We start from the raw sequence: 452,276 nt of genomic DNA on the forward strand, positions 1-452,276 counted from the left end.
GTTGCTGCCGAACTTCTTGATGTCGGCGTCCAGGCTGGTGACGAACTCGTTGACCTTGGTCTGGAGGGTCTCCTGGGCCTCCTTGGCCTTGGCGCTCGCCTCCTTGGCACGGCTGGTGGCCTTCTCCTGGACGGCCTTCGGGTCGGTGCTGCGTACGGCCTCGAACCGGGCCGGGGCCTCGGCGCGCAGCTGCTCCACCAGGGCGGGCACCTTCCTGGCCTGCTGGAGGGCCAGGTCGGCGGTGCCGGCGGCGAAGTAGAGCGGGGTCGGGTCGCTGAGGGTCTTACGCAGGTCGTCGGTGATGGCCATGGTGAGGGTCCTCCCGGGTTGCTTCGAGGTGAGGGTTTTGGTCCCCGCGGTCGGCCGGACGGCTGACGGCTGATGTGTGCTCGCCGATGCGCGTCGCGCGTACGGCGGCTCTTGGTCAGCCGGCCGACTGCTGCGGGTCGGTCGGGTTCTCCGGGTCGGCGTCGCTGCCGTCGGACGTACGGGTCGTGCGGGTGTTGCGGGTCGTGCGGGTCGTCCGGCTACGGCGCGCGGCGGGCTCTCGGTCGCCGTCGGCCGTGCTGTTCTTGCGGGTCTTACGGCTTCGGCGTACGTCGGCGTCGTCGGACTCGCCGTCGCTCTGCGGGGCGTCCGGATCCGAGCCGGCGGACCGGACGGCCTCCACCACGGCTTCGGCCTCGGCTTCGGCGTCGGCCTCCTCGGGGGATATCCCGAACCCGTTCTCCTTGCGGAAGGATTCGTAGATCTGGAGCAGCACCTGCTTCTGCCGCTCGTTGAGCGTGGGATCGGCGAGGATGACGGCGCGCGTCTCCACCTCGTCCCGGTCCCGCTCGGCGTCGAGGATGCCGGCCCGGACGTACAGCGTCTCGGCGGAGATCCGCAGTGCCTTGGCGACCTGCTGCAACACCTCCGCGCTCGGCTTGCGCAGCCCGCGCTCGATCTGGCTCAGATACGGATTGGACACCCCGGCGGCGTCGGCGAGCTGCCGCAACGACAGCTGCGCTGTGCGCCGCTGTTCGCGCAGATACTCACCGAGATTGCCGACGTTGAGCGATGCCATGCCTCCACCTTGCCGCACCCCCGCTAACTATTGCAAGCACCCGCTTGCAAAAGTGCGCCACGCCACGTCAATGTCGGAGGGGCTTGCGATGGTCGTGGTGCATCTCGCTGAAGGTGCACCGGTCTCGGTCTATCTGAACCATCTGATCGCGCGCCTCAGTCAACCTTGGCCATCTGCTGATCTGCCTCGCTCTTTCTGATCCACCGCTGAGTCCGGCTGCCTACGGCCGTCCCACCTGGTCAGCGCCGAGTGGAGGTGCCTGGTGGAGGCGGGGACTTCTGGCTGGAGCACATCGACGCCCAGGGCGAGTCGCACGGTGGGCCGCTCGAGGTGATGTGGCGGGCCCGGTTCGAGACGGCCGGGCAGGTACGTGCGTTTCCGTCCTGGCGGGGCAGCGCAACTTGGCGGGCTGGTACTGGGCCGCGACCTGCGCTGACCTCGTGGGTTACGAGTCCTCGGGGGTGTCGCCGGTTCACCTCGCCTGCGGCGCACCTCCGTGGTGCGATGGAACGGGGGTAGGAAGGGGAGAGTGATGGTCCCACCAGCAGCGGAGCGCAAGAGTGGCGCGGTCCCGGTATCAGTCCGCCCGTTGGGTGAGACGGACCTGGATCGGGCCGATGAGATCTGCAGGGCCGCCTTCGGGACCTTCCTGGGGGCACCTGATCCGTTCGGGACCGTCGACTACGTCCGCACCCGCTGGGCGGCCGATCCACCGGCGGCGTTCGCAGCGACGGTCGAGGGCGAAGTGGTTGGATCGAACTTCGCCACCAACTGGGGCAGCGTCGGGTTCTTCGGACCGCTGACCGTACGTCCGGATCTGTGGGACCAGGGCATCGGCAGGCGTCTGATGGAGCCGGTCATCGACTGCTTCGACGCCTGGGGGAATCGCCACCTCGGCCTGTTCACCTTCGCGCACAGTCCCAAGCATCTTGAGCTCTACCGCCGGTACGGCTTCTGGCCCCGATTCCTCACATCCATCATGAAGAAGCAGGTCACAGACGGTGCCGCAGTCCCCGGCCGGGTGCTCTACGGCGAACTGCCCGCCGCCGAGCGGCCCGACGCGCTGAGCCTCTGTCGCGCACTGACCGAAGCCGTGTACGAGGGCCTGAGCCTGGAACGCGAGATCGTGGCCGCGCACGCCCAGGGACTCGGTGACACCATCCTGCTCCATGGCGCCGGCTCCGAGCTCGACGGCCTGGCCGTCTGCCACTGCGGAGCCGGGTCGGAGGCCGGCGTGGACGTGTGCTTCGTCAAATTCGGCGCCGTACGTCCTGGTCCGGAGGCCGCCGACCGGTTCGAGCGACTGCTCGACGCGTGCGAGCGGCTGGCCGCCGAGCGCGGGCTGGGGCAACTGGACGCCGGCATGAACCTGGGTCGCCCGGATGCCTACCGGCGCATGATCGACCGCGGTTTCCGCACCTGGTTGCAGGGCGTGACCATGCACAGGCCCAACGAACCCGGGTACAGCCACCCGGACGCGTATGTGATCGACGACTGGCGTTGACCAACCACCGCGCTCGGCCCGCCAGGAAGGCTCGGTGCTGTCAGAACCCGTGAATATTCCGAGCGAGTGCCGACGGCAAGACACCTCCTGGGCCACTGTCGAAGTGCTGTCCGTCCGTTCCTGCGGATAAAGCCAATCCCGTAAGCCTCCATGGCGACATAGTCGAGCCACTCCCACCCGGGCCAGTCGCCGTTCCATACCTCCCGCGGACGGCCCAGCAGGCCCTGGACCTCCGGGGTGGCGGCCAGGGCATCGGGTTCAGCTGTCCGTTGCCAATGAATCCGGCCCGTTGCAGGCAGCGGGGCTCAACAGTTGCTCACCCTGCGCTCGGCTACATCTTCAAACAGGGCGCTGTTTCAAGACCCTGTGATTCGGCTGCGCGGGAAGCGGTGCCGCCGGTAGTAGGAGACGGTGACGGCGGCGAGTAGGGGGCCCCACAGGACGAGCGGTTGATAGAGGATGCCGACCACGAGGTCGCCGGTCTCCGTCATGTCATCGTGCGGGTACGTCCACCACCAGGGAACATTGGCCCACATCACGGTCAGTGCCACCGCGCCGAGGGCGGCTGGGACGACGGCGGCCACCGGGCGCACGGTTCGCCCTCCGATCAGCGGTATCCAGCGCGGCACGACCTCGCCCCAGGGCCGCACCAGACCGATCGTCAGGAAGGCGAGAAGCTCACTGACCACGCTCAGTGTCAGCATCCAGACCTTCGCGCCGAGCGTTTCGAAGTCCGCGAAGCTCTCGTCCAGGTAGCCGGCCGGATAGCCGAGCACCAGGGCGATCCGCCACAGCCCGCTCGGCAGTACAACCAGCGCGGTCAGATGCGCGGCCCAGATCGCCCAACGGGGCGGCGGTGCAACGGAGTCTGCGGCCGTGGCGGCGTCCAGAGTGCTCATGCGGCTCATCCTGCTGCCCCACCCGTCGCGTTCCATCAGCCTCTGCGCCTGCTCCAAGCGGTCCGCCGGGCTGACGCCTGGCCTGCGTGATCGGCCGCGAGGCGGACTGACCGTCAGACTTCGAAGCGATGTGCGCAGCAACGCTGCTCGGCATGCTGGCCGACCCTGCTTGGCGAGCACGACGAGCCCCACGCCGATGGGTGAACCTCGGCCAGCACCGACGCCCGATCCACGCCGCCTGCACAGAGCCCGAACGTCGGCTCGACGTCCCCACCCTCCGAGAGAAGAACCGCTGGGCCGCCCGTCATCCGAGCCGCTCCAGCAGAACTGACAAAGCGCAGCTCGGAGGCGCTTCATCAATTCAGATCTCCTGGGAACGGACAACGATAGGTGTCGTACTGCGCGACAACTGTTGTCATCGGCGCCCGACCTCCTGGTGCAGGCACTCTTGGGCCGGCCTCCGCGAGTCGCCGGGAAGCAGCGTTGTCGGTGGGCTCTGCCATGGTGTGCGTCGTGGATGAGCTGGTGGAGCGTGTCGACGGTCAAGATCGTGTGCTGGGGGTGGTCAGCCGTCGGCAGGCCATCCGGGAGGGGTGGCTGCACCGGGTCGCCTCGACGGTGTGTCGTGATGAGCGTGGCCGGATCCTCGTCCACCGGCGGTCGGAGCGGGTGTCGCGCTTCCCCGGGCTCTATGAGGTCGTGGTCGGTGGCGCCGTGGATGTCGGCGAGTCCTATGAACAGGCCGCCGCGCGGGAGCTGGCCGAAGAGCTGGGCATTCGTGTGCTGCCGCGCTTGCTGTTCACGTTCATCAATCGCAGCGGATTGAGCCCTCACTGGCTCGGCGTGCACGAAGCCGTCGTGCCGGACACCGTGGCCGCCGATCCTGATGAGGTCGCCTGGCATGGCCGGCTGGCCGAGCCGGAGCTGCGGTCGGCCCTGCTGGAATGGCGCTTCACCCCCGACAGCCATGAAGCCTTCAGCCGGTATCTCGCGTTCCGGACCGCGCGGTCCTGACCTTGCTCGCTTCTCGGGCGGGGCGTCTGCTTGCGGCCAACGCGCCTGGTGAGAGCGGCTGTTCGTGATAGGGAGTACGGATGTTTGGTCGACTCCCGCTCGGTGAGCAGCTCGATGGCTTGCAGTCCGTGCTCTCCCAGAACGAGGTCCTGACCGACGTGATGACCAGGGCAGCGACGTTGGAGCTGCCCGGCTGGTATGTGACGGCGGGCTGCCTGTTCCAGACGGTGTGGAACGTGGTCACCGACAGGCCCCCGACCAGCGGCATCAAGGACTACGACATCTTCTACTTCGACGGCACCGACCTCTCCTGGGAGGCTGAGGATGCCGTGATCAGGGCAGGGCAGGAGGTGTTCGCTGGGCTGCCGGCCGAGGTGGAGATCCGCAACGAGGCCCGCGTGCATCTCTGGTACGAGCAGAAATTCGGCGTGTCCTGCCCGCCTCACGAGTCCACCGAGGCAGCGATCGACTCGTTCGCTGCGACGACGTGCTGTCTGGGGGTGCGGCTGGAGTCCGGCGGAGGGTGGCGCGTCTATGCGCCCCACGGGCTCTCCGACGTGTTCAACCTTGTGGTCCGGCCCAACCCGGTGCTTGCCCCGCGGGAGGTCTATGAGGCCAAGGCGGCGCGCTGGAGGGACGAGTGGCCGGAGCTCACGGTCCTGCCGTGGCCGAGCTGACGCTCGGATGAGAGTGGCCAATAGGCAAGTTCCTCTCCGGCGGGCCAGTTGTCCTTGACGGCGGCGCCCAGCCGCGCTCCGTTTGGCCGGCGACAGGCAGGGCGGTGTCAGTGGTCGCCCCTACGCTTTCTCCCATCGCCGACGATCAAGGGGAGGTTCGTGTGGGCGCCGAGGGCGGCACGATGGAGCGCATCGAGGAAGCCATGGGGCTCCAGCAGGCGGGCGATGTCGAGGGGGCCCGGCACTTGTTCGCCGAGGTCTGGAGCGACATCACGCCGGACGGTGATCCTTTTCATCGCTGCGTCCTCGCTCACTACATGGCCGACCTCCAGGAGGACCCGCAGGACGAGCTCGCCTGGGACCTGCGGGCTTGGGAGGCGGCCGGGGCCGTGACCGACCAGCGGGTCAAGGCGCACGACGCGTCGCTGGCGATACGGGGGTTCTACCCGTCCCTGCACCTCAACCTCGCCGCGGACTACCGCAAACTGGGGGACGGTCACCGCGCCCGCACCCACCTGGCCAAGGCACAGCATCACCTCGACGCGCTGAACGACGACGGCTATGGGCAAGGCATCCGAGCGGCGGTGGAGCGGCTGGCTTGCGAGATCGGTGCCTCGTGATCCGACCCGGCGGGCGGTCTGCGCGGCTCGGGGCGGAGTCCGTCGTGGTGGAGTCGGCGCGACCGAGCGGCTGAACCCGTCGGCCGAGCGGCGTGTCCGGGCGGGTGGGGCCGTCGGCTCGACGCAGGGTGGTCGGGATCGCCGTCGTCGAGGAGGCATCGTGATGCGTCGTGTCGTCGCTGCCCTGGCCACTGTCGTCGCCGGGCTGATGCTGGTCGCGGTACCGGCCGCGGCCGCGGATTGGGACGGGCAGGGAAACATCGAGCGGAACGAGTGGAACATCCCGCTCACCAACCTCCGCGTGCTGTAGCCGGCTATGTGCGGCTGCCGTCGAGGAACTCGCCCACCATCGGCAGCAGCAGCGACGTCCGTCGCATCAGGGTCATGTGCGTCGTCGCGGGCAGGACCGCCAGCCGGGACCGGGGGATCAGGCGCTGCATCTCCGCCGCGTGCTCCACGCGTACGAAGTCGGAGTCGCCGATGACCAGCAGCGTGGGTGCCTGCACCGTGCGCAGGTCGTCGGCGGTCCAGGGCAGCGGGGCGTTCGCCGCGACCGAGATCTTGCCGAGGAAGTCCTGGAAGTGCTCGGGATGCGGCGCGCACGCCGCGTACGCCTCGGCCATCTCCTGGAAGTCGGCCTGGTCGGGCAGCCGTGGCGAGGCGAAGTCGCCGGCGTGGACCTCGTCGTGGATGCCGTCCTGGTGGTACTGGGTCGCGGCGAGCACCAGCCGTCCCACGCGGCCGGGGTGCCTGATGCCGATCTCCAGCGCGGTCAGCCCGCCGAGGCTGTACCCGAGGAAGTCGGCCCGCTGGATGCCGAGCTCGTCGAGCAGTGCCACCACGTCGGAGGCCAGGTTCGGCACGGTCAGGTCGCGGTCGGTGTCGGCGGTGTGCCCGTGCCCCTGGAGTTCGGGCGCCACGATGTGCCGGTCGGCCGCCAAGGCGGGCAGCACGGCGGCGAAGGACAGATCGACGGTGGTGACGCCCCCGTGCAGCAGCACCAGCGGAAGCCGGGCGTCGGTACCGGTATCTCGGGCACCGGCGTCCCGGGCGGCGCCGTGCACCTCGTAGTACATCTCCACGCCGTTGACCTTGGCGTACGCGGAGCTGGTGGGCATGGCCATCACAACCTTCCGGTTCTCGCAGGAGCCTCATGCGGGAGACCCGCTCCGCACGCGGGACTCATCGCCATGTCACAAAACGGGCGGGCCCGCTCGTCCAAGTTTTCGTAGTCGTATTCCCCGATCGGGACGGTGAGTGTCATGCGGGTGTTCGTCGCAGGTGGGACCGGCGTCATCGGGCGGCGGCTGGTGCCGCGGCTCGTGGAGCGGGGGCATCAGGTGACGGCCACGACGACCAGCGCGGCCAAGCTCGACCTGGTGAAGGGGATGGGCGCGCAGGGCGTGGTGATGGACGGGCTCGACGCGACGTCGGTCGGCGAGGCGGTGGCCGCGGCGCGGCCGGACGTGATCGTGCACCAGATGACGGCGATCTCAGCACCGCACTCCGGCAAGCCCGACATCAGGCACTTCGACCGGTGGTTCGCCAGCACCAACCGGCTGCGCACCGAGGGGACCGACCATCTGCTGGCCGCCGCGGAGGCGACCGGCGTCCCGCATGTCGTCGTACAGAGCGCCGCCATCTGGAACGGCGTCCGCGAGGGCGGCTGGGTGAAGACCGAGGAGGACCCGCTGCCCGTGGAGACCGGGAAGCTGCGCGCGCTCGGCGAAGCGATCCGGCACATCCAGGACTCCGTCCTCAAGGCCGACGGTACGGTCCTTCGCTACGGCGGTTTCTACGGCCCCGGCGCCACCGACGACCAGGTCGAACTCGTACGCAAACGGCAGTTCCCGCTGGTCGGGGGCGGTACCGGCTACTGCTCCTGGGTGCATCTGGACGACGCGGCGAGCGCCACCGTGCTGGCCGTGGAGCAGCGGGCGCGGGGCGTGTTCAACATCGTCGACGACGAGCCGGCGCCGGCCAGTGAGTGGCTGCCGTATCTGGCCGACTGCGCGGGAGCGAAGCCTCCGCTGCGTGTGCCCAAGTGGCTGGCCCGGCTGCTCGCCGGGGACGTGGTGGTGACGATGATGACCGAGGGGCGTGGGTTCTCCAACGCCAAGGCCAGGCGTGAGCTCGGCTGGGAGCCGCGCTATCCGTCCTGGCGCCAGGGGTTCCGGGAGGAATTGGCGCGGTCGTAGCCCTGTCGTGTGGAAGGGGGGCGGGGGCGACCGCCGCCGTCGTACCCACTTATTTGTGCGTACTTGGCAGCGCTCCCCCGCCGTCCGACCCTTGATGTGGGTGATCCACGAGGCGGCGGACGGAGGTGGCGTGCAGGTCAGGAGGTCGGCTGGGCCTCGGTCAGTCGCTCCAGGCGGCGGTGGCCCCAGTCGGCGAGCGGGCCGAGCGCCTCGGCCAGGTCACGGCCGAAGTCGGTCAGGGAGTAGACGGTCTTCAGCGGCAGCACGTCGTACACCTCACGGTGCACCAGACCGTCCGTCTCCATCTCACGCAGCACCTGCGTCAGCACCTTCTCGCTGAGGCCCGGCAGCCGGCGGCGCAGTTCCGCCGGACGGTGCGGGCCGGACTCCAGCAGCCACAGCAGCACTGTCTTCCACTTGCCGTCGATCACCGCGATCGCGGCGGTCACCCCGCAGACGTTCGGGTCAAGGCGCCGACGCGTCATGGCTACACCCCTTTTGTCCTCAATTATCTTCACCCTACAGGGAGTTCAGTCATGCCCACCCACGACCACGATTCCGCAGCCCTCACCCCCGCCCCCGGCTCCGTCACCGTCCTCGGCCTCGGGCCGATGGGCCGGGCGCTGGCCGGTGCGTTCCTGGCCGCGGGGCTGCGGGTCACCGTCTGGAACCGCACGCCGGGGCGGGACCGGGAGCTCCGCGACCGTGGAGCGACGGCCGCGGCGTCCCCTGCGGAGGCGGTCGCCGCCAGCCCCCTGACCGTCGTGTGCGTGGTGAACTACGACGCCTCCGACGCCGTCCTGCGCCAGGACGCCGTCACCGCCGCGCTCAAGGGCCGCACGGTCGTCAATCTGACCGCCGACACCCCGGCCCGGGCCCGCGACACGGCCGAGTGGGCCGCCGGGCACGGCATCCGCTACCTGGACGGCGCGATCATGACACCGGCCACGACCATCGGCACTCCGGACGCGGTGTTCCTGCTCAGCGGCCCCGAGGAGCTGTACCGCGAGCACCGCCCCGTCCTGGACACGCTCGGCGGCGCGCACACCCACCTCGGTGCGGACGTCAGCCGGGCGGCGGCGTACGACATCGCGCTGCTCGACATCTTCTGGACGGCGATGGCGGGCTACGCGCACGCCCTGGCCGTGGCCCGGGCCGAGGGGATCACCGCGCGGGAGCTGGCCCCCTTCGCGCAGGGCATCGGCGCGATCCTGCCGCCGCTCTTCGAGGAGCTCGCGACGGACGTCGACGACGGCACGTACTCCGGCGAGCTCAACCCGATCACCTCCGCCGCCTCCTCCATGGCCCACATCGTCCAGGCCTCCGAATCCCACGGCATCGAGGCGGCCGTGATCCGCGCCGCCGAGGGCCAGGCCCGCCGGGTCATCGGGCTCGGTCACGGGACGGACGGCTTCATGCGGGTCACGGAGCTGCTGGGCCGTTCCCGGCGCTGAACCACCCGGCGGTGATCCACTCCTCCAGCGCCGCGAAGTCGTGGTCGGTGAGTCCGCAGCGGTGGTCGACCCGGTGGAGCAGGGCGGGCGAGGGGTGGTGGGCGGCCACATAGGCCCGGTCGACGTCGGTGATCTCGTCGTCGACCCACACGAAGGGGCTGCCCGCCGCCCAGGCCACCAGCGGCCGGGTCTTCCAGTGCGGGGCGCGGGGCCCGAGCCAGGGTTCCGCGTCCTCGTCCGGCCAGTCCACCAGCCTCAGCGGGGGCAGGCCGAGCCAGGGCGCGAGGGCGGCGTTCGCGTCGTCGAGCCAGGTCGTGGCCCACACGAGCTCGCAGCCGAGCCGGGCGAGCCGCTCCAGGCGGGTGCCGAGTGCGGGGTCGACCCGGGTGAGCAGGGGGTGGGCGGGCGGACCGGGCAAGGTGCGGGGCGGCTCGTACAGCGGGTACGGCCGCTGCGACCCGAAGGGGATGAGCGTTCCGTCGACGTCGAGGAAGAGGAGCATGGCAAAAACAGGATCACCCCTGGCGGGGGAACTGCGCTACTGTCGCCGGTATGACTGCCGGGTCGGCCTTGTGCCGTGAGCGAGTTGGGTGTTGCCCGGCCTCTGATTGAGGTCGTGGCCGCGGACCAGGAGTCCGCCTCTTTTTCTCTTCGCCTTCCCTCCGTACGGAAACCAGTGACCGTGCGGAACCACCGAAGAGAAAGAGACAGAGAAACCTGAGCATGCCCATCGACTTCAATCAGCCAGTCATCGAGGAGTTCCGCGCCAACAAGGGCCGCGTCGGCGGCTACTTCGAAGGCGCCCGACTCCTTCTGCTGACCACCACCGGCGCCCGCACCGGCCGCCCCCACACCACCCCCCTCGGCTATCTCCCCGACGGCGGCGACCGCGTCCTGGTCATCGCCTCGGCCGCGGGCGCGCCCCGGCACCCGGCGTGGTTCCACAACCTCCTCGCGCATCCGCAGGTCACCGTGGAGAGCGGTGCGTTCACCTACGAGGCCCGGGCGGTCGTCCTCGAAGGCGAGGAGCGGGACCGGGCCTTCGCGCGGGCCATGGAGGCGGAACCGGGCTGGGCGGAGTACCAGGCGAAGACGACACGGGTGCTCCCGGTGATCGCCCTGCACGAGATCGTCCCGGACGGTCCCCCGAACATCAACGCGTCCTCCATGGGCGAGGCCATCAAGGTCGTCCATGACGCCTTCCGTCGCGAACTCGCCCTGATCCGCGCCGAGATGAACGACGCGGGCGGCAAGGCCGGCACAGGAGGCTCCGCCCTCGGCGCCCAGCTCCGCGTCAACTGCCTCACCTTCTGCGCCGGCCTCCACAACCACCACACCGGCGAGGACCTCGCCATGTTCCCGTTCCTGGCCGAACGCCACCCCGAGCTCGCGCCCGCGCTGGCCCGGCTGCGGGACGAGCACGAACGGATCGCCGAGCTGGTCGAGGACCTGCGCCGGGTCGTGGGCGACGAGAACGCCGATCCGGACACGGCCCGCCGGGAGGTGGAACGCCTCACGGAGGAGCTGGAGGCGCATCTGACGTACGAGGAGGAGCAGTTGATACCGCTCCTCGACGCGATGTGACCGGGCCCGACGCCCCATAACCCCCTGTCCCGACCCCATGGGAGGCCGTCGCCCCGCCGCCTCAGAACGGCAACGGCCTCCCATGCACCACCTCCAACCCCGCCACCGCCCGCGTCACGACCACGTACAGCCGGTGCAGCCCCCGCCGCTCCGCCTCCACGATCGCCGCCGGCTCCACGGCGACGACATGGTCGTACTCCAGCCCCTTCACCACGCTCGCCGGCACGACGTCCACCCGCGCCCCCATCTCGTCCGCACCCCCCGTCTCGATCCCGGCGGCCCCCAGCGCCTCCCGCACCCGGGCCACGTCCGCGTCGGCCGCGACGACACCCACGGACCCCTCCCGGCCCAGCGCGTCCCGTACGGCGCCGACGACCGCGCCCGGCAGATCGCCGTCGGCCTCCCGGAACCGCAGCTCACCGTCCCCGCGCAGCGAACGGGCCGCCGGCACCTCCACGTCCACCCGCTCCAACAGCCGGTTGGCCAGCTCCAGCACCACCCCCGGCACCCGGAACCCGATGGTGAGCGGCACGACCACCGCGTCCGGCTTGCCCAGATGTCCCAGCACCGTCCGCCACGACCGCGCGGCCCACGGTGTCGTCCCCTGCGCCAGATCCCCCAGCACGGTCACCGAACCGAAGGCGGCCCTGCGTGCGATGGCCCGGCACTCCATGGGCGACAGATCCTGCGCCTCGTCGACGACGACATGGCCGTATCCCTTCGGATGCTCGATGAGCCCGGCCATCTCGTCGAGGAGCACGAGGTCGGCGGCGGACCAGCGGGCCGACTTCCAGGACCGCGGCGGCTTGTCCCACAGCAGCGCCCGCTGTTCACCGCCGTCGAGCAGCCCGTCCGCGGCTGCCTCCAACACCCCCTGTTCCATGAACAGCCCGGCCACGACCTCCTCGGGCCGGACCCGCGGCCATACGGCGTCGACGTACGCCCCGACCGCCCGCGCCCGCGAGATCTTCTGCATCCACGCGGCACCCGGCGGCCCGCTGCGCCGCTCGGCCTGCTCCTGGATGAGCCGCACGACCCGTGTCCGCACCCGCTCCCGCCCCACGGCGTACGGCGGCTCCTCCGCGTGCACCCCGGCCACGATCCGCCGCAGCTCGCCCTCCGACACCCGCCACCGGTACGAGCCGTCGGGAACGGCGAGCGGGCCGACGCCTTCACCCCCGCGCACCCGCGCGTACAGGGCCCGCCGCAGGACCTGCGCCATCCGCGCGTCGTGCTTCAAGACGGCCGCGCCTTCGCCGTCGACCCCTCTGACCGGCTGCCGCCCGATCTCGTCGCGCAGCGTGGACTGGCGGACCCCGGTCTCGCCGAGCGCGGGCAGCACCTCGGAGATGTACGACAGGAAGGTCGGGTTGGGTCCGAGGATCAGCAGTCCGCCGCGCCGGATGCGCTGCGGGTGGGTGTAGAGCAGATACGCGGCGCGGTGCAGGCCGACGGCGGTCTTGCCGGTGCCCGGGGCGCCCTGCACACACACGGAGAGGGCGAGGTCGCCCCGCACGAGATCGTCCTGCTCGGGCTGGATGGTGGCGGCGATGTCGCGCATGGGGCCGACCCGGGGGCGCTCGATCTCGCGGGCGACGATCTCGCTCGCCCGGGACTCTCCCCGGTCGAGGTGCTCGTCCTCCAGGCCGGTCAGGTCACCGGACGCCCCTCGGCTGCCCGGCGCCCAGCCGAACCGCCGCCGTACGGCCACGCCCTGCGGGTCGCGGGCGGAGGCCTGGTAGAAGGCGCGGGAGACGGGGGCGCGCCAGTCGACGACGAGCGGCGGCTCGGCGGGGTGCTCGCTGATCCGCAGCCGCCCGATGTGCAGCGCCTGATGCTCCCCGCCGCTGAAGTCGAGCCGCCCGAAGAACAACGGGCCTTCGGGCAGCTCGTGCAGCGCCTTGGCCTTGCTGCGCAGCTGGTAGCCGAGGACCTCGGCGTCGGCGCCGGACGCGGAGGCGTTCTCACCGATGACGACCTGTTCGTCGGCGCCGTCGACCATGCCGGCGAGGGCGGTGCGACAGCGGTCGTGGTGGACGCGCTCGCGGATGAGGGTGTGCCGCAGGGCAGGGTCGGTTGTCGTCATTCCAGGAAGCGTACCCAATAACGTAACCGAGTTAAATTTTTTACTCGGCCTCACGTCCGGGCGCCCGGCCCACCGAGGACGGCAACCCCGCCTCCAGCAGCCCGAACGCCCGCTCCGCCGCCGCCACGGCGTCGCGCTTGACCTCGGCCACCGGCTCGCCCGCCGAGATCCGCCGCCAGTTCTCCTGCGCGAGGATCCGCTGCACGGCGACGATCTGCCCGGCCGCCAGCCGTGCGTCGAGCCCTGCGCCGAGCGCCTCGGCGAGGGCGGCCTCCGAGCGCTCCAGGTAGGCGTACATGCGGGCGACGAGGGCCGGGGTTCCGTACACCAGCGTGTGGAAGGCGAGCACCGCGGGATGATCATTGAGCCCGGTGATGGGATCACACCGCTCGATCCCGTCGAGGAAGTGCCGCCGCAGCGCCTCGACGGGCGAGGGCCCCTCCCGCACGATCCGCGCGGCCTCGTCCTCGTGATCGGCGATCCGGTACAGGACGAGGTCCTCCTTCGCCGGGAAGTACCGGAACAACGTCGGCTTGGAGATCTCGGCGGCGGCGGCCACCTCGGCCACGGAGACGGCGTCGAAGCCCTTCTCGACGAAGAGGCGGATGGCGGTCTCGGACACGGTCTCGTACATCCGCTGCTTCTTCCGCTCCCGCAGCCCCATCGCGCCCGCGCCCGCCCCGCCCGCCTCGCTCCTGCCGGTCTCGCTCATGGCGGTGAGCCTACGCGCGGCCCACCCCGCGCCCGGCGGCTAGGGCCTGTCCGGCGGATCATGCCGGCGTCGCGGGGCATGGCACGCCCTCCCCCAGAGGGGGGACCCCCAGCCGCGTTGTCGTCACTCGCCGACTCCCCCACTCTCGGCTCCGCTCGAGCGGGGGACCCCCATCGCGTCGACGCCCTCCTCCGCCTTGCAGCTGCACGCGCCATGCCCCGCTCACCTGCGCTGATGAGATGCCGTTCCTTGCAGCCGACCTGATCCGCCGGACAGGCCCTAGTGCGGCAGGGCGCGCAGGAGGTAGGGGTTGTCGCGACGGGGTTCGAGGTTCAGCTCGGCCAGGGCCGCCTGGAGCGTCCAGGCGTACGACTCCACGGCCGTCCGGACCCGGGGGACGTCCAGGTGTCTGCCCGAGACCAGGTGGCCGAGGTCCTCGTAGGCGGCGCGGACGATCTCCACGCGCTCGTACTTGCTCCAGTCGGACAGCCAGCCGCGGGTGTAGTGGCGCGGCAGACTGCGCTCCCAGTGGCGCTTCATGAAGTGCTTGCGGCGGTCGTCGGTGCGCGCCAGGCAGGTGTGCCGCACCAGGTCGTAGAGAGGGTCACCGACCCGGGACCGGTCCCAGCCGATGAGGGCGATGTTGAACCGGTCGTCCAGCGTGCGCACCAGGTTCCACGGGTGCAGGTCGCCGTGCATCAGGGCCGGCGTGCGCGACTCGACCGTGTACCGCGACAGGATGGCGTACAGCTGCCGATGACCGGGCAGGCCTATGCCCTCGGCGAGGGCGCGCACGTCGTCCGGCAGATAGCGGACCGTGTCGACGAGTTCGTCCGTCAACTGCCGGTAGAAGTCGTCGCGGGGCGCCCTCGGACGCAGCGCCAGGTAGTCCACCCTGGTCAGGGCGCACAGCTGGTCGACCACGCTCTCCGCCTCGTGCGGCCGCAGGCCGTCCACCGGGTGCTCGGGGGCCGATCCGTCGCTCGGGCCCAGATAGGTCTGGACGGCGAACGCGCCGGGTCGCCGGCCGCCCTCGCCCGACGCCAGCACACGCGGCGCCGACACCGGCACGTCCTCCTCCTCCAGGGCCCGCAGAACCGTGGACTCGTCGAGCCTCCTCGAATCGTTTTCGCGCTCCGCTCCGGTCCTGCGGCGCCGTACGACGACCGGGACGTCCGCCCCGGCGACCCGTGCCACGACCACCGCGTTGACGTGGGCCGTGCCCCGCAGCAGCCGGCTCTCGGGGGCCCGGCACTCGTCGGCCAGCGCGTCCTTCACGCACGGGTCGCGGAACTCGGGGCGGCTCGGATGCGCGCGGTCCGGGGTCCACTGCACGGGCACCCGGCGGACACTGTCGATCGGCGCGCCGTGGATGAACTCCGTCCACCGCTTCAGCAGCCACCAGATCTCGGGCAGGGGCGGGACGGGGTCGATGTCGAGCAGTTCCGCGGCGGCCGTCAGCGCGTTGTGGACCCGGACCGTGGCCGCCCTCAGCCGCTGCTCGTCCGGGGGACGTCGTTCCAGTGCGTCCAGGGTCCGCATCACGTCCGGGAAGACGGACAGCGCCCGCTCGAAGGCGATGTAGTGCCTGAGGTCGTCGTCCAGACCGTTCGCGGCCTCGGGGCTGTGCCGCTGGACCTCCTTGGTCCAGGCGTTGACCGCCGCGTCCCGCTGGGCCGGGGTGTGGCCGGTGCGCACGAGGTGGACGGCGAGGTCATGCAGCGGGTCACCGAACGAGGCGAGCTCCCAGTCCACGAAGACCAGGGGCGGGTCGCCGTCGCGGGTCACGATGACGTTGTCCCGGTGCAGGTCGCCATGGAGAAGGCTGAAGGGCCGCCTGGTCATCTTCGGTACCCGGCCGGCCAGTCGCATCAGGGCGCCGGGCCGCACCCCGAGCCGCTCGAATATGCGGTGGAAGCGTGGCCAGTTGGGCTCCCTGACGTCCCGCTCCGTCCGTTCCACGACCGTGCGCAGGAACTCCTGGCTCTCGGGCGGCCTCGGCCACCCGGGCGGGAGCGGCGGGACCGCGTCGCGGTCGACCCCGGTCAGCCGCGCGAGCCCCTCCGCCATCGCCTCGATCAGCGAGCGGTCGACCTTCGCGATGTCACGGCAGGTCTTGGACAGCGGGACGCCCTGGACGTACGAGTGGATGGCCGAGCTCATCCAGTCGTGCGCCAGGCACACCGGGGCGTGGTCGACCGTGTCGCTGATGGCGTCGAGGACGCGGGCCTCGTTCGCCCAGGTCTTGAACACGACACGCAGGGTGTCGGGGCGGGGTATCCGCACCAGCACGGGCGTGTTCACCGGTTGCCACAGCACCGACGCCATCTGCGGGGTCAGCGGCACGCGGTAGTTGATGTGGTGATGCCCTTGGAGCGACTGTCCGTGTTCCTCGGCGAACCGGACGAACTCCGCGTACACGGTGGGCTGAGGTGCGAGTCGTGCGTTCAAATGGCGTTCCTGTGCTGCGCGTTCCTGAGGGAGGGAGAACAGGTAGTTCGAGACTGTAGAGCACGTGGGAGCACCTCGCGGGCCAAAGTCTCCCTGTCGACCTCATGAGGTGCGCGAGCCGCGCAGCCGGTGCCAGTCGAGCAGTGAGGTGGCCACGGTACGCAGGCTCGGCACGTCGTCGAGCCCCAGCGGTACGGCCGCCCGGGCCAGCACCCGCTGCACCCTTGTGGCCTCGGCCGGCCATCGCCGCCAGCTGAACGCCCCGCCGTTGTCCAGGATCTGGGTGGCCCGGATGACGTCGGTGAACACGCTCTGGGCCCGCTTGAAGTCCAGCAGTCTCGGCAGGTCGTCGCGCCAGCCCTCGGTGCTGCCGGGTCTGATGTCGTCGGCCACCGCGCACCACCACTCGATCAAACGGTTCTCCTGCTCGGCCGGATAGCGCATGAGATACAGGTGCGTGGCCAGGTCGTAGAGCGGGTCACCGAGCATGGCCAGCTCCCAGTCGATGGTCCACAGCCGGGCCGTCCGGTCGAGGACGAAGTTCTCGCGATGCAGGTCGGCGTGCAGGAGGCAGAAGGGTCGTTCCGCCAGCCCCGGGACCACAACGTTTTTGCGCAGCACGCGGAAGGAGTCCTCGTCCACGCCCAGCGCGCCGAACAGCCCCTCGAAGGAGGGGAGGTTGTCCTGGTAGACGCGTTCCTCGGCGAACCGGACGAGCCCCTCCAGGAACCCCTCGCAGTCCCCGTCCTCGGCGCGGTCCTCGATCAGACAGCGCCGTTCGGCCTTCAGGGACCCCGGGGAGACATGGATCAACTGCCGGAACAGGCCGAGGATCTGGTCGAGCACCTGCTCGGGGACCATCCGTCCGGCGGCGTATCGCGAGCCCAGCGTGCGGCCCTCGATGAACCGCTGCAACCGGATCTCGCCCACCTCGATGAGCTCCGGGATCCCGCTGATCCGGCCCTGGAGCGCCTCCAGCAGCTGCTCCTCCGAGACGAAGCAGCGCCGGTCGAACCAGAGCAGCTCGCCACGCGGTGAACGGCACTTGGCCCGGACAGGTTCCGAGTCCTCGTCGTCCTCGTCCTCGCCCGCGGGGTCGGGCAGGGGAATCACATACGTCTCGTGGTGATAGCCCTCGAGCGGCCCTTCGACCGCGCTCGCGTCACCGCCGCTCATCTGGACGGCTCGTTCCCGTGTCGGGGACACCCGTTCGGCTGACATCGCCCGCTCTCTCGACCGGTCCCCGCGCAAGTGGCGGGGAAGTGGTGCACTGCATCCCCCTGTGAGTGCGCATCGTGCCAGAAGTGATTCGTCCGTTCGCGCCGAACCCGTGAGTCGGGTGAGCCTCGCGTTGACCCGTACGGGCGCTGCCGGAACCGACACCAAAGATCAGGCGCCCGGCGCCGATCCGGACCGCCGCACACTGTGCCGGTGACGACGACATGCACCCCGTACGACGGCCACGGTGACCTGGACAAGCTGCGCGACGTCCTCGACCGGGCCGACGCCGTACTGCTCGACTTCGACGGCCCCGTGTGCGACCTGTTCGGCGGTGCCTGCACCGCGTACATCGCCGACGAGGTCAAGGAGCGGGCCCGGCTGGAGTGGGGGCGGCTCGACCGTCGGGTGGAGGACTGCGCCGACTCCCACGGCGTGCTGCGCCAGCTGGCCGACATGGCCGTACGGCGCACGGGCGGCCACCGCGGGACGCGGCTGGACTGGGCTGACGGCATCGTCACCCGGCACGAGTACACGGCGGTGCGCCGGGCGGCCCTCACCCCCGGCGCGCGGGAGCTGGTGGGCGCGCTGGCGCTGCTCGGCAAGGCCCTGCTGATCGTGAGCAACAACTCGGCCGAGCCGGTGCGCGAGTACCTCGAACGGCAAGGCCTCCTGGAGCACTTCACGGCCGTACTGGGCCGCGATCCCCAGGACCCGCATCTGATGAAGCCGCACCCCGACGTGATCACCCGCGCGCTGGCCGAGCTCGGCGGCCCGTCCCCGTCCCGGACCCTGCTGATCGGCGACCAGCTCACCGACCTCGCGGCCGCCCGGGCCGCGAAGGTGCCGTTCCTCGGCTTCACGCGGGACGCGGGGACGGCGGCGCGGATGCGAGGTGAGGGCGCGCAGGACGTGGTCGGCTCGTTCGAGCCGGTCATGCACGCGCTGTCGGCACCCCTGACGTACTGACCCGCGCGCCGCTCACTCGGTCGCCAGGTACTCCCACACGGAGTCGAACCACGTCTGCCGCTCACTGACGAAGACCGAGCCGGGCGAGTCCGGGTCGTCGTCCGCCACGTAGTGCTCCAGGACGGCACCGAGCCCGATGACGTCGATGGCGGGCACCGTCCCCTCGTCCAGCACGATGGGCCGTTCGACCACCTTGTACATGCCGTGCAGGGCTTCGGTGCCGTCGAAGAGGTAGAGCTTGAACGCCGGGGTGATCGGCGCCCACCGGACCGCGACGTCGACGTCCGCCACGAACCTCTCGGCCTTCAGCTCCTCCAGGGCGAGCCGCAGCGACTGGGTGTTGCGTCGGGTTATCCCCCGCACCCGCTCCAGCGGCCGGGGGTCGTCCGGGTCGGCGATGGCGCGTGGAAAGGGCAGCTCCATGTCCTCCGAGGGCAGCAGCATGCGCAGGGCGATGCGCTGCGGGGCCACCGCCCCGGAGCGGATCCGCTCGGCCTGGATCCAGATGTGCGCGGCCAGGGACTCGGAGGTGAAGGTGAAGACGTCCAGGACGACTTCGGACCGCTCGAACGCCCTGTCCAGATGCGGGCCGAGCGTCATACGGCCGGGACCGGCCACGTGGACGGCGGGCTTGCGGCGCTCCCGGGTCGCCGGCGATCCGGTCACCCGGGATCCGCTGCCCTGCCGGGACTCGACGAGCCCCCGCTCGGAGAGCTCCTTCAGCACCCGCTGGACGGTGTCCCGGGAGACCGCGAGGTCCTGGGCCAGTTCGCGCTGCGGGGGCAGCAGGGATCCCAGGGGGTAGGTCCCGTCGGACATACGGAGGACGAGTGCCTCCAGCACCCGCTCGAACTCCTTGCCGCCACCCTCGGCGGCGCGCTGTCCACCCACATGCCGACCGTACCGCTTCTCACCCACCTGCACACAAATTTCAGTCAACCAGTCAGTCCAACTGCCGGTCCAGTTAAGGGATCTCGCCGCCAGGGAAAACCAATCTCAGGCCAACCAGCCCAATTTGCAGGACAGTTGGGCGACTCACATGGATTCGAAGGGTGCGGGTGGGGGACATGGTGCTGTTTCAGGCGCTGTGCGCATTAGCGGAGTTGACCCTGGGCCTGATGGCGCAGGCGAGGTTGGGGGTGATTGGACTGCTTGTCCTGTCGGCCGTCATCGTCGGCGTCCGGGCCCGGCACAGCCGGCTCGCGGTGGGGGCGGTGGTGGTGTTCGTCTTCCTGATGAGTCAGGCCTGAGCGCGCACGAGCGCCAGAACCGACCTCAGCGACTCGACGACACACGTGGCCCCCGCCTCCCGCAGCAGCTTCTCCTTGCGGGCGTTACGCGCGTAGCCCAGGAAGGGGACGCCGGCGCTGTTGGCGGCGGCGAGGTCCGAGGGGGTGTCGCCGATCATCAGGGCCGACGAGGGCGCCGCGCCGATGGCGCTCAGGCCCCGGTTGAGGCAGTGCGGGTCCGGCTTCAGCTGGTGGAGGTTCTGGGTGCGCCCGTAGATGTGGGGGCTGAAGCAGGACAGCAGCCCACGGCTGTTCAGGTAGGCGCGGACCACTCGGGGGGAGTTGTTGGTGGCTATGGCCAATCGGGATCCGACCGCCGTCCAGGTGCGTATCAGGGGGTCGGCGTACGCGGTGGGCATCGCGGAGGAGGTCGCCCGCAGCTCCTCCTGGGTGAGACGTTCCTCCAGTTCCGCGACCAGGTCGCTGCCGGGATGCCGGCGGTCGACGGCGCGCAGGACGACGTGCGGGTCCAGCGACTGCCGCTCGTCTTCCGTCAGCAGCCCGTGCAGCCCCCGCCCCTCCAGCCAGTCCACCAGGTCGATCGCCACCCGCTCGGCCTTGTGCCCGGCGAACAGCCGGCAGATCGGTCCGTCGAAGTCCCAGAGCACGATGCGGGTGCGCGCGATCAGTTCCCGGAGCTGTTCCGTGTCTTTCTCGGTCTCTGCGGTCACGGGTTCAGTCTGCGTCGTATCTGAAGTCACTAGGAGAGTGTCAGGTCCGTGGTGATGGTTTCCCAGAGGGCGTCGAACCACTTCTGGGATTCCTCCACGAACGCGGCGTCGCGCTGTCCGGCCTGTCGCACGAAGGAGAAGAGCAGGGACTTGGAGCCCAGGGCGTCGTACATGTCCAGGGTCTGGCTCTCGTACTCCTCCTGCCGTTCGGTCAGGACGTAGTAGCCGATCAGCGCTTCGTCGCTGTTGAGCAGATAGAGCTTCACCGGCGGGGTGAACGGCAGCGCGCGGAAGGTGACATGGACGTCGATGCCGAGGGTGGACCGGATGGCGAGCAGGTTGTGCCGCAGCACCTGCGCCTGGGCGTTGCGCATCGCCAGCCACCGGTCGTGGACCGGGTCGCCCTCCCCCCGGTTCTCCACCAGCACCGGGAAGGCGAGGTTGATGTCCCGCGACGGCAGCAGGATGCGGACGTCGATCGACTCGGGGTGGGTCGAGCCCTCGTGGATGAGGCGCAGTGGTTCACCGAGGGCCAGCATCAGGGTCTCGGAGGTGTGGCAGACGACGTCCACGCGGACGTGCGGTGCGGCGAAGGCCTCCGTCAGCCGGGGCGCCAGGCTGACCATCGTCGGCTGGGGGGCGCCCCGCGTGGGGGTCGGCAGCGCGATGCGCGGCGGGCTGCCCTTGCTGACGTTGGTGAGGAGGCCGTCCTCCTGGAGCGCGCGCAGGGCCTGGCGTACGGTGCCTCGCTCCACGCCGAACTCCTCGGCCAGCTCGGCCTGCGTGGGCAGGCGGTCGCCCGCCTTGAGGTCTCCGACGCGGATCCGCTCCCGCAGGACGTCGGCGATCTCCTGGGGCGAGAGTCTCCTGCTGCCGTTCACTGCCACGTTCTCCTGGGTCACGACCAAAACGCTACAACTCGCACCCATCTAGTGGGAGTTGTTTGTAACTTGTTTCAAAGTAGGGGCCAAGTGGGGACAACTTAGTCAGAGTTGGCAAGCAGTTGGTTGAGTTGGCGGAAGTAATCCTTCCATCCCCAGGAGCCCGAAGGGGGAAACACCGATGCCCGTTCTCGCACTCCTCTCCGCCGTCTTCGTCGTAGGCGTCGAGCAGACCCTCCAGTGGAAGTACGGTGCCACCGGAATTATCGGCCTGCTGCTGCTCACCATAGGCATCAAGGCCAAGAGCCCGGCCGTCAGTTCCATCGGGGCCGTCGTCCTTGCGGTCCTGGTCTCGGGACCCGCTCTATGAGTGAAGGCGAACATCCAGGTCACACGGTGTGGGGGACGATCAGCTCGTGAGCACCAGCTCCGAACTGATCGTCTCCCACAGCGCGTTGAACCACACGTGCGACTGCTCCACGAACGTCATGTCCCGCAGCCCGGCCCCCAGCTCGAAGGCGAACAGCGTCGACTGGATGCCCGGGGCGTCGTACATCTGAAGATGCTGGTGCCCGATCTCCACGTCGCGCCGGCTCAGCGTGTAGTAGGCGAAGAGCGCCTCCGTGCCGTTGAGCAGGTACAGCTTCACCGGCGGGGTGAACGGCAGCGCCCGGAAGGTGACCTGCACATCGATGCCGTGCGTGGAGCGCAGCGCCAGCAGGTTGTGCCGGAGCACCTGGCCCTGGGCGTTGCGCTGGGCGAGCCAGCGGCGGCGCAGCTGTACGTCCACGTCGTCGGCGGAGTCCTCCACCGAGGTCGGAAAGGCGAGCGGGATGTCCCGGCTCGGCAGCAGGACACGGACGTCGACCTTGGCCGGTTTCAGCTGTCCGGCGTGGATCTGGCGCAGTGGTTCGCCCATGGCGAGCGTGAGGGAGACCGCGGTGAGGCACAGGGCGTCGATCTCCACGTGCGGGGCGGCGAAGGCGGAGGCGATGCGCGGGGCGAGAGCCACCATGGTGGACGTAGGCGGGGCTCCGGGGCCGGTCAGCGCCTTGGCGAGGTCGGGCGCGACGGTGGCCGGGGCACCTTTGGACACGTTCGTGAGCAGGTGCTCCGACTGCAGGATGCGCAGCGCCTGCCGTACGGCTCCGCGCTCGACGCCGAACTCGTCGGCCAGCTTGGCCTGGGTGGGCATGCGCTGACCGGGCCGCAACTCGCCCGAGGTGATCCGGGCGCGCAGCTCGTCGGCCACCTGCCGATGTGACTTCTGTGGCCGCTGTGACCTCTTCCGCCCATTGACGGAGGCGTGTTTCGGCTCCACGACCAAACACTACAACTTCCCGCCATCTTTAGGCAGTTCCAGGGAAGGTGGTTATGAGTCGCTTCCAAGCGGTGATAAGTACAGTGAAGTTGGTCGCCAACTTGGGCAACATGGTCAAACTTCAAGTGTGTTGGCCACAAGCATCGGTTCTGTCGACCACCGTCCCCGAAGGGAGACCTGCATGCCGCTCGTCTACCTCGCCGTCGCCGCGCTCGTCATTGGCTTCGAGCAACTCATCCAGTGGAAGTACGGGCCGATGGGCATCATCGCCTTTCTCGCCCTGACCATCGGTATCAAGGCCAAGAACACCATGATCGGCGGCATCGGCGCGGTGATCCTCGTCATGCTGCTCGCCCACTAGGTCCTTCTCACGAAGGCCCGGGGACCAGGTTCGGCTGGCCGGGCTCCCTTCCGGAGGGGAGCCGGGAGCCCGGTCAGTCAGCACAGCCACAACTTCACATCGACAACTGAACACCGAAACGCACAGCCACAACTGAACAGCTCGCTACGGATGAGCAGACCTGCCGTCCGACAGAGAGGAGCCTCAGAAGATGTCCGGGCACCAAGGTCGCCTGGACGTACGCAGCAGGGCGTCGGCCACCAGGGCGGCGCCCGCTCGTTCTTCCCGCACCCGCCCCAGCGCGGCCAGCCGCACGGCCGACTCGTCGCCCAGCCACAGGGTGGCCAGATCGGCGACGTCGAGGGTGAGTTCCGCGGCGGCCGTCGTCGGCGTGCAGGACGCCCCGTCCGCCGACGTCTCCAGCCGGTAGCGCCCGCCGGTCAGCCCGGATGCGTCCACGACCTCGATCACCAACGTGCCCCGCCCGTCGTACGTACGCGCCTCCATGGCCCGTACGACATCCAGGATCCGCACCCACAGCCAGTCCACCAGGGTCGTGACCCTGGCCGCCCGCGGGTCGGGGAGGTAGAAGGGCAGCAGGTCGTCGGGAGCCCGCCAGCCGCTCTTGACCGTCGTGATCCAGTCGATCGAGCAGAGGTAGTGCCACAGGTTGCGCTCGGCTTCCGGCGTCGACCCGATCAGCCAGGTCACGGACGCCGTGTTGAGCGGCTGCTTGCCGTCGCCCCAGTGGTCGTCCGCCGTGTACTTCACCAGCCCCTCGACCTCGCCGCCCGCCGAGCGGTACACGGCGAAGAACGCCTCCGTCCACGGGGCCCGGTCCAGGCGCACCGCCCCGGTGCTGACCTGCCACCACCGCTCGCCCCGGTCGACGGCACCCGGCTGGGCCCGCCGCACCCGCTCGAACAGCTCCGGGCCGATCTTGCGTACGTCCGCCGGGTCCACGATGTCGACACGGCCGCCGTCCTCGGGGCCGGCCCATCTCGGGTCGAGGCCGGTGCGGGGGACGTCGATGGTCCACTGGGTGGTCCAGGTCGCGGGGCCGAAGCCGTAGCGGCCGTAGATCGGGTACTCGGCGGAGATCAGGGTGGCCACGACGTCCCCGCGGTCCTTCGCGGCCGCCAGGTCGTGGGCCATCATCCGGCTGAGCAGGCCGCGGCGGCGGTGGGTGGGGCTGACGGTGACGTTCGAGATGGCGTCGGCGGGGACGATGGCGCCGCCGACCGCGGTGATCTCCTGCGCGAAGGAACGGAACGTGGCGACACAGCGGCCGGCGTCGAAGGCACCGAGGGTGCGGTCCGGGACGAGGTAGGACGCCCGGTCCGCGATCTCCGTCTCGGCGACCTCGGGGCCGCGCAGAAAGCCGGTGTTCAGGGCCCGGATCCAGTCGGGGATGTCGGACTCGGTGATCGAGCGGACGTCGATGTCGGGGTGCGGACGGCTCATGGGGCCACGGTAGGCGGGCGGGCGCGGGGTGTCGCCGAATTTTCCCCGCCCCCGCCGCCCGTCACTCCCGACGAACTTTCCACAGCCTGTGGATGACTCCCCGCTCTCCCGCCCGGCTATGTCAGCAGGTCGTCCACCTGCGCCTCGCCGTCCCGGTAGCGCCGGGTGATCTCCGCGCCGCAGTCGTCCGCCGTCCGCTGCAGGCGCTGGCGGCGGCCCGACACCTGCTGCTCGTAGCGCACGAGCCGTCCCATCGCGGTGTTCAGCTCGTCGTCCGTGCGGGCCTGGAGGTCCGACAGCTCCACCTCCGCCAGCATCTCGGCCGCCAGCAGCCGGTACTCCTCGCTCTGCGGGGTACCCAGCGTCACATGGCGGGCCGAGGAGCGCTGGCGGGCCGGGGCGTCGGTGAGGATCTCCGGGAGACGGTCCACGACGGACGCCGCGCCCGCCGGGGAGCGCCGCGCCAACTCCGCCCGCAGAATGTCGATCCGGCCCTGCAGCAGTCTCCTCACATAACTCAGGTCCGCCTCGTCCCGCTGGGCGTCCCGCCGCAGGGTGCGCAGTTCGGGCAGACTGAGCGGGGTCAGGTCCTGCCCGGGCCGTTCCACGGGGAGCCGCGTGTGCGGGCCGGGGCCCGGATCGTCGGCCGTGCGCTGTGTGGGCGGCCGCAGGCCGTCCAGTTGGGCGGCGTGGGTCAACACGACAGCCCCTGGAGGCTGCTCGGTACTCGGTGTGCTCATGTGCCTCTACCGTCCCCTCGACCGGCGTGTGAGGAGCATCGTGCCATCCCAAGTGGCCACTATGTGACCGAGTGCCCATGAACAGCCCCAGATGGGGGGTTAGGGATCAAAAAAGAAGCCCCTTATGAGGCACCGTCGTGCAGACGGCATGATGGCGCCATGCGAGCTGTGGTGCAGAGGGTGGACGGCGCGAGCGTCGTCGTGGACGGGGAGACGGTCGGGGAGATCGACGGCGAGGGGCTGTGCGTCCTCGTCGGGGTCACCCACGAGGACACCAAGGAGAAGGCGGCCGGACTCGCCCGCAAGCTCTGGTCGATCCGCATGCTGGACGACGAGAAGTCGTGCAGCGACATCGACGCCCCGCTCCTCGTCATCAGCCAGTTCACCCTGTACGGCGACGCGCGCAAGGGCCGCCGGCCCACCTGGAACGCCGCCGCCCCGGGCGATGTCGCCGAGCCGCTCGTCGACGAGGTCGTGGCCCAACTGCGCGCCCTGGGCGCCACGGTGGCGACGGGCCGGTTCGGCGCCAAGATGCGGGTGTCCCTGACGAACGACGGCCCGTTCACCGTGCTCCTGGAGCTCTAGGCGGCCCTGGATCTCCAGGCGGCCCTGGCGCTCTAGGGACTGACGACGACCTCCTGCGCCGCCGCCGTCTCCCCCGCCACCAGCCGCGCGTCCAGCGGCACGTTCCGCTTGACCAGCGCGAGCGCGACCGGACCCAGCTCGTGGTGGCGTACGGACGTCGTGATGAAACCGATCTTGCGGCCGTCGGGGTCCTCGTCGGCCAGCCGGATCTCCGTACCGGGAGTCGGCAGATGGACCTCGCTGCCGTCCAGGTGCAGGAAGACCAGGCGGCGCGGGGGCTTGCCGAGGTTCTGGACGCGGGCGACCGTCTCCTGGCCGCGGTAGCAGCCCTTCTGCAAGTGCACCGCCGTATCGATCCAGCCCAGCTCGTGCGGGATGGTGCGGTGGTCGGTCTCGAAGCCGAGGCGCGGGCGGTGGTGCTCGACGCGCAGTGCCTCGTACGCCAGGATCCCGGCCGGCGGGCCGGCCTTCTCCGCGTAGGCCTCCAGGTCCGCGCGCGGGAGGAACAGGTCACGGCCGTACGCCGTCTCGCGTACGACGATGCCCTCGGGCACCTCGGCGATGGACCCGGCGGGCAGGTGCACGACCGCGAAGTCGGCCGTCCGGTCGGCGACTTCGGCCCGGTAGAAGAACTTCATCGACTCCAGGTACGCGATCAGCGCTTCCTGGGTGCCGGGCTCGACATGGATCCAGACCGTCGTGCCGTCGTCGACCAGATACAGCGCGTGCTCGATGTGACCGTGCGCGGAAAGGATCAGCGCTTCGGCGGCCTCGCCCGTGGGCAGCTCGCTGACATGCTGCGTGAGCAGCAGATGCAGCCAGCTCAGCCGGTCGTCGCCGGAGACGGCGATGACTCCGCGGTGGGACAGGTCGACGAATCCGGTGCCGTCGGCGAGGGCGCGCTGCTCGCGGAACAGATCGCCGTAGTGGGCGGCGACACCTTCGTCCACGCCCTCGGCGGGCACGGCGCCGGGCAGGGTCAGCAGGGGGCTCTTCATGGGGCCAAGCCTACGACGTGGTAATTGAACCCTTCAGGGAACAGTCCCTGCAACGCCCGAAGATCGCGAAGTGCTTCATGTCGGTGTCGAAGCCGAACTGCTCGCGCAGCTTGTCCGTGAAGTCCGCGGCCACCGCCACATCCGCCTCGATGACGTTGTCGCAGTCCCGGCACACCAGGTGCAGATGGTGGTGGCGGTCGGCGAGGTGGTAGGTGGGAGCGCCGTGGCCGAGGTGGGCGTGGCTGACCAGGCCCAGCTCCTCCAGCAGCTCCAGCGTGCGGTAGACGGTGGAAATGTTGACCCCCGACGCCGTCTTCCTCACCTCGCTGAGGATGTCGTCGGGGGTCGCGTGCTCAAGGGTGTCCACGGCTTCGAGCACGAGTTGCCGCTGCGGCGTCAGCCGGTAGCCGCGCTGCCTGAGGTCGCTCTTCCAGTCGGTGCTCACCACACCGACGAGTCTAGAGCTACTTGAAGAAGGCGATGCCGTCGTCCGGCATGTCGTCGGGGAGGGCCTTGGCCCAGCGCTCCACGTCATCCGGGGTGACGACCTTCTTCAGGTGGGCCGACATGTAGGGGCGCAGCTCGACCTCGGGGGTCTGCTTCTCGCCGACCCACATCAGGTCGCTCTTGACGTAGCCGTACAGCCGCTTGCCGCCGGTGTAGGGGCCGGAGGCGGCCGTGCGGGCCACCGCGTCGGTGACCAGGTCGATCTGGGGCTTCTTCGCGGCCATCTCGCCGTACCAGATCTCGACGACGCCGTCGTCGCGGACCATCGTCACCTCGACCTTGCGGTCGGCGTCGATGCGCCAGAAGCCGTGCTCGGACTCCAGGGGACGGACCTTGTTCCCGTCGTTGTCCAGGACCCAGGTGTGGGACTGGTACTCCAGGAAGTCGCGGCCGTCGTGGGCGAAGGTGACCTCCTGCCCGAAGTTGCACTTCTCGGAACCGGGGAAGTCGTGCACGCCCGCGCCGGCCCAGTTGCCGAGCAGGAAGGCGAGCGGGACGAGGTCCTTGTGGAGGTCGGACGGAATCTCGATCATGAGCGGCGTTTCCTAGACGTGGGTCAGCGCTGGCCCTGGTACAGCTTCTTCACGGCCAGTCCGGTGAAGGCGAGGACGCCGACGCAGACCAGGGCCAGCAGGGCTTCGAAGAAGATCTCCACGGGGTGCTCCTCGATTGAGCGGAGGTTGTGCTGTACGTAAAGGGCCGGGCCCCAGCTTACGCGGCCGGGGTCCGGCCCTCCTTGCGAGGTACGCCCTCGCGGGGTCAGTCCAGCAGCTGGCTCTGGAGCACCACCGTCTGCTGGAACGGTACGGCCGCCGCACCGCCCTTGCGGGACTGCACCACCAGGCCCACGACGTCGCCCGACACCAGGTAGGCCTGCCGGACCTGCTCGGCGCCGTAGGGCTTGGCCTCGGTGTAGGAGTAGTGCCGCACGTTCACGACCAGCGCCTCGCTCGGGAACTCCTCGTCCGTGTGCACCTCGGCGGCGCCGCGCAAGGCGTGATTGGGCGAGTCGTAGCTGGTCAGGTGGTCCTGCTGGAGCACGTCGGCGACCTGGCCCGAGTCGAATTGGAGCAGGTAGATCCGGGTGTGGGTGCCGTCCTGGGTGGTCCAGCCGCGAGCGGCGACGTGCCGCAGGCCGTGGTCCTTGAGCACCTGGCCGAGGTCGTCCCGGTCCTCCTTCGACGCGTACGCCGACAGGAAGTCCTTCGTCGCCGGCCAGCCGTTCCGTCCGGCGAGCGCCTTGTCGGCCTTGGCCCCCTCGGGCGCCGGCAGCAGCAGCGCGCGCAGGTCGGCGTAGTGCGCGGAGGCCGCGTTGGCCTCGGCGAACGGGGCGGGGCTGCCGGAGGGCAGCGGCGGCTTGGTGATCTCCGGGTACGTCCAGCGGCCGTCCGTCTCGGTCGCCAGACCGGGTACGTCGGTGCGCTCCATCCGCGTGATGCCGTACGCCGTGGAGGCGCCGACCGCGGCGAGGACGACGACGGCCGCGGTCCAGCGCAGGACGGCCCGCAGGACGCGGCGGTCCTTCTTCACCGGCGGTACGGCGGGCGGCGCCTCGGGCATCGGCGGTACGTCCGCCGGGGGCACCGTCGCGATGGGCTGCTGCTCGGTCATACGGCCTTCCCCGGGTCGTCGATGCGGTCGAGCTGCGCGGTGACGAACATCCCGATGCTGTTCAGGTCGACCGGCCGGACGCCGGATGCCGTCACGCTGATCAGCACGTCTCCCGAGTACGCCGTGCAGTACACCCGGTCGAGCTTCTCGCCGGCGCTCTTGGGCGTCAGGAAGCACTGGCCGTTCTTGTGGCCCCGCAGCTTCGGGCCCTTGCGGAAGATGCCCAGGTCGGACAGGAACTCGTTCTGGGACGTCGCGACGTTCCGCGCGGCGTCACGGCTCTTCAGCCGGGCCAGGGTGACGCTCACGTCGAAGGCCGTCTTGTGGTAGATCGCGTAGCTGTCCGCGTTGTAGTAGCTGCGCATCACCATGCCCTTGATGGGCTGCTTGTCGAGCTCCTTCTGCAGCTGCCGGCGGTCGGTGCGGGGCAGGTCCTTGAGGGACTCCTCGCGCAGCGCGGTGGCCTGACGGCCGCTGAGCTCGGCGTCGGATCCGAACTCCCCGAGGTCGGGACCCCGGGTATAGCCCTTCTCGTCGTACGGCAGCAGCAGCCCGCGCAGCCCGGAGGCCGCCTGGCCGGTCCTGCCGTCCGCCTTGCCGTCGGCCGCGGCCGGCTTGGGGAACTTCCAGCTGGGCAGGCCCGGGTCCCGGTCGGCGTCCTGGACGGTCACCACGGTGTACCCGGCCCCGGCGACGACGGCACCGAGCAGCAGCACGATCCCGGCGACGGCGGCGATACGCCCGGGCCGTGGACGCCTGCGCGCGGGGCTCGGGGGGCTCGGGGGGCTCTGCACGATCTCGGGTGTCTCAGGTATCTCGGGCGTCTCGTTCACAGCCGTCCCACCTGCCGCTCGGCGAGATCCATGATCTTCTCCCTGGAGACCGGCTTGGTGTCGTAGACCCAGATGTCCATCGCGATGTCACCGCGCCAGGCGTGCGCCTCGGCCCCGTACAACGGGACGTAGCCGGCCTCCTGCTGGAGGCCGTCATGCACGTACGCCATGCCGTCGCCCGTGCCGGGGATGGCCCAGCTGCGGGTGCGGGACTCCTCCTCGGCCCAGTAGTGCCCGTCGTCGGCGTGCCCGGCGGCGGCCAGGGCCTGCTGCTGGCGGAATTGCACCAGACGGATCTCGACGGTGTACGTGCTGCCCACCCGCCAGCTGGTGACGGCGGCGCGGCGGAACTCGTCGCTGATGAGGCTGCCGAAGACCTCGTCCGGCTCCTCGTAGGTCTCCGCGAACTCGCCGAGGTCCATCCAGCCGTCCGTGCCGACCTCGACCTCGGAGTCGCGCGCGCCCTTGGGCCGCTGGAGCAGCAGCTTGCGCAGGTCGCCGTCGGTCCTCAGCCGGCGGTCCTCGGCGGCCGACAGCGGCTCGGCCTCACCCTTGGCCTGCTTGACCACGGGCTGGGACAGGGGCGGCAGCTTCGTGGGCTCGCGGTCGGCCTGCACGAGGTAACCGGCACAGGTCCCGCCGACGAGCCCGAGCACGGCGGCTCCGGCGACGAGCAGCGCCGTACGCCCGCGTCGGCGGGGCCGGGGAGCGACGGGCACGACCGGCGCGTCGGCCGCCACTCCCACCTGTCCTACTTCTTCGGGTACATCCAAGACGTTCCCCCACAGAACGTGAAGCGCGCACTCCGTATGCGCTGCGCACAGGAGACCCACCGGTAACGTCCGAGGTTGTAAGGGGCTTGATTACGATTCGGCCATGGCGAAGAAGCTGGTGATCAAGGTGACGGCGGGGGCGGACGCCCCCGAACGGTGCTCACAGGCGTTCACGGTCGCGGCGGTGGCCGTCGCGAGCGGTGTCGACGTGTCCCTGTGGCTGACGGGCGAGTCCGCGTGGTTCGCCCTCCCGGGCCGGGCGGCCGAGTTCGAACTCCCGCACGCGGCCCCGCTCCCCGACCTGATCGACTCCGTCCTCGCGGCCGGCCGCCTCACCCTGTGCACCCAGTGCGCGGCCCGCCGGGACATCACGGAGAAGGACGTCATCGAGGGCGTACGCATCGCGGGTGCGCAGGTCTTCGTGCAGGAGGCGATGGCGGACGGGACGCAGGCGCTCGTCTACTGAGACGACTTCCCCGGGACGACTTCTACGGGTGCGGGCGCTTCTTGCCGTCCAGCTCGTCCCACCACTCGTCGGACTTCGGGTCGCCGGAGGGGTCGTCCCACCAGCGGTCCTCCGGCCCCCGCCGGTTGGCGACCATCGCGGCGAGCGGCGGGATGACCATGGCGACCACGCACATGGCGACGGCCGCCGGAATCGACCAGAGGCGCACGACGCCCCAGGCCAGGACGAAGAGCGTGATGCACGTCCCCATCATGGCGAAGTAGAGGTGACGTCGCCGTGCGTACATACGTCCAGGGTAGGTCCGGCTGCCGCCCGCGCATGCCGAAGGGCCGCACCCCAGGCGTCCAACCCGCGGGATGCGGCCCTTCAGGAACCGAGTCGCGTCAGACCGCGATCGCGACCTCCGCGAGGCCACCGTGCTGCGCGACGACCGTACGGTCGGCGGTGCCGCCGGGGACCAGGGCGCGGACGGTCCAGGTGCCCTCAGCCGCGTAGAAACGGAACTGGCCCGTGGCGGAGGTGGGGACCTCCGCGGTGAACTCGCCGGTCGAGTCCAGCAGACGGACGTAGCCCGTCACCGGCTCGCCGTCGCGGGTCACCTGACCCTGGATGGTGGTCTCACCGGGCTTGATCGTCGAGGCGTCGGGGCCGCCGGCCTTCGCTCCACACATGTCTTTCTCCAGATTGGGGTCTGACCGGAAGGAAGGCCGGTCGGGTTTGCTTGCTGGGTCGGTTACTTGTTGGCGCCGAGCTCGATCGGAACGCCGACGAGGGAGCCGTACTCGGTCCAGGAGCCGTCGTAGTTCTTGACGTTCTCCACGCCGAGCAGCTCGTGCAGCACGAACCAGGTCAGCGCGGAGCGCTCACCGATGCGGCAGTAGGCGATGGTGTCCTTCGCCAGGTCCACCTGCTCGTCGGCGTAGAGCTCCTTGAGCTCGTCGTCCGACTTGAAGGTGCCGTCGTCGTTGGCGTTCTTGGACCACGGGATGTTGCGGGCGGACGGGACGTGGCCCGGACGCTGCGACTGCTCCTGCGGCAGGTGGGCCGGCGCGAGCAGCTTGCCGCTGAACTCGTCGGGCGAACGGACGTCGACCAGGTTCTGCGAACCGATGGCCGCCACCACGTCGTCACGGAAGGCACGGATGGCGGTGTTCTGCGGCTTGGCCTTGTAGACGGTCTCGGCGCGCTCCGGGACCTCCTCGACCAGCTCGCGGGCGTCCAGCTCCCACTTCTTGCGGCCGCCGTCGAGGAGCTTGACGTTGTCGTGGCCGTAGAGCTTGAAGTACCAGTAGGCGTAGGACGCGAACCAGTTGTTGTTGCCGCCGTAGAGGATCACCAGCGTGTCGTTGGCGATGCCCTTCGCCGACAGGAGCTTCTCGAAGCCCTCCTGGTCGATGAAGTCGCGGCGGACCGGGTCCTGCAGGTCCTTGGTCCAGTCGATGCGGATCGCGTTCTTGATGTGGTTCTTCTCGTAGGCGGACGTGTCTTCGTCCACCTCCACGATCGCGATACCGGGGTTATCCAGGTTTTCCTGGACCCAGTCGGCGTCGACGAGGACGTCGCTGCGGCTCATGCTCTTCTCTCCTCCGGGGCAGTTGCGGCGGGGCGTGCGAGTGCGAGAGGGGTGCGCGCGCTCGTGCCGAGTCGGCGCACCTGTGCCCTGGTCGGGGCAGGGGGAAACGCGGAAGTCGGAGCTTCCGCTCAGAAGGGGCGACAGAGCATGGCGGCAACGCGGCAGAGGTCTACTGCCCGCCGCTTCGTGAGATCCGCCTGTCGCTTCATGCCGTCGATCGTAGGGACGGACATACGGGCCTGTCACCGGCGTGTCGCATTCTGAGACGCGATCGTCCGGAATGTGGGATGGAGAGGCCGTGAGGACTGCCTCCGCACGGCTTCCGGTCGCCTGCGTCACGCGTCACATCTACGGTACGGACGACACCGTCTCGCTAATTGGACGCGGCGCGCCCGCCGCTCGCCGTACTACCCGGCGAGGCGCACGTTCGAACCCTGCACCGTGATCTCGACACCGCTCTGCGCCGCCTGGACCTTGTCGAGCCGGATGCCGCCGGGCAGGCCGTCGATCTTCTGCTCGAAGTCGGTGATGGCGCGGGCGCGGCTCTCGGCGATGTCGGCGCCGCCGAAGCTGGGCAGGGTGTCGGCCTTCACCCGGACGGTGTCGCCCTGGGCGGTGACCGAGCTGAGGACGTAGACCGGGTTGGGCAGCTTGGTGCCGAGGACGGTGGCCTCGACGGCGACCTTGATCTTGCCGTTGCCGCCGTCGGAGAGGCCGACCACGCTGGCGGTGACGCCCGGGGCGACCTGGGTGGGCTCGGACTTGGCCGTCTTCAGCAGTTCGGCGTAGGTGATGGACGCGGTGCCGGTGGCGGTGGCCGCGGTGGCGGAGCTGTAGTCGCCGGAGAACTCGACGCCCTTCATGATCGCCGTGAGGTCGTCGATCCGGATCGTCTTGCCTTCGGCGCCGGCGGTGGCCTCGTAGTCCTCGATGCCGACCTCGACGTCGTCCAGCGAGCCGCTCGCGACCTGGGTGAGGAACGGGAACCCCTTGATGGACACGTCCGGGGCGGCGTCGAGGTTCTCGCTGGCCTGGAGCTTCCCGGCGGCCTCGTCCTCGGCGAACCCGACGGCGAGCCGGTCGGCCAGCACGAACAGGCCGCCCAGGATCACGACGACTATCAGCAGTATCCGCAGGGCGCGCATGTTGTGGTGTTCCCCCACCTGAGCGGTCATGGACGACCGGGTGGCCGTCCAGCGCGAGGGTAACCCTGGGCCGGGGGTCGACCGGGGAATTGTCGATCACCTGTGACAGGTAAGGGTCCCGCTCGACGCCGGTCGGAGCCGTGCCGCCCGTCCGGGGCCTCAGGCCAACGCCCGCCCCAGCACATAGACCACAGGCGCCGCGGCGGCGAGCGGCAGCGCGACGCCCGCCGTGAAGTGAACGAACCGCGACGGATAGTCGTAGCCGGCCACCCGATGCCCGATCAGCGCGCACACCGCCGCACCACCACCCAGCAGGGCCCCACCGGACCCCACCCCGGTGATCGCACCGACCAGGGCCCCGGAACCGAGCCCCGCGAGCAACGCCACGACCACGGAAGCCGCCGCGGGCAACGGCAGCGCACGGACCACGACCGCAACCCCGACCGCCACCGCCCCCACGGTCACCGCATCCGCCTCCGCGGCGAGATACCCCGACGCGACGATCGCCAGCGCCGCCGAGGCCACCGTCGCCATCAGGCCGTACATCCGCTCGTCCGGATCGGCGTGCGAACGCAGCTGAAGAACCAGCGTCAGCAGCACCCACACACCCAGCGTGCCGAGAATCGCGGCCGGCGCACGGTCGGCGACGAGCAACGCCACGTCCGCCGTCAGCGCCCCCGCGAAGGCGAGCGCGATGCCCTGCCGGGCGGGCCACATGCCGTTCAGCCGGAACCAGCCCGCGGCCGTCACCGCCTGAAGGGCGACGAGCGGTACGAGCAGTGCGTACGACCCGACCGCCGCCGCCAGCGAGAGCAGCAGCCCCAGCAGCGCCGTGAGCGCGGCCGGCTGCATCCCCGGCTCGATGATCGGGGAACGTCCCTCCAGCCGGGCCCGCTGGGCGTCGGTGACACGGGAGTTCCCGGCGACGGTGGCGGGGCCGTAGCCCGGCCCGTCATCCTGCTCGGCGTCGGTGTCAACCTGGGCCTGGGCCTGCGGTGCCTGCGGCTGGACGTGCGCGTGCCCCTGCGGCACCCCGTCCCAGCCCCCCGCCTGATAGCCGGAGCCATGCGTGCCCCGGTACTCGCCGCCCTGGTACTCCGAGGCGCCCTGGTAGCCGACGTACGGCCCCGCCGCCCCGTCCTGCGGCGGCAGATAGGCAGCGTCCTGCGCCGGGGCCGACTGAGGCGGCGTCACCGGCTGCTGCACCTGGGTCTCCCAGGTCTGCCCCTGCCACTGCTGGGTGTACTGCTGGGCGGCGTGCGGATCGTCGTACGCCTGCTGCTGAGCGGGCCACCCCTGCGGCGTCTGCCGCTGGTACGGGTCGTAGCCCTCGTGCCCCTGCTGGGCGCCCTGGCCCTGATAAGGGGCCCCGCCCTCATACGGCTGGTTGGTCATCTCACCCTCCTGCGAACGGCGGGAGCACCTCGACCGTGCCGCCGTCGGCCAGCCGTACCGTCTCATGTCCGCGGGTGCCCGCGGGGTCACCGTCGACGAGGAACGAGCATCGCTGCAGTACGCGCGTCAGTTCCCCGGGGTGTCGCGCACGCACCGCGTCCAGCGCGTCGGCGAGCGTGGCCGCGTCGTACGGCTCCTCGGCGACCCCGGCTGCGGCCTTCGCGGCGGCCCAGTAGCGCACCGTGACCTTTGCCATCTGGTTCCTCAATCGATCGACGTGATCACCGCCGGGAAGCAAGAGGAAGCAAGGGGCGGTGAGCATCGACCAGGCTAGCCCGCCCGCGCGGCGGCCCAGTGACCGATCCGGGCCAGCAGTTCCTCGGCGGCCGCGTGCTCGGCGTGCCCCATTCCGGGCTCCAGCCAGAGTTCGCCGTGGTCACCGGCCGCCTGGGCCAGCATGCGGGGGTGGTCGAGGGGGAAGTAGCCGTCCAGATCGCCGTGCACGATCAGCAACGGGGTCGGTGCGATGTGCGCGACCGCCTCGACCGGGGACATCGGCACCGGGTCCCAGCCCTCGTGATGGATCCGGGTACGGAACCCGTAGCGGCTGACCAGACGCCCCTCGGGCCGGGTCACCATCCAGTGCAGCCGGCGCATCCGGGGCGTGCCCCGGTAGTACCAGCGGGCCGGGGCGCTCACCGACACCACCGCGTCCGTGCCCGCTCCGGTGCGCCCGGACGGCCCGACCTCCGCGCCCCCCACGCCCGTCTCGCCGTACAGCGCCGCGTGCCGCAGCACCACCGAGCCGCCCATGGAGAAGCCGATGGTCGCCACGCGTGTGTGCCCGAGTTCGCGGGCCCAGCGCACCGCGGCGGCCAGGTCGAGCACCTCGCGGTCCCCGACCGTCGAGCGCCCGCCGGACGCCCCGTGGCCGCGGAAGGAGAAGGTGACGACGGCGGCGTGCCGGGTGAGCGCCTCCACCACCCGTCGCACATGCGGCCGGTCCACGTCGCCCGTGAAGCCGTGGGCGACGACGAACGCCAGGTCACCGGCAGATGGACGTGAGGCGTCGTATACGACCGCACCCGGGTCGTATACGGAATCGATCGTCACACCGTCGTCCGTGTGGAGAAACGTCCGCAATGGTGTCAGTCTGGTCGTCTCAGAGTTCGGACGAATCGTCGATCGTGCCACATGATCTGCCGTGCCAGCGCCCATGTCGGCTATTCTGCTGGACAGAGGACTCGGGCAGCGTAGCCCCCGGGTCCTTTTGTGCTTTCGGAAGCGTTGTATACGAAGCGGGAAACTCCAGGTGACCGCGGATGTACGGGGCCCCGGGATCGCAGAGCAGGTGACGTACCGCACACGTCCTCGCAGGGACCGAGGAGGAACCAGACGTATGAGTTCACTGCTGCTCCTGACCAATGCCCTCCAGCCGTCGACGGAGGTGCTCCCGGCTCTCGGCCTGCTGCTCCACAATGTGCGCGTGGCTCCGGCTGAGGGGCCGGCCCTCGTCGACACCCCGGGCGCCGATGTCATCCTCATCGACGGCCGGCGCGACCTGCCCCAGGTGCGCAGCCTGTGCCAGCTGCTGCGCTCCACAGGTCCGGGCTGTCCGCTCATCCTCGTCGTGACGGAGGGCGGCCTCGCCGCCGTCACCGCCGACTGGGGCATCGACGACGTCCTGCTGGACACCGCGGGTCCGGCCGAGGTGGAGGCGCGACTGCGTCTCGCCATGGGCCGCCAGCAGATCGTCAACGACGACTCCCCCATGGAGATCCGCAACGGCGACCTGTCGGTCGACGAGGCGACCTACTCCGCCAAGCTCAAGGGGCGCGTCCTCGACCTCACCTTCAAGGAGTTCGAGCTCATCAAATACCTCGCCCAGCACCCGGGCCGCGTCTTCACACGCGCCCAGCTGCTCCAGGAGGTATGGGGCTACGACTACTTCGGCGGCACCCGGACGGTCGACGTCCACGTACGACGACTGCGCGCGAAGCTCGGCCCCGAGCACGAGTCGCTGATCGGGACCGTCCGGAACGTCGGTTATCGATTCGTTACGCCGGAGAAGGGCGACCGCTCCGGCGACGAGGCCAAGGCCAAGGCCGGGCAGGCAAAGGCGGAGGATGCGGACGAGATGACCGCACTGGACGGCGTCGAGGTCCGGGCCGAGGCGTAGAAAGACCTGACGGACGCTCGGGCAGGGCGTCACCGGCGTCGCTTTCGCACAGGAGAGTGACGGTCGGGCGGCAAGGGAGCTCCTTCACGCCCTGCCCAGAGCGGGTCCATCCGCGTAGACTCCGCGCGTGGCCAAGGTGACTCGGGATGACGTGGCGCGGCTGGCAGGGACGTCCACTGCCGTCGTCAGTTATGTCATCAACAACGGACCCCGGCCGGTCGCCCCGGCCACGCGCGAGCGTGTCCTCGCCGCGATCAAGGAACTGGGGTACCGGCCCGACCGGGTCGCCCAGGCCATGGCCTCGCGGCGCACGGACCTCATAGGCCTGATCGTCCCGGACGCGCGCCAGCCCTTCTTCGGGGAGATGGCGCACGCGGTCGAGTGGGCCGCCGCCGAGCGCGGAAAGATGGTTCTCGTCGGCAACTCCGACTACGTCGGCGAGCGCGAGGTCCACTATCTGCGGGCGTTCCTCGGAATGCGGGTCTCGGGGCTCATCCTCGTCTCCCACGCGCTGAACGACCTGGCCGCCGCGGAGATCGAGGCGTGGGACGCCCGGGTCGTCCTCCTGCACGAGCGGCCGGAGGCCATTGACGACGTCGCCGTCGTCACCGACGACCTCGGCGGCGCCCAGCTCGCCGTACGCCATCTGCTGGAGCACGGCTACGAGTACGTCGCCTGTATGGGCGGCACCGCGGAGACCCCCGCGGTCGGCGACCCGGTCTCCGACCACGTCGAGGGCTGGCGGCGCGCGATGGCGGAGGCGCGGCTCCCCACGGAGGGCCGCCTCTTCGAGGCGCCGTACAACCGCTACGACGCGTATCGCATAGCGCTCGACATCCTGGCCGGGCCGCGGCGGCCGCCCGCGATCTTCTGCTCCACCGACGACCAGGCACTCGGTGTGCTGCGGGCGGCCCGGGAGCTGCGGATCGATGTGCCGGGGGAGCTGGCTGTCGCCGGGTTCGACGACATCAAGGAGGCGGCGCTGGCGGATCCGCCGCTGACGACGGTCGCGTCGGACCGGTCCGCCATGGCACGGGCTGCCGTGGATCTGGTCCTCGATGACGGGCTGCGGGTCGCGGGGTCGCGGCGGGAGCGGCTGAAGGTGTTTCCGTCGCGGCTTGTCGCCCGACGGTCGTGCGGTTGCGCGTAGCTCCGCTGGTAGGGCCGTCATTCGTCGCACGGTCGTCTGTGGCTTGTCGCGCAGTTCCCCGCGCCCCTGGAGGGGCGCTTCCATGAGGCTTCTCTGAGAGAGCTCCGACAGTCGCCAGAAGGGTCCTTACATCGGGCATACGGCCTTCTGCCGGGCTTCTCAGCCGGCGCTCAGGAAGCTCTCATGGTCGGGCGACAAGCTCGTTTCCATGACCGAGAGCTTCCGCCGTAGCGGCGAGTACGAGAACCCGTACCAGCAGCAGGCCTCCTCCCCCGTGAACCCGGAGTGGCCGCCCCCGCCGCCGCACGAGCCGTCGGCGCCCACCGCTCTCCTCTCCGAGCCCGTCGGCCGGCCGCGCAGGGCCAAGCGCAACCGTGGCCCCGTCGCGCTGCTCGCCACCGTGGCGATCGTCGCCGCCGCGATCGGTGGCGGCACGGCCTACGGCATCCAGGAGCTGACCGGCAACGACACCGTCGCCTCCTCCAGCTCCACCAGCACCAACGTCGTGCCCTCCAGCCAGAAGGGCACCGTCTCCGGGGTCGCCAAGGCGGTCAGCCCGAGCATCGTCGAGATCAGCGCCCAGTCCAACGCCGGTTCCTCCACCGGCTCCGGCGTGATCATCACCGGTGACGGCGAGATCATCACCAACAACCACGTCGTCTCCGGCGCCTCGTCGGTCAAGGTGACGACCAGCGACGGCAAGGAGTACACCGCCGACGTCGTCGGCACGGACAGCAGCAAGGACCTGGCGCTGATCAAGCTCCAGAACGCCTCCGGACTGACGGTGGCCACCCTCGGCAACTCCGACGGGGTCCAGGTCGGCGACCAGGTCGTGGCGATCGGCTCCCCCGAGGGCCTGACCGGCACGGTCACCAGCGGCATCGTGTCCGCGCTCAACCGTGACGTGACCGTCTCGACGGACGAGGGTCAGGGGCAGCAGCAACAGCAGCAGGGCGGCGGCGGATGGCCGTTCGAGTTCGGCGGCCAGGAGTTCAACGGCGACACCGGCTCGTCCACGACGACGTACAAGGCGCTCCAGACCGACGCGTCCCTGAACCCCGGCAACTCCGGCGGCGCGCTGATCGACATGAACGGCAACATCATCGGCATCAACTCGGCGATGTACTCGGCCGCCGGCTCGGGTTCCTCCGACGCGGGCAGCGTGGGCCTCGGCTTCGCCATCCCGATCAACACCGTCAAGGCCGACCTGGCGAAGCTGCGGTCGGGTTCGCAGAACTGAGCCGACGCCACGCGAAGGAGCACGTCATGATCACGCAGGTCGAGCACACCGCGACCGGCGCCGGTGCCGGCGCCGCCGACATCGCCCTGGCCCTGGAGGTCGCCGGCGCCCTGCACGCCCCGACGGCTCCGGCCCGGGCGCCGGAGCTGGTGACCGCCCGCCCGCGCGCGGGTCGCCGCAGCGCCGCGGCCCGGGGCCGTCGCCGTACCGTACGAGGCTGAGAACGTACGAGGCCGAGAACGTGCGAGGCTGAGAACGTTCCAGCCCGCTCAACCCGTCCCCCGACCAGCCCTCCCCTCCCACCGCACCCGAGGATCCCGAGCCCATGAGCCCCGCCGATGGCGACCGCGACCCCCAGCGCATCCTGATCGTCGACGACGAGCCTGCGGTGCGTGAAGCACTCCAGCGCAGCCTCGCCTTCGAGGGGTACGACACCGAGGTCGCGGTCGACGGCGCGGACGCCCTGGAGAAGGCGACCGCCTACCGGCCCGACCTCGTGGTCCTCGACATCCAGATGCCCCGCATGGACGGCCTGACCGCCGCCCGCCGCATCCGCGGCGCCGGTGACACGACGCCGATCCTGATGCTGACGGCTCGCGACACGGTCGGCGACCGCGTCACCGGGCTGGACGCCGGGGCCGACGACTACCTGGTGAAACCCTTCGAGCTGGACGAGCTCTTCGCCCGGGTCCGTGCCCTCCTGCGGCGCAGCTCCTACGCGGCGGCGGCCGGTGCGGGCCCGGCCGACGAGGACGAGGCGCTGACCTTCGCCGACCTGCGCATGGACCTCGCGACGCGGGAGGTCACGCGGGGTGGGCGGCCGGTGGAGCTGACCCGTACGGAGTTCACGCTGCTGGAGATGTTCATGGCGCATCCGCGCCAGGTGCTGACGCGTGAGCAGATCCTGAAGGCGGTGTGGGGCTTCGACTTCGAGCCGTCGTCGAACTCCCTCGACGTGTACGTCATGTATCTGCGCCGCAAGACCGAGGCGGGTGGTGAGCCGCGGCTCGTGCACACGGTTCGGGGCGTGGGGTATGTGCTGCGACAGGGCGGGGCGGAGTGACCAGGGTTCTACGCCGCTTCCGCTCGCTGCCGATTCGCTCGCGGCTGGCGTTGCTGGTGGCGGCGGCGGTGGCGTTCGCGGTGGCGGCGGTTTCGGTTACTTGTTGGTTCATTGTGCAGGGGAAGCTGTACGAGCAGCTCAACGGCGACCTGAAGGAAATGGCGCGAAACCCCGGCACAGTCGGCTCCCTCCTGCGGAGCTGTACACAGGACCCCCAGGAGAACACCCAGGTGTTCCCGGGCCGGAACGACTACGTCCAGGCGATCAAGGAGGAGGGCGACCCCTGCGCCGACCAGAACTCGCCGGGCACGATCGAGGTCACCGGCTCTGACCAGGACGTGATCAAGGCTGCGAACGGCAGCGAGGTCTACTTCCGCAACGGCACCGACAACGACGGCAACGGCGTACGCGTACTGACCCGGTACCTGGGCGTGGACCAGAACGACGGGAAGGGGGTGGCCCTCCAGCTCGCGGTCCCCCTCAAGGGCACCGAGTCCACCCTCAACGACCTCTCCCTCATCCTCCTCCTCGTCTCCGGCGTTGGAGTGCTCGGCGCAGGCGCCGCCGGCCTAGCCGTGGCCCGCGCCGGCCTGCGCCCCGTCGACAAGCTCACCGAGGCCGTGGAACACGTGGCCCGCACCGAGGACCTGAACGTCCGTATCCCCGTGGAGGACGACTCCGAGGACGAGGTGGCCCGGCTCTCCCGGTCCTTCAACTCCATGACCTCGTCGTTGGCCAGCTCCCGCGAGCTACAGCAGCAGCTCATCGCGGACGCGGGCCACGAACTCCGTACGCCCCTCACCTCCCTGCGCACGAACATCGAACTGCTCACCCGCAGCGAGGAGACGGGCCGCCCGATCCCGGAGGCGGACCGAAAGGCTCTCCTCGCCTCGGTGAAGGCGCAGATGACGGAACTGGCTTCGCTGATCGGCGACTTGCAGGAGCTGTCCCGCTCGGAGGGCCAGCGCGGCGAACGCGTCCAGGTGATCTCCCTGGAGGACACGGTCGAGTCGGCCCTGCGCCGGGCACGGCTCCGCGGCCCGGAACTGACGATCACCGCCGACCTTCAGCCCTGGTACGTCCGCGCCGAACCGGCGGCGCTGGAGCGCGCGGTGGTCAACATCCTCGACAACGCGGTGAAGTTCAGCCCCGAGGCAGGCACGGTCGAGGTCGCCCTGCACGACGGCGTCCTCACCGTCCGCGACCACGGCCCCGGCATCCCTGCCGACGAACTCCCCCACGTCTTCGACCGCTTCTGGCGTTCGCCGAGTGCGCGGGCGCTGCCGGGCTCGGGGCTGGGTCTGTCGATCGTGGCGCGGACGGTCGAGCAGGGTGGCGGCCAGGTGACGCTGGCCCGCGCGGAGGGCGGGGGGACCGTGGTGACGGTGCGGTTGCCGGGGGCGCCTACTCCGCCGCCGGAGGCGGTGTAGGGCGTTCAGTCGCACGCGGAGGTCAGTAGAAGCCGAGCATGCCCGGGGAGTCGATGTCGACGGTGAGGACGCCGGACGGATAGTCGTCCCCCTGGCCCGTCAGAATGAGCGACATGCCGCCGGTCTCCACGTGCGGCATCGCGACGTAGAGGGCATGGCAGGTGTCAGGGCCGCCCCAGCCGTCTCTGAACATCCCGCCGACCGTTGCCGCAGCCGTCTGGTTGAGCGGGTCGACCATGACGCCCGGGAGCGCGAGAACATCGCCGGCGGCGCCCTTCTCCGTCGACTCGGCAGACATCAGGCACAGCGCCGGGATGTGCAGCCAGTCGCCCGGCGTCCGGGCCATGTTGTTCGCAAGGTGATGCAGAGCGCGGTGCCCCCGCGTGAGCGCGACCACTGCGCTGGTGTCGAGAACGATCATGCCGCCATGCCTCGCTGGGCACGCATCTTCTCGGCGGCCATCGCGTAGATGTTGGCGAGCACGTCCGGCCCCTGGTCGAACTCCTCGTCGGTCAGCGTGCACCCCATCCGTTCACGAAGCACCTTGCGGGTTGCGGCGACACGCTCTGCGATCTGCTCGGCGGTGAGTTGCTGAGCTGCCAGCTCTTCGACGAGCTGTCCCAGAGTCATCCCGCGCTCCTTGGCGACCTGCGCGAGATGGTCGCGGGCCTGCCGGGACACCTGAATGGTCGTGTTCTCCGCCATGACTCCACCATAGGCGCGCCATAACCCTTCGGGTCCCGTTTCCCGCCCGGTTCACCCGATGGCGTTCACACCCGCCTCGCCCTTGACGTCCTCCACGAACGCCGACCAGGACGACGCAGCGAAGATCAGCGGGCGGGCCGTCGGGGTCTTGCTGTCGCGGACGGGGACTATGCCGGGGTGGCCGTCGGCGACCTCGACGCAGTCGTTGGCTCCCCCCTCGCTGTAGCTCGACTTGCGCCACACGGCAGTGCTGAGATCGGGGGTCACGCGGGCCCCTTCACGCCATGCACGAACGCGGACCAGGACGACGCCCCAACGACCAAGACGTCGCCTTCCGGGATCTTGCTGTCCCGGACGGGGACTATGCCGGGGTGGCCCTCGGCGACCTCGACGCAGTTGTTGTCTCCCCCGTCGCTGTAGCTCGACTTGCGCCAAACAGCGGTGCTGAGGTTGGGGGTGCGCTTCATGATCTGTGCTCCTCCAGTACGTCCCGGATGAACGCGAGCGAGTCCGACGGTGACAGCGCCAAGTCTCGGAGCCGATCGTAGGACAGTCGGTGCCGCAGGACCCCGTCCGGTTCCTCGATCAACTGGCCCCAGTCGTTGCCTTCCTTGTAGGCAACGGCGCTCCCATCGCCCTGCCAGAGCAGGGTCAGCGACCCATTCATATGGTGGTGCGCGCCCGCCGAGAACGGGAGTACTTGCAAGGCCACGTTGGGCCACATCGCAGCGGCTTCAAGATGTACCAGCTGGTCGGGCCATGTCTTGCCACGGGCCGCGGGGCGCCGAAACGCGAACTCGTCCATGATGATGCGGACTTCGGGCTCAGGCTTCTGCCGTAGGAGGTACTGCCGCCCGAGCCGTGCCGCCACTTGCTCCTCGACGGCCTCGTCGCCGTCGGCTGTTGTCTGAGCCCCAGACAACACCCCCCGCGCGAAGTCCTCACTCTGGAGAAGCCCGGGAATCCCCAGCGTGAACTTCCACATGATCCGGGCGGTCGCCTCCAGCTCCATGAACCTCTTGTACTGGTCCTTGAAAGCGTCCAACCGCGCTGCGTTCCAGTGCCGAACCAGCAGGTCACCGGACCCGTAATACCCGTCCAGGTCCTCCATCACCGTCACCTTGGACAGCCGGTCCCCGGACTCCAGTCGACTCAGATAGCTCTTGTCGTAGCCAGTGTCATCGGCCAGCTGGCCCAGCGTCTTCCCCGCCTTCTCCCGAAGGAACTTCAGCGTCCGCCCCAGTACAGCCCGCCCCGACTCCCGCTCCCCGTCAACGACTTCGCCCACATCACTCCTCCCCGTTGCCTGGCGCGCCAGACAACACCGGACCCCTTCCGCAGCGTACGCCGCACCTGTGACGATCGAGACACGAACGGTAATCACCGCTCGTCAGACCCCTGCCATGCCAAAACCCCCGCGGCCGATGCTGCTCGGCCCGGGGGCGTGGCCGACGCGAAACCAGGAAGGCGCCGACATGCGCGAACGTACCGCCCGACTCATCGAATCGCTACTGCTTGCACTCGTACGGGCGTTACTCCCAACCCAGGGACGACACCGAGCAGCCCCGCCCCAACCCCCGCCCACCCAGCGGCCGTTGGCCGCACCTCCCCGCCACCTCGCCCGCGTATGCCCCTGCGAGCGCGAACGGATCCTGCAACGCCGCCGCACCCACTGGCTCGCCGCCTACGGCATCGACGCCCGCCCGCGCCGTATCCACGGAGAAGAGGTCTCCGCATGAGCGTCACCGAAGAGCCGCCAGCACCGGACACCTGCGAACTCCGCCTCCTGCCCTGGACTGCCCCCAACGGCAAACCCTGCTACCTCAGCACCGACAGCGACCACAGCAGGCTCTCCCTGCTCGCCGACGACATCGAGGCGGCCCAACTGGACTCGGGTGAACAGGTACTCGTCGGAGCCAGAGCCGTCCTCGCCGACACCAAGGCAGGCGAACGCGCCGTGCGCTTCGCGCTCACCCGCGCCGCGGAGTCTCTGGAGGACGTACTCCGAATCGCGGTCAGCCGCGGCGCACGCATCTCCGGGAGCCAGACGTAGGCGCTCTGGTCGGCCGTTCGACCGAGGCGCATGGGGGGGCCAACTTCGGCGACCAGTTGGCGCAGTTGCTTACCTAAAGCGGCCGGGAAGGTGATCCACTTCCCGGTCGATCCCTCATACGCTTGAGGCGAGGGGGAGCCATGTTAAAAAATTTCGCGTTCGAAGATCGCCCTGTGGATCGCCCTGGGCATCGTGTTCACGGCAAGTGCCGTCTCGCTGCTTGTCGTGGCGGCGTTGTCGGGGTCGAGTGGGACTCCCAACGCCGGTGGGTCGTCGACCAGTTGGTACACCCCCGAGCCGGCGGAACCGCCGACTTACGGAGAGCCGTCCGATCCAGGTCAGGGGGCGAGCGACGGAGCGACGGCGGCGCCCACCGAAGAGCCGACCGTGGATCCGAGCGAGCCGGTCCACGCGACCGTGGGGCCATCCGCGCTCCCGACCCCGGTCCCCGTGATGACCCAGACCATCGTCGCCGTGAACCCGGGCGGTGGCGACGGCCCCGGCTCACTGATCGCGGCCTTCGGCTCCCTGCTGAGCGGTGCCGCAGCGGTCGGCACCCTGCTCCACGCCGTCCACCTGAGCCGCCAGAACCGCAGCGCCACGGCGACGGATGACGACCCGACTCCGGCGCCGACCCCATGAGCACCTGACGGCACGGCGGCACGATCGGGACGATCCGCCTGCCCGGCGCGGCCGCGCCACCGCCGGAAACGCCCTGACAGGACGGCTGGGAGCCAGTCGGGGAGGCCTGCGTAGAGACCTGCTTTCAGCCAAGCCCCGCCGCCCCCAAGTTGCTAAACCTTCAACTAACCCTGTTATCTTCCGATCACTTCTGATGCGGCTGGGTCCCCTGTGACGCCTTCGTGCTCACTGCTGCCGGCATCGCCCCCACTTCACGATCAGAAGAGCAGGAGCATGCCCATGAGCCTCGCGCTCAAGTCCGCCCTGAAGAAGGGCGTCCTGACCGCCGCCTCCGCCACTCTCGCCCTCACCGCCCTCATCACCGGCGCCGGCACCGCCCAGGCCGGACCGGCCGGCACCCAGAACATCCGCGGCGTCGACCCGGGCGACACCGACCGCATGCTCGACCGGCTCTGCAGCCAGGAGACCAGCCTGACCGGGGTCTACGGCGCCCTCAACATCGACACCGGCGAGTTCAAGACCCGCGACGAGTACCTGGACGACGTCCTCCCTCTCTGGGAGCCCATCGGCCCGTGGGAGACCTTCCGCGGCTGGTGCGGCTATGCGCATGCCTCCACCTGGTCCATCAAGGGCGAGCCCGTCCGCACCTCCGAGTGGACCGGCAACCACGGCACGACCGAGGACAAAGTGACCTTCGTCAGCGGCTACAGCACCAAGACGTCCGTCAAGAAGAGCGTCGGCGCCAACATCAGTCTCTCCCTCGCCAAGAGCATCTTCTCGGGCACGGCGGGCGGCAGCTTCAGCTACGAGTGGGGCTGGGAAAAGACCTCGTCCTTCGAGCGCCGCAGCGAGAAGTCCATCCCGCCGTGCACCCAGGTCGCGACGACCTGGACGCCGTACCAGCGCGTGGTTCGCGTCAACCCGGTCTTCTACGTCGAGGACTACGAGTGGAACAAGACCGGCGAGGACCGCGTCACCGCGCACACCTGGCGCGGCCGGGACGCGAGCTGGAAGACGATCTATTCGCACGGCTACTACATCGACGGCGTCTCCGACAAGCTCCTCCCCAACGGCCAGCCCGACGGCCGTGAGGACAAGTGGCAGGAGAACCTCGACCCCAAGTCCTGCGCCAAGTAGAGCGGTTCAGGGCGGCAACCTTTCCGTGCGGGGCGGCGACCGGTCGTCGGACCATCCCCCGCACGGAACGGATCGCCTTATGAGTGAGCAGCACGGCAAGGCCCGGCACCGCAGAAGCCGCAAAGCCCTGGCGGTCGGGGTCCCCCTCGCCCTGACCGCCGCCGGCACCCTCGCCTACGGCACCGACCTCGGTCTCCTCGGCTCCGGCGCCCAGCAGCGCGCGTCCGCCGCGACCGCCGCCGTCCCCGGCTGGGCCACCGCCACCGCCGACGGCTTCCGTCAACTCCCTGGGGCAGAACGGCACTTACGGCGGCCGGGACGGGCAGATCGTCACCGTCAGGACGCAGGCCGACCTGGAGAAGTACGCGACGGCCGCCGAGCCGTACGTCATCGTCGTCGCGGCCACCATCAACATGAACCCGGTCGGGAAAGAGATCAAGGTTCGGTCCGACAAGACCATCGTCGGGTCCGGGACCTCCGGGCACATCGTCGGCGGCGGCTTCTTCCTCGGCTCCGGTGTGCACAACGTGATCATCCGGAACCTGACGATCCGGGACGCGTACCAGGGTGTCTGGAACGACAAGGAGCACGACTTCGACGCGATCCAGATGGACGGCGCCCATCACGTGTGGATCGACCACAACGATCTGCGGCACATGGCCGACGGGCTCATCGATGTCCGCAAGGACAGCACGAACGTGACCGTCTCCTGGAACAAGCTGAGCAACGACAACAAGGCCTTCGGGATCGGGTGGACGGACAACGTCGTCACCGACATCACGATCCACCACAACTGGATCCGCGAGACCGAGCAGCGCAACCCCTCCACCGACAACGCCGCCCACGCGCACCTCTACAACAACTTCCTGGAGGACGTCGCCGGCACCGACATCAAGTCGTCGTACGGCAACTACTCGCGCGGGAGGACGGCGATGGTCCTGGAGAACTCCTACTTCCAGGGCGTCAACAACCCCGTCATCAAGGACAGCACCGCGAGCATCGTCCAGAAGGGCAACACGTTCGTCGGCACCAGCGGGCGCAACGAGAGCGGGGGGACGGCCTTCGACCCGAAGTCGTACTACGGCTACACGCTGGACAAGACCGCGGATGTGCCGGCGCTGCTCAAGTCGGGCGTGGGCCCCCACAGTTCGATCGGTACGACGGCTGCGACGGCTGCTACGAAGGCGGCGGCCACCACACTCACCGTCGCCAAGGACGGCAGCGGGCAGTACAGGACTGTGCAGGCCGCCGTGGACGCCGTACCCGCGAACAACGCCTCCCGTGTCGTGATCGCCGTGAAGCCGGGCACGTACCGCGAGGTCGTCAAGGTCCCGGCCGACAAGCCGCACGTCACCATCCAGGGCACGGGTGGCAGCCGCAAGGACACCGTCATCGTCCACGGCAACGCGGCGGGCATGCAGAAGCCGGACGGCTCGGGCACGTACGGCACCCCCGGCAGCGCCACGCTCTCCGTCCAGTCGGACGACTCCCAGGTCCGCAACCTGACCGTCACCAACGACTTCGACGAGGCCGCGAACCAGTCCCTCTCCGGCCATCAGGCGGTCGCGCTGCTCACCACCGCCGACAAGGTCGTCCTCGACTCGCTGATCGTCAACGGCGACCAGGACACCCTGGAGCTGGAGACCGCCGCCAAGGACAAGCTCGGCCGTGTCTACATCGCCAACTCCTACATCACCGGCAACGTCGACTTCATCTTCGGCCGGGCCTCCGCCGTCATCGACCGCTCGGTCATCACCCTGAAGAAGCGCTGGAACGGCACCTCGGCGGGATACGTCACCGCTCCGAGCACTCCGGGGGACCGCAAGGGCCTGCTCATCACCCGCTCGACGGTGAACGGCGACGTCTCCGCCGGCAGCTTCTTCCTCGGCCGTAACTGGCACCCGGGCGGCGACACCACCGTCGACCCGCAGACCACGGTCCGCGAGACCAGCCTCAGCGCGGCCGTCAAGTCCACGCCCTGGTCCGACATGGGCGGCTTCTCCTGGAAGGACGACCGGTTCGCCGAGTACAGGAACTCCGGCCCGGGCGCGGGCAGCGCGAGCAGCGACCGCCCGCAGCTGACCGATGCTCAGGCCGCCGGCCAGGAGGCCGCGGACTGGCTGGGCGGCTGGGCGCCGTCGGCTTCCTGACGTCCGCTCAGGGCTTCTCCAGAGCCTCACGGACGGCCGTCAGGATCGCTTCAGGAGTGGCACCCAGGGCGAGGGCCGCGGAAGCGAAGTCCCGTGTCAGGGACGTGAGTTGAGCCGGGTCCACCCGCTTCGGACCGGACGGGAGCGCCGCGACCCGGGTGCCCGCGCCGCGCCGGGTGCGGATCAGCTCGGCGGCTTCCAGCTCCCGGTAGGCGCGGGCCACGGTGCCCGGTGAAAGACCGAGGTCGGCGGCGAGCTGGCGCACCGTCGGCAGTCGTTCGCCCTCCGCCAGCTGTCCGGTGACGATCAGAGCGGCGGCCTGGGCACGGATCTGTTCGTACGGCGGCACCGGGCTGGTGGTGTCGACGCGGAGGGTCGGACCGGTCACCGTCGGACCGTCTGGGGTGCCACCACCGTGAGCAAGGACCAGGCCAGGGTGGTCAGGGTGAGCAGTCCCAGCGGAACGAGCGGCACCAGGGCGGCGGTGCCGAGCGTGCCGTCGCAGGTGGCGCTCGTCAGTGCGCCGCCGACCATCACGACCGTGCCGATCAGCTGGGTCGAGACCAACAGCCCCCAGGCCGCGGTGATCACCGCCGAGCGGTCCCGCCGCTGCTGTTCCTCGCCGGGGCGGTGCGCGATACGGCGCAGGGCCCAGGTGCACGCGGCGGTTCCGACGGCGAGGGAGGCGAGGATCGGGACCGCGTAGAAGATGCCCGGCCAGGGGCCGTGGCTCTCGGTCACACCGCCGCAGGTGACGGTGAAGGCCCGTCCCGCCCGGCCCAGATCGTCGGGGGAGGCCATCGGGATCGTGACCGCGAGGAGGAGGACGAGGGCTGCGGCCTCAAGGAGCAGGAGAGAGGCCATGCGGCGTGGCACCTGGTCGCGCACCCGGCGCGGGGTGAGACCCGCGGTGCGGACCGCTTCCCGAGGGCGGGGGGTGAGGGCGTCGCCGAGCATTGCCCCGCCGACGGCACACAGGCCGAAGGCCGTGAGGGCGTAAAGGATCCCCGCACCGAGATCGCCGGCGTCCATGGTGGCCAGTTGCTGAGCGGCCACGGCGCCTGCGGCCAGGCCCGCCCAACGGGCACAGCGGTCCGCACGGGAGCGGAGCCGGGATGCGGGCGGGACGGTGTCGAGCATGCGGGGACCCCCATGGTTTGTATCAAGCGGTGAGTACAAGATCCCGTGATCGGGAACTTGTGTCAAATGCTCGATACAAGTCAGGGGAGGGGGAGGCTTCGCGGGCCGGGTCAGGAAGGTCAAGGCGGGCGCGGGAGAACACCAAGAGCGGACCAAAGGTCGATCATGGCTTCCCCGCGCCCGGCCATGATTCAGTAACGCGAACGCTTGTCCGGTCATTCGAGCGTACGTTCCTGGCCGTGAACGCTGATAGATCCGTCGGCGCCCAGCCGACCGCATCCGCCCGCACGCGGTTCGCCCCTGCCTCCCCCGCCCGCCGCGCACTCCTGCGGGCAGGGCTCACCGGAGCCGCGGCACTGGGGGCCACCGCCGCCCTCGGCACGGCTCCCGCCTCCGCCACCCCCACCTCCCGCCGCCGGCCCGGCACCCCCGAAGAAGCTCTGCGTGAGCTGGCCGCGGGCAACCGGCGCTGGCGCACCTTCCGCCAGCAGCACCCGAACGAATCGCCCGCCGTCCGCCAGAGCCTGACGTCCGGTCAGCACCCGTTCGCCCTCGTCCTCGGCTGCATCGACTCGCGGGTCCCGCCGGAGCTGGTCTTCGACCAGGGCCTGGGTGACCTGATGACCGTGCGCTCCGCCGGCGAGGTCCTGGACGAGGCCGTACTCGGCAGCGTGGCCTACGGGGTGCTCGAACTGGACATCCCGCTGGTGCTGGTGCTCGGACACCAGTCGTGCGGCGCGGTGAAGGCCGCCGTCGCGGCGGACGAGTCCGGCGAGCAACTGCCGGCGCACATCCAGTACATAGCCGACCGCATAGCCCCGAACATAGACCGCACCAAGGAGGGGGACGCCCGCGTCGACTCGACCATCGACGCCAACGTACGGGCCGTCCGCGCCGCCCTCGCCGCCGAGCCCGACCTCGCCGCGAAGGTGTCCTCCGGCGAACTGGCCATAGTCGGCGCCCGCTACGAACTGACCACCCAGCACGTCCACCCGATCACCTGACGACCGAGGGCGCCCTGAGGCCCGGGTGTACTCGGCGTACTCGGCGTCAGCCAAAGCCGAGCACGCCGGGTCGCCGGGTCGGGCCACTATCATCATGGCCACATCAGGCTGACCGACGGGGGACGCGGTGGAGATCAGACTCGCGGACGCGCTCAGGGCACTGCGGAACGAACTGTCCCAAGCCGCCCTGGAGGCCGACGGCCAGCCGGTCCGCCTCCACGTCGAGACGGTCAACCTGGATCTCCAGGTCTCGGTCACCGACAGCCTGGAAGCGGGCGGCGGAGTGAAGTTCTGGGTGCTGTCGGCCGACGCGAAGGCCGCCGGCAGCACGGCCGTCACGCACACCGTCTCCCTCCAGCTGAAGGCCGAGACAGCCGACGGAGGCCGGCTCCTCACGGGCTCCGACCCGGCCGACCGGCTGCACCTGACGGACGAGTGACCGGCCGATCATGGTGAACCCTCCCGACCGCACGCTGGACCCTCTCGACCGCGTCGTACAGATCGTCGGCCGCGGCCCGGACGACCGGCCGTTCTTCGTCGCCTCCGGCCTGCTCCTGGTGGGCGACCTGGCCATCACGGCCGCCCACGCGGTACAGGACGCGACCTGGCGCTACGAGTTACGTCCCGTCAGCCCCGTACACCACGGACGGCCCGCCGCTCCCCTGCCGGTGCGCCGCGTCGTACCGCACGCCGGACGCGATCTCGCGCTCCTCGTCCTGGACACCGAGCGCGGCACGCTGCCACCGCTCCGCTTCGCGGAACTGCCGTACGAGATGGGCCAGATCGCGGTGCACGCGGTCGGCTTCCCCCAGTTCACCGTGGAGGACTCGCGGCCCCGGAGCCATCAGATCGACGCCACCGTCCAGCTCGGCTCGGACCGCACCAGGCATCAGTTCCAGCTCGCCCAGCACACCAGCGACCCACCGGCCGGCTCCCCCGGCACCTCGCCCTGGGCGGGCTTCTCCGGAGCGGGCATCCTCACCAAGCGCGAGGGCCTGCTGGCCGGCATCGCCACCAGTCACCGGCCGGCCGGCGGTCGGCGCAGCACCACCGGCACGGACCTGTCCGCTCTGACCGACCCGGCGTTCCTCGCGCTGCTCGCCGAGCACGGCGTGGAACCGGCGCCCATCCCCGTGCGCCCGCCCACCGTCCGGGCGCCCGGATCCGCGCACTGGCTGCCGGACGACGTCCGGGCGGTGCTGTCCCGGCAGCGCAATGCGGCCGACGAACTCCCGCACCGCTTCCGGCAGGACCGCCGCCCGCGCCGGCTCACCGCGGTGTACGTCCGCCAGCTCCTCAGCCGGCAGCAGGAGGAGAGGGCCGCCGGTGAGCCGACGGACGCTGTCGGGGCGGACGCCCGGCAGGTCAGCGGACTCGCGCCGCCGCACGGCATGGAGGGCGCGTCCGGGCCGCCCTCTCCCGTCGGAGCACGCCGGCCCGCTCCGACACTGGGCTCCGGCCCGGCGAAGCACGCCGCCGCCGTCGGGCCGCCCCGCCGCTTGGAGCAGGTGCTCGCCCACGACGGGAGCGGGCGGGAGAACGGGACCGGACACACGCTCGTCGAGGCGGGACCGGGTGCCGGCAAGTCCACGCTGCTGCACAGCTGCGCCCTCGACTTCGGGGACGCGGCGCTCGCCTCCGCCACCGGACACGGCCGGCTCGTCCCGCTGTGGGTGACCGCGACGCAGCTCATCGGCCCCGGGTACTCCCTGGAGAGCGCCGTCGCCGCGGCGACCGGCCTCGACACCGGGAACGGCACCCTGCCCCGCCTCCCGCACGACGCCCGCTGGCTGGTGCTGGTCGACGCGCTCGACGAGGTGCACCACGACCGCCGCAGCCGTCTCCTCCACCTCCTCGCCGACCAGGCCGCCGGCGAACAGCCGGATGGCCTGCGCATGCTGGTCACCACCCGCCACGACCCCGAGGGCAGGGAGGAGCTGTCGCGGGCGGGCTTCCAGCCCTACGTCCTCGACCCGTTCGACCGGCAGCGACTGGAGGAGTTCGCCCACGCCTGGTTCAGGGACGCGCGCAGGGACTCAGAAGGGCCCGGCCCCGCTGAGGAGTTCCTCCGCCAGATCGACGACATCGGCATCGGCGACCTGCTCCGCAACCCCCTGCTGGCCACCGTCACCGCCGTGGTCTTCGAGAACGCCGCCGACCGCCCCCTGCCGGACAACCGCTGGGCGCTGTACGAGGAGTACCGGGCGCACCTGCGCGCCACCAAGCGCGAGCAGGCCGGGGAGCTGTGGCACGACCTCGCCGAGCGCGCCTCGGGAACGCGGCACGGACCGCACGCGGTCACCCAACTGCGCGAGCGCATCGAGGAGTTGCTGGGGCATCTCGCGTACGCCCAGATCGCCGACGGCGCACGGGATCTGCCGCAGGTCGCCCGGTGCTGGTGGGAGGAGACCGCCACCGACGCCGACGGCCGGCTCTTCGGCGCGGTGCCCCCGGTGGACGGCTGGCCCGACGCGATCACCGACGCGCTGCTGGGCACGGGCCTGCTCGTGCGCCGAGGGCGCGACCTGGAGTTCCTGCACACGACGTTCACCGAGCACCTGGCCGCACAGCGGCTGGCGGACCGCCTGCCGGACGCCTTCGACCCGGGTGCGCACGAGTGGCGTACGACGATCGTGGCCGCGTCCGGCCGTGGCGCCCACCCCCTGGCGGAGCTCCACCGCACCGCCCTCGTGCACTACGGCCACCGTCACCGCGGCGGCGGACAGGCGCTGCTCGAATGGCTCCAACAGGGCCCGGACGACGACCAGTTGCTGGCCGGCGAGCTGCTCGCTGAGGGCTGTCCCTCGCAGGACGTCCACTACCAGCGGTTCCTCGCGACCATGGAGATCCCGCGCGGCGTCGACACGGAGGCAACGGCCTGGGATCTGCTGGGCCTCATGCGCAACGCCGGGGTGACGGCGTACCTCCGGGACAGCGCCCAGGGCACGGGGCCGCGGAAGGTGTGGGCCGCGATGGCGCTGATGACCCACGACGCCGCCAGTGCCGCCCTGGCTCTGCGGCGGATGGCGACCGACCCGGCGGTGAATCCGGAGCTGTTGGCCGACGCGGCGAAGTACCTGGTCGAGTACCACCCGGAACACACGGCGGATGCGGCGGCAGCCCTGCACGGGGTGCTGGGGCACCCCCGCGCAGGCGCCTGGGACCGGACCGACGCCGCTGCCTTCTTGGCCACCCTGGGGGACGAGCACGTCGCCCAGGCCGCCGAAGCGCTGATCGCTCTCGTCGACGGTGCCGGATCCGGGGATTCCGCTGTCGGGCGGGCGATCGAGCAGCTCGCGGGACTCGGCGGAGAGTACGAGCGGGAGTCGGCACGCCGGATGGTGCGGCTCGCCGCGGCTCCCACGACCTCCCCATTCCAGCGCATGGAATGGGTGCGCAGGCTGTGCGAACTGGGCGAGGCCCACGCACCGGCGGCAGCCCAGGTGATCCAGGCGATCCTCGACGACCCGCAGAGCGACTGGCACGATCGCGTGGCCTGCGCCGACCTGCTGACCGGACTCGGCTGGGGGTACGTCGAGCAGGCGGGCTCCGCCTGGCGCACGCTCGGCGACGACCCCGATGCGCCGGCCGGCCAGAAGGTGGCAGCACTGGAGAAGGGTCTGCGTCGCCTCCGCGAGCTGTCCGACGCGGCTGCGGCGCGCCGGGTACCGGAACTCGCGGGTGTGCCTCTGGGAGACGCCAGGAGGCCGGCCGAACAGGCCGAACAGGGTGAACCATCCATCGAGATGGTGGACCAGGCCATGGGCACGCTGCTCGCCGAATCCCGGGGCGTCATCGCGCAGCAGGCCGCGGCAGCCCGGTTGCGCGAGTGGGGTGAACCGCAGCTGGGCGCCGCCGAACGATCGCTGCGGGAACTGGTCGCGGCGCCCGGCACTTCGACGGCACACCGCCTCACCGCCACGTGTGGTCTGCTCCTCCTCGACCGCCTCCGTCCTCCGACGGACACCTCGCTCTTCGGGACGCTGCTCACCGACCCGTCCGTCCACGCAGGCCTGCGTGAGCAGGCGGTAGAGGCGCTGCGAGCCGCCGGCGAGGGGTACCTCGACCAGTTCGTGGGCGACCTGGCCCGCGTCCTGTGCGACCGCGGTGGCAGCGCGGCGGATCGCCACGCCGCCGCGGACTCTCTGGCGCACTTCGGCTCGGCGCACCTCGCGAAGGCCGCGTCCGTGCTGTCCGCCGACATGACCCGGCCGGACGCCTCCGCGCGGACCCGGCGCGACGCGGCGCGCGGTCTGCTGCTGCTCGGCGGACCGCATGTGCCCGTGGACACCGACGTGCTGCGGGCGGTCGTCGCCGACCGGGGCACGAGCCCCGGTGAACGGTTGCGGGCCGTCGACATCCTGGTCGGCCTCGACCGCGACTACGCCGAGGAGGCCGCGCGCGTGCTGCACGCCGTGGCCACCCAGCGGCGGGTCGAGGACGACGACTTCGAGCGCGCCGTCGAGCTGCTGCTCCGGCTCGGCGAGCGCCACCGGCCACAGGCGGTGCGCACACTGTGCACCGCCCTGCGCCGTTGGCACCACGGACACCTCGCGGCGGAGATCATGGCCGACCTCGGCGAGCCGTGCACCGGCCTCGCGGCGAAGGCGATCCGCGGGGCGGCCGGCCGCCGGGGGGTCTCCTCGGGCGACCGCCAGGAGATGGCCGAGGCACTCGTCGAGTTCGGCGAGAAGTACAAGCCGGACGCCGCCCGGATCCTGCACGGCATCATCCGCCGGCCACGGGCCGAGTACTTCGAACGTGCGATGGCGGCGAAGGAGCTGGCGGAGCTCGGTGAGCCGTACGTGGACATGGCGGCGAAGGCCCTCGCCCGGGCCCCGCTCGGTCTGCTGGACCGCGCGGACAACCGGCAGGAGCTGGCCGAGTTCCTCATCTCCCTCGGCCGGGCCCACTGGCCCGAGGCGGCAAAGGTGCTCCTCGGCATCATCGACGAACGCACTGCCGACTCCAACGACCTGGACAGGGCGGTGACGACCCTGAGCCACCTCGGAGAGGAGTTCAGGGAACCGACCCTGCGCGCTCTGCGCAGGGCAGCGAGCGGCCGCAGGTCGCCCGTTCCCTTCGCCTACGACCGCGACGACGCGGCCGAGGCACTGGCGGCGCTGGAGAGTCGGGCTCCCGGGGATCCCGGGAGCCCGGGAACCGGCCTCAGCGGCCCACCGCCAGCCCAGCCCCCTCCAGCCGCACCCTGATCCCGTCCTTCTCCACCCGCACGTCCCGCAGCCGCACCTGCCCGCTCGGCGGTTCCGGAAGCCGGAAGCCCAGGGACAGCTGGTCGGTGAGGACGGGGCGGGTGAGGCGGGGCAGGGCGTCCAGGAGGGCGGGGTCGAAGCCGAGGAGAGCCAGGAGCTTCGGGTGCTCCAGGGCCAGGTCGATCAGGTTCAGGCGCATGGCCTGGCGCAGGAAGCGCGGGGTGCCGATCAGGTCGGTGAGCTTGGACTCGTTGCGCAGGGCCTCTTGGACCAGGGAGTCGGGCACGCCGAGGCGCCGTACCACCGACGGGATGGACAGCAGCGCCTTCGCCTTGCGGGTCTCGTGGGCGAGACGCGCCACCGACGTGCGGCTCAGGTGCAGGCCCTGCGCGGTGCGGGCGCCGGGGCGGTACGTGGCCAGGTCGCCGATGTCCAGGCGCATTCCGCCGATGTGCGTCGCGATGCCGCGCTCGCCGTTGCGCACGATCCGGGCCTCGGCCCGCAGCCGTAGGTCATGCCCGGCCACCGGCAGGGTGCCGCGCGCCCGGACCCGGTCGTGGCCCTCACCGGTGAACGTCACCTGGGACGCGCCGAGTTCGCGGTTCAGGTCGGCGAAGGAGAGCAGGACGTCGCCCTCCAGATGGGGGACGTCGGCGCCGCGCACCGAGGCCGGGCCGTCGGTGTCCAGTCGTACGTCTGTCGCCGTCGCCGTCACCTGGGCCAGCGAGACCCGGTCGGCGGCCACGTCGGGGACGGTCACCTTGACCGAGTCCAGCCGTTCGTCGGCGAGTTGGGTGAGGAAGGGGAAGCCGTCGATCTCGACCTCGGGGGCCGCCGCCAGATGCAGGCGGTCCTTGAGGGTGTCCGCGGCTCTGCGTTCGGCGTAGAGCAGTGCCCAGCGGTCGGCCAGGGTGAGGAAGGCGGCAAGAACAAGGATGCCGACCACGGCCTTCGCCCCGAACGACAGGGCCGCGAGGCGTCCGCGAGGCTTGCGCCGGCTGCCGCGGCGGTGGTTGGGCGGGGTCCAGGGATCGTCGTCCTCGTCGTCGCCCTTGCTCAGCAGCTCGTCTACGAGGTCGTCCTCACCATTGTATTCAGTTTGTTCACCTATAAACCATTCCTGGTGGGGATGCGTCTCTATGAGGTGGGGGGTACGCATCGAGCCATCCGAACATGCGTACCTCCCCCACCCGCAACCCGTTCCCGGGGTATGCGATCTAGCTCACGATCGTGATCCGGTCGGCCTTCGGCGGCGTAATCGGGTTCGTCGCCGAGGAGTTGGCCGTCAGGAACTTCTCCAGCACCGTCAGATCGTCCGTGCCGACCAGGTCGTTGGTGCCCTGACCCAGCGTCGGGAAGCCGTCGCCGCCGCCCGCGAGGAAGTTGTTCATCGCGACGCGGTAGGTGGCCGTGGGGTTGATCGCCGCGCCGTTCAGCTTGATCGAGTCCGTCACCACACGGTCGGCGCCCGACTTGGTCAGGTCCAGCGTGTAGGTCAGACCGGACGAGATCTGGAGGATCTTCGGGGAGGCCGCGTTCGTGCCGCTGACCTGCTCCTTGAGCACCTGGACCAGCTGCGCGCCGGTGAGGTCCTGGAGGTTGACCGTGTTGGAGAACGGCTGCACCGTGAAGCCCTCGGCGTAGGTCACCACGCCGTCGCCCTCGGCGCCCTTGGCCGCGAAGGTCAGCGGCGCCCGGATGCCGCCGGGGTTCATCAGCGCCAGGTCCGCCTCCGGGTCCAGCTCCTTGCCGTACGCCAGCTGCGCGTCCGCGATCAGGTCGCCGAGCGGGGACTCGGTGCCGGAGCTCGGGATGTCGGCGGAGATGTGGCCGATCGCACGGTTGCCGATGGGCGCCGCGAGGGTGTTCCACTGCGAGATCAGCGAGGTCATGTCGGGCGCCTTGGCGACGTCCCGGGTGACCACGTGGTTCGCGGACTTCACGGCCGTACGCGCGATGTCGCCGGTGAAGCGGTCGTACGTCAGCGTGGTGTCGGTGTAGAGCCGGCCGAAGGACGCCGCCGAGGTGACCATGCGGGGCTTGCCCGACGGGTCGGGGATCGTGCAGACGTAGGCCGCGTGCGTGTGGCCCGTCACCAGCGCGTCCACGGACGGCGTGATGTTCTTGGCGATGTCGGCGATCGGACCGGAGATGCCGTCGCCCGCGCCCGGTGAGTCGCAGTTGTAGTTGTACGCGCCCGAGGCCGGGAGGCCGCCCTCGTGGATGAGCGCGACGATCGACTTCACGCCCTGGCGCTGGAGCACCTTGGCGTACTTGTTGATCGTCTCGACCTCGTCCTTGAACTTCAGGCCCTTGACGCCCTCGGCGGAGACGACGCCCGGGGTGTCCTCCAGGGTCACGCCGATGAAGCCGACCTTGACGTCCCGCTTCTTCCACACCCAGTAGGGCTTGAGGATCGGCTTGCCGGTCTTCTCGTCGAGGACGTTCGCGGCGAGGTAGGGGAAGTCGGCGCCCTCGAACTCCTTGTCCGTGTAGCAGCCGGCCGTCGGGTGGCAGCCGCCGTTCTGCAGGCGGGCCAGTTCCTTCGGGCCCTCGTCGAACTCGTGGTTGCCGACCGAGGTGACGTCCAGGTCGAGCTTGTTCAGCGCGTCGATGGTGGGCTCGTCGTGGAAGAGGCCCGAGATCAGCGGCGAGGCGCCGACCATGTCGCCGCCGGCCGCGGTGATGGAGTACTTGTTGCCCTCGCGGGCCTGGCGCAGGTGCGTGGCGAGGTACTCCACGCCGCCCGCGTCGATGGTCTTGGTCGTGCCGTCCGCCTGCAGCTCGGTGACCCGGCCGGAGGAGCCCGCCGGCGGCTCCAGGTTGCCGTGCAGGTCGTTGAAGGACAGCAGCTGGACGTCCTGGTAGCGGCTGAAGTGGTCCCCGCCGCCGTGCTTCTGCGAGCTCTCCCCCGCCGACGCCGTCGCGGGAAGCGCGGCGGCGAGCGCGCCGGCCGTGGCGAGTGCGGCCGCGGTCGCGACGAACGCGTACGTACGGCGTCTGCGGTGCTGGTGGGATGTGGCTGACATCCGCCCCCCTGTGGGTCGTAGGTGACATGGCCCCGTCGGGCGGCAGCCTAGAGTCAACGCGCGTAGCACGACAGGGGGTTCCGGGTTACACCTTGATTGCTTCTGTGCCGGGACTTTGCCCGGACCGCGCCTTACCCTCGTACGCATGACCAGCGACGACACCGCACACCCCCTCCCCATCCGCGCCATCGAGACCTACTCCGCGCTCTCCCCCGAGCAGACCGAGGCCGTACTGGAGCTGCTGGCGGAGGCCGCCCGGAACGACGGGCAGCAGGCGGTGTCCGAGCAGGGGCGGCTCCAGCTGCGCGGAGGGGAGCGCGAAGGCGTCTCGCATCTGCTGCTGACCGTCGGCGAGGAACTCGTCGGCTACGCCCAGCTGGAGGACACCGACCCGGTCGAGGCCCCGGCCGCCGAGCTGGTCGTCCACCCCTCGCACCGCGGTCACGGGCACGGCCGCGCGCTGGGCTCGGCCCTGCTCGGCGCGTCCGGCAAGCGGCTGCGGGTGTGGGCCCACGGCGGCCACTCCGCGGCCCGCCATCTCTCCCAGGTCCTGGGCCTGACCCTGTTCCGCGAACTGCGCCAGATGCGCCGCCCGCTCGCGGACCTGAACCTGCCCGACCCGGTGCTCCCCGAGGGCGTCACGGTCCGCACCTTCGTGCCCGGCCAGGACGACGCGGCCTGGCTCGCCGTGAACGCCGCCGCCTTCGCCCACCACCCCGAGCAGGGCTCCCTCGCCCAGCGCGACCTCGACGACCGCAAGGCCGAGGCGTGGTTCGTCCCGGCGGGGTTCTTCCTGGCGGAGCGGGCCGGTGAACTCATCGGCTTCCACTGGACGAAGGTCCACGCGGAGGAGGGGCTCGGCGAGGTGTACGTCCTCGGCGTACGCCCGGGCGCCCAGGGCGGCGGCCTGGGCAAGGCCCTGACGACGATCGGCCTGCGGCACCTGGCGGCCCAGGGTCTGCCCACGGCGATGCTCTATGTCGACGCGGACAACAAGGCGGCGGTGTCGGTGTACGAGCGGCTCGGATTCACGACGTACGAGACGGACCTCATGTACCGGACCGAGACCTGACAGCCGGGATCCGACACAACCTGACTTCTGACGCATAAGGGGCGGCGACCTTGACGCCGCCCCTTTTTTTGGACCACCCTTTCACTACTCAATTAGTGAAAGGGTGGTGGAACGGATGGTCGAGTACCGCATCGACCGGCGCTCCGGCGTCGCCACCTACGTGCAGATCGTCCAGCAGACCAAACAGGCCCTGAGACTGGGCCTGTTGGAGCCGGGCGACAAGCTGCCCACGGCCCGTGAGGTCGTCGAGGCGACCGCCATCAACCCCAACACCGTGCTCAAGGCCTACCGCGAACTGGAACGCGAAGGCCTGGTCGAGGCACGGCGGGGACTCGGCACGTTCGTGCGACGCGGACTGAACACCGCGCCGGCGGACTCGCCGCTGCGCGCCGAACTGGACGCCTGGGCAGCACGGGCCCGCGAGGCCGGGCTGGACCGCGACGACGTGGACGCGCTCTTCACTTCCGTACTGGACACGCACTTCAAGGGGGACGAGTCATGACCGAGACCGCCATCGAGGCGGCCGCGCTGAGCAAGGGGTTCGGCCGGCGCCGCAAGCAGGCGCTGGACGACTGCTCCTTCCGGCTCCCGGCGGGCAGCATCTGCGCGGTCGTCGGGCCGAACGGCGCGGGCAAGTCGACCCTGCTCTCGCTCGCCGCCGGGCTGCTGCGCCCCACCGACGGCACGCTCACCGTCTTCGGTCAGGCCCCGGCGGCCGTCCGTGAGCGGGTCGCCTACCTCGCCCAGGACAAGCCCCTGCACCCCCAGCTCACCGTCGCCGACACCCTGCGCTTCGGCCGCGAGCTGAACCCCCGCCGCTGGGACGACCGGGTCGCGCAGCGGATCGTCGCCGAGGGCGACCTCGAACCGGACGCCAAGATCCGCACGCTCTCCGGCGGCCAGCGCACCCGCGTCGCGCTCGCCCTCGCCCTCGGCAAGCGCCCCGAACTGCTGCTCCTGGACGAGGCGATGGCCGACCTCGACCCGCTCGCCCGGCATCAGCTGATGGCGGCGCTGATGGCGGACGCCGCCGAGCACGGCACCACGGTTGTCATGTCCTCGCATGTCGTGGCCGAGCTCGACGGCGCCTGCGACCACCTCCTGCTGCTCGGCGCCGGCCGCGTCCGCCTCGCGGGCCCGCTGGACGACCTGCTCGCCGCGCACCGACTCATCACCGGCCGCGCCGACGCCTCCCTGGACGCGCACACCGTGATCGAGTCCCGCACCACCGGTCGCCAACTCACCGCACTGATACGGCCCGAAGGCTCCCTCGGCGACGGCTGGCAGACCACCGCCCCGACCCTGGAGGAGCTGGTCCTGGCGCACCTGCGCGCCCCGCAGGCCCCGGCTCTCCACCTCGACGACGCGCGGGAGGCCGCCGTATGACCGCCGTGACCATCGACAAGCCCGCCGCCTCCGTCACCTCCTCCCGGGGGCCGCGCGGACTGCTCTGGGCCATGCTGCGGGTGCACCGCTCGGCGCTGTGGTTCTGGGTGATGCTGGTGGTCGTCGGAGCGGGCACCCTGCTGTGGGCGTACGGTCCGGGCGCGGACGCCGCCTGGGCCGAGTTCCGCAGGATGGGGTGCGACTCGGGGCAGCCGGGCCTGGGCTGCGACTCCACGGGCGACGCCTACGCCCGGTACGACACCGCCGTCAGCGTCGGCGCCGGAATCCTCGGCCTCGTCCCCTACCTCGCCGCCGCCTGGGCCGGCGGGGCGCTCATCGGACGTGAACTGGAAAGCGGTACCGCCCAGTTGGCGTGGACCCAGTCCGTCTCCCCGGCCCGCTGGCTGGCCGCCAAGCTCGCCGTCCCGGCCGCCCTGCTGGTCTCCGGCACGCTCCTGCTCACGCTGCTGCACCGCATGGTGTGGTCGGCGGACGGCTCGCTGCGCACGGCGCTGAACTCTCGGGACTGGTACGAGAGCACCACCTTCGCCGCCAACGGCACCCTCGCCTCCGCCTACGCCCTGCTCGGCCTGGCCGTCGGCGTCCTCGCGGGCCTGCTCCACCGCCGCTCCCTGCCCGCGCTCGGCACGGCGGTCGTCGCCCTGGCGCTCCTGTCGTCCGCGCTCGGCAGCCTGCGCCCGCACCTGTGGCCCGTCGCGACGATGACGAACAAGGACGAGTACCCCGAGTACATCGGCATGGTCCTCGGCGAGGGCGCGCTCACCTCCACCGGCGCCCGCGTCCCGGACCCCATCTGCGTCGACGACGCCAAGTGCCTGGCCGCCCACGACATCGTCGGCTTCTACCGCGACTACCACCCGTCCTCCCACTTCTGGCCCCTGCAGCTGATGGAGACGGGCGTCATCCTCGCCGTCGCCGCCCTGGCGGCCCTGATCGCCTTCCGGGTGCTGAAGCGGCGTACCGGAGCCGCCGTATGACCGCCGCGCTCACCGCCACGACCGCCCCGGCCGACCGCACCCCGCGCGGGCCGCGGGGCCTGGTCTGGACCGTCCTGCGGGTGCACCGCACCGCCCTGATCTTCTGGGGGCTGGCCCTGGCCGCCGCCACCGTCCTGCTGATCTGGCTGCACGCCATCGGCGACGAGGCCCGCAAGGGCAACGTCCCGTGCAGCACACCGGCCCACGACGGCTTCCCCGGCTGCGCGTCCCTGGAGTCGGTCACCGTGGACGACGTCTACGCCGGCTGGATCGAGCTGGCCACCAGTGCCCTGACCTACGCGATCCTCCCCGTGGCCGCCTGGGCAGGCGCCGCGCTCATCGGACGCGAGCTGGAGAACGGCACCGCGTGGCTCGCCTGGACCCAGTCGGTCACCCCGGCCCGCTGGCTGGCCGCCAAGCTCGCCGTCCCGGCCGTCCTGCTCGCCACCGGCACCGGCACGATCGTGCTGCTGAACAACTGGGCGCGCGGGGACAGCACCCCAGACCTGGTCGGGGACTGGTACTACACGGACGTCTTCGTCGGGACGGGCCCGGCGGCCGTCGCCTACGTCCTGGCCGGCCTCGCCCTCGGCGCGCTCGCCGGGCTGGTGTGGCGGCGCGCCCTGCCCGCCGCCGCGATGGGTTTCGCGGCCTCGCTCGTCACTTGCGTCGTGATGGAACGCCTCCGCGAGGACCTGTGGCCCAAGGTCACCCGCACCGCGACCGGTGACCTCGAAGTGCCCCGCTCGACCTTCGTGGCGGACTGGGACACCAAGGTCACGGACGGCGTCCGGCACATCACGGCGACGTACCACCCCGAGTCCCACTTCTGGCCGATCCAGTACGTCGAGACCGGCATCCTCCTCGCCGTGGCCGCCGCCGCGACCCTCGCCGCCTTCCGGCTGCTGCACCGCCGGCTGCCGTAGATCGCGCCGCACGCCCCTTCACGGGGGGAGGGGCGTGCGGTCTGGACATACGTGCGACCACGTAGACGTCCGCGAGCCGCCCCCCGCTATCCCACACGCCATGTCTCCGTAACCATTGGTTCAGACGGACTTGCGAGGCTCGGCCAATGACCGCCGCCGTGCCAGAGCCTTCGGTTCCCGCGCAGGGGAGCGCGAGGAACGGGGACGCACGACGCCTCCCCGCGACACTCCCGCCCGCGCGTTCCGACGCGCCCATAAGCGTCGACACGCGGAACAATGGGCATATGAGCCAGTCCTCGAACGCCCATGCCCAGGTCCAGCACCCGCAGCCCTCCGTCGGCTCCATCGCGGCACATCGCCCGCACACGGTCACCTCGGCGGTCGTCTCCGACCTGGAGCCGGACATCGACGCCGACCTCGACGCGTACGAGGTCACCGAGGTCGAAGGTGTCCAGCTGCCCCAGGGCCGGTTCCTGGACCGGGAGCGCAGCTGGCTCGCGTTCAACGAACGCGTCCTCGAACTCGCCGAGGACCCGAACACCCCGCTGCTGGAGCGCGCCAACTTCCTGGCGATCTTCGCCAGCAACCTCGACGAGTTCTTCATGGTCCGCGTGGCCGGACTGAAGCGCCGTATCGCGACCGGTGTCGCCACCCGGTCCGCGTCCGGCCTGCAGCCCCGCGAGGTCCTGGAGATGATCTGGGCCCGCTCCCGCGAGCTGATGGCGCGGCACGCCGCCTGCTACCACGAGGACGTCGCCCCCGCACTCGCGGAGGAGAGCATCCACCTGGTCCGCTGGAAGGAGCTGACCGAGAAGGAGCAGGCCCGCCTCTTCACGCTCTTCCGGCACCAGATCTTCCCGGTCCTGACCCCGCTGGCGGTCGACCCCGCGCACCCGTTCCCGTACATCTCCGGCCTGTCCCTGAACCTGGCCGTACGGGTCCGCAACCCCGTCACCGGCACGCCGCACTTCGCCCGCGTGAAGGTGCCGCCGCTGCTCTCCCGCTTCCTGGAGGCCTCCCCCGGCCGGTTCGTCCCGCTGGAGGACGTCATCGGCGCCCACCTGGAGGAGCTGTTCCCGGGCATGGAGGTGATGGAGCACCACGCCTTCCGGGTCACCCGCAACGAGGACCTGGAGGTCGAGGAGGACGACGCCGAGAACCTCCTGCAGGCCCTGGAGAAGGAGCTCATGCGGCGCCGCTTCGGCCCGCCGGTGCGCCTGGAGGTCGAGGAGAACATCAACCAGGAGGTCCTGGACCTGCTGGTGCGCGAGCTGAAGATCAGCGAGGCCGAGGTCTACCCGCTGACCGGCCCCCTGGACCTCACCGGCCTCTTCCGCATCGCCTCCATCGACCGGCCCGAGCTGAAGTACCCGAAGTTCATCGCGGGCACCCATCGCGATCTCGCCGAGGTCGAGTCGGCGTCCGCGCCGGACATCTTCGCCGCGCTGCGCAACCGGGACGTGCTGCTGCACCACCCGTACGACTCCTTCTCCACCTCCGTGCAGGCGTTCCTGGAGCAGGCGGCCGACGACCCGGACGTCCTCGCGATCAAGCAGACCCTGTACCGGACCTCCGGCGACTCCCCGATCGTCAACGCGCTCATCGACGCCGCCGAGGCCGGCAAGCAGGTCCTCGTGCTGGTCGAGATCAAGGCCCGCTTCGACGAGCACGCCAACATCAAGTGGGCGCGCAAGCTGGAGGAGGCCGGCTGCCATGTGGTGTACGGCCTCGTCGGCCTGAAGACGCACTGCAAGCTGTCGCTCGTGGTCCGCCAGGAGGGCGAGACGCTGCGGCGCTACGGCCACGTCGGCACGGGCAACTACCACCCGAAGACGGCCCGGCTGTACGAGGACCTGGGCCTGCTGACGGCCGACCCGCAGGTCGGCGCGGACCTGTCCGACCTGTTCAACCGGCTGTCCGGCTACTCGCGCCGGGAGACCTACCGGCGCCTCCTGGTCGCCCCCAAGTCCCTGCGCGACGGTCTGGTCTCGCGGATCAACAAGGAGGTCCAGCACCACCGTGCCGGGCGTCCCGCCTACATCCGCATCAAGGTCAACTCCATCGTCGACGAGGCGATCATCGACGCCTGCTACGGCGCGTCCCAGGCGGGCGTGCCGGTCGACATCTGGGTCCGCGGCATCTGCGCGATCCGCCCGGGCGTGACCGGACTGTCGGAGAACATCCGCGTCCGCTCGATCCTCGGCCGCTTCCTCGAACACTCCCGGGTCTTCGGCTTCGGCAACGGCGGCGAACCCGAGGTGTGGATCGGCAGCGCCGACATGATGCACCGCAACCTCGACCGCCGTATCGAGGCCCTGGTCAGGGTCACCGACCCGGCCCACCGCGCCGCGCTGAACCGGCTCCTGGAGACCGGTATGTCCGACACGACCGCGTCCTGGCACCTGGGCCCGGACGGCGAGTGGACCCGGCACGCGACGGACGCGGAAGGCCAGCCCCTGCGCAACGTCCAGGAGATGCTCATAGACGCCCGGAGGCGCCGGCGTGGCACAGCAACACCTTGATCCGACGGACCCCACGGCCCGGGCGGTGTCCGGGGACGCCCTCGCGTGCTACCTGCGCGCCCAGGCCACGGAGTTCCTCCGAGCCCTGCGTCTGCACCGGGAGACCGGCGGCGACGCGGGTGGCCCGGCGCGAGCCAAGGCGCGCGTCGGGGACAACGGCTCGCAGGAGGCCGTCGACGCGGCACGGGCCCTGCGCCGCTCGGCCCGCCGTATCAGCGCCAGCCTGCACACGTTCCGGCCGCTGCTGGACGCCGACTGGTCGGAGGCCATCCGCCCCGAACTGGCCTGGCTCTCCGGCACGCTCGCGATGGAACACGCCTACGCGGCCCGGCTGGAGCGCCTGCTGCTGGCGCTGCACCGGCTGTCGGGGGCGGCCGTACTGCCCGCGCAGGCGGGCGTGATCGGCATGCCCGGCGAGGCGGAAGGGACCGCGGGCGGCCGCGGCGCCCCGCAGAAGGCGGCAGCCGGCGACACCGGTCCCCCGCCCCACCCGGCGGCGGCCCCGGAGCGCGGCAACCTCACGGTGGGCGCGGCCAAAGCGGGCGCCCTGCTGGAGCGCCAGCTGACCCTGGCCCGGACCCGCGCGCACTCCAGCGCCCTCCAGGCCCTCGGCAGCAGCCGCTTCCACGCGGTCGCCGACAGCATCGCCGTACTGGCCAGCGAGGTCCCCCTCACCCCGGCCGCGCCGACCGCCGACCTGCGCCCCCTCGCGGCCGCGGCCGAGGAGCGGCTCACCGACGCGGTGGCGGCGCTGCCCCTGGTGACCGCCGGCCACCCCTATAACGCGGAGGCCCTGATCCACGGCCTCTCCCCGGACCCCGCCCCGCATCCGCAGGACGCGCCCTGGCACCAGGTCCGCCTGCTGCTGCGCCTGCACCGCTATGCCCGCGAGGTCCTCCACGGCGACTCCGCGCAGGTGGACGTACGGCTGCTGGCGGCCGGCCAGGCCCTCAACCGGCACCGCGACGCCTCCGAGGCGGCGGCCGCGGCGGCCCAGGCGGCGCGCACCCCGCGCATCGCCCCGGCGACGGCGTACGCCCTCGGCGTCCTGCACGCCGACCAGCGGCACGAGGTGGAGGCGGCGCGGTTCGCGTTCCAGCAGTCCTGGCAGATGCAGACGGTCGGCACGCCTTGGCGACCCTGAGGCACGCCCTGGGAACCCCTGAGACCACAGGTCATCCCGAAGGAGGCAAACCCCCGGTGACTCCCGCGAACGACCTGATTGTCCGTGCGGCCGGCTGCGTCCTGTGGCGCCGTTCGCCGGTAGACGGTGAGCTGGAGATATGTCTGGTCCACCGACCGAAGTACGACGACTGGTCGCACCCGAAGGGCAAGTTGAAGCGCGGCGAGGACCCCCTCGCGGGCGCTCTGCGCGAGGTGGCGGAGGAGACGGGACACTCCGCCGAGCCCGGCGCCCAGCTGCCGACGATGCGCTATCTCGCCAACGGCAGACCCAAGCAGGTCCGCTACTGGGCGGCCGAGGCGGGCCCCGGGGCCTTCGCCCCCAACGCGGAGGTGGACCGCCTCCTGTGGCTCTCCCCGACGGCCGCCCGGGTGCGTCTGACCCAACCGAGGGACCGCTCCCTCGTGGACTCCCTGTTGCAGTCGCTGCGGCTGGCATAGTCCGAATCAACCCCGACAAAGCCTCGGAATACACCCGTGTCCTCAACGTAAGCGTTCCGTTACCTCACCCAGCCGTACCTAGGGGTTCACCCCCCGTTCATTTACGCCCTTCGGCGCCTTCACCTGATCTGCCTAATTTCGGCCGTGCAAGATGACGGACCGCGCCCCGGGTGACGCGTCCGCATCACCCGTTCTTCGCACGCCGCCGGATTTTCAGGACGGCGGCTCCTGGAAGGAAATCCCTCAAGTGAAGCTTCAGCGCAAGAACCGGCGCGTCCTCGCTCTCGGCGCTCTCGCCGTCTCCGGCGCCCTGGCCCTCACGGCGTGCGGCTCGGACGACACTGGCAACGCGAGCGGCGGGGACTCCACCTCGTCCGCCGCCGCCGGCTCCATCAAGTGCGACGACGCCAAGGGCCAGCTGCTGGCCGACGGCTCGTCCGCGCAGAAGAACGCCATCGACGCCTGGGTCAAGCAGTTCTCGGCCGCCTGCCAGGGCGTCCAGATCAACTACAAGGGCGGCGGCTCCGGCGCCGGTGTCACCGCGTTCAACCAGGGCACCGTCGCCTTCGCCGGCTCGGACTCCGCGCTGAAGCCGGAGGAGGTCGCCGAGTCCAAGAAGACCGCGTGCACCGACGGCGGCCAGGGCATCGACCTCCCGATGGTCGGCGGCGCCATCGCCCTCGCCTACAACGTCGACGGTGTCGACAACCTCGTTCTCGACGCGCCGACGATCGCCAAGATCTTCAAGGGCGACATCAAGACCTGGGACGACGCCGCGATCAAGGCGCTGAACCCCGACGCGAAGCTGCCCAGCACCAAGATCCAGGCGTTCCACCGCTCGGACGAGTCCGGCACCACGGACAACTTCACCAAGTACCTGACGGCCGCCACCCCGGACAACTGGAAGTTCGAGGGCGGCAAGGCGTGGACCGCTCCGGGCGGCCAGGCCGCGTCGGGCTCCTCCGGTGTCGCCCAGGCGGTCAAGCAGACCCCCGGCGCCATCAGCTACATGGAGGAGTCGTACGCCAAGGACCTGACGTCCGTCGCCATCGACACGGGCGCCGCCGAGCCGGTCAAGCCCTCCTCCGAGACCGCCACCGCCGCCATCGCGGACGCCAAGGTCGTCGGCACCGGCCAGGACCTCGCGCTCGAGATCAACTACACGACCAAGGCCGACGGCGCCTACCCGATCACCCTGGTCACGTACGAGATCGTCTGCAACAAGGGCAACAAGCCCGAGACGCTGCCGACCGTCAAGGCGTTCCTGACCTACATCGCCAGCGAGGACGGGCAGGGCGTTCTCGCCGAGAACTCCTACGCCCCGATCCCCGCCGACATCATCTCCAAGGTCCGCACCACGGTCGCGGGCCTGAGCTGATCTGAGCGTGCGGCCCGGTCCCACTGAGGACCGGGCCGCACCGTCCGGTGCACCGCCGCCATGGATCCGTACGTCGAGTACAGGTCCGCAGACCGGAGAACCCGATGGACATAACCACCCAAGACACACCTCCCCCCGCGCCTCAGCCGTCTGATGGCGCGCACAAGCGTGCCGTCCGCGGCGCAACCCGCCCCGGAGACCGGATCTTCCTCGGTCTCGCCCGAGGGTCGGGCATTTTCCTGCTGGTCGTCATGGCCGCGATCGCGGCCTTCCTCACCTGGCGTGCCGTCATCGCCATCAGCGAGGACGAAGGCAACTTCCTCACGACCTTCGAGTGGAACACCGGCACGAAGCCGCCGGTCTTCGGCATCGCGGTCCTGGCCTACGGCACGGTCATCTCCTCGATCATCGCCATGGCCATCGCCGTCCCGATCGGCGTCGCGATCGCGCTCTTCATCACCCACTACGCCCCCCGCAGGCTGGGCGGCCCGATCGCGTACGTGATCGACCTGCTCGCCGCCGTACCGTCCATCGTGTACGGCCTCTGGGGCGCCCTGATCCTCGTACCGCAGATGGACGGCCTGTTCGGCTGGCTGAACGACTACTTCAGCTGGACCGGCATCTTCTCCTGGGACGACGGCCCCGCGCGCACGATGCTCACCGTCGGCATCCTGCTCGCGATCATGATCCTGCCGATCATCACGAACGTGAGCCGTGAGGTCTTCAACCAGGTTCCGCAGATGCACGAAGAGGCGGCCCTGGCCCTCGGCGCCACGCGCTGGGAAGTCATCCGCATGTCCGTGCTGCCCTTCGGCCGCTCCGGCGTCATCTCCGCCTCGATGCTCGGCCTCGGGCGCGCGCTCGGCGAGACGATGGCCGTCGCCACCGTGCTCTCCCCGGACTTCCTGATCCACGCCAGCCTGCTCAACCCGGGCGGCGGCACCTTCGCCCAGAACATCGCCGCCAAGTTCCCCGAGGCGGACGAGTTCGGCCGTGACGCGCTGATCGCCTCCGGTCTGGTCCTGTTCGTCATCACCTTGTTGGTCAACGGCGCGGCCCGCATGATCATCGCCCGCCGCAAGGAGTACTCGGGGGCCAACGCATGAGCCACACCGTCACCGCCAAGCGCCCCAACTCCCTCAAGGGCGGCCAGCTGCCGAAGTGGGCCCCGTGGGGGATCGCCGCGGGTTCACTCGCGGTCTCCATCGGCCTCGGCCTGGCCTTCGGGCTCGACAGCAAGGTCCAGTGGGGCCTGATCGCCGCGATCCTCTACGTGCTCGGTACGTACGTCATCTCGACGGTCGTCGAGAACCGCCGCCAGGCCAAGGACCGCATCGCGACCTCGCTGGTCTGGGTCGCCTTCCTGCTCGCCGTGGTGCCGCTCGCGTCGCTGATCTGGGCGACCGTCGTGCGCGGCGTCAAGGTCCTCGACGCGTACTTCCTGACCCACTCGATGGGCGTCGTCGGCAACTCCGAGCCGGGCGGCGGCGTCTACGCCGCCATCATCGGCACCCTGGAGCAGGTCGGCATCGCCACCCTGATCGCCGCACCGATCGGTGTGCTCACCGCGATCTACCTGGTGGAGTACGGACGCGGCGCCCTCGCCCGAGCCGTCACCTTCTTCGTCGACGTGATGACCGGTATCCCGTCGATCGTCGCCGGTCTGTTCATCCTGAGCATCCTGCTCGCCTTCAGCCTGGACTTCTCCGGCTTCGCCGGCGCTCTCGCGCTGACGATCCTGATGCTGCCGATCGTGGTCCGCTCCACCGAGGAGATGCTCAAGCTCGTCCCGAACGAGCTGCGTGAGGCATCCTTGGCCCTCGGCGTGCCGAAGTGGCGCACGATCCTGAAGGTGGTCCTGCCGACCGCGATCGGCGGTATCACCACCGGCATCATGCTGGCAGTGGCCCGTATCGCCGGCGAGACCGCGCCCGTGCTGCTGGTGGTGTTCGGCAACCCGTTCATCAACAACAACCCCTTCGAGGGTGCGCAGGCGTCGCTGCCGCTGTACATCTATCAGCAGTACTCGCTGAGCGCCGGATCGGACGCGGGCATCGACCGCGCCTGGGCCGCAGCCCTCACCCTGATCATCTTCGTGATGATCCTGAACCTGGCGGCCCGGGCTCTCGCCCGCTGGAAGGCCCCCAAGACCGGTCGCTGACGCGGCCAAAGAGTTGAACAGTCAGCGACTCGGATTCGAAAGAAGCAGTGATCTAAATGGCCAAGCGCATTGATGTCAGCGGCCTCAACGCCTACTACAGTTCCTTCCTTGCCGTCGAGGACATCTCGATGACCGTCGAGCCCCGCTCCGTGACGGCCTTCATCGGCCCGTCCGGCTGCGGCAAGTCCACCTTCCTGCGCACGCTCAACCGCATGCACGAGGTCACGCCGGGCGGCCGCGTCGAGGGCAAGGTCCTCCTCGACGACGAGAACCTGTACGGCGCCGGCATCGACCCGGTCGCCGTGCGGCGTGAGGTCGGCATGGTGTTCCAGCGCCCGAACCCGTTCCCCACCATGTCGGTCTACGACAACGTCGCGGCCGGTCTGAAGCTGATCGGCACCAAGAAGAAGTCGCAGCTGGACGACATCGTGGAGAAGTCCCTCAAGGGTGCCAACCTCTGGAACGAGGTGAAGGACCGCCTGAACAAGCCCGGTTCCGGCCTCTCCGGCGGTCAGCAGCAGCGCCTCTGCATCGCCCGCGCGATCGCGGTCGAGCCGAAGGTCCTGCTCATGGACGAGCCCTGCTCGGCCCTGGACCCGATCTCCACCCTCGCCATCGAGGACCTGATCGGTGAGCTGAAGGAGCGCTTCACGATCGTCATCGTGACGCACAACATGCAGCAGGCGGCGCGTGTCTCGGACCGCACGGCCTTCTTCAACCTCGCCGCCGTCGGCCAGCCCGGCAAGCTGATCGAGATCGACGACACGGAGCGCATCTTCTCCAACCCGTCGGTCCAGGCCACGGAGGACTACATCTCCGGCCGCTTCGGCTAAGCCGTAACCGGACCCCTCGCGGTGCTGCATGGCGGTGCCACCGCGAGGCAGTTAAAGGGCCCGCCCCCCGGCTCCCGGGGGGCGGGCCCGCTGCTGTTCCGGGCGGTCTCACCCCCGCAGGTGGCCTTGCGCGTCCGTCCTCGCCAGGCTGCGCGCCCGTCTCGCCGGTCCCCGCCAGCCGCAGGTGCAGTGGGCCGAACAGAAGGGCCCCTTCTCCACCATCGACGTGCGGTGCTCGGAGAGGTTGCCCTGTTTCATGGGAGAGGTCGGTCCATCCTGCTGCGCCACGGTCACAACGTTACCCAAAGCAAGTAGGCGCAACGCCTCCCGCGTGCGTGACGGGGGCACCTACCGGTCGTTAACCGGAACGACGGGGGGCCCGTGACGGACGTACCGGCTGGGGGTAGGCAGGCGATGACGGAGCGGCAGCAGCACAGAGGGCGCGGGGCGGGCGTTGCGGCTGGGGTCTTGTGTGTCTGCCTGGCCGGCAGCGGATGCGCGCAGACCGGGGCCGCCAGCGAGGACGCACACGGCGAGAGCGCGGTCGAGGTCGTACGCCGCGCCGCCGACGCGCTGGTCGGCACCCGGAGTTCCAAGACCCGTACGTCCATGGAGATGGCCACCGGCGGCACCCGCGTCACCATCCGCGGCGAGGGCGTGTACGACTTCCGCAGGCAGGTGGGACGGCTGAAGGTCCTGCTGCCCCAGGATCCCGCGGGCGCGACCGCACACCGGCCGATCACGGAGCTGCTCGCTCCCGGAGCGCTGTTCATGAAGAACCGCGGCGCCGGAGTGCCCGCCGACAAATGGGTGCGCGTGGAGACCCGGTCCCTGTCCGACGGGAACCTCGTCACCGGCGGGGCCACCGATCCGTTCGTCGCCGCCGAGGTGCTGCGCGGGACGCGCAAGGCGACGTACGTGGGCGAAGAGGAGGTCGCCGGCACGCCGGTGCGGCACTACCGGGGCACCGCTGACCTGCGAGTTGCCGCGCAGAAGGCCTCCGACGGCAGCGCCCAGGCCCTGGCCGCGGCGGCGAAAGGGTTCGCCACGGATCAGGTGCCGTTCGACGTCTTCCTCGACGACGACGGCCGGATCCGCAAGGTCAGGCACCGCTTCAGCTTCGTCAACGGACAGCAGCAGGACGCCGTCGCCGTCGCCTCGACCACCTTGCTGTACGACTTCGGCGCACCCGCCGACGTACGGTTGCCGGACGCCGACGACATCTACGCCGGCAAGATCGCCGAGTAGTGAAGGCCGGTACGTGCGCGCGTGACGGGCGTCAAGAACTAGCCCGTCCGTGCCATGCGCGGTGCGTAGGCCGCTCCCTACTCTAGGAAGTCGGTAACGGCAGAGAAGAGGTGATGCACGTGGCTCCGGTCGGCGGTACGGCAGTTCAGGACAACGTGGCCCTCGCCGAGATCGAGCTGTGCGGAGAACTGATCATCGCTGCCTCGGCCGCCCGGGAGGACCGGCTCAGCCTGGAGGACATCGACGAGGTGCTGCGCGTCGCCGAGGAACGGGACGCGGCGGCCGGTGCGTGAGGCGAACCTCACGTCCTCAGGAGCCGGCCGATCGCCTTCGTCGCCTCTTCGACCTTCGCGTCGATCTCCGTACCGCCCTTGAGGGCCGCGTCGGCGACGCAGTGGCGAAGGTGTTCCTCCAGCAGCTGGAGGGCGAAGGACTGCAGGGCCTTGGTCGAGGCGGAGACCTGCGTGAGTATGTCGATGCAGTAGACGTCCTCGTCGACCATGCGCTGCAGGCCCCGGATCTGGCCCTCGATGCGGCGCAGTCGTTTGAGGTGCTCGTCCTTCTGCTTGTGGTAGCCGTGGATGCCCCGGTCGTGGTCCGTCACGACCTCCGCGGCGGCCGGTTCCAGCTTCTGGTCAGCGGCGGAGGTCGCACCAGCGCCGGCATCGGTGGTCGTCATCGCGTCCTCCAGACGTAGACCGCTTCGTATACCCCTACTGGGTATATCGTACCGAACTTTGCTGGGTATAGGCCCTGTGGCCGACGCCGCGGCCGGCCGAACACGCTGGACTGGACCACTGGGCAGCCCCCGTGCCGACCGCTGTGACTGATGGGCGACACTGGAGGACGGCCCATTAGCCGTGGCCGGATGATGCACTTAGCATCAGCCTGACCGAAACCGATGCTTCTTGAGGACCCCACGTGCGATTTCGTCTGACCCCCCGGGAGACGAGCTTCTATGACATGTTTGCCGCATCCGCGGACAACATCGTCACGGGCTCGAAACTCCTGATGGAACTGCTCGGGGCGGACTCCGCCGGCCGGGCCGAGATCGCAGAGCGTATGAGGGCCGCGGAACACGCAGGTGACGACGCCACACACGCGATCTTCCACCAGTTGAACTCCTCGTTCATCACGCCGTTCGACCGCGAGGACATCTACAAACTCGCGTCATGCCTCGACGACATCATGGACTTCATGGAGGAAGCCGTCGACCTGGTCGTCCTCTACAACGTCGAGGAACTTCCCAAGGGCGTCGAGCAGCAGATCGAGGTGCTGGCGCGCGCGGCCGACCTGACGGCCGAGGCGATGCCGAACCTGCGTACGATGGACAACCTGACCGAGTACTGGATCGAGGTCAACCGCCTCGAGAACCAGGCCGACCAGATACATCGCAAGCTTCTCGCCCACCTCTTCAACGGCAAGTACGACGCGATAGAGGTCCTCAAGCTCAAGCAGATCGTGGACGTGCTGGAGGAAGCGGCGGACGCCTTCGAGCACGTGGCGAACACGGTGGAGACCATCGCCGTCAAGGAGTCCTGAGACCCTCCCATGGACACCTTCGCTCTGGTCGTGACCATCGCGGTCGCGCTCTTCTTCACGTACACCAACGGCTTCCACGACTCGGCGAACGCGATCGCGACGTCCGTGTCGACGCGGGCACTGACACCGCGGGCCGCGCTGCTGATGGCCGCGGTGATGAATCTCGGCGGCGCCTTCCTGGGGTCCGGCGTCGCCAAAACGGTCAGTGAGGGCCTGATTCAGACGCCGGAGGGCTCGAAGGGGATGGGCATCCTCTTCGCGGCGCTGGTGGGCGCGATCACCTGGAACCTGATCACCTGGTACTACGGCCTACCGTCCTCGTCCTCCCACGCCTTGTTCGGCGGCATGGTGGGAGCGGCGCTGGCCGGCGGCACGACCGTGTACTGGAGCGGCGTACTGGAGAAGGTCGTCATCCCGATGTTCGTGTCACCGATCGTGGGCCTGTGCGTGGGCTACCTGGTGATGACGGCGATCATGTGGATGTTCCGCCGGTCGAACCCGCACAAGGCCAAGCGCGGCTTCCGCATAGCGCAGACGGTCTCGGCGGCCGGCATGGCTCTCGGCCACGGCCTCCAGGACGCGCAGAAGACCATGGGCATCGTGGTGATGGCCCTGGTCATCGCCGACGTCGAGGACTACGGCGATCCGATCCCGATCTGGGTCAAGATCGTCTGCGCGGTCATGCTCTCCCTCGGCACGTACGCCGGCGGCTGGCGGATCATGCGCACACTGGGCCGCAAGATCATCGAACTGGACCCCCCGCAGGGCTTCGCCGCCGAAACAACCGGCGCGTCGATCATGTTCACCACGGCGTTCCTCTTCAAGGCCCCCATCTCCACGACCCACGTCATCACCTCGGCCATCATGGGCGTCGGCGCAACGAAGCGAGTGAACGCCGTGCGCTGGGGCGTGGCCAAGAACATCGTCCTCGGCTGGTTCATCACGATGCCGGCGGCGGCGTTGGTGGCAGCGGCGGCGTATGGGGTCGTCAATCTGGCGTTCCTGTAGCGAGGGCACCACGTCGCGCACAACGGCGACCGGCATGTCCTGACCCGGCCTACGACGAACTGGCCAGGCGCGCCTGGCGCCCTAGTTCAGCCATCCAGCGTTCGGGAACATGACCGCACCGTCCCCAGCGCCCACCCACCGGCAGAGGCTTGACCTGTCAGCGCGGGTCGGGCCGTCCCCAACCCCCACCCACCCGGCAGGGGCGTTACCACCCAACGCCGACCCGCACCCCTCAGCCCATCCGGCGTTCGAGGACAGGCCCCGCCATCCCCAACCCCCACCCACCCGACAGGGGCATCACCACCCAACGCCGACCCGCACCCCTCAGCCCATCCGGCGTTCGAGGACAGGCCCCGCCATCCCCAACCCCCACCCACCCGACAGGGGCATCACCACCCAACGCCGACCCGCACCCCTCAGCCCATCCGGCGTTCGAGGACAGGCCCCGCCATCCCCAACCCCCACCCACCCGACAGGGGCATCACCACCCAACGCCGACCCGCACCCCTCAGCCCATCCGGCGTTCGAGGACAGGCCCCGCCATCCCCAACCCCCACCCACCCGACAGGGGCATCACCACCCAACGCCGACCCGCACCCCTCAGCCCATCCGGCGTTCGAGGACAGGCCCCGCCATCCCCAACCCCCACCCACCCGACAGGGGCATCACCACCCAACGCCGACCCGCACCCCTCAGCCCATCCGGCGTTCGAGGACAGGTCTCGCCATCCCCAACCCCCACCCACCCGGCAGGGGCGTCACCACCCAACGCCGGCCGGCACCATTTCAGCCCGTCCGGCGTTTGAGGACGAGGCCCGTTCAGGGCCGTTGGGGGTCCAGGGGGCGGAGCCCCCTGGTGGGGGCGAAGGGGCGGAGCCCCTGGGGATGGGACGGGTAGGGGCGGCGGGGGCGAGGAAACCGAGGCCCGGCCAAACCACCACCGCGCCCGATGGAACCCCACCCCCCACCACCTCGTCTCGTTCCACGAACCCCCAGGAGGCGACATGGAACGGCGTTCCTTCATCGGCGGCACCGCAGCAGCCCTCACCGCCCTGACGGCAACCGCCTGCAACAGCAGCGAAGCCACGGGCAGCGACAAGGCTGCAGGCGAGGGCGCGGGCGCAAACGCGGACACCAGCACAGCCACCCGCACCCAAACCACCGCCACCGGCACCGCCACCGCCACCGGCAACTCCCCCGCCGCCCCCGCCAACTGGACCGCCCTCGCCCGAGACCTCGACGGCCGCCTCATCCGCCCGGGCGACGCCGACTGGAAGTCGGCCCACCAGCTCTACAACACCCGCTTCGACACCCTGAAGCCCGCCGCCGTCGCCTACGTCGCCCACCCCGACGACATCCGCACCACCCTCGCCTACGCCCGCGCCCACCACCTCAAGGTCGCGATACGCAACGGCGGCCACTCCTACGGAGGCTGGTCCTCCGGCAACAACCGCCTGATCATCGACGTCTCCAAGCTCAACCGCATCCGAGCCACCGGCAACTCCGCAGTCGTAGGCGCCGGTTCCAAGCTCATAGACGTCTACCGGGCCCTGGCCGCAAAGGGCACCACCATCCCCGCCGGCTCCTGCCCCACCGTCGGCGTCTCCGGCCTCACCCTCGGCGGCGGCCAGGGCGTAACCTCCCGCGCATACGGCCTGACCTGCGACAGCCTGACCCAGGCCACGATCGTCACCGCCGACGGCAAGCAGCTCGTCGCCAACGCCACCACGAACAAGGACCTGTTCTGGGCCCTGCGCGGCGCCGGCAACGGCAACTTCGGCGTCGTCACGGAACTGCACTTCAAGACCCACCCCGCCCCCCAGGGCGTCACGGCGTACATGACCTGGCCCTGGTCGAAGGCGGCCGCGCTGATCAAGTCGTTCCAGGAGTGGGGCCCGAGCCAGCCCGACGAGATCTGGTCGTCCCTGCACCTGGCCTGCCGCGCGGGCGGCGCCCCCACCATCTCCGTCGCCGCGTTCTCCCTGGGCACCTACCGCGAACTCCAGAACGCGGTGGACAGCCTGGCCGACCGCCCCGGCGGCCCGGGCCCCGCGAGCAGCGTCTCCCTCAAGCGCCACTCGTACGAGGAGGCGATGGAGATCTACGCCGGCTGCTCGTCCTTCGGCACCGACGCGCAGTGCCACCTCCCCGGCTCGACCCCCGGCCGCTCCCCGCAGGGCGCCCTGGGCCGCGAGACATACACGGCGAAGTCGGACTTCTTCGACCGTTCGATCTCGGCGGCGGGCATCCAGACGCTGCTCAAGCAGATGCAGTCGGTCCGCGGCGGCGCCGGCAGCATTGCCCTCACGGCCCTCGGCGGAGCCGTCAACCGCGTCTCCCCCACGGCGACGGCCTTCGTGCACCGCCGCTCCCGCATGCTGGCCCAGTACATAGCCTCGTGGGGCGCCGGCGCATCGGGCTCAACGGCCCAGGCGTGGCTGACGTCGGCGCACAACGCGATGCGCCCCCACGCCTCGGGCGCCGCGTACCAGAACTACCCCGACCCGGCGCTGCGCGACTGGCGCAAGGCGTACTACGGGGACGCGGCGAGCCGTCTGACGAGGCTGAAGAAGCAGTACGACCCGGAGGGCTTCTTCACGTACCCGCAGGCGCTGTGACTCGGTGAACGCCGGTGGCCCCTAGGGCCTGATCCGCCGGACAGGCCCTAGGCCGCCAGATCCCGCTCCTCGGCGCCCGCGCTCTCCTTCCGAGCCCCCGGAATCAGCGCTTCCTGCTCGTCCTCCCGGGACCGCCCCCGGGACTTGATCAGCCACCCGCCCCGCGGCGACCGCTCGACGGCGGACATGAGCGGCGTCAGCAGGGCCATGGCCGGCGGCGACAGCAGCAGCGCGACGGCCGTGCCGAGGGCGAACCCGCCGATGACGTCGGTCGGGTAGTGCACGCCCATGTAGACCCGGCAGAACCCTTCGAGCAGCGCCAGCCCGATGCCGAGGAGCCCGAACTTCCGGTTCGCGACGAACAGCCCGACGCCCAGGGCCATGGCGATCGTCGCGTGATCACTCACGAAGGAGTAGTCCGTCTTGCCGGTCACCAGGACGTCGAGCCCTTGGTGATCGTTGAAGGGCCGGGGCCGCTCGACGAACCCCCGTATCGGCACGTTCACGAGCACGGCGATCGCGGCGGCCAGCGGCGCCCACACGAGCGCGGCCACCGACGAGGCGGCATCGTCGTCGCCGCGCCGCCGCACGGACCACCAGCACCACACCACGAGCAGGATCAGAGCGAGCAGCAGCCCGTACTCACCGACGTACCCCATGACCCGGTCGAACCACCGCGGCGCGTCCTTGGCCAGGCCATTGATGTCGAAGAGCAGATCGACGTCGGGGTTCGACCCGGATTCTGCGAGTCCAGCCATGATGCCCCGGCCCCTTCATCGTCTGTTGGCGCATCTTGCGTACGCCGCTCCGCCCACCACCCCCGTGGTTGTAGATCCGGCTACGAACCAGGAACGCACGGCCCCTGTTGATACGTTCCACACTCCACTGAATGATCACTCAGACGTTACCGAAGAGAGACCCATCGCCGCAGCTCAGGGGGTGGGTTCACGCTGCGTCTACACCGTCGTGGGCAGCGCTTTCGCGCCATCCTCGGTCACCCGGGTGGCACCGAAGTAGTCCGGGGTGTCGATCGGGTCGAACCGGATCACAGCACCCGTTCTCGGCGCGTCGATCATGTACCCGCCGCCCACATAAATCCCGACATGCCGGATGGCCCGGGAGTTGCCGAGGTCGTCGGAGAAGAACACCAGATCCCCGGGCAGCAGCTCGTCCCTGTCCGGATGGGGCCCCGCGTTCCACTGGTCGTTGGCGACGCGCGGCAGCGTGATCCCGACCGTGTCGTACGCGGCCTGCGTCAGCCCCGAGCAGTCGAACCGACCGCCGTCCGCGGCCGAGCCCTCGCCGCCCCACAGATAAGGCGTGCCCAGCTTCTTCTGCGCGTAGTAGATGGCGCCGGCGGCCTGCTTGCTGGGATCCACCCGGCTAACCGGCGCGGCGAAGCTCTCCTCCAGCGTCGTAATGATCTTCACGTAGTTCTGGGTCTCCTTGTACGGCGGCACGCCCCCGTACTTGATGACCGCGTACGCCCCGGCGTTGTAGGACGCGAGCATGTTCTTCGTCGCGTCGCCGGGTACGTCCTTCACATACGAGGCGAGCTTGCAGTCGTACGACGCGGCCGACGGAATCGCGTCCTTCGGGTCCCATACGTCACGGTCACCGTCACCGTCCCCGTCGATCCCGTGCGTGGCCCACGTCCCCGGGATGAACTGCGCGATGCCCTGCGCGGCCGCCGGGCTCTTGGCCTTCGGGTTGAAGCCGCTCTCCTGGTAGAGCTGGGCGGCGAGCAGCGCGGGGTTGATGGCGGGGCACAGGTTGCCCCACTTCTGCACGATGTCCCGGTAGGCGGCCGGCACGGCCCCCTTGGCCAGCGCTTTCGACGCTCCGCCGACCCCGCCGGCGAGGTTCCCGGCGACGATGTAGACCCCGACGACGAGCAGCATCACGAAGCTGAGCCCCACCGCGACAGCGGCACCCGCCACGATCCATGCCTTACGCACCGTCAACCGCCCCTCGCCCACCGGGAGTCCGCCCGCGCCAGTCTAGGAGCTTCCCACATGGGACTCGTCGCAACCGGCACTCTCGCCGTACAGGGCCTTCGCCTCGGCCCCGAACACCACGCTGTACGACACATTGGCCGAGTGCCCGCCGTTGTCGTGCCCGCCGAGCACCCCCACGACCTGCCCGTCCCCGTCCACCCACGGACTCCCGCTCGACCCGCCGCCGAAGCCGGGGCAGGCGACGCGTTGTTGCGTACGGTGGTGAAGGCGGGGCTTGTCGGCGCAACTGATCGGCGTCTCGCGGGAGTTGAGGTAGGCCGTCATGGTCACGGCGGTCGCCCCGGGGGCTGTACCCGCGGCGAACCGATTCCCGCCGACGGCGTCCTCGACCCCCTTCCCGCCCCGGCGCTCGACCACCGCGAACGCCACGTCACTGTCCTCGTCCCGCTCTTTGACCCACCCGTCCGACAGGAACCACTTCTCGACCGTCCACACCCCGTACGGCGCCACGCCGTCCCGGTACCCGGGCGCGAACACGAGCTGCTCGCGCTTTCCGTCCAGGCAGTGGGCGGCCGTGACGATGAGGTCGTGCCGGGGGCTGTGCACGACGGACGCGGTGCAGACGTGGCCACCGCGCAGATGGTCGCGCCGGCCGGCCAGGAACAGGGCACCGACCCGCGCGCTCTGCGCCGTCGCCGCGGCGGTGTCGGTCACGCCGAGGGGTCCCGTACCGGCGCCGGCCGCGGCGGAGGCCGACGGGACGGCGAGCAGGGCGGCGACGGCGTACAGGGGCAGGCGCGAGGTGTGGGTGTGTTGTGTCCGGGGCATCGGGGGTCACTGTGACGGACGAAGGTGAGAGAAGCGTCAGACGCCGGCCGGCCACCCCTCTCCCGGGCCTCGCCACCGGGGCATTACCTCTCGGGTCATCGCCTCCGTCCGGCCTCTCCTGCCACGATCGTCGGCAGAGGGATCGAGCCCTACCGACAGGGCGAGCCCTACCGACAGGGGAGGACACCATGCCCGCCTACGTCATCGCCCACCTCCGGGACGCCGCCCCGCACCCGGAGATCGCCGAGTACATCGAGCGCATCCCCGCCACCTTCGAGCCGTACGGCGGGCGCTTCCTGGTGCACGCCACGCCGCACGAGACGAAGGAGGGCAGCTGGCCCGGGCACGTCGTGATGATCGGCTTCCCCGACATCGCGCAGGCGCGCTCCTGGTGGGACTCACCCGCGTACCAGGAGATCGCGCCCCTGCGCTCCCGGCACATCGAGGGCGACATCATCCTGGTCGAGGGCGTCCCCGACGGATACGACCCGACCACCACGGCGAAGAGCCTGCGCGAGGCGTTGCCCGCCGACTAGGCGCGAGCACCTCACGCTCAAGGGGTCAGTTCCGTCTGGCCGGACAGGGGGGAGACGGGGTCCTGCCGGATGTACCACTCGGTGCCGAGGATCCCTTCCCGCACAGCCTGTGGGAAACCGGCGAGCAGTCCCGGTACGGCCCCCCGCTCCACCTCGGTGCGATGGGCCAGTACGGCGGCCCACTTCCGCTCCAGCCACGGGCTCACATCGACGATGGCGGTGACCCGCTCGTCCGGGACCGTGTTCATGCCCTTGCCCGCGCGGGCCAGTTCGCCCAGCGCGTCCAGGGCCGAGTGCGGGTGCGTGGCCAGGTAGAGGGCGCTCGGCTGCCAGGGGGCGCCGGCGTCCGGGTAGAGCCGTTCGAGCCCGGCCGCCTGGACTGCGAGCGTGGTCAGGCGGTGGGTGTGCACATGGTCGGGGTGACCGGTCAGGCCGCCGTAGGCGTCGTGGGTGATGACGATCCGCGGGCGGAACCGGCGTATATGGGCGACCAGCCGGCCGATCGCCTCGTCCAGTGGAGCGGCGCACAGCCGAGGGCTGCCGGGGGCGGAGTGCGGGACCCGGTCGTCGGCATAGCCGAGCATCCGCGGTTCGCCGGCGCCCAGGATCCGCAGCGCCTCGGCGAGTTCGGCGCCGCGCCGAGTGTCCGGGGTCCAGGTCGCCGTCACGACCGCGGTGCGCGCGCCGGCGGCCGCGTGCCGGGCGAGGACGCCGCCCGAGAACAGCGCCTCGTCGTCCGGGTGCGCGAACACCCCGAGCAGGCTGGGCACCGACATCGACATCGACATCGAGCGATCACCTCCGCGGTACTGGCTACCCCTGAGTACGAGAACTCAGGCACCAGGTCGTCCGACCCGGCAGACTGTGCGACGACCGGCCAACTGGCCGATGAGCAGGCCGACTTCAGGGGGAACGATCGTGAGACGAACCAGCCGCGCTCTGGCCGTGACGGCACTCGTGACCGGTGCGCTGACCGGCGTGGCGGCGGGTCCCGCCGCCGCGTCGACCGATGTCCTGCTGCCGCATCCCGGCCCGGACGGCCTGGTGTGGGTGGAGGAGCGCACGGGGGACGGCGGTGTGGCGTCCGGCGGGGCGTGGGAGGGGCTGCCGACCGTGCTGACGGTGGCGTGCGAGGGGGGCGGCGACGTGCGGGTGACGATGTCGCAGGAGACGGAGGTCGCCGCGTTCTCCGTCAACTGCCCGGCCGGGGAGGCCGGCGTGGGCTCGGTGACGATGGACGCCGGCGTGGTCCGCCCCGGCTCCTTCGTGATCGGCGTCGACGCGTCGTCGGACGACATCCGCTGGGCCCTGACGGTCACTCAGCCGGAGTCGTAACCAGGAGGCGTAACCCGGAGAGGTGAGGGGGCGGCAACAGGGCGCGTCAGCGCTGCGCCGCCACCCGCTCACCGGCCACCAACGGCTTGCTCACTCCCGTCAGTTCCTCCGAGACCGTCCACAACCGCCGCGCCACGTCCGGGTCACTGGCAGCCGCGCTCCGCCCGACCAGCGTCGGCCCGCCCCGCATCTCGCCGCGCCCGTCGGGCCCGACATAGCTCGCGCCGGGAAGGTCCTGCGTGGCGGCGTACAGCGTCGGCAGCGCGCCCGCCTTGTCGTCCTGGGCGAAGAACCGGTTGCCGATCTTCATGAACCCACGCATCACCGGATTCCCCGCGTGGCTCTGGAGGTTGGTGGCCGCATAGCCCGGGTGGGCCGCCAGGGCGCGCACCGGGGAACCGGCCTGCGCGAGCCGCCGCTGGAGCTCCAGCGTGAACAGCAGATTCGCCAGCTTCGACTGGGCGTACGCACGGTTCGGGTTGTAGCCGGACGTGAAGTCCAGGTCCTCGAAGCGGATCCGCGCGTCGAACAGACGGTGCGCGCCGGACGCCAACGTCACCACCCGGTCCGTGACGTACGGCAGCAGCAGGTTCGTCAGCGCGAAGTGACCGAGGTGGTTCGTGCCGAACTGCATCTCGAAGCCGTCCGCCGTCCGCTGCTCCGGCAGCATCATCACGCCCGCGTTGTTGATCAGCAGATCCACGGGCCGCCCCTGCCAGGCGTCCGCGAACTCCCGCACGGACGACAGATCCGCCAGGTCCAGGCGCCGCACCTCGGTGCTGCCGGTCACCGTCGCCGCCGCCGCGCGGCCCCGCTCGAGGTCCCGTACGGCGAGGACGACGTGCGCTCCCGCGCGGGCCAGCGCCGCGGCGGCGGTGAGTCCGATGCCGCTGTTGGCCCCGGTGACGACGGCCGTACGCCCGCTCAGATCGGGGATCCGGCTCGCATCCCATGCCTTGCTCGTGGTCTTGCTCGTGCTCGTGCTCTTCGTGTTATCAGCCATGCAAACGAATGTAGGCGTCGCCAACAATGCTGTCAATGACAACAATGGTGACGACGCCAACAATGATGGCGCCGACTACATGGAGCTACGATGGTCCGCATGCCCGGCATGCCTGAGAGTCGCCCCTACCACCACGGAGACCTGCGCGCCGCCCTTCTCGCGACAGCGGAACGCACCCTGCGCGAGAAGGGCGTCGCCTCCCTCTCCCTGCGAGAACTGGCCCGCGAGGTCGGCGTCAGCCACGCCGCCCCGGGCCGGCACTTCAAGGACAAGCAGGCCCTGCTCAACGCCCTGGCCGTGGCCGGGTTCGAGCGGCTCAGCCGGGCCCTGGACGCTGCCGACGACCCGGCACTCCCACTGGAACCCCGGCTCACCGCACTCGCCCGCGTCTACCTCGGCTTCGCCATCGACAACGCCGAGCTCCTGGAGCTCATGTACGCCCGCAAGCACGACCCGGACGCCTCGGAGCAGATGGTCACCGCCGTCGAGCGGACGGTCGGCAGCCTCGAAGGGATCCTCGCGGACGCCCAGAAGCGCGGCGAGATCATCGAGGGCGACCCCGAGCAGCTCAACCTCGTCACGGGCGCCGCCCTGCAAGGCATGGCCGGCTTCATCAGCAGCGGCATGCTGACCTCCGAAGCGGCCCTGGCCGGCGTCGACAGCCTGGTCCACCACCTGCTGCACGGCCTGAAGCCCCGCTGACGGTCACTGTCGACCCCGTCGGCGGCAACGCCATCAGGGGCGCGGGGAACTGCGCGACCAGCCACAACGGACCGGCAGCAGCCCGACGACCAGCACCCCCTACGGCACTGACGCTCACACCCCGAACGCACCCCGCAACGCGCTCACCGCCTGCCCGATGGCGCCCTCCGCGGCCCGCGTCTCCCGCAATGCGTTCAGCATCACGAAGTCGTGGATGATGCCCTGATACCGCACCGCGGTCACCGGCACCCCGGCCTCCCGCAGCTTGTTCGCATACGCCTCCCCTTCGTCCCGCAGCACATCGGCCTCGGCGGTGATGACGAGCGCCGCCGGAAGCCCCGTCAGCTGCTCCGCCGTAGCGCGCAGCGGACTCGCGGTGATCTGCGCCCGCTCCGCCTCGTCGGTCGCGTACTGGTCCCAGAACCACGTCATGGCGTCCCGCCGCAGGAAGTACCCCTCGGCGAACTGCCGGTATGAGCCGGTGTCGAACGAGGCGTCGGTCACCGGGTAGAAGAGCACCTGCTGCACCAGCGGCACATCGCCGCGCTCCTTGGCCATCAGCGTCAGCGCGGCCGCCATGTTCCCGCCCACCGAGTCACCGGCCACGGCGATGCGCCCGGCGTCCAGGTCGTTGTCCGCACCCTCACGGACGACCCACTGGGCGACGGCGTAGTTCTGCTCGATCGCGACCGGGTAGCGGGCCTCGGGCGAGAGGTCGTACTCGGGGAAGACGACCGCGGCGCCGGTGCCGACGGCGAGCTCCCGCACGAGCCGGTCGTGGGTGTGGGCGTTGCCGAACACCCAGCCCGCGCCGTGGATGTAGATGATCACGGGGAGCGTCCCGGTGACCCCGGCCGGCCGGACGACCCGGACCTTGACCGCACCGGTCGGCCCACCGGGCACGCTGACCCACTCCTCGTCGACGTCCGGCTTGGCGATCTCCCCGGACTGCACCTCGTCGACGACCTTGCGCCCCTCGGCCGGCCCCAGATCGAACAGGTACGGCGGGTTGGCGGTGGCCTCGGCGAAGGCCTGGGCGGCGGGCTCCAGGACGGGGCGGGCGGGGGTGGTGGTGTCGGTCATGGCGATCTCCTCGGATCGGGTGCCGCGGCAGCCTGCCCGGCCGGATCGACCGGGTGCGGCGGCACGCCATGAAAGTAGCGCACTATTAAGTCGTGCACAACTCATTAGCGCACGATGATGTATCTCCCGATAGAATCGAGGGGACCCGAAGCGCCACCGGCAGGAGCCTCCATGTCCACAGCCACCGACCCACCCCCGCAGGACCCCGGCTCCCTCCTCCTGGACGACCAGCTCTGCTTCGCGCTCTACGCCGCCTCGCGCGCCGTGACCGCGCGCTACCGCCCCCTGCTCGACGAACTGGGCCTGACCTACCCGCAGTACCTGGTCATGCTCGTCCTCTGGGAGCGGGACTCGATCTCCGTACGCGACCTGGGCGCGGCCCTCCAACTGGAGTCCAGCACCCTCTCCCCGCTGCTCAAGCGCCTCGAAGCAGGCGGTCTGCTGCGCCGCGAGCGCCGCCGGGACGACGAGCGCTCGGTCGCGATCCGCCTCACCGAGACCGGCGCCGAGCTCCGCGACCGCGCGACCACGGTCCCGCTCGCCATCGGCGACGCGATGGGCCTGACCCCGCAGCAGGACGCCCTGGCCAAGCAACTCCTGCGCCTGATCACGACGAACGTCACCGAGCGCTGACCCTCGGGCCGCGCTCCCCCTCCACGCTCCGTCACCAGTACTGCACGCAACGGGCCACGGCGTCCGCCGCCGTCATCGCGACGACGTCGGGCCTTGGCCAGGCTGGAACGGCATCCCGCCCGTCCCAGGAACCCGCCCCTGCCCAGCCGGCCTGTTGACCGGTGCTCCGGCTCTGTTGTCGAACACCGGAGGAGTCAGGCCGGTCTGCGGAGGCGCTCCGCCATTCACCGGCTCCGGGCCGGGCAGGCCGCCTGTCGCAACCGTCGGAGACGGCGGGCTCTCAGGCAGCGTCGTCAGCGATCTTATGGATCTCCCTGACCGCCGCGGTCAACCGGTCCGCGGCGGCCAGCACCATCCCGGCGTTTGCCTGGTCCAGCCATGCCAGCGTCTGCTCGTGGCTCATGTCCTCGAAGGACGTACCACCACAAGGCCCCTTGGCCGGCATCAGATCGATCCTCCCGCGTCGCCGCCCACGTTCTCGTAGCCCTTGCGCGAGGCCAGCACGGCTGCGCCCATGCCCTCCATTGGGTCCGACAGCAGCTTCGCCAGCGTCTCAAGATCGCTGATCGCCGGCTCGTACGCGGTGAACACACCGGCCGTATCCGACCATCAGGTCGCGGATCAGCTTGTCGACGCACGTCCGGAGCTTCGTGAACGGCGCGAACTCGGTGGCCCTGTCGGCCTGCGCGCCGACAGCGTCCAGCGCCGAATCGAACAGGCCGGGTGCCCACGCCGCCCCGACACGGACCCGCCGTCGCGCAGCAACACAACGCCCTCCCCGTACAGCCAGAACAGCCGAACATTCGAAGCCGCGCCAAAAACTCCAACTACCGGCAGTGCCAGTCCGCAGTTTCCCGGATCAAAATCGGGCCATCCTGGTTCCAATTGGCCCGCGCCCAGGAGGGCGGCGGCTCGCTGAGCATGGGTCCACCCAACACCGAAGCGTGATCAGGCGCATTGCGTAGACGTCCCGGGCCATATTGGCTCAGCCATGATCATCCGGCCAGGGCTGCCGCATGGGCGAGCTCGAACGCGGGCTCGACTCCGAGCTCCTTCCGCAGACGGCGCCTGAATTCCTGGTACAACTCGGTGGACTTTCCCGGGGCTCCCAGCTTCATGTGGCCGCGTATGAGAAGGAGGTGGCTGGGCTCGTCCAGCGGTTCCCACGTGACCAGGAGTTCCGCGATCTCGACAGCCTCCCGCAGTCGCTCGCCGGACAGCAGAATCTCACTCGCTTCGCGCAGGGCATAAAACCTCCGCTGATCCCACGTCCTTTGGTGTTCCTCAACCCACGGCGAATGCACGTCGACTAATAAAGGGAACTGCAGCAGCTCGAGATCGGTCGCGAGGGATGGAGTGCGCGGCCAGTCCGGGTGGGTGAGAGCGTCATGTGCCAACTGCCAGTCACTGGTGAGCACATCCGAGAGGCGTACGGTCTCGCCCTCCGCGATCACCAGCTCCCGGGGTGCTGCCTGGTTCACCCGCCACAGCAGTCGGCTCAGCCTGCGCCGCCCGAGGCGCTCCGCCTTGTCAGGCCACAGGGACCTGATGATCGCGGGGCGCCGAGCGGTCCGCCCTTCGCGCAGTTCGAGGTAGGCCAGGAGCTCCGCAGTCTGCGGCGGCAGGCGGTAGGACTCGTCATCAGCGAGGTGAACGCCGTCATGGCCCAGCAACCGGAGTTGAACGGAACCAGGATCTCTCGTGGCACCGGTCATCGATCTCGACATAAGTCCCCCTGTCTCCATTTGTCTGGAACGACGGATCAGCCGCTCGCTCTCCGGGAGAGACCTGCCCGTCGGATGCGACGAAGTGGTCAACAAACGCGCATCACATGCCTTAGCAATAACAAGAGCTGATCACGAACATCAAGGTCTATCCACTCGGCACGACGAGTTCAGGCAAGCCGCGAAAAGCGATTCAACGAGTGTGGTGAACGGACACCATCCAGCCAGCTGACCAGCAGAGAGGGTGGATTGGAGACGCTTCGGAGACACCTGAGGGGCATGATCCCCACATGCCTGAGACAACCAGGAGTCGCGACGAAGCGATCGCGAAGAGAGGGCCTCGTGAATCTGTGCTGGCCGCCGACCAACCGGTGTCGGCGGCTTGGCAGTTGAATCACGGAGGATTCCTTGAACAAGAACCGCATCATCGCGAGCACGGTGCTCGTCGGCGCGCTCATAGGCGTTGGCGCCCCGGCCGCCTCCGCGATGCCTCAGGCTCGCCCCGCCGGCGTCGCCCAGGTCCAGACGGTGGGCACTCACCGTGCGGTCTCCTCGGCCGCCGAGGTGAAGCTGACGTCGTCGGCTTCGACCGCCGGCGCGACGGGTACTGCTTCGACCGAGGCCGGAGCCGACCGGGCCGGGGAGAGGGGCCGGTGGACCTGGATCATCAACAAGCTCAAGGATCTCGGCTCCGGCGCCTGGAAGAAGCTCAAGGACGCGGCCAGGGCGGGCTACGACGCGTTCAAGAGGGCTTACGAGCGCTACGTGCCGTGGCTCGTCCGCAAGACGATCGAGCTTGGTGCCACGGTCTACGAGGTCTACTCGGCCGTGCGGGACTTCATCGGTCTCTGAGGTCCGGGCCGTCTGCCCGGGGCGCCACAGACCGGCTCGGGCAGTGGCGAAGCGGTGTGCGGGCCTCGGAACCTTTTCGTTCCGAGGCCCGCACACCGCGCCCCCCTCTCCTCTCGCCTCCCGCCGCATTTCACTTCGACGACTCAAGGAAGACATGAGTAAAGGAAGGCCCTCCGTGACGCCGAACGAGGCTCCGGCCTCAGTGAGTGGCGATGCCTGGCCGGTGATTCCGCTCGGCGTGGCCGCCCTGCTGCTGCGCACTCTGGGCGACCACACCTGGGCGTACGTCGTGGGCGCGGTGATCGGCGGCATAGGCCTGCTGGCGGCGCTGATCGGTCTGGTCGAGTGCGTGCGCGCGGTGCGACGCGGTCTCGCCCTCGGCAAGGCCGCCTGGGTGATCGTTCTGCTGCTGATCGCCGGATTCGCCGTGGTTCACCAGCTCGTCACGGCCTGATGAGGCGGGGTGTCAACGATGTCTACGATCGAGATCGCTGATCTGACCAAGGCGTACGGGAAGAAGCGCGTGGTCGACGGCCTGTCGTTCACCGTGCGCCCGGGATCCGTCACCGGATTTCTGGGACCGAACGGTGCCGGCAAGAGCACAACACTGCGCATGACGCTCGGCCTGACCAGACCGGACAGCGGTACGGCTCGTATCCAGGGGCGCAGTTATCACGAGCACGCCGAGCCGTTGCGCGTCGTGGGCGCGTTGCTGGACGCCCGATGGGCGCACCCCAAGCGCAGTGCACGGGCTCACCTGACGTGGCTCGCCCACAGCAACCGAATTCCCGTCGGCCGTGTGGACGAGGTTCTGTCCCGGGTCGGGCTCACTGAGGTGGCGGACCAGCGGGTCGGAGGCTTCTCTCTCGGCATGGCCCAACGTCTTGGACTGGCCGGCGCGTTGCTGGGGGACCCCGGAATCCTGATTCTGGACGAGCCCGCGAACGGCCTTGACCCTGAGGGCATCGCATGGATGCGCGGGCTTCTCAGACAGCTGGCGGCCGAAGGACGCAGCGTCCTCGTATCCAGCCACCTGCTCGCAGAGATGGCACAGCTGGCCGACGAGGTGGTGGTGATCGGCCGCGGGCAACTCATCAAGCAGTGCTCCATCGCGGAACTCACCTCGGTCGGCGCCGCCACGCAGGGGGAAGTGGTCGTACGCGGTCCGGAGCCCGGTCGACTGCGCGAACTGCTCACGCAGGCGGGCGCCACCGTGGACGCCGGCGGGCCGGGAACGGATCCGTCCGCCCCACCCCTGCTGGTCAGTGGTCTGAGCTGCGAGGACATCGGCAGAGCCGTGGCCGGGGCCGGCCTCGTGCTGTACGAACTGACTCCGCGCCGCGGCACCGTCGAGGATGCCTACCTCCAGCTCACGGGCACCTCGGTGGAGTACCGGGGCTCGGTGCGACCGGCGGAAGAGAGGGCCGTATGACCAGCACCGCCGTGCTGAAAGCCGAGGCTTACAAGCTTCGCTCGCTCACCTCCACACCATGGCTTCTCGGCATCACCACAGTCGTGTCGCTCGTCCTCAGTGGCCTCGCTGTGCGTTCCCCCATGGAAGGTGAGGAGCCCGGCATATCCGAAGTGATGGTCGGTCCCGCCTTCGCGCAGTTCCTGGTCATGGTGTTCGCGGCCCGCAGCGCGACGATGGAGTTCCGTACGGGCACGATCTGGCAGTCCCGTCTTGCCGTGCCGTCCTGGCCACGGCTGTTGCTGGGCAAGGCCGGGGTGATCGCGACGCTCGCGGCGCTGATGGGAATCCTGATGGGGGCGGGGGGAGTCGCCGTCGCGGCCGTCGCGGCGCCCGACGCCGATGTCGTGCCCTCCAGCGGGCTCGAATGGCGTCAACTCCTCGCCCTTCCTGTCTCACTCGCCATCGTGGCCGTGCTGAGCCTTGCCATCGGTCTCCTCCTGAAGAGCGGTGGCGCGACCATCACCGTCGTACTGGTCTGGGCTCTGGTCGTCGAACCGGCTCTGTCGGCCACGGGTGACTGGCTGGCGGGGATCGATATCGGCCCGTGGCTGCCGTTCCTGGCGCTGAGCGACTTTCAGGGCCAGTCCGGCGGCGTCTCCTTCCCCGGCGGGCCCTACCTGGCCTGTGTCTATGCGGCATCCCTCACGGCAGCGCTCCTGGCGGCTGCCATCAAGGTGCAGGACCGTCGGGAGCCGTGACATCTCGACCCGGAACTCCTGAACTCCGGGAGGGAGCCGATACTCCCGCCAGCGAGAGGCTTGCCCTTCCCGGTGCGGAGATGAGGCGCTGACTGGTCATCGGCAGCCGGCGGCTCCGCAATTCCCCCGTGCGCGCGGAGCCGCCCTTCTCCGCGCCCCGCCCCGCCCTGTCGGGCAGGGCGGGGCGCTTCGCCTGGCCCCGGCGAGATCGCGGCCGCGAGGAGGGACTGACGAGGTCCAGCGAGGAGATCGAGCGGATGAATGACGGGCTCGTAGCTGACCTGCCGTAGTCCGGCGGAGATACTCCGGTGGCCGGCGTCCCGGCGTGTGTCAACCGCGGGGTTCTGCAGAGCCGTCGGGACTATGAACGGCCTGACCGGGCGGAGCACCTCGAAGGTCCTGGGCGCCTTCACCGGCCTTACCCCTCCCGTCATCAGTCCCGCCCTGACGGGCCGTGAGGCCCAAGCACGGGCGTATGAGGCACGAACGGGGCCGCGACACCCAGCCACTGCCCGCTCGCCCGGGCAGCGGCGGCGGGGGCCGCTGCGCCATCAATTCCCGTCTGCCACCCCATCGTCGGCCGTGGCGTCCACCATCATCATCCCGACGACTTCCTCAAGCGCCGCATGCAATGGCGATACGAGGGCGGCGAGTTCACCTTCCGACGCCTCCCCCGCCTCCAGCACGGCCCCGACGACCGCCACCAGGACAGCCGCGGTCTCCAGGGCCTGCGCGTCGGCCAGCCCTTCAAGAAGACTGCCGGGCCGCGCGACGACGAACGCCTCCTTGCCGGTGGCCGGATCGACGCCGATGCTGCGGGGACGCCACGTGCCGCTCATACGGCGGCCTCCCACGGGAAGTAGTCCCGCCCCTGAGCGGCGAGGGCCTCCACCCGACGCCGCTGACGCCGAAGGCGCCGCCGCTCAAGATCGTCCCGCTCGCGTTCCCATACGACGACGTCCGACCGGACCAGCGGCTGACCATCGGCGGCGATGACGCCCGCCGGGCGCGACCGGGGCCGAAGCGCGAGGGTGGGACTGCAGGCGGGGCGGGGCGGCCAGGGAGTGCTGGGCGGTGCCGAGTCGGCGCGGTGCACTCCGCGGGCAGGCAGGAAGAGGCTCAGAATGGCGGCCAGTAGGCTGCGCATAGGTCGACTCCTATTTAGTCGGCTCAGCCCCGGCACGGAAGCTCTCACCCTTCCCGCCGGGGCGTCTTGTTTTCTCCAGACCTTATCCGAGAGACGGTAGTGATAGGTAGTGGTTGGTAGTAGTGATAGGTAATGCGCAGTGGAGAGTGGCGCCCTACGGTCAAAACGTGGACAAGATCAGCCCCGACTCGCCGCAGTATGTATATGAACAACTGGCCGCGATCATCGAGCGGAAGATCCGTTCCGGCGAGTATCCGCCCGGCACCCGACTGCCGGGAGAACTGACCATGACCCATGACTACGGGGTTGGCCCGGGCACCGTCCGCCGCGCGCTGAACATCCTGCGGGACAAGGGGCTGGTGGTGACCGTGCGTGCCCGTGGATCGTTCGTGGTGGACCCGCTGCCGCCCGCCTCCGATGAAGCGTCGACTTCATGAATCCTGACTCTGAGATCGACCACGGCGCACCGCTGACGCCATACCGGCAACTCGCCGAGATTCTGCGTGCGCAGATTCAGCGCGGCGACTGGCAGCCGGGTCGGATGCTGCCGAGCGAAGCCCAGCTCGTGCAGCGGTACGGGATCGCACGGACAACCGTGCGGCGGGGGCTTGGCCTGCTGGCCGACGATGGCTGGGTGTACGCCGTTCCCCAGCGGGGGTGGTTTGTCTCCGACCCCCTGCCGCCCGCCGACGAGGCCGAGTCGACTCCTTGAACCCTGGTGCCGACCTCATGGACCTTGATCGCACGCGCCCGCTCTGGCGGCAGATCGCAGCGGAGATCATCCAGCGCATCGAGGACGGCACGTATCCGCCGGGAGGCCGCGTGCCGTCCACCCTGGAGATCGCCCAGGAGTTCGGCGTGGTGAACGCGACGGCGGCTAAGGCCATGCGACATGTACGGGAACAGGGCTGGACCCGGGGCGAGGTCGGACTGGGAACCTTCGTAGCCGACCCCCTGCCGACCTTCCCCGAAACCCCCGACTAGCCGAACCCACGGCCCCTCAGCCAACCGGCGTGCCATCGCACACTGGGCCCCCGTTGCAGCGTCAGCGATTACCAGTGACGGCTGGCTGGTCAGGGCTATGAGACGTTGAGCGGCAGTTCTCGGTGGAAGACGGCCATGGGCCGGCCGGGGCCGTTGTAGTCGTCGACGGTCTTCGTGTCGAAGCCGAGGCTGCGATGGAAGGCGATCGAGCCGGTGTTCTCGATTGACGTGATCGCCTTCAACCGCCGTGCACCGTGACGTTCCGCTGCTTCAGCGAACGCCGTATACAGACGACGCCCGAGGCCGGTGCCACGGGCGTCGTCCCGCGTGGCGATCAGATGCACGTACCCGGTGCCGTCCGGGGTGACGAACCCGAAGATGTACCCACGGATTCCGTCCTCGGCCCGGGCAACCAAGCAGGTGGAACCGAACTCCTGCACCAGTGCCAGAAGGTGCAGCGACCGAAGGTCACGTTCGCCCCAGTAACGGGGGTGATCAGTCAGGACCTGGTGGAAGTCGGTCACCCCGGCCGGTGCGATGTGTATCCCCATGGTGACGATCATGGCAGGCGCCTCGGCCGGCGGTGAATCACCGAACTTCGACCCCTCCCACCTGCTTCACCACGTCGTCCACCAGAGCCTCGTCGCAGAGGGCCACCGACCAGTTGGAGCCGGCAACCAGGCCCTTGGGAGTCTGTCCACCGGTGATCTTCGACCAGAGCCCCTCATCGCGCGACCGCGCATCGTCGTAGATCGCGAGGTCGGCGCAGTGGTCCTGGTGCTGCTGTCCTCCCCTGCCCGTGGTGCAGTTCAGAAACTGCCAGCTCAGTGCCGGGTCGTTGTCGTCATCGTCCCGGTCCGTACATCCCACGGCCGCGTCCACCTTGTCGGCCAAGGCGTCGAGGTTCTTGTAGCTGGGATTGTCCGGGATCTCGGGGAGCTGATCCTCGTAGGGAGGCCGGTCGGGAGCGCCGGTCTCGCCGAGCGGCTTGAGGACGACGGCGTGCAGAGCCTCGGCCACGCGGGCGGCGAAGTCGGGGTCCATGACGCGGATGTACCAGTTACCGGCGGCTACCAGGGTGTGCTGGTAGGGCGGGTTGCGGCGCGAGGACATGGCGGTGCCCAGATGACTGGGGGTGTCCAGATGGAGTTCGAGCTCGACCGACTTCCCGGCCCCGAACTGGGCACCGCATCTGGTGGCGTCGCCGCTGGGCGACCTGCCGAGGACGGGGCAGGGGATCTTTGCCCGGTCCAGCGCCGATGCCAGGTCGTCCGTCGTCTTGAAGTCGGGGCCCTTCGGGACATTGCCCGGGATCGGCTTGTATGGCGCTCCGCCTGTCCGCTCGTCCGTGCATCCGGCCAGGACGACAGCGCAAAGACACGCCAGGGCGACAGCTCGCATTCTGCGCTTCAACGTACTAGTCCTTGGACGGAGTCGGCGGCGGGTTGGGGCTCGGTGACGGCGTGCCGGGTTCCGGTCGGCCCGTACCCGTGCCGCCGCCCATGCCGGCCGTGTCGTAGATCGGGTCAAGGCTCACGTTGTGCCCCGCAGGGGTCTGGCTCTCGATCTGATCGATGGCCTGGGTTCGTTCCCTGTCGCTCAGCGCGTCCCACGCCAGCGTGTCGTCGATGTGCGGTTGGAGACGATCCCAGTTCTCGCCCCGGGTCTTGATGTCGCCGCCACGGTGCGCCGAGTCGTCCCCGTAGGTCTCGTTCTTCTCCCGTACGTCCCGCGTATCGGCCGCGTACAGCGTGAACAGCTGCTTGTCCGTACCGGCTCCGTACTCGTCCTTGTCGCGGAGATCCTTGAGGTGGTAGGCGCTCAACCGGATGGCTTCGTTCGGATTCTGCTCGATGTACTTGGTGAGCTGGCGGTCACTCAAGTCCGATACCCGTCCACCATCCGCTGTCCTGAACGCATCTCCGTTGTTGTCGAGCGTCCGTCGTATCGTCTCCAGCTTCATATGCGTGATCCCCAGCGACTTGTCCGGCTTCAGCGTCTCCCGGAGCGTCCAGTCGAAGAATCCCCCGAACCACGGCAAGGGCCCCTCCAGATCCCGGTCGTGGTTCTGCCACCACTGCTGTTCCTGCCACAGGATGGCGAGCAGCAGCTTCTTGCTCATGCCCGTCTCCGCCGCCGCCCGGTTCACCGCATCGATCTGAGCCGGCGAGACATTGATGCGGTGCACCCCGTCGAGGTATTGCAGGCGTAGCGCGATGGCCAGCGGGCTGTTCTCGTCGAGAGCCTGCGAGACCAGCTTGGGGTCCTCGACGTCGGTCAGGGCTCGAATGGTGCGCAGTTCCGTCGCGGTCTCGTTGTCTGCCTCTTCGGCTTTGCGCAGGGCGTCGCCGACCAGGTCCGCCGCGTGCTGGAGTGAGCCGCCCTCGCTCTCGTCACGGCCTGCCTTCCATGTGGCCCGGCCGCTCGGGTCGATATGGATGCCGTACCGGTCGGCGTAGTCGAGCGCACTCTCGAGGTCCCGCTTGGCACCCTCGATCATTTCAGCGAGGGTGTCGTACGTCCGCATCAGGCCCTTGAGTGCCTCCGCAGCCGCCTCGAAGTCCTCGGCGTGCTTGACGAAACGTCTGCGCGCGGCTTCGCCGCTGTCGCTGACCCAGCACTTCTGCAGTGTCGAGGCGACCTCGTCACGTGCGTATGAGGCCATGTCCTGGCACTCCTTCGACGACCGGAGCGCGTCGTCGGCAGCGTCCCGCCACTGCTGGGGGCGGGCAGCCTTGAGCTCCTCGACCGTGATGGCCATCAGGCGCCGCCCTCCATCCGGTTGGCGGCCCTGCGCATCTCGTCGGCGATGGAGTGGTCCGTGCTGATCTCGCGGTCCATGGCCTTGTTCAGTCCCTCGGCCGCGTCCTCGACGAGATCTCCGAGCTCCCGCAGGCGCATCTGCCACGCGCGTACACAGTCGTCGCTGGCCGGTCCCGACTCCCACCCGCTGTACGCCTTGCCGGCGGCGGCCGCGTCGGTCAGCTCCCGTTTGGCGCGGCCCGAGCTGTTGGCCTTGCGTATGTCCTCGGACTTGCGCCGGATCGGGCCGTCCTCGAGAAGCACTTCGTCCCCCGTTGCTCTGGAATGCGAATCGACGCGAATGGATGTTGCATGTACTGATCACGGGCAGTCTACGAACGCCCCTCCACTCGGGGCAGTTCGCCGGGAGGACGACTCAAAGGTCCCTGGAAGCCCAGGGATGAACGCGCGAAAGGTACGGCCCCTTTGGAGGGCGGAGGAATGCCCCCGCCGCCCGGCAACGGTCTCCCGAGGCACCCCGGCGGACCGGCCGGCTTCACCTGACCGCCCGTCACCAGACCTGAACCGCAACGGGCCGCGGCACCCAGCTACGGCCCGTTGGCGTGTCGGCGATAGCCTTCACCCGGAGAACAACGGCACGAACCATCACCCGGCCGGCCGTCAGAAACGGCACCCGGCGTGAAGAGGGCCAACGACGCAACCACACGACAGGTTCCGCTCAGGCCTCGTTGCCCGGCGTGACCTGCCGTGATACACAGAGTGACCATACGAGCTATTCGTACGAATCCCGCCCATCAATGACGCCAAGTCGACATACGACGGCGCCATTGTCGGCGAGAATGATGCCTGACCTCTGCGCACCGCAGAGGATTGCGGAACTACCCAACAGGGGCGGTGACTTACATGCTCTTTGCGGCCGATAAGGGCGACATCAACACCATCATCGGCGGGATCGCTCCGGACTGGGGCCCCTTCGGCAGCCTGGGCAACGAGGCCAAGGTGATGATCGAGGTGGTGATGGCGGTGGCCATCCTGCTCTGCCTCGGTATCGCCATCTGGGGGGCGGCCAAACAGCGCATCGGCGCCACGGCGTTGCGCGACACCTTCAGCGCCGAGCAGGGCAAGGGTCTGATCATCGCCGGTCTGACGGGTGTCTTCATCATCGGCTCGCTGGGCACGCTGTTCACCATCGTGTACGGCATGGCCGTATAGGCCCCCCGGCAACCCGGATCCCCCGGATCCCCCCGATCTCCCCGATCCCCTCCGTCCGCTCCGGGCACGCCCGGTCCCCCTAGTCCCCCACCCACCTGTCGTGCCCACCGGCTGAGGTTGCGTTTCCCTGATGTCGAGTCACCACACCGCGCCCACGCGGGAACCAGCACGGCTACCGTCGTACTCCAACGTGTATCTGTCCGACGTCGAGGGGGCGTACGCGGCATGAGTCTCGGAGACGAGCGGGAGACCTCCGGCGGCTACGGAGGCACCGGTCAGACCCGTACGCGGCTGCCGGAGAGCAGCGGTGACGTGTACGGGGGTGCGCGGCGGGGCGGCCGTTCGTCGTCCCGGAGCCTGGTCACGGTGGTCGGCGTGGTGGTCCTCCTCATCGCCGCGATCGCCTTCGCGAACCGTGGAGAAGACGACTCCGCTTCCCCGAACGGGGACGAAAACCAGCCGAAATCCTCAACGACGGCGGCCACGGGGACACGACCGGTGGACGGGAAGGCCGCGGGGATCCCCGGGGGGTTCAGGCGAGATGAGCAGGGGGCGCAGAGCGCGGCGGCCAACTACTCGGTGGCGCTGGGGTCGGCGGACATGTTCAACACGGACAGACGGCACGAGATCGTCAACACTGTCTACGCCCCCGATGTAGCCGCCAAGCGGCAGGCGGACCTGGACAGCGCGTACGCCAGCGAGAAGTTCCTGACGAACATCGGCCTCGGCACTGACGGTGCCGCGCCGACGGGCCAGACGTTCATCTCCCGAGTCATCCCGGTGGGCACCAAGACCACGTCGTTCGGCACCGGTGCCGCCACCGTGGAGGTCTGGTACACGTCGCTCTTCGGTCTGTCCGGCGAAGGCTCGACCAACCCGGTGGCCGAGAGCTGGTACACCACGACCTACGAGCTGAAGTGGGTCGGCAACGACTGGAAGGTCACCGACTTCCAGCAGAAGGACGGACCCGTGCCGGTCGGGCGGGACCAGCAAGCCTCCACCGCTGACGACATGACGAAGGCCGTCGAGGAGTTCGGAGGGTTCACGTATGCGCGCTAACCGCCGCTTCCTCAAGCTCACCGCGGCCCTCGCCGCCGTACAGGCCACGACCGTACTGCTGGCCACCCGTGCCGTGGCAGCACCCACCCCGTCCCCCACCCCCTCGACGAGCAACGACCCCTGCGACCTGATCCGCGGCCCCGCCAAGGACTACTGCGAAAAAGACAACGGCGGCTCAGGCGGACGCTCAAGCGTCACCGACCCCACCTCCACCCTCGACCCCCTCTCCTCCCTCGCCAAGGGCTGCGCCGACGCCGCCTCCTGGACCGTCAAGCAGCTCAGCAAGGCCGTGCAGGAGACCGCGAACGTCGACTTCACGAACGCCAAGTTCCTCCAGCAGTACGCGGTCGTCTTCGCGGCGTCCACGATCCTCACGCTCCTCCTCTGGCTGCTGGCCGTGGCCAAGCGAGCCGTGAGGGGCGTCCCCCTCACCACCGCCATCAGCGAAGCGATCGGCTTCCTCTGGCTCACCGTCCTCGCGTCCGCGTTCACGCCCCTGATCCTCTACACGGTCGTATCGGCGACCGACGGCGTCACTGACGTCATCGCGAAGACGACCGGCAACCAGACGAACACCTTCTTCGGCACCTTCGCCGCCGCCCTGGAAAAGGGCGAGGACATCGGCGGCGGCCCGATCATGCTGATCGTCGTCTCCCTGGTGAGCATCCTCGCCGCCGGCATCCTCTGGCTGGAGCTCGTCATCCGCGCCGCCCTGCTCTACGTCGGCGCCCTGCTCGGCACCGTCGTCTACGCCGGCCTGGTCGACAAGAACCTCTGGGGCCACGTCCGCCGCTGGGCCGGCATCATGATCGCCGTCATCCTGGTGAAGCCGGTCATCGTGATAGTGCTCGGCCTGGCCGGCGCGCTGTCCGCCGACGACGGCCCGGACGCCTTCTCCGCCGTGGTCTCGGGCCTCGCCATCATCCTGCTCGCCATCTTCGCGAGCGCGATGATCTACCGCTTCGTCCCGGGCTTCGGCGACGAGATCGCAGGCTCCCGCAACAACCGCATCATGCGCGGCGCCGAGGGCAAGGCCGCCGCCGTGATCAGCTCCCCGGCGACCCTCGTCGCCCAGGGCATCAAGACGCACAGCTCCCGCGCGGACAACAACGGCGGTTCGGGCCAGTCCGGCGCCCGCCCCTCGAACCCCGCCGCCGGCGGCGTCGCCGCGCACAGCTCGCGCTCCTCGAACGGAGGCGGCGGATCTGTCCCCTCCGCCGCACCCGCACCCCGTTCGAGCAGCCCCGTGAACACCCCGCACGCAGGCAACACCCGCAACAGCAATCGTTCAGGAGGTGACGGGCGTTGACGACGCAGTCCCACGTGTCCCATCCGGTCACGCCCCGCCGTACATATCTGATCGGCCGCGCCCGGCCGAACGCCATCGTCGGACGCAACCGCGAGACCGGCGAGATCGCGCTGATCATCGCGGGCGCGTTCCTCGGCATGATGTGCGGACTCCTCGTCCCCGTCCTGTCCCTGCGCATCGCGGCGCTGACCGGCTTCCCGATGCTCGCGCTGGCCGCGGTCTACGTGCCGTACAAGCACCGGACCTTCTACAAGTGGTTCGAGATCAACCGCAGCTACAAGCGCAGCCTGCGCCAGGGCACGGCCTACCGCTCCGGTGTCGTCGAGGCCGGCACCCGCATCGACGGGCGTGAGGTCGAGATCGGTCCGCCGCCGGGCATCGGCCGCATCACGTGGCTCGCCGCCCCGTTCGGGCCCGACGAGATCGCCGTACTGCTGCACGCCGACCGCCGGACGGTCACCGCCGCCATCGAGATCGAGGGCCCGGGCGTCGGCCTGCGCGACTCCGAGGACCAGGAGGCCCTCGTCGACCGCTTCGGCACCCTGCTGAAGCACGTCGCCAACGGGGACGGCTTCGTCACCCGCCTCCAGATGCTCGCCCGCACCCTCCCGGCCGACCCGGACGCCCACGCCAAGGACGTCGCCGTACGCGGCGACGACCGGACCCCGGCCTGGCTGCAGCAGTCGTACGACCAACTCCAGTCCATGGTGTCGACGAGCAGCGAGCAGCACCGCGCCTACCTCGTCGCCTGCATGCACTTCACCCGTGAACTGGCCGCCGAGGCCATGGCGATGGCCCGCGCGGCCCGCCCGCACGGCGGCGGCAAGGTCGACCGGGACTCCGGACTCGCGGTCGTCATGGCCCGCGAGCTGACCGACATCTGCTCGCGCCTGCAGGAGGCGGACATCCGCGTACGGCAGCCGCTCGGCCAGGGCCGGCTCGCCTCCCTCATCCACTCCATGTACGACCCGGACCACCCGATCGACCACATCCAGGCGATGACGAAACGTAATGCCTGGCCGGCCGAGCTGGACGCGATGGAGCCGACGTTCCTGCAGGCGAAGACGCGGGAGTCCTCCACCCGCGCCCCCTGGTGCCACGCCACGGCCTGGGTGAAGGAGTGGCCGATGACCCCGGTCGGCGTCAACTTCCTGGCGCCCCTGCTCGTCCACACCCCGGACGTCATCCGCACGGTCGCCGTCACGATGGACCTCGAACCCACCGAGGTCGCCATCGAGCGCATGCTGACCGAGAAGACCAACGACGAGGCCGAAGCCAGCCGCGCCGCCAAGATGAACCGCACCGTCGACCCCCGTGACGTCGCCGCCCACACCCGCCTCGACCAGCGCGGCGAGGACCTCGCGAGCGGCGCCGCCGGCGTCAACCTCGTCGGCTACATCACCGTCTCCTCCCGCTCCCCCGAGTCCCTGGCGCGCGACAAGCGGACCATCCGGGCGTCGGCCGGAAAGTCGTATCTGAAGCTGGAGTGGTGCGATCGCGAGCACCACCGGGCATTCGTCAACACGCTCCCCTTCGCCACCGGCATTCGGAGGTAGGACCTATGCGGGACCCGCTGTCCGTCCTCACCGACGCCTTCACGTCCTTCCTCTTCGGGAAGGTCGAGACGACCCGGCTTCCGGTGCGCACGTCCACGGGCCAGGCCCAGGCGGTCTACCTCCCCACCGCCGCCCCCGGGCTCGGCGACTCGGGCGTGATCATCGGCCGCGAGGTGTACTCCGGGAAGGGCTACATCTACGACCCCTTCCAGCTCTACGGCCAGCAGCTCCCCGCCCCGCACTGGCTGGTCCTCGGCGAGTCCGGCAACGGCAAGTCGGCCCTGGAGAAGACGTACGTCCTGCGCCAGCTGCGCTTCCGCGACCGCCAGGTCGTCGTCCTGGACGCCCAGGGCGAGGACGGCGTCGGCGAATGGAACCTCATCGCGCAGGAGCTGGGGATAACCCCCATCCGTCTGGACCCGATGGCGGCCCTGGACATGGGCATCCGCCTCAACCCCCTCGACCCGGCGATCACGACGACGGGCCAGCTGGCCCTGCTGCGCACGATCATCGAGGTCGCGATGGGCCACGGCCTCGACGAGCGCTCCGGCTTCGCGCTGAAGGTCGCGCACGCCTACGTCAACGAGACCATCGTCGAGCGCCAGCCCGTCCTCACCGACATCGTCGAGCAGCTACGGCACCCCGAGCCGGAGTCGGCGGAGGCGATGAACGTCGCCATAGACGACGTACGGGCGTGGGGCCTGGACGTGGCGCTGGTCCTGGACCGTCTGGTCGACGGTGACCTCAGGGGCATGTTCGACGGCCCCACGACGGTCGGCATCGACCTGGACGCGCCCCTCATTGTGTTCGATTTGTCCCACATCGACCGCAACTCCATCGCCATGCCGATCCTGATGGCGATCGTCGGCGTATGGCTGGAACACACCTGGATCCGCCCCGACCGGAAGAAGCGCATCTTCCTGGTCGAGGAGGCCTGGCACATCATCAACAGCCCGTTCGTGGCCCAGCTGTTCCAGCGGCTGCTGAAGTTCGGCCGCCGGCTCGGCCTGTCCTTCGTGGCGGTCGTCCACCACCTGTCGGACGTCGTCGACGGCGCGGCGGCGAAGGAAGCGGCCGCGATCCTGAAGATGGCGTCGACCAGGACGATCTACGCGCAGAAGGCCGACGAGGCGAGGTCGACGGGCCTGGTGCTGGGCCTCCCGCGCTGGGCGGTGGAGATCATCCCCAGCCTCACCCCCGGCATCGCGGTGTGGGACGTCAACGGCAACGTCCAGGTCGTCAAACACCTGGTCACCGAGACGGAACGCCCCCTCGTCTTCACCGACCGCGCGATGACCGAGTCGTCCGCCGACCGCGACCTGGCCGACGACGCGCTGCGCGCCGCCGAGCTGGAGGCCGAGGAGCGGGCGGCGGCGTTCGTGGAGCAGCACCTGGGCGACTCCGAATCGACGGTGGCGTAGGGGTAGGGGGCAGCGTGAGACCGGACGACCACCGCAACGGCCGGAACCACGGGGACAGCCAAGGAGGCATCCCCGACGGCCTGTTGCTCGGCCTGCTCGCCTTCCTCCTCGGCATGACCCTGCTGGTCTGGACGGCGACGGGACTGGCCGCGCTGTTCTCCCACGGCACCTGGCCGTCCGGAGTCACCTTCACGCGCACACCGCTCGCGATGCGCTCCCTGATCGCCGAGCCCCACGACATCCCGGGCGCCTGGCCGGACACACCAGCCGGCCAACTGTCCGGCTACGGCCTGTTCTGGGGCCTGTTCATCGGCCAGTTGATGGTCCTCGTCGTGCTGACGGTGTTCGTCCTGGGGACGGTGGCCCGGTGGCGGGCGGTCAGGGCGGGGCGGCGAGTGGGGAAGGCAGGGGCTCCGGAAGAACCGTGTCTCGCCGACCCCGGGCCGCCGCCCGCGCCGGTGCAGCACGAGGTGCCGGCACCGCGGAGGGAGGCGGAGCTCACGGGAGCCCGGGACGGTCTGAGCCGGCCGCTGGAGGTAGGTCCTGACGCCGGGTCACCGACGACGGTCGCGGAGGGAACGGAACGCATCGAGGCAACGGCGCCCGCGGCGCCGCCGGTGGCCCACACCCCGCCGCCCGTCACCGCACGGCCCGGCGGGCGGGAGAAGATCCTCGTAGCCCCGAAAGAGACCCGCCAGACCACCGCGACCCAGGCGGTCCACGACGCGGAGGGCCCCGCCCTCGTCGTCACCTCGAACCCTGCCCTCTGGCAGGACACGAAGGACGCCCGCGGCAAACTCGGCCCGGTCCTCCTCTACGACCCCACCCACCTGTGCGACACCCCGGCCCGCCTCCACTGGACCCCCACCACGGGCTGCGAGGACAAGCAGACAGCGGTCTCGCGAGCGACCGCGCTCCTGGCGCCGGTCCGCCCCACCTCCCGGCTCGACCAAGCGGTGAGCGACACGGCCGAAACGCTCCTGCGCAGCTACCTCCACGCCGCCGCCATCGACGGCCGCACCATCCGCCACGTCCACCGCTGGTCCCAGGGCACCCAGATCCAGGACGCGGTACGCATCCTCCGCACGAACCCCAAGGCGGCACCGGGCTCGGCCGGCGAACTCGAAGCGGCCCTCACGGCCCACCCGGAACGCCGCGACATGGCCCAGGAGTTGACCACGAGGGCACTCGCCGCGCTGTCCATGGTCAACATCCGGGAGTCCTGCACTCCCAACCGAACGGATGCCCTCACCTTGGATTCCTTCATCGATGAAGGGGGCACGCTTTATGTGGTGGGTGAATCCATCGAGGACCCCCGAGCCAACCCGGGCGCCATGCCACTGTTGACGGCCCTCGCCGCAAGCGTGGTCGAGCGCGGCCGGCGCATGGCCGAACGGTCATCCTCCGGTCGCCTCGACCCACCACTGACGCTCGTCCTGGACGACGTCGCCGCCGTGGCTCCGCTTCCCCAACTGCCGGAGCTGCTGGCAACCGGAGCGGACCGGGGCATGCCGACCCTGGCCCTGCTCCGGTCCCGCGAACAGGCCCGCTCCCGCTGGCCGCACGACGAACTCCCGGTGTAGGCGAAGTCCTGGTGTAGGCGAACTTCCGCTGGAGGCTAGCCGAGCACCGCCCCGGCCGCTACGGCTGCTACGGCCGCTCGATGACGAACTCCAACTCGGCGTCCTCCGCCCCCTCACCCAGCGGCACGATCACCCCACTCGGCTCGAACCCCACCTTCCGGTAGAACCGCTGCGCCCGCCCGTTCTCCTCGTGCACGATGAGCCGCACCCGCTCCGCGCCCCGCGACCACGCCCACTCCAGGCCGGCGTCGAACAGCACGTCGGTCAGCCCGCTCCCCCGCTCCTCGGGCCGTACGAACACGCCGACGAGATGCCCCTGCTTGCGCTCCACGGCGAAGCCGGCCCAGTCGGTCGTGCCCGGTTCCTCGACCAGCACGGTCAACGTCCCGACCCAGGCTCCGTCCGGCCCTTCGGCGATGATCTGCTGCACCCCGTCGGCCCCCTCACAGGCCTGGGCCGCCCGCTCCTGCCAGAAGGAGTCGGGCCGGGCCGCGGCCTGGTCGTAGGTCTCCAGGAACGCGAGCGGCGCGATGGGATCCTGCAGCGCGGCGAGCCGCAACTCCTTTGCGGCGGGCCACTCGTCGGCCCGTATGGAACGGATGACGTAGGCCCCGGGGTTCATGGTGCTCATGGTCGCCACCGTAGTACCCGGGTACGACATCGCTCACCCGGATTCCTGCCCAGGGTCCTGTGCCGGCCACCACCGCACCCCGCACGATGGACCACGTGACGCAAGAGCGAGCGACGACGGAACCTCTCACCCAGCACGTCCAGCGCATCAGCGGACGCGTGCGCGCCTTCGACCGACGCCACCCGCTCGCCTGGGACCTGCACCTCACCGGCTTCTGGGTGCTGGCCGCCCTGATCGACTACTCCGGCGGCGGCTGGCTCAACGTGGCCCGCGACCGCGACAACCCCGGCTGGCTGGTCCTCAGCCTGAGCCTCGGCCTGTCCGTCCCGCTCCTCCTGCGACGCACCCACCCCCGCGCCGTCCTCCTGGCCATAGCCCCGTTCGCCCTGGTCAACGCCTGGACCGGCACCGCCCTCCAAGCGGTATTGCTCCAACTGCTCGTCGTCTTCCACATCGCCCTGCGCCGCCCTCCCCTCAACCTCTGGTGGGCGACGGCCCTGATCACCGCACCCGTGGCCGTGATGGCGGCCCGTCACCCACAGGGGACCCCGGACAAGGACATCGTCCCGGTCCTGATGTCCATCGCCGTCGCGGTCGCCGTCGGCATCACGGTCCGCACCCGCCGCGACCACACCGAGGCCCTGGAGGACCGCGCCCGCCGTCTGGAGATCGAACGCGACCAGCAGGCCCAGCTCGCCGCCGCGGCCGAACGAGCCCGCATCGCCCGCGAGATGCACGACATCATCGGCCACAACCTCTCCGTCATCACCGGCCTGGCCGACGGCGGTCAGTACGCGGCCGCCAAGTCCCCGGAACGCGCCACCCAGGCCCTGCACGCCATCGCCACCACCAGCCGCCAGGCCATGGCCGAACTACGCCGCCTCCTCGACGTCCTACGCGACGAGGAACACCCCCGAGGACCTCACCCGGAACTCACCCCGCAACCCACCCTCACCGACCTCACCCAGCTCATCGAGGGCGTACGCGCCGCAGGCCTCCCCCTCCACACCACGACCCACGGCACCCCCGACCTCCCCCCGGGCCGCCAACTCACCGTCTACCGCGTCATCCAGGAAGCCCTCACCAACACCCTGAAACACGCGGGCCCCGGCACAACGGCGCACATAGAGCTCTCATACGAGGAGAAGGGCGCCGTCACCGCGACCGTGACCGACACCGGCAACGGCGGCCCCTCCAGGCCCACGGGCGGCCGCGGCCTGCCAGGAATGCGCGAGCGAACAGCCCTGTACGGCGGCACACTTGAGGCCGGCCCACGCCCGCACCCCGAACAGGGCTGGCGCGTCCACCTGCACCTCCCGGAGGAAACCCCGCAGTGACCACCGTCCTCATAGCCGACGACCAGCCCCTCCAGCGCTTCGGCTTCCGGATGCTGCTGGAAAGCCAGGACGACATGACAGTGCTGGGCGAAGCCGCCAACGGCAGCGAGGCGATCCGCATGACCGCGGAGCTGCATCCCGACGTGATCCTGATGGACGTCCGCATGCCCGGCCTGGACGGCATCGAGGCCACCCGCCGCATCACCGCCTCCGGCGACCGCACCCGGGTCCTGATCCTCACCACTTTCGACCTCGACGAGTACGCCTACGCCGGCCTCCGCGCAGGCGCCTCCGGCTTCCTCGTCAAGGACGCCCAGCCGGAGGAACTCCTCTCCGGCATCCGCGCAGTCGCCACCGGCGACGCGGTGGTCGCCCCGAGCCTGACCCGCCGCCTCCTCGACGCGTACGCCCACCACCTCCCGCCGCAAAGCCACGCCGAAGGCCAAGAGACATCGGCTCTGGACCACCCCCGCCTGTCTCCCCTCACCGACCGCGAACGCGAGATCCTCACGGTGGTCGGCAAGGGCTGGACGAACACGGAAATAGCCACCCGCCTCCACCTGGCCGAGTCGACGGTGAAGACCCACGTGGGCCGCATCCTCGCGAAGACGGGCTCCAGGGATCGAATTCAGGCGGTGATTCTGGCGTACGACACCGGACTGGTTGAGCCGTCCTGAGCCAGAAATGCAGAAAGGCCCACGCCATATGGCGTGGGCCTTTCTCAAAATTTGTTCGGCGGCGTCCTACTCTCCCACAGGGTCCCCCCTGCAGTACCATCGGCGCTGTAAGGCTTAGCTTCCGGGTTCGGAATGTAACCGGGCGTTTCCCTCACGCTATAACCACCGAAACACTATGAAACTGTCGAACTATGCCGCACCGTACGTGGCCATACGGGGCCGTTCGTGGTTTCAGAACCAACACAGTGGACGCGAGCCTCTATGGACAAGCCCTCGGCCTATTAGTACCGGTCACCTCCACACGTTACCGTGCTTCCAGATCCGGCCTATCAACCCAGTCGTCTACTGGGAGCCTTACCCCATCTAGTGGGTGGGAATACTCATCTCGAAGCAGGCTTCCCGCTTAGATGCTTTCAGCGGTTATCCCTCCCGAACGTAGCCAACCAGCCATGCCCTTGGCAGAACAACTGGCACACCAGAGGTTCGTCCGTCCCGGTCCTCTCGTACTAGGGACAGCCCTTCTCAATATTCCTGCGCGCGCAGCGGATAGGGACCGAACTGTCTCACGACGTTCTAAACCCAGCTCGCGTACCGCTTTAATGGGCGAACAGCCCAACCCTTGGGACCGACTCCAGCCCCAGGATGCGACGAGCCGACATCGAGGTGCCAAACCATCCCGTCGATATGGACTCTTGGGGAAGATCAGCCTGTTATCCCCGGGGTACCTTTTATCCGTTGAGCGACGGCGCTTCCACAAGCCACCGCCGGATCACTAGTCCCGACTTTCGTCCCTGCTCGACCCGTCGGTCTCACAGTCAAGCTCCCTTGTGCACTTACACTCAACACCTGATTGCCAACCAGGCTGAGGGAACCTTTGGGCGCCTCCGTTACTCTTTAGGAGGCAACCGCCCCAGTTAAACTACCCATCAGACACTGTCCCTGATCCGGATCACGGACCCAGGTTAGACATCCAGCACGACCAGACTGGTATTTCAACGACGACTCCCCCTGAACTGGCGTCCAGAGTTCACAGTCTCCCAGCTATCCTACACAAGCCGAACCGAACACCAATATCAAACTGTAGTAAAGGTCCCGGGGTCTTTCCGTCCTGCTGCGCGAAACGAGCATCTTTACTCGTAGTGCAATTTCACCGGGCCTATGGTTGAGACAGTCGAGAAGTCGTTACGCCATTCGTGCAGGTCGGAACTTACCCGACAAGGAATTTCGCTACCTTAGGATGGTTATAGTTACCACCGCCGTTTACTGGCGCTTAAGTTCTCAGCTTCGCCATGACGAATCATGACTAACCGGTCCCCTTAACGTTCCAGCACCGGGCAGGCGTCAGTCCGTATACATCGCCTTACGGCTTCGCACGGACCTGTGTTTTTAGTAAACAGTCGCTTCTCGCTGGTCTCTGCGGCCACCCCCAGCTCACCGAGTAAATCGGATCACCGGACATGGCCCCCCTTCTCCCGAAGTTACGGGGGCATTTTGCCGAGTTCCTTAACCATAGTTCACCCGAACGCCTCGGTATTCTCTACCTGACCACCTGAGTCGGTTTAGGGTACGGGCCGCCATGAAACTCGCTAGAGGCTTTTCTCGACAGCATAGGATCATCCACTTCACCACAATCGGCTCGGCATCAGGTCTCAGCCTCATGTGCGACGGATTTACCTATCGCACGGCCTACACCCTTACCCCGGGACAACCACCGCCCGGGCTGGACTACCTTCCTGCGTCACCCCATCACTCACCTACTACAGGTCTGGTCCGTCGGCTCCACCACTCCCCTTTGCCCGAAGGCTCCAGGGCGGCTTCACGGACTTAGCATCGCCTGGTTCAATGTTTGACGCTTCACAGCGGGTACCGGAATATCAACCGGTTATCCATCGACTACGCCTGTCGGCCTCGCCTTAGGTCCCGACTTACCCTGGGCAGATCAGCTTGACCCAGGAACCCTTAGTCAATCGGCGCACACGTTTCTCACGTGTGTATCGCTACTCATGCCTGCATTCTCACTCGTGAACCGTCCACAACTCGCTTCCGCGGCTGCTTCACCCGGCACACGACGCTCCCCTACCCATCACAGCGGGCGTTGGCCCTCATGCTGCAATGACACGACTTCGGCGGTACGCTTGAGCCCCGCTACATTGTCGGCGCGGAATCACTAGACCAGTGAGCTATTACGCACTCTTTCAAGGGTGGCTGCTTCTAAGCCAACCTCCTGGTTGTCTGTGCGACTCCACATCCTTTCCCACTTAGCGTACGCTTAGGGGCCTTAGTCGATGCTCTGGGCTGTTTCCCTCTCGACCATGGAGCTTATCCCCCACAGTCTCACTGCCGCGCTCTCACTTACCGGCATTCGGAGTTTGGCTAAGGTCAGTAACCCGGTAGGGCCCATCGCCTATCCAGTGCTCTACCTCCGGCAAGAAACACACGACGCTGCACCTAAATGCATTTCGGGGAGAACCAGCTATCACGGAGTTTGATTGGCCTTTCACCCCTAACCACAGGTCATCCCCCAGGTTTTCAACCCTGGTGGGTTCGGTCCTCCACGAAGTCTTACCTCCGCTTCAACCTGCCCATGGCTAGATCACTCCGCTTCGGGTCTTGAGCGCGCTACTATGTCGCCCTATTCGGACTCGCTTTCGCTACGGCTTCCCCACACGGGTTAACCTCGCAACACACCGCAAACTCGCAGGCTCATTCTTCAAAAGGCACGCAGTCACGAGATACGTGCAAGCACGTATCCGACGCTCCCACGGCTTGTAGGCACACGGTTTCAGGTACTATTTCACTCCGCTCCCGCGGTACTTTTCACCATTCCCTCACGGTACTATCCGCTATCGGTCACCAGGGAATATTTAGGCTTAGCGGGTGGTCCCGCCAGATTCACACGGGATTTCTCGGGCCCCGTGCTACTTGGGTGTCTCTCAAACGAGCCGCTGATGTTTCGACTACGGGGGTCTTACCCTCTACGCCGGACCTTTCGCATGTCCTTCGCCTACATCAACGGTTTCTGACTCGTCTCACAGCCGGCAGACTGTGAAAGAGAGATCCCACAACCCCGCACACGCAACCCCTGCCGGGTCTCACACGTATACGGTTTGGCCTCATCCAGTTTCGCTCGCCACTACTCCCGGAATCACGGTTGTTTTCTCTTCCTGCGGGTACTGAGATGTTTCACTTCCCCGCGTTCCCTCCACTTGCCCTATGTGTTCAGGCAAGGGTGACAGCCCATGACGACTGCCGGGTTTCCCCATTCGGACACCCCCGGATCAAAGCCTGGTTGACGACTCCCCGGGGCCTATCGTGGCCTCCCACGTCCTTCATCGGTTCCTGGTGCCAAGGCATCCACCGTGCGCCCTTAAAAACTTGGCCACAGATGCTCGCGTCCACTGTGCAGTTCTCAAACAACGACCAGTACACCGTCACACACCACTTTCGTGGTGCTACACCGGCGCCGGCAACTGAAGGCAGCCATAACGGCCGTGCCCTCAGACACCCAACAACGTGCCCGGCACACCCGCCTCTTCTTCATCCATTCCACGCCGAAGCAGTACTAGGAAGAGAAGACGATCAAGTGTGCCGAATAATCAACGTTCCACCCATGAGCAACCACCGTCGAACGTTTGCCGACGTAGTGGCCTCTGACCTCGTCCCGAAGGACTCGGTAAGAAGTGCTCCTTAGAAAGGAGGTGATCCAGCCGCACCTTCCGGTACGGCTACCTTGTTACGACTTCGTCCCAATCGCCAGTCCCACCTTCGACAGCTCCCTCCCACAAGGGGTTGGGCCACCGGCTTCGGGTGTTACCGACTTTCGTGACGTGACGGGCGGTGTGTACAAGGCCCGGGAACGTATTCACCGCAGCAATGCTGATCTGCGATTACTAGCAACTCCGACTTCATGGGGTCGAGTTGCAGACCCCAATCCGAACTGAGACCGGCTTTTTGAGATTCGCTCCACCTCACGGTATCGCAGCTCATTGTACCGGCCATTGTAGCACGTGTGCAGCCCAAGACATAAGGGGCATGATGACTTGACGTCGTCCCCACCTTCCTCCGAGTTGACCCCGGCGGTCTCCTGTGAGTCCCCATCACCCCGAAGGGCATGCTGGCAACACAGAACAAGGGTTGCGCTCGTTGCGGGACTTAACCCAACATCTCACGACACGAGCTGACGACAGCCATGCACCACCTGTACACCGACCACAAGGGGGGCACTATCTCTAATGCTTTCCGGTGTATGTCAAGCCTTGGTAAGGTTCTTCGCGTTGCGTCGAATTAAGCCACATGCTCCGCTGCTTGTGCGGGCCCCCGTCAATTCCTTTGAGTTTTAGCCTTGCGGCCGTACTCCCCAGGCGGGGAACTTAATGCGTTAGCTGCGGCACCGACGACGTGGAATGTCGCCAACACCTAGTTCCCACCGTTTACGGCGTGGACTACCAGGGTATCTAATCCTGTTCGCTCCCCACGCTTTCGCTCCTCAGCGTCAGTAATGGCCCAGAGATCCGCCTTCGCCACCGGTGTTCCTCCTGATATCTGCGCATTTCACCGCTACACCAGGAATTCCGATCTCCCCTACCACACTCTAGCTAGCCCGTATCGAATGCAGACCCGGGGTTAAGCCCCGGGCTTTCACACCCGACGTGACAAGCCGCCTACGAGCTCTTTACGCCCAATAATTCCGGACAACGCTTGCGCCCTACGTATTACCGCGGCTGCTGGCACGTAGTTAGCCGGCGCTTCTTCTGCAGGTACCGTCACTTTCGCTTCTTCCCTGCTGAAAGAGGTTTACAACCCGAAGGCCGTCATCCCTCACGCGGCGTCGCTGCATCAGGCTTTCGCCCATTGTGCAATATTCCCCACTGCTGCCTCCCGTAGGAGTCTGGGCCGTGTCTCAGTCCCAGTGTGGCCGGTCGCCCTCTCAGGCCGGCTACCCGTCGTCGCCTTGGTGAGCCATTACCTCACCAACAAGCTGATAGGCCGCGGGCTCATCCTTCACCGCCGGAGCTTTTAACCTCCACCCAGGAGAGTGGAAGTGTTATCCGGTATTAGACCCCGTTTCCAGGGCTTGTCCCAGAGTGAAGGGCAGATTGCCCACGTGTTACTCACCCGTTCGCCACTAATCCCCACCGAAGTGGTTCATCGTTCGACTTGCATGTGTTAAGCACGCCGCCAGCGTTCGTCCTGAGCCAGGATCAAACTCTCCGTGAATGTTTACCCGTAATCGGGTGCACACATCACGAGAGCGGAACAGTCAGGCGGAATAGGCCCGACCGTTCACAGCGTCCTCGCTGTGTTTATTTCAAAGGAACCTCGTCCCAACCGGAAGACCGGCCGGAGACGGGGTATCAACATATCTGGCGTTGATTTTTGGCACGCTGTTGAGTTCTCAAGGAACGGACGCTTCCTTTGTACTCACCCTCTCGGGCTTTCCTCCGGGCGCTTCCCTTCGGTCTTGCGTTTCCGACTCTATCAGACCGTTTCCCGATCCGATTTCCTCGGTGCTTTCCAGGTTCCCGCTTTCGCGTTTCCCTTTCCGGCGGTTCCGACTCTATCAGATCCTTTCGGGCCTGACTCCCAGTCAGCGGGGTTTGTCTTCCCGGCCGTTGGGCCGTTCCGACGTCTCAAACCTTAGCGGACTCTCTCGGTGATTCCCAATCGGGCTACCGAGTCCCAATTCGAATTGAATTCGGGCATGCCAAAATCGACCCGGTTGGGAGATCGTGCTGGTGGTTTGATTGCCGCTCTCGCGGCGGGAGGTGCTGTCGCAGAACCGTTACGGCTCAGCGGCAACCCGGAGAACTTTACGGATCGGGCAAGGGGCTGTCAAGCATCCCCTGTCAAGATCTTTTCCCGAGGTGGCGCACCCCGCGTCAGTCCAGGTCGCTGAGGCGTCCGCCGGCATCCGGCTGGGCGTGCTCCACCCTACGGAGCAGGCGGGTCAGGGCGTCACCGAGGGCGGTGCGCTCGTCCGGCGAGAGGTCCTGGAGGAGCTCCTCCTCGAAGACCGACGCCAAGCGCATCGCCTCCAGCCACTTCTCGCGCCCCTCCGCGGTCAGCTCCACGATGACGCGGACGCGGTTGGACTCGTCGCGCTCCCGGGTGACCAGGCCCTCGGCGAGCATGCGGTCGATCCGGTGGGTCATCGCGGCCGGGGTGAGGCCGAGGCGCTTGGCGAGGTCGCTCGGGCCCATGCGGTACGGGGCGCCGGAGAGGACGAGTGCCTTGAGGACCTCCCACTCGGCGTTGCTGATGCCGAGGGCGGAGGTCTGGCGGCCGTAGGCGACGTTCATACGGCGGTTCAGACGGGACAGCGCCGAGACGATCTGCTCGACCTGGGGGTCGAGGTCCTGGAACTCGCGCTGGTAGGCGGCGATCTGTTCTTCGAGTGTCGGTTCGCCGATGTCGGGGGTGTCGCCCATGGGCCGAGTATGGCACGGGCCCGCTTGGCGTTGAAGTCCTTCGACGTGTACTGTTTAGCTTCGAACTTTAGCTTTGAAGTCTTCAGACCTACATCGAGAGAGGTGAACGTGACCAGGGCGATGGGCGCAGCGATGCGCCGGATCCACGTGGGCAACGCACTCAGCGCGTTCGGGCTCGGCTTCACCGTCCCCTACCTGTACGTCTATGTGGCGCAGGTGCGGGGGCTGGGTGCCATGACGGCGGGGCTGGTCCTCGCCGTCTTCGCCGTGGCCGCACTGGTCGTGCTGCCGTTCGCCGGGCGGGCGATCGTCCGGCGTGGCCCGCTGCCGGTGCTGCTCGCCGCCCTGGTCACCGCCGCGCTCGGAGCGCTGAGCCTGGGACTCGCGGGCACCGCCACGGCCGTACTGCTGTCGGCGGCGGCGCTCGGGGCGGGGCAGGCCGTGATGCAGCCAGCGCTCGCGACGATGATCGTGGACTGCTCCACGGCCGAGACCCGGTCGCGGGCGTTCGCGATGCAGTTCTTCCTTCAGAACCTGGGGCTGGGCGTCGGCGGGCTCATCGGTGGTCACCTCGTCGACACGACGAGCGTCTCGTCCTTCACTCTGCTGTTCGCGATCGAGGCGGCGATGTTCCTGCTGCTCGTCGTGGTGATGGCGACCGTACGGACGCCGCACGCGCCGCGGGTCGACGGGGCGCCGACGGGTTCGTCGGCGAAGGGCAGCTGGAAGCAGATGCTCCAGAACCGGGCGATGGTGCAGCTGTGCGTGCTGGGCTTCGTGCTGTTCTTCGCCTGCTACGGGCAGTTCGAGTCGGGGCTGAGTGCGTACGGGGTCGAGGCGGCCGGGGTTTCCACGTCGGGGCTGGGGACCGCGTTGGCGGCCAACACCGCGATGATCGTCGTGGCGCAGTTCGCCGTGCTGAAGTTCGTCGAGCGGCGCAGGCGGTCGCGGGTGATCGCGGCCGTGGGACTGATCTGGGCCGTGGCCTGGGTCGCGGCGGGGTATGCCGGGCTCGGGAACGGGAGCCAGGAGATGGCCACGGCGGCCTTCATCTCCACGTACGCGCTGTTCGGGCTGGGTGAGGCGATGTTGTCGCCGACGGTCGCTCCGCTGGTCGCGGATCTGGCGCCGAGTGGGATGGCCGGGCAGTACAACTCCGCGTTCGCCCTCGTGAAGCAGTTGGCGCTGGCGGTGGGGCCGGCTGTGGGCGGGCCCATGGGGGCGGCGCTGCACGGGCCGTATGTGGTGACATTCCTGCTGTTCTCGCTGGGGATCACCTATCTCGCGCTGCGGATGGGGCGTCAGCTCAGTGCGGTGCAGGATCAGCCGTGGCTGGGCAAGAGCCGGGTTGTGGCGCAGGGGGCGGGTTCGCCGGTGGGGCAGTCGCAGGCTCACGCCTGAGTTTTGTCGCCCCCAGCCCCCCGCTTCGGCCCTGAAGGGGCCTCGTCCTCAAACTCCCCCAAGCTCTTCGAGCAGGGGGGACCCCCAGACGGGCTGAGACTTAGCGGCTCGCCCCCTTCGGCAATACGAACTCGCACCACACCGCCTTCCCGCCCCCCGGCGTGCGTCTGGAGCCCCAGGCCGAGGCGATGGTGGCGACGATGGCGATGCCTCGGCCCGATTCGTCGGCCGGTTCGGCTCGGCGGCGGCGGGGGAGGTGGTCGTCGCCGTCGGTGACCTCGATGATCAGGCGGCGGTCGGTGCGGCGCAGGCGTAGGCGCATGGGTGGGGTGCCGTGCTGGAGCGAGTTGGCGACCAGTTCGCTGGTCGCGAGGACGCCCAGGTCGTGCAGCTCGGTCGGGAAGCGCCAGCTCGTCAGGACGCCTGAGGCGAAGGCACGCGCGCGTGGGGCGGCCTCCACGCCGCCGAGAAGTTCGAGGGCGGCGTTGCGGAAGAGGTCCCCGTCGGGGCCGGTGCGGGCCGGGTGCTGGAGGACGAGGACGGCGACGTCGTCGTCGTGGTCGGCGGTGACGCCCGCCGAGCGGACCAGGCGGTCGCAGACGACCTGGGGGGTGCCGGTCGCGCCGGCGAGGGCGCGTTCCAGGGACGCGATGCCCTCGTCCAGGTCCTCGTCCCGGCGTTCCACCAGGCCGTCCGTGTAGAGGACGGCTGTGGAGCCGGGGGTCAGGGCGATCGAGCCGGACGCGTGCATCCAGCCGCCCGTGCCGAGGGGCGGGCCGGTGGGTTCGTCGGCGCGCTGGACCTCGCCGTGCTCGTCGCGGACCAGGATCGGGAGGTGGCCCGCGGAGGCGTACACCAGGCGGCCCTCGTTCGGGTCGTGGATGGCGTAGACGCAGGTCGCGATCTGGTTGGCGTCGATTTCCGTGGCCAGGCCGTCCAGGAGCTGGAGCACCTCGTGCGGGGGGAGGTCCAGGCGGGCGTAGGCCCGCACCGCCGTGCGGAGCTGGCCCATGACCGCGGCCGCTCGTACCCCTCTGCCCATGACGTCGCCGATCACCAGCGCGGTGCGGCCGCCGCCCAGGGTGATCACGTCGTACCAGTCGCCGCCGACCGCTGCCTCGGTGCCGCCGGGGTGGTACGTGGCGGCGATGCGCAGGTCGTCCGGTTCTTCGAGCTCCTGGGGCAGGAGGGAGCGCTGGAGGGTGACGGCCGTTTCACGCTGGCGGCGTTCGCTGGCGCGCAGGCGCTCGGCGGCTTCCGCGTGGTCGGTGACGTCGGTGGCGAATACGAGGACACCGCTGCCGCCGCCGTCCCCCTCCGCCACCGGGGTGCAGGTGAAGGTGTAGGAGCGGCCGTCGGGGGCCTTGCGGGACTTGAGGGTGCGGGGCTTGCCGCTGCGCAGGACCTGGTCCAGGAGGGGGAGCAGGCCCAGTTCGGCCAGCTCGGGGAGGGCCTCGCGGGCGGGTTCGCCCGGGGGGCGTTCGCCGAAGGCCGTCGCGTAGGCGCCGTTGACGTAGGCGACGCGGTGGTCGGTGCCGTGGACCAGGGCGACCAGCGCCGGGACACGGTCGAGGACCTCACGGACCGGCAGCTCGTCCACTCCCGGGATCGGCTCGGCCTCGTCGGTGAGTTGTTCGACGCGGGCCGCGGGGACGGCGCTCGGGCTCTCTCCCCGGCGGTCCGGGGTGGCCGCCGCCGCGGTTTCGGTCCGCGCTGCGGCGCGGCGCTGCGTTCCGGGGAGCCGGGCGCTCCAGCGCGTGAAGTTCACGAATCCTTGCCTCGTGTCGTCGTCTTCGGCCAGCTCCGGACCCGGCCGGGGGTCTGAGGGGCGGCGGCACCCCGGGGTTGCAGCACTGTGGGCAGAGCCTCGCGGTCGGGATCGGTTCGGGATCAGTCTGGCAGTGCGGCCGACCTGGCCGACACCCGTCAGACGCCTGCCCTGTCGGTGGAGTTCCTGGGTCCGGTCAGGACGACCCCTTCGTGTCGTCTCCCGGGTTGAGGTGATGCTTTCCACCGGCCGCGAGTTCGAACTCCGCTCGGGGATGTTCGAGTGAACCGAGGGAGACGATCTCCCTCTTGAACAGGCCCGACAGTGTCCATTCGGCCAGGACGCGGGCCTTGCGGTTGAAGGTCGGCACCCTGCTCAGGTGGTAGATGCGGTGCATGAACCAGGCAGGGTAGCCCTTCAGCCTGCGCCCGTAGACCTGTGCGACGCCTTTGTGGAAGCCGAGGGAGGCGACGGAGCCCGCGTACTTGTGTGCGTACGTCTCCAGGGGTTCGCCGCGCAGGGTGTGGACGATGTTGTCGCCGAGGACCTTCGCCTGGCGCACGGCGTGCTGGGCGTTGGGCGCGCAGTCCGTGCCGGGTTCGCCCGCGGTGACGTCGGGGACGGCGGCGGCGTCTCCCGCGGACCACGCGTGCGTGGCGCCGTCGATCGTCAGCTCGGGGGTGCATTTCAGCCTGCCGCGCTCATTGAGGGGCAGGTCGGTCGCGGCGAGCACCGGGTGCGGTTTGACGCCGGCGGTCCAGACGACCGTACGGGTCGGGAAGCGGGCGCCGTCGCTGAGGACGGCGACGCGGTCGGCGCAGGACTCCAGGCGGGTGTGCAGGCGTACGTCGATGTTGCGGCGGCGCAGTTCGGTGACGGTGTAGCGGCCCATGTCCTCGCCGACCTCGGGCAGGATGCGGTCGGAGGCCTCGACCAGGATCCACTTCATGTCCTCGGGCCGGACGTTGTGGTAGTAGCGCGCGGCATAGCGGGCCATGTCCTCCAGCTCGCCGAGCGCCTCGACACCGGCGTAGCCGCCGCCGACGAAGACGAAGGTGAGGGCCGCGTCGCGGATCGCGGGGTCGCGGGTGGAGGAGGCGATGTCCATCTGCTCGATGACGTGGTTGCGCAGGCCGATGGCCTCTTCGACGGTCTTGAAGCCGATGGCGTGCTCGGCGAGGCCGGGAATGGGCAGGGTGCGCGCGATGGAGCCGGGGGCGAGGACGAGTTCGTCGTACGACAGCTGTTCGGTGCCCGTGCCCTCCTCCTCCGATGCGAGGGTGGTGAGGGTGGCGGTGCGCTTCGCGTGGTCGATCGCGGTGGCCTCGCCGATGATGATCCGGCACCCGGGCAGGACGCGGCGCAGCGGAACGACCACATGGCGGGGAGAGATCGAGCCGGCGGCCGCTTCGGGGAGGAATGGCTGATACGTCATGTACGGGTCGGGTGAGACGACGGTGATCTCGGCTTCCCCCCGCCCCAGTTCCGGTTTCAGCCTCCGCTGGAGTCGCAGGGCCGTGTACATCCCGACGTAGCCACCGCCGACAACGAGAATGCGCGCACGTTCCTTCACCATCCCATGACGCACCCGACGCTTGCGTTTGTCCACAGGCTCGACAATTTGTGTGACCGGCGGCCGACGTCCCCGCGATTTGGCCGAATTGCCGGAGTGTGCGGAAACTTCGCAGGTCAGTGGGTGTGCGCCGGGGGATCGTAGGTGGCGCAATCGGGACGTAAACGACCCGTACTCCGATCGAGGGGCGCTCCGTGCGGAACCTGCCCCTTCTGAATTGACCCTCGCTCAACTATGTTCGTGTGTCGACGGGGTGTAGGGGGATGCGCTCTTCGGGTCCGCGAGACGCAAGAAACGGTCTCGGGGTCCGGCGCTTGTTCCGCGACGCTCCGGCTTAGCAGTGACGGGGAGAGTCTCCGGGGGGAGACGTCATTACCGGGGGATCGCTTATGCATGTTCAGGATTCTCGATGGTCCACCGCGTCCGCCATCGCACCGGGCGGCGGGATGGTGGGCGGCACGATGAGCGCGGCTGCGGGAAACGGACGCGGTGACGCGTCGCGTACACCGCCGCTGCGCGTGGACGCACAGCGCAATCTGGAGCACGTGCTGCGTGCGGCACGCGAGGTCTTCGGCGAGCTGGGATACGGCGCGCCGATGGAGGACGTGGCGCGGCGCGCGCGGGTCGGCGTCGGGACGGTGTACCGGCGCTTCCCGAGCAAGGACGTCCTGGTGCGTCGGATAGCCGAGGAGGAGACGTCCCGGCTGACCGACCAGGCACGTGCCGCGCTCGGCCAGGAGGACGAGCCGTGGTCGGCGCTGTCGCGCTTCCTGCGCACGTCGGTGGCCTCGGGCGCGGGCCGGCTGCTCCCGCCGCAGGTGCTGCGGGTCGGGGTCGCCGAGGACGGCGCCGGGCCCGACGAGGCGCGGGTGCCGCAGCAGCGGATCCAGCCGGGCACCGGTGAGCTGCGGTTGGTGCCCGAACAGCCGCCGGCGGCGGCCGACCCGGTGGACGACGCGGGCGCGGCGGCGCTGCTCGACGTGGTGGGCCAGCTCGTGGAGCGGGCGCGCGCGGCGGGTGCGCTGCGGACCGACGTCTCGGTGTCGGACGTCCTGCTGGTGATCGCGACGGCGGCGCCCTCGCTGCCGGACCCGGCGCAGCAGGCGGCGGCTTCGGCGCGGTTGCTGGACATCCTGCTGGAGGGGTTGCGGTCGCGGCCTCAGGCGTGAGCCCGGCCGATGCGACGACCGTGACGTCAACGGGGTGCCGGATGGGCAACGGGTGACCGGGAGGCGGGGTGGTGCGCCGCCTCGCCTCGCACACCCTCGCGGAACATGCCGGGCATTTCGGGTGCCGACCTCAACTCCCGCCCGGCGACGGCTGCTTGAGTCTTCCTCGCAGAGGCGAGGGCTAGTACTGGGTTGCGGGAAGTCTCCTCGGACGGGTGGATGTCCGCACGGGTGGGTCCTGACCAAAAGCCAATGTGGCACCCTGACCCGGTGTCCGGGACTGGTGCAGCTGGCGGCGGGGGCTTTCCGCGATGAGCGTTGACGGGTGGGACGAGTCACGCGGTGACGGGGAGTCGGCGACTCCCCAGGTGCCGAGCCAGGGCGGACGCGCGGACCTGCCGCCGGGCGGCTCCCCGACGGAGCACCGACCACGAGGCCGTGCGCAGCGCGGCGCCGACGGCGGCGTCCCGGCCCAGCGCGACCGGCGCGAGGACAGCGCGCTGCCACCGCCGCTGGAGCTGCCGCCGTCGGACACCGACCTGATCAGCCGGATGCGCGCCGGCGACGACAGCGCCTACGAGGAGCTGTACCGGCGCCACTCCGCAGCCGTGCGCCGGTACGCGCGCACCTGCTGCCGCGACGCCCACACCGCGGACGACCTCACGGCCGAGGTCTTCGCCCGCATGCTCCAGGCCGTACGCGGCGGTTCCGGGCCGGAGCACGCCGTACGCGCCTATCTGCTCACCTCGATCCGGCGGGCCGCAGCGGACTGGACCAAGTCGGCGCGGCGCGAGCAACTGGTCGACGACTTCGCGGTGTTCGCCGCGCAGTCCTCGCGGGTGGCCGAGGTGTCCGACGACGACACGTTGGATCTCGGCGCGGACGTACGCGCGATGCACGAGGCCGAGCAGTCCATGGCCATGCAGGCCTTCCGGTCGCTGCCCGAGCGCTGGCAGGCCGTGCTGTGGCACACCGAGGTCGAGGACGAGTCGCCCAGCGAGGTCGCCACGCTCTTCGGGCTCGACGCCAACGGCACGCGCGTGCTCGCCAGCCGCGCCCGCGAGGGGCTCAAGCAGGCCTACCTCCAGGCCCATGTCAGCGCCAGCCTCGCCGGCGACGAGGAGTGCTCCCGCTACGCCGACCGGCTCGGCGCCTACGCCCGCGGCAGCCTGCGCACCCGCGCCGAACGGGGTCTGCGCAAGCACCTGGAGGAGTGCGGCAAGTGCCGGCTGGCCGCCGGCCAGATCAAGGAAGTCGCGAGCGGTATCCCCGCCGTCGTGCCGCTGGCGGTCATCGGCTGGTTCGGCGCCGCCGGGTACGCCAAGGCGGCCGGGCTCATCGCCGGCGGCGCCGGGGCGGGCGCGGCCGGTGCCGCGGGGGCGGCCGCGGCGGCGAGCGGCGGTTCTTCGAGCGGTGCCGGTGGTGCGGGTGGGGCCGGTGCCGCGGGCGGAAGTTCGTCCGGCGGGGCCGGCGCCGGGAGCGGTGCGGCGGCCTCCGAGGGAGTGGGCGCGCCGTTGAAGGCCGGTATCGCCGCCGGTGTGGTCGCCGTGGGCGTCGCGGCGGCGATCGTGCTCGCGCTGGCCGGCAACGACAATCCGGCCAAGCCCGCGGACGCCAAGCAGCCTCCCGTCCCCTCCCCCATCGTCGAGGAGACGCCGACCCCCGAGCCGCCGGAGCCGTCGCAGCCGTCGAAGAAGGCGCCCGCTCCACAGCCGCCGGCGATCGTCCCGGCCGCGGAGCCCGAGCCGACCCCGACACCGACCCCCTCGCCCACCCCGCCGCGCACGCCCAGTCCGACGCCCACGCCTTCACCGACGCCGACCCCCACCCCGACACCTACGCCCACCCCCTCACCGACCCCGCCGCCACCGCCCGCCCCGGCCGACTACCAGTGGAGCGAGCTGTCGTACGACCTCACCGGCGACGGCACCGAGCCCGAGATGCGGCTGGGTGAGAGCAGCTGGGTGTGGCAGCGCTACGGCGTGCCGATCGGGGGCGAGCGTTACGTGCACGGTGTCACCGTGCACGGCCGGTCCTCCGTCACCATCGACCTCAACCGGGAGTGCTCCGCCTACGAGGCGCTGGTCGGCGTCGACGACTCGACTCTGGGGCTCGGCAGGTTCACCTTCTCGGTCTACGCCGACGGCGTCCGGCTGTGGCGGTCGGCGGTCGTCAAGGGCGGGGACGCGGCCGTGCCGGTCCATGTGAACCTCAGCGGGCGCAAGACCGTCCGGCTGGTGGTCGAGCCGCGCGGCACGCTCGACAACCTGATGCTGGCGGACTGGGCCGAGTCGAAGTTCCGCTGCCGGTAGGGCCGTTCGGCCGGCTTCGCGCTTACGGCGTCCGCTCGGCTGCCGAGTGCGGGAGGCCGCGCACGGCCTCGGCGAGGTCGTGCAGGACGTCGTCGTGAGTGAGGGCGGCGCCCCGGGTGTACTCGGCCGTGAACCGCGCGGCGCCCAGGGCGATACGGGCGTCGGCCTCGGTCCGCTCGGCGTGGGCGCGCTCCGGCAGACGGCGCGGATGGCCTCGACGCCAGTACTCCGCGGCGGCAAGCAGCCGGACCGCGCGCGCGGGGTCGCCGAGCCGGGACAGCAGATCCGCCGCCGCGTCCGCGAGGGTCGTCGTGATGACGTCGGCAGTCCGATTCTCCACTGCCATGCGCAGGGCGTCGGTCAGGAGGGGGAGTCCTCGCTCCGGGCCCGACTCGGCCGTCACGATCAGGGCCTCGACGGTGTTCAGCATCACGATGAACTGCGGCGGCGGAGTGGCGCGCTCGGTCTCCACGCGGGCCGCTTCACACAGCTCACGCGCGCGTGCGGTCTCCTTGTCGTCCAGTGCCAGCTGGGCCCGCATCAGCAGGACGAACGCCCGCGAGTCCGCCACGCCGTACCGGTCGGCGGCGGCGCCCGCCTCGTCCAGCGCGGCGAGGGCGCCTTCACGATCGCCCGAGCGGTAGGCGATCTCGGCGAGGCGGGCGATGAGGAAGGGCGTCTCGGTGTACGCGCCCACCTCGTGGGCGAGGTCCAGCGCCTCCTCGTACTCCCCCTTGGCCTCCTCGAAACGACCGCGCGACATGGCCGTCTCACCGGCCGCGCTGCTCACCTGTGCCCGCATCCAGCGGTCGCCTGCCCGGCGGCTGAGGATCCGCAGCTCGGCGAGGTCGTCGTCGACGCTCGCCAGGGTGCCCGGTGAGTCGACGATCATGTGGGTGCGGAACATCAGGATGCAGCCGATCTCCCAGTCGCCCCCGTGCGCGCGGCAGTTGGCCAGCGCGGCGTCCATGACCGGCCCTGTGTTGGCCGAGTCGTGCAGGACGAAGTGCGTCAACGGCCAGACCAGTCCCGGGAGGCGGGCCGCTTCGGGACCGCCACGCGCGAAGTGGGCCCGCACCCGATCGACGTACCGCCTCAGCCGCTCGTCCCGCCAGTGCTCCACCGTCTCGAACTCGATGGAGAGGAACAGGTGCAGCAGGCGCAGGTTCATCCGGGCCGCGTGCCGTGGGTGGTGCGCCTGTCCGTCCGGGGCGGCGAGGAAGGCGTCCACCGGGTCGGGGGTGGGAGGGGTGGCGGGGGGTGCGGGCGTTGCGGGGGGTGCGGCGGTTGCGGGGGATGCGGGGGCCGCGCGTGGGTCCAGGGGGGTGGCACGGGTGTCCAGCGCTGTGCACAGGTGCAGGATTCGGTCGGTCCACGCCGCGCCTTCGACGCGGTAGTTGCGCAGCCACCAGAACCAGCACATGGCCAGGGCGATGGCCGTGGCTTCCGCCTCGTCGCCCGCCGACAGGGCCCGGTCGAGGGCTGCGCGGATGTTGTCCAGCTCGGTCTCCAGGCGGGAGACCCAGGGGAGTTGACCGGCGGACCGCAGCAGCGGGTCGGCCTCCTCCACGAGTGCGCGCACCCACGCGCGGTGCCGGTGCTCGGCCGCGAGCCGTAGCTCGGGGACCTCGGCGGCGCGCTCCACCGCGTATTCGTGGATGGTCTCCAGCATGCGGTACCGCATGCCGTCGGAGCCGTCCCGCTCGCACGGGGTGGCCACGATCAGGGACTTGTCGACGAGGGCGCCGACGACGTCCGCGACCGGGCCGGTGCACACGGCCTCCGCCGCCGTGAGGTCCCAGCCGCCCGCGAAGACGGACATCTCGCGCAGCGCCGTCCGCTCGCGCTCGTCCAGCAGGTCCCAGGACCAGTCGACGACCGCGCGCAGGGTCTGCTGGCGGGGCAGAACCGTACGGCTCCCGGAGGTGAGGAGGCGGAAGCGGTCGTCGAGGCGGTCGGCGATCTGCCGTGGGGTGAGCAGCCGTAGCCGGGCCGCCGCCAGCTCGATGGCGAGCGGCAGTCCGTCGAGGCGGCGGCAGATCTCCGCGACGGCCTCCTCGTCCTGGCCAGGGAGTACGACGCCCAGGTCACCGCCGTCGGCCTGTGGATGGCGGTCGCGGCCGTTGCGCAGTGCGGTGGCGGCGTCGGGGCGGACCGCTGCCGCGCGCTCCGCGAAGAGGCGGTGCGCCTGGTCGGGGAGCAGGGGCTCGACCGGGCGTACCAACTCTCCGGGGACGCTCAGGGGTTCACGGCTGGTGGCGAGGATCGTGAGCCCTGGGCAGCGGGTGAGGAGGGTCTCGGCGAGGGTGGCGGCCGCGCCGATGACATGTTCGCAGTTGTCAAGGATCAGGAGTTGGCTGCGCGGAGCGCAGTACTCGATCAGCAGGGCGAGCGGGTCGTCCTGCGGGGCCGCCAGCTCGTTGGTCATGAGCACGGTCTCGCGCAGACCGAGCGCGTTGACCACCGCGCCAGGCACCGCCTCCGGCCGGTCGAGCGGGGCGAGCTCGACGAGCCATGCCTGTGGGAGGCCGGCGGCGGCTTCCTCGGCGAGACGGGTCTTTCCAGAGCCGCCCGGTCCGGTGAGCGTGACCAGTCGGGCCCTGTGCAATTCGGAACGGATGGCGTCGAGTTCGAGTTCCCGGCCCACGAAAGAGGTAAGGCGCGGACGGAGGTTGCCGGTGCGGTCGGGGTGGGGTGAGGGGGCGGTTCTGGCGGGGGGCTCGGGCAGCTTGTCGGTCGTATTGGGGGGTGGTCCGCCTGGTGTCTGGGGCGGTGCCGGTGCCGGTGTCAGTAGTTCGGCGTGCAGGGCGCGTAGTTGTGGGCCGGGGTCGGTGCCGAGGCCTTCGGACAGGGCGCGGCGGGCTGTTTCGTATGCGGCCAGGGCGTCGGCGGGGCGGGTCGTGTCGCGCAGGGCGCGGATGAGGAGGGCGTGGAGTGGTTCGTCGTACGGGTGGGTCGACGTCAGTTCGCGGAGTTCGGGTACGGCCTTGTGGGCGTTGCCCAGTTGCAGGTCCGCCTCGATGCGGGCTCGGGTCGCCTCCAGGCGCAGGGCGTCCGGGCGGGTGGCGGCTGTGGTGCGGTCGGGGAGGTCGGCGAGGGCTGGGCCGTGCCACAGGGCCAGGGCGGTGGTGAGGGTGCGGGTGGCGGTGGACGGGTCGCCCTGGTCCAGGGCTGCGGTGCCCTCGTGGACCAGGCGTTCGAAGACGAAGAGGTCTACGTCGTCCGGGGTTGCGGTGAGGCGGTAGCCGCCGGGGGCGGAGGTGATTGTGTCCTTGCCGAGGGTGCGGCGTAGGCGGGCGATGAGGGCCTGGAGGGCGGCGGGGGCGTCCTGGGGTGGGGCGGTCGGCCAGACCTGGTCGATCAGGGTGTCGGGGGTGGTGATGTGGCCGGGGCGTAGGGCCAGGGCCGTGAGTAGGGCGCGGAGGCGGGGGCCGCCGATGGGTACGGCGGTGCCGTGGTCGTCCTCTGCCTCGGTTATGCCCAGGATTCTGTACCGCACTGGGTCATTGTCGCGGGGGTGGGTGGTGGGGGCAGGGTTTTGTTGGCGTCGGGGGGGTGGGGGGCGGGGGTGCGGTAGCCCTTAGGGTGCGGGCCGGGAGTTTTTCGCCCCCGCCGCCCCTACCCGTCCCATCCCCAGGGGCTCCGCCCCTTCGACCCCACCAAGGGGCTCCGCCCCCTGGACCCCCAACGGCCCTGAACGGGCCTCGTCCTCAAACTCCCCCAAGCTCTTCGAGCAGGGGGGACCCCCAGACAGGCTGAAAGATGCGGGCCGGCGTTGAGTGGTGAAGCCCCTGCCGGGTGGGTGGGGGTTGGGGATGGCAAAGTCCTGCCCTCCAACGCGGGACGGGCCGAGACGTGCCGGCCGGCGCTGAGAGGTGAAGCCCCTGCGGGGGTGGGTTGGGGGGATGGCGAGACCTGTCCTCCAACGCCGGACAGGGTGAGACGTGCCGGCCCGCGCTTGGACGTGGAGCCCCCGCGTCAGCGTCTCCCCGCCCCCAACGCCCCCCTCTGCGGTGTGATCCCCGCCGGTACCGCTCGTTGGCGGGCGGGGGTTCCTGTCCAGCAGGTGCCTCGGCGGGCCAGTAGGCGGTGTAGCCAGAGTTCCAGGGAGACCAGGTCTGCGAGGCCGTCGAGGGGGAGGGGCTCGCCCTCGGCCGCTGCGCGGAGGGCCTTGCGGACGACTCGGGCCTCCACCAGGCCCGCCTGGGCGAGGAGGGGGGTGCCGAAGAGGGCCATCAGGGAGTCGCTGGCCACCCTCAGGCCCGTGCGGGCCGCCACCGCCGCCGACGCGTGGGAGGGGGCGCCCCAGCCGGGCGGGAGGTCGGCCACGCCGGCGCCCTCCAGGACCGTACGGAGGATCGCGGCGCGGGCGCCGGGCTGGACGCGCAGGGCCTCGGGGAGGGCTCGGCAGGCGCGGACGACCTGGTTGTCGAGGAAGGGGGTGTGCAGGCGTTGGGAGCGGATCTCGACTGCCTGCTCCAGGATGCGGATGTCGGCTGCGTGGCGGGCCAGTGCCGCACGCGCGCGGTAGTCGCCGGGGCGTTGGCCGGGGCCCACTCCGTTGCGGGTCGTCGCCGTCTGGAGGCGAACCGATACTTCAGCCAGGGCCTCGCCGGTCAGCCAGCGGGCCGCCGGGCCCGGTCTGGCCCAGGTGAGGGCGGCGAGGGACGCCCCTACGGCACCTCCGGGTTCGTCGAAGCGGCGGTCCATCAGTCGGGCGGCCAGGGTCTCGAGGCCCGTTCGGTACGGGGTGCGGGACAGTTTGCGGGCCGCGCCGTACACGCGCGCGGGGACCAGCACCGAGCCGTCCGCCTTCGCCAGGGCCGCGACCGGGCGGACCAGGTGGCGGCGTTTGCGGTCCATCAGGAGGTCCGCGAGGCGCGCCGGGTGCGCGTCCAGGACCTGGCGGGCGCCGTAGCCGGTGAAGTGGTCCGCGCTGCCGGATGCGAGGCGGGCGCGGTGCCTCGCCGCCGTCACCAGGCTCGGACCGGGCTCGTCGGTCAGCGGGCCGTCCAGGTCGGCGTACGGCAGTGTCTCCTCGCCGCCGGTCACCACCACGTGGTGCAGGCGCGGGTTGGCCGCCAGGGCGCCGGCCCGCTCCAGCTCGGCCTCGCGGCCGGCGACGGCGAGGTCGTTGAAGGTGACCGCCAGGAGGCGCTCGCCCGCGCCCGTGCCGTGGCCCAGCACCGTGCCCGGCATGCCCGGGAGGCCGGCGGCGAGGAGCGCCAGGGTGCCCGATGCGGGGCCTCCGGACAGGTCCGCGCCGATGCCCGGGACCGGCATCCCGCGCGCGGCCCGCCGCTCGGCCGGGCCCATCCCGGGCACCGGACCGGGGTCGATGTCGGGGACGTGGCGGGGCGCGGACAGACGCGCGCGTACCGCCTCCACCAGGGCGTCGCGTACGGCGTCCACCGCGCTGTCCGGGTCGGCCGACGGCGCCGCCACCGCGAGCGAGGCGACCGGTTCGTACCCGGCGATCTCGCGTGCTCCGGCGCGCAGGATCAGCGCATGCCCCGGCGGGATGCGGCGTACGCCGTCGTACGGGGTGGAGTCGTGCAGGGCCGCCGGTACGTCGGGGGCGGCGAGCAGGGCGGCCAGGTGCCCGAAGTCGAGGTTGGCCTCGATGAGGTCGGCGAGGGGAAGCGCGGCGGTCGCGTACGCCGTACCGCCCGCCCAGGGGGTGTAGAACACCGGCCGTGCGCCCGCCAGATCGCCGCAGACCATGAGCCTGCGGCCGACCTGGACGACGGCCGTGTAGCTGCCGGACCAGGCCGTCAGATGCCGAAGTGCCCCTCCGCGCGCGGCGAACAGGCCGAGGCGCAGCTGTTCGTCGCTCGCCCCGCAGGTGCCCAGTACCGCGATCCGGTTCTGCGCGTCGGCCTTCACCACGCGCACCTCGTCGGGGCGCCAGTCGCCGACCGCCCACAGCGGATCGGGGTCGCCCCACAGGAGTTGGGACCCCACCGGATGCACGGTCTCGCCGTCGCTTCCGGCGGCGCCCGCGGAGCCCGTTCCGGCGGCCACCGCGGTGGTGCTGCTCCATCCCACCAACCACCGCATGGACGCCTCCACAGGCTGTGGACAACCAGTGCACCGTATGAACCGGTTCACCATGCTGCCATGAAGGAAGCGTGCCGGAGGGGCGGCGGAGCCTCTGGGCTCGGGCAATCACGCCCACGCGGGCACCCGCGTGGCGGACGGCACCCGTCCTGAACGCCCGGACGGGGCAAGGCGATCCACGCGAGCCTGACCATGAGATCCACCTGCGCGGAACGAACGGATCGAGCTGTATCCGCGGCGCGAATGCGCCCCCGATACACTCCCCAAGAACTCCCTTCGCGCCCTCAACTGCCATGGTGGGAAGGGCAATCCACCGCGAAGGGTGGGGTCGATTTTCGGCCAAATCAGCGTCGCAGGGACAGGCTCACGCACACTCCGTGCAAGCCCTCCGCACTACTCGCCGTGCTCGCCGCGCGCGCAGTCCGGGGAACGGAGTGCGCCCCCCGGACCGTTCCGCCGCCCGCGGGGATGTAGGCGGCGGAATCCCCCAGCCCGCTGGATCCAGTACAGCGGGCCGACCCACGCAGAAGCCATGGAACCGCTCCCCCGGTGGCTGGAGAAGAGCGCACGGACGGGCGCACAGCCACACACTGGGAGCACGTCACAACTGTGCGTAGGGGGTGCGCACTTGAGTACGGACCACAATCCCGCCATCCGGAAGAATGCCCCTTAACGCTTGGGATGCGGCGAACTACGCTGGGTTTACGAATGCCGCATGGTTATGCCAGCGCGGCAGCCGTCTGTGTCGAGGGGTGGCGCATGTCCAGGGAGCAACGCGGGCCGAACGAAAAACTCGGCGCCGTTCTCGCCCTCGCGGGAATCAGCAACGCAGGACTCGCTCGACGCGTCAACGACCTTGGCGCTCAGCGGGGCCTGACTCTTCGCTACGACAAGACCTCGGTGGCGCGCTGGGTGTCGAAGGGCATGGTGCCGCAGGGCGCCGCCCCGCACCTCATCGCCGCCGCGATCGGCCAGAAGCTCGGCCGCCCTGTGCCGCTCCACGAGATCGGCCTGGCGGACGCGGACCCCGCACCCGAAGTGGGCCTCGCCTTCCCCCGGGACGTCGGACAGGCGGTGAAGTCGGCGACGGAGCTCTACCGTCTCGACCTCGCCGGCCGCCGTGCCGGTTCCGGCGGCATCTGGCAGTCGCTGGCCGGATCATTCGCGGTCAGCGCATACGCAACGCCCGCCTCACGGTGGCTGATAACCCCGGCCGACAGTTCGGTCGCGCGCGAGGTGAGCCCGTCCGAGAGCTCCGGCGCACCGCTCAAAGTCGGCCACAGCGATGTGCAGAAGCTGCGTGAGGCCGCCGAGGACGCCAGGCGCTGGGACTCCAAGTACGGAGGCGGCGACTGGCGTTCGTCCATGGTGCCCGAGTGCTTGCGAGTGGAGGCGGCACCGCTGCTGCTCGGCTCCTACTCCGACGAGGTGGGCAGAGCCCTGTTCGGGGCGAGTGCCGAACTCACCCGCCTCGCCGGGTGGATGGCCTTCGACACCGGGCAGCAGGAGGCCGCGCAGCGGTACTACATCCAGGCGCTGCGGCTCGCCCGCGCGGCGGCCGACGTACCCCTGGGCGGGTACGTCCTGGCGTCCATGTCGCTGCAGGCGACCTACCGGGGCTTCGGCGACGAGGGCGTCGACCTCGCCCAGGCCGCGCTGGAGCGCAACCGTGGTCTCGCCACGGCCCGCACCATGAGCTTCTTCCGGCTCGTCGAGGCACGCGCACACGCGCGCGCGAATGACGCGCAGGCCGCCGGTGCGGCCCTGAAGGCGTCGGAGGGCTGGCTGGAGCGGTCCCGGGAGGGCGACAACGACCCGTCCTGGCTCGGCTTCTACTCCTACGACCGCTTCGCAGCGGACGCCGCCGAGTGCTACCGGGACCTGAAGGCACCGCGCCAGGTACGGCGGTTCACCGAGCAGGCGCTGTCGAAGCCGACGGAGGAGTTCGTGCGCTCGCACGGGCTGCGGCTCGTCGTCTCGGCGGTCGCCGAGCTGGAGTCGGGCAACCTCGACGCGGCGTGCGAGCAGGGCGTGCGGGCGGTGGAGGTCGCGGGGCGGATATCGTCGGCGCGCACCACGGAGTACGTGAAGGACCTGCTGCACCGCCTTGAGCCCTACGGCGACGAACCGCAGGTCGTCGAATTGCGGGAGCGAGCCAGGCCGCTGCTCATGGCGCCGGCCTGAGCGTGCCCGCACGCGCGCGTGGAGTGCGCGGCGGCTCGGCAGACCCGAGCCGCCGTCGCCTCCGTCCTGCCCGGACCCGGCGGTCACGACGCGTCCGTGCGCCCGAAGCACCGCTCCAGCTCGTCGAGGTCGCGGCGCGACGCAAGCGCCCCGCCACGGGTTGCCGGCGTAGGTGTACGGCTGCTCGGCCGTGACGCCCTTCGTGCTGCCGGGCAAGCCCACCAGCGCCGCCGGCGGGATGATCTGCCGCATCGTCCGAGCGGCGCGTGAACCTGCCGTGGCTGAATCACGGCAGGTGCGTGGCCGGATGTCCCGCGCTTGCCAATGGTTCTCCCTCGAAATCACCTCGCCGCGGACGCAGGAATCCGGCGAGGTGAGCGGAGCGCGGGGTTCCCTGGGTTTGACCGCGGTGTCAGTGGCGCAGTGCATTATCGAAACCGGGAGGTGGGGCAGGTGCGGGCGATCGGTTACGACTGTGACGTGCTCGTGGTCGGCGGTGGAATCGTCGGGCTGGCCACGGCGTACGCGATCACGCGTGCCGCGCCGGGCACCCGGGTGACCGTGCTGGAGAAGGAGCAGGGACCCGCCCGGCATCAGACGGGGCGCAACAGCGGGGTCATCCACAGCGGGATCTACTACCGGCCGGGGTCCCTCAAGGCGCAGTACGCGGTGAGCGGCGCCGCCGAGATGGTCAAGTTCTGCGCGGAGTACGGCATCGCGCACGCGGTCACCGGCAAGCTGATCGTCGCGACCGAGCGGGAGGAACTGCCGCGGCTGCACGCCCTGGTCCAGCGCGGCCGGGAGAACGGCATTCCGGTGCGGGAGCTGCGTGCCGGGCAGATCGCGGAGTACGAGCCGCAGGTGCAGGGCCTCGCCGCGATACACGTCGGGACGACGGGCGTCTGTGACTTCGTCGGGGTCGCCCGGCAGCTGGCCGAGGGATCGGGGGCGGAGATCCGGTACGGGGCGCGGGTCGAGCGCGTCGACCGGCGGGCGGACCTCGGGGTCGCCGTGCGGACGGAGGGCGGGGACATCGTGCGCGGGCGGGTCCTGGTGAACTGCGCCGGGCTGTACTGCGACGAGGTGGCCCGGATGACGGGGGACGAGCCGGAGGTGCGGATCGTGCCGTTCCGGGGGGAGTACTACTCCCTGGCGCGGCCCGAGCTGGTGCGGGGGCTGGTGTATCCGGTGCCGGATCCGGCGTTTCCGTTCCTCGGGGTGCATCTCACGCGCGGGATCGACGGGGGCGTGCACATCGGGCCGAACGCTGTGCCGGCGCTGGCCCGGGAAGGGTACGGGTGGGGTGTCGTGCGGCCGCGGGAGGTCGGGGCGACGGTGGCGTGGCCCGGGGTGTGGCGGATGGCTCGGCGGCACTGGCGGTACGGCGTGGGGGAGCTGCGGCGGTCGGTGTCCAAGGGGGCGTTCACCGTGGCGGTGCGGAGGCTGTTGCCGGCCGTGACTGCCGATGACCTGGTGCCTGCGGCTGCGGGGGTGCGGGCGCAGGCGGTGTTGCGGGACGGGGGGCTGGTGGATGACTTTCTGATCCGGGAGGGGGCTCGGGCCGTGCATGTGCTGAATGCGCCGAGTCCTGCGGCGACGGCTTCGTTGCCGATCGGGCGGGAGGTCGCGCGGAGGGCGTTGGCGGTGTTGGAGGGGAGCTGACGGGCCTCGTCCTCATAGGCCGGACGGGCCTGGTCCTCAAAGGCCTGACGGGCCTCGCCCTCAAAGGCCGGAAAAGGCCGGACGACGCTGACAGGTGCGCACCGGCACCCCGAAGTCCCGCCCCCCGTAAAATCGACCCCACTGTGTCTGATTTCCTCAACGCCCCCGAAGCCCCCCAGCCCGGCAGCCTCCGTCAGTCCGAGGCGTCGGGCGAGCATGATCATCACCTTCCCGGTGTGTCCGTTCGGCATACCCGAGCCAAGGGTGAGCCACGGTTTCCGGACGGGCCCAAGGCCGATCCGGCCGGGTCGCACTTCGAGCGGCGGATCCGGAGTTTTCAGCCGCGGCGCAGCAGGGTGACCGCGGGGCAGGCGGACGCGTTGCAGCGGCTGTGGCCCAAGTGGGGGCTGGACATCGACGGGCAGAGTGTCGTCGACCTGGGCGAGCTGTTCGGGAACGGCAATCCGGTCGTGCTGGAGATCGGCTTCGGCATGGGCGAGGCCACGGCGCAGATGGCCGCCGGCGACCCCGGCACCAACATCCTCGCCGTCGACGTCCACACCCCGGGGCAGGGGAATCTGCTCAACCTCGCCGACCACCACGGCCTGGACAACGTCCGCGTGGGCAACGGCGACGCCATCATCCTGCTGCGCGAGATGCTCACCCCCGACTCCCTCGACGGGCTGCGCGTCTACTTCCCGGACCCCTGGCCCAAGAAGCGGCACCACAAGCGGCGGCTCATCCAGCCCGAGTTCCTCGGCCTCGCCGCGACCCGGCTGAAGCCCGGCGCCCTGGTGCACTGCGCCACCGACTGGGAGCCGTACGCCGAACAGATGCTCGAAGTGCTGACCGCGCATCCCGACTTCGAGAACACCTGCTCCGACGGCGATTTCGCGCCCCGTCCCGAGTTCCGGCCGCTGACCCGTTTCGAGGGCCAGGGACTGGACAAGGGTCATGTGGTGAACGACCTGCTCTTCCGCCGCGTACAGCGGTAGGAGCAGCGGGAAGAACAGCACCGACGACACCATCGACAGCAGCACCGACAGCCACCTCCACCGGCGCCCGAGCCCTCTCGCGCTGCTGCGGGCGGCGCCCCTGCCTCGTTAGGGTCAATGCCGTGGCCACCTGTCCCCCGTACCCGACGCACCCCACCGGTCCCACCGGCGGCGCACTGCGGCACGCGCACTGGTGGCAGAGGCGATGGGTGCGTTACAGCGCGCTCAGCACCCTCCTCGCGCTGTCCGGGCTGGTCATCCTCGCCCTGGTGCGCGAGCAGACCGGCACCGAGGGGTTCCTGGTCGGGCTCGGGCTCGCCGTCCTGCCCGTGCCGCTGCTGGTCGCCGCCTTCCGCTGGCTGGACCGCGTCGAGCCGGGCCCCTGGCGCAATCTGCTGTTCTCCTTCGCCTGGGGCGCCTGCGCGGCGGCGCTCATAGCGATCGTCGCCAACAGCTTCGCGACCCGGTGGATAGCGACGGCCACCGCCGATCCGTCGCACGCGGACACCCTCGGCGCGACCGTCATAGCGCCCATCGTGGAGGAGCTGGCCAAGGCCGCGGCCATACTGCTCGTCTTTCTCTTCCGGCGACGGGACTTCACCGGGATCGTCGACGGCGTGGTGATAGCCGGGGTCACCGCCACCGGTTTCGCCTTCACCGAGAACATCCTTTACCTCGGTACCGCCTTCGGTACCGACCAGCTCACCGGCGACCGCGGCATCGCCTCCGTCACGGCGGCGACCTTCTTCGTCCGCGTGATCATGTCGCCCTTCGCGCACCCGCTCTTCACCGTCCTGACCGGCATCGGCTTCGGCATCGCCGCGCTGTCGGGCGAGCGCCAGCACGTGCGCCGCGTCCTGCTCCCGTTCCTCGGGCTCTTGCTCGCCATGGGCATGCACGCGATGTGGAACGGCTCCTCGACCTTCGGCGAGTACGGCTTCTTCGCCGTGTACGCGGCCTTCATGGTGCCCGCGTTCGGCCTGCTGACCTGGCTGGTGATCTGGACCCGGCAGCGCGAGCTGCGGACGGTGCGCGAGGAGCTGCCCGCCTACGTCGTCGCCGGGTGGCTGTCGCCGAGCGAGCCGTTCGTGCTGGGCTCGATGCGGGACCGGCGGGTGGCCCGGCAGTACGCGCGACACCGGGGCGGGCGGCCGGCGGCGCGGGCGGTGGCGCAGTACGAGGCCTACGCCACGTCGCTGGCGTTCCTACGGCACCGGGGGCGCCGCGGACGGGCCGGCGCGGACTTCGTCGTACGGGAACAGGAGTTGCTGCACGAGCTGTGGCACCGCCGGGAGTTCGCCCGCCCGGCCCTGGAACACGCGGCCGCCGCACAGGCCGGGCCGCGGCACGAGCACGGGTACGGCCATGGCTACGGCCACCCGGCGCCGCTCCCGATGCCGGTCCACTGGCAGTCGTACGGCCAGGTCAACGCGCCCTCGTACGGGCCCGCGTACGGACAGACGGCGCCGTACCCCGCGTACAACCCGTATCGGACCTGACCGGGCCGGGGCGCGCGAAGGGCGTCCCCGGGAAGAGCGATCGAGCCACACACCGAACCGGCGGCCCTGGCGTCGGGGGGTCGTCGCCAGGACCGCCGGGGATCAGAAGTGGATACCCGTCGAGGGGTGCCTCAGGGGGTGAGCCCCTTGCCCTGGAGCCACGCCATCGGGTCGATGCCGTTCGTGCTGCCACCGGGGTGCACCTCGAGGTGCAGGTGGGCGCCGGTCACGTTGCCCGTCGCGCCCACGCGGCCGATCACGTCGCCCGTGTTGACCTTCTGGCCCACGCTGACGCTGATCGAGGACTGGTGCGCGAACCAGAGCTCGGTGCCGTCATCGAGGGTGATCTCCGTCTTGTAGCCGTACGAGCCGTCCCAGCCGGCGAAGGTGACCGTGCCGGAGTGGATCGCCTTGATCAGCGTCCCGGTGGGGGCGGCGAAGTCGAGGCCCGTGTGGTACCCGGAGGACCAGTAGGCGCCGGCCTGACCGAACGTCGAGGTGATCGTGTACGAGGAGGTCGGCAGCGTGTACTGCTTGGCCAGCTCGGCGAGGCGCTCGGCCTCGGCCTTCTTGCGGGCCTCCTCCTCGGCGGCTGCCTTCGCGGCGGCGGCCTTGGCCTCGGCCTCCTTCTCCGCCTTGGCGGCCGCTGCGGTGGCCTCCTTCTCGGCGGCGGCGACGGCGGCCGCGGCGGCCTTGCTGTCGATCTGGTCCTGCTGGAGCTCGGCCTGCGCGATGATCCGGCTGCGCAGCGCCTCACCGGCGTCGGAGGTGCCCTGCGGGGTCTCCTCGACGGTCTCGCCCATGGTGCTGAGCGCGGTGGCCGTGTCCTCGGCGGGCTCGTCGGAGGAGTCGTCGGAGATCAGGGGCAGGTCGGGCATGGTGATGGCGACCGGCGGCTTGCCGCTGTTCGCGCTGGCCATGCCGCCCGCGCCGACGGCGGCTATGACGCCTACGCCGAGAACGGTGGAGCTGCGGGCGAGTCCCCCGCCACGCTGCTTGGAGACGCGGTGCCTGCCACGGACGGGACGAAGGGACTCCGAGGTCGGGTTCCACTCCTCGTACGGGCCCTCGTCGGTGCGGTAGCTGTCGTAGCCGAAGGTGTCGGTGTTGCGCTGACTCGGCACGAACGGGGCTTGCGGGGCAGGCCGGTTGGACGCCACGTGGGCGTACTCCTTTCCTTCCTTCTCGCCTACCGGGTTAGCTGACGGGTTCGGAGCAGGAAGGTCTCCTACGCGCGTATACCAACCGTGCTTCCACGGTGGAATCCGTGCGATTCACCCCAAGGTGGTGGTTCCCCGGTTCCCTTGCGGGATTCGGCGCGTGCGCACGGAGCCGACTCTTGTGACGGCTGGGACGACCGCGCTGCGTTATCGAACGTTAATAGACGCGGGGTGCGGATTCCAAGCTGTTCCTCTTGATCATTAACGATTTTCGCCTGGACTTACGGGTCATGACCGGCCCAAAACGGGCGAGTTGGCCAAGGTTCAGCAGCCACATAGGTATTGACGGTGTGTCAGTTGTTATGCGGAGGGCGGTCACTCGATCACCCCGGGTGATGACGATCAAGGTCGCCGTACGGCCATGAGGGCCATGTCGTCCGCCATTCCTCCTCCGGAGTGCCGGCGGACCTCCACCGAAAGCACACCGAGCAGCTCGCCCGGGTCGCGCAGCGCGTTGGCGCGCCCCGCGAGGCCCGTCTCGGGCTCGTAGAACCGCCCGCCGCCGTCCCGCGCCTCGGAGAGCCCGTCGGTGTACAGCAGCAGCGTGGCCCCGCGTGGGAAGCCTGCCTCGTCGGCCCGGTCGGGCCAGGTGCCGAGCTCGTCCATGCCGAGCGGCAGGGCGGGCTCGGTGGCGGGCAGCGGGCGTACGGTGCCGTCGGCGTACAGCAGCAGGGGCGTCGGATGCCCGCGGTTGACGAGGCGGACGATCCCGCCGCCGTGGGGCAGCTCGGCGAGCACGACGGTGGTGAAGCCCTCGCGGGACTCGTCCCCGTCCCGCCGGGTGCGCTCGCGCGCGAGCGCCCGCTCCAGTCGCTGGGCGACCGCCTCCAGCGTGGCCTCCTGCTCCGCGGCCTCCCGGAAGGCCCCGATCACGACGGCGACCGCCCCGACCGCTCCCATGCCCTTGCCGCGCACGTCCCCCACGACCAGCCGGACGCCGTGCGGGCTGTCCTGCACCGCGTACAGGTCCCCGCCGATGGAGGCGCCCTCCTGGGCCGCCTCGTAACGCGCGGCGATCCGGAACCCGCCGATCCGCTCGGCGGGTTCGGGCAGCACGGCGCGCTGGGCGGCCTCGGCGATCTCGCGGACGGACGCGAGGCGCTCGTCGCTGCGGCGCACGAGGAGGTTGATGAGGACGGCGAGCACGGAGACGACCACGACGGTGACCACCTCGGTGATCACCTCCGCGCGCGAGAGGCCGCCACCCAGGCCGCGCATCACGAGCAGTACGGCGACGGCCACGGCGCCCGTGATCACCGTGCCGCGCTGCGAGTAAAGAGGGGCGGCGACCAGGGGCGCGGCGGTGAAGAAGGGGGCGCCGGTGACGTCCGTGGGCGTGGCGTGGTCGTACACCGCTCCGGCCGCGATCAGCAGGGCGGGGAGCAGCCGGACGAACCGGCGTGCGTAGGAGATCCGCCGTTGCTCCACCTGACCAGGGTTGCCGAAGCGGGGGCGGGGAGCGAGCGCTGGGAGCCGACCGGGAAAACACTCAGGGCCGGAACTGATGAGTTCCGGCCCTGAGTCTTCAGTAGCGGGGACAGGATTTGAACCTGCGACCTCTGGGTTATGAGCCCAGCGAGCTACCGAGCTGCTCCACCCCGCGTCGTTGACTCAATAGTACGCCATCCGCGAGGCCCGAAGCACACACGTTTCCAGGGAACCGCCCTGAACAGGACTTTTCGGGCGCTCGTGCGACCCAGGTCACGTCCAGGCACCCGGGCGGCACCTAGGCGCCTCAGGGCAGCAGGTGTGCATTGGGCGCCTTGGCCCGCTCCTCGTACTCCGGCAGGACCAGGACATCCACGCCCTGCGCCGCGAGCATCCCGCTCCCGTCGGCCCCCGCCACGAAGGTGTCCGGCTCGCGCCAGGCCGTCACCACCCGGCGGACCCCCGCCGCAAGGATCAGCCGCGCGCAGGGCAGGGGCCGGGACGAGCGGTGCGTGCACGGCTCCAGGCTGCTGTACACCGTCGCGGACGCGAGCCGCGGATCCCCGGTCGCGATCTTCGCCAGTGCCGCCTCCTCGGCGTGCACCACGAGGTCGCCGCCCTCCCGGGAGTGCCCGCGCGCCAGCTCGGTCCCGTCGGCCGCCACGACCACCGCGCCGACGCTGAAGGCCGTCTCCGACGGCGGGCACTGCGCGGCCAGCTCGCACGCCAGCGCCATCCAGTGCCGGTCCGCGGCAGCGGGGAGGGTGCCGGTGCCGGGCGCCGTCGGCGCGTAGCGCATCAGCACGACGTCCTCGATACGGCGCGACTCCAGCAGGCGCAGCCGCCCGCCCTGGTAGCCGCCCGGCCCGAACAGCCGCGGCGCCTCGGGGTCGCCCACGAACAGCGGCGCCAGCACCAGCTGCAACTCGTCCGCGAGCCCCTGCCGCATCAGCTGCGTGTGGATCGTGCCGCCGCCCTCGACCATCAGCCGCTCCACGCCGCGCGCCTCGCGCAGGTGCGCCAGCAGGCCCCGCCAGTCCAGCTCCGGGCCCAGCGCGACGATGTCCGCCGCGACCGGCGCCCGGCGCAGGCGCTCCGCGCCCTTCTCCGTCGTGTAGACGATCTTCTCGCCGCCGGTGTGCCAGAAGTTCGCCGCGGGGTCCAGCTCGCCGGACGCGCTGACCGTGACCTTCAGCGGATACTCCGGCCTGCCCGCATCCACCCGCGCGGCCCGCCGATCGGCCGAGTTCACCAGCAGCCGCGGATTGTCCGCCCGGATCGTGCCGGCGCCGATCAGGATCGCGTCCACGGACGCACGGACCTCGTCGACCCGGTCGAAGTCGGCCGGGCTGGACAGGAGCAGGCGCTCGGGGGTGGTGTCGTCGAGGTAGCCGTCCAGGGAGACGGCGGCGGACAGCAGGACGTAGGGGTACGACGGCATCGGCGCGCTCTCCGGCTCGGCAGACTCGGTCTTGGTTCAAGTTTGAAACAAACCTACACTGGTCGTATGACGACTCGCTGGCTCACCCCCGAGGAGCAGCGCGCCTGGCGCGCGTACATCGGCGCCGTCCACCTCATGGAGGACGCCATGGACCGGCAGCTCCAGCAGGAGACCGGCATGCCGCACATGTACTACTCCATCCTCTCCACCCTGTCCGAGTCCCCGGAACGCCGGCTTCGGATGACCGATCTCGCGGAACGGCTGAAGATCACCCGCAGCCGGCTGACGTACGCCGTGACGCGGCTGGAGAAGGACGGCCTGGTCCTGCGCGAGAACTGCGACTGGGACAAGCGGGGCAGCATCGCGGCGCTGACCGACGAGGGCATGACGGTCCTGGAGGGCGCGGCGCCGGGCCATGTCGAGACCGTGCGGTCGATGCTCTTCGACCGGCTGAGCCCGGAGCAGGTCGGGCAGCTGGAGGAGATCTTCACCCAGGTCAGCGAGGGCTTCCAGGGCGACAGGGCGCATGCCACCGCGGAGGACGTGCCCTGGCGGCGGCGCTCCGGCAAGCCCTGTTCATGACCTGGACCACAATTTCTGTTGATTCAAATTTAAAGCATGGGGTAGGGTCCTGAACCGAGGACCTGCTTCAAATCTGAAGCAGACACCCACGTACGGAACCCGGAGAACCCGCATGCCCGACTTCACCGCCGCCGCCACCCAGCGCGCCCGCGTCCGGGTCCCGCTGCGCTTCCAGGACGGATACGCCGTCGACGCCGAACTGGTCACCTTCCACGGCCTGGCCGACGGCCTGGAACACGTGGCCGTCGTCCTCGGCGACCCGGCCCCCGGCACCACCCCGCTGGTCCGTCTGCACTCCGAGTGCCTGACCGGCGACGTCTTCGGCTCGGCCCGCTGCGACTGCGGCCCGCAGCTGCGCGAGGCCGTCGAGCGCATCGCCGAGCGCGGCGGCGTGCTGCTGTACCTGCGCCAGGAGGGCCGCGGCATCGGGCTCTACAACAAGCTCGACGCGTACGCCCTCCAGGACGAGGGCCTCGACACCTACGCCGCGAACGCCGCCCTGGGCCTGCCGGAGGACGCCCGCGACTACACGGCGGCCGCCCAGATGCTCACCGCCCTCGGCATCGGCGAGCTGGACCTGCTCTCCAACAACCCCGACAAGGCCGACCAGCTGCGCGCCCTCGGCATCGAGGTCCAGGGCCGCGTCCCCACCGGCGTCTTCGCCACCCCGGACAACGTCCGCTACCTGCGCGCGAAGGTCCTCCAGACCCAGCACACCCTGCCGCTGGCGGACCTGGCGGGGCTGACCGCGGGCTGAGCGACGGCAACGACAAGGGGCGGGCGCCCGGCATCGGACGCCCGCCCCTCAGTCATCGGTACGACGGCTACGGCGTGACCTTCTCGATCGTCACCCCGCCCACACCCGCGGTCGTCCCGCGCGTGTTCACCAGCCGCACCTCACCGAAGAGCTGCCGGCCCTCGGGCACGGCCCGTGCGACGGTGACGTCGGCCGCCACCTTCGCCGAGTCGCCCGTCGCGAGCTTCACCGGCGTCGACTCGTCGACCTTGACCGAACCGAGCGCGGAGGAGAAGTACGCGTCCCGGTAGTCGTACGCGGTCGAGCCGGACGGCACCTCGAAGCCGGCCACCTCGACGGTGTACTTGCCGGCGGCCGGGTCGGCGATGGAGACGGACTCGTCGGCGTCACCGTCCGCGGACTGGCCGACCAGCTTGCCCTGGGCGTCGTACACCGACAGGTCGAGGTCGGCGCCCAGGTCCGAGACGTTGCCGATGGCGACGTCCAGCGAGGTGGTGCCCTCGGGCACCTCGATGGTGCTGGTGTGCGTCTCGCCGCCGGCGATGGTCGGCCGCGCGGTCTTCGACGAGCCGAGCGCGCCGCCCTTGAGGCTGCCCTCGACGGACTCCAGCTTGTTGGTCACCGTCCAGGACGCGGCGACCGGCGAGCCGACCTTGGCCTCCGGCACCTTCACGGCCTCCGGGTCGAAGGACGCGCCGTACACCGTGGCGTTCAGCTTGAACGGGTTGTCCAGCAGCGGCGACGTACGGCGCGAGTCGACCTCGATCTCCCAGACGCCGGGCTGCGGGTCGGCGTAGGCGGCGATGTCCGTCGTGTCCGGGTCGTCGTCGGCGGCCGTGACGCCGTACGGGCTGATGGCGCTGAACTTCGTCAGGCTGCCCTCCTTCAGCCCGCCGAGCGTGACCTGGAGCGACTTCGTGCCCTCGGGGACGGTGACGAAGTACGACCTGACGTTGTTGCGCTGCACCGAACCCGAGGCGGTGAAGGTGTGCTTGGCCGGGGTGGAGACCACGACGGTGGTGAGGATCTGCTTGTCGACGCCGACCGTCCTCGGGTCGTCGGCCTCAAGGATGGCGCTCTTGATGCCCGCGTTCTTCGGCGCGGCCTGCACCTTGACGGTGACCGCCTTGTTCAGCGGCAGGTCGACGACCCTCGGGCCGACGATCGAGAAGGTGCGGGCCTTGTTGTTCGCCAGCCGCAGGGTGTGCGGGAGCGAGCCGGCGGGGCCGGACGTACGGGTGATGGTGACGTCGTACGTCTTCTTCTGGCCGGCCTTCAGGCCGCCCTCGCGGTCGTACAGGCCCGTGCCGAAGCCCGGCGTCTTCAGCGCCTGGTCGAGCGCGGTGTCGACCGGGGCCTTGACGGCGTAGTCGTGGGCGGTGGCGCCCGCCTTGACGGCCTTCCAGGCGTCGAGGACGTCGATGCGGCCGGCGCCCTCCTCGTAGGCCTGAAGTCCCTCGATGTGGTGGGCGGTCGAGGTGAGGGCGGTGCGCAGCTTCTCGGGCGTCAGGTCGATGCCCTTTGCCTTGGCGGCGCTCAGCAGCAGCGCGGACGCGCCCGCGGCCTGCGGGGACGCCATCGACGTGCCGTTGTACATGGCGTAGCCGGCCGGCAGCTTCCAGCCCGCCTCGGCGATGGGCGCGCCGGGCATCCAGGCCGGGATGGTGCTGACCGCGGAGCCGGGGGCGACCACGGTCGGGGTGAAGCCGCCGTCCTCACGCGGGCCGCGCGAGGAGAAGTTGAACAGCTGGTACTTGTTCGCCACGCCGGAGCCGTAGTTGGCGGCGAAGGTCTCCTTCGAGACGCCCGCGCCGACCGAGATGACCTTGTCGGCGAGGCCGGGGTCGCCGATGGTGTTGGCGCCGGGGCCGGAGTTGCCGCCGGAGAGCACGAGCTGGACGCCGTAGGTGTCGATGAGCCGTGTGTACAGCTCGGCGCGGGCGTTGTTGCCGTCGTTCAGCGGGGGCAGGCCGCCGATGGACATGTTGATGACGTCGACGCCACGGTTGACGACGAGGTCGATCATGCCCTCGGTGAGCGCGACGTTGGAGCAGCCGGGGCCGAAGATGCAGGCCCGCGAGGAGACGATCTTCGCGCCGGGGGCCTGCCCGTTCATCCTGCCGCCGAGCAGGCCGTTGGCGGCGGTGATGCCGGCCACGTGGCTGCCGTGCGCGCCGGCGGTGAGGCCGATGTTGACGAAGTCGGCCTTCTTGCCGGCCCAGTCCCCGCCCAGCGGGTCCATCGGGACGTCCTTGCGGACCTCCACGACGAAGTCCTGGGTCTCCGGGATGTCCGTGGCCGGGTCGTCGGTGCCGAAGTGGCCGACCTGGTGGCCGTCCTTGTACGGCTTCATCGGGGTGTCGTCGGTGAAGTCGCCGTTGTCGTTCACGTCGACGGTGACCTTGCCGGCCCCGGCGTCGTACAGGACGCCCCAGTCGTCGGTGGTGTCGCCGTCGCGGTTGACGTCACCGTCGGCGTCGCCGTCCGTGACCTTGCCCTGCGCGGTGACGGCCTCCCGGAAGGTGCTGATCAGGTACGCCCCCTCGGGCGCCTTCCAGCTCTTGTCGCCGTAGGTGAAGGCGGGCCCGGAGACGGAGGAGGTCATCGCCCGCCAGGTGCCGTCACCGTCGACGATCGGGTCGGTGGCGGTCACCCAGTCGACGATCTTGCGCTCACCGGTGGTGGTCTTCTGGAGCGCGGGGCTCGCGAGGTCGACGCCGGTGTCGAGGACGCCGATGGTCACGCCCCGGCCGTCCGCCTTCGGGTTCTTCTTCACGAAGTCGACGGCGCCCGTCTCGAAGGACGGGTTGTACGGGTTCTTCGCGGGGGTGTTCTTGTCCGGGCCCGGGTAAGTGGCAGCGGAGGCGGTCGACTTGCCGCCGCTGCCGAGGCTCGGCTCCTCAAGGGGTATCTCCTCGCGCAGGTCGATGGCCTGCACGGAGGAGAGCCGCGCGGCGGCGGTGATGGCCGAGTCCGCCTTGCCGGTCGGCACGGTGGCCCGTACGTAGCCGAGCTTGTCGTACGTACGGCCAACCGAGCCGCCCTTGACCGCGTCCAGCTCCTGGGCGACCTTCTCGGTCTGGCCCGGGGCCGTGACGATCATCATCGTGACGTTCTTGGCGCGCTGCGCCTTGGCCTCGGCGAGGAGGTCGGCGTCGTCCGAACCGAGCTTGTCGTGGGCGGACTTGACGCCGGGGTCGGCCGCGGTGGGGCTGTCTGCGGCGAGGGCGACGGGTATGGGGCCGGCCGCGCAGAGCGCGGCGACGATGCCTGCGGCCACGGCGATACGGGCGACGCGTCTCGCGCTCGATATCGGGGCCAGGTGGGGGGTGGGGGGCATGGCGATCCCTGGTTCTGAAGGAACGTAGGCGACGGCGGCCGGATCGAGCACCTTCGACCGCCGAGGTCCGGAATGTGATCCCGGATGATCGCCCAGCTTCCCTCAAGGGACCGATTTCTGTGGATAGTTCGCGGAGGGGAGATCGCGGGCTGGCGGGAATTCGCCATGCGCCAGGGGGGACTTATCGGGTCGTCCGTGACATTCCTGTGAGTCCGCAGGGTGACGCCGGTGGGGTCACACGGTGGCGGTCGGCTTGACGGCCCGGACGATGGCGGAGTGCATGCCGTCGGCCACGGCATGGGTGGGCGTGACCTCGACGTCGACGAACCCCGCGGCCTCCAGCCCCTCCCGGTACTCGGCGAAGGACAGCGCGCCCGCGATGCAGCCGACGTAGTCACCGCGTTCGGCGCGCTGGGCGGGGGTGAGCGTGTCGTCGGCGACGACGTCGGAGACGCCGATCCGGCCGCCGGGCCTGAGCACCCGGAACGTCTCGGCGAAGACGGCCGGCTTGTCTACGGAGAGATTGATGACGCAGTTCGAGATCACGACGTCGATCGTGTTCGCGGGCAGCGGGACGGCCTCGATGGCGCCCTTGAGGAACTCGACGTTCTCCACTCCGGCCTTCTCGGCGTTGGCGACGGCCAGGGCGAGCATCTCCTCGGTCATGTCCAGCCCATACGCCTTGCCGCCGGGGCCGACCCGGCGGGCGGAGAGCAGGACGTCGATGCCGCCGCCGGAGCCGAGGTCGAGGACGCGCTCGCCCGCACGCAGTTCGGCGACGGCGGTGGGGTTGCCGCAGCCGAGGGAGGCGGCGAGGGCTTCGGCGGGCAGGGCGGCCCGGTCGCCGGCGGGGTAGAGGGTGGAGCCGAAGTTGTCGTCGACCTCTACGGGCTCGGGGCCACAGCAGGCGGTGCCGGAGCCGCAGCAGGCGCTGGCGCCCTCGGTGACTTGCAGGGCTGCGGCGGCGTAGCGCAGGCGGACGGATTCGCGCAGGTCGGTGGACTGGTCACTCATGACTCTTCTCCCGATCAAGCTTTACTGACGTCGCTGTATTGACGTTCTTTGATGCAACCTTGCGTCTTGTATCGAAGGATGTCAACATAGAAGCATGTCGAAACAAGAGCTGGTGGTGCTCGACCGGGACGCCTCCGCCGCCTGCTGCACGGGACTGGCCGGCGCACCCCTGGAGTCGGACCGCGCCACCGAGCTGGCGAAGCAGTTCAAGGCACTGGGCGACCCGGTGCGGCTCCGCCTGCTGTCGATGATCGCCTCGGCCTCACAGGACGGCGGCGAGGTCTGCGTGTGCGAGCTGACCCCGGCGTTCGAGCTGTCCCAGCCGACGATCTCCCACCATCTGAAGCTGCTGAGGCAGGCGGGCCTGATCGACTGCGAGCGCCGAGGGACGTGGGTCTACTACTGGGTGCTGCCCGACGCCCTCGACGGGCTCGCACTGTTCCTGAGAACACCGCAGGCCGCCGGAGCGCCCGCGTGAGCGCGCCACTGGCCCGGCGGGCGGCGGCCGAGGCCGTCGGTTCGGCAGCCCTGGTCGCGGTGGTCGTCGGCTCCGGCATCCAGGCCACCGAGCTGTCCCGGGACGTCGGCGTGCAACTGCTGGCCAACTCGCTGGCGACCGTCTTCGGCCTGGGCGTACTCATCGCACTGCTGGGCCCGGTCTCGGGCGCCCATTTCAATCCGGTCGTCACGCTCGCCGTCTGGTTCACCGGCCGCCGGGGCGGGGAGGGACTGACGGGACGGGACGTGGCCGCGTACGTTCCGGCCCAGGTCGTGGGGGCAGTCGGGGGCGCGGTGCTGGCCGACGCCATGTTCGCGAGGCCGCTGGTCGAGTGGTCCACGCACGACCGCTCGGCCGGTCATCTGTGGCTGGGCGAGGTCGTCGCCACCGGCGGCCTGGTGCTGCTGGTCCTCGGCCTGTCCCGGATCGGCCGCGATCGGCTCGCCCCCGTCGCGGTGGCGTCGTACATCGGCGCGGCGTACTGGTTCACGTCATCGACGTCCTTCGCGAACCCGGCGGTGACGGTCGGCCGCGCTTTCACCGACACCTTCGCCGGAATCACACCCGCGTCGGTCGCGGGCTTCGTGGCGGCGCAGTTGGTGGGCGGCGTGCTCGGACTGACGCTGGTGGCGGGGGTGTTCGGGCGGCGGGGGACGACACCCGTGCCGGCGACGGCCGGCGACCGCCAGGAGGGGACGGACCTCACCATGCCTTCCCTCCCCTGACCGGGCCGCCACGACCACCGCCACCGCCACCGGACACCCGAAAGAGAGTCGCCGCCATGAGCAACACCCCCGCCGAACGCCCCTCCGTCCTCTTCGTCTGCGTCCACAACGCCGGCCGCTCTCAGATGGCCGCCGCCTTCCTCACGCACCTCGCCGGTGACGCGGTCGAGGTCCGGTCGGCCGGTTCCGCGCCCGCCGACACGGTGAACCCCGCTGTCGTGGAGGCGATGCGGGAAGCCGGCATCGACATCTCCGCCGAAACCCCGAAGATCCTGACCACCGAGGCCGTCCGGGCCTCCGACGTCGTGATCACCATGGGCTGCGGCGACACCTGCCCCGTCTTCCCCGGCAAGACCTACCTGGACTGGACGCTGGACGACCCGGCGGGCCAGGGCGTCGACGCCGTACGGCCGATCCGCGACGAGATCTCGCGCCGGGTCCGAGGCCTGCTGGCCGACCTGGGCGTGACGGGCTGACGGGCTGACGCAGGGCGGCCACTCAGCCCAACTGCACCCGGTCGATCAACCCCGCCTCGGTGAAGGCGGCCACCAACTCCTCCCGCCCCTCGGTGAAGTGGGCCCAGCTGTCGAAGTGGACGGGGACGATCCGCCGCGCCCCGAGGATCTGGGCGGCTTCCACGGCCCCTGCGCTGTCGAGGGTGAGCAACTGCCCCTCGAACGGGCCGGGGCGGGCGGCCCCGGCGAACAGCACGGCGAGGTCCACCGGCCCGAACCGCTCGGCGACCTCCTTGACGGGCCCGAGCTGGGCGTTGTCCCCGCTGACGTAGACGGTGGGCAGCCCGTCCCCGGTCAGCACGAACCCGACGACCTGACCGATGACCGGTTCGAGCTCCTCGCGCTCGCCCGGGCCATGCAGCGCGGGCACCCCGGTCACGGTGATCACGCCCCCGCCCGGCCGCTCCACCTCCACGGACTCCCAGTCCGCCAGCCCCCGGGCGGCACCGCCCAGCCGCCCCGCCCCGCTCGGCGTGGTCAGGGTGAGCGGCACATCGGCGAGCAGCGCGCGTCCGGAGACGTCGAGGTTGTCGGGGTGCTCGTCGTGCGAGAGCAGCACCACGTCGATCCGCCCGAGTTCGGCGGGCGAGGCGGAGGCGGCGGCGGTCTTGGTCAGCGCCCGACCGCCGCCCAGGGGGTAGTCGCCGGGGCTGTCGAAGGTGGGGTCGGTGAGGAGTCGCAGACCGCCGTACTCGATGAGGGCGGTGGGACCACCGAAGACACGGACGGGGACGGGGGCGGGGACCTGCTCACTGGTGGTGCGGGTGGTGACCATCGTCAGACCTCACGGTTGAAGAAACATCTATCCGTGAGACGCACGTTAGCCGCACCTCACGGACAGAAGCAAGAAATACCGTGAGAAGACGAAGCGAAGCCGCCCCCGAGGGGGCCCTCTCCGCGTGGAGGGCGTGAAGCCGTGAGGATTCTGCGGCACTTACGCCATTCCGCTTGTGCGCACCATTGGCCCGTTGGTAGCCAGATCACATGACGGGGGACGAATCCACAGTCTTCGGCGCGCCTCGACGACGTCAGCACAGGCCTCTGGGCTGGGCCATGCGTCTGGTCGGCAGCTTTCTGACGCTCTTCGGCGCTCTGTTCTTCATCGCGGGCTTCAGCCGCATGCGGACGATCTTCTCGCCACTGGGCACCACCGACCCGCTGTGGTACCGCGTGTTGACCGTGGGAGCGATCGCCGCGGCCGGCGCCGTGTCGCTGCTCGGTGGCCGCCGGCTCAGACGGCGCGGGCGCCGCCACAGTGTTCCGGTGCTGCGGACGATGGCCGACGCGAAGCGTGCTCCCTACGTGTTGTATCTACGGCCCTTCACGTCGGACGCGACGGGGGCGACCATGCCGCACGCCTTCAGCCGGTTCCAACGCGTGGGAGGTTCACTCGTCGACGCCAGTACGCGCACCGTCGAGGAGCGCATCTCCCGTGCCTTCGGCACGCTGGCGCGGGTCATCGCGGTGGGTCAACCGGACGAAACACTCCCCTTGCTGGGAGCCGCGCGGCTGTATCTGCCGTTGAACGACTGGCAGCCGTCGGTGGCCTCACTCATCGATGACGCTCGTCTGGTGCTCCTCGCCTCAGGTACCTCGGAAGGAACGCTGTGGGAGCTGAGGAGGTGCTTACAGCGCCGTGCGCCGCAGACGTTGCTCATCTCGATCTATACCGATGAGAGTGAGTACGACGCGTTCCGGGAGAAGGCAGAAGCGATCTTCCGGGAAGAGGCGGAAGCCCTACGACGCGGGAGCGGCGCCGACTGGCATCCGCCACGGCTGCCCGCCTATCCACCGGTCAGCAACCCACACGGCGTCAAATGGCTTCCGGTGCCTCGTGGCTACATCCGCTTCGACGCGGACTGGACCCCTCATTTGATCAGGCTCGACCCGACCTCCGTCCGAGGGTGGACGGAGGAGGGCCGCAACCGCAGGATGAACCGCGAGCAGTTGGTGCCGTTCATGGAGAGCGTGATCCGTGAGCTGTTCGATGCGGAGGACGCGGCGGATCAGGCTGACGCGGGCCGCTGCATGACGGTCGCCGAGCTGGAGTCGGCGCTGCGCGCGGTGCGGTCCGACGGGGCGACGGACGAGACGCCGCTCAGTGTCCTGATGTCGGGAACGGGGCGGTTCCTCGGCATTGGCGGGGAGGCGGACGAGGCGGCGGGAGGCGGAGACATGCCTGGCGGTCCGGACCTGCCGCCCAGCGCTGATGGGGCCGCGCCCACGACGCGACCGATCGCGCAAGCAGGAGGGCGGCCGCCCTTCACCATCGATCTGCCGTTGCTGTACGCGGAGGAGATCCTGCGGGAGAGGAGAGCCGCGGGCGCTACGGACGTGGATACGCTCCAAGTGGAGTTCAGCCCCCGAGGACGACTGCGCGGGGTGGGTCACCACTCGGGCGGGCAGGCAGCGGGGGAACCCTCCGTCCTGGCCGATGAGAGCGGTACGGGGCATTGACCACCGCCCGAGCGGTGCTGGGTCCGCGCCCGATGCCGACGACGGTGATCAGCCGCAGTGCCAACCGGTCCGCCGCTCGTGTTCGCCGAGCGAGGTAAGGGCCGCTTTCATGCCGGGCAGCAGGGCGACGAACAGGTTCCGTCGCGGATCACCGCGGGTGCTCATGACAGGGGTGAGCGTGGGAGTCCAGTCCGCGTCGAAGTGAATGACGCCCCGCACCGGTTCCCAGTCGCTGCGATCCAACCACGGTGGGCAGGGCGGCAGCCTGGATCCCGGCAGGCGCGGCGAGGGATACGCCCCGGGCGTCGTCGTCCTGTTCAGGTGCGGTGTCGCATCGATCTCCGTACGGATGCGCTCGTAGTCGCCCTTGTCCATGGAGGGCAGAAAGAGGACGAGCCGCTGTGGAGGCAACAACCTCAACGCCTCGGCCAGCTCCCACATCGTTCCCTCGCTCGTCCCCAGAGTGAGGACGGTCAGCCGGGATCGGCGCATGAGTTGGTGTACCGGCTCCTGCCATGCCTCTTTCGGCGTCCTGGGCAGATACATGCGCACCGCTCCCACATGCGGCAGCCTCTCGCCCGGCGCTCCGACGGCGATCAACGGCCCGACCGGCCGCAGGACATCGGCGATCTGTTCCTCGGCCGAGCGTCCGGACAGGACGAATGACGGTCCGCCCATGGCGCCCGGCAGCGGGATGTCGTGGATGGCGGTACGACGCCGGTCGTCGTCGAAGGGCCGTAGGTACAGGGTGTAGGAGCCTGCACCGAGGATCCGGGGGGAGGGAATGATCCGGGCCCGGTGCCTACGCGCCACGAGAAACGTCTTCCTGCCCTGGGTGAAGAGGGCACCGCCCCCGATCATCAGCGTGAACGCGATGTAGATGACCCACCAGGGCTGTTCGACGGAGTCCATCATGACGGACATCGCGCCGAGCGTCAGGGGCACGCCGGCAAGGCAGCACAGCCAGGCCGCCGGCCACAGCAGAGCCCCCACCCAGGTCTTCTCACTGACAGGCAGGGAAGGAAAGTCACGCGCCCGCCGGGTTCGGGCCAGGACCAGGACCTTGTGGCCGTAGCCCGTGACGAAGAGCCCCGTCACTCCCAGGAGGAACCCGTTCGACACCAGCCATTCGGGATAGGAGTCCTGGTCCGACAAGACCACCGTCGGGACGCATGTTCCCGCCAGGCCGACGAGGAGCAGCAGATACCCCAGGGCTCGCAAACCTGCCTGGCGCGGTACGGCAAGCTGTCGTTCGCCCGGAGCGCCGGGCGTGACGGACAGCGCTTCGCCGGCCTCCTCCCGCGCTGTCTCGGAGGGCGGCGTGGTGAGGGGGTACCGGAAGTCCCACCACCCGAACCAGCTGAGCCGCGCGCCCTGCTGAGGAAGCCAGAACACCACCGCCAGAAGCAACGTGGCGACCGGTAACGCGTGCGTCCACCATCTTTCCCACCACTGCGGGAACTCCTTGCTCGCGCCCCACGGGATGGCTACGAAAGCCACGGCCAGCAGGACCGGGAAGGCCGTCTGGAACAACAGTCCCGCGAGCTGCAGCCGCAGCCGACGTCCAGTGAGGCCGACGAGCGCCAGCATGGCAACGCTCCAGATCAGCACGAAGCGCAGTGCCGAGGTCGGCGTTACGTCAAGGGCCAGGCTGGTGTTCATGGGTGACGCGTGTCCCAACCTTGTCGCTCGGCGGACGGACTGTCTCCGGATACGCCAGTGGACCACAAGTCCCTTCTGCAAACGCCCAGTTACTCGGAAGAGGTGGGGGGCATGCTTGGGGCATGAGCGACACCGGGGACGCGTTGTGGAACGAAGCCGTCGATCCCTCCGACTACGCGGAATCGAATGACCGCTACTGGCAGGTATTGCTCGAGCAGTACAAGCTCTGTGTGGAGATGGCCGACAGGGTCAGCGCCCGACGCAGTCTGACCAACACGTTCTTCCTGTCGCTCAACAGCGCGGTGGTGGCAGTGGTGGCCGCGGTTTCCGGGAGGACGTTGGCCGACATGTCGGTGCTGCTGCTCCTGGCCGGGCTGGTGATCCTGATCGCCCAGTGCGTCGCATGGTTCGTCATCGTGCGCTCGTACCGGCAGCTCAACACCGCCAAGTGGGCGGTGATCGGGGCCTTCGAGGAGCGGTTACCCGCGTTCGCCTACTCCCGAGCGGAGTGGGGGGCACTCGGTGAGGGCCGCGACTGGCGCAAATACCTGCCCCTGACCCATGTCGAGCAATGGGTCCCCGTCATCTTCTCCGTCTCCTACGTCATGGGCTTCTGCGCGCTGGCCACTCCCTGACATGCCTACCGTGAGCCACGCGATGGCCCACGGTAGGATCCGCCGATCGTTGGCGGACGGACAAGGGAGGGCGAGGACCATGACGACGATCGCGGTGACCGGGCACATGGACCTGACCGAGGACAGCGTCCCTCTGGTCCGCGCCGCCCTGGACGTCCTGATCAGGCGATACGCCGATGACGGCGACCTCATCGGTGTCTCCTGCATCGCCAAGGGTGCCGATTCCCTGTTCGCCGAAGCCGTCCTCGCGGCCCGGGGACGTCTGACCGTGGTCATCCCCTCCAAGGACTACCGGCGAACAGAGGTCAGCTCCGACCAGGCCCCGCTCTTCGACCGTCTGCTCGATGCCGCCGAGGAGGTGCTCGTCCTCCCCCATGAGACAGCCGACCGGCAGGCGTACGAGGCCGCCAACGCCGTACTCATCGAGCGCGCCGACCGACTCGTCGCCGTATGGGACGGCGAACCGCCCAGCGCGGCGGGCGCAGGCACTGCCGACACGGTCCGCGAAGCACGAGCGGCGGGTGTCCCCGTGGACGTGGTGTGGCCCGACGGAGCCGCCCGCGCCGGGTGACGAAAGGGCCGTCCTGTTACTACAGCGGCCCAAGGATCTCCTCGGACTCGATGAGCCCCTGCTCGCTGGGAGCCTCACCGTCACCGAAGACGCGGGCGGCCTGCCGGGCCCGGAATTCGAGATGGGCCTCGGCCGGCCTGGCGTAGCCGTAGCGGGTTCGGGCTTCCGCGGGGGTCAGTACCTCCTCGTTGCGGGGAGGAATGCCGAGCTTCACCGGTGCGATCACTGCGACCGTGGAGGGAGACAGCCTTGCTATCAGGTGCAGTTCGACCCTGGGGTTGAGGTGGGCGAGCGCGAACGCCGCCTTCATGACGGGCACGATGAGCATGTCGAGGAGGCGTGACTGCCGGATCCCGGCCATCTCGCGCATCCAGCGCGGCATGGTGGCGATCGTGGCGATCCGCTGAGCCCTCGCGACAGCCAGGGTCGCCGGCTTCGCCCAGCGCGGCGTCGGCGGAAGGACGAGCTCGCTCCTGAGCAGGTGGTTCATGGCCTGGCGGGCGATCGGGCTGGCGGACAGCTGCGGGCGCATCCGCTCGAAGTACGCACGGACGCCGGCACGGTCACGGGGGATGTCGTCGGGGGAACACGTCTGCAGCTCCGCGGCGACCGCGCATGCCTCCCAGTACTCCTTCTCCTCCTGCGCGGTGAGCTTGCCGGGCCCGTACTTCTCGTAGGCGTAGAGGATCGAGTGCCAGCCGGTGAGCTGGATCCACAGCTGCGAGGCGGGGTCGTTGGCGTCGTAGGCCCCACCGCCGTACGGCAGCTTCCCGATCGCCTTGGAATGCACCTTGACCAGAATGTCCGCGGCCTTGCACACCTCCCGCGAACCGGCGAAGGCCACCATGGCGAAGTAGCGCAGGGTCCGGTCGTAGCGAGTGCGGGAGCGCTGGTAGATGCCCTGGGTCGCGTGCACGGCGGCCACCAGCGGCGGGTCGAGTTCCTCCACCACCACGGCCCGCTGGAAGCCGACCGTCGGCGCCGTCGGATAGCTCCAGACCTTCCACACCACCGAGCCGGGGCCGAAGAAGCCGTAGTCCTCGTGCGGTTCGACCTCGCCACGCTTCAGCTTGACCATGGAGCCGCTCCTCGTGCGTCCGCGGCGTACGCCGCCGCCCTCGATTACGACACTGCTGTCTTAATTTAAGACACGCGTGTCGTAAACTGCCAAGGTGTCAGCGCCCACATCCTCGGAATCCGCGGAAGACAGGCCACGCAAGCGGCGCCGCTACGCCCCGCGCGTCCCGATCGAGCAACGCCGCGAGCAACTCCTCGACGCCGCCCTCACCGTGATCGTGACCGACGGCTACGACCGCGTCTCCATCGACGCCATCGCCAAGCGGGCCGATGTCGCCCGCTCGGTGGTCTACGGCGCCTTCGAGAATCTCGACGCCTTGTTGACCGCACTGCTCGACCGGGAAGAGACACGCGCCTTCGAACGGCTGCTGGAAACGATCCCCAGCGCTCAGGCCCTGCGCGACCCCACCGCGTTCGCCTCCGAAACAGTGCGCCGGATGTCCGTGATGCTCCACGAGGACCCGGACACGTGGCGACTGATCCTGCTGCCCCCGGGCAACATGCCCACAGCCGTCCGCGACCGTATCGAGGCGGACAGAGAACGATTCCGCCTCCGGGTCGAGCAATGGATCTCCCTGGCCCTGACCGCCCGGCGCGCCCCGAATCCCGACCCGCAACTCGACCCGCAACTCGACCCGCAAGTCATCGCCCACGCACTCGTCGCCTGCGCCGAACACTTCGGCCGCCTCGCCCTCACCCATCCCGGCAAGATCGACCCGACCCGCCTGATCGGCCAGGTCCAGCTGATCCTCGGCGCCATCTGGCCACCGACGCGATGACGGCAGGTCAGCCGAACGCCGGTCGGTGAACTCCCGCGGCGGGACGACCTGGTTCAACTGGACCCCGTACGAAGACCACGGCCCGGGCGCCGAGTTGCTCGCTCTGCCCGCGGGCGGGCGCGTCCTGCATCTGGGCTGCGGCAAGGGCGGCAACGCGGCACACCTGGCCTCACTCGGCATGCAGGCCGTCGGCGTGGACGTATCCCAGGTGCAGCTGCAGGCGGCGGCCGGCTGGTGTTCTGGCTGCCGAATCGTCCGCCGCAGCCGGAGCCGATCCGCAGCCCACGACCACATGCGCTCACGCATCGCTCGCGCACAGGCCCGAAAACGAGTCAGCGCCCGAGCCAGCCGAAGCCGACCCGGACGCTGCGCAGCAGGTCAGAGGGGGTACCCCCGTCACCCGCGCCGTAGGCCCTGTGGGACTCGAACCCACAACCAATGGATTAAAAGTCCACTGCTCTGCCAATTGAGCTAAGGGCCCAGGCGATGTTGCCACCCCGAGCATAGCCGGACGCGGCCGCGCTTCCGATCGGGTATCGGGGTCACGGCCGCGTCGGCGGGGGGTGCAGGGCATCGGAATGAGCCCTACCGCACCGAAGTGCTACGGATCCACCGGTTCGGGCGCCCCCGCTCGACCCGCCTCACGGGCGATGGTCCGCTCGTGCTCGGGGTTGAGGAACCAGTGCCGGGCCGAGGCCAGCCACCAGGTGGCGGCGAAGCCGAGGACGACCAGGACGGCGACCGGGGCGTAGTTGAAGGTCTCCCAGGTCACCGGCGAGACCTGCGGCAGCATGAACAGGACCGTGATCACACAGACCCAGCCCACCGCCACCACCCCCACGGCTCCCGACCAGCGGCCCAGATGCCACGGCCCCCGCTCGAACGCGTCCCCCTTGCGCAGCCGCAGCAGCGTCGGGATGACGTACGCGATGTACAGACCGATGACCGCGATCGAGGTCACCGCCGCGTACGCCGTGACGTTGATCAGATACGGCAGGCCGAGGACGAGCGCGCCGCCCGCCGCCAGCCACACCGCCGCGACCGGCGTCCTCGTGCGCGGGCTCACCGTGTGCCAGACGTGGGAGAAGGGAAGCGCCCCGTCCCTCGAGAAGGCGTAGATCATGCGGCTGTTGGCCGTCACGGACGCCATCCCGCAGAACAGCTGCGCTCCGATGACGACGAGGAGGAGCAGCTTGCCCGCCGTCGCCCCCAGCGCGTCGAGCAGGATCTGGGCCGGCGGCGCGCCCGTCGGGGACGTGAGGGCACCCTCGTACGACTGGATCGCGAAGGTGAAGCCCAGCAGCAGCACGAAACCCGCTATCCACGACGTCCAGATCGACTGCACGATCCCCTTCGGGCCGGCCGTCGACGCGTCGTGCGTCTCCTCCGTCATGTGCGCCGAGGCGTCGTACCCGGTGAAGGTGTACTGCGCCATCAGCAGACCCACCAGGACGACGTACACCCCGCTGCCCCAGCCGGTGTTGTTCACGAACTCGCCGAACACGAAGGACGCCGACTGGTGCTCGTCCGGCACGAAGGTCAGCGCGCCGACGATCACCGCGACACCCACCACGTGCCACCACACGCTGATGCTGTTGAGGAGTGCCACGATCCGCACCCCGAAGGTGTTCAGCAGGCCGTGGAGCACCAGGATGCCCGCGAACAGCATGATCGTGCGGCCCGGCGTCACCTCGAAGCCGAACTGCAGGTTCAGATACGCGCCCAGGAAGGACGCGGCCCCGAAGTCGATGCCCGCCGTCACCGCCACCTGGCCCAGCACGTTGAACCAGCCCGTGAACCACGCCCAGGCGGCGGCCGTACGCGGCGGCGCCAGCCGGTGCGCCCAGAAGTACAGCCCGGCGGAGGTCGGGTACGCCGAGCAGATCTCGGCCATCGACAGCCCCACGAACAGGGTCATCAGGCCTACGGCCACCCAGCCCCAGGTGATCACCGCCGGGCCGCCCGTGTTCATCCCGAACAGGTAGAGCGTCAGGCAGCCCGACAGGACCGAGATGATCGTGAAGGAGACCGCGTAGTTGGAGAACGCCGACATACGGCGGGCGAGAACCTGCGTGTAGCCGAGCTGGGCCAGCCGCTCTTCGTCCGAGAGCTTTCCGTCCGAGAGTTTTCCGTCCGACCGCCCACTCACTATGGCGTCATCTGTCATGTACCCAGCGATTCCCTCGCCGGGGACATGACACACGTCACAACTTGGCTAGAAAGAGCCCACAGCCGGCCCTAGAAGAGGCCCTTGTAGCCCTGCCAGCCGCTCGCGATCTTCATGCGGGGCCCGAACGTCCCGTTCCCGTTCCCCGGGTTGCGGTAGAGGTCGCCCGCGCTGTCCTGCACGACCAGGTCGTTCTTCCCGTCCCCGGTGATGTCGCCGACGCCGACCACGGCGTTGTATGACGCCCCCACTGGGAGACGATCTTCACCCGGGCCTTCAGCTTGCCGTTGAAAAGTCAGCGGATGCTAACAACCGCCGCACAGGTAGCGACAGCCGAAGAGGGAGCGGTTGCCCCTCTGCCGTCCCACGACGCACGAAGGGCCCGTACGACCGGAGTCGTACGGGCCCTTCAGCAATCAACAGGCGTCAGCCGCTACGGCCGTCTCAGCCGTTGCGCTTCCAACGCGGCTTGTCCTCGCGGCGGCCGAAGGACGAGCCGCCGGTGCCACGGTGGTCGTCACGACGGGCGTGGGGACGCTCGTGGCCGCCGGCGCGGAAGCCGGGACGGTCGTCGCGGCGGTCGCGGTTGAAGGGACGGTCGCTGCCACGGTGACCGCCACGCTCGTCACGCCGCTCGAAGGAACGCCCGGCGGCCGGCCGCTCGTCGCGACGGAAGCCGCCACGGTCGTTGTCGCGACGCTCGAAGGAACGCCCACCACGGTCACCACGGTCGTCCCGACGGAACCCACCACGGTCACCGTCGAAGGAACGACCACCACGGTCACCCCGGTCATCGCGACGGAAGCCACCACGGTCGTTGTCGCGACGCTCGAAGGAACGCCCACCACGGTCACCACGGTCGTCCCGACGGAACCCACCACGGTCACCGTCGAAGGAACGACCACCACGGTCACCCCGGTCGTCCCGGCGGAAGCCGCCACGGTCGCCGTCACGGTCCCGACGCTCGAAGCCACGGTCACGGTCGCGGTCGCGGTTGAACCCGCCCCGGTCGTTGTCCCGGCGCTCGAAGGAACGCCCGCCACGGTCACGGTCGTAGGAACGGTCGCGGTCGCGGTTGAAGCCACCGCGCTCACGGTCGCCCCGCTCGACGTCCTGCGCCGCCGGCTGCTCGGGCACGGACGCCTCGACGCTCTCGACGGCCTCGGCCGCCGCCTGCGCCTCGGCCACCGCGGCCTCCGGGTCCTCGCCCCGCTCACGCGCCGCACGGGCGACGAGCCGGTCGGACTCCTCACGCAGCTCGGCGGCACGCCGCTGCGCCCGCTCCAGCTGCTTGGTGAGCTGAGCAACCTCGCGCTCGGCCTGCTGCGCGGCGTTGCCCGCGGACTCCGCCTGCACCTCGGTCATCGAACGGGCGCCGGTGATCTCGGCGACCTCCGGGTCGAAGGCGGCACCGCCCTGGATGATGTGCCGCCCGGCGTCGACGCCCGCGTCCTCCATCAGCCGGAAGATCTGGCGGCGCTGGTGCGGCAGGGAGAGGGAGACGACCGTGCCGGTACGGCCGGCACGCGCCGTACGGCCCGCCCGGTGCAGGTAGTCCTTGTGGTCACCGGCCGGGTCGACGTTCAGGACGAGGTCGATGCCGTCGACGTGGATGCCGCGCGCGGCGACATCGGTCGCGACGAGGACGTTGACGTAGCCGTCCTTGAAGTCGGCCAGCGTCCGGGTGCGCGCACCCTGCGTCATACCGCCGTGCAGCGCGTCGGCCTTGGCACCGGCGTCGCGCAGCTGCTCGGCGACGCGGTCGGCGCCCAGCTGGGTGCGCACGAAGATGATGGTGCGGCCCTTGCGGGAGGCGATCGCGGCGGTGACCGGCGCCTTGTCCTTGGGCTTCACGATCAGGATGTGGTGCGACATGGTCGTCACGGCGCCCTGCGCGGCGTCGACCTCGTGCAGGACCGGGTCCGTGAGGTACCGGTCGACGAGGGTCTTGATCTCGTTCTCCATGGTCGCGGAGAACAGCATCCGCTGACCGCCCGCCGGAACCTGGTCGAGCAGCTCGGTGACCTCGGGCAGGAAGCCCAGGTCGGACATCTGGTCGGCCTCGTCGAGCACGGCGACCTGGACGTGCTCCAGGGAGCAGGCGCCGCGGTTGATGATGTCGCGCAGTCGGCCCGGGGTGGCGACCAGCACGTCGACGCCCCGCTCCAGGGCGTAGATCTGGTTGCCCATGGACGTACCGCCGCACACGACCTTCATCTTCAGGCCGAGCTGGTCGCCGTAGGGCTGGAGCGCGTCCGCGACCTGCATCGCGAGCTCACGGGTCGGGGTGAGGATGACGGCGCGCGGCTTGTGCTTCTCGGTACGGCCGCCGGACAGACGCGCCAGCGTCGGCAGACCGAACGACAGCGTCTTGCCGGAGCCGGTGCGGCCGCGGCCGAGGATGTCCTTGCCGGCCAGGGCGTCCGGGATGGTCGCGGCCTGGATCGGGAAGGGGGTGGTCACGCCGTTCTGCGCGAGCTTGCGCACGACGCCCTCGGGGAGGCCGAGGTCCGAGAAGGTGATCTCGGGGGTCTCTTCGACGGAGTCGTTCTCGCCGTTCTCGGGCACGACAACGGGATCAGTACTGGAAATGGACATGCGTAAGCGAAACCTTCCGGAGTCTCGTCGGCACGCGCCCGTCAACTCCGTGATTTCGCAATACGACCGCCTCAATGCGGTCAGCCACGGCAAGGGAGAGTACGCGCCACACGGCGCGCTCTGCAGTGGCGCCGGGCAAATGGGATCAAACGATCTACCACCATACGCACCCCCAGCCCCCCAAGGCAAACCGACCGAAGCCGGTGTAGGCAACGTCACTCACCACCACGTCGCCCGGCCCCCGAACGTCACGCCGGCGCCCCCGCGGCCGGCGCCGGCTCCCGCTGCCCCAGCTGCGGCCCCGTCTCCTCGTGCGCCGACGACGAGGGCTCGGCCTCCGTGGGCGTCGGCGTGACGGTGGTCGGCACCTCGGTGGGCGTCGGCTCCGGTTCCACCGTCCGGGTCGGCGTCGGTTCGGCCGTACGGGTGGGACCGGGCTTCTCGCTCTGCCCCGGCTTGTCCGGCCCGCCGCCCCCCGCCGGGGCGGACGCGCTCACCTCCGCCGGCGGCGAGGCGGAGGGAGAGGCCGACGCCACGGCCCCCTTCTCACCCTTGCCCTTGCCCTTGTCCTTCGCCTTCCCCCGCTTGCCGTCGTCCGCGTGCGCCCCGTACCCGGACCCACCGCCCGACACGGCCGACCCGCCGTCCGGGGCCTCACCACCGCGCTGCCCCGCGGAGGGCGACGGCTTCGCGCTCCCGCCTCCACCGTCGTCGCCCACACTCATACAGCCGGCTGCGGCGGCGACGGCCACCACCGTGGCGGCCAGACGGACAGGTACGTACAAGGGGCGCACGGGGGCCACCTCCAGTGGCGGGCGAAGAAGTCAACCTGCCCAACTCCCGCCGCCCACAAGAGGACACGCGTCCCGCGGCACCACCCGGCCACCCGTCCGATACGGCCCTCGCTCAGCCGTAGCCGAGTGCGTGCAGCCGCTCGTCGTCGATCCCGAAGTGATGCGCGATCTCATGCACCACGGTCACCTCGGTCTCCGCGACGACCTCCTCCCGTGTCTCGCACATCCGCAGGGTCGGCCCCCGGTAGATCGTGATCCGATCGGGCAGCACTCCGGCGTACCACTCCCCACGATCGGTGAGCGGCGTCCCCTCGTACAGACCGAGCAGCTCGGGATCCTCCGCGGGCGGTTCGTCCTCGACGAACACCGCGACGTTGTCCATCAGCCGCGTCAGCTCCGGCGGAATCCGGTCCAGCGCCTCGGCGACCAGTTCCTCGAACTCCTCGCGCGTCATCTCCAGCACATGCCCATTGTCGGGTACGACACGGTCGGGAAGGAGCCGCCAACGGCCCCGCATATCCGACCCCGCACTTGGGCATACGGGACCAATGGCCCGCGTCCCCGCCGCAGTCATGAAGGTCCTCGCCCACCTCCCCCGGGCACCGCGCGCCCTCGCCCGCCGCTACTCCACGCGCCGCCCGCTGCCCAGCCTGGAGCTCGTCACCCAGCCCCACCCCTGGACGCGCGCCCTCGGCCTGGTCACCGTCGTCCTGCTGGGCGCCTGGCTGGGCCTGCTGATCGTCGGCAATGTGCGCGTGCCGGTCGGCCCGATGAACACGACGATGACCCTGCGCCCGTCCATCACCGGCGGCACGAAGATCAACGTCTCCCCGCTCGGCGCCCTCCAGCTGGACAGCCACATCGCGCCCGTCCGCCTGGACGTCAACGTCGACCAGCTCGACCCTGAACGCGCCCAGGCCCTGGTCGACCACCCCGAGCGCCTCTCCGGCCTCCAGGACGAGGTCGCCCAGGACGTCGCCCACGGCACCCGCGACCTCGCCGTACGCAGCTGCGTGGCCGTCGTCACCGGCGCCGCGGCCCTCGGCCTCGCGGTCTACCGCCGCCCCTGCCGCGCCCTGGCCGCCGGCGGCATGGCCCTGACCCTCCTGGCCGCGTCGGGCGGCACGGCCTACGCGACGTGGAACCCCGAGTCGGTCCTGGAACCGAAGTTCTCGGGCCTGCTCTCCTCCGCCCCGTCCCTGGTCGGCAACGCGCGCAGCATCGTCACCGAATTCGACGTCTACCAAAAGGAGTTGGCCCGCCTGGTCACCAACGTGACCAAGCTCTACGACGCCACCTCCACGCTCCCCGCCTACACGCCGGACCCGAGCACCGTCCGCGTCCTGCACGTCTCCGACATCCACCTCAACCCGGCGAGCTGGAAGATCATCGCCTCGCTGGTCAGCCAGTACAAGGTCAACGTGATCGTCGACTCCGGCGACACCATGGACCACGGCACCGCCGCCGAGAACGGCTTCCTCGACCCCATCGAGGACCTCGGCGCCCCCTACGTCTGGGTCCGCGGCAACCACGACTCCGGCCTGACCCAGCGCTACCTGGAAGGCCTCAAGAACGTCCACGTCCTGGACGACGGCAAGGCGCAGACCATCGCGGGCCTGCGCTTCGCCGGCATCGGCGACCCCCAGTTCACCCCCGACCGCTCCCAGGTCCCCGGCGGCGACGCGGCCAACGAACTCGCGGGCGCCCGCCTGGCCACGTCCCTGCGCGACCAGGCGGCCGCCGGCACCCCCGTCGACGTGGCCGTCGCCCACGAGCCGGTCGCGGCGCGCCAGACCGACGGCGAGGTCCCGCTGGCCCTGGCCGGGCACCTCCACCACCAGGAGATGGAGGTCATGCAGTACGGCACCCGGCTGCGCCTGGAGGGCTCCACCGGCGGCAGCGGCCTGCGCGCGATCGAGGGCAAGCACCCCGACCCCATCCAGACGTCGGTCCTCTACTTCGACCGCGAGACCCGCCGCCTGCAGGCCTGGGACGAGATCGAACTCGGCGGCCTCGGCCTGACCACGGCGGAGGTGAGGCGCCACCTGGTCGAGGAGAACCAGCCGGGCGCCACCGACTCCCCGACTCCCACGCCCAGCCCGTCCCCGTAAACCGTTTTGGCGATACCTCCCGCCATCCCATATGCTTCTCACGTCCCCGACGCGCTGAGAAGCGCCCAGGCGGGCCGATAGCCCTCATCGTCTAGCGGCCTAGGACGCCGCCCTTTCAAGGCGGTAGCACGGGTTCGAATCCCGTTGGGGGCACGCAGTACGGTGTGCGACACTGTCGTACGCAACGCAAGGTCCTGTGGAGCAGTTTGGAGTGCTCGCCACCCTGTCAAGGTGGAGGCCGCGGGTTCAAATCCCGTCAGGACCGCTGAGGCTTGTCATAGGCCTCGCGGCTGGGTAGCTCAGTTGGTACGAGCGATCGCCTGAAAAGCGATAGGTCGCCGGTTCGACCCCGGCCCCAGCCACCACCACCCCGACCAGGGGTTGAGCCCCTCTCCACCATTACTGGAGAGGGGCTCTTTCGTGCGACGGCTCAGGACTTCTTCGCGACGGTCCGCTTCGCGGCGCTCCGCCTCGTGGCAGTCCGCTTGGTGGCAGTCCGCTTCGTGGTCGGTGCAGCGGGTGCGGTCGACCACTTGAACTCGATCTCCAGCTCGATCTCCCCGTCACCGACCTCAAGCTCTATCTCGCCACGAAGGTCGGCCGGGATCCGCAGGCTCAGCTTCCAGGGCTCGAGTTCCAGCTCGGCGTCCTCACCCTGCCTCAACGCGGCCGCGAGCGCCGCGAGCTGATCAGCCGCCTCAAGGCGGGACAGTGAGCGCTTCTGCTCGATCTTGAGGTCCTTCATGGCGTCTCCGATCCAGCGCACAAAACAGCCGATAACGCCATTCTGGGGCGACGCGCCCAGTTGGACATCTTCGTGGTGAAGCGCAGTGAGAGGTGTGGGCGGCACGGATGGCCGCCCAAAAGCATTCGCCCCTTGTTTCCCCGGGATGAGATCCTGGATCCCGTATGTCTACGCACCCCGCCCCCGCCCTCGGCGCCCTCGCCCCCCGCCTGACCGAGCTGTCGCTGCGCGATGCGCACCGGCTCGGGCGGCGGCTCGAAGGTGCGCGCAAGATCCGTAAGCCGGAGGCGCGGGACGCCGTGCTCGCCGAGATCGAGGCGGAGATCGCCAAGGGCGAGGAGCGGATGGTCACCCGGCGCACCCGGGTGCCGGCCGTCGCGTATCCCGAGCAGCTGCCGGTCAGCCAGAAGAAGGACGAGATCGCGGCCGCCATCCGCGATCACCAGGTCGTGATCGTCGCCGGTGAGACCGGTTCCGGAAAGACGACGCAGATCCCCAAGATCTGCCTGGAGCTCGGACGCGGCGTGCGCGGCATGATCGGGCACACCCAGCCCCGCCGTATCGCGGCCCGTACGGTCGCCGAGCGGGTGGCGGAGGAGCTGGACACCCCGCTGGGTGAGTCCGTGGGCTGGAAGGTCCGCTTCACCGACCAGGTGAATCCCGACGGCACCTTCATCAAGCTGATGACGGACGGCATCCTGCTCGCCGAGATCCAGACCGACCGCGAGCTGCGCGCCTACGACACGATCATCATCGACGAGGCCCACGAGCGGTCCCTCAACATCGACTTCCTGCTCGGGTATCTCGCGCAGCTGCTGCCGAAGCGGCCCGACCTGAAGGTCATCATCACCTCGGCGACCATCGACCCCGAGCGCTTCTCCCGGCACTTCGGCGACGCCCCGATCGTCGAGGTCAGTGGGCGGACGTATCCGGTGGAGGTGCGCTACCGCCCGCTGCTCGAAGAGGACTCCGAGGACACCGACCGCGATCAGATCACCGCCATCACGGATGCGGTGGAGGAGCTGATGGGTGAGGGGAAGGGCGACATCCTCGTCTTCCTCTCCGGTGAGCGGGAGATCCGGGACACGGCGGACGCGCTCACCAAGAAGCAGTACCGCTTCACCGAGGTCCTGCCCCTCTACGCCCGCCTCTCGCACGCCGAGCAGCACCGCGTCTTCCAGCAGCACACCGGTCGCAGGATCGTTCTGGCGACCAACGTCGCCGAGACGTCGCTGACCGTCCCGGGCATCAAGTACGTCATCGACCCCGGATTCGCCCGGATCAGCCGGTACAGCCATCGCACGAAGGTGCAGCGGCTCCCCATCGAGGCGATCTCCCAGGCCAGCGCCAACCAGCGCAAGGGCCGCTGCGGACGTACCAGCGACGGCATCTGCCTCCGGCTGTACGCCGAGGACGACTTCCTGGCCCGCCCGGAGTTCACGGACGCGGAGATCCTCCGGACGAACCTCGCCTCCGTCATCCTCCAGATGACCGCGGCCGGGCTCGGGGACATCGAGAAGTTCCCGTTCATCGACCCGCCGGACCACCGCAACATCCGCGACGGCGTCCAGCTCCTGCAGGAGCTCGGCGCGATCGACCCGGCCGAGAAGGACGTACGCAAGCGGCTCACGGACACCGGCCGCAAGCTCGCCCAGCTGCCCGTCGACCCGCGCCTGGCCCGCATGGTCCTGGAGGCCGACAAGAACGGCTGCGTCCGTGAGGTCATGGTCATAGCGGCGGCGCTGTCCATCCAGGACCCGCGCGAGCGGCCGGCCGACAAGCAGGCCCAGGCCGACCAGCAGCACGCCCGCTTCAAGGACGAGACCAGCGACTTCCTCGCCTTCCTCAACCTGTGGCGCTACGTCCGCGAGGAGCAGCGCGAGCGGGGCTCGTCGTCGTTCCGCCGGATGTGCAAGCAGGAGTACCTGAACTTCCTGCGCATTCGCGAATGGCAGGACATCTACACGCAGTTGCGCACGGTCGCCAAGCAGATGGGCATCCACCTCAACGAGGACGACGCCCCCGCCGACCGGGTGCACGTCTCCCTCCTCGCCGGTCTGCTCTCCCACATCGGGATGAAGGACGTGAAGGAGTCCAAGGACTCCGGCCCGGGCGCGCGCAAGGACGGCGGGCGTGGCGAGTACGTCGGTGCCCGCAACGCGAAGTTCGCGATCTTCCCGGGCTCGGCCCTGTTCAAGAAGCCCCCGCGCTTCGTGATGTCGGCCGAACTCGTCGAGACCTCCCGCCTCTGGGCCCGCGTCAACGCGAAGATCGAGCCCGAGTGGGTCGAGCCGCTCGCCGAGCACCTCCTCAAGCGCACGTACTCCGAGCCGCACTGGGAGAAGGACCAGGCAGCGGTGATGGCGTACGAGAAGGTCACGCTGTACGGCATCCCGATCGTCGCCCAGCGCAAGGTCAACTACGGCCGTGTCGACGCCGAGGTCAGCCGCGAGCTGTTCATCCGCAACGCCCTCGTGGAGGGCGACTGGCGCACCCACCACAAGTTCTTCGCCGACAACCGCAAACTCCTCAGCGAGGTCGAGGAGTTGGAGCACCGGGCGCGGCGCCGGGACATCGTCGTGGACGACGACACGCTGTTCGACTTCTACGACCGGCGCGTGCCCGACCATGTCGTCTCCGGCGCCCACTTCGACTCGTGGTGGAAGCACAAGCGGCACGAGGAGCCGGAGTTCCTGGACTTCGAGCGCGAGATGCTCATCCGGGAGTCGGCGGAGGCGGTCACCAAGGCCGACTATCCCGACTCGTGGCGCCAGGGGCAGCTGAAGTTCCGGGTGACCTATCAGTTCGAGCCGGGCGCGGACGCGGACGGTGTGACGGTCCATGTCCCGCTCCAGGTGCTCAACCAGGTCACGGACGAGGGCTTCGACTGGCAGATCCCGGGCCTCAGGGAGGAGCTGGTGACGGAGCTGATCCGTTCCCTCCCGAAGCCGATCCGCCGCAACTACGTGCCGGCGCCGAACTTCGCCAGGCGGTTCCTGGACGGCGCGGTCCCCTTGCAGGAACCGCTGACGATGACCATGGCCCGCGAGCTGAAGCGCATGGTGGGCGTGCCCTTCGAGGCGGACGACTTCGACTGGGCGAAGGTCCCGGAGCATCTGCGCATCACCTTCCGCATCGTCGACGAGCGGCGCCGCAAGCTGGCCGAGGACAAGGACCTGGAGGCCCTGAAGCTCCAGCTGAAGCCGAAGGCGCGCAAGGCCCTCTCCCAGGCAGCGGCGGCCACCGCCTCCCGTGAGGGCGGCGAGTCGCTGGAGCGGGGGGGCCTGACCGACTGGACCATCGGCACCCTCACTCGCGTCTTCGAGACCCGCCGCGCCGGCCAGCCGGTCAAGGCGTACCCGGCGCTGGTGGACGACGGCGACACAGTGTCGGTCCGCCTCTTCGACACGGAGGCGGAGCAGCAGCAGGCGATGTGGAAGGGCACCCGCCGGCTGATCGTGCGCAACATCCCGGTCAACCCGGCGAAGTTCGCGTCCGAGAAGCTGACGAACGCCCAGAAGCTGGCGCTGTCCGCCAACCCCCACGGCTCGATCCAGGCCCTCTTCGACGACTGCGCGATGGCGGCGGCGGACAAGCTGATCGGGGACTTCGGCGGGCCCGCGTGGGACGAGGAGTCGTACCGGAAGCTGTACGACAAGGTGCGCGCCGAGATCGTCGACACGACGGTCCGTGCGGTGGGCCAGGTGCAGCAGGTCCTCGCCGCCTGGCAGGCCGCCGAGCGCCGCCTGAAGGCCACACGCAGCCCGGCGCTGCTGGCGAACCTCGCGGACGTGCGGGCGCAGCTGGACGGCCTTGTGAAGCCCGGTTTCGTGACGGCGGCGGGCCTGCGCCGGCTGCCCGATCTGATGCGCTATCTGATCGCGGTGGACCGCCGGCTCCAGCAGATGCCGACGAACGTCCAGCGGGACACGACGCGCATGGAGAAGGTCCACGAGATGCGGGACGAGTACGCCTGGCTGCTGGAGCAGATGCCGCAGGGGCGTCCGGTCCCGCAGCCGGTCCTGGACGTGCGCTGGATGCTGGAGGAGCTCCGCGTGAGCTATTTCGCCCACGCGCTCGGCACGGCGTACCCCGTCTCCGACAAGCGGATCGTGAAGGCGATCGACGCGCTCGCGCCGTAACGGTCCGTTCACTCTGGGTGAGTTCGACCAGGGGGCTCGCGCTCCTGTACAGTCTCTTCTCGCAGCGCAACGCACGAATGGCGCAGCGAAACTCCCCCAGCGCCTTAAGGGCCTGGGCGGGGCCCCCAGGTCCTGTGGAGCAGTTTGGAGTGCTCGCCACCCTGTCAAGGTGGAGGCCGCGGGTTCAAATCCCGTCAGGACCGCAGTGAGTGAAGGGCCCGCATCCGATGAGGATGCGGGCCCTTTCTCGTGCTCCCAGCCGGGCTCTGCGCCGCCGGGCGCCAGCCCTGCCGCCTTGACGGAGTCACATTCGCTCGGTACCCAGAAATCAGGGCCCTTCCCGTGCGGCCCCCTGGAGGTGGCGTATGGCGGCATCGGCTAGGCACGAAACGCGGGCGCTGCTCCGCGCGCACCTGTCGGCCGCCTCCTCCTATCGGCATCGCACCCGCCACTGCCCGATATGCCTGCGCCTGCTGCGCCTGGCGATGGACTCCGGCACGCGTGCCTACCAGCCGGTGGTTCTGGAGGAGGTCGCGCAGGACGAGGCCCCGTCCTCGGCGTGACCGCCACCCCGCCAACTACCGCCCGATCATGGGCCACTGGAGGGCAGGACTCCCTTTAGCGCACATGGGCCGGGAGCAACAAGCACCGGTGCGTGTGACGGGTGTCACCGCATAAGTTTCCTGGGGAGTAGGTCTTACACCTCTCCTACAACTGGTCAATTTAATATGTGCAATTGCACCAGCATCGGGGCAGGTTCCGGGACTCATCCGACACCCACCCACCCCGTTCCCGGCGCGCACACAGCTCACACCCGGCGACCACTCAGAGTGAGTCCACAGGAGATCCGACAGCCCTCCCCAGACTCCGACAAGCCCGCTCACAGACCCCCGGCCGGCGCACACTCCGCACACAAAAAAGATCGCGCTGGACCCGGCGGAGTCCAGCGCGATCTACGACGCACCCTTGCTGCGTGCCTGAAGTGCTCTGTCGGCTTGGGCGTGAGCTCTGTTGGGGCAGAACCCGCGTCGCTTGTAGCTAAGGTTCGGGCGCCACGGCAAGTTGGGGGAACAGCCGTTTTGCCCGGTTATGGAGTTGTTCAGGCTTCGCTGCGCTGCTGCGGGATGCCCGCGAGCAGAGCGCGGACTTCAGCCTCGCGGTAACGGCGGTGACCGCCGAGCGTGCGGATGGAAGTAAGCTTCCCGGCCTTCGCCCACCGCGTGACCGTCTTGGGGTCGACGCGGAACATGGTGGCGACCTCAGCCGGGGTCAGCAGCGGCTCGGCATCAGGGGTGCGAGCGGTCATGAGCGGCCTCCTCGGGAGAACCGAACCTTCTCGGTTCTTTCCTCTAAATTCTGCACCTTGACCCGCGTTGCCCGAAATGGCGGACGCGAGTCGAGTCGGTTATAGGACGAACGGCTTGTCCTCGGCACTACAACTACACCATCTGTCCAGCCGCGTCGGCCAAACCGATGGAATTGCCCCTCCAGGTGTTCATCAGCGACGGAAGCCGATGGACCATGCCATAGCGGACAGTCACGCCGCTGTGACGATCAGTCACAGTGGCGCGCAGGAGTCTCAAGACCCCCCAAATAGTGCAATGTCGAGATGGAGTCCTCCCCGGACTCCTTGTCCTATTTTGGCACGAGGGGGGGTTCGAGGCGCAAGAGCCGCGTACGTGCATTCCGTCACGCTTGCGGGTGTTGACACATCCTTGATGCATACGCCCGGATCGGGACCTACGTCCCTTGTTGACGAGACATCAAGGACCTCAGAACGAGCACGAAACCCCAAAACGGGCGTCCCGTCAAACGCCAGTTCGTTACGTCACACAGGGCGTCAGATCACTCCGACCGGAGTGCTCCAGGTCACTTTGCGCGGGGGTTCAGTTGGCCGAGCGCCGGTCCCGCACCGACCGCCACCGCTCCACGAGCCGGGCGTAGGCCTCCCCGGCCCCCGCCCCGTCGCCCTGCCGCAGCGCCTCGATGCCGTCGGCCACGTCGGCCGCCGAGTGGTCGTCCTCCAGCTCGCCGGCCGGGAGGGTGTGCACCAGACCGCCGTAGTCCAACTCGACCAGCGAGCGCGGATGGAACTCCTCCAGCCAGCGCCCGACGTCCACCAGGCCGTCGATGAGCGGCCCTTCGTCGATGGTGTCCTTCAGCGTCCTCAGGGCCCGCGCCACCCGCCGCCGCGCCTGCACCATCGGTGTGCGGTAGCGCAGCATCGGGGGAACCTCGCCCGAGCCCTTGTCGAACCGCCGCTCCTCGTCCGACACCAGCACGAACCAGTGCAGCGGCACCTGCCAGGTCGAGGTGCGGATCCACGGCCGGGCGTCCGGATTGCGGGCCAGCCAGCGCTCGTAGTCCTGGGCCGCCTGGCGCCGTACGAACTCGGGCAGCACCGCCTCCAGGACCGGCCCCGGCAGTTCGGCGGCCAGCTCCCCGAGCGCCTGCCAGCCGCGCAGCCGGGTGCGCCACGGGCACACGCACAGCACCCCGTCGATCTCCAGCACGAAGGCGTCGCCGCTCTCGTGCACCGGCACCGGGACGGGCGGGGTCGGCAGCAAGTCCGCCAGGGAACGGCGCAGTTCGTCCTGGTACGAGGGGCGGTCCGGGCGGCGGGAGTAACGGGACCAGTGGCCGCGCTCCGGCTCCGGGAAGGCCGCCAGCGGTTCATAGACCCGCAAATACGTCGCGTACGGGACGATCACCGAGGACACCTTGGGCACGCCTGCTCCCTCCCCCGCCGTCTGCCAGGGAAACCTGCGAAACCCGCTTACAAACGTGCGGGAAAACTATGCAAATCGTCGCACGGCCGTACTCCGCGAGTAGGTGATCCTGAGCACTGCGGGTTGGACGGGCGCTCGCGGGTCTAATCTCATGCTCAACAGCCCCCGCCACCTGTACGGGAGCTCGCTCCAACCGCCGCCAGTACTCAGGAGTCACCACAGTGACCGACGTAACACACGGCGTCCTGCACACCCTGTTCCAGTCGGACCAGGGCGGTCATGAGCAAGTCGTGCTCTGCCAGGACCGCGCCAGCGGCCTCAAGGCCGTCATCGCCATCCACTCCACCGCCCTGGGCCCTGCCCTCGGCGGTACGCGCTTCTACCCGTACGCGACCGAGGAAGAGGCCGTCGCCGACGCGCTGAACCTCGCGCGCGGCATGTCGTACAAGAACGCCATGGCCGGGCTCGACCACGGCGGCGGCAAGGCCGTGATCATCGGCGACCCCGAGCGGATCAAGTCCGAGGAGCTGCTGCTGGCCTACGGCCGGTTCGTGGCCTCGCTGGGCGGCCGCTACGTCACCGCGTGCGACGTCGGTACGTACGTCGCCGACATGGACGTCGTGGCCCGCGAGTGCCGCTGGACGACCGGACGCTCCCCCGAGAACGGCGGCGCCGGTGACTCCTCGGTCCTGACCGCCTTCGGCGTCTACCAGGGCATGCGCGCCTCCGCCCAGCACCTGTGGGGCGACCCCTCGCTGCGCGCCAAGCGGATCGGCATCGCCGGCGTCGGCAAGGTCGGCCACCACCTCGTGGAGCACCTGATCGCCGAGGGCGCCGAGGTCTTCGTCACCGACGTGCGCGAGGAGGCGGTGCGCCGGATCACCGAACGGCACCGGAACGCCCTGGCCGTCAAGGACACCGACGAGCTGATCCGGGTCGACGGGCTCGACATCTACGCCCCCTGCGCACTCGGCGGGGCGCTGAACGACGACACCGTGCCGGTGCTGACCGCCAAGGTGGTGTGCGGCGCGGCCAACAACCAGCTCGCCCACCCGGGCGTGGAGAAGGACATCGCCGATCGCGGGATCCTCTACGCGCCCGACTACGTGGTGAACGCCGGCGGTGTCATCCAGGTGGCCGACGAACTGCACGGCTTCGACTTCGACCGCTGCAAGGCGACGGCCGCGAAGATCTACGACACCACGCTGGCCATATTCGCACGTGCGAAGGCAGATGGAATTCCGCCGGCCGCCGCCGCCGACCGGATCGCCGAGCAGCGGATGCACGAGGCCGCGGAGGCGCGCAGGACGCGCTGACGGGCTTTGACCGGTACCCGTCGGCGAACACTTAGAGAGAACTCTCACGTCCGTCGGCGGGTCGGTCGCCAAGAAGTGGTTAAAATCAGGGTTGACCAGCGGGGACAGGGCGCCCCGAGGGTTCCGGCCCGAGGCACGTGCTGCGGGCGACGTACCGTATGGGCGCGGGCTCAGGTACCGTGGAAGTCCTACGGACCGGTCTCTCCGAGGAGAGCCCGTTCCAGATCATGAACGCGTGTCAAGACTCTGGGGCCGTCGAGCCCCGTCACCGAGGGGGTCGAGCCATGGGGCGCGGCCGGGCCAAGGCCAAGCAGACGAAGGTCGCCCGCCAGCTGAAGTACAACAGCGGCGGGACTGACCTGTCGCGTCTGGCCAACGAGCTGGGCGCTTCGACTTCGAACCAGCCGCCGAACGGCGAGCCGTTCGAGGACGACGACGAAGAAGAAGACGACCCGTACGCCCAGTACGCGGATCTGTACAACGACGACGATGAGGACGAAGAGGACGACGAGTCCGGTCCCACGTCGCAACAACGCCGCGGCGCTTGACTATCCAGCAGTGCCTGACCCGGTCCTGAGCGGTCTACCGCCGGACCGGGTTTTGCACTGCCTTTCGCGGTCTCAACCCGCGGCGCGCTCAGTTTGAGTACGTGCCGACCAGGGCGGCGCCAGTGGTGTGCTCGCCCCTGTCCGTGATCTCGCCTGCGATCCAGGCGTCCACGCCACGGTCGGCCAGCGTCGCCAGGGCCACGTCCGCGGACTCCTCCGGGACGATCGCCATCATGCCGACGCCCATGTTCAGCGTCTTCTCCAGCTCCAGGCGCTCGACCGAGCCGGTCCTGCCGACGAGGTCGAAGACCGGGGCCGGGGTCCAGGTGGAGCGGTCGACGATCGCGTGCAGGTCGTCGGGGATCACGCGGGCCAGGTTGGCCGCGAGGCCGCCGCCGGTGATGTGGCTGAAGGCGTGCACATCGGTGGTGCGGGTGAGGGCCAGGCAGTCCAGCGAGTAGATCTTCGTGGGCTCCAGCAGCTCCTCGCCGAGGGTGCGGCCGAACTCCTCGATCCGCGCGTCCAGCGCGAGACCGGCCTGGTTCAGCAGGACGTGCCGGACCAGCGAGTACCCGTTCGAGTGAAGCCCGGACGCCGCCATGGCGATCACCGCGTCACCCGTACGGATGCGATCGGGGCCGAGCAGTCGGTCGGCCTCCACGACGCCCGTACCGGCGCCGGCGACATCGAAGTCGTCCTCGCCGAGCAGACCCGGGTGCTCGGCCGTCTCGCCGCCGACCAGGGCGCAGCCGGCGAGCACACAGCCCTCGGCGATGCCCTTGACGATGGCGGCGACGCGCTCGGGGTGGACCTTCCCGACGCAGATGTAGTCGGTCATGAACAGCGGCTCGGCGCCGCACACCACGATGTCGTCCATGACCATCGCGACCAGGTCGTGGCCGATGGTGTCGTAGACGCCCATCTGGCGTGCGATGTCGACCTTGGTGCCGACACCGTCGGTGGCGGAGGCCAGCAGCGGGCGCTCGTAGCGCTTGAGGGCGGAGGCGTCGAAGAGGCCGGCGAAACCGCCGAGGCCGCCGAGGACCTCGGGGCGCTGGGTCTTCTTCACCCACTCCTTCATGAGCTCCACGGCGCGGTCGCCCGCTTCGATGTCGACGCCGGCAGCCGCGTAGGAAGCACCGGAAACGTTGGTCTCAGACATTGCCTGGGATCTTTCGGGTTGGTGATACGAGGCTTACGGGCGACGGATCGCGTCGGCCGCGGCCGTGGCTGCGGGACCCGCGGCCAGCTCGGTCTCCAGGAGCTGCTTGCCGAGCAGCTCGGGGTCCGGGAGCTCCATCGGGTACTCGCCGTCGAAGCAGGCGCGGCACAGGTTCGGCTTGGCGATGGTGGTCGCCTCGATCATGCCGTCGATGGAGATGTACGACAGGGAGTCGGCGCCGAGCGAGGTGCCGATCTCGTCGATGGTCATGCCGTTGGCGATGAGCTCGGCGCGCGTGGCGAAGTCGATGCCGAAGAAGCAGGGCCACTTCACGGGCGGCGAGGAGATCCGGATGTGGACCTCGGCCGCGCCGGCCTCGCGGAGCATGCGGACCAGGGCGCGCTGGGTGTTGCCGCGCACGATCGAGTCGTCGACGACGACCAGGCGCTTGCCCTTGATGACTTCCTTCAGCGGGTTCAGCTTCAGCCGGATGCCGAGCTGGCGGATCGTCTGCGAGGGCTGGATGAAGGTCCGGCCGACGTAGGCGTTCTTCACCAGACCCGCACCGAACGGGATGCCGCTGGCCTCCGCGTAGCCGATGGCGGCCGGGGTGCCGGATTCCGGGGTCGCTATGACCAGGTCGGCCTCGACCGGGGCTTCCTTCGCGAGCTTGCGGCCCATCTCCACGCGGGAGAGATAGACGTTCCGGCCGGCGATGTCGGTGTCCGGGCGGGCCAGGTACACGTACTCGAAGACGCAGCCCTTGGGCTTCGCTTCCGCGAATCGGGAGGTGCGCAGGCCGTTCTCGTCGATGGCGATGAACTCGCCCGGCTCGACCTCACGGACGTAGCTGGCGCCGCAGATGTCGAGGGCGGCGGACTCGGAGGCGACGACCCAGCCGCGCTCCAGGCGGCCGAGGACCAGCGGGCGGATGCCCTGCGGGTCGCGGGCGGCGTAGAGGGTGTTCTCGTCCATGAAGACGAGCGAGAAAGCGCCCTTGACCTGCGGGAGGATCGTGTGGGCGGCCTCCTCGATGGTCAGCGGCTTGCCGTCCTCGTCGACCTGGGCCGCGAGCAGCGCGGTGAGCAGGTCGGTGTCGTTGGTTGCCGCGACGCGCGGGGTGCGGCCGTTCTCCTGCTTGGGCAGGTCGGCGACCATCTCGGCGAGCTGGGCGGTGTTGACCAGGTTGCCGTTGTGCCCGAGCGCGATGGATCCGTGCGCGGTGGCGCGGAACGTCGGCTGCGCGTTCTCCCACACGGAGGCGCCGGTGGTCGAGTAGCGGGCGTGGCCCACTGCGATGTGACCCTGGAGCGATCCGAGCGAGGTCTCGTCGAAGACCTGGGAGACGAGGCCCATGTCCTTGAAGACGAGGATCTGGGAGCCGTTGCTGACCGCGATTCCCGCGGATTCCTGGCCCCGATGCTGGAGGGCGTAGAGCCCGAAGTACGTGAGCTTTGCGACCTCTTCGCCCGGAGCCCAGACACCGAAGACGCCACAAGCGTCCTGGGGGCCTTTCTCGCCGGGGAGCAGATCGTGATTGAGTCGACCGTCACCACGTGGCACGGCACCGAGTGTAGGCGAGATCGACCACTGGTCCGAATTGGGGATACGCGCCTGTAAACGATCACTCTGCGGCGGCTGCGTTCACCTGCTCGCCGTTTTCGCTGGTCAGAGTGAGGTTGCGGTGATCGATGCCGTACTTCACCGTGCCGTCGAAGAGGCCGAGGAGGGTCTTCTCCGTCTTCATGAGTGAGGTGTCGCACATCATTCGCGTGGTGGACGCGGTGCCAAGGGTGATGCTGCCGTCGCGGATCGTTGCCGTGGCCTTCACCTTGTTGCAGCCGAGGCTTCCGCTGACCTCTCCGGTCTTCTCGTCGAAGGTGAGGTGGGCCTTGCCGTCGGCGTCGGGGCTGGTGACGGTCCACTTCGTGCCCTTGAGCGGGGCGGCTTCCTGCTTGCTAAGGGCGACCCGGTCGCCGTTCGCCGTGGTGAGGATCAGCTTGTCGCCGTCGACCTCGGTGGTGAGGTCGCCGTCGGCGAGGGTGCGGGCGAGGGTCTGCTCGAAGTCCGCCGGGACGCCCTCGCAGGCCATCTCGGTCGACTGCATCCCGTCGAAGGTGACGTGGCTGTCGGCGAAGGCGGCGTCGGCGCCGAAGTGGTTGCAGCCGAGGTTGCCCTTGACCTTGCCGCCGTCGGCGATGCGCAGGTAGGCGCTGGTCGGGGCGGCGCTCTTCTTCCCGTCGACGGTGACGTCGTCGACGGCCCAGTGGACGCCGGTGACGGAGGCCGCCGCCCCGGCACCGACCGTGTCACTGCCCGCGTCCTGGCTGCCGCAGGCGACGGCGAGCGGGAGAAGGGTCAGCGCGGCGAGTGCGGTCAGTCGCTTGGTGTCCATGCCGAGTGTGTCCATGCCGGTGGGACGGGAGGGACGCGGGACCGGTTCCGCTCGATTCCGGTTCTCGGCCACGGTCCACGGTCGTCGCGTGTCACCCCATGAGCGGCAGCAGCCCGCCCAGGTCCGCCCGCTCCCCGCTCGCGCTCACCTTGGCCTCCGCGAGGGCGTCCGCCCAGGCCAGCCGCCCGGTCGCGAGCCGGATCCAGGTCAGCGGGTCGGTCTCGACGACGTTGGGAGGGGTGCCCCGGGTGTGCCTCGGCCCCTCGACGCACTGCACGACGGCGTACGGCGGGATCCGCACCTCGGTCGAACCGCCGGGCGCCTTCGCGGCCAGCGCGTCGGCGAGGAGCCGGGTGCAGGCGGCGAGGGCCTGGCGGTCGTAGGGGATGTCGAGGGCGGGGACCGCGTCGTTGAGGTCGTCGGTGTGGACGACGAGTTCGACGGTGCGGGTGACCAGGTAGTCGGCGAGGGTCATGGCGCCGGTCCGCGCGGCGAGGAGGCGGTCGCCGGGTGCGTCCGCCAGGTTCCGCGCGAGGCGCTCCTCGGTGCCGGCGTACAGGGCGTCGAGGTCGGGGTTGGCCGCGGCGAGGTCCCGGGTGCGGCCCGCGATGTCGCCGGCGCGGGCGGCGGTGGCGAAGGGCCACTGAAGGAGCGTGAGTTCCGCCTTCGCCGGCGCGTCGCGGTCGAGGTTGCGGCCGACGGTCGCCACGGCCATGGTCACGTGCGCGGCCAGGTCCCGCACGGTCCAGCCCTCCAGGCGGGTGGGAAGGGCGAGCTGCTCGTCGGTGAGGGTGCCCACGGCCTGCCGCACATGCCCGAACTGGGCGAGCACCGCGGTGCGGATTCTGGCGGGATCGTAGGTGCGGGCGCGCTTCTTGGCCGGGGGCATGAACGGCAGCCTATGCGGGCTGGGATGCGGTCGTCGGCGACTCGAAGACCTCCTGGTTGCGGGGCACCCCGATGCCCCGCCAGGTGAAGGGGATGCCGCGGGCGGTGTCCGGGTCGGGGCCGTCCATCAGCTGGAAGTGCACATGCGGCTCCGACGAGTTGCCGGAGTTGCCGCATCGGGCGAGTACCTGGCCGGCGTGCACCCGGTCGCCCTCGGTGACGGTGAGCGAGCCCCGGTGGAGGTGGGCGTAGAGGGCGTGGGTGCCGTCGCCGAGGTCGAGGACCACGTGGTTGCCGACGATGCGCCGGACGCCGCCCATCTCGCGCACCGACCCCTCGAAGAGCATCAGATACAGCAGCCCGGGCAGCGAGGTACGGCTCAGATGGTCGCGCTGCCGGTCGTCGGCCCGTACGACCGTGCCGTCGGCCACCGCGAGCAGCGGGGCGCCGAAGGCCGGGAAGTCGGCGTTCCTGCGGGCGAGCGGCCACAGCGCCCGGAACCCGGGGCGGGCGCCCGGCTCGGGCTCGGCGACGATGTCGATGGCGTAGGTCTGGCCGTAGGCGTGCGTGCCGTGGCTCGGGGTGCGGTCGGCCGGGCTGTTGAGCGCCGACCAGCGGCCGGTGACGGGCGGGGCGACCTCGAACGGCTCGCGGTCCTTCGGCCGGCCGTCGGGTGTGCGGCCCGACCGGTTGACGACGGCGACCAGGGTGTACGCCAGGACCAGCGGCAGGAAGTTCCACCAGCGCGGATACCCGAGGTCGAGCCAGACGTCGGCGATGACCATGGCGAAGAAGGCCATCAGTAGGAGCCGGAAGGCGATCATGGTGAGCTTGCGTGCGGACACTGTTCCCCCCTGTTTCGATGAATTACGGCCGGGCCGCCGCCAGCGCCACCAGCAGCGGGACGACCCGCCCCGGCGGCACCTCGTAGCGGCCTCGGCCGGTGGTGTGCAGCCACCCCACGGCGGTGAGTTGGCGCAGGTGGTGGTAGATCTGGCCGGTCGTGCCGATCTCCTCCAGCTCGGCGAGTTCGGCCGCGGTGCGCCGGCCGCCGATGACCTCGCGCAGCAGCCGCAGCCGGACCGGGTGCCCGAGCGCCGCGAACGACTCGGCGTGCTCGGTCCAGTCCCCGTCCAGCAGGCCCTCGGTCAGCGCGCCGTGCTGCCACTCGTACTGCTCCCCGGTCGGCAGCCGTACGGCCCCGGTGAACAGGACGCCTCCGTCGGCCGCCCCCAGCTCGGTGAGCTGGTCCTTGAACCCCTGCAGGGCCCAGAAGTCGCCCTCGCCGAGGCGGGGGGCGGTGTGCTGCGCGCTCTCCAGCGCGGCCAGCCGTCGCTCCAGGTCGGCGACGCGTTGTTCGAGGTCCACACCTCGATATTACGGAACTACGTAATTACGTGCAACCGACAGGGGCGCAGACGCCAAAGCCCCCGCCCGGCGGACCGGGCGGGGGCTTGAGGGTCGTACGAGTCGTACCGCCGGCTACGCCAGCAGTGCCGGAATCGTCGCCTCGTGGATCTCGCGCAGCTCCTCCAGGGAGAGCGCGAACTCGCCCTGAAGCTCGACGGAGTCACCGTCGACGACACCGATGCGGGTGACGGGCAGCCCCCGCGCCCCGCACATGTCGTTGAAGCGGAGCTCCTCGGAACGCGGCACGGCGACGACCGCGCGGCCCGCCGACTCGGAGAAGAGGAAGGTGAACGCGTCCAGCCCGTCGGGTACGACGAGTCGCGCGCCCTTCTCACCCAGCAGCGCCGACTCGACAACCGCCTGGATCAGACCGCCGTCGGACAGGTCGTGCGCGGAGTCGATCATGCCGTCGCGGGAGGCGGAGATCAGGATCTCGGCGAGCAGGCGCTCACGCTCCAGGTCCACCTTCGGGGGAAGGCCGCCGAGGTGGTCGTGCACCACCTGGGACCAGGCCGAGCCGCTGAACTCCTCACGCGTGTCACCGAGGAGGTAGAGCAGCTGGCCCTCCTCCTGGAAGGCGACCGGCGTGCGGCGGGCCACGTCGTCGATGACGCCGAGGACCGCGACCACCGGGGTCGGGTGGATGGCCACCTCGCCCGTCTGGTTGTAGAGGGAGACATTGCCTCCGGTCACCGGCGTGCCCAACTGCAGGCAGGCGTCGGCGAGTCCACGCACCGCCTCCGCGAACTGCCACATGACGGCCGGGTCCTCGGGCGAGCCGAAGTTCAGGCAGTCGGAGACGGCGAGCGGCTTGGCACCCGTCGTCGCCACATTGCGGTAGGCCTCGGCGAGGGCCAACTGGGCGCCCGTGTACGGGTCCAGCTTGGCGTACCGGCCGTTGCCGTCCGTCGCGATGGCGACGCCGAGGCCGGTCTCCTCGTCGATGCGGATCATGCCGGAGTCCTCGGGCTGGGCGAGGACGGTGTTGCCCTGCACGAAGTGGTCGTACTGCGAGGTGATCCACTTCTTGCTCGCCTGGTTCGGGGAGCCGACCAGCTTCTGGACCTGGTCCTTCAGCTCGGCCGAAGTCGTGGGCCGGGGCAGCTTGTTCGCGTCGTCGGCCTGGAGCTCGTCCTGCCAGGAGGGGCGGGCGTACGGGCGCTCGTAGACCGGGCCCTCGTGCGCCACGGTCCGCGGGTCGACGTCGACGATCTTGCCGCCGTGCCAGTAGATCTCCAGGCAGTCGCCGTCGGTCACCTCACCGATGACGGTGGCGATGACGTCCCACTTCTCGCAGATCTCCAGGAACCGGTCGACCTTGGCCGGCTCGACGACCGCGCACATGCGTTCCTGCGACTCGCTCATGAGGATTTCCTCGGGCGAGAGCGTGGAGTCGCGCAGCGGTACGTCGTCGAGTACGACGGTCATGCCGCCGGAGCCGTTCGAGGCGAGCTCGGACGTGGCGCAGGACAGACCGGCCGCGCCCAGGTCCTGGATGCCGACGACGAGCTTCTCCCGGAAGGCCTCCAGGGTGCACTCGATGAGGAGCTTCTCCTGGAAGGGGTCGCCGACCTGGACCGCCGGGCGCTTCGACGGCTTGGCGTCGTCGAAGGTCTCGGAGGCGAGGATCGAGGCGCCGCCGATGCCGTCGCCGCCGGTCCGGGCCCCGTACAGGATGACCTTGTTGCCCGCGCCGGACGCCTTCGCCAGGTGGATGTCCTCGTGCCGCATGACGCCGATGGCACCGGCGTTCACCAGCGGGTTGCCCTGGTAGCAGGAGTCGAAGACGACCTCGCCGCCGATGTTCGGCAGGCCGAGGCAGTTGCCGTACCCGCCGATGCCGGCGACGACGCCGGGGAGGACGCGCTTGGTGTCCGGGTGGTCCGCGGCACCGAAACGCAGCGGGTCGACGACCGCGACGGGCCGCGCACCCATGGCGATGATGTCGCGGACGATGCCGCCGACACCGGTCGCGGCACCCTGATAGGGCTCCACGTACGACGGGTGGTTGTGCGACTCGACCTTGAAGGTCACGGCGTAGCCCTGGCCGACGTCCACGACACCGGCGTTCTCGCCGATGCCCACGAGCAGCGCATCGGACTGGGGGGCCTTCTCGCCGAACTGGCGCAGGTGCACCTTCGACGACTTGTACGAGCAGTGCTCGGACCACATCACGGAGTACATGGCGAGCTCGGCGCCGGTGGGCCGGCGGCCGAGGATCTCCACGACCTTCTCGTACTCGTCCTTCTTCAGACCGAGTTCGGCCCAGGGCAGCTCGACGTCGGGGGTCGCGGCCGCGTGCTCGACCGTGTCCAGAGGCGTCCGGCTCATGCGTTGACCAGCTTCTTGAGGATCGAGGTGAAGAAGGGGAGACCGTCGGTGCGGCCGGTGCCGATGAGCGGCTCGACGGCGTGCTCCGGGTGCGGCATCAGGCCCACGACGTTCCCGGCCTCGTTGGTGATGCCGGCGATGTCGTTGAGCGAGCCGTTCGGGTTGAAGTCGAGGTAGCGGAAGGCGACGCGGCCCTCGGCCTCCAGCTTGTCCAGCGTGTACTGGTCGGCGACGTAGCGGCCGTCCATGTTCTTGAGCGGGATGTGGATCTCCTGCCCGCTCTCGTAGTCGCTGGTCCAGGCGGTCTGCGCGTTCTCCACCCGCAGCTTCTGGTCGCGGCAGATGAAGTGCAGGTGGTCGTTGCCGAGCATCCCGCCGGGCAGCAGGTGCGCCTCGGTGAGGACCTGGAAGCCATTGCAGATACCGAGGACCGGAAGGCCGGCCTTCGCCTGCTCGATGACCGTCTCCATCACCGGCGAGAAGCGGGAGATGGCGCCGGCCCGCAGATAGTCGCCGTAGGAGAAACCGCCGGGCAGCACCACGGCATCGACCTGCTTGAGGTCCTTGTCCTTGTGCCAGAGGGCGACCGGTTCGGCACCCGCGAGGCGGATCGCACGCTGGGTGTCCCTGTCGTCGAGACTCCCCGGGAAAGTGACGACGCCAATACGAGCGGTCACTTCGCGGCCTCCGCGACTTCCTCCACCTTGACGGTGAAGTCCTCGATCACGGTGTTGGCGAGGAAGGATTCCGCAAGATCGTGGATGCGGGCGAGCGCGGCCTCGTCGACCGGCCCGTCAACTTCCAGTTCGAAACGCTTTCCCTGACGTACGTCGGAGATACCTTCGAATCCCAGCCGCGGCAGTGCGCGCTGCACCGCCTGGCCCTGGGGGTCGAGGATCTCCGGCTTGAGCATGACGTCGACTACGACGCGTGCCACTGGCACTCCCGGTGTGTGGTGCTGAGCAGGTTCCTTCAGACTACCCGTACAAAATTTCTACGCGGGTAGAGTTGTAGGAAGCTACGTGACAGCCATCACGATGAGGTACTGGAGGGGTGCGTTCACGAAAAGTTACGGGAAAGATCCCCGATCAGTCGCAGATAGGTATTGCGCTCGGACACGCGGACAGATTTAGTCGGGCTTCACATTGCATTGCCGGGCACTGTACAAATGAATTGGTAAATAGCCGAGACTCGGCACGTCATCCCAGCTGAGGTGTATGACATGCCGGACGAAGGGACCGATATTCGTGGCGCAGAAGGTCGTGGTCACTCTCTTTGACGACATCGACGGCTCGGAAGCGGCGGAAACGATCGCCTTCGGACTCGACGGCAAGTCGTACGAGATCGACCTGAATGAAGCCAATGCCAAGAAACTGCGTAAGGCGCTCGCGCCCTACGTGGACGCCGGCCGCAAGCGGTCGAAGTCAGGCAAGGCGTACAAGCAGACCGAGGTCGCCCCGGACCCGGCGGCCGTCCGGGCCTGGGCCCAGGCCAACAAGATGGAGGTGCCGGCCCGCGGCCGCATCCCCAAGAAGGTCTACGAGGCGTTCGCCTCGGCGCAATGAGCTGCCCCGCGGGGAGCACGTCCTCAGGGTCCGTCAGCGGGCCTTGAGGACCGCGGACTTGGGCCGGTGCGACAACCGACTTGCGCTACCCCCCTGCTGATCAGCTAATGTCTGGAGCACGCCGCCGGGCGGGGCAGAAAAGCCCAGCTCGCCGAGCATGCGGGTGTAGTTCAGTAGCAGAACATCCCCCTTCCAGGGGGAAGGCGCAGTGTGCAATTCCTGTCACCCGCTCTGCACCGCCGGTCCGACCACAGATGTGGATCAGGTAGGCTGGTGCTCGCACCGATCGGTGAGAGCCGGTCGGGGGCAATGCGGACGTAGCTCAGTTGGTAGAGCGCAACCTTGCCAAGGTTGAGGTCGCGAGTTCGAGCCTCGTCGTCCGCTCTTGATAGAGACCCCGGTCCATTGGACCGGGGTCTTTCTCGTGCCATCTTGCGCCATGCCTGTCCGCCTGACATTTGTCATGCCGAGTGATGACATCGCGCACTGCTCCCGGGCTCCGGCCGCGGGGACGCTGAGTGCATGAACTTCAACGAACACGAACACGTGATTGAGGTCACTGACCTGCGGCGTGTGTACGGGGGCGGGTTCGAGGCGGTGCGTGGCGTCACCTTCTCCGTGGACCGCGGCGAGGTCTTCGCGCTGCTCGGCACCAACGGCGCGGGCAAGACGTCGACCGTCGAACTGCTGGAGGGGCTCGCCGAGCCCGCCGGGGGACGGGTACGGGTGCTCGGGCACGATCCCCACGCCGAGCGGGGCGTCGTACGGCCGCGGACCGGGGTCATGCTGCAGGAGGGCGGCTTCCCGTCCGAGCTGACCGTCGGCGAGACCGCCCGGATGTGGGCGGGGTGCGTGAGCGGGGCGCGGCCCGAGGGCGAGGTGCTGGACCGGGTCGGTCTGCGCGGGAAGACCGGCGTACGGGTGAAGCAGCTGTCCGGGGGTGAGCGGCGGCGGCTGGACCTGGCGCTCGCGCTGCTCGGGGACCCCGAGGTGCTGTTCCTGGACGAGCCGACGACCGGGCTCGACGCCGAAGGGCGCCGGGACACCTGGGAGTTGGTGCGGGAGCTGCGTGACGCCGGTACGACCGTGCTGCTGACCACGCACTACCTGGAGGAGGCCGAGGGTCTCGCCGACCGGCTCGCCATCCTGCACGAGGGGCGGATCGCGGCCGCCGGGACGCCGGCCGAGGTGACCGCGGCCCAGCCGTCGCGGATCGTCTTCGAGCTGCCCGAGGGCTACTTCCTGGGGGACCTGCCGCCGCTCGGTGAGCTGGGCGTGAGTGGGCACGAGGTCGACGGGCGGGTCGTACGGCTGCGCACCCATCAGCTCCAGCGGGCGGCGACCCGGCTGCTGGTGTGGGCCGAGGGGGCCGGGGTCGAGCTGCGGCGGCTGGACGTGCGGGCGGCCTCGCTGGAGGAGGCGTTCCTGGGGATCGCGCGGGAGGCGGCCGACGCCGCCGAGAAGAAGGAGTACGCGGCATGAGCACGGCCATGACCACCCCGGTGGGACGCATGACGGCGCTGGCCCGCGCGGAGGTGACGCTGCTTGGGCGCAGCAGGGGCACGCTGTTCGCGGCGCTGTTCGTGCCGCTGCTGCTGCCCTTCAGCGTGCGGCAGGCGGCGAAGGGGATGGACCTGGCGGAGGCCGGCCTGTCCCTCGGCACTGTCGTCCTGCCCGCCTCGATCGGCTTCTCACTGCTCTACGCGGTGTACGCGACGCTCGTCTCCGTCTACACCGCCCGGCGCGAGGAACTCGTCCTCAAACGGCTGCGCACGGGCGAGCTGAAGGACGCGGAGATCCTGGCCGGGGCGGCGCTGCCGGCCGTGACCACGGGGATCGCACAGAGCCTGGTGCTGGCGGTCGGCTGCGCCGTCCTGCTCGACGTGGGCGCGCCGAGCGCTCCCCATCTCGCCGTGCTGGGCCTGCTGTTGGGCCTCGTCCTGTGCGCGTCGCTGGGGGCCGTGACCGCGTCGTTCACCCGCAGCGTCGAGAGTGCGCAGGTCACGACACTGCCCGTGGTGTTCCTCTCCATGATCTTCTCCGGGATGTTCATCCCCCTGGAGATGCTGCCGGACCGGGTGGCGTCGGTGTGCGAGCTCCTGCCGCTGACCCCGGTGATCACCCTGCTGCGGGGTGGCTGGACCGGCGACCTGTCGGCGTCCGGGGCGCTGGGCGCCGTACTCGTCGCGCTGGTCTGGACGGTCCTGGGCGTGTTTGCTGTACGGCGGTGGTTCCGCTGGGAACCTCGGCGTTGATCTAGGGGGAGAGCGGCGGATGCGCGGGCCGGGAACGTGGTGGCGGGGGAAAAGCACCCCGGCGAAGGTGGAGACGTACACGAGGTTGTCGTTCCACTTCTTCGCGCTGGTGGAGGTCCTGACGATCGCACTGCCGGTCACCGGCGAGGCGGGGCCCGAGCTGGGCACCTGGCTGATGCTCGCGGTGTGCGCGCACGCGGTGGTCTGCGCCCTGATCGTGTCGCGGGCGGTGGACTGGGTGTGCGGTCGGCGTGAGCAGCCCGTACGACTGCTGGTGACGCTGGGCGCCCTCACCGCGGCGGTCGCCGCCACGGCTCTCGCCGTTGTCCAGTACGGGCCGAAGGGCGATGGCGTCGACACCGCGGCGGGCACCGTCTTCAGCGTCGTCATGTTCTTCGGGGTGGGCATCATGGCGCTGGGGGTGCACGGCCGCAGGCGCCTGTGCGCCGTCGTCGCGGGCTTCGCGGCGGGTGCGGGGCTCTTCGTGCTCCTGATCAGCGGGTCCGCTCTCGCCGCGCTGGTCATCGCCCTGATCTCGCTGCTCGGCAGCGGGTCCTTCGCCTTCGTCGCCGTCTTCTCCGTCTGGCTCCTCAAGGCCGTCTACGAACTCGACGAGGCCCGCGAGACCCGCGCCCGGCTCGCGGTCGCCGAGGAGCGGCTGCGGTTCGGGCGGGATCTGCATGACGTGATGGGGCGCAACCTCGCGGTCATCGCCCTGAAGAGCGAGCTCGCCGTGCAGTTGGCGCGGCGCGGGCGGCCCGAGGCCGTGGAGCAGATGATCGAGGTGCAGCGGATCGCGCAGGAGTCTCAGCGCGAGGTGCGGGACGTCGTACGGGGGTACCGGGAGGCCGACCTCGGGGTCGAACTCGCCGGCGCACAGGGTGTGTTGACGGCGGCGGGGATCGCGTGCGAGGTCACCGGGGAGGCGGCCGGACTGCCCGTCGAGGTGCAGTCGGCGCTGGCCTGGGTGGTGCGCGAGGCGACCACGAATGTGCTGCGGCACGGGAACGCCGAGCGGTGTGCGGTGGGGGTGCGGGTGAGCGAGGGACGTGTGGTGCTGACGGTGGAGAACGACGGGGCTGCCGGAGCCTCCGACGGGGGTGGAGGCTCCGGCCTCACCGGGCTGAGCGAGCGGCTGGCCGCGGTGGACGGCACCTTGGAGGCCGGTCGTGTGGACGAGGGGGTGTTCCGGCTGGTGGCGGAGGTGCCGTTGACGGGGGCGGGTGTGCGGGAGGTCACCGTATGAGCGGGTCGGTGCGGCTGCTGCTGGCCGACGACGAGCACCTGATCCGGGGGGCGCTGGCCACGCTGCTCTCCCTGGAGGACGACCTCGTGATCGTCGCCGAGGCGGCCAGCGGGCCCGAGGCGCTGGCGATGGCCCGCGCGCACGAGCCGGACGTGGCCGTCCTCGATCTTCAGATGCCGGGGGCCGACGGTGTGAGGGTCGCCACATCCCTGCGCGCCGAACTTCCCGGCTGCCAGGTGCTGATCGTGACCAGTCACGGGCGGCCCGGGCATCTGAAGCGGGCCCTTGCGGCGGGTGTGCGCGGGTTCGTCCCGAAGACCGTCAGCGCGCAGCGGCTCGCGGAGATCATCCGCACCGTGCACGCCGGTAACCGTTACGTCGACCCGGAGTTGGCCGCCGACGCCATCGCCGCCGGGGACTCGCCGCTGACCGCGCGGGAGGCGGAGGTGCTGGAACTCGCCGCCGACGGGGCGCCCGTCGCGGAGATCGCGGAGCGGGCCGCGCTGTCCCAGGGGACCGTGCGGAACTATCTGTCGTCCGCGGTGTCGAAGCTCGGCGCGGAGAACCGTCACGCGGCGGTGCGTCTCGCGCGGGAGAGAGGTTGGGTATAGTGGGTGTCGCGCCACGGCGCATGCGAACGTAGCTCAGTTGGTAGAGCGCAACCTTGCCAAGGTTGAGGTCGCGAGTTCGAACCTCGTCGTTCGCTCCAGTTCAAAGGCCCCGGTCATCGACCGGGGCCTTTGTCATGGGGTCAGCTCCAGCTCGTGCCCGTCAGGCGCTCGTACGCCTCGACATACTTCGCACGGGTCGCGTCCACGACCTCCTGCGGCAGCGGCGGCGGGGGCTGCTCGCTCTTGCGGTCCCAGCCGGAGGCCGGCGAGGTCAGCCAGTCACGGACGAACTGCTTGTCGTACGACGGCTGCGCGCGCCCCGGCTCCCACTGGTCGGCCGGCCAGAAGCGGGAGGAGTCCGGCGTGAGCACCTCGTCGGCGAGGACCAGCGTCTCCCCCTCGAAGCCGAACTCGAACTTGGTGTCGGCGAGGATGATGCCGCGCTCGCGGGCGATGTCCCGGCCCCGGGAGTAGACCGCGAGGGTCGCCTGACGCAGCCGGGCCGCGGTGTCGGCGCCGACCTGGCGGGCGACCTCCTCGTAGGAGACGTTCTCGTCGTGCTCGCCGACCGCGGCCTTGGTGGCCGGGGTGAAGATCGGGGCGGGCAGCTCGCTGCCGTCGACCAGGCCCTCGGGGAGGGCGAGGCCGCAGACGGTGCGCGAGGCGTTGTACTCGACGAGGCCCGAGCCGGTGAGGTAGCCGCGGGCCACGGCCTCCACCGGGACCATCTGCAGCGACTTGCACACCAGGGTGCGGCCCGCCCAGTCGGCGGGAGCGCCGGCCGGTACGTCGGTGCTGATGACGTGGTTGGGGACCAGGTCCGCGAGCTGGTCGAACCACCACAGCGAAAGCTGGGTGAGGACGCGGCCCTTGTCGGGGATCTCGGTCGGCAGCACCCAGTCATAGGCGGACATGCGGTCACTGGCGACCATCACGAGGTCGCCGGCCTCGTTCTGGTACAGGTCCCGCACCTTGCCGGTGTGCAGGTGCACCAGGCCCGGAACCTCGATCGGCTCGGGCTTTTCTACGAATCCGGACACGGTTCCTCCCCGTGGTTCTGTCCAACGGGTCGATTGTCCCGTACGGGGCTCTGACCTTGGACTGGGGGTGTGCTGGGTGAGCTCTGGGGTGTGCTGGGTGAGCTCTGGGGTGTGCTGGGTGAGCTCTGGGGTGTGCTGGGTGAGCGACTGGGGTGTGCTGGGTGGGCTCAGTCACGCTTGCAGATGCGGTCCAGGAGGTTCGCCGTGGCGCGCTGGACTCGGGCGTCGACATGGCCCGGGCGGTCCAGCGCCGGGGACCAGGCGAAGGTGCCGGACGCGAAGACCAGGGCGCCGGAGGGGGCGCGATACAGGGACGTCTCCTGGTGGCGTACGGCGCCTTCGCGGTCCGCGTAAGGGGAGTGCGCGAGCAGGATGCGCTCCTCGTGCTCGGGCAGCGGGGCGCGCGGGAAGTAGCGGTCGGCCTCGCCCGCGACCAGGCCCTCGATCCCGTCGCCCTCGTGGGCGCCGGTCGCCTCCCAGAGCCAGTGGTCGGCGTTGCGGACGATCAGGGGGTGTGGCTCGGGGACCTGGCCCGCGTACTGGATGCCGATCACCTCCTGCTCGGGGCGGTCGATCTCGCGCCACAGCACCGGGCGGCCGGGGCCCTTGCGCTTGCGGCAGGTGAGCAGGCGGTCCGGGACGCCGGACGGGGAGGAGGCCAACTCGACCTGCCAGTACATGGAGTTGGCGGAGAGGAAGACGAGGGACGTGCCGTTCTCGCGGGCGAGCTCCACCGTGCGGCGCATGTTCGACGACCAGTACTCGTCGTGGCCGGGGAAGACGAGGCCGCGGTAGCGGGTGGGGTCGACGTGGCCCGCGTGCAGGTCGCGGGCGTCGGCGTAGGCGATGTCGTAGCCGTAGCGCTCGGCCCAGCGGATGAAGTCGTAGGCGTGGCCCACGTGCAGGGGCAGGCCCGCGCCCGCGTACGGGCGGTCGAAGGACACGGTCGTGGCGGCGTCGGCCTCGCCGAGCAGCCGGCCGTCCTCGTCCCAGGCGTGGTAGAGGCTCGCGCCGGTGTGGCCGTCCTCGGGGTAGAGGTTGTAGGCCTGCCAGGTGACGTCGGGGAGGAGTAAGAGCAGGTCCGCGGGGTGGTTGTCGCGGACGGTGAAGGGGATGTGGGAGCGGTAGCCGTCGACGGTGGTCAGGACGGCGACATACGCGCCGATGCTCCAGTACGAGGGGATCTGCAGACGCCAGGAGAGCCACCAGTGGTGGCAGGAGACCGTGCGGTCGGCGGTGAGCGGCGCGGGCTGGACGATGCCGGAGAGGCGGGGGCTGGTGGTGATCTTGGCCGCGCCGTCGCCGCCGTAGTGGCCGATGCGGTAGATGTCGATGGCGAACTCCTGGGGCGGGTCGACCGTGATGTGGAAGTCGACCGCCTCGCCGGGGGCGACCGCGCCGGTGGAGATGAAGCCCTTGATCTGACGGCGGACGTCGTCCGCGGAGCGCGGTCCGGCGCTTCGGGGCGCGGGGACCCTGGGGGTGTCCGACGTCGGGGGGTGGGCCTGGCCGTCGACGTACCAGGGGACGACCTGGCCGGTGTCGTCGAAGTACGTGACGTTTCCGCGCAGCCAGGGGACCGGGCCCTGGCCGAAGGGGTCCGTCACGGCGTGCGCGAGTGCTCCCGACTCCCAGCGGCGGATCTGCTCCGACCCCATGGCCCTACCCCTCCCTCGTTCCCCCGTGGTGGTGCATCGAGCGTTGTGTGATGTGTGATGTGTGTTGTGTGGTGCGCGGGTGCCGTGTGTGGTGCGGTGTGTGGCGCCTGGCGTCTGGTGTGGTGCACGGTTCGCCGCGCGGCCTGGGCTTTTGTGTGGCTGTCGTATGGCGTAAGCCCTTGCCATATGCGCTATCGGTCCCAGCACATCACATTGCGCACGCATCCTGTCACTATTCGTTGCGAATTGGCCGAAAGTGGAACCAGGGGCTCCGACCGCATACGTCGGGCACGGCCGTCTGGCCTGGACGTGTACGACCGTCTGGCCTGGACGTGTACGGCCGTCGGGCCGGGGCGGGCGTGGTCCTCAGACGAGGCGCACCGGCTTCTCGGGACGTATCCCCGACTCCACCAGCCAGGCGCGCAGGGGCGCCGGGTCGCCGTCCTCGATGAGGCTGAGGACGTGGGGGGTCAGGTCGCCTGCCCGTACGCCGTCGATGAGAAGCGTGGGGCCGTCGAGCCAGTCCAGGCCGGGGGCGGCGCCCGCGGTGTCCATCGCGGCGCAGCAGACCATCGCCTTCACATGGTCGGTGAGCAACTCGCGTGAGGTGCGCGGCGGTTGGAGCGGGAAGAGCGGCAGCGCGCCTATGTCCAGGAGGGTGGCGCCGGGGGCGGGGGACGCTGCCTGCTCCGCGGGGGCCGCGGCCTCTTCGCGGGCCATCTCGGCGGTCAGGCCGGCGGCGAGCGCGGAGCTTCGCTCGGTCTCCTGGTCGTCGCCGGGGTGGTCCTCGGCCATGGCCGCGTAAGGGGCTTTGGGAGCCCTGGGGGGCTTGGGGGGCTTGAGGTCCTCGGCGGGCTCGGGGAGCTGTGGTGAGTGCTGGGCGTCGGCGGCGGGGCCGGTAACCGCTTGCCCGTCGGCGGGCCCGGTGGCCGGGTCGTCCGGTGGGGTCGACAGGTGGTCCAGGACGCGGGCCAGGGTCGGGCCGCCGGACTCCGGGGTGGCGTCTCCGGTGGTGCGGCGCACTCCCAGGGCGTCGAGCACGCGGTGGAGACGGGCCGCGTCGGCACGCCATTTACGGTCGACGACCTCCTCCGGGTACGCCTGCCAGTCCACCGGGGACCAGTCGGGGCCGGGCTCGGCCGGGCCGCCGTGGAAGAGGCGGGCGGCGAGCAGCGAGGTGGCCTCGTCGACCACGCCGGGCTCTTCGAGCAGGTCACAGGCGGGGCGCTCGCCCAGTCGGGAGGCGAAGCCCTCGGCCAGACGGTCCCGGCGGGACAGCTCGGTGAGCGCGGCGACCACGCCGGCGTCCAGCTGGGAGGGCCAGCGGCCCATCCGCCAGGCGGGCAGCGCGACGCGTGTGAGCAGGCGGTCCCAGCCGGCGTACGCCAGCCCGACCTGTTCCTGGGCGACGATCCGCAGTCCGTAATCCACAGCCTGTGCACGCTCGGCGGCCGCGGCGGCCACGCCCCGCTCCATCTCGGCGGCGTGCTCGCGGCAACTGCGCAACAGCAGCCGCGCTACCGCGCCGATCCCCGCGCACACCGCCCGCGATCCCGGGCAGCGGCCGCGCGTCGAGGCGACGGCCACGGCGGCGTCCAGGCCCCGGACGAAGCGCCGGGCCTGGGCTATGTCCGGGTGCGCGGAGGGTCCCGTACCGGCGACGACCGGGGCGAGGACCGCGCGCAGCTCGCCGACGCGCATCCACCACAGGAACGGGGAGCCGATGACGAGGACCGGGGCGGCGGGCGTACGGCGGTGGGCGCCGCGCGAGCTTCCGCCGCGCAGGCCGTTGAGCCCTTCCTCGTCGCGGTCCTCGGCCGGGGGCGGGCCGTGCGCCCGATGGGTGCGGTCCTCCAGCCAGCTGTCGCAGTCCGGGGTGAGCGCTATCGCGGACGGCGCGGGGACGTCGAGGCGGTCGGCGAGGTCGCGCACCAGCCGGTACAGGTCCGGGGCCTGTTCCTCGGCGACCTGGACCGTAGGGCTGACGGCGGGGCGGGCGCGGGCGACGACCAGGGCGATGAGGCCGGCGGCGAGCAGGACGAGGCCGGCGACGGGGGTCAACACCCAGCGGGCGGCATCCCAACCCTGGCCGACGAAATGGCCGGTGGAGGCGCCGGCGAGCAGCACCACGGCGACCGCCGCGGGCAACAGGGCGACGGCCAGCGCGCGGCTGCGGATGCGCAGCACCGCGAGGGCCCGGGCACGCGCGGCCTGCGCACCCACCTCGACACCCATACCGGTCACGGCCGGACCTCACCCCCTCCGCGCTGCCCTGGCTGTCCGTACTGTCCTGGCTTTGCTCACTCCCCCACTGTGGCACCCACCACTGACATCGCAATGCCGGTGGGCCAAGTGCCGGAACGCTTGCGCCGCACCCTAGTTGGGGTGTCAGCCCACGTCAGCCGGATGGGGCATCGGTCACTCGATGGAATGGCTTTGGGGAAAGGTGGATGACGGAAAGCGACGATCAGGCCCCTGATCCTGACCAAAGTCCAGTCGCCGATCCGGGAACTGACCGGGGGTCGACCCATAGGCTCCGGCAAGAGTCAGGCCCTGAAAGTCAGGCCCCGAATCCTGAGACGGAATCGGGGCCTGTCCGGTTTATCGAGAGTGGGGGTTTCTGGGAGCGCCCGGGGCTTTGGAGGGGGCGTGAGGGGCGCTCGGGTGTGGGTGGGGCGGGTGGTGGGTGTCGGCCGTGGGGCGGGGCGGTGGAGCGGGGCGGGGCGGTGGGGCGGGGCGGTGGTTACGCGTCCGCCGCCTTCGCCGCGATGTCCGTGCGGTGCTGGGAGCCGTCGAGCCCGATGCGGGCCACCGCCCGGTAGGCGCGGTCGCGGGCCTTGGTGAGGTCCTTGCCCGTCGCCGTCACCGACAGGACGCGGCCGCCCGCACTGACGATCGCGTCGCCGTCGCGCTTGGTGCCGGCGTGCAGGACGTAGGCGTGCGGGGCGTCCTCGGCGTTCACCTCGTCGAGGCCCGTGATCGGGTCGCCGGTGCGCGGGGTGCCGGGGTAGTTGTGCGAGGCGACGACCACGGTGACCGCGGCGTCCTCGCTCCAGCGCAGGGGCTCCAGGTCGGCGAGGTCGCCCTTGGCGGCGGCCAGCAGGACACCGACCAGCGGGGTCTTCAGGCGGGCCAGGACGACCTGCGTCTCGGGGTCGCCGAAGCGGGCGTTGAACTCGATGACCCGTACGCCCCGCGAGGTGATCGCGAGACCGGCGTAGAGCAGGCCGGAGAACGGGGTGCCGCGGCGGCGCATCTCGTCGACGGTCGGCTGCAGCACCGACTCCATGACCTCCCCGACGAGCTTCGGGTCGGCCCACGGGAGCGGGGAGTACGCGCCCATGCCGCCGGTGTTCGGGCCCTCGTCACCGTCGAGCGCCCGCTTGAAGTCCTGGGCGGGCTGGAGCGGGAGCACCGTCTCGCCGTCGGTGATGGCGAAGAGGGAGACCTCGGGGCCGTCGAGGTACTCCTCGATGACGACGCGCTCGCAGGAGTTGGCGTGCGTCCTGGCCGCGTCGAGGTCGGCGGTCACGACGACGCCCTTGCCCGCGGCGAGGCCGTCGTCCTTGACCACGTACGGGGCCCCGAAGGCGTCGAGGGCCTCCTCGACCTCGTCGGGCGTCGTGCAGACGTAGGAGCGGGCCGTCGGGACGCCGGCTCTTGCCATCACGTCCTTCGCGAACGCCTTGGAGCCCTCGATCTGCGCGGCCTCCCCGGAGGGGCCGAAGACCGGGATGCCCGCCTCGCGCACGGCGTCGGCGACCCCGGCGACGAGGGGTGCCTCCGGGCCTACGACCACGAGGTCGGCGCCGAGCTGTTCGGCCAGCGCGGTTACGGCCGCGCCGTCCAGGGCGTCGACCTGGTGCAGCTCGGCGACCTCGGCGATGCCTGCGTTGCCGGGGGCGCAGTGCAGCGCGGTGACGTCGGGGTCGAGGGACAGGGAGCGGCACAGGGCGTGTTCGCGGGCGCCGGTACCGATGACGAGGACCTTCACGGGGGTCAGCCTAACGGGGTTGTTGTGCGGGCATCTGAAGGGGCCGCTCTGGGCGGCCTGGATGTTCCTCCAAAGCGCGGGCGGCGTGGGCGGGGTGGTCGTGGCCGTCGTCGTGGCCGTCGCCCTGGGGGCTGCCGACCGGCGTCGAGAGAGGGGATTGCCGGGACCGGCGTCGCCCGCTACTCGTTCGTGAACTCCTCCACCACCGTCGCCCCGAGCTCCCGCACGATCAGCTCGCGGCCCGACAGCGCCGACTCGTTGAGGTCCGGGTCGTCGTCCTCGGGGATGTCGTCCTCTGGGGCGACCGGGGGCGGCGGCTCCGGGGCGGAGGTGGACGTGCGCGGCTGGGGAGCCGGGGTGGAGGCTGAGGGTGTCGTCGGGGGTGCCGGGGGCGGGGTGGGTGCGTTCGGCGTCGGCTGGGGAGCGGGCGGGCGCTGGGCGGGCGTACCGCCACCGCCGTAGCCACTGTTGCCGCCACCGCCTCCGACCGCGCTTCCGCCTCCGCCGAAGCCGGAGCCGCCGGTCGGCGGGGGAGCCGAGCCGCCGCCCGACGGGTCGACGATCGCCTCGATCTTCCACTGGACGCTGAACTGCTCCGCCAGCGCCTGCCGCAGCACGTCCTCGCTGCCGCTGCTCACGAAGTTGTCGCGCGCTCCGGCGTTGACGAAGCCGAGTTGGAGGGTGGTGCCGTCGAAGCCGGCCACCTGGGCGTTCTGGCTGAGCAGGATCCAGGTGAAGCGGCGGCGGTTCTTGACCGCCTCCAGGATGTTCGGCCAGAGCATGCGGGGGTCCAGGCCGCCGCTCGGGGGGGCGTAGGCGGGTGCCGCGCCCGTGGTGGGGGCCGGGGCCGGTGCGGGCGCCGTCGGCTGTGGGGTGGGCGCGGGGGTGGCGCTGGGCCCGGCCGGGGGTTGGGCGCCGCCGCCCGCCGGGGCTGCCGTGGGCCAGCCGCCGGGGCGTCGGCCGCCGCCTGCGGGGGTGGCCGTGGGCCAGGCGCCGGCGGCGGGTGCCTGAGGGCTCGGGGCGGGCGTGGGGGTGGGGGTGGGTGGCGTCTGGGGTGGCTGCTGCCGGCCGCCGTGCGGTGCCTCGCTCGGGGTCGAGGGCGCGGTCGGGGCCTGCTCCGTGGGGGCATCCTGCTGTGCGGCCGGAGGCGCGCCCGACGCCCGTACGGCCGCCCGGGCCGCGGCGGGACCGCCACCGGGTGAGACCGGCGGAGCCTGCGGGGCGGGCGCGGTGGCCGCTCCCCCATGCGCGTCGGGACCCGGCACGTACCCCATCGCGGGCGTCCCACCGCCCCCGGAGAAGTTGACGCCCCGCTCCAGTCGATCGAGCCGGGCCATGACCGAGCGGGTGTCCCCGTAAGCGGCCGGCAGGAGCACGCGCGCGCAGATCAGCTCCAGCTGGAGACGGGGCGAGGTCGCGCCCCGCATCTCGGTCAGCCCCTCGTTGACCAGGTCGGCGGCGCGGCTGAGCTCGGCGGCGCCGAAGGTGCCGGCCTGGGCCTGCATGCGCTCCAGGACGTCGGCGGGGGCGTCGAAGAGCCCCTTCTCGGTGGCGTCCGGCACGGCGGCCAGGATCACCAGGTCGCGCAGCCGCTCCAGCAGGTCGGCGACGAAGCGCCGAGGGTCGTTGCCGCCCTCGATGATCCGGTCCACGACCTCGAAGGCCGCGGCCCCGTCACCGGTCGCGAAGGCCTCCACGACGGAGTCGAGGAGTGAGCTGTCGGTGTAGCCGAGGAGAGAGGTGGCCATGGCATACGTCACACCGTCCTCCCTCGCTCCGGCGAGGAGCTGGTCCATGACGGACATGGAGTCACGCACGGAGCCCGCGCCCGCGCGCACGACGAGCGGGAGCACGCCTTCCTCGACTGCCATGTTCTCGCGGCCGCACACCTCGCCGAGGTAGTCCCGCAGGGTGCCCGGCGGGACGAGCCGGAAGGGGTAGTGATGGGTCCGCGACCGGATGGTCCCGATGACCTTCTCGGGCTCGGTGGTGGCGAAGATGAACTTGAGATGCTCCGGCGGCTCCTCGACGACCTTCAGCAGCGCGTTGAAGCCGGCCGACGTGACCATGTGGGCCTCGTCGATGATGTAGATCTTGTAGCGGCTGCTCGCGGGCCCGAAGAAGGCCTTCTCGCGCAGCTCACGGGCGTCGTCCACACCACCGTGCGACGCGGCGTCGATCTCGATGACGTCGATGGACCCCGGACCGTTCCGAGCGAGGTCCTGGCAGGACTGGCACTCCCCGCACGGGGTCGGCGTGGGACCTTGCTCACAGTTCAGACAGCGCGCCAGGATCCGCGCGCTGGTCGTCTTGCCGCATCCGCGCGGGCCGCTGAACAGGTACGCGTGATTGACCCGGTTGTTCCGCAGCGCCTGCTGCAACGGGTCGGTGACATGCTCCTGCCCGATGACCTCGGCGAACGACTCCGGGCGATAGCGGCGGTACAGCGCGAGAGACGACACGCCTACGAGGTTATAGGCGCCCACTGACAACGCGGACCGCCCGGATGCGGGGGCTCGTCTTCCGTTCCCCCGCGCATCGGCGGGATCCGTCCCGGGGCGGCGAGCACGCGCACCGGAGACTCCGGGTACGACAAGACCCCCCACGCACCCGCCAGAGCCAACCTACCCTTGCTGCCTTCCGGCCCTGGGGGAGTTCAGTCAGATAGCGCCGCGTGAGGGGCTGAGCCCCAGCCTACCTGATCGCGGAGCGGCCGAACGAGTTCGCTAGCACCCTCCAACGTCTTGTATTGTTTGCCGCGGAGGATTCGCCTAGTGGCCTAGGGCGCACGCTTGGAAAGCGTGTTGGGGGCAACCCCTCACGAGTTCGAATCTCGTATCCTCCGCCAGTGCCTCACCGGGCACGATGTCGAAGGGCCCCACCGCTTGCGGTGGGGCCCTTCGGCGTTCTCCTTGTCAGCCGGCAGCCTGCCCGTCCGCTGCCGCCGTGACGGGTTCTTCCGGTGCCGACGGCAGGCCACGTAGTCGGCTCACCGGCGACAGGACAAGCGCGATCAGCACGGCGGCGGAGCCGATCGCCGCCACGGTCAATGCCCCCCGGGCGCCGATCCGGCCGGACAGCAGGCCCGCGAACAGGCCGCCGAGTGCGCCGCCCCCGAACAGCAGGGTGCGGAAGACCGCCGTCATCCGGCCCATCATCGACTGCGGGGTACTGGCCTGGCGCAGGCTGACGATGATGACGCCGGCGACGCCGAGTCCGAGGTAGGTGGTGAAGAAGGAGAGGATGAACATCCCCACCATCACCGGCCGAGGGCCGGTGGCCAGGACGATCAGCGTCGGGCCGATGAGGAGGGTCGCCTGGGCGACGAGGTAGACGAGGCCGAGCCGGAAGCGCCGGATGACCTTGCGGGAGATCGCCGCGCCGATCAGACCGCCCACGGAGGCGACGGCGAAGATGCCGCCGAGGGTCGTCGAGTCCAGGTGCAGGTCGCGTGTTCCGTACAGCAGGAACATCGTCCATACGGTGATCATGGAGAAGTTGCAGCAGAACCCGATCAGGGCCAGCGACCGCAGGACCGGGTTCTTCAGCACCCATCGCAAGCCGTCCCGCAGTTCGGTCGGCAGGTGCCGGCGTGCGGCCGGCGGCTCGGGACGGGGCTCGGGCGTGCGGATGAGCAGCAGCGAGATCAGGGACACCAGATAGGAGAAGGCGTCGACGATCAGTGCCACGGGCGCCGTGAGGGCACCGACCAGGACACCCGCGAGTCCTGGCCCTGCCACATCGGCCGCCGATGAGCTCATCCCCATCTTGGCGCCGGCCTCTACATAGTGCTTGGGGTCGCGCACGAGAGTGGGTACGTACGACATCCAGCTCACGTCGAACAGCACCGATGCGACGCCGACGGCGCAGGCGATCACCAGCAGCGAGCCCATGCTGAGCGCATCCGTCCAGTACAGGACGGGGACGAGGGCCAGCAGGATCATCCGGACGAGGTTGGCGCCGAGCATGATCCGCCGCCGTCGGGCCCTGTCCACCCACACCCCGAAGACCAGGGCGAGCCCGAGGTACGGGACGAGCTGCAGGAACCGCAGGACACCGACCTGCTCGTCAGTGGCGTTGAAGGCGATGATGGCGGTCAGCGGCAGGGCGAGGTTCGTGACCTGGGTGCCGAGGAGCGAGAGGGTCTCGCCGAGCCAGAACTTGAGGAAGTCGCCGTTGCGCCAGAGGCTCTCCATGGACGGCTCCTCGGTGCGTGTCTGCGTGGCGGTCATCGCCGTCCCTGGCCGGCGAGGTCCGCAACCGCGTCCGCGACGTGGTCCACCTCCTCCTCGGTGTTGTAGTAGTGCGGCGACAGGCGCAGGCACCAGTCGACGTCCTTGTCCCCGAAGTCGAACTGTGCGAACTCGCGGAAGCTGAGCGCCGAGTTGATGCCGCGGGCGTCCATGGCCGCCTTGAACGGCTGCGGCTGCCAGCCCGCTACGCCGAACGTGACGAGCGCGGCGAGACGCGGGCCTCGGTCGAGCACCCGAACCCCCGGGACCGGTGCGAGCCGGTCGCGCAGCCGGGCCGCGAGCGCCGGGGTGCGCTGCTCGATGGCCTCGATACCGACCTTGCGGGCATAGCGCGTCGCGGCGGCGCTGCCGAGCACCGTGGCGTACGGGAACTCCCACTCCTCGAACCGGGCCGCCGTCCCTACGGGCTCGTAGTCGCCCGGCTCGGTCCAGCGGGCGCCGTGCATGTCGATGAACAGCGGTTCGTAGCCCGCGCGCAGGACGCGATCGGATACGTACAGGAATCCGGAGCCGCGCGGGCCGCGGAGGAACTTGCGGCAGGTGGCGGTGAGGAGGTCGCAGCCTATCTCCTCCACGTCGATGACGAACTGGCCCACCGACTGGCAGGCGTCGACCAGGTAGAGCAGGTCCAGCTCCCGGCAGTGACGGCCGATTTCGGCGACGGGCGAGACGAGGCCCGAGTTGGTGGGGACATGGGTGGCGGACACCAGGCGGGGGCGGTGGGTCCGCATCAGCGCGGCCATCGCCTCCACATCGACCCCGCCCTGCGGGGTGTTGGGCGCGTGGACGATGCGTACGCCGAAACGCTTGCGCAGGGAGAGGAAGGCGATCTGGTTGGAGACGAAGTCGTCGCGGGTGGTGAGGATCACGTCGTCGGCCTCGAACGGGATCGAGGACAGGGCGTTGGCGTAGGCGTGGGTGGCGCTGCCCGCGAAAGCGATGTTGTCGGGTGTCGTGTTGATGAGGGCGGCGATCTCCGTGTAGAACTCGCGGACTTCGGCGGCCCGGGCGGCCGACGCCTCGTAACCGCCCATCCGGGCTTCGAGGTTCAGATGGCCGACCATCGCGTCCGTCACGGGCGCCGCCAGCAGTCCGCAGCCCGCGTTGTTGAAGTGGATGACCTGGCGGCACCCCGGGGTGTCGGCCCGCAGGGCGGCGATGTCCAGCTGAAGTGCTGCCTGACCTGCCCCGGAAGCGCTACTGTTGTCTCTCATGAACGACGGTAGCACTTCTGGGGAGTTGGCCGACAGTCTCCGTGCGCTGGTCTCCCGACTTTCGCCCGGCGACCGGCTGCCGAGCAGCCGGGAGCTGATCAAGGAGTACCGGGTCGGCCCGGCGACCGTGGCGCGGGCCATCGCCGCGCTGGCCGCCGAGGGCGCGGTGGTGACCCGTCCGGGCAGTGGGACGTTCGCGGCGCAGCCGGGCCGGCTCCGCGACGCGGTCGGCGGCGGCGACGGCGATACCGACTGGCAGACCGTCGCCCTCACCGATCGCGCCGTCGACACCCACCTGATCGCCGACCCCCTCGGCCCGCCACCGGCCGGGACGATCACGATGGACGGCGGCTACGTGCACCGCTCGCTCCAGCCCACCCGGGCCCTGAGCGCGGCGCTCGCGCGGGCGGCACGCCGTCCGGACGCCTGGGACCGCGCCCCGGCCGGCGGCCTGATGGCGCTGCGCACCGTGTTCGCCCGGATCGTCGGCGGCAGCGTGACGCCGGAGGACGTACTGGTCACCGCCGGCGGGCAGAGCGCCCTGTCGATCGCGTTCCGGGCCATCGCCGGGCCCGGCAGCCCGGTCCTGGTCGAGTCCCCCACCTATCCCCGGGCCCTGGCCGCCGCCCGCGCCGCGGGGCTGCGGCCCGTACCTGTACCGCTCGACGCCGACGGCCTGCGGCCCGACATGCTTGCCGACGCGTTCGCGATGACCGGCGCGCGGCTGCTGTACTGCCAGCCGACCTTCCAGAACCCGACCGGCACCGTGCTGGCGCCCGAACGGCGCAGTCAGATCCTCGATGTGGCGCGCGCCTCGGGCGCGTTCGTGCTCGAGGATGACTTCGCGCGGCACCTGGGACACGGCGGCGCCGTGCCGCGGCCACTGGTCGCCGACGACCGCGACGGCATGGTCGTCCACGTCACCTCACTCACCAAGCCCGCCGCCCCGAGCCTGCGGATCGGGGTGCTGGTGGCCCGCGGACCGGTCATGGAGCGCATGCGGGCGGTGCGCCTGGTCGACGACTTCTTCGTCACGCTCCCGCTCCAGGAGGCCGCGCTGGAAGTGCTCAGCTCCCCGTCCTGGGACCGGCACGTCCGCTCTCTCGGTACTGCGCTGCGGGAGCGGTGCGCCGTGCTGGCCGCCGCGGTCACGCGGGAGATCCCGGGTGCGACCCTGGCCGGGCTGCCTACGGGCGGACTTCACCTGTGGGTTCGCCTGCCGCCGGGCGTGGACGACACCGTCCTCACCGGCGCCGCCCGGCAACGCGGCGTTGCCGTGAGCGCCGGCAGTCGCTACTTCGCCACCGAGCAGCCGGCGGCTCACCTGCGCATCGGGTTCGCCGCGACCGCCGATCACGCCGAGCTGACCGAGGGTGCACGTCGGCTGGGAGCCGCGCTCACCGACCTTGGCCCAAGGGACGGGTGAGGCGCCAAACGGTAAGTCGCCCGCGGCGCAGCCGATGCGCAGGGGCTGGACTCCTGTGGTTGCAGTTCTGGTTGCATTCACCGGCGTACAGCACGGTTCACAAGCCCCACCCTCACCAGCTGCACCGCAGGTTAGAGGGTCCCCGCACGCCCCCGCACCCCCAGACGAAGGCTTGGAAAGCGTGTTGGGGCCAACCCCTCACGAGTTCGAATCTCGCATCCTCCGCCAGCTCAGAGGGCCGGATCGCGAAAGCGGTCCGGCCCTTTGGCGTTCGTCCGTCTCAGTTTCCGAATGAGCCCGCAGTTCAGTTCAAGTGATGGGTGTCGTTGAGGGTCTGCACCGTGGCGGTGCCGTCCTCGTCGTAGGTCACCGTCGACAGGGAGGCTGCTGCGGCTTCCATGCGGAACAGGCTGTGTGGTGGGGCCTGGAGGGCGAGGCGGATCAGGGTTCTGAGTGGGACGACGTGGGAGACGATCACAACCGTGGCGCCCGCGTACTGGGCCAGGAGGCCGTCTCGTACGGCGGCGACCCGGCGGGTTACCTGGTGCATGGTCTCTTCTGCGCCCGAGGGGGCACTCTCGGGCGAGGCGAACCATGCGCTCAGGTCGTCCGGGTAGCGTTCGCGGACTTCGCTGAAGGTCAGGCCCTCCCAGGCGCCGAAGTCCGCTTCCCGCAGGTCCCGGTCGACCTGGAGGTTCAGGCCGAGGCGCTCGGCCACGGGGCGGGCCGTCTCCTGGCAGCGCCTCATCGGTGACGTGACGACCGCCTCGATGCCGCCACGGTGGGCGAGGGCGTCCGCTGCCGCCCGGGCCTGGCGGCGTCCGACCGGTGAGAGTCCCGGGTTGGAACCTCCGCTGCCGGAGATCCGCCGCTCCGGGGTGAGCAGGGTCTCGCCGTGCCGCAGCAGTACGAGCGTCGTCACGTCGCTCACTTCGAGGTCGTCGCGAAGTGGTCCCGTACCGCGTCGGTCTGCTTCTCCATGATGCCGATGATGCCCTCGACCACGCTCAGGTCGGCGTCCTCGGCGATCTCCAGGGTGCGCGACCAGTCGAAGAAGCTGCGGGCCGGGTCGTTGGTGATGGGGAAGACCCGGATGGTGGCCTCGTAGTTCTTGACCCCGCTGGTGGGGGCGACGGCCCGGTAGGACTGGGTCTTGTTGATCTCGTCGCGGGCTGCGATCTCCTGCTGGACGACCTTGCCGCTGAGCGTGAGCTTGAAGTCGTAGCGGGCCGGGACCGTCTCGACCGAGCCGCCCTCCACCCAGCTGACGTCCCGGTGGACGTCCAGGTCACCGGGGGACACCATCTCCAGGATCTGCATGGCGTCACGGATGGTCGCCCACACGGTGTCCGGGTCGGCGTCGAGAACGGTCGAGTGGTACATGGTGTGCTTGCGCTGGATCTGGATCGGCACAGGGTTCTCCTTGCTTGAGGATCAGCTCTTGGCGATGAGGTGGTTGCCGAGGATCAGATAGTCGATCTCGGTGCCCAGGAAGCAGTTCAGGGCGTCGGTCGGCGTGCAGACGATGGGTTCGCCGGCGACGTTGAACGAGGTGTTGATCAGGCACGGGGTGTCGGTGAGTTCGATGAACTTCCGCAGCAGCGCCGTAAGCCGTGGGGTTCCCTCGTCCGTCAGGGTCTGGATACGGGAGGTGCCGTCCACGTGTACGGCGCCGGGGATGCGGTCCTTGTACTCGTCGCGGACGGGGAAGACGAACGTCATGTAGGGCGAGCTGGTCTTGCGGCCCATCTCGAAGATCTTCGGTGCCTGCTCCTCCAGAACGAGGGGAGCGAACGGGCGGAAGGGTTCGCGGTGCTTGACCCGGGTGTTGATGATGTCCTTGATGTCGCTGAAGCCGGGGTTGGCGAGGATGCTGCGATGCCCCAGCGCGCGTGGCCCGTGCTCCATGCGGCCTTCGAACCAGCCGATGACGACCTTCTTCGTCAGCAGCTTCGCCACATGCTCGATCACCTCGTCATCGTCCAGGCGTGAGACGACGACGCGGCCGGTGAAGTCCTTGAGGGCCTTCGCGATCGCGGCCTCGTCGTAGGCCGGGCCCAGATAGGGGGTGACCGGTGCGGAGGCGGCGGCGCGGATGTCCGCGGGTGCGGTGCCGGGGTCGTTGAGCCAGGCGTGGGCTGCTGCTCCGATGGTGATGCCGGTGTCGGAGGCGCCGAAGCTGACCTGCATGTCCTCGAAGCGGGAGCCCTCGAACATCGGGGTGTTGTTCAGGCAGTTCAGGGCGACGCCGCCTTCGAACAGCAGCCGGTCGAGATCCGTTCTCCCCGCCAGGTGGCGGACCTGGTGGGCGGTGGCGACGTTCAGCATCTGCTGCGCGGCGGCGGCGACGCGGGCCTTGTATTCGAGGGTGTCCTCGAAGGGGCCGAAGTACTCCTCGAACAGGGCGTCGTGACTGTGCAGGTTGTCGGTCTGGAGGGGCTTGGTAAAGGTGTAGCGGCCGTCGTCGTGCAGCGTCAGGAGCTTGTCGATGAACGGGTTCGGCGTCGGCGGGGTGGTGTATCCGGCCAGGCCCATCACCTTGTACTCGTCGTTGTTGGGGACGAAGCCGAGGAAGCGGGTGATGACGGAGAACAGGGTGCCGATGGAGTACTGGGCGCCGGTGACGGTGTCGTCGAAGACGGTGACCCGGCCGTCGCGGATCTCGCCCGTCAGAGTCGAGAAGCGTTCGGCGCGGCCGTCACTGACCAGGAAGGCCGCGTCCTCCATGCCTGCGAGGTAGTAGCCGGTCGTGGCGTGGGCCAGGTGGTGCGGAACGAAGCGGACCTTGGCCGGGTCCGGGCGGTGTCCGGTGCGGGCTTCGAAGTCCGCGAGGATCGCTTCGTGGCTGACGACCTGGTCGAACAGGTCGGCCATGTCGCCCATGAGGCGGGTCTTCGCGGCCGGCGGCATCGGCGAGGCGCGGATGCCGTCCAGAATCTCGTGCAGAACTTGGGTGGACCAGTTCCAGGGGAAGGCGAACAGGTCGACGTCATCGAAGGTGATGCCGGCTTCCCCGAGGCACCAGTCGATCGCGTTCGTGGGGAAGTCGGTGGTCTTCTTCTCCCGGTTGAGGCGTTCTTCCTCCACCGCGGCGACCAGGCGGCCGTCGATCAGGAGTGCGGCGGCGGCGTCGTGGCCCAAGAGGTAGTGCTTGTTGATGCCGGTCGCACCGAGGCGTTCGGAGAAGAACTCCGACACCCGGCTGAAGCCATTACATCCGAGAACAATCACGGCATTCTTTCCTGGTGTAGGGCCTGGTGTAGGGCCTGGTACGGAGCTACTTGACGATCAGCAGGTCGCGCAGCTTCTCCCCGGCCGCGGGTGCCTGGCACAGGCCCGCGCCCGTGAATCCGGCCGCGTACAGGAAGCGGCGGGTGGGGTGTTCGCCGATCAAGGCGGTGTTGTCGGGGCCGGCGTCGAAGTCGCCGCTCCACGCGCGATGCAGGCCGATGCCGTCCAAGGCGGGGAACAGGGTGCCCAGATGGCCGGCGATGCGGCCGAGCCAGGCCTCGCGTGTCTCCCCGTCCTTGGTGGCGCCCATGGCGAGGAGGATGCGGTCCTTCCACGAGCGGATCCGCAGGCCGGATGCCGCATGCATCGTCATGGGCAACTCGGGATGAGGCGAAGGCGGGACGTCGGTGAGCAGCATCTCCATCGCGCGCGGCGCCAGCGGCAGTTCGACCGACGCCATGGCCGCCACCTCGCCGGACCAGGGCCCGGCCGTGCACACGATGCTGTCCGCCTTGATGCTGCCCTGCGGGGTGTGGACGGTGTTGTCGTCGTCGATGCGTGTGACGGGTGTGTGGGTGAACAGGCGGGCGCCGTGATTGCGGGCGGCGGCGGCGTAGCCGCGGACGATGTCGAGGCCGTCCACGTGGTACGCCTCGGGAGACCAGGCGGCGGCCAGGACGGCACGCTCGCTGATCAGTGGGTTGAGTCCGGCCGCTTCGCGGGCACTGATCAGGTCGACCTGGACGCCGGCGGCCTGCTGAGCCTGATGGTCGGCCTCGAAATCGGCGATCTGCTGTTCGTCGGTGAACAGCACCATGAACCCGAGACGCTTCAGACCGAGGGGGGCCCGGGTGTGGCGGGCGAATTCGTGATAGGCGTTCAGGCTGCGCACGGCCGTCTGCCCCGTGCCCGGGTTGCCGGGGAAGTACGTGCGGACCATGCCCGCCGTGTGCGCGGACGCCCCGCCGCCGAGGCCTCCGCGTTCCAGCAGCACGGTGTTCACGCCGGCTTCGGCGAGGTGGTAGGCGGCGGAGGTTCCGATCACTCCCCCGCCGATGACGACGGCGTCAGCGCGGGCGGGCAGGGCGCTCAAGGTCGCTCCGGGCATGGCTACGCGGCTTCCTGGGCGCCCTGCTGGCGCAGGTGGTCTCCGGTCTCCCACGGGTACAGCTGGAGGTTCCAGCCGCCGAGGCAGTTGATGTAGAGGGCCATCTGGCTGGTGACGGCGTAGAAGTCGGCACGGTCGAGGCGGTCGAGGACGTCGAGGAACCGCTGGGTGAACGCCCAGAGCTTCTCCAGACCGCAGTAGCCCAGGAACTCGGCGGGGACTGCGACCAGGAGGCGCGTCATGTGGACGAGAGAGGCCATGGGCAGGTCCTGGACCGCGGCGCGGACAAGTCCGCCGTAGGCGGCGTAACCCAGCGGCCGGGTCTCGCCGTTGACGAACAGCAGGGTCGGAAGGACCGTGCCGAAATTGCCTGCCTGGGAGGGGATGATGCCCTGGTGGAGGTCGTCCAGCTCGGCCGGGGGCGCGAGCCAGATCTTCTCGGTCTCGGCGTAGATGTCGGCGATCAGGTGACTGGCGGCCGTGTTGGTGGCGTCCAGCATCGGGATGCGGTGACCGCCCTGCTCGCCCGCGCGGCGGACCTCGGCCAGGATCTGCTTCTTCGTGGAGTAGACGGCGTCCCAGATCGCGGCCCCGGCCTCCAGCAGGGCGGGCATGTCCGCCTCACGGATCTGGCCGACGGGGGTGGCGGGCATCGGCTCGGTCAGGGTGCCGTACTTGATGCCCAGGTGCTGCAGGCCCGAGCAGAACACGGTCCCGTTGGGGGCCTCGCGCCGGTCGGGGATACGGGTGGTGTGGGGGGTGTGCAGCAGAGTGGGTATCGGCGCTACGTGGTAGAGGTGCTCTCCCGCGATGAGCGCGTGTCCCTGGAGGCTCTGGTAGGGCAAGGACTCCCACAGGGCGTCGGCGAGGGCCGGGTTGCGGTCGTCAAGGTCGGCGGTGACCGTGATGCCGAGGTCGGGCCAGGAGATTTCGATCTGACGGCCAGGCAGCTTCTCAGACAAGGCTTTTCCAGTTCGTCGCTTCGGCTTGTCCAAGGAGTTCATCGCCAACAGCCTTGTTCCAGCCAGGCGTTGAAGACATGAAACCTTGATCGACCTGAGATCCTCACTTCGTGCGTTTCTACGAAACCGCAGTTCAGGTGGGGTTGGTGCCCGGTGACTGGACGCGCCGGCCGGTGAATTTCGTCAACGGTGCCGGACAAGGGCAGAAAGCCAACGAGGCCCCCAGGCTGCCGTATTGAGACGTCAGACATCAGACATCTCGATCAGCAGCCCAGGGGCCTCGTTGGCGACCCGTGGTGAACCGGGTTTTCAGTAGTCGATGCGGTCGGACTTGGCCAGCCACGCGTCGAACGGCGCCGTGCGGTTCGGCATGTCCACCTGCTCGATCGCCAGCGGCCACAGCTCCGCGGGCTTCTTTTCGAAAAGGCCGTAGAACTTGCGGTCGTCGAAACCGGCCACCGCGGCGTCATCTCGATCGGCGGCGAAGATGATCCGGTCGACTCGCGCCCACAGCGCGGAGGAAAGACACATCGGACACGGCTCACACGAGGTGACCAGGACGCAGCCCTCGAGTGAGAAGGTGCCCAGCTTCTCGCAGGCGGCACGGATCGCGGTCACCTCACCGTGCGCCGTCGGGTCCAGGTTCGAGGTGACCTTGTTGTTCCCGATCGCGACAATCTCGCCATTCTTGACGATCAGTGCGCCGAACGGACCGCCGCCGTTCCTCACGCTGTCGGTGGCAAGGCCGATGGCCTCGTCCATCCAGACGCGCTCGATCTCCTGGATGCTCGATTCTTGGGTGTGCGCGGTCACGGTCACTCCTTTTTGGCAGACGGTGGGGACATCAGCGCGTCTGTACGCCGACAATGTGCTCCGGTGAGACCGAGGGTGGGTCGGAAACGGTGTGCGGGCTGTTCATACGGAACAGCGCAATTACATCCGTCGGGCCCGTCCAGAGGTCAGTCACCGAAACCATGAAGGAGTTGGCCGGCCGACCGGCCCTGCTTGTAGATTCGCATGAACTGCTCCATCCGGTCGGCCATCCGGTCGGCCATCCGGTCGGCCATCCAGTCGGCCTTCCAGTCGGCCTTCCGGTCGGAGGGGTCAGTTCTCCTCGTTCTCGAAGGTGCGCAGCAAATCGGCGGCGACGCTCACGGCAATCGTCGCGGGTTCCTTGCCGGTGATGTCGGCCAGCCCGATCGGGGTCTTGATCCGGTCAATGGTGGCGTCGTCGTGACCGCCCTCGGTGGACAGCCGCTTACGGAACCGCACCCATTTGGCCGCCGAGCCGATCAGCCCGATGGAACCGAGATGGGGCGTGCGCAGGGCGGCGTCGCACAGGGCGGCGTCCTCCGCGTGGTCATGGGTCATGATCAGGACGTGGGTGCCGCGGGGCAGGTCCTGGAGGACCTCCTCGGGCAGCAGCGGCGTGTGATGCGTGTGCACCTGCGCCGCCGAGTCGGCCAGGACCTCGAGCCGCTCCTTGGTCAGCATGTCGGCGCGGCTGTCGATCAGATGCAGGTCGAGGTCCTGACGGGCCAGGATGCGCGCCAGTTCCAGGCCGACGTGCCCGACGCCGAAGACCGCCACCGCCCGTACCACCGGCAGCGGTTCGAGCAGCACCGCGACCGTGCCGCCGCAGCACTGCACGCCGTGCTGGTTGGTCACCTTGTCGTTCAGGGCGAAGTCCATCAGTTCCGGCTCCGCCTTGCCGGCGGCCATCATCTCCCGGGCCCGGTCGATGGAGACGGCCTCGACATTGCCGCCACCGATCGAGCCCCATGTCTCGCTCTGCCCCACGACGAGCTTCGCGCCGGCGTCGCGCGGGGCATGACCGCGCACGGTCGCGACGGTCACGAGGACGCCGGGCTCCCGACGTGCCCGCAACCGTGCGACCGCTGCGATCCATGTCATGTCAGGCACCGCTCAGCGCTTCTGCGCCGGCAGGGACCTTGCCGTTGACGGCGTGGCCGTTCGCGGCAGACCCGCCACGGGCATGACCGTTCGGGGAGACCTCGGCCTCGTCGGCCTGACGAGCCGCCTCGATCGCCCAGAACACGGCTTCCGGCGTCGCGGGCGAGGCCAGATCGACGCTGACCCCGCTCGGCCCGAACTCGGCGGCGGCCTGCCGCAGCGCCTCACGCACCGAGAACGCCAGCATCAGCGGAGGCTCACCCACCGCCTTGGAGCCGTAGACCGCCCCTTCCTCGGTGGCGTTCTCCATGAGCGTGACGTTGAACTCCTCGGGCATCTCCGAGAAGCTCGGCAGCTTGTAGGTGCTCGCCGCCTGGGTGAGGAGCCGGCCGCGGTTCGGGCCGTCACCGGTGTCCCAGCGCAGATCCTCCAGCGTCAGCCAGCCCGCGCCCTGCACGAAGCCGCCCTCGACCTGACCGATGTCGATCATCGGGGAGAGGCTTTCGCCGACGTCGTGCACGATGTCCACCCGCCGGATGCGGTACGCACCGGTGAAGCCGTCGACCTCCACCTCGGTCGCGGCGGCGCCGTAGGCGAAGTACTTGAACGGCGTGCCGCGGAACGACTTCACGTCCCAGTGCAACCCCTCGGTCCGGTAGTACCCGGCCGCCGACAGCTGCACCCGCTGGAAGTACGCGGTGTGCACCAGGTCGTCCCAGGCCAGCTCCTTGTCGCTGCCCAGGGCGCGCGCGACGCCCTCGACGATGCGTACGTCCGAGGCGTTGGAACCCAGCTGGGAGCCGGCCACCTGCAGCAGTCGCTCGCGCAGCTGCTCGCAGGCGTTCTTGATGGCCCCACCGTTGAGGTCCGCGCCCGAACTGGCCGCGGTCGCCGAGGTGTTGGGCACCTTGTCGGTACGCGTCGGGGCGAGGCGCACCTTGTGCAGCGGGATGCCCAGGGTGGTCGCGGCCACCTGCATCATCTTGGTGTGCAGGCCCTGGCCCATCTCGGTGCCGCCGTGGTTGATCAGGACGGAGCCGTCTTTGTAGATCAGCACCAGCGCGCCGCCCTGGTTGAAGGCGGTGAGGTTGAACGAGATGCCGAACTTGATGCCCGTGATCGCGACGGCCCGCTTGGTGTGCGGGTGCGCGGCATTGAAGGCGGCGATCTCCCGCTTGCGGTCGGCGATGGCGCCGTTCTCCTGGACCTGCCGCCAGACGGCGGAGATCCGGTCGGCCTGGGTGACGGGCTGTCCGTACGGCGTCGTCTGGCCCTGGCCCGGCTGGTAGAAGTTGCGCTCGCGCAGCTCCATGGGGTCGAGGCCGAGCTGCGGAGCGACGCGGCCCAGGATGTCCTCGATCACCAGCATGCCCTGGGGTCCGCCGAAGCCGCGGAAGGCGGTGTTGGAGACGGTGTTGGTCTTGACGATGCGACCGGCGACCCGCGCGTTGGGGATCCAGTACGTGTTGTCGATGTGGCACAGCGCCCGGGCGAGGACCGGCTCGGACAGGTCCAGGCTCCAGCCGCCGTCCGCGGTCAGCGTGGCGTCGAGGGCCTGGATACGGCCGTCGGCGTCGAAGCCGATCTTCCACGAGGCGTGGAACCCGTGGCGCTTGCCGGACATCGTCAGGTCCTGCGTCCGGTTGAGCCGGAACCGGACCGGGCGGCCGGTCAGCTTGGCGCCGAGCGCGGCGACGGCCGCGAACCCGTGCGGCTGCATCTCCTTGCCGCCGAAGCCGCCGCCCATCCGCAGGCACTGCACCGTGATCTCGTGGCTGGGCACGCCCAGCACGTGCGAGACGATCTCCTGCGTCTCGGAGGGGTGCTGGGTGCTGCTCTGGATGAACACCTGCTCGTTCTCGTCGACCAGGGCCAGCGCCGCGTGCGTCTCCAGGTAGAAGTGCTCCTGACCTGCGAACTCGAACTCGCCGGAGAACACGTGCGCGGATTCGGCGAAGCCGGCGTCGAGGTCGCCGTGCACCATCAGCGGCCGGGCGCCGTGATAGCTGCCCGCGTCCATGGCCTCCCGCACCGTGACCAGGGAGGGCAGTTCCTCGAGGTCCACCTCGACGGCCGCCGCACCGATCCGGGCCGCCTCCAGGGTCTCGCCGAGCACCCAGGCCACCGCGTGGCCGTGGAACATGACCTCGTCGGGGAAGAGCGGCTCGTCGTGCTTCATGCCGGCGTCGTTGACGCCGGGCACGTCGGCCCCGGTCAGCACGCGGACCACGCCGGGCACGGCGAGCGCGGGCTCGGTGCGCAGCGCGGTGATCCTGCCACGGGCCTTCATGACCTGGACCGGGTACGCGTGCAGCACGTCCTTGGTGCGCTGGACCAGGTCGTCGGTGTAGAGCGCGGTGCCGGTGACGTGCTGGTAGGCACTCTCATGCGGCATCGAGACGCCGACTACGGGCTTTTCGGGACGCTCGGACAAATGGCTCATGACGACACCGCCTCAGGGGTCTGTGCGTGCAGCTTCAGCAAGCTCTGGCCGAGCATCGCGGAACGGTAGAGGGAGCTGGCGCGGTGATCACTCATCGGCGTGCCCTCACCCCGCAGCACCCGGGCCGCGGCCTCGACGGTCTCCGTGGACCAGGGCCTGCCCTCCAGGGCCGCCTCGGTGGCGAGCGCGCGGATCGGGGTGGCGGCCACGCCGCCCAGGCCGATCCGGGCCTTGCGGACGATCCCGTCCTGGATGTCGAGCGCGAAACCGACGGCCACGCTGGAGATGTCGTCGAAGCGCCGCTTCGCGATCTTGTGGAAGGCCGTGACCGGCGACAGCGGCGTCGGGATGCGCACCGCGCGGATCAGCTCGCCGGGGCGGCGCACGCTCTGCCGGTAGCCGGTGAAGTAGTCCGCCAGCGGGACCACACGCTCACCGTCGACGCCGGCGAGCACCAGCGAGGCCTCGAGGGCGAGGAGCACCGGCGGGCTGTCGCCGATCGGCGAGCCGGTACCCAGGTTGCCGCCGAGGGTCGCACCGTTGCGGATGAGCCGGGAGGCGAACTGCGGGAACAGCTCCGCGAGAAGCGGGACTTCGCCGTCGAGGCGGCGCTCGATCTCGGTGAGCGTCAGCGCCGCCCCGAGCTCGATGTGGTCGGACTCGACGCGCAGCTCGCGCAGTTCGGCCAGTCGGTCGATGGCGACGACGCAATCCGCCCTGCGGGAACGGATGTTGACCTCGACGCCGTAGTCGGTCGAACCGGCGACGACCACCGCGTCGGGCCGCTCGCTCAGCAGCTGCAGCGTTTCGGCCAGGGTGTTCTTCCGCAGGAAAGTGCTGTCGTCCTGGCTGTACTCGGTGGCGACCGGCGCGGGCGGGTCCTGCTCGCGGCGCTGCGCGAGGGGGTCCTCGTCGGTGGGCTCACCGACGGCGAACGCGGCGTCGCGAATCGGGCGGTAGCCGGTGCAGCGGCACAGGTTTCCGCTCAGCGCGTGCAGGTCGAAGCCGTTCGGGCCGTGCTCCGCGTCGTGGCCTTCGGCCGCGTCCGCGCCGTCCGCCGAATCCCCGTGCGCGCAGCGGTCGGGGCGGTAGTACTCGGAGGCCATGCTGCAGATGAATCCCGGAGTGCAGTAGCCGCACTGGGAGCCGCCGCGGGACGCCATCTCCGACTGCACCGGGTGCAGGGTCGCCGGCGTGCCGGGCTCACCGGGGGTGGCGAGGCCTTCGGAGGTGATGATCTCCTGACCGTCGAGCGCCGCCGCCGGGACCAGGCAGGCGTTGACCGCCACCCAGTCGGTGGGCTTGTTCACCCCGGGACGGGCCACCAGGACCGAACAGGCGCCGCACTCACCCTCGGCGCAGCCCTCCTTGGTACCGGTGAGGCCACGCTCGCGCAGAAAATCCAGCGCTGTGGTGTGGGGCGCAGCCGGTGAGATCGGTGTTTCTTTCCCGTTGACCGTGATCCGCGCCTCTGTCATGACAGGCCTTCGTTTCCGTGCGTGATCGGTCGCTTCATCATGTTCGCCAATTTCAGGCAGCTTTCTGTGTTCAGGCGCGCCACATGAGAGGAGCGGGCGCAAAACGGCACGCAACGGCGACGTGCCGCAAAGGTGGTGACGGGAAACCCGGAATGTGCCACGACGGGCACATCAGAACGGCGTGATCAGCAGCCGTGCGCGATCCGACCCGGAACCCAGACCGTGCGCTGGGCGAGGCGACCAAGATCAGAGCTGGTGTTCATCCGCTGGTCGCCTCCTTTCGGGAGTCATGGGTCGACGTTTACCGCAAATTAGTGGCCGACGCCATCGAGGTCAAGGGGTTGACCTCCGCGCAACTGCTCAGCGCCCGGCACAGAGCGTGAGCAGAGGTTTCGAAGCAGCAGGTCAGGAGAGCGGCCGGCCCTGCCGCTCTCCTGAAGTGGGTCTTGCCGTTCGCTAGGCGGTGCCCAGGGCATCGCGCAGGAGCGCGACAGCCTGGTCCACGGCTGCTCGGGTGGCCCTGGTCTGACTGACGGAGTTGAGCATCATGAAGTCGTGCACCGCACCGTCGTAGCGCACCGTGGTGACCGGGACGCCCGCTGCGCGCAGCTTGGCGGCGTAGGCCTCGCCCTCGTCGCGCAGTACGTCGGCCTCGTCCACGATCAGCAGGGCGGGCGGCAGGCCGTCGAGCTGCTCGGTGGTGGCGCGGTTGGGGGAGGCGGTGATCTGCGCGCGCTGCGCCGGGTCGGTGGTGTAGGAGTCCCAGAACCACTCCATGGCCTTGCGGCTGAGGTAGTAGCCGGTGTCGAACTCCTCGTAGGACTTGGTGTCCATGGCCGCGTCGGTGACCGGGTAGTACATCGACTGCTGCACGAACGTGATGTCGCCGCGTTCCTTGGCCATCAGGGCGAGCGCGGCCGTCATGTTCCCGCCGACCGAGTCGCCGGCCACGGCCATGCGCCCGGCGTCCAGGCCCTTGGACGCCCCCTCGCGCTTGATCCACTGTGCGGTGGCGTAGCCCTGCTCGATGGCCACGGGGTAGTGGGCCTCCGGTGAGGCCGTGTACTCCACGAAGACCACCGCGGTGCGGGCACCGACCGCCAACTCCCGGACCAGGCGGTCATGGGTGGCGGCGTTGCCCAGGACCCAGCCGCCGCCGTGCATGTACAGCACGACGGGCAGTGGTCCGGTGGCGCCCTGCGGTTTGACGATGCGCACCCGTACGTCGCCCACGGGGGCCTTCACGGTGATCCACTCCTCGTCGACCGACAGCTTGTCGACCGGCGCGGCCTGCAGGTCGTCGAGGACCTTGCGTGCTTCGACCGGCTTCAGCTCGTACAGGAACGGATGGTGCGAGGTCGCGTCGGCCAACTCCTGCGCCGGGCGCTCCAGAACGATCGGGTCAGGTTGAGCAGTCATGGCAATGCTCCTGGCAGTGCGGAGAAGCCCAAAGTAAAGAGCGGTGGGCGCATGGTGACTGCCCTGGGGCGTCGACGCCGCCGCGGACCCGAGCTCTGGGCAGAGCCCCGGCCAAGCCCTCAAATGGGGCAATACGCCCATCCTAGACGCGCGCCGTACAACCCTCGACTTCGGACGTCGGCCGCCCGACACCCCCTCGCTACGATCCCTGCCCATGGACACCAGGGGCGGGGAATTCTCACAGCAGGACACGGACTTCGGCACAGCCGTGGAGTTCGTCTACCGGGTGACGGCCGCGGACTTCGAAGAGGCGCTTCGGGCGCGGGCGCGTCGGTCGGCGGCGGGGCGGCTCCAGGCGCTCACGGCACCGGTCGTGGGGGCGGTCTCCGTGAGTGTCTTCTCGGTCCTTCGGGATGCCTCACTGCTCGTGTGGGGCATCTCGCTGGTGCTCACCGTGCCCCTCATGTTCTGGGCCACCGGGCGAGGGCTGCGCACCATGGCACGCCGGCTGTTCAGCATCATGGACTCGTACGGGCAGTGCCGCACGGTGGCCGACGAACGCGGTGCGGTGAGCACCGGCGAGCACGCGTCCTTCAGCATGGACTGGACGGTGTTCCCGGAGTATCTGGAGACGCCCGGACTCTTCGTGCTCCTCGGCGGTGACCGCGCCACCGGAATCGCGGTACTGCCCAAGCGGGGTGCTCAGGGACCTGCGGACGTCGACCGGCTCCGGGTGATCCTGGACCGGAACCTGAAGCGGCTCTAGATCGGATCGAGCCCGAGGAACATCCCGTCATGGCGAGGGCCGCATCCGGCTGGATGCGGCCCTCGTGCGCGGAGTCGGTGGGGTGCGGGTGGTGCGCAATCACACCAGTTCGGGTTGTGGTTCCGGGTGGCGGGCGGCGGGTGTGGTCTTCGGTTCCCAGAGGTTGGTCGTGCGGATGTAGGCGACGATCACCGAGACCATCGCCAGGATGACGAGCGGGCCGGACAGCCACGGGTACTCGGCCATCTGCATCGGGAGATAGCGGTACGACGTCAGCAGCGCGGCGAAGACCGTCGCGCCGTAGGCGACCAGTTGGATGCCCGCGCGGTCCAGGCCGCGTTGCTGTGCACGCAGAGCGGTCTCGATCGTGAGGGTGAAGACCACGCCGGCGACGAGGTCGACGCCGTAGTGGTAGCCGAAGCCCAGCGTCGCGCCGAGGGTGGCGATCAGCCAGAACGTGCCCGCGAAGCGCAGGACCCTCGGGCCCTTGCGGGAGTGGATGAAGATCGCCGTCGCCCAGGCCGTGTGCAGGCTGGGCATGCAATTGCGGGGCGTGATCTCGTCGAACGGCATCGAGTGCGGGGCAATCAGCGGCGGTGCCGTCTCCGGCCACAGGTTGGCGGCCGCCCAGGAGCCGCCGTCGGCGCCGTAGGCGAAGATCGGTCCGACGACCGGGAAGATCATGTAGATCGCCGGGCCGAGGAGGCCGATCACCAGGAAGGTGCGCACCAGATGGTGGCCCGGGAAGCGGCGGTCGGCGGCCACGTTGCGCAGCTGGTACAAGGCTACGGCGACCGCGGCGACGGCGAGTTGGACGTAGACCCAGTCCAGGACGTGGGGGCCGACCGGGCCGGTGGCTCTGACGATTCTGCCGACCAGCCAGGACGGGTTGCCGAGTGCGTGATCGGCGGTCGCCACGTACTGGTCGAGCACGGTGGGGCGGGTCTTCGACGTGATGAGCAGCCAGGCGTCGCCGGTCTTGCGGCCGGCCACCAGCAGCAGGGAGAGGCCGACGCCCTTCAGCAGCAAGGTGCGTTCGGGGCCGGTTCGGCGGGTGACGGCGAGGACGGCGCAGCCCAGGACCACCAGCAGCGCGCCGTTTCCGAAGGGATGGCCCTCGGTCACCTTGACGCCGGCCGCCCAGCGCACCAGGACTATGACGATGTCGATGCCTATGGCGGTGCCGGCTGCGATGAGGCGTTGCCGCCAGGTGAGGACCACCATCATCAAACCCATGCCCGCATAGAGCAGAAAGCCTGATTTAGGCGGGAATATCACCTCTCTTGCCTGAGTGGTGATCGGCCCCGGTACGCCGTAGCGCCGCGCGGCTATCTCCAGCGCGATGAGGAATCCGAGACCCACCACACCCGCCGTGAGCCACAGCACCACCCGTGGCGTGAGCCACGTGCTGAACGCAGGTCTGCGTCTTATTCGCGAGAACACCCGCGACGCTATAGATATCAATTGTTTTGGCCGATTTGTCAGATAGATGAGGATATTGATTCGCCAATAGGTTCGATCATGCTATCTGAGTGTCATAAGCGAGTTCTGCCGGTTACGGGAAAGGAAATTCCCTCAGCGTCGCTTGAACTCCACCGGCCCCGCGTTCATCTCGATGGTGCCGTCCGGGTGGAGGACCGGGCGGCGTTCGGTCATGCGGGCGCTGTAGGACTCGATGTGGTGGATCGCCGCGCCGTCGGGGGCGGTGAAGTCGACGAGGGCGATGGCCACCCAGTACCGCGTCTTGGTGTTCTCGAAGAGGGGGACCGTCACCGTCGAGCCGCGGTCGTCGGTGACCACCACCTTCGCGCCGAAGCTGCGGAAGGAGCCGAAGCCGTTGCTGACCGCGGAGTACGCGCAGAGCAGGACGTAGCCCTGCTGGTCGGGGCGGACGATGCGGAGCGTCTCGCGGCCGGGGACCCGGGCGTCGCCGTCGAGGCGGATGAAGGGGCGGTTCTTCCGGGAGCCGAGGCGCTTGTAGTACACGACGTCGGCGTCCTTGCCCTTCTTCGCCGTGCCGGTGTCGGGCGCGGGCGCCGAGCCCTTCTTCCGGGTGCGGAGGGTGCCGGGTGCCTGCTCGCCGCGTACCGCCTTCGAGGCCGGCACGAACAGGGCGTAGAGGTCGAGGTCGGCGCCCCGCTTGCGCCGCTGCTCGCTGCCGCCGTCCCACTCCAGGGTCGCCGTCACCACCAGCTCGCGGTCCGCCTTGTCCAGGCTCATCGAGACCTGGCTGCCCTTGTCGAGACTGATCGTGCCGAGCGGGGGCTTGCGCAGGCTCATCGGGGCCGGGGGAGCGACCGGTTGCGCCTCCTCGGGCTGCTCGGACTGCTCGGGTTCCTCGACGGCCTCCTCCGGCTCCGCCACGTCTATGCCGAAGTCCGTCGCCAGACCGGCCAGGCCGTTCGCGTATCCCTGGCCGATCGCGCGCAGCTTCCAGCCCTCGCCCCTGCGGTAGAGCTCCGTCAGCAGGACGGCGCGTTCGCCGTCGGTGAGGGCCGGCGGGCGGAAGTGGACCGGGTCGGCGCCCTGTTGGGAGGCGCGGACCGTGACGTCCTTGACCTCGTGGAAGGTGCGGCTCGCGTCGTCGGGATCGCAGGAGCCGACCAGGACGACCCGGTCCACGTCCGCCGGAAGCTCGGCCGGGTTCATCTCGACGCGCTCCGGGCCCTCGGCGTCGGCGGCGACGTGCCGTACCGCGCCGGACTCGGCGGACGGCTGGTTGTAGAAGACCAGGTCGTCGTCGGACCTGACCTTGCCGTCCGCCGCCACGAGCAGGGCGCTGAGGTCGACCGTGCCGCCCACGGTGTGCAGTTCGACGACGAGGGGCCCGGAGCCCACCGCGATGTTCCCGCCCTTGGTCAGCTCCGGCATGCCGCCCACCCCTTTTGAATCCCCCGACGCTTTCCCGTCACCCTGTCACATCGGTGGGCGGGCTCAGCGCGGCTCTCGCACCACCGCCGTCTCCCCCGCCGCGACGCTGACCGACCCCGGCACCGGCTTGCCCGACAGCAGTTCCGTGGCGTCCGGGGCGACGGCGACATGGGCCGCCCGGTCGGTGTGGTTGATCAGGAACAGGTAGTCGGCATCCGGCCCGCGCCGCAGCACCGCCTCGACGCCCTGCGGAGTACCGCGCACCGGCTCCACCCCCGCCTCCCTGCGGATACGGTCCAGCAGCCCCGCCAGGGTCTCCGGGTCGGGCAGCGTGGCCAGGTACCAACTCACCCCGGCACCGAGGCTGTTACGCGTCACCGCCGGTCCGCCCGCCAGAGGGCCGGACGTATACGACTCGACCGGCTCGGCGCCGGACAGCCGCACCCGCTCCGACCACAGCATCCCCGTGCCGCCGCCGCTCAGCCCGACCGACTCACCCTCCAGCAGCGGGAACAGCTCGTCCGTCCGCACGCCGAGCGCCTCCCGGAACGCGCCCGGGTAACCGCCCAGCCGGACATGGCAGTTCTCGTCGACCGCACCGCTGTGGAAGCCGACGGCCAGCGTGCCGCCGTCCGACGCGAAGGCCGTCAGGTTCCTCGCGCCCTCGTCGTCCACCAGGTACAGCGAGGGGGCCAGCACCACCCGGTAGGCCGACAGGTCCGCGTCCGGGCGTACGAAGTCCACCGCCACGCCCGACCGCCACAGCGGCTCGTACCAGGCGCGGACCAGGTCCAGGAAGCGCAGTTCGGCGCTCGGCTGGGAGGGGAGTTCCAGCGCCCAGCGGGCGTTCCAGTCCCAGACGATCGCCACCTCGGCCGTGCCGACGCTGCCGCGCACCTCCGCCAGCGCCCGCAGATCCGCGCCGAGCCGGACCACGTCACGCCAGATCTGGCTGTCCGTGCCGGCGTGCGGCAGCATCGCGGAGTGCCACTGCTCGGCGCCCGCCTTGGCCGCGCGCCACTGGAAGTAGGCGATGCCGTCGGCGCCCCGGGCCACGTGGGCGAGGGCATTGCGCCGCAGCTCGCCCGGCCCCTTCGCCCGGTTCACCGGCTGCCAGTTCACCGCGCCCGTCGAGTGCTCCATCAGCAGCCACGGGCCGCCCGCGAGGGAGCGGACCAGGTCGCCGCTGAGCGCGATGTCGATCTCGGACTCGGGGTCGGTGGACCGGAGGTAGTGGTCGTTGGAGACGACGTCCAGCTTCGGGGCCCAGCGCCAGTAGTCGAGGGCGTCGAAGTTGTACATCACCATGAAGTTGGTGGTGGCGGGGATCTCCGGGGCCGCCTCCAGCAGCACCGCGCGCTCCGCCTCGTACAGCGACAGCAGTTCGTCGCTGCAGAAGCGGCGCCAGTCCAGCTGGTGGGTGGGGTTCGGGACGGCGCCGGTGGGGCGGGGCGGCAGGATCTCGTCCCAGTCGTAGTACCACTGGCTCCAGAAGCGGGTGCCCCAGGCGTCGTTCAGGGCGGTCAGGTCGTCCGCGTACCGCGCTCGCAGCCAGCGCCGGAACGCCGCCGCGCTCTCGTCGCAGTAGCACTCGGCGTTGTGACAGCCGTACTCGTTGTGGACGTGCCACATCGCCAGCGCCGGATGCTGCGCGTACCGCCCGGCCAGCGCCCGCGCCATCCGCAGCGCGGCCTCCCGGTAGGCGGGGCTCGAAGGGCAGAACGTCTGGCGGCTGCCGTACGACAGTCCGCGGCCGTCCTTGTCGACGGGCAGCGCCTCGGGGTGGGCGCGGAAGAACCACGCCGGGGGCGCCGCCGTCGGGGTCGCGAGGTCGGCCGCGATGCCGTGGGCGTGCAGCAGGTCGAGGACGCGGTCGAGGAGGGTGAAGTCGTACTCGCCCTCCTTCGGCTCCAGCAGCGCCCAGGAGAAGATGCCGACGCTGACCATGGTGACCCCGGCCTCGCGCATCAGGCGCATGTCCTCGGCCCAGACCTCCTCGGGCCACTGCTCGGGGTTGTAGTCGCCGCCGTAGGCGATGCCGGGGACGGACAGTTCGCGCTTCATCGGGCGCCCCCCGACAGCAGCCGGCGCGTAGTCGCCACGCCCCACTCGTCCAGCGACAGCAGACGGTCGCTGGAGGCCATGAGGCCGCCGGTCGCCTCGACGTGCGCGGCCCACCGCTCCCGCGTCTCCACGGCCGGGCGGGCCATCAGGCAGTCGGGGTCGTTGATCCAGAGGCGGCCGTGCTGCCACTGGCGGCCGACGCCGGTGAACTCGGCCGGGTCCTGGCCGGGCTGGCTGTAGTCGTCGGCCTCGGGGCGGCGGTGCGGGGCCGTGTCGGGGCTGACCCGCATCGCGTCGAACAGGCCGATGGAGGCCAGCAGGGGTGCCCCGCAGCCCAGCAGGTAGGCGTCCTCGCCGATCGCCTCGCGGATGAGCCGGATGCCGTCGCGGTACGCCGTCAGCGCGTCCACATCCGCGTCGTGCCGTACGCCGTCCAGGGCGCCCGCGTAGAGGAAGTCGACCTTGAAGTAGTCGTAGCCCTCGGCGCGCAGGGTCCGGAAGACGTCCGTCAGGTACGCCGCCGCCTCGGGGTGGGTGGTGTCCAGGACGCGCAGGTCGTGGCCCCAGTTGCGGCCGGCGTGCGCGAAGTCGCCGTCGGCGGTACGGACCAGCCACTCGGGGTGCTCGGCGGCCAGGTCGCTCGCCGGGTCGACGAGGAAGGGCGCCGTCCAAATGCCGGCGCGGCGGCCCCTCGCCCTGATCGCGTCGGCGATGCCCGCGCGGGAGCGGAAGCGGCCGGAGAGGGTGAGCCAGTCGCCGAGGGCCCGCTGGTAGCCGTCGTCGATCTGGACGACGTCGATGGGCAGGTCGAGGGTGTCCATCGCACGGAGGTTCTCGTGGATGTCGTCCTCGGTGACGGCGGTGAAGTACTCGTACCAGGAGCACCAGACGGTGGGGGCCGGGCGGGGGGCCGAGAGCTGGAGGCTGTCGGCCCACTCGCCCAGCACCGACTGGATGTCGGTCCCCGTCCATTCCTTCACCGGGCCGTCGGCGGCGACCTCCGCGACGGCGCCGTCCGTCACGACCAGCCGGATCGACGGCACCTCACGCGTCGGGGCGACCGCCGCCCACAGGCGGACCGGTGAGCCGTCACCGGCGTCGAGCGCCAGCAGGCCCTCGCCCTGGAAGGTGGCGTCGGGCACGGCGGCACCCGGGCGGTAACAGACCGTCGCCCAGTTGTCGTTGGTCGGACGGTAGGGGCTGTCGCCGAGGGCATAGGCACCGCTCGGGCTCCAGGACTGCCAGCCCTCCTCGTGGACAAGGGCGGTGCGCAGGTCCACGGGCACGGTGGCGACGGGGGTGAATGGGTGGTGCACGGGCGTCTCTCTCAAGAAAGGGGCGGTCAGCCCTTGTTGGCGCCCAGCGTCAGGCCACTGACGAACTGGCGCTGGAGCACGAAGTACACGATCAGCGTGGGGATCGCGGTGAGCAGGGCACCGGCCGCGACCAGGTTGGGGTCGGTGAAGTACGCGCCGGAGAGGTTGTTCAGCGCCGAGGTGATCGGCATGTTCTCGCCGGTCGAGATCAGGACGAGGGCCCAGAAGAAGTCGTTGTAGATCCAGATGGACAGCAGCGTCGCCAGGGCCGCCATCGCCGGGCGGCACAGCGGCAGCACGATCTGCCAGTACTGCCGCCACACCGAGGCGCCGTCCACCAGCGCGGCCTCGGTCAGCTCGTGCGGCAGCGTGCGCATGTAGTTGCTGAGCACGAAGGCGCAGAAGCCCGACTGGAAGGCGACATGAATCAACACCAGGCCGAGCGCCGAGTCGTAGAGCTTGCCGGACATCGTGATGCCGGGCAGGTCGATCAGCAGGTACAGCCGGTACAGCGGGGTGATGATGACCTGCTGCGGGAGCAGGTTGCCCGCCGTGAAGACCAGCAGCAGCGCCAGGTTGATGCGGAAGTCGAAACGACTCACGTAGAACGCGACCATCGAGGACAGGAACAGCGTCACCAGCACCGCCGGGACGGCGATGATCATCGTGTTGACGAAGTAGTAACTCATGTCCGACTGCGTGAACGCGTTCGTGAAGTTGTCGAAGTTCAGCGTGTCCGGCCAGGACACGTATCCCTTCTCGCTCGTCTCCGAGTACGGCCGCAGCGCCGCGTAGATCGCCCAGAGCAGCGGCGCGAGCCAGGCCAGCGCCGCGCCGGCGAGGAAGACGTGCAGCAGGATCCGGGCGGGGCGGATCGGCGTACGGGTCTTGGTCATCGCGGTGATGCTCATGCGCGCCGCTCCTTGCGGAAGGTGGCCACCAGGTAGGGAATGATCACGACGAGGGAGATCAGCAGCAGGACGACCGCGATCGCGGAGCCGTAACCGATGCGGCTGGACTCGCCGATGATGTTGTTGGTGACCAGGATCGAGAGCAGCTCGGTGCCCTCGGCGCCCTTGTTGAAGACGAAGACCAGGTCGAAGGCGCGCAGGGCCTCGATGATGGTCACGACCAGGACGACGGTGTTGGTGGGCCGCAGCGTCGGGAAGATGACGTTCTTGAACGTCTGCCACTCGCCTGCCCCATCGAGCGCGGAGGCCTCCCGCAGCGAGGGGTCGACGCCCTTCAGGCCGGCCAGGTACAGGATCATCATGTAGCCGGTGTGGCGCCAGGACGCGGCGACGAGGATCGCCCACAGGTTGAGGTCCGGGTCCCCGATCCAGTCGATGTATTTACCCGGCTCGTTGGCGCCGATGACGCTGTTGATCAGACCGGTGTCGGGGTTGTAGATCAGCTGCCAGACGAACCCGATGACGGCCATCGACATGACGACCGGCAGGAAGAACGCGGTCTGGTACACCCGGCTGAACCGGATCCGCTTGTCCAGCTGCACGGCCAGGAACAGGCCGAGCGGGGTCGGGATCACGATCAGGACGACGAACCAGATGACGTTGTGCTGGACGGCCGGCCAGAACTGCGGGTTGTTGGAGAACAGTTCCTTGAAGTTCTCCAGGCCGACCCACTTGATCGAGTCGAAGCCGATGCCGTCCCAGGTGGTGAAGGCCAGCGCCACGGAGGCGAGGGCCGTCACCCACACGAGGGCGATGTGCAGGATGGTCGGCAGACCCGCCATCAGACCGAGGGTGATCCGGTCGCGGCGGGTCAGCAGGCGGCGGTGTCCCTGGGACACCTTCTTCGCGGGGGCAGCGCCCGGAGGCGGCACGGCGGCCGCCTCCGGGATCTCCTTGGTGGTTTCTGTTGTCATGTCGATCAGCCGGACGCGAAGATCGTCTTCTTCTGGCGCTCGATCGAGGACAGCAGACTGTCGACGCCCTTCGGGTCACGGACGAACTTCTGCAGCGCGGGCTGCATCACCGTGGAGGTGAAGTCCGGGCGGGAGTCGCGGTCCATGAACTGGGTCAGGGACTTGGCGCCGGCGATCATGTCGTACGCCTTCTTCTGCAGGGCGGTGTACGAGGAGGTGTCGGCCTTGGTGGAGGCGTGGACCGAGCTCGGGTCGGACTTGAGATAGACGGTCTCGGCCTCCGGAGTGCCCAGGAACTCAAGCAGCTTGACGGCCTCGGCCTTGTTCTTCGGGCTCTTGCTCATCATGAAGCCGTCGGTAGGCGCCTCGACGGTGTCCTGGCCGTACGTCGGGTCGATCTCCGGGAAGGCGAAGAAGTCGAGGTCGTCCAGGGCGGCCTTGTCGGTGAACTGCTGGGCCACGAAGGTGCCGAGCAGATACATGCCGGCCTTCTTCGAGGCGAGCGTCTGGGCCGCGTCCTGCCAGGTGCGGCCGACCGCGCCCTCCTGGTGGTAGGGGAGGATCTCGGTCCACAGGTCGAAGACCTTGCGCACCTTGGCGTCGGTCCAGGAGGCCTTGCCGCCCATCAGGTCGACGTGGAAGTCGTAGCCGTTCTGGCGGAAGTTGATCTGGTCGAAGGTGCCGAGCGCGGGCCAGGCGTCCTTGTCGCCGAAGGCGATCGGGACCAGCTTGTCCTTCTGCATCTGCTTGCACAGCGCGACGAAGTCGTCCCAGGTGGTGGGGACTTCGTAGCCGTTCTCCTTGAAGACGCTCTTCCGGTAGAAGATCGCCCACGGGTACGTGTACAGCGGCACGAAGTAGTACTTGCCGTCCTCGCCCTTGCTGAGCTTGTGCATCGCCTCGGGGAAGTTGTCCCCGATGGTCTTCCACACGTCGTCGATCGGCGTCGCGAGCCCCTTGGCCGCGAAGAACTGCATCCGGTAGCCGGCGAACCAGGTGAACACGTCGTCCGGCGTGCCCTGGAGGTAGGAGTTGATCTGCTCCTGGAAGGTGTTGGAGTCCTTGGTGTTCACGTCGACCGTGATGCCGGACTTCTTCTTGTAGGCCGCGTAGATGTCGGCGAACGCCTTCTTCGGCACCGCGTCGGACGCCTTGGAGCCGAGCGTGACGGTCTTCGGGTCACTGGCCGTGCCGCTGCCGCCGCAGGCGCTGAGCAGGGGGATGCCCGCGCCGAGTACGGCGGCGCCGCCTATGCCGCGCAGCAGGGTGCGGCGGTTCGGCGAGGGCAGTGAGAGACCGGAGGGGGAGAAGTGCTGCATCTACGGCTCCTGATGGCAGGGTTCGATCATGAGGGTGGACGCGTTGAAGTCCGTCGTAATCGATCAGAAATCAACTTGACCGAACACGGTGGCGCAATAACAGCCGTATGTCTGGTCATGCGTCAAGAGATGACGATCGTCGTTTCGGAAACGTGACTGATATCTCGAACCGAGCGCGCAGCGTCTCGGTGATCGAATCCGGGAACGTTCACGGCGCTGCCAGGGCCGGAGACGGAACGGGACTGCCGACTGGTCGGTCGCCTGGTCCGCTATCGGACGAGCACGGTCCTGGTCTCGCTCACCTGGTCGACGTCCGACGTCCGGACGGTCACCTTCATCTCCCACTTCCCGGCGATGGGCAGGTTGAGGAAGCTGTTGCCCCAGTAACCGCCCTTGTCGGCGAGTTCGGCGTCGATGGGGCCGATGTCCTTGGCCGGAAGCGTGAAGGAGACGCGCAGCTCGGGGACGACGGAGACGCCGCCGTCGGGCCCGAAGACGAGGGCCTCGATCGAGTTGTCGCCGACCCGGCCCGGGTCGAGCGTGACCTGCACCTTGCCGTGGCCGCCGGGGGTGCCGACGTCGAAGGGGACGTTGGTGACGGAGGCGCCGACGACCGCGGGCGTACCGGCCGCCGCCTCGGCCTCCGCCCGGCCGGGCAGGGTGCTGCTGAGCAACGTGGTGACCGCGAGGACCACCGCACCGACGGCGACTTCGGCGAGGACGGAGCGGCGCAGGGCGCGGCGGTGCGGATCCGTGGGCGGCGGTACGTCGGCCTGCGGCGGCTCGGGCAGCGGCGGGCCGCCGACGGGCTCGGGCAAGGGCGGGCCGCCGGCCGGCTCGGGCACCTTCTCCCGTACGACCGTCTCCGCGGCCGCGTCGACCGTGGCCAGCCGTGCCGTCCAGCGGCGGGAGGCGGCCGCCGCGCCGAGGAGCAGCACCACGGCGACCAGCTTCAGGGTCAGGAGCCTGCCGTACGTCGTGCCGGTGAGGGCGTCCCAGGAGCCGAGGCCGCGCCAGGACTGGTAGACGCCGGTGACGACGAGGACCGTCACGGATGCGAACGCGAGGCGCGAGAAGCGGGTGACGGCCGCGGGGGTGAGGTGGGCTCGGTACAGGGTGAGGAGCAGGGCCGCGAGGCCGCCCAGCCAGACCGCGGTGGCGAGCAGATGCAGCGCCGAGGAGGTCATCGCCACCGGGACCTGGATGCCCGCGGAGGCGTGCTCGCCGGCGGCCCAGGTCATGGCGAGTCCTACGGCGAGGGCGGCGCCGGTCCAGCCGTAGGGCTTACCGCGCCGGGACAGCCGTACGAGATAGAGGGCGGCCACCAGCAGCAGGGCCAGCCGGGCCAGCAGGACCTCACCAGGGCGGCTGGTCAGGGTGCGGGTGAGGGAGTCGACGCTCAGGGAGCCCAGGGGGCCCTCGCCGGTCTCGTACGGGGCACGCAGCACCAGCAGGGCGACGGTGGCGGCCAGGAGGGTCCACCAGCCGGCCCTGAGCAGCCTGTGCAGGACGGGGGCGTCCGGTGGGCGGCAGACCGCCATGAACGTCGCCGTGCCGATGAGCAGGGCGACGGCGAGGTACGCGAGGTAGCGGGCGATGTTGTAGAGGCTCTTGGTCGCCGGGTCCTCGGTGGGGCCGGTGTCGATACTGGCCGTGGTGAGGGACTGTTTGCCGACGGAGAAGGTGAACGCGCCGGAGACCGGGTGGCTGTCGGCCGACACCACCCGCCAGGCGACGGTGTACGTCCCCTGGGCCAGCTTCGCGGGCAAGGTGACCCGGGCGGTGTCGGCGCCGTCCGAGGCGTGCTCCGGCTCGCCGGTGCGCAGGCGGCGGCCGTCGGGGTCCAGGACGCGGAAGGAGTCGTCCAGCAGTCCGACGGACTCCGTGAAGGTCAGGGTGATGTCACGGGGGGCCGACTTGAGGACGGTTCCGTCCTCGGGGTCGGTGGCGCGGAGGGCGGCGTGCGCGGATGCCGGTCCCGTACCGCCGAGGAGGAACAGGACCAGCAGGGTGCCCAGCAGCACCAACCGTTGAAGTCGCCGTCGCTCGGTAAATCGGCGGCGCGGTCGTCGTCGGTCATCGCACCCCACGTGGGTCACATCTCCGTCGTTGGACTTGAGGCCTCGGGGGTAGGTACGGACGCGAAGCCCTTCGGGCTCAGCGCGTGTCCTGTCTCAATGAAGTCGGGGGCCTGGCAACGGCTGGGCGGCGTCAGTCGTTGAACGCCGCAGCCACGGTATCTCCGAGCTGGTTCAGGACATCCCGTGAGAGCTGCACCGACCCTGTGAACGAGAAAAAGGCGTGGATGGCGCCCATCACCGGGAGGTGTTTGACCGGCACGCCGGCGTTGGCGAGCCTTTGCGCGTACCGATCACCCTGGTCTCGCAGCGGATCGTGTTCGGCGGTGACGATGACGGCGGGAGGCAGACCGGCCAGGTCGTCGGCGCGCGCCGGCGAGACGCGCGGGTCACCGCCTTCGTCGGGCGTGGTGAGGTAAAGGCCCCAGAACCATTCGAGCCAGGAGCGGGTCAGCAGCGGTCCGGCCATGTTCTCGTACATCGAGGGGCTGTCGTCGAACCGGTCGACCGCCGGATACGCCAGGACCTGCAGGGCGATCCGCGGTCCCCCACGTAGCCGGGCTTCCCGCACGAGGGCGGCGGCGAGGTTGCCGCCGGCGCTCTCGCCGAACACCGCGATGTTCTGCCCGTCGCCGCCGAAGCTGTCGGCGTTGGCCGCGACCCAGGTGAGGGCGGCGCAGGCGTCTTCTATCGCCGCCGGGAAGCGGTGCTCCGGGGCAAGCCGGTAGTCGACGGAGACCACGATCGTGCCGGAGCGGTTGGCCATGATGCGGGCGATGTGGTCCTGGCTGTCCAGGTCCCCGAGGACCCACCCGCCGCCGTGGAAGAAGACCGTCACGGGCAACCGCCCGGAGCGCGACACCCCGGCAGGGGTGTAGACGCGGACAGGGACCTCGACGCCTTCGGCGGCGGCCACGGTGTCGTGAACGCTGCTGACCGGCTCGGGGTCACCCGCGAGGGTGGCGAGGCTGCTCGCGAGGGCGCGGTTCTCCCTGACCGTCCGGCTCTCCGGTGCGGGGCCGCCGCCTTCGGCCAACTGCTTGAGCAGGGCGTCGATCTGGGGGTCAAGGGACATGGTGGTCGCCGTCCTGAAGGCTGCCGGAACACGGCAGATTGGAATCACTGCTCCAATTCCTATGCCCTCCAGAGTTGGAATGACAATTCCAACTCTTGGTACGGTGGACGCATGAACTCGCCCGTGGACGTCGAAGAGCCGGAGCGGCGCCGACTCACCAAGCCCGGCCGAAAGACCCGTGACCGCATCATCGAGGCCGCCGCTGAGCTGATGTTCCACCACGGCGTCGGGGGCACGAGCATCCCGGACATCCAGGCAGCCGCCGGAGTCAGCGCCTCGCAGATCTACCACTACTTCGGCGACAAGCGGGGCCTGGTCCTGGCCGTGGTCGACTTCCAGACCGACACCAAGCTCGACCAGCAGCGCCCCCTGCTGGACAACCTGGACAGCATCGACGCGCTGCGGACCTGGTGCGACAAGGCGGCTGACCGGCAGGACGCCATGGGGTGCGTGGGCGGCTGCGAGATCGGCTCGCTCGCCAGCGAACTCGCCGAGACCGACCCCTCGGCCCGCACCGGCCTCTCCGCCTCCTTCGACCGGTGGGAACTCCCCATCAGGTCGGGGCTCGTCCGCATGCAGACCCGCGGCGAGCTGAGCGAGCGCGCCGATGTCGCCGCACTGGCCACCGCCCTGCTGGCCGCCATCCAGGGCGGCATGCTGCTGTCGCAGGTCCGCCGGTCGAGCACCGCGTACCGGCATGCCGTGTCGACGGTGATCGACCACATCGAGAGCTACGTCGTTCCGTAACCGCTCAGTCCGACCGCCGAGGGTTGTCCAACTCGCCGACGGCCTCGGCAATGGCGACCTTGCCCGACAGCTCCCAGCCCACGTAAGCCAGGCGCTCCTCCTGGCCGGGATGGATCGACAGGCGGCGGTGGCGGTCGTCCATCCGCAGATGCACCGTTCCGTCTGCGCCGCGCTCACCGATCTGCAGGCCGAACACCTCGGGGCCGAAAGGGTGGCCACGGGTCGCCGTCCGGCGCTGAATCGCCGGCCCTGGCGGCGCTGTCGTATCCGTTGTGGATGTGGGCCCGCGGGGGCGGTGCACTGTGTGCGGATCAGCGGGCGATCGAGATCGCGAAGGGCGCGAATCCGCTGGAGCGGATGACGTGCGGTACGAAGAGGATCGCGGCCTCCGTGGCGCGGGCGGTCTGGATCCCGCCGAGATCAGTGATCCACTCCTTGCGCCAGCCGAGGTCGATGAGCAGTTCACGGACGGTCTGCTTGGCCTGCGGGTCCTCGCCGGAGAGGAAGACGTCGGGCGCCTGGGTGAGCGTGGCCGGCGCGGTCATCACCGGGAAGAGCATGGTGTTGAGTGTCTTGACGACGCGCGTTTCGGGGAGCGCTTCCTGGAGTTGCTCGGCGAGGCTCGAGCCGGGGTAGATCAGGTCGGCGGGCAGCCCGTCCGGTCCGTCGACGGTGGCGTTGGCGACGTCGACGAGGATCTTGTCGCGCAGTTCCTCGCGCAGGGCGACGAGCAGGTCCAGCGAGCCGGCGCCCGGGGTGGCGTTGATGACGATCCGGGCTGTCCGGGCAGCGTCGGCGGCGGCGCCCGGCGCGCGGTCCGCCACGGTCACCTCATGCCCTGCCCGGATGAGGGCTGTGGCCAGGTTGCCGCCGACGCGGCCGTTTCCGAGAACTGCGATCGTGGTCATGATGATCTGGTCCTTTCCGTGGGTGCAGGTTGTGGTGCGCGGTCAGCGTGAGAGCGTGGCGACGGCCTCGGCGTGGATGCCGGGCGCCGCGGCCAGGAAGCTCTCGCTCTGCGGGGTCCAGGGGCGGCCCTCGGCGTCGGAGATCTGTCCGCCGGCCTCGGTGACGAGCAGCGCCCCGGGCAGCAGGTCCGCGCGGGCGCCGGCGAACTGCCAGAAGGCGTCGATCCGGCCGGCGGCCACGTTCGTCAGGTGCAGGGTCGCGGGCACGGAGGTGCGGACGACGAGCGCGTCGAAGAGCATCGCGCTGATCGAGGAGCCGACGCGCCGCACGACCTTCTCGTCCTCGTCCGGCCGGGCCTGACTGGTGGCCACGATGCCCAGGCCGAGGTCCTCGGTCCGGGAGACGCGCAGCGGCCGGCCGTCGAGGTGGGCGCCCGCACCGGCGAGCGCGGTGTAGGTCTCGCCGGTCAACGGCAAGTGGACCACGGTGAGCACCGGCTGGTTCTCACGCACGAGAGTGGCGGTCACCGCCCAATCCGGCAGCGCGTGCAGGTGGTTGACGTTGCCTTCGGCCGGATCCACGACCCACCACTCGCCGGCCGGCAGCGCCCCGCCGTCCAGCTCGTCCTCCACCCAGCCCGCGTCCGGGCGCAGACGCGTGAGGCGGGGGCGCAGGATGTCGAGGGCCGTGTCGTCGTTGGCGGCGAGCGCGCGCATCAGCTCTTCGCGGGTCTGGTAGCGGACCACCTCGCCGAAGCGCTCGCGCAGCGCCGAACCGGCCGCGCGTACGGCGATCGCGGTCTGGTCGAGCAGGTCGGCGTCGGAGGCGGCGACATCAGTGGTCTGAAGCGTTTCGGACATGGCGGTACTCCCGTATGAGGAAGGGGTGTTGAGACCGTTCGGGTCGAGCTGTGCGTTCCGTCTTGCGCTCTGCTCTCGAAGGTATAGAGCCCCTTCATTAACTTCAAATGCATGTCAAGCACGGCTAGGATTACTCACATGCAATTGGATTTGAACCTGCTCACCGCGCTCGACGCGCTGCTGGAGGAGGGGAGTGTGGCCGGGGCTGCCGCGCGCCTGCACGTCACCGCCCCCGCGATGAGCCGGAGTCTGGGCCGAATCCGGCGCACGACCGGGGATCAGATCCTGGTGCGCACCGGCCGCACGATGACCCCGACGCCGTATGCGATCGCCGTCCGGGAACAGGTGCACGAGCTGCTGCACCAGGTCCAGGGGGTGCTGGCGCCGAGCCGTGAACTCGATCTGGCGACGTTGGAGCGCACTTTCACACTCCGCTGGCACGATTCCCTGGTCGCCTTGAGCGGCCCCGCACTGCTCGCGGCCGTGCGCGGACAGGCGCCGGGCGTGCGATTGCGCTTCGTCGCGGAATCGAGCATCGACACCCCCGAGTTGCGGCGCGGCGAGGTCGACCTGGAGGCGAACGCCAACCGCCCGAGCGCACCGGACATCCGTGCCGAGAGCGTGGGCGAGACTCGCCTCGTCATCGTTGTGAGGCAGGGGCACCCTCTCACCCGCGTCAAGACCGTCACCGCAGAGCGGTACGCCGCCGCTGAGCACGTCACCGTGTCGCGACGTGGAAACCTCAGCAATGCCCTCGACGACGCCCTCGCGCGGCTCGGCCTCACCCGCCGCGTGGTGGCGACCGCGCCCACGGAAGCGGCCGCGCTGGAGTTCGCGCGCGGCTCCGATCTCCTGATCAGCGTCCCCGAAGCCACCACGCGGTCCGCGGTCGCCGACCTCGGCCTGGTCGTGCTCCCCCTCCCGCTCGAACTGCCGTCGGCACCGATATACCTGTCGTGGCATCAGCGCTACGACACCGACCACGCCCACGCCTGGCTGCGCGGGCTGGCGCGAACCGCGCTCGCCGTGCGCGGAGCGTCGTAGTCGGCGCCGTCCGGCCGCTTCACCCCTACGTCCACACGACCACCACGGCGATCTGCTTGAACGTCAGCAGCGGCTTGTCCGTGGGCTTCGACGGCAGTGATGACGGGTGTCCACCGGGAGATGTCCTGGAAGGTCAGGTCCGTGTCGGGGGCGGCCGGCCTAGGGGTGGCGGGCGATCCAGGTGGTGCGTGTCGTGCGGACGCTCAGGTCACCGCGGCGCGCGATGCCGAGCGGGTGGGTCTCGTCCAAGAGGGCGTCGAGGGCGGCCAGGTCATCCGCTTCCAGCGCGTCGTCGGCGTGGGAGCGCAGCTTGGTGAGACAGACCTGCGCGTAGCGGCCCAACGCCGGACCGGCCTGGAAGGCGGTGAGGCGGATCTCGAAGGGGCGGCGCGCGTCCACGGTGAAGCCGGCGTCCATGAGCGTCCGGTCCCATTCGTGCGGCGGCTCGGTGTTCGTCACGGCGTGCAGCCGTGCCTCCAGCCCAGGGCGGCCGACGCCGGCGTCCTCGGGCAGGAAGCGCGGGAAGAAGTCCATCTCGCTGACCGCGAGCAGACCGCCCGGCCGCAGCTGCCCGTACGCCTGAGCCAGCGTCCGGGCCGGATCGCTCAGGTGGTGCAGGAAGGCAGCGGCCCACATCAGGTCGTACGGCTCCCCTGTGCCGGACAGGGGCCATGGCTCGTCCAGGTTCGCCTCCAGCGTGCGGATACGTCCTGCGACGCCGTGCGCGGCTGCCTGCTTCCGCAGCCGGTGCAGCATCTGGGGCGAGATGTCCGCCGCCGTCACCGACGCGGCGGGGAACCGGTCGGCGAGCGCGAGACTGCCGGTGCCGGGACCACTGCCCACGTCCATGATCCGCGCCGGGACGGAGTCGGCGAGATGCGCGATCCAGTCGGTCAGTTCCGTGAGGTACGGCTTGAGGACCTCGGCGTCCAGCTCCAGCAGCTCCGCCATCGCTACGTCGAAACCGCTCGCACGCTCGTGCCCGATATGACCGTGAGTGGTGTGGTGGGTACTCATACGCCGACGTTACGACGATCGTTGCCAGCAGGTCATACACTCTTGCCGGTGAAGCAAGAATCGACTCTCGACGCCATCGTCAGGATGCGGATCCGGTCCCTGCGCAAAGCACGCGGCTGGTCACTGGACAACCTCGCCGAACGCGCCGGCATCAGCCCGTCCCAGCTCAGCCGGATCGAGACCGGGCACCGCCGCATCAGCCTTGACCAGCTCACCGCCATCGCGAGCGCCCTGGGCAAGTCCCTCGACCAGCTCGTCGAATCCCCCGACGACTCCGATGTCGTCATCCGTCCCGACCGCGACGAGGACCGGGGCCTGACCACCTGGCTCCTCAGTGGCGACAACGGCCCCCAGGGCCTGACCGTCGCCAAGATGCGCATCACCGACCCGGCGGGCGCCGTCGCGCCGGACGACCTCGGAGTCCACCCGGGCCGGGACTGGTTCACCGTGCTGTCCGGCACGGTCGTCCTCTACCTCGGCGAACGCGTCCTTCGCGTCGAGGCCGGACAGGCCGCCTCCTTCTCCACCATGACCCCCCACGCCCTGCGCGCCGACCGCGGGCCCGCCGAGGTCCTGTGCATCCTCGACCACAACGGCGAACGCAACCACCTCCACGCGAGCCCGTGACCATCGCGATCGCCAACGCCCGGGACGCCACGGTTCTCATAGATGACCAGATGCGAGAGTTCTGCGAACCCCCTCCGGGCGATCACGTTTCCGCAGCTAGCCGCTCGCAGAACCCCTGTCAGAACCAAGGTGTTCTGCGAAGCACTTCTGAGGGACTGCCGCCATGAATTCGACGCCTGATCAAGCTGCGAACGCGGTGGAACGCCACGACTGCCCCAAGTGCGAAGCCCCCGCCGGGAGTCCGTGTCGCACCCGCTCGCGCTGAGCCGGCGAGTGCCGCTTCGGGTCGAACTCCGGCCGGGGAACGGCCCCGTCGGGAGCGTCAGAAGGCAGGCCATGCAGAACTTCCAAGATGTGCCCCTCCTACCAACGGGCCTGCTCAGCCGCCGACTCAGAGAACTCCGAGATCCGCGCCGTCGGCGGAACCCGCCGCCCCAACCCGCTCACCGAGCACCTCCACCAGCCATGCGCACGACCGTGCGCTGCCCCAGCAACTCGACCGACAGATCGACGGCGGCCAGCTCCTGAAGCCAGAGCAGATGGAACAGGGCGGGCAGCATCGCGAGCCGATCCCCGGCCGCATCAGCCCCGGCCGGCAGTGGACCCGGCGCTGCAAAGATCTCCCTCAGCCGGTCCGCAGCCGTGCCGTGCCGTGCCGTGCCGTGCCGTGCCGGCAACGCGGATGTCTGTAGCGCGACAGCGACCGGACATTCCCAAGTAGGCCAGGGCGCGGCCGGTGCCGCAGCCGATCTCCAGCACGCTGCGGGGAGCGCCGAGCAGTTCGGGGCCAGGGCCGTGTCCGGCGTACTGCGTCCAGCCACGCCTATCTATGGGCCGGCGCCAAAGAGCGCTTCGACAACGAGGCCCTACGACGACCTCCGCATCCGGAGCCCCCGCCCCCGCCCGCCCCCAACGACCCCGCAGGAGAACGCCTACTCCAGCGCTACCGGGGAGGTGGCAGCAGAGTTCCCGGCATCCGATCTGCCGCCGCTGGAGACGGCGTACTGGCTCGTCAAGCCGAGCTCGCTCGTTCGCGGCACATGGGACCACGCGAAGGAAGGCGCGGCCTGGCTCGGGGAACGGCTTGCCGAGCACGCGCATCGATTCGCGTACGAGCACGACCGTGACACCAGCCGCCTGCGCCGACTGGCCGATTCCGCCGCCGAACGACTCGCCACGGGAGCCGACGTGTCGTACGGCTTCTATCTCGAACGCCCCGCATATCTGTCGCTGGTCATGGTGACGTGCTCCCCGAACCGCTCGATGCCCGACCAGTCCTGTCCCCTCCAGTAATCGGGCGCCGATCACCACCCCGCCCGCGCAGACACCCCGCCATCCACCACCAGATCGTGCCCCGTCACCCACGACGCGAGCCCCGACGCCAGGAACACGCACGCGTCCCCCACGTCCTCCGCGCGCCCCAGCCTCCCCGCCGGCACCGCCCGCTCCCACCTCCGCACCCCCTCCGGCCACGCCTCCTCCAGGCCCTCCCGGTGGATCAGACCGGGCGAGACGGAGTTGACGCGGATGCCGAAGGGGCCGTACTCCAACGCCGCCGAGCGGGCGTGCATCCGGACCGCCGCCTTAGCCGCCGCGTAGTGCGCGTGCTCCGGCGCCGGCCGGCTCGCCTCGATCGACGCGATGTGGGTCACCGAACCGCCCCCACCCTGACCCCGCATGACCTCCGCCGCCGCCTGCGTACACGCGAACACGCTCGTCAGGTTGGCGTCCACGACCGCCCGCCACTCCGCCGCCGACATCCCGGCCAGCTCCCGCGTCGGCTGCACCCCCGCGTTGTTGACCAGCGCCGTCAACCGCCCGCCACCCCACTCGGCGGCCTCGCCGACCACCCGTCGGCACGCGTCCTCGTCCGTCAGGTCGGCCCGCAGGACGACGGCCCGGCCGCCCGACTCCCGGATCCGGGACGCCACTTCACCCGCCGCCTCCACCGCCGTACGGCAATGCAGCGCGACCGCCGCCCCCTCCTCGGCGAACCTCGTCGCGATCCCGCGTCCGATGCCGCCGCCCGCGCCCGTGACAAGGGCGACCTGTCCTTCGAGGAGTCCGCTGAGTCCGCTCATGGGCGGCACAGTGCCGCGATCCGCGCCGCCTCGGTGGGATAGCTCGCCGACAGGTGCGCCAAGTCGCCGTGCTCATAGCTCTCGTAGGTGAAACCGGGCGCCATCGTGCAGCCGAAGAAGGCCCAGGAACCGCCCGCCGCCACAACCGCGCCCATCCAGGTCCCGGCCGGGACGGTGAACTGGATGTGCTGGCCGCGCCGTATGTCGGGGCCGAGCACGACGGTGCGGGACGTGCCGTCGGGAGCGAGGAGCAGCATCTCCAGGGGATCGCCCAGGTAGAAGTGCCAGACCTCGTCGGACGGCAGGCGGTGCAGGGCCGAGTAGTCGTCCGCGGTGAGCAGGACGACTATCGCGGTGCCCTGCGGCCGCCCGTCGGACCGCTCGGGCCCCGCCCAGGTCTGCCGGAACAGCCCGCCCTCCAGCGGGATCGGTTCCAGGGAGTAGTGCGCGACGAGCTCTTCCGGAGTCACGCCCGGAAGGCTACCCCCGGCTCAGGAAGGCGAGTTGGGCCTTCTTCTCCGGGATGTACACGTCCGGCAGGTCCACCTCCGGCAGCACGACCACGGGCCCGGCCGTGAATCCCTGCCTGAGGAAGCGGGCGACGGCCTTCTCGTTCCGTACGTCCGGGTCGACGACCACCCGCCGGCGGTCCAGGGTGCCGAAGACGTACGTCGCTACGACCGTCAGCAGCGCCGAGGTCCAGCCGGGCCGCGCGCCCTCGGCGCCGGCGGGGGCGAGCAGCAGGTGGACGCCGATGTCGCCGGGGAGGACGTCGTAGACCTCGCCGACGCGGTCCGCCTCCGGCTCGTAGGTCTGGAGGACGGCGACCGGGTCGGCGTCCCGTTCGACCAGGAAGGCGTGGTGAGTGTCGAGGCCGGCCATGTGGGCGTAGATCTCGGACACCTGGTCCCTGGTCAGGCCGTTCATGCCCCAGAAGGAGGCCCGTTCCTGGCTGACCCAGCCGTGGACGACCCCGGCGTCGGCCTCCGGGTCAAGGGGGCGGATGCGGACGGTGCCAATCCCATCGACATCTTGCTCGTGGACCGTTGCGGACAGCTCAGGCATCGGATGCGGATTCCCTCTCGAACTTGGTGAAATCGGTGACGACCGGGACCAGGTCTCCCCCCAGCCACAGGGGGAGTTGGTCGCGGTGGTGGGGTGAACCGGGGATGCCGGAGGCCCCCCGCGGGACCACCCAGCGGCTGGCCTCGCGGTCCGCCAGGTCCCAGATGTAGCGGGCGGCGGGGCCGCGCGCGCTCAGGTCGGTGAGGCCGGGGACGGATGACGTGCAGAGCACGCAGTCGTGGTCGCCGGAGAGGCCGGGTTCGGCGTACGACGAGTCGGGGAGGGCACGCCAGGGGGCGAGGCGGTGGGTGTCGCCCCAGCTGCCGGACGGCGGCTCCGCGGCCACCTCCTCGACCGCCGACCGCACCGCCTCCGCGCGGTCGATGCCGTACAACTCCTCGGCACGCAGGAGGTGTTCGAGGGCGAAGCCGACGCGCGGGAGCAGGGCCAGCCAGGGGAGGAGGACCTCGGGGTAGGCGGGCGGGGCGGTCAGCGCGGCGAAGGCCGGGTGCGCGGCGAGTCGGCGTACGACGGCACTGCGCACCGCCGCGTACACCGCCGCGGCCTCGCTGTCCGCGTCCATGTGGCGGTCCCAGGCAAGGAGCGCCTGCCGGATGCGGGCGGCCTCGGGAGTGAGTACGTCGAGGGTGCTCAGCAGCTCCAACAGAGGTTCCGCAGAGGCCAGTTGGGTGTCCATGTGGATCGCCGGCATGTCGGCGGCCGACCAGCGGGCCTTCTCGCCCAGCAGGGCCGTGATGCGGTCGGCGCGGTGCGGCGGGGCGAACTCGATGCCGAGCGGGGCGGCGACGCCGCGCTGGTTGGCCATGGCGGCGACGCCGTCGGTGAGCCCGCCGCGCGGCGTCTCGTGCCAGCCGTTCCAGTCGTGGCCGGGTTCCCAGGCGGGCACCAGCCGGATGCCGTTGGCCTCGGACCGCACCGGCACCTTCCCGGCCACGCGGTGCAGCAGACCGCCCTCGGTGTCGGCGGCCTGGACGACATTGACGGGCTCGGCCCACAGGTCCACGGCACGGTCGACGTCCGCGACGTGGCGGGCGCGCAGAAGGGGGAGGAGGGCGCTGAAGCCGAGGTCGGACGTGACACGGGGTGGGTAGCGGAGGGCTACGGCGAGGGGCGGGGCGGGGTCGCCCAGCGAGTCGGGGAAACCTTCCTGCAAGCCATCGGCCAACCCCTCGGAGCCCCCGGACAGCCCCTCGGACCCGTCAGGCAACCCCTCCGGCCCCCCGATCACCACCGGCCCCCGCGCCGTCTCGATCAGCTCGACCTCGACCGGCTCCTCCCCCGCGACCTCCACGAGCTCCGTGTGCCGGGCGGCCCGTCGCCACACCCCGTCCGGGTCCAGCGCCTCCACGCCCGCCCCGGTGCGCCGCAACCGCTCCCGGTACAGGTCCTGGTAGTCGGCCATGGCGTTGGTGATGGCCCAGGCGACCGTGCCGGTGTGGCCGAAGTGGGCGATGCCGGGGACGCCGGGGACGGCGAGGCCGATGACGTCGAACTCGGGGCAGGAGAGGTGGATCTGCTGGTAGACGCCGGGCTCTTCGATGAAGCGGTGCGGGTCCCCGGCGATGATCGCCTGCCCCGTGACGGTCCGCTCGCCGCTCACCAGCCAGCCGTTGCTGCCGGAGGTGCCCGGCCCGTCGGCGGCGAACAGCCCGACCGCGTCGGCCCCGAGATGCCGTACGACCTGCTCGCGCCAGAGCTTGGCCGGGAAGCCCGCGAACAGGATGTGGATGCCGAGCCAGACGCCGAGCGGGGTCCAGGGCTCCCAGCGGCCGGGGGCGAGCCCGGTCCGCGCGAACTCCGGCGTACGGCGGGCGCCTTCGTCCAGCCCCTCGTTGACCCCGTCGACGTACGCCCGCACCCACTCAGCCGTCTCCGGGTCCCGTCTCTCCAACTCGGCGAAGCAGCGTCTCGCCGTGTCGTCGAGGCGGGTCCGTCTGACGAACCGGTCCCAGGGCAGGGACTCGGCACCGAGGAAGGACGCGGAGGTGCCCTGCGACCGGTGTCGTTCGACCTCCAGTTGCCAGGCCCGGTCGAGGGCGGTGACACGGCCCTGTGCGCGGGCGAGTTCTCTCACCCCGTCCGCGCGGAGATGCGGTATGCCCCAGGCATCGCGGAAGATCTCGCCGGTCACCTGTGCCCCTCCTTTGCTTTAGGTTAGGCTTCCCTAAGTTATTCGTGCGGGAATGGTACTTGAAGGGTGAAGAGCTCATGGGGCAGGGGCACGGCTGGGAGGGAACGGTCCTGAAGCTGCTGCGCGCGAAGGACTTCGCGTTCACGGTGACGGGGGCCGAGGATGTCACCGAGCAGTACCGCCGCGTCCATCTCACGGACGGCGGGATGCTGGCGGCGACCGGCGTCCACCCCACCATGTGGGTCCGGCTGTGGTTCGACAACGGGGGCAAGCCCCACCAGCGCGCCTACACCCTGGTCGACCCGGACCCGGCGGCCGGCACCTTCAGCCTGGAGTTCGCGCTGCACGAGGGCTGCGCCAGCGACTGGGCACGCTCGGCGAAGCCCGGCGACACCATCGAGGCGACCGTCCACGGCACGGGGTTCACCGACCCCGACCCGGCCCCCTCGCACGTCTTCGCCATCGCCGACACCGCCTCCCTGCCCGCCCTCAACTCCCTCCTCGACACCCTGGACTCGGCCCCGGCGACGGTGTGGTTCGAGGGGGAGCGCGACGGCCTGCCCTTCCGCACGGCCGAGTCCCGCCACGACGTGCGGACGCTGCCGAGGCAGGACGCCGGGGCCCACCTGGTCGCCCAGGTGAAGGAGACCCTGCCCGACCTGCTCAAGGGCGCCCCGGACCCGTACGTCTGGATCGCCTGCGACACGGCGACGACCCGCACCCTCACCGCGTACGTCCGCAAGGAGCTGGGACTGCCGAAGCAACGGGTGAACGCGCTCGGGTACTGGCGCCCCTGACCGGGCAGGGGTGCGAACCCCTTGCGCGCCCCTGCCCCCGCCCCTGCCCCCCGCGCGCGTCCGTGCGGCGCGCGCGGCATCATCGGGGTCATGGACGTCACCCTGCATCTCGCCCAGGACCCCGAGGCCGACGAACTCCTCGGCCGCAGCCCGCTCGCCGCGCTCGTCGGCATGCTGCTGGACCAGCAGGTTCCGATGGAGTGGGCGTTCAAGGGGCCCCGTACGATCGCGGACCGGCTCGGCGCGGACGACCTGGACGCGCACGACATCGCCGCCCAGGACCCGGACGCGTTCGTGGCCCTGCTGTCCGAGAAGCCGGCCGTGCACCGCTATCCGGGCTCCATGGCCAAGCGGATCCAGCAGCTGTGCCAGTACCTCGTCGAGCGCTACGACGGTGACGCCGAGCTCGTCTGGAAGGGCGTCGAGGACGGGCGCGAGCTGCTGCGCCGCCTGGAGGACCTGCCCGGGTTCGGCAAGCAGAAGGCGCAGATCTTCCTGGCGCTGCTGGGCAAGCAGCTGGGTGTGCACCCCGAGGGCTGGCAGGAGGCCGCGGGCGCGTACGGCGAGTCGGAGTCCTTCCGGTCCGTCGCCGACATCACCGGCCCCGAGTCGCTGACCAAGGTGCGCGCGCACAAGCAGGAGATGAAGGCGGCGGCCAAGGCGGCGAAGGCGCGCAAGTAGCGCCGCCGGCGTCAGCCGAGTGGCCCGCCCCGAATGGCGGGCCGGGCGGCCTCGTTCCCAGCATGGAGCATGACCGAGGCACCGAGCGGCTCCCCCTATGGCCGGGACTACGACGACCGCCGGATCCACTCCGGCCACGCAGGGCCGGTGACGTCCCATGAGCCCGAGCCGCCCTTCGAGGGCCCCCTGCACGCTCTGTCCCGCGCCGCCTGGCAGGTCGTCCTCGTCACCGGCGTCGCCTCCCTGGTGCTGGGCGTCGTCGTCCTGGTCTGGCCGGACGCCTCGCTCCGGGTCGCCGGCGTCCTCTTCGGCCTCTACCTCCTGACCAGCGGCATCTTCCAGCTGGTCGCCGCCTTCGGCACCCACCGGACGACCTCACTGCGGGTGCTGGCCTTCATCAGCGGCGCCCTGTCGATCCTGCTCGGCCTGATCTGCTTCCGCGGCGCCATGCAGTCGATCCTGCTGCTCGCCCTGTGGATCGGCATCGGCTGGCTCATCCGCGGCGTCACCCAGACCCTGGCCGCCGCCTCCGACCAGTCCGTGCCGGCCCGCGGCTGGCAGGTCCTGCTCGGGGTCGTCACCTTCCTCGCCGGGATCGTGCTGATCGTCTCCCCGGTCGAGTCGATCACCGTGCTGATGGTGCTCGGCGGGTGCTGGCTGGTGGCGGTCGGCCTCGTCGAGATCGTCACCGCGCTGCGGCTGCGGGGGACGGCCCGTCAGGTTCCGCGCGAACTGTGACACGCACAGTGATACCCACCCCTGCCCGCTACGCCGTGCGGGCGGTTCTGCCCCCGGACGGGATGAACGCCGTACGGCATCCGGGGAGATGACCTTCCGTGAGTACCGCGAGTACCGCACGATGCCGCTCGCGCAGCCGCGCCGGGCTGCGGGTCCTCGTACTGCTGCTCGCCCTGCTCGTGCCCGGCGCACACGCCCAGGCCCACACCCTGCCCACGGTGGCCGGGGCCGCCGCCGAGGTCGCCGAGCACGACATCCTCGACACGGCCCTGCGGCCACCGGCCCGCGCCGACCGGCGCCATGCCGTACGGACGCGTCCGGCCCCGCCGCTCCAGCAGGCGCCCGGCGCCGCACCGGGCCCCCGGCCCACCGCGCCGACCGGACCCCCGTACGTCCCGCACATCCTGCGCACCGTGGTCCTGCGTTGCTGACAGACCCCGCGACGAGGTCAGTCAGGACGACACAAGGAGCACAGTCATGCCCACCGATCCGTACGCGGTCCTGCGCGCCCTGCTGCGCGCCGAGGCCGTACGCAACGCGCCGAAACCGCAGGCGAAGAAGAACGAGCCGCAGCATCCCCCGAAGGTCCGGGAGCGCGGCTGACGCGGCCGCGGCGGAGGCGGGCTTCTCCGGGTCACCGCCTCCGCCGCGCCGTACCGAAGACCGACCGGGTGATCTCCCGCCCGATCTGCGTCCCGATCGACCGAGCCAGGGACTTGAACATGCCGCTCCCGACGACCTGCTCGACGACGGAGGGCTGCTCCTGGTGCCGGGCCCTGCTCTCCCCGGCCCCGGCCCCGGCCGCCTCGCGGATCTCGTCCGGGCCTTTCCCTCCGCGCACCTCGTCCGGACCTTTCCCTCCGCGCACCTCGTCCGGGCCCTTCCCTCCGCGCGACGCCTGGAGCTTCTCGTACGCCGACTCCCTGTCCACAGCCTGTGCATATCGCCCGTACAGCGCGGACTCCGTCACCGCCCGCTCCAGCGCGCCCGCCTCGATCGGACCCATCAGCGACTGCGGGGCCCGCAGCCGGGTCGCGGCGACCGGCGTCGGGGCGCCCTTCTCGCTCAGGACGGTCACCACGGCCTCGCCGGTGCCGAGGCCGGTGAGGAGTTCCTCCAGGTCGTACGCCGAATTGGGGAACGTCTTCACCGTGGCCCTGAGCGCCTTCTGATCGTCGGGGGTGAAGGCGCGCAGCGCGTGCTGGACGCGGTTGCCGAGCTGGCCGAGCACCTCGGCGGGCACGTCCTTCGGCGTCTGCGTCACGAAGAAGACGCCGACCCCTTTCGAGCGAATCAGCCGCACGGTCTGCGTGATCGCGTCCAGGAACGCCTCGGAGGCGTCGTCGAACAGCAGATGCGCCTCGTCGAAGAAGAACACGAGCTTCGGCCGGTCCGCGTCCCCGACCTCGGGCAGATCGTGGAAGAGGTCGGCGAGCAGCCACATCAGGAACGTCGAGAACAGCTGCGGCCGGTCCTGTACGGCGGACAGTTCGAGGACCGAGACCACGCCCCGCCCGTCCGGCGCCGTCCGCAGGAACTCACCCGTGTCGAACTCCGGCTCCCCGAAGAAGTCCGCCATGCCCTGCGCCTCGAAAGCGGTGAGGGAGCGCAGGATCACCCCGGCCGTGGCGGTCGAGAGCCCGCCGATGTTCTTCAGCTCGCCCTTGCCCTCCTCCGAGGTCAGGAAGGCGACGACGGCCCTGAGGTCCTTGAGGTCGACCAGCTCCAGGCCCTTGGTGTCGGCGTAGTGGAAGATCAGGCCGAGGGACTGCTCCTGGGTCCGGTTGAGCCGGAGGACCTTGGACAGCAGCACCGGGCCGAAGCTGGTGATCGTGGCGCGCACGGGGATGCCGCGGCCGATGCCGCCCAGCGCGTGGAACTCGGCGGGGAAGCCGGTCGCCGTCCACTGCTGGTGCACCTCGGCGGAGCGGGAGCGGACCTTGTCGTTCGGCCGGCCCGGCGCCGCGACCCCGGCGAGGTCGCCCTTCACGTCCGCCAGGAACACCGGCACGCCCTGCGCCGACAGCTGCTCGGCGATCAGCTGGAGCGTCTTGGTCTTGCCGGTGCCGGTGGCGCCCGCGACCAGACCGTGCCGGTTGAGCATGGGCAACGGCACGCGGATCTGCGCGTCCGGCAGGCACCGGCCGTCCCAGAGCAGGGCGCCGAGGTCCAGGGCGGGCCCGGTGAAGGCGTAGCCGGCGGCGATCTCCAGGGCCTCCCGCGGGAGGGCCGGGGCACCGCCCGGCGCCTCGGGAGCGGCGGCCCGGGGCGCGGCCGTGGCCCCGGCCTTGGGCGTGCTCCTGCGATCGCTCATGTCAGCCCTCCGCACGCTCGTGCTCCGACGGGTCCGATCCACCGCCCGCCGACAACCGGACGGGCCTCCTCCCCCGATCCGGTCCGATGTTCGACCCGGCGTTCGACCCGACCTCGGCCGCCACCTCGGCCGCCACCTCGGCTTCCGTACGGGGCCATTCCGGCTTCCGATCCGGCCGTCATTCCCTCGGCGTTTGCCTGTTCATACCGGTTTGACCCATCTTTTCCAGCGTCGCACTCCGCCGCCATGGCTGCGCCCGGAACGTCTTGACCGGTAGGCTTTCCGTGTGATCTTCAAGCGCATCGGAAACGGCCGGCCGTACCCCGACCACGGCCGGGAAAGCACCCGGCAGTGGGCGGACGTCGCGCCGCGCCCGGTCCGCCTCGATCAGCTCGTGACGACCAAGGGCCAGCTCGATCTGGAAACCCTGCTCGCCGAGGACTCGACGTTCTACGGCGACCTCTTCGCGCACGTCGTGAAGTGGCAGGGCGACCTGTATCTGGAGGACGGCCTGCACCGCGCGGTGCGCGCGGCGCTCCAGCAGCGCCAGGTGCTGCACGCGAGAGTCCTGGAACTGGACTGAAGTCCGGGCTGACCCCCCGGCCGACTCCAGACTGACCCCCGGCACACTCCGGACCGCACCCGGGCTGACACGCCCGGGCGTCACCCTTGCCCATTTCGGGTTGGTCCGAACGGCGGCATGGATTGATCATCTAGTAGGCATTGCCGCCCGGGCGCACTACGCTGCGCCCATGAGCATGCTGACTCCCTCCGGCATGGGCGGCCAGTACCGCATCCGGGGGGACAAGTACCCACGGATGCGGCCTCGTCGGCGGCGCGGCAGACTCGTCGTTCTCGCCGTCGCCTCGGTAGCCGCGCTCGGCATGGTCGGCTGGGGAACGCTCCAGCTCATCGACGTCTTCACGGGCGGCGGCGGAGAGGCCTCGGCGGCCGGCCCGAAGTCCGACTGCGGGACCCGGGCGACCCCGTCGCCCTCCGCGACCGCGCCGCTGCCCAAGCCGGGCGGCATCACCGTCAACGTGCTCAACGCCACCACCCGCAGCGGGCTCGCCAAGCAGACCGCGGACGAGCTGAAGAAGCGCGGCTTCAAGATCGGCGACGTGGGCAACGCGCCCAAGACCTACGACAAGAAGGTCAAGGGCACCGGGATACTGCTCGGCCCCGCCGCGTCCCTGAACACCTCGCTGCCGGTCCTGGCCACCCAGCTCACGACGGCTGAGAGCCGCACCGACACCCGCAAGGGCGCGACGGTGGACCTGATCATCGGCGACCGCTTCAAGCAGCTCACGAAGAAGCCGGACGCCGACAAGGCCTTGACCGCACTGGTCCAGCCGAAGCCGACGACCAGCGCTTCCAAGAAGAGCTGCTGAAGCCCCCTCAGGGGCGCGGGGAACCGCGCGACCAGCCACAACGGACCAGCAGACGCCGTACGACCGCGCCCCCACGGCGAAGAGGCGAACCGTCGCCTACTCAGCCGCGCCGTACAGACGATCGCCCGCGTCGCCGAGCCCCGGCACGATGTACCCGTGCTCATTGAGGTGGTCGTCGACCGCGGCCGTCACCACCGTCACCGGCGTCCCCGCCAGCTCCCGCTCCATGAGCTCCACGCCCTCGGGCGCGGCGAGAAGCACGACGGCGGTCACGTCGTCGGCCCCCCGCTTGATGAGCTCCTGGATCGCCGCGACCAGCGTGCCGCCGGTGGCCAGCATGGGGTCCAGGACGTACACCTGCCGCCCGGAGAGGTCCTCCGGCATGCGCGTGGCGTACGTGGAGGCCTGGAGGGTCTCCTCGTCGCGCACCATGCCCATGAAGCCCACCTCGGCGGTCGGCAGCAGCCGGACCATGCCGTCCAGCATGCCGAGCCCGGCGCGCAGGATCGGCACCACCAGCGGGCGCGGGTAGGAGAGCTTGACACCGGTGGTGGCGGTGACCGGGGTCGTGATGTCGACCGCTTCGGTCCGCACGTCCCGCGTGGCCTCGTAGGCGAGCAGGGTGACCAGTTCGTCGGCGAGCCGACGGAAGGTCGGGGAGTCGGTGCGCTGGTCGCGCAGCGTGGTGAGCTTGTGGGCGACCAGCGGGTGGTCGACGACGTGGAGACGCATGTCCACAACATTAGCCGGGCCGGGTATGCCCGGCGTCCCCACGCGCGGCAAGCGCCGCGCCGTCACATCACCCGTGCGCTGGCATCAAACCGCCCATCGGAGGGAAAGTGGGAGGGACGTAGCGGGGGTGGTGAGCAGATGCCTGATCCTGAGTCCCCGGAGCGTCCCACGCAGGACACGCCGGAGGAGAGCGTCGCCGCGCGCCGGCGGCGCCGGGCCCAGTTCCTGCGGGAGCTCGCCGAGGCCCGCGAACTGCGGGACCGCGTCCAGCCGCGGCGCGCCAAGGCGGCGCGACTGCGACACGCGATGCGTATGCGAACGTTCCGCTGGTAGGGCGAGCTTGGGGGAAGATCGGTTGCCCCCGGGGCGTTGAGCGAAGGGCGTGCGTGGACACCTGCAAAAGCCGCGTACGATCCCGACGTGGCGGCAACGAGTGCGCTGGTGAGTCCTTTACGGGCGTGCTCGCGGAACCCCTCGGGCCAACGCGATCAAAACTGCCGGACACAGGGAGCCGAAGACGTCCCCTGAACGCCTCGTTTCTGCCACGATTCCGAGTGGGTGGGCTCGGAGCACAGCTCTCCCCGCCCCCAACCTCCGCCGGGGGGACCCCCAACCGGCACGCCTATGACCAGTGGGAGAGTCACGGTGTACTTCGCCGCACTGCTCGCGCGCACCGAAGACGGGTGGGAAGCGAGCGACACAGAGCTCGACGATGTGGAGACCCTGTCGGATCTGGCCGAACTGGCCCGTGAAGCCTCGCCGGAGGACGACACGGTGCTGGTGCTCATCGAGCAGGAGGACGCCTGGTTCGGTGTCGTCCGGATCGACGGCGAGGACGACCCTCGTATCTACGTCTCGGACGCCGCCGCCGCTGCCCGCAGCAGTTACGGCGAGATCCTGCTCACCGACGAACTGCTCGGAAGGGAGCCCGACGACGACGCCGACCTGGACTCCCTGGACCTCGACGGCACCGAGGAGCCGGACGGCGACTCGGATGACGACGACGAGGACGGCGGCGGCGCCGAGGCGGTCCCGCACAGCCCCGTCGGCGACAGCGAGATCCTCGACGACCTCGGCGTCGGCGAGAAGGAGCTGAAGTCCCTGGACGCCGAGGACGCGCTCAGCGCGATCGCCGAGGCGCTGGGCGCTTCGGAGGTCCTGGAGACCGTCCGCTGACCTCGTCCGACCAGGGGGCGGCGCCCGAGGTGCCCTCGGGACCCGACCCCGTACGCGACCGCTGGCGAGCCGCGATGCGGCTCGCCTTGGACGAGGCCGAACTGGCCGTCCGGGGCGGGGACGTCCCCGTCGGCGCGGTCGTGCTGTCCGCGGACGGTACGACCGTGCTGGGCGCCGGCCACAACGAGCGCGAGGCGACCGGCGACCCGACCGCGCACGCCGAGTTGCTGGCGATCCGCCGGGCCGCGGCCGAGGTCGGACAGTGGCGGCTGTCCGGGTGCACTCTCGTCGTCACGCTGGAGCCCTGCACGATGTGCGCGGGCGCGCTCGTGCAGTCGCGGGTGGACCGGGTCGTCTACGGCGCCCGGGACGAGAAGGCGGGCGCGGCCGGCTCCCTCTGGGACGTCGTACGCGACCGCAGGCTCAACCACCGGCCCGAGGTGATCGAGGGCGTCCTGGCCGACGAGTGCGCCCGGCTCCTGACGGACTTCTTCCGGTCCCGGTGAGGCCGGTACGGGAGCTGAGCATCGCGAATACCGATTTCAGAGCACGGCCCGGCTTGCTGTAATGTCTCCCTCGGTAGCGTGTCCGAGCGGCCGAAGGAGCTCGCCTCGAAAGCGAGTGTGGCGCAAGTCACCGAGGGTTCAAATCCCTCCGCTACCGCTGATGAGGGGCCCCGTCCTAGGACGGGGCCCCTCGTGCTGTTGATCTCTTGTCGGGCGCGAAGGTTACACTCACCGCCGGTAACACGGGCCCCTTTCGGCTCTTTCGGCTCATTCGGCACGGCAGACATGGCAGTCACAGCACAGCAGCCACAGGGGAGGCCGCGATGGCGGTGAATTCCAAGAAGATCGCCATCTATGTGCTCGCGGTCTTCGTGCTCTACGTGATCATCACGGACCCGGCCAAGGCGGCGGACTACGTCCAGGTAGGGTTCGAGGGCATTTCGGACGCCGCCAAGGCCATCGGCGACTTCATGACGTGGATCGCCAACGGCGGCGACAGCTAGGGAGTACTCATGATCCGCCACCTGGTCCTCTTCAAGCTCAACGAGGGCGTCGAGCGTGACGACCCGCGTGTCGTGGAGGGTGAGAAGGCCTTCCGCTCGCTGGAGGGCAGCATCCCCGAGATCCGGCACTGGGAGCTCGGCTGGAACTTCAGCGACCGCCCCATCGCCTACGACTTCGCGATCAACTCCGCCTTCGAGGACACGACCGCCCTGCGCACCTACGCGGAGCACCCCGAGCACCAGGCGGGCGTCGCTCTGTGGCGGGAGTTCGCCACCTGGGTGATCGCCGACTACGAATTCTGAGCCCCGCCGCTCCCCGAGCAACCCGAAGCCCTCCGCCGGAACAGCGGGGGGCTTTCGCGTGTCTTACGCACCCTTCCATCCCCAACACGGGATTATGCGGTACTTGAACACAATGAACTGTCTTGTGATGCTATGACCGCTTTTGACGGATGAGTTGATGGATCACGAGGTGGAGTTGACCGTGCCGGCCAGTACTGCGCCTCAAGCCCCGACCCAGGAGGACACTCCCGCGTCCCCGCCGCCCCGCAGCCGCGGCGCCGACACCCGGGCACTCACCCAGGTCCTCTTCGGCGAGCTCAAGGAGCTGACGCCGGGCACGCCGGAGCACAACCGCGTGCGCGGGGCGCTCATCGAGGCGAACCTCCCGCTCGTGCGCTACGCGGCCGCCCGTTTCCGCTCCCGCAACGAGCCGATGGAGGACGTGATCCAGGTCGGCACCATCGGCCTCATCAACGCCATCGACCGCTTCGACCCGGACCGGGGCGTGCAGTTCCCGACGTTCGCGATGCCGACGGTGGTCGGCGAGATCAAGCGGTACTTCCGCGACAACGTCCGCACGGTGCACGTGCCGCGCCGGCTGCACGAGCTGTGGGTCCAGGTCAACAGCGCGACCGAGGACCTCACCACCTCCTTCGGGCGCACCCCCACGACCGCCGAGATCGCCGAGCGGCTGCGCATCACCGAGGACGAGGTGCTGTCCTGCATCGAGGCCGGGCGGTCGTACCACGCCACCTCGCTGGAGGCCGCCCAGGAGGGCGACGGGCTGCCCGGACTCCTTGACCGGCTCGGCTACGAGGACCCGGCCCTGGACGGCGTGGAGCACCGGGATCTCGTCCGGCATCTCCTGGTGCAACTTCCCGAACGCGAGCAGAGAATCCTTCTTCTGCGGTACTACAGCAACCTCACCCAGTCGCAAATCAGTGCGGAACTCGGGGTCTCCCAGATGCACGTTTCGAGGCTACTCGCGCGTAGCTTCCAACGACTGCGTTCGGCAAACCGGATCGACGCGTAACCGGATACAGGAGCGAGCGGTCACCGTCGCGAGCGAATCGCTCACCAGGGCGGATCCAGACGGTTCTGGCCCGAAATACCGTCAGACCCCCTTTATCCAGGGCGGATTCAAGTCTTACGTGTCGACATGTCACTACAGCGTGTTGCCGACATGTGACATTCTTCGGGAAGCGCGTTTGCCGTGGCTTCGGCTCCGGTATTCAGGTGAAGGCTGGCGTTCCTCGATCGGAGCGTTCGCCACGACCGTCCCGCGACCCAAAGGGGGTGGCATGTCCGCAGACCAGGGCAGCTCGAAGGTGCTCACGCTCACGAAGAGCGAGTCCGCGCCCGACGCCGCGCTCGACGTTACGGCCCTCGAGGCCGTTCCGGCACCGGCACTTCCGGCTTCGGAGACCATCGACACCCGCACCCTGTCCCGCTCCCTGTTCCTGCGGCTCGCCGCACTGGACGAGAACAGCCCCGAGCGGGCTTACGTCCGGGACACGCTGATCGAGCTCAACCTCCCGCTCGTGCGCTACGCGGCGGCCCGCTTCCGCTCGCGCAACGAGCCGATGGAGGACATCGTCCAGGTCGGCACCATCGGCCTGATCAAGGCGATCGACCGCTTCGACTGCGAACGGGGAGTCGAGTTCCCGACGTTCGCGATGCCGACGGTGGTCGGCGAGATCAAGCGGTTCTTCCGCGACACGTCCTGGTCGGTGCGCGTCCCGCGCCGCCTCCAGGAGCTGCGCCTGGCCCTCACCAAGGCCAGCGACGAGCTCGCGCAGAAGCTGGACCGCTCTCCGACGGTCACCGAACTGGCCAACGTGCTGGGCGTGTCCGAGGAGGACGTCGTCGACGGCCTCGCGGTCGGCAACGCCTACACGGCCTCCTCGCTGGACTCCCCGGCCCCGGAGGACGACGGCGGCGAGGGCTCCCTGGCGGACCGGCTCGGCTACGAGGACACCGCGCTGGAGGGCGTCGAGTACCGCGAGTCCCTCAAGCCGCTGCTGGCCAAACTGCCGCCCCGCGAGCGGCGCATCATCATGCTGCGCTTCTTCGCCAACATGACCCAGTCGCAGATCGGCGAGGAGGTCGGCATCTCCCAGATGCACGTGTCCCGGCTGCTCACCCGGACCCTGGCGCAGCTGCGCGAGGGACTCATCTCCGACTGACCCCTTCATATTTGACGGAGCGTCAGCCACCATGGCCCGATGCTTCGCCGGATCTGGACGACCTCGACACATGGCCGTCGGTGCGCCCTGGTGGGCGCGTCGGCGGCCGTCGTCTGCCTGGGCGGGACGCTGGCCGCGTGCGGGGGAGGCGGGGGCGGTGACGGGTACGTCGCCACGGGAGCGGCCGGCGGTCCGCCCCGCGTCTCCGGTACGGCTGTCGCGCCGACGGGCGAGGTGACGCTGGTGCCGCTCGACGGACCGGAGAGCGGTGAGGGCAGCGGTAGCGGTGCGGTCAACTCCCGCGCGCGGGACGGAAGTCAGAAACCGTCCGCCGGCCCGGCAGAAACCGAACACCCCGCCCGACAGCCGAGCGACGCGGCCCCCGAACCCGCGGCCACACCGGCCGACTCCACCACCCCGACCAGCAGTTCAGCCGCCCCCTCGTCGACCCCGGCGCCCGCGACGACACCCTCGCCCGCGAAACTCGGCGTGGGCGACCCCGTACGGGAGCCCACGGACAAGCGCTGGTGCGAGAAGGTGACGCTCGACCTCCGCAACTCGGGCGGTACGGCCGTGCGTTCGGGCACCGTGACCTTCGGCACCCACATCATCGGCGCGCTCGGCATCGACTGGGCGACGATCGAGTCGTCGGAGGAACTCCCGGCGCCGATCGGGGCCGGGGTACGCAAGGAGAAGACCTGGACGGTGTGCGTCGACGCCTGGCGCGTGCCGCTCGGCATGCACATCGAGACGCGGGACGTCTCCGTCCGGTGGAAGTGAACCCGGCAGCGACTACTTGAGCGCCAGCCAGGCCACCGCCGCGACGATCGCCACGGCGACGATCACGCCGACGATGAGGCCGATGCGGGGGCCGGAGGAGGCCTGCTGCTGCCGACCGCCCTGCGGGCCCTCGTCGACGAACGCGCGGAACATCTGGGTGCTGCCTGCGGGGTCGTGGTTGCCCTGGGGGCCCTGGGTGTTAGCCATGGCCTGGACCCTAGCGAATCCGCCCGTTCGGCCCAAGTGGGGGCCCGACCCCTGCACAGGGGGGCACAGAACCCGCCCCACCTGCACATTTACGGTCGCAATACTTGCCTTTGCCAAGTTTTTATCCCGCCGGGACCTCGTTTATTTGCCTGTAGCAACCAAGTTCGTTCTATGGTTGCCCTAAGCAACAAATGACGGAGGTGTGATGGCCGAGCAGGCGCAGTACGAGGAGCTGATCCGTCAGTTCAGCGCCTTCGGCGCCGTGAAGAAGGAGATGGCGCGGATCCTGCCGTCCGACTGCCCCTCCGGCTCCGCCGCCGTACTGACGTTGCTGAGCCGCCACGGGGACATGCGCATCAGCAAGCTCGCCGAGCTGCTGGCCGTGGACATGTCGGTCACCAGCCGCCATGTCGCCCACGTCGCCGAGCGCGGCTGGATCGAGCGCTCCCCCGACCCGGCGGACAAACGCAGCCGCATCCTGCGCCTCACCCCGGCGGGCGAGGACCGCGTCCGGGAGATGTCCCGGCGCACCACACAGCTGCTCGCCGAGCGGCTGAGCGACTGGACCGACGAGGACGTCGCCCAGCTCACCCGGCTGATGACCCGGCTGCGGGCGAGCTTCGACGACTGCCGGTCCGCGCACCGAGCGCCGCCGCCCGACCAACCCGAACACTCCACCCGTACACCCGCGATCACCCAGTAGGAAAAGGAACCCCATGGCAACGACCACACCAGCCGGTGTGCGGGCGCACGCCAAGCATTCATCGGGCGCTTCCGGCGCCCCGATGTCGCATCGGCAGATCATGGAAGCGCTGACCGGGCTGCTGCTCGGCATGTTCGTCGCGATCCTGTCGTCGACGATCGTCTCCAACGCGCTGCCGGACATCATCAAGGACCTGGGCGGCGGCCAGAGCGCCTACACCTGGGTGGTCACCGCCTCCCTGCTGGCGATGACCGCGTCCACACCCCTGTGGGGCAAGCTGGCGGACCTCTTCTCCAAGAAGCTCCTCATACAGCTGTCCCTGGTGATCTTCGTGGCCGGCTCCGCGCTGGCCGGTCTGTCGCAGAACGCCGGGATGCTCATCGCGTTCCGCGCGGTGCAGGGCGTCGGCATGGGCGGTCTGTCCGCGCTGGCCCAGATCATCCTCGCGGCGATGATCTCCCCGCGTGAGCGCGGCCGCTACAACGGCTACCTCGGCGCCACCTTCGCGACCGCGATGGTCGGCGGCCCGCTGATCGGCGGCGTCATCACCGACACCGACTGGCTCGGCTGGCGCTGGTGCTTCTACGTCGGCGTGCCCTTCGCCGTGATCGCCCTGATCGTGCTCCAGCGCACCCTGCACCTGCCGGTCGTCAAGCGGAAGGTCAAGGTCGACTGGGCGGGCGCCCTCTTCATCACCGCCGCGGTCTGCCTGCTGCTGGTCTGGGTGACTTTCGCCGGTGACAAGTACGACTGGCTGTCCTGGCAGACCGGCGCGATGACCGGTGGCGCGCTCGCGCTGCTGCTGATCTTCATCTTCGTCGAGTCCAGGGCGAGCGAGCCGATCATGCCGCTGCGCCTGTTCCGCAACCGCACCATCACGCTCGCCTCGCTGGCGTCCCTCTTCGTCGGCATCGCGATGTTCGCGGGCACGATCTTCTTCAGCCAGTACTTCCAGCTGGCCCGGGGCGAGTCGCCGACCATGTCCGGCGTCCTGACCATCCCGATGATCGTCGGCCTGTTCGTCTCGTCGACCGTCTCCGGCCAGGTCATCACCCGCACCGGCCGCTGGAAGGCATGGCTGCTCGCGGGCGGTGTGCTGGTGACGGCGGGCCTCGGGCTGCTGGGCACGATCCGCTACGACACCGAGTACTGGCACGTCGCGATCTTCATGGCCCTGCTGGGTCTCGGCGTCGGCATGATGATGCAGAACCTGGTCCTCGCCACCCAGAACCAGGTCGCCCCGAGCGACCTGGGCGTCGCGAGCTCGGTCGTGAACTTCTTCCGCTCCCTCGGCGGCGCCATGGGCGTCTCGGCCCTGGGCGCGGTCCTCAGCCACCGCATCACCCACTACGCCGAGGAGGGCCTCACCAAGCTCGGCGTGCAGGGCAGCTCGGGCCACGGCGAGATCCCCGACCTCGACGCGCTCCCGGCACCCGTCCGCACGGTCATCGAGAGCGCGTACGGCCACGGCGTCGCGGACGTCTTCCTGTACGCCGCGCCGATCGCCTTCCTCGCCCTCCTGTTCGCCCTGTTCATCAAGGAGGTCCCGTTGAAGACGAAGGGCGCGCTGGCGCAGGCCGCGGAGGCGGAGGCGGAGGTGCCGGAGGGCGCGGAGGCTTTCGAGGCAGCCACGCCGCACGAGCGGACCCCGAGCTGGGCCGTTGCCGCTTCCGAGACCGAGGCCGCTCCCGAGGGCACCCAGCAGCTCGCGGCCGTGGCCACGGTGGCCCGCGCCGAGGAGAGCGGCGGTGCGTCGTCCGGCGGTGTCCCCGTCCGCGGTTTCGTCCGGGGCGCCGAGAGCGCGCCGGTGCCGCAGGCCGCGGTGACGCTGATCTCGCTGGCCGGCCGTCAGCTGGGCCGCTCGGTCGCGCAGGCCGACGGTTCCTACGGGGTGGACGCGCCGGGCGCCGGGTCGTACGTCCTGATCGCCTCCGCCGACGGCTTCCAGCCGCAGGCCTCCACGATCGTCGTGAACGGCGACGAGGCGGTGGCCTACGACATCCTGCTCAGCGGCACCAGCGGCCTGAGCGGTGTCGTGCGGACGGCACAGAGCGCACTGCCGGTGAAGGACGCGATGGTCATCGTGACCGATGTGCGCGGCGACCTGCTGGCCACCGCCGCCACCGGTGAGCAGGGCGAGTTCAGCTTCGCCGAGCTGGTGCCGGGCGCCGTGACCGTCGCGGTGAACGCCGCCGGATACCGGCCGCGCGCCCTGCCCGTCGAGATCGGCGGCACCGGGGTCACCCGGGTCGAGGTCGACCTGGAGGCCGGCGCCCAGATCCAGGGCGTCGTCCGGGCGCCGCACGGTCCGCTGGCCGACGCCCGCGTGACCCTGGTCGACGCGGCAGGCAACGTCGTCGGCACGTCGACGACCGGTCCGGACGGGGCGTACGCCTTCACCGACCTGGACGGCGGCGAGTACACGGTCATCGCGACGGGCTACCCGCCGGTCGCCACCGCGCTGACGGTGACCGGCCGCGGCGCCGACGACCACGACATCGAACTCGCCCACCCCGGCGAGTAGTCGGACCCCGGCCCGTGGCGGGCGGCGCGCTCTGAGCGGAGGTGCGCCGCCGCCACGGGCCGGTTTCTTTTGGGACTTTTCTGAGGAGTACGTGAGATGGGACTGACCGCGAGGATCCGTACCCGGGACGGTTGGGCCGTGTCGCACGCGGTCGTCACGGTGACGGACATGACCGGAACGCAGGTGCTGCGGGTGGAGGCGGACGCGGAGGGGGCCGTACGGGACGCGAATCCGCTGCCTCCCGGGGCGTACACCGTCATCGTCACCGCCGTCGGCTACGCCCCCGCCGCCGCGAGCGCGATCGTCACCGCGAGCGGCCGTGCCGAGGTGGGCACGGTGACGCTGGCCCGGCAGGGCGGCACGGAGCTGCCGCCGCCGGGACCGTGGACCGTCGACCCGGCGCACTCCAGCGTGGCCGCCGTCGCCCAGCACCTGGGCATCTCCAGCGTGCACGGCCGGTTCACGCAGTTCTCGGGCTCGATCGAGATCGCGCCGGACGAGGTGACCAAGTCACGGGTCGAGGCGGTGATCCGGGCCGACTCGATCGACACGGGGAACGGCATGCGGGACGGGCACCTGAGGTCGGCGGACTTCCTGGATGTGGAGAAGTACCCCGAGATCACCTATCGCTCGACGGGTCTTACGGCCGCCGCGGGCACCGACCGCTGGACCGTGCACGGCGAGCTGACCATGCACGGTGTCGTACGGCCGGCGGACCTCGACCTCGCCTACCTCGGCACGGGCGCCGACCCGTGGGGCGGGACGCGGGCCGCGTTCCGTGCGACGACGGAACTGCGGCGCGAGGACTTCGCCATGTCGTACAACCAGGTCGTTCAAGCAGGGATCGCGGCTATCGGCACGACACTGAAGGTGGAGCTGGATATCCAGACGGTGCAGGGGGAGTCGCTGCCGCAAGGGTAGGCACGCCAGGGTCAGGCTGAGAGGGCCGGTCGGCCCCTAGGCTGACCCCATGGCACCGAACATCGCGACCAACACGCGCGTCTCGCTCGAAGAGTTGCTCGACTTCGTACGGCCCCGTCATCGCGCGATCCTGCTGACCCGGCGGGCGGACGGGAGTCCGCAGGCCTCGCCGTTGACCTGCGGGGTCGATGATTCGGGGCGGATCGTGATGTCGACGTATCCCGAGCGGGCCAAGACGCGGAACGCGAAGCGGGACGAGCGGGTGAGCGTCCTCGTCCTCAGCGACGACTGGAACGGGCCCTGGGTGCAGATCGACGGTTCCGCCGAGGTCGTCGACTCGCCGGAGTCCGTCGAGCCGCTCGTCGAGTACTACCGGAACATCGCCGGGGAGCATCCGGACTGGGACGAGTACCGGGCGGCGATGGTGAAGCAGGGGAAGTCGATCATTCGGGTGACGCCGGAGGGGTGGGGGCCGGTGGCCACGGGTGGGTTCCCCGCGCGGCTCGTGGAGGGTGGCGCCTAGCCCCTAGGGGGCGCTACGCGCCACCATCGCCTCGATGCCCGCCACCAGCAGGTCCAGGGCGAACTCGAAGTCCCGCTCCCACATCTCCTCCACGGTGTCGCCGCCCCGGGCCTCCATCAGCTCCGCCGACTCCTGGACGATGTCGGCGGCCTCCGGGGACTGGGTCACCGTGCTCATGGCGTGGTGGAAGTAGTCGTCCGGGGTCATGCCGAACGCCGCGCTGCGGGCGATGAAATGGCCCTCGATCGTGCCGAAGCCGTACACGAACTGGAAGACGGCGGAGATGGCCGCCACCAGGCCGTGCGCCGGCAGGCCGGTCTTGCGGATGATCCGCTGGACGAGGCGGGAGAAGGCCAGGCTGTTCGGGCCGATGTTGACGTACGTGCCGATCAGCGGCGACAGCCAGGGGTGGCGGACCAGCAGGCCGCGGTACTCGCGGGCCAGCGTGCGCAGTTGGTCGCGCCAGTCCTCGTCGGTGTCCGGGTCGGGCAGGGTCAGTTCACCGAAGGCGGCGTCGAGGGCGAGTTCGAGGAGGTCGTCCTTGGTGTCGACGTACCAGTAGACGGACATCGCGGTCACGTTCAACTCGCCCGCCAGCCGCCGCATGGAGAACTTGGCCAGCCCGTCCGCGTCCAGCAGCCGTATGGTCACCTCGGTGATCCGGTCCCGGTCGAGGCCGGAGGGCTGACTGCCGCCCCCACGTCCACCTCGACGCTCCTTGCCCTCCAGCCAGACACTGGTTCGCGCGGACTCCCGGCCTGCCCTAGCCATGGCGCACCTTCCTAGACATTCGAATCGCCGGTCGCGGGGAGCGCCCCACAGGGGCGCGGGGAACTGCGCGACCAGCCACAACGGCCCCGCTGCCGCCCGACAACCGTATGTCCCGAGCTCTCAGGCGGTATCTGCCCTTTCAGCCCGCCGCAGCAACGCGCCCGCGACCAATCCTCCCAACAGCACAGCCAACGCCCCGACCAGCAAACTGCTCTCCAGCCCGGAGGAGAACGCGTCCGTGATCTCCGCCTTCTCCTCATCCGACCCCGCAGCCGCCAACGCCCCCGGCAGGGACGTCGCCGCGACCGGAATCAACGCCGCGAACCGCGAGTTGAGCAACGCCCCCAGCACGGCGACCCCCAACCCGGTGCCGAACTCCGCCACGGTCCCGTTGATCCCCCCGCCGACGCCCGCCTTCTCCGGCGGAATCGCACTCATGATCGCGTGGGACATCGCCGGACTGGCGACCGCGGCACCGGCCCCGATGAGCACCAGCCCCAGCAGCGTCCCGGCGTAACCGCCGGAGGCCATCGTGGCGATGGACGCCAGCCCCGCCGCCATCACCGCCATGCCGAGCCCGATGGCGAGCGGGGTCCCGAGGCGGGCCGCCCACTTCGCCGCCACGCCCGTGAAGTTCAGCGCCACGATCATCAGGGCGAGCGGGGCCGTCCGCAGCCCGGCCTCCAGGGGCTCGTAGCCGAGCACGAACTGCATGTGCTGGGTGAGCAGGAAGAGCGAGCCGCCCATGCCGAAGGTGATGAGGACACCGCCCGAGACCGCGCCGGTGAACTGACGGTTCCGGAAGAAGTGCATGTCGATCATGGGGTACGGGATCCGGCTCTCCCAGTACGCGAAGGCGGCCAGCACGACGATCGCCACGGCCGCCGTCACCAGGACCCGGCCCGACGTCCAACCGTGCTCGGGCCCGGAGATGATCGCGTACACCAGCGAGGCCATGCCGATCGTGGAGAGCACGGCGCCCAGCAGGTCGGGGCGGTCGCCCTGAGGGTTCTTCGACTCGGGGACGAGCACCACGACGGCCACCAGGGCGAGCACCGCGACCGGAATGTTGATCAGGAAGATCGCGCCCCACCAGAAGTGGTCCAGCATGAAGCCGCCGAGCAGCGGTCCGGCCGCGAAGCCCAGCGAGTTCACCGCGGCCCAGATGCCGATCGCCTTCGGCTGCTCCTCCGGGGTGAAGATCTGGATCGCCACGGCCAGGACGGTGGTCATCAGCAGCGCGCCGCCGACGCCCATCCCGGCCCGCGCCGCGATCAACTGGCCCGTGGAATCGGCGAGCCCGGCCACGAGCGAACCCGCGCCGAACAGCGCCAGGCCCACGGCCAGCAACTTCTTGCGGCCGTAACGGTCGGCCGCGCTGCCCGCCGTGAGCAGCAGACCCGACTGCACGAGCGAGTAGGCGTTGATCATCCACTGGATGTCGGAGGTGGCCGCGCCCAGTTCGCGGGTGAGTGAGGGGATGGCCACGTTCAGGACGGTGTTGTCGAGCACCACGGTGAGCACCGCGAGGCAGAGGACACCGAGGATCAGCCAGCGCTGCGGGTGGCCGCCCGGTGCCGCGGGCTCTGGCTGGACCGGTGGCTGGGCAGGGGCCTGCTCCTGGGGGGACGTCGTCATGCTGTACACCGTAGAACAGTTCCCATACAGCGTACAACGCGAATTTCCGCCGCCCCGGACAGCACGAAGGGCGTACGGCCGAAGCCGTACGCCCTTCCTCTTCCCGGACCGTGAGCTGCTGGTCAGCTGCAGGTCAGCTGCTGGTCAGCTGCTGGTCTGCAGCGTCAGGTCGTAGAACGTCGCCGAACCGACCGTCACCTGCTTGAAGTTGGCCTCGACCCACTCGCTGATCTGCGAGGACGTGCCGCTGCTGCTGCCGCCCATGCCGCCGCCGCTGCCACTGGAGATGAAGTAGTGGATCTTTCCGTCCGCCATGTACTCCTTGAACTCGGCCAGCGTCGGGGACGGGTCGGTGCCGTTGAAGCCGCCGATCGCCATCACCGGGTCGCCGGTGGAGAGCTGGTAGCTCGCGGCGTTCTGGGCACCGATGGCCGCGGCGGCCCAGGTGTAGTCGCTCGCGTTCTTCTCCAGCAGTTCCTTGGCCTCGTCGCTGACGCTGGCGCCGTTGAGCAGACCGCCCGCGCCGCCACCGCCGCCCATGCGACCGCCTTCACCCATCTGACCGCCGCCCTGCTGGTTCTGGCCCTGGCCCTGGCCCTGGTTGTTGCCGTTGCCGTTCTGCTGGCCCTGCTGACCCGGCATGCCGCCACCGGGGAAGCCGTTGCCGTTCTGCTGGTTCTGGCCGCCCTGCTGGCCCTGACCCTGCTGGTTCTGGCCGGGCATGCCGCCACCGCCGGGGCCGCCGCCCATGCCTCCGCCGCCTCCGCCGGGGCCGCCACGGCCGCCCGCGACCGCGGGACCCGCGGTGACGATCGAGCCGGAGTGGCCCTCGTTCACCGTGGTGAGGGTGTACGCGGCCGGACCGGCCAGCGCCGCGACGAGGCCCAACCCGACGACGCCCATGGTCAGTTGACGTCCTAGCTTGGACGCGAAGATCAGGCCCAGTGCCGCGGCCAGACCGCCGGCCAGCACGACCCACTTCAGCCAGGGCAGGTAGTCGGAGGAGCGGTTGAGCAGTACGTAGCCCCAGGCCGCGGTGGCCGTCATCGCGCCTGCCAGCGTCAGCGACGCCCACGCCTTGTCGCGCTTCTCCCACAGCAGCGCCGCGCCCATGCCGATCAGCGGGGCGATGTAGGGGGCGAGGGCGACCGTGTAGTACTCGTGGAAGATGCCCTGCATGTAGCTGAAGACCAGCATGGTCGTGACCAGCGCGCCGCCCCAGACGAGGAACGAGCCGCGCGTCACCGACGTACGACGCGCCTTGCGGGTGGCCACCAGGCCCGCGACCAGCAGGATCAGCGCGGCCGGGATCAGCCAGGAGATCTGGCCGCCGATGCTGGAGCTGAACAGGCGGTCCCAGCCGGTCTCACCCCAGTTGCCACCGCCGTTGCCGCCACCACCGCCGCCGCCGACGCTGCCGGTCTCGTCGCCGTTGAGCCGGCCGAGGCCGTTGTAGCCGAAGGTCAGTTCAAGGAAGGAGTTGTTCTGCGAGCCGCCGATGTAGGGGCGGGAGGAGGCGGGCCACAGTTCGACGATCGCGACCCACCAGCCGCCGGAGACGACGATCGCGACCAGGCCGGCGGCGAGCGAGCCGATCCGCTTCTTCACCGACACCGGCGCGCAGACCGCGTACACGAGCGCGAGCGGCGGAAGGATCAGGAACGCCTGGAGGGTCTTGGCGAGGAACGCGAAACCGATGGCGACACCGGCCCACACCAGCCACTTGGTACGGCCGTCCTCCATGGCCCGGATGACGAAGTAGCAGGCCACGGCCATCAGCAGGGCCAGCATCGCGTCCGGGTTGTTGAACCGGAACATCAGCGCCGCGACGGGGGTGAGCGCCAGCACCGCGCCCGAGATCAGGCCGGCCGCGGGGCTGAACCGGCGGCGTACGGCGGCATAGACCACGGCGACCGTGCCGACCCCCATGAGGACCTCGGGGAGCAGGATCGCCCACGAGCTGAGGCCGAAGAGGCGGACGGACAGGGCCATCGGCCACAGGGACGCCGGGGGCTTGTCGACGGTGATGGCGTTGGCCGCGTCCAGCGAGCCGAAGAAGAAGGCCTTCCAGGACTCGCTGCCGGCCTGCACGGCCGCCGAGTAGAAGGAGTTGGCGTAGCCGGAGGCGCTGAGGTTGTAGAGGTAGAGGAGGAAGGTGGCGAGGAGGAGGCCGAGGAAGGCCGGGCGCGCCCAGCGCGGGTCCTCGGGGCGGCCGCGCCACAGCCGCCGCAGGAAGGGCTGCTTGGGTTCGCCGGCGTCGGGGGCCGGGGCGGCGGGCGGGGGTGTCGGGGGAGGGCCCCAGGTGGCGGGGCTCGTGCCTCTGCCGTGGCTCTCGTAGGTCTCGTGGCCGGTCTGCCGGTCGTAGTGGACGGTCATCGGGAGTCCCTCGAGTCGGTGTCGTGCGGGCGCACCGGCTGCAACTGCATGGTGGCGTCCCGCCAGCTGCCGTCCGCGGCTTCACCGGCGCGGAACTGGGTGGTGTCGTAGGGGTGATGGGGCGCGTCCCCGGTCACCGGGCGCTGCGGGAGCGGGCCGTAGTGACCGGGCTGGGCCATGGAGTAGGTCGGGGACGACGGATTGGCGACCGGCAGGTGCGAGGCGACCACGGTCGCATCGGCGTCACGCCGGTCCGGGAACACCCACGCCCTAAAGAGCAGGAAGCGCAGCACGGTCGCCGCGAGGTTGGCGGCGATGAGGACCGCCAGCTCGGTGGAGTGCGCGGGGTTGCTGCTCGCCGCGTTCAGGGCGGCGAGCGAACCGCTGGTCAGGGCGAGGCCGATGCCGAAGACGACCAGGCCCTGCGCCTGGTGCCGTACGGCGCCGCCGCGGCCGCGCACTCCGAAGGTGAGGCGCCGGTTGGCCGCCGTGTTGGCGATCGCGGAGACCAGCAGGGCGAGCGCGTTGGCGATCTGCGAGCCGGTGAAGACCCGGAAGCCGCTGTACAGGAGCAGATAGAACAGGGTGGACAGGGCGCCGACGACACAGAATCCGACGAGCTGGCGGGCCAGCCCCTTGGGTACGTCCTTGATCTCGCGGTCGCGCGGGTCGTCGCCGAAGGGGCGGGCGATCCGGTCCAGCGGCAGCGAACCGGAGGCCAGGGCCTTGCCAACCCGCCACACGCCCTTGAGGTCGTCGGTCGCCGTCTTCACGATGTGGACCGTGGAGTTGGGGTCGTCGACCCAGTCGACCGGCACTTCGTGGATCCGCAGGCCCGCCCGCTCGGCGAGCACCAGCATCTCGGTGTCGAAGAACCAGCCGGTGTCCTCGATCAGCGGCAACAGCACCTGGGCGACATCGCGGCGTATCGCCTTGAAGCCGCACTGGGCGTCGGAGAAGCGGGCCTGGAGCGAGCCGCGCAGGATGAGGTTGTACGAGCGGCTGATGAACTCCCGCTTGGCACCGCGCACCACGCGCGAGCTGCGGCTGAGCCGGGAGCCGATCGCCAGGTCCGAGTGACCGGAGATCAGGGGTGCCACCAGCGGCAGCAGGGCGTTGAGGTCGGTGGACAGGTCCACGTCCATGTAGGCGAGGATCGGGGCGTCCGAGGCGGACCAGACGGTCCGCAGCGCCCGGCCGCGGCCCTTCTGCTCCAGCCGGAACGCCCTGACCTCCGGGAGCTCCGCCTCCAGCCGCCGCGACACCTGGGGGGTGGTGTCCGTCGACGCGTTGTCCGCGATCGTGATGCGGAACGCGTACGGGAAGGTGCGCTTGAGGTGATCATGCAGTCTCAGCACACACGGCTGGAGGTCCTTCTCCTCGTTGTAGACGGGGATCACTACGTCCAGGACAGGCGTACCGGCGTCTCCGGCCGGGAGGTGCTCCCGCGCCGGCAGGGTGCCGGGAGAAGAGTCGGTTCGCATGACACCGACTTTTGTCAGGCGCCCTGTTCCACCCATGTGGTGACGCTGTGCTGTGCCTGTGAGTGCTGTTGCCAGCTCATTTCGGGGCTCGGCGGAGTCGCCAGCGCGGGCAGATGCACCGTGAAAACGGTCCGCCCGGGCACGCTGTCGACGGTCACGGCACCGCCGTGCGCGGTGGCCACGGCCTGCACGATCGCGAGGCCCAGGCCGGTCGAGCCGGTGGCGCGGGAGCGCGCGGAGTCGCCGCGCGCGAACCGTTCGAAGACGTGCGGGAGCAGATCCGGCGGGATTCCCTGCCCGTTGTCCTCGACGTCCACGCACAGCCACGGGCCCCGCCTTTGAACACGGGCAGTGACCGTCGTACCGGGTGGGGTGTGGTTGCGGGCGTTGCCGAGGAGATTGACGAGCACCTGTTGCAGACGTGCCGCGTCCGCCGAGACGAGCGCGGGCTCGTCGGGCAGGTCGAGGCGCCAGTTGTGGTCCATGCCGGCGGCTCGGGCGTCGCTGATGGTGTCCACGACGAGAGGGATCAGGTCGGTCTGCTCGAACTGGAGAGGCCGTCCGGCGTCGAGACGCGCGAGCAGGAGAAGATCCTCGACGAGCAGGGTCATCCGCCCGGCCTCGGACTCGATACGGCCGAGGGCGTGCTTGGTGTCCGGGCCGACGTCTTCCCTCCCGCGTCTGGTCAGCTCGGCGTACCCGCGGATGGAGGCGAGGGGCGTCCTCAGCTCATGACTGGCGTCGGCCACGAACTGCCGTACCCGCATCTCGCTCTGCTGGCGGGAGTGGAGGGCGCCGTGGACATGGTTCAGCATGCGGTTGAGCGCCGCGCCGACCTGGCCGACCTCGGTGTGCGGGTCGGTCTCGGACTCGGGGACGCGTTCGCTGAGGTTGACCTCGCCGGTGTGGAGGGGGAGTTCGGAGACACGGGTCGCCGTGGCGGCGACGCGGCGGAGGGGGCGGGTGGCTACGCCGACGATCACCGTGCCCGCGATACCGGCCGCGACCAGGGCGGCTGCGGTGACGCTGGCTTCGATGAGCATGAGGGTGTTGAGGGTGCTACTGACGTCCTTGGTGGGGATGGCGACGTAGTAGCTGTGGGTGCCGTCATGGCTGGTCCCGTACTGGACGCGGTATTCGCCGAGGCTGCCCAGGTCGACGGTGTGCTGGTTGCCATCCTGGGCGACCTTGTTGAGCGCCGCTTCCTGGGCTTCGGTGAGGTTGTTGGCCACCATTCCGAAGTAGTCGGCGCTGGTGCTGTCGTCGGACTTCTGGCCGACCTTGGCCTCAGTGATGACGCCGTTCTGGACCAGGGCGATGACCGTGTCGGACGCCCCCGGGCCGCCTGCGCGCTTGGTGAACTCGACCAGGTCGAAGGGCTGGGCGGCCTGATCGGGCTCGCCTTTCTTGTCGGGGTCGGCGCTGGGAGGCTTACCGGCGGCCCGATCAGCGACCTCGCTGAGCTGGGTGCCCAGCTGTTCGTACAGATGAGACCGCAGCGCCAGCGTCGTCACCGTACCGATCACCGCACACACCACAGCGATCAGCACCACCGACGCGACGACGAGTCGCGTCCGCAGGGTCCGCGGCTGACCCTCCCCCACTCTCGACTTCGCTCGAGCGGGGGGACCCCCACGTCTCTTCTGCGCACGCGGCCGCCGTCGCCCGCTCATGACGCCGCGGGCTTGATCAGGTAACCGGCTCCCCGCCGGGTGTGGATCATCGGCTCGCGACCGGCGTCGATCTTCCGGCGCAGGTAGGAGATGTACAGCTCGACGACATTGGCCTGCCCGCCGAAGTCGTACGACCACACGCGGTCGAGTATCTGGGCCTTGCTGAGCACGCGCCGGGGGTTGCGCATGAGGAAGCGCAGCAGCTCGAACTCGGTGGCGGTGAGGTGGATGTTGTCCCCGGCCCGCGACACCTCATGGCTGTCCTCATCAAGCGTGAGGTCGCCGACAACCAGCACGGAGTCGGACCGCCGGTCGGCCGCACCGGACCGTCGGATGAGCCCGCGCAGCCGCGCCACGACCTCCTCCAGGCTGAACGGTTTGGTGACGTAGTCGTCACCACCAGCGGTGAGCCCGGCGATACGGTCCTCGACGGCGTCCTTGGCCGTCAGGAACAGCACCGGAACGTCCGGCAGCTCACGCCGCAGCCGCCCGAGGACGGTCAGCCCGTCCATGTCCGGCAGCATCATGTCCAGGACGACGGCGTCGGGCCGGAATTCCCGCGCGGTCTGGACGGCACCCGTGCCGTCACCCGCGCTGCGGATCTGCCAGCCCTCATAGCGAAGGGCCATCGACAGAAGTTCGGTGATCGACAGCTCGTCGTCCACCACAAGCACTCGGACGGGGCTCCCGTCCGGCCTCAGCAGTTCGGTGCGCCCCTGGGGCGAGGTCGTGGTCATAGCGGACACCTTGTCGGGGTCCGCTTAGAACACGCTTTCCGCAACCTGTGATTTTCCTAAGAAACGCACAGGAGGCTCTCAGGGAGTACCTGGGTTCTCCTCGGCGCCGAAGTGCGGCGGCAACCCACTCAGAACAATCAGAACAAGCCGTCCTGCACACTCGCCTCCCTGAACTCCCGTACAGGAACCGTCAGTTCATCTCCCCCGCCCACAGGAACCAGCTCCCACCCCGTCATCAACCGGCTGTCCAGCACGACCACCCTGCCGCCGACCGTCTCGACATGCAGATCCGGCCCGGCAGCCGCCACCAACCGCCCGCTCACCGCCCCGCCCGCGGCCAGCTCGGTCACGTCACCCACAGCGGCCGGGAGATCCGCCAGCCCGAACACCCGGGCGTGATCGACCGGTTGGCACGGCTCGCGGGTGAGGGACTCCGGCCAGCCGGAAAGCGCCACCGCCCGGGCATGCAGGTCCTCGACCTCCACCGCCCGCTCCGTCGCCGACGTCGGCAGCGCGGACCGTACCGCCCGCTTGGCGGCGTACGGAATCCGGTCCGGCACCCCCAGGGCCGCCCGCAGCAGCTCCTCCGTGCGCCGGGCCGCCATCAGTGGGCCCGCGCCCAGCCAGCTGAAGCAGACCGCGCCCTGCTCCAGCAGCCGGGTCGGGCCGCGCTCAAGGGCGGTGATGCCGACCTTGGTCATCCCGGGGCCGAACCAGGCCAGATATACGTGGTACGGCCGAGGGTCGTCCGCGATCGTGTCGGCGGCCACCGAGTGCGCCCGGTCCAGCCGCGCGCACTCCTCGCACCGCGCCCCCGTGCTCCGCCCCGGCACGACCGCCCGGACCGCACACGCATGCCCCCGCGCTCCCACGCATGTCCGCACGCCCCCTTCCGCGACCCCGAAGGCCACCCGTTTCCCCCAGGTCAGCGCCGAGCGCCGACCGCCGTCCCACGCCAGCTCAGGGCCGTCCGCCGACCAGCGCAGCCCCTTGCATCTCCATGCCTGTGCCATCGCTCTTCGAGACTAGGGGCTGCCACTGACAACGCCCCTTCAGCGACCGGCCTCAGCAGCCACGGGCTCGGGCCGCCCGGCCACGGCGTCCACCTCGGACGCCACCGCCGACGTGCGCCGGCCACGCCCCGCCAGCCGGCACCCCCAGCAGTCCGCATGCCCGTCCCGCGCCGTCAGGTCCCGCGCCCCCATCCGCCACTGCGCGCGAGGCCGCACGCCCGGCGGCTTGCCCCAGCCGGTCAGATGCAGCGCCCAGGTGACCAGGACACTCGCCGCCAGAATCCCGGACCCGCCCACGATCAGCGCGGCCGAAACCACGCATATCCCCGCACCCAGCACGCCGGCACCGACGGTCGCGATCCCCGTTCCGGTCCACCCCGCGACCGTGTGCCCCTCGTCATACTGGCTCACGTGCCCACCTCCTCAGAATCACTCACTCCGTAAGAAGTTTAGGCACTAAATCTCTCACAAACTAAGGTAATCAGGAAGATGCAAGCCAAGCCGCGCCCCTCCGCCTCTCCGGCCCAGGCCCTGTCGGCGATGGACCACCTCATCGCGACCTCGATGATCGGACAGCAGGAGATCGCCGCGCAGGCCGGTCTGAACGTCACGGACCTGACCTGCTTCGGCTACGTCCTGGAGGCCGGCGAGAACCTGCTCACGGCCGGCGACCTGGCGGCGCGGGCGAACGTCACCACGGGCGCGGTGACCGGCATCCTCAACCGCCTGGAACGCGCGGGCTTCGTCACCCGTCGCCCCGACCCGACGGACCGCCGCCGTGTGCGGGTGGCCGCGCGCCCGGACGCGGAGGCCCGTATCCGTGAGATCTACGAGCCCTACTACGCCCGTCTGATGGACCTCTTCGCCGACTACTCCCCGGAGGAGATCGCCGTCCTGACCGACTGGTTCACCCGCGCGACCTCGCTGGCGGCGGGCTACCTGGAGGAGCACTGCCGCACCGACTGACGCCCCGGGCACAGGCCCTCAACGGCCGCGGCCGCCTTCCCGCCCGTCGTACGCCACCCGCGCCCGCTCCACCTCGCCCAGATGGACGGACCACTCCGACAGCGCGGCGAACAACGGTGCCAGGCTGCGCCCCAGTTCGCTGATCTCGTACTCGACCCGCGGCGGGACCTCCGCGTGATACGTGCGCACGACCAGCCCGTCGCGCTCCAGTTGCCGCAGTCGCTGCGTCAGCACCTTCGGCGTGATGGTGCCGATACGGCGCTCCAGTTCGACGAAGCGCTGACGGCCGTACTCGTGGAGCGTCCACAGGATCGGGGTGGTCCAGCGGCTGAAGACGATGTCGACGACGGGGGCGATCGGGCAGGCGTTCTCCGGATCGACGCCGCGCTGAGTCCAGCTGCCTGTGGTCTCGGTCACAACTGCCCCTGTCTGCCAATACTTTCCTCTAGGTACCTACTACCCCCACAACAGTAGCGTCGCCGTACGAGATCCGAACTCGGAAACGGAGACCGATGATGATCATGGTGACCGGAGCAACCGGCAATGTGGGAAGGCCACTTGTGCGGGCCCTCGTCGAGGCGGGGGAGCAGGTGACGGCGGTCTCCCGCCGTATCTCCGCGCACGACATACCGGCGGGGACCACCCGCCACCACCAGGCCGACCTGACCGAACCCGCCCGCCTGGAGCCCGCGCTCGACGGAGCCAAGGCGTTGTTCCTGCTGACGTCCGGCGACTTCATGGGCGCCGGCGGCGACCTCGGCGCCGTCCTGGACGTCGTACGGGGATCCGGCGTCCGGCGCGTGGTCCTGCTGTCCTCCCAGGGCGTCGGCACGGGCGACCACCCCTCGCTCCTGGAGGACGCCGTCAAGACATCGGGCCTGGAGTGGACGATGCTGCGGCCGGGTGGCTTCCACTCCAACGCCCTCCAGTGGGCCGACCTGGTCCGCGCACGCCGGGAGGTCGCCGCCCCCTTCGGCGACACGGCCCTGCCCACCGTCGACCCGGCCGACATCGCGCAGGTCGCGGCGGCCGCCCTGCGCGAACCGGGGCACGCCGGCGGGGTGTACGAGCTGACCGGCCCCGCGCCCGTCACGCCCCGGCAGCAGACCGCCGCGATCGCGGCCGCCCTGGGGGAGGCGGTGCGGTTCGTCGAACTGACCCGCGCACAGGCCCGCGAGCACATGCCGCGCGCCATGCCCGAGCCCGTCGTCGAGAGCACGCTCGACATGCTGGGGGCTCCGCCGGAGGCGCTGCGGCGGGTGAGCCCGGACGTGGAGCGCGTCCTCGGGCGGCCGGCCCGCCCGTTCGCGGACTGGGCGGGACGCAATGCCGGTGCCTTCAAGTAGACGGCGGTCAAGTAGACGGCGGTCAAGTAGGCGGCGGCGCCGGTCGATTGGGGGCGCTGGATCCTGAGCCTGCCGCGCGGGCCCGGCGGACATCCACCCCCTCGTGGTGGAGCCTGCCCTACCTCCGGTCCGGGAGGTCACTCCATCGTGCCGGCGCGTGAACGGCGGCATCGTTGGCCCCGGTTGATCCCGCCTGAAGCCTCGTCGAAACCGGCGAAGCCCACGTTGAAACCGGCTGAAGCCCGCCTGAGGCCCCGCTGAAGCCGTGCCGGGATGAGCTGTGGCCCGTCAAGGACCCGCCCGCCCGGAAGGAAGCCGCCATGGAGTCGCAGTGCCCGTCGAGGCCGAACCCGACGCCGTCGAGCCCGTCGCGGCCGGGTCCCCTCTCCTCGTTCGCCCGGTTCGTGGTGTGCGGCGGCGGTGTCGGGCTGCTCTCCGGCGCGGCCGTACCGATGCTGGCCGGGGCGATGCCCTGGGCCGTCGCGAACGCCCTGGTCACCATCGCCGGCACGCTCCTGTGCACCGAGTTGCACGCCCTGTTCACCTTCGGCACCGGACGGCGCCCCGGCTGGCGGCGGCATGCGCAGTCGTCGGGGTCGGCCGTCGCCGCCTATCTGGCCACGACCGCCGCGATGCTCGTCCTGCACGCCGTGCAGCCGGCGCCCGGCATGGTCTGGGAGCAGACCGTCTACCTCACCGCCTCCGGGCTGGCCGGCATCGCCCGGTTCCTGGTCCTGCGGGTGTTCGTGTTCGCCGAGCGGACGGAACGCACGGGTCCCGTCCGTCGTAGGGCCGCGGCCCCACCGGTGGACGGACTGCTCCCCGTCACCCGACACGGTGAACGGGCTCTGTCCGCCACCCTCAACTCACCCTGTGTTCCCGCCTGTTGACTCTCCATCAACAGCCTCTGCGGCGGCCGTGAGGATCTTGCGAAGCGTGGGTTTGCCTGGGGTCGGAACGGTAAAATCCGCGACATGAACGCTCGGCTGGCACTGCTCAGCACGGTGGCCCCCGGTGTCGCGGAAAGCGAGGTCTTCCGGCTGGCCCTGCAGCACGCGGTGGGCGAGCTGGGCGCGCTGGGCGGCATGATCCATCTGCGGGGCCCGATGTCCGCGCTGCGCCTGGTGTCGACGGCCGGGCTCCCGCCCGACCTCACCCGTTCCTGGGAGATCATCGACCAGGAGGGCCCGCCGGCCCCGGCCCGCGCACTGCGCGAGGGCAACGGCGTCTGGGTCCCGCTGAGTCCGGCCGGCGCAGCCGACTCCCCGGACGCCGCCTGGCCCGGCACCGGCCTCGCCGCACTGCCGCTGTACAGCGGCAACCGTGGCACCGGCGCCCTCAGCGTCCTGATGGACGACCGGGGCGAACCGGACCATGAGCACTGGGAGTTCCTGCGGGCCGTCGTCGCCTGGACCGAGGACCGTATGGGCCAGGCACCGCCGCCGACCGGCCCGGCACGGCCCGCGCAGCCCGAGCAGAGCGGCGAGCGTCTGCGCCAGGCCCTGAAGGAGGTCAGCGTCGGCTCCTGGGACTGGAACATCCGCACGGGCGACCTGATCTGGGACGTGGCCGCCCTGGAGCTGTACGGCACCCGGCCGCAGGAGTACACCGGCAAGGTCGAGGACTGGATGCGCTGCGTCCACCCCGACGACCTGCCGCCGACGCTGGCCGCGGCGGACCGGGCGATCCGCGACGGCGGCGTCTTCGAGGCCGAGTACCGGGTGCGCAAGCTGGACGGCACCTGGGGCTGGACCCAGGCCCGCGCCAGGGCGACGTACGACGACCAGGGCGAGCCCCAGCGGATGATAGGCGTGGGCTGGGACAGCAACGAGCCCCGTTCCGCACGTGACGCGCTCAGCCGCGCCCTGCACCACATGAGCGACGGCTTCCTCGCGATGGACGACGACTGGCGGATCACCTTCGCCAACCTGGAGGCCGAACGCACCCTGGGCTTCTCCGAGGAGGAGCTGTTCGGCTGTCTGCTGTGGGACCTGCCCGCTGCCGAGCAGGTGCCCGGCCTGGAGATCCGCTGCCGGCAGGCCGCCGCCGCGGAGAAGTCGGTGAGCTTCGACGTACGGCTGCCCAACGGGCGCCTGTGCCATCTGCGGCTGGTGCCGGGCCCCGACGGCCGCACGATCTACTTCACCGACGTCACCGAGAGGCGACGCCTTGAGGAGGAGCGCCGGTCCGCCGACCGGGCGGCCGCCGAACGGGCGGCCCGGATAGGGGAACTGACCGCGGCGCTCGCCAAGGCGACGACCTCGGCCGACGTGGTGGACGCGGTCGGGCGCGGGGTGCTGCCGCCGTTCGATGCCGCCGGTCTCGTCGTACAGACCGTGGAGGACGACCGGCTGCACACCGTCGGCTCCATCGGCTACCCGGACGACGTCCTCGCCGTGCTCGACGGCCGCGAGCGCACCCAGCCCAGCCCGCTGTGGGACGCGATCCTGGCCGGCACGCCCCTGTTCCTGTCCACCCCGCGCGAGTTCGCCGCCCACTACCCCGAGCTGGCCGACCTGCCCGCCCGCGCCGGCAAACAGTCCTGGGCCCTGCTCCCGCTGACGGCCTCCGACCACACCTTCGGCATCTGCGCGATCACCTTCGACCACCCGCGCCTGCTCACCGACGAGGAGCGCACCCTGCTGACCGCGACCAGCGCCCTGGTCGCCCAAGCCCTGGAGCGGGCCCGCCTCTTCGACGCCGAGCACACCCGCTCCCGCGAGCTCCAGCGCAGCCTGCTCCCCCGCGACCTGCCCGCCGTCCCCGCCTGCACGGCCGCCGCCCGCTATCTGCCGGCCGGCCGGGGCATGGACGTGGGCGGCGACTGGTACGACATCATCCCGCTGTCCGGCGGCCAGGTGGCCCTGGTCGTGGGCGACGTCATGGGCCACGGTCTGCCCGAGGCGGTGACGATGGGTCGCCTGCGCACGGCCGTCCACACCCTGGCCGACCTCGAACTGCCGCCCGACGAGATCATGAGCCACCTCAACGACATCGTCGGCGCCATGGGCGAGGAGTCGTACGTGACGTGTCTGTACGCGCTCTACGACTCCACGACCCGCGTCTGCTCCATAGCGCGAGCGGGTCACCCCCCGCCGGCCCTCCTCCACCCCGACGGCACGGTCGTCTTCCCGCCCCTGGCGGCCGACCCGCCCCTGGGCGCGGCCGAGCCCCCCTTCGAGACGACGGAGGTCGAGGTCCCCGAGGGCAGCGTGCTGGCGCTCTACACCGACGGCCTCGTGGAGTCGTCGAAGCGCGAGATGGACGACGGCATGGCGGCGCTCGCCGAGGTGCTGCGCACCGCCCACGCGGACGGCACGGCGACGGACCTCGAGCAGCTGTGCGAGCGGGTCACCTCGGCCCTGCTCCCGGCCGGCCACCAGGCGCCCGACGACGCGGCCTTCCTGCTGGCCCGCCTGCACGCGCTGCCCGACTCCCGCATGGCCTCCTGGCCGCTGCCGAAGGACCCGAGGGCGGCGGGCCAGGCCCGCGCCCTGATCCGCAAGCAGCTGGCGGCCTGGGACCTGGAGCCCCTCACCCCGACCACCGAGCTGCTGGCCAGCGAACTCGTCGGCAACGTCATCCGCCACGCCAAGGGCCCACTGCGCCTACGGCTCCTGCACGACGCCGCCCTGATCTGCGAGGTCTTCGACGGCAGCCTGACGATGCCGCGGATACGCCGGGCGACGGACACGGACGAGGGGGGCCGGGGGCTCCAGCTGATCACCGCGCTGTCGCAGCGCTGGGGGACCCGGTACACGCCGACGGGCAAGTGCATCTGGACGGAACAGCCCCTCCAGACGGCACCGGATCCGGTACGGGACGCCCCGCAGGACCCGGTGCCGGACCCGCTGGAGCGCATGTTCCTGGACCTGCCGGGGCTGGGGGAGGACTTCGACGGGGACCTGGACGCGTTGGCGTTCGGCGACCAGGACTGAATCGGGCGGTACACGAGAAGACCCTCCCGTCACGGGGGTACCGTGAAAGCGCCACATATGCGACGTATCGGCGCTATCGCCGCGTATGTGCGACGCATCGCCGCGTATGGCGCTCCGCGAGACCCGGGGTGTGATGCCATGGCCCGCCGCCGCACCGATTCGGCCGGTGCCACCAGAGAGCTGCTCCAGGAGCTCGGGGATCTCACCGGCCGGATACTGGACCAGATCAAGCTCCACCAGGCCCGCGTCGAGCTCGCCGCCGCGCTGCAGCGGCAGGTCCTGTGCGCCGAGCTGCCCGACGTGCCGGGCCTGCGGGCGGCGGGACGGTACACCCCCGCGCGGCTCGGTCTGGACATCGGCGGCGACTGGTACGACGGCTTCCACATGCCGGACGGCTCGGTGGGTTTCGCGATCGGGGACGTCCAGGGCCACGACGTCGAGGCCGCGGCGCACATGGGGCAGGTGCGCACCTGCCTGCGCGCCGTCGCCACCTTCACCACCGAACCCGCTCAGGTGCTGCGGCGCACCAACGACCTGCTCGTCGCGATGGCCTCCGAGCTCTTCGTGACCTGCACGTTCCTGCGTTTCGACCCGGTCACCAGGGAGCTGTCCGACGCCCGCGCCGGGCACGTCCCGGCCGTCTGGGCCACGACCGACGGCCGCTGCGAGATCGTCCTGAACGAGGGCGGCCTGCCGCTGGGCATCCACGCCGGCGAGCACTACCCGTCGTCCCGCCGGCGACTGTCCGGCACGGGCGCGTTCGTACTGCTCACCGACGGCGTGGTGGAGGGCCCCGGCTATCCGATCGACGACGGCCTGAAGCGGGTGGCCGACCTGGTCGGCGACGGCTGCGGCACCGACCCCGACGAACTGGCCGCCCAGGTGATCAAGGTCGCGGACCTCACGGGCCACAGCGACGACGCCGCGGTCCTCGTCCTGCGGTACGGCGACATCGGCGACATCAGCGACATCGACGAAGGGTGAGCGGGATGTACGGCCTGGTCGCCCCCGAGGCGTCACGCGGAACGCAGAGCCAAGGGCTGCGGCTGCGCGACTACGCCACCCACGCCCTGCGCCTTGTCGTCGTCGCGGCCGCCTACTACGGCAGCGCCAAACTGGGTCTGGAGCAGCAGCTGGTACGAGGCCAGGTCACGCCCTTCTGGCCGCCCACCGGCATCGCCCTGGTCGCCCTGCTGCTCTGGGGCCTGCGCATGTGGCCGGGAATCGCACTCGGGGCGTTCCTGGTGAACGCGCCGCTCGGACCGTCGATCCTGCCCGTGCTCGCCATCGTCGCCGGCAACACGATCGCCCCGGTCTGCGCCTGCCTCCTGCTCCGGCGAGTGCGCTTCCGCCTCACTCTGGACCGGCTCCAGGACGCCCTGGCCCTGGTCTTCCTCGGCGCCCTGGGCGGGATGGTGATCAGCGCGACGATCGGCACGGGGGTCCTCGTGGCCTCCGAGGCGCTGGCGGCCGACGACTTCTGGCCGACCTGGTCGGTGTGGTGGACGGGCGACGCGATGGGCATCCTCGTCATCGCCCCCCTCCTCCTGGCCGCGCGCACCGTACGCCGACCGCACGGCGTCCCCCTCCTGCGCTGGGTCGAGGCGGCGGCCCTGCTGGCCGGCACGACCGTGGCCTCCATCGTGGCCACCCGCAGCCCGCTCAACCTGCTCTTCCTCGTCGTCCCCTTCCTGATCTGGGCGGCCTTCCGCTTCCAACTCCCCGGCGCCGCGCCCTGCGCACTGATCACCTCGGTCGTCGCGATCTCCGCCGGCGCGGCGGGCGCGGGCCCGTTCTCCGGCCAGGACCTGCTCGCCAAGATGGTCATCCTCCAGGCCTTCAACGGCACCGTGGCCCTGACGTCCCTCCTGCTGTCCGCCACCATCGCCGAACGCAACCAAACGGTCCGAGCCCTGAATGAAGCCTGCGAACGCCTCACGGAGGCCCTGTCCCAACTGGCCCCCGACCACCACGCGGCCCTGCGTATGGAGGACCACGAGCACCGGAAGTAGAGCAGCCTTTGCCCGTCGGTGTCGGTCAGTAGCCGATGGTGAAGCGGCGTTGGACGAAGCGCGGCAGTTCGGCCTCGTCGACAAGGGCGACGGCGGAGTCCTCCATGGAGATACGGCTGCGCCCTTCCGCGTCGAGTACCGGCTGGTCGCCACCGATCCGGAACCGACCCGTACGTTCGCCGGGTGCGATGTCCTCCGCAGGGCTGAAGTAGGTCCACAGCCGGTTGGAGGTGCGCAGGACGTTCAAGGCGTCGCGGTGGCCGCGCACCGCGGCGGCGTACTCCCTCGGCAGGCCGATCGTGTCGAGAGTTTCATGCAGGAGTTCGTCGGAGTCGGCCCGTACGACTCCGGGCTCGGTCTCCAGGCTGCCGGCACCGCCGATGACGATGAGCCGGGTCCGTGGGTGGCTTTCCAGCGCCTTGAGGAGTGCTCGCGCGGCGGTGGCGTACACCGTGGGATCGGCGATCGAGCGGGCCACGGTGTCGGCGATGTCCTTGGCAGCGTTTCCGGGCTGGAATCCGCTGATCAGTACGTCGAGGCCGGGTATGACGGCGGCGACGGCGTCGGAGTCCAGGACGTCGACGCTCTTCCAGACGACGTTCTTGCGGTCCTCGTCGATCCGCGTGGCGTCACGGCTGAACGCCGTGACGTGATGTCCCCGGTCGAGGGCTTCGGTGACGACGCGACTGCCGATGCCGCCTGTGGCCCCGATGACTCCGATGTGCATGGCTCTCCCTGGGTGGTTGCTAGTACCGCCGACTACCTTCACGACGTGTCGAAACTATACGGCGTGAAGTACTAATACGGCACGCAGTATTGTGACGCTGTAGAGTCGGTGGTCATGGAAAGCGTGGGAAACACCAAGGGGCGCCGCGAGCGACTGAGGGCCGAGACGACCGCAGAGATCAAGAAGGTCGCGCTGGAGTTGATGGCCTCGGGGGGACCGGACGCGATCACGCTGCGGGCCATCGCGCGCGGCATGGGCATGACGGCCAACGCCATCTACGGCTACTTCGCCACCCGCGACGACCTGGTCACCACGCTGATCAACAACGTCTACACCTCGCTGGCCGACACCGTGGACGCCGCCTGGGACGCCGCCCCCGCTCTGGATCCGGCCGCCCGGATCCAGGCATGGGCCCGCGCCTTCAGGAACTGGGCGCTGACCAACCCCGAGGGCTTCCGCCTCATCTACGGCGACCCCGTCCCCGGCTACCGGCCGCCCGAGGGCGGCGCCGCTCCGGAAGCCGCCCGCCGCGTCTGCACCGGCATCACCGCACTCGCCGCCACGGCCTGGCCGCACGCCGAACTCCGTTACTCGGAAAGCGACTTCGAGTGGTCCGACTTCGACCGCGGCCTGCTGGACAAGGTCCGCCCGGCCTTCCCCGACCTGCCCCCGGCCGCCGTGGCCCTCGCCCTGCGTATCTGGAGCCACCTGCACGGCCTGGTGTCACTGGAGATCTACGGCCACCTGCAGACCCAGGCCCTCAGCCCGGAAAAGCTCTTCCGCGAAGAGCTGGCCCAGCTCATCCGATCCTTGGACATCCCACGGCAGAGCTGACTGCCACCGGGGGAACCTGGTCGCCGCAAGCCACCTGGACCGCTACGCGCCGGGAGCCCGGTACTGGACTTGCCCGGCTTTGCGCAGGGCATCCATGGTTTCGTCGACGGTCAGGAGAACGGTCGTCTCGAACGAGCTGAGCGCGCCGCCTCCGCTGATCGCCAGGGCGACCGCGGCCATGGAGACGTTGTCGGGGGCCTCCCACAGGTTGTAGCCGTCGCGGGTGCCGAACGCGTACCAGAAGCCGTGGAGCTTGCCGCCGACGGACTCGATGTACGACTGAGCGGCCTTTGCGCGGTCCTCGGGCCGGCCGATGAGCCTCGCCCAGGTCTCCGGCGTGTAGCTGAACCTCGATAGATAGAGGGGCATCATGTCTCCCTTTCGTCCCATCAAGGGATGCCACCGCTGGGTGAGGTAGGCCCCCGAGACCGCCCGCGTATCCCCCGAACGGCCGGGATGGCGCCCGCGTGACCACTACCGCTGAGCGACCCAGCAAGCCCCGGAACAACGGCATCGAAGCCCTCAGCGTGGGAAGCTGCGGTCATTGGCGGCCGATTTGGCCGCAGGGCGGAAACCCATCCGGCATGATCTCCACCTCGGCCGACCTGGACCGCTTCATCACCACCCTGTTCCAGGGCCGCCTGCTGCCCGCTGCGCAGCTGGACGAGATGTTCTCCCTGCCAAAGGACAACGAGGGCAAGCTTGTTCCGTTCATCGGCACCAGTTGCAATAGGGTGGCCTGCTTCGAAGCCGGCCTGATGTCCACCCCGCTGCCCAACGGGGGTGTGCTCTGGGGCAAAACCGGCCACGCCTTCGGCTACGCCAGCGGTATGTTCGCGACCCGCGACCTGTCCTTGCGCGGCGTCTACTCGGTCTCCCACCTGAGCCTCGACTTCGGGGCTCCGACCCCACTGGCCAACCGCCTGCTGATGGCGGTCGTAGCACCCGCCGCCGGGCAGCGTTGATCCAGGCGCATCCGGTCTCTGAGACGTTTCGGGGGGAAGGCAATGAGATCGGCGGAGCGATTTTGGGCTGCCTGACGCGGAGCCGACCGCCCCAGCCACGAATGCCTCTTCTCTGTGCATCAGGAGGCTGATTGCCGCGCGCAGGGAGCGGAGCAGGTCTGGTGATCTCGCCTGACCGACGAGAAGCTCAGCTGTCGTGCCTCGGACCCTTGTTGAGACCTGAGCAGGCTCACCTGCGTCCACTTCACTGCCGTGCTATCCCCAAACGCAAGAGGCCCCGGATTTCTCCGGGGCCTCTCACCTGTGTGCACTCGGCAGGATTCGAACCTGCAACCTTCTGATCCGTAGTCAGATGCTCTATCCGTTAAGCTACGAGTGCTTGTTCTGTTTTCCCGCCGCTCCCGGCCCTGCTGGCCCGCTCGCGGCGACAGGAAGAACATTACATGACTGCCGCCGCCATGTGAAATCCATTAGGTCTACCCCTTGTGACCTGCGAAAACACCCTCTGAGGCGCTCGGTGGCCAGGCGGTGGACCGGCCGTCCGGTCGGCATGAACAGCGAAGCCCCGGTCCAGGGACCGGGGCTTCGTGATCTAGCGCGGAGGCGGAGGGATTTGAACCCTCGATGGGCTTTAAGGCCCAAACCGCATTAGCAGTGTGTTGCCCCCCGTCCGGCGAGGACGGGGGGCAACCCCGCAAGACTCGATCACGCAGCTCAGCGGCAGTCTGGCACCCAACCCCATCGGATCCCGTCCGGACCCTTCCCTGCCTCTTGGTGCCATCGGCGTGCCATCAGGTGGTGCCGGCCGCGTCGCCTTCCGAGTCCCCCGCCAGCACGATGCGGCGGACCTGCTGGCGGGTGTACCCCGTCGCCTCGCAGATGTCCTTCTGCGGCACGTCGTCCGCGTCGGCCTGCCGGATCGCTACCGCGAGCTCCTGCCGCAGGATCTCGGTCCGCTGCTCGGCTTCCCTGAACCGCTGGGCCATCTGCGCCAGTGATCGCTTATCCATGGCACACAGTGTTCCATCCGTCGTCATGGAACCTGATGTTACGCAGATTGGCTTTATTGTCCAGCGTCAGAGCGCTTGACGATGGAACACCATGTTCCCTACAGTGGAGGTGTCGGCAGGGAAACCAGCCGACAACGCAAGCGGCCCCCGCCGGTGCTACCAACACCGAACGAGGGCCTGACGGATCACCTGCTAGAGACAGGAGAGCCGCTGTGGCTCATCGTCCCATCCGCCGCGAGCACCGCACCACGCGCCGTGCCCTTCGCGCTCAACTCCGCCGCCGTGCCGCCGGGACGCGTCTCGCGTCCTCGTGCCGCCGCCGGCCTCGCTCCATCACCACCGTGGCCCTCGCCGCCGGTGTCGAGAAGGACACCGCCGCGGGCATCGCCTCCGGCCTCCGCTCGGTCGCCAAGCGCATCGGCCTGGCCCCGGCGCAGACGGCCCGCACCCGCCGCACCGTGAACGGCGGCCGCGCCCGTAAGACCCGCTCGGTCTTCCGGTACACGCTCGCCCAGGTCCGGCAGCTGCTCGCCGCCTACAAGCCCCGCAAGGCCGCGTTCGTCGACGCCGCCGCCCGTATCGCCGCCTTCGCCACCGCTGCCTGATCGGAGTGCACGCCATGACCGAGACCATCCACACCGCACCCGCCGCTCAGGCGCCGGCCGAGGAGCCGCGCACCATCACCTACCCGATCAGGACGGGCGGCTCGCTCACCGTCACTTGCCCCACGTGGTGCACGACGGACCACTCCGACGATGTCGCCTGCGGTATCCACCCCGGCGACCTGCAGCACCAGGGCGACGACATTCACCTCGACTTCAACGCGGACGGCGTCGAGACGACCATCCTGCTGGCGCGCCTCGGGCAGTACCCGTTCTCCGGCGACCCTGACGAGGCCGCTCCCTACGTCGAGCTCACGCCGGAGGGCAGCACCGCCGCGAGCGTGTACTGCCACAACCGGCTCGAGCTGGACGACGAGATCCGGAAGGTGCGCGCCCACCTGCGTGCACTGCTCGAGCTGGGTGACCAACTCGCCGAGGCGCAGGCCGAGAACTTCACCCGCCACACCAAGGACGCCGCGAGGGCGTGGATGTCGCTTGGGCGTACCGACGTGCAGTCTCTGCCGATCGCCTACCTGCTGAAGGTGTTCGGCGTGACCGTCGTCGAGACCGAGGACACCGGCCGCAAGGCAGTCGTGGCCCTGTACGGCGAGCCCGGACAGATGGAGCTGCGGGTCATGCCGGACCTGCCGCAGCACCTGCGTGAGGACCAGACCCGCGCGCAGCTGCTCGACTGGTACGAGGCCCAGCGCGCTGGCGGTAGCCGTGACTGAGGCTGAAGCGCTGGCCCTGGTTCGGCGCCTCCTCTCGGAGGCGCTGGGCCAGTCGGACCAGCCCACCACCTACGTCCGTGACCTGGCCGCCCGAAACGGAGCCCTCAAGGCGTCCATCCGTGCCGCCCTGATCGTCATCGACGCGGCGGGGGTGGAGCGGTGAGCGAGATGCCTCCGGCCTTCGGGCCGACCGAGATTCTCGGCGACGAGGGCGAGACACCGTTCGCGGTCGTGCGCGTGGCGCTCGCCCTGCCCCGGGAACAGCTGCGGGCCGCCCTCGCTTTCGGCCACGCGGAGATGGCCGGCGAACCGCCGCTCAGCGAGATGAGCGTCGCCGACATCCGCCGCGAGGTCGAGGGCTACCTCGGCGCCAACGCCGTTGTGGAGGCGTACCGGGAGACCGTGGCGGTCACCGCTCGCCTGGCCGCCCCGGAGCACCGGCAGCTGCGCGACGACCTCGACGCCGCCCTCGACCGCGCCTACCGTCCCGCAGCCGACCGGCCGTTGGACGTACAGGAGCCGCGCTACGGGGACGGCACGGTGACGCTGCAGACCCTCGACCACGGCGACGTCACCGTTCCCGAACCCGACTGGTGCGCCGGACACGACGGCGAGCAGGTCGGCACGATGGCGGAGATCTCCCACGACGGACCGCACATGACGGCGACCGTCGACTCGGAGGATCTCGGCGCGGTGCCACTTATGCGGGCCAACCTGACGCACGCCCCCTACCTCGAACTCCGCCCGGAGCCGCACCCGGTCGCCTACGTCGAGGGTCTCGAGGCCGCGTCGTTCGACGCCGACGGGCTGCGCGCCCTGGTCGCCGAGGGCCGCGCCTATCTCGACCGTCTCGAGGCCATGGCCGCCGAGCTCGACGAGCTGGCCGAGGAGGGCTCGCCGTGAAGAAGAAGTGGCCCATCCCTCGGCCGACGGAGAACGCCGCGCTACGCGCCATCGACCGCGCGGCGCGGCCCGCCCGCCGGCCTCAAGTCCCGCGTGTTCCCGCCCTGATGGCTGCTCTGGTCGACGCCGTCGCCCAGCAGGACCGAGAGGGCATCTGCCTCAGCTCGCACCGCGTGGTGCGGGCCGCCACCCCGGAGGTCGGCGGATGAACCTGAAGAAGCACCGCGAAAATCGGGCGGCGCGCCGCCTGCACCAGCAGGGCATGAGTGCCGCCGGCCACATCGTCAGCCGCCACGCCCTGCTCGACAAAGCGACGAACAGCACCCCGGCCGAGGTCGTCGCCCTGCTGTTCGGCTGGACCGGCGACCGCATCACCGAGGACGACGCGCACGACTACCTCAACGCCGTCCTCGCCGACCGCGGGTATCCGCTGCTCGCCGCCAGCACCGAGGCAGGTGGAGGCCAGTGAGCACCCGTCGCCTCACCAAGGGGCAGCGCTGGGTCCTCGGCGCGGCCGCCGTCATCATGGTCGCCGTCGGCGTGGCCGGCGCAGTCGGCACGTTCTCCAACACGCTGGCCGAGTTCGGCCGCAAGGCCACCGCCGTCGGCGTCGTCGCCGCTGGTGAAGGCCTCACGCTCGTACTTGCGGTCACCATGCTGGGGCTGACCCTGCTCGGCCAGTCCGCGCCGTTGTGGGTGCGTGTCGGTCTGTGGCTCGCCCCTCTCGCGGCGTGCGGGATGGGCCTGTCCCTGGCGAGCACCGTCACCGAGGCCGTGGTGTACGCGACCACGCCGCTCGGTATGAGCGGGGCTGCCGAGGGCCTCGGCCTCATCGCCCGCCGTGTCGTCATCTACACCACGGGCGTGGACGCCGAGGCGCAACGCCGCACCGCGGATGCCGTGCAGCAGCTGGCGTACCACCAGGCCGCCGCCGAGCGGCACCCCGACGAGGACACCCGCGGCTCCTCACTGCGGAAGTCGTGGGCGCTCGCGAAGAAGGTGGGCGTCGGCGACCAGGTCCTCGGCGCCGGCCTCGTCGAGGTGCAGCGGGTGCGGCTCCGCGAGGGAGCTGATACGGCCCTCGCCGGCATGTACGGCGGCACAGCCGCGACCCCCGTTGCTCAGCGAGCAACGCAGCCCCGCCCGGCCACCGCCACGGAGGTGTTGCGGGCCCGCTTCGCCGACATGGACCCCGCCGACGCCATCCGGCTCGCACACGATGCGCGACCTGATGCGCCCCCGGCCGAACTCGCCCATCTCCTCGGCACCTACGGCGTGCCCGTGGACGCCGTAGCGGTCGCCCTGGTCCTCGGCCAGCGCCCCCCGGAGTACGAGGTGCATCGACCTGATGCGGCTGATGCGCCACAGGTCACAGCGTTGGAGCCGCTCGACCTGCAGGGCGCGATCGAGGAGGCCGCATCAGCCCTCGGTGTGGACGCGTCGGCGCGGGACATCGTCGAGCGGCTGCGCTCTCAGCGGCGCCTCGTCGTCACCGAGCCCTACGTCCGCACCGCCCTTTCGAGGGCCGCGAAGAAGGCGGAGCCGGAGCCCCCGGCCACGCCGATGGAAGGCGGATACGCGTGATGCGCTACCTCATCCTCGGCGCGCTGCTCGGTCTCCTGCTCGTCTTCCCCCAGCTGCTCGCCCTCGTCGTCGCGGTCGTCGCCGGCCTGCTCGCCAAGCCCGTCGTCGTCGCGTTCGGCCTCGGCATCGCCGCCCGCCCGTTCCTGCGCCGGCCGAGGGGGTGGGCGCGGTGAGCGACGCCCTCGACAAGGCCGAGGCCGCCGTCGCCGACGCCTCCCGCAACACCGACGTCGTCGCGGTCGCCATGGCCGCCCTGGAGGTCGCCAAGCTGGCCGCCGAAGCCAGCGCCAAGCAGCAGCCGCACACCTGCGGACACGACCACAAGCAGCCCGAGTTCAACGCCCGCAAGTGGTGGACCATCGGCGGCCTCGTCATCGCCGGCGGCGCCATCGCCAGCGTCCTCGCCGTCGCGTTCGCCCTCGCGGCCGTGGCCGTCGCCATCGCCGCCACCTGCGCCACCTGCTGCCTGCTCGTCCTGCGCTCGATGTGGCGCGACTTCCAGAAGGGCCGCTGACCTGCCCTTCCGTCCTCCGCGGCCTGCCCGTGGGGGTGCGGTGGGGCCGGACAGCCCGGCCCACCAACCCGAGGAGAACACCCATGTTCTGGTCCAAGGGCACCGACGAGCCTGGCTATCAGGAGTCGTTCGACGCTGTGGGGGACGCCTACCGCGACTACGGGCAGGCCTGCCGCACCTACGGCGACCACTCCCCGCAGGCCGAGCAGTCTCGCGAGGTCGCCGACCAGATGGGCGACGAGCACCGCAAGAACTACCCGGCCAACTAGGAGACCTGACCGCATGACTGACGGCCCGTACTTCAGCGACTTCACGCCTGCTGAGAAGCGGCGTATCGCCGCCCTGACCGCCCGCATGGCCCTGCCCCGAGCCAACCTCACCAGGCTGCGGAGCCAGGTCGAGCGCATCGAGCAGGACGCGCTCCGCCGCAAGAGCAAGTAGATCCGCCCCGGGGACGGCGTCCAACCGCCAAGCTGCCGCCGTCCCCGGGCTCCCTCATTCCGTCACGAAATACGTCACGAAACAGGAGCTCCAAGCATGACGGATACCGTCCCCGAGCGGGTCAACGGGCACGCGGCGCCCGAGGTGCAGCTGCTCAAGCTCGCGCCCGAACAACCCGCCGATCAGGGTGAACACGGTTCGGAACGCCCCCGCCGCCGAGTCCGTATCGACTCGCTGCGACGGGTGTTCGTCGACACCCGCCAAAGCCCCACCTACCGCTTCACCGTCCGCCACGGCGCCTACGTATGGGGCGGAACCCGGATCCTCACCCGTCGTACCTGGGAGGCCCGCACCACCGCCCTGCACGCCCGCATGATGCGAATCGCCGAGGCATCCGGCAACGAAGAGATGGTGACCAAGTGGGAGCAGCGGGCCTACGCCTACCGGTTCGCCCGGCACAAGCGGCGCATGGACCTCCTACAGATGGCCATCAACGCCCCCAGGGCCATCGCCTCCGCAGCTGTCGGCTTCGGCGGACTGCTCCTGATGCTCGGCATCATGCTGGCCGTCTACAACCACGACGTCCGCGACGTCCTCGCCCCCACGCACGCCGTGATCGAGTTCGTCGGCTGGGTCGCGTTCATCGCCGGGATCGTCTGGGAGCCCTTCCTGTACTCGATGCCGCTCCTGGTACTGGCCGGCGTCTGGACGGTCGGACGCAACGCCAGGTCGGCGCCCACGTGGGCGCTGCCCGTCGAGGGCGACGAGCGGGACGTTGTGCCTGATGAGAACGCCATCATGAGGGCACTGGGCAAGCTCGGCATCGCCCCGCTGAACGCGGCCCTCAAGGAAGGCTGGAAGCCCCGCTGGGTGCAGCCGTCCACCCGTTCCGGGAACGGGTGGCACGCGCAGCTGCAGCTCCCGGAGGGCGTGCCCGTCGAGATGATCGCCGACAAGAAGCAGATCCTCGCGCACAACCTGATGCGCAAGCCGATCGAGGTATGGCCGACCGAGCCGCGCGACCAGGCCGGCGTGCTGGACCTGTGGGTCGCCGACCCCGGCGTCCTCACCAAGCCGGTACCGCCCTGGCCGCTCCTGACAGAGGGCACCACCGACTACTTCCGAGGCGTCCCCGCCGCACTCAACGCCCGCAGCGAGCAGGTCATCGGCCGACTCATGGCCGCGAACTACCTGATCGCCGGAATCATGGGCTCTGGTAAATCGTCGCTGGTCATCGCCCTGCTCCTCGGCGCGATGCTCGACCCGCTGGTCGAGATCGACGTGCACGTCCTCGCGTACAACAGCGACTACGACCCGATGCGGCCCCGCCTGCGAAGCCTGGTCAAGGGCGACGACGACGGGCATGTCGTTGCGGCCATGGACACGCTGCGATCCCTGGCCAGTGAGGTGTCCCGTCGCGGGCAGGAACTGGAACGCCTCGGCACGGACACCAAAGTCACCCGCGAGATGGCGGAACGCGACCCGTCCATGCGGCCCCGGATCGTCGTGTTCGACGAGGTCCACGAGCTGTTCACCCACAAGGAGCACGGCAAGGAAGCCAAGGAACTAGCGCTGAAGGTCACCAAGAAGGCCAGGAAGACGGCCATCACGCTGCTGTGGATCACCCCGGATGCAGATGCGGCGAGCCTGCCGCGCGGGATCTCCAAGACCGTCTCCCACCGGGTCGCGTTCGCCATCAACGACCACCAGGGCAACGACGCGATCCTCGGCACCGGCATGCACAAGAACGGCTACTCGGCGACGACGCTGGTAGCGGGCGAGGACGTAGGCACCGCGATGGCGGCCGGCTTCGGCAAGACCCCGGGTCTGATCCGGTCCTACTTCGTGCGCAAGGAAGCAGGCGTTGACGAGGTCACGCCCGTAGTCGAGCGGGCCGTTGCAATGCGGGACGGCGTCGCACCCGCGCCTGCCGCGCCGGCGTTCGCCCCAGTCGACCACCTCGCCGACATCGCGGCCGTCCTCGGGCACGAGCCGAAGATGCTCACGCAGGACGTCCTGCGAGGCCTTGCCGACAACAACCCGACCGAGTACGGCAGCTGGTCGTTCCGGGACTTGAAGCGCGTCCTCGACGACGCTGGCCACGGCGAGTACAAGACCGGCGGGAAGATGCACGTCAGTCTCGACCGGATTCTCGACGCCATCGCGGCCCGCGACGACGACCTCGACGACGAGGGAGGCACCGAAGACTGAGGGAGTTCTCCCCACTCGCCTCCCCACCCTGCCTCCCTGTACATGACCTGCGGAAATGGCCAGTCAGGGAGGCAAGGGAGGCAGCCCGGGAGAGACGCCGAGACCCTCGAAAACGGGGTGTTGAGCTCCCCTCCGCTGCCTCCCTCCCTGCCTTCTGAGAGGACATCTGTGACCGCCATCTTTGACTCGCCGGCGGAGACGCTCGGCGAGCACATTGACCGCCTCGCCGGTATCGAGGGCGAGGCTGACACCGTGCAGGCGTGGCAGCCCATGCTGATACCGGGCCTGCTGCAGTCCTACGCCTACGCCTGTGCCGCGATCCATGCGACCACTCCGGCCCTGCCGCTCGAGGTCGTCTCCGAGCGGGCCGAGGCGCGCCGTCATCGCATCGACCGACTCGGCCAGCCCGGCGCTCGCAGTGTGGCCGTCGTCGTCGACGAGAGCGCCCTGTACCGGCCTGTGGGCGGCTACGCGGCACTCGTCGACCAGCTCGAGCATCTGCTCGCCGTCGAGGCGCTGCAGCCGTCCCTGAGCGTGCGCGTGCTGCCGCAGGGCATCGAAGCTCATCCAGGGCTTGCTGGGCCGTTCACGGTGTACCGGGCGGCCGGGCAACGGGCGGTGTTCGTCGAGTCGTTGACGTTTTCCGAGATCACCACCCGCCCCGACGATGTCGCCGCCTACGCTTCCACGTGGGAGCGGCTCTGTGGCCTCGCGCTTTCGCCGCGGGAGTCGGTGGAGCTCATCGACGGAACGAGGGAGACCCTGTGCCGCAGGCTGAAGACGGCCCGCTGATCTGGAAGACGTCGACGTACACCGACAGCGGCAGCTGCGTGGAGTGGGCACGGCCCACCTCGGGCGGCGCCCTGGTGCGTGACACCAAATGCCGGGAGCGGGCCCGGGTGCCGATCGGGCCCGCTGCTTGGCAGGACTTCGTCGACTGGGCACGCGCCCGGTAGGCGCCCTGACCCCTGAGCACTGAAAGGCCTCTTCCACGGTTCTTGTGACCGTGGGAGGGGCCTTCTTCATGTCCGGGCGGCGCCAAGAGGTGTGCCAAGTGCGTGCCATCTGCGCAAGAATCCGCAGGTCAGGGCGCACAAACCGCACACCGTATGCGGTTGGGGGTACGCAGGATTGCGCGCACACCACCGAATCGCCCCCGCCGGACGCAATCTCCAGCAATCCCCCAGCGGACCGGACGGCACCGCAGCATGCTGAAGGTCCAACCTGCACAGATGGAGGGCGACATGACGCTCAGGTTCATCGGCACCACATCGGAGCACGGCAACTGCCCCACGCTGTACGAGGTCGAGGAGACCGGCGACATCGTCGTCCAGGGCGACCAGCTCACCGACCCCGAGCACCTCGCTCAGCTGCGCGACGTCGGCGAGCATGAGACGTTCGTCGTCATCCCCCGCGAGCTGCTCACCCGCTTCGCCCCCAAGGAGTAACCGTGCCGCTGATCCCCTTCGAGGAGATCACCCACCTGTTCACGGAGTTCGAGCACACCGCGTTCCGGCTGGAGACACGCCGCGGGTACGCCTCCGACCGGCAGGGTGCCCGGTTCCAGGCGTTCACGCGCGGCGTTCTCCCGGAGCCGGAGCCGGACCATCCGTGGAACGTCAACGTGCGTGCGAAGGCCGGGCGGGGCGCGCGGTTCTCCCGCGTGCGCATCGTCGACGAGCCGCCCACGGACGGGCAGCGGTTCCTCATGGCGACCGCGGCCGGGAACGTGGCCGCGGGTGAGGACATCCGTGTCCTGCCGCGCTCCGAGGCTGTACGGCTGGACCTGCCGGACTACGACCTGTGGCTGTTCGACTCGCACACCATGGTCCGCATGCACATCGACGACACCGACACCACCACCGGTGTCGAGCTGGTCGACGACCCCGCCGAGGTCCTCGCGGCTTGTCGGGCACGGGACGCTGCTTGGCGCGTCGCTGTCCCTACTGCTGAGGTGTGGGCGCAGGTACGTTCGTCCGTGTGAGCACGGACTTTCAGAGCGCCAGGGTCGCCCTCGGCGCGCGGCTCCGAGAGCTGCGCGCCGAGGCCGGCCTCAACGGCAAGGACATGGCCGAGCGCCTCGGCTGGCAGCGCTCGAAGGTCTCCCGGCTGGAGACCGGCAAGCAGACCGCCACTGCCGCCGACCTCGACGCATGGGCGCAGGCCCTCGACGCCCCGGCCGAGGCCGCCGACCTCCAGAGCCGGTTGCGCGGGATGGAATCCCAGCAGCGCTCTTGGCGCAGACAGTTGACGAAGGGGCACCGCGCCGTACAGGACCGGTACGTCGTCGAGTACCGGCAGACCGCCACCGTCCGCGGCTACGAGGCCACCGTCATCCCCGGGCTGTTCCAGACCCCCGAGTACGCCCGCCATCTGCTGATCCACAATGCCGAGCTCATGCAGTCCCCTCGCGATACAGAGGCGGCCGTGAACGCCCGCATGCAGCGCCAGGAAGTGCTGTACCAGCCGAGCAAGACCTTCAACGTCCTCATCTGGGAGGGCGCGCTGCACGCCCTCGTATGCCCGGCGGAGGCGATGGCGGGGCAACTGGACAGACTGGTCGGCCTGATCGGCATGAGTTCCGTCTCGCTCGGCATCGTCCCCTTCGGCGTCCAACTGACGCTCACCCCCAAACACGGGTTCTGGATCTTCGACGAAGAACGCGTGATCGTGGAGACCATCAACACCGAGTTCACGCTCGAATCCGGCGAGGACGTCGCCCTGTACGGGCGCGTGTGGGATCGCCTCGACGAGAGCGCCGTTCGCGGACCTCAGGCACACCGGCTCATCGCCCGTGCACGGGCCGCCCTGGACCTCTCGTAGGCAACCTTCCGCAACTCCTACAGAGAGTTCGCAATCGCGCGCAATCAGCGCGCGCGCAATCAGCGCAGCTTCCTACGGTCCTGGCCATGGCCACCAAGCACGCTCTGCCTTCCCGGCAGAAGGGTCAGGACTGGCTCTTGTCCTGCACCAGCGAACCCACCGAGGTGCACCGCCTGTGGAGCGCCGAGGAACTCGCGCCGTTCCGATCCGGCGCCCACTGGCGGGTAGCTGAGGCGCCCCTGCTGCCGTCGGTGCACGCGATGAAGCGGATCGGATCCCAGCGTCTCGGGCCGGTCCTCGCCGACGTGGAAGCCGATCGGGCGTGGTGGTTGCTGCCACCGACCCTCGGCGACGAACTGGACGACGTTCGGCAGCTGACTGTCCGCCGGCCTGGCTGGGTCCTGCGATGCCCGCCGGTTCTGTACTACGTGGGCGGCCGCGGGTGGCTGGAACGGCCCGACGGCTCCGGCCACCTCACCAATCCTGTGCTGCTCGGCGCCGCGTTCGGCCCGGGCGGGCGACTCTCGGAGGCTGCCGGATGATGAACACCGCCCAGGAACCGCCGATCACCTTGGGGCTTCCCCTCGACTGGCCTGATCCGCCGGCCGACTGCGAGGTGTGCGACGCGCTCGCCCGGCAACGCGACCATGCCGCGAAGGACGGGGACCACTCGCGCGTGACGGACTACAACGTCGAGATCCGCAACCACCACGCACCCGCCCGCTCCGAGGCAACGCCGTGACCGAGCTGCGCGTGTGCCGCCTATGCGACAGCCCCATAGTGGACCCCGACGACGCGGTAGCCGTCGCCCACGAGTTGGGCATGTCCGGCCCCGGCTGGACGGTGTGGGCGCACCGTGAACACGCCGCCCTCGTCGAGCCGAACGCGGACGCGATCCGGATCCTGGCCCGCGTCCTGATCGCACGCGCCCTTTCGGGCCACTGACCGGCCCCGCTCGTCCGTTACCCCCGTGGCGGATGGGCGGGGCCTCCGCACGGGGCGGGTTCTAGTCCATGGCGGACAAGCGGATCAGATCCGGGAACTCGCGCTTCATCAGCTCGAACACCTCGACCGCGAACCCTCGCGTCACCTGCTGGTCGGCCCACTGGTGACCCGCGTCGCAACGCATGAACGCAGGCGTCTCGCTGGTGTCCTCAACGTCGACCGTGACGACCAGCGCGTCATCCTGGGCGCACTCCGGGCAGGCGACGACACCCGCGGCCATGTCCAACCGCGGAAGAATCATCCGAGCGACGACGGTCATCAGTCCGCTCCCAGCTGCGGGGGCCAGCCCGGCACCGGCACCTGGTCACTCACGAAGTTCAGCAGCCGCCATCCCGGGCCCTCATCGTGCTGCATCAGCAGCGGCACCGACATGTACCGCTCGCCGGGCTGGATCACTCCACTGTCGGGGACCGGGAGCAGCCGAACGAGCATCACGCCGGGGGCAATGAAGTCCGGGTTCACCTTCGTGCCCCACGTCTCCCGGTCCACGGGCAGCGTGGCGCCCTGCTCGATCTGCGTGCGGGCGAACGGCTCCCACAGCGGGTGCTCGACTTCGTCATCCGCGAACGCCTCAGCCAGTTCATCCAGGTCGTACCCCTCAGCCCGCGCGTCGTCTAGGTGCGGCATCAGCCACGCCTGCACCCAACACCGGCGCAGCGTCGGGTGCGTAGCCAGCCAGGCCGCCCGCATGTCGTAGTCCACCCAGTACGCGCCAACGAACGCCCACGCAGCCTTCGCCAAGGGCGCCTGCGCCGCGTACACCGCGATGTCTTCTGACTCAGGATCCATCTGCCGATTCTCCGCGATCAGGTGCGGCCTCGGTCGAAGTTCCGCAGCTCTTCCTTCATCGCAGCCACCAGCTGGCGGGCCGCCCGCTTCTGTTCCGCCGGGCTGGAGAAGTCGAAGGTGCCGCTCACGGTGATGTTCTCGATCGTCACGCCGCCCGCCCCGGCAGTCGTGGCCTGGGTGACCAACTGCTCGAACAGGGCCGTCTGCCGCGGGTCCAGAACGCGTTCCGGCTTACGGGTCTGCTTCACCACCAGTGACGCGCCATCGGCGAGCAGCCCGCCGGAGTCGAACTTGGCGGCCGGCGCGAAGCCCCACCGGGACGTGAACAGGCTGTCCTTGTAGGAGCGGGCGCCCTTGCCGATGACCACACCGTCGCCGCCGCGGCTCTCGACATTCACCCCGGCCAGCGTGCCCGCCGTGTGCCCCACACCGGCATTCGTGATGCCGATCATGTAAGGCGAGTTCAGGTTCCGCACCCAACCGGGCGGGCCGCTGGAGCCGCTGAACGAGCCGGTCGCCCACCGGCGGTGCGGACGTTCCCCACGGATTACGGACTCGATGCCTGAAACCAGACCTGAGCAGTCCCAGGAAGGGTTATTGTTTCCGCCCCATTGATACGGTTTGCCATTTTGCGTCCTGGCCCACGACAGGGCCCGCTGCACCGAGGGCCCGCCCGCAGCCTTCTTGTCCTCCTTGCCGAACCAGCCCAACATCCCGTCAAGAGCCCGGTTCGACAGGCCCCGCATCAGGCTGCCGACGCCGCCGCCGGGGATCTGGTTGATGAGCGGCCTCACCATCGAGTTGATGGCCTTCTGTGCGGCGGCCTTGAGCCCGCCGACGACGATGTTCTTCGCCCAGGAGGCAACGGAACCGATCGCGCTGCTGATGGACCCGACGATGCCGCCCTCAGCGAAGTGCTGGGTGCCGGCCTGCTGGCGTTCCTTCTCCTGCCGCCTGGTGGGGTTGCCGCCAGTCCGGGTGGGCTTGTCCCGGCCGAGCATGGCGTCGATGCCGCGGTGGCCGCCGAGCTGGGCAACCTGCTGGTTGGACAGGATGCGTTCGCCGGGGGTGAGCATGGCGGGCACGGTGTCCGAGTTCCCTTGGCCGGGGACGACGCCGCCCTTGTTGAAGCCCAGCGAGATCGCGGGGAGAGTGAGCTTGCTGCTGATCTTCCCGGCGATCGTGTTCCACATGCTGCGGATGCCGCCGTACACGTTCTTGATGACCCACTTGACCGGTGCACCGATTGTCGACTTGATGCCGTTCCAGATCGAGCCGAGCCCGTTCTTGAGGTTGGTGAAGGCGCTCCTCATGCCTGAACTGAACTCGCTGATCTTCGTGCGGATCGTCGAGAAGATGCCCGTCACCTTGTCGCGGGCGCCGTTCCACAGGCCCGACCAGGCGTTGCTCACCGCGCTCCGCAGGCCGGACACGCTGTCGCGGACCCACTTCCACGCCCCGGACACCGACCCCTTCAGCCCGCTCCAGAACGAATCCCACCGTGCGCGGACGCTCCCCCACAGACCCTTCCACAGGTCGACGACCCAGTTCTTCAGCTGGGTGAACAGCTCCTTCGTCCGCGTCCACAGCTTGGAGAACCAGCCAATGATCGCCTTCACCATGTCGGGGACAATGCTGTTCCCGACGATGAGGTTGTAGGCCTCCTGGAACGGCTTGATCAGGTACTTCTTGACCCACTCCACCGTCGCCGAGAACGCCGACTTCACCGACTCCCACACACCGGTGACGATGTCCCGGAACGTCTCGCTCTCGTGCCAGGCATAGGCGAACGCCGCACCCACGCCGATGACCGCGAGGGCGATCAACGTGAACGGCGACGCGGCCGTCACCGCAGCCAAGATCGCCTGGGCCGCCGCAACCGCCAGCGTGCCGATCGCCCACAGCTTCATGCCTGCCGCGATCCCGAGGACGGCGGCGGCAAGCGAGCCGAAGATCACGTGGTGGTCTGCGACGAACTGGAAGAACGCAGTCAGCGGACCCTTGGCCGCATCCGCGATGGTCTTCACCAGATCCGCGAACGGCGCGAGCATCGGCACCAGCCCCGCAAGAGCCGCCCCCACGACGGTGGTCACCAGGGACGCGATCGAGTTGAACGCGGCGAAGATCCGGGTGAGCCCGTCCTGCATCTCCGGCAGCCCCGTCACCCGGCGCAGTTCCTTGAAGGCGTTGCCCAGCGTAGTCAGCGCATCCCCGCCGCCAGCCGCGGCCGCACCGAAGATGTTCCTCAATGACCCGAACACGTCAGCGAGGAGGCGACCGAACCGCTTCGCCACGTCGATGCCGTGATCGATGGCGTCCTGGAGCCGGCCAGACTCGAACGCGGCCGACAACTTCTTCGAGATCTCGGTGGACTCCCCGGCCATCGCCGTAGTGATCCGCTTGAACGCGGGCGACGCCGCGACCGACAACTGCACGAACGCCTGCGCGAACTGGCCCGGGATCTTCTTCAGCGGGCCGAAGCCCTCGTTCAGGCCCTGGAACATGCGGGTCAGCACGCCCTGGTCGGCGAGCCGGGTGAAGGTGCCCATCAAGTCGCGGGCCACCGCGTTGAGGCCGTCCGCGGCCCCGCCCAGCCCCACCCGCAGCGCAGGCAGGGACGCAGTCGCCATCGTGGTGAACGAACCCCCCAGACCCTTGAACAGGCGATCCTGGACGTCGAGACGCAGCTCCGAGAACGCGGGGCCCATGCTGCGCACCGCGGTGACGAACTCCCGGGCGTTCGGCGACAGCTTCGCCATGGCCTCGGCGAACTTGTCGGTCTGCGTCACACCCTGGGACTGCGCGGCGTTGACGGCCCGCTGCGCATCCGCCAACGCCTCCTGCGCGCTGCGGACCTGCCGCGCCGCCGCGACCTGAGCATCAGCCACACCCTGCTGCGCCTCCGCGAGCCGCAGTTGCGCGTCGCGGACCGAGTCGGCGCCGTCCTTCGCTGTCTGCGCGGCCTCAGCCTGCGCGTCCCCCACATCGCGCGCCCGGTCGCCGACAGTGCGCTGCGCGTCGGCCACCTTCTCCTGCGCGTTACGGACCGTCTCCGAGCCCTCGACCCCGTCCGCGTTCGCCTCGGCAGTCTTCTCCCGCAGCCGTTCCGTCTCCGTCTGCTGTTCCTTCAGCCGCTGGACCGCCCTGTCGTAGCCGAGCTGCGCCTCGTCGATCTCTTCCTGAGTTGCGGCAGCACCCTTAGCGCGGACGGCGGCGAGTTCCTTCTCCGCGTCCTGGAGGTCGAGAACAGCCTGACGCTGGTCCAACTCGGCGCTTACGAGCCGGTTGTTGAGGTCTTCCAGCTGATCCGCGGCCTCCTCACGCGCCTCGGTCAAATCCTCCTGCGCCTCCTTCGCGTCCCTCACCGCATCGGTCAGGCTGCGCTCGGCGTCGGCGACCCGGCGCAGCGCGGCCTGCCTGTCAGCTGCCGCCTGCACCTCGGCATCGCGAACATCCTCGGCGGCGTCCCTCACCCGGGCCTGCGCGTCTTCGATCGCCCGCGCCGCGTCCTGCTGGGCCTCCTTCAGCGAGCGGGACGCACGGGCCACGTTGATCTGCGCTTCTGCCACCGCCCGGGCGGCGGCTGCCGCTGAGGCGCCGCTCTGCCCGCTCTTGTCGCCGGCGGCCTTGAATGCGGCGCCCACTCCTCTGAGGCCGACCGCGAGGGTCGCGACGGCGGTGACCAGGCCGCCGAGCGCCGGCACCGCGAGGGCGGCAGCCGGCCCGATCTGAACGAGAGAGGCACCGAGGGAGGCGACCGCGGGCAGTGCCGTCAACGCAGCGGCGGCCAGGGCAGCGAGGCGCGACGACAGCATGCCGGCGGATCCGGCCGCACCTCCGAGGCCGGACAGGATCCCGAGGGCGGCGCCGTCGACGTCGACACGGACGTTGACCGTGCGGCTACGGGTCAGCAGCGCCAGATCGTCCGCCGCGGAACGGGTGTCCGCGTCCGCGGTGATGCGGGCGGTGCGAGGCCGAGTGAGCAGCGCCAGGTCATCGGCGGCCACCCGCGTCTCAGCGTCCGCGAGGATCCGCACGGTGCGGTCGCGGGTGAGGGTGGCGAGCTGGGACTCGGCGAGCCGCCGCGCCGCCTCCTCCAACTCGGGCACAAGATTGACGGTCAGGTCACGGAAGCGGGCGCTGGACAGGGCAGACCGGTCGAGGACCGCCTTGACCTTCAGGTTGCGGTCGCGTGTGAAGCGGTCGAGCTCGGTACGGGCCTCGCGGTCGTCGAGCTTGACGCCGACGCTGACCTGATTCCGCCTGGACCGCAGCCGGTCCATGGTCCGGTTGTAGCCAGACTCGTCGGCCGTGACCTCGACATATCCCTCCGCAATGCGGAATGCGCCGGCCATCAGGCGGCCTGCAGATCGTCGGCGAGGAACCGGTCCAGCGGCAGACCGACTGCGTCGGCCATGGCGTCAGCCACGGGGATCGGGGGCACTGCTGTGCCGCGCTCATATCCCCACACGGACCAGGTGGAGCGCCCGATGCGGGCGGCGATGTCCTCGACGGAGAGGCCGGCGAGGCGCCGCTGATCGCGGAAGCGGGGGCCGTTGAAGGTACGGGGCACGGGGGCTCCCAGGGCGAGGCGTCGGCGGATACGGACGCGTCCCGCGGGCTCGAGGTGGGCCCGCTCGTCTCGCTCGGCGTTCGCATCACGCGATGGCCTCGCAGCCCCCATCCGGCTGCTCGTTCGCCACGCCTTACAGCTGCTGCCTCATGTCCCGTGGGCTGTCCCGCCCGGCGTCCATCCCGGCCGCTGGAACCCTGGCCTTGCGACTGCACTCGATTCGTCCAACTGGAACGATACTCCAGTGAGCCTATGAATCGTAGGCCCCATGGATCTCATCCCTTTGATTCGAAGGTTGATGTTCGGAGGCTGCGCCTGCTGGACAGCACCGTGGCCGGAGCGCCGCCGCTTCCCCGCCGTGCCATACGCGTGCCATCCGCCCGACAAAGCCGCAGGTCACAGGTAGCCAACCGCATCCCCTATGCGGTTAGGGGGTGAAGTCTCCACAGTGTGGAGACCGTTCGCACAGCTGCGCCCGGCCACCGTGCGGTGCGGCCGGGCAAAATCAGCAGGCAGTGAATATCAGGCCGCGTCCGGCCCGTCACCACCCCGAGCACGAATGCCGTACCACTCGAACGTCTGCATGCCCTTCGGCTTCGCCGAGACCCGAGACGCCGTCAACCGCTCGGCGATCAGAGCAGCCGCCGGCGTCACATCCTCAACCACCTCATCCGGCTCCGGCCGGCCCAACGCCCGGGCAGCGTGCCGTTCCGCCGGCGTCGGCCGCCTGGTCCTCGTCTTCCGCTCCACGGTTCTCCCTAGGCCAGTTCGGGCACGGACGGCAGGTTGGCGATGGTCTCGGAGATCAGCCGCAGCTGCATGACCGCAGGCGAGTGGCTCCGCACGTCCAACGGGAAGCCCACACCGACCGGGTTGGCGTACTGCTGGCCGTGATCGGCCATCAACTGCAGCGCGGCCTGGGCCTCCCCGAGCGCACGGGCAAGCTTCGCCGCCCCGTAGGCGTACTGCTCCCGGTGCGTCTCACGGTCCGCCCGGCTGGTCGACGCCGCCCGGTCGTACACGTCGTCTACAGCGGCACGAAGGGCGTCAGACGCCTCCCGCTTCGCCGGCTGCGTCTTGGCCTTCTCGCCCGCGGTGAGCGCCTCCTGTACGGCGTGCAGGGCTTCCTGCGTCTTCGCCGGGACGCGGGACCGGTCGAGCGGCAGACGGAAGTCGTGCACGCGGTCCCCCGCCACGCTCGCACTGAACGGCGTGCCGTTGAAGTCGATGGTCATGATTCCTCCTGGTGGTTGATGACTGCCGGCTCCGCTCGGAGCGCGGCCTCGAGCTGGTCGTTGCGGGCCTTCACGGCGGTGAGGAGCTCGTCGGCCTCCTGCTTGTTGCGGGCCAGCTCCTCGGGCGGCACCTGCTCGTGGCGGTCGGTGCGCCACCGGTCCCGCGGGTGCGGCGCGACCTCGAGCCCGAGGCTCCGGCGTGCGTCGGCGAACAGGTCGAGCAGCTCGTCGGCCGGGTCCTCCTGATAGTCGAGCGGCCAGTTGGCGCCCATACGGCAGCGCAACCCGTGGAAGCGGCACACCGGGCCGTCCGTCTTCTGCTCGCCGAGGGCCTTCGCCAGGCGGTCGAGGCGGGCACGGATGTCGCGGGAGCTCACGCTGACCTCCGTGCATCGCCGAGGGCCGCCTCGAGCTGGGCGAGCCGGTCCTCGAGCTCAAGCTGCTCGGAGATCGCAGGCAGCGTGTTCACGAGGATGGAGGCGGCCCGGATCCGGTTCGCCGGGTTCTCGTCCTGCAGCGCCGCGTGCAGGGTCGTGATGGCGTCCCGGGCGGCGCCGGCGAGGGCGGCCCGCGCTTCGGCGAGCAGCTCCCGCCGGGCCGTCAGCACGTCCTGTTCGAAGTCGGGGTCTTCGCGCCACCTTCGGATGGTTCGCCCCGATACGCCCAGCGTCTCGCCGGTCTTGTCGGTCGACGCGCCGCGGGCGAGCAGGATGATCGCCTGGCTCTTCGCGTCCAGGTCAGAAACGGTCATGGGCGGCCACTCCTTACATAGCGCCGCTGGCGGCGAAGGTCGTGTTGTCGAGGGTGGGAGCCAGCTCCCGTCCCTTCTCGGCGAGGCGCCGAAGCTTCCGTGCGTGCCGTTTGGCGAGGCCGGCAGCACGCCGGCGGGCGAGCTCTTGGCGCTCCTGGCGCTTGCGCTCGGCCTCGGCGCGCACCCGGGCGATGCGCTGCTGTATCTCGTTCTCGATGTGCGAGGTCACGGTGCGGACTCCGATGTATCCGCTTGCTCTTCCGAGTTGGGGGCGATGACCTCGAGTGCTACACGCGCCGTAGCGCGGGCCGCGATGTTCATGTCGTTGCGAAACTCTGATTCGGAGTAGGGGGTTCCCATGTAGATGAAGACGGGCTCAACGGATGTCGTCGGCTTGCCGGTCGACTCGTCTGGCTGTCCGATAACGACGGCCCAGGCGACGATCGGGCAGGTCTCGACGTCTTCGTCGTCACGGAGCCAGTCGATGGCGACCGTCCAGCCTGGAAGGGCGGCGGTGAGTGCGGCAACGCTGCCGGGGGCGAGGTCCATGCGGTTCTCCTTCGTGGTGTGATGAGCGGGGCCGGCCCCGGTATGAGCGGGGCCGGCTGCTATCGCTTGAGGACGTTGACCTTCTCGCCGCCGATGAGCGGAGCGCCTTCGGGGCCCTTGACGTGCGGGGCGATCCAGACAGGACGGTGGACCTGACGCTTTGGGTGCCATTGCTGTCGCCAGTGCCCGCGGACGATCCACTGGTGGTGGTACTCGCGGTCTCCGCTTCCGGAACTGCCGCCGCCTTGCGGGCGCCGGAGCCCGATGAGCCGGACAGGGGCCGGTTCGTGACCCGAACGAGCAAGCCGCTTGCGGGTAGCCCTGTCCGGCGGGATGTCTGCCTGACGCGCCAGCGGCTGCTGCATCAGAAGCCACATGGCGCGGATCGTTCGGACGAACTCCTCGTCGCCCTCGTCGGCGCCCTCGAGAGGGTCGTGGCCGAATCGAACGATGGCCTCGGACAGCATGGGCGATAGGCGCCCTGTGCTGCGCCGATGCCTGTTGATCTGCTCAGGGGTGGCCTTCCCCAGGGTGGCCATGCTTGCGAGCATCTGTTCCGTCTCGCAGTAGAAGTTGAGGCGGACTCCTACGCCGGTCGGCCACCACTCGACCGCCGCCACGGAGTTCAGGGATCCAGGCGGGGCGTGGTTTCCTGGCGCCAGATACGCGAAGCCGAATTCGGAGGGGACGTCCTCGGGCTGGAGCGTGAAGGGCGGCAGCGTTTTGGCGGCGGCCTTGGCGAGCTCGTACATCTCTTCCGTGACGTAGAAGAGATCGCCGAGGAGGAGCGCCCCTACTTCCATCCGCTGTAGTTCGTCGGTCGTCGTTGACGGTGCTCCTCTGCGAGCGAGGGCGGCCCTGCGGTCCTCATAGAAGAAGGTCCAGTCAGGTTGAGCGAGGGCGGTCGCGAGTTCGGCCCGCAGTTCGGGTAGATCAACTGCCCGCACTTGCATGTCCCCTCCTGGGTGGTTCTAGGTGGTCTGTGCTGTGACGGTACGGCCGTGCTGGTTCGCCCGTCCGGGGGATGGATCAGGCGGTGATGCCGGCTTTGGCGAGGAACTCGGCGCGCTCGTCGGGGTCCTGGAGTTTGCGGGCGTCGGCCACCCACAGCTCATGCATGCGGGCAGCGGCGCCCTGGTGCTCGGCGCACATGGTGATCCGGTAGGTGCTGCTCTCGGTGGGCCGTTGTTGGTCGAGGGTGTTGCGGACGGCGATGACGCCGGGCTTGCCGCAGCTGTCGTGCGCGTGGCTGCACGTGCCGGTGTCGACGGGGATGGTCTGCACGATGTACTTGGTGTCGCGGTCGTCGCCCAGGGCGATGACGGTGGGCTCGGTCATGGCGTTCTCCTTCGTGCGGGGTTAGGCGATGTTCAGGGCGTTGAAGCGGCGGGCCAGCTCGCAGGGGTTCACGACCATCGCAACCGCCATTCGCTTGAGAGCGGCTCGGTAGCAGCGCCTGCAGGGGCGCCGGGGGTCCCCGGTTCGGCGATGCGTGCAGTGCTCATGCAGGGAGTGGTGCAGCTGGTCGATGCTCTGCCGGGCACTGTCGATCTCGGCCTGGTCTGGCGTTGAGACTGCGAGTCCCAGTCGGACCGCCAACGCCTGCCCGCCGGGGCTGAGAGGCGCCTTCAGCTTCATTGACTGGGGGCAGGAATCGCGGAGTTCACTGAGCAGTCGAGAGGCAATCCCGTGACCTCGGTAGGCGGGGGCAACGTAGATCAGCTCGACGGCACGGCGTTTGTTGTCGACGGAGCAGAAGCCGGCGGGCGTGCCGTCGACGTGGATGAGCATGGTCCGAAGCCAGTTGGCGAGCGGTATCCCCGGTGGGAAGTAGCCGAGGCGGTCGAAGTCCTCGAGCAGGTAGTCGCGGAACAAGCAGGTGAGGGCGCTGACATGCCCGTCGGAATGTGGGTCAAGAGCAACGGCCGTGACCTCGACGGGTGCCGGCGCGGGGCGGGTTGTCATGAGGCCCGCCTCTCCTGGCCGTCCGGCGTCCCAGAAATCCCGTAATCTCCGCCAGCGTTCGGCAGGTGAGACACCGGCTGGTTATTGGGATTTGTGGGACGGGATCCGTCCGAGTGCTCCTGTGGCTGCGGAGGATTGGCCACCCATGGGTGGACCTCGAAGCGGGGGGAGGGCTTACGGCCGCGCTTTCCCTGGGTGTCCGGGGGTGGCAGTAGGGCAATCCATCCGGTCTTCTCCAGCTCGGCGAGGACGTCGTTCATGACCTCCATGTCCTCGGCCCACTCGCGACCCTTGAGCGCTTGCCACGCCTCGCGGGCAGAGAAGTCCACCCCGGGGGCCGTGCGACTGCGAAGCCACTCAATGACGTCACGGAGCGGCTTGAGCGCGCCCTCCCGGTTCTTGCCCATGAGGTCGAACACGGCGCGGGCGTGGGCAATGAAGTAGGGGCACATGGCGATTGCGGCCCTGATCCGGTCGAGGCTGACCTCGGTGGCGAAAGGGTTCTCGTAGAGGGTGATGCAGGCCGCAATGCGGATGAGCTGACCCCGGAGCTTGCCTGCCCAGTCGGCGATGTCGTGCAGGTCTCCGCCAGGCTTCCGTCGTTGCCCGAACCGGTCGTAGAAGGCGCCGAACTCTATACGGGCTTCGCTTGTCAGGTTCATTACCACTACGTCGGAGGTGTCCCACACCTTCTCGACGAGGTCCCGGATGCGCTGCTCGTAGTCCTCCACTACCTCTTCGGGCACCTCGGGGGTGTCGAAAGTGTCGTAGTCGGTGGGCGCAGGCTTGGCGTACAGGAAGCGGCCGAGGAATCCGGACTGCCGGAACTCAGGGTTCTTCTTCTCGAGACCGGCGACCATGCCGGGCTGCACGATCATTCCCAGGGCCAGGAAGGTGCTGGCCATCCTGCGGTCCTGTCGGCCTACGCGCTCGATGCTGTACGGGCCACCGGTGTAACCCTCGAGGAGCAGGTCGGTGTTCGCCTTGCCGTTATTCCCGTAGAGCCCGGCGGCGATCTTGAAGAGTCCGCCTTCGGACGCGAGGGACCCGAGGCGCCCTTTCTGTTCGGCCATGCGCAGGGCCAGGGCCTCGAGCGTGATGTCGCGGACCAGGATGACCGGGAGCGACGGGGTGTCTCCCAGTTCGAGCAGCTTGAGGCGCGCCTCCTCTGCATCCGCTTTGGCGTTGTCTCGAGCATCCTTGTCGCCGCTGCTGCCAGCCGTCTTCTCGGCCTTGTCCATGGCAGCGGTCGTGATGCGGATCTCCTGCGCACTCTCCTCCACGGAGGGACGGGCCGCCTCGATCAGCTCCGTCTCAATGGCCCGCAACGGATCGGCTGCCGCATTGAGCGCCGGCGTCTTCTTCTCGGAACTGTCGGCCAGGCACGTCAGGTAGAGGGCGGTCGACTCAATCCAGTTGTGCTTGACCTTGACCTTCCGGCGCCCGCCGGTCGTAGTCGAGATGGTTGCCAGGCAAGCGAAGGCAACCATGTCATTGGGGACTTGCAGGGCCTCGGCCGTGGTGCGCACAAACTGGGAGAGGGGGCCGAGCGAGTCGATGGGAAATGGCGGCAGCGTGCGGGTATCGAGGGGGACAGGGTCATCCCATCCGGAGCCCCGGTTCTGCGTCCCAGAAGTCCCGGAATCGCGCTGCGGTCCCGAACTCTGGGCGGGTCCCTCGTTTTTGGGATTTGCGGGACGCGGATCCAGGGGTACGAGGTCGTCGTACCCGAGGCCCGCCGCCAGGTGGTCAGAGATGTCCTTACCCTTGGCGGGCTCAAGGGTGCGCACCGGGATTCCCGCTCGCTCGAGAGAAGCGGCGATCGCGGCTGCGTGCTTGCGGCCGGGCTCGTCGCGGTCGGCGATGACGACCACTTCCGCGGCGCCGCGGAGGCTGCTCGTGTAATCCTCGCGCCACCCTCCGCCGACACCGGAAAGGTTGCACGTCGCGGTAGCTCCAGTGGCGTTGTGCAGGTTGTCGGCATCCTTCTCGCCCTCGACGACGAACACCGTGCCGCCGGCCTGGACCTCAGCCAAGACTTCAGGGAGCCGGTACAGGACGCGGCGAATACCCTTCGAGCCCTTTGAACCGTCCGCCCCGTACTGGGCGAACGACTTCGTCTTGCCGTCGAAGCCTGGCTCGAAGCGCTTGACCTTCATGAGGACCGCGCCGCCTTCGTCGCAATACGCGTACTCAGCTACGACCTGCGATCGTTCCCGCTTCTCGAGTGGCTCGTCGAAGAGGTCTTGCAGGGCCAGTCCCAGGGCTGCAAGGACTTCGTCGACAGTGCATCCGGCGTGGCACTTCAGGATTACGCCGTTGCCGTCTCTGCGGGTGTTGATGGACAGCGACGGCGCACGGTCTTCATGCGACGGGCATTGCCAGGACGGGCCGCGGCCTTTGCAGCCGTGGCCGTCGAGTGCCTCCTCGACACGCTGACGAGCGCTCACTCTGTGGTCTCCGTGCTGTTCAGGGCGGCGATGACGCCGTCGGCGATGAAGTGGATGTCTCGGATCCAGCGGCGGGCGACGAGGCGCACGGCCCGCGGGGTGGGCTGTTCGGCGAGGTGGCAGCGGATGCTGTCCTTGACGAGCTCGTGGCGGGCGCGTTCGCGCATCCACTGCTCGCTCAGCTGCTCGCGTGTCCGCCCGCTGTGCATGGAGTCCGGCATGTCTGGCCGTTCGCCCGGTAGCCGCATCGCGGGGCGGACTACACTCGTAGTGGATGTGGAGGGCGCCGTCGCGGGCGTCGGGTGGGGGTCCGGGATGAGCTCCGGGCCCTTTTCCTTTGTCGCCATGTGGTGGTCCGTTCGCGGGGCGAGGGCCGATGCGGGTTCCTCGGTAGAGCGGCCTCGCGAGTGGATGTGGAATGGTGGCCGCGCCCGGCGTGGGCGCGACCGGGTGCTCAGGTTTCGCTCTTGCTCATGGCGAGCCGGTGGCGGAGCAGGTCAAGTTCGTCGAGGACGTTGGCGAGGGCGGAGGCGCAGACCCCGTTCACCTCGGTGTTCTCGCCGATGGGCCGGACCGCGCTGAGGGCGTCGTGCAGCACGTGTTCGTCGTCGCCTTCGAGGTACGTCTTCACCTCGGCCGCCGCGTCGTTGAGCTTGGCGGCGCGCTCCTCGTCGTGCAGGCGGACGATGTACGCGACGAACAGCCCGTCGAGGGCCTGCGCCTGCTGTACGGGGGTGAGTTGCCGCCACGCCTCGTGGCCGATCAGCGTGACGTCGACGCCGCCGGGGTGCTCGCGATGCAGCTTGGCCCGGGCTTCCTGGATGGCGCCGTAGAAGGCGCTGCTGTCGTCGATGCTGGAGGCGATCTCGTCGAAGGCTTCGCGGTCTGTCATGATGCTGGGAGTCCTATCTGTCGTTGAAGCCCTGGGTCGCTGCCGAGCGAAGATGCCCGGGGCTTCGGCGTGTGCGGGTTGGATCAGGCCCCTGTCGGCCGGCGTTGGCGCGCCGTCCTGATGGGGGCCGCTTCTATGCGCCTCGAAGCTGGTGTACGACCCCTGAAGCGGCCGGGGTGCAACCGCATTGAGACTGCGATTGATGCGCTGTGAACTGCGGCGACTCGTCGTGTTGGCACTGCGATGGCACTGCCGGGGAGGCCCCGGCGGAGCCGAACAGGTACGTGACGATGTCGTGCGTCGGGATCTTGATGCGGCGGCCGAGACGGAGAACCCGGGTCATCGACCACTCTTCGCGCCGGATCGCGTCGTAGATCGTGTCCTTGTCCACGCCGAGGATCGAGGCGAGCACTGGCACCTCAGTCGTCGGCCCCTGCGCCTCGACGGCTTCACGCGTCCAGGCGCTCACGACGCCGACACCTCGCCGTCAGAGATTCGCAGGTAGGCGAGGACTTCATCGCGGTCGTACCGCACGAGACGAGGACCGACTCGGCGCGGCTGGGGGCCGATACCGGCGCGCCCCCAGCGCTTGATGGTGTCGGGGTGGACGCGGGCGAGAGCGGCGTACTCGCGCCGAGTTATGCCCGCGTCGCGTTCGCTGAGATGCCGAACAACGGCGGATTCGTTTTCCACAAGCACAAGGGTGCATACGGGGGTAGCAGGTGTCAACTGACCCAGGTATTGTCATCTGAGCAAACGGGCACAAGGATGAAGGTGGAGGCACGTGGAGGCGGAAGAGTGGAAAGCCAGGCTCGTCAAAGGTGTCGCCCAGCAGGTACGCCGCTACCGCCTCGAGCGCGGCATGAGCGTTCAAGGGCTGGCTGACATCTGCACCGAGCAGTACGGCTTGCCCATCAAACGGTCCGTCCTCGCCAACTTCGAAGGCGGCCGGCGGCCGGCGCTCAGCGTCGTCGAGCTGATCGTCATCGCCCGCATTCTCCGCGTGCCGCCGGCCCAGCTCCTGTTCCCTGTGGGCCTCGAGGAACTGACCGAGGTTTTGCCCGGGAAAGCGGCCGACCCGTGGGCGGCGCTCAAGTGGTTCACCGGCGAGGAAGACCGTCTGCCGTTGGACAAGGAGGCCGATCGGCAGGACGCCGAGCCTGTGCAGTTGTTCCGCCGGCACGACCAGCTGACGGCTGATTGGCGGGCGAACAACCTGAACCTTCAGAACCTCATGCGCAGCGCGGCAGGCGGAGCCGAGCCGCACCTTGCGCAGTTCGCCGGCGAGTCCTTGAAGCGCATCGCGGACACGCTTCGCGAGGTCCGCCAGGAGATGCGCAGCAAGGGACTCACGCCTCCCCCCATCGAACCGTCCCTGGCGTACATCGACACGCCGGGGCTCGACATCAAGTACGTAGGACTGTCCGAGGAGAGTGATGAATGAAGCCGTACAAGGCCTGCTCGTGCCGGGATCCGGAGACGAAACGGCTACTGGGGAAGAAGTGCTCTGACCTGCCGAAGAAGGGTCACGGCGGCTGGTACGCCCGGTATGAAGCGCCTCCGTCCGCCGAGGGGAAGCGCCGACAGCCGCGCATCGGGCCGTACACCACGGAGACGGAGTGCAAGAAGGAGCTGGCGAGGGTGCTCGGCACCGCCGCCAACCCGAAGGCGCACGACGAGCGGAAGACGACGCTCGGCGAGTACCTCGAGCGCCGCTACGCCTGGCGCGTGTCGGAGGCCGAGACCGGCGAGGGCCTGAAGAAGTCCACGCTCGACGCGGAGCGTGAGGCGATCGACCTGTACGGCAAGCCAGGGCTCGGGCACATAAAGGTCGTCGACCTCACCGACGAGCACTTCCGCGAGCTGTACGCGGCCATGCGGAAGCTCAACCGGCCCGAGGAGAAGGACGACCGGTCGGAGATCCTGCGCCGTCTGAAGGAAGCCCGAGCCACCCGCCACGGCCGACGGGTGCATACCCGGCCGATCGGCGAGTCCCGTATCCGCCGCGTTCACGCGGTCCTGCACGGCGCGTTGACGGACGCGGTGAAGCTGTCGAAGATCCGGCCGGACAACCCGACTGACGGGGTGTGGCGGTCCAAGGGTGGCAAGCGGAAGCAGGGCCGGGCAAAGCCGTTGCTGTGGACGGACGAGCGTGTCGCGGCGTGGGAGAAGTCGGGCAACATCCCGGCGAAGGTGATGGTCTGGACGTCCTTGCAGACGGGCAGTTTCCTCGACTTCGCCGAGGCTTCCGAGGAGCGCATGTATCCGGCGTTCCATCTGGACGCCTACTACGGGCCGCGGCGCGGCGAGCTGGTCGGCGTGGACGAGAAGGACCTCAGCCTCGAGCGCAGACGGCTGCACGTCCTTCAGTCGCAGTCGGACGACGAGCTCGACGACACGAAGACTGAGGCCGGCTACCGGCAGATCCCTCTCGACGACGAGACCGTGCGTGTCCTGCGGGCCTGGCACAAGCGCAAGCTCGAGGAGCGTCTGCAGTGGGGCGAGCTGTACCGGGACGAGGGCCGGGTGTTCTGCTACGAGGACGGCCAGGCGCTCAAGGCGGAGTACCTGTCGAGCCGCTTCCGGATCCTCATCGAACGGCACGCCAACATCCGCGCGAAGGGCAAGGAGGGTTGGCCAGTCGAGCGGATCGCCCGGAAGTTCCGGACGTCCGAGGCGGCCGTCGAGGTGGCGCTGCGGATGTCGCTGCCCCCGATCCGCTTCCATGATCTGCGTCACGGCGCGGCGACGATGCTGATCGCGGCCGGCGTCGACGACAAGTTCGTGTCGGAGGTGCTCGGCCACGCGTCGGTGTCGTTCACGAAGGACGTCTATGCCGTAGTCGCGGAGGAGCTGGCCGAGGACGCGACGCGCAAGATTGCCGCGTTCATCCCGCGCCAGAATCGCCTCAAGGCCGTTGGTGCCATCAACGTGCCATCTGGGGGCTGAAAGTGCCTCTGAACGCGACTCAGGGAGCCCAGCCGTTTCGGGCCGAACTCCCTGGTCAGGTGGCGGAGGCGGAGGGATTTGAACCCTCGATGGGATTGAAGTCCCAAACCGCATTAGCAGTGCGGCGCCATAGACCGGACTAGGCGACGCCTCCCGCACAGCCGCCCGCGCGAGCGCGAGTGGTGCGTGCAGATGATGACACAGTCGAGCGTGGTGTCACCAATCGACTCCCACGGTACTAGGCGGAGAGGTCGCAGGGCAAAGCCCTTCCCGCTGTGCGCAACGTCCTGCGTTGTACGGCGTTAGTCAGGTCATGTTGCAGGTCAACCGTTCCGCCCGGGCCGGACGCCTTCGCCGGGCGCTCCTCACCGCCACCGGCACCCTCGCCGCCGTCGGCCTCACCTCTGTCGTGCCCGCCACCGCCTCCCCCCACCCCCAGACCGCGCCCGCCCCCGCCGTCCCGTCCCTCCAGGGCCAGGACCGCTCCGGCGACCGCCTCACCGTCACCGTCCGCCAAGCCGGCGGCGACGCCGACGGGACCTATGAGCTGACCTGCCATCCGGCCGGCGGCAACCACCCCCACGCCGCCGACGCCTGTGCCGTACTCGACCGCGGTGCCCGGTGGGGCAAGGACACCTTCGCCCCGGTGGCGGAGGGCACCCTCTGCACCATGCAGTACGGCGGGTCGGCCACCGCGCATGTCACCGGGACCTGGGCCGGGCGCCCCGTCGACGCCCGCTACGACCGCGGTGACGGGTGCGAGATCGCCCGTTGGGACCGGCTCGTGCCGCTCCTTCCCGACCTGCGGGCCGAAGGACAGCGGGCGTAAAGCAGTCCGTATATGCGCCTGGGCTGATGTGCGGTCCGCCGTCGGCACCTCCCGTCGCCCGTCGCACAGGCTTTCCATACCGGACGCACCAGATCCGCAAAAGTCCCGCGAAGGTCTCGCGAAGTCGGCATGGACATCGGGCGGACACGGGAAGGACGCCGGCACAGGCGGTCATACGTTCTGGGTCACTTCGTCGTGCGACCTCCCTCTCATCCGGCGTCGCGAGCGCAACCCCAACCCTTAGACTCCCTCGCGTGACACGCTGCGGGCCGGTTGGCAAGATGGCCCGAGCGGTCCGGAAGGTGCGGTAACAGGGAGGAAGCGTCTCGTGAGCAGCAGGCCATCCCGAGGCGCTGCTCGCCTCGCAGCCATACTCGACGCGCTGCCCGACGCGTTGGTGCTGGTCAACGCCAATGGGACCGTCGTCAACGCCAACACCATCGCCCTGGAGGCCTTCGAGGCGCCGGGGACCGCTCTGGTGGGGCGCGGGCTGCTCGATCTGCTGCCCCAGTTCGACTCCAAGCTGATCCCGGGGTCCATGCGGCGGCCCGATCACATGGACCCGCAGGGCCGGACCAAGCCGACCCGGATGATGGCCCGGCGCACCGACGGCAGCGAGTTCCCGGTCGAGGTCACGTCCGCGAATCTGGAGAACGGCCAGCAGGCCTACGACGGGTACGGCTACGGCAGTGACGAGCTGCTCATGCTCGTCGTACGTGATCTGACCGGCACCGTCGACACCGAGGCCGAGCTGGCGCGTTCGCAGCGGCAGACCGAGATGATCCTGCGGGCCGCGTCGGAAGGTGTCGTCGGCACCGACACCGACGGGCGGATCGTCCTCGTCAACCCGGCCGCCGCCCAGATACTGGGTTACCGGGCCAGCGACCTCGGTGGACGCGAGCTGCACACGCTCGTCCTGCACTCCCGTGCCGACGGGTCGCCCTTCCCGTACGAGGAGTCCGCGCTCGCCGACACCCTGCGCTCGGGGCGCAAGCACCGGGTGCGTGGGCAGGTGCTGTGGTCCAAGGGCGGGGACGAGGTGTCCGTCGACTTGACGACCGCGCCCGTGCGCGACGGCGACCAGCTCGTCGGCGCCGTGATGACCTTCACCGACCGCCGGGCCTACGACTCCCTCGCCGACGAGAAGACGGCAGATGAGAAGCGGCACGCCGAGGAGCTGGAGCGGCTCGCCGAGGAACACGCCTCCGAGCTGACCGCCCTGCGGCAGAAGCACGTCACCGAGGTCGAGGAGCTCCAGGAGCAGCACGACGAGGAACTCGGCGCGGGCGAGGAGCGCTACGCCGCGCTCGGCGAGCGCGAGAAGGACCGGTACGAGGCGCTGTCCGGGCGGCACGATCAGCTGCTGACGCTGCTCGCGGGTTCGCTGCGCGGTCCGCTGGACGAGCTGCGCCGTGAGCTGGCCGCGCTCGCCGCCGATGACGCGGGGCAGTTGTGGCCCGAGGCCAACCAGGTCCTGCACCACCTGTCCGCCGGTTACTCGCGGATCACGACGCTGATCGACAACGTCCTCGGCTACCAGCAGCTGGACTCCGGCAGCGAACAGGTCTCCCGTACGAAGGTGATGCTCGACGCCGTCGTCGCCGCGGGTGTCGACGGGGCCGTCGAACTCATCGGCCCCGGGCGGGTGCAGTTCGCCGTGCACGCGCCGCCCATCGAGGCCGAGGTCGACCCGCAGCGCCTCGCCACCGCGCTCGCGCATCTCGTCGCGGATGTCGCCGGGGTCGACGCGACCGGCAACTCGCCGGTGTCGGCGGGCGGTTACATGGACAACACCGTCGTCGTGGCGGCGGCGCAGCGCGGTGAGGTCGTACGGATCGAGGTGCGCGGGCCGTATCCCGGGGGAGACCCGGTGCACGAGCCGATCGTGCGCGGGATCGTGCGGGCTCACGGCGGGGTGCTGCAGACGCACGAGGTGCCCGGGATGAGCGGCAGTGCGTTCGTCCTCGAAGTGCCCATCGGAGGTGGGGCGGGGGCGGTATCCGCCGTCCCCGTCGATGCCGCCGCCGGCTCGGCCGAGGCCGGTGACGGGACGAACGGGACTAACGGGGCCAATGGGACCGCGGGAGCCGGGCAGGGTGGCGGTGGCGGGCGGCGGCGGGCCCGACGCTCCTCCGTCGACGCGTTCCTGGAGAGCGACACGCCCGATGCCGAGGCCGAGGGCGGTTCCACCGATGCCGAGGACGCCGCGCCCACCGGCCGACGGCGCAGGCGCGCGGCGGCCGCGCAGGAGCTCCCCTCGGGCACGGGCGACGCCGGCTCCGACGTCTCCGGCGGTACCGGACGGCGTCGCGGACGGCCCGCCGAGGACGGCGGCGACGATGTCTCCGAGGGCGCCGTCGTCACGGCCGCCGAGCATGCGGCGGGAACCGCCGCCATCGGGAACGGCCTGGGCGGGACCGTCCCGCCGCAGGGCGTGCCCGCCCCCGGCGGACGACGCGCCCGGCGGGACGGAGGCGAGCAGCACGCGCTGCCGCCCGCCCTGCCCGCCCCGGCCCGCGACTCCGCCGGCGACTCCGCTGCGGCGGCTTCCGGGTCCGATACGGCCTCCTCGGGCGATGGCTCCCAGCCGGGCGGGCGGCGTCGGCGCGCCCTGGCCGCGGCTGCCGAGCGGGCCGGCGCGCGGGCCCAGGCGCAGGAGGCAGGGCCTCGTACGGTGTTCGCGCTGCCGCCGGCCGAGGCGGACCGGGCTCCCGCGGTGGCGGCGAACAAGCCGGGCGGGGCCGAGCCGGCTTCGGTGCCTGCTCCGGGTTCGGCTGCCGCCGCACCGGCCGCTGCCGCGATGGCGCCGGCTTCGCCCGTGGCTCCGGTTCCGGTTCCGGGAGGCGTACGCGGCGACGAGGGTCGGCACGATGCCGTCCCGCATGATCAGGCCGAGGACCACACCCCGCCGCAGCCGCACCCCACCAGCGCGCCGACCGGACGGCGCCGACGGGCCGTGACCCCGCCGGGGGAAGCGGTCGGGGCGGCTGCGCAGGAGGTCCCGGCGCAGGGTGCGGCCGCACAGGGCGTTCCGGGGCAGGTGACGGGGCAGGTGACTCCGGTGCAGCAGGCGCAGGCCCAGCCGGTGCCCGGTCGGCCCCTCCCTGTCGAGGCGACCCCCGGTCAGGGCGTCCCCGTGCAGGGCACCCCGGCGCAAGGCGTCCCGGCCCCGCAGCCGTGGCCCGCTGCCGACGACACCCCGGGCGCAGGGACGGCCGGACCGTCGAACGGCGGCGCCGCCACCCCCGTACCGCCGAATCCGAACGCCCCCCAGCCGGCGCAGCCCGCACCGTCGGGTCGGCCGCGGCCGGGCCAGGGCACTCCGGCTCCGGGTACTGCGCTGCCTCCCGAAGCCGTGGCGAGCGGGGCCGGGCAGCAGCGGGCGGCGCAGCCGCTTCCTGCCGAAGCCGCCGCTCCCGCCGGCCCGGGTGCTCCCGTGGATCCGAACTCGACGCAGGGTCGCGCGATCAGTGTGCGGACGCTGGGGCAGGGCGTGCCCTTCACCCGGCAGGCCGCCCAGGTGCAGCAGCCCGCGCCGCCGTCGGCCACGCCTCCGCCACATCAGACCAACGGTGGACGGCGCCGCAAGCTCGGCACGCCGCCCGACCCGGCCGCACGGGCCGGTGCCTCGGTGGAGCAGGCGGCGCGGCCGCACCCGTCGGCCGAGCAGCCGGTGGCCTCTCCCTCTCAGGGACAGCCGTCGCAGGCCGGACAGTCGCGGCTCGCGCCTGCTGTCGAGGCGGCCGGACGGTCGTACGCCATAGGCGCCCCGGACGAGAACGCCGCCGAGGGGCCCGAACCGCTGGACGGGCCGGGCGGTGCCATCGAGGTCGCCGACACTCCGCGTCCGCAGCCGATGGACGACGAGCTGCCCCCGGAGCCGCTCGACAACCCGCGGCGGCTGCTGGTGTGGCCGGCGCCCGATGTGACGACCCAGCAGGCGCTGAGCGACCGCGGCTACCGGCCGGTGATCGTGCACTCGCGCGAGGAGGTCGACGCGCAGATCGCGGCGTTCCCCGCCGCGCTGTTCGTCGACCCGCTGACCGGGCCGATCACGCGGACCGCGCTGCAGTCGCTGCGGCAGGCCGCCGTCGCGGCCGAGGTGCCGGTGATGGTGACCGCGGGCCTTGGACAGGCCTCGCGCGAGGCCGCGTACGGCGCCGATCCCGCCGTACTGCTGAAGGCGCTGGCCCCTCGGGACAGCGAGCAGCATCCGCCGCGCGTGCTGCTGATCGAGGAGCACGCGGAGATCGCGCTGGCGCTGACCGCGACGCTGGAGCGGCGTGGGATGCAGGTGGCGCGGGCCGCGAGTGACGGCGACGCGGTGATGCTGGCGGGTGACTTCCGGCCGAACCTGGTCGTGATGGACCTGATGCAGGTGCACCGGCGCCGGGCCGGGATCGTGGACTGGCTGCGCGCGAACGGCCAGCTCAACCGCACCCCGCTCGTCGTCTACACGGCCGCCGTCGACCAGGCCGACCTGCCGCGGCTGGCCTCCGGCGAGACGGTGCTGTTCCTTGCGGAGCGCTCGACGAGCGGCGAGGTGCAGCACCGGATCGTGGACCTGCTGTCGCGGATCGGGACCAACTGAACAATTCACCAATTGGCCGACTGGCCGACGGTCCGGCAGTGCACGTGAAGCAGCCCGGCGCCCCTTTTCAGGGACGCCGGGCTGTTTCGATGTGCGGCTAGGGTCGGGGCCGCGTCAGAGCTGGGTGACGTCCAGGCCGCCCTCGGCGTACTGCCTGCGCAGCACCTTCTTGTCGAACTTGCCGACGCTCGTCTTCGGCACCGCCGCGATGACCGTCCACCGCTCCGGCAGCTGCCACTTGGCGATCTTGCCCTCCTCGGCGAGGAAGCTCCGCAGGGCCTCGAAGTCGGTGCTGGCGCCCTCCTTGAGGACGACCGTGGCCAGCGGGCGCTCGCCCCACTTGTCGTCGGGGACGGCGACCACGGCGGCCTCGGCGACGTCCGGGTGGGACATCAGGGCGTTCTCCAGGTCGACCGAGGAGATCCACTCGCCGCCGGACTTGATGACGTCCTTGGCGCGGTCGGTGAGGGTGAGGAAGCCGTCGGTGGAGATGGTGCCGACGTCGCCGGTCTTCAGCCAGCCGTCCTCGCTGAACTTGTCGGCGGGGCGCAGGGGTTCGCTGTCGGGGCCGTTGTAGTAGGCGCCGGCGATCCAGGGGCCGCGCACCTCCAGCTCGCCCGCCGACTCGCCGTCCCACGGGATGCGCTCGCCGCCGGGGCCGGTGAGCCGGGCCTCGACGCTCGCCGGGAAGCGGCCCTGGGTGAGCCGGTACGCGAACTCCTCCTGGGTGCCGACCGCGTGGGCCGGCGGGCGGGCCACCGTGCCGAGCGGGGAGGTCTCCGTCATGCCCCAGGCGTGGCAGACCCGCATGCCCAGCTTGTCGAACGCCGCCATGAGCGAGGGCGGACAGGCCGAGCCGCCGATGGTGACCTGGCCGAGGGTGGAGACGTCCCGGGGCTTCGCGGTGAGCTCGGCGAGCAGGCCCTGCCAGATGGTGGGTACGGCGGCCGCGTGCGTCGGCTTCTCGCGCTCGATCATCTCGGCGAGGGGGGCCGGCTGGAGGAAGCGATCCGGCATCAGCATGTTGACGCCGGTCATGAAGGTGGCGTGCGGCAGGCCCCAGGCGTTGACGTGGAACTGGGGGACCACGACGAGCGAGGTGTCCTGGTCGGTCAGACCCATCGACTGGGTCATGTTGACCTGCATCGAGTGCAGGTAGATCGAACGGTGGGAGTAGACCACACCCTTCGGGTCGCCCGTGGTGCCGGAGGTGTAGCACATGGCGGCGGCCTGCCGCTCGTCCAGCTCCGGCCAGTCGTACGTGGTCGGCTTGCCGGCGAGCAGGTCCTCGTACTCGTGCACCTGAACCGCGGCGTCGGCGAGCGCGGAACGGTCACCCGGCCCCGACACGACCACGTGCTTCACGGTCTTGAGGTGCGGGAGCAGCGGGGCGAGCAGAGGGAGGAGCGAACCGTTGGCGATCACGACGCGGTCGGCGGCGTGGTTGACGATCCAGGCCAGCTGCTCGGCGGGGAGGCGGAGGTTCAGCGTGTGCAGGATCGCGCCCATGGAGGGGATCGCGAAGTACGCCTCGACGTGCTCGGCGTTGTTCCACATCAGGGTCGCGACCCGTTCGTCGCCGGTCACGCCCAGGTCCTCACGCAGGGCATGCGCCAGCTGGCCCGCGCGCGCCCCGACCTCGGCGAAGGAACGGCGGTGCGGCTCGGCCTCGCCGGTCCAGCTGGTGACCTGCGATGTGCCGTGGATCGTCGACCCGTGGGTCAGGATCCTTGAGATCAGCAGCGGTACGTCCTGCATGGTGCTCAGCACGGCGTCCTCCCGGGGGCGACATTGCCTACGCGGTAGTAAGGGTTGCGGAGATTCTGCGCGCATACCGAGCGGTATGTCACTAGGGTCGGCCGATCGATCATGTCACGTTGCGTTCACAGAGCTCTGCCGCTAAGGGTTGGGGCCGGGACCCCTCGCCACCGGCGAGCACCGCCCCCTACCGAACCAGCCCCAGCTCCGGGTCCTCGCGCAGCTTGCCGAGCGCTCTCGACACCGCCGACTTCACCGTGCCCACGGAGACCTGGAGCACCTCGGCCGTCTGGACCTCGCTGAGGTCCTCGTAGTACCGCAGGACGACCATCGCCCGCTGCCGCGCCGGCAGCCGCATGATCGCGCGCCACATCGCGTCGTGCAGTGCCTGCTGCTCCGCGGGGTCGTCGTCGTGACCCGGCAGGGGCTCCGGCTCGGGCAGCTCGTCGCAGGCGAACTCGTCGACCTTGCGCTTGCGCCACTGCGACGTGCGCGTGTTGAGCAGCGCCCTGCGCACATAGCCGTCGAGCGCGCGATGGTCCTCGATGCGCTCCCAGGCGACGTAGGTCTTGGTCAGCGCGGTCTGCAGCAGGTCCTCCGCGTCGCTCGGGTTCGCGGTGAGCGAGCGGGCGGTACGCAGCAGCACCGGCTGGCGGGCTCGTACGTACGACGTGAAGGAGGGATACGTCGCGCTCGGACGGGACCGCGTCGCGGCGTCGGAAGCGCTGGTGCAGACGGGTGTGGTCATGGCTCCACGCTATGAGCGAGCCCTGCTTCAGCGGATCGGCCGCAGGTGCCGAAGCAACGTCCGCCTCAGGTTGTAGGGGTGGGGCTGACTCCACCTCCTGAAGGTGGACGAGGGATGGACCCGTACTGCGGGATTACCCCTGGGGGTCACCCGTCGGCAGTCAGGACCAGTCCCGATGTCGGCACCCCTGTCCCGGCCGTCACCAGCACCCGCCGCGCCCCTGCTATCTGGTTCACGGACGTCCCGCGCACCTGCCTCACTCCCTCCGCTATTCCGTTCATCCCGTGCAGATACGCCTCCCCGAGCTGCCCCCCGTGTGTGTTGAGCGGCAGCCGCTCCTCGGCCACGAATCCCGAGGCCTCCCCCTTCCCGCAGAACCCGAACTCCTCCAGCTGCATCAGCACGAACGGAGTGAAGTGGTCGTAGAGGATGCCCACGTCGATCTCTCCCGGCCCCAGCCCCGCCGTCCGCCACAGCTGGCGCGCCACCACGGCCATCTCCGGCAGACCGGCGAGGTCGTCCCGGTAGAAGCTCGTCATCTGCTCCTGCCCTCGGCCGGCGCCCTGGGCCGCCGCCGCTATGACGGCCGACGGGTGCGGCAGGTCGCGGGCCCGCTCGACGGACGTGACGACTATCGCCTGACCGCCGTCCGTCTCCTGACAGCAGTCCAGCAGCCGCAGCGGCTCGACGATCCAGCGCGAGGCCGCATGGTCGGCGAGGGTGATGGGTCTGCCGTGGAAGTACGCGGCCGGGTTGGTCGCCGCGTACTTGCGGTCCACCACCGCCACATGCCCGAACGCCTCCGGCGTCAGCCCATAGGTGTGCAGATAGCGCTGCGCCGCCATCGCCACCCAGGAGGCCGGGGTGAGCAGCCCGAAAGGCAGGGACCAGCCGAGCGCGGCACCCTCCGCCGAGGGCTCCCGGTGCTGCACGCCCGAGCCGAATCTCCGGCCCGACCGCTCGTTGAACGCCCGGTAGCAGACCACCACCTCCGCGACCCCCGTGGCCACCGCGAGCGCCGCCTGCTGGACGGTCGCGCAGGCCGCGCCGCCGCCGTAGTGGACGCGGGAGAAGAAGGACAGCTCCCCCATCCCGCACGCCTGCGCCACGGTGATCTCCGGGCTGGTGTCCATCGTGAACGTCACCATCCCGTCCACGTCTCCCGGCGTCAGCCCCGCGTCGTCCAGCGCTGCCCGCACCGCCTCCACGGCCAGCCGGAGCTCGCTGCGCCCGGAGTCCTTGGAGAACTCGGTGGCCCCGATACCGACGATCGCCGCCCGACCGCCCAGGGCGTCCCGCTCGCGCACGCTCATGCCGGGCCCTCCGAGGACACGTTGCCCGCAGCGCCCGCCGGGACGCCGGCCGCCGCTCCCGGGACGGTGACCGTCACCGTGCCGGTCACGTGCTTGCCGATGCCGTTGGCTCCGACCACCCGTACCGTCGCCGTGTCGCCGTCGACCTCCTCGACCCGGCCCGTCAACACCATCGTGTCTCCTGGGTAGTTGGGCGCCCCGAGTCGTATGGCCACCTTGCGCAGCACGGTCGTCGGTCCGAAGTGGTCGGTGATGTAGCGGCCGACCAGGCCGTTCGTGGTCAGGATGTTCATGAAGATGTCCGGAGAGCCCTTCTGGTGGGCCAGCTCCGCGTCGTGGTGCACGTCCTGGTAGTCGCGTGAGGCGATGGCCCCGGCGACGATCAGGGTGCGGGTGATCGGGATCTCCAGCGGCGGCAGTGCATCACCGGCCCTGATCCGGATCGCCGTCGACTGCTCGCCCTTCATGCGACCGCCCCCTCGTCGTCCCGTGCGCGCCAGACCGGCAGCACCAACTCCTCGTCGTACTCCTGGAATTCGAGCCGCACCGGCAACCCGATCCGCACCTTGTCGTACGGCACGCCCAGCACGTTGCCGATCATTCGCACGCCCTCGGACAGCTCGATCAGGCCGACCGCGTAGGGAGGGTCGAAGGCCGGGAACGGTGGGTGGTGCATCACGACGTACGAATAGACCGTGCCCTCGCCGCTCGCCTCGACCGTGTCCCAGTCCGGGTCCCCGCAGGCGCTGCAGCCGGGCAGCCAGGGGTGGCGCAGGGTGCCGCAGCCGGTGCAGCGCTGGAGGAGCAGGCTGCGCTGCTGGACGCCGGCCCAGAAGCCGGCGTTGTCGCGGTTGACGACGGGGCGGGGGCGCGCGGGGCTCTGTCGCCGCTCCTGCTGTGCGGGCTTCTGCTCTGCGGGCTTCTGCTGTGCAGGCTTCTGCTGACGGTCCGGCTGCTGCCCTGTCTGCTGACCTGCCCGGCGTACGGGCGCGTACTTGAGGATGCGGAAGCGGTGGGTGCCCGCGAGGTCGGGGCCGGCGTGGATGTCCATGCGGGTCGTGACGAAGTAACCGGTGCCGAGCTTTGTCGTCTTCCTCTCCGACACCGACTCGATGACCGAGTCGAAGGTGATCTCGTCGCCGGGGCGCAGCGGCCGTAGATACTCCTGCTCGCATTCCGTGGCGACCACCGAGGTGTAGCCCGCCTCGTCGAGCAGGCCGAGCAGTTCGTCGTAAGCGTGCGCGCGTCCCTGCTGGCCGGAGAGGCCGCCCATGGTCCACGCCTGGAGCATGGTGGGCGGCGCGATGGCGTCCGGGCCCGCATACGCCGGGTTGGTGTCGCCCATCGCCTCGCACCAGTGCCTGATCATGGGCGCGTTCACGGGGTCCCTGCCCGCACGCGCCACCGCGGCGTTCCGGCCCTCGTAGGCCTTCAGCTGTGTGTCGAACTCGCCGTCCGCCGCCACCTCGTGGCTCACCCCCGGCCCGTAACCCACCGTCGCCCCCTCGTCCTCATCGCCCCACGGCGCATCGCACTGACACTTCTGGTACACCGCGACCGCCGATCCGGTTCCCACGAGTTCGGGAACTCGAGCCCTCGCCGTCCATCGCGAGGCCCCACCAAGATTTCTGACTGTCCGTCAGATGCAATGCACTGTCAAGGCCGACGAGGAGCCCCTCCACAGTGACGGCCGCGGACACGCGCGCCATGACACGCAAAAACGCCTGCGCGGCGGTACCGAAGTACCGCCGCGCAGACGCGTTACACCCCACAGCACACCCACAGTTCCGAGAGGGCCGGCGCCTGAGCACCGGGGCGCCGGCCCCCTCAGCTCACCACCAGAGCGGGGTGAAGTTGACCGACGTGTTGTCGTTGCCCTGGTTGACGGACGTGAAGGCGGAGCCGTTGACCTGGGCGGTGTTGCTCTGATTCGAGGCGCCGGCGCCGGTGGCCTGCTGCTGGGTGGTGGACGAGGTGCCGTAGTTGTCGCCGCCGACCCCGCTGCCGATGAGGCCCTGAGCGGCTTCCGTGACAGCCGCGCTGGATCCGTTGTCCGCGATGGCGCCGTTGTCCGCCGTCGCCACGCCGGAGAAGAGGGCGACAGCGAGCGGAAGGGCGGAGACGGCTGCGATGACGCGGGCAGTACGGATGCTTGCCATGTGTTCCTCCAGAACAGGTGCGTCCAGGCTCCCCGCCGGACGCATAGGTGGTGCATGAAGTACGGCTTGTTCCAGGGCAGTTGGCCGTCCGCCCCGGAGTCGTAGTCGTTCACGACGTCGCGAGATCAGAGTTGCCCACCGAATCCCCGGCGAACCACCCCGGAAGCCTCGATTCGCCCTCAAGCGTGATGACAAGTCGATAAACCCCTTTCGCCACTTCCAACTCCCATGACAGGGCAGTACGGACAGGTCATCCCCAAGCGGCACAAGGGGGGAAAGGTTCCGGCATGCTTCCGGCCCGCCGCCGCCCATCGGCGAGTCCTCGGCGGGTCGCCGCCAATCCCTCTTTCTTTTTTCGAACACTCGTACGAACATAGAAGCATGGCCACCACCGACCGGCAGGCCACGACGCTGGCCCTCGCACACGCCCTGTCAGCCGCCGAACGCGGGCTGGCCGTCATCCCCCTGTCCCGGACGAAACTCCCGGCCCTGCGCTCACCACACCGCGACGACCCCGACGCCGCGCCCTGCCACGGCGAGTGCGGCCGCTTCGGGCACGGGGTCTACGACGCCTCCACCGACCCCGTCCGCATCCGCGAGCTCTTCGCGGCCGCCCCCTGGGCTACCGGCTACGGCATCGCCTGCGGCCTGCCCCCGCACCATCTGATCGGCATCGACCTCGACACCAAATCCGGTACGGACTCCTCCGCCGCCCTGCGCGAACTGGCGCTGCGCCACCTGTTCACGATCCCGCCCACGGTGGTCGTCCTGACCCCGAGCGGCGGCCGCCACCTCTGGCTGACCGGGCCGCCCGAGGTCGTCGTCCCCAACTCCGCGGGCCGTCTCGCACCCGGCATCGACATCCGGGGCGCCGGCGGCTACCTCGTCGGCCCCGGCTCCCGCACCGACCACGGCGTCTACGGCACGGCTCCCGGCACCGCCCACATCGCCCCCGCGCCCTGCCCGCGCGCCCTTCTGCGCCTACTGCTCCCCCCACCTCGCACGCACCACCCGGCGCCCCCGTCGACCGGCGGCCACGGCCAGGGCCTCGTCCAGTTCGTGCTCGCCGCCCACGAGGGCCAGCGCAACACCCGCCTGTTCTGGGCGGCCTGCCGCGCCTACGAGGACGGCATCGGCCCCGCCCTCGTCGACCCGCTGGTCGAGGCGGCCCTCAACACCGGCCTGACCGAACGGGAGGCCCGCGCGACGATCGCGTCGGCCGCGCGGATGACGGGGCATCGGCCCTGACGGACACGTGCGCCCAGCCGTGACGGACGCATACGCACGCCGCACCGTCACGGCGGTACACACGAACACCTCACCGTCACGGACGTACACACGAACACCCCCACCTGACGGACGCAGCCGAACGCCCCACCCTGACCGGCACCAACGCACGACCGCCCTGCTGGACACACACGCAACGCCCGCCCTGTCGGACTCACACGCAACGCCCCGCCCTGACTCCGTCGGGCGCCTGACCGGCCCTGAAATTCACGGGAGCTCGATGCACCACCGCCCTAGAGTGCCGACCATGTCGCTGGCGCGGGTCGTCCTCACGTCCGGCCGCTCGCTCGACCTCTCCGAGCTGCGGCTCTCCTCGACGTACGGCGGCGTGCTGGAGGGCTACCCGTGCAGGCCGCTCAACGAGATGAAGATCAAGAGCCTCGTCATCGCCGCGGAAAGCGCCCACCCCGCCACGCCGGTACACCTCGTGCCGCCGCCGCGCGAGTATCCCGACCAGTACGCCGGCGCGTTCGGCCCGGTCGAGGTGCTGCCGCCGGTGGCCTGCGTGGGCGCCTTCCACTCCACGGCGCTCGACCGCGACCACGACCCGGTCCTGCACCGCTCCGCCCTCACGATCATCTGGTTCCAGCCCACCACGCAGGTGCCCTCCGGCTTCGACGCCGAGGACGCGCTGCGGGAGGTCGACTGGGAGGGGTTGGCTCGGGACTACGAGCTCTGACGGCAGGGCAACCGGCTTGCCCCGCAGGGGAGTCCGGAAGCCAAGGTCGGCCTATGAGCGATTCCCGACGGGACCTGCTGCGCGGGCAGTTCGATCTGACCTGGGCGCTGTTCGAATACCACCTCGACCGGCTTCGGCCCCCACGACTTCCTGGGGGAGCCGGGGCCGCACGGCTGGACGGTACGCCGGGCCGCCTCTCCGCCGGCTGCGATCCCGTACGACCTGCGGCACGCCTATGTGTCCTTCTGGCTCCGCTCCGGAGCTGTTGCAGCCAGGTCCCCACCGGTCTGCGTCCGGCGGGGGCCCGGACATGCGCGTGGTTTCAGCAGCTCATGGCCCACTGGTGGGAGTCGCCGTTGTCGTTGGCCGCGCCGTCGTAATTGACTTCCTGGCCAGGGGTGAGGCAGATCGTCATGTGGCCGCCTTGGTGGGCTCGGGAGTAGACCTTGACGTGGTCCTTGATGCCCGGGCCTGAGATGCCGTGGTTGGCCCAGGAAGAGTCCTCGTCGGCGATCCAGCTCTCCCACCAGCCGTCGTCCCCTGACCAATTGGCGCGCTGGCCCTTGTAATCGGAGTGCTCCCAGGCACAGAACTCGCCGGAGGGGCAATCGGCCGCACTGACCGGGCTGGTTCCGGCGAGGCCGGCTGTGAGGAGGAACGCTGCGGCAGCGGCGGTGAGCAGCCTTTTCATCATGAAGGGTCGTGACCTTTCTGGTGGGGGGTGGGGCGGGCCGCCAGCACGTCGGCCGCCCGGTGTACTGCGCGGTCGCGCAGCCGGTCGTAGGTGGCGATCTCCTTGCGGTGCGCGCGACGCACCTCGGTGAGCCGGTCGGGCTCCAGCGCGGCCCGCAGCTCCTCCAGGCCGCTGGCTCGTACGCAGCGGGTGTCCTTGTCAGGGCAGGCGGCCCGGCGGGCGAGTGCCGCCCGATACCTGGGGTCTTCGCCGAGTCGAGCCTGGGCCTCGGGGCGCAGATTGTTGACGATGACCTCGGCGCGGAACCAGCTGGCCTGGTCGCCGTAAAGGTAGCGCAGCGCTTGGGCCAGGCAACCGTCCGTGTGCATGCGGACGGTGTAACCGGTGGAGAGGGTGACCGACAGCTGAGCCGGGCCAGTGCCGAACAGCGCCTTCTCATCTGACATCGGGGCGCTGGCGCTGCGGGTCCTCATACACCGGTCCACCAGCACCTGCTGGGCGGCCTTGATCAATTCACTGCGACCCCGCTCCGAGGCGGGCAGCACCGGCTGTGACTGCGCTGCGCAGCATCCGGCGAGCATCATCGCCAGCAGGGCACCCGCCAATGTCCGGCCCGTCGCTCGACCCCGGACAGTACTGATCGTCACACCAGTTCAAACGATCATTCACGGCTGACGGCACGGGGCAACAATGTCGAGGACATTGGCGGAGGCCCATGAGCAGGCTGTTCTTCGACGGCTCGGCCACTGTGTGGTCGGGGGGGCACCAGGGTCCTGTCCACGATGGGCGTCTTCCACGCCCAGGCAGCCCCCAAGAGCCGTAGATCCTGGCCACAGGTTGGCCGTACGGGCTGGTCAGACCCGGGATGTGGGTGAGTCAGGTGAGACAGGGTGAACGCCGAAGGGGTGCCCCTCCGCTGGGGGCACCCCTTCTGACCTGCAAGAATTCTTACCTGCGCGGTGGGTGTGGGATTTGAACCCACGGTGACATCGCTGCCACGACGGTTTTCAAGACCGTTCCCTTAGGCCGCTCGGGCAACCCACCTCGCCCCGGCCCACCAGGGGCGGAGCGGGTACAGCGTACCGGCCTCGCTCGGTGTGCGGGGTGTGTGGTCCGTATGGGTCCGATGGCCGGGTCGGGGCGGGTCCCGGTGTCAGGGCTTGTCGCCGCTGAGGCGGACGCCGTTCGTGGCGGTCTCGAACACCGGCCGGTACTCGTGCCACTGTGCGTCCGGCGCGGACAGGTAGATCACGTACTGGGTGCCTTCGTCACTCGCGAAGGCCAGTTCCGCCGCCCGGTACTTGCGAGCCGTGCCGTCGAAGGTGAACTCCCAGTACCCGGCGGGCCGTCCGCGGAAGGTCGTCGACGCCATCCTGACCCGTTCGTAGCCGGGGTTGTCGCGTCGAGTCTGGTCCTCTTCCGTCTCACGCCAGTGCTGGACGGGATCGGTGCCCGCGAACTCGACGACGTTGACCCGCAGGCCCACCAGGCCGGTCGGGTCTATGTAGACGAGCTCACCGCCGGGCAGCGTCTTGGGGACCCAGCCGTCCCGTACGGGCACGGAGAGGCCGCTGCCCGCGTCCTTGAGGTGATATCCGGTGGGGACCGGCGGCGGCGTAGCCGTGGCACCCGAACTCGGTGCGCCCGCCGAGGAAGTGGGCGTATCGGGCCCGGATGCATGGGCGGACGGCTTGTCCGTACCGTCCTTGAGCCACCACACCGTTCCGCCCGCCGTAGCGGCGACGAGAGTCACGGCCAGGGCCGACCACAGCACCGTACGGCGGCGGTTGGCGCCCTGTGCCCGCCCTGTTCGGCCGGATCGTGCGGGGCTGTCGGTGCGTTCGGGACGTGTGGGACGTGTGGGCTCGCCTCGGGTCGTCGGCTCTACCCGAGTGGTGCGTGTCTCGGTCAGGTCCGCCAGGCGGCGTTCGACCTCGTGCACGTCCATGCGTTGAGCGGGATCCTTGGCGAGCAGCCCTTCGATCACCGGGGTCAGCTCACCGGCGCCGCGCGGGGGGTCGTAGGGGTCGGCGGCGATGGCGTACGCGGTCTCGATCGCGGTGGCGCGGCGGAAGGGATCCCGTCCCTCGACCGCCTGGTACAGCGTCGCCCCGAGGGCCCACAGGTCACTGGCGGGGCCCGTCTCGGGGTGCGCGCCCTTGAGGCGTTCGGGCGCCAGGTAGCGGATGGAGCCGATCAGTTCGCCCGGCTTGGTCAGCGAGGACGTCCCCGACTCCATGGCGATCCCGAAGTCGGTGAGGACGATCCGCCCGCCGTCGCCGAGGAGGACGTTCGCGGGTTTGACGTCCCGGTGCAGGACCCCGGCGTCATGGGCGGCGCGCAGTGCGGACGCCATGGCGCGGCCGATCCGGGCGGCTTCGGCGGGCGGCAGTGCACCCCGTTGCTTCAGGACGTCGCTGAGAGTGAGCGAGGGTATGTACTCCATGACGATGCACGGGAGGCCCTCGTCGTCGAGCACGTCGTGCACCACGATCACGTTGGGGTGGGCGATCCGGGCCGCGCTGCGGGCCTCGCGGCGGGTGCGCTCGTGGAGGGTCTGGACCTCGTCGTCCTGGAGGTGCGGCGGAAAGTGCAGCTTCTTCAGGGCGACATGACGGCCGAGCAGCCTGTCCTCGGCCCGCCACACGGTGCCCATGCCGCCGCTGCCCACCCGCTCCACCAGCAGGTACCGGTCGGCAACGAGCCGCCCAAGATCGGACACCGCGAGTCCGCCCCCTTCGCTGTCTCCCATTCGCGCGCTGCTTCCCATTCGCGAACAGTCCAGGTCGAGAACGCACGATAGTCCATAAGAGTGCATGGACACGGTCAAGGGTCGACATGACGGCAGCGGAACGACACGCGCGCGGGCCCCGGCCAGCGCCGATGGCAACCGCCGATGTCAGCGGTACGCGCGCGTGGGGCGGCTCTCGTCGAAAGCCGGCCCACGCGCGCGTGGCCGTCGCGTCAGCTGTCGCCGGTGCGGGCGCCCAGGGTGAGGTCGACGGTGCGGGTCTGGCCGCCGCGCTCGTAGGTGATCGTGACCTTGTCGCCGGGCTGGTGGGTCCAGATCTCGCCGATCAGGGTCGGACCGGAGTCGATCACCGTGTCGTCGAGCTTGGTGATGACGTCGCCCGGCTTGAGGCCAGCCTTGGCCGCGGGGCCGCCCGACTCGACCGCGTCCGAACCGCTCGCGCCCTGCTCGGTGATCTTGGCGCCGTCGCCGGTGTCCTCCAGGGAGACGGAGGCGCCGATCTTGGCGTAGACCGGCTTGCCGCTCTTGATCAGCTGCTGGGCGACGTACTTGGCCTGGTTGATCGGGATGGCGAAGCCGAGGCCGATCGAGCCGGACTGGCTGGTGCCGCCCATGCCGTTGGCGGCGGACTGGATCGCGGAGTTAATGCCGATGACATTGCCCTGCGCGTCCAGCAGCGGGCCGCCGGAGTTGCCGGGGTTGATCGAGGCGTCCGTCTGGAGGGCGCTCATGTAGGAGGCGTTGCTGCCGGTGCCGTCGCTGGAGGCCACGGGGCGGTTCTTGGCGCTGATGATGCCCGTGGTGACCGTGTTGGACAGGCCGAAGGGGGCGCCGATCGCGATCGTCGAGTCGCCGACGGCCACCTTGTCGGAGTCGCCCAGCGTGAGCGGCTTGAGGTCGGACGGGGCGTTCTTGAGCTTGATGACCGCCACGTCGTAGCCCTGCGCGTTGCCGACGACCTCGGCGTCGTACTTCTTGCCGCTCGGGAACGTCGCCGTGAGCTTGCCGCCGTCGACCGCGTCGGCCACCACGTGGTTGTTGGTGACGATGTGGCCCTCGGTGTCGAAGACGAAACCGGTGCCGGTGCCGCCCTCGCCGCTGCTGCTCTCCGCCTGGATCGTGACGGTGCTCGGCAGCGCGGTGCCGGCCACGCCCGCGACGGTGCCCGGGTCGCGCTTGACCGAGCCGCCGCTGTCGGGGGCCGAGACGGTCGTCGAGGAGGTCGTGTCGTCGTTCTTGGCCAGGGTGTAGCCGAGGCCGCCGCCCAGACCGCCCGCGACCAGCGCGGCGATGAGGACCGCGGCGAGCAGACCGCCGCGCCCACGGCCCGACTTCGGCGCCGGCGGCTGCTGGTAGGCGGCACCCCAGCCGGAGCCAGCACCGAAACCGCCATCACCGGCAGCGGCACCGGCGTCACCTGCCGCGGCACCACTGTCCGCGTACGGCGGTGTGGCGGGCGGCGGCGGGGGCGGCCAGGAGGCGTCGGGGGCCGAGCCCTGGGAGGCGGGCGGCTGCGATCCCTCTGCAGGCGGCTGCACGCCGTTCGAGCTCGCCGGGGCGGTGTCCGGTACCGGCGGGAGCTCAGTGGTGGGCGCGGCGTCGGCCTGCGGAGCCGGGCGCTCCTGGGATGCCGGAGCAGCAGGAGCATCCGCCGGCACGGGGGGTGCGGACGGGGCCGGGGGGACCGCGGCGCCCTCGTTCTCGGTGCTCACAGCTTCTCTCCTATAGATCCACGGCTGGTGTTGTCGGTCGCACTCGGTCACGCCCGTTCACGTACGTTCATGGCCGGTGCGCTTCAGCTGTGCATGTCTTTTGTATGTCGTCAGCTTTTCCCACGGGCCGTCAGAGCACCATAAGCGGTTGCTGTGGGTCCACGGCCTTTCCTTATATAGGTCATGAGCGACTAAACGGGCACAATCCCAGCGCTCTCACCACCGCTCCGGTCGCACGCGTACCCCGGTGCGGTGGCACCATGACGCGGTGACCCACGCACGGCAGCACCAGATCCAAGTCGTCGCCCACCGCGGAGCCTCCGAAGACGCTCCCGAGCACACCCTGGCCGCGTACAAGAAGGCGATCGAGGACGGTGCGGACGCCCTCGAGTGCGACGTACGCCTCACCGCGGACGGCCACCTCGTCTGTGTTCACGACCGCCGCGTCAACCGTACGTCCAACGGCCGTGGCGCGGTCTCGGCCCTGGAACTCGCCGAGCTGGCCGCGCTGGACTTCGGCTCCCGCAAGAACCGTGACTCGTGGAAGAACCGGGCCGAGGAGCCCGACTGGGAGTTCCGGCCCGAGGACCCCGAGGACACCTCCGTACTGACCTTGGAGCGGCTGCTGGAGCTCGTCGCGGACGCGGGGCGGCGCGTGGAGCTGGCCATCGAGACCAAGCATCCGACCCGGTGGGCGGGGCAGGTCGAGGAGCGGCTGCTACTCCTGCTGAAGCGGTTCGGGCTCGATACGCCCGCCTCGGCGGCCGAGTCCCCGGTGCGTGTCATGAGCTTCTCGGCGCGCTCGCTGCATCGCGTGCGTGCCGCGTCCCCGACGCTGCCGACGGTCTCTCTCATGCAGTTCGTGTCACCGAGGCTGCGCGACGGGCGGCTACCGGCGGGCGTCCACATCGCGGGTCCCTCCATCCGCATCGTGCGCAGCCACCCGGCCTATGTGGAGCGCCTGAAGCGGGCCGGCCACCAGGTGCACGTATGGACCGTGAACGAACCCGAGGACGTCGACCTCTGTGTCGAACTGGGCGTCGACGCCATCATCACCAACCGCCCGCGCGCGGTGCTGCACCAGCTCGGCCGCTGACGGCCGCTGACACACCGCACAGGGAAACCCCCCTAGTCCCCCTTGAATCCCTCGAATCCCTTGAATCCCTGCGCAACCTCTTGACCCCGCCACCCCTCCAGCCTCATCCTCCACTCTCGGCCACACCGAAGAATTCCAGCCATCTCGATTACAGGGAGTGCTCCGGCGCGTTCGGTCCGTATTCGATCGTTACGAATGCGTCTCCGGACATTGATTGGCCGGTTTCCGGTACAGGCCAATGGGGCATCCACTCCGTGGCGTGGGGCAAAGGAGGTCTCGGGGGTGGCGTTGGTGGTGGCACAGGAGGTGCCCACGTCGTCGAGCATGGCCGTACCCCATGGTCCGGCGGGCGTGGGGAAAGCGAGACACCGTATGCGCTCGCAGCTGCGCACGGGTGGCGTGGCGGAATCGGTCATCGACGATGCCGTATTGATTCTTTCCGAACTCTTGAGCAACGCGTGCAAACACGGCCGACCGCTGGGTGACGCGCTCTCCGGGGACGGCGACGTCCGGGCCGCATGGCGCGTGGACGCGGGCGGCAGGCTCACGGTGGAGGTCACGGACGGCGGCGGGCCCACCCGCCCGGCTCCGGCCACGCCCTCGGTCACCGCACACGGCGGCCGCGGGCTGAACATCATCACTGCTCTCGCCGACGACTGGGGCGTACGGGACGACGCCCGGGGCGAGGTCACGGTCTGGGTCGTGGTCCACGACGACGTGCACGATCCCGACGTCGGGCACCGCCGGAACGACTTCGCTACGCGCGTCACGGCACCGTCGGTGGGCGCCATGGCCCGTCTCGACTTCGCGGACGCCTTCGACGACCGGGACTGAGACGGACTGCCGCCCAGGCACCGGTTTCGGCACAAGCCCTGCTCGTGCCCCGAACCGGCTCTTCTCCCGGCACGACCCGGTCGGTTGTCCACAGCCTCCCGTCGGCCTCGGCGTGAACGGCTAGGCTCGCGCCCGTACCAGACGAGCCGTAACCGGGAGACACCCAGATGGCCAAGAAGCGCCCCCAGACCAAGGCCAAGCGCCCGCAGCTCAGCGACACAGAGATCCCGGTGGTCGGCGCGCGCGAACCCTGCCCCTGCGGCAGCGGCCGGCGCTACAAGGCCTGTCACGGCCGGGCCGCCTCGCACGCGGTGACCGAGCTGGTGCAGCGCCCCTTCGAGGGCCTGCCCGGCGAGTGCGACTGGGTGGCCCTGCGTGAGCTGGTGCCGGCCGCCACCGTCGAACTGCCCCTGAAGGGCGGCCTCCCGGAGGGCGTCCCGTCGGTCACGCTGGCCACGGTGCTGCCGATGGCCTGGCCGGCCCTGCGCCGCGACGACGGCTCGGTGCTGCTCGGCCTGCAGAACGACACGGCGTCGGGCGACATCAGCCGCGACCTCGCCGACACCCTCCAGCAGGCCCTCACCGCCCAGCCGGGCACCCCGGTCCAGGGCCGCCGCGCTCCCGCCGACGGTCCGCGGCTGCAGGATCTGCTCGACCCCGAAGGCGCGTTCGAGCCAGTTGTGCACCCGGGCTTCGAGTTCTGGGTCCCGGACGCGGAGAACGCCACTCCGGAAGTGGCCGCCTCCCTGGAGCGGGCCAACGCCGCGGCCATCCCGACCGTGAAGCTGACCGGCGTGGACTCCGCCTACTGGTGCGAGACGCCGGACAAGAACCACCTGCGCTGGGTCATGCCGCACGAGGAGGAGCAGCTTCTGGACGCCTTGGCGCGGCTGCACGCGGCGGGCAGGTCGAACCTCGGCGAGGGCACCCGCCTCGTGGGCTCCTTCCGTGCCCACGGCCTGACCGTGCCGGTCTGGGACCTGCCGAGCGGCGTCGGCGCCGAGGACGTGGAGAAGCCGGCGGCCGAGTTCGCCGAGCGCCTCACCGCGGCCCTGGCCACGGACGCTCCGCTCACGCCGGACGAGCGTCGCGCGCGTGGCGGCCTGACCAACCGGCAGGTCACGCTCAGCTAACGCGCGCGGCGAAGATCGGGTTCGGCTGAACGGCCGTTCAGCCGAACAGGCCCGCCCGGGAGAGGTGAATCCGATCACAACTCCCATGCGGAGCAAGGGAATCCGTGACTTGAAAGCCCGGATCGAATTTGCGAACCGCCGATCTCTTGTTACCGTTCTTTTAGCCCGGTTGCTGGTGCATCCCCCGTCGCCAGCAACCGGGTCTTTCCATGTGCACTGTTCTTTACGGAATGACGTCGAACGTCAACCGCCCGTGTGCGCCCCGGATTTGTCCGGCGCGGAGTTGCTCGCGGAACGCAGTAGCAGTGCCCCGCCACCGGCCCGCTCCGCGAACTCCGTGACGGCCGTGTAGGCGTCCAGTCCCGCACGCGTGCGCTCCCGAGGCGTCTCGCACGTCCCCGGCTCGTCGTCGGCGCCCACCTCGCAGCGCATCTGCACCGTGCGCCCATCGGGCCCCATGAGGCTCAGTACGGAGTTCAGCGCACCGCCTGTCGCATTGCGGAAGTACGTGCGCGCCCAGGTGTCGTCGCCCTGCGTGAGGACACAGGTCTGCGCCTCGACGCCCTCCGGCGAGGTGAGTTCGGGCCCGCAGCGCACGGCGGTGGACAGGCCCAAGTCGAGCAGGACCGGGGAGTCGGTGGGCGTCGCCGTGGGCGCCTTGGCGTCGCCGTGCGGGGACGGACGTACGGCACCGCCCTTCGGGGCGGGCGGGGAGGACCGTACGGCGTCGCGGGCGGGGGCCGCGCCCACCGCGGCCCGGCCCGCCTCGACGACCTGGCCGGCGGCGGCCCAGGCGAGCGGCAACGCGACGGCGGCCGCCGCGACGGACGCGAGGGCGATCAGACGGACTCTTCGCTGGTTCGGCCCGCGGCGATGCGACAACGGTGCCCTTTTTCCCCTGGAATGACGCGGCATATCCGGAAGATATCGACCACGCGTGCGTGCACCGTTCCGCGCGCGCCGGACAGCCCTACAACTCGGGCGCGCTCACACCCGTACGAGTGAGGGCCTCAACCACCGCGTCGACGACGGCCTCCACATCGGGCACCCACGGGGAGGCCGAGCCGGGCAGCGGGGCGCGCTGCCAGCTGATCGGACCCTGACCGGTCTCGGAGGGGGGCAGGGCGATGTAGCCGCCCTCGCCGTGGAAGCGGAGGGAGCCGGGGACGAAGTCCTGGGCGTACAGCAGTTCGCCCAACTGTTCCATCGAGTAGGGCTTCACGAGGATCGCCCAGCGGGCGGGCGAAGCGACGACCGGGCCGAGGCGCATGCCTCTGCGGTCGAGTGCGGCCAGGGCGTGCGCGGCCGGCAGGGCGGGCAGGCTTACCGCGCAGGGGGCCTTGCCGCCGGTGGCAAGGATGATCGGCGCCGCGGGCCGGTTGGTCCACCACCAGCGCAGCATGCGCGCGTCGGTGGTGGCGGCGAGGAGTCCGGGGTCGAAGGGGTGGGCACCGGGAACCGTGCAGTCCGGGTCGGGGCAGCCGCAGCGGGAGTGCCCCTGCGGGTGCGTCGTCACGCCCGGGAGTACCGGCCACTGCCATTCCGTCGCGAAGGTCAGGGCCGCGCTGATCAGCTCAGGCCTCTCGTCACCGCGCAGGAGCCTGCGTCGCCTTCCGAGGATCTCGCGCATGAGCGCTCGTTCCTTTCCGTTGCACCGCTGGCAACACCGTGGTCCACATCACACCATGTGTCGATCACTTCACTGTGCGTACCTGTTGGCGCATCACACCCCTGCCGCGAGCAAGGGGAACCCCTATGGGCCGAGCGTTGGCTGCTTCCGCGGCAGCCTCGTCCATACTGCGTCTAGCAAAAGCATGGGCGTGGCGTGGGGTGGCGAAGTCTGGCGTTTTACCGTCGCGCGTATTTCTCTTCGCCTCCGCCACGGGAGGATGGGGCACGATCGTCGGTGGCTAAGACGCCCGGGTCCGTCACCAGGTTCCGGGCGGTTGTGAACCACCCCTGGCCTTCACCGAGTACGTACCCATCACGACCGCTGTGACGCTCCGTGGAACGAAACCAGTCGACCGCAATACCCCGTTCCCTGAGGCAGTTTTAAGCCAACTTTGCCTTAATGCAAGAGGTCCACGAGGAGTGCTCCGGTTACCCACGGACACCAGGAATCCCAGCAGGACAATGCTGGACATCCCCTTACGAGTGCGTGTACATGTGGAGACACTGCTAGCGGCGCAGAATGACATGGGGGTTTGCGATGCTTTTGAGCAATACGCACCGGTCGGAAAGCCGGACGCCATGAACGCCCCTCACCCTCCGAAAGTGGCCGGAATCGACTCGACGGTTCCGTCGCCCGCACACACTGTCACGCCCGCGCCCGCGGCCTCGGGCACCTCGTCCGTCGCCCCGCCGACCCCACCCGGCGCACTGCTGCAGGACCGGCTCGCGGGCTGGGTCTCGGACCTCACGACGCTCCACGAACTCACCGAATGCCTGGCCCGTACGGCCTCGCTCGCCGAAGCCCTCGAGGAACTCCTGCGCGCCGGATCGGCCCTCGTCGGCGCCCGGCGCGGTCTGGTCGTACTGGAGCCGGCGGACGGGCTCGGCCCCGACACGACCATCGGGCTCGGCCTCGCGCGGGCCGACCTCGGGCACATCGAGACGGTGCCGCGCAGCGCGATGTCGTACGGCAGGATCCTCGACGGGCTGCCCGGCGGTGACGGCGAGATCGCCCAGCCCGACCTGCTCTCCGAGGACGGACTCGATCCCCGCCACCGTGAGGTGGCCGCCCGCCTCGGCTACGCCGCCAGCTACGCCCTGCCGCTGTCCACCGAGGCCGCCGGGCGTCTCGGCGCCGCCGTCTGGCTGTACGACGAGCCCGCCGAACCCGCCGAGCGCCAGCGCCACCTCATCGGCCTGTACACCCGCTACGCCACCGAGCATCTGGCCCGCCTCCTCGAAGTCGAGCGCACGCGCGCGTGCATGCGGACGATGTCCGACGAACTGCTGCCCTCCCGCCTGCCGCGCATGGCCGGCGTCCAGCTCGCCGTCCGGCACCGCACCGGCCCGCGCGGGGGCGGCGACTGGTACGACGCGCTGCCGCTGCCGGACGCCGCGCTCGGCCTCGCGGTCGGCTCGGTGACCGGGTCCGGGCCGAGCGCGGTCGCCGCGATGGGCCGGCTCAGGGCCAGCCTGCGGGCGTACGCCGTGATGGAGGGCGAGGACCCGGTCGCGGTCCTGTCCGACCTGGAGCTGCTGCTCCGGCTCACCGAGCCGGCCCGCTCCGCCACCGCCCTGTTCGCCTACTGCGAGCCCGCCCTGCGCAAGATCACGCTCGCCGGCGCCGGGCACTCCCCGCCGCTGCTGATCGGCGACCGGCGCACGGAGTTCGTGGAGACGTCCGTCTCCGCCCCGCTGGGCATGCTGGCCTGCTGGGAGGCGCCGAGCGTGGAGGTCACGGCGGAAGCCGGAGAGACGGTTCTGCTGTACACCGACGGGCTGCTGCACCGCACCGGCGACGCCACCGACCGCGCCTTCGCCCGGCTGCACGCGGCGGCGGCCGGGGTGCCGAGGGCGATCCGGCACGATCCGGACGCCGTCGTCGACCATGTGCTGCGGACCGTTCTGCCGGACGGGGCGGACCTGGCGGACAGCGACGAGGACGTCGTCCTGCTGGCCGCTCGCTTCGAGTAGCGGCCCGTGGCCCTTCGGTCACTCACCCATAACAGGCACGTGGCCTGCGTCATAGCACCGGCGGGCATCCTGCCCATCGGCCCCGGGTTCTGTCCTGTACGACCGTACGATGGACGGGGTCCAGCGCCGTATCGAGGAGGATGACCGCCGTGGCAGAAGAGCTCTCGGAGACCCCGGAGACTGCCGAGGAAGAGCCGATCAAGCAGCGTAAGAACGGCCTGTACCCGGGCGTGTCCGACGAGCTCGCCGAGAACATGCAGTCCGGCTGGGCCGACACGGAACTGCGCGACCTGGCGCCGATCGCCCAGGCCGCCGAGACCGCCGCGCGACGCGCCGCGCTGTCGGCGCGGTTCCCGGGCGAGCGGCTCGTGATCCCCGCGGGCAACCTGAAGACGCGCTCGAACGACACCGAGTACGCCTTCCGGGCGTCGGTCGAGTACGCGTACCTCACGGGCAACCAGACCGAGGACGGTGTGCTCGTCATGGAGCCCGCCGCCGACGGTCACAAGGCGACGATCTATCTGCTGCCGCGCTCCGACCGCGAGAACGGCGAGTTCTGGCTGTCCGGCCAGGGCGAGCTGTGGGTCGGCCGCCGGCACTCGCTGACCGAGGCGGGCAAGCTGTACGGCATCCCGGCCTCCGACGTGCGCGAGCTCGCCGACAAGCTGCGCGAGGCCACCGGCCCGGTCCGGGTCGTCCGTGGCTTCGACGCCGGCATCGAGGCCGCGCTGACCGACAAGGTCACCGCCGAGCGGGACGAGGAGCTGCGGGTCTTCCTGTCCGAGGCGCGGCTGGTCAAGGACGAGTTCGAGATCGGCGAGCTGCAGAAGGCCGTCGACTCGACGGTGCGCGGCTTCGAGGACGTCGTGAAGGTCCTCGACAAGGCCGAGGCGACCTCCGAGCGCTACATCGAGGGCACGTTCTTCCTCCGCGCGCGGGTCGAGGGCAACGACGTCGGCTACGGCTCCATCTGCGCGGCCGGACCGCACGCCTGCACGCTGCACTGGGTGCGCAACGACGGGCCGGTGCGCTCGGGTGACCTGCTGCTGCTCGACGCGGGCGTCGAGACGCACACGTACTACACCGCCGACGTCACGCGCACGCTGCCGATCAACGGCCGCTACAGCGAGATCCAGAAGAAGATCTACGACGCCGTGTACGAGGCCCAGGAGGCCGGTATCGCCGCCGTGCAGCCGGGTGCGAAGTACCGGGACTTCCATGACGCCTCGCAGCGGGTGCTGACCGAGAAGCTCGTGGAGTGGGGCCTCGTCGAGGGGCCGGTGGAGCGGGTGCTGGAGCTCGGGCTGCAGCGTCGGTGGACCCTGCACGGGACCGGGCACATGCTCGGTATGGACGTGCACGACTGCGCTGCCGCGCGCGTGGAGTCGTACGTCGACGGCACGCTGGAGGCCGGCATGGTGCTGACCGTCGAGCCGGGGCTGTACTTCCAGGCCGACGACCTGACCGTGCCGGCCGAGTACCGGGGGATCGGGGTGCGGATCGAGGACGACATCCTGGTGACGACCGACGGCAACCGGAACCTCAGCGCCGGGCTGCCCCGGCGGTCGGACGAGGTCGAGAGCTGGATGGCCTCGCTGAAGGGCTGACGTTGTGATGGCGGCCGGGTGCCAAGGGAGTGCCCGGCCGTCGTCGCGGTCTGCGGGTTGTGGGGGCTGGTCGTGCCCACGCGGCGGAGCCGCATATCGATAGTGGCCTCCTTCTTGGTCAGGCGCGGCTTCGTGCCGTTCGTGCTGGCCGCGTGCGCGTACGCCGCTGCGCAGTCGTCGACGGCGTATCTGCAGGTCTTCGCGCTGGACGCGGTGAGCTTCCTGGTGTGCGCGCTGCTGCTGCTCCGGCTGCCCGGAGTGCCACCTTCGCCGGGTCGGCGGCGTGCCGGGCTCGGCGTGCTGCGGGACCGCCCGTACGCGGTGATCGTGCTGCTCAACACCGTGCTGCTGCTCCGGTTGCCGCTGCTCAGCCTCGTGCTGCCGCTGTGGATCACCCGAAGGACCGAGGCGCCGACCTGGCTGGTCTCCGCGTTGTTCGTGCTCAACACCGGCGCGGTGATGGTGTTCCAGGTGCGGGCCGCTCGCGGTGTCACGGGACTCGGCACCGCCACGCGAGCGGTGCGGCATGCGGGTTGGGTGATGCTGGCCGCCTGCGTGGTGTTCGCGCTGTCGGCGGGAGCCTCCCTGTGGGTGGCCGTCGGCTTTCTGGTGCTCGGTGCAGTTCTTCAAGTGGTCGCCGAGATGGGGCAGTCGGCGGGTTCCTGGCAGCTGTCCTTCGACCTCGCCCCGGAGGGCCGGGTCGGGGAGTACCAGGGGCTGTTCGGGACCGGCGTCACCGTCGCCCGCACCCTCGGCCCGCTCCTGCTGACGGCCCTGCTGGTGGAGTGGGGGACGCCTGGCTGGCTGCTGCTGGGCGGGGCGATGCCGGCCGCGTCGTACGCGATGGGACCGGCGGCGCGGTGGGCCGCCGGTCGCCGGGCGCGGGAGACGGTCAGGCAGCCCGCGCTCGTGCCGTGACCGGCAATGCGTCCAGGAACAGCGCCCCCGCGAGCAGGCCCGCGCTCCCCCGCGGGCTCCACGCGCGCGTGTGCAGGTCGGCGTCGAGGGCGGCGAGGGCCTGCGCGCCCGCGTCGGTGGCCGCGCCGCCCGCCTCCAGGACGCCGCGGGCGCCCGCCTGGACGTGCCGTAGGCCGAGGGGGCCCGCGGTGTAGAGGAGTTCGGTGTCCTGGAGCGTGGACATCACCGTGAGCAGGGCGTCCAGGCGGGCCTGTTCCTCGGTGGCGCCGGCCGCACGGGCCCTGGTGAGCGCGTCCAACGCCCGCCGTACGTGCGGGAATCCGGCCCGTGCCTCACCGCGCGCCCCGGCGGCGCCGTACTTCGCGGACACCGAGGAGCCCCGGGAGGGCCTGCGCGGGGCACGCTTGTCGGTGTGCGCGGCGATGCGCTTGGCGGTCGCGGCGACGTCCCGCGCGCCGGCCCGGGGGTCCAGCGCGGCCGCGGCGACCAGCAGGCCGAGCGCCCACAGGGCGCCCCGGTGACCGCCGCCCGCGAGGTGCACCGAGTGCTCGGTGCACCTGCCGATCGCGCCGAGTTCGGTGCGCAGCGTCGGGGTCGGCTCGCCCGTGCGCCGGGCCGCCGCGGCCATCGCGGCGAGGCCGGGGGCGAGCGCCTTCGCCGACCAGCGCAGCATGCGGTGGTCCCGGCGGGTGACGCCGGCGTCGAGGTCGCGCGGGTCGGGCAGGCCCGGCTTGGGAGCCAGGGCCAGCTGCCCGGTCAGCGCGATCACGGCGGCCTGCGCCAGCGCCTCGTCCTGGCGGCTGCTCATGGCCGTACCCCCTAGGAGGAGGACGACGAGGCCGACGGGGCGTCGCTGGGCGGGGTGCCCGTCGGGGCGTCGCTCGGAGGCGTGCCGCCACCGCCGCCGCTGCCCGCGCCGGTGTTCTCGGCGTCGGGGTCGATCCCGACGGTGAGGAAGCCCTTGTAGCCCTTGGAGGGGTCCTTCTTGTGCACGGCCTTCAGGGTCAGCAGGCCGCTGGAGGCGCCGCCGCCGTCGTAGACCATGTCGTTGTCGAGGGTGGTGTAGCTGCCGGAGTGCTTCGAGTAGGGCTCCAACGTGAAGATCTCCTCGGCGATCCCGTCGTCGAAGAACAGCTGGCCGGTGTAGTTGACCTTGCCGCCCTCGTAGGTGCCGTCCTCCTTCTGGCCGCCGGTGTGCACCTTGAGGTGGATGTGGCAGGTGCGCGGGGTGTACCAACCGGGGAAGATCGTCTCGAACTTGACGACCCCGTTGGCGTTCGCGACCTGGTAACCGCGCAGATAGGTCTTGTCGTTCGCGGTCGAACCGTCCTCGCTCTCGGCCGGCGCGGAGCCGCCGGGGTTGGCCGTGGTGTAGCCCGAGTAGTAGCCCCAGGCGTCGCAGTGCCAGATCTCGACGGCGGCGCCCTTGACCGGGGTGCAGCCGTCGGTGGCGTCCACGACCGTGAGGCGCAGCGTCAGCGGGACGCCGCTCTTGCCCTCGGTGATGTCCTTTCGCACCAGGGCACCGTCGAGGTAGTACGGGCCTTCGGTGACGCTCGACATCAGCGTCATGCAGCCGGAGCTCTCCGAGGCGCTCGCGGAGGCCGTGGCGGCGTCGGTCGCCGTGGCTGCGGTGTCCGCGAAGGCGGCCTGGTAACCCGCGACGGCGAGCCCGCCGGCCGCCACGGTGCCCCCGGTCACCGCGAGGGCGCGGCGCCGGGTGATCGACTTGTCCTTGTGGTTTCCCGTCATGGCCAGGAAATTAGGGACGCCACCCATCAGGGGGTTGGGGTCGCGCTGTCCGTCGGCTGTGAATGCCGGGAAGCCGAAGCGGGCTGCTCTCACCGCCGGGCGGGGCTTCCGGTCGGCGCTAGACCGCCATCAGCGGGGCGTCCTTGCGCCACTTGAGGATCTTGTCGAAGCTCACCACGGCCCCGCCCCGGCCCGGCTTGTTGCCGATCTGGACGTGGTCGGCGAGCTCGCTGATGAGACACAGGCCCCTGCCGTCCTCGGCGTCGAAGGACGCCAGGCGCGGGGCGCGCTGGGGTGCCGTGAAGCCGGGACCGGAGTCGGCGACCTCGATGTGGCACTTCTCGCCGTCCAGATAGGCCGTGACGCGGTACGCCTGCGGGGAGCCGTCGGGGGTGAGGCCACCGCCGTGCTCGACGGCGTTGGCGCAGGCCTCGCTGAGGGCGACGGAGAGGTCGTACGAGACGTCCGGGTCGACGCCCGCCGTCTCCATGGTGCCGAGCAGCAGGCGCCGGGCGAGGGGAACGCTCGCGGCTTCACGGCGCAGATGGAGTGACCACCAGATGCTCATGCTCCAGCCTCCTGGCCGCGGCTCGACATACCGTTACGTATTGCCGCGAGTGCCCGGCTGTAAGCACATCCTTGACGTGACGCCGCCCATATGGTCGATGCGCCCACGCCGGAATCGGTGTATGTGGGGGCGGGCCACACCAGAATGCGATCTTCCGGCTGTACGGGCCCTATACCCCGTACGTCTCGTACGACCCGTACACCCCCCAACCGCTCGTATGTCATCTTGCGGACCTGCCGTATGGCGGCCATAAGGCCAGTGCGATGATGAGCCCGCCATGTCTGCCCCCCACCCGCGCACATCGCGCGCCGGAAGCGATCTCCGGATACTGCGGGCCGCGGTGTTCGCCGCGGTCTGCGTCGCGCTGGCCGGGGTCGGGCATGTGCTGGGTTCCTGCGCCAAGATTCCGCTGTGGGCGCTGGGTGCGGGGTTCCTGGGGGTCCTGCTCGTCACCGTGCCGTTCGCGGGGCGCGAGCGCTCGCTGCCCGGGATCGCGGCGCTGCTCGCGGTCGGACAGACCGTCCTGCACTCGCTGTTCGGGCTGGGACAGCACATGACGGCGACCGCCGGTTCGTCGGCCTCGACCTCGGCGCCCCTTTCCGACGCCGCGCTCGTCGAACGGGCCGCACGGCTCGTGTGCGGGACCGCGGCGGCGGCCATCAGCCCCGTCCAGGCCCAGCGGATACTCACGGACGCGCGGATCGGCCCGGCCGCGGGCGCCCACGCCTCGCACCCTTCCGCGGACGGCATGTCCGCCGCCACCGACTCCTCCGCCGCCCTGTTGCCGTCCCTGCCCATGGTGTTGGCCCACATGCTCGCGGCGCTCGTCGCGGGGTGGCTGCTGCGGCGCGGGGACCTGGCCCTGCTGCGGATCGTCGAGATGTCCACGCTGTCGGCGCACTCGGTCGCCGAGGGAGCTTTCGTACGCTCCCTGCGCGGGGCGCTCGCGCTGGTGCGCGCCCTGCGTGCCGGACTGCCCGGGGCGCCCGAGACCGGCCCGCGCTTCCTGCGCACCGAGTCACTCGCGCGCCGCGCGCCGCGCACCGTGGCCCTCCAGCACACGGTGATCAGACGCGGCCCGCCGGCCGACGTGCTCGTCCTCGCCGCCTGACACGACGCGACCGTCACTCCACTTGCGTGGGAGGAGGGGCCGCTGTTGTGCGGCACGCGTGCGTGCGCGAGTTCTTCCGATCCAGGCACATCCCGCTCCGCCTGATCGGGCACCACTGCGCACACGTACCCCTCTTCACCACCGGAATCCGAATCTCACTCACAGTGGAGTGCTCCGCATGAAGGCCTCTCGTTTCGCCGCCGCAGGTGTCCTCGCCGGCTCGGCCGTGCTCGCCCTGTCCGTCCCCGCCTTCGCCCACGTCAGCGTGCAGCCGGAGGGCACCGCCGCCAAGGGCGGTTACGCGGTCGTCGACTTCAAGGTGCCCAACGAGCGCGACGACGCCTCGACCACCAAGCTCGAGGTCAGCTTCCCGACCGACCACCCGCTGGCCTCCGTGATGCCCGAGGCCGTTCCCGGCTGGAAGGCCGAGGTCACCAAGTCCACGCTGGACAAGCCGCTGGAAATGCACGGCAAGAAGATCACCGAGGCCGTCACCAAGGTCACTTGGACCGCCGAGGGCAAGGGCATCCAGCCCGGCTTCTTCCAGAAGTTCCCCCTCTCCGTCGGCACCCTCCCCGAGGACACCGACGAACTCGTCTTCAAGGCGATCCAGACGTACTCCAACAAGGAGGTCGTGCGCTGGATCGAGGTCCCGCAGGAGGGGCAGGACGAGCCCGAGAACCCGGCGCCGGTGCTCGCACTGTCCGCCGCCGAGGAGGGCCACCACGGCTCCTCTTCCTCCGACAAGACCTCCGACTCCGACGAGAGCGAGGCCGCCGCCGCGAAGACCGACGCCGCGGAGCCCGCCGACAGCAGCGACACCACCGCCCGCGTCCTGGGCATCGTCGGCATCGTCGTCGGCGCGCTGGGTGTGGCGTACGGCGTGCTCGCCGGCCGTCGGCGCACGGACGCCTGACAGCCCCTTCGGTTCCCGGCGCGCGCCGGGGCACGCACCCGGTGCGCGCCGGAGACCCCCCATCCATGGGCCGACTTGAACAATCAGGACATTTTCTATGCGTAAGAAGACTTGGCATGCGTAAGAAGACCTTCGCCGCGGCCGCCCTGCTCGCCGCCGCGACCCTGACCCTGACCGCCTGCGGCAACGGCGACGACAGCGCCTCACCCGTCACCGTGGTCTCCGAGGAACCCGGCGCGGACAAGGCCGCCATCGTCCTCGACAAGCCGTTCGACAAGCCGGACCTGGTCCTCACCGACACGAACGGCAAGAAGTACGACCTCCGCAAGGAGACCGCGGGCAAGCCGACCCTGGTCTACTTCGGCTACACCAACTGCCCCGACGTCTGCCCCCTGACGATGAACAACATCGCCGTCGCGAAGAAGCAGCTGCCCAAGGCGGAGCAGGACGAGCTGCGCGTCGTGTTCGTCACCACCGACCCGCAGCGCGACACCGCGGCCGCGCTCGGCAAGTGGCTCAAGGGCATCGACTCGCAGGTCGTCGGCCTGACCGGCAGCTTCGACACCATCCAGGCCGGCGCCCGCACCCTCGGCATCACCATCGAGCCGCCGCACAAGGACAAGAACGGCAAGACGGTCTCCACCCACGGCACTCAGGTCGTCGCGTTCTCGCCGAAGACCGACGGCGGGTACGTCCTCTACACCGAGGAAGCCAGTGTCGACGACTACACCAAGGACCTCCCCAAGCTGATCAAGGGGGAGAAGCCGTGAGGCGTGTCGTGGCGCCCGTCGCGGTACTGACCGGGGCCCTGGTCCTCGCGGGCTGCGGCTCCGAGGACGGCCAGGACTCCAAGGCCGAGGTGTCGGTCACCGGCGCCTACATGCCGCAGCCCGTGTCCGACTCCATGGCGGCCGGCTATCTGACGGTCACCAACAAGGGCGGCACGAAGGACGAGTTGACGTCCGTGACCAGCGACGTCGGCGAGGTGACCGCCCACGAGACCGTCGACTCGTCGATGCAGGAAGCCAAGGACGTCCCCGTCCCCGCGCATGGTCAACTCGTGTTCAAAAGCGGCGGCAACCATCTGATGTTCGAGAAGCTGAAGCGAAAGCCGATGCAGGGCGAGACGGTGACCGTGAAGCTCCACTTCACCGAGTCCGGCACCGTCACGGTCCAGATGCCGGTGAAGTCGGCGACGTACAACCCGAAGACCGGACACTGAGGGAGAGATCGCCTTGACCCAGACCATCGCGCCCCGCGTCCGGACCCTGGTGCTGCTGCTCCTGGCCGCCACCGGCCTGCTCTTCGCCGGCGCCGGGCCGGTCTCCGCGCACGCCGCGCTGACCGGCAGCGACCCCCAGCAGGGAGCGGTGGTCGCCAAGGCCCCGACGCAGGTCTCGCTGACCTTCTCCGAGAAGGTCGCCCTGTCCGACGACTCCCTGCGCGTGCTCGACCCCAAGGGCAAGCGCGTCGACCAGGGCGACCCGGCCGGCACCGGCGGCACGACGTACGCCGTGAAACTCCACGGCGGCCTGCCCGACGGGACGTACACCGTCACCTACCAGGTGGTGTCCGAGGACAGCCATCCCGTCGCCGGCGCCTACACCTTCTCCATCGGCGCGCCCTCCCAGACGACCGTCTCGGTCTCCGACCAGGAGGCGGGGGGAGGTGTCGTCGGCTGGCTCTACGGCTTCGGGCGGTACGTGTCGTACGCCGGCTTCATCGTCATGGTCGGCGGCGCCGCCTTCGTGCTCGCGTGCTGGCAGCGCGGGGCGGGGGTGCGGGCGCTGCAGCGGCTCACCGTCTCCGGCTGGCTGGCGCTGACCGCCGCCACGCTCGGCCTGCTGCTCGTACGCGGCTCGTACACCAGTACCGGCAAGGTCGGTGACATCTTCGACCTGGACCTGCTCGGGCAGGTGCTCCAGACCAAGACCGGTGCGGCGCTGGTGTCCCGGCTGCTGCTGCTCGCCGCGGCGGCGCTGTTCATCGCGGTGCTGTTCGGGGCGTACGACAAGCGCGACGACGAGGAGAAGCGGGACCTGACCTTCGGGCTCGCCATCGGCGGACTCGTGGTGGCGGCGGGGCTCGCGGCGAGCTGGGCGATGTCCGAGCACGCCTCGACCGGGCTCCAGGCCGGGGTCGCGATGCCGGTCGACGTCGTCCATCTGCTGGCCGTCGCGGGCTGGCTCGGCGGGCTGGCGGCACTGCTCGTCGCCCTCTACCGTGCGCCCGCGGACACCCCGGTCGATGGGTCCGCCGTACGACGGTTCTCGCGCCTCGCCTTCGGCAGTGTGCTCGCGCTGGTCGCGACCGGGATCTACCAGTCGTGGCGGCAGCTCGGCTCGTGGTCGGCGTTCACCGACACGCGATACGGGCAGCTGCTGCTGGTCAAGATCGGGCTCGTGGTGCTGCTGGTGGGGATCGCGTGGATCTCACGGCGGTGGACGGGGCGACTGGCCGAGGCCGTCGTGGTGAAGCCTCGGGAGTCCTCGGACGCGGTCACGGACGGGGATGAGGGCGAGAGCGAGAACGCGAGCGGCGAGGGCGTGAGCGCGGGTGCCGACACCGGCACCGGCGAGAAGGAGCCCGCCGCCGCGCGGGCCGGCGCCTCCGGTTCCGCTTCCGCGGAGAAGGGCGCCGCGGCTTCCGGCAAGAAGGGCGAGAAGGGCGCCACCGTCGCCGTGTCCGACAAGGCGGGCGGCGACTCCGAGCGTGCCACCCAGCTCGCCCGGCAGCAGGCCGCGATCGACACGGCACGGCAGAAGCAACGACGCGACGCCGACCCGAACCGGTTCGGACTGCGCCGCTCGGTGCTCGCCGAGGCGGGTGTCGCCGTCGTCCTGCTCGCCGTCACCACGATGCTGACGTCGACCGAGCCGGGGCGTACGGAGGAGCAGGCCAGGGCCGCCGCCTCGTCCTCGGCGGCGGACGCGTCGGCGGCCGGGGCGCTGACCCTGGACATGTCCTTCGACACCGGCGGCGAGGACGGCAAGGGCGTCGTACGGGTCGATCTCGATCCCGCGCGCGTGGGCGGCAACGAGATGCATGTGTACGTGCAGCGTCCCAACGGCCGCGCCTTCGACATCCCCGAGGTGAAGGTCGCCTTCACCCTGGAGTCCCAGGACATCGGGCCGCTGCCCGTCGTCCCCGACCACATCACCACCGGACACTGGTCGGCGGGCGGGGTGCAGCTCCCCATGGCCGGCGAATGGAAGATCGCCGTGACCGTGCGGACCTCCGACATCGACCAGGCCACCGTCTCCAAGAACGCGCAGATCGGCTGAACCTCACCATGGCTGACCAGTCCATTCCGGAGGCCCGTACTCCTCGGACGCCCAAGACGACGGTCAAGGGCGAGACCGCACTCAAGGGCGGTGGCTCCGAGAACGCCGCCCGCGCGGACGGCCTTTCGCGGCGACGGCTCCTCGGGACCGCCGGTGCCACCGGGCTGGTGCTCGGAGCGGCCGGCGGGGCCGTGGGGTACGCCGCCCGGCCGGCCGAGGCGACGCCGCTCGCCTCGCTGGGGGCCGATCAGGTGATGTTTCACGGGAAACATCAGCCCGGCATCCTCCAGGGGCTCCAGGCGCGCGGTCACCTCGTCGCCTTCGACCTGGCGGCGGGCGCGGGCCGCAAGGAGGCGGCGGCGTTGCTGCGCCGCTGGTCGGAGACGGCACGGCGGCTGATGGCGGGCGAGGCTGCCCAGCAGGACGACACGGATGTCGCCCGGGACGCCGGGCCCTCGTCGCTGACGATCACCTTCGGCTTCGGGTACGGCTTCTTCGCGCGGACGGGCCTGGAGAAGCAGCGCCCCGTCTCCCTGGACCCGCTGCCCGACTTCTCCTCCGACCAGCTCGACAAGGCGCGCAGCAACGGCGATCTGTGGGTGCAGATCGGCGCCGATGACGCCCTTGTCGCCTTCCACGCCCTGCGCGCGATCCAGAAGGACGCGGGGCAGGCCGCCAAGGTGCGCTGGCAGATGAACGGCTTCAACCGCTCGCCAGGCGCCACCGCGCATCCGATGACGGCCCGCAACCTGATGGGCCAGATGGACGGCACGCGCAATCCGAAGCCGACGGAGACCGACTTCGACCAGCGCATCTTCGTGCCCGAGTCCGGCTCGAAGGACGCGACCTCAAAGGACGCGACCTCGAAGGACCCGGCCTGGATGGCGAACGGCTCCTACGCCGTCGTACGCCGTATCCGCATGCTCCTCGACGACTGGGAGCAGCTCTCGGTCACGGCGCAGGAGGACGTCATCGGGCGCCGCAAGTCCGACGGGGCGCCGCTGTCCGGGGGCACCGAGACGACCGAGATGGACCTGGAGAAGACGGACAAGGCGGGGAATCTCGTCGTTCCGATCAACGCCCATGCCCGCATCACACGGCCCGACCAGAACGGCGGGGCGGCCATGCTGCGGCGCCCCTTCTCGTACCACGACGGCATCGACACGGACGGCGTGCCCGACGCGGGCCTGCTCTTCGTCTGCTGGCAGGCCGACCCACTGCGCGGCTTCGTCACCGTCCAGCGCAAGCTCGACCGGGGCGACGCCCTGTCGAAGTACATCCGCCACGAGGCGAGCGGCCTGTTCGCCGTGCCGGGCGGGGCGGCGGAGGGGGAGTACGTGGGGCAGCGGTTGCTGGAGGGATGACACGGCCAGGAGGCGTGCGCCGGGTTTCGCAAGGCCCATTAGGGTGAGGTCATGCCAGCTAGCTATGCCTATCTCGGCCCCGAGGGCACCTTCACCGAGGCCGCCCTGCGCAGACTTCCCGAGGCCGCGACCCGGGAGCTGATTCCCTATGTGTCCGTCCAGTCCGCGCTGGACGCGGTGCGCGTCGGCGAGGCCGAGGCGGCGTTCGTGCCGATCGAGAACTCCGTCGAGGGCGGTATCACGACCACGCTCGACGAGCTGGTCGCGGGCGCGCCGCTCATGATCTACCGCGAGGTGCTGCTGTCGATCACCTTCGCGCTGCTGGTCAGGCCGGGCACGGAGCTGTCGGACATCAAGACGGTCTCCGCCCACCCGGCCGCCCAGCCCCAGGTGCGCAACTGGCTCAGGAACAACCTCCCCGACGCCCAGTGGGAGTCGGCCGCGTCGAACGCGGACGCCGCCCGTCTGGTCCAGGAGGGCCAGTACGACGCGGCTTTCGCCGGTGAGTTCGCCGCCGCGCTGTACGGCCTGGAGGCCCTGGAGACCGGGATCCACGACGCGGAGAACGCCCAGACCCGGTTCGTGCTGGTGGGCCGGCCCGCACGGCCCGCCGCACCGTCCGGCGCGGACAAGACGTCCGTCGTGCTGTGGCAGCGCGACGACCACCCCGGTGGTCTGCGCGACCTGCTGGGCGAGTTCGCCACCCGTGGCATCAACCTGATGCTGCTCCAGTCCCGGCCGACCGGTGCGGGCATCGGCAACTACTGCTTCTGCATCGACGCCGAGGGCCACATCTCCGACCGCCGGGTGGCCGAGGCGCTGATGGGGCTCAAGCGGATCTGCCTGGAGGTGCGCTTCCTGGGCTCGTATCCGCGTGCCGACATGAAGCCGGCAGATGTGGATCCGCCGCGTCTGGGGACGTCGGACGAGGCGTTCGTGTCGGCGGCGGACTGGGTGGCTCGATGCCAGGACGGGCGGTTCTGAAGACCGACCCGGGCGCCTGTCCTACCAGCCGATCGTCGTTATCCACAGGAGTTATCCACAGGCACTCATCTCGACCTGGGGACAAGTCGACAGGGGAAGGTGAGTCTGTCGACAAATCGCTCCCCAGGCCGTCTCCGCGTCCACCGGCGCGCAAGTCACCCTTCGTCCACTCTTTTCCTTTGGGCAATCCTTTGGGGCGACCGTTTTCCACTCGAAAGTGCGGGTGGAACTGGTTTGTCCTGGGAATCCTCGACTTGATCGCCATGTTTCGGAGTGATCAATTCCGGCGTCCACAACCCATCCACACACCCTGTGGATAACTCTTCGGAGGCTGGGGATCCCTGTGGACAACCGAGACCCAAGTCCCGTTCTCCACAAGGGATTCCAGTCAACCGGACGCCTCGCGCCTGACCCGTCCCAGGGAGTGAGACGCTTTTCATTGACACGTCTCGCAATTCCCCCATAACGGAACGTAAGCCGCAGTTCGGAATAGCGAGTCGTGGGCTGTCACCCCTCCCCGGTAGCCTTGAGCGCGTGATTGACCTTCGCCTGCTTCGTGAGGACCCCGACCGAGTGCGCGCCTCGCAGCGCGCCCGTGGAGAGGACGTCGCGCTCGTCGACGCCCTCCTGTCTGCCGACGAGCGGCGCAGGTCGTCCGGCGTCCGCTTCGACGAGCTGCGTTCCGAGCAGAAGAGCCTCGGCAAGCTCATCCCCAAGGCCTCCGGCGACGAGAAGGCCGAGCTGCTGAAGAAGGCGAGCCAGCTGGCCGCCGACGTCAAGGCGGCCGACGCCGAGCAGAACGAGGCGGACGAGGAGACCAAGCGCCTCGCGCTCCAGCTCGGCAACCTCGTGCACCCCGACGTCCCGGTCGGCGGCGAGGAGGACTTCGTCGTCCTGGAGACGCACGGCACCATCCGCGACTTCGGCGCCGAGGGCTTCGAGCCCAAGGACCACCTGGAGCTCGGCGAGGCGCTGGGCGCCATCGACGTCGAGCGCGGCGCCAAGGTCTCCGGCTCCCGCTTCTACTACCTCACCGGCGTCGGCGCCCTGCTGGAGCTGGCCCTGGTCAACGCGGCGATCGCCCAGGCCACCGAGGCCGGCTTCATCCCGATGCTCACCCCCGCGCTGGTCCGCCCGCGCGCCATGGAGGGCACCGGCTTCCTCGGCCAGGCCGCAGAGAACGTGTATCACCTGGAGAAGGACGACTACTACCTGGTCGGCACCTCCGAGGTCCCGCTCGCTGCGTACCACATGGACGAGATCCTCGACGCGGAGAAGCTGCCGCTTCGCTACGCGGGCTTCTCGCCGTGCTTCCGCCGCGAGGCCGGCACGTACGGCAAGGACACGCGCGGCATCTTCCGCGTGCACCAGTTCGACAAGGTCGAGATGTTCTCGTACGTCGCCCCCGAGGACGCGGAGAACGAGCACAAGCGGCTCCTGGACTGGGAGAAGCAGTGGCTGACCGGCCTGGAGCTGCCGTTCCAGGTCATCGACGTGGCCTCGGGCGACCTGGGCTCGTCGGCGTCCCGCAAGTACGACTGCGAGGCGTGGATCCCGACCCAGGGCAAGTACCGCGAGCTGACCTCGGCCTCCAACTGCGACGGCTTCCAGGCACGCCGGCTGTCCGTCCGCATGCGCGACGGCAAGAAGGTGCAGCCGCTGGCCACGCTCAACGGCACGCTGTGCGCCGTACCACGCACCATCGTGGCGATCCTGGAGAACCACCAGCAGGCCGACGGCTCCGTCCGGGTCCCCGAGGTGCTGCGCCCGTATCTGGGCGGTCGTGAGGTTCTGGAGCCGGTGGCCAAGTGAGCGCGTCGGCTCCCGCCGGGGATTCCGGGGACGCGTCTGGAGGCTTCCCGTCGAGTTCGGGAGGCTTCCCCTACCGACTGATCGCGACCGACCTCGACGGAACGCTCCTGCGCTCCGACGAGTCGATCTCCCGGCGCACCCGTGACGCCCTCGCCGCGGCCACCGAGGCGGGCGCCGCGCACATCGTCGTCACCGGCCGCGCGGTCCCTTGGACCCGGCACATCCTCGACGACCTCGGCTACCAGGGGCTCGCCGTGTGCGGCCAGGGCGCGCAGGTCTACGACGCCGGCGAGCACCGCCTGCTGACGTCGGTGACCCTGGACCGCCAGCTGGCGGGCGTGGCGCTGGCCAAGATCGAGGCGGAGGTCGGCCCGCTGTTCCTCGCGGCGAGCCGGGACGGACTGGACGGCGAGGTCCTGGTGGGCCCCGGCTACGCGGTCACCGGGACGCTCCCGTCGACCCCGTTCACGGACGCGTCGGATCTGTGGACCGCCCCGCTGAACAAGATCTACATACAGCATCCGGACCTGACGGACGACGAGCTGGCGCAGGCCGCACGCCGGGCCGCGGGCGGCTTCGTCACGGTGGCGATGGCGGGCGAGGGCATCGTGGAGCTCCTCCCCCTCGGCCTGTCCAAGGCGACCGGCCTGTCCCTGGCGGCCCGCCGCCTCGGCCTCAAGGCGGCGGACACGATCGCCTTCGGCGACATGCCCAACGACATCCCGATGTTCGCCTGGGCCGCGAGGAGCGTGGCCATGGCCAACGCCCACGAGGAGCTCAAGTCGGTGGCGGACGAGGTGACGGCCTCCAACGAGGAGGACGGGATCGCGGTGGTGCTGGAGCGATTGCTGGGCGCCCAGCCACTGGACGGCTGACGGCAACCGCGCCCTGGCCGCGCGGCAACCATTCCGTGGACGAGAGCCGCGGGCGGGCGTGGGTGGGCGCGGGCGGCAGCCCGCAAGTGCCGGGCTGCGCGGCCGATCTCTCAGCGGCAGCGCCGGGTCACTCCTCAGCGGGCCCCAGCCCTGACAAACAACGGCCCAGCCTCAGTGGCAACGCATTGCGGAGGATGCACGAATCGAACGTGCGCGGGCTTTTCAGGCCCGACCACGGTTTAGCAAACCGGTGCCTTACCACTCGGCCAATCCTCCGGGTGGGCGGCCCACGCGAGAGCGACATCGCGTGCTCGAAGCGGCCGCCCCGGGCAGCTCCCCGTGCGGTACGGACTCAACGGAGGGGTAGCGAATACTCCGAAGTCCGCCGCAGGCTGCCCTGACGGGAGCGGGACGTACTGCCGTGCATGGACATCGTCCGGCTCCTCTCCCAGAACGTGGCGCCGGACTCACCGTCCGGCGATGTGGACATAACCACTGTGCCTGTACGGCGAGTTGGGCGCCACCGATTAAAGGGCCCTGGGAGAAGCCCCGGGCGACCCTCCGGAGCGGCGCCGTACGCCCCTTACTTGCGGCGCCACTTGCGCCGGCGCCCCTTGCTGAAGAACCACCCGGCGGGCGGTTCGTCGGAGCGCCACGGCTGCGGCTCGGGCTCCTCCCGGCGCCAGCGCGCGGCCAGCATCCGGGCCCGGGCGGACGGCTCCGAGGTATCGGCAGCACGTATGAAGTCGTCGTCCAGGACCAGGTCGTCCCAGGAGTCGTCCCCGGACTGTTCGCGATCCTCGTGCTGTGACTTGCCGCCTGCCATCCCCGTCCTCCAGTTCGTGCAGTGCACCCCGGTTTGCCCAGTGTGACCGGACGGGGGTGAGGTCCCCGTCAAGAGCGGGCCCGCTGAGGGGCCCGCTTCTTTACTCCCCGCCTGCGGGCTGCTGCCCGCTCACTCCTCGCCGGCGAGCGTCAGCGACCGCAGCTTCTGTCCCGCGTACCAGGTCGCGAGCACGGTGACCACGGCCAGCAACACCGTGGCCGTCGTCAGGCCGACGTCCGATGTGACCATGTCCCCGCCGGCGACCTTCTGCGCCACCGCCAGCGACCACTGCTGGACGCTCAGCGTGCGCGCACCCGCGACCAGGGAGCCGAACAGGGCCTCCCAGACGAGCGCGTAGACGAGTCCGAAGACCACCGCGTGCCGGGACACGGTGCCGAGCAGCAGGAAGATCGCCGCGTACGCGATGGAGGCGACCAGCGCGGCGACCGTGTAGGCGACGGCGATCTGCTGGCCGTTGCCGTTGAGGATGAACCCGGCGATGAAGGTGGGCAGCGCCGAGAACACCATCGTCACGGCGATCGCCACGATCAGCTTGGTGAAGATGATCGTCGGCCGCTTCACCGGCTTGGACAGCAGATAGACCACGGAGCCGTCGTCGATCTCCGGCCCGATCGCGCCGGTGCCGGCGATGACGCCGATGATCGGCACCATGGTGGCCAGCGCCAGCCCGCCGAGCAGGTCGGACGCGGTCTGGTCGTCGGCTCCGGCGAGCGCGCGCACCACCACGGAGATCGCGATGAGCAGCAGGGGCAGGGCCCCCAGGATGAGGGCCCGGCGGCGGCCGAGCAGGGCCCGGTAGGTGAGCCGGGCGACTGTGGGGTCGTACATCTTTTCGGCCTCCTACGCCGCGACGAGATACGAGAAGACGGACTCGAGGGACTCGTCGGACGGCGAGACCGTGAGCAGGCGGATGCCGTGTTCGCGCGCCACCTTCGGCAGCAGCGTGGTGAAGCGGCCGAAGTCGACGGCCTGGATGTGCAGCGCGCCCTCGGTCAGGTCGACCTCGATGCCGGACGTCGACGGGTCGGCGATCAGCGCGGCCGCGAGGGTGCGGTCGTCGCTGGAACGCACCAGGTAGCGGTGCGGCCGGTCGGTCATCAGGCGGCGGATCTTGCGGAAGTCACCGCTGGCCGCGTGCCGTCCGGCGACCACCACCTCGATGTGCCAGGCGAGCTGCTCGACCTCTTCGAGGATGTGGGAGGAGAACAGCACGGTGCGGCCCTCGTCGCCCATCTTCCGCAGCAGGTCCATGAGCTGCATGCGCTGACGCGGGTCCATGCCGTTGAACGGCTCGTCGAGCAGCAGCAACGAGGGGTTGTGCACCAGGGCGCTCGCCATCTTCACGCGCTGGCGCATGCCCTTGGAGTACGTGGAGATCTTCCGGTCCTGGGCGTACTCCATCTCGACCGTGGCCAGGGCCTTCTGGGCGGCCTTGGCGCCCAGTCCGTGCAACTCGGCGTTGGCGACGACGAATTCACGGCCGGTGAGGAAGTCGTACATCGCCTCGCGCTCGGGGACGATGCCGATGTGCTTGTAGATGGCCTCGTTGCGCCACACCTGCTGGCCGTCGAGGGTGACGGTGCCGGTGGAGGGGGCCAGGAAGCCGCCCATCATGTTGATGAGGGTGGACTTTCCGGCGCCGTTGGGGCCGAGGAGGCCGGTGACGCCGGGGCCGACCGTCATGGTGATGTCGTTGACGGCGACCACGTTGCCGAACCAGCGGGAGACGTGGTCGATCTGGAGCGTGGTCACAGTCCCACCTTCTTGTAGCGGCGCATCAGGAGGCCGTAGCTGGCGGCGATCAGGCCCAGGCTGACGAGGACGTAGACGACGCCTTGACCGTTGCTCGGGCCCACCCCGCCGGGGAAGGCGGAGGTCGCGCCGAGGAAGGCGGACTGCACACCGTCGATGAGCGTGACCGGCGAGAAGAGGCCGATCCAGGCGATGGCGTCGGCGCTGCCCCCGCCGTTGATGGACTGCGCGTCGGCGATGGCCTGGAGCGTGGAGACGGCGCCGTAGGAGATGGTCATCACGGCGATCACGGCGGCGATGCCGAAGCCCCGGCGCGGCGTGACGGACGCGATGACCAGGCCGATGCCGGCGAACAGCAGCGAGAGCAGTGCGACGGACACGAGTCCCTGCGCGAATCCCTTGGTCTGGTCGGCGAAGTCGAGCTTGGCCAGCAGCGCGCCGACGTAGAGCACGATCAGCGGGGCCCCGGTGAGGATGAACAGCGCGGAGGCCAGCGCCGCGAACTTCGCCCGGACGTAGTCGGCGGTCTCGATCGGCCGCGAGAAGTACAGCGGCACGGTCTTGAAGCGCAGGTCGCGGGAGACGGACTGGGGTGCCTGCGAGGCGACGTACAGGCTGATCACGGCCTGCATGATGATCGCGTAGCGCGTGTAGTCGACGGGCAGGTCCTTGGCCTTCGTGGCGACCGCGACGGCGACCATGATGGCCGCAGGCACGCACATCACCACGAACAGCAGCATCGGCAGCACCTTGGACTTCACCGAGCGGCCGAGGCCGTAGGAGCCGCGCAGGGACTGCGAGTAGAGCGAGCGGGTCGCGTAGGAGCGGCCGAGGCGCGGGCCGTCGTAATTGCGGTAGCCGATGTTGTGGATCCGGGTCTGGTCACCCGACTGTGTTGCTACGGGCTGCTCAACCGCCATGACCGACCGCCTCCTTCCGCTGTGCGTCGGCGCTCTGGTCGCCGCCCTGCTCGCTGTCCGTGAAGACCTCCGAGATGTGGTGCCGGCGCTGTTCCATGCGCACCAGGCCCAGTCCGAGGTCGGCGACCACGTCGCGCACCACGTCGTAGGTCTCCTCGCCCTGCGCGGTGAGCAGCAGGATGTGGCCGGCGCCGGGGAGGCCGCCGCTGCCGTCGATGACGTCCACCCCGCGCGCGTGGAGCGCGTCGCGCACCGCGCGGGTGCCGTCCGGGTGGTCGTCGGTGTCGGTGACCTCGATGGCGAGGGTCGTCGTGGTCTGGGTGAAGTCGGTGGTGGAGCTGGAGCGCAGGAGCTTGCCGCCGTCGATGACGACTACGTGGTCGCAGGTGCGCTCCAGCTCGCCCAGCAGGTGCGAGGTGACCAGGACCGAGATGCCGAAGTCGGTGTGGATGCGGCGGATGAGGCCGAGCATCTCGTCGCGGCCCACCGGGTCGAGGCCGTTCGTCGGCTCGTCCAGGAAGACCAGCTGCGGGTCGTGCACCAGGGCCTGCGCCAGCTTCACGCGCTGCTTCATGCCGGTCGAGTAGCCGCCGATGGGGCGATAGCGCTCCTCGTACAGGCCGACATGGCGCAGCGTGTCCGCGGTGCGCTCGCGCGCGGCGGTGGGCGGCAGGCCGGACATCCGGGCCATGTGCACGACGAACTCGGTGGCCGAGACGTCGGGCGGCAGACAGTCGTGCTCCGGCATGTACCCGACCCGCTCGCGGATGGCGGCGCCCTTGGTGGCGACGTCGAGTCCGAGCACTTCGGCACGGCCCTCGGTGGCGGGGGACAGACCCAGCAGAATCTTGATCATGGTGGACTTGCCGGCTCCATTGGCTCCGACGAGTCCGGTCACCCCGGGCCCGATGTCCATGGTCAGCCGGTCAAGCGCGGTCACCCTCGGGAACCGCTTGCTCAGGCTTTCGGTCGCGATCACAGTCACACCACGAAGGTAGTGACGCGGGCCACGCCGGGCGTCACCCCGCAGAGCTGTCTTGAAGTCAACCTCCAGGACTACGGGGCCCTAGGGGTCACCCTGAGGTCGAACAACGACGCCCTGGTTTTCCACATCATGGGGGTTTTCCACAGCCCTCGACAGCCCTATTGACGCAGCCTCTAACAACTGTCACATTCGCCAGTGTCAAGTTACGGGCACGTACCGCAGTCGGTGTGGACACAGTGGGGCGGTGGCATGACTACGGCGGCGACAGGCGAACTCCGTGCGGATTCGGCGGAATTGCGAGGGTTCAGACGGGTCCAGCAGCTGGCGTACGAGTGCGCGGAGGCCGTCGCGGCGCAGCTGGAGCCCGGTATCACCGAGCGCGAGGCGGCGCGCATGCAGCGCGAGTGGCTGCGTGAGCGCGGTGTCCGTGACTGGTTCCATCTGCCCTTCGCCTGGTTCGGGGACCGCACGGCGTTCGTGAACTTCCGGATCCCCCTGCAGTTCTTCCCCACCAACCGCCGCCTGGAGCCCGGGATGCCGTTCATCCTGGACATGGCTCCGGTGTACGAGGGCTACACGGCCGACATCGGCTACTCGGGCTCGCTCGGCATCAACCCGGTCCAGGACAAGCTGATGGCCGACCTGGAGGCGCACCGGGAGCTGATCCTGCGCGAGGTGCGCGAGCGGCGGCCGCTGCGGGAGATCTACGAGGACGTGGACCGCCTCATGGTCCGCCAGGGCTACGCGAACCGGCACCGCGCCTATCCCTTCGGCGTGATCGCGCACAAGGTCGACCGGGTCGAGGAGCGCCGCTGGTCAGCGCATGTGTTCGGGTTCGGCACCCAGTCCCTGAAGGGGCTTGCGAGCGACGCGCTGCACGGCCACCGCGATGGCTGGTCCCCGCTGTGGTCGCCGTACCGCTTCTCCGACCACCCGCCGCAGCCGGGCCTGTGGGCGGTCGAACCGCACCTCGGTTTCCGGGGCACCGGCGCGAAGTTCGAGGAGATCCTGGTCGTCACCGACTCCGCGGACCCCGAGCAGAGCGCCTTCTGGCTGGACGACGATCTGCCGCATGTGCGGCGCTGGGCGGAGGAGAAGTGACGGTGCCGTTGACTCTTCAGGGCGCGCGCGAGCGCCTCGTACGGACCGGCGGGGTCGAGCTGTGCGTCGCCGAGCTGGGCGACCCCGGGCAGCCGACGGTGATCCTGGTGCACGGCTATCCGGACAGCAAGGAGGTGTGGTCCGAGGTCGCCCCGCGCCTCGCCGACCGCTTCCATGTCGTGCTCTACGACGTCCGCGGCCATGGCCGGTCCACGCCGCCCCAGCCGCTGCGGGGCGGGTTCACGCTGGAGAAGCTGACGGACGACTTCCTGGCCGTCGCGGACGCGGTCAGCCCGGACCGGCCCGTGCATCTGGTGGGGCACGACTGGGGCTCGGTGCAGGCCTGGGAGTTCACCACGGTCCAGCGCACCGAGGGCCGGATCGCGTCCTTCACCTCGATGTCCGGGCCGTCCCTCGACCACTTCGGCCACTGGATCAACCAGCGCCTGAAGCGCCCCACTCCGCGCCGGGTCGGCCAGCTCCTCGGCCAGGGCGCCAAGTCCTGGTACGTGTACGCGCTGCACACGCCCGTGCTGCCCGAGCTGGCCTGGCGAGGCCCCCTCGGCAAGCGCTGGCCGCGCATCCTGGAGCGCGTCGAGCAGGTCCCCGGCGGCGACTACCCGACCTCGTCCCTGCCGACGGACGCGGCGCGCGGGGCGTGGCTGTACCGCGACAACGTACGGGCCAGGCTGACCCGGCCGCGCGCCGACGCGTACGCACACGCGCCCGTGCAGCTCATCACGCCCCTGGGGGACGCCTTCCTCTCGGAGCGGCTCTACGACGGACTGGAGCAGTGGGTTCCGCAGCTGACCCGGCGCACACTCCCGGCGAAGCACTGGATTCCGCGCACCCGGCCCGACCAGCTGGTGGCCTGGATCACGGAATTCGTGACGTCCGTGGAGGGCGGGCGCCCGGAAGGAGTGACGGCGACCGGGAAGTACGCCGACCGCTTCGGCGGGCAGCTCGTCCTGGTCACGGGCGCGGGCAGCGGCATCGGGCGGGCTACGGCGTATGCGTTCGCCGAGGCCGGCGCGCGCGTGGTCGCCGTCGACCGGGACGCGGAGTCCGCGGCCCGCACCGCCGAGATGTCCCGGCTGATCGGCGCGCCCGAGGCCTGGGCGGAGACGGTCGACGTCTCGGACGAGCAGGCCATGGAGAAGCTCGCCGCGAAGGTCGCGGCCGAGTACGGCGTGGTGGACGTGCTGGTGAACAACGCCGGTATCGGTCTGTCGGGCTCCTTCTTCGACACCACCCCCGAGGACTGGAAGAAGGTCCTCGACGTCAATCTGTGGGGCGTCATCCACGGCTGCCGGCTCTTCGGCAAGCAGATGGCCGAGCGCGGCCAGGGCGGCCACATCGTCAACACCGCGTCGGCGGCGGCGTACCAGCCGTCCAAGGCGCTGCCCGCCTACAGCACCTCCAAGGCGGCCGTCCTGATGCTGAGCGAGTGCCTGCGCGCGGAGCTGGCGGGGCAGGGCATCGGCGTCACGGCGATCTGCCCGGGCCTCGTCAACACCAACATCACCTCGACCGCGCACTTCGCCGGCGTCGACGCCGAGGAGGAGAAGCGGCGCCAGAAGAAGTCCGCACGGCTGTACGGGCTGCGGAACTATCCGCCGGAGAAGGTCGCCGACGCGATCCTGCGGGCGGTGGTGCGGGGGGAGGCCGTCGTGCCGGTGACGCCGGAGGCGCGTGGGGCGTATCTGATGTCGAGGTTCACGCCGAGGGCGCTGCGCAGGGTTGCGCGGATGGAGCCGCCTCTGTGAGAGGGGCTTCCGGAGCGGTGGTCGGCGGCGGCGGTAGTCGCACAGCCACCGCCGTGGGTGGTTGGGAACGGTACGACAGCGGGCGGAGGCGGCCTGGCGTGGAGAAGACCTACCGGATCGAGGACCTCGCGCACCTCAGCGGTGCCACCGTCCGCACCATCCGCGCCTACCAGGACCGGGGCCTGCTCCCCCGCCCCGAGCGCCAGGGCCGCGCCAACCTCTACTCCGACGCCCACCTCGACCGCCTGCGCCAGATCGCCGACCTGCTCGACCGCGGCTACACCCTGGCCTCCATCAAGGAACTCCTGGAGGCCTGGGACGCCGGCCGGGGCCTCGGCGGGGTGCTCGGCCTGGCCGCCGAGGTGGACGGGCCGTGGACCGACGAAGAGGCGGTACGGATCTCACGCGCCGAGTTGAACGAGCGCTTCGGCGGCGCTCCGGACGACGCGGCGGTGGCCGACGCCGTGGAGCTCGGCGTCCTGGAGCCGGTCCCCGGCGACGAGGACTCATTCGTCGTGCCGAGCCCCCAAGAGCTGGCCGTGGCAGTTGAGTTGTACGCCGCGGGAGTACCGCTGTCCGCGATCTCGGGCCACCTAAGGGAGTTGAGGGGACAGGTCGAGCACATCGCCGCCCGTTTCCTGGAGTTCACCACCGAGCACGTCTTCGCCCGCTACCTCGAAGGACCGCGCCGCCCGACGGACGCCGACGCGGCGGAAGCGGCCTCTCTCGTACGACGGCTGCGCCCCCTCGCCCAGCACACGGTGGACGCGGAACTGGCCCGGGCGATGCGTCTGTTGGCGGTACGGCACCTGCGCCAACACCTGAGCTCGGACGCCGAGCCGGGTGATCGCAAAATTGCGCGAAACGTGGCGATTCCGGCGCAGACAATGCAGGCCGTGGAAGCCTTGGTTGGTCCGGAGCAGGCCTCCGAGTTCATCGCGCTGGCCGCCGAACGCGAGGTGCGGGCCCGAGCCTTGGACCGACTCGCCGCAACTCACAGCCCGTCAGCTGATCTTGACGAAACCTCTTGAAGTGACCGCTCGTTGTCCACAGAATCGCCAATTCCCCTGTGGATAACCGCACTTGGTTGTGGATCAAACATCGACTGCGAAATCATTCGCGTGATTCCGGTCGCGCCCGGCAGTCTGATGGCATGGACGAAAGACGCACCGTGAAGGTGTCGAAGTATCTCTCGAAGCACCTGCGCCATCAGCCCGAGCGCATCGGACTGATCCTCGACGAGGGCGGCTGGGTCGAGATCGACGTACTGATCGCCGCCGCGACCGCACACGGCTTCCGGTTCACCCGGGAAGAGCTGGACCACGTGGTCGCCGCCAACGACAAGAAGCGCTTCGCGATCGAGGGCACCCGGATCCGGGCCAGCCAGGGCCACAGCATCGACGTCGACCTCGGACTGCCTCCGGCGACCCCGCCGCCGTACCTCTACCACGGCACCGTGGCCCGCAACCTGGACGCGATCCGCAGCGAGGGGCTCAGGCCCATGAACAGGCACGACGTGCACCTCTCGGCCGACCGCGAGACCGCGACGCGGGTCGGCGCCCGGCGCGGCCGCCCGGTGGTGCTCTCCGTGGACGCCGGCGCCCTGCACCGCGACGGCCATGTCTTCCACGTCAGCGCGAACGGGGTGTGGCTGACGAAGGCTGTGCCACCGGAGTACCTGCGCTTCCCCGAGGCGCACTGACCCGCCTTCCGGCATGATCAGTGGTATGGACCAATTCCCCACCACCGAGGCCGCCGTCACCGAGCTCCGCGCCATAGCCGCCGAGTACGGCCGCGAGATCGAGGTGAGCCATGACATCGGCGCCGACCAGACCTCCCGCCGCAGCGCCGCCGGAGTCGGCGTCACCACCGACCCGGACGGCTCCCTGCCCCACGAGGCGTACATCGACCTCGGCGGCTCACCCCGGGTGAGCGTGCGGCTCTACCCCGAGGACGACGCGCTGATCACCATCGAGGGCGTGGACTGTCCCGACGTCCCGCGCGACGACGTGCCCGCGTTCCTCCGCTCGGTCTTCGACGGCCTCGCCCACGTCAAGGCACGCCGCTTCCCGCCGGGCTACTTCCTGATCGTTCCGCTGCCGGGCGACCGTACACATCGCGAGTTCATGCCGATGATCAGCCTCACTCCGTGGCTGAGCAGCCGCGTGCGGTAGCCGTTTCACGTGAAACCCCTTCGGCCGCATACGCTCGACCCATGAGTCTGCGCCTGAGCACTGTGATCCTCCCGTACCGCCGCTGGTCCGAGGGGGGCCGCAAGACGTGGCAGCGCGCGGAGCAGCTCGGTTTCCACGCCGCGTACACGTACGACCACCTGTCCTGGCGCACCTTCCGGGACGGCCCCTGGTTCGGTGCCGTGCCGACGCTGACCGCAGCCGCGGCCGTCACCGACCAACTGCGGCTGGGCACCCTCGTGACCTCGCCGAACTTCCGGCATCCCGTGACCCTCGCCAAGGAGCTGATCTCCCTCGACGACGTCTCGGGCGGGCGGATCACGCTCGGCATAGGGGCGGGCGGCACCGGCTTCGACGCCACCGCGCTCGGCCAGGAGCCCTGGACGCCGCGCGAGCGTGCCGACCGGCTCGCCGAGTTCGTCGCGCTGCTGGATCGGCTGCTGACCGAGGACTCGGTGTCGTACGAGGGCGACTTCTACTCGGCGCACGAGGCCCGCAACATCCCTGGCTGTGTGCAGCGGCCCCGGCTGCCCTTCGCGGTGGCCGCGACCGGGCCGCGCGGGCTGCGGCTGGCGGCGCAGTACGGGCAGGCGTGGGTGACCACGGGCGACCCCAAGGTGAGTGAGAGCGGCACCCCCGAACAGTCGTTTCAAGCCATTCGCGGGCAGGCCGAGAAGCTGTCCGACGCGTGCGCCGCGATCGGCCGGGACGTGGCCGACCTCGACAAGGTGCTGCTCACCGGATTCACCCCGGAACGCGGCCGTGTGCTGGAGTCGCTCGATGCGTTCGTGGACTTCGCGGGACGCCATCAGGAGCTCGGATTCACCGAGATCGTGATCCACTGGCCGATCCCCGACTCGGACTTCGCGGCCGACGAGAAGGTCTTCGAGCAGATCGCGATGGAAGCCGAGGCACAGCTGCGGTGAGTACGGCGGCCTCGGTCCGCGAGTCGGGCACGACACTGCTGGTGAGGGCGCTGCCGACGGTGTTCTCAGGGGCGGGATCTCCTCAGGGACCGCCTCAGATGTGCGGACTGCCGCACGACCGTGCAGGCATATGCGGGAGAATGACGCGGTGACCTCAGCGACTCGACAGCCCCAGAACCCGGACGCCGCCGTGCGCCCGCGGCTCATCGCCACCGACCTGGACGGCACCCTGCTGCGGGACGACAAGTCCGTCTCCCCACGCACGATCGCCGCGCTGGCCGCCGCCGAGGAGGCGGGCGTCGAGGTCTTCTTCGTCACCGGCCGCCCCGCCCGCTGGATGAACGTCGTCAGCGACCACGTCCACGGTCACGGCCTGGCGATCTGCGGCAACGGCGCCGCGGTCGTCGACCTGCACGGCGGACCCGGCGCCCACCGGTTCGTGAAGGTGCGCGAGCTGGCACGGGAGAACGCGCTGGACGCCGTACGCCTGCTGCGCGAGGCGGCGCCGGGCACGGTGTACGCGGTGGAGCAGACATACGGCTTCTACCAGGAGCCGGACTACCCCAAGCTGCACATGGAGATACCGGACGAGCTCGCGCCGGCCGAGGACCTCCTGTCGCCGGTCACTCCCGGCGCCGGCGAGCCGGTGCTCAAGATCCTCGCCTACCACCCCACCCTCGACCCCGACGGCTTCCTCACCGTGGCCCGCCTCGCCATCGGCGAGCGCGCCAATGTCACCCGCTCCAGCCCCAGCGCCCTGCTGGAGATCAGCGGGCCCGGCGTCTCCAAGGCGAGCACGCTGGCCCTGTGCTGCGCCGAGCGCGGTATCTCGCACGAGGAGGTCGTGGCCTTCGGGGACATGCCGAACGACGTCGAGATGCTGACGTGGGCGGGGCAGTCGTACGCGATGGGCAACGCCCACCCGGACGTCGTCGCCGCCGCGTCGGGGCGGACGGTCGCCAACAACGAGGACGGGGTGGCGGTCATCATCGAGCAGATGCTGGCCGAGCGCGGCTAGCCCTTACCCGAGCGGCACTCCCCGCTCCGCCAGCCACGGCACAGGATCGACCGCCGAGCCCAGCTCCGGGGTGATCCGGACCTCGAAATGCAGATGCGGGCCGGTGGAGTTGCCGGTCGTGCCGGACTGGCCGATCCACTGCCCGGCGTCGACGCGCTCGCCCTGGTCGACCGTGACCGAGGCGAGGTGGGCGTACTGCGTGTAATAGCCGTCCGTGTGCTGGACGACGACCTCCATGCCGAAGGCACCTGCGCACGCCACCTTGGCCACGCGTCCGTCCCCGGCCGCCCGCACCGGCGTGCCGATCGGTACCGCGAAGTCCTGCCCGGTGTGCTGGTTCGCCCACCGCGACCCACCGCTGCCGAACGCGGCGGACAGCTCGTAGGACTCCACCGGCGTGGCCCACGCGCCGGTGGAGTCCTTCTGCTTCTGGTCGAGCCGGACGGCACCGGGGCAGGAGCCGGCGGCCACGGAGGCATCGGCCTCGCCCTGCAACTGCCACCGCGCCTCGTCGAGCTTCTGCTCGATGCCCCGCTTCAGCTCGGCGAGCTCGGCGTTGCGCTTCTCCAGGCCGTGCCAGGCGGCCGCGGCTCTGGCCTCGTCCTTGGCGAGCTGGGTCTCCGCGCGGCGGCTCTTCTCGATGGCGTTGTTGACGGCCAGGTTCGTCTGCGAGAACACATGCTGACCGCGCATCAGCTCCTCCGGACTCGACGCGAGGATGATCTGCGCGGTGAGCGGCATCCCGCCACTGGTGCGGTACTGGGCGCGCGCGATCCGGCCCAAGTCCTCGCGCAGCACGCCGATCTCCCGCCGCTCGCGGTCGAGCAACCCCTCGATCCGCTGGGCCTGCGCCCGCTGTCCCTCGGCCTCCTGGCGCCCCGCCTCGTACCGCTTCGTCGCCCGGGACGCGTCCTCGTACAACTGCACCACCTGCGCGCTCAGGCCGAGGCCACCACCGGCGCCGTGGCCCCCGGTGGTGTCCTCGTCGTCGCCAGCGGCTTCGGCGGGCCGCGCCACGAGGAGCACGAGCGCACACAGCAGCGCCGGAACGGCCAGAACACGACGGCGATATGAGCGCATGTCAGCGATCCTGACCCGAGGATCCGTCCGTGGCCCGTTCAGGACGTACGCCTGGGGGACAGGTTGCTGCGGACGGGTCAGTGCGAGGGGTGAATCCGACTGACTACTGGGGCCGGCTCAGGGCGCCTGGGCGTCACGGCATCCCCACCAACAGATCCGCCGCCTCTTCCCGCTCCACCATCCCCCGCAGCGGCCCGTCCGCAGCGGCCAGTTCCGCGAACGTCCCCCGCTGCACGACACGCCCCTCGTCCAGCACGACCACCTCGTCCACGGCCTCCAACCCGGCCAGTCGGTGCGTGATGAGCAGGGTCGTACGGCCCTCGGTGGCGGCCAGCAGGTCGGCGGTGAGGGCGTCGGCGGTCGGCAGATCCAGGTGCTCGGCGGGCTCGTCGAGCACGAGGACGGGGAAGTCGGCCAGGAGTGCGCGCGCCAGCGCGAGCCGCTGCCGCTGCCCGCCCGACAGCCACGCCCCGTGTTCGCCCACGAGCGTGTCCAGCCCGTCGGGCAGGCCGTCGGCCCAGTCGAGCAGCCGCGCGCGTCCCAGGGCGTCGCGCAGTTCGGCCTCGGAGGCGTCCTTCCTGGCGAGGAGCAGGTTCTCGCGCACGGAGCTGTCGAAGAGGTGCGCGTCCTGAGCGCACAGCCCGACGAGCCGCCGTACGTCGTCGCCGTCCACCGCGCAGGCGTCCACGCCGCCCAGCGTGTACGAGCCCGCGTCCGCGTCCAGGAAGCGCAACAGCACCTGCGCCAGGGTCGTCTTGCCGGACCCGGACGATCCGACGACGGCGATCCGGCGGCCCTCCTCCAGGGTCAGGTCGAGGCCGGCGAGCGCGTCCCGGTCCTGGCCTGCGTGACGGGCGGTCAGGCCCCGGACGGCGACCGGGAAGGGCGATGCGGGCGCCTTCCGGGGACGCGCCGGTTCCCGTACGGGCTCGGGCGCGTCGAGGACTTCGTGGACGCGCTCGGCGCTCTTGCGCACCCGCTGGCGGTACTGCACGGCGAGCGGCAGCCCCAGGACGGCCTCGAAGGCGGCCAGTGGGGTGAGGACGACGACGGCCATCGTCACACCGCTCAGCCGTCCGTCGGCGACCGCCTGAGCGCCCACGAGGGCGGTCGCGGCGACGGTGAGGCCGGAGATCAGCGCGGTGAGTCCGTCGCCGAGCGCCGTCGCGGTGGCGGCCCGCGAGGCGATCCGGGTGAGCACCCCGTCGGCCCCCCGTGCCTCGGCCGTACGGCTGGGCAGCGCGCCGGCGACGGTCAGTTCCGCGGTGCCGGTGAGCAGATCCGTCACGCGTGTCGCGAGGACTCCGCGGGCGGGGGCCAGCCTGCGCTCGGCACGTCGGGCGACGGCACCCGTGACGAGCGGGACGCCGAGCCCGGCCGCCAGCAGCCCCGCCGCGAGCACCGCGCCCGCCTCGGGCAGCAGCCATGCGGTGAAGCCGACGGCCCCGGCGGACACGACCGCCCCGGCGGCCGCGGGCAACAGCCAGCGCAGCCAGTAGTCCTGAAGCGCGTCCACGTCGGCGACGAGCCTCGACAGCAGGTCGCCCCGCCGCGTGCGGCGCAGCCCGGCGGGCGCCAGCCGCTCCAGCCGCCGGTACACGGCGACCCGGGTGTCGGCCAGCATCCGCAGCACCGCGTCGTGCGACACCAGCCGCTCGGCGTACCGGAACACGGCCCGCCCGATACCGAAGGCCCGCGTCGCCGTCACGGCCACCATCAGATACAGCACGGGCGGCTGCTGCGAGGCCCGCGAGATGAGCCATCCGGAGGTGGCCATGAGCCCGACGGCACTGCCGAGCGCGAGGCTCCCGAGCAGGAGGGCGAGAGCGAGCCGGCCGCGCCGGGGGCCCGACATGGCGCGGACGCGGGCGAGGACACCACGCGCGTCCGTCGTGAGCGGCACCGCCTCGGCCTCGGCGGGGGCGGAATCACCGTACGTTTCGCCGACCTCGTTCGGACGCTCGTCGGACACCTTGGGCAGGGCCTCCGACCGCGCCGGCGCCGCGATCTCAGCGAGCCGCACCACGCGGTCCGCCACGCCGAGCAACGCCGGCCTGTGCACGACCAGCAGCACCGTGCGTCCCACGGCGAGCCGCCGCACGGCCTCCACGACCTCGGACTCGGTGGCCCCGTCGAGCGCGGCCGTCGGCTCGTCGAGCAGCAGGACGGGCCGGTCCGCGAGGAAAGCCCGGGCCAGCGCGAGCCGCTGCCGCTGCCCCGCGGACAGTCCGGCCCCGTCCTCACCCAGCACGGTCTCGACGCCCTCGGGCAGCGCGTCCACGAACTCCAGCGCTCCGGCATCGGCCAGCGCCCGCCGCACGGCCGCATCGTCCGCGTCGCGACGCGCCAGCCGTACGTTCTCGGCGATCGTCCCTGCGTACAGATGGGGCCGCTGCGGAACCCAGGCGATACGTGAGCGCCACTGCGCGAGATCGAGCTCGGTGAGGTCGGCTCCCCCGACCAGCACCCGCCCCTCGGTCGGCCGCACAAACCCCAACAGCACGTTCAGCAGCGTCGACTTGCCCGCGCCGCTCGACCCGACGAGCGCCACCGTCTCCCCGGGCTCGACGGCGAAGGACACGTCCGCCACCGCATCGGCCGTGCGGCCGGGGTAGCGGACGGAGACCCCCTCGAACGACACCCCGCCGGTCGGCACCGCCGCGGTCCCGGACGCCGGCACCGGCGTCTCCAGCACCTCGAAGATCTCCTCCGCCGCGGAGAGCCCCTCGGCCGCCGCGTGGTACTGGGCACCCACCTGCCGCAGCGGCAGATAGGCCTCGGGCGCCAGCACGAGGATGACCAGGCCGTCGTACAGATGCATCTCGCCATGGACCAGCCGCATGCCGATCGTGACGGCGACCAGGGCCACCGAGAGCGTCGAGAGCAGCTCCAGCGCGAAGGAGGAGATGAAGGCGATCCGCAGGGTACGCATCGTCGCCCTGCGGTACTCACCGGTGATCCGCCGGATCGAGTCGGCCTGCGCCTTGGCCCTGCCGAACACCTTCAGCGTCGGCAGTCCGGCGACGACGTCGAGGAAGTGCCCCGACAGCCGGGACAGCAGCTGCCACTGACGGTCCATCCGGGACTGGGTGGCCCAGCCGATCAGCATCATGAAGACCGGGATGAGCGGCAGGGTGCCGACGATGATGGCCGCCGAGACCCAGTCCTCGGTCACGATCCGCGCCAGCACCGCGATCGGCACGACGACCGCGAGGCCCAACTGCGGCAGATAGCGCGAGAAGTAGTCGTCGAGGGCGTCGACACCGCGGGTGGCGAGGGCGACCAGTGACCCGGTCCGCTGCCCGCCGAGCCACCCGGGGCCCAGCTCGGCGGCACGCTCCAGCAGCCGCCCCCGCAACTCCGACTTCACCGCCGCGCTCGCGCGGTGGGCGGCCAGCTCGGTGAGCCAGGCGACCACCGCACGGCCGAACGCGACCGCCGCCAACAGCAGCAGGGGAGTGCGCAGTTCAGCGGCGGACAGGTCCTGCTGGAACGCCCCCACCACCGCCTCGGCGATGAGCATCGCCTGCGCGATGACCAGTCCCGCCCCGACGACACCCAGGCCGACGACCGCGATCAGGAAGAGGCGGGTGGCGCGGGCGTATCGGAGGAGACGCGGATCGATTGGTTTCACGTGAAACACACCTCAGTGCACGGATTCGGCGATGTGCTGCGTGCCGATGCGCTTGCGGAAGACCCAGTAGGTCCACCCCTGGTAGAGCATGACGATCGGTGTCGCGATGACCGCGCACCAGGTCATGATCTTCAGGGTGTAGGCGCTCGATGACGCGTTGGTGACCGTGAGGCTCCACTCGTCATTGAGCGAGGACGGCATGACGTTCGGGAAGAGCGTCAGGAAGAGCATCGCCACGGCGGCCACGATGGTGACGCCGGAGAAGGCGAACGACCATCCCTCGCGCCCAGCCTGGTTCGCCACCAGCGCGGCCACCAGCGCGGCCACGGCCACGACGAGGGCGACGAGGCTCTGACCGTCGCCATTCTCGATCTGCGTCCAGAGCAGGAAGATCAACGCCAGCACGGCGGTCGCAAGGCCGACCCACAGGGCCGTCTTCCGCGCCCGCTCCCGGATCTCCCCCACGGTCTTGAGCGCGGTGAACACCGCACCGTGGAAGGTGAACAGCGTCAGCGTGACCAGACCGCCCAGCAGTGCGTACGGGTTGAGCAGGTCCAGGACGTTGCCGACGTACTCATGGCTCTGGTCGATCTTCACGCCCCGCACGATGTTGGCGAAGGCCACGCCCCACAGGAACGCCGGGAGCAGCGAGCACCAGAAGATGGCGTGCTCCCAGTTGCGCTGCCAGTCCTCCTCCGGCCGCTTCGCCCGGTACTCGAAGGCGACACCCCGGACGATCAGGCAGACCAGGATGAGCAGCAGGGGCAGATAGAAGCCGGAGAAGAGCGTGGCGTACCACTCGGGGAAGGCGGCGAAGGTGGCACCGCCCGCCGAGAGCAGCCACACCTCGTTGCCGTCCCAGACGGGGCCGATGGTGTTGATCAGCACCCGCCGCTCGAGCCGGTTGCGGGCCAGCAGCTTGGTGAGGACACCGACCCCGAAGTCGAAGCCCTCCAGGAAGAAGTAGCCGGTCCACAGGACGGCGATCAGGACGAACCAGACGTCGTGAAGTTCCATGACTGTGCAGCTCCCTCGGCCTAGTACGAGAAGGCCATCGGCTTGTCGGCGTCACGGGAGTCGCCGCCGATCTTCGTGGGCGGGTTCAGGTCGGCCTCGGTGAGCTCGGGCGGGCCGGCTTTGACGTACTTCACCAGCAGCTTGACCTCGACCACGGCGAGGATGGCGTACAGCGCGGTGAAGACGATCATCGAGGTGAGGACCTCGCCCTGAGAGACACCGGGGGAGACCGCGTCGCGGGTCTGCAGGACGCCGTAGACGACCCAGGGCTGACGGCCCATCTCGGTGAAGATCCAGCCCCAGGAGTTGGCGATCAGCGGGAAGGCCAGGGTCCAGATCGCGATGCGCCAGTACCACTTGGTCAGCTTCGGGCCGAGGGCCTTCTTCGGGAGCAGCACCAGATGCGGCACCTCGTCGTCACCGACCCTCAGGTGCTGCGGCAGCATGAACTTCTTGCGGGTCAGCCAGAGTCCGACCAGGCCCACGGCGAACGACGCCATGCCGAAGCCGATCATCCAGCGGAAGCCCCAGTAGGCGACGGGGATGTTGGGCCGGTAGTCGCCGCGGCCGTACTTCTCCTGCTCGGCCTTGTTGACGTCGTTGATGCCGGGGACGTACGAGGTGAAGTCGTCCTTGGCCAGGAAGGACAGCAGGCCGGGGATCTCTATGGCGACCTTGTTGTGGCCCTTGTCGACGTCACCGACGGCGAAGATCGAGAAGGGCGCCGGCTCCTCGCCGTCCCACAGGGCCTCGGCGGCGGCCATCTTCATCGGCTGCTGCTCGTACATGATCTTGCCGAGCGTGTCACCGCTGATCGCGGTGAGCAGGCCGCCGATGGCAACGGTGACCAGGCCGAGCCTGAGCGAGGTCTTCATCTCGCGGATGTGCTTCTTGCGCAGCAGATGGAAGGCGGAGATGCCGACCATGAACGCGCCACCGGTGAGGAAGGCCGCGGACAGGGTGTGGAAGGCCTGCGCGAGCGCGGTGTTCTGGGTCAGCACCAGCCAGAAGTCGGTGAGCTCGGCCCGCCCCTTCGCCTCGTTGATCCGGTAGCCGACGGGGTGCTGCATCCAGGAGTTGGCCGCCAGGATGAAGTACGCCGACAGGATCGTGCCGATGGAGACCATCCACATGCAGGCCAGGTGGATCTTCTTCGGCAGCTTGTCCCAGCCGAAGATCCACAGGCCGATGAAGGTGGACTCGAAGAAGAAGGCGATCAGCGCCTCGAAGGCGAGCGGAGCACCGAAGACGTCACCGACGAAGCGGGAGTAGTCGGACCAGTTCATGCCGAACTGGAACTCCTGCACGATGCCGGTGACGACCCCCATCGCGATGTTGATCAGGAAGAGCTTGCCCCAGAACTTCGTCGCCCTGAGGTACTTCTCCTTCTCCGTGCGTACCCAGGCGGTCTGCAACCCGGCCGTGAGGGCGGCCAGCGAGATCGTCAGGGGGACGAACAGGAAGTGGTAGACGGTGGTGATGCCGAACTGCCATCGCGCCAAGGTCTCCGGCGCCAAAGCCAGGTCCACGTCGCCGCTCCTTACATACGCTTGTGAAAGCGTTCACATTCACAAGCAATTATGCAGCACGGTCACTATGACCCCCCACGGGGGGGTCCCTTGTTACGACGCACCCCTTGGCGGCAACTTCAACATATTGTTGAATCGCCAGCATGCAGACACAGACACCGCGTCAGATACGGATCTCCTGGCCCGCGGGGCACCTCACCGCGACCCTTGACGACACTCCGACCGCACAAGCCCTCAGCAAGGCCCTGCCGCTCAGCTCGACCGCCCGAACTTGGGGCGAGGAGGTGTACTTCGACACAGGAGTGTCCGTTTCACGTGAAACGGACGCCCAGCAGGTGGTCGAGCCGGGCACGGTCGCCTTCTGGACCGACGGCGACGCGCTGGCCCTCCCCTACGGACCCACACCGATCTCGCGAGGCTGGGGGTCCCCCCAAACGGAGTTTGGGGGAGAATGCCGCCTCGCGAGCCCGTGCAACATCCTGGGCCGCCTCGACAGCGACCCCCGCCTGCTGGCGACGGTCCGCGACGGCGACCCCATACGCGTGGAACTGGTGGACGCCTGACCGTGCCCGCGTAGAAACTCGCGAAGGCCTGACCGTGCCCGCGTGGCCCTAGAGCTCCTTGCGGAACCCTTCCGCCACCTTCAGGAAGATGTCGTTCGCCTCGGCCTCCCCGACCGTCACCCGCACACCCTCGCCCGGGAACGGCCGGATCACCACGCCCGCCTGCTCACACGCCTGAGCGAAGGCGACCGTGCGCTCCCCCAGCCGCAGCCACACGAAGTTGGCCTGAGTCTCGGGCACCGTCCAGCCCTGGGCCCGCAGCCCCTCGCCCACGCGGTTGCGCTCACACACCAGCGACCCGACCCTGCCGAGCAGTTCGTCCTCGGCACGCAGCGAGGCGACCGCCGCGTCCTGCGCGAGCTGGCTCACCCCGAAGGGCACGGCCGTCTTGCGCAGGGCCGCCGCGACCGGTTCCTGGGCGATCGCGAAGCCGACGCGCAGGCCCGCGAGACCGTACGCCTTGGAGAAGGTCCGCAGGACACAGACGTTCGGCCGCTCGCGGTAGATCTCCACGCCGTCCGGCACCTCGGGGTCGCGGATGAACTCGCGGTACGCCTCGTCCAGCACCACCAGGACATCGCTGGGCACCCGGTCGAGGAATCGCTCCAGCTCGGCCCGCTTCACGACCGTGCCGGTCGGGTTGTTGGGGTTGCAGACGAAGATCAGCCTGGTGCGGTCGGTGATGGCGGCGGCCATCGCGTCCAGGTCGTGCACCTCACCCGAGGTCAGGGGCACCTTGACGGAGGTGGCACCGCTGATCTGCACGATGATCGGGTACGCCTCGAAGGACCGCCAGGCGTAGATGACCTCGTCGCCGGGCCCCGTGGTGGCCTGGATCAGCTGCTGGGCCACACCGACCGAGCCGGTGCCCGTGGCCAGATGGCTGACCGGAACGCCGAAGCGCTCGGACAGCTCGTTCATCAGCCCCGTGCACATCATGTCCGGGTAGCGGTTGAACGAAGAAACCGCCGCAGTCACCGTCTCCATCACGCCCGGCAGCGGCGGATAGGGGTTCTCGTTGGAGGACAGCTTGTAGGCCACCGGGCCACCGGCCGCGGCGGGCTTGCCCGGCTTGTAGGTGGGGATACCCTCCAGCTCGGCGCGCAGCTTGGGGCTCGTCTCGCTCACCGCAGTCCTCCTCGCGAACACCGGCGGCCCATCACCACCGCCGGCTCCAATACTTCTCACCTTATGAGGATTCCGCGCCGATGCGTACAGGTGAGGAGGAGCCGATACCCGCCGACGGGGCAGACCCGTCCGCTGATCACACCTGTCACACCAGCATCAAGGGCATCGTCATACGAAGGCGTACGAATTGGGGGGCGCGTCACACATATATCTACGCGCCGGTGGCTCGCGCCCTGGCGCGCATCACCCGTGAAGGTGAGTTGAGACCTCTTCGAAACATCGGACACTTGGCAGGCCCATGCGCGCCGACAAGTCACGTCTTGCCATTGGATCGTTCAACTCCCTTGCTTTCAAAGGAATTTGACGGTCCATGACCTTGCAGAAACGTGCCTGTCAACGATTGCATATGCGTCCGCACTACCCCACCGCATGAGCCCTACTATCGGCTCGCCATGACAGCAGCAGGGAAGCACCAGGTGAGCCGCGCGGAAACCTCACGTCGAGGAAGCCGGCCCGGCCGGGCGGGCATCAGAGACGTGGCGGCCGCCGCCGGGGTCTCCATCACGACCGTCTCCGATGCCCTCAACGGCAAGGGCCGGCTCCCCGACGCCACCCGACGCCATGTCCGCGAAGTCGCCGACCGACTGGGCTACCGCCCCTCGGCCGCGGCCCGAACACTACGCACCGGCAAGTCAGGACTCATCGGCCTGACCGTGACGACATACGGGGATGAACCTTTCACCTTCACCGAGTTCGCGTACTTCGCCGAGATGGCCCGTGCGGCCACCTCGGCCGCGCTCGCCCGCGGCTACGCCCTCGTGATCCTCCCCGCGACCTCGCGCCACGACGTGTGGTCGAACGTCGCCCTCGACGGCACGGTCGTCATCGACCCGTCCGACCACGACCCGGTCGTCAGCGAACTGGTCAGACAAGGCCTCCCGGTCGTCTCCGACGGGCGGCCCGCCGGTTCGCTCCCGGTCACGGCCTGGGTCGACAACGATCACGAGGCCGCCGTAATGGGCATCCTCGATCACCTGGCCGACGCCGGCGCCCGCCGGATCGGTCTGCTGACCGGAACCACGACGGACACGTACACCCATCTGTCGACCACCGCGTACCTGCGCTGGTGCGAACGTGTCGGCCAGGACCCGGTGTACGAGGCGTACCCGGCGCACGACCCGTGCGCGGGCGCCGTCGCCGCCGACCGGCTGCTCGCCCGACCCGACCGCCCCGACGCGGTCTACGGCCTGTTCGACCCGAACGGCACCGACCTGCTCGCCGCCGCCCGCCGCTACGGCATGCGTGTACCGGACGACCTGCTTCTGGTGTGTTGCAGCGAGTCCACGGTGTACGCCAACACCGAGCCGCCCGTCACCACGCTCTCGCTCAAGCCGCGCCGCATCGGCACGGCGGTGGTCCAGCTCCTCATCGACGCCATCGAGGGGGTCGACTCGGACCAGCCGGTCGAGCAGGTGATACCGACGGAGCTGATCGTGCGTACCTCGTCCCAGCGACGCCCACCGCGCACGACGGTCAGCCCGCCCCGGTCGCCCGAGGATCGGTAAACGCCCCCCGAAGCACGGTACGGGCAGGTCGGGGGGCCGGGCCGAGCCCGGTCGTCGAGTGGTCGAAGACCTGCCCAATCGGGGCGAAAGCCGCGGTGAACAGGAGTCCTGCTCCGATTCACCACCCCTGGGTCATCACATGGCGCGATCGGCATTCCTATGATGGGCCCACGACACCCGCGGGCCGCTGCGACCAGGCAGTCCGATGCGGTGCAGATGCGGCGCGATGGTGGAGGGGTCTGATGACTCAGGGGGCCGGTCAGGGACCCGAGGTGGAGCGGACGGCGACGTTGCGCGACTTCCGGGTGCCCGCGTATGTCCACGAGACCGGTCCGTACGGCCAGAGCACACACCCGGGCGAGGTCGCCCCGCCCGTGGTCGCCCCGCCCGTCGACGAGGCCTATCCCGAGGGGTACACGCCCACGCAGCGCGACCTGCCGGTGATCAACCGCGGCGACACTGTTCAGGTCCACGTCGACCCCGCCTCCCTGCCGGTGCAGCAGTCGACGAGCGGCCCCGGTCCGCTCTTCGTCGTCGGCGACGTGCACGGCTATCTCGACGAGCTGGTGGCCGCCCTCCAGGAGAAGGGCCTGATCGACTCGGCGGGGAACTGGTGCGCGGGCACCGCACGGCTGTGGTTCCTCGGCGACTTCACCGACCGCGGCCCGGACGGCATCGGCGTCGTCGACCTCGTGATGCGGCTGTCCGCCGAGTCCGCGGCGGCCGGCGGCTACTGCAAGGCCCTCATGGGCAACCACGAGCTGCTGCTGCTCGGCGCCAAGCGCTTCGGCGACACCCCCGTCAACTCCGGCGCGGGCACCGCCACCTTCCAGGCGGCCTGGCTGCTCAACGGCGGCCAGAAGACCGACATGGACCGCCTCCAGGACCACCATCTGCAGTGGATGTCCCGGCTGGACGCCATGGAAGAGGTCGACGGGCATCTGCTCGTGCACTCGGACACCACCGCCTATCTCGACTACGGCGACTCGATCGAAGCGGTCAACGACACCGTCCGCGAAACGCTCACGCGCAATGACGCCGACGAGGTCTGGGACCTCTTCCGCAAGTTCACCAAGCGGTTCTCCTTCCGCGACGAGGGCGGCCCGGACCACGTGCGCTCGCTGCTCGATACGTACGGCGGCACCCGCATCGTTCACGGCCACAGCCCCATTCCGTATCTGCTGGGCGACGTCGGCTCCGAGGACGGCGAGGACAGCACCGGGCCCCTGGTCGAGGGACCGCACGTCTACGCCGAAGGGCTCGCCATCGCGATGGACGGCGGCGTGACCATGGCCGGAAAGCTGCTGGTCCAGCAACTTCCCCTGGATATCTGAACGTTCACCGGGCAGACGTCCCCCCATCACGCAGGGATGGAGGACGGCGCAGGCCAGGGCCCAATTTTGGCAAACCCCCTGTCACCGTGTGCCGTCACCGCTCTACCATCGGCTTATCCGTAGCAGGCTCCCCTCCGTTTCTGCCCGACGGCTCGTTGGCATGCGAGCCCCAAGCCCTACGGAGCATCGGGGGATGCACATGAACAGCGTTCCGCAGCACCTGCACAGCGAGGACCGCCAGGAGTACGAGCGGATCCTCGACGAGGCGCTGCGCTCCGCACCACACCGCCCGGAACTGGCCGCTGTGGGACAGCGGCTCAACCCCGAACAGCTGCGCACCATGGCGCTGAACGCCACCGCACTCATCACGGCGGCCGCGGCGACCGAGTACCAGCACTACGTGAAGGTCCGCGAGGAACTGCGCCAACCGGCGCCGTCCACCCCGTCGTCCGCCCGCCAGGCCGACTCCGCCGAGTCGGGCACAGGGGCGATGGGGCTCGCCACCACCATGGGCGAGGTCGCCGAGACGGCGGGCCCCGGCGTCGTCGCCGTGGTCGCCGTCCTGGCACCCGTCCTCGCCGGCACCGCCGCGGCGATCTTCCTGCTCGTCGGCTACATCCTGAAGATGTTCAACCCCGAGCCGGCGTTCGCCCAGACGATGCTGACCACCGGTTGGGTGTTCGGCGCCATCGCGGCGGCCGCGATCCTGGTCGCCGCCGTCGGACTCCTCCTCACCGCGCTGCGCAACCGACCGGCCTTCGATTCCGGGCCGTACGGCGAACTGAGCGAAGAGGTGGCCCGGGCCAGGGAAGTCTGGCGCGAAGCCCTGCTGGAGCGCGGTGTCCTGCCTTTCCTACGGGAGGCACTCACCGACCCCGGCACGGCGGCGGCCCTGCACCGCACGGCACCGACGACACCGGCCGGCCGCATCCCGAACCTCGGCTACGACCGCCCGGGTTTCAGCAGCCCGGACGACGGCGCCTCCCGGGGCTCGCGGCCGAGCTTCAGCAGCCCGGACTACACGAGCCCGGACTTCGGAGGGCCGGAACACCAGCCGGAGTAGCCCCTCGGCTTGCGCCCCCGCCGTGAGAAGGCGCCCATCAGGGGACCCTCCTCCTCGACGGAACCCCGGGGATGCCTCCTCGGGGAGGCGCAAGCCGAACATCGGGGCAGCACGCCCAACAGCCTGGCCATGAGCCCGACAGCAGGGCAGCACTCCGGACACCGGGGCATGAGGCCCTGGGTCAGGACGCCGACGTCAGTCCGCGATCGGCAGGTACACCCGGTTACCCGCCGCGGCGAACTCCTGAGACTTCTGAGCCATTCCCTCCTCGATCTCCGCCCGGGATCCGCCATGGGTGCGGCGGATGTCCTGGGAGATCTTCATCGAGCAGAACTTCGGCCCGCACATGGAGCAGAAGTGGGCCGTCTTGGCCGGCTCGGCCGGAAGGGTCTCGTCGTGGAACTCCCGTGCCGTGTCCGGGTCCAGGGCTAGGTTGAACTGGTCCTCCCACCGGAACTCGAAGCGGGCGTCGGACAGTGCGTCGTCCCACTCCTGCGCACCGGGGTGTCCCTTGGCGAGATCGGCGGCGTGGGCGGCGATCTTGTAGGTGATGACGCCGGTCTTGACGTCGTCACGGTTGGGCAGGCCCAGGTGCTCCTTGGGCGTGACGTAGCAAAGCATGGCCGTGCCCCACCAGGCGATCATCGCGGCACCGATGCCAGAAGTGATGTGGTCGTACGCCGGCGCGACGTCCGTGGTCAGCGGGCCGAGCGTATAGAACGGAGCTTCATCGCAGATCTCCTGCTGAAGGTCGATGTTCTCCTTGATCTTGTGCATCGGGACGTGTCCCGGGCCCTCGATCATGGTCTGTACGTTGAAACGCTTCGCGATCCGGTTGAGTTCCCCGAGCGTCCTCAACTCCGCGAACTGCGCCTCGTCGTTGGCGTCCGCGATCGAGCCGGGCCGAAGGCCGTCGCCCAGCGAGTACGTGACGTCGTACGCCGCGAGGATCTCGCAGAGCTCCTCGAAGTTCTCGTACAGGAAGCTCTCCTTGTGGTGCGCCAGGCACCACGCCGCCATGATCGAGCCGCCGCGCGAGACGATGCCGGTCTTGCGGTTGGCCGTCAGCGGGACGTACGGCAGACGCACGCCGGCGTGGACGGTCATGTAGTCCACGCCCTGTTCGGCCTGCTCGATGACCGTGTCCTTGTAGATCTCCCAGGTCAGCTCCTCGGCGCGGCCGTCGACCTTCTCCAGCGCCTGATAGAGCGGCACCGTGCCGATGGGCACGGGGGAGTTGCGCAGCACCCACTCGCGGGTGGTGTGGATGTTGCGGCCGGTCGACAGGTCCATGACCGTGTCGGCGCCCCAGCGGGTCGCCCAGGTCATCTTCTCGACCTCCTCCTCGATGGAGGAGGTGACCGCGGAGTTGCCGATGTTGGCGTTGACCTTCACCAGGAACCGCTTGCCGATGATCATCGGCTCGATCTCCGGGTGGTTGACGTTGGCGGGCAGCACCGCCCGGCCCGCGGCGATCTCCTCGCGGACCACCTCGGGCGAGACGTTTTCCCGGATGGCCACGTACTCCATCTCGGGTGTGATCTCACCCCGGCGCGCGTAGGCGAGTTGCGTCACCGCCTGTCCGTCACGGCTGCGACGCGGCTGGCGCGGACGTCCGGGGAAGACCGCGTCGAGGTTGCGCAGGCCGCCGCGCGGAGAGGTGTGCTTGATCCCGTCGTCCTCGGGGCGGACGGGACGGCCCGCGTACTCCTCGGTGTCGCCGCGGGCGATGATCCAGTTCTCCCGCAGCGGGGCAAGCCCCCTGCGGACGTCGGTGTCGGCGAGCGGATCGGTGTACGGGCCTGAGGTGTCGTACAGCGTGACCGACTGCCCGTTGGTGAGGTGCACCTGGCGGACCGGCACCCGCAGGTCGGGGCGTGAGCCCTCGACATACGCCTTGTGCCAGCCGATGGACTTCCCGGCCTCCGTGGGGTTTTCGCCCTGAATGGACTGTTCGTCCTGGCTGGAGGCAGGCGTGCGCGCGTCCTTGATGGTCATGAGACCTACTCCCTACGCCGGCATTACCCGGTAACAGGTTCGGCGGTCGACGCAGCGTTATCCGTCTGCCGACGTTTCGTGTGAAACATCACTCGCGATGAGTGATGTTTCATGTGAAACATCGCTGGGACGGAGGTCAGCGCCCTCTCAGCCCGGTGCTCCGAGCTCCCGCGTGTACAAAGGTGTCTCCACGCTAGCGTCAATTCGGGCGCGGTGAACAGGGGGCCCCTGCCGTTCTTGCGATGATCGGTCGGTGACCTCGCCGCATGAGCCTCCGTACCCACCGCCCGAGCCGCCCCGCGGCCCGGGCTCCGGAAACGCCCCCGCGAGGGGCAACGGCCGTACGGGCGGCCGGGGTCCAGGCGTCCCCGGAGGCAGATACGACGGTGGATACGGCCCTGGCTCCACGGGCGGCCACGACGGTCGCACGGCTGAAACCGGCGGGTGGCCCGAGCACGGCACGCGCCCGGGTGGGATGCCGGAGCCCCGGGGCGGAGGCGGCGACTGGCATGAACCCGGCCCCCGGCCTGGCGGCATACACGAGCGCGGGAGCGGAGCCGGCGGTATGCACGGGAGCGGAGCCGGCGGCGGGCACGAGCGCGGACCTGGCTTCGGTGGTCCGCACGAGCACGGGCCCAGTTCCGGCGGCCCGAGCGGGCAGGGGCCCGGCCCGGGTGATCGGCCCGGTTCCGACGCCGGTGGTGGTCATGGTCACGGCCCCGGAGCCGGCGGCGGGCGGGGCGGTGGCGACGATGACGGGCATGGGCACGGACATGGGCATTCGCACAGTCACGCTCACGGTCCCGCGGCTCCCGTCTCCCAGCACCTGCGCAAGGTCATCGCGGCGGTTCTGATCCCGTTCGCCGCGGCGGTGGTGGTGGGGCTCGCGGTGCTGTGGCCGGGCGGTGCCCCGGGCCATGAGCGCACCGGTGTCGGCTTCGACCGGCAGACCCAGCAGGCCACGGTCACCAAGGTGGTCGAGCTGAGCTGCAAGGACGTCAACGCCTCGGGCGTTCCGCCGACCGGCGACACCTCCACCGCCGAGGGGTCCTCCGCGGCGCAACAGGAGAGCGGCACCTGCAAGAAGGCGACGATCCGCGTCGACACCGGCAAGGACAAGGGCCGTACGTTCACGGAGATCGTGCAGCCCGACCAGTCGCGGCAGTTGCACGAGGGCCAGGAAGTCGTGGTCGCCTACGAGCCCTCAGCCCCCAAGGACCTCCAGTACTCGGTCACCGATGTGAACCGGCGCGTGCCATTGGCCGTGCTCGCCGGCATCTTCGCAATCGCCGTCGTGGTCGTCGGGCGGCTGCGGGGCGTCATGGCGCTGATCTCGCTGGCCATCAGCTTCATGGTGCTCAACTTCTTCATCCTGCCCGCGATCCTGCAGGGCTCGAACCCGCTGGTCGTGGCAGTGGTGGGGTCGAGCGCGATCATGCTGATCGCCCTCTATCTGTGCCACGGCCTCTCTGCCCGTACCTCGGTCGCGGTACTCGGCACGCTGATCTCGCTGCTGCTGATCGGCATCCTCGGCTCGGTGTTCATCGACTGGGCCGCGCTCACCGGCAACACCGACGACAACACCGGCCTCATCCACGGGCTGTATCCGTCGATCGACATGAGCGGTCTGCTGCTGGCCGGCATCATCATCGGTTCGCTCGGTGTCCTCGACGATGTGACGGTCACCCAGACCTCCGCCGTCTGGGAGCTGCACGAGGCCAATCCCACGATGGGCTGGCGCGGGCTGTACCGGGCGGGCATCCGCATCGGGCGCGACCACATCGCCTCCGTTGTCAACACACTCGTCCTCGCCTACGCGGGCGCCGCGTTGCCGCTGTTGCTGCTCTTCTCGATCGCGCAGAGCGGCGTCGGCACGGTCGCCAACAGCGAGCTGGTCGCGGCGGAGATCGTGCGCACGCTGGTGGGCTCCATCGGCCTCGTGGCGTCGGTACCGGTCACCACCGCCCTCGCGGCCCTGGTGGTCTCGGCGGACCGGCCGGCGGCGAGCTCGGTGCCTGCCGGTGCCCAGCCGGCCCCGGCAGGCGCTCAGCCGGGTCCCACGGGCGCTCAGCCGGGGCAGGGGCGCGGCGGGCGGGGACGACGGCGGAAGCGGTGACGTGGGGGCGACTGCGGAAGCGGTGACGCGGGGACGGCGGCGGAAACGCTGACGCGGGGTGACTCGGAAGCCCGGGCAGGCGACCACAGCACGGCGGCCACGGCGGCGGCCAGCTGGGGCGGTCTGGCCGATGTCGGCGGCGTGCCGGCCGACTGGGCAAGCCTGGTCGGCGGTGGAGCCATGACGCCGTGGCAACAGCGGGTGGCTCTGCCGACAGCGGCGTAGATGCAGTGCCAACGGAGGCGTGGCAGCCGCACCGACAGAGGCGTGGAAGGCCGCGCCAACGGGAGGCAGCAGCCGTGCCAACAGAGACGCAGAAGCCGCCCCGACGACCGCCGTACGGCCGACCCGCCGACGGCTGAAGGGCGCCGAGCCGACGCGGCCGACTTCGCCCATCCGGCGGAGCGCGAAGTACACGCGGCGGCAAGGAAGCGCTCCCGCGCGCCCCTTGTGCGCCGCTGAAGCGTTACGCCACCCCCGCCCATGCCCGGCGTAACGCTTCAGCCGGCGCTCTGCTCTTCCGCGAGGATGCGGTCCAGGGCCTCGTCGAGATGGGCGTCGAAGTCGGCGAGTGCGCCCTCCTGGCCGAGCGGCACCAGCTTGTCGGTGCGGTCGAGGAAGGCCACGAGCGGCGCCACCGAGGACCGGAACAGCGCTTGGTCCGCACCGACCTGAAGCCGGATCAGAACGTCGCCCAGCGTCTCGGAACCGGCAGGTGAGACGCGTACATCACCCTCACCGCACGGCCTGCCCACCCCGTCCACCAGCAGCTCCCGACCGAAGGCCCAGGTCACCGGCGCATCACCGGGGAGGTGGAAGGTCAGCCGCACCGCGTAGGGATCACAGGTCTCGTAGCGCAGCTCCACCGGGATGCGGAAGGAGAGCTCCTCGGACACGAGAAAGCTCATCATGACCTCTGCCTGTACGGACTCTCGCATCGCCTACCCCGTCGGTTGCCTTCGACTGGCCGGGACCGGATCCCAGGCCTGGTGGAATCTTGCTGAACGTACACGAGAGATCACAAGGAGTGAGTTTTCAGATACTGATAGAGATCGCCAGTGACCCCAGGAGCCGCCCGACCTCCTCCTGGAGCTGCCGCGCCGCGGACAGCAGTCGGTCGTCCTGCTGGACGGGCAGCGAGATGGCCATCGTCGCGGCCGTGGTGCCCAGCGTGATCGGGATCGCCGCGCATACCGTGCCCAGCGCGTACTCCTGGCGCTCGGTCACCGGCTCCATCCGGCGGATCCGTTCGAGGCGCCGGAGCAGGGTGCGGCTGTCGCGGACCGTGTACGGGGTGATGGACTGCACGGGGTGGCGCTCGAGGTGGTCGCGCCGGGCGTCCTCGTCCAGCTGGGACAGCAGGCACTGACCGATGGCGTGGGCGTGCCCGGTCTCACGGAAGTCGGCCCATTCCTCGACCGCCGGATTGCCCGGGGTGTCGGAGACGCACACGACCTCGATCTCGCCGTCGCGGTACTGGGCGTAGTACACGGGGACACCGATGGCGTCACGGCATTGGGCGAGCGTGTCGGCGACCGTGCTGCGACGTTTCTGCTCGGCTCCGCTGCTGCTCAGCCGCACGGCAGCCTCACCGAGGAAGAACAGCCCTTTCTCGCGGCGCAGATAGCCCTCGTGCACCAGGGTGCGCAGGAGGTGGTACGCCGTGGGCAGTGCCAGGCCCGTTTCGCGGGCGAGTTGCTTGGCGGGGGCCCCGTACGCGTGCTCGGCGACGCATTCCAGCAGGCGCATCGCGCGCTGGACGGATCCGATCAGCGTCGCGGAGTTCGGCTGCTCGGCGGGTTCCGGAGAGGCCTGCCGCGGCACCTGGGGTACGGAGGAGCGCGGTCGGGCCAGGGGTGCGTGGGGTTCTGAGGTTGCGGTGTCTACCGTGGCCAAGGGTCACTCCCGAAGCGCGAGGGGGGCCGCCCGTGCTGGGGAAACACGGGTGGGGGTGTACGCCGCTCGCGGGGGGTCGTCCCCGCGTCGATTTCCGGACTCTATTGGTCAGCCACTGCCCGCCGACGCTCTGTCCGGGAAACTTCCCTCGCCCGAGGGAACCGGTGATTCCTGTTACCGCCCACCGGTCCCCACGGCCCTCACCAGTCGCTGCGCGACGAAGAGCTCGACATGAACTTCCGCACGACGTAGACCAGTCCACCGACCAGCGCCACGAAGACCAGCACCTTGAAGAGCAGTCCGATCACGAATCCGACGACGCTGGCTATCAGCCCGCCGAACACGACCAAGGCGATGACCGGCACCGCGATCCACTTCACCCACCACGGCAGTCCCGCGAAGATCTCACGCATCGCCCTCGTCCTTACCTCTCTGCCCGTCCTGTGCCGGGTCCCGATTGCTCGAATCTGCTGATGAATCTTCTGATTCCCTGCACTCGATGCTAGGACCGACAGGTGCCCGGCGGGGGCCTCGCAGCCCTTGTCCTCCCCTGATCGATCCCCTAGGGAACCCTGAGGCCAAAGGTCAGCTCTCGGGCGGAGAGAACATCACGAGCACCCGCAGGTCCTCGCTGATGTGGTGGAACTTGTGGGCGACGCCGGCCGGCACGTACACCACGCTGCCGCGCGCCACGTGTGTGGTCTCCATGCCGACGGTGATCTGGGCGCGGCCGCTCACAACGAAGTAGACCTCGTCCTGATTGTGCGGCTTCTGTGGATCGTGCTCGCCCGCGTTGAGCGCGTACAGCCCGACCGACATGTTCCGCTCCCGCAGAAACTGCAGGTAGGCGCCCTCGTTGGCGGCGCGCTCCGCCTCCAGTTCGTCCAGCCGGAATGCCTTCATCGCTGTCGTTCGCCCTCATCCCAGTAGTCATGACCAGTGCTCATGGCCGATTCCGTCTGCCACGATCAGACACATGAAGAATTTCGTAGTCAAGACGATCGCCAACGCGGGCGCCCTGGCGGTCGCCGTCTGGCTGCTCGACAAGATCACCCTCACCGGTGACAGCACGGGCAAGAAGATCGGCACCCTGCTCATAGTCGCGCTGATCTTCGGCTTGGTGAACTTCCTGGTCAAGCCGATAGTCAAGCTCTTCAGCCTGCCTCTGCTCATCCTGACGCTCGGCCTGTTCACGCTGATCGTCAACGCGCTGATGCTGCTGCTGACCTCATGGCTCGCCGACAAGTTCGACCTGAGCTTCCATGTCGACGGCTTCTGGACAGCCGTGCTCGGCGGCCTGATCATCTCCATCGTCTCCTGGGCGCTCAACCTCGCCCTGCCCGACGGGGACTGAGCATCCGATGACCTACCGCGTCTGCTTCGTCTGCACCGGCAACATCTGCCGCTCGCCGATGGCCGAGTCCGTCTTCCGCGCCCGCGTCGAGGATGCCGGACTCGGCGGCCGGGTCGAGGTCGACAGTGCCGGCACCGGAGGCTGGCACGAGGGCGACCCGGCCGACCCGCGCACCGTCTCCGTCCTCGAGGAGCACGGGTACGAGAGCGGCCACGCGGCTCGGCAGTTCCAGTCGTCCTGGTTCGCCCGGCTCGATCTCGTCATCGCCCTCGACTCCGGCCACCTCAAGGCCCTGCGCCGCCTCGCTCCCACGCCGGAGGACGCGGCGAAGGTGAGGCTGCTGCGCTCGTATGACCCCGCCGCAGGCGACGACCTCGACGTGCCGGACCCGTACTACGGCGGCAGGGACGGGTTCGAGGCGTGCCTCGACATGGTGGAGGCGGCGAGCACGGAGCTGCTCGCCGCGGTCCGTGCACAAGTGGAGGGACGGGCGGCATGAGCGATCCGGACCCGCAGCGGCGGCATTCCGGCGACGGCACGCGCGCGGTGCGAGCCGGACTGCCCGAGCCGGTCAAGCACGAGCCGACCCTGCCGGGTCCGGTGTTCGCCGCCCACTACCACCTGCCGGGCGAGCCCACGGGTCCGTACACCTACGGCCGTGACGAGAACCCCACCTGGACCCATCTGGAGCGCGCCATCGGTGAGCTGGAGGCGCCGGGGGAGGACGGCGTGGAGACGCTCGTCTTCGCCTCGGGCATGGCCGCCATCTCGTCGGTGCTCTTCTCCCAACTGCGGGTCGGCGACGCGGTCGTCCTGCCCGACGACGGCTATCAGGCCCTGCCCCTGGTGCGCGCGCAGTTGGAGGCGTACGGCATCGAGGTGCGCACCGCGCCAACTGGCGGGGACGCCCAGCTCGGCGTCCTGGACGGCGCGAAGCTGCTGTGGATCGAGACTCCGTCGAACCCCGGCCTCGACGTGTGCGATATCCGCCGGCTCGTCTCGGAGGCACACGCGCGCGGCGCTCTCGTCGCCGTCGACAACACGCTCGCGACACCGCTCGGGCAGCGCCCGCTCGAACTCGGCGCCGACTTCTCGGTGGCCAGCGGCACCAAGCAGCTGACGGGGCATGGCGACCTGTTGCTGGGATACGTCACGGGCCGCGACGCCGAGGCCATGTCCGCGGTGCGCCGCTGGCGCAAGATCGTCGGGGCGATTCCGGGGCCCATGGAGGCCTGGCTCGCGCATCGTTCCCTCGCCACGCTCCAGTTGCGTGTGGAGCGGCAGAACGCCAATGCCCTGGCGGTCGCCGAGGCGCTGCAGGACTGGCCGGAGGAGCTCGGGGTGCGCTACCCGGGACTGCCCCGCGACCCCTCGTACAAGATCGCCTCGCAGCAGATGCGGCGCTATGGGTGCGTCGTGTCCTTCACGCTGCCCCCGCGCGCGCGTGCCGAGCGTTTCCTGGGCGCCCTGCGGCTCGTCGACGACGCGACCAGCTTCGGCGGGGTGCGCTCCACGGCCGAGCGGCGCGGGCGCTGGGGCGGCGACGCCGTACCGGAGGGCTTCATTCGCATGTCGGTCGGTGCCGAGGATCCTGAGGACCTGGTGGCCGATGTGCTGGGCGCGCTGGACGAATCGGCTCGGTGACGGCTCCGATCCTGCGTCCGTCGGTGTCCTGATACGTAGGTCGGGCGGTCCGAACCTCCCCCCTCGTGGCTCGGACCGCCCTCGGTTCTGCGCGCGAAGAACCGCGCGAACAAGGCTAGTTGACTCTCTGTCAGTGTCCAATCACAGTAGCGACAGCGACCTATCGACTTATTTATAGTTGGGCCCTGCCCTGGGGGTGGGGAGAAGGGCGGGGAAGGGGAGGGTGTGGCATGGATCTGGCCTTGTTGCGCACTTTTGTGACCGTGCACCGGGCCGGCTCCTTCACCCGCGCCGCCGCGCTGCTCGGACTGTCGCAGCCGGCCGTGACCTCCCAGATCCGCACCCTGGAACGGCAGTTGGGCCGCCCCCTGTTTCTGCGGCAGGCCCGCGGAGTGACCCCGACGACCATCGGCGACGAACTCGCCCACAAGGCCGCGCCGCATCTCGACGCCCTGGTGGAGATCGCCGAGACGGGTCTCGACGACGAGTCCTCCCTACGGACCCTGCACCTGGCCGGCCCTCCTGAGTTCATCGCCGAGCGGGCGTTGCCCGCGCTCACCGAACTGACCGGCGAGGACGGCCTGGGTTTCGCACTGCGCGCGTCCTTCGGCAACGCCGAGGAGACCCTTGAAGGGCTGTCCGCCGGGCATCACGATCTGGCCATCTGTACGGCCCGTCCACGCGGCGCTCTGCTCACGGCGACTCCGCTCTGCGACGAGGAGCACGTCCTCGTCGCCGCTCCGCACTGGGTCGACCGGATCGGCGTGGGGCAGCTGCATCACAAGGGAGCGCATGCTCTGGAGGACGTCCCGGTGGTGGAGGTGCACGAGTCCCTCCCGTTCGTCTCCCGCTACTGGGCCTCGGTCTACGACTCCCGTCCTGCTGCCCCGGGCATGGTGATCGTCCCTGACCTGCGCGCGGTCCTCGCCTGTGCGGTCGCGGGAGCGGGGTTGGCGGTGCTGCCCCGCTATCTGTGCGCGGCCGCCCTGGAGTGCGGCGAGGTCGTCGCCCTGCACGATCCGCCGGTGCCGCCGCTGCGGACGTATTTCCTGGTGGTCCGTACCGGCACGTTGGCGATGCCGCACATAGCGCGGGCCCACGAGTGGCTGCTGCTGGCGGCTTCGAACTGGGCCTGACCAGCGGCTCCCGACGAACCGGAGCAGCGAGTCCTCACTGCGCCGAACAGGACTTTCCGGGACGTCACGCGGTGAGCTCGACCGGTGACGTTTCGCGATGTTTCACGTGGAACCAGCCGGGCCACATTTCTCCCATGACCGTCCGACCCGTGGTCAAGCGCACCGCACGTGCCGTTCTGCTGGACGGCGACGATCTGATCCTGATCAAGCGCACCAAGCCCGGCATGGATCCGTACTGGCTCACGCCCGGTGGCGGCGTCGAGCCGACGGACTCGACCGTCGTCGACGCCCTGCACCGCGAGGTCTACGAGGAGCTCGGCGCCAAGATCACCGATGTGGTGCCTTGTTTCGTCGACACCGTGGAGCACATCGGCGAGGACGGCGGAGCGACCGGTGTGAAGGTGCAGCACTTCTTCGTCTGCCGCCTGGGGTCTATGGACACGTCCTTGCGGCATGGCCCCGAGGTGGACGAGCCCATTGGCGAGTACGAGATCGTGCGGGTGCCGTTCACGCGGGTCGGGATCGCGTCCGTCCATCTCGTGCCGCTGTCGCTGCGGCACTATCTCGACGGCAACATCGAGGGCGTGCGGGCGATGCACGCGCCCGACCTGGGCTGATGGTCGACGGTGGGTCAGTTCGCGGCGACGAGCTCCTCCACCGAGTCATGGCGTATGCGCTCGACGGGGATGCCGATGTCCCTCAGTACGTCCACACCGCTGCGGATCATGCCGGGCGGTCCGGAGACGAAGGCGTCGTACTCGGTCCAGGGCCCGTACTGGCGTATGGCGTCGGGCAGCTGGAGCAGTCCCTGCCGGTCCACGACCGGGCGGACCTCCAGCCAGGGGTGGGACTGCTTGAGCCGCAGCATCGTGTCGATGTCGTACAGGTCCTGGTCGGTGCGGGCGCCGTAGAAGACCTCGACCGGTCGCCGCTCGCCGTGCTCGGCGACGTCCTCGACCAACGCCTTGATGGGCGCTATGCCGGTGCCTCCGCCCAGGCAGAGCAGCCCGCTGTCGGTCGTGTGGTCGACGGTCATCGAGCCGCTCGGCGGACCGAGCCGGATGATGTCGCCCGGGCGGGCGCGGTGCACCAGCGCGTTGGAGACCCAGCCCGCGGGCACGGCCTTCACATGGAACGACAGCAGACCGTCGGAGCGGGGCGCGGAGGCGAAGGAGTAGTGCCGCCAGATCCTGGGCCACCACGGCGTCTCCACGCTCGTGTACTGGCCGGCCAGGAAGGGGTAGGGCTGGTCGGGGCGGACGGTGAGGACCGCGACGTCCGACGTCCTGGGTTCGTGCGAGACGACTTCCGCGTACCACCAGGCGGGGGCGCGCAGTTCATCGGCCGCGGCGGCGTCGATCATGACCTGCGAGATCGTCGTGTACGCCCGGACCCAGGCGGCCTCCATCTCCGGGTGCCAGATGCCGGCCGCGTACTTGCTGAGCGAGCCGATGAGGCACTCGCCGACGGCCGGGTAGTGCTCGGGCCGGGTGCCGTACTTGCGGTGACCACGGCCCAGGTTCTGCAAGTAGTCCACGAGCACGGGCTTGTTGTCGATGTGCTCGGCCGCGGTGAGCAGGGCCTTGAGCAGCCGGTCGCGCTGGGTGTCCATCGCGGCCGGGAACAGGGATCGCAGGTCGGGGTGGCGCACGAAGAGCAGCGCGTAGAAGTACGAGGTGACCTTGTCGGCCACGGGGCCGACCTCGGCCATCGTCCGGCGGATCAGAACGGCGTCCGGGGAGGCCGGTTGGGCCGGGGCGGGGCGCTGGGCAGGGACGTGCAGCTGCGGGGCGGGCTCGGTGAGGGTTGTCGGCGCCGCGAAGGGGGCGGGCTCCGCGACGGGAGAGGGTCCCGCAAGGGGGCCGGGTGCCGTGGGTGGGCCAGGGGCCGCGAACGGGCTGGAGCCCGGCGTCTGGGGCCGCGCTGTGGTCGCCTGGGCGGAGACGTACGGCGGTTGGCTTGAGGCCGGAGCAGTGGGGGGCGGCGGCTGTGGGGGCGGTATGTGCCCCGTGGCGGGTGGTTCGGGGGGCGACATCACGGGCGGTGCCCCCGGTTGTGGTGCCGTCGCGCCGTCGCCGGTGTGTTGCTCGTCGTCGGGGCCGGGGTCATGATCCTGGTCCGGTGGGGCCGTGCCGTCGGCCGTCAACGTCCTGCCCACCGGGCGCATCGCGGCCAGGCGTCGGCCCTCGGCCGCTTCCTGTTCGCTGCCCGGGGTCGTCGCCGGCTGCTTGCGCGGCGTGAACCAGCCGCCCCCGCCGCCGGAAGTGCCGTTGTCGGCCGACGCGGTGGTCGGAGCGTCCATGGTGTGCCTCGCCTCGAACATCTCTCGGTCGGTCTGCGCACTTCCTCGATCGGAAGGATCGGAAGGTGCCTCTTCCCCCGCGACGGCTTGCATTCCCCGTTCGTTGCCGCGATCCAATACGCCCACATTCAACCCGTATTCACGCCCGGTACGGACAAGTAAGGCGAGAGTGTGACATTGGCCGCAGTGCTCTCACCGCAGCATCCCACCGAGCGTCAGCGCCCTGGCCCCGTAACCGAGAATGCGGGTCTTCGATCTCTCCGTCCCATTACGCTGCTCCGCCTTGCGCTCGGTCCAAGCCGGGAGGGTGCATCACAGCTCGGACACGAACCGGAGTCGACCATACCGGCCGTTGCCCCGATCACAAGTCCCCCCTTCCTCCCTCACGAAAAGGGTCAGAGGACGAAGGGGCAATTCCTTCAATTACCGGCCGCTGCGCACCAATTCATAGGCTTCCCACAGATCCATCCCCATGTAGGTATGGGTCGCGAGGCCAGCCAGATGACGGTCCGCATTGACTGCGACGGACACTGGGACGGCTCCGAACAGGTCCTTGTCCGACAGCGAGTCGCCGTAGGCGACGCATTCGGCCCGCGTCACCCCGAACTCCTCGCACAGCCGGTCCGCGATGCGAACTTTCGCCTCGGCACTGAGCACTCCGGCCGGATCGACGGGCTCGGTGAACGGCACGGCCGGAAAAACGGAACCGTACGCCGCGTGGGAGCCCCAGCCGGTCAGGCGCTCGACGAAAAACGATGGCGAAAGCGAGACCACGGCACAGTAGTCGCCCTGTCCCCTGATCTCCGCCCAGACCTCCCGGATCCGGGCCATCCAAGGCGCGCTCTCGAAAGCGGCCGTCACATGGAGCTCGGTGAGATCGGCCCAGAGCGCGTGTACCCGCTGCGCGTACTCGGGAGGGCCGATCAACCCTGCCGATATCTCCCGATCGAGCGCGACTGTCTCCGCCTCCAGCCCGAGCTGTCGTGAGATCTCCACGGGAGCGGATGTTCCGCGCAGAAGCGTGCCGTCCAGATCGAAGAGGTGAAGTCTCGCCATGCGCATGAGGCTAATGGCGGGTCGGTCGATCTCCTGGACGGTGATCTGAAGAGACTCGCCAGGCCATGGCCATGCCTCTCGGCGGGCATTCATGGAAGGCCCTTTGGCGGATGCTCGGCGTTCGCTCATGTTTCACGTGAAACACCCAGCGTCTACCGGCGTGCTGTGCGGCGCCCCGTGACATGGCCAAAAGGTCGTACGTCTCCCTGGAAACAGGTGGACGACCAGGGCAGTCGTCAGACAGCCTGACCTGCGTGCCGACTCCTTCCCCCGCTGCTCTGCCCATCCGCCGTCTGACGCTCCGCGACCTCACCGCCTGCGCCGACTTGTCCGAGGATCGGGGTTGGCCCCGTGAGGAACACAAGTGGGGTTTCCTCCTCACAGCCGGGAGGGGCTACGGCATCGACGCCCCCGACGGCGGTCTCGTCAGCGCGTGCGTCGTCACGGACTACGGCCCTCAGGAGCGCCCCGATCTGGGAGCCATCGGCATGGTCCTGGTTGCCGAGCGGTATGCCCGCCGGGGCATCGGCCGCCGGCTCATGCGTCACGTCGTCGACTCGATGGGCACCACACCGCTGACGCTGCACTCGACGCCGTACGGCCAGCCGCTTTACGAGGAGCTCGGCTTCAAGGTCACCGGCCGGGCGGAGATGCTGCGCGGACGGTTCACGCCCAGTGGGTCGGAGCCGACGGTGGCCACGCGTGCGGCCACCGCCGAGGACCTCAGCGCCCTCGTGCGGCTCGACGAAGAGGTGTTCGGCGCCGATCGCACGCACATCATCACGCGGCTGCCCGCCTTCGCCGACCAGCTGCGCGTTGCCGAGGAGAACGGGCGGATCGTCGGATACGCGGGCGCCTGGCCCAACATGGACACGCAGGTCGTGGGCCCACTGATCGCCCGAGACACCGAGACCGCGAAGGCACTCATCGCCGCCCTCGGCGCCCACACCGACCGTCCGTTGCGCACGGACATCGACGTACGCCATGACGAGCTGCTGGCGTGGGCGAAGGAGCACGGTCTGGCGTCCGTCGCCTTCAACGCGGTCATGACGTACGGCATCTCGGAACTCCCCGGCGACTGGACCCGGCGCTTCGCTCCGCTGACCGTGGCGGCGGGCTGAGGTGTCGGCTGCCAGTTGAGGCATCCAGGAGAAACGCCGGCCCCCATCGGGGACCGGCGTTCTTCGTCCGTGGCGTGCTGCCGTCAGGCGAGCACCTCGATCGCGGCCGTCGCGAACCCGTGGTCCTGCTCGGGCGCACCGCCACCGACACCGATCGCGCCGATCAGCCGACCGTCCCGGTGGACCGGGACACCGCCCGCGATGAACAGCAGCGGTCGATCGAGCGCGGTGGGCAGGGTGTGGAAGAGCCCTCCGGGCTGCACGGCGTCGACGAGGTCGGCGGTGGGGGCGTTGAGCTGGAGTGCCGTGTAGGCCTTGCGGGTGCTGGTCTCCCCGGAGATCAGCACGGCTCGGTCGTCACGCCGGAAGGCGAGCAGATGGCCTCCGGCGTCCAGGACCGTGACGCTCACGGTCACCCCGGCCTCCTCGGCCGCACGGTGTGCGGCGGCGACGAGGAGGTCGGCGTCCTGAGTGGTCAGGGGGGCGACTGCAGTGATGGTGCTCATGGGCGTTCTCCTTGCGGTGTGTGCTGAGGTAGAGCGGTGTAGTGCTGTTCCGGCCGGTCGCTGAGCCGACTGCGCGGGAGCGGCCCTGACCCCGCACAGGGGACGGCTCAGTCGTGTACGGCGGCTGGCTGCTCGGCGGGCACGCTGCTCGCGACAACGGCGCTGGAGGCGGCTCCGTCGCGGCGCTCCAGTGCGGCCGAGAGGAACGCGAGCAGCAGCGCGGACGCGGCGAGAGCGGCACCGACCCAGTTGGGGGACGTGTAGCCGTAGCCGGCCGCGATGACGATCCCGCCGAGCCAGGCGGAGAGGGCGTTGCCGAGGTTGAAGGCGCCGATGTTCACGGCCGAGGCCAACGTCGGGGCGCCGTGCGCCTGGTCGAGGACGCGCTTTTGCAACGGGGGAACGGTGGCGAAGCCCAGGGCGCCGATCAACGCAATGGTGACGGCGGCGAGGACCTTGTTGTGCGCCGTGAACGTGAAGAGCGCGAGTACGACGGCGAGGGCGCCCAGGGAGACGTACAGCATGGGCATCAGCGCGCGGTCGGCGTACTTGCCGCCGATCAGGTTGCCACCGACCATGCCGAGCCCGAACAGGACCAGCAGCCAGGTGACGGAGCCGTCGGCGAAGCCTGCGACGTTGGTCATCATCGGCGCGATGTAGGTGATGGCTGCGAAGACGCCGCCGAAGCCGAGGACCGTCATCGCCATGGCGAGCAGGACCTGGGCGTTCTTGAACGCGGCCAGCTCGTGGCGCAGACGTACGCCCTGGGCCTTGGGCATGTCGGGGACGAGCTTGGCGACGCCGATCAGACCGACGACGCCGAGGGCGGCGACGATGCCGAAGGTGACGCGCCAGCCGGCGGACTGTCCGACGAATGTGCCCAGCGGGACGCCGACCACGTTGGCGACGGTCAGACCGGTGAACATCATCGCGATGGCTCCGGCCTTCTTGTCCGGGGCGACCAGGTCGGCCGCGACGACTGAGCCGATGCCGAAGAAGGCACCGTGGGCGAGCGAGGCGACCACACGGCCGATCAGCATGACGGCGAAGGCGGGCGCGACGGCGGACAGCAGGTTGCCGACGATGAACAGTCCCATCAGCACCATCAGCATCCGCTTGCGGGAGACCTTGGTGCCGAGCACGGTCATCAGCGGAGCGCCGAGGACCACGCCGAGCGCGTAGCCGGTCACCAGCAGCCCGGCGGTGGGGATGGAGACACCGAAGTCACCCGCGACCTCGGGCAGCAAGCCCATGATCACGAACTCGGTCGTTCCGATTCCGAAGGCCCCGATCGCGAGGGCCAGAAGCGCGAGAGGCATGGAGGGATAACACCTTCCGGAAGATTGCAGGAGCGCTTTACGTTCGAAGACAATACTTGCAGACGCGGCATACTTGCAAGCGCAGGCTATTGCGATCCTGCTCTACCCTGACTTCAGCCGCTTCGGGACGGAGAAACGCCATGACAGCGACAGACCCCGCGCTCACCGCCCTCGCCCAGGGCTGGTGCGCCCTCTCCCTGCTCCACGGCAGGATCGAGACGCACATCGAGCGCGCCCTGCAGGCCAAGCACGACCTCAGCGTGCGCGAGTACTCCCTGCTCGACGTGCTCAGCCGCCAGCACAACGGCGAAGGCGGCCACCTCCAGATGAAGCAGGTCGCCGACGCCGTCGTCCTCAGCCAGAGCGCCACCACCCGCCTCGTGACGCGACTGGAGGACCGCGGCCTGCTCTCCCGCTACCTCTGCCCCACCGACCGCCGCGGCATCTACACCGACGTCACCGAAGCCGGCCTCAAACTCCTCACCGAAGCCCGCCCCACCAACGACAAGGCGCTGCGCGAAGCCCTGGACGAGGCCGCGAGGAACCCCGATCTCGTTCCGCTGGTCCGGGTCGTGGAGTCGCTCCCGGCGCCCGCATAGGGTGCGGGCATGGGAGATCTTGAGATACGCCCCGCGGTCGCCGACGACATCCCCGCGATCGTCGGCATGCTCGCGGACGATCCGCTCGGCGCCCGGCGCGAGTCGCTCGACGACCTGACGCCTTACCTGCCCGCCTTCGAGCGGCTCAGCAGTGACCCGAACCAACACCTTGTCGTCGCCGTCCGCGAGGGCCGAGTCATCGGCACACTCCAGCTCACAGTCATTCCCGGACTGTCCCGGCGCGGCGCGACCAGGTCGATCATCGAAGCCGTGCGCATCCACTCCTACGAGCGCGGCAGCGGCCTGGGCACGCAGCTCATCGAGTGGGCGATCGACGAATCCCGGCGCCAGAACTGCCAGTTGGTGCAGCTGACCTCCGACAAGAGCCGTACGGACGCCCACCGCTTCTACCAGCGGCTCGGCTTCACGACCTCGCATGTGGGTTTCAAGCTCGAGCTGTGAAACGGCGAGGCGCCTGTTTCACGTGAAACAGGCGCCTCGCCAGTCCTGGGGCGGTCAGAGCCGGCTGATCCCCCGCCACCCGTCGGGATCCACTCCACCCGGCACAGCGGCCCCCTCGTCGTACGGCTGACGCGTGAACACGAACGATCCGAGGTCCAGGTGGTCCACGGCCCCGTCAGGGCGTCGTACGGCCTTCAGGAGCTCGCCGGCGTAATAGCCCTCCAGTCCCGTCCATGTGCCGTCACCGTTGGCTCGGAATCGCGAGCGGCGGCCCTTGCCGGACAGCGGCTCCAAGGAGGCCAGTCCGTCGGCCGTGAACCGCAGCGCGAAGGCATGTGTGCCCCAGTACCACTGCCCGGCCAGCTCCAGCACCGCTGGATCGGCTTCCTGCATCGGCCGCCACGGCGCGGGAATCCGCGGCTCTGCCTCTGCGACGATCCGGACAAGGTCGGCGGCGACCGTGAACAGCATCGGTCCTGAGGTGCAGTTGGCCAGGACGACCGCGGCGACATCGTCCTCGACGCTGACACTGAGGCAGGCGAGGAAGCCCGGCAAGGAACCCGTGTGTCCGAGCAGGGCCCTGCCGTCCTGGTGCCGGAGCTCCAGACCCAGGCAGTAGGCATAGCCGCCGGCCACGTCCGCGGCCTCCTGCGGAGCCGTCGGCGTCCTCATATCCCGCAGCGACTCGGCACTGAGCACACGGTCGTCCCCCTTGATCAGGAAGACCGCGAAGCGGGCCAAGTCACCGGTGGTCGACCAGAGTTGACCGGCCGGGGCCATACGGCCGAGGTCCTCGACCGGCTCGGGAAGCATCGCGTCGGCCCAGGGATGCACCGCCCAGCCTCCGGCATGCGGCGCCTGCGGTCGCGTACTCGTGCGGTTCAGCTCCAGGGGTTCGAGCACTTCACGCCGGAGTACGTCCTCCCACGGAGCCCCGCGCAGCTTCTCGACCAGCGCGCCCAGCAGGGTGTAACCGGGGTTCGAGTAGTGGAACCGGCGGCCCGACGGATGGATGAAGGGCTGTTCACCCAGGACGTCGGACAGCTCGGGCCGCAGAGATCCAGAAGTCCGCTCCCACCACGGCCCGGGCGACTCGGCGGCCAACCCACTGGTGTGCGCGAGCAGCTCGGCGATGGTGGCCTCCCCTGCTCCGGTGCCAGGCAGGTGCTTCTCCAGCGGGTCACCGAGGTCGAGGAGTCCCTCGTCGCGCAGTCGCAGGACGAGAACGGCGGTGAAGGTCTTGGTGATCGAGCCGATGCGGTACTGCACATGCTCGTCCGGCCCGTGCCCGTCCACCGAGGTGCGCGAGCCGTGCCACACCGCGCGACCGTCCCGCACCACCGCGGCCACCATTGAGGGCGCACGTCCCTCGGCCTGGGCCACGGCGATGCGGTGCAGCAGTGCGCGGCGCGTAGCGGGAAGCAGCTCGTCCTGAGATGTCGTCATGCCCACAGTCCACCCCGGCGGTCGCTCGGGAGTCGAGCGCATAATCGCCGGGGCGGCGGATCAGGTCCGCGCATGGTGTAGGTTCCGGTGAGCTGTGTCCTCCGGAACTGCGGTGACCTGCACTTTCAGGCTAGATTCCACAGTCTTGTCAGTGGCCCAGTCCCGCCTTCGTGTCATTTTCCTAGGCGAATGGAAAGCTATCGGCCTCTCACTGACGGCGCCCCTCGTCGGCGGACCCCGGTCCGTGAGGCCGAGCCACCGGTCATCGAAAGATCACCAGAGCGTCCAACTTCCCCCCTCGACACCGACATCGGACAGACCCGGTGGCCACAGTTCTGAGACGGTGACCCGCGAAGTCCAGGACTAGAATCCGATGGCGCTGGCCTGCCGCAGACGGCAAGGCGCTGCAGTGGGAGAAGGGCACATGGCAACAGGTATCGACGACTACCGACGCAAGTGCTGGGACGCGGCTCTGCATGCTTATGGGACCAGCTACATCTTCCAGAAGCGGGCCAACCGCCTGAAGCGCAGTACCGATCTGCTGACTTGGGTCGGCCTCGCGGTCCCACTACTCATCGGAGCACTGGTCGGAACGCTCGGAGGGTACAAACTCTGGGGCGCGGCCATCGCCACCGGATCTGTGATCGCCGCGGCGCAGCTCGTCATCAACCTGTGGTCCGTTGTCAAACGATGGCCGGAGGAACTGCCCTACTCCTCTGCCTCGGCCACGGCCAACGAGTCGCTGGCCTCCCGGTTCGCCGCGCTCGGAGATGACCCCCCGACGGGGCTCCAGGCGCTGCGTACCCAGTTCGAAAAGCTCAACGTCGAAGACACCGCCAGGCGGGCCAGGGACAACGAGAAGAGCGTGACGGAGAAGGAGCGTCGCATGGGCATGCGCGCCGGGCTACGGAAGTTCCAACGCCCATGCTCAGCCTGTCACCAGGTTCCGACCACGATGGACCCGTCCAACTGTGGTGTCTGCGGACAATTCTAACTGCCAGTAAAGGATTCAGTAGATGGACAACAAGGTAGCCGTGGCAATGCAGGGCTTCATCGCCCTCACCCCAACCCAGCGCGCCGAATTCATCACCCTTCTCAACAACTACACCCAGGGCACCTCGGCCACCCAGGAACGCATTAAGAGAGAATCCCTGAGGGACTGGGTCACCAGGGTTGACCTCGGTCCGACTACCCAGACTTGCCCCCGCTGCGGTCGATAGTCATCGGCCGCAGCGGGGCTTGTCCAGGCAACAACTTTCTGGGGCGTGACACGATCAGCGGCATGGATGCTTCCCGGAACCCCGAGTACCTCCGCAAGACCACCGAAGCGGTGACCGAGTTCAAGGATGCCTTCACGGCATTCATGGAGCTCCACACAGAGACGAAGGAAGCCGGCTTCGGGCGTGGCCTCCTGCCTGCCGCGGTCGCCCGAGATGGGGTGTCGCCCGAAGAGCTCCAGGCCGCCACCGACCGGGTGGCACGCGCGGCCGGCCGCGCGTCGGCAGCCCCCGGCCTGACCCGGATGTACATAGGCGTCGCCGGCTTTTCCGAACCCGTGGACCCGATCGCGGCTTGGAGAACCGTCATCACGCCGAAGCCGTTGCTCGAACCGGGCGACGTACTAGATTCGGCGGAGCAAATTCTGGGCCGCCTGGAAGCACTGACGGACAAGGCGGAGGCTGAGCTCCCTCCGACCACCGGGGTAGAGGCGATGCACCCGACGATTTGGGGAGCCGCCCGGAAGCTTTGGCTCGACGGCCACTTCCGTCTCGCTGTCCAAAGCGCCGCCGAGACTCTCACGTCGCAGCTAAAGACCCGAACCGGGTTGGCCAACATGGACGCCACCAACGTCTATGAGAGGGCCTTCAACTCCAGGAACCCGATGCTGACTTGGCCCGGGGATCCGAGCGACCGCACGGTCAGCTCTATGCAGAACGGTCTTTCCAAGTATGCGCCCGGACTCAACATGACCGTCCGTAACACGGCCACCCACGTGACCTCCGACGAGATGACCGCCCAGCAGGCTCTGGAACGCCTGGCGGCTCTGAGTCTCCTCGCGCACTGGATCGACGAGTGCGAAGGGCCGATCTGACCTACGTGCAACATAACGCGGGTCCGGTGAGGAACTGAACTGTGGTGCCTCCAGGTTGTTGTGATCGTGACCCGAGTCGCCCCAAGGGAACAGCGCCCTCGAGGCCCCTAGCGATTCGCTCGCCCAAAAGCCACTTCCCAAGCGGCTGCTCGGGTGGCATCGGAGATACGCGACTTCATTGCCTCCGACTGATCAATTGCGGATATTATCTTCGCTGCAGCCACGTAGACTTCACGCAACTGAGTAATGCGCGCATCCTTCTCTTGGTCGCCGGATACATCGAGATCGTCAATGACTGCATTCAATCTCCGCAGCCATATCTTCTCTTCTTCCTGACCCTGCCTGCAGATGGATTCAAATTCCCTGAACCCGAGGGCCTCGAATTGCCTTTGCCCTGCACGAGCCTCCCTCAACATTAGATCACCAATTGCCGACTGCCAGTCGCGATAAACGTATGCCTCGCGGACAGTCAGACTTACAACAGCTCTATCGATATTTTGCTCGATCTTCTCGTGTGTGACCTGGTCGCAGCCGAGGGACTCGACAAGACCATCAGAGAGGGTCCGAGTGAGTTCTTTCTGCTGGCCAGGCATGAGGTGCTCGACACTTGCAGCTTCTCGTTCCTGCAGGTACTGATCCACTTGGCGATGCAGCACTGAGCCTGATCGAGCGATTCTGTCATCAGGGAATTGTTTATCTATGTCCAAGGCTCGCATTAGCGACTTGACTCTTCTCACCTCGACGTGTCCGCCGTCGGCAAGGGCTGAACTGAATGCCTGCAATGCACTATCCAATGCCTTCACCTTGGAGAAGTCAGAGCCAGGAATATAGACCAACTCCCGACGCAGGGCTCGAATCCAGGCAATGACCCCGGCAAGGCGATAGAGCGTACTTAGGGCCTTGTAATGTTCGTACTTTGTACGATGCTCATGCCCCTTCAGATAGGTGTCGGCCCTTTGTTGACCGAAGACCTCCCGAAGTCTCCAGAAAAGATCAGAGCAGCTGGCTGCGATGGGCTGAGCGTACTTCTCGAAGGTTGACTCGATACTTTGTTTCCTCGCCTGTCTGGTGCGCTGGCGAAGGAAGATCTCTCCCACTAGAACGCCCACGAAGGCTGCAATTCCCGATATCACTGCAGCTTGCGCCTGGACTGACATCGCCGGAAGCCTCCTGGACGCTCGATCGAGGCTTGGCCTACATGGTAAGGATCAACCCAGGATTGGGCACCTGCATCTTGACCTTGTCAGCCGCCTCTCTGGGCCGGTCGTGGCGGCTCGAGGTAGCCCCGCATGTGGAGGGACGGCTTCAACTGGCCCCACCTGACTCGTGCTGTGGCTTGCGGTAGGGCTGCTTCATACCGTCATTGATGAAGGCTCCTCCGGACAGCCGCGACGCCGATTGAAGGTGCTGCCCTTACCATTCAGCAGCCGCATCGAGCTGGTTCCGTGGCCCCGCGGCGTGGATCGCTGCGACTACGGCTTCGCCGATCTTGGTTAGTTTCATGGGCGCCGCCGTGGTTGCACGAGTGAGGAGTGGGTGTCCGATCTCGCGACGCAGTCTTCCAACTCTCGTGATCAGGGCCGTGTGGTGGGTTCCGAGCGCTTCGGCGGCTTCCTTGAGCGTCCGATAGCGTGACACTGCGGCGAACTCGCGGAGGCGGTCCCATGCGCCGGGCCCCGTGAAGGCAGGACGGAGGATTTCCGGTGCCTCTCTGGCCTGAGCGGCCAAGTGTGCGAGTTCGGGGCGGGTGTGCCCGTTCACCTTGGTCACGGGGATGCCGTGCAGCTTGGCCCATCGGGTCATGGTCGTGGGGCTGAGGCCCTTCTCACAGCCGAGGTCTGCCAGGGTCCGGCCGCGGACCAGGTACTGCTCGCGGAGCCATGCTCCGTCGACGTAACCCTTGCGCGGGCCCGTTGCGTTGGGCTCGCGGACCTCAATGCCGTAGTGCTCCGCGAGACGCCTCGTGACGTTGCGGCTGACGCCGGCGAGGTCCGCGATCTGGCGGAGGCCGAGATGTTCTGCGTAGTAGAGCCGCCGGAACTCGTCCGGCGGGAAGGCCTGCTTCGCGATCCGCATGGCCTCGCCGTCGTTCCGCCGACGACTGCGTGGCCTCGGCTGGGCCGGTGCGGGAGATCGGTGCAGCAGAACTCGGACAGCTTCATGCGACGTGCCGAGTTCGCGGGCAGCCTGCTCCGTCGTCATGGACGGCGAACGGATCATTTGGTGTAGACGGCTGATGTCGATCTTCTCCAGGTCATGACCTGCCGTTCCCAAGCCATCGGCAATCACCGTCGGCGGTTCCCACGACAAGGGTTCGCCGTCGATGCCGTTCTGTGCGAGGAAGTCGGATCCAGCGCGATGCATGCCGTCTCTGACTTCAGGCGTCAGGAACGCGGCGAAGTAGTTCACGTGTGGACGGTCCATCGGCCGAGTGATCGCGAAGTGGGCGGGGGCGAGATGTGCCGGAAGCCCGCTCAACTGCTCGAAGAGTGTGCTTCGCGCCACGGTGAGACGACGTCCCTGGCCAGGGTGGACGCTGGCGTCCTCGCAGATCTGCTGCCATCGGGCCTCGGTAAGTAGATCGGTGTAGTCCAACATGCGGCGACGCTGGTGGTCGATGGGCACTTCGTGAGCGTCAAGGTAGTCCGCCAGCCGCACCAGTGCCGCGCTGACCACCGCCCAGTGTCCCTGCGCATGCAGGAGCTGCAGGACTTTCGAGGTCATCTGCCGGGTGGTCACGTTGCCGAGACGACGCGTGATCACTCTGAGGTCGTCGCGTGTGCCCACCAACGCCAGAGAAGCGGACAGGCAAGGACGCAACGTTCGGCTGTATGCGCCTTGTGGCGGCGACAACAGGACGGACCAACCGGGCCAAAAGCATGAGGGAATCTTGTGAAGGCGCTGCTCCGCCCGGCCGCCGCGAGGGGACGGTCTGGAGGGAAGGAAGGCCGGAAGCCGGTAGCGGAGCTGATCACTCGGCCGCAGCATCGGTTCCTGCGCTGTCAGCTGGACGGCGCTCAGCAGCGGAGTAATGCCGTGCATCCTGTGGAAGCCCGTCAGACGCTTCAGTGTTTCTGAAGGATCGGCAGCGGCGACAAGATGCCGAAGCTCCCGGCCAGCAGCATGGACGTCGGCCTGCCCGAGGACTTGGAGAGCGGCGGCAATCCCGATGGCCTGAACGGGTGCAGTCAGGCTGCGCCTGGCAGGAACGGTGCCCGTGACCTCAGGAAGAACCCCTTTCACGCCCTCGTAGATCTCTCGCGTGTCGTGCGGTAACACGTTGGCCAGACCGCTGTCCGCAGCATCGACCAGGAGCCGGGAGGAGAGGGCACGAAGATCAGCCAGTGCCTCCAATGCAGAGAAGCTCTGTGGAGCGCTGGCGTAGATGCAGAACCCTGCTGAATCGTGCTCTGCGGTCTCCGCCAGCAGCTTCTGTGCTCTCAGAAGCGTGTGAGTGGGCTCAAGTTGCCGGCTTGTCGTCTCGGACAGCGGGTGGCCGCAGCGTTGATGGCTTCTGCCGCGTCCTCCGCGCTGGTCGGGGACGGCACATCTTCCCGGCTCTGGGACATAGCGCTGTTGGTGCAGCCGTCTCCAGGGCACTTGACCGCACTGGGGGCATGTATCGACGAGCAGGCGGTTGTGATCGAGGCAGGCGAACATCCAGCCCAGCCGCCAGCCCAGTTTCCACCGGCCTTTCGTCTCGGCCAGGCAGTCCGGGCAGAAGCGCGATCCGGCCTGGCGTCCCCAGAGGTGCCATCGGCTGACCTGCCTCGTTTCCCGTTTGATCTTGACTGCTCGGCCGTCGAAGTGCGCGAGCGTCATCGCGTGCAAAGCCTCGACGTTCACGCCGGTGGCGTGAGAGATCCCGACGGCTTCGTGGTCACGGAGCAGGATCGCCCAGCGGGCCGGGATATCGCGGCGGCAGTCGCCGGCTTCAACCCGTCGAGCCAGACCGAGGGCCGGCAACACTTCACTCAAGGGTGTCCTCAAGCGGTAGGCGATCGCCTCGAACCACGAGTCCAGCGCTTCGCCGGGCAGCGGCAGGACCGTGATCGGCAAGGAACGGAGCGTACTCACGCTGCCTTCTTCTTGGGCTTGCTGACCAGCCGTCCTGCGGCGAAAGCCCGCTGAAGTTCTTCGCGTCCTTTCTCGGAGGCAGCGTCGTTCTTCACTCTCGACAGCAGTTCGAGGTCGATCCGCTCGACGCCTGTGCGTACGGCTCTCTGACAGGCGCGGTTGATCAATGTCATGAGGGAGCCGATGTGTCCGGTGCTGCGGGCGAACAACTCGTCGGACAGTTCGTCAGCGATCATCCCGGGGTACTTGTCCGCTAGGACGACCCGTTCCTCGATCGCGAGCAGGGTGTTGCGCCAGTCCCTTCGCACCTCCTCGGTGCCGATGGCGAAGGGCTTCATGCCCAGCCGGGTGGTGCGGCGTCCCGTTTGGGCAAGTACGGCGTCTTCATAGCTGTCACCCTCATCGAACAGACCTCGCGACTGTAGGCCGACGCCGATCATGAGCAGGGTGACGGGGAACTCATTGGCGATGTACTTGAAGTGGTTGCTCACCTCGATGCCGGACCGGTTCCGCCAGCGCAGGAAATGCAGGTCATCGACGATCAGGAGCGTCGTTTCGCAGGAAAGGACGCAGTCGAGTGCACGGAAGCCGAAGTCGGTGGCGGTGCCGCGGAAGCGTCCGGGATGACCGTAGAACTCCAGGATCGCCCGGTTGAAGTCGCGCATGCTGGTGTTACTGGTCAGACCCACTCGGCAGACGGGCCACCTCTCGTGCCCCTGGTCGGTATGCTCCCCCTCCTCCTTGATCACACGTCGGTGAAGCCGTTTAGCAAAGGCGAGGGCGGCCGTGGTCTTGCCCAAGCCGGGGAAGGCGTCGATTGCGATGCTGCCCTTGACCTTGTCGCCGTCCTGTTCGTTGCTGTCGATGATGTCCCACAGGTCCTCGTGCAGGGCTTCCATCTGCGGAGTGCGCAAGGGCCCGAGGTTCGCGTGCCACTTACGGCGGCACCGGTCGTAGTCGGCGCGGGCCGTTTCTCCCAGAAGGGACAGCTGACGGCGAGTGAGGTGGTCGGGGCGGGGCCTCGCCGGAGCATCCACCAAACGCCGGAAGCCTTCTTTGCGGGACAGGGTCAGGTGATCAAGTTTGGCTTGGAGATCATCGGCGGAACACTTCTGGTCAGTCATCGATGTCCTTCAAGGCCGTGGCGTAGAAGTCGAGTTCCTCTTCCAGTTCCTCCAGGCCGTCGGCGTCGTCATCGCCCGCCTCCGGCTCCCGGGCGACCTCGATCGCCGGAGGCGCCGACTGCTCGGGAAGGGACAGCACGCGGGCGACCGACGGCAGCGAACGGACGTCGTCGGTCGGCTGCTCGGGAAGATCCAGGGCGACCTGTTCGCGGGAGAGCCGTAGTGCCATCCGCCGTTCGACGAGGGAAGTGCCCAGCCCCAGGCTCCACCGCTTCAGCAGCAGTGCGATGGCGAGCCGGTCGTCGGGATAGGTGTACTCCTTCGCCGCCAGACGCCGGGCGTATTGCAGCGCTTCCTCGCTCAGCGGCATGGCCAGGCTGGGCGCGTGCTCCCACTGAAGGGTGTGCCAGACGCGTTCCTGGTCCCGGAAGTGGATCCGGGTGACATCGTCGGGGTCTGCGAAGAACGGCAGTCGCCGTTTGTCCAGGCCGATGTCGGAGCCAGCCATGTCCCGCAGCCCGTCGAGGCAGCCGCCGTTGTAACGGCGTCCGTTGATCTCGACGCCGTAATGCTGGACGGTGCGCATCGTGACATCCAGGAACTCGTAGGCCAGGTGCGGGTCGCGGGGCACCTCGATGTAGCCCGCCCTCGCGAGGCCATGCTCGAACATCGCCGCAGGCGACAACTCCACCTTCGGCAAGTACGGGTCGAGCAACCCAGCGTGTGGCCTGCGGTGATACGTCACCGCGGTCCACTCGCGGATGATCGCCTCCAACTCATGGTGGAAGAAGAAGGCGTCCTTCTCCGGATTCAGCCCACGCGAGTGGATGTCCGGCCCCTTGTAGCCGGGCAGCCGCTGCAACAGATCTTCCCGCAGAGTGCGGAAATACCGCTCCACCGGCCCCTTGTCGCGGCCTGTGCGCAACCTCGCCGGCTGCACCGAGATCCCCATCCGGCGACAGACGCTTGTCAGATGCGCCGACAAGTAGATCTTGCCGTGGTCGACGATCAACGTCTCCGGAGCCACCTTCGGACCCCAGACCCCCGTGACAGGCCCGTGGACGGCCTCAGCCTCCACCAGCACCCCGCACGGAATGCCGTGCTCGGGCCAGGCCGCTTCCCTCGGCCAGCTCTCCGGAACCGGCTGAGGCCGGTAAGCCTGATAAAGGACAGCCGCCGCGTCGATCGCCTTCGTCGACACCGGAGTCACCCGCAGACCGATGATGCATCGGGTGTACCAGTCCATCGCGACGGTCAACTCAGCCTGCATCCACCGCAGCGTCACCGGGTCGAGCGCGAACACGTCCAGTCGCGTGGTGTCCATCAGCACGTACTCGCCCGGCCGCGTGGGCCGCAGCTTCCCGTAGACCCCCCTCGGGCGGTCGGCGATGTCCCGGTTGCGCTTGGTACTCAACCGGAACGTCGGATGGCGCCGCTCCAGCTCCTGCATCCACCGATAGGCCGTCGTCCGCGGCGGCAACGGCACCTTGACCAGCTTGAACTTGGTCCTGACGCGGGCCTCGACCTCCTCCAGCACCACCTTCACCGAGGGCCGCGACTCCTCCTCGTACTCCTTCAGCACCTCTTCCGCGACCTCAACCCAGCGCGGATCAGCGTTGCCCAGTCCGCCGTCCGCCTGCGCGGTCTTCGGCACCAGCCCGGCCTCACCCAACTCACGGAAGGCCCGCGCCCACCGGCGCACCGTCCGCGCGGTCACCCCCAGTTCCGCCGCCTTGGCCTCATACCGAACCTGCATAGGCAGACCAGGGGCGTACTGCGGGCGCGGCTCATCCGGCCGTGGGAGGTCCTCGCTTCCGGAACGGTAGCCCGTCAGCATCTCCCGAACATGTTCGGCCCGCTCCAGGACGACCTTCTTCTCGTCCTTGGTCAGCCGGTTCAGCACCACGGCCGCGAGATCCTCGTCATCGGCGGCAGACGGGCCCGACCTATCGTGGATCAGCTCGGCGCGATCGCAAGTCAGCAGCTCGCGCAGCGACATCCTGGCCAGCCGGTCGCGCCCGTCCTTGAGAACGACCTCCATTCCCGTGGCCAGGCTGGCGAACTCCACGACCTCGACCGTCTCCCCGTCCAGCCGGAAGTGCGTCCCGACCCCCAGCTTCGTCCCCGCCCCGCTCATGCGGCCCTCCGCAACACGTGGCCTGTGCTCAACGGCCGGTCCAGCGCGGTCATCACATGCCCGGACCACAGCAGATGCAGCACCGCCGACTTCACCAGCGGTCGGGGACACTCCGGCCGCAGCCGGAAGGCATCGCCCAGCGACATCCCGTCCAGGTCCACCGCCCGCAGCGCGGCCACCAGGTCAGGGTCGAACAGCCCGGCGCGGCGGTAGCCGGCCAGGAATCGGACGTTCTCCAGCACATGCGGATCCGGCTCGCTCCACACCTCGTACTGCCACCCGCGCGAAGTCACGGCCTCCTGCGTCCAGGCGAAGGTGAAAGCGACTTCCGGCTTCTCAAGTCGGTGCCGCGGCTTGACGTCCACGACCACCGGACCGTCATCCGTCAGCAGCAGATAGTCCGGGATGTGCTTGCGGACCTTGCCGTCAACGTCGGCCTTGAGCAGGAACGGCTGGGCGACGATGTGCCACACCTCGGGAGCAAAGTCGGCGAACAACAGCCGCCCCAGCTCCAGCCGCGACTCGTAGACCACATGATCGCCCATGGTGGCTGACCAGTATGTGCCCGAATAGTGCTGCTGCCCCTTGAACCAGCGGAATGTCCTCCACGGCCGGGCCTGCCGCAGCAGTCCGAGCGGCACCGATGGCCACTCCAGGTCCTCCACCACGGCGTCGTCACCACGCCGGACACTCAGCCGTACCGGCGTGGCCACCGCTGTACCCATCGGACCACCAACCCCGCGCTTCCCCAGGCCGCCTTGTCGGCCGCCGAACGCTTGGGTCCTGCCCCGGCCACGCCCGCAGACGCCGCACGGGGCAGTCCTGTACACAAAGTGGGGAACTACTCGCTCACGAGGCATGAATCCCATGCCCGCGTCCTATTGGCCGCGCAGTGGACACGGCCGGTGGGAAAAGGACACGAAATCTGGGAACCTACACATGGGTGGATCAGGTCTGGGCCATGTCCACGAATCGTGAGTAGTGGCCCTGGAAAGCGACCGTGATCGTGGCCGTCGGACCATTACGGTGCTTGCCCACGATGATGTCCGCCTCGCCCGCGCGGGGTGACTCCTTCTCGTAGGCATCCTCACGGTGCAGCAGGATCACCATGTCGGCGTCCTGCTCGATGGATCCGGACTCACGCAGGTCGGACACCATCGGCTTCTTGTCCGTGCGCTGCTCGGGGCCACGGTTGAGCTGCGACAGCGCGATCACCGGGACCTCCAGCTCCTTCGCCAGGAGCTTGAGGTTACGGGACATGTCCGACACCTCCTGCTGACGGCTCTCGGAACGCTTCGAACCACCGGCCTGCATCAGCTGCAGATAGTCGATGATCACGAGCTTGATGTCATTGCGCTGCTTCAGCCGCCGGCACTTCGCGCGGATCTCCATCATCGACAGGTTCGGGGAGTCGTCGATGTAGAGCGGCGCCGCCGAGACCTCGGGCATCCTCCGGGCCAGCCGGGTCCAGTCCTCGTCCGTCATGGTTCCGGAGCGCATGTGATGCAGGGCCACGCGCGCCTCGGCCGACAGCAGACGCATCGCGATCTCGTTGCGCCCCATTTCGAGGGAGAAGATGACACTCGCCAGGTTGTGCTTGATCGACGCTGCTCGCGCGAAGTCCAGTGCGAGCGTGGACTTACCCATCGCGGGACGGGCCGCGATGACGATCATCTGGCCAGGGTGCAGACCGTTGGTGAGCGAGTCTAGGTCCGTGAACCCGGTGGGCACACCGGTCATCTCGCCGGTGCGGGATCCGATCGCCTCGATCTCGTCGAGCGCGCCCTCCATGATGTCGCCGAGCGGCAGGTAGTCCTCGCTGGTGCGCTGCTCGGTGACCGCGTAGATCTCGGCCTGGGCGCGGTTGACGATCTCGTCGACGTCGTCGTCGGCCGCGTATCCCATCTGCGTGATGCGGGTGCCGGCCTCGACCAGGCGGCGCAGTACAGCGCGCTCATGGACGATCTCGGCGTAGTACTCCGCGTTCGCCGCCGTCGGCACCGTCTGGACGAGGGTGTGCAGATACGAGGCGCCGCCGACCTTGTTGATCTCACCTCGCTTGGTGAGCTCGGCGGCGATGGTGATCGGGTCGGCCGGCTCACCCTTGGCATAGATGTCGAGGATCGCCTGGAAGATCGTCTCGTGCGCGGGCTTGTAGAAGTCGTGGCCCTTGAGGACCTCGACCACGTCGGCGATGGCGTCCTTGGACAGGAGCATGCCGCCGAGCACGGACTGCTCGGCGTCGAGGTCCTGCGGCGGGACCCGCTCGAAGGCCGAACCGCCACCGTCCCACTCGCCGCTCTCACGGCCGCGATCATGCTGTTCGTCGCGTCCTCGGCCACCCTCGCCGCGTCGGCGGGAAGCGGGCAGACGATCACTGGGACCGCTGTCGGCCCACGGGTCGTCCAAGGGCTCGGAAATGCTCACCGAGCCACCTCCTCCCGTCCGCCGAGCGGACCTCGCCGTGCCCCTCAGTTCTACGGCACGCCACTGACAAAATAAGAGGCCCAACTCCGGTTCTGGCACGTCGGTTTTGTGACGCTTTCGCGGCCGACAGACGGAGTGGGCGCCGCACCACGGTAGGCCCGCGGGCACCGTCAGCCAATCTGGTTATCCACAGGCCATGTGGACGACGGCCCGGATGCTGTGGAGAACTCCGCAAAACCTGTGCACGACCCGGTGGACAGCCCTGTGAACAAGCTCCCAGCGATTCCCATGGACCCCCTCTGACCTGCCACTTTCCCGTCCACCGGCTGTGCAGAAGAAAAACTTCCCCAGTCGGACCAAGATCGCTTCGAACGGTGCGCGAAAGCACACGACACGAGACGATCAGTAAGGGCCACTAGTCGATTGCATCTCTTACCTGTGGACGATTAGATTGGTGGCCATGACACAGGCCCCCGCGGCACCCAAGGCCGCCCGACGACAGCACGATCGAGAGATCGTCGCACTGGCCGTCCCCGCCTTCGGTGCACTCGTCGCCGAGCCCCTTTTCGTCATGGCCGACAGTGCGATCGTCGGCCATCTCGGCACGGCCCAGCTCGCCGGGCTCGGGGTCGCTTCGGCCCTCCTCATGACCGCCGTCAGCGTGTTCGTCTTCCTCGCCTACGCCACCACGGCGGCCGTCGCCCGACGCGTCGGCGCGGGCGACCTCCAGGCCGCGATACGCCAGGGCATGGACGGCATCTGGCTCGCCATCCTCCTGGGTGTCGCGGTCATCGCAGTCGTCCTGCCCACAGCACCGTTTCTCGTGGAACTCTTCGGAGCCTCGGATACCGCGGCCCCATACGCGACCACCTATCTACGGATCTCCGCACTCGGCATACCGGCCATGCTGGTCGTACTCGCCGCCACTGGCGTCCTGCGTGGCCTACAGGACACCAGGACACCGCTCTATGTTGCCGGGGCAGGCTTCGTAGCCAACGCCGCCCTCAATCTGGGTCTCGTCTACGGCGCCGACCTCGGCATCGCAGGTTCCGCCTGGGGCACCGTCATCGCCCAGTGCGGCATGGCCGCGATCTATCTCGTGGTCGTGGTTCGCGGAGCTCGCAAGCACGGTGCCTCCCTGCGTCCAGACGCATCCGGGATAAGAGCCTCGGCACAAGCCGGGGTGCCCCTGCTGGTCCGCACGCTCTCCCTGCGGGCCATCCTCATGATTGCGACCGCCGTCGCTGCCCGCCTCGGGGACGCCGACATCGCGGCACACCAGATCATCCTGTCCCTGTGGAGCCTGCTCGCCTTCGCGCTGGACGCCATCGCCATCGCCGGGCAGGCCATCATCGGTCGGTACCTCGGTGCCAACGACGCCGAGGGCGCCCGGGCCGCCTGTCGCCGCATGGTGGAGTGGGGCATCGCAGCCGGCGTCGTGCTGGGCCTGCTCGTGGTGATTTCCCGGCCGCTCTTCCTGCCCTTGTTCACCAGCGACTCGGTCGTCAAGGACGCTGCCCTGCCCGCCCTTCTCGTGGTGGCGCTCTCCCAGCCGATCTGCGGCGTCGTCTTCGTCCTGGACGGCGTCCTGATGGGAGCGGGCGACGGTCCCTACCTCGCCTGGGCCATGGTGCTCACCCTGGCAGTGTTCGCGCCGGTCGCGCTGCTCGTCCCTGTGCTCGGCGGCGGCCTCACGGCGATCTGGGTGGCCATGACGCTGATGATGACCGTGCGCATGCTGACGCTCTGGTTGCGTGCTCGCTCGGGGCGCTGGATCGTCACGGGCGCGACGCGCTGACTGTTTCACGTGAAACACGCTGTTTCACGTGAAACCGACGCTGCCCGCCCTCCGGGCAGGACCCTCCCTTACGAGGCACGCCCGTCCTCGACACAGCGAAGGGGCCGCACCTCAGTAGGTACGGCCCCTCCATTCAGCTGTTCCAGCCGAGCGCAGCGATCAGGCCGCGATGACCTCGATGTTGACCTTGGCGGCAACCTCGGGGTGCAGACGCACGGACGTCTCGTGGGCGCCCAGGGTCTTGATCGGGGAGCCCAGCTCGATGCGGCGCTTGTCGACGTCGGGGCCACCGGCAGCCTTGATCGCGGAAGCGATGTCGGCCGGGGTGACGGAACCGAAGAGACGACCGGCGTCGCCGGAGCGGACGGCCAGACGGACCTTCACACCCTCGAGCTGGGCCTTGACACTGTTGGCCTGCTCGATGGTCTGGATCTCGTGGATCTTGCGAGCACGACGGATCTGCTCGACGTCCTTCTCGCCACCCTTGGTCCAGCGGATAGCGAACTTCCGCGGGATCAGGTAGTTGCGAGCGTAACCGTCCTTGACGTCGACGACGTCGCCCGCGGCACCGAGGCCGGAGACCTCGTGGGTGAGGATGATCTTCATGTTTCGGTCACCCTTCCCTTATCGCGCGGTGGAGGTGTAGGGCAGCAGCGCCATCTCACGGCTGTTCTTGACGGCCGTGGCGACGTCACGCTGGTGCTGCGTGCAGTTGCCGGTCACGCGGCGGGCACGGATCTTGCCGCGGTCGGAAATGAACTTCCGCAGCATGTTCGTGTCCTTGTAGTCCACGTACGTGACCTTGTCCTTGCAGAATGCGCAGACCTTCTTCTTCGGCTTGCGCACCGGCGGCTTCGCCATGGTGTTTCTCCTGTGTGATCAAGAAGTTTGGGTACGACCCACCCTTCGGCCCTAGGCCTAGAAGGGGGGCTCGTCCGAGTAGCCGCCGCCCTGCTGGCCGCCGCCGGAGTTTCCACCCCAGCCGCCGCCACCGCCGCCGCCCTGCTGGCCACCGGCGGGAGCACCGGTCGCCCACGGGTCGTCGGCGGGAGCACCGCCGCCCTGCTGGCCACCGCCGGAGTTTCCACCCCAGCCGCCGCCACCCTGGCCGCCGCCACCGCCGCTGTATCCACCCTGGCCACCGCGAGCGCCACCGGAGGTCTTGGTGACCTTGGCCGTGGCGCTGCGCAGGCTGGCGCCGACTTCTTCGACGTCCAGTTCGTAGACCGTGCGCTTGACGCCCTCACGGTCCTCGTAGGACCGCTGCTTCAGCCGGCCCTGCACGATGACGCGCATGCCTCGCTGGAGCGACTCCGCGACGTTCTCCGCCGCCTGACGCCAGACCGAGCAGGTCAGGAACAGGCTCTCGCCGTCCTTCCACTCGTTCGTCTGGCGGTCGAAAGTGCGGGGAGTGGACGCGACACGGAACTTCGCGACCGCCGCACCGGAGGGGGTGAAGCGCAGCTCGGGGTCATCGACAAGATTGCCGACGACCGTGATGACGGTCTCGCCTGCCATGGGGGAACCTCTCGGCGGGTTTGCTCTGGCTGCTTGGTTGCTGCTACTCGAATCCCGAGATCAGCTGAGCTGGAGAGCTCAGTGGGTCTCGGGGCGGAGGACCTTGGTCCGGAGGACCGACTCGTTCAGGTTCATCTGGCGGTCGAGCTCCTTGACGATCGCGGGCTCAGCCTGCAGATCGATGACCGAGTAGATGCCCTCGGGCTTCTTCTTGATCTCGTACGAGAGACGACGACGGCCCCAGGTGTCGACCTTCTCGACCTTGCCGTTGCCCTCACGGACGACGGAGAGGAAGTTCTCGATCAGGGGGGCGACGGCGCGCTCCTCCAGATCGGGGTCGAGGATGACCATCACCTCGTAATGACGCATGTGGAACCCACCTCCTTTGGACTCAGCGGCCACGGTCGTTCCGTGGCAGGAGGGTTGTGATGCGTACGCAACGGTATCCGCGGGCACTGACAATCGGGGGTGACCTCGCGGTTTCCCCGAGCTGGCCCGGGCAGACATCGGTGCAGACGGTACACAGTACCCGCACACCCGCTTCCGGTTGAAATCCGGCCGCCGTCGCCCACAATCTGTACACATCGGGTGTGTATGGCGCTACGATGCGCCGCCTTCCGCAGGAGGTGCCCTATGGCACAGGCATTGCGACCCAACACCGTCGGAGGCCTCTTCGCCACGGACGGAAAGTCTCATCCCCTCCAGGACACCCTGCTTGTGGTGACCCTGGTGCTGGGAATCACGTCGTTCATCACGGCTCAGTTCGACTTCTTGCACCTGCTCAGCTCCTGGACGGGTCTGGTCGGCATCCTCACCGGTGCGTACGGCCAGTGGGTCTCGGAGACGACCCGTGAACGCTTCGGCCTGATCCTGGGTCTCGGCGCCTCCGGATTCGGCTTCTTCCTCGGCATGGCGCACGGCGGGCTCTTCGGCGGCTTCTGACGCCAGGGGCAATGCCTTCCTCGCACCGGCCACGGAGGCAGTCCTCCGAACACCGGTAGAACAGCGCATAGAACACTCTCGAACGCCTCGGCGCACCAGAAGCCGGGGCGAAGCTCCCGTACGCCCAGTCGGGGCGCTCCCGAGGCGCAGTAGGCTTCGGCGCGAGAGCCGGAGCCCCTGTACCCATGGGGACACACCAGCCCGAGGAGCGCCCCGAATGAGCCTGACCCTGAGGACGATCAGTCGCGAGCAGCATCTGGCATACATCCAGAGCCTGCCGGCGGCGAGCCACATGCAGGTCCCGGCATGGGCTGACGTCAAGGCGGAATGGCGCTCGGAGAGCCTCGGCTGGTTCGACAAGAGCGGTGAGCTGGTCGGCGCGGGTCTCGTCCTCTACCGGCAGCTGCCCAAGATCAAGCGCTATCTCGCCTATCTGCCCGAGGGCCCGGTCATCAACTGGTTCGCACCGAACCTGACCGACTGGCTGGAACCGATGCTCGCGCACCTCAAGCAGCAGGGCGCCTTCTCCGTGAAGATGGGCCCTCCGGTGATCATCCGGCGCTGGGAGGCCACCTCCATCAAGGCGGGCATCCAGAACCCGGACGTGAAGCGGCTGCGCGACATCGAGGCCGACTTCATCGAGCCGCGTGCCTTCGAGGTCGCCGACAAGCTCCGTCGCATGGGCTGGCAGCAGGGCGAGGACGGCGGCGCCGGCTTCGGCGACGTACAGCCCCGCTACGTCTACCAGGTGCCGCTGGCCAACCGGTCCCTCGAAGAGGTCCACAAGAACTTCAACCAGCTGTGGCGGCGCAACATCAAGAAGGCCGAGAAGGCCGGCGTCGAGGTCGTCCAGGGCGGTTACCAGGACCTCGAGGAATGGCAGCGCCTGTACGAAATCACGGCCGTGCGCGACCACTTCCGGCCGCGCCCGCTGTCGTACTTCCAGCGCATGTGGACGGCCCTCAACACCGAGGACCCCAACCGCATGCGGCTGTACTTCGCCCGCCACAACGGAGTGAACCTGTCGGCGGCGACGATGCTGATCGTCGGCGGCCATGTCTGGTACTCCTACGGCGCCTCCGACAACATCGGCCGTGAGGTCCGGCCCTCGAACGCGATGCAGTGGCGCATGCTGCGCGACGCCTACGCGCTCGGCGCCACCGTCTACGACCTGCGCGGCATCTCCGACTCGCTGGACGAGACGGACCACCTCTTCGGCCTGATCCAGTTCAAGGTGGGCACGGGCGGCCAGGCCGCCGAGTACCTCGGTGAGTGGGACTTCCCGCTCAACAAGCTGCTCCACAAGGCGCTCGACATCTACATGTCGCGTCGCTGACCTTGTGTTCTCTGCTTCGATACCGTCAACAGCTGCACCGTCGATAGCTTCCATATCTCTGATACACCGCAGCCACGAGAAAGGTTCCAGGTCCGGCCATGGCGCTCACGCTCTACGTCGACACTGCGCGCTGGCGGGCGCACCACAAGCACGTGCAGGAGCAGTTCCCGGGGCTCGTCCCGGTCTGCAAGGGCAACGGCTACGGGTTCGGGCACGAGCGGCTGGCGGAGGAGGCCACGCGACTGGGCTCGGACATCCTCGCGATCGGCACGACGTACGAGGCCGCGCGCATCAAGGACTGGTTCGGCGGTGACCTGCTGGTTCTGACGCCGTACCGGCGCGGCGAGGAGCCGGTGCCGCTGCCCGACCGGGTCATCCGCTCCGTGTCGTCGGTGGACGGCGTGTACGGCCTCGTGGGCGCCCGTGTCGTCATCGAGGTGATGTCCTCGATGAAGCGGCACGGCGTCAGCGAGCGCGACCTGCCGCAGTTGCACTCCGCCATCGAGAACGTCCGGCTGGAGGGCTTCGCCATCCACCTGCCGCTGGACCGCACCGACGGCTCGGACGCCGTCGAGGAGGTCATCGGCTGGATGGACCGTCTGCGTGCGGCTCGTCTGCCGTTGCACACGATGTTCGTCAGCCACCTCAAGGCCGAGGAACTCGCCCGCCTCCAGCAGCAGTTCCCGCAGACCCGCTTCCGCGCCCGCATCGGCACGCGGCTGTGGCTGGGGGACCACGACGCCACCGAGTACCGCGGCGCGGTCCTGGACGTCACGCGCGTTTCCAAGGGCGACCGCTTCGGCTACCGGCAGCAGAAGGCGGCCTCTGACGGCTTCCTGGTGGTCGTGGCGGGCGGTACGTCGCACGGGGTGGGCCTGGAGGCCCCGAAGGCCCTCCACGGCGTCATGCCGCGCGCCAAGGGCGTCGCAAGGGCCGGCCTGGCCACGGTCAACCGGAACCTTTCTCCCTTCGTGTGGGGAGGCAAGCAGCGCTGGTTCGCGGAGCCACCGCACATGCAGGTCTCGATCCTGTTCGTCCCGTCGGACGCCCCGGAGCCGAAGGTCGGGGACGAGCTGGTCGCCCATCTGCGGCACACCACCACGCAGTTCGACCGGCTCGTCGACCGCTGAGTCGCCGCCGCTCGGCGACTGAACGACCGCCGCTCGGCAACGCCGTAACCAAGAAAGGCCGTACACGGAATCCTCCGTGTACGGCCTTTTCCTTCGTCGGCCTACTCCGTCTACGGCCTTTGGCGTGCTGTCCCTACGCCCTGTTCGCTCAGAGCGAACTCCCGCTCGGGCCCTGGTTGCCCCACTCCACCTGAGGCCCCTCGAAGTGGGCCGCATGCCGCGGTGGATGGGCCGCGGCGCCGAACACGAACACGTCCTCCGCCCTGTCGAGGACACCGCCCGAGGGGTCGTCGTCGCCGGCTCGGCGCACCGGGTCGCGCTCCGGCATGAGGATGTCCCGTACGACGACGGCGCACAGGTACAGCGTCCCCAGCAGGTGCAGGCCGATGGCCCAGTGGTAGCCGTCGGGCGGCAGCCCCTTGTGGGCGTCCCCGCTGGTCGTGTACGCGAGGTACATCCAGATCCCGAGGAAGTACGCCACCTCGCACGCCTGCCAGATGAGGAAGTCCCGCCACCTCGGCCGGGCCAGGACGGCCAAGGGCACCAGCCAGAGGACGTACTGCGGCGAGTAGACCTTGTTGGTGAGGATGAACGCCGCGACGATCAGGAAGGCCAGCTGGGCGAAGCGTGGACGTCGCGGCGCGGTGAGCGTGAGTGCGGCGACGCCGACGCAGCACAGCAGCATCAGCAGCGTGGCAAGCGTGTTGACGGTCTCGGTGCTCAGCGGGTCGGTGGAGTTCTGGGCCAGGATCAGCCAGAACGAACCGAAGTCGACGCCTCGCTCCTGGCTGAACCGGTAGAACTGCGACCACCCGTCCCAGGCGAGGAGCATCACCGGAAGGTTCACGACCAGCCAGGCGATCACGGTGCCGCCCAGCGCCTTGCCGAAGTCCCGCCACTTGCCCGCGCGCCAGCACAGGACGAGCAACGGGCCGAGCAGGAAGACGGGATAGAGCTTGGCGGCCGTGGCGAGTCCCAGCAGGATCCCGAAGGCGACGGAGCGGCCACGCGACCACATCAGCATCGCCGCAGCCGTCAGGGCGACGGCCAGCAGGTCCCAGTTGATGGTCGCGGTCAGCGCGAAGGCGGGCGCCAGGGCGACCAGCAGGCCGTCCCAGGGGCGCCGGGTGTGCGTGCGGCTCACGCAGACGGCGATGACGGCCGCGCACACCATCAGCATCCCGGCGTTGACCATCCAGTACCACTGCTCCTGGTCCTGAATGGTGCCGCTGCCCGGCGTGAGCCAGGAGGCGACCTCCATGAAGACTCCGGTCAGCACCGGGTACTCGAGGTACTCCATGTCACCGGGGAGCTTGTCGAAGTACGGCACGAGCCCGTCGGCGAAGCCGCGCCCCTGGAACAGGTGCGGGATGTCCGAGTAGCAGGCATGCGTGTACTGGGAGCTGGCTCCGAAGAACCAGGCGCCGTTGTAGCAGGGCGCCTTCTGGACCAGCCCGAGAGCGAACATGCCGATCGCCACGAGCGCGACGATCCGCACGGGAGTCCACCAGGACGTCCCGAGCAGGGCACGCCGTCCGATGGGACCGCCGATCAGCTCGCTCCCGCTGGCGGCGACCTCGTCTTCCTTGGTCGGCCGCACCGGGTCCGGCTCGTGCACGCTCGTGGGCGTCGTCTCTGCACTGGGCATGGGGCACATCCTGCCGTACGTGTCTGAGAACGTGGCGAGGGCGAAGGGATGCGGCGGTTGAGTGTTTCACGTGAAACCGACGTTTCACGTGAAACAGGCCGATCACCGGGTCCGCCCGTACGCGCGACAAAGGCCGGTGGCCGGCACCCCTGAGACGGGTGCCGGCCACCGGCCTTTGTCGCGTCAGGTGAGCCTTCGGTCAGCCTGATGGTCCGCCGAAGATGCCTCCGTTGCCGTTGCCATTACCTCCACTGCTATCTGTTTCCGTCTCCGTTGGCGTCGGCGACGAGGTTGTGCCACCGTCGGAGCCACCGTTCTGCCCGCCGTTGCTTGTGTCGCACTGCCAGTCGAATTCGCTACAGGTGCCGGTCGGCGTCGGTGTCGGTGACGTCTCCGACTCCGAGGGCGTCGGTGTCGGCGTCGGACTCTCCTCGACGGTCTCGGTCGGCGTCGGCACCACGGTCGGCGTCGGGGTGTCGTTGATGATCTCCCCGATGGGCTCTGGCTCCGGGAAGTCCTCGTAGTCGATGCCCTTCATGGCCTCAGCCATGTAGTCCTTCCAGACCTGCGCCGGAATGTCACCACCATGGATGGAGGGCACGCCACCGGTGCCGTTCATGGAGAGCAGCTTGCCCTTGCCCGGGTCCGTCCGGAACAGCGTGACGGCTGTGGACAGCTCCCTGGTGTAGCCGACGAACCACGCCGACTTGTTCTCGTCGGTCGTACCCGTCTTGCCGGCCACCGGGAACCCGATGTCCGCGACCTTCTTGCCGGTGCCGTTCTTGACCACGTTCTCCAGGACGTCCGTCACGTTGTTCGCGACGTTCTCGTCCATGGCGATCTGCTCCTCCGGCTTCTCGAACCCGGGGAGCTGCTCGCCGTCCTTGATCACCTTGGTGACCGAGTACGGCTCGAGGTGCGTACCCGAATTGGCGAAGGTGCCATACGCGTCGGCCATGCGGATGGCGCTGGGCGTCGACGTGCCGAGCGAGAAGGACACGTTTCTGAGGTTGCCCTTGTCGAAGAAGCTGGACGAGATGCCCATCTTGTTCGCCATCTTCTGGGTGTTGGAGAGGCCGACGTCGATGCCCAGCTGCGCGAACGGGCTGTTGATCGACTGCTCCATGGCCTTCCTGAGCGTCACCTCGCCCCAGGCCGTGGTGCCCTCGTTCTTCTGCCGGAACGGCTTTCCGTCATTGCCCATGATCGGATCGCCGTTCTGGTCCTTGATCTCCAGAAGGTCGTCGCCGTTGTACTTGGCCAGCGGCGAGAGCGGCTCCCCGTCGGTCTCGTACGTCCCGTACTGCATCGCGGAGGCCAGCACGATGGGCTTCCAGGTCGATCCGACCGGCACACCCAGCGTGTTGGCATTGTTGGAGTAGTGCCCCTTGTCGTAGCCCGCGCCGCCGTACAACGCGACGATGGCTCCGGTCTTGGGATCGACCGACGCACCACCGAACTGGACGTACTTGTCCTTCTCCCGCTTCTTCGGATCGAGGAAGCTCTTCTGCGTCTTCGCGACAGCCGCCGCCAGCTCGTTAACCTTGTCCTTGTCGAAGGTCGTGTAGATCCGGTAGCCGCCCTGCTCCAGGTCCTCGGGAGAGAGACCTGCCTTCTTGGCGACGTACTCCTTGGCGATGTCGATCAGATAGCCGGACTGTCCGGAAAGGTTCGAGTTCTGCTGCTTCAGCTTGGGGAAGTCGCCGACCTTGGCCCGCTCCGCCGGCGCCATGCGTCCGACCTCGACCATGCGGTCCAGGATCCATGACCAGCGTTCCTTGACCCGCTTGGTGTTGTCGGCCGCCGAGGCACCCGCTCCCACACCACCGTCGGGGTTGTAGAAGTTCGGGCCCTTCAGCACGGAGGCGAGGAAAGCGCATTGCGTGGTGGTGAGCTTCTGGGCGTCCACACCGAAGTACGCCTGGGCCGCCGCCTGGATGCCGTAGGCGTTACGGCCGTAGTAGGCGGTGTTCAGGTAGCCCGCGAGGATGTCGTCCTTGGACAGCTGCTGGCCCACCTTGATGGAGATGAACAGCTCCTTGAACTTACGGGAGACCGTCTGCTCCTGGCTCAGGTAGGTGTTCTTGACGAACTGCTGCGTGATCGTCGAACCACCCTGCGTCTCGCCACCCCTCGCCATGTTGAGGAGAGCGCGAGCGATACCGGCCGGGTCGATGCCGTTGTCCTGGTAGAAGGACGCGTTCTCGGCGGAGACCACCGCGTCCTTGATGTCCTTCGGGATCTCGGCATTGCTCACGAGCTGGCGGTTCGTCTGACCACCGGTCGCCGCCATCTGCTTGCCGTTGGACCAGTAGAAGACGTTGTTCTGCGCCAGGGCCGTGTCCTGGGCCTTCGGGATCCCGACCATCGCGTACCCGATGCCCGCGGCGGTCACCAGACCGGCCATGAACGCGAGGAAGGCTCCCGTGACGAGCCGCCACGACGGCACCCAGCGCGCGAAGCCGTCCTTGCCCGCGCGCGGATAGTCAATGAAACGCTTCTTGTCCGGCGGGGCCCCACGTCCTCTGCCACGCCCGGGACCGCCCGGCCCACCTGGGGCCGCTCGACGGCCACCCCTGCCGGGTTCAGGCGCTCTGCGCCGGCTGCTGCCGGCACTTCTCTGGGCCGCGCGTCGTGCTTCGGCGCGGCCGCCGTAGGGACGTTCCTCGCCTACCGAACCGGTGGAACCCGACCCGTACGAGTCGGAGGGAGATCCGGTGGCGCCTCGCGGTGCCGCTCGGCGGCCGGGGGACGAGCCGGCCTGGCCGCGTCGGGCCGCGGCACGTCCGCCTCCCTGCGGCTGCGGCGGTTTGCGACGGTGCTCGCTCATCGAACGACTACTCCTCGGGCAGGCGCACCCCTGGGCGCCTGTCAACGGCGGCGGTTTTCCGGTCCCCCCGGAGTACGGATGTGGCCGGTTCCTCATTCACCCGTACTGCACCAAGGATGACGACGCCCTCAGGTGTCACTCGGTTCCCGGTGTTGTGCATGGCGCACAGACTACGCACCGTCAAAGTCCACCTAGCCCCGAACTTCACCCCAAATCAGGCAACTCGCTCCACATGAATCGTTGATGTGATCCCGTTCACCGTTCCCCCACTTGTCGCGCCCGGAAGGCCGTTCTATCGTCTAGATGTATCGAGTCGATACATCAGCGCGAGATAAGACGAGGAGGCGAGGGGTGAGCCGACGGTCCGGGATCCTCGAGTTCGCCGTACTCGGACTGCTGCGCGAGTCCCCGATGCACGGCTACGAGCTGCGCAAACGACTCAATACGTCGCTGGGCGTGTTCCGTGCGTTCAGCTACGGCACGCTCTATCCCTGCCTCAAGACGCTGGTCGCCAACGGCTGGTTGATCGAGGAACCGGGGAACACCACCGAGGACGCGCTCGCCGCACCACTCGCGGGCCGTCGCGCCAAGATCGTCTACCGGTTGACGGCGGAAGGTAAGGAGCACTTCGAGGAGTTGCTCTCCCAGACCGGACCCGACGCGTACGAGGACGAGCATTTCGCTGCCCGATTCGCCTTCTTCGGACGCACACCCCAGGACGTGCGCATGCGCGTGCTGGAGGGTCGCCGCAGCCGACTGGAGGAGCGCCTGGAGAAGATGCGCGCCTCCCTGGCGCGCACCCGGGAGCGCCTCGACGACTACACGCTTGAGCTCCAGCGCCACGGGATGGAGTCCGTGGAGCGCGAAGTGCGCTGGCTGAACGAGCTCATCGAGAGCGAGCGGGCCGGGCGGGACCTGAAGGGTTCCGCTTCCGGGGGGTCCGCCGAGCAGGACACCACAAATGGAGAGCCGGGCGATCTGCCCCGTCCCGGGGACATCCCCAGGACGGATTCGCCCGGCGACACCGCCACGTGAGAGCCCAGTCAGGGCCTCACTCGTACACACAGGGAGCAACCGGAATGGGTTCGGTTCGGGTAGCCGTCGTCGGCGTGGGCAACTGTGCCGCGTCGCTGGTTCAGGGAGTCGAGTACTACAAGGACGCCGACCCGGCGTCGAAGGTCCCCGGCCTGATGCACGTGCAGTTCGGCGACTACCACGTCAGTGACGTCGAGTTCGTCGCCGCGTTCGATGTCGACGCGAAGAAGGTCGGCCTCGACCTCGTGGACGCCATCGGCGCCAGCGAGAACAACACGATCAAGATCTGTGACGTGCCCCGTTCCGGCGTGACCGTCCAGCGCGGTCACACCCTCGACGGCCTCGGCAAGTACTACCGCGAGACCATCGAGGAGTCGGCCGAGGCTCCGGTCGACGTCGTCCAGATCCTCAAGGACAAGCAGGTCGACGTCCTCGTCTGCTACCTGCCCGTCGGCTCCGAGGACGCGGCGAAGTTCTACGCCCAGTGCGCCATCGACGCCAAGGTCGCCTTCGTCAACGCCCTGCCGGTGTTCATCGCCGGTACGAAGGAATGGGCTGACAAGTTCACCGCGGCGGGCGTCCCGATCGTCGGCGACGACATCAAGTCCCAGGTCGGCGCCACCATCACGCACCGCGTCATGGCGAAGCTGTTCGAGGACCGCGGCGTCGTCCTGGACCGCACGATGCAGCTGAACGTCGGCGGCAACATGGACTTCAAGAACATGCTCGAGCGCGAGCGCCTGGAGTCCAAGAAGATCTCCAAGACGCAGGCCGTCACCTCCCAGATCCCCGACCGGGACCTCGGCGAGAAGAACGTCCACATCGGTCCGTCCGACTACGTCGCGTGGCTCGACGACCGCAAGTGGGCCTACGTCCGCCTCGAGGGCCGCGCCTTCGGTGACGTCCCGCTGAACCTGGAGTACAAGCTCGAGGTCTGGGACTCCCCGAACTCCGCCGGCGTCATCATCGACGCCCTGCGCGCCGCGAAGATCGCCAAGGACCGCGGCATCGGCGGCCCGATCCTGTCGGCGTCGAGCTACTTCATGAAGTCCCCGCCGGTCCAGTACTTCGACGACGAGGCCCGCGAGAACGTCGAGAAGTTCATCAAGGGCGAGGTCGAGCGCTAGACGGCTGCACCAAAACGCTCCTGCCAGGGCTGTGGAGGGTCCCCGGGTTGTACCGCCCGGGGACCCTCCCGTATGTGAGGCTGTGCCCCATGTCCGTCGTACGCGACCTGCGGGTCCTGCTGCGCTTCCGGGACTTCCGGCGCCTGCTCGTCGTACGCCTGCTCTCCCAGGGCGCAGACGGCGTCTACCAGACCGCGCTCGCCACGTACGTCGTCTTCTCCCCGGAGAAACAGACCTCGGCCACCGCGATCGCCTCCGCCATGGCGGTCCTGCTCCTGCCGTACTCCCTGGTGGGCCCCTTCTCCGGAGTCCTCCTGGACCGCTGGCGCCGCCGCCAGGTCCTTCTGTACGGCAGCCTGCTGCGCACCTTGCTGGCCTCGGCGACCGCCGCCCTGATCATCACCGAGGTCCCGGACTGGCTCTTCTACGTCTCCGCCCTGTGCGTCACCGCCGTCAACCGCTTCGTCCTGTCCGGCCTGTCCGCCGCGCTGCCACGCGTGGTCGACGAAGAGCGGCTCGTGATCGCCAACTCCCTTTCCCCGACCGCCGGAACGCTCGCCGCGACCGCCGGCGCCGGCTTCGCCTTCCTCGTACGGCTGGTGATCTGGGACTCCGATGCCGCCGTGGTGCTGCTGGGAGCCGCCCTGTACCTGTGCGCCGGACTCGCCGCCCTGCGCATGGCACCGGAACTGCTCGGTCCCGACCGTGAGTTGATGCAGCCACATCTCGCTGCGGCCCTCTCAGGCACCGCACGCGACCTGGCGGCAGGCGTACGCCATCTCTCCACTCCGCCACGCCGCGAGGCCGCCTGGGCGCTGTTCGCGATGACCCTGATGCGGTTCTGCTACGGCGCCCTGCTGGTCATGCTGCTGATGCTGTGCCGGTACGCCTTCTCCTCCAACGCCGATGACGGACTCGCTCTGCTGGGGCTGGCGTTGGCCATCTCCGCAGCCGGCTTCTTCGCGGCGGCCGTGCTGACCCCCTGGGCCGCAACACGGCTCGGCCCCGGCCGCTGGATCGCCGTGTGCGCGGGTGCCGCCGCCGTCCTGGTGGCCGTACTCGGCCTGCCCTTCGCCACAACTCCCATGCTGGTCGCGGCATTCGTGCTGGGACTGACGACGCAGGGCGCGAAGATCGCGACGGACACGATCGTGCAGTCCTCGGTCGAGGACGGCTTCCGTGGCCGGACCTTCTCCGTCTACGACGTTCTGTTCAACGTCGCCTTCGTCGGAGCCGCCGGAGTGGCCGCCCTGATACTGCCGCCGGACGGCCGTTCGGCCCCTCTGGTGGTCACAGTCGCCTTTATCTATGCGGCAGTTGCTGCGGCTATGGCCCGCTTTGAGTATCGGTCTGTGTCACATCAATGACACGGAGCCACTCCCGAGTACGAAGTTGTCAGTGGGGCCCGGTAGCTTACGTCCGTCTTACATCGCGCCATTGTTCGCGATCACACACCCATGTTCCAGGGGGACTCCCAAGTGACAACGCCGCCGCAGGGTAATCCATTCGCCCAGGGCCAGAACCCGTACGCCCAGGGCCAGCAGCCGCAGGGACAGGCTCCGTACCCGCAGCAGCCGGGTCAGCCGGGCTTCCCGCAGGGCGGGGCACCGTACGCACCGGTTCCGCCGCAGCCGCCGCGCCGCAGGTTCAGCTTCAAGACGATCAAGAACGTCCTCATCGGCGTGGGCGTCGTGACGGCGATCATCGTTGGCTACATAGCCAGCCTGGACGACGCGGACCAGGCCAAGGTGGGCGACTGCCTGAAGTCCTCCTCGTCGTCGAGCTCGGACGACAGCATGGAGGTCGTGGACTGCTCCTCCTCCGAGGCCGAGGCCAAGGTGCTCAAGAAGGTCGACGGCACCTACACCGAGTTCACCGCCGAAACCGAGTGCCGCAAGGTCAGTGGCGCCACCAGCTTCTACGCCCAGACCGGCGACGGCGACAACTTCGTCCTGTGCCTCTCGGACGTGTGATCTGACGTCTCCGCACAACTGAGGGGCTGTGTTTCACGTGAAACACAGCCCCTCAGTGCGTACCGCTCTCCACGGAACGGGGTCGATGTTTCACGTGAAACATCGACCCCGTTCCACAGTCTCAGCTCTGCTCGGCCCACCACTCCTTGAGTGCGGCCACCGCCTCGGCATGCTCCATCGGCCCGTTCTCCAGCCGCAGCTCCAGCATGTGCTGGTACGCGCTGCCGATGACCGGACCAGGCCCGACGCCGAGGATTTCCATGATCTCGTTGCCGTCGAGGTCGGGGCGGATGGCGTCGAGTTCCTCCTGCTCCTGGAGCTGGGAGATCCGGTCCTCAAGGCCGTCGTAGGCACTGGACAGTGCCGCCGCCTTGCGCTTGTTCCGCGTCGTGCAGTCCGAGCGGGTCAGCTTGTGGAGTCGGTCGAGGAGCGGGCCGGCGTCGCGGACGTAGCGTCGGACGGCGGAGTCCGTCCACTCCCCGGTGCCGTAGCCATGGAAGCGCAGGTGGAGTTCGACCAGACGTGAGACGTCCTTCACCAGCTCGTTGGAGTACTTGAGCGCCGTCATGCGCTTCTTCGTCATCTTCGCGCCGACCACCTCATGGTGATGGAACGAGACCCGGCCGTCGTTCTCGAAGCGCCGTGTGCGCGGCTTGCCGATGTCGTGCAGCAGGGCGGACAGCCGGAGGGTCAGGTCGGGACCGTTCTCCTCCAGCTCCATCGCCTGCTCCAGGACGATCAGCGTGTGCTCGTAGACGTCCTTGTGACGGTGATGCTCGTCGCTCTCCAGACGCAGCGCCGGCAGCTCAGGCAGCACATGGTCGGCGAGCCCGGTGTCGACCAGCAGCGTCAGGCCCTTGCGGGGGTGAGCGGAGACGATCAGCTTGTTCAGCTCGTCCCGAACCCGCTCCGCCGAGACGATCTCGATCCGCCCGGCCATCTCCGTCATGGCCGTCACCACCTCGGGCGCCACCTCGAAGTCGAGCTGGGCCGCGAAGCGCGCCGCTCGCATCATGCGCAGCGGGTCGTCCGAGAAGGACGCTTCCGGGGTACCCGGAGTCCGCAGGACGCGCGCCGCGAGGTCCTCGAGCCCGCCGTGCGGGTCGACGAACTCCTTCTCCGGCAGCGCGACCGCCATCGCGTTGACCGTGAAGTCGCGGCGGACGAGGTCCTCCTCGATCGAGTTGCCGTAGGACACCTCGGGCTTGCGTGACGTCCGGTCGTACGCCTCCGAGCGGTAGGTCGTGACCTCGATCTGGTAGCCGTCCTTCTGGGCACCGACCGTGCCGAAGGCGATCCCGACCTCCCACACCGCGTCCGCCCACGGGCGCACGATCTTCAGTACGTCCTCGGGACGGGCGTCGGTCGTGAAGTCGAGGTCATTGCCGAGCCGAGCGAGCAGAGCGTCCCGGACCGATCCACCGACCAGGGCGAGTGAGAACCCGGCCTCCTGGAAGCGGCGGGCAAGGTCGTCGGCGACAGGCGCGACCCGCAGCAGCTCACTCACCGCGCGGTGCTGCACCTGACTCAGGACACTGGACTTGTCTTCGTTGGCGTTCGGCACAACAGAAGAGGGTACGTGGCCCGGGCGACCCGGAGCGCCTCCATTAAACGTGCACAGCGCGGGCACAGACGCCTCCGTCGGTGCAGCCCGAGGGCTGCGTCACATCCTTTACGACTTGGTGACGACCTCCCTTTATAAATGCACATACGGGACAGGCCGACGATGGGGACCGATCTTGTGGGGCAGTCCGCGGCACTTCCCCTCAGCGCGCATCGTTACCATGCGTGGACGCACATTCCGACGACCACTGACGACGACGAGGGACGGGCGAGCGCGTGGCCGAGGCGGCAGACTTCCAGGGGATGAGTCCCTCACCTGCCCGCCGCTGGCTGCGGCGCACCGGAGCACTGTTCGCCGGGGCGCCGCTGCTGGCCGGCCTGCTCCAGCTGCCTGCAGCGACGTCCTCACACGCCGCCGGACAGGACTCTCTGAAGGCCGCTTCCGGCTCGAAGACGGTGGCCGTCGCTGTGGACTCGCTCACCCCTGCCGTCGCCGGTGAGGACGACACGGTGACCGTGTCCGGCACGGTGACCAACAAGGGCAAGCAGACCGTCACCGGCGCGCAAGTGGACCTGCGTCTCGGTGGAGTGCTGAACACCCGCTCGGCCATCGACACGGCCGCCGGACGCACCGACTACCAGGAGGGTCTCGACGGCTCCCCGGTGGGCGGGAAGTACGTCAAGGAGTTCGCCAAGCTCACTGCGGGGGTCTCGCAGACCTTCAGCATCTCGGTGCCGGTCGAGGAGCTCGACCTCGGCGGAGACGGGGTCTACCCGTTCGCCGTCTCCTTGTCCGGCGAGACGTCGGCGGAGCCCTGGAACCACGTGCTGGGCATCCAGCGGACCTTCCTGCCGTGGCAGCCGGACGGGGCCGACACAAAGACGAAGACGACGGTTCTGTGGCCGCTCATCTCCACGTCCCACATGACGGCGCAGACGGGATCGGACGAGGCGCAGACGCCGGTCTTCCGTGATGACGACCTCGCCAAGGAGATCTCCCCGGGCGGGCGTCTCCAGCAGCTGGTGTCGCTCGGCAGGGACCTCGACGTCACCTGGGTGATCGACCCCGACCTGCTGGCCTCCGTGGACGCGATGACGGAGAGCTACCGCGTCCAGGGCGAGGGTGACACGACCACGGCCGGCACCCACCAGGCGGTCGCCAACCAGTGGCTGGCCGAGCTCCAGGACGCGGTGCAGGACAAGGAGGTCGTCGCCCTTCCGTTCGCCGACCCCGACCTGGCGTCCCTGGCGCACAACGGCACGAACGTCACCGGCTCCCTGAGTCACCTCAAGGAGGCCACGGACGTCGCCGCCGACACCGTCGACGCGGTGCTCCACGTGCAACCGACCACCGACTTCGCCTGGCCCGTGAACGGCGCCGTCGACCCGTCCATCGTGAAGGTCGCCACCTCCGCCGGCGCCGACAAGGTGATCGTCCGCAGCGACAGCCTGGTCGAGACGGGCGGCCTGCCCTACACGCCCTCATCGGCCCGCCCCATCGGCGGCGGCACGACGGCGGTGGTAGCGGACGCGCGGATGTCGACGGTGTTCCAGGGCAATCTGACGAGAGCGTCGAGCTCGACACTCGCCGTGCAGAGGTTCCTCGCCCAGAGCCTGACCCTGAACCTCCAGTCGGACAAGCAGCGCAGCATCGTCGTCGCCCCGCAGCGGATGCCGACGGCGAGCCAGGCCCAGGCGATGGCCGAGGCGGTGACGGCGCTCCAGGGCGGCACATGGTCCCAGTCCCAGGGACTGACGGCCGCCGCCACGGCCAAGCCGGACTCCGGCGCCACCACCAAGGTGCCGTCGGCGTCCGGGTACCCCTCCTCGCTGCGCAAGCAGGAGCTGCCGCGCGCGGCCTTCGAGCAGATCGCGACCACGCAGAGCAAGCTCGACAGCTTCAAGGTGATCCTGACCGACCCGTCCCGCGTCGTGACCCCCTTCGGGCGGGCCATGAACCGCGAGATGTCCACGTCATGGCGTGGCCGCTCGGCGGCGGCCGCCGACTACCGCAACGGCGTCGAGGCATACATCAACTCACTGGCCGGCCAGGTCACGCTGATCGAGAAGTCCGAGATCAAGCTTTCGGGCCGCAGCGCCATGATCCCTGTGACCGTGCAGAACAACCTGGTGCAGGGCGTCGAGCACCTGGTGCTGCGACTGACCTCGTCGAGCCCGAGGCGCCTGGAGATCGGCGGCGAGGCGTACGACGAACAGCGCGTCACGGTCTCCGGCGGACACAGCCAGACGGTGAAGTTCACCACGTCGGCTCAGGCCAACGGCCAGGCCACGGTGAGGGCCCAGCTGTACACGGAGGACGGCCAGCCGTACGGCCAGCCCGTCACGTTCGACGTGAAGGTCACCGAGTTCACGGCCACCGTGATGCTGGTCATCGGCGGCGGCTTCCTGCTGCTGGTCCTCGCCGGGTTCCGGATGTACACGCAGCGCAAGCGCGCCGCGGCCCGTGACGCCGAGGAGAACGGCTCCCCGGAGGCGGGTGAGGCCGACGGCGATCCGGAGAACCCGGAAGGCCCCGAGGACCGTCTCACGACCGAGGACCTTCACAAGGAAGAGTCCCGCACCGGTGAGGGGGAAGACGCCCCGGAGCAGCCGAGTGACCCGACCCCGGACACCGCAGCGGAAAGCGCCGACCCGTCCGGCACGGGTGAGAGAGTGGACCGTTGAGCGATGTCGTGGCCGGTGGGCCCGGGACGATGAGGTGGGGTAGCCATGAACGCGCCGTACGACGGTGACCGCGGCCAGGCTGCGGGCAGCTCGGGGCACCCCGAGGGCCCGCCGCCCGAGCCCGGTCAGGTGCCGCCGCAGCACCCCGCGGACATGTACCTCCAGGACGCCTACGACCAGGACCCCTACCGGGGCCAGGAGCTCTCCGCCCAGGACCCGGTCGCCGAGGCGCTGTACGACCGTGCCGCGCACCCGCCGCCCCCGCCGGGCACCTACCAGCCACAGCAGCCCCTCTACTCCCAGCCGCCTCAGTCGCCGTACGCCCCCGACCCCAACGTGTGGGCCCAGACCCCGGCGCCCGAGCCGGAGGGCCCCACCCAGTACCTGCCGTACGGTGACGACCCCCGTACGACCCAGTACGTGGGCGTCGACGATCTGGTCTCGCATTCCGCCGGGGAACAGCAGGAGCACGACGCCTTCGCGCACCTCTTCCGCGACCAGCAGCAGGGCGGCCACCCGCAGTACCAGGCGCCGCCCACGGTCCCCGGACCCTCGCCCGCACCCGCCACGGGCCCCACGCCCCCCGTAGGGGCCGACACAGCCGCGCCCGCGCCCGCTCCTGCCCCGGCTCCCGCCTCGAAGAAGGGCGGGCGGGCCGGCGGTCTGCTGAAGTCGAGCGCCGTGATGGCCGCGGGGACGATGGTCTCCCGGCTCACCGGGTTCGTGCGGTCGATGATGATCGTCTCGGCGCTGGGCCTCGGCCTGCTCGGTGACTCGTTCCAGGTCGCCTACACGCTGCCGACGATGATCTACATCCTGACCGTCGGCGGCGGCCTCAACTCGGTCTTCGTGCCCCAGCTCGTGCGCGCCATGAAGGACGACGAGGACGGCGGTGAGGCGTACGCCAACCGTTTGCTCACGCTGGTCATGGTGGCGCTCGCAGCCCTCACCGCGCTCGCCATGGCCGGTGCGCCGCTCCTGGTCAGCGCGCTGTCCACCAAGGTCGCCAGTGACCCCGCGGCCAACGAGGTGGCGGTCACCTTCACCCGCTACTTCCTGCCCTCGATCTTCTTCATGGGCGTCCATGTGGTGATGGGCCAGATCCTCAACGCCCGCGGCCGGTTCGGCGCCATGATGTGGACGCCGGTCCTGAACAACATCGTCATCATCGTGACGCTCGGAATGTTCCTGTGGGTGTACGGCACCGCGGAGCACTCCGGCATGGAGGTCACGAACATCCCGCCGGAGGGCCAGCGGCTCCTCGGCGCCGGTGTCCTGCTCGGCCTGGTCGTGCAGTCCCTGGCGATGATCCCGTATCTGCGCGAGACCGGGTTCCGGCTGCGCCTGCGCTTCGACTGGAAGGGCCACGGCCTCGGCAAGGCCGCCATGCTGGCCAAGTGGACGATCCTGTTCGTCCTGGCCAACCAGGCGGGTGCGCTCGTCGTCACCCAGCTGTCCACGTCCGCCGGCTTCGACTCCGACGTCGACGGCACCGGCTACGCCGCCTACGCCAACGCTCAGCTCATCTGGGGCCTCCCGCAGGCCATCATCACGGTCTCTCTGATGGCCGCCCTGCTGCCCCGTATCTCGCGTTCCGCCGCCGAGGACGACCCGGGCGCCGTACGCGACGACATCTCCCAGGGCCTGCGTACGACAGCGGTGGCGATCGTGCCGCTCGCCTTCGGCTTCCTGGCGTTGGGCATCCCGATGTGCACGCTGATGTTCGGCTCCTCGGGCACCAGCGAGGCCACCAACATGGGCTACATGCTGATGGCGTTCGGCCTCGGCCTGATCCCCTACTCGGTGCAGTACGTCGTGCTGCGCGCCTTCTACGCCTACGAGGACACCCGCACCCCCTTCTACAACACGGTCATCGTGGCCGCGGGCAACGCGGGGGCGTCGGTGCTCTGCTACCTCCTGCTGCCGGCTCGCTGGGCCGTGGTCGGCATGGCCGCCTCGTACGGCCTGGCGTACGCGATCGGCGTAGGCGTCGCCTGGAGCCGGTTGCGCAAGAGGCTCGGCGGCGACCTCGACGGCGCCCGGGTCATGCGGACGTACGCCAGACTCTGCATCGCCTCAGTGCCCGCGGCACTGCTGAGCGGTGCGGCCTGCTACGCGACCACGCATGTCCTCGGTCAGGGTGTCCTCGGCTCCTTCGCCGCTCTGCTCGCCGGTGGAGCGGTACTGCTCGGGATCTTCTTCGTCGCTGCGCGCAAGATGCGCATCGAGGAGCTGAACTCACTGGTCGGCATGGTTCGCGGGCGTCTGGGTCGCTGAAGCTGGGGTACGCGCACAACCATCGTCCGCCATCGTGTGTCGTGCATAGCGGCGGACTGTGGGCACAATTGGTTTCGGCGTCGGACGGTGCGCTCGGGGTCGTAGGGCGTGCAACGGATGGGGAGGCAGGAACGACGGTGGCGGAACGGAGCACGGCTGCCGTCGACGTGGCAGACAACAGCGGCGACGAGCCGCTGACCGCTCAGGCGGACCAGTCCACGGCCGACGGGGTGGCCAAGAATCGGGAGCGGGACACGGACATCGACGAGGCACAGGGGAGTGGCGGGACCGAGGGTCCCGGGAAGGCCTCACCGCCCGAACTGCACAGCGGCCACAAACTCGCCAGACGCTACCGCCTCGAGGAGTGCGTCACCCGTCTGGACGGTTTCAGCAGTTGGCGTGCGGTCGACGAGAAACTCCGTCGCGCCGTTGGCGTGCACATCCTGCCGGCGGACCACGCGCGAGCCCGTTCCGTACTGGCCGCGGCCCGTTCCTCCGCACTCCTCGGCGACCCGCGCTTCGTCCAGGTACTCGACGCCGTGGACGAGAACGACCTCGTCTACGTCGTCCACGAATGGCTCCCCGACGCCACGGAACTGACGGCCCTTCTGGCTTCCGGCCCGCTGGAGGTGTACGACGCCTACCAGATGGTCACCCAGGTGTCGGCAGCCATGGCCGCCGCCCACCGCGAGGGCCTGGCACATCTGCGGCTCAACCCGAACGCCGTGCTGCGTACGTCCTCGGGACAGTGGCGCATCCGCGGCCTCGCCGTGAACGCCGCGCTGCGGGGCATCAGCTCCGACACCCCGCAGCGCACCGACACGGAGGCCATCGGCGCGCTGCTGTACGCCACGCTCACCCAGCGCTGGCCGTACGAGAGCGACGCCTACGGCCTGTCCGGGCTGCCGAAGGACGTCGGTCTGATCGCCCCCGATCAGGTGCGTGCCGGTGTCCACCGCGGGCTGTCCGAGCTCGCCATGCGCGCGCTGGTCAACGACGGCGCGACGGCCTCCCGCCACGAGTCCGCGTGCACGACGCCGGAGGAACTGGTGAAGGCGATCGGCGAGATGCCCCGCATCCGCCCGCCGGAGCCGTCGTTCACGGCCCCGCCGGACTATCAGCGCACGACGTACCAGCAGGGCACGTACGGCCGCCAGACGCGTCCCGGCGTCACCCAACAGGTGCCGACCCCGCCACCCCCGTTGCAGAGCCGTACCGGCAAGGCACTGAAGTGGGCCGTCTCGGCCCTCCTCATCGCCGCGCTGGGCCTGGGCAGCTGGCAGCTGGCGGACGCGCTGATGGACCAGGGCGGCAAGTCCGACGACAACCAGACGCAGACGACGGACGACGGCGACAAGGGCAGCGACAGCAGCAAGCCGGTCCAGATCAAGATTCGGAATGCTCAGGAGTTCGTGGCGAAGGGCGAGGCCCAGGCGCCGGAGGACGTGGCCAAGACGTACGACGGTGACGGCTCGTCGTATTGGCGCACCAAGAGCTTCGTTGACGGTCCGGAGATGAATCCCGCCTTCAAACCCGGCGTGGGTATCGTCTACGACCTCGGCTCGGCCCAGAAGGTGTCGGCCGCGTCGATAGGGCTTCTGTATCCAGGCCCTCACACGACGATCACGCTGTACGCCGCCGACTCCATGACGCCGTCCTCGCTGGACTCGATGGAGAAGATCGGCACCGTCACGACCAACGGCACCAGTGCGACGGTGAAGGTCACCAAGTCGGTGAAGACCCAGTACGTTCTCGTATGGCTCACCGCCATGCCCTACGCGGAGGGCGACGAGTACAGCGGCTCGGGCTTCAAGCAGGCCCTCACCGACCTGAAGTTCACCGGCTGAGAGCTCACCGCAGACAAAGGGAGGGGGTCCCGATGGCAGATGGCACCGCACGCCGCGACACAAGCGATCAGGACCTTCTCGCCCTGCACGTGGAGGGCGACCCCGACGCCTTCGGTGAGATCGTCCGGCGGCACCGCGACCGGCTCTGGGCGGTGGCGCTGAGGACGCTGGGTGACCGTGAGGAGGCCGCTGACGCGGTCCAGGACGCCCTCGTCTCCGCGTACCGGGCCGCCCACACCTTCCGGGGCCAGTCGGCCGTCACGACGTGGCTGCACCGGATCACGGTGAACGCCTGCCTGGACCGCGCCCGCAAGGCTGCCTCCCGTAAGACCTCTCCGGTCGACGACACCGAGCGCCTGGAGCAGTTGCTGGAGCCTCACGAGGAGGCATCCGCCCCGGCAGAGCGCAACGATCTGCACCGCCAGCTGCTGGAGGCGCTCGGCACGCTTCCGCCCGACCAGCGTGCGGCCCTCGTCCTGGTGGACATGCAGGGCTACCCGGTCGCCGAGGCCGCCCGGGTACTCGATGTGCCCACCGGCACGGTCAAGAGCCGATGTGCGCGCGGCAGAGCCAGACTCCTGCCGCTCCTGACGCATCTACGGCCGGAAAGCGCGGGAGGCGGCAAGGATTCCGGCGAGCGGCGGAACCGGACGCAGGGGACATCCGTCCCACCGGCAGCGGGTCCACGTGCCGCGGGGCCGCAAGCCCCGGATCCGCGCGATACCGGGCCGAGTGATTCAGCTGCAGTGAAGGGCGGAGGTGGGCGAGCGTGACATCCACGACGGACACGGCCGGGCACCCGGACGTCGCCGAGATCTCCGACCTCACCGAGGGCCTTCTCCCCCCGTCCAAGACCGCCGATCTACGCCGGCATCTGGACGAGTGCGAGCTGTGCGCGGATGTCCAAGCCTCGCTGGAGGAGATCCGGGGGCTGCTCGGCACACTGCCCGGTCCGTCGCGCATGCCCACCGATGTCACCGAACGCATCGACGCCGCCCTCGCCGCAGAGGCTCTGCTGAGCGCCACGGCGCCCGACAACATCGACCAGTCGAAGCTCGCCGGTGCTGCGCACTCGGTCTCCGACGTGGACGACGGTGCGCATGTTTCACGTGAAACATCGGCAGCGGCAGGACGCCCGGCGGGGCATGCCCGCTCCTCGACCACCGGTCCCGGCCGCAAGGACCGCAAGAAGGCCGGGCGGCGCAAGGTCGTCGTCCTGAGCGCCGCGTTCACGGCGGCTGCCCTGGGCCTTGGATCCGTGCTCCTGACCTCACTCATGGGTGGCGGCTCCGGTCCAACGGCCGATGGGGGGCAGACCACCGCCGACACCTTCTCCGCGGCGAAGCTGGAGAACCAGGTCTCCGATCTTCTGGCGAAGAGCGAGAGCTCCGTCGGTGGCTCCAAGAAGCCCGACCGCAGCTTGGGCATGGAGGGCGGGGCCGACACCGCGAGCCCCCGGGTCTTCCGCGAGATCACGGTGCCCGAATGCATCCGCCAGGGCATTGGTCGCAATGACATCGCCCTGGCCGCCGAGGAGGGCCGCTACAAGGGCAAGGAAGCTCTGCTCGTCGTCTTGCCCGATGCCTCTGATGTCAGCCGGGTCACCGTCTACGTCATGGACGCGAGCTGTGTGAGGCACCCATCGACCGCCAAGGCCGATGTTCTCCTGACGGAGTCCTACGCACGCAGCTGAGCGGCCGTAGGTTCGTCTCCGTCCGAGGCGGCAACCCCCACGATGTGACGTGGCAATGACGTCACCGTGTGCCCGGACACAGTGGGAATGCGCGCCCCTTAGGATCCGTTGGGTGGGGTGAGAGTCCTGAAAGGGTCTCCCACCGGTCCGACGACGTATTCCAGAGACGAGGAATCAAGCCGTGAGCGACGTCCGAAACGTGATCATCATCGGCTCCGGGCCCGCCGGCTACACGGCGGCGCTCTACACCGCGCGCGCGTCACTGAAGCCGCTGGTGTTCGAGGGAGCCGTCACCGCTGGCGGTGCGCTCATGAACACGACCGACGTGGAGAACTTCCCGGGCTTCCAGGACGGCATCATGGGCCCCGAGCTCATGGACAACATGCGCTCCCAGGCCGAGCGCTTCGGAGCCGAGCTCATCCCGGACGACATCGTCAACGTCGACCTGAGTGGTGAGATCAAGACCGTCACCGACACCGCGGGCACGGTTCACCGCGCGAAGGCCATCATCGTCGCCACCGGCTCGCAGCACCGTAAGCTCGGCCTGCCGAACGAGGACGCCCTCTCCGGTCGCGGCGTCTCGTGGTGTGCCACCTGTGACGGCTTCTTCTTCAAGGACCAGGACATCGCCGTGATCGGTGGCGGTGACACCGCGATGGAGGAGGCCACCTTCCTCTCTCGCTTCGCCAAGTCCGTGACGATCGTCCACCGCCGGGACACCCTGCGCGCCTCCAAGGCGATGCAGGAGCGTGCCTTCGCCGACCCGAAGATCAAGTTCGTCTGGGACAGCGAGGTGGCCGAGGTCCAGGGCGACCAGAAGCTCGCCAGCCTGAAGCTCCGCAACCTCAAGACCGGCGAGCTCTCGGACCTGGCGGTCACCGGCCTGTTCATCGCGATCGGCCACGACCCGCGCACCGAGCTGTTCAAGGGCCAGCTGGAGCTGGACGAGGAGGGCTACCTCAAGGTGGAAGCCCCCTCGACCCGCACCAACCTCAGCGGCGTCTTCGGTGCCGGCGACGTGGTCGACCACACCTACCGCCAGGCGATCACCGCGGCCGGTACCGGCTGTTCCGCCGCTCTCGACGCCGAGCGCTTCCTCGCCGCCCTCGCGGACGAAGAGAAGGCCGAGCCCGAGAAGACCGCTGTCTGACCCCCACCCACCCCACGCACCAGAGTTAAGGAGCCCGCCGTGGCCGGCACCCTGAAGAATGTGACCGACGATTCCTTCGAGCAGGACGTTCTCAAGAGCGACAAGCCCGTTCTGGTGGACTTCTGGGCCGCCTGGTGCGGTCCCTGCCGTCAGATCGCGCCGTCCCTCGAGGCGATCGCCGCCGAGCACGGCGACAAGATCGAGATCGTCAAGCTCAACATCGACGAGAACCCGGGTACGGCCGCCAAGTACGGCGTCATGTCCATCCCGACGCTGAACGTCTACAGCAACGGCGAGGTCGCCAAGACCATCGTCGGCGCGAAGCCGAAGGCCGCGATCCTCCGCGACCTTGAGGACTTCATCGCCGAGTGACGTTTCACGTGAAACACGAATGGGCCAACCCCCTCGGGTTGGCCCATTCGCATGAGAGGCACCTTGTCGGTCACAGAGGCCGCAACACCGGCTCTTTCTGCACGGCCCCCAACAGCCGGTCGATCGCCATCTCCACGTCTTCCTTCCAGGACAGCGTCGTCCGCAGCTCCAGCCGCAGACGCGGGAAGGTGGGGTGGGGGCGAACCGTCTTGAAGCCCACGGCCAGGAGATGGTCCGCCGGCAGAACGCAGGCCGGCTCTTTCCACCGTGAGTCTCCGAAGGCCTCGATCGCCTTGAAGCCCCGCCGCAGGAGATCCTTGGCAACCGTCTGGACCATCACTCTGCCCAGCCCCTGCCCCTGATAGCCCGGCATGATGAACGCGGTCATCAACTGCACCGCGTCCTGTGAAACGGGACTCGTCGGGAACGCGGTCGAGCGCGGGACGTAGGCCGGAGGCGCATACAGCACGAAGCCAACCGGCACCTCGTCGACGTAGACGACCCGACCGCAGGAGCCCCAGTCCAGAAGGACGGCGGAGATCCAGGCTTCCTTCTCCAGGGCGGGGGTGCCGGCCTTTACCGCGGCCTCACCGCTGACCGGGTCCAACTCCCAGAAGACGCACGAGCGGCAGCGCTTGGGAAGGTCCGGAAGGTTGTCCAGCGTGAGCGGTACGAGCCGACGCCCCATGAAGGCTGATCCTCGCTTCCTTCGCCCGCGGCATCGCGAGCGGCTGTCAGGGCGCTTCGTTCCCTGAGCAGGCTGCCGACGAATCCGCCGACCGCGCCCAGCCCAAGACCCGCGCTCACCAGTCCGGTGCGGCTCACCGTTCGCATGGCCCCGCCTCCCCTAAGAGGTCTGCCAGGTGGATGCGCCATACCCGAACGCATCGTATCCACGAAGCGATTCCATCGATACCGTCAGAAAGCAAAGGGCGGGCCGTGTTCCGGTACACACCGGACACGGCCCGCGTGAACGAGTCGGACAGCAGACCCGGTCGGCCGAGCCTCAGTCCTCGGTCTCCTCCGCGTCCTCGTCCAGCAAGCTCTTCTGGAGAGCGAGCTTCTCGCCCGGAGCGAACGTGCTGAGGATCCGCTCAAGGTCATCCGGAGAGGCGAACTCGACGGTGATCTTGCCCTTCTTCTGCCCCAGTTCGACCTTCACTCGCGTCTCGAAGCGATCCGAGAGTCGCGTCGCGAGGTCGGACAGCGCCGGAGAGGGCACGGAGCCGGCCCGGGGACCCCTGGAACGTGGAGTCTTCTGCGGCCGCGAGCCCATCAGGGTCACGATCTCCTCGACGGACCGTACGGAGAGGCCTTCGGCCACCACCCGATAGGCCAGCCGCTCCTGCTCCTCCGGGTCCTCCACGGACAGGAGAGCCCGCGCGTGGCCGGCGGAGAGAACTCCGGCAGCCACCCGGTTCTGGACCTTGGGCGAGAGCTTCAGCAGACGCAGGGTGTTGGAGACCTGAGGCCGGGAACGGCCGATGCGGTCGGCCAACTGGTCATGCGTGCAGTTGAAGTCCTTCAGCAACTGATCGTAGGCAGCTGCCTCTTCGATCGGGTTCAGCTGAGCGCGGTGCAGGTTCTCCAGCAGCGCGTCCAGAAGAAGCTTCTCGTCATCCGTGGCCCGCACGATCGCCGGGATCGCGTCCAGGCCCGCCTCACGGCAGGCCCGCCAGCGACGCTCGCCCATGATGAGCTCGTAGCTCGCGGGGCCGATCTGCCGGACGACGATCGGCTGGAGAAGACCGACCTCCTGGATGGAGGTGACGAGCTCTTGCAGAGCGTCCTCGTCGAAGACCTCACGCGGCTGACGCGGGTTCGGCGTGATCGCATCGAGGGGGATCTCCGCGAAGTGGGCGCCCATGGGAGCTGCGGGCATCTCCACGAAGTCGTTCGGCGACGGCTCCTCGGTTTCATGTGAAACAGGCGGCAGAGTGGCCACCTTGGCCGCGGCCACCCCACGCTCGGACAGCACCGGTACTGCGGCCGGAGACGCAGAAACGGCTCCCCCTACCGCCGTCGGGGACACCGACTTCTCCGTCGGTGCAGCAGGGATCAGTGCGCCGAGACCACGACCCAAACCCCTCCGTCGCTCGCTCACTGGATCCCCTCCACCATGCTCGGGTTGCTCTGGGCGCCGATGTGGGCCTGCGTCGGGTCATAGCTGACGCCGACACCCTTCAGCGCGATTTCTCGTGCCGCCTCAAGATAGGACAGAGCACCGCTTGATCCCGGATCGTAGGTCAGCACTGTCTGTCCATAGCTCGGCGCCTCGGAGATACGGACCGAGCGGGGAATGCTCGTCCGCAGCACCTCGTCGCCGAAGTGGGTACGCACCTCGTCCGCGACCTGGGACGCGAGCCGCGTCCTGCCGTCGTACATGGTGAGCAGGATCGTCGAGACATGCAGGGCGGGGTTGAGGTGCCCCCGCACCAGATCGACGTTGCGGAGCAGCTGCCCCAGGCCCTCCAGGGCGTAGTACTCGCACTGGATCGGGATCAGGACCTCCTGCCCGGCCACGAGCGCGTTGACCGTCAGCAGACCGAGCGAGGGCGGGCAGTCGATGAGGACGTAGTCCAACGGCTGCTCGTAGGCCTGGATCGCCCGCTCAAGTCGGCTCTCACGTGCCACCAGGGACACCAGCTCGATCTCCGCACCGGCGAGATCGATCGTGGCGGGGGCGCAGAAGAGACCCTCGACATCAGGGACCGGCTGGACGACTTCGGCGAGCGGCCTGCTCTCCACCAGCACGTCGTAGATCGAAGGAACTTCGGCGTGATGGTCGATCCCCAAGGCAGTGGACGCGTTGCCCTGTGGGTCGAGGTCGATGACCAGCACCCGGCCGCCATGCAGGGCAAGCGACGCGGCAAGGTTGACGGTCGTCGTCGTCTTGCCCACGCCCCCCTTCTGGTTGGCGACCACCATGATGCGGGTCTGCTCGGGCCGTGGCAGGCCCTCGCCGGCGCGGCCTAGAGCCTCCACCGCCAGTTGGGCAGCACGACCGATGGGAGTGTCGTCCATCGGGGGCGGTGTTTCACGTGAAACATCCTCCCCCATCGATTCGGTACGGGGACCGGGGACCGGATCGGTCATCGGTCCCGCGATGTTGGCGTTGGACCGCAAGGATTCACTCTCCTCGACTTCAGGCTCGCAATGAACAGAGCCTCCCATGTCTTCGGGGTCGCGAACCAGTGAGGCCTGTTGTTCTGTGGAGAAATCCACCTCTGTGGAAACCTCCGTGCCCCTCCTGGGGGACGGAGAGTTGTCAGAAGCACCCTCTCCGAGGGATCCGAGGGGCTTTCGGTCGCGCGGTTCGGCAGCGGCGCGGCCGCGGCTGATGATGCCGTGCAGCAGTGAGCGACGTTTCACGTGAAACACGATGCACAGCAGCCGAGGTCGAACTGTCGCGACACTCCGGCATGGGTAGGTTTGCCAGCTTGTGTGGAGTACGTCTCGTCGTCAGGACGGATCAGCGCCGTCGCCGGGCACGTCCGGTCCTGGCCGCCTTCGCCCGCTTCGCTGCGAAGCGCACACCGCCCGGACTTTCCCCCACCTCGACGCGCACGACCGTGGACATCGGATCCACCACGCCTTCCCCGACATGGAGGATCGACGTCTCGACCGCGCCCAGCTTACTCAGAGCCGTCGCCGCGCTCTTCAGCTCCTCCTCCGCGGTATCTCCCTTGAGTGCCAGCATCTCGCCGTACGGGCGCAGCAGGGGGATGCCCCAGGTGGCCAGCCGGTCCAGCGGAGCCACGGCACGGGCAGTCACGACATGCACAGGCTGCAGACTGCCCATGACCTCTTCGGCGCGACCACGGACGACCGTCACATGATCGAGCCCCAGCAGCTCGACGACCTCCGTCAGGAAGTTCGTACGCCGCAGCAGAGGCTCCAGCAGGGTGATCTTCAGGTCCTCCCGGACCAGCGCCAGAGGGATGCCGGGCAGGCCGGCGCCCGAGCCGACATCGCACACCGTCACGCCCTCGGGAACGACCTCCGAGAGCACCGCGCAGTTCAGCAGGTGGCGCTCCCACAGGCGGGGCACCTCTCGCGGGCCGATCAGGCCGCGCTGCACACCCGCCTCGGCAAGCAGTTCGGCGTAGCGGACCGCATCAGCGTAGCGATCGCCGAACACCTCACGTGCCTGCTCGGGCACAGGGGGAAGCTCCGCTGCCTCCGTCACGGGGGACCGTCCTTCCGTACCGCGCCGACGCCCGAGGCGTCGATCACCAGAACCACCAGAACTACCAGGCTGACAAAGTTCGGCCCCGCCTGCGGACAGACGGGGCCGGAGGAAAGGTACGAGCCGATCAGGCGGGAAGCACGACGACGAACCGCTGCGGCTCCTCGCCCTCGGACTCGCTGCGCAGGCCCGCCGACTTCACCGCGTCATGTACGACCTTGCGCTCGAACGGCGTCATCGGCTTCAGCTTCACGGGTTCGCCGGTGTTCTTGACCTCGGCGGCAGCCTTCGCGCCCAGCTCGGAGAGCTCGGCACGCTTCTTGGCCCGGTAGCCCGCGATGTCCAGCATCAGCCGGCTGCGATCCCCGGTCTCCCGGTGCACGGCCAGGCGCGTGAGCTCCTGAAGCGCCTCCAGCACCTCACCCTCACGGCCGACCAGCTTCTGCAGGTCTCGGCCGCTCGCGTCGCTGATGATCGAGACAGCGGCGCGGTCGGCCTCGACGTCCATGTCGATGTCGCCGTCGAGATCGGCGATGTCGAGCAGACCCTCGAGGTAATCCGCCGCGATCTCGCCCTCCTGCTCCAGGCGGGTCAGGGTGTCTACACCCTCGGCAGCGGCGGAGGTGGTGCCTTCCGTCACGGGATGGGCTCCTTCTTACTTCTTGGAGGGGGACTTGGGGCGCTGCGGACCGCCCTTGCGCTGCCCGGACTGGGCCTTGCTGCGGCCGCCGCTGCTGGGCTTCGAAGCATCCTTCTTGGCGGCGCCGGGCTTGGCGTCCTCAGGCTCGTCGGACTCGTCGGACTTCCGCAGCGACATCGGCTCATCGGCCTGCTTCGGACCGCCGGAGTGACGCTGAGCCTTGCTCTGGCGCTTCGGCTGCTGACGCTTGGGGGTCGCCGTGGTGGTCGGCGTACCGTCCTCGGCCACGGTGGCTACGGCGCCCTCGCCCTTCAGCACGGTGCCGTCGGTCTGCGCCGCGAGGCCGGCCTTGCTCAGGCCGTTGATGAACTTGCGCTCGTACTCGTTGCGGTCGCGGCCCTTGGCGACGATGGCCTTGACGATGGCGCGCTCGCCACGGCTGCGGGTCTTGCCGTGGTTCGTGACGTGCTTGGTGAGGCGGTCCAGGTACGCGGCCTGAGCCTTGGAACCCGGGGTCGGGTTGTTACGGATGACGTACATCTGCTGGCCCATGGTCCACACGTTGGTGGTCAGCCAGTAGACGAGGACACCGACCGGGAAGTTGATGCCGAAGATGGCGAACATGACCGGGAAGATGTACATCAGCATCTTCTGCTGCTGCATGAACGGCGTCTTCACCGTGGTGTCGACGTTCTTCGTCATCAGCTGGCGCTGCGTGTAGAACTGCGACGCCGACATCAGGACGATCATGACCGCGGTGACGATGCGGACGGTGGTCAGCGAGGCGTCGAGCGCGGCGACGTCAGCGGAGCTGTCGGTGAACTTCGCGGCCAGCGGGGCACCGAAGATGTGCGCCTGCTGCGCGCTCTTCAGCAGGCTCTCGTTGATGACACCGATGGTGTCGTTGTTCGCGATGCTGTTGAGCACGTGGTACAGGGCGAAGAAGAACGGCGACTGCGCCAGGATGGGAAGGCACGAGGAGAGCGGGTTGGTGCCCGTCTCCTTGTACAGCTTCATCATCTCTTCGGACTGGCGCTGCTTGTCGTTCTTGTAGCGCTCCTGGATCTTCTTCATCTCCGGCTGGAGAGTCTGCATGGCCCGGGTCGCCTTGATCTGCTTCACAAAGAGCGGGATCAGGCAGATACGGATCAGAATCACCAGGGACACGATGGACAGGCCCCAGGCCCAGCCGGTGTCAGGGCCGAAGATGGCGCCGTATACCGAGTGGAACTGGACGATGACCCATGAAACGGGTGTCGTGATGAAGCTGAAGAGGCTGGCAATCGTGTCCACTAATCATGCTCCTTGGGCATGGGGCGAGGTCTCTGCGGCCGGGCTCGAAGGAACATTCTCCTCGGTGGCCGTTTCGGCGGCGGAGGGCCCGCCCTTGCGTGCGCGCCAAGCGTTGCGCAGCAGCTCGTGCCACCGCGGACGCTTGCGCGGCGGAACATGGTCCACACCGCCCGGCGACCACGGGTTGCACCGCAGGATGCGCCAGGCGGTCAGCGCCGTGCCCCTGATCGCACCGTGCCGGTCGATGGCCGTGTACCCGTAGTGGGAGCACGACGGGTAGTACTTGCACACCGGCCCGAGCAGCGGACTGATCGTCCACTGGTACAGCTTGATAAGAGCCAGCAGTGGGTACTTCATCGCGCGCCCCCTCCCAGCAGCCGCTGCAGAGCGGCATCCAGGTCTCGGGCCAGCTGTGCATGATCGGCGTCACCCGCACCGGGCAGCGCTCGTACGACTACCAGGCTACCGGGGGGCAGCTGGTCGACTCGGTCGCGCATCAGATGGCGAAGCCTGCGCTTCACCTTGTTCCGCACGACCGCGCCACCCACTGCCTTGCTCACGACGAAACCCGCACGCGTCGGGGGAGCGCTCTCCCCAGGCGCGTGCGGGTCCGTGGCACCGCTACGAAGGTGGACGACGAGAGTCGGGCGCCCGGCCCGGCGTCCTCGTCGTACCGCGGTCGCGAAGTCCTCGCGCCGCCTCAGCCGATGCTCGGTAGGCAGCACGACGTCATGACCTGATCGGGATCAGGCGGACAGGCTGGCGCGACCCTTGCTGCGGCGGTTCGCGAGAATCGCGCGACCGGCACGGGTGCGCATCCGCAGACGGAAGCCGTGGGTCTTGGCACGACGACGGTTGTTCGGCTGGAAGGTGCGCTTGCTCACTCGGGGGCTCCAGAAATAAATCGGTGGTTGCGGGTGCCGTCCTGGCTGTCACCGTGCGCCCACGAGTAGCTCGCAGTTACGCCCGAGTGCACCGCTTACCGATCACCTTGACGCGATCTGGCCCATCGGAGGCAGGCGGCAGCAGCCATCGACAACTCGACCTGGTTACGGTACGCGCGGCTACGCCATCCGGTCAAACCAGAGGCCAGGGGGAGACACTATCCACAGGCTGGGGACAACAACTTGAACCGCACCCGCCGCCCTGACTACCGTGACTGGACTCCGATTCGTTCCCTTGTCCCCTTGATTCTGGCTCCACCCCTTTGAATCCCGACCCGTCCCACAATCACACGTTCGTGGGACCCATGAGAGAGCGTGCCCTGTGGCTGACGTACCTGCCGATCTTGCCGCAGTGTGGCCACGAGTACTGGAACAACTTCTCGGTGAGGGCCGGGGACAGGGCGTCGAATCCAAGGACGAGCACTGGATCCGGCGCTGCCAGCCGCTCGCGCTGGTGGCCGACACTGCTCTGCTCGCCGTACCGAACGAATTTGCGAAAGGCGTACTGGAGGGCCGTCTGGCCCCCATCGTCAGCGACACGCTGAGCCGCGAGTGCGGCCGCCCGATCCGCATCGCGATCACCGTCGACGACTCCGCCGGCGAACCCCCGGCCCCGCCGATGCCCCCCGCGCCGCAGTCTCGCTACGAGGAGCCCGAGCTCCCCTCCTACGAGAGCTACGGCCGCCACCGCGCCGACGACCAGATGCCCGGCGCCGACCCGCTGCCCACCGCGCGACCGGCCTACCCGAGCGAGTACCAGCGCCCCGAGCACGCCCCCGGCAGCTGGCCGCGTCCCACGCAGGACGAGTACGGCTGGCAGCAGCAGCGGCTCGGCTTCCCCGAGCGGGACCCGTACGCATCGCCGTCCCAGGACTCCTACGCGCAGGACTCCTACGGCGCGCCGTCCCAGGACTACCGCCCGCAGCCGATGGATCGGCCGCCGTACGACGGGCACCGCTCCGACTACGACCAGCGCCGGTCCGACTATGAGCAGAAACGGCCCGACTACGACCAGCCGCGCGGCGACTACGACCGTGACGCCCGCCGCGAGTTGCCCGAGCCGCCCGTCGGCTCCGGCCATATGCACCGCGGCGGCCCCGTCGGCACCGGTCTGCCGGCCACCGGCGCCCCCGGCCCGCTGGCCGCGAAGCCCGCACCGGCGCCCGGCCCGGGCGAACCGACCGCGCGACTGAACCCGAAGTACCTCTTCGACACGTTCGTCATCGGCGCCTCCAACCGCTTCGCGCACGCGGCCGCGGTCGCCGTCGCCGAGGCACCCGCGAAGGCCTACAACCCCCTCTTCATCTACGGGGAGTCGGGCCTCGGAAAGACGCACCTGCTGCACGCGATCGGGCACTACGCGCGCAGCCTCTACCCGGGCACGCGCGTGCGCTATGTGAGCTCGGAGGAGTTCACCAACGAGTTCATCAACTCCATCCGCGACGGCAAGGGCGACAGCTTCCGCAAGCGGTACCGGGAGATGGACATCCTGCTCGTCGACGACATCCAGTTCCTCGCGGACAAGGAGTCGACGCAAGAGGAGTTCTTCCACACCTTCAACACGCTCCACAACGCCAACAAGCAGATCGTGCTCTCAAGCGACCGGCCGCCCAAGCAGCTGGTCACGCTGGAGGACCGGCTGCGGAACCGTTTCGAGTGGGGTCTGATCACCGACGTCCAGCCGCCGGAGCTGGAGACGCGTATCGCGATCCTGCGCAAGAAGGCGGTCCAGGAGCAGCTCAACGCCCCGCCGGAGGTCCTGGAGTTCATCGCCTCCCGCATCTCGCGCAACATCCGCGAGCTGGAGGGGGCGCTGATCCGGGTGACGGCGTTCGCGTCGCTCAACCGGCAGCCGGTGGACCTGGGCCTGACGGAGATCGTCCTGAAGGACCTGATCCCCGGCGGCGACGACGCGACGCCGGAGATCACCTCGACGGCCATCATGAGCGCCACGGCCGACTACTTCGGTCTCACGGTCGAGGACCTGTGCGGCAGCTCGCGCGGCCGCCAGCTGGTCACCGCCCGCCAGATCGCCATGTACCTGTGCCGTGAGCTGACGGACCTGTCGCTGCCGAAGATCGGCGCGCTGTTCGGCGGCCGCGACCACACCACGGTGATGCACGCCGACCGCAAGATCCGCAATCTGATGGCCGAGCGGCGCTCCATCTACAACCAGGTCACCGAGCTCACGAACCGCATCAAGAACGGCTGACACAGCCCGCCCGCCGAGGGCCACGAGGGCCTGTCGTATGTCGCTGAGGGCGCCCCGGGACGAGATCCCGGGGCGCCCTTCGTCATGCCGCGGACGTCGGCTGTTCGAATACCTGCCGGGTTACGGTCACTCTCCACAGATTCGGTGACTTTTTGCCGTCCACACCCTGGGGACTGGGAAGTTGTCCAGACTGTTTCCACAGCTGCCCCTGTTGAAAGGGGATCAGACCAGGTCAACTGCATGTGGATTCGTGGACAAACGATCTCCACAGGCTGTGGACAGCGAGAAGATCCACAGGCTGTGTACGAAGTTGTCCACCGACAACCCACAGGCTGGGGCGAGTTGTCCCCAGTGATCCCCAGCTTCTCCACACCGCTGTCCACTGTTCGGCAACACGACGCGCCTTCTCACCGGGTCGAGTGAAAGGCGTCACACAAAGGTGCCGGGTTGGCCTGTGGGAAAGGTGGGTAAAGCTGGGGACGGCGCTGGGGAGAAGTCGCCTCGACCTGTGCATGGGGTGTGCAGAACTTTCCGTTCTCCACAGATACACCTGGTTGTCCACCGCCGTCGCCCACAGGGCCCGTGGACAAAATTTCCGCTCTGAGCTGGGCAAACGTGGTTATCCACCGTTTCCACAGGCCCTACTACTACTCCCAACTAGAGAGAGCTGGGAATCCGTTTCGAAGTGGGTCCTGTGCACAACTCGCTGTCTCGCTCCCGGCTGCCCCTCATCACGACTTGACCCCGAGAGGCACCTACTGTCAGTGGGGTGCGTCAGACTGTTCCCGGTGTCCTTCCCCTCACCGGGGCCGACGACACCGAGACAGACGACGAAGCCAGGCAGGCCGAGAAGCGCCGGCAACAGCAGGAGGCGGCAACAGTGAAGATCCGGGTGGAACGCGACGTACTCGCGGAGGCAGTTGCCTGGGCGGCGCGCAGCCTCCCGGCCCGTCCGCCGGCGCCTGTCCTCGCCGGCCTCCTGCTGAAGGCCGACGACGGTCAGCTGAGCCTGTCCAGCTTCGACTACGAGGTCTCCGCTCGGGTGAGCGTCGAGGCCGAGGTCGACGAAGAGGGCACGGTCCTCGTCTCCGGCCGCCTGCTCGCCGACATCTGCCGCGCTCTGCCCAACCGCCCGGTGGAGATTTCCACAGACGGTGTACGGGCGACCGTGGTCTGCGGCTCCTCGCGATTCACACTCCACACCCTGCCTGTGGAGGAGTACCCGGCGCTGCCGCAGATGCCGACGGCGACCGGCACCGTCCCCGGTGAGGTCTTCGCCTCCGCAGCCGCGCAGGTGGCCATCGCAGCCGGTCGCGACGACACGCTGCCCGTCCTGACCGGTGTGCGCATCGAGATCGAGGGCGACACCGTCACGCTGGCCTCCACCGACCGCTACCGCTTCGCGGTCCGCGAGTTCCTGTGGAAGCCGGAGAACCCGGAGGCCTCCGCGGTCGCCCTGGTCCCCGCCAAGACGCTCCTGGACACCGCCAAGGCGCTCACGAGCGGCGACAGCGTCACCTTGGCGCTATCCGGCTCGGGCGCGGGCGAGGGCCTGATCGGTTTCGAGGGGGCCGGCCGCCGGACGACGACCCGTCTCCTGGAGGGCGACCTTCCCAAGTACCGCTCGCTGTTCCCGACGGAGTTCAACAGCATCGCGGTGATCGAGACCGCCCCCTTCGTGGAGGCCGTCAAGCGTGTGGCCCTGGTCGCCGAGCGCAACACCCCGGTGCGGCTCAGCTTCGAGCAGGGTGTGCTCATCCTGGAGGCCGGTTCCAGCGACGACGCACAGGCTGTGGAAAGGGTCGACGCCCAGCTGGAGGGCGATGACGTGTCGATCGCCTTCAACCCGACCTTCCTGCTGGACGGCCTGAGCGCCATCGACTCCCCGGTGGCCCAGCTGTCGTTCACGACGTCCACCAAGCCCGCGCTGCTCAGCGGCAAGCCGGCGCTGGACGCCGAGGCGGACGAGGCCTACAAGTACCTGATCATGCCGGTGCGCCTGAGCGGCTGACCAGCCGACAGTTGTCCACAGGCCGGTGGAGAAGTGACCCCGGCCTGTGGGAGAACCCGCAGGTGAGGGCGTACGTATGAGCGCGTATGCCCACGGATGTGCGCGTGCGTCCGGGTTTAGGCTCGGGCGTGGCACGAAGGTGCCTCACACGCCACAGCAACCTAAGGAACAACTGATGGAGCTCGGTCTCGTCGGCCTCGGCAAGATGGGCGGCAACATGCGCGAGCGGATACGCCGCGCAGGCCACACTGTCATCGGCTACGACCGCAACCAGGACCTCGCGGATGTCCACAGCCTGGAAGAGCTTGTGGGCAAGCTCCCCGGCCCGCGCGTGGTCTGGGTGATGGTCCCCGCCGGTGCGGCGACCCAGTCGACCATCGACGAGCTGGCCGAGCTTCTTGAGCCCGGTGACGTCGTCGTGGACGGCGGGAACTCCCGCTGGACGGACGACGAGCGGCACGCGGAGGAGCTGGCGGCCAAGGGCATCGGCTTCGTGGACTGCGGCGTCTCCGGCGGCGTCTGGGGCCTGGAGAACGGCTACGCGCTGATGTACGGCGGTGACGCGGAGAGCGTCGCCAAGGTGCAGCCGTTCTTCGACGCCCTGAAGCCCGAGGGCGACTTCGGTGCGGTGCACGCCGGCAAGGTGGGTGCGGGGCACTTCGCGAAGATGGTCCACAACGGCATCGAGTACGCGATGATGCAGGCCTACGCCGAGGGCTGGGAGCTGCTTGAGAAGGTCGACTCCGTGACCGACGTCCGGGAGGTCTTCCGCTCCTGGCAGGAGGGCACGGTCATCCGCTCCTGGCTGCTGGACCTCGCGGTGAACGCCCTCGACGAGGACGAGCACCTGGACAGGCTCAGGGGTTTTGCACAGGACTCCGGTGAGGGACGCTGGACTGTGGAAGCCGCCATCGATCACGCGGTACCGCTGCCGGCGATCACCGCGTCGCTGTTCGCGCGGTTCGCGTCCCGCCAGGACGACTCGCCGCAGATGAAGATGATCGCGGCGCTGCGCAACCAGTTCGGCGGCCACGCGGTGGAGAAGAAGTAACCCGTCGAGAACGAGAAGACCGAGAACGAGAACAAGTAATCCACACCCTGGGGATGCCTGCCTGGCACCCTCGGGGGTGGCCCGGTTGTCCACAGCTGGGGACGGTTCAACCACATGTTGGGGGAGGTCGGCGAACGACCATGCACGTCACGCATCTGTCGCTGGCCGACTTCCGCTCGTACGCCGGCGTCGAAGTTCCGCTCGACCCGGGCGTCACCGCCTTCGTCGGCCCCAACGGCCAGGGCAAGACGAACCTCGTCGAGGCCGTCGGCTATCTCGCCACCCTCGGCAGCCACCGGGTCGCCTCCGACGCCCCGCTGGTCCGGATGGGAGCCGACCGCGCCGTCATCCGGGCGCAGATCAAGCAGGGCGACCGGCAGCAACTGGTCGAGCTGGAACTGAACCCCGGCAAGGCCAACCGGGCCAGGATCAACAGGTCCTCGCAGGTCAGACCCCGTGACGTACTCGGCATCGTGCGGACCGTCCTGTTCGCGCCGGAGGACCTCGCGCTGGTCAAGGGCGACCCCGGCGAGCGGCGCCGCTTCCTCGACGAGCTGATCACCGCGCGCTCCCCGCGCATGGCGGGCGTGCGCTCCGACTACGAGCGTGTTCTCAAGCAGCGCAACACCCTCCTGAAGTCGGCCGCGCTGGCCCGTCGGCACGGCGGCCGCTCGATGGACCTGTCGACACTCGACGTCTGGGACCAGCACCTCGCCCGCGCGGGCGCCGAGTTGCTCGCCCAACGCCTGGACCTGATCGCGACGATCCAGCCGCTGACCGACAAGGCCTACGAGCAGCTGGCCCCCGGCGGCGGCCCCGTCGCCCTGGACTACAAGCCTTCGGCGCCCGGAGAGGCCCACACGCGCGAGGACCTCTTCGAGCAGCTGATGGCGGCGCTCGCCGAGGCGCGCAAGCAGGAGATCGAGCGCGGCGTCACGCTCGTAGGCCCTCATCGGGACGATCTGCTGCTCAAACTCGGTCAGTTGCCCGCCAAGGGCTACGCCTCGCACGGCGAGTCCTGGTCCTACGCACTGGCGCTGCGCCTGGCCTCGTACGACCTGCTCAGGGCCGAGGGCAACGAGCCCGTGCTGGTCCTCGACGACGTGTTCGCCGAGCTGGACACCAGGCGCCGTGAACGCCTGGCCGAGCTCGTCGCGCCGGGCGAGCAGGTCCTGGTGACGGCCGCGGTCGACGACGACGTACCGCACGTGCTGGCGGGGGCGCGGTACACGGTGTCCGAGGGGACGGTGGAGCGCGTATGAGCGAGAGCGGGTCCGAGAACGCCCCCAAGCCGACCCCGGAGCCTTCCGGCGTCGATCTCGCGCGTGTGGCGCTCAGGGCGGCCAAGGAGCAGGCGCGCGCGCGTGGGGACGTGGCGCAGCAGAAGAAGCAGGCGCGGCGCGGGGGCCTGCGCTCCGGCGCGCGAGCCGACGGCCGCGACCCCATGGCGCTCGGCTCCGCCATTAACCGCTTGATCACCGAGCGCGGCTGGGAGACCCCGGCCGCGGTGGGCGGTGTGATGGGCCGCTGGCCGCAGATCGTCGGTGACGACGTGGCCAAGCACTGTGTGCCGGAGAAGTACGACGAGGACGAGCGGGTCCTGGTCGTGCGCTGCGACTCGACGGCCTGGGCGACGAACCTGCGCCTGCTCGCCCCGACGCTGGTCGCCCGCCTCAACGAGGACCTGGGCCACGGCGCGGTCCGCCACATCAAGGTGAACGGCCCCGGCGGCCCGGCCCGACGCTACGGCCCGCTGCGCGCCCCCGGCAGCACCGGTCCCGGCGACACCTACGGGTGAGCGGGGCGGTCGGCTGAGGCTGACCGGCCTTCCGAAACCGGACGCCCACTCCGGACGCCCACCGCGACCGCCCTTCCCGAAAGGCTCGCCTTCTCGAAACGGCCCGCCTTCCTGAAACGGCCCGCTGACAGCCCCGCGAAACGCCGTGTCCTCGGCTCCGGAGCGCTCGTCACAGCCGTCCCCACAGCCCCGTCGACCACAGGTGACCGACATCACATCAGTAGCCGTCGACGGTCACGAAGTGCTGCCGGCGACCTCCTCCTCGTACCACCGGACGCGGTTGCGAATCGCGACCTGACTCCGAAGTAGCCAAGGGTTGACGGCCGGAAGCGCTGAGTGGCTCTGTGAGCCTCTTTGAGCCCCCTTCCACATATCGGGAGTCGGCAGAGGCAGGTTCAGGGCGGCACATGCGGACTCAGGTACCGGCAAACCCCCATCACTGTCGGCGCTACCGGTAGACTGGAGCTCAATCCCGCCCCAATCGTGGGGACCGCCGGGAAAAGCTGAGCAACGCTGATCAAGGCTTACCAACGCAACATGCCGCAGCCGCTCCGGCAACCTGCCGACGAGCCTGGCTCGTGCTGTGCCAGAAAGGGCGCTTCGTGGCCGATTCCGGCAACCCCAACGAGAACATCCCGTCCACCGAGGCCGCGGCCGGATTCGCCGAGGCCTCAGTCACGGCGTCCTACGACGCGAGTGCCATCACCGTCCTCGAGGGTCTGGACGCGGTCCGCAAGCGACCCGGTATGTACATCGGTTCGACCGGCGAGCGCGGTCTGCACCACCTCGTGTACGAGGTGGTCGACAACGCCGTCGACGAGGCGCTGGCCGGCCACGCGGACACCATCGACGTGACGATCCTCGCCGACGGCGGGGTCCGCGTGATCGACAACGGCCGTGGCATCCCGGTGGGCATCGTCCCGTCCGAGGGCAAGCCGGCCCTCGAGGTCGTGCTGACCGTGCTGCACGCGGGTGGCAAGTTCGGTGGCGGCGGCTATGCGGTCTCCGGCGGTCTGCACGGCGTGGGTGTGTCCGTCGTCAACGCGCTGTCGGCGAAGGTCGCCGTCGAGGTCAAGACCGACGGCCACCGCTGGACGCAGGACTACAAGATGGGTGTCCCCACGGCACCGCTCGTGCAGCACGAGGCCACCGAGGAGACCGGCACGTCGGTCACCTTCTGGGCCGACGGCGACATCTTCGAGACCACCGACTACTCCTTCGAGACGCTCTCGCGGCGCTTCCAGGAGATGGCGTTCCTCAACAAGGGTTTGACGATCAAACTCACTGACGAGCGCGAGTCGGCGAAGGCCACCTCCGGGGCGGACGAGGCCGGCGCGGACGAGACCGCCGAGGTGAAGACGGTCACGTACCACTACGAAGGCGGCATCGTCGACTTCGTGAAGTACCTCAACTCCCGCAAGGGAGACGTGGTCCACCCGACGGTGATCGACCTCGAGGCCGAGGACAGGGAAAAGAGCCTCTCCCTCGAAGTCGCGATGCAGTGGAACAGCGGTTACAGCGAGGGCGTGTACTCCTTCGCCAACATCATCCACACGCACGAGGGCGGTACCCACGAAGAGGGCTTCCGCGCGGCGCTCACCAACCTGATCAACAAGTACGCGCGCGACAAGAAGCTGCTGCGCGAGAAGGACGACAACCTCACGGGTGACGACATCCGCGAGGGTCTGACGGCGATCATCTCGGTGAAGCTCAGCGAGCCGCAGTTCGAGGGCCAGACGAAGACCAAGCTGGGCAACACGGAGGCCAAGACCTTCGTGCAGAAGGCGGTCTACGAGCACCTCAACGACTGGCTGGACCGTAACCCGGTCGAGGCGGCGGACATCGTCCGCAAGGGCATCCAGGCGGCCACCGCGCGCGTGGCGGCCCGCAAGGCCCGCGACCTGACCCGTCGCAAGGGCCTGCTGGAGAGCGCCTCGCTCCCGGGCAAGCTCTCCGACTGCCAGTCGAACGACCCCATCAAGTGCGAGATCTTCATCGTCGAGGGTGACTCCGCCGGCGGCTCGGCCAAGTCCGGCCGCAACCCGCAGTACCAGGCGATCCTCCCGATCCGAGGCAAGATCCTCAACGTCGAGAAGGCGCGGATCGACAAGATCCTGCAGAACCAGGAGATCCAGGCGCTGATCTCGGCCTTCGGCACGGGTGTGCACGAGGACTTCGACATCGAGAAGCTCCGCTACCACAAGATCATCCTGATGGCGGACGCCGACGTCGACGGCCAGCACATCAACACCCTGCTGCTGACCTTCCTGTTCCGCTTCATGCGGCCGCTGGTCGAGGCCGGGCACGTGTTCCTGTCCCGTCCCCCGCTGTACAAGATCAAGTGGGGCCGGGACGAGGTCGAGTACGCGTACTCCGACCGCGAGCGCGACGCCCTGCTGGAGATGGGCCGCCAGCGTGGCAAGCGCGTCAAGGAGGACTCGATCCAGCGCTTCAAGGGTCTCGGCGAGATGAACGCCGAGGAGCTGCGCATCACGACCATGGACCAGGAGCACCGCGTCCTCGGCCAGGTCACCCTCGACGACGCCGCGCAGGCCGACGACCTGTTCTCGGTCCTCATGGGCGAGGACGTCGAGGCCCGCCGCCAGTTCATCCAGCGCAACGCCAAGGACGTCCGCTTCCTCGACATCTGAGTCGGTCTCAGCTGACCGCACCAGGAAGGATCTTCACCAGCAATGACCGACGAGAACACTCCCGTCACGCCTGACGAGGGACAGATCCTGCGTGTCGAGCCCGTCGGGCTCGAGACGGAGATGCAGCGCTCATACCTCGACTACGCGATGTCCGTCATCGTCTCGCGTGCCCTGCCGGACGTCCGCGACGGCCTCAAGCCCGTCCACCGCCGCGTCCTGTACGCCATGTACGACGGCGGCTACCGCCCCGAGCGCGGCTTCTACAAGTGCGCCCGTGTCGTCGGTGACGTCATGGGTACGTACCACCCGCACGGCGACTCCTCGATCTACGACGCGCTGGTCCGCCTCGCGCAGTCGTGGTCGATGCGGATGCCGCTGGTGGACTCCAACGGCAACTTCGGCTCTCCGGGCAACGACCCGGCGGCCGCCATGCGCTACACCGAGTGCAAGATGGCGCCGCTGTCGATGGAGATGGTCCGTGACATCGACGAGGAGACCGTCGACTTCACGGACAACTACGACGGCCGCAACCAGGAGCCGACCGTCCTGCCGGCCCGCTTCCCGAACCTGCTGATCAACGGTTCGGCCGGTATCGCGGTCGGCATGGCGACCAACATTCCGCCGCACAACCTGCGCGAGGTCGCGGCCGGCGCCCAGTGGTACCTGGAGAATCCGGAGGCCTCGCACGAGGAGCTCCTGGACGCGCTCATGGAGCGCATCAAGGGCCCGGACTTCCCGACCGGCGCGCTCGTCGTCGGCCGCAAGGGCATCGAGGAGGCGTACCGCACCGGCCGCGGCTCGATCACCATGCGCGCGGTCGTCGAGGTCGAGGAGATCCAGAACCGCCAGTGCCTGGTGGTCACGGAACTGCCGTACCAGACCAACCCCGACAACCTCGCGCAGAAGATCGCCGACCTGGTGAAGGACGGCAAGGTCGGTGGCATCGCGGACGTCCGCGACGAGACGTCGTCCCGTACGGGTCAGCGGCTGGTCATCGTCCTGAAGCGGGACGCGGTCGCCAAGGTCGTACTGAACAACCTCTACAAGCACACGGACCTGCAGTCGAACTTCGGCGCCAACATGCTGGCGCTCGTCGACGGTGTCCCGCGCACGCTCTCCCTGGACGCGTTCATCCGCCACTGGGTGACGCACCAGATCGAGGTCATCGTCCGCCGTACGCGCTTCAGGCTGCGCAAGGCCGAGGAGCGCGCGCACATCCTGCGCGGCCTGCTGAAGGCCCTGGACGCCATCGACGAGGTCATCGCCCTGATCCGGGCCAGCGACACCGTCGATATCGCGCGTACGGGCCTGATGGCGCTCCTGGAGATCGACGAGATCCAGGCCAACGCCATCCTCGAGATGCAGCTGCGGCGACTGGCCGCCCTCGAGCGCCGGAAGATCATCCAGGAGCACGACGAGCTCCAGGCGAAGATCACCGAGTACAACGCGATCCTCGCCTCGCAGGTCCGCCAGCGCGGCATCGTCAGCGAGGAGCTGGCGGCGATCGTCGACAAGTACGGCGACGACCGCAAGACCATGCTGGTGCCCTACGACGGTGACATGTCCATCGAGGACCTCATCGCCGAAGAGGACATCGTGGTCACCGTCTCGCGCGGCGGCTACGTCAAGCGCACAAAAACCGTCGACTACCGGGCGCAGAAGCGCGGCGGCAAGGGCGTACGCGGCACGAAGCTGAAGGAAGACGACATCGTCGACCACTTCTTCGTCTCGACGACCCACCACTGGCTGCTGTTCTTCACCAACAAGGGCCGGGTGTACCGGGCCAAGGCGTACGAGCTTCCGGACGCCGGACGTGACGCGCGCGGGCAGCACGTCGCCAACCTGCTGGCCTTCCAGCCGGACGAGGCGATCGCCGAGATCCTCGCGATCCGCGACTACGACGCGGTGCCGTACCTCGTGCTCGCCACGAAGGCGGGTCTGGTGAAGAAGACGCCTCTGAAGGATTACGATTCGCCGCGCTCCGGCGGTGTGATCGCGATCAACCTTCGGGAAACGGCAGACGGTTCCGATGACGAACTGATCGGTGCCGAACTCGTCTCGGCCGACGATGATCTGCTCCTGATCAGCAAGAAGGCACAGTCGATCAGGTTCACTGCCACGGACGACTCACTGCGTCCCATGGGCCGTGCCACCTCGGGTGTCAAGGGCATGAGCTTCCGCGAGGGAGACGAGCTGCTCTCGATGAATGTTGTTCGACCCGGTACGTTCGTGTTCACTGCCACCGACGGCGGGTACGCGAAGCGGACCCCCGTCGACGAGTACCGCGTCCAGGGTCGCGGCGGCCTCGGCATCAAGGCCGCCAAGATCGTCGAGGACCGCGGCTCGCTCGTCGGTGCGCTGGTGGTCGAGGAGAGCGACGAGATCCTCGCCATCACGCTGGGCGGCGGTGTGATTCGTACGCGAGTCAACGGGGTCAGGGAGACGGGCCGTGACACCATGGGCGTCCAACTGATCAACCTGGGCAAGCGCGATGCCGTCGTCGGTATCGCACGTAACGCCGAGGCGGGACGCGAGGCGGAGGAGGTCGACGGCGATGTGGTCGTCGACGACACCGCCGAGGATGCCGCCACGACCATCGGCACGGACGAGGGTGAGACACCCTCGGCCGAGTAGCACGAGGAGAGAGTCATCGTGAGCGGAGCCACGGGCGCCGGATCGTCCGGTACCTCGACCGGTTCTACGGCCGGTACGGAGACGGAAGGCGGAGGCCGTGGCTCCGCCGCGCCCGCGACGGACACGCACACCACCCAGCTGAAAGCGATCAAGTCGCCGGCGAAAGGCTCTTCCTCGCCCGACGCACCTGGATCCCAGGGGGGACCCGTGACGGACACCCGAGGCCCGCAGACCCAGCAGTACGCGGCCGGCGCGGCTCCGGGCGCTCAGCCGCAGCCGCACCCCGCGGGAGCGCAGCAGGCGGCCCCGGCGCCGTCGCCGCTGCCCGGGGAACGGCAGGCGCAGCAGTCCGCCGGGCCCTACCACCCGCCGCAGGCCTACCAGACGGGCGCTCCGTCGGGCAGCGTGCGCCGGCCGCGCACGGGCGCGAGCACGACGCCGCGCACCCGTAAGGCACGGCTGCGGGTGGCCAAGGCCGACCCGTGGTCGGTGATGAAGGTCAGCTTCCTGCTCTCCATCGCGCTGGGCATCTGCACGATCGTCGCGTCCGCGGTGCTGTGGATGGTCATGGACGCGATGGGCGTCTTCTCGACGGTCGGCGGCACGATCTCCGAGGCCACCGGCTCGAACGAGTCGAACGGCTTCGACCTGCAGTCCTTCCTGTCGCTGCCGCACGTCCTGATGTTCGCGTCGATCATCGCGGTCATCGACGTCGTCCTGGCGACGGCCCTGGCCACGCTCGGTGCGTTCATCTACAACCTCTCCGCCGGCTTCGTGGGCGGCGTCGAGCTGACGCTCGCCGAGGATGAGTGAGGTTCACCGAGGCCGGTTGACGGTTGCCGTCAGGAGGCGGTTCCAAACCTCTCCTGACGGTGCCCCGACAACCGATTTTGGGACTGCCCGCGTCGTGCGCTAATCTTCAGGAGTCAGCGCGCGGGACACACACCGCAGAGCGCGGCGGGGCTATAGCTCAGTTGGTTAGAGCGCATCCCTGATAAGGATGAGGCCACAGGTTCAAATCCTGTTAGCCCCACATGCGAAAAGACCCCCGGATCATTGGTCCGGGGGTCTTTTGACACCAACGGTTGACACCAACAGCGGTGGTCAGCCAGTAAGCGGATCTTCCAGCAGCTCCGCGAGCATCGCCACAGCTTCACGCTCACTGTCGCCCACCACATGCGCGTAGACGTCCATAGTCATGCTGATCTGACTGTGCCGGAGGATCGCCTGAGCGACCTTGGGATGCACCTTCAGGAAGGCCAGCAGCGTCCCTCAGGTGTGCCGTGCCAGCCGAACCGTGATGCGGCGTACGCCGGCCCGCTCACGAGCCGATCGAAGGTCCGCGAGAAGCCCACTGGGTCGATCATGCCTCCATGCTCCGACGAGAAGATCAGGTCATGTCCCGGCTCCTGGGACCAGTGGTCACCGGCGATCTTCCGTTCCAGCTCTTGCAGGTGCCGGCGCTCTTCCAAGGCGCGAGCGCAGAACTCCGGGAGCGGGAGCACTGCCTGTGAGGACTCGGATGGACGGGGCGACGTATGCGAGTGCCGGCACATCGTGGCGAGTGTCGAAGGCGGACGGGATGGCAGCAGGGACAGTTGTGGTTCCTGTCGGAGCCAGACCCGCGAGTCAATCGGAAACCTCAAATTGGGCCGGTAAGAGCGGCTAATGAGGCCTTGCCGGTGCGGCGTTGCGTGACTCGCTGATCGTTTCAGAATGTGGACACGGCGTCATCTGAGGGCGCCCGGCCCGTGCCGCGCGCTCGCCGCCTCGGCTGTGAAAATCACTGTCCGATTGTCGGAACACGGTGATAGAGAGTCCATGTGACGACGACACTTTCGTTCCCCGTTCTGTTGCGACTGATCGACGAACGGGCGAGCGCCTTCCGCGCCGCGGTCGCCTCCGCGTCCAGCCTCGACGTGCAGGTGCCGACCTGCCCCGAGTGGACGCTGTTCGATCTGGCGCAGCACATCGGCGAGGGGCGCCGCGCCTGGGCCGCCACCGTCGCCGCAGGGCCTGCTCCGGCCAAGTCCGCAGCGGAGGGCGCCCCGGCCGCGCCTCGGGAGCGCGAGGCCCTGCCGGCCTGGTTGGCGGAGTCCACGGAGCAACTGCTGGACGCATTGCGGGAGGCCGGACCGGATCGCGGTTGCTGGACGTGGTGGGGTGCGTCCCAGTCGCCGCAGACCTGTGGCGCCGTCGCCCGGCACCAGCTCCAGCAGATGGCGGTGCACACCTACGACGCCCAGATCACTGTGGGTGCCCCGGAGCCGCTGCCGGATGAGGTGGCACTCGACGGTGTCGAGGAGTTCCTGTTCACCTGCGTCGCAACGACGAGTGCCTGGCCGCACAAGCCCACTGCCTTCGACTTCCACGCCACCGAGGGCCGCTCCTGGCGCCTCACGGTCGACGGCGACGGCGCACGCTCCACCCGTATCTCCACGCCCGGCACGACGCCTGTCGCCGCTGCCGACGAGGGCCCGAACGCGGCTGGCGTCTCCGTTCGCGGCACGGCCAGTGAGCTGGTTCTCTTCGTGTACGACCGTATCCCGGCGGACTCCCTGCAGATCGAGGGAGACGCAGGTTTGTTCGACCTGCTCCGCGCGTGGGACCCGGAGGAGTAGGACGGGTGCTGTACAGCGGCGAAGCAAGCCTTGCCAAGACTGCATGCGGCGTCTGACACCAGCGGCTGACACCGACAAGCACGAACCGCAGCGGTCAGCGCCGGACCTCAGTGAACGATCGACCAAGGCGCAAGGGCCGTGGGCCGACGCTGACAGACCCCCGTGATCGACCTGACAAGGATGAGGCCACAGATTCAAATCCTGTGAGCCCCACCAGCGAAAAGACCCCAGTCCATCAGGGCTGGGGTCTTTTCGCATGCCCGATTGTCAGTGCCGGATGAGAGCCTGGCGGCATGATCGTCGAACGGGCATACGCGCATGTCGCCGAAGGCGAGCGGGAGGAAGGCGGCGGGTGGCCGTGGTCGGTGCCGTGCGTGCGGCAGCTGCTGGATGACGGCCTGAGATTCACCGCGCCGGTGACGTTCCTGGTGGGGGAGAACGGCTCGGGGAAGTCGACCCTCGTCGAGGCGCTGGCGGAGGGCTTCGGCCTGGACTCCTGGGGCGGATCAGCGGGCTACAAGTACGCCAGTTGGCGCGAGCCATCGGCCCTGGGCGGGCGGATACGGTTCGAGGCGACGACAGCCGGCCGCCGCATGCTGCGCGGGCCTCGGACGCGCCGCAGAGGTTTCTTCCTGCGGGCGGAGACGGCGCTGGACGCGCTGGACCGGGAGCAGAAGACGGGAAGGCTGTCCGGGGCCGCGGACGAGATGAGCCACGGCGAGGGATTTCTGATGGCCTTCCGCGAGCGGTTTCAGGAGCCTGGGCTGTACGTCCTGGACGAGCCCGAGGCTGCGCTGTCCTTCGCTTCTTGTCTTCAACTCGTGGGGCTACTGCACGAACTGGGGCGTTCCGGCGCACAGATCATCTGCGCGACGCACTCACCTGTGCTGACGGCGCTGCCGGGCGCCGAGATCATCGAGGTGGGTGACCACGGAATGCGTCCCGCCGGCTGGCGGGATCTGGAACTCGTCGATCATTGGCGGCGGTACCTCAACGACCCGTGGACCTATCTCCGTCACATCGTCGATGCGCGATGAGGCGGGGACCAGGACGGGGTGAAGCTCGCCGTCGTAATGCTGGAGAAGCTGGAACAGGCTTTGGAGCAGGAGAGGCAGAAGAAGCAGAGGGTCACGACTTGCGGTGAGCCCGGGTTCAGCGTTGGTGTGGCACCAGTGGCTGTGGCGGGTGGGAGCCCTGGGCGCACTCGTGGGTGGTCGAGGCCGATGTCGTGGCCGCTTCCGTCTCCGTGAGCGGGCGATGGCGGCAGCTGGGGGTCTTGCCGTGTGCCTCTGCCCGGATGCGCTGCTTCATCGTGGGGGGCAGTGCTCTGGCGTAGGACCAGGCCCAGTGAGGCATCGCCGGGACCGTCAGCTCAGCGCTGCGGTTGCTGTCGTCACCGTCGCTCCTGCGGCTCGTCTCGGTGTGCGGTACGGCCGCTGCGGCGGTGTTGGTGACGAATCCGAGCGCCGAGCACAGCGCGAGGAAGGCGGTGACGATGGCCGTCCACAGGTTCATGACCTTGTTCCTGGTCATGGCCCCTCACTTTCAGGTTGGGCGATTTGCGTACTTTCCCAATGATGTGTATGGGGCCTGCGAAGTCATGGACCGACGCCCGTGGCGCGTCGATCTTCAGATGAACACCACTCGAATGGTGGCATTGCGCTCGACGAGTGCGCGAAGATGGAGGAAAGGGGCTAAAGGTCACCGTCCGTCGGGGTGTGATCACCCTCCGATCGGAGCGGCGGCATCCGCTTCTACTGGGGTGTACCGGCGGGCAGTTGAGCGCGGATGCAGGTCACCGATTGATATCGACCGGTGTGTATAGTCGGGCGCCAGAGGTCCCTCACGTCAAGGAAAGACGAGGTCGCGCGGTGAAGAAGCTTCTCCTGGTCGCACTGGCCGCCATCGGCGGGCTCCTCGTGTACCGCCAGATCCAGGCGGATCGCGCCGAGCAGGATCTGTGGACGGAGGCGACTGACTCCGTACCCACGGGTTCGTGAGCCACGACATCGGATTGCACACAGACCCCGGTCGCCCATGCGGCCGGGGTTTCGTGTACTCGGAGCGCACAGCGCCGCCGCCCCGAGTTGCGCAAGCGCACCGGAGGTCGTAGAGCCGGGCGTTTCGGACAGCCGTACGGATTGCGGGGGTGACGCGCGGCCGCGCTGGGCAGGATGGGCGAGGTCCATGGTCCGGTTGTGGTGACAAGGGGTGGCGCGTGATGAGGCGGCGGCGTATGGCGCGGTGGCGCCCCGCGAGGATGTGGCATTCCCCGGCACGCGTGCGTGTGGCCGTCGTGGCGGCGCTGCTGCTGTGCACGACGGCCGTCCTGCCGGCTCGGCCCGCGCTCGCCGCCGGAACGCCCGCTCCCTATGTCTTCGCGCCGGACGACAGGCCCGTCACGGGCGGGACGAGCACCGCGGACGCCGCACCCCTCGCGCCGGGCACGACCTACAAGAGCTCCCTGCCCGGCGAGGGAGAGATCCACTACCGCCTCGACCTCGACGACACCTCGGACGCGTACGTCTCCGTGACCGCCGTCCCCGCCACCGACAGCACGCTCCACGCGGGCGACGGCATCAAGGTGTCCGTACGGGATGCCGCCGGCCGCTCCTGCTCCCAGGACACCGAAACCTTCGGCGTCGTGCGCAGCCCGCGCCCGATCGCGGTATGGGGGGAGCGCGAGATCTCGGCCGACCGTCCGCGCTGCGAGAGCGCGGGCACCTACGACGTGATCGTCGAGCGCGTCAGTACGACGGACTCCGCCCTGGACGCCTGGGACCTGGAGCTCTTCGCCGCCTCCGAGCCGCCCCTGAAGCAGACCGGCGAGACGAGCGCCCCCGAGGCCTGGGACTCCGCCTCACCGGACCCCCTCACCGGGGACGGCGAGCGCCGCGAAGGCGGCCGCGGATTCGGCTCGGCGGTACCGGTCGGCGAGGGCGTGTGGACCTCCGCCATCGAGCCCGGGCGGACGCTCTTCTACAAGGTGCCGCTCGACTGGGGCCGACAGCTGCACGCCACCGCCGAGCTGGGCAGTTCGAGCAGCGGCGACGGCTACGCGGTCGGCGCCCTGAACCTTGCTCTCTACAACCCCGTGCGCGGATTCGTCGACGACACGAGCGCCAACTACGACGGCAGCCGGAAGGCCGCCGAACTCGATCCCCTGCCGCCGGTCGCCTACGAGAACCGGTACGCCGTCCCCGACCGGTTCAGCGCCATGCGGTTCGCCGGTTCCTACTACATCGCGGTGCACCTTTCGGCCGCGGTGGCGGAGCGGTACGGCCAGGGGCCGTTCGAGCTGACGCTGCGCGTCCGGGAGGGGGGTACGGCGCAGGCCGGGCCGGGTTATGCGGGGGAGTCCGAGCCGGGCGACGTGTTCCAGGTCTCGGCGGGCGATCGGGAGGCGGCCGCGGGGGCCGGGGCCGGGGTGGGGACCGGGAGCGGCGGGGACGCTGCCATGACTGTGCTGGCGGTCAGTGGCATCGGGGTGGGGACCTTGGTGCTGGTGGTGTTGGGGGTGTGGATGGTGGTGGCTCGGCGGAGGGTTGGGGCCTTGTAGGCGGGGTCTTTGGTTGGAGCCCTTTGCGGGGGCCTTTGGCGGGGGCCCTTGGTGGCTTGGCGGGCGGCTCGGCAGGCAGCCCTCAGAGTCGGGGCCGTCGGATCCGGGTCGGTTCTCAGATTTGGGTCAGCGCCCAGAACCCCACGGCGTAACAGACCAGCGCCAGCAGTAGGAGGGGTACGGCGACCTTGGCGGGTGGGCCTGGACGGCGTGCGGGGCTGTGGGCCGCTCGGCGGGCGGCTCGGTGACCGCCGCGGCGGCGTGGCTGCGGAATTGGGGGCGCCGAGGGTGGAACCTGCGGGCTCTGAGCGGTGTACGAAACAGTAGAAGCATCGACGCGCTGGGGTTGTGCCGGCGTCGTCGGAGGCTGCGTCGGGTACTGCGGTGGGCGTGGTTGGGGGGAGGACAGGACGTGCGTGGTGTCGTAGGGGGAGCTGTGGGCCGGGTGGTGCTGCACGCCCTCGTGGGGGTGGCTGTCCGCCTGTGCTTGACCCTGTGCCTGGTGCCGGCCTCGCGCCTGGTCCTGCGCCCCGTTGGGCAGCGGCAGGTGGTAGCTGCCGGTGTCCGACATGCTGAGGGGGCCGCTGCTGTCGCCCGGTTGTGGGGAGCCCGGGGGTTCCTGAGTGGGGGCGGATGGCAGGGGCCCGGGCTGGTGCGCGTGCGGGACGCGCGGCGGAGACTCGGACTGGGCGGACTCGGGCGAGGTGAAACTCGAGGCCGGCGTTGGCTCCGCAACGACGTGGCGCGGATCGCCGCCGGACACGGCGCCCGAGCCCGTGCCGGATGTGCCGAGCCCGGCGTCGGCCGACCCGAGCCCGGTACCGGCCGACCCAAGCTCCGACCCAAGCCCGGTGCCGCTCGGCACCGAGCCCATACCCCTCGGATCCGATCCGGCGCCGTTCGCCGAGCCTCCCGCCCCCGTCGAGCCGTCCCCGAACTGGAACTGTCCGGAGCCGCTCCGCTCCCCCTCGATCCCCGGAGCCCGTTTCAGCGGCCCCCGGGGTACGAACCCCGGTGGCAGTGGCCCGAGTTGGTCGAAGATCTCGATGAGCTCGTCGTCGGGCCCGGGTTCCGGCAGGAGCTCGGTGGCCGCGGCGAGGGCCTTGCGCGCCCCGGTCGCCGTGCGGAACCGCGCGTGCGGATCCGGTTGGAGCAGCGAGGCCACGACCTGCCACAGCGGCTCGGGAATGCCCTTGGGCGCACCCGGCGTTCCGTGCGCGGAGAAGTACTGGACGAGCGCCTTGGCGTCCGGCTTGGCCCCCTCCAGCAGATACAGCGCGACCAAACCGACGGCGAACAGGTCGGCGGGGAAGTCCGGTTCCGCGCCCATGAGTTGCTCGGGGGCGAGGTATCCGGGCGTTCCCACCACGAGGTTGGTCTCGGTCAGCCGGGGCTCGCCGAGCCGCATGGCGATGCCGAAGTCGGACAGCCGCAGCCGCGGGCGTCCCGTGCCGGTTGCTTCGAGCAGCAGGTTGGCCGGCTTGATGTCGCGGTGGACGACGCCCTCCGAGTGCACCGCGGCCAACCCCGCGAGGAGCTGGTCGAGAAGAGTGCAGACGAACGAGGGCGGCAAGGGGCCGTAGTCCCCGACGAGATGGACCAGCGAGCCGCCGGCCACCAGGTCCATGGTGAACAGGACCTTGTCGTCGTCGGCGGCCCAACTGGCCGGCGCGAGCACATGGGGGTGATCGATCCGCAGCGCCTGCTCGCGGACGAACCGCAGCAGCGAGTGCGCGTCGCTCTGCTGCAGCACCTTGGCGGCCACATAGCGCCGACGGCGATGGTCCCAGGCACGCCAGACGGCGCCGACGCCACCGCGTCCGATCGGGTCGACCAGTTCGTAGCGCCCGGCGAAGACCTCACCCATGGCTGTGCGTCGCTCCTCCCCCTCCGGTTACCCCCCTTGCTTCCCCCACGACGAGCGATACGACTCCCCCTCGCTGACCGTCCTTCGCGGACTCCCCCGCACGACCCCCTCGTGCCCGCTCAGGACGCCATACCGTCGGCCCGGCTGCCGAACCCCTTCGGCGACCGGGCCCGGGGGGTCAGTTCTGGTGGGACTGGTAGTGCGCGACCGCGTCGGAGGTGCGGCCGGCGCCGTACACCCGGAGGAACTCTGCCAGTTCCGGGTGGGTGGGGGCGAGGGTGTCCGCGGCCTCGATGATGTCGCCCGCGGCTGCCACCGAGCGCAGCAGCGACTGGATCTCGCGAACGACCCGCTTGACCGTGGGCGCGCCCGAACTGTTCGTCGTCTGCGTGGTGTTGCTGAGCACCGAGCCCCCCTGCGACTTTTTGATCTCCTCCATGCGCTCCGTGGCCTCGGCCGCGCTCACGCTGCCGTCCGCGACCTGCCCCGCCAAGTCCTGCAGCAGCTGCACCCGCTGGACCACGGCGGGATTGCCGATCTTCGCCCGCTGTCCGCTCATCAGCTGCGACAGCATCGGTGCGGACAGTCCCAGTACCCCCGCGAGACGAGCCTGGTTGAGACCAAGATCGTCGATGAGCTTACGGAAGAGCGTCCCCAGCGGCTCCCCGTACCAGTTCCGCTGCAGATCCCGCGCTCTTGCGGTGGCTTCCTGCTGTGCGGCGTCCATTGCGTCTCCCCATCGCTTCCCCAAAACCGCGGTTCGCTGTCGCGAACCACGCCGAGCATCTTACGGAGAGTGGTCGTTTACCGGGACCCCCAATCCTTTTGCGGGATCCGGGGGGCGACCGGGTACTCTGGTCTGGACGCCCGCCGGTGTGGGGTTTTCCTCCGGCCGGACGTTCCCTTTTGAGGGGCCTTAGCTCAGTTGGTAGAGCGCTGTCTTTGCATGGCAGATGTCAGGGGTTCGACTCCCCTAGGCTCCACATGGCAAGACCCCTCTGAACTGCGGAAACGCAGTTGGAGGGGTCTTTTTTGTCCCGGTTTTCCGTGCAGACATTTGTCAGCACGGTGGTGCTGACAAACGTCTGCGGAGGCCCGTGGATCGTGTGGTGGGACGGCGAACCCCGACATGGATGCTCAGCGATCGTTGGCACGCGCTCCGCTGCGGTGAAGGCAGGGCCTCCGGGAACCGTTCGGAAGGGGCCACACCCCCCGAGCTACCAGGATGCCCTGCCTTCATGCGCGTACGGCCGGAAGACCACCCGCCCAGGAACTCGGATCGATCTGCGCGTTTCAAGATCGGTTTGGAGACGGCTTCTCACCCTGCTCTGTCAGCTGGCCTGATCTGGCCTGATCTGGCCTGCGTCCAAGCGTGCGGCAGCTGCGGCGAGCTGGCCGGCACTGTCCTTGAGCATGCCCCAGTTGTGGTCCTGGGCTGCTTGGATACACCGGGCAAGGTGGGTGTGCAGCGGGGACCACAGCGGGCCGAAGGACCAGAGATTCAAAGGCCGACGCAAGACCGTCAGCCACGTCGGCCAGGCCACGCACGCCGCGAGTCTGCGCCAGGTGGAACGATTCCGGGATTCCATCCTGGCCGCTGAGCAATGGCGGGCAGCGTGTGAGGGCTTCACATCGGCGGCCCCGGCCCCGGTCGGCGCAGTGCAGCAGGCGGCTGTTGAAGAGGGCCTTGGGGGCGCTGTACCGGGCATGGCGCTCTTGTGTCCGCGGTACTCCTCGCCCGGCCACCACCCCAGCAGCCGCTGGGGCAACTCGTAGGCCAGGCGGGAGCGAAGGAGATTCAGCCGGGTGCGTAGGGTTCGGCAGGCGGCGCAGTCGAGCAGATGGGCGTGGGCGTCGCCGTGCAACGGCAGATAGGCCGAGATCAGGACGTCCACTCCGCCGTGTAGCCGGCAGTTGACGTGGGCGGTCTGGTGCAGATGGGCGGCGGCCTGGGCTCGGCGCAGCGCCGTCAGCGCGGACCGATACCGGTCGGGGAGCTGGGCACGGGGCAGCCCTGTCACGTCGGCCACAGCGGCCGCAGACTCGTGCTCGACCAGCGTGTGCCAGATGAGGCACCGGTCGACGGCGGGCAGCCGCTGGTAGGACTGCGAGAGTCCGTAGTCATCGTCCATCGACCACAGTCCTCCCTCCGACACCCACCTGCGGAATCCGGGGGACATCTGGCGCGGATCGACCTCGACCGCTTCGCGGCGCACCGAGCTCAGCAGATTCACCCGCAGGCAGGTGCCGTGCAGGCCGGTCGCGGCGCGCGACCCTCTGGACACCTGATCGCGCAGCCGTGAGAAGGCGTACGCCGACAGGGTCTCTGCCAGCTCAGGCACGGCAACACACGTGAGTGCGTACGCGTGGACGGCGGTGTGGTGGCGGTGACGGATGGCTTCGAACCAGGGAATCCGGTCCAGGTCGACTGCTCGCAACAGGGCGTGGTCACCAGGTAGTTGGGCGCTGGGACGCGGGCGGGGGGTGGCAGTGGGCATGGATGCTCTCCGAGGGAAACGAACACGGCCCGACCTGGCTCATGGTGTCCAACGAAGCGGTCTCACTGGGGTGGTTGCTCCAAGTGCGACAAGAAGAGGGGGACTTGAACGATTGGCCGGGTCTTCTCAGCCCGGAGGACGATCCGCCCAACCTTCGTCGCCGCTTCACTGCGTCCCGTCCGGCAGGCGAGCCGTCTGAGGCCCGCCGCGCATTCTGCAGTTCGGAGGAAGCATGGGACGCGCAAGAGGCGGAAGCAGGCGCAGGCCGTTCGTCGGGAAGCGGAAACTGGTCCTGACCGGTCTTGCCGTGATTGTCACGGCGGCCGTGGTGCTCAACTCGGCTCACGGCGCCGAGACGAGCTTCATCGTCGGCGGGCGGCAGGCATCCGAGGAGTACCCGTTCATGGGATCGCTGCAGTCTCCTTCGGGTGACCATCAATGTGGCGCGGCGCTCGTCGCACCCGCCCTCATGGCCACCGCCGCGCACTGCGTCGAGGGCCGGCAGGCGAGCGAGATGACCGTACGCATCG

Annotated in this window: 430 protein-coding genes, 17 tRNA genes, 3 rRNA genes, 1 other RNA gene, 4 pseudogenes and 2 riboswitches (2 of these 457 only partly in view); of the genes and pseudogenes, 229 read left to right on the forward strand and 226 right to left on the reverse strand. The window is 69.6% G+C overall.

All coding sequences use genetic code 11. From position 1 onward, the window contains the following. Both OG254_RS22790 and OG254_RS22795 read right to left on the reverse strand, forming a co-directional pair. A protein-coding gene (locus tag OG254_RS22790; RefSeq protein WP_405584689.1) for a hypothetical protein crosses the window boundary here: on the reverse strand, positions 1-309 show its beginning. 387 nt of this gene lie to the left of the window's left edge; only the first 309 of its 696 coding nucleotides appear in the window; the start codon lies at positions 307-309; its stop codon lies beyond the left edge, outside the window. Between the two features lie 115 nt (positions 310-424). Next, positions 425-1,066 carry a helix-turn-helix domain-containing protein gene (locus OG254_RS22795; RefSeq protein WP_405584692.1) on the reverse strand — a complete coding sequence of 214 codons (642 nt, stop codon included), beginning with the start codon at positions 1,064-1,066 and terminating at the stop codon, positions 425-427. Positions 1,067-1,655: 589 nt separating this feature from the next. On the opposite strand from OG254_RS22795, the gene OG254_RS22800 reads away from it, so the two are divergent. Then, entirely contained in the window at positions 1,656-2,570 is a 915-nt protein-coding gene (locus OG254_RS22800) for a GNAT family N-acetyltransferase (protein WP_405584694.1), read from the forward strand. 356 nt (positions 2,571-2,926) lie between these two features. On the opposite strand, the gene OG254_RS22805 is transcribed toward OG254_RS22800, so the two are convergent. Then, a complete protein-coding gene (locus OG254_RS22805; RefSeq protein ID WP_405584697.1) occupies positions 2,927-3,478 on the reverse strand; it encodes a hypothetical protein in 552 nt (183 codons plus the stop codon). Between the two features lie 492 nt (positions 3,479-3,970). Here OG254_RS22805 and OG254_RS22810 point away from each other — a divergent pair, with 492 nt between their 5' ends. The 4 genes from OG254_RS22810 (at position 3,971) to OG254_RS22825 (ending at position 6,090) form a co-directional block, all read left to right on the forward strand. Further along, on the forward strand, positions 3,971-4,483 hold the full coding sequence (locus OG254_RS22810) for an NUDIX domain-containing protein (RefSeq protein WP_405595129.1): 513 nt from the start codon (positions 3,971-3,973) through the stop codon (positions 4,481-4,483). A gap of 80 nt (positions 4,484-4,563) precedes the next feature. Beyond that, the gene (locus OG254_RS22815) at positions 4,564-5,160 is read left to right on the forward strand and encodes a nucleotidyltransferase family protein (RefSeq protein ID WP_405584699.1); all 597 of its coding nucleotides are present in this window, start codon (positions 4,564-4,566) and stop codon (positions 5,158-5,160) included. Positions 5,161-5,342: 182 nt separating this feature from the next. Next, positions 5,343-5,780, forward strand: coding sequence for a hypothetical protein (locus OG254_RS22820; protein WP_405595131.1), 438 nt, complete (start codon positions 5,343-5,345; stop codon positions 5,778-5,780). 163 nt (positions 5,781-5,943) lie between these two features. Next, entirely contained in the window at positions 5,944-6,090 is a 147-nt protein-coding gene (locus OG254_RS22825; RefSeq protein ID WP_405584702.1) for a hypothetical protein, read from the forward strand. 4 nt (positions 6,091-6,094) lie between these two features. On the opposite strand, the gene OG254_RS22830 is transcribed toward OG254_RS22825, so the two are convergent. After that, positions 6,095-6,898, reverse strand: a complete 804-nt coding sequence (locus OG254_RS22830; RefSeq protein WP_405584705.1) for an alpha/beta fold hydrolase — start codon at positions 6,896-6,898, stop codon at positions 6,095-6,097. 144 nt (positions 6,899-7,042) lie between these two features. Between OG254_RS22830 and OG254_RS22835 the strand changes: the two genes are divergently transcribed. After that, a complete protein-coding gene (locus OG254_RS22835; protein WP_405584707.1) occupies positions 7,043-7,978 on the forward strand; it encodes an NAD-dependent epimerase/dehydratase family protein in 936 nt (311 codons plus the stop codon). Positions 7,979-8,115: 137 nt separating this feature from the next. Here the strand turns inward: OG254_RS22835 and OG254_RS22840 are convergent, their stop codons facing one another. Continuing rightward, entirely contained in the window at positions 8,116-8,463 is a 348-nt protein-coding gene (locus tag OG254_RS22840; protein ID WP_405584709.1) for a winged helix-turn-helix transcriptional regulator, read from the reverse strand. Positions 8,464-8,514: 51 nt separating this feature from the next. Here OG254_RS22840 and OG254_RS22845 point away from each other — a divergent pair, with 51 nt between their 5' ends. Then, positions 8,515-9,432, forward strand: coding sequence for an NAD(P)-dependent oxidoreductase (locus OG254_RS22845; RefSeq protein WP_405584712.1), 918 nt, complete (start codon positions 8,515-8,517; stop codon positions 9,430-9,432). Here OG254_RS22845 and OG254_RS22850 read toward each other — a convergent pair. Beyond that, positions 9,401-9,934 (reverse strand): HAD domain-containing protein, encoded by a 534-nt coding sequence (locus OG254_RS22850; protein ID WP_405584715.1) that lies wholly within the window; start codon positions 9,932-9,934, stop codon positions 9,401-9,403. The genes OG254_RS22845 and OG254_RS22850 overlap by 32 nt on opposite strands. Positions 9,935-10,155: 221 nt before the next feature. Here OG254_RS22850 and OG254_RS22855 point away from each other — a divergent pair, with 221 nt between their 5' ends. Next, positions 10,156-11,016, forward strand: a complete 861-nt coding sequence (locus OG254_RS22855) for a nitroreductase/quinone reductase family protein (protein WP_405584719.1) — start codon at positions 10,156-10,158, stop codon at positions 11,014-11,016. A 61-nt stretch (positions 11,017-11,077) separates the two neighbouring features. Here OG254_RS22855 and OG254_RS22860 read toward each other — a convergent pair whose 3' ends face one another. The 4 genes from OG254_RS22860 to OG254_RS22875 form a co-directional block, all read right to left on the reverse strand. Continuing rightward, a complete protein-coding gene (locus OG254_RS22860; RefSeq protein ID WP_405584722.1) occupies positions 11,078-13,102 on the reverse strand; it encodes a HelD family protein in 2,025 nt (674 codons plus the stop codon). Between the two features lie 40 nt (positions 13,103-13,142). Continuing rightward, entirely contained in the window at positions 13,143-13,814 is a 672-nt protein-coding gene (locus OG254_RS22865; protein ID WP_405584724.1) for a TetR/AcrR family transcriptional regulator, read from the reverse strand. A 279-nt stretch (positions 13,815-14,093) separates the two neighbouring features. Beyond that, positions 14,094-16,265 (reverse strand): aminoglycoside phosphotransferase family protein, encoded by a 2,172-nt coding sequence (locus tag OG254_RS22870; RefSeq protein ID WP_405584727.1) that lies wholly within the window; start codon positions 16,263-16,265, stop codon positions 14,094-14,096. Between the two features lie 102 nt (positions 16,266-16,367). Continuing rightward, positions 16,368-17,441, reverse strand: coding sequence for a phosphotransferase family protein (locus OG254_RS22875; RefSeq protein WP_405584730.1), 1,074 nt, complete (start codon positions 17,439-17,441; stop codon positions 16,368-16,370). A 255-nt stretch (positions 17,442-17,696) separates the two neighbouring features. Between OG254_RS22875 and OG254_RS22880 the strand changes: the two genes are divergently transcribed. Next, the gene (locus OG254_RS22880) at positions 17,697-18,452 is read left to right on the forward strand and encodes an HAD family hydrolase (protein WP_405584732.1); all 756 of its coding nucleotides are present in this window, start codon (positions 17,697-17,699) and stop codon (positions 18,450-18,452) included. 12 nt (positions 18,453-18,464) lie between these two features. On the opposite strand, the gene OG254_RS22885 is transcribed toward OG254_RS22880, so the two are convergent. Then, complete coding sequence (locus OG254_RS22885; protein WP_405584734.1) at positions 18,465-19,343, reverse strand: winged helix-turn-helix domain-containing protein; 879 nt, start codon at positions 19,341-19,343, stop codon at positions 18,465-18,467. Positions 19,344-19,519: 176 nt separating this feature from the next. Between OG254_RS22885 and OG254_RS22890 the strand changes: the two genes are divergently transcribed. Then, positions 19,520-19,702, forward strand: coding sequence for a hypothetical protein (locus OG254_RS22890; RefSeq protein WP_187284774.1), 183 nt, complete (start codon positions 19,520-19,522; stop codon positions 19,700-19,702). On the opposite strand, the gene OG254_RS22895 is transcribed toward OG254_RS22890, so the two are convergent. After that, positions 19,693-20,412, reverse strand: coding sequence for an HAD family hydrolase (locus OG254_RS22895; protein WP_405584737.1), 720 nt, complete (start codon positions 20,410-20,412; stop codon positions 19,693-19,695). The genes OG254_RS22890 and OG254_RS22895 overlap by 10 nt on opposite strands. A gap of 29 nt (positions 20,413-20,441) precedes the next feature. After that, positions 20,442-21,320, reverse strand: coding sequence for a winged helix-turn-helix domain-containing protein (locus tag OG254_RS22900; RefSeq protein ID WP_405595133.1), 879 nt, complete (start codon positions 21,318-21,320; stop codon positions 20,442-20,444). A 154-nt stretch (positions 21,321-21,474) separates the two neighbouring features. Here OG254_RS22900 and OG254_RS22905 point away from each other — a divergent pair, with 154 nt between their 5' ends. Continuing rightward, positions 21,475-21,663 carry a hypothetical protein gene (locus OG254_RS22905; RefSeq protein WP_148000078.1) on the forward strand — a complete coding sequence of 63 codons (189 nt, stop codon included), beginning with the start codon at positions 21,475-21,477 and terminating at the stop codon, positions 21,661-21,663. Between the two features lie 39 nt (positions 21,664-21,702). Here the strand turns inward: OG254_RS22905 and OG254_RS22910 are convergent, their stop codons facing one another. Beyond that, entirely contained in the window at positions 21,703-22,620 is a 918-nt protein-coding gene (locus tag OG254_RS22910) for a winged helix-turn-helix domain-containing protein (protein ID WP_405584741.1), read from the reverse strand. Positions 22,621-22,795: 175 nt separating this feature from the next. Here OG254_RS22910 and OG254_RS22915 point away from each other — a divergent pair, with 175 nt between their 5' ends. Further along, positions 22,796-22,975, forward strand: a complete 180-nt coding sequence (locus OG254_RS22915; protein ID WP_148000080.1) for a hypothetical protein — start codon at positions 22,796-22,798, stop codon at positions 22,973-22,975. Positions 22,976-23,158: 183 nt separating this feature from the next. On the opposite strand, the gene OG254_RS22920 is transcribed toward OG254_RS22915, so the two are convergent. Further along, the gene (locus OG254_RS22920) at positions 23,159-24,418 is read right to left on the reverse strand and encodes a GNAT family N-acetyltransferase (RefSeq protein ID WP_405584744.1); all 1,260 of its coding nucleotides are present in this window, start codon (positions 24,416-24,418) and stop codon (positions 23,159-23,161) included. A 116-nt stretch (positions 24,419-24,534) separates the two neighbouring features. Beyond that, positions 24,535-25,158, reverse strand: coding sequence for an aerial mycelium formation protein (locus OG254_RS22925; RefSeq protein WP_351197534.1), 624 nt, complete (start codon positions 25,156-25,158; stop codon positions 24,535-24,537). A gap of 159 nt (positions 25,159-25,317) precedes the next feature. On the opposite strand from OG254_RS22925, the gene dtd reads away from it, so the two are divergent. Further along, complete coding sequence (gene dtd / locus OG254_RS22930; RefSeq protein ID WP_148000083.1) at positions 25,318-25,743, forward strand: D-aminoacyl-tRNA deacylase; 426 nt, start codon at positions 25,318-25,320, stop codon at positions 25,741-25,743. A 32-nt stretch (positions 25,744-25,775) separates the two neighbouring features. Here dtd and OG254_RS22935 read toward each other — a convergent pair whose 3' ends face one another. The 6 genes from OG254_RS22935 to OG254_RS22960 all read right to left on the reverse strand — a co-directional run bounded on the left by OG254_RS22935 (position 25,776) and on the right by OG254_RS22960 (position 30,438). After that, the gene (locus OG254_RS22935; protein ID WP_405584747.1) at positions 25,776-26,741 is read right to left on the reverse strand and encodes a YgfZ/GcvT domain-containing protein; all 966 of its coding nucleotides are present in this window, start codon (positions 26,739-26,741) and stop codon (positions 25,776-25,778) included. Between the two features lie 10 nt (positions 26,742-26,751). Continuing rightward, positions 26,752-27,189 carry a Fur family transcriptional regulator gene (locus OG254_RS22940; RefSeq protein WP_405584750.1) on the reverse strand — a complete coding sequence of 146 codons (438 nt, stop codon included), beginning with the start codon at positions 27,187-27,189 and terminating at the stop codon, positions 26,752-26,754. 16 nt (positions 27,190-27,205) lie between these two features. Beyond that, complete coding sequence (locus OG254_RS22945; protein ID WP_351197527.1) at positions 27,206-27,781, reverse strand: FABP family protein; 576 nt, start codon at positions 27,779-27,781, stop codon at positions 27,206-27,208. Positions 27,782-28,007: 226 nt separating this feature from the next. Next, positions 28,008-28,859: a hypothetical protein gene (locus tag OG254_RS22950; RefSeq protein ID WP_405584754.1), complete on the reverse strand. Its 852-nt coding sequence runs from the start codon at positions 28,857-28,859 to the stop codon at positions 28,008-28,010. Further along, positions 28,856-29,692, reverse strand: a complete 837-nt coding sequence (locus tag OG254_RS22955; RefSeq protein WP_405584757.1) for a hypothetical protein — start codon at positions 29,690-29,692, stop codon at positions 28,856-28,858. The genes OG254_RS22950 and OG254_RS22955 overlap by 4 nt, the downstream gene beginning before the upstream one ends. Further along, positions 29,689-30,438: a hypothetical protein gene (locus OG254_RS22960; RefSeq protein WP_405584759.1), complete on the reverse strand. Its 750-nt coding sequence runs from the start codon at positions 30,436-30,438 to the stop codon at positions 29,689-29,691. The genes OG254_RS22955 and OG254_RS22960 overlap by 4 nt, the downstream gene beginning before the upstream one ends. A 130-nt stretch (positions 30,439-30,568) precedes the next feature. Here OG254_RS22960 and OG254_RS22965 point away from each other — a divergent pair, with 130 nt between their 5' ends. Beyond that, positions 30,569-30,931 (forward strand): DsrE family protein, encoded by a 363-nt coding sequence (locus OG254_RS22965; protein ID WP_351197519.1) that lies wholly within the window; start codon positions 30,569-30,571, stop codon positions 30,929-30,931. A 22-nt stretch (positions 30,932-30,953) separates the two neighbouring features. On the opposite strand, the gene OG254_RS22970 is transcribed toward OG254_RS22965, so the two are convergent. The 8 genes from OG254_RS22970 to OG254_RS23005 form a co-directional block, all read right to left on the reverse strand. Beyond that, the gene (locus tag OG254_RS22970; RefSeq protein ID WP_148000089.1) at positions 30,954-31,217 is read right to left on the reverse strand and encodes a DUF3099 domain-containing protein; all 264 of its coding nucleotides are present in this window, start codon (positions 31,215-31,217) and stop codon (positions 30,954-30,956) included. Positions 31,218-31,314: 97 nt separating this feature from the next. Beyond that, the gene (locus OG254_RS22975; RefSeq protein WP_073887848.1) at positions 31,315-31,602 is read right to left on the reverse strand and encodes a DUF1416 domain-containing protein; all 288 of its coding nucleotides are present in this window, start codon (positions 31,600-31,602) and stop codon (positions 31,315-31,317) included. Positions 31,603-31,664: 62 nt separating this feature from the next. Then, positions 31,665-32,504, reverse strand: a complete 840-nt coding sequence (locus OG254_RS22980; RefSeq protein ID WP_148000090.1) for a sulfurtransferase — start codon at positions 32,502-32,504, stop codon at positions 31,665-31,667. A 128-nt stretch (positions 32,505-32,632) separates the two neighbouring features. Next, the gene (locus OG254_RS22985) at positions 32,633-32,737 is read right to left on the reverse strand and encodes an Ms5788A family Cys-rich leader peptide (protein ID WP_355744044.1); all 105 of its coding nucleotides are present in this window, start codon (positions 32,735-32,737) and stop codon (positions 32,633-32,635) included. Between the two features lie 174 nt (positions 32,738-32,911). Further along, positions 32,912-33,649, reverse strand: coding sequence for a DUF2993 domain-containing protein (locus OG254_RS22990; RefSeq protein ID WP_405595135.1), 738 nt, complete (start codon positions 33,647-33,649; stop codon positions 32,912-32,914). Between the two features lie 159 nt (positions 33,650-33,808). Continuing rightward, the gene (locus tag OG254_RS22995; RefSeq protein WP_405584764.1) at positions 33,809-35,044 is read right to left on the reverse strand and encodes a hypothetical protein; all 1,236 of its coding nucleotides are present in this window, start codon (positions 35,042-35,044) and stop codon (positions 33,809-33,811) included. 1 nt (position 35,045) lies between these two features. After that, the gene (locus OG254_RS23000; RefSeq protein WP_148000092.1) at positions 35,046-35,300 is read right to left on the reverse strand and encodes a MoaD/ThiS family protein; all 255 of its coding nucleotides are present in this window, start codon (positions 35,298-35,300) and stop codon (positions 35,046-35,048) included. Between the two features lie 74 nt (positions 35,301-35,374). Further along, the gene (locus OG254_RS23005; protein ID WP_405584766.1) at positions 35,375-36,262 is read right to left on the reverse strand and encodes an alpha/beta hydrolase; all 888 of its coding nucleotides are present in this window, start codon (positions 36,260-36,262) and stop codon (positions 35,375-35,377) included. A 181-nt stretch (positions 36,263-36,443) separates the two neighbouring features. On the opposite strand from OG254_RS23005, the gene OG254_RS23010 reads away from it, so the two are divergent. The 6 genes from OG254_RS23010 to OG254_RS23035 all read left to right on the forward strand — a co-directional run bounded on the left by OG254_RS23010 (position 36,444) and on the right by OG254_RS23035 (position 42,106). Continuing rightward, positions 36,444-37,223 (forward strand): response regulator transcription factor, encoded by a 780-nt coding sequence (locus tag OG254_RS23010; protein WP_405584769.1) that lies wholly within the window; start codon positions 36,444-36,446, stop codon positions 37,221-37,223. A gap of 127 nt (positions 37,224-37,350) precedes the next feature. Continuing rightward, positions 37,351-38,373: a LacI family DNA-binding transcriptional regulator gene (locus tag OG254_RS23015; protein ID WP_405584771.1), complete on the forward strand. Its 1,023-nt coding sequence runs from the start codon at positions 37,351-37,353 to the stop codon at positions 38,371-38,373. Positions 38,374-38,581: 208 nt separating this feature from the next. Next, a complete protein-coding gene (locus tag OG254_RS23020) occupies positions 38,582-39,613 on the forward strand; it encodes a S1C family serine protease (protein ID WP_405584774.1) in 1,032 nt (343 codons plus the stop codon). A gap of 26 nt (positions 39,614-39,639) precedes the next feature. Then, positions 39,640-39,834 carry a hypothetical protein gene (locus OG254_RS23025; protein ID WP_405584777.1) on the forward strand — a complete coding sequence of 65 codons (195 nt, stop codon included), beginning with the start codon at positions 39,640-39,642 and terminating at the stop codon, positions 39,832-39,834. Between the two features lie 104 nt (positions 39,835-39,938). Next, positions 39,939-40,676, forward strand: coding sequence for a response regulator transcription factor (locus OG254_RS23030; protein WP_405584779.1), 738 nt, complete (start codon positions 39,939-39,941; stop codon positions 40,674-40,676). Then, on the forward strand, positions 40,673-42,106 hold the full coding sequence (locus OG254_RS23035) for a sensor histidine kinase (RefSeq protein WP_405584782.1): 1,434 nt from the start codon (positions 40,673-40,675) through the stop codon (positions 42,104-42,106). Before OG254_RS23030 ends, OG254_RS23035 begins: the two co-directional genes overlap by 4 nt. A gap of 22 nt (positions 42,107-42,128) precedes the next feature. Here OG254_RS23035 and OG254_RS23040 read toward each other — a convergent pair whose 3' ends face one another. From OG254_RS23040 to OG254_RS23060, 5 genes are read right to left on the reverse strand one after another with little or no spacing between them, the layout of a single operon-like run. Then, positions 42,129-42,527, reverse strand: a complete 399-nt coding sequence (locus OG254_RS23040) for a hypothetical protein (protein ID WP_405584785.1) — start codon at positions 42,525-42,527, stop codon at positions 42,129-42,131. Then, positions 42,524-42,811, reverse strand: a complete 288-nt coding sequence (locus OG254_RS23045) for a hypothetical protein (RefSeq protein WP_405584788.1) — start codon at positions 42,809-42,811, stop codon at positions 42,524-42,526. Before OG254_RS23045 ends, OG254_RS23040 begins: the two co-directional genes overlap by 4 nt. A 51-nt stretch (positions 42,812-42,862) precedes the next feature. Continuing rightward, a complete protein-coding gene (locus tag OG254_RS23050) occupies positions 42,863-43,078 on the reverse strand; it encodes a DUF397 domain-containing protein (protein WP_405584794.1) in 216 nt (71 codons plus the stop codon). Then, complete coding sequence (locus OG254_RS23055; RefSeq protein WP_405584797.1) at positions 43,075-43,278, reverse strand: DUF397 domain-containing protein; 204 nt, start codon at positions 43,276-43,278, stop codon at positions 43,075-43,077. The genes OG254_RS23050 and OG254_RS23055 overlap by 4 nt, the downstream gene beginning before the upstream one ends. After that, positions 43,275-44,099, reverse strand: a complete 825-nt coding sequence (locus OG254_RS23060) for a helix-turn-helix domain-containing protein (RefSeq protein ID WP_405584800.1) — start codon at positions 44,097-44,099, stop codon at positions 43,275-43,277. The genes OG254_RS23055 and OG254_RS23060 overlap by 4 nt, the downstream gene beginning before the upstream one ends. A 307-nt stretch (positions 44,100-44,406) precedes the next feature. Here OG254_RS23060 and OG254_RS23065 point away from each other — a divergent pair, with 307 nt between their 5' ends. From OG254_RS23065 to OG254_RS23085, 5 genes and pseudogenes are all read left to right on the forward strand, one after another. Beyond that, on the forward strand, positions 44,407-44,550 hold the full coding sequence (locus OG254_RS23065) for a hypothetical protein (protein ID WP_405584802.1): 144 nt from the start codon (positions 44,407-44,409) through the stop codon (positions 44,548-44,550). Further along, a complete protein-coding gene (locus OG254_RS23070) occupies positions 44,547-44,864 on the forward strand; it encodes a hypothetical protein (protein WP_405584805.1) in 318 nt (105 codons plus the stop codon). The genes OG254_RS23065 and OG254_RS23070 overlap by 4 nt, the downstream gene beginning before the upstream one ends. Before the next feature lie 453 nt (positions 44,865-45,317). Then, positions 45,318-45,506 carry a hypothetical protein gene (locus tag OG254_RS23075; protein WP_405584808.1) on the forward strand — a complete coding sequence of 63 codons (189 nt, stop codon included), beginning with the start codon at positions 45,318-45,320 and terminating at the stop codon, positions 45,504-45,506. A 279-nt stretch (positions 45,507-45,785) separates the two neighbouring features. Then, the gene (locus OG254_RS23080) at positions 45,786-46,643 is read left to right on the forward strand and encodes a hypothetical protein (RefSeq protein ID WP_405584810.1); all 858 of its coding nucleotides are present in this window, start codon (positions 45,786-45,788) and stop codon (positions 46,641-46,643) included. 79 nt (positions 46,644-46,722) lie between these two features. Beyond that, a pseudogene (locus OG254_RS23085) lies at positions 46,723-48,793 on the forward strand (pectinesterase family protein). Positions 48,794-48,800: 7 nt separating this feature from the next. Here OG254_RS23085 and OG254_RS23090 read toward each other — a convergent pair. Both OG254_RS23090 and OG254_RS23095 read right to left on the reverse strand, forming a co-directional pair. Beyond that, entirely contained in the window at positions 48,801-49,181 is a 381-nt protein-coding gene (locus tag OG254_RS23090) for a GntR family transcriptional regulator (protein WP_405584813.1), read from the reverse strand. After that, positions 49,178-49,933, reverse strand: a complete 756-nt coding sequence (locus OG254_RS23095) for a hypothetical protein (protein WP_405584816.1) — start codon at positions 49,931-49,933, stop codon at positions 49,178-49,180. The genes OG254_RS23090 and OG254_RS23095 overlap by 4 nt, the downstream gene beginning before the upstream one ends. Before the next feature lie 239 nt (positions 49,934-50,172). On the opposite strand from OG254_RS23095, the gene OG254_RS23100 reads away from it, so the two are divergent. The 3 genes from OG254_RS23100 to OG254_RS23110 all read left to right on the forward strand — a co-directional run bounded on the left by OG254_RS23100 (position 50,173) and on the right by OG254_RS23110 (position 56,150). Continuing rightward, positions 50,173-50,937, forward strand: coding sequence for a carbonic anhydrase (locus tag OG254_RS23100; RefSeq protein ID WP_405584819.1), 765 nt, complete (start codon positions 50,173-50,175; stop codon positions 50,935-50,937). Between the two features lie 127 nt (positions 50,938-51,064). Next, positions 51,065-51,376 (forward strand): trypco2 family protein, encoded by a 312-nt coding sequence (locus OG254_RS23105; RefSeq protein ID WP_351197482.1) that lies wholly within the window; start codon positions 51,065-51,067, stop codon positions 51,374-51,376. A 10-nt stretch (positions 51,377-51,386) separates the two neighbouring features. Beyond that, positions 51,387-56,150 carry a trypsin-like peptidase domain-containing protein gene (locus OG254_RS23110; protein WP_405584823.1) on the forward strand — a complete coding sequence of 1,588 codons (4,764 nt, stop codon included), beginning with the start codon at positions 51,387-51,389 and terminating at the stop codon, positions 56,148-56,150. On the opposite strand, the gene OG254_RS23115 is transcribed toward OG254_RS23110, so the two are convergent. Together OG254_RS23115 and OG254_RS23120 are read right to left on the reverse strand one after the other, a co-directional pair. After that, the gene (locus OG254_RS23115; protein ID WP_405584826.1) at positions 56,107-57,309 is read right to left on the reverse strand and encodes a DUF2993 domain-containing protein; all 1,203 of its coding nucleotides are present in this window, start codon (positions 57,307-57,309) and stop codon (positions 56,107-56,109) included. The genes OG254_RS23110 and OG254_RS23115 overlap by 44 nt on opposite strands. 58 nt (positions 57,310-57,367) lie before the next feature. After that, positions 57,368-59,179, reverse strand: a complete 1,812-nt coding sequence (locus tag OG254_RS23120) for a bifunctional metallophosphatase/5'-nucleotidase (protein ID WP_405584828.1) — start codon at positions 59,177-59,179, stop codon at positions 57,368-57,370. A 145-nt stretch (positions 59,180-59,324) separates the two neighbouring features. Here OG254_RS23120 and mshD point away from each other — a divergent pair, with 145 nt between their 5' ends. The 14 genes from mshD (at position 59,325) to OG254_RS23190 (ending at position 73,619) form a co-directional block, all read left to right on the forward strand. Next, positions 59,325-60,251 carry a mycothiol synthase gene (mshD, locus tag OG254_RS23125; RefSeq protein ID WP_405584831.1) on the forward strand — a complete coding sequence of 309 codons (927 nt, stop codon included), beginning with the start codon at positions 59,325-59,327 and terminating at the stop codon, positions 60,249-60,251. 115 nt (positions 60,252-60,366) lie between these two features. Then, complete coding sequence (locus OG254_RS23130; RefSeq protein WP_148000112.1) at positions 60,367-60,753, forward strand: GntR family transcriptional regulator; 387 nt, start codon at positions 60,367-60,369, stop codon at positions 60,751-60,753. Next, positions 60,750-61,637, forward strand: coding sequence for an ABC transporter ATP-binding protein (locus tag OG254_RS23135; RefSeq protein WP_405584834.1), 888 nt, complete (start codon positions 60,750-60,752; stop codon positions 61,635-61,637). Before OG254_RS23130 ends, OG254_RS23135 begins: the two co-directional genes overlap by 4 nt. Further along, positions 61,634-62,635: an ABC transporter permease gene (locus OG254_RS23140; RefSeq protein ID WP_405584837.1), complete on the forward strand. Its 1,002-nt coding sequence runs from the start codon at positions 61,634-61,636 to the stop codon at positions 62,633-62,635. The genes OG254_RS23135 and OG254_RS23140 overlap by 4 nt, the downstream gene beginning before the upstream one ends. After that, entirely contained in the window at positions 62,632-63,561 is a 930-nt protein-coding gene (locus tag OG254_RS23145) for a hypothetical protein (RefSeq protein WP_405584840.1), read from the forward strand. The genes OG254_RS23140 and OG254_RS23145 overlap by 4 nt, the downstream gene beginning before the upstream one ends. Before the next feature lie 284 nt (positions 63,562-63,845). After that, positions 63,846-66,083 (forward strand): RNA degradosome polyphosphate kinase, encoded by a 2,238-nt coding sequence (locus OG254_RS23150; RefSeq protein WP_405584842.1) that lies wholly within the window; start codon positions 63,846-63,848, stop codon positions 66,081-66,083. Then, positions 66,064-67,227, forward strand: coding sequence for a CHAD domain-containing protein (locus OG254_RS23155; protein WP_405584844.1), 1,164 nt, complete (start codon positions 66,064-66,066; stop codon positions 67,225-67,227). Before OG254_RS23150 ends, OG254_RS23155 begins: the two co-directional genes overlap by 20 nt. A gap of 56 nt (positions 67,228-67,283) precedes the next feature. Further along, positions 67,284-67,706, forward strand: a complete 423-nt coding sequence (locus tag OG254_RS23160; RefSeq protein WP_405584847.1) for an NUDIX hydrolase — start codon at positions 67,284-67,286, stop codon at positions 67,704-67,706. 247 nt (positions 67,707-67,953) lie between these two features. Further along, positions 67,954-69,084: a phosphate ABC transporter substrate-binding protein PstS gene (gene pstS, locus OG254_RS23165; protein WP_405584849.1), complete on the forward strand. Its 1,131-nt coding sequence runs from the start codon at positions 67,954-67,956 to the stop codon at positions 69,082-69,084. A gap of 104 nt (positions 69,085-69,188) precedes the next feature. Further along, positions 69,189-70,190 (forward strand): phosphate ABC transporter permease subunit PstC, encoded by a 1,002-nt coding sequence (gene pstC / locus OG254_RS23170; protein WP_405584852.1) that lies wholly within the window; start codon positions 69,189-69,191, stop codon positions 70,188-70,190. Then, on the forward strand, positions 70,187-71,245 hold the full coding sequence (gene pstA, locus OG254_RS23175; protein ID WP_405584855.1) for a phosphate ABC transporter permease PstA: 1,059 nt from the start codon (positions 70,187-70,189) through the stop codon (positions 71,243-71,245). The genes pstC and pstA overlap by 4 nt, the downstream gene beginning before the upstream one ends. A 56-nt stretch (positions 71,246-71,301) precedes the next feature. Beyond that, complete coding sequence (gene pstB, locus OG254_RS23180) at positions 71,302-72,078, forward strand: phosphate ABC transporter ATP-binding protein PstB (RefSeq protein ID WP_405584858.1); 777 nt, start codon at positions 71,302-71,304, stop codon at positions 72,076-72,078. A 414-nt stretch (positions 72,079-72,492) separates the two neighbouring features. After that, positions 72,493-73,326: a hypothetical protein gene (locus tag OG254_RS23185; RefSeq protein WP_405584861.1), complete on the forward strand. Its 834-nt coding sequence runs from the start codon at positions 72,493-72,495 to the stop codon at positions 73,324-73,326. Positions 73,327-73,439: 113 nt separating this feature from the next. Next, a complete protein-coding gene (locus OG254_RS23190; RefSeq protein ID WP_148000123.1) occupies positions 73,440-73,619 on the forward strand; it encodes a hypothetical protein in 180 nt (59 codons plus the stop codon). Between the two features lie 8 nt (positions 73,620-73,627). Here the strand turns inward: OG254_RS23190 and OG254_RS23195 are convergent, their stop codons facing one another. Further along, a complete protein-coding gene (locus OG254_RS23195) occupies positions 73,628-74,005 on the reverse strand; it encodes a metal-sensitive transcriptional regulator (RefSeq protein WP_405584864.1) in 378 nt (125 codons plus the stop codon). Positions 74,006-74,247: 242 nt separating this feature from the next. On the opposite strand from OG254_RS23195, the gene OG254_RS23200 reads away from it, so the two are divergent. From OG254_RS23200 to OG254_RS23210, 3 genes are all read left to right on the forward strand, one after another. Then, positions 74,248-74,868 (forward strand): DUF47 domain-containing protein, encoded by a 621-nt coding sequence (locus tag OG254_RS23200; protein WP_405584866.1) that lies wholly within the window; start codon positions 74,248-74,250, stop codon positions 74,866-74,868. A 9-nt stretch (positions 74,869-74,877) separates the two neighbouring features. Beyond that, positions 74,878-75,876, forward strand: coding sequence for an anion permease (locus OG254_RS23205; protein WP_405584869.1), 999 nt, complete (start codon positions 74,878-74,880; stop codon positions 75,874-75,876). Between the two features lie 1,003 nt (positions 75,877-76,879). Beyond that, positions 76,880-78,493, forward strand: a complete 1,614-nt coding sequence (locus tag OG254_RS23210; RefSeq protein WP_405584872.1) for an FAD-binding oxidoreductase — start codon at positions 76,880-76,882, stop codon at positions 78,491-78,493. Positions 78,494-78,540: 47 nt separating this feature from the next. Here OG254_RS23210 and OG254_RS23215 read toward each other — a convergent pair whose 3' ends face one another. From OG254_RS23215 to OG254_RS23225, 3 genes are all read right to left on the reverse strand, one after another. Beyond that, entirely contained in the window at positions 78,541-79,251 is a 711-nt protein-coding gene (locus OG254_RS23215; protein WP_405584875.1) for a phosphatase PAP2 family protein, read from the reverse strand. A 198-nt stretch (positions 79,252-79,449) separates the two neighbouring features. Further along, a complete protein-coding gene (locus OG254_RS23220) occupies positions 79,450-80,457 on the reverse strand; it encodes an NlpC/P60 family protein (protein ID WP_405584878.1) in 1,008 nt (335 codons plus the stop codon). A 36-nt stretch (positions 80,458-80,493) separates the two neighbouring features. Beyond that, on the reverse strand, positions 80,494-81,279 hold the full coding sequence (locus OG254_RS23225; RefSeq protein ID WP_405584880.1) for a trypsin-like serine peptidase: 786 nt from the start codon (positions 81,277-81,279) through the stop codon (positions 80,494-80,496). 188 nt (positions 81,280-81,467) lie between these two features. Between OG254_RS23225 and OG254_RS23230 the strand changes: the two genes are divergently transcribed. After that, complete coding sequence (locus tag OG254_RS23230; protein WP_405584883.1) at positions 81,468-81,815, forward strand: DUF1330 domain-containing protein; 348 nt, start codon at positions 81,468-81,470, stop codon at positions 81,813-81,815. Positions 81,816-81,832: 17 nt separating this feature from the next. Here OG254_RS23230 and OG254_RS23235 read toward each other — a convergent pair whose 3' ends face one another. Then, positions 81,833-82,591, reverse strand: a complete 759-nt coding sequence (locus OG254_RS23235) for a PIG-L deacetylase family protein (RefSeq protein ID WP_405595137.1) — start codon at positions 82,589-82,591, stop codon at positions 81,833-81,835. Positions 82,592-82,733: 142 nt separating this feature from the next. Here OG254_RS23235 and OG254_RS23240 point away from each other — a divergent pair, with 142 nt between their 5' ends. Then, complete coding sequence (locus OG254_RS23240; protein WP_405584886.1) at positions 82,734-83,150, forward strand: hypothetical protein; 417 nt, start codon at positions 82,734-82,736, stop codon at positions 83,148-83,150. A 46-nt stretch (positions 83,151-83,196) separates the two neighbouring features. On the opposite strand, the gene OG254_RS23245 is transcribed toward OG254_RS23240, so the two are convergent. Continuing rightward, a complete protein-coding gene (locus tag OG254_RS23245) occupies positions 83,197-84,153 on the reverse strand; it encodes an oxidoreductase (protein WP_405584889.1) in 957 nt (318 codons plus the stop codon). Positions 84,154-84,252: 99 nt separating this feature from the next. On the opposite strand from OG254_RS23245, the gene OG254_RS23250 reads away from it, so the two are divergent. After that, positions 84,253-84,855: a TetR/AcrR family transcriptional regulator gene (locus OG254_RS23250; protein WP_405584892.1), complete on the forward strand. Its 603-nt coding sequence runs from the start codon at positions 84,253-84,255 to the stop codon at positions 84,853-84,855. A 114-nt stretch (positions 84,856-84,969) separates the two neighbouring features. On the opposite strand, the gene OG254_RS23255 is transcribed toward OG254_RS23250, so the two are convergent. After that, positions 84,970-85,938 (reverse strand): alpha/beta hydrolase, encoded by a 969-nt coding sequence (locus tag OG254_RS23255; RefSeq protein WP_405584894.1) that lies wholly within the window; start codon positions 85,936-85,938, stop codon positions 84,970-84,972. A gap of 171 nt (positions 85,939-86,109) precedes the next feature. Here OG254_RS23255 and OG254_RS23260 point away from each other — a divergent pair, with 171 nt between their 5' ends. Then, complete coding sequence (locus OG254_RS23260; protein WP_405584897.1) at positions 86,110-86,571, forward strand: MarR family winged helix-turn-helix transcriptional regulator; 462 nt, start codon at positions 86,110-86,112, stop codon at positions 86,569-86,571. A 280-nt stretch (positions 86,572-86,851) separates the two neighbouring features. Here the strand turns inward: OG254_RS23260 and OG254_RS23265 are convergent, their stop codons facing one another. The 3 genes from OG254_RS23265 to OG254_RS23275 form a co-directional block, all read right to left on the reverse strand. Then, on the reverse strand, positions 86,852-86,974 hold the full coding sequence (locus tag OG254_RS23265; RefSeq protein ID WP_405584900.1) for a hypothetical protein: 123 nt from the start codon (positions 86,972-86,974) through the stop codon (positions 86,852-86,854). A gap of 41 nt (positions 86,975-87,015) precedes the next feature. Beyond that, on the reverse strand, positions 87,016-87,162 hold the full coding sequence (locus tag OG254_RS23270; RefSeq protein WP_405584903.1) for a hypothetical protein: 147 nt from the start codon (positions 87,160-87,162) through the stop codon (positions 87,016-87,018). Between the two features lie 404 nt (positions 87,163-87,566). After that, positions 87,567-88,286, reverse strand: a complete 720-nt coding sequence (locus tag OG254_RS23275) for a BTAD domain-containing putative transcriptional regulator (protein ID WP_405584906.1) — start codon at positions 88,284-88,286, stop codon at positions 87,567-87,569. A gap of 417 nt (positions 88,287-88,703) precedes the next feature. Between OG254_RS23275 and OG254_RS23280 the strand changes: the two genes are divergently transcribed. The 4 genes from OG254_RS23280 to OG254_RS23295 all read left to right on the forward strand — a co-directional run bounded on the left by OG254_RS23280 (position 88,704) and on the right by OG254_RS23295 (position 91,319). Beyond that, the gene (locus OG254_RS23280; protein ID WP_405584909.1) at positions 88,704-89,147 is read left to right on the forward strand and encodes a hypothetical protein; all 444 of its coding nucleotides are present in this window, start codon (positions 88,704-88,706) and stop codon (positions 89,145-89,147) included. A 175-nt stretch (positions 89,148-89,322) separates the two neighbouring features. Further along, positions 89,323-89,601 (forward strand): hypothetical protein, encoded by a 279-nt coding sequence (locus OG254_RS23285; protein WP_405584912.1) that lies wholly within the window; start codon positions 89,323-89,325, stop codon positions 89,599-89,601. A gap of 18 nt (positions 89,602-89,619) precedes the next feature. Beyond that, positions 89,620-90,579 carry an ATP-binding cassette domain-containing protein gene (locus OG254_RS23290; protein WP_405584914.1) on the forward strand — a complete coding sequence of 320 codons (960 nt, stop codon included), beginning with the start codon at positions 89,620-89,622 and terminating at the stop codon, positions 90,577-90,579. Then, positions 90,576-91,319: a hypothetical protein gene (locus OG254_RS23295; protein ID WP_405584916.1), complete on the forward strand. Its 744-nt coding sequence runs from the start codon at positions 90,576-90,578 to the stop codon at positions 91,317-91,319. Before OG254_RS23290 ends, OG254_RS23295 begins: the two co-directional genes overlap by 4 nt. A gap of 551 nt (positions 91,320-91,870) precedes the next feature. On the opposite strand, the gene OG254_RS23300 is transcribed toward OG254_RS23295, so the two are convergent. Next, positions 91,871-92,158, reverse strand: a complete 288-nt coding sequence (locus OG254_RS23300; protein WP_405584919.1) for a hypothetical protein — start codon at positions 92,156-92,158, stop codon at positions 91,871-91,873. Then, complete coding sequence (locus OG254_RS23305) at positions 92,155-92,466, reverse strand: hypothetical protein (RefSeq protein ID WP_405584922.1); 312 nt, start codon at positions 92,464-92,466, stop codon at positions 92,155-92,157. The genes OG254_RS23300 and OG254_RS23305 overlap by 4 nt, the downstream gene beginning before the upstream one ends. 167 nt (positions 92,467-92,633) lie before the next feature. Between OG254_RS23305 and OG254_RS23310 the strand changes: the two genes are divergently transcribed. From OG254_RS23310 to OG254_RS23320, 3 genes are read left to right on the forward strand one after another with little or no spacing between them, the layout of a single operon-like run. Continuing rightward, the gene (locus OG254_RS23310; RefSeq protein WP_405584924.1) at positions 92,634-92,903 is read left to right on the forward strand and encodes a GntR family transcriptional regulator; all 270 of its coding nucleotides are present in this window, start codon (positions 92,634-92,636) and stop codon (positions 92,901-92,903) included. After that, positions 92,900-93,178 (forward strand): GntR family transcriptional regulator, encoded by a 279-nt coding sequence (locus OG254_RS23315; protein ID WP_405584927.1) that lies wholly within the window; start codon positions 92,900-92,902, stop codon positions 93,176-93,178. Before OG254_RS23310 ends, OG254_RS23315 begins: the two co-directional genes overlap by 4 nt. Positions 93,179-93,195: 17 nt before the next feature. Then, on the forward strand, positions 93,196-93,450 hold the full coding sequence (locus tag OG254_RS23320; protein WP_405584930.1) for a GntR family transcriptional regulator: 255 nt from the start codon (positions 93,196-93,198) through the stop codon (positions 93,448-93,450). 95 nt (positions 93,451-93,545) lie between these two features. Here the strand turns inward: OG254_RS23320 and OG254_RS23325 are convergent, their stop codons facing one another. Genes OG254_RS23325 through OG254_RS23340 form a run of 4 tightly spaced genes read right to left on the reverse strand, consistent with a single transcriptional unit; the run spans position 93,546 to position 96,516 of the window. Continuing rightward, a complete protein-coding gene (locus tag OG254_RS23325) occupies positions 93,546-94,013 on the reverse strand; it encodes a GNAT family N-acetyltransferase (protein WP_405584932.1) in 468 nt (155 codons plus the stop codon). Between the two features lie 25 nt (positions 94,014-94,038). After that, complete coding sequence (locus tag OG254_RS23330; RefSeq protein WP_405584935.1) at positions 94,039-94,851, reverse strand: hypothetical protein; 813 nt, start codon at positions 94,849-94,851, stop codon at positions 94,039-94,041. 16 nt (positions 94,852-94,867) lie between these two features. Further along, positions 94,868-96,211: a hypothetical protein gene (locus OG254_RS23335; protein ID WP_405584938.1), complete on the reverse strand. Its 1,344-nt coding sequence runs from the start codon at positions 96,209-96,211 to the stop codon at positions 94,868-94,870. Then, positions 96,211-96,516 (reverse strand): hypothetical protein, encoded by a 306-nt coding sequence (locus tag OG254_RS23340; RefSeq protein WP_405584941.1) that lies wholly within the window; start codon positions 96,514-96,516, stop codon positions 96,211-96,213. Before OG254_RS23340 ends, OG254_RS23335 begins: the two co-directional genes overlap by 1 nt. Before the next feature lie 600 nt (positions 96,517-97,116). Between OG254_RS23340 and OG254_RS23345 the strand changes: the two genes are divergently transcribed. From OG254_RS23345 to OG254_RS23370, 6 genes are all read left to right on the forward strand, one after another. After that, complete coding sequence (locus OG254_RS23345) at positions 97,117-97,425, forward strand: hypothetical protein (RefSeq protein WP_003991275.1); 309 nt, start codon at positions 97,117-97,119, stop codon at positions 97,423-97,425. Positions 97,426-97,650: 225 nt separating this feature from the next. Next, on the forward strand, positions 97,651-98,484 hold the full coding sequence (locus tag OG254_RS23350) for a hypothetical protein (protein WP_405584943.1): 834 nt from the start codon (positions 97,651-97,653) through the stop codon (positions 98,482-98,484). Then, positions 98,474-99,793, forward strand: a complete 1,320-nt coding sequence (locus OG254_RS23355) for a hypothetical protein (RefSeq protein ID WP_405584946.1) — start codon at positions 98,474-98,476, stop codon at positions 99,791-99,793. Before OG254_RS23350 ends, OG254_RS23355 begins: the two co-directional genes overlap by 11 nt. Then, on the forward strand, positions 99,790-101,349 hold the full coding sequence (locus tag OG254_RS23360) for an SCO6880 family protein (protein ID WP_405584949.1): 1,560 nt from the start codon (positions 99,790-99,792) through the stop codon (positions 101,347-101,349). Before OG254_RS23355 ends, OG254_RS23360 begins: the two co-directional genes overlap by 4 nt. 5 nt (positions 101,350-101,354) lie before the next feature. Then, the gene (locus OG254_RS23365) at positions 101,355-102,770 is read left to right on the forward strand and encodes an ATP-binding protein (RefSeq protein WP_148000142.1); all 1,416 of its coding nucleotides are present in this window, start codon (positions 101,355-101,357) and stop codon (positions 102,768-102,770) included. A gap of 14 nt (positions 102,771-102,784) precedes the next feature. Then, the gene (locus OG254_RS23370; protein ID WP_405584952.1) at positions 102,785-104,353 is read left to right on the forward strand and encodes a TraM recognition domain-containing protein; all 1,569 of its coding nucleotides are present in this window, start codon (positions 102,785-102,787) and stop codon (positions 104,351-104,353) included. 67 nt (positions 104,354-104,420) lie between these two features. Here the strand turns inward: OG254_RS23370 and OG254_RS23375 are convergent, their stop codons facing one another. Beyond that, positions 104,421-104,984, reverse strand: a complete 564-nt coding sequence (locus OG254_RS23375; protein WP_405584955.1) for a GNAT family N-acetyltransferase — start codon at positions 104,982-104,984, stop codon at positions 104,421-104,423. Positions 104,985-105,070: 86 nt separating this feature from the next. Between OG254_RS23375 and OG254_RS23380 the strand changes: the two genes are divergently transcribed. Both OG254_RS23380 and OG254_RS23385 read left to right on the forward strand, forming a co-directional pair. Then, a complete protein-coding gene (locus tag OG254_RS23380) occupies positions 105,071-106,321 on the forward strand; it encodes a sensor histidine kinase (protein WP_405595139.1) in 1,251 nt (416 codons plus the stop codon). Beyond that, positions 106,318-106,998, forward strand: a complete 681-nt coding sequence (locus OG254_RS23385; protein WP_405584958.1) for a response regulator — start codon at positions 106,318-106,320, stop codon at positions 106,996-106,998. Before OG254_RS23380 ends, OG254_RS23385 begins: the two co-directional genes overlap by 4 nt. Positions 106,999-107,051: 53 nt before the next feature. On the opposite strand, the gene rrf is transcribed toward OG254_RS23385, so the two are convergent. The 4 genes from rrf to OG254_RS23405 form a co-directional block, all read right to left on the reverse strand. After that, a 5S ribosomal RNA gene (rrf, locus tag OG254_RS23390) occupies positions 107,052-107,168 on the reverse strand. Positions 107,169-107,259: 91 nt separating this feature from the next. Continuing rightward, a 23S ribosomal RNA gene (locus tag OG254_RS23395) occupies positions 107,260-110,379 on the reverse strand. Between the two features lie 310 nt (positions 110,380-110,689). After that, a 16S ribosomal RNA gene (locus OG254_RS23400) occupies positions 110,690-112,215 on the reverse strand. Together the 16S, 23S and 5S rRNA genes form the textbook arrangement of a ribosomal RNA operon. Positions 112,216-112,877: 662 nt before the next feature. Beyond that, a complete protein-coding gene (locus tag OG254_RS23405; RefSeq protein WP_148000145.1) occupies positions 112,878-113,426 on the reverse strand; it encodes a MarR family winged helix-turn-helix transcriptional regulator in 549 nt (182 codons plus the stop codon). A gap of 132 nt (positions 113,427-113,558) precedes the next feature. Here OG254_RS23405 and OG254_RS23410 point away from each other — a divergent pair, with 132 nt between their 5' ends. Then, positions 113,559-114,827: an MFS transporter gene (locus OG254_RS23410; RefSeq protein ID WP_405595141.1), complete on the forward strand. Its 1,269-nt coding sequence runs from the start codon at positions 113,559-113,561 to the stop codon at positions 114,825-114,827. A gap of 100 nt (positions 114,828-114,927) precedes the next feature. On the opposite strand, the gene OG254_RS23415 is transcribed toward OG254_RS23410, so the two are convergent. After that, positions 114,928-116,595 carry a SpoIIE family protein phosphatase gene (locus OG254_RS23415; protein WP_405584961.1) on the reverse strand — a complete coding sequence of 556 codons (1,668 nt, stop codon included), beginning with the start codon at positions 116,593-116,595 and terminating at the stop codon, positions 114,928-114,930. Between the two features lie 196 nt (positions 116,596-116,791). Then, entirely contained in the window at positions 116,792-118,171 is a 1,380-nt protein-coding gene (locus tag OG254_RS23420; RefSeq protein WP_351199669.1) for an NAD(P)/FAD-dependent oxidoreductase, read from the reverse strand. A gap of 386 nt (positions 118,172-118,557) precedes the next feature. Between OG254_RS23420 and OG254_RS23425 the strand changes: the two genes are divergently transcribed. After that, the gene (locus tag OG254_RS23425; protein WP_405584965.1) at positions 118,558-119,337 is read left to right on the forward strand and encodes a TetR/AcrR family transcriptional regulator; all 780 of its coding nucleotides are present in this window, start codon (positions 118,558-118,560) and stop codon (positions 119,335-119,337) included. A 311-nt stretch (positions 119,338-119,648) separates the two neighbouring features. Next, entirely contained in the window at positions 119,649-121,649 is a 2,001-nt protein-coding gene (locus tag OG254_RS23430) for a sigma-70 family RNA polymerase sigma factor (protein WP_405584968.1), read from the forward strand. 22 nt (positions 121,650-121,671) lie between these two features. On the opposite strand, the gene OG254_RS23435 is transcribed toward OG254_RS23430, so the two are convergent. Both OG254_RS23435 and OG254_RS23440 read right to left on the reverse strand, forming a co-directional pair. Beyond that, positions 121,672-125,148 carry an AfsR/SARP family transcriptional regulator gene (locus OG254_RS23435; RefSeq protein WP_405584971.1) on the reverse strand — a complete coding sequence of 1,159 codons (3,477 nt, stop codon included), beginning with the start codon at positions 125,146-125,148 and terminating at the stop codon, positions 121,672-121,674. A 479-nt stretch (positions 125,149-125,627) separates the two neighbouring features. Continuing rightward, entirely contained in the window at positions 125,628-127,709 is a 2,082-nt protein-coding gene (locus OG254_RS23440) for an asparagine synthase-related protein (RefSeq protein ID WP_405584975.1), read from the reverse strand. A gap of 759 nt (positions 127,710-128,468) precedes the next feature. Between OG254_RS23440 and OG254_RS23445 the strand changes: the two genes are divergently transcribed. From OG254_RS23445 to OG254_RS23460, 4 genes are all read left to right on the forward strand, one after another. After that, positions 128,469-129,893 carry an MFS transporter gene (locus tag OG254_RS23445; RefSeq protein WP_148000151.1) on the forward strand — a complete coding sequence of 475 codons (1,425 nt, stop codon included), beginning with the start codon at positions 128,469-128,471 and terminating at the stop codon, positions 129,891-129,893. Positions 129,894-130,346: 453 nt separating this feature from the next. Beyond that, positions 130,347-131,555: an L-2-hydroxyglutarate oxidase gene (lhgO, locus tag OG254_RS23450; RefSeq protein ID WP_405584978.1), complete on the forward strand. Its 1,209-nt coding sequence runs from the start codon at positions 130,347-130,349 to the stop codon at positions 131,553-131,555. Positions 131,556-131,698: 143 nt separating this feature from the next. Continuing rightward, positions 131,699-132,550 carry a tRNA (guanosine(46)-N7)-methyltransferase TrmB gene (trmB, locus tag OG254_RS23455; RefSeq protein ID WP_405584981.1) on the forward strand — a complete coding sequence of 284 codons (852 nt, stop codon included), beginning with the start codon at positions 131,699-131,701 and terminating at the stop codon, positions 132,548-132,550. A 122-nt stretch (positions 132,551-132,672) separates the two neighbouring features. Continuing rightward, complete coding sequence (locus OG254_RS23460; RefSeq protein WP_405584984.1) at positions 132,673-134,049, forward strand: PrsW family intramembrane metalloprotease; 1,377 nt, start codon at positions 132,673-132,675, stop codon at positions 134,047-134,049. Between the two features lie 131 nt (positions 134,050-134,180). Here the strand turns inward: OG254_RS23460 and OG254_RS23465 are convergent, their stop codons facing one another. The 4 genes from OG254_RS23465 to OG254_RS23480 all read right to left on the reverse strand — a co-directional run bounded on the left by OG254_RS23465 (position 134,181) and on the right by OG254_RS23480 (position 138,138). After that, complete coding sequence (locus OG254_RS23465; protein WP_351199685.1) at positions 134,181-135,209, reverse strand: M23 family metallopeptidase; 1,029 nt, start codon at positions 135,207-135,209, stop codon at positions 134,181-134,183. An 11-nt stretch (positions 135,210-135,220) separates the two neighbouring features. Next, a riboswitch (cyclic di-AMP (ydaO/yuaA leader) is annotated at positions 135,221-135,378 on the reverse strand. A 233-nt stretch (positions 135,379-135,611) separates the two neighbouring features. After that, complete coding sequence (locus OG254_RS23470; RefSeq protein WP_405584987.1) at positions 135,612-136,697, reverse strand: PP2C family protein-serine/threonine phosphatase; 1,086 nt, start codon at positions 136,695-136,697, stop codon at positions 135,612-135,614. A gap of 101 nt (positions 136,698-136,798) precedes the next feature. After that, positions 136,799-136,872: transfer RNA gene (locus tag OG254_RS23475), tRNA-Met, on the reverse strand. 132 nt (positions 136,873-137,004) lie between these two features. Then, positions 137,005-138,138 (reverse strand): dihydrofolate reductase family protein, encoded by a 1,134-nt coding sequence (locus tag OG254_RS23480; protein WP_405584990.1) that lies wholly within the window; start codon positions 138,136-138,138, stop codon positions 137,005-137,007. Between the two features lie 66 nt (positions 138,139-138,204). Between OG254_RS23480 and OG254_RS23485 the strand changes: the two genes are divergently transcribed. Together OG254_RS23485 and ribA are read left to right on the forward strand one after the other, a co-directional pair. Then, a complete protein-coding gene (locus OG254_RS23485; RefSeq protein ID WP_405584993.1) occupies positions 138,205-138,720 on the forward strand; it encodes a MarR family winged helix-turn-helix transcriptional regulator in 516 nt (171 codons plus the stop codon). Positions 138,721-138,832: 112 nt separating this feature from the next. Continuing rightward, positions 138,833-139,477, forward strand: a complete 645-nt coding sequence (gene ribA, locus OG254_RS23490) for a GTP cyclohydrolase II (protein ID WP_405584995.1) — start codon at positions 138,833-138,835, stop codon at positions 139,475-139,477. A gap of 67 nt (positions 139,478-139,544) precedes the next feature. Here the strand turns inward: ribA and OG254_RS23495 are convergent, their stop codons facing one another. Then, on the reverse strand, positions 139,545-142,817 hold the full coding sequence (locus OG254_RS23495) for a S8 family serine peptidase (RefSeq protein WP_405584998.1): 3,273 nt from the start codon (positions 142,815-142,817) through the stop codon (positions 139,545-139,547). Between the two features lie 234 nt (positions 142,818-143,051). Continuing rightward, positions 143,052-143,831: an arsenite methyltransferase gene (arsM, locus tag OG254_RS23500; protein WP_405585001.1), complete on the reverse strand. Its 780-nt coding sequence runs from the start codon at positions 143,829-143,831 to the stop codon at positions 143,052-143,054. Between the two features lie 94 nt (positions 143,832-143,925). Here arsM and OG254_RS23505 point away from each other — a divergent pair, with 94 nt between their 5' ends. Genes OG254_RS23505 through OG254_RS23515 form a run of 3 tightly spaced genes read left to right on the forward strand, consistent with a single transcriptional unit; the run spans position 143,926 to position 145,531 of the window. After that, complete coding sequence (locus tag OG254_RS23505; protein ID WP_405585004.1) at positions 143,926-144,309, forward strand: ArsR/SmtB family transcription factor; 384 nt, start codon at positions 143,926-143,928, stop codon at positions 144,307-144,309. Continuing rightward, on the forward strand, positions 144,306-145,055 hold the full coding sequence (locus OG254_RS23510; RefSeq protein ID WP_405585006.1) for an aquaporin: 750 nt from the start codon (positions 144,306-144,308) through the stop codon (positions 145,053-145,055). The genes OG254_RS23505 and OG254_RS23510 overlap by 4 nt, the downstream gene beginning before the upstream one ends. Positions 145,056-145,111: 56 nt before the next feature. Next, entirely contained in the window at positions 145,112-145,531 is a 420-nt protein-coding gene (locus tag OG254_RS23515; protein WP_405585009.1) for an arsenate reductase ArsC, read from the forward strand. Positions 145,532-145,553: 22 nt separating this feature from the next. Here the strand turns inward: OG254_RS23515 and OG254_RS23520 are convergent, their stop codons facing one another. Beyond that, positions 145,554-146,345, reverse strand: a complete 792-nt coding sequence (locus OG254_RS23520; RefSeq protein ID WP_405585012.1) for an MBL fold metallo-hydrolase — start codon at positions 146,343-146,345, stop codon at positions 145,554-145,556. A gap of 278 nt (positions 146,346-146,623) precedes the next feature. On the opposite strand from OG254_RS23520, the gene OG254_RS23525 reads away from it, so the two are divergent. Further along, complete coding sequence (locus OG254_RS23525) at positions 146,624-148,027, forward strand: hypothetical protein (RefSeq protein WP_405585015.1); 1,404 nt, start codon at positions 146,624-146,626, stop codon at positions 148,025-148,027. A gap of 48 nt (positions 148,028-148,075) precedes the next feature. Here OG254_RS23525 and OG254_RS23530 read toward each other — a convergent pair whose 3' ends face one another. Then, positions 148,076-149,689, reverse strand: a complete 1,614-nt coding sequence (locus tag OG254_RS23530) for a hypothetical protein (protein WP_405585018.1) — start codon at positions 149,687-149,689, stop codon at positions 148,076-148,078. A 122-nt stretch (positions 149,690-149,811) separates the two neighbouring features. Here OG254_RS23530 and OG254_RS23535 point away from each other — a divergent pair, with 122 nt between their 5' ends. Both OG254_RS23535 and OG254_RS23540 read left to right on the forward strand, forming a co-directional pair. Continuing rightward, complete coding sequence (locus OG254_RS23535) at positions 149,812-150,324, forward strand: hypothetical protein (RefSeq protein WP_405585021.1); 513 nt, start codon at positions 149,812-149,814, stop codon at positions 150,322-150,324. A gap of 79 nt (positions 150,325-150,403) precedes the next feature. Further along, positions 150,404-150,895: a hypothetical protein gene (locus OG254_RS23540; RefSeq protein ID WP_405585023.1), complete on the forward strand. Its 492-nt coding sequence runs from the start codon at positions 150,404-150,406 to the stop codon at positions 150,893-150,895. Positions 150,896-150,914: 19 nt separating this feature from the next. On the opposite strand, the gene OG254_RS23545 is transcribed toward OG254_RS23540, so the two are convergent. Next, positions 150,915-151,973, reverse strand: coding sequence for an oxygenase MpaB family protein (locus OG254_RS23545; protein WP_405585025.1), 1,059 nt, complete (start codon positions 151,971-151,973; stop codon positions 150,915-150,917). 94 nt (positions 151,974-152,067) lie between these two features. Between OG254_RS23545 and OG254_RS23550 the strand changes: the two genes are divergently transcribed. Next, positions 152,068-152,751 carry a TetR/AcrR family transcriptional regulator gene (locus OG254_RS23550; protein WP_405585028.1) on the forward strand — a complete coding sequence of 228 codons (684 nt, stop codon included), beginning with the start codon at positions 152,068-152,070 and terminating at the stop codon, positions 152,749-152,751. A 25-nt stretch (positions 152,752-152,776) separates the two neighbouring features. Continuing rightward, a pseudogene (locus OG254_RS23555) lies at positions 152,777-152,968 on the forward strand (SAM-dependent methyltransferase); the annotation flags it as partial. Between the two features lie 191 nt (positions 152,969-153,159). Here the strand turns inward: OG254_RS23555 and OG254_RS23560 are convergent. The 6 genes from OG254_RS23560 to OG254_RS23585 all read right to left on the reverse strand — a co-directional run bounded on the left by OG254_RS23560 (position 153,160) and on the right by OG254_RS23585 (position 158,773). After that, positions 153,160-153,232 (reverse strand) — tRNA-Lys (locus OG254_RS23560). Positions 153,233-153,352: 120 nt separating this feature from the next. Further along, positions 153,353-154,918: an amino acid permease gene (locus OG254_RS23565; protein ID WP_405585031.1), complete on the reverse strand. Its 1,566-nt coding sequence runs from the start codon at positions 154,916-154,918 to the stop codon at positions 153,353-153,355. 71 nt (positions 154,919-154,989) lie between these two features. Next, complete coding sequence (locus OG254_RS23570) at positions 154,990-155,169, reverse strand: FG-GAP repeat domain-containing protein (RefSeq protein WP_405585034.1); 180 nt, start codon at positions 155,167-155,169, stop codon at positions 154,990-154,992. A gap of 193 nt (positions 155,170-155,362) precedes the next feature. Continuing rightward, positions 155,363-157,516, reverse strand: coding sequence for a DEAD/DEAH box helicase (locus OG254_RS23575; protein WP_405585037.1), 2,154 nt, complete (start codon positions 157,514-157,516; stop codon positions 155,363-155,365). Between the two features lie 248 nt (positions 157,517-157,764). Then, positions 157,765-158,310 carry a hypothetical protein gene (locus tag OG254_RS23580; protein WP_405585040.1) on the reverse strand — a complete coding sequence of 182 codons (546 nt, stop codon included), beginning with the start codon at positions 158,308-158,310 and terminating at the stop codon, positions 157,765-157,767. A 112-nt stretch (positions 158,311-158,422) separates the two neighbouring features. Then, a complete protein-coding gene (locus OG254_RS23585; RefSeq protein ID WP_405585043.1) occupies positions 158,423-158,773 on the reverse strand; it encodes a metallopeptidase family protein in 351 nt (116 codons plus the stop codon). Between the two features lie 85 nt (positions 158,774-158,858). On the opposite strand from OG254_RS23585, the gene OG254_RS23590 reads away from it, so the two are divergent. The 4 genes from OG254_RS23590 (at position 158,859) to OG254_RS23605 (ending at position 160,786) form a co-directional block, all read left to right on the forward strand. Then, positions 158,859-160,421 carry a metallophosphoesterase gene (locus tag OG254_RS23590; protein ID WP_405585046.1) on the forward strand — a complete coding sequence of 521 codons (1,563 nt, stop codon included), beginning with the start codon at positions 158,859-158,861 and terminating at the stop codon, positions 160,419-160,421. An 80-nt stretch (positions 160,422-160,501) separates the two neighbouring features. Next, positions 160,502-160,574, forward strand: a tRNA-Glu gene (locus OG254_RS23595). A gap of 37 nt (positions 160,575-160,611) precedes the next feature. Next, a tRNA-Asp gene (locus OG254_RS23600) sits at positions 160,612-160,686 on the forward strand. Between the two features lie 23 nt (positions 160,687-160,709). Beyond that, a tRNA-Phe gene (locus OG254_RS23605) sits at positions 160,710-160,786 on the forward strand. 65 nt (positions 160,787-160,851) lie between these two features. Here the strand turns inward: OG254_RS23605 and OG254_RS23610 are convergent. Beyond that, positions 160,852-161,166: an amphi-Trp domain-containing protein gene (locus tag OG254_RS23610; protein WP_405585049.1), complete on the reverse strand. Its 315-nt coding sequence runs from the start codon at positions 161,164-161,166 to the stop codon at positions 160,852-160,854. 164 nt (positions 161,167-161,330) lie between these two features. On the opposite strand from OG254_RS23610, the gene hrpA reads away from it, so the two are divergent. The 3 genes from hrpA to OG254_RS23625 all read left to right on the forward strand — a co-directional run bounded on the left by hrpA (position 161,331) and on the right by OG254_RS23625 (position 165,871). Next, on the forward strand, positions 161,331-165,308 hold the full coding sequence (gene hrpA, locus OG254_RS23615) for an ATP-dependent RNA helicase HrpA (protein WP_405585052.1): 3,978 nt from the start codon (positions 161,331-161,333) through the stop codon (positions 165,306-165,308). Positions 165,309-165,436: 128 nt separating this feature from the next. After that, a tRNA-Asp gene (locus tag OG254_RS23620) sits at positions 165,437-165,511 on the forward strand. Positions 165,512-165,673: 162 nt separating this feature from the next. Then, positions 165,674-165,871: a DUF6274 family protein gene (locus tag OG254_RS23625; protein ID WP_405585055.1), complete on the forward strand. Its 198-nt coding sequence runs from the start codon at positions 165,674-165,676 to the stop codon at positions 165,869-165,871. 536 nt (positions 165,872-166,407) lie between these two features. Here OG254_RS23625 and bldC read toward each other — a convergent pair. Beyond that, positions 166,408-166,614, reverse strand: coding sequence for a developmental transcriptional regulator BldC (gene bldC, locus OG254_RS23630; RefSeq protein WP_003949541.1), 207 nt, complete (start codon positions 166,612-166,614; stop codon positions 166,408-166,410). A gap of 580 nt (positions 166,615-167,194) precedes the next feature. After that, positions 167,195-168,037: a hypothetical protein gene (locus tag OG254_RS23635; RefSeq protein ID WP_405585058.1), complete on the reverse strand. Its 843-nt coding sequence runs from the start codon at positions 168,035-168,037 to the stop codon at positions 167,195-167,197. A gap of 221 nt (positions 168,038-168,258) precedes the next feature. Here OG254_RS23635 and OG254_RS23640 point away from each other — a divergent pair, with 221 nt between their 5' ends. Both OG254_RS23640 and OG254_RS23645 read left to right on the forward strand, forming a co-directional pair. Beyond that, complete coding sequence (locus OG254_RS23640; protein ID WP_405585061.1) at positions 168,259-169,353, forward strand: Leu/Phe/Val dehydrogenase; 1,095 nt, start codon at positions 168,259-168,261, stop codon at positions 169,351-169,353. 284 nt (positions 169,354-169,637) lie between these two features. Further along, positions 169,638-169,901 (forward strand): DUF3073 domain-containing protein, encoded by a 264-nt coding sequence (locus tag OG254_RS23645; protein ID WP_351201042.1) that lies wholly within the window; start codon positions 169,638-169,640, stop codon positions 169,899-169,901. 88 nt (positions 169,902-169,989) lie between these two features. Here the strand turns inward: OG254_RS23645 and purM are convergent, their stop codons facing one another. From purM to purS, 9 genes are all read right to left on the reverse strand, one after another. Next, entirely contained in the window at positions 169,990-171,063 is a 1,074-nt protein-coding gene (gene purM, locus OG254_RS23650) for a phosphoribosylformylglycinamidine cyclo-ligase (RefSeq protein ID WP_405585065.1), read from the reverse strand. A gap of 33 nt (positions 171,064-171,096) precedes the next feature. Beyond that, positions 171,097-172,626, reverse strand: coding sequence for an amidophosphoribosyltransferase (gene purF / locus OG254_RS23655; protein ID WP_405585068.1), 1,530 nt, complete (start codon positions 172,624-172,626; stop codon positions 171,097-171,099). 61 nt (positions 172,627-172,687) lie between these two features. Then, complete coding sequence (locus OG254_RS23660) at positions 172,688-173,458, reverse strand: META domain-containing protein (RefSeq protein ID WP_405585071.1); 771 nt, start codon at positions 173,456-173,458, stop codon at positions 172,688-172,690. 91 nt (positions 173,459-173,549) lie between these two features. Then, positions 173,550-174,347 carry a sterol carrier family protein gene (locus OG254_RS23665; RefSeq protein WP_405585074.1) on the reverse strand — a complete coding sequence of 266 codons (798 nt, stop codon included), beginning with the start codon at positions 174,345-174,347 and terminating at the stop codon, positions 173,550-173,552. 10 nt (positions 174,348-174,357) lie between these two features. Then, on the reverse strand, positions 174,358-175,191 hold the full coding sequence (locus tag OG254_RS23670) for a M23 family metallopeptidase (RefSeq protein ID WP_405585076.1): 834 nt from the start codon (positions 175,189-175,191) through the stop codon (positions 174,358-174,360). 22 nt (positions 175,192-175,213) lie between these two features. Further along, positions 175,214-175,714, reverse strand: coding sequence for a helix-turn-helix domain-containing protein (locus tag OG254_RS23675; RefSeq protein ID WP_351201054.1), 501 nt, complete (start codon positions 175,712-175,714; stop codon positions 175,214-175,216). A gap of 114 nt (positions 175,715-175,828) precedes the next feature. Then, positions 175,829-178,087 (reverse strand): phosphoribosylformylglycinamidine synthase subunit PurL, encoded by a 2,259-nt coding sequence (gene purL, locus OG254_RS23680; protein ID WP_405585079.1) that lies wholly within the window; start codon positions 178,085-178,087, stop codon positions 175,829-175,831. Next, positions 178,084-178,764, reverse strand: coding sequence for a phosphoribosylformylglycinamidine synthase subunit PurQ (gene purQ / locus OG254_RS23685; protein WP_351201058.1), 681 nt, complete (start codon positions 178,762-178,764; stop codon positions 178,084-178,086). Before purQ ends, purL begins: the two co-directional genes overlap by 4 nt. Further along, on the reverse strand, positions 178,761-179,024 hold the full coding sequence (gene purS, locus OG254_RS23690) for a phosphoribosylformylglycinamidine synthase subunit PurS (protein WP_015659417.1): 264 nt from the start codon (positions 179,022-179,024) through the stop codon (positions 178,761-178,763). The genes purQ and purS overlap by 4 nt, the downstream gene beginning before the upstream one ends. A gap of 310 nt (positions 179,025-179,334) precedes the next feature. Between purS and OG254_RS23695 the strand changes: the two genes are divergently transcribed. The 8 genes from OG254_RS23695 (at position 179,335) to OG254_RS23730 (ending at position 183,862) form a co-directional block, all read left to right on the forward strand. Next, positions 179,335-179,652: an Lsr2 family protein gene (locus tag OG254_RS23695; RefSeq protein ID WP_148000186.1), complete on the forward strand. Its 318-nt coding sequence runs from the start codon at positions 179,335-179,337 to the stop codon at positions 179,650-179,652. 159 nt (positions 179,653-179,811) lie between these two features. Next, positions 179,812-179,883, forward strand: a tRNA-Gly gene (locus OG254_RS23700). An 80-nt stretch (positions 179,884-179,963) separates the two neighbouring features. Continuing rightward, positions 179,964-180,036 (forward strand) — tRNA-Gly (locus OG254_RS23705). Between the two features lie 138 nt (positions 180,037-180,174). Further along, positions 180,175-181,134, forward strand: coding sequence for an ABC transporter ATP-binding protein (locus OG254_RS23710; protein ID WP_405585085.1), 960 nt, complete (start codon positions 180,175-180,177; stop codon positions 181,132-181,134). Further along, on the forward strand, positions 181,131-181,907 hold the full coding sequence (locus OG254_RS23715) for an ABC transporter permease (protein ID WP_405585087.1): 777 nt from the start codon (positions 181,131-181,133) through the stop codon (positions 181,905-181,907). The genes OG254_RS23710 and OG254_RS23715 overlap by 4 nt, the downstream gene beginning before the upstream one ends. A gap of 19 nt (positions 181,908-181,926) precedes the next feature. Then, positions 181,927-183,153 (forward strand): sensor histidine kinase, encoded by a 1,227-nt coding sequence (locus tag OG254_RS23720; protein WP_405585090.1) that lies wholly within the window; start codon positions 181,927-181,929, stop codon positions 183,151-183,153. After that, positions 183,150-183,764, forward strand: a complete 615-nt coding sequence (locus tag OG254_RS23725) for a response regulator transcription factor (RefSeq protein ID WP_351201067.1) — start codon at positions 183,150-183,152, stop codon at positions 183,762-183,764. Before OG254_RS23720 ends, OG254_RS23725 begins: the two co-directional genes overlap by 4 nt. Before the next feature lie 22 nt (positions 183,765-183,786). Then, positions 183,787-183,862, forward strand: a tRNA-Gly gene (locus OG254_RS23730). Positions 183,863-183,904: 42 nt separating this feature from the next. Here OG254_RS23730 and OG254_RS23735 read toward each other — a convergent pair. The 6 genes from OG254_RS23735 to ffs form a co-directional block, all read right to left on the reverse strand. Further along, positions 183,905-184,804, reverse strand: coding sequence for a phosphoribosylaminoimidazolesuccinocarboxamide synthase (locus OG254_RS23735; RefSeq protein ID WP_405585094.1), 900 nt, complete (start codon positions 184,802-184,804; stop codon positions 183,905-183,907). 167 nt (positions 184,805-184,971) lie between these two features. Beyond that, positions 184,972-186,462 (reverse strand): N,N-dimethylformamidase beta subunit family domain-containing protein, encoded by a 1,491-nt coding sequence (locus tag OG254_RS23740; RefSeq protein WP_405585097.1) that lies wholly within the window; start codon positions 186,460-186,462, stop codon positions 184,972-184,974. Between the two features lie 366 nt (positions 186,463-186,828). Then, on the reverse strand, positions 186,829-188,697 hold the full coding sequence (locus OG254_RS23745) for a hypothetical protein (RefSeq protein ID WP_405595143.1): 1,869 nt from the start codon (positions 188,695-188,697) through the stop codon (positions 186,829-186,831). 508 nt (positions 188,698-189,205) lie between these two features. Next, complete coding sequence (gene purD, locus OG254_RS23750; protein ID WP_405585100.1) at positions 189,206-190,456, reverse strand: phosphoribosylamine--glycine ligase; 1,251 nt, start codon at positions 190,454-190,456, stop codon at positions 189,206-189,208. Positions 190,457-190,635: 179 nt separating this feature from the next. Further along, complete coding sequence (locus tag OG254_RS23755; protein ID WP_405585103.1) at positions 190,636-192,918, reverse strand: DNA polymerase III subunit gamma and tau; 2,283 nt, start codon at positions 192,916-192,918, stop codon at positions 190,636-190,638. A 128-nt stretch (positions 192,919-193,046) separates the two neighbouring features. Beyond that, an RNA gene (ffs, locus tag OG254_RS23760) (signal recognition particle sRNA small type) lies at positions 193,047-193,143 on the reverse strand. Positions 193,144-193,216: 73 nt separating this feature from the next. On the opposite strand from ffs, the gene OG254_RS23765 reads away from it, so the two are divergent. Next, positions 193,217-193,304, forward strand: a tRNA-Ser gene (locus OG254_RS23765). 67 nt (positions 193,305-193,371) lie between these two features. On the opposite strand, the gene OG254_RS23770 is transcribed toward OG254_RS23765, so the two are convergent. Then, complete coding sequence (locus OG254_RS23770; protein ID WP_405585106.1) at positions 193,372-194,688, reverse strand: MFS transporter; 1,317 nt, start codon at positions 194,686-194,688, stop codon at positions 193,372-193,374. After that, on the reverse strand, positions 194,685-195,923 hold the full coding sequence (locus OG254_RS23775; RefSeq protein WP_405585109.1) for an aminotransferase class V-fold PLP-dependent enzyme: 1,239 nt from the start codon (positions 195,921-195,923) through the stop codon (positions 194,685-194,687). Before OG254_RS23775 ends, OG254_RS23770 begins: the two co-directional genes overlap by 4 nt. Between OG254_RS23775 and OG254_RS23780 the strand changes: the two genes are divergently transcribed. Next, positions 195,922-197,349: a PLP-dependent aminotransferase family protein gene (locus tag OG254_RS23780; RefSeq protein WP_405585111.1), complete on the forward strand. Its 1,428-nt coding sequence runs from the start codon at positions 195,922-195,924 to the stop codon at positions 197,347-197,349. The genes OG254_RS23775 and OG254_RS23780 overlap by 2 nt on opposite strands. A 304-nt stretch (positions 197,350-197,653) precedes the next feature. On the opposite strand, the gene OG254_RS23785 is transcribed toward OG254_RS23780, so the two are convergent. The 5 genes from OG254_RS23785 to OG254_RS23805 are packed head-to-tail and all read right to left on the reverse strand — an operon-like array spanning position 197,654 to position 202,650. After that, positions 197,654-198,280 (reverse strand): histidine phosphatase family protein, encoded by a 627-nt coding sequence (locus tag OG254_RS23785; protein ID WP_405585114.1) that lies wholly within the window; start codon positions 198,278-198,280, stop codon positions 197,654-197,656. Continuing rightward, positions 198,277-198,762: an SRPBCC family protein gene (locus OG254_RS23790; RefSeq protein WP_405585117.1), complete on the reverse strand. Its 486-nt coding sequence runs from the start codon at positions 198,760-198,762 to the stop codon at positions 198,277-198,279. Before OG254_RS23790 ends, OG254_RS23785 begins: the two co-directional genes overlap by 4 nt. Before the next feature lie 21 nt (positions 198,763-198,783). Then, positions 198,784-200,580, reverse strand: a complete 1,797-nt coding sequence (locus OG254_RS23795) for a carbamoyltransferase (RefSeq protein WP_405585120.1) — start codon at positions 200,578-200,580, stop codon at positions 198,784-198,786. Positions 200,581-200,626: 46 nt separating this feature from the next. Further along, on the reverse strand, positions 200,627-201,688 hold the full coding sequence (locus tag OG254_RS23800; RefSeq protein ID WP_405585123.1) for an NAD(P)/FAD-dependent oxidoreductase: 1,062 nt from the start codon (positions 201,686-201,688) through the stop codon (positions 200,627-200,629). Between the two features lie 2 nt (positions 201,689-201,690). Next, positions 201,691-202,650 carry a hypothetical protein gene (locus OG254_RS23805; protein ID WP_405585126.1) on the reverse strand — a complete coding sequence of 320 codons (960 nt, stop codon included), beginning with the start codon at positions 202,648-202,650 and terminating at the stop codon, positions 201,691-201,693. Between the two features lie 110 nt (positions 202,651-202,760). On the opposite strand from OG254_RS23805, the gene OG254_RS23810 reads away from it, so the two are divergent. Further along, positions 202,761-202,889: a hypothetical protein gene (locus OG254_RS23810; RefSeq protein ID WP_405585128.1), complete on the forward strand. Its 129-nt coding sequence runs from the start codon at positions 202,761-202,763 to the stop codon at positions 202,887-202,889. Between the two features lie 70 nt (positions 202,890-202,959). Here OG254_RS23810 and OG254_RS23815 read toward each other — a convergent pair whose 3' ends face one another. The 5 genes from OG254_RS23815 to OG254_RS23835 form a co-directional block, all read right to left on the reverse strand. Then, positions 202,960-203,463, reverse strand: coding sequence for a nucleoside deaminase (locus OG254_RS23815; protein ID WP_351195815.1), 504 nt, complete (start codon positions 203,461-203,463; stop codon positions 202,960-202,962). Between the two features lie 291 nt (positions 203,464-203,754). Next, a complete protein-coding gene (gene xdhC / locus OG254_RS23820; protein WP_405585131.1) occupies positions 203,755-204,564 on the reverse strand; it encodes a xanthine dehydrogenase accessory protein XdhC in 810 nt (269 codons plus the stop codon). 1 nt (position 204,565) lies between these two features. After that, positions 204,566-207,007, reverse strand: coding sequence for a xanthine dehydrogenase molybdopterin binding subunit (gene xdhB, locus OG254_RS23825; RefSeq protein ID WP_405585134.1), 2,442 nt, complete (start codon positions 207,005-207,007; stop codon positions 204,566-204,568). Then, on the reverse strand, positions 207,004-208,485 hold the full coding sequence (locus OG254_RS23830) for a xanthine dehydrogenase small subunit (RefSeq protein ID WP_405585137.1): 1,482 nt from the start codon (positions 208,483-208,485) through the stop codon (positions 207,004-207,006). Before OG254_RS23830 ends, xdhB begins: the two co-directional genes overlap by 4 nt. 456 nt (positions 208,486-208,941) lie before the next feature. Then, positions 208,942-209,904: an alpha/beta hydrolase gene (locus OG254_RS23835; protein WP_405585140.1), complete on the reverse strand. Its 963-nt coding sequence runs from the start codon at positions 209,902-209,904 to the stop codon at positions 208,942-208,944. Between the two features lie 214 nt (positions 209,905-210,118). On the opposite strand from OG254_RS23835, the gene OG254_RS23840 reads away from it, so the two are divergent. After that, entirely contained in the window at positions 210,119-210,670 is a 552-nt protein-coding gene (locus OG254_RS23840; RefSeq protein ID WP_405585142.1) for a hypothetical protein, read from the forward strand. Between the two features lie 99 nt (positions 210,671-210,769). Here the strand turns inward: OG254_RS23840 and OG254_RS23845 are convergent, their stop codons facing one another. The 9 genes from OG254_RS23845 to OG254_RS23885 form a co-directional block, all read right to left on the reverse strand. Beyond that, complete coding sequence (locus OG254_RS23845) at positions 210,770-212,056, reverse strand: phosphatase PAP2 family protein (protein ID WP_405585145.1); 1,287 nt, start codon at positions 212,054-212,056, stop codon at positions 210,770-210,772. A gap of 189 nt (positions 212,057-212,245) precedes the next feature. After that, on the reverse strand, positions 212,246-213,541 hold the full coding sequence (locus OG254_RS23850) for a TerD family protein (RefSeq protein WP_405585148.1): 1,296 nt from the start codon (positions 213,539-213,541) through the stop codon (positions 212,246-212,248). 63 nt (positions 213,542-213,604) lie between these two features. Continuing rightward, on the reverse strand, positions 213,605-215,605 hold the full coding sequence (locus OG254_RS23855; RefSeq protein ID WP_405585151.1) for a beta-galactosidase: 2,001 nt from the start codon (positions 215,603-215,605) through the stop codon (positions 213,605-213,607). Further along, complete coding sequence (locus OG254_RS23860; RefSeq protein WP_405585154.1) at positions 215,602-216,921, reverse strand: glycoside hydrolase family 36 protein; 1,320 nt, start codon at positions 216,919-216,921, stop codon at positions 215,602-215,604. The genes OG254_RS23855 and OG254_RS23860 overlap by 4 nt, the downstream gene beginning before the upstream one ends. 26 nt (positions 216,922-216,947) lie before the next feature. Further along, positions 216,948-217,832, reverse strand: coding sequence for a carbohydrate ABC transporter permease (locus tag OG254_RS23865; RefSeq protein ID WP_405585158.1), 885 nt, complete (start codon positions 217,830-217,832; stop codon positions 216,948-216,950). Further along, positions 217,829-218,806 carry a carbohydrate ABC transporter permease gene (locus OG254_RS23870; protein ID WP_405585161.1) on the reverse strand — a complete coding sequence of 326 codons (978 nt, stop codon included), beginning with the start codon at positions 218,804-218,806 and terminating at the stop codon, positions 217,829-217,831. The genes OG254_RS23865 and OG254_RS23870 overlap by 4 nt, the downstream gene beginning before the upstream one ends. A 5-nt stretch (positions 218,807-218,811) precedes the next feature. Beyond that, a complete protein-coding gene (locus OG254_RS23875) occupies positions 218,812-220,125 on the reverse strand; it encodes an ABC transporter substrate-binding protein (protein WP_405585164.1) in 1,314 nt (437 codons plus the stop codon). A 269-nt stretch (positions 220,126-220,394) separates the two neighbouring features. After that, the gene (locus tag OG254_RS23880; RefSeq protein ID WP_405585166.1) at positions 220,395-222,149 is read right to left on the reverse strand and encodes a copper resistance CopC/CopD family protein; all 1,755 of its coding nucleotides are present in this window, start codon (positions 222,147-222,149) and stop codon (positions 220,395-220,397) included. A 187-nt stretch (positions 222,150-222,336) separates the two neighbouring features. Next, positions 222,337-223,278 (reverse strand): alpha/beta hydrolase, encoded by a 942-nt coding sequence (locus OG254_RS23885; protein WP_405585169.1) that lies wholly within the window; start codon positions 223,276-223,278, stop codon positions 222,337-222,339. A gap of 111 nt (positions 223,279-223,389) precedes the next feature. Here OG254_RS23885 and OG254_RS23890 point away from each other — a divergent pair, with 111 nt between their 5' ends. Continuing rightward, complete coding sequence (locus OG254_RS23890) at positions 223,390-224,025, forward strand: TetR/AcrR family transcriptional regulator (protein ID WP_405585172.1); 636 nt, start codon at positions 223,390-223,392, stop codon at positions 224,023-224,025. A 4-nt stretch (positions 224,026-224,029) separates the two neighbouring features. Here the strand turns inward: OG254_RS23890 and OG254_RS23895 are convergent, their stop codons facing one another. From OG254_RS23895 to OG254_RS23905, 3 genes are all read right to left on the reverse strand, one after another. Then, positions 224,030-224,221, reverse strand: a complete 192-nt coding sequence (locus tag OG254_RS23895; RefSeq protein ID WP_405585175.1) for a hypothetical protein — start codon at positions 224,219-224,221, stop codon at positions 224,030-224,032. Between the two features lie 115 nt (positions 224,222-224,336). After that, on the reverse strand, positions 224,337-224,933 hold the full coding sequence (locus OG254_RS23900) for an NADPH-dependent F420 reductase (RefSeq protein WP_405585178.1): 597 nt from the start codon (positions 224,931-224,933) through the stop codon (positions 224,337-224,339). Between the two features lie 42 nt (positions 224,934-224,975). Next, positions 224,976-225,794: a 3'(2'),5'-bisphosphate nucleotidase CysQ gene (locus OG254_RS23905; RefSeq protein WP_405585180.1), complete on the reverse strand. Its 819-nt coding sequence runs from the start codon at positions 225,792-225,794 to the stop codon at positions 224,976-224,978. Between the two features lie 138 nt (positions 225,795-225,932). Here OG254_RS23905 and OG254_RS23910 point away from each other — a divergent pair, with 138 nt between their 5' ends. Next, positions 225,933-226,838: a LysR family transcriptional regulator gene (locus OG254_RS23910; protein WP_405585183.1), complete on the forward strand. Its 906-nt coding sequence runs from the start codon at positions 225,933-225,935 to the stop codon at positions 226,836-226,838. Positions 226,839-226,997: 159 nt separating this feature from the next. Here the strand turns inward: OG254_RS23910 and OG254_RS23915 are convergent, their stop codons facing one another. Continuing rightward, positions 226,998-227,855 carry a class I SAM-dependent methyltransferase gene (locus tag OG254_RS23915; RefSeq protein WP_405585186.1) on the reverse strand — a complete coding sequence of 286 codons (858 nt, stop codon included), beginning with the start codon at positions 227,853-227,855 and terminating at the stop codon, positions 226,998-227,000. 84 nt (positions 227,856-227,939) lie between these two features. On the opposite strand from OG254_RS23915, the gene OG254_RS23920 reads away from it, so the two are divergent. Continuing rightward, entirely contained in the window at positions 227,940-228,482 is a 543-nt protein-coding gene (locus OG254_RS23920) for a helix-turn-helix domain-containing protein (protein ID WP_405595145.1), read from the forward strand. Between the two features lie 443 nt (positions 228,483-228,925). On the opposite strand, the gene OG254_RS23925 is transcribed toward OG254_RS23920, so the two are convergent. After that, positions 228,926-229,159, reverse strand: coding sequence for a hypothetical protein (locus OG254_RS23925; protein ID WP_405585189.1), 234 nt, complete (start codon positions 229,157-229,159; stop codon positions 228,926-228,928). Positions 229,160-229,189: 30 nt separating this feature from the next. Further along, positions 229,190-229,406, reverse strand: a pseudogene (locus tag OG254_RS23930) (hypothetical protein); the annotation flags it as partial. Here OG254_RS23930 and OG254_RS23935 point away from each other — a divergent pair. Beyond that, positions 229,301-229,775: pseudogene (locus tag OG254_RS23935) on the forward strand (hypothetical protein); the annotation flags it as partial. The pseudogenes OG254_RS23930 and OG254_RS23935 overlap by 106 nt on opposite strands. Before the next feature lie 11 nt (positions 229,776-229,786). On the opposite strand, the gene OG254_RS23940 reads toward OG254_RS23935, so the two are convergent. Genes OG254_RS23940 through OG254_RS23955 form a run of 4 tightly spaced genes read right to left on the reverse strand, consistent with a single transcriptional unit; the run spans position 229,787 to position 233,780 of the window. After that, positions 229,787-230,563, reverse strand: coding sequence for an SDR family NAD(P)-dependent oxidoreductase (locus OG254_RS23940; protein ID WP_405585191.1), 777 nt, complete (start codon positions 230,561-230,563; stop codon positions 229,787-229,789). After that, on the reverse strand, positions 230,560-231,033 hold the full coding sequence (locus OG254_RS23945) for a cupin domain-containing protein (protein ID WP_405585192.1): 474 nt from the start codon (positions 231,031-231,033) through the stop codon (positions 230,560-230,562). Before OG254_RS23945 ends, OG254_RS23940 begins: the two co-directional genes overlap by 4 nt. A gap of 10 nt (positions 231,034-231,043) precedes the next feature. Further along, positions 231,044-231,628: a GNAT family N-acetyltransferase gene (locus tag OG254_RS23950; RefSeq protein ID WP_405585194.1), complete on the reverse strand. Its 585-nt coding sequence runs from the start codon at positions 231,626-231,628 to the stop codon at positions 231,044-231,046. Beyond that, positions 231,621-233,780: a penicillin acylase family protein gene (locus OG254_RS23955; RefSeq protein WP_405585197.1), complete on the reverse strand. Its 2,160-nt coding sequence runs from the start codon at positions 233,778-233,780 to the stop codon at positions 231,621-231,623. The genes OG254_RS23950 and OG254_RS23955 overlap by 8 nt, the downstream gene beginning before the upstream one ends. Before the next feature lie 77 nt (positions 233,781-233,857). On the opposite strand from OG254_RS23955, the gene OG254_RS23960 reads away from it, so the two are divergent. The 5 genes from OG254_RS23960 (at position 233,858) to OG254_RS23980 (ending at position 236,599) form a co-directional block, all read left to right on the forward strand. After that, a complete protein-coding gene (locus OG254_RS23960) occupies positions 233,858-234,577 on the forward strand; it encodes a siderophore-interacting protein (protein ID WP_351195842.1) in 720 nt (239 codons plus the stop codon). A 90-nt stretch (positions 234,578-234,667) separates the two neighbouring features. Beyond that, positions 234,668-235,258: an HhH-GPD-type base excision DNA repair protein gene (locus OG254_RS23965; protein WP_405585200.1), complete on the forward strand. Its 591-nt coding sequence runs from the start codon at positions 234,668-234,670 to the stop codon at positions 235,256-235,258. 69 nt (positions 235,259-235,327) lie between these two features. Further along, complete coding sequence (locus tag OG254_RS23970; protein ID WP_405585203.1) at positions 235,328-235,996, forward strand: HdeD family acid-resistance protein; 669 nt, start codon at positions 235,328-235,330, stop codon at positions 235,994-235,996. A 98-nt stretch (positions 235,997-236,094) separates the two neighbouring features. Continuing rightward, positions 236,095-236,427 (forward strand): hypothetical protein, encoded by a 333-nt coding sequence (locus OG254_RS23975; RefSeq protein WP_405585206.1) that lies wholly within the window; start codon positions 236,095-236,097, stop codon positions 236,425-236,427. Between the two features lie 46 nt (positions 236,428-236,473). Further along, on the forward strand, positions 236,474-236,599 hold the full coding sequence (locus OG254_RS23980; RefSeq protein ID WP_405585209.1) for a hypothetical protein: 126 nt from the start codon (positions 236,474-236,476) through the stop codon (positions 236,597-236,599). A 31-nt stretch (positions 236,600-236,630) separates the two neighbouring features. On the opposite strand, the gene OG254_RS23985 is transcribed toward OG254_RS23980, so the two are convergent. Next, positions 236,631-238,310 (reverse strand): helicase HerA-like domain-containing protein, encoded by a 1,680-nt coding sequence (locus OG254_RS23985; RefSeq protein ID WP_405585212.1) that lies wholly within the window; start codon positions 238,308-238,310, stop codon positions 236,631-236,633. Between the two features lie 286 nt (positions 238,311-238,596). On the opposite strand from OG254_RS23985, the gene OG254_RS23990 reads away from it, so the two are divergent. Next, positions 238,597-238,893, forward strand: a complete 297-nt coding sequence (locus OG254_RS23990; protein ID WP_003999914.1) for a type II toxin-antitoxin system VapB family antitoxin — start codon at positions 238,597-238,599, stop codon at positions 238,891-238,893. Between the two features lie 193 nt (positions 238,894-239,086). Beyond that, on the forward strand, positions 239,087-239,701 hold the full coding sequence (locus OG254_RS23995) for a LytR C-terminal domain-containing protein (RefSeq protein WP_405595147.1): 615 nt from the start codon (positions 239,087-239,089) through the stop codon (positions 239,699-239,701). Between the two features lie 96 nt (positions 239,702-239,797). Here OG254_RS23995 and upp read toward each other — a convergent pair whose 3' ends face one another. Then, a complete protein-coding gene (gene upp, locus OG254_RS24000) occupies positions 239,798-240,433 on the reverse strand; it encodes a uracil phosphoribosyltransferase (protein ID WP_148000227.1) in 636 nt (211 codons plus the stop codon). 138 nt (positions 240,434-240,571) lie between these two features. On the opposite strand from upp, the gene OG254_RS24005 reads away from it, so the two are divergent. From OG254_RS24005 to OG254_RS24045, 9 genes are all read left to right on the forward strand, one after another. After that, entirely contained in the window at positions 240,572-240,766 is a 195-nt protein-coding gene (locus OG254_RS24005) for a hypothetical protein (RefSeq protein ID WP_148000228.1), read from the forward strand. A 312-nt stretch (positions 240,767-241,078) separates the two neighbouring features. After that, positions 241,079-241,609, forward strand: coding sequence for a hypothetical protein (locus tag OG254_RS24010; protein WP_405595149.1), 531 nt, complete (start codon positions 241,079-241,081; stop codon positions 241,607-241,609). Between the two features lie 74 nt (positions 241,610-241,683). Beyond that, positions 241,684-242,115, forward strand: coding sequence for a tRNA adenosine(34) deaminase TadA (gene tadA / locus OG254_RS24015; RefSeq protein ID WP_405595151.1), 432 nt, complete (start codon positions 241,684-241,686; stop codon positions 242,113-242,115). A 72-nt stretch (positions 242,116-242,187) separates the two neighbouring features. Beyond that, positions 242,188-242,272: transfer RNA gene (locus tag OG254_RS24020), tRNA-Ser, on the forward strand. A gap of 166 nt (positions 242,273-242,438) precedes the next feature. Then, positions 242,439-242,618 (forward strand): hypothetical protein, encoded by a 180-nt coding sequence (locus OG254_RS24025; RefSeq protein WP_148000229.1) that lies wholly within the window; start codon positions 242,439-242,441, stop codon positions 242,616-242,618. Between the two features lie 9 nt (positions 242,619-242,627). Next, positions 242,628-242,921 carry a Dabb family protein gene (locus OG254_RS24030; protein ID WP_405585217.1) on the forward strand — a complete coding sequence of 98 codons (294 nt, stop codon included), beginning with the start codon at positions 242,628-242,630 and terminating at the stop codon, positions 242,919-242,921. 157 nt (positions 242,922-243,078) lie between these two features. Then, on the forward strand, positions 243,079-243,933 hold the full coding sequence (locus OG254_RS24035) for an RNA polymerase sigma factor SigF (RefSeq protein WP_030952812.1): 855 nt from the start codon (positions 243,079-243,081) through the stop codon (positions 243,931-243,933). A 268-nt stretch (positions 243,934-244,201) separates the two neighbouring features. Further along, positions 244,202-245,086 carry an RNA polymerase sigma factor SigF gene (locus OG254_RS24040; protein WP_351195850.1) on the forward strand — a complete coding sequence of 295 codons (885 nt, stop codon included), beginning with the start codon at positions 244,202-244,204 and terminating at the stop codon, positions 245,084-245,086. Positions 245,087-245,125: 39 nt separating this feature from the next. Beyond that, complete coding sequence (locus OG254_RS24045) at positions 245,126-245,866, forward strand: hypothetical protein (protein WP_405585221.1); 741 nt, start codon at positions 245,126-245,128, stop codon at positions 245,864-245,866. 12 nt (positions 245,867-245,878) lie between these two features. On the opposite strand, the gene OG254_RS24050 is transcribed toward OG254_RS24045, so the two are convergent. Then, entirely contained in the window at positions 245,879-246,073 is a 195-nt protein-coding gene (locus tag OG254_RS24050) for a hypothetical protein (protein ID WP_148000232.1), read from the reverse strand. 205 nt (positions 246,074-246,278) lie between these two features. On the opposite strand from OG254_RS24050, the gene OG254_RS24055 reads away from it, so the two are divergent. From OG254_RS24055 to OG254_RS24070, 4 genes are all read left to right on the forward strand, one after another. Next, a complete protein-coding gene (locus tag OG254_RS24055; protein WP_405585224.1) occupies positions 246,279-246,776 on the forward strand; it encodes a MarR family winged helix-turn-helix transcriptional regulator in 498 nt (165 codons plus the stop codon). 13 nt (positions 246,777-246,789) lie between these two features. After that, positions 246,790-249,300, forward strand: a complete 2,511-nt coding sequence (locus tag OG254_RS24060; protein ID WP_405585227.1) for an MFS transporter — start codon at positions 246,790-246,792, stop codon at positions 249,298-249,300. A gap of 96 nt (positions 249,301-249,396) precedes the next feature. Beyond that, the gene (locus tag OG254_RS24065; RefSeq protein ID WP_405585230.1) at positions 249,397-250,221 is read left to right on the forward strand and encodes a YceI family protein; all 825 of its coding nucleotides are present in this window, start codon (positions 249,397-249,399) and stop codon (positions 250,219-250,221) included. 49 nt (positions 250,222-250,270) lie between these two features. Beyond that, positions 250,271-250,744 (forward strand): PPOX class F420-dependent oxidoreductase, encoded by a 474-nt coding sequence (locus OG254_RS24070; protein ID WP_351195859.1) that lies wholly within the window; start codon positions 250,271-250,273, stop codon positions 250,742-250,744. A gap of 3 nt (positions 250,745-250,747) precedes the next feature. Here OG254_RS24070 and OG254_RS24075 read toward each other — a convergent pair whose 3' ends face one another. The 8 genes from OG254_RS24075 to OG254_RS24110 all read right to left on the reverse strand — a co-directional run bounded on the left by OG254_RS24075 (position 250,748) and on the right by OG254_RS24110 (position 260,847). Beyond that, entirely contained in the window at positions 250,748-251,515 is a 768-nt protein-coding gene (locus OG254_RS24075; RefSeq protein ID WP_405585233.1) for a TetR/AcrR family transcriptional regulator, read from the reverse strand. Between the two features lie 120 nt (positions 251,516-251,635). Next, a complete protein-coding gene (locus tag OG254_RS24080) occupies positions 251,636-253,153 on the reverse strand; it encodes an MFS transporter (protein WP_405585235.1) in 1,518 nt (505 codons plus the stop codon). Between the two features lie 144 nt (positions 253,154-253,297). Then, complete coding sequence (locus tag OG254_RS24085) at positions 253,298-255,529, reverse strand: ArnT family glycosyltransferase (protein ID WP_405585237.1); 2,232 nt, start codon at positions 255,527-255,529, stop codon at positions 253,298-253,300. Next, complete coding sequence (locus tag OG254_RS24090; RefSeq protein WP_405585240.1) at positions 255,526-257,013, reverse strand: glycosyltransferase; 1,488 nt, start codon at positions 257,011-257,013, stop codon at positions 255,526-255,528. The genes OG254_RS24085 and OG254_RS24090 overlap by 4 nt, the downstream gene beginning before the upstream one ends. Positions 257,014-257,027: 14 nt before the next feature. Continuing rightward, on the reverse strand, positions 257,028-258,686 hold the full coding sequence (locus OG254_RS24095) for an ATP-binding protein (protein ID WP_405585243.1): 1,659 nt from the start codon (positions 258,684-258,686) through the stop codon (positions 257,028-257,030). Continuing rightward, positions 258,683-259,423 carry a response regulator transcription factor gene (locus OG254_RS24100; protein WP_041821748.1) on the reverse strand — a complete coding sequence of 247 codons (741 nt, stop codon included), beginning with the start codon at positions 259,421-259,423 and terminating at the stop codon, positions 258,683-258,685. Before OG254_RS24100 ends, OG254_RS24095 begins: the two co-directional genes overlap by 4 nt. A 137-nt stretch (positions 259,424-259,560) precedes the next feature. Further along, positions 259,561-260,436: a DUF2797 domain-containing protein gene (locus OG254_RS24105; RefSeq protein WP_405585247.1), complete on the reverse strand. Its 876-nt coding sequence runs from the start codon at positions 260,434-260,436 to the stop codon at positions 259,561-259,563. A 39-nt stretch (positions 260,437-260,475) separates the two neighbouring features. Next, a complete protein-coding gene (locus OG254_RS24110; RefSeq protein WP_405585250.1) occupies positions 260,476-260,847 on the reverse strand; it encodes an HGxxPAAW family protein in 372 nt (123 codons plus the stop codon). 78 nt (positions 260,848-260,925) lie between these two features. Between OG254_RS24110 and OG254_RS24115 the strand changes: the two genes are divergently transcribed. Next, on the forward strand, positions 260,926-261,402 hold the full coding sequence (locus OG254_RS24115; RefSeq protein WP_405585253.1) for a MarR family winged helix-turn-helix transcriptional regulator: 477 nt from the start codon (positions 260,926-260,928) through the stop codon (positions 261,400-261,402). Positions 261,403-261,420: 18 nt separating this feature from the next. Here the strand turns inward: OG254_RS24115 and OG254_RS24120 are convergent, their stop codons facing one another. Next, complete coding sequence (locus OG254_RS24120; RefSeq protein ID WP_405585256.1) at positions 261,421-261,819, reverse strand: winged helix-turn-helix transcriptional regulator; 399 nt, start codon at positions 261,817-261,819, stop codon at positions 261,421-261,423. Between the two features lie 98 nt (positions 261,820-261,917). Here OG254_RS24120 and OG254_RS24125 point away from each other — a divergent pair, with 98 nt between their 5' ends. From OG254_RS24125 to OG254_RS24145, 5 genes are all read left to right on the forward strand, one after another. Then, positions 261,918-262,748, forward strand: a complete 831-nt coding sequence (locus OG254_RS24125) for an SDR family oxidoreductase (RefSeq protein WP_405595153.1) — start codon at positions 261,918-261,920, stop codon at positions 262,746-262,748. A gap of 320 nt (positions 262,749-263,068) precedes the next feature. Continuing rightward, positions 263,069-263,638, forward strand: a complete 570-nt coding sequence (locus OG254_RS24130) for a GtrA family protein (RefSeq protein ID WP_405585258.1) — start codon at positions 263,069-263,071, stop codon at positions 263,636-263,638. Positions 263,639-263,722: 84 nt separating this feature from the next. Then, a complete protein-coding gene (locus tag OG254_RS24135) occupies positions 263,723-266,686 on the forward strand; it encodes a SpoIIE family protein phosphatase (RefSeq protein WP_405585260.1) in 2,964 nt (987 codons plus the stop codon). 138 nt (positions 266,687-266,824) lie between these two features. After that, the gene (locus OG254_RS24140) at positions 266,825-267,670 is read left to right on the forward strand and encodes a PP2C family protein-serine/threonine phosphatase (RefSeq protein WP_405585263.1); all 846 of its coding nucleotides are present in this window, start codon (positions 266,825-266,827) and stop codon (positions 267,668-267,670) included. Between the two features lie 5 nt (positions 267,671-267,675). Then, positions 267,676-268,698 carry an MASE1 domain-containing protein gene (locus tag OG254_RS24145; RefSeq protein ID WP_405595155.1) on the forward strand — a complete coding sequence of 341 codons (1,023 nt, stop codon included), beginning with the start codon at positions 267,676-267,678 and terminating at the stop codon, positions 268,696-268,698. Between the two features lie 25 nt (positions 268,699-268,723). Here the strand turns inward: OG254_RS24145 and OG254_RS24150 are convergent, their stop codons facing one another. Then, complete coding sequence (locus tag OG254_RS24150) at positions 268,724-269,425, reverse strand: NAD(P)-dependent oxidoreductase (RefSeq protein ID WP_405585266.1); 702 nt, start codon at positions 269,423-269,425, stop codon at positions 268,724-268,726. 114 nt (positions 269,426-269,539) lie between these two features. On the opposite strand from OG254_RS24150, the gene OG254_RS24155 reads away from it, so the two are divergent. Further along, positions 269,540-270,259: a TetR/AcrR family transcriptional regulator gene (locus OG254_RS24155; protein WP_405585269.1), complete on the forward strand. Its 720-nt coding sequence runs from the start codon at positions 269,540-269,542 to the stop codon at positions 270,257-270,259. A gap of 42 nt (positions 270,260-270,301) precedes the next feature. Here the strand turns inward: OG254_RS24155 and OG254_RS24160 are convergent, their stop codons facing one another. Beyond that, positions 270,302-270,628, reverse strand: coding sequence for a GYD domain-containing protein (locus tag OG254_RS24160; protein WP_351195892.1), 327 nt, complete (start codon positions 270,626-270,628; stop codon positions 270,302-270,304). 215 nt (positions 270,629-270,843) lie between these two features. Between OG254_RS24160 and OG254_RS24165 the strand changes: the two genes are divergently transcribed. Continuing rightward, the gene (locus OG254_RS24165; RefSeq protein ID WP_405585271.1) at positions 270,844-271,224 is read left to right on the forward strand and encodes a hypothetical protein; all 381 of its coding nucleotides are present in this window, start codon (positions 270,844-270,846) and stop codon (positions 271,222-271,224) included. 306 nt (positions 271,225-271,530) lie between these two features. Here OG254_RS24165 and OG254_RS24170 read toward each other — a convergent pair. Together OG254_RS24170 and OG254_RS24175 are read right to left on the reverse strand one after the other, a co-directional pair. Continuing rightward, a tRNA-Arg gene (locus tag OG254_RS24170) sits at positions 271,531-271,603 on the reverse strand. 412 nt (positions 271,604-272,015) lie between these two features. Further along, a complete protein-coding gene (locus OG254_RS24175; protein ID WP_405585273.1) occupies positions 272,016-272,234 on the reverse strand; it encodes a hypothetical protein in 219 nt (72 codons plus the stop codon). A 212-nt stretch (positions 272,235-272,446) separates the two neighbouring features. On the opposite strand from OG254_RS24175, the gene OG254_RS24180 reads away from it, so the two are divergent. The 20 genes from OG254_RS24180 to OG254_RS24275 all read left to right on the forward strand — a co-directional run bounded on the left by OG254_RS24180 (position 272,447) and on the right by OG254_RS24275 (position 282,988). Beyond that, positions 272,447-272,839 carry a hypothetical protein gene (locus OG254_RS24180; RefSeq protein WP_405585276.1) on the forward strand — a complete coding sequence of 131 codons (393 nt, stop codon included), beginning with the start codon at positions 272,447-272,449 and terminating at the stop codon, positions 272,837-272,839. A 14-nt stretch (positions 272,840-272,853) separates the two neighbouring features. Then, entirely contained in the window at positions 272,854-273,567 is a 714-nt protein-coding gene (locus tag OG254_RS24185) for a DUF6907 domain-containing protein (RefSeq protein ID WP_405585278.1), read from the forward strand. Further along, positions 273,560-273,730 (forward strand): hypothetical protein, encoded by a 171-nt coding sequence (locus tag OG254_RS24190; protein ID WP_405585281.1) that lies wholly within the window; start codon positions 273,560-273,562, stop codon positions 273,728-273,730. The genes OG254_RS24185 and OG254_RS24190 overlap by 8 nt, the downstream gene beginning before the upstream one ends. Before the next feature lie 5 nt (positions 273,731-273,735). Beyond that, a complete protein-coding gene (locus OG254_RS24195; RefSeq protein WP_405595157.1) occupies positions 273,736-274,470 on the forward strand; it encodes a DUF6907 domain-containing protein in 735 nt (244 codons plus the stop codon). After that, a complete protein-coding gene (locus OG254_RS24200; RefSeq protein ID WP_405585283.1) occupies positions 274,467-274,679 on the forward strand; it encodes a hypothetical protein in 213 nt (70 codons plus the stop codon). Before OG254_RS24195 ends, OG254_RS24200 begins: the two co-directional genes overlap by 4 nt. Continuing rightward, the gene (locus OG254_RS24205) at positions 274,676-274,939 is read left to right on the forward strand and encodes a hypothetical protein (RefSeq protein ID WP_405585286.1); all 264 of its coding nucleotides are present in this window, start codon (positions 274,676-274,678) and stop codon (positions 274,937-274,939) included. Before OG254_RS24200 ends, OG254_RS24205 begins: the two co-directional genes overlap by 4 nt. Then, a complete protein-coding gene (locus OG254_RS24210) occupies positions 274,936-276,054 on the forward strand; it encodes a hypothetical protein (protein WP_405585289.1) in 1,119 nt (372 codons plus the stop codon). The genes OG254_RS24205 and OG254_RS24210 overlap by 4 nt, the downstream gene beginning before the upstream one ends. Continuing rightward, positions 276,051-276,227: a hypothetical protein gene (locus OG254_RS24215; RefSeq protein WP_405595673.1), complete on the forward strand. Its 177-nt coding sequence runs from the start codon at positions 276,051-276,053 to the stop codon at positions 276,225-276,227. Before OG254_RS24210 ends, OG254_RS24215 begins: the two co-directional genes overlap by 4 nt. Continuing rightward, the gene (locus OG254_RS24220) at positions 276,224-276,568 is read left to right on the forward strand and encodes a hypothetical protein (RefSeq protein ID WP_405585292.1); all 345 of its coding nucleotides are present in this window, start codon (positions 276,224-276,226) and stop codon (positions 276,566-276,568) included. Before OG254_RS24215 ends, OG254_RS24220 begins: the two co-directional genes overlap by 4 nt. Before the next feature lie 83 nt (positions 276,569-276,651). Beyond that, positions 276,652-276,837 carry a hypothetical protein gene (locus OG254_RS24225; protein WP_405585295.1) on the forward strand — a complete coding sequence of 62 codons (186 nt, stop codon included), beginning with the start codon at positions 276,652-276,654 and terminating at the stop codon, positions 276,835-276,837. Positions 276,838-276,850: 13 nt separating this feature from the next. Further along, a complete protein-coding gene (locus OG254_RS24230) occupies positions 276,851-277,009 on the forward strand; it encodes a hypothetical protein (RefSeq protein ID WP_405585298.1) in 159 nt (52 codons plus the stop codon). 96 nt (positions 277,010-277,105) lie between these two features. After that, entirely contained in the window at positions 277,106-279,220 is a 2,115-nt protein-coding gene (locus OG254_RS24235; RefSeq protein ID WP_405585301.1) for a cell division protein FtsK, read from the forward strand. Positions 279,221-279,388: 168 nt separating this feature from the next. After that, positions 279,389-280,012, forward strand: coding sequence for a DUF5753 domain-containing protein (locus tag OG254_RS24240; protein ID WP_405585304.1), 624 nt, complete (start codon positions 279,389-279,391; stop codon positions 280,010-280,012). Continuing rightward, positions 279,985-280,176: a DUF397 domain-containing protein gene (locus tag OG254_RS24245; protein ID WP_405585306.1), complete on the forward strand. Its 192-nt coding sequence runs from the start codon at positions 279,985-279,987 to the stop codon at positions 280,174-280,176. The genes OG254_RS24240 and OG254_RS24245 overlap by 28 nt, the downstream gene beginning before the upstream one ends. 288 nt (positions 280,177-280,464) lie before the next feature. Continuing rightward, on the forward strand, positions 280,465-280,668 hold the full coding sequence (locus OG254_RS24250) for a hypothetical protein (RefSeq protein ID WP_062708446.1): 204 nt from the start codon (positions 280,465-280,467) through the stop codon (positions 280,666-280,668). A gap of 2 nt (positions 280,669-280,670) precedes the next feature. Further along, positions 280,671-281,204, forward strand: coding sequence for a DUF6879 family protein (locus OG254_RS24255; RefSeq protein ID WP_405585309.1), 534 nt, complete (start codon positions 280,671-280,673; stop codon positions 281,202-281,204). Continuing rightward, positions 281,201-282,043: a helix-turn-helix domain-containing protein gene (locus OG254_RS24260; RefSeq protein ID WP_405585312.1), complete on the forward strand. Its 843-nt coding sequence runs from the start codon at positions 281,201-281,203 to the stop codon at positions 282,041-282,043. Before OG254_RS24255 ends, OG254_RS24260 begins: the two co-directional genes overlap by 4 nt. Before the next feature lie 86 nt (positions 282,044-282,129). Continuing rightward, positions 282,130-282,585, forward strand: a complete 456-nt coding sequence (locus OG254_RS24265) for a hypothetical protein (protein WP_405585314.1) — start codon at positions 282,130-282,132, stop codon at positions 282,583-282,585. Further along, positions 282,582-282,785: a hypothetical protein gene (locus OG254_RS24270; protein WP_405585317.1), complete on the forward strand. Its 204-nt coding sequence runs from the start codon at positions 282,582-282,584 to the stop codon at positions 282,783-282,785. The genes OG254_RS24265 and OG254_RS24270 overlap by 4 nt, the downstream gene beginning before the upstream one ends. After that, a complete protein-coding gene (locus tag OG254_RS24275; RefSeq protein ID WP_405585320.1) occupies positions 282,782-282,988 on the forward strand; it encodes a hypothetical protein in 207 nt (68 codons plus the stop codon). The genes OG254_RS24270 and OG254_RS24275 overlap by 4 nt, the downstream gene beginning before the upstream one ends. Before the next feature lie 61 nt (positions 282,989-283,049). On the opposite strand, the gene OG254_RS24280 is transcribed toward OG254_RS24275, so the two are convergent. The 17 genes from OG254_RS24280 to OG254_RS24360 all read right to left on the reverse strand — a co-directional run bounded on the left by OG254_RS24280 (position 283,050) and on the right by OG254_RS24360 (position 296,945). Beyond that, a complete protein-coding gene (locus OG254_RS24280; RefSeq protein ID WP_405580681.1) occupies positions 283,050-283,307 on the reverse strand; it encodes a hypothetical protein in 258 nt (85 codons plus the stop codon). Further along, a complete protein-coding gene (locus OG254_RS24285; protein ID WP_405585323.1) occupies positions 283,307-283,837 on the reverse strand; it encodes a hypothetical protein in 531 nt (176 codons plus the stop codon). Before OG254_RS24285 ends, OG254_RS24280 begins: the two co-directional genes overlap by 1 nt. Before the next feature lie 17 nt (positions 283,838-283,854). Continuing rightward, positions 283,855-288,192: a hypothetical protein gene (locus tag OG254_RS24290; protein WP_405585326.1), complete on the reverse strand. Its 4,338-nt coding sequence runs from the start codon at positions 288,190-288,192 to the stop codon at positions 283,855-283,857. Continuing rightward, the gene (locus OG254_RS24295) at positions 288,192-288,410 is read right to left on the reverse strand and encodes a helix-turn-helix domain-containing protein (protein WP_405580686.1); all 219 of its coding nucleotides are present in this window, start codon (positions 288,408-288,410) and stop codon (positions 288,192-288,194) included. The genes OG254_RS24290 and OG254_RS24295 overlap by 1 nt, the downstream gene beginning before the upstream one ends. Positions 288,411-289,168: 758 nt before the next feature. Then, a complete protein-coding gene (locus OG254_RS24300; protein WP_405580701.1) occupies positions 289,169-289,645 on the reverse strand; it encodes a hypothetical protein in 477 nt (158 codons plus the stop codon). Beyond that, positions 289,642-290,022, reverse strand: coding sequence for a hypothetical protein (locus OG254_RS24305; RefSeq protein WP_405580703.1), 381 nt, complete (start codon positions 290,020-290,022; stop codon positions 289,642-289,644). The genes OG254_RS24300 and OG254_RS24305 overlap by 4 nt, the downstream gene beginning before the upstream one ends. Further along, positions 290,019-290,396, reverse strand: a complete 378-nt coding sequence (locus tag OG254_RS24310; protein ID WP_405580706.1) for a helix-turn-helix domain-containing protein — start codon at positions 290,394-290,396, stop codon at positions 290,019-290,021. Before OG254_RS24310 ends, OG254_RS24305 begins: the two co-directional genes overlap by 4 nt. Positions 290,397-290,409: 13 nt before the next feature. Beyond that, complete coding sequence (locus OG254_RS24315; RefSeq protein ID WP_405585329.1) at positions 290,410-290,625, reverse strand: hypothetical protein; 216 nt, start codon at positions 290,623-290,625, stop codon at positions 290,410-290,412. After that, positions 290,622-290,945 (reverse strand): hypothetical protein, encoded by a 324-nt coding sequence (locus tag OG254_RS24320; protein WP_405585332.1) that lies wholly within the window; start codon positions 290,943-290,945, stop codon positions 290,622-290,624. The genes OG254_RS24315 and OG254_RS24320 overlap by 4 nt, the downstream gene beginning before the upstream one ends. A 59-nt stretch (positions 290,946-291,004) precedes the next feature. Further along, entirely contained in the window at positions 291,005-291,697 is a 693-nt protein-coding gene (locus tag OG254_RS24325; RefSeq protein WP_405585335.1) for a hypothetical protein, read from the reverse strand. 277 nt (positions 291,698-291,974) lie between these two features. After that, the gene (locus OG254_RS24330) at positions 291,975-292,283 is read right to left on the reverse strand and encodes a hypothetical protein (RefSeq protein WP_405585338.1); all 309 of its coding nucleotides are present in this window, start codon (positions 292,281-292,283) and stop codon (positions 291,975-291,977) included. 21 nt (positions 292,284-292,304) lie between these two features. Next, a complete protein-coding gene (locus OG254_RS24335; RefSeq protein WP_405585341.1) occupies positions 292,305-292,910 on the reverse strand; it encodes a GNAT family N-acetyltransferase in 606 nt (201 codons plus the stop codon). Then, the gene (locus OG254_RS24340) at positions 292,907-295,360 is read right to left on the reverse strand and encodes a DUF3987 domain-containing protein (protein WP_405585344.1); all 2,454 of its coding nucleotides are present in this window, start codon (positions 295,358-295,360) and stop codon (positions 292,907-292,909) included. Before OG254_RS24340 ends, OG254_RS24335 begins: the two co-directional genes overlap by 4 nt. Beyond that, on the reverse strand, positions 295,357-295,581 hold the full coding sequence (locus OG254_RS24345) for a hypothetical protein (protein WP_405585347.1): 225 nt from the start codon (positions 295,579-295,581) through the stop codon (positions 295,357-295,359). Before OG254_RS24345 ends, OG254_RS24340 begins: the two co-directional genes overlap by 4 nt. A gap of 233 nt (positions 295,582-295,814) precedes the next feature. Continuing rightward, positions 295,815-296,252, reverse strand: a complete 438-nt coding sequence (locus OG254_RS24350; protein WP_405585350.1) for a hypothetical protein — start codon at positions 296,250-296,252, stop codon at positions 295,815-295,817. Positions 296,253-296,385: 133 nt separating this feature from the next. Next, positions 296,386-296,721 (reverse strand): DNA-binding protein, encoded by a 336-nt coding sequence (locus OG254_RS24355; protein ID WP_405585353.1) that lies wholly within the window; start codon positions 296,719-296,721, stop codon positions 296,386-296,388. Then, the gene (locus OG254_RS24360; RefSeq protein ID WP_405585356.1) at positions 296,718-296,945 is read right to left on the reverse strand and encodes a helix-turn-helix transcriptional regulator; all 228 of its coding nucleotides are present in this window, start codon (positions 296,943-296,945) and stop codon (positions 296,718-296,720) included. Before OG254_RS24360 ends, OG254_RS24355 begins: the two co-directional genes overlap by 4 nt. Positions 296,946-297,036: 91 nt before the next feature. Here OG254_RS24360 and OG254_RS24365 point away from each other — a divergent pair, with 91 nt between their 5' ends. Continuing rightward, positions 297,037-297,696 (forward strand): helix-turn-helix domain-containing protein, encoded by a 660-nt coding sequence (locus OG254_RS24365; RefSeq protein ID WP_405585359.1) that lies wholly within the window; start codon positions 297,037-297,039, stop codon positions 297,694-297,696. Next, positions 297,693-299,201 (forward strand): tyrosine-type recombinase/integrase, encoded by a 1,509-nt coding sequence (locus OG254_RS24370; protein ID WP_405585362.1) that lies wholly within the window; start codon positions 297,693-297,695, stop codon positions 299,199-299,201. The genes OG254_RS24365 and OG254_RS24370 overlap by 4 nt, the downstream gene beginning before the upstream one ends. Positions 299,202-299,261: 60 nt before the next feature. Here the strand turns inward: OG254_RS24370 and OG254_RS24375 are convergent. After that, positions 299,262-299,355, reverse strand: a tRNA-Ser gene (locus OG254_RS24375). Positions 299,356-299,514: 159 nt separating this feature from the next. Between OG254_RS24375 and OG254_RS24380 the strand changes: the two genes are divergently transcribed. Together OG254_RS24380 and OG254_RS24385 are read left to right on the forward strand one after the other, a co-directional pair. Continuing rightward, complete coding sequence (locus OG254_RS24380) at positions 299,515-300,030, forward strand: SSI family serine proteinase inhibitor (RefSeq protein WP_405585365.1); 516 nt, start codon at positions 299,515-299,517, stop codon at positions 300,028-300,030. 328 nt (positions 300,031-300,358) lie between these two features. After that, a complete protein-coding gene (locus tag OG254_RS24385) occupies positions 300,359-304,621 on the forward strand; it encodes a PAS domain-containing protein (protein ID WP_405585367.1) in 4,263 nt (1,420 codons plus the stop codon). Between the two features lie 114 nt (positions 304,622-304,735). Here OG254_RS24385 and OG254_RS24390 read toward each other — a convergent pair whose 3' ends face one another. The 6 genes from OG254_RS24390 to OG254_RS24415 all read right to left on the reverse strand — a co-directional run bounded on the left by OG254_RS24390 (position 304,736) and on the right by OG254_RS24415 (position 310,599). Continuing rightward, positions 304,736-306,379, reverse strand: a complete 1,644-nt coding sequence (locus OG254_RS24390; RefSeq protein ID WP_405595159.1) for a long-chain fatty acid--CoA ligase — start codon at positions 306,377-306,379, stop codon at positions 304,736-304,738. 187 nt (positions 306,380-306,566) lie between these two features. Then, positions 306,567-307,127 carry a SigE family RNA polymerase sigma factor gene (locus OG254_RS24395; RefSeq protein ID WP_351195900.1) on the reverse strand — a complete coding sequence of 187 codons (561 nt, stop codon included), beginning with the start codon at positions 307,125-307,127 and terminating at the stop codon, positions 306,567-306,569. Positions 307,128-307,273: 146 nt separating this feature from the next. Then, on the reverse strand, positions 307,274-308,440 hold the full coding sequence (locus OG254_RS24400) for a lipid-transfer protein (RefSeq protein ID WP_405585370.1): 1,167 nt from the start codon (positions 308,438-308,440) through the stop codon (positions 307,274-307,276). Continuing rightward, on the reverse strand, positions 308,437-308,877 hold the full coding sequence (locus OG254_RS24405; RefSeq protein WP_405595161.1) for a MaoC family dehydratase: 441 nt from the start codon (positions 308,875-308,877) through the stop codon (positions 308,437-308,439). The genes OG254_RS24400 and OG254_RS24405 overlap by 4 nt, the downstream gene beginning before the upstream one ends. A 26-nt stretch (positions 308,878-308,903) precedes the next feature. After that, on the reverse strand, positions 308,904-309,917 hold the full coding sequence (locus OG254_RS24410) for an OB-fold domain-containing protein (RefSeq protein ID WP_405585373.1): 1,014 nt from the start codon (positions 309,915-309,917) through the stop codon (positions 308,904-308,906). A 355-nt stretch (positions 309,918-310,272) separates the two neighbouring features. Further along, a complete protein-coding gene (locus OG254_RS24415) occupies positions 310,273-310,599 on the reverse strand; it encodes a hypothetical protein (protein WP_148000254.1) in 327 nt (108 codons plus the stop codon). Between the two features lie 381 nt (positions 310,600-310,980). On the opposite strand from OG254_RS24415, the gene OG254_RS24420 reads away from it, so the two are divergent. Further along, positions 310,981-311,847 (forward strand): bifunctional DNA primase/polymerase, encoded by an 867-nt coding sequence (locus OG254_RS24420; RefSeq protein WP_351195908.1) that lies wholly within the window; start codon positions 310,981-310,983, stop codon positions 311,845-311,847. Positions 311,848-312,133: 286 nt separating this feature from the next. Next, entirely contained in the window at positions 312,134-312,565 is a 432-nt protein-coding gene (locus OG254_RS24425; RefSeq protein WP_405585377.1) for a hypothetical protein, read from the forward strand. 322 nt (positions 312,566-312,887) lie between these two features. Here OG254_RS24425 and OG254_RS24430 read toward each other — a convergent pair whose 3' ends face one another. The 5 genes from OG254_RS24430 to OG254_RS24450 form a co-directional block, all read right to left on the reverse strand. Next, a complete protein-coding gene (locus OG254_RS24430; RefSeq protein WP_405595163.1) occupies positions 312,888-313,256 on the reverse strand; it encodes a peptidase inhibitor family I36 protein in 369 nt (122 codons plus the stop codon). Continuing rightward, entirely contained in the window at positions 313,256-313,705 is a 450-nt protein-coding gene (locus tag OG254_RS24435; RefSeq protein ID WP_405585379.1) for a hypothetical protein, read from the reverse strand. Before OG254_RS24435 ends, OG254_RS24430 begins: the two co-directional genes overlap by 1 nt. Before the next feature lie 511 nt (positions 313,706-314,216). Beyond that, a tRNA-Ser gene (locus OG254_RS24440) sits at positions 314,217-314,303 on the reverse strand. Between the two features lie 109 nt (positions 314,304-314,412). Further along, positions 314,413-316,011 carry a serine/threonine-protein kinase gene (locus tag OG254_RS24445; RefSeq protein ID WP_405585382.1) on the reverse strand — a complete coding sequence of 533 codons (1,599 nt, stop codon included), beginning with the start codon at positions 316,009-316,011 and terminating at the stop codon, positions 314,413-314,415. Positions 316,012-316,223: 212 nt separating this feature from the next. Beyond that, positions 316,224-317,723, reverse strand: coding sequence for a S1C family serine protease (locus OG254_RS24450; protein ID WP_405585385.1), 1,500 nt, complete (start codon positions 317,721-317,723; stop codon positions 316,224-316,226). Between the two features lie 268 nt (positions 317,724-317,991). Between OG254_RS24450 and OG254_RS24455 the strand changes: the two genes are divergently transcribed. From OG254_RS24455 to OG254_RS24465, 3 genes are all read left to right on the forward strand, one after another. After that, complete coding sequence (locus OG254_RS24455) at positions 317,992-318,819, forward strand: glycerophosphodiester phosphodiesterase (protein WP_148000257.1); 828 nt, start codon at positions 317,992-317,994, stop codon at positions 318,817-318,819. A 195-nt stretch (positions 318,820-319,014) separates the two neighbouring features. Continuing rightward, a complete protein-coding gene (locus tag OG254_RS24460) occupies positions 319,015-319,653 on the forward strand; it encodes an ATP-binding protein (RefSeq protein WP_405585388.1) in 639 nt (212 codons plus the stop codon). Positions 319,654-319,820: 167 nt separating this feature from the next. Then, the gene (locus OG254_RS24465) at positions 319,821-320,786 is read left to right on the forward strand and encodes a DUF5926 family protein (RefSeq protein WP_351195917.1); all 966 of its coding nucleotides are present in this window, start codon (positions 319,821-319,823) and stop codon (positions 320,784-320,786) included. A gap of 243 nt (positions 320,787-321,029) precedes the next feature. On the opposite strand, the gene OG254_RS24470 is transcribed toward OG254_RS24465, so the two are convergent. Continuing rightward, positions 321,030-321,701, reverse strand: coding sequence for a hypothetical protein (locus tag OG254_RS24470; RefSeq protein WP_405585391.1), 672 nt, complete (start codon positions 321,699-321,701; stop codon positions 321,030-321,032). A gap of 55 nt (positions 321,702-321,756) precedes the next feature. Continuing rightward, positions 321,757-322,416: a bifunctional DNA primase/polymerase gene (locus OG254_RS24475; protein ID WP_148000260.1), complete on the reverse strand. Its 660-nt coding sequence runs from the start codon at positions 322,414-322,416 to the stop codon at positions 321,757-321,759. Positions 322,417-322,919: 503 nt separating this feature from the next. Between OG254_RS24475 and OG254_RS24480 the strand changes: the two genes are divergently transcribed. From OG254_RS24480 to OG254_RS24490, 3 genes are all read left to right on the forward strand, one after another. Next, positions 322,920-324,431: a PP2C family protein-serine/threonine phosphatase gene (locus OG254_RS24480; protein WP_405585394.1), complete on the forward strand. Its 1,512-nt coding sequence runs from the start codon at positions 322,920-322,922 to the stop codon at positions 324,429-324,431. A gap of 140 nt (positions 324,432-324,571) precedes the next feature. Continuing rightward, positions 324,572-326,038: an aminopeptidase P family protein gene (locus OG254_RS24485; protein ID WP_405585397.1), complete on the forward strand. Its 1,467-nt coding sequence runs from the start codon at positions 324,572-324,574 to the stop codon at positions 326,036-326,038. Between the two features lie 102 nt (positions 326,039-326,140). Beyond that, entirely contained in the window at positions 326,141-326,956 is an 816-nt protein-coding gene (locus tag OG254_RS24490) for a hypothetical protein (RefSeq protein ID WP_405585400.1), read from the forward strand. On the opposite strand, the gene OG254_RS24495 is transcribed toward OG254_RS24490, so the two are convergent. The 3 genes from OG254_RS24495 to OG254_RS24505 all read right to left on the reverse strand — a co-directional run bounded on the left by OG254_RS24495 (position 326,931) and on the right by OG254_RS24505 (position 329,276). Beyond that, the gene (locus OG254_RS24495) at positions 326,931-327,764 is read right to left on the reverse strand and encodes a triphosphoribosyl-dephospho-CoA synthase (protein WP_405585403.1); all 834 of its coding nucleotides are present in this window, start codon (positions 327,762-327,764) and stop codon (positions 326,931-326,933) included. The genes OG254_RS24490 and OG254_RS24495 overlap by 26 nt on opposite strands. An 11-nt stretch (positions 327,765-327,775) precedes the next feature. Continuing rightward, the gene (locus tag OG254_RS24500) at positions 327,776-328,708 is read right to left on the reverse strand and encodes an intradiol ring-cleavage dioxygenase (protein ID WP_405585405.1); all 933 of its coding nucleotides are present in this window, start codon (positions 328,706-328,708) and stop codon (positions 327,776-327,778) included. Positions 328,709-328,826: 118 nt separating this feature from the next. After that, on the reverse strand, positions 328,827-329,276 hold the full coding sequence (locus tag OG254_RS24505; protein ID WP_405585408.1) for an ATP-binding protein: 450 nt from the start codon (positions 329,274-329,276) through the stop codon (positions 328,827-328,829). A gap of 277 nt (positions 329,277-329,553) precedes the next feature. On the opposite strand from OG254_RS24505, the gene OG254_RS24510 reads away from it, so the two are divergent. The 9 genes from OG254_RS24510 (at position 329,554) to OG254_RS24550 (ending at position 339,622) form a co-directional block, all read left to right on the forward strand. After that, positions 329,554-330,387: a hypothetical protein gene (locus OG254_RS24510; RefSeq protein WP_405585411.1), complete on the forward strand. Its 834-nt coding sequence runs from the start codon at positions 329,554-329,556 to the stop codon at positions 330,385-330,387. A gap of 178 nt (positions 330,388-330,565) precedes the next feature. Further along, the gene (locus tag OG254_RS24515; RefSeq protein ID WP_405585414.1) at positions 330,566-331,303 is read left to right on the forward strand and encodes a YcnI family protein; all 738 of its coding nucleotides are present in this window, start codon (positions 330,566-330,568) and stop codon (positions 331,301-331,303) included. 116 nt (positions 331,304-331,419) lie between these two features. After that, on the forward strand, positions 331,420-332,073 hold the full coding sequence (locus OG254_RS24520; RefSeq protein WP_405585417.1) for an SCO family protein: 654 nt from the start codon (positions 331,420-331,422) through the stop codon (positions 332,071-332,073). After that, on the forward strand, positions 332,070-332,525 hold the full coding sequence (locus OG254_RS24525; RefSeq protein WP_405585420.1) for a copper chaperone PCu(A)C: 456 nt from the start codon (positions 332,070-332,072) through the stop codon (positions 332,523-332,525). The genes OG254_RS24520 and OG254_RS24525 overlap by 4 nt, the downstream gene beginning before the upstream one ends. Positions 332,526-332,538: 13 nt before the next feature. After that, positions 332,539-334,587, forward strand: coding sequence for a copper resistance CopC/CopD family protein (locus OG254_RS24530; RefSeq protein WP_405585423.1), 2,049 nt, complete (start codon positions 332,539-332,541; stop codon positions 334,585-334,587). Positions 334,588-334,595: 8 nt separating this feature from the next. Beyond that, entirely contained in the window at positions 334,596-335,951 is a 1,356-nt protein-coding gene (efeB, locus tag OG254_RS24535; RefSeq protein ID WP_405585425.1) for an iron uptake transporter deferrochelatase/peroxidase subunit, read from the forward strand. A 51-nt stretch (positions 335,952-336,002) separates the two neighbouring features. Further along, positions 336,003-336,935 (forward strand): prephenate dehydratase, encoded by a 933-nt coding sequence (pheA, locus tag OG254_RS24540; RefSeq protein WP_405585428.1) that lies wholly within the window; start codon positions 336,003-336,005, stop codon positions 336,933-336,935. A gap of 534 nt (positions 336,936-337,469) precedes the next feature. Next, positions 337,470-338,747, forward strand: coding sequence for a serine--tRNA ligase (serS, locus tag OG254_RS24545; protein ID WP_148000273.1), 1,278 nt, complete (start codon positions 337,470-337,472; stop codon positions 338,745-338,747). A gap of 77 nt (positions 338,748-338,824) precedes the next feature. After that, positions 338,825-339,622, forward strand: coding sequence for an HAD family hydrolase (locus tag OG254_RS24550; protein WP_405595164.1), 798 nt, complete (start codon positions 338,825-338,827; stop codon positions 339,620-339,622). Between the two features lie 188 nt (positions 339,623-339,810). Here OG254_RS24550 and OG254_RS24555 read toward each other — a convergent pair. The 6 genes from OG254_RS24555 to OG254_RS24580 form a co-directional block, all read right to left on the reverse strand. Beyond that, positions 339,811-339,898, reverse strand: a tRNA-Ser gene (locus tag OG254_RS24555). Between the two features lie 307 nt (positions 339,899-340,205). Next, positions 340,206-340,448: a hypothetical protein gene (locus tag OG254_RS24560; RefSeq protein WP_351195949.1), complete on the reverse strand. Its 243-nt coding sequence runs from the start codon at positions 340,446-340,448 to the stop codon at positions 340,206-340,208. Positions 340,449-340,577: 129 nt separating this feature from the next. Then, entirely contained in the window at positions 340,578-341,297 is a 720-nt protein-coding gene (locus OG254_RS24565) for an ABC transporter permease subunit (RefSeq protein WP_405585432.1), read from the reverse strand. A gap of 12 nt (positions 341,298-341,309) precedes the next feature. Continuing rightward, a complete protein-coding gene (locus tag OG254_RS24570) occupies positions 341,310-342,221 on the reverse strand; it encodes an ABC transporter ATP-binding protein (RefSeq protein WP_351195953.1) in 912 nt (303 codons plus the stop codon). Further along, positions 342,218-343,141 (reverse strand): ABC transporter permease, encoded by a 924-nt coding sequence (locus OG254_RS24575; protein ID WP_405585435.1) that lies wholly within the window; start codon positions 343,139-343,141, stop codon positions 342,218-342,220. The genes OG254_RS24570 and OG254_RS24575 overlap by 4 nt, the downstream gene beginning before the upstream one ends. Further along, on the reverse strand, positions 343,131-344,120 hold the full coding sequence (locus OG254_RS24580; protein ID WP_148000606.1) for an ABC transporter ATP-binding protein: 990 nt from the start codon (positions 344,118-344,120) through the stop codon (positions 343,131-343,133). The genes OG254_RS24575 and OG254_RS24580 overlap by 11 nt, the downstream gene beginning before the upstream one ends. Positions 344,121-344,375: 255 nt before the next feature. Here OG254_RS24580 and OG254_RS24585 point away from each other — a divergent pair, with 255 nt between their 5' ends. The 7 genes from OG254_RS24585 (at position 344,376) to OG254_RS24615 (ending at position 351,129) form a co-directional block, all read left to right on the forward strand. After that, positions 344,376-345,227 carry a M24 family metallopeptidase gene (locus OG254_RS24585; protein ID WP_351195957.1) on the forward strand — a complete coding sequence of 284 codons (852 nt, stop codon included), beginning with the start codon at positions 344,376-344,378 and terminating at the stop codon, positions 345,225-345,227. Between the two features lie 8 nt (positions 345,228-345,235). After that, positions 345,236-346,993, forward strand: a complete 1,758-nt coding sequence (locus OG254_RS24590) for an SDR family oxidoreductase (protein ID WP_405595166.1) — start codon at positions 345,236-345,238, stop codon at positions 346,991-346,993. 98 nt (positions 346,994-347,091) lie between these two features. Beyond that, positions 347,092-348,024 carry a MerR family transcriptional regulator gene (locus tag OG254_RS24595; RefSeq protein WP_405585438.1) on the forward strand — a complete coding sequence of 311 codons (933 nt, stop codon included), beginning with the start codon at positions 347,092-347,094 and terminating at the stop codon, positions 348,022-348,024. 122 nt (positions 348,025-348,146) lie between these two features. Then, positions 348,147-348,695 carry an RNA 2'-phosphotransferase gene (locus OG254_RS24600; protein ID WP_351195961.1) on the forward strand — a complete coding sequence of 183 codons (549 nt, stop codon included), beginning with the start codon at positions 348,147-348,149 and terminating at the stop codon, positions 348,693-348,695. A 25-nt stretch (positions 348,696-348,720) separates the two neighbouring features. Further along, complete coding sequence (locus OG254_RS24605; RefSeq protein ID WP_405585441.1) at positions 348,721-349,167, forward strand: hypothetical protein; 447 nt, start codon at positions 348,721-348,723, stop codon at positions 349,165-349,167. 41 nt (positions 349,168-349,208) lie between these two features. Beyond that, positions 349,209-350,111 carry an LLM class flavin-dependent oxidoreductase gene (locus OG254_RS24610; protein WP_405585443.1) on the forward strand — a complete coding sequence of 301 codons (903 nt, stop codon included), beginning with the start codon at positions 349,209-349,211 and terminating at the stop codon, positions 350,109-350,111. Positions 350,112-350,241: 130 nt separating this feature from the next. Next, complete coding sequence (locus OG254_RS24615; protein ID WP_405585446.1) at positions 350,242-351,129, forward strand: HAD-IIB family hydrolase; 888 nt, start codon at positions 350,242-350,244, stop codon at positions 351,127-351,129. A gap of 3 nt (positions 351,130-351,132) precedes the next feature. Here the strand turns inward: OG254_RS24615 and OG254_RS24620 are convergent, their stop codons facing one another. The 4 genes from OG254_RS24620 to OG254_RS24635 form a co-directional block, all read right to left on the reverse strand. After that, entirely contained in the window at positions 351,133-352,209 is a 1,077-nt protein-coding gene (locus OG254_RS24620; RefSeq protein WP_405585449.1) for a M23 family metallopeptidase, read from the reverse strand. Positions 352,210-352,342: 133 nt separating this feature from the next. Beyond that, positions 352,343-355,843 (reverse strand): thiol reductant ABC exporter subunit CydD, encoded by a 3,501-nt coding sequence (gene cydD, locus OG254_RS24625; RefSeq protein ID WP_405585452.1) that lies wholly within the window; start codon positions 355,841-355,843, stop codon positions 352,343-352,345. Positions 355,844-355,855: 12 nt separating this feature from the next. Next, positions 355,856-356,860, reverse strand: a complete 1,005-nt coding sequence (cydB, locus tag OG254_RS24630; RefSeq protein WP_405585455.1) for a cytochrome d ubiquinol oxidase subunit II — start codon at positions 356,858-356,860, stop codon at positions 355,856-355,858. A 20-nt stretch (positions 356,861-356,880) separates the two neighbouring features. Further along, positions 356,881-358,389 (reverse strand): cytochrome ubiquinol oxidase subunit I, encoded by a 1,509-nt coding sequence (locus OG254_RS24635; RefSeq protein WP_405585458.1) that lies wholly within the window; start codon positions 358,387-358,389, stop codon positions 356,881-356,883. Positions 358,390-358,532: 143 nt separating this feature from the next. Here OG254_RS24635 and OG254_RS24640 point away from each other — a divergent pair, with 143 nt between their 5' ends. Continuing rightward, positions 358,533-358,952, forward strand: coding sequence for a cyclophilin-like fold protein (locus tag OG254_RS24640; protein ID WP_405585461.1), 420 nt, complete (start codon positions 358,533-358,535; stop codon positions 358,950-358,952). Between the two features lie 48 nt (positions 358,953-359,000). On the opposite strand, the gene hisC is transcribed toward OG254_RS24640, so the two are convergent. Beyond that, the gene (gene hisC / locus OG254_RS24645; protein ID WP_351195979.1) at positions 359,001-360,080 is read right to left on the reverse strand and encodes a histidinol-phosphate transaminase; all 1,080 of its coding nucleotides are present in this window, start codon (positions 360,078-360,080) and stop codon (positions 359,001-359,003) included. Positions 360,081-360,532: 452 nt separating this feature from the next. Here hisC and OG254_RS24650 point away from each other — a divergent pair, with 452 nt between their 5' ends. The 3 genes from OG254_RS24650 (at position 360,533) to OG254_RS24660 (ending at position 364,042) form a co-directional block, all read left to right on the forward strand. Then, positions 360,533-361,645, forward strand: coding sequence for a LacI family DNA-binding transcriptional regulator (locus OG254_RS24650; protein ID WP_405585464.1), 1,113 nt, complete (start codon positions 360,533-360,535; stop codon positions 361,643-361,645). 242 nt (positions 361,646-361,887) lie between these two features. Next, positions 361,888-362,979 (forward strand): metallophosphoesterase, encoded by a 1,092-nt coding sequence (locus OG254_RS24655; RefSeq protein ID WP_351195981.1) that lies wholly within the window; start codon positions 361,888-361,890, stop codon positions 362,977-362,979. A gap of 193 nt (positions 362,980-363,172) precedes the next feature. After that, positions 363,173-364,042: a hypothetical protein gene (locus OG254_RS24660; RefSeq protein ID WP_405585468.1), complete on the forward strand. Its 870-nt coding sequence runs from the start codon at positions 363,173-363,175 to the stop codon at positions 364,040-364,042. Positions 364,043-364,237: 195 nt separating this feature from the next. Here the strand turns inward: OG254_RS24660 and thiC are convergent, their stop codons facing one another. Continuing rightward, positions 364,238-366,040 carry a phosphomethylpyrimidine synthase ThiC gene (thiC, locus tag OG254_RS24665; protein ID WP_148000293.1) on the reverse strand — a complete coding sequence of 601 codons (1,803 nt, stop codon included), beginning with the start codon at positions 366,038-366,040 and terminating at the stop codon, positions 364,238-364,240. Then, positions 366,033-366,222, reverse strand: a riboswitch (TPP riboswitch). It overlaps the preceding gene by 8 nt. Positions 366,223-366,605: 383 nt before the next feature. Between thiC and OG254_RS24670 the strand changes: the two genes are divergently transcribed. Then, the gene (locus OG254_RS24670) at positions 366,606-368,156 is read left to right on the forward strand and encodes a YibE/F family protein (protein ID WP_405585471.1); all 1,551 of its coding nucleotides are present in this window, start codon (positions 366,606-366,608) and stop codon (positions 368,154-368,156) included. A gap of 500 nt (positions 368,157-368,656) precedes the next feature. On the opposite strand, the gene OG254_RS24675 is transcribed toward OG254_RS24670, so the two are convergent. The 4 genes from OG254_RS24675 to OG254_RS24690 form a co-directional block, all read right to left on the reverse strand. Further along, positions 368,657-369,094 (reverse strand): SsgA family sporulation/cell division regulator, encoded by a 438-nt coding sequence (locus OG254_RS24675; RefSeq protein WP_062707976.1) that lies wholly within the window; start codon positions 369,092-369,094, stop codon positions 368,657-368,659. A gap of 97 nt (positions 369,095-369,191) precedes the next feature. Further along, positions 369,192-369,929, reverse strand: a complete 738-nt coding sequence (locus OG254_RS24680) for an IclR family transcriptional regulator (RefSeq protein WP_405595169.1) — start codon at positions 369,927-369,929, stop codon at positions 369,192-369,194. 323 nt (positions 369,930-370,252) lie between these two features. Then, a complete protein-coding gene (locus OG254_RS24685; protein ID WP_148000295.1) occupies positions 370,253-370,465 on the reverse strand; it encodes a DUF5326 family protein in 213 nt (70 codons plus the stop codon). A 172-nt stretch (positions 370,466-370,637) separates the two neighbouring features. Beyond that, entirely contained in the window at positions 370,638-370,955 is a 318-nt protein-coding gene (locus OG254_RS24690; protein ID WP_148000296.1) for a cupin domain-containing protein, read from the reverse strand. Between the two features lie 73 nt (positions 370,956-371,028). Here OG254_RS24690 and OG254_RS24695 point away from each other — a divergent pair, with 73 nt between their 5' ends. The 5 genes from OG254_RS24695 to OG254_RS24715 all read left to right on the forward strand — a co-directional run bounded on the left by OG254_RS24695 (position 371,029) and on the right by OG254_RS24715 (position 374,803). Next, positions 371,029-371,406 (forward strand): phage holin family protein, encoded by a 378-nt coding sequence (locus tag OG254_RS24695; RefSeq protein ID WP_148000297.1) that lies wholly within the window; start codon positions 371,029-371,031, stop codon positions 371,404-371,406. 7 nt (positions 371,407-371,413) lie between these two features. Beyond that, on the forward strand, positions 371,414-371,905 hold the full coding sequence (locus tag OG254_RS24700; RefSeq protein ID WP_405585477.1) for a low molecular weight protein-tyrosine-phosphatase: 492 nt from the start codon (positions 371,414-371,416) through the stop codon (positions 371,903-371,905). Next, positions 371,902-373,050 carry a cystathionine gamma-lyase gene (locus OG254_RS24705; protein ID WP_405585480.1) on the forward strand — a complete coding sequence of 383 codons (1,149 nt, stop codon included), beginning with the start codon at positions 371,902-371,904 and terminating at the stop codon, positions 373,048-373,050. The genes OG254_RS24700 and OG254_RS24705 overlap by 4 nt, the downstream gene beginning before the upstream one ends. Positions 373,051-373,280: 230 nt before the next feature. After that, positions 373,281-374,186 (forward strand): LysR family transcriptional regulator, encoded by a 906-nt coding sequence (locus OG254_RS24710; protein ID WP_405585483.1) that lies wholly within the window; start codon positions 373,281-373,283, stop codon positions 374,184-374,186. A gap of 134 nt (positions 374,187-374,320) precedes the next feature. Further along, a complete protein-coding gene (locus OG254_RS24715; protein WP_148000301.1) occupies positions 374,321-374,803 on the forward strand; it encodes an NUDIX domain-containing protein in 483 nt (160 codons plus the stop codon). A gap of 14 nt (positions 374,804-374,817) precedes the next feature. Here OG254_RS24715 and OG254_RS24720 read toward each other — a convergent pair whose 3' ends face one another. After that, positions 374,818-376,488, reverse strand: coding sequence for a globin domain-containing protein (locus OG254_RS24720; protein ID WP_405585487.1), 1,671 nt, complete (start codon positions 376,486-376,488; stop codon positions 374,818-374,820). A gap of 423 nt (positions 376,489-376,911) precedes the next feature. Next, positions 376,912-377,544 carry an HAD family hydrolase gene (locus tag OG254_RS24725; protein WP_405585490.1) on the reverse strand — a complete coding sequence of 211 codons (633 nt, stop codon included), beginning with the start codon at positions 377,542-377,544 and terminating at the stop codon, positions 376,912-376,914. Between the two features lie 254 nt (positions 377,545-377,798). Between OG254_RS24725 and OG254_RS24730 the strand changes: the two genes are divergently transcribed. Next, positions 377,799-378,665 carry a GNAT family N-acetyltransferase gene (locus OG254_RS24730; RefSeq protein ID WP_405585493.1) on the forward strand — a complete coding sequence of 289 codons (867 nt, stop codon included), beginning with the start codon at positions 377,799-377,801 and terminating at the stop codon, positions 378,663-378,665. An 83-nt stretch (positions 378,666-378,748) separates the two neighbouring features. Here the strand turns inward: OG254_RS24730 and OG254_RS24735 are convergent, their stop codons facing one another. Both OG254_RS24735 and OG254_RS24740 read right to left on the reverse strand, forming a co-directional pair. Continuing rightward, positions 378,749-379,171, reverse strand: coding sequence for a heme-binding protein (locus OG254_RS24735; protein ID WP_405585496.1), 423 nt, complete (start codon positions 379,169-379,171; stop codon positions 378,749-378,751). 107 nt (positions 379,172-379,278) lie between these two features. Then, positions 379,279-380,490 (reverse strand): MFS transporter, encoded by a 1,212-nt coding sequence (locus OG254_RS24740; protein WP_405585499.1) that lies wholly within the window; start codon positions 380,488-380,490, stop codon positions 379,279-379,281. Positions 380,491-380,630: 140 nt separating this feature from the next. Between OG254_RS24740 and OG254_RS24745 the strand changes: the two genes are divergently transcribed. Together OG254_RS24745 and OG254_RS24750 are read left to right on the forward strand one after the other, a co-directional pair. Further along, entirely contained in the window at positions 380,631-381,089 is a 459-nt protein-coding gene (locus tag OG254_RS24745; RefSeq protein ID WP_405585502.1) for a MarR family winged helix-turn-helix transcriptional regulator, read from the forward strand. 9 nt (positions 381,090-381,098) lie between these two features. Then, positions 381,099-381,551 carry a GNAT family N-acetyltransferase gene (locus tag OG254_RS24750; protein WP_405585505.1) on the forward strand — a complete coding sequence of 151 codons (453 nt, stop codon included), beginning with the start codon at positions 381,099-381,101 and terminating at the stop codon, positions 381,549-381,551. Positions 381,552-381,605: 54 nt separating this feature from the next. On the opposite strand, the gene OG254_RS24755 is transcribed toward OG254_RS24750, so the two are convergent. Further along, positions 381,606-382,997 (reverse strand): serine hydrolase domain-containing protein, encoded by a 1,392-nt coding sequence (locus OG254_RS24755; RefSeq protein ID WP_405585508.1) that lies wholly within the window; start codon positions 382,995-382,997, stop codon positions 381,606-381,608. A 424-nt stretch (positions 382,998-383,421) separates the two neighbouring features. Here OG254_RS24755 and OG254_RS24760 point away from each other — a divergent pair, with 424 nt between their 5' ends. The 3 genes from OG254_RS24760 (at position 383,422) to OG254_RS24770 (ending at position 385,089) form a co-directional block, all read left to right on the forward strand. Beyond that, positions 383,422-383,991, forward strand: coding sequence for a mobilome CxxCx(11)CxxC protein (locus OG254_RS24760; protein ID WP_405585511.1), 570 nt, complete (start codon positions 383,422-383,424; stop codon positions 383,989-383,991). Positions 383,992-384,013: 22 nt separating this feature from the next. Beyond that, on the forward strand, positions 384,014-384,217 hold the full coding sequence (locus OG254_RS24765) for a hypothetical protein (protein ID WP_405585514.1): 204 nt from the start codon (positions 384,014-384,016) through the stop codon (positions 384,215-384,217). A gap of 62 nt (positions 384,218-384,279) precedes the next feature. Beyond that, on the forward strand, positions 384,280-385,089 hold the full coding sequence (locus tag OG254_RS24770) for a TIGR02391 family protein (protein ID WP_405585517.1): 810 nt from the start codon (positions 384,280-384,282) through the stop codon (positions 385,087-385,089). Between the two features lie 107 nt (positions 385,090-385,196). On the opposite strand, the gene OG254_RS24775 is transcribed toward OG254_RS24770, so the two are convergent. From OG254_RS24775 to dnaB, 6 genes are all read right to left on the reverse strand, one after another. Next, positions 385,197-386,246 carry a hypothetical protein gene (locus OG254_RS24775; RefSeq protein WP_405585520.1) on the reverse strand — a complete coding sequence of 350 codons (1,050 nt, stop codon included), beginning with the start codon at positions 386,244-386,246 and terminating at the stop codon, positions 385,197-385,199. Positions 386,247-386,502: 256 nt separating this feature from the next. Next, positions 386,503-389,148: a TniQ family protein gene (locus tag OG254_RS24780; protein WP_405585523.1), complete on the reverse strand. Its 2,646-nt coding sequence runs from the start codon at positions 389,146-389,148 to the stop codon at positions 386,503-386,505. A gap of 14 nt (positions 389,149-389,162) precedes the next feature. Then, positions 389,163-390,290, reverse strand: a complete 1,128-nt coding sequence (locus tag OG254_RS24785) for an ATP-binding protein (protein WP_405585526.1) — start codon at positions 390,288-390,290, stop codon at positions 389,163-389,165. Beyond that, entirely contained in the window at positions 390,283-392,427 is a 2,145-nt protein-coding gene (locus tag OG254_RS24790; RefSeq protein WP_405585529.1) for a helix-turn-helix domain-containing protein, read from the reverse strand. Before OG254_RS24790 ends, OG254_RS24785 begins: the two co-directional genes overlap by 8 nt. Beyond that, entirely contained in the window at positions 392,424-393,152 is a 729-nt protein-coding gene (locus OG254_RS24795; RefSeq protein ID WP_405585532.1) for a TnsA-like heteromeric transposase endonuclease subunit, read from the reverse strand. Before OG254_RS24795 ends, OG254_RS24790 begins: the two co-directional genes overlap by 4 nt. 223 nt (positions 393,153-393,375) lie before the next feature. Further along, entirely contained in the window at positions 393,376-394,854 is a 1,479-nt protein-coding gene (gene dnaB / locus OG254_RS24800) for a replicative DNA helicase (RefSeq protein WP_405585535.1), read from the reverse strand. A 460-nt stretch (positions 394,855-395,314) separates the two neighbouring features. On the opposite strand from dnaB, the gene OG254_RS24805 reads away from it, so the two are divergent. Next, a complete protein-coding gene (locus OG254_RS24805; protein WP_405585538.1) occupies positions 395,315-396,652 on the forward strand; it encodes an MATE family efflux transporter in 1,338 nt (445 codons plus the stop codon). Positions 396,653-396,811: 159 nt separating this feature from the next. Here the strand turns inward: OG254_RS24805 and rplI are convergent, their stop codons facing one another. The 4 genes from rplI to rpsF all read right to left on the reverse strand — a co-directional run bounded on the left by rplI (position 396,812) and on the right by rpsF (position 398,539). Beyond that, positions 396,812-397,258, reverse strand: a complete 447-nt coding sequence (gene rplI, locus OG254_RS24810; RefSeq protein WP_351196022.1) for a 50S ribosomal protein L9 — start codon at positions 397,256-397,258, stop codon at positions 396,812-396,814. A gap of 18 nt (positions 397,259-397,276) precedes the next feature. Next, positions 397,277-397,513 carry a 30S ribosomal protein S18 gene (gene rpsR, locus OG254_RS24815; protein ID WP_003949403.1) on the reverse strand — a complete coding sequence of 79 codons (237 nt, stop codon included), beginning with the start codon at positions 397,511-397,513 and terminating at the stop codon, positions 397,277-397,279. A gap of 57 nt (positions 397,514-397,570) precedes the next feature. After that, on the reverse strand, positions 397,571-398,170 hold the full coding sequence (locus tag OG254_RS24820) for a single-stranded DNA-binding protein (RefSeq protein ID WP_405585542.1): 600 nt from the start codon (positions 398,168-398,170) through the stop codon (positions 397,571-397,573). A gap of 78 nt (positions 398,171-398,248) precedes the next feature. After that, positions 398,249-398,539: a 30S ribosomal protein S6 gene (rpsF, locus tag OG254_RS24825; protein ID WP_010353482.1), complete on the reverse strand. Its 291-nt coding sequence runs from the start codon at positions 398,537-398,539 to the stop codon at positions 398,249-398,251. A 264-nt stretch (positions 398,540-398,803) separates the two neighbouring features. Here rpsF and OG254_RS24830 point away from each other — a divergent pair, with 264 nt between their 5' ends. From OG254_RS24830 to OG254_RS24840, 3 genes are all read left to right on the forward strand, one after another. Further along, entirely contained in the window at positions 398,804-399,112 is a 309-nt protein-coding gene (locus OG254_RS24830; RefSeq protein ID WP_351196027.1) for a hypothetical protein, read from the forward strand. A 217-nt stretch (positions 399,113-399,329) separates the two neighbouring features. After that, entirely contained in the window at positions 399,330-400,448 is a 1,119-nt protein-coding gene (gene femX / locus OG254_RS24835) for a peptidoglycan bridge formation glycyltransferase FemX (RefSeq protein ID WP_351196029.1), read from the forward strand. 98 nt (positions 400,449-400,546) lie between these two features. Beyond that, a complete protein-coding gene (locus OG254_RS24840; RefSeq protein WP_351196031.1) occupies positions 400,547-401,578 on the forward strand; it encodes an alanine racemase in 1,032 nt (343 codons plus the stop codon). A gap of 148 nt (positions 401,579-401,726) precedes the next feature. Here the strand turns inward: OG254_RS24840 and OG254_RS24845 are convergent, their stop codons facing one another. Together OG254_RS24845 and OG254_RS24850 are read right to left on the reverse strand one after the other, a co-directional pair. Further along, the gene (locus OG254_RS24845) at positions 401,727-403,226 is read right to left on the reverse strand and encodes a glycosyltransferase family 87 protein (RefSeq protein ID WP_405585547.1); all 1,500 of its coding nucleotides are present in this window, start codon (positions 403,224-403,226) and stop codon (positions 401,727-401,729) included. Between the two features lie 199 nt (positions 403,227-403,425). Continuing rightward, positions 403,426-406,056: a transglycosylase domain-containing protein gene (locus OG254_RS24850; protein WP_405585550.1), complete on the reverse strand. Its 2,631-nt coding sequence runs from the start codon at positions 406,054-406,056 to the stop codon at positions 403,426-403,428. 351 nt (positions 406,057-406,407) lie between these two features. Here OG254_RS24850 and OG254_RS24855 point away from each other — a divergent pair, with 351 nt between their 5' ends. The 4 genes from OG254_RS24855 to OG254_RS24870 all read left to right on the forward strand — a co-directional run bounded on the left by OG254_RS24855 (position 406,408) and on the right by OG254_RS24870 (position 410,191). Then, positions 406,408-407,091 (forward strand): PadR family transcriptional regulator, encoded by a 684-nt coding sequence (locus OG254_RS24855; protein WP_405585553.1) that lies wholly within the window; start codon positions 406,408-406,410, stop codon positions 407,089-407,091. A gap of 44 nt (positions 407,092-407,135) precedes the next feature. Then, complete coding sequence (locus OG254_RS24860; RefSeq protein ID WP_148000318.1) at positions 407,136-408,218, forward strand: inositol-3-phosphate synthase; 1,083 nt, start codon at positions 407,136-407,138, stop codon at positions 408,216-408,218. An 89-nt stretch (positions 408,219-408,307) separates the two neighbouring features. Continuing rightward, positions 408,308-409,585, forward strand: a complete 1,278-nt coding sequence (locus OG254_RS24865) for an MFS transporter (protein WP_405585557.1) — start codon at positions 408,308-408,310, stop codon at positions 409,583-409,585. A gap of 111 nt (positions 409,586-409,696) precedes the next feature. After that, positions 409,697-410,191, forward strand: coding sequence for a hypothetical protein (locus OG254_RS24870; protein WP_405585560.1), 495 nt, complete (start codon positions 409,697-409,699; stop codon positions 410,189-410,191). A gap of 121 nt (positions 410,192-410,312) precedes the next feature. Here the strand turns inward: OG254_RS24870 and OG254_RS24875 are convergent, their stop codons facing one another. Beyond that, positions 410,313-411,755, reverse strand: a complete 1,443-nt coding sequence (locus tag OG254_RS24875) for a CCA tRNA nucleotidyltransferase (protein WP_405585563.1) — start codon at positions 411,753-411,755, stop codon at positions 410,313-410,315. Positions 411,756-412,030: 275 nt separating this feature from the next. On the opposite strand from OG254_RS24875, the gene OG254_RS24880 reads away from it, so the two are divergent. The 7 genes from OG254_RS24880 to trxA all read left to right on the forward strand — a co-directional run bounded on the left by OG254_RS24880 (position 412,031) and on the right by trxA (position 421,778). Beyond that, positions 412,031-414,439: a DUF6049 family protein gene (locus tag OG254_RS24880; RefSeq protein ID WP_405585566.1), complete on the forward strand. Its 2,409-nt coding sequence runs from the start codon at positions 412,031-412,033 to the stop codon at positions 414,437-414,439. 45 nt (positions 414,440-414,484) lie between these two features. Further along, positions 414,485-416,716 (forward strand): murein biosynthesis integral membrane protein MurJ, encoded by a 2,232-nt coding sequence (gene murJ, locus OG254_RS24885; RefSeq protein ID WP_405585569.1) that lies wholly within the window; start codon positions 414,485-414,487, stop codon positions 416,714-416,716. Positions 416,717-416,853: 137 nt separating this feature from the next. Further along, positions 416,854-418,563 carry a protein kinase family protein gene (locus OG254_RS24890; RefSeq protein WP_405585572.1) on the forward strand — a complete coding sequence of 570 codons (1,710 nt, stop codon included), beginning with the start codon at positions 416,854-416,856 and terminating at the stop codon, positions 418,561-418,563. 32 nt (positions 418,564-418,595) lie between these two features. Further along, entirely contained in the window at positions 418,596-419,336 is a 741-nt protein-coding gene (gene sigM, locus OG254_RS24895) for an RNA polymerase sigma factor SigM (protein ID WP_351195494.1), read from the forward strand. Further along, positions 419,333-420,256, forward strand: a complete 924-nt coding sequence (locus OG254_RS24900) for a hypothetical protein (protein WP_405585576.1) — start codon at positions 419,333-419,335, stop codon at positions 420,254-420,256. The genes sigM and OG254_RS24900 overlap by 4 nt, the downstream gene beginning before the upstream one ends. A 181-nt stretch (positions 420,257-420,437) precedes the next feature. After that, positions 420,438-421,406, forward strand: coding sequence for a thioredoxin-disulfide reductase (gene trxB, locus OG254_RS24905; protein ID WP_405585579.1), 969 nt, complete (start codon positions 420,438-420,440; stop codon positions 421,404-421,406). Positions 421,407-421,445: 39 nt separating this feature from the next. Further along, positions 421,446-421,778: a thioredoxin gene (gene trxA / locus OG254_RS24910; protein WP_148000327.1), complete on the forward strand. Its 333-nt coding sequence runs from the start codon at positions 421,446-421,448 to the stop codon at positions 421,776-421,778. Positions 421,779-421,848: 70 nt separating this feature from the next. Here trxA and OG254_RS24915 read toward each other — a convergent pair whose 3' ends face one another. The 9 genes from OG254_RS24915 to rpmH form a co-directional block, all read right to left on the reverse strand. Further along, the gene (locus OG254_RS24915) at positions 421,849-422,466 is read right to left on the reverse strand and encodes a GNAT family N-acetyltransferase (protein ID WP_405585582.1); all 618 of its coding nucleotides are present in this window, start codon (positions 422,464-422,466) and stop codon (positions 421,849-421,851) included. Positions 422,467-422,784: 318 nt separating this feature from the next. Continuing rightward, positions 422,785-423,882, reverse strand: a complete 1,098-nt coding sequence (locus tag OG254_RS24920; protein ID WP_405585585.1) for a ParB/RepB/Spo0J family partition protein — start codon at positions 423,880-423,882, stop codon at positions 422,785-422,787. Next, positions 423,879-424,952, reverse strand: coding sequence for a ParA family protein (locus tag OG254_RS24925; RefSeq protein ID WP_405595172.1), 1,074 nt, complete (start codon positions 424,950-424,952; stop codon positions 423,879-423,881). Before OG254_RS24925 ends, OG254_RS24920 begins: the two co-directional genes overlap by 4 nt. A gap of 298 nt (positions 424,953-425,250) precedes the next feature. Next, entirely contained in the window at positions 425,251-425,967 is a 717-nt protein-coding gene (gene rsmG / locus OG254_RS24930) for a 16S rRNA (guanine(527)-N(7))-methyltransferase RsmG (protein ID WP_405585588.1), read from the reverse strand. Between the two features lie 127 nt (positions 425,968-426,094). Next, positions 426,095-426,607: a protein jag gene (locus OG254_RS24935; protein WP_405585591.1), complete on the reverse strand. Its 513-nt coding sequence runs from the start codon at positions 426,605-426,607 to the stop codon at positions 426,095-426,097. Positions 426,608-426,622: 15 nt separating this feature from the next. Continuing rightward, on the reverse strand, positions 426,623-427,900 hold the full coding sequence (gene yidC, locus OG254_RS24940) for a membrane protein insertase YidC (protein ID WP_405585594.1): 1,278 nt from the start codon (positions 427,898-427,900) through the stop codon (positions 426,623-426,625). Positions 427,901-427,903: 3 nt separating this feature from the next. Continuing rightward, positions 427,904-428,257 carry a membrane protein insertion efficiency factor YidD gene (gene yidD, locus OG254_RS24945; protein ID WP_405585597.1) on the reverse strand — a complete coding sequence of 118 codons (354 nt, stop codon included), beginning with the start codon at positions 428,255-428,257 and terminating at the stop codon, positions 427,904-427,906. After that, positions 428,254-428,625 carry a ribonuclease P protein component gene (gene rnpA, locus OG254_RS24950; RefSeq protein ID WP_148000334.1) on the reverse strand — a complete coding sequence of 124 codons (372 nt, stop codon included), beginning with the start codon at positions 428,623-428,625 and terminating at the stop codon, positions 428,254-428,256. Before rnpA ends, yidD begins: the two co-directional genes overlap by 4 nt. 21 nt (positions 428,626-428,646) lie before the next feature. Beyond that, positions 428,647-428,784 carry a 50S ribosomal protein L34 gene (gene rpmH, locus OG254_RS24955; RefSeq protein WP_005482975.1) on the reverse strand — a complete coding sequence of 46 codons (138 nt, stop codon included), beginning with the start codon at positions 428,782-428,784 and terminating at the stop codon, positions 428,647-428,649. A gap of 382 nt (positions 428,785-429,166) precedes the next feature. Between rpmH and dnaA the strand changes: the two genes are divergently transcribed. The 9 genes from dnaA (at position 429,167) to OG254_RS25000 (ending at position 442,234) form a co-directional block, all read left to right on the forward strand. Continuing rightward, positions 429,167-431,056 (forward strand): chromosomal replication initiator protein DnaA, encoded by a 1,890-nt coding sequence (dnaA, locus tag OG254_RS24960; RefSeq protein ID WP_405585600.1) that lies wholly within the window; start codon positions 429,167-429,169, stop codon positions 431,054-431,056. Between the two features lie 880 nt (positions 431,057-431,936). Beyond that, complete coding sequence (gene dnaN, locus OG254_RS24965) at positions 431,937-433,067, forward strand: DNA polymerase III subunit beta (protein WP_351195520.1); 1,131 nt, start codon at positions 431,937-431,939, stop codon at positions 433,065-433,067. A 175-nt stretch (positions 433,068-433,242) separates the two neighbouring features. After that, the gene (gnd, locus tag OG254_RS24970) at positions 433,243-434,118 is read left to right on the forward strand and encodes a phosphogluconate dehydrogenase (NAD(+)-dependent, decarboxylating) (protein WP_405585603.1); all 876 of its coding nucleotides are present in this window, start codon (positions 433,243-433,245) and stop codon (positions 434,116-434,118) included. A gap of 140 nt (positions 434,119-434,258) precedes the next feature. Then, the gene (gene recF, locus OG254_RS24975; RefSeq protein WP_405585606.1) at positions 434,259-435,380 is read left to right on the forward strand and encodes a DNA replication/repair protein RecF; all 1,122 of its coding nucleotides are present in this window, start codon (positions 434,259-434,261) and stop codon (positions 435,378-435,380) included. Further along, positions 435,377-435,916 carry a DciA family protein gene (locus OG254_RS24980; RefSeq protein WP_351195477.1) on the forward strand — a complete coding sequence of 180 codons (540 nt, stop codon included), beginning with the start codon at positions 435,377-435,379 and terminating at the stop codon, positions 435,914-435,916. Before recF ends, OG254_RS24980 begins: the two co-directional genes overlap by 4 nt. A gap of 578 nt (positions 435,917-436,494) precedes the next feature. Then, the gene (gyrB, locus tag OG254_RS24985; RefSeq protein WP_405585610.1) at positions 436,495-438,567 is read left to right on the forward strand and encodes a DNA topoisomerase (ATP-hydrolyzing) subunit B; all 2,073 of its coding nucleotides are present in this window, start codon (positions 436,495-436,497) and stop codon (positions 438,565-438,567) included. A gap of 42 nt (positions 438,568-438,609) precedes the next feature. Further along, entirely contained in the window at positions 438,610-441,201 is a 2,592-nt protein-coding gene (gene gyrA, locus OG254_RS24990; protein ID WP_405585613.1) for a DNA gyrase subunit A, read from the forward strand. Positions 441,202-441,219: 18 nt separating this feature from the next. Further along, entirely contained in the window at positions 441,220-442,014 is a 795-nt protein-coding gene (locus OG254_RS24995; RefSeq protein ID WP_405585616.1) for a DUF3566 domain-containing protein, read from the forward strand. Positions 442,015-442,160: 146 nt separating this feature from the next. After that, positions 442,161-442,234, forward strand: a tRNA-Ile gene (locus tag OG254_RS25000). 71 nt (positions 442,235-442,305) lie between these two features. Here the strand turns inward: OG254_RS25000 and OG254_RS25005 are convergent. Next, on the reverse strand, positions 442,306-442,449 hold the full coding sequence (locus tag OG254_RS25005; RefSeq protein ID WP_405585618.1) for a hypothetical protein: 144 nt from the start codon (positions 442,447-442,449) through the stop codon (positions 442,306-442,308). A gap of 125 nt (positions 442,450-442,574) precedes the next feature. Here OG254_RS25005 and OG254_RS25010 point away from each other — a divergent pair, with 125 nt between their 5' ends. The 3 genes from OG254_RS25010 (at position 442,575) to OG254_RS25020 (ending at position 444,859) form a co-directional block, all read left to right on the forward strand. Next, positions 442,575-442,715: a hypothetical protein gene (locus OG254_RS25010; RefSeq protein ID WP_405585621.1), complete on the forward strand. Its 141-nt coding sequence runs from the start codon at positions 442,575-442,577 to the stop codon at positions 442,713-442,715. Between the two features lie 309 nt (positions 442,716-443,024). Continuing rightward, positions 443,025-443,822, forward strand: coding sequence for a maleylpyruvate isomerase family mycothiol-dependent enzyme (locus OG254_RS25015; protein WP_405585624.1), 798 nt, complete (start codon positions 443,025-443,027; stop codon positions 443,820-443,822). Between the two features lie 293 nt (positions 443,823-444,115). Then, positions 444,116-444,859, forward strand: a complete 744-nt coding sequence (locus OG254_RS25020; RefSeq protein WP_405585627.1) for an AAA family ATPase — start codon at positions 444,116-444,118, stop codon at positions 444,857-444,859. Between the two features lie 115 nt (positions 444,860-444,974). On the opposite strand, the gene OG254_RS25025 is transcribed toward OG254_RS25020, so the two are convergent. Continuing rightward, the gene (locus OG254_RS25025) at positions 444,975-445,355 is read right to left on the reverse strand and encodes a DUF6344 domain-containing protein (RefSeq protein ID WP_351195463.1); all 381 of its coding nucleotides are present in this window, start codon (positions 445,353-445,355) and stop codon (positions 444,975-444,977) included. Positions 445,356-445,693: 338 nt separating this feature from the next. Between OG254_RS25025 and OG254_RS25030 the strand changes: the two genes are divergently transcribed. Both OG254_RS25030 and OG254_RS25035 read left to right on the forward strand, forming a co-directional pair. Next, positions 445,694-445,822, forward strand: coding sequence for a DLW-39 family protein (locus tag OG254_RS25030; RefSeq protein ID WP_003999697.1), 129 nt, complete (start codon positions 445,694-445,696; stop codon positions 445,820-445,822). A gap of 281 nt (positions 445,823-446,103) precedes the next feature. Then, complete coding sequence (locus OG254_RS25035; RefSeq protein WP_405585632.1) at positions 446,104-447,381, forward strand: hypothetical protein; 1,278 nt, start codon at positions 446,104-446,106, stop codon at positions 447,379-447,381. Positions 447,382-447,496: 115 nt separating this feature from the next. On the opposite strand, the gene OG254_RS25040 is transcribed toward OG254_RS25035, so the two are convergent. Together OG254_RS25040 and OG254_RS25045 are read right to left on the reverse strand one after the other, a co-directional pair. Further along, positions 447,497-449,248 carry a protein kinase domain-containing protein gene (locus OG254_RS25040; RefSeq protein ID WP_405585635.1) on the reverse strand — a complete coding sequence of 584 codons (1,752 nt, stop codon included), beginning with the start codon at positions 449,246-449,248 and terminating at the stop codon, positions 447,497-447,499. Positions 449,249-449,426: 178 nt separating this feature from the next. Further along, positions 449,427-449,975, reverse strand: coding sequence for a DNA-binding protein (locus tag OG254_RS25045; RefSeq protein WP_194043786.1), 549 nt, complete (start codon positions 449,973-449,975; stop codon positions 449,427-449,429). Positions 449,976-450,158: 183 nt separating this feature from the next. Here OG254_RS25045 and OG254_RS25050 point away from each other — a divergent pair. After that, positions 450,159-450,231, forward strand: a tRNA-Ala gene (locus tag OG254_RS25050). Positions 450,232-450,579: 348 nt separating this feature from the next. Here the strand turns inward: OG254_RS25050 and OG254_RS25055 are convergent. Continuing rightward, the gene (locus tag OG254_RS25055; RefSeq protein ID WP_405585638.1) at positions 450,580-451,590 is read right to left on the reverse strand and encodes a hypothetical protein; all 1,011 of its coding nucleotides are present in this window, start codon (positions 451,588-451,590) and stop codon (positions 450,580-450,582) included. 388 nt (positions 451,591-451,978) lie between these two features. Here OG254_RS25055 and OG254_RS25060 point away from each other — a divergent pair, with 388 nt between their 5' ends. After that, positions 451,979-452,276, forward strand: partial view of a S1 family peptidase gene (locus OG254_RS25060; RefSeq protein WP_405585641.1) — the 5' end (the start) only. The gene runs 842 nt beyond the window's last position; only the first 298 of its 1,140 coding nucleotides appear in the window; the start codon lies at positions 451,979-451,981; its stop codon lies beyond the right edge, outside the window.

Source organism: Streptomyces sp. NBC_01092, from assembly GCF_045039535.1.
Lineage (GTDB): Bacteria > Actinomycetota > Actinomycetes > Streptomycetales > Streptomycetaceae > Streptomyces.

Coding starts and splice junctions, on each gene's coding strand:
- OG254_RS22925 (WP_351197534.1), bottom strand. CDS start 25,158: ATGAGCACACCGAGTACCGAGCAGCCTCCAGGGGCTGTCGTGTTGACC.
- OG254_RS24320 (WP_405585332.1), bottom strand. CDS start 290,945: ATGGACCTCGCCCCCGGCAGCGTTGCCGCACTCACCGCCGCCCTTCCA.
- OG254_RS24805 (WP_405585538.1), top strand. CDS start 395,315: ATGACACAGGCCCCCGCGGCACCCAAGGCCGCCCGACGACAGCACGAT.
- OG254_RS23770 (WP_405585106.1), bottom strand. CDS start 194,688: ATGACCGCCACGCAGACACGCACCGAGGAGCCGTCCATGGAGAGCCTC.
- xdhB (WP_405585134.1), bottom strand. CDS start 207,007: ATGAGCCATTTGTCCGAGCGTCCCGAAAAGCCCGTAGTCGGCGTCTCG.
- OG254_RS22990 (WP_405595135.1), bottom strand. CDS start 33,649: ATGCGCGCCCTGCGGATACTGCTGATAGTCGTCGTGATCCTGGGCGGC.
- OG254_RS24130 (WP_405585258.1), top strand. CDS start 263,069: ATGGAGTCGCAGTGCCCGTCGAGGCCGAACCCGACGCCGTCGAGCCCG.
- OG254_RS24380 (WP_405585365.1), top strand. CDS start 299,515: ATGTTGCAGGTCAACCGTTCCGCCCGGGCCGGACGCCTTCGCCGGGCG.
- OG254_RS23900 (WP_405585178.1), bottom strand. CDS start 224,933: ATGACCACGATCGCAGTTCTCGGAAACGGCCGCGTCGGCGGCAACCTG.
- OG254_RS23540 (WP_405585023.1), top strand. CDS start 150,404: ATGACGACGATCGCGGTGACCGGGCACATGGACCTGACCGAGGACAGC.
- OG254_RS24760 (WP_405585511.1), top strand. CDS start 383,422: ATGGCAACAGGTATCGACGACTACCGACGCAAGTGCTGGGACGCGGCT.
- OG254_RS23840 (WP_405585142.1), top strand. CDS start 210,119: ATGGACACCAGGGGCGGGGAATTCTCACAGCAGGACACGGACTTCGGC.
- OG254_RS24205 (WP_405585286.1), top strand. CDS start 274,676: ATGAACCTGAAGAAGCACCGCGAAAATCGGGCGGCGCGCCGCCTGCAC.
- OG254_RS23315 (WP_405584927.1), top strand. CDS start 92,900: ATGAATCCTGACTCTGAGATCGACCACGGCGCACCGCTGACGCCATAC.
- OG254_RS24040 (WP_351195850.1), top strand. CDS start 244,202: ATGTCCGCAGACCAGGGCAGCTCGAAGGTGCTCACGCTCACGAAGAGC.
- OG254_RS24795 (WP_405585532.1), bottom strand. CDS start 393,152: ATGGGTACAGCGGTGGCCACGCCGGTACGGCTGAGTGTCCGGCGTGGT.
- OG254_RS23495 (WP_405584998.1), bottom strand. CDS start 142,817: ATGCCCCCCACCCCCCACCTGGCCCCGATATCGAGCGCGAGACGCGTC.
- OG254_RS24165 (WP_405585271.1), top strand. CDS start 270,844: ATGATCTCCACCTCGGCCGACCTGGACCGCTTCATCACCACCCTGTTC.
- efeB (WP_405585425.1), top strand. CDS start 334,596: ATGGCTGACCAGTCCATTCCGGAGGCCCGTACTCCTCGGACGCCCAAG.
- femX (WP_351196029.1), top strand. CDS start 399,330: ATGAGCCTGACCCTGAGGACGATCAGTCGCGAGCAGCATCTGGCATAC.
- OG254_RS23190 (WP_148000123.1), top strand. CDS start 73,440: ATGCACGTGGCTCCGGTCGGCGGTACGGCAGTTCAGGACAACGTGGCC.
- OG254_RS23355 (WP_405584946.1), top strand. CDS start 98,474: ATGCGCGCTAACCGCCGCTTCCTCAAGCTCACCGCGGCCCTCGCCGCC.
- OG254_RS23870 (WP_405585161.1), bottom strand. CDS start 218,806: ATGACAACAGAAACCACCAAGGAGATCCCGGAGGCGGCCGCCGTGCCG.
- OG254_RS23040 (WP_405584785.1), bottom strand. CDS start 42,527: ATGATCGTTCTCGACACCAGCGCAGTGGTCGCGCTCACGCGGGGGCAC.
- OG254_RS24605 (WP_405585441.1), top strand. CDS start 348,721: ATGGACCAATTCCCCACCACCGAGGCCGCCGTCACCGAGCTCCGCGCC.
- OG254_RS24860 (WP_148000318.1), top strand. CDS start 407,136: ATGGGTTCGGTTCGGGTAGCCGTCGTCGGCGTGGGCAACTGTGCCGCG.
- OG254_RS23245 (WP_405584889.1), bottom strand. CDS start 84,153: ATGGCTGATAACACGAAGAGCACGAGCACGAGCAAGACCACGAGCAAG.
- OG254_RS24050 (WP_148000232.1), bottom strand. CDS start 246,073: ATGGCTAACACCCAGGGCCCCCAGGGCAACCACGACCCCGCAGGCAGC.
- OG254_RS23250 (WP_405584892.1), top strand. CDS start 84,253: ATGCCCGGCATGCCTGAGAGTCGCCCCTACCACCACGGAGACCTGCGC.
- OG254_RS23545 (WP_405585025.1), bottom strand. CDS start 151,973: ATGGTCAAGCTGAAGCGTGGCGAGGTCGAACCGCACGAGGACTACGGC.
- OG254_RS23265 (WP_405584900.1), bottom strand. CDS start 86,974: ATGAGCCACGAGCAGACGCTGGCATGGCTGGACCAGGCAAACGCCGGG.
- OG254_RS24745 (WP_405585502.1), top strand. CDS start 380,631: ATGACAGCGACAGACCCCGCGCTCACCGCCCTCGCCCAGGGCTGGTGC.
- tadA (WP_405595151.1), top strand. CDS start 241,684: ATGCGGCTCGCCTTGGACGAGGCCGAACTGGCCGTCCGGGGCGGGGAC.
- OG254_RS23575 (WP_405585037.1), bottom strand. CDS start 157,516: ATGTCCATTTCCAGTACTGATCCCGTTGTCGTGCCCGAGAACGGCGAG.
- OG254_RS24150 (WP_405585266.1), bottom strand. CDS start 269,425: ATGCACATCGGAGTCATCGGGGCCACAGGCGGCATCGGCAGTCGCGTC.
- OG254_RS24600 (WP_351195961.1), top strand. CDS start 348,147: ATGGACGAAAGACGCACCGTGAAGGTGTCGAAGTATCTCTCGAAGCAC.
- OG254_RS24185 (WP_405585278.1), top strand. CDS start 272,854: ATGACCGAGACCATCCACACCGCACCCGCCGCTCAGGCGCCGGCCGAG.
- OG254_RS23565 (WP_405585031.1), bottom strand. CDS start 154,918: ATGACAGATGACGCCATAGTGAGTGGGCGGTCGGACGGAAAACTCTCG.
- OG254_RS24925 (WP_405595172.1), bottom strand. CDS start 424,952: ATGGGAGGCTCTGTTCATTGCGAGCCTGAAGTCGAGGAGAGTGAATCC.
- OG254_RS24585 (WP_351195957.1), top strand. CDS start 344,376: ATGACTACGGCGGCGACAGGCGAACTCCGTGCGGATTCGGCGGAATTG.
- OG254_RS22965 (WP_351197519.1), top strand. CDS start 30,569: ATGGCGAAGAAGCTGGTGATCAAGGTGACGGCGGGGGCGGACGCCCCC.
- OG254_RS22975 (WP_073887848.1), bottom strand. CDS start 31,602: ATGTGTGGAGCGAAGGCCGGCGGCCCCGACGCCTCGACGATCAAGCCC.
- OG254_RS23720 (WP_405585090.1), top strand. CDS start 181,927: ATGCGCGGGCCGGGAACGTGGTGGCGGGGGAAAAGCACCCCGGCGAAG.
- OG254_RS24695 (WP_148000297.1), top strand. CDS start 371,029: ATGAAGAATTTCGTAGTCAAGACGATCGCCAACGCGGGCGCCCTGGCG.
- OG254_RS24915 (WP_405585582.1), bottom strand. CDS start 422,466: ATGGGGCGTCGGCTCGTACCGCTCACGCTGGACAACCTTCCGGACCTT.
- OG254_RS24430 (WP_405595163.1), bottom strand. CDS start 313,256: ATGAAAAGGCTGCTCACCGCCGCTGCCGCAGCGTTCCTCCTCACAGCC.
- OG254_RS24100 (WP_041821748.1), bottom strand. CDS start 259,423: ATGACCACGACCTCGCCCCAGGGGCGCACCGAACTGCTGAGGCCGGAC.
- OG254_RS22905 (WP_148000078.1), top strand. CDS start 21,475: ATGCCCGTTCTCGCACTCCTCTCCGCCGTCTTCGTCGTAGGCGTCGAG.
- OG254_RS23195 (WP_405584864.1), bottom strand. CDS start 74,005: ATGACGACCACCGATGCCGGCGCTGGTGCGACCTCCGCCGCTGACCAG.
- OG254_RS25040 (WP_405585635.1), bottom strand. CDS start 449,248: ATGGGTGAGGTCTTCGCCGGGCGCTACGAACTGGTCGACCCGATCGGA.
- OG254_RS24615 (WP_405585446.1), top strand. CDS start 350,242: ATGCGGGAGAATGACGCGGTGACCTCAGCGACTCGACAGCCCCAGAAC.
- OG254_RS24840 (WP_351196031.1), top strand. CDS start 400,547: ATGGCGCTCACGCTCTACGTCGACACTGCGCGCTGGCGGGCGCACCAC.
- OG254_RS23535 (WP_405585021.1), top strand. CDS start 149,812: ATGAGCGACACCGGGGACGCGTTGTGGAACGAAGCCGTCGATCCCTCC.
- OG254_RS23005 (WP_405584766.1), bottom strand. CDS start 36,262: ATGGGCGCTGGCACGGCAGATCATGTGGCACGATCGACGATTCGTCCG.
- OG254_RS23345 (WP_003991275.1), top strand. CDS start 97,117: ATGCTCTTTGCGGCCGATAAGGGCGACATCAACACCATCATCGGCGGG.
- OG254_RS23505 (WP_405585004.1), top strand. CDS start 143,926: ATGTCGAAACAAGAGCTGGTGGTGCTCGACCGGGACGCCTCCGCCGCC.
- OG254_RS24790 (WP_405585529.1), bottom strand. CDS start 392,427: ATGAGCGGGGCGGGGACGAAGCTGGGGGTCGGGACGCACTTCCGGCTG.
- OG254_RS24125 (WP_405595153.1), top strand. CDS start 261,918: ATGATCATGGTGACCGGAGCAACCGGCAATGTGGGAAGGCCACTTGTG.
- OG254_RS23320 (WP_405584930.1), top strand. CDS start 93,196: ATGGACCTTGATCGCACGCGCCCGCTCTGGCGGCAGATCGCAGCGGAG.
- OG254_RS24485 (WP_405585397.1), top strand. CDS start 324,572: ATGACCGCCGTGGCAGAAGAGCTCTCGGAGACCCCGGAGACTGCCGAG.
- OG254_RS23590 (WP_405585046.1), top strand. CDS start 158,859: ATGGCCCGCGTCCCCGCCGCAGTCATGAAGGTCCTCGCCCACCTCCCC.
- OG254_RS23780 (WP_405585111.1), top strand. CDS start 195,922: ATGAACGACGGTAGCACTTCTGGGGAGTTGGCCGACAGTCTCCGTGCG.
- OG254_RS24660 (WP_405585468.1), top strand. CDS start 363,173: ATGCACATGAACAGCGTTCCGCAGCACCTGCACAGCGAGGACCGCCAG.
- OG254_RS23905 (WP_405585180.1), bottom strand. CDS start 225,794: ATGTCCGAAACGCTTCAGACCACTGATGTCGCCGCCTCCGACGCCGAC.
- OG254_RS23070 (WP_405584805.1), top strand. CDS start 44,547: ATGAGCGTCACCGAAGAGCCGCCAGCACCGGACACCTGCGAACTCCGC.
- OG254_RS24350 (WP_405585350.1), bottom strand. CDS start 296,252: ATGACAGACCGCGAAGCCTTCGACGAGATCGCCTCCAGCATCGACGAC.
- OG254_RS23710 (WP_405585085.1), top strand. CDS start 180,175: ATGAACTTCAACGAACACGAACACGTGATTGAGGTCACTGACCTGCGG.
- OG254_RS24740 (WP_405585499.1), bottom strand. CDS start 380,490: ATGCCTCTCGCGCTTCTGGCCCTCGCGATCGGGGCCTTCGGAATCGGA.
- OG254_RS23330 (WP_405584935.1), bottom strand. CDS start 94,851: ATGCGAGCTGTCGCCCTGGCGTGTCTTTGCGCTGTCGTCCTGGCCGGA.
- OG254_RS23150 (WP_405584842.1), top strand. CDS start 63,846: ATGAGCCAGTCCTCGAACGCCCATGCCCAGGTCCAGCACCCGCAGCCC.
- OG254_RS24640 (WP_405585461.1), top strand. CDS start 358,533: ATGCAGACACAGACACCGCGTCAGATACGGATCTCCTGGCCCGCGGGG.
- OG254_RS24270 (WP_405585317.1), top strand. CDS start 282,582: ATGATGAACACCGCCCAGGAACCGCCGATCACCTTGGGGCTTCCCCTC.
- OG254_RS23010 (WP_405584769.1), top strand. CDS start 36,444: ATGAGTTCACTGCTGCTCCTGACCAATGCCCTCCAGCCGTCGACGGAG.
- OG254_RS24820 (WP_405585542.1), bottom strand. CDS start 398,170: ATGGCAGGCGAGACCGTCATCACGGTCGTCGGCAATCTTGTCGATGAC.
- OG254_RS23775 (WP_405585109.1), bottom strand. CDS start 195,923: ATGAGAGACAACAGTAGCGCTTCCGGGGCAGGTCAGGCAGCACTTCAG.
- pstC (WP_405584852.1), top strand. CDS start 69,189: ATGGACATAACCACCCAAGACACACCTCCCCCCGCGCCTCAGCCGTCT.
- OG254_RS24510 (WP_405585411.1), top strand. CDS start 329,554: ATGTCTGCCCCCCACCCGCGCACATCGCGCGCCGGAAGCGATCTCCGG.
- OG254_RS22935 (WP_405584747.1), bottom strand. CDS start 26,741: ATGAAGAGCCCCCTGCTGACCCTGCCCGGCGCCGTGCCCGCCGAGGGC.
- OG254_RS24770 (WP_405585517.1), top strand. CDS start 384,280: ATGGATGCTTCCCGGAACCCCGAGTACCTCCGCAAGACCACCGAAGCG.
- OG254_RS24300 (WP_405580701.1), bottom strand. CDS start 289,645: ATGACCATCGACTTCAACGGCACGCCGTTCAGTGCGAGCGTGGCGGGG.
- OG254_RS24750 (WP_405585505.1), top strand. CDS start 381,099: ATGGGAGATCTTGAGATACGCCCCGCGGTCGCCGACGACATCCCCGCG.
- OG254_RS24775 (WP_405585520.1), bottom strand. CDS start 386,246: ATGTCAGTCCAGGCGCAAGCTGCAGTGATATCGGGAATTGCAGCCTTC.
- OG254_RS23080 (WP_405584810.1), top strand. CDS start 45,786: ATGAGCCTCGCGCTCAAGTCCGCCCTGAAGAAGGGCGTCCTGACCGCC.
- OG254_RS24415 (WP_148000254.1), bottom strand. CDS start 310,599: ATGGCAAGCATCCGTACTGCCCGCGTCATCGCAGCCGTCTCCGCCCTT.
- OG254_RS24765 (WP_405585514.1), top strand. CDS start 384,014: ATGGACAACAAGGTAGCCGTGGCAATGCAGGGCTTCATCGCCCTCACC.
- OG254_RS24155 (WP_405585269.1), top strand. CDS start 269,540: ATGGAAAGCGTGGGAAACACCAAGGGGCGCCGCGAGCGACTGAGGGCC.
- OG254_RS23830 (WP_405585137.1), bottom strand. CDS start 208,485: ATGACAGAGGCGCGGATCACGGTCAACGGGAAAGAAACACCGATCTCA.
- OG254_RS24480 (WP_405585394.1), top strand. CDS start 322,920: ATGCTGGACATCCCCTTACGAGTGCGTGTACATGTGGAGACACTGCTA.
- OG254_RS23205 (WP_405584869.1), top strand. CDS start 74,878: ATGGACACCTTCGCTCTGGTCGTGACCATCGCGGTCGCGCTCTTCTTC.
- OG254_RS23800 (WP_405585123.1), bottom strand. CDS start 201,688: ATGCCCGGAGCGACCTTGAGCGCCCTGCCCGCCCGCGCTGACGCCGTC.
- OG254_RS23140 (WP_405584837.1), top strand. CDS start 61,634: ATGACCGCCGTGACCATCGACAAGCCCGCCGCCTCCGTCACCTCCTCC.
- arsM (WP_405585001.1), bottom strand. CDS start 143,831: ATGAGTGACCAGTCCACCGACCTGCGCGAATCCGTCCGCCTGCGCTAC.
- OG254_RS22920 (WP_405584744.1), bottom strand. CDS start 24,418: ATGAGCCGTCCGCACCCCGACATCGACGTCCGCTCGATCACCGAGTCC.
- OG254_RS23980 (WP_405585209.1), top strand. CDS start 236,474: ATGCCCACCGATCCGTACGCGGTCCTGCGCGCCCTGCTGCGCGCCGAG.
- OG254_RS24175 (WP_405585273.1), bottom strand. CDS start 272,234: ATGGATAAGCGATCACTGGCGCAGATGGCCCAGCGGTTCAGGGAAGCC.
- OG254_RS23000 (WP_148000092.1), bottom strand. CDS start 35,300: ATGGCAAAGGTCACGGTGCGCTACTGGGCCGCCGCGAAGGCCGCAGCC.
- OG254_RS23850 (WP_405585148.1), bottom strand. CDS start 213,541: ATGCCGGAGCTGACCAAGGGCGGGAACATCGCGGTGGGCTCCGGGCCC.
- OG254_RS24720 (WP_405585487.1), bottom strand. CDS start 376,488: ATGGACGCTCCGACCACCGCGTCGGCCGACAACGGCACTTCCGGCGGC.
- OG254_RS23915 (WP_405585186.1), bottom strand. CDS start 227,855: ATGAGTACCCACCACACCACTCACGGTCATATCGGGCACGAGCGTGCG.
- OG254_RS24070 (WP_351195859.1), top strand. CDS start 250,271: ATGGCACCGAACATCGCGACCAACACGCGCGTCTCGCTCGAAGAGTTG.
- OG254_RS22815 (WP_405584699.1), top strand. CDS start 4,564: ATGTTTGGTCGACTCCCGCTCGGTGAGCAGCTCGATGGCTTGCAGTCC.
- OG254_RS24235 (WP_405585301.1), top strand. CDS start 277,106: ATGACGGATACCGTCCCCGAGCGGGTCAACGGGCACGCGGCGCCCGAG.
- OG254_RS24735 (WP_405585496.1), bottom strand. CDS start 379,171: ATGAGCACCATCACTGCAGTCGCCCCCCTGACCACTCAGGACGCCGAC.
- OG254_RS23020 (WP_405584774.1), top strand. CDS start 38,582: ATGACCGAGAGCTTCCGCCGTAGCGGCGAGTACGAGAACCCGTACCAG.
- OG254_RS24725 (WP_405585490.1), bottom strand. CDS start 377,544: ATGGCGAGACTTCACCTCTTCGATCTGGACGGCACGCTTCTGCGCGGA.
- OG254_RS23075 (WP_405584808.1), top strand. CDS start 45,318: ATGACCCAGACCATCGTCGCCGTGAACCCGGGCGGTGGCGACGGCCCC.
- OG254_RS22855 (WP_405584719.1), top strand. CDS start 10,156: ATGCCCATCGACTTCAATCAGCCAGTCATCGAGGAGTTCCGCGCCAAC.
- OG254_RS24700 (WP_405585477.1), top strand. CDS start 371,414: ATGACCTACCGCGTCTGCTTCGTCTGCACCGGCAACATCTGCCGCTCG.
- OG254_RS24865 (WP_405585557.1), top strand. CDS start 408,308: ATGTCCGTCGTACGCGACCTGCGGGTCCTGCTGCGCTTCCGGGACTTC.
- OG254_RS24420 (WP_351195908.1), top strand. CDS start 310,981: ATGGCCACCACCGACCGGCAGGCCACGACGCTGGCCCTCGCACACGCC.
- OG254_RS23995 (WP_405595147.1), top strand. CDS start 239,087: ATGGGCGGCCAGTACCGCATCCGGGGGGACAAGTACCCACGGATGCGG.
- OG254_RS23530 (WP_405585018.1), bottom strand. CDS start 149,689: ATGAACACCAGCCTGGCCCTTGACGTAACGCCGACCTCGGCACTGCGC.
- OG254_RS25045 (WP_194043786.1), bottom strand. CDS start 449,975: ATGGACGCCGCACAGCAGGAAGCCACCGCAAGAGCGCGGGATCTGCAG.
- OG254_RS22845 (WP_405584712.1), top strand. CDS start 8,515: ATGCCCACCCACGACCACGATTCCGCAGCCCTCACCCCCGCCCCCGGC.
- dtd (WP_148000083.1), top strand. CDS start 25,318: ATGCGAGCTGTGGTGCAGAGGGTGGACGGCGCGAGCGTCGTCGTGGAC.
- OG254_RS23305 (WP_405584922.1), bottom strand. CDS start 92,466: ATGCGCAGCCTACTGGCCGCCATTCTGAGCCTCTTCCTGCCTGCCCGC.
- OG254_RS24330 (WP_405585338.1), bottom strand. CDS start 292,283: ATGACCGAGCCCACCGTCATCGCCCTGGGCGACGACCGCGACACCAAG.
- OG254_RS24095 (WP_405585243.1), bottom strand. CDS start 258,686: ATGAGCGGGCGACGGCGGCCGCGTGCGCAGAAGAGACGTGGGGGTCCC.
- OG254_RS23295 (WP_405584916.1), top strand. CDS start 90,576: ATGACCAGCACCGCCGTGCTGAAAGCCGAGGCTTACAAGCTTCGCTCG.
- OG254_RS24710 (WP_405585483.1), top strand. CDS start 373,281: ATGGATCTGGCCTTGTTGCGCACTTTTGTGACCGTGCACCGGGCCGGC.
- cydB (WP_405585455.1), bottom strand. CDS start 356,860: ATGGAACTTCACGACGTCTGGTTCGTCCTGATCGCCGTCCTGTGGACC.
- OG254_RS24715 (WP_148000301.1), top strand. CDS start 374,321: ATGACCGTCCGACCCGTGGTCAAGCGCACCGCACGTGCCGTTCTGCTG.
- OG254_RS24400 (WP_405585370.1), bottom strand. CDS start 308,440: ATGAGCGTGCGCGAGCGGGACGCCCTGGGCGGTCGGGCGGCGATCGTC.
- OG254_RS24075 (WP_405585233.1), bottom strand. CDS start 251,515: ATGGCTAGGGCAGGCCGGGAGTCCGCGCGAACCAGTGTCTGGCTGGAG.
- ribA (WP_405584995.1), top strand. CDS start 138,833: ATGCCCGACTTCACCGCCGCCGCCACCCAGCGCGCCCGCGTCCGGGTC.
- OG254_RS23725 (WP_351201067.1), top strand. CDS start 183,150: ATGAGCGGGTCGGTGCGGCTGCTGCTGGCCGACGACGAGCACCTGATC.
- OG254_RS24285 (WP_405585323.1), bottom strand. CDS start 283,837: ATGGATCCTGAGTCAGAAGACATCGCGGTGTACGCGGCGCAGGCGCCC.
- pstA (WP_405584855.1), top strand. CDS start 70,187: ATGAGCCACACCGTCACCGCCAAGCGCCCCAACTCCCTCAAGGGCGGC.
- OG254_RS23960 (WP_351195842.1), top strand. CDS start 233,858: ATGGGGCAGGGGCACGGCTGGGAGGGAACGGTCCTGAAGCTGCTGCGC.
- OG254_RS22835 (WP_405584707.1), top strand. CDS start 7,043: ATGCGGGTGTTCGTCGCAGGTGGGACCGGCGTCATCGGGCGGCGGCTG.
- OG254_RS22810 (WP_405595129.1), top strand. CDS start 3,971: ATGGTGTGCGTCGTGGATGAGCTGGTGGAGCGTGTCGACGGTCAAGAT.
- OG254_RS23120 (WP_405584828.1), bottom strand. CDS start 59,179: ATGTCAGCCACATCCCACCAGCACCGCAGACGCCGTACGTACGCGTTC.
- OG254_RS23325 (WP_405584932.1), bottom strand. CDS start 94,013: ATGATCGTCACCATGGGGATACACATCGCACCGGCCGGGGTGACCGAC.
- OG254_RS23865 (WP_405585158.1), bottom strand. CDS start 217,832: ATGAGCATCACCGCGATGACCAAGACCCGTACGCCGATCCGCCCCGCC.
- sigM (WP_351195494.1), top strand. CDS start 418,596: ATGGCAGATGGCACCGCACGCCGCGACACAAGCGATCAGGACCTTCTC.
- OG254_RS23145 (WP_405584840.1), top strand. CDS start 62,632: ATGACCGCCGCGCTCACCGCCACGACCGCCCCGGCCGACCGCACCCCG.
- OG254_RS23335 (WP_405584938.1), bottom strand. CDS start 96,211: ATGGCCATCACGGTCGAGGAGCTCAAGGCTGCCCGCCCCCAGCAGTGG.
- OG254_RS23260 (WP_405584897.1), top strand. CDS start 86,110: ATGTCCACAGCCACCGACCCACCCCCGCAGGACCCCGGCTCCCTCCTC.
- OG254_RS23515 (WP_405585009.1), top strand. CDS start 145,112: ATGAGCAACACCCCCGCCGAACGCCCCTCCGTCCTCTTCGTCTGCGTC.
- OG254_RS22890 (WP_187284774.1), top strand. CDS start 19,520: ATGGTGCTGTTTCAGGCGCTGTGCGCATTAGCGGAGTTGACCCTGGGC.
- OG254_RS24425 (WP_405585377.1), top strand. CDS start 312,134: ATGTCGCTGGCGCGGGTCGTCCTCACGTCCGGCCGCTCGCTCGACCTC.
- OG254_RS23350 (WP_405584943.1), top strand. CDS start 97,651: ATGAGTCTCGGAGACGAGCGGGAGACCTCCGGCGGCTACGGAGGCACC.
- OG254_RS24090 (WP_405585240.1), bottom strand. CDS start 257,013: ATGCGAACCGACTCTTCTCCCGGCACCCTGCCGGCGCGGGAGCACCTC.
- OG254_RS23030 (WP_405584779.1), top strand. CDS start 39,939: ATGAGCCCCGCCGATGGCGACCGCGACCCCCAGCGCATCCTGATCGTC.
- OG254_RS23445 (WP_148000151.1), top strand. CDS start 128,469: ATGTCCAGGGAGCAACGCGGGCCGAACGAAAAACTCGGCGCCGTTCTC.
- OG254_RS23970 (WP_405585203.1), top strand. CDS start 235,328: ATGACCGAGGCACCGAGCGGCTCCCCCTATGGCCGGGACTACGACGAC.
- gyrA (WP_405585613.1), top strand. CDS start 438,610: ATGACCGACGAGAACACTCCCGTCACGCCTGACGAGGGACAGATCCTG.
- OG254_RS23430 (WP_405584968.1), top strand. CDS start 119,649: ATGAGCGTTGACGGGTGGGACGAGTCACGCGGTGACGGGGAGTCGGCG.
- OG254_RS23485 (WP_405584993.1), top strand. CDS start 138,205: ATGACGACTCGCTGGCTCACCCCCGAGGAGCAGCGCGCCTGGCGCGCG.
- OG254_RS24560 (WP_351195949.1), bottom strand. CDS start 340,448: ATGGCAGGCGGCAAGTCACAGCACGAGGATCGCGAACAGTCCGGGGAC.
- OG254_RS25010 (WP_405585621.1), top strand. CDS start 442,575: ATGCTCCGACGAGAAGATCAGGTCATGTCCCGGCTCCTGGGACCAGTG.
- gnd (WP_405585603.1), top strand. CDS start 433,243: ATGGAGCTCGGTCTCGTCGGCCTCGGCAAGATGGGCGGCAACATGCGC.
- OG254_RS23405 (WP_148000145.1), bottom strand. CDS start 113,426: ATGGGCGACACCCCCGACATCGGCGAACCGACACTCGAAGAACAGATC.
- OG254_RS23645 (WP_351201042.1), top strand. CDS start 169,638: ATGGGGCGCGGCCGGGCCAAGGCCAAGCAGACGAAGGTCGCCCGCCAG.
- rplI (WP_351196022.1), bottom strand. CDS start 397,258: ATGAAGATCATCCTCACCCACGAGGTCTCCGGCCTCGGTGCCGCGGGC.
- OG254_RS23110 (WP_405584823.1), top strand. CDS start 51,387: ATGGTGAACCCTCCCGACCGCACGCTGGACCCTCTCGACCGCGTCGTA.
- OG254_RS23135 (WP_405584834.1), top strand. CDS start 60,750: ATGACCGAGACCGCCATCGAGGCGGCCGCGCTGAGCAAGGGGTTCGGC.
- OG254_RS22840 (WP_405584709.1), bottom strand. CDS start 8,463: ATGACGCGTCGGCGCCTTGACCCGAACGTCTGCGGGGTGACCGCCGCG.
- OG254_RS24310 (WP_405580706.1), bottom strand. CDS start 290,396: ATGACCGTTTCTGACCTGGACGCGAAGAGCCAGGCGATCATCCTGCTC.
- OG254_RS23130 (WP_148000112.1), top strand. CDS start 60,367: ATGGTCGAGTACCGCATCGACCGGCGCTCCGGCGTCGCCACCTACGTG.
- OG254_RS22995 (WP_405584764.1), bottom strand. CDS start 35,044: ATGACCAACCAGCCGTATGAGGGCGGGGCCCCTTATCAGGGCCAGGGC.
- OG254_RS23965 (WP_405585200.1), top strand. CDS start 234,668: ATGGACGTCACCCTGCATCTCGCCCAGGACCCCGAGGCCGACGAACTC.
- OG254_RS24195 (WP_405595157.1), top strand. CDS start 273,736: ATGCCTCCGGCCTTCGGGCCGACCGAGATTCTCGGCGACGAGGGCGAG.
- OG254_RS24280 (WP_405580681.1), bottom strand. CDS start 283,307: ATGACCGTCGTCGCTCGGATGATTCTTCCGCGGTTGGACATGGCCGCG.
- OG254_RS24370 (WP_405585362.1), top strand. CDS start 297,693: ATGAAGCCGTACAAGGCCTGCTCGTGCCGGGATCCGGAGACGAAACGG.
- OG254_RS24470 (WP_405585391.1), bottom strand. CDS start 321,701: ATGCCGCGTCATTCCAGGGGAAAAAGGGCACCGTTGTCGCATCGCCGC.
- OG254_RS24335 (WP_405585341.1), bottom strand. CDS start 292,910: ATGACAACCCGCCCCGCGCCGGCACCCGTCGAGGTCACGGCCGTTGCT.
- purM (WP_405585065.1), bottom strand. CDS start 171,063: ATGTCTGAGACCAACGTTTCCGGTGCTTCCTACGCGGCTGCCGGCGTC.
- OG254_RS24005 (WP_148000228.1), top strand. CDS start 240,572: ATGCCTGATCCTGAGTCCCCGGAGCGTCCCACGCAGGACACGCCGGAG.
- OG254_RS24390 (WP_405595159.1), bottom strand. CDS start 306,379: ATGCAGGACGTACCGCTGCTGATCTCAAGGATCCTGACCCACGGGTCG.
- OG254_RS23255 (WP_405584894.1), bottom strand. CDS start 85,938: ATGACCGACACCACCACCCCCGCCCGCCCCGTCCTGGAGCCCGCCGCC.
- rpsR (WP_003949403.1), bottom strand. CDS start 397,513: ATGGCGAAGCCGCCGGTGCGCAAGCCGAAGAAGAAGGTCTGCGCATTC.
- OG254_RS23235 (WP_405595137.1), bottom strand. CDS start 82,591: ATGTCGGTGCCCAGCCTGCTCGGGGTGTTCGCGCACCCGGACGACGAG.
- rpsF (WP_010353482.1), bottom strand. CDS start 398,539: ATGCGTCATTACGAGGTGATGGTCATCCTCGACCCCGATCTGGAGGAG.
- OG254_RS24845 (WP_405585547.1), bottom strand. CDS start 403,226: ATGCCCAGTGCAGAGACGACGCCCACGAGCGTGCACGAGCCGGACCCG.
- OG254_RS24620 (WP_405585449.1), bottom strand. CDS start 352,209: ATGCGCTCATATCGCCGTCGTGTTCTGGCCGTTCCGGCGCTGCTGTGT.
- OG254_RS24655 (WP_351195981.1), top strand. CDS start 361,888: ATGACTCAGGGGGCCGGTCAGGGACCCGAGGTGGAGCGGACGGCGACG.
- OG254_RS23835 (WP_405585140.1), bottom strand. CDS start 209,904: ATGACTGCTCAACCTGACCCGATCGTTCTGGAGCGCCCGGCGCAGGAG.
- OG254_RS24160 (WP_351195892.1), bottom strand. CDS start 270,628: ATGCCCCTCTATCTATCGAGGTTCAGCTACACGCCGGAGACCTGGGCG.
- OG254_RS23095 (WP_405584816.1), bottom strand. CDS start 49,933: ATGCTCGACACCGTCCCGCCCGCATCCCGGCTCCGCTCCCGTGCGGAC.
- OG254_RS22825 (WP_405584702.1), top strand. CDS start 5,944: ATGCGTCGTGTCGTCGCTGCCCTGGCCACTGTCGTCGCCGGGCTGATG.
- OG254_RS22830 (WP_405584705.1), bottom strand. CDS start 6,898: ATGCCCACCAGCTCCGCGTACGCCAAGGTCAACGGCGTGGAGATGTAC.
- OG254_RS23290 (WP_405584914.1), top strand. CDS start 89,620: ATGTCTACGATCGAGATCGCTGATCTGACCAAGGCGTACGGGAAGAAG.
- OG254_RS24465 (WP_351195917.1), top strand. CDS start 319,821: ATGGCCAAGAAGCGCCCCCAGACCAAGGCCAAGCGCCCGCAGCTCAGC.
- OG254_RS25020 (WP_405585627.1), top strand. CDS start 444,116: ATGATCGTCGAACGGGCATACGCGCATGTCGCCGAAGGCGAGCGGGAG.
- OG254_RS23985 (WP_405585212.1), bottom strand. CDS start 238,310: ATGAGCGATCGCAGGAGCACGCCCAAGGCCGGGGCCACGGCCGCGCCC.
- OG254_RS24145 (WP_405595155.1), top strand. CDS start 267,676: ATGTACGGCCTGGTCGCCCCCGAGGCGTCACGCGGAACGCAGAGCCAA.
- OG254_RS24505 (WP_405585408.1), bottom strand. CDS start 329,276: ATGAGCATCTGGTGGTCACTCCATCTGCGCCGTGAAGCCGCGAGCGTT.
- OG254_RS24045 (WP_405585221.1), top strand. CDS start 245,126: ATGCTTCGCCGGATCTGGACGACCTCGACACATGGCCGTCGGTGCGCC.
- OG254_RS23055 (WP_405584797.1), bottom strand. CDS start 43,278: ATGAAGCGCACCCCCAACCTCAGCACCGCTGTTTGGCGCAAGTCGAGC.
- OG254_RS23375 (WP_405584955.1), bottom strand. CDS start 104,984: ATGAGCACCATGAACCCCGGGGCCTACGTCATCCGTTCCATACGGGCC.
- OG254_RS23885 (WP_405585169.1), bottom strand. CDS start 223,278: ATGTCCCTTGACCCCCAGATCGACGCCCTGCTCAAGCAGTTGGCCGAA.
- OG254_RS24065 (WP_405585230.1), top strand. CDS start 249,397: ATGGGACTGACCGCGAGGATCCGTACCCGGGACGGTTGGGCCGTGTCG.
- OG254_RS24345 (WP_405585347.1), bottom strand. CDS start 295,581: ATGCCGGACTCCATGCACAGCGGGCGGACACGCGAGCAGCTGAGCGAG.
- OG254_RS23855 (WP_405585151.1), bottom strand. CDS start 215,605: ATGAAGCGCGAACTGTCCGTCCCCGGCATCGCCTACGGCGGCGACTAC.
- OG254_RS23920 (WP_405595145.1), top strand. CDS start 227,940: ATGCGGATCCGGTCCCTGCGCAAAGCACGCGGCTGGTCACTGGACAAC.
- OG254_RS23910 (WP_405585183.1), top strand. CDS start 225,933: ATGCAATTGGATTTGAACCTGCTCACCGCGCTCGACGCGCTGCTGGAG.
- OG254_RS24675 (WP_062707976.1), bottom strand. CDS start 369,094: ATGCGAGAGTCCGTACAGGCAGAGGTCATGATGAGCTTTCTCGTGTCC.
- OG254_RS24135 (WP_405585260.1), top strand. CDS start 263,723: ATGAACGCTCGGCTGGCACTGCTCAGCACGGTGGCCCCCGGTGTCGCG.
- OG254_RS24685 (WP_148000295.1), bottom strand. CDS start 370,465: ATGCGTGAGATCTTCGCGGGACTGCCGTGGTGGGTGAAGTGGATCGCG.
- OG254_RS23740 (WP_405585097.1), bottom strand. CDS start 186,462: ATGGGGTCGGAGCAGATCCGCCGCTGGGAGTCGGGAGCACTCGCGCAC.
- OG254_RS23115 (WP_405584826.1), bottom strand. CDS start 57,309: ATGCGTACCCCCCACCTCATAGAGACGCATCCCCACCAGGAATGGTTT.
- OG254_RS23890 (WP_405585172.1), top strand. CDS start 223,390: ATGAACTCGCCCGTGGACGTCGAAGAGCCGGAGCGGCGCCGACTCACC.
- OG254_RS24025 (WP_148000229.1), top strand. CDS start 242,439: ATGGCGGTGAATTCCAAGAAGATCGCCATCTATGTGCTCGCGGTCTTC.
- OG254_RS24850 (WP_405585550.1), bottom strand. CDS start 406,056: ATGAGCGAGCACCGTCGCAAACCGCCGCAGCCGCAGGGAGGCGGACGT.
- OG254_RS24520 (WP_405585417.1), top strand. CDS start 331,420: ATGCGTAAGAAGACCTTCGCCGCGGCCGCCCTGCTCGCCGCCGCGACC.
- OG254_RS22950 (WP_405584754.1), bottom strand. CDS start 28,859: ATGACCGAGCAGCAGCCCATCGCGACGGTGCCCCCGGCGGACGTACCG.
- OG254_RS24980 (WP_351195477.1), top strand. CDS start 435,377: ATGAGCGAGAGCGGGTCCGAGAACGCCCCCAAGCCGACCCCGGAGCCT.
- OG254_RS22795 (WP_405584692.1), bottom strand. CDS start 1,066: ATGGCATCGCTCAACGTCGGCAATCTCGGTGAGTATCTGCGCGAACAG.
- OG254_RS24610 (WP_405585443.1), top strand. CDS start 349,209: ATGAGTCTGCGCCTGAGCACTGTGATCCTCCCGTACCGCCGCTGGTCC.
- OG254_RS24115 (WP_405585253.1), top strand. CDS start 260,926: ATGCAAGCCAAGCCGCGCCCCTCCGCCTCTCCGGCCCAGGCCCTGTCG.
- OG254_RS23440 (WP_405584975.1), bottom strand. CDS start 127,709: ATGCGGTGGTTGGTGGGATGGAGCAGCACCACCGCGGTGGCCGCCGGA.
- OG254_RS23660 (WP_405585071.1), bottom strand. CDS start 173,458: ATGGACACCAAGCGACTGACCGCACTCGCCGCGCTGACCCTTCTCCCG.
- OG254_RS23875 (WP_405585164.1), bottom strand. CDS start 220,125: ATGCAGCACTTCTCCCCCTCCGGTCTCTCACTGCCCTCGCCGAACCGC.
- OG254_RS24690 (WP_148000296.1), bottom strand. CDS start 370,955: ATGAAGGCATTCCGGCTGGACGAACTGGAGGCGGAGCGCGCCGCCAAC.
- bldC (WP_003949541.1), bottom strand. CDS start 166,614: ATGACCGCTCGCACCCCTGATGCCGAGCCGCTGCTGACCCCGGCTGAG.
- OG254_RS24565 (WP_405585432.1), bottom strand. CDS start 341,297: ATGTACGACCCCACAGTCGCCCGGCTCACCTACCGGGCCCTGCTCGGC.
- pstB (WP_405584858.1), top strand. CDS start 71,302: ATGGCCAAGCGCATTGATGTCAGCGGCCTCAACGCCTACTACAGTTCC.
- OG254_RS24230 (WP_405585298.1), top strand. CDS start 276,851: ATGACTGACGGCCCGTACTTCAGCGACTTCACGCCTGCTGAGAAGCGG.
- OG254_RS23410 (WP_405595141.1), top strand. CDS start 113,559: ATGCGCCGGATCCACGTGGGCAACGCACTCAGCGCGTTCGGGCTCGGC.
- OG254_RS25025 (WP_351195463.1), bottom strand. CDS start 445,355: ATGACCAGGAACAAGGTCATGAACCTGTGGACGGCCATCGTCACCGCC.
- OG254_RS24250 (WP_062708446.1), top strand. CDS start 280,465: ATGACGCTCAGGTTCATCGGCACCACATCGGAGCACGGCAACTGCCCC.
- OG254_RS23525 (WP_405585015.1), top strand. CDS start 146,624: ATGCGTCTGGTCGGCAGCTTTCTGACGCTCTTCGGCGCTCTGTTCTTC.
- OG254_RS24755 (WP_405585508.1), bottom strand. CDS start 382,997: ATGACGACATCTCAGGACGAGCTGCTTCCCGCTACGCGCCGCGCACTG.
- OG254_RS24495 (WP_405585403.1), bottom strand. CDS start 327,764: ATGAGCAGCCGCCAGGACGAGGCGCTGGCGCAGGCCGCCGTGATCGCG.
- OG254_RS23610 (WP_405585049.1), bottom strand. CDS start 161,166: ATGAAGGACCTCAAGATCGAGCAGAAGCGCTCACTGTCCCGCCTTGAG.
- OG254_RS24265 (WP_405585314.1), top strand. CDS start 282,130: ATGGCCACCAAGCACGCTCTGCCTTCCCGGCAGAAGGGTCAGGACTGG.
- OG254_RS24670 (WP_405585471.1), top strand. CDS start 366,606: ATGCACGGGAGCGGAGCCGGCGGCGGGCACGAGCGCGGACCTGGCTTC.
- OG254_RS24475 (WP_148000260.1), bottom strand. CDS start 322,416: ATGCGCGAGATCCTCGGAAGGCGACGCAGGCTCCTGCGCGGTGACGAG.
- OG254_RS24105 (WP_405585247.1), bottom strand. CDS start 260,436: ATGGCACAGGCATGGAGATGCAAGGGGCTGCGCTGGTCGGCGGACGGC.
- OG254_RS23300 (WP_405584919.1), bottom strand. CDS start 92,158: ATGAGCGGCACGTGGCGTCCCCGCAGCATCGGCGTCGATCCGGCCACC.
- OG254_RS24225 (WP_405585295.1), top strand. CDS start 276,652: ATGTTCTGGTCCAAGGGCACCGACGAGCCTGGCTATCAGGAGTCGTTC.
- OG254_RS24830 (WP_351196027.1), top strand. CDS start 398,804: ATGGCACAGGCATTGCGACCCAACACCGTCGGAGGCCTCTTCGCCACG.
- OG254_RS22985 (WP_355744044.1), bottom strand. CDS start 32,737: ATGTCCGTCCCTACGATCGACGGCATGAAGCGACAGGCGGATCTCACG.
- OG254_RS24055 (WP_405585224.1), top strand. CDS start 246,279: ATGGCCGAGCAGGCGCAGTACGAGGAGCTGATCCGTCAGTTCAGCGCC.
- OG254_RS23520 (WP_405585012.1), bottom strand. CDS start 146,345: ATGGTCACCACCCGCACCACCAGTGAGCAGGTCCCCGCCCCCGTCCCC.
- OG254_RS23420 (WP_351199669.1), bottom strand. CDS start 118,171: ATGGTGAAGGAACGTGCGCGCATTCTCGTTGTCGGCGGTGGCTACGTC.
- OG254_RS23425 (WP_405584965.1), top strand. CDS start 118,558: ATGCATGTTCAGGATTCTCGATGGTCCACCGCGTCCGCCATCGCACCG.
- OG254_RS24325 (WP_405585335.1), bottom strand. CDS start 291,697: ATGTACGAGCTCGCCAAGGCCGCCGCCAAAACGCTGCCGCCCTTCACG.
- OG254_RS23365 (WP_148000142.1), top strand. CDS start 101,355: ATGCGGGACCCGCTGTCCGTCCTCACCGACGCCTTCACGTCCTTCCTC.
- OG254_RS24575 (WP_405585435.1), bottom strand. CDS start 343,141: ATGGCGGTTGAGCAGCCCGTAGCAACACAGTCGGGTGACCAGACCCGG.
- OG254_RS23665 (WP_405585074.1), bottom strand. CDS start 174,347: ATGCCCCCGGCCAAGAAGCGCGCCCGCACCTACGATCCCGCCAGAATC.
- OG254_RS24500 (WP_405585405.1), bottom strand. CDS start 328,708: ATGACGGGAAACCACAAGGACAAGTCGATCACCCGGCGCCGCGCCCTC.
- OG254_RS22875 (WP_405584730.1), bottom strand. CDS start 17,441: ATGAGCGGCGGTGACGCGAGCGCGGTCGAAGGGCCGCTCGAGGGCTAT.
- recF (WP_405585606.1), top strand. CDS start 434,259: ATGCACGTCACGCATCTGTCGCTGGCCGACTTCCGCTCGTACGCCGGC.
- OG254_RS22945 (WP_351197527.1), bottom strand. CDS start 27,781: ATGATCGAGATTCCGTCCGACCTCCACAAGGACCTCGTCCCGCTCGCC.
- OG254_RS24785 (WP_405585526.1), bottom strand. CDS start 390,290: ATGACTGACCAGAAGTGTTCCGCCGATGATCTCCAAGCCAAACTTGAT.
- OG254_RS24030 (WP_405585217.1), top strand. CDS start 242,628: ATGATCCGCCACCTGGTCCTCTTCAAGCTCAACGAGGGCGTCGAGCGT.
- OG254_RS24080 (WP_405585235.1), bottom strand. CDS start 253,153: ATGACGACGTCCCCCCAGGAGCAGGCCCCTGCCCAGCCACCGGTCCAG.
- OG254_RS22805 (WP_405584697.1), bottom strand. CDS start 3,478: ATGAGCCGCATGAGCACTCTGGACGCCGCCACGGCCGCAGACTCCGTT.
- OG254_RS23625 (WP_405585055.1), top strand. CDS start 165,674: ATGGCGGCATCGGCTAGGCACGAAACGCGGGCGCTGCTCCGCGCGCAC.
- OG254_RS24445 (WP_405585382.1), bottom strand. CDS start 316,011: ATGGGAGACAGCGAAGGGGGCGGACTCGCGGTGTCCGATCTTGGGCGG.
- OG254_RS24460 (WP_405585388.1), top strand. CDS start 319,015: ATGCGTCTCCGGACATTGATTGGCCGGTTTCCGGTACAGGCCAATGGG.
- OG254_RS23225 (WP_405584880.1), bottom strand. CDS start 81,279: ATGCCCCGGACACAACACACCCACACCTCGCGCCTGCCCCTGTACGCC.
- pheA (WP_405585428.1), top strand. CDS start 336,003: ATGCCAGCTAGCTATGCCTATCTCGGCCCCGAGGGCACCTTCACCGAG.
- OG254_RS23950 (WP_405585194.1), bottom strand. CDS start 231,628: ATGCCTGAGCTGTCCGCAACGGTCCACGAGCAAGATGTCGATGGGATT.
- OG254_RS23715 (WP_405585087.1), top strand. CDS start 181,131: ATGAGCACGGCCATGACCACCCCGGTGGGACGCATGACGGCGCTGGCC.
- OG254_RS24085 (WP_405585237.1), bottom strand. CDS start 255,529: ATGACCGTCCACTACGACCGGCAGACCGGCCACGAGACCTACGAGAGC.
- OG254_RS24515 (WP_405585414.1), top strand. CDS start 330,566: ATGAAGGCCTCTCGTTTCGCCGCCGCAGGTGTCCTCGCCGGCTCGGCC.
- OG254_RS24435 (WP_405585379.1), bottom strand. CDS start 313,705: ATGTCAGATGAGAAGGCGCTGTTCGGCACTGGCCCGGCTCAGCTGTCG.
- OG254_RS24395 (WP_351195900.1), bottom strand. CDS start 307,127: ATGACCACACCCGTCTGCACCAGCGCTTCCGACGCCGCGACGCGGTCC.
- yidD (WP_405585597.1), bottom strand. CDS start 428,257: ATGAAGTACCCACTGCTGGCTCTTATCAAGCTGTACCAGTGGACGATC.
- OG254_RS23230 (WP_405584883.1), top strand. CDS start 81,468: ATGCCCGCCTACGTCATCGCCCACCTCCGGGACGCCGCCCCGCACCCG.
- OG254_RS23275 (WP_405584906.1), bottom strand. CDS start 88,286: ATGACCGGTGCCACGAGAGATCCTGGTTCCGTTCAACTCCGGTTGCTG.
- OG254_RS23185 (WP_405584861.1), top strand. CDS start 72,493: ATGACGGAGCGGCAGCAGCACAGAGGGCGCGGGGCGGGCGTTGCGGCT.
- murJ (WP_405585569.1), top strand. CDS start 414,485: ATGAACGCGCCGTACGACGGTGACCGCGGCCAGGCTGCGGGCAGCTCG.
- OG254_RS23045 (WP_405584788.1), bottom strand. CDS start 42,811: ATGGCGGAGAACACGACCATTCAGGTGTCCCGGCAGGCCCGCGACCAT.
- OG254_RS23745 (WP_405595143.1), bottom strand. CDS start 188,697: ATGGGTGTCGAGGTGGGTGCGCAGGCCGCGCGTGCCCGGGCCCTCGCG.
- OG254_RS22980 (WP_148000090.1), bottom strand. CDS start 32,504: ATGAGCCGCAGCGACGTCCTCGTCGACGCCGACTGGGTCCAGGAAAAC.
- OG254_RS24035 (WP_030952812.1), top strand. CDS start 243,079: ATGGATCACGAGGTGGAGTTGACCGTGCCGGCCAGTACTGCGCCTCAA.
- OG254_RS24290 (WP_405585326.1), bottom strand. CDS start 288,192: ATGGCCGGCGCATTCCGCATTGCGGAGGGATATGTCGAGGTCACGGCC.
- mshD (WP_405584831.1), top strand. CDS start 59,325: ATGACCAGCGACGACACCGCACACCCCCTCCCCATCCGCGCCATCGAG.
- OG254_RS23210 (WP_405584872.1), top strand. CDS start 76,880: ATGGAACGGCGTTCCTTCATCGGCGGCACCGCAGCAGCCCTCACCGCC.
- upp (WP_148000227.1), bottom strand. CDS start 240,433: ATGCGTCTCCACGTCGTCGACCACCCGCTGGTCGCCCACAAGCTCACC.
- OG254_RS24140 (WP_405585263.1), top strand. CDS start 266,825: ATGGCCCGCCGCCGCACCGATTCGGCCGGTGCCACCAGAGAGCTGCTC.
- xdhC (WP_405585131.1), bottom strand. CDS start 204,564: ATGACATGGATCGCAGCGGTCGCACGGTTGCGGGCACGTCGGGAGCCC.
- OG254_RS23215 (WP_405584875.1), bottom strand. CDS start 79,251: ATGGCTGGACTCGCAGAATCCGGGTCGAACCCCGACGTCGATCTGCTC.
- OG254_RS24650 (WP_405585464.1), top strand. CDS start 360,533: ATGACAGCAGCAGGGAAGCACCAGGTGAGCCGCGCGGAAACCTCACGT.
- purL (WP_405585079.1), bottom strand. CDS start 178,087: ATGAGCCGGACGCCTCTGGACACGGTCGAGCACGCGGCCGCGACCCCC.
- OG254_RS22915 (WP_148000080.1), top strand. CDS start 22,796: ATGCCGCTCGTCTACCTCGCCGTCGCCGCGCTCGTCATTGGCTTCGAG.
- OG254_RS22865 (WP_405584724.1), bottom strand. CDS start 13,814: ATGAGCGAGACCGGCAGGAGCGAGGCGGGCGGGGCGGGCGCGGGCGCG.
- OG254_RS23480 (WP_405584990.1), bottom strand. CDS start 138,138: ATGCCGTCGTACCCCTACGTCCTGCTGTCCGCCGCCGTCTCCCTGGAC.
- OG254_RS22860 (WP_405584722.1), bottom strand. CDS start 13,102: ATGACGACAACCGACCCTGCCCTGCGGCACACCCTCATCCGCGAGCGC.
- OG254_RS22820 (WP_405595131.1), top strand. CDS start 5,343: ATGGAGCGCATCGAGGAAGCCATGGGGCTCCAGCAGGCGGGCGATGTC.
- thiC (WP_148000293.1), bottom strand. CDS start 366,040: ATGACCATCAAGGACGCGCGCACGCCTGCCTCCAGCCAGGACGAACAG.
- OG254_RS22850 (WP_405584715.1), bottom strand. CDS start 9,934: ATGCTCCTCTTCCTCGACGTCGACGGAACGCTCATCCCCTTCGGGTCG.
- OG254_RS24060 (WP_405585227.1), top strand. CDS start 246,790: ATGGCAACGACCACACCAGCCGGTGTGCGGGCGCACGCCAAGCATTCA.
- OG254_RS23380 (WP_405595139.1), top strand. CDS start 105,071: ATGGACCACGTGACGCAAGAGCGAGCGACGACGGAACCTCTCACCCAG.
- OG254_RS23940 (WP_405585191.1), bottom strand. CDS start 230,563: ATGAGCGGACTCAGCGGACTCCTCGAAGGACAGGTCGCCCTTGTCACG.
- OG254_RS22970 (WP_148000089.1), bottom strand. CDS start 31,217: ATGTACGCACGGCGACGTCACCTCTACTTCGCCATGATGGGGACGTGC.
- OG254_RS24705 (WP_405585480.1), top strand. CDS start 371,902: ATGAGCGATCCGGACCCGCAGCGGCGGCATTCCGGCGACGGCACGCGC.
- hrpA (WP_405585052.1), top strand. CDS start 161,331: ATGTCTACGCACCCCGCCCCCGCCCTCGGCGCCCTCGCCCCCCGCCTG.
- OG254_RS23025 (WP_405584777.1), top strand. CDS start 39,640: ATGATCACGCAGGTCGAGCACACCGCGACCGGCGCCGGTGCCGGCGCC.